Raw genomic sequence first — 454146 nt, 5'->3', positions numbered from 1 at the left:
GGACCGGTGCGTTGCCGGCCGGCGTGCGCGAGATCCGCTCCCCAACCGCGATGGCCTGGGCGGCGCTCCATATTCAGGTTGACGGCAGGCACGATCTGCCGGCCGCGCACCGGCTGCAGAACGGCTACCGTCTGACGCCGCTGGCCGCCTGGCCGAACGGCCGCCGCGCCTTGCCGGCGGTGCCGACGATCCCGCCGGCGGCGGTCGACCTGGAGACGCCCCCGGTCGAGCAGGTCGCGGCGATGGACGCGCAGGCGTTCTTCAACCGCTTTGCCGCGCTGCTGCCCGCCAACCCGCCGACGACGGCGGACGAGGGCATGATGCGGAAAGTCCGGGCATTGGGAATCGAGCCTGGCGCCCCGTATTCGACCACGGTGCTGGAACCGGAAACGGCGCGCGCGCTGCAGGACGGCGCGACGCGGGCGCTGGCCCGCATCGTTGCGCTGGCGCGTGGTGGCGAAGGGGCGGCGTCGGGCGCCTGGCTGTCGCGCAAGGACGCCGGCCGCTATGGCACCGACTACGACCGCCGCGCCGCCACGGCCTGGCTGGCGCTGGGGTCCAGCCTCGGCGAAGACACCATGGTGTTCCGCGCGAACGCCGACGCCACCGGCCAGCCGCTGCACGGCGCCAATCGCTACGTGATCCGCTTCGACAAGGGCGCGCTGCCGCCGGCCAAGGCATTCTGGTCGCTGTCGCTGTACGACCAGGCGCAGGACGTCGTGGCCAACCCGTTGAACCGCTATGCCATTGGCAGCCGCGACCGCCTGCGGCGCAACCGCGACGGCTCGGTCGAGATCGTGGTCCAGCATGCGCGGCCGCCGCGGGCACAGGCCGCCAATTGGCTGCCGGCTCCCGACGGTCCGTTCAACCTGATGCTGCGGCTGTATTGGCCGCAGCCGACGGCGCTGGACGGCAACTGGAGCGCGCCGCCGGTGCGGAAGGTCGGCGCGGACTGAGCGCAGATCGAGCGCAGATAGAGCGCCAACCGAGCGCCAACCGAGCGCCAACCGAGCGCCAACCGAGCGCCAACCGAGCGCCAACCGAGCGCTGACGGTGCAAAAAAAGGGGGCGGCCTGGAGCCGCCCCCTTTCTCATTGCCAGCCTGGCAGCCGGCCTCTGATGCCGCGCCTCGATCGCGCACACCCCGCCGATCAAAGCGCGATCAAAGCGCGATCAATCCGCCGTTCAATGCGCCGTTCAATGCGCCGTTCAATGCGCCGCGCAATCGCACTGCCCGCCCGCATGGGCAGCACGCTCCAGCGCCACCGGCTGCCGTTGCAAGCCCGCCGCGCCTTCCGCCGCCAGCCTCTCGCGCAACTGCCGGGCCGCGGCCACCATGTTCCGCAGCGCCGCCTCGGTCTCCGCCCAGCCGCGCGTCTTCAGCCCGCAATCGGGATTGACCCACAGCCGCTCGGGCGGAATCACCTGGCAGGCGCGCGTCAGCAGCTGGCCGATCGCCTCGACGCTGGGCACGCGCGGCGAATGGATGTCGTAGACGCCGGGGCCGATCTCGTTCGGATAGTCGAACGCGGCAAAGCCGTCGAGCAGCTCCATCGCCGAGCGCGAGGTCTCGATCGTGATCACGTCGGCATCGAGGGCGGCGATCGCTGGCAGGATGTCGTTGAACTCGGCGTAGCACATATGGGTGTGGATCTGCGTATCGTCGCGGACCACCGCGGCGGCAATGCGGAAGGCGCGCACCGCCCACTGCAGGTAGCCGTCCCAGTCTGCGCGCCGCAGCGGCAGGCCCTCGCGCAACGCGGGCTCGTCGATCTGGATCACGCGGATACCGGCCTGTTCGAGATCGGCCACTTCGTCGCGGATCGCCAGCGCCAGCTGCAGCGCGGTGTCGGCGCGCGGCTGGTCGTCGCGCACGAACGACCATTGCAGCATCGTGATCGGGCCGGTCAGCATGCCCTTCATCGGCCGGTCAGTCAGCGACTGCGCATAGCGGGCGGTATCGACGGTGATCGGCTCGGGACGGTAGACGTCGCCATAGATCAGCGGCGGCTTGACGCAGCGCGAGCCGTAGCTTTGCACCCAGCCGAATTCGGTAAAGGCATAGCCGCACAGCTGCTCGCCGAAGTACTCGACCATGTCGTTGCGCTCGGCCTCGCCATGCACCAGCACGTCCAGCCCCAGCGCCTCCTGGCGGCGCACGGCGTCCTCGATCTCGGCGCGGATCCGTTGCAGGTAGGCCAGCGCGCCCAGTTCGCCGCGCTTGAAGGCCGCGCGGGTCTGGCGGATCTCGGCGGTCTGCGGGAACGAGCCGATGGTGGTCGTCGGCAGCGGCGGCAACTGCAGCGCGGCGCGCTGATCGGCGATGCGCTGCGCGAAGGGGCTGCGGCGATCGGCCATCTCCGGCGTCACCGCGGCAACGCGCTGGCGGACCTGGGCGTTGACCACGCGGCGGGACGCCCGGCGGCCGGCCTGGGCGGAATCCGAGGCGGCCAGTGCGTCGGCCACCGCGGCCTCGCCGTCGTTCAACGCGGTCGCCAGCACCTTCAGCTCTTCCAGTTTCTCGGTGGCGAACGCCAGCCAGCCGCGGATTTCGGGGTCGAGGCGCGTCTCCGGCGCGAGCGACACCGGCACATGCAGCAGCGAGCAGGACGGCGCCAGCCACAGGCGGTCGCCCAGTTCGGCGTGCAGCGGCGCCAGCTGCGCCAGAATCGCGCGCAGGTCGGCACGCCAGATATTGCGGCCGTCGATCACGCCCGCCGACAGCACCGCATTGGCCGGGAGCACCTCGCGCCAGGCCTGCCACTGCTGCGGCGCGCGCACCAGATCGAGATGGAAGCCGTGCACCGGCAATGCTGCGGCGCGGGCGGCGTGCTCGGCCGCCGAATCGAAGTAGGTCGCCAGCAGCAGCTTGACGCCGCAGTCGGCCAGCGCGGCATAGGCCGTGTCATACGCGTCCAGCCAGGCGTCGTCGAGCTCCAGGCACAGCGCGGGCTCGTCGAGCTGGACCCATTCGATGCCGCGCGCCCGCAGCCGCTGCAGGATGTCGCGGTAGGCGGCGGCCAGCTTCGGCAGCAGCGTCAGGCGATCGAAGCCGGCGACGTGGGTCTTGGACAGCCACAGCCAGGTGACCGGTCCCACCAGCACCGGCTTGACGTGATGGCCCAGCGCCAGCGCCTCGTCGATCTCGTCGAACAGCCAGTCGACTCCGCCATCGAAGCGCGTGTCCGGGCCCAGTTCCGGCACCAGGTAGTGGTAGTTGGTATCGAACCACTTGGTCATTTCCATCGCCGGCTGCGCCGCATTGCCGCGGGCCAACTCGAAGTACTGCGTCAGCGTCAGCGTGCGCGGGTCGAAGCCGAAGCGTGCCGGCAGCGCGCCGAGCAGGGCGCTCATGCCCAGCATCTGGTCGTAGTAGGCGAAGTCGCCCGCGGCGACCAGGTCGAGGCCGGCGTCGGCCTGCTGGCGCCAGTGCGTCTTGCGCAGGCCGGCGGCGCACTCGCGCAGCGCGGCCTCGCTGGACTCGCCGCGCCAGAACGCCTCCTGGGCGAATTTCAGTTCGCGTTTCGCGCCGATGCGCGGGAACCCCGGAATATGCGTGCGTGCCATCTCTCGCTCCAAAACAAAGTGGCGCTCAGTGTCCGGCGGCGGGTAGAATGAATCAAGTGATATGTTTTAAACAAAATATGAATTGGTTTCATATCAGCGGCTGGCGTGCGGGGCGCGGGCGGGCCGGCGTCCCGTGCCTTTCCTTGACCGCCCACAGTCGGGTACGGACGAAACCCGGCACGAAACCAGGAACGACACCATGATCGAGGTCCGCCATTTCCGTTCGCTGGTCGCCATCGCCGAATCCGGCAAGCTCGCCACGGCGGCCGAGCGCGTCCATGTCAGCCAGTCCGCGCTGTCCCATCAGATCAAGGCGATCGAATCGCATTACGGCCTGTCGCTGTTCGACCGCACCCGCGGCGGCCTGCGCTTTACCCCGGCCGGAGAGCGGCTGCTGGCGTTGTCGCGCGAGGTGCTGGCGTCGATCAGCGCGGCCGAGCGCGACCTGGAGCGGCTAAAGGGCGATACGCGCGGGGAGCTGCGCATCGTGCTGGAGTGCCACACCTGCTTCGACTGGCTGATGCCGGTGATGGACGAATTCCGCACGCGCTGGCCCGAGGTCGAGGTCGACCTGGTGGCGGGCTTTCATGCGGACCCGCTGGCGCTGTTGGCCGAGGGGCGGGCCGACATGGTGATCGGCTCGCTGCCGCCGACGCGCCGGGGCCTGGCCGTGGTGCCGCTGTTCCGCTTCGAGATCCTGGCGGTGATCGCCAACGAGCATCGGCTGCGCAACCGGCGACGGATCGAGGCGGCCGATCTGGAGGGCGAGACGCTGATCACCTATCCGGTGCCGGAGCCGCGCATCGACCTGATCCGCGAGGTGCTGGAGCCGGCTGGCATCCGGCTGCAGCGCCGCACGGCCGAGCTGACGGTGGCGATCCTGCAGCTGGTCGCCAGCCGGCGCGGTGTCGCGGCGCTGCCGAACTGGGGCGTCAAGAACTACGTCGACCACGACTACGTGCTGGCCAAGCGCATTGGCGCGGGCGGGCTGTGGAGCGAGCTGTATGCGGCAATGCCGGCCGCGCTGGCCGAGCGGCCGTTCGCGCGGGATTTCGTCGCGATCGTGCGCGAGACCTGCGCGCGGGACCTCGACGGCATCGAGCTGTTGCCCGATGAAGCGGCGCAGGGCCGGGGCGGCAAGGAGGGCGCCAGGGAAGGCGCCAGGGAAGGCGTCGAGGGAGGCGCCAGGGAAGGCGTCGAGGGAGGCGTCAAGGCAGGCGTCAAGGCAGGCGTCAAGGCAGGCGTCAAGCGAGGCGCAGAGGGCGGCTGAACGCGCAGCCGAACGGACGGCTGACGCGGTGGCTGAACCGGCGGCGGCACCGGCCGCAGACCCGGTGGTTGAACCGGTGGTTGAACCGGTGGTTGAACCGGCGGTTGAACCGGCGGTTGAACCGGCGGTTGAACCGGCTGCTGAACCGGCTGCTGAACCGGCTGCTGAACCGGCTGCTGAACGCCGCCGCCTCGCCCCGGCCCCTCAAAGTTCGAGCACGATCCGCTGCCCGCACTTTGCCCGCGAACAGCAGCTCATCATCTTGCCGTTCGCTTCCCGCTCGGCGCGCGTCAGCACCACGTCGCGGTGGTCGATCTCGCCCGCCAGCACGCGCACTTCGCAGGAGCCGCACAGCCCTTCCTCGCAATCGCTCTGCACGTCGATGTTGCCGGCACGCAGCGCGGCGAGCAGGGTCTGGTCGGCCCGCACCGTGACGACGATGCCCGAGTCCTTCAGCTCTGCCTCGAAGGCCTGCTCCTTGCTCGGATCGAGCGCGCCCAGCGTCGAGGTGAAATGCTCGACGCGCAGCGCGTCTTCGGGCCAGCTCGCGCAACAGGCGGCCAGCGCGTCGAGCATGCGCGCCGGGCCGCAGGCGTAGATCTGCGTCGCGGCATCGGGCTGGCCGAGCAGCGCGCCCAGGTCGGCGCGCGCGCCTTCGTCCCTGGCGTAGACGTGCAGCCGCTCGCCATGCAGCGCCGCCAGCTCGTCGAGCAGCGCCATCGAGGCGCGGCCGCGGCCGCAGTAGTGCAGCTGGTAGTCGATGCCGAGTTCCCTCGCGCGCCGCGCCATCGCGCTGATCGGCGTGATGCCGATGCCGCCGGCGATCAGGATCAGCCGGCGCGCGCTTTCGTCGAGCCGGAAATGATTGCGCGGTCCGCGGATGCGCAGCCGGTCGCCGGCCTTCAGTTCGCGATGGATCCACGCCGAGCCGCCACGGCTCTCGGTCTCGCGCAGCACCGCGATCTCGAAGGCCTGCGTGTCGGCGGGATCGCCGCACAGCGAATACTGGCGCGACACCCCGGTATCGCCGCATTCGACGTCGATATGCGAACCGGGCGACCAGCGCGGCAGCGGCTTGCCATCGGGCGATACCAGCCGCAGCCGCACGATGTCATCGGCCACGCGCGTCACGCGCTCGACCACCACGGTGCGGTTGATCGCATGGCTGGACGGCTCGCCGATCCGCACCGGCGTGCGCGCCTGCAGCAGCGCGGGGTTGCGTCGTTCGGGGTTCTGGCTCGGGTCCCACTCGACCCACAGGTGCTCGGGGCCGCGGAACGAGGTGTTCGGCACGTAGGTGAACTTCTGCTCCGACAGCTTCATATGCGGCAGCCGGCGCGTGAATTCCTCGAGGAAGATCTGCATCTCCATCCGCGCAAGATTCTTGCCCATGCACTGGTGCGCGCCGTAGCCGAAGGTCAGCTGGTCGCTGGCATTGGCGCGGCGGATATCGAACAGGTCGGCGTCGGCGAAGTGGCGCTCGTCGTGGTTGGCCGACGAGGTCACGATCAGCAGCTTGGCGCCGGCCGGGATGTCGACGCCGCCGATCTGCACGTCGCGCGTGGCCAGCCGCCGCCATGCCGCGACCGAGCCGTTATGCCGCAGGCATTCCTCGACCGCGTTCGGGATCAGGCTCGGGTCCTCGCACAGCTCGCGCCAGGCGTCGGGATGCTGCAGCAGCAGCTTGATCGCATTGGCGCTGGCGTTGGCGGTGGTCTCATGCGCGGCGACGATGCCGGCCATCATCATCGAATGCAGATAGGAGTCGGTGACGACGTCGGGATATTCCTTCTGCTTGCGGATGCCGTACTGCATCCAGCCCGGGCCCGATGGATCCTGCCGCATCTTGTCGAGGATGCGCCCGGCGAGCTGCCAGAAGTTGCCGACCGCGTGCGCGACCTCGACCTGCTCCTCCGGTTTTGGGCGACCCCAGGTGTTGACCGTATGGGCGATCGAATACTTGCGCAGCAGGTCCATGTCCTCCTCGGGCACGCCGAGGAAATGCAGCGCCACGGTCAGCGGCACCTCCCACAGGATCTGGTCGACCAGGTCGGCCTTGCCGTCGTCGATGAAGCGGTCGACGTATTCGCGCGTCAGCCGGCGCACCATCGGCTCGTGGTGCTGCAGCTGTTCGGGCGTGAACGGCTCCATCAGCACGCGGCGGCGCGGCATGTGGGCGGGCTCGTCCTCGTTGACCAGCGTGCGGTTCATCGCGTAGCCGTAGGAGGCCAGCACCGCGTTGGCCTCGTCGCCGGTCGGCGTGATCTTCTCCAGGGCGATCGACGGGCTGAAGGTCAGGTTGTCGCGAAAGATCGCCTTGATGTCGTCGTAGCGGGTGACGACCCAATAGCCGAGCCTGGGGCTGTAGAACACCGGCTCCTGCTCGCGCGCCCAGCGCACGTAGTCGGGCGGATCCTGCTGGTAGCCGTCCTCGAACGGGTCGAAGTCCGCGGCGCGCGCGCTGACGGGGCAGCCGGTCGGGCTCAACAACGGCTGGGCAGCGGCGCCGCTGTCGGCAGGGGCCGGAGCATGCGCCTGGGCATGCGTTTGGCCATGCGTTTGGCTGTGAAACGGGCATCCCTGCGCGCGAGCCGGTTCTGTGCGTTCGCTCATGATCGATCCTCTGCAACGGGTTGGCGCGGCGGGCGGGTCCGCAAACCCGGCCCGCCCGCCGGGCTCATTCGAGCGTGATATTCAGGTCGCGGATCAGCTTGTGCCACAGCGCGGTCTCGCTGCGCAGCAGCGCGGCGAACTGCTCGGGCGTGCTGCCGACGGGCTCGACGCCGAAGTCGACCAGCTTGCGGTTGACCTCGGGCTGCCTGATCGCCGCGGCCACGCTGGTCTGCAGCCTGGCGATCACGTCGGGCGGCGTGCCGGCCGGCGTGACCATGCCGACCAGCGCGGCGGCCTCGACGCCCTGCAGGCCGATCTCGGCGAAGGTCGGCACATTGGGCAACTGCGGCAGACGCGTGGCATTGGCCACCGCGAGCGGGCGCAGCTTGCCGGCCTTGAGGAAGGCGGCGCCCGCGGCCAGGTCGGTCATCATCGCGGGCACCTGGCCGCCGACCACGTCGAGCAGCGCCGGCGCGGCGCCGCGATAGCCGATATGCACCATGCGCAGGCCGGCGCGTTCCTTCAGCAGCTCCATCGCCAGATGGTGCGGGCTGCCGGCGCCGGCCGAGGCGTAGCTGACCTTGCCGGGCGCGGCCTTGACCTTGGCGAGGAAGTCGCGCGCGTCCTTGAATTCGGCGTTGGCGCCGACCACCAGGATCATCGGGAACTTGCCCAGCAGCGAGACCGGCGCCAGATCGCGCGTCGGGTTGTAGCTCAGCGTCTTGTACAGCGCGGGGTTGAAGACCAGCGTGCCGTTGTCGGCCGACATCACGGTATAGCCGTCATGCGGCGAGCGCGCGGTCTCGGCCGCGGCGATCGCGGTGTTGGCGCCGGGTTTGTTCTCGACCACGACCGGCTGGCCGATATTGGTGGACAGCTGCTGGCCGATGGTGCGGGCCAGGAAGTCCGAGCCGCCGCCGGCGGCATAGGGCACGATCCAGCGGATCGGCTTGCTGGGGAAGCTCTGGGCGGCGGCTTGCGGCGCCAGCGCCAGGGCGGTCAGCATCGTGCCGGCGAGCGCCAGCATCGACGAGATCTTTCTCATTGTTTGTCTCCTCTGCGGGGATGGGCGGCGCGCCGCCGAATCGTGATGGGACGGTGGTCCGTCCTCTTGTGGCCGCGTACGCCCGATGGCGTCGATGGAATTACGTCAGGCGTAATGCGGTTATGCCAAAAGTAATTGGCGGCCGGACGGCTGTCAAGGGAAAATTACGCTGTGCGTGCTAGCATTACGCCATACGTAATTTCAAACTCACCAGGCGCACAGGCGGGAGCCACGGACATGGCCAATCAGCGAACCGAAGCGGAGACAGGGGAAGGCACTGGCGAGCGGGGCGGCGCGGGCGTGCAGGCGCTCGAAACCGGGCTGTCGGTGCTGGACGCGCTGCTGGGCTCGCTCCATCCGATGCCGCTGAAAGCCGTCGCGCTGGCCGCCGGCATGCATCCGGCCAAGGCACACCGCTACCTGGCCAGCTTCGTCAAGTGCGGCTATGTCGAGCAGGACGACGCGGGCCGCTACAGCCTGGGGCGCAATGCGCTGCGGATGGGACTGGCCTGTCTCGCACAGCTCGATCCGCTGCGGCTGGTGACGCCGGTGCTCGACGATCTGTGTGCGTCGACCGGCGAAACGGTGCTGGCGGCGGTGTGGGGCAACCACGGGCCCACCGTGGTGCAGTGGCGCGATTCGCTGCGGCCGGTCACGGTCAATGTGCGGCCGGGTTCGGTGATGCCGCTGCTGTCGTCGGCAACCGGCCGCGTGTTCACCGCCTTCCTCGATCCGGCCGTGACGGCGCCGCTGCTCGAGACCGAGCTGCAGGCGCGCGCGGCGCTGCAGCCGCCGCGCTTTCCGCACGATGCCGCCGAGGTGGCGCAGCTGCGCGAGCAGGTGCGGGCCAGCATGATCGGCAGCGTCCATGGCGATCTGCTGGCCGGCGTCGATTCGGTCAGCACGCCCGTCTTCGATCGGGACGGCCGGATCGTGCTGGCGATCACGGCGCTGGGTAATGCGGCCACCTTTGACGGCCGGCTCGACGGGCCGGTCGCGGCGGCCATCAAGGCGGCCGCGGCCGATCTGTCGCAGCGGCTCGGCCACGGCCTGCTGGCCGAGCCGGCCTGATCGCTCGGTCCGGAAGGCAGCGGACTGAAGGCGGGGACCTGAAGGCGGCGAACTCAAGGCGGCGAACTCAAGGCGGCGGACTTCAGGCGGCGGACTTGAGGCGGGACCTGAAGGCGGGGGCTGAAGGCCGGTCAGTGGACCGGCGCGGCGGCCGGCGAGGCCGCGTTCGCGGTATCGCGGCGCCGGGCGGCCGTCGGCTCCGGCTGTCCCAGGGATTCCTCGACGACCGCGACTTCGCGCACATCGACGCCGTTTTCCAGGCGCTTGACCAGCAGCGAGAACAGCGCCGGCTCCTCCGCCGTCACCGACAAACGCAGCCATTGACCGGCGCCGGGCAGGGCGCTCGGTACCAGCGTCATCGCGGCCAGCCCCAGGCCGGTGCGGCGCGCCGTCGCCAGCGTCCACTCGATGGCGCCGATCAGATCGTGCTGGTCGAGCAGCAGGGCGAGTTGCAGGGCGGGGGGCGAGGCTGGGGCGGACATGACGGCAACCGGTGGCAGTGAAGATGTAGTGAATTTACCAGCCGGTCCGCAGAATGTGCTTCTTAATATTCTGCTGTGATGACTCAGATCAGAATGAATCGGCTAGTATCCATCGGTGATGTAGAGAAATCTTCTTTTCCGACCGATTTGACCGATGCCGATGACCGATCCGACGAACCCCGCGATCACTCCTACGGCGGCTGCCACGACGAGTCCCGCTTCCCGGTCCGCCACCAGGCTGTCCCCGAAGCTCGACGAAACCGACCGCCGCATCCTGCGCGCGCTGCGCCGGGACGGCCGGCTGTCCAATCTGAAGCTGGCCGAGCAGGTCGGCCTGTCCCCCACGCCATGCTGGAACCGCGTGCGCGCGCTGGAAGAGGCCGGGGTAATCCAGGGCTATACCGCCTTGCTGAACCAGAAGGCGCTTGGCCTGCCCGACACCGTGCTGATCGAGGTCACGCTGGAGCGGCACGACGACGACATGCTCGATCGCTTCGGCCGCGCGTTGGCGCAGCTGCCCGAGGTCATGGAGGCGTACCTGCTGACCGGCGAGTATGACTATCTGATCAAGGTGGCAGTAGCGGGCACCGAAGGCTACGAGGAGTTCCTGCGCCACAAGCTGTACAAGTTGCCCGGGCTGCGGCACAGCCGCTCGACCTTCGTGCTGCGTTGCATGAAGCGCGAGCCGTCGGTGGAACCCTGAGCCACCTTGAAGGAACCCTAAGCGAACCTCGAGCCAACACTTGGGGAAACCGTGAAGCAACCGTGACGCAATCGTAAGCGCTGCGTTTCGCGCGTTTTCGCCTTCCGCTTACTCCACCACTTCGAGCTGGAACTCGCCGGTCGGCCCGTCGTACCCGATGCGCAGCCGCGCGCCGTTATGGCGGCAGGACTTGGCCACGCTGCGCAGTTCCGCCTGGCGTTCGCCGCGGCGCAGATGCGAGCGCGCCTTGGTGCTGATTTCACTGGGGCCGCAATCGTCGTTGCGGCATTGATAGCGCATCCATTGCCCATAGGAGCGCGGGCGCGCCGATGCTTCCGTGATGGTTGTGCACAGCGGACAACGTTGCAGGGCTTCCTTCATTGCCATTCCCATTCGGTGTCGTTTGCACGGGGACATCGTGCGAGCGTGCGGCAAAAGCGCCGCCAAGGCTCACTGCGATGAGCGCAAGCGATTTACGCAAAGTGATTTAACGCAAGAAAGTGATGCCGGAAGAAAGCAGATTATCGGCACATCGGGCCGGCCTTGGCTACCCCCAAATCGGTAGCCCCTCGGCGGGAGGGTCGGCACCGCGCGATCGGACGATCGCCGCGGTGCCGTGATGCAGCCCTCGAGCGAGGGCATGGCAGCAGGGGCGGCGGCGCTCAGGCAGCCTTGGCGACGACGCCGGCAGCCGGCTTCGTCTTTGCAGCGGCCTTCGGTGCGGCCTTCTTCGGTGCCTTGACGACCTTGGCGGCGGGCTTGGCGGCCTTCGGTGCGGCGGCCTTCTTCGGCGCGGCGGTCTTGGCGCCGGCCGGCTTCTTCGCCGACTTGGCGGCCTTCGCTGCCTTCGCCTTTTCCTTCTGCGCGGCCAGCTTGTCCTTCGCGGCCTGCTTCTCGGCCTGCAGTGCCAGCTTGGCGGCGGCGACAGCCTGCGCGACTTCGCGCTTGGCGGCGTCGATCGCCTTCTTCGTGTCGGCGCGCAGCTTCAGCAGGCGCTTCTTCGCGGCTTGCGCTTCGCGTGCCAGCACGCTGGCCTTCTTGGTCGGTGCCGCCGGCTTGGCGGACTTCACTGCGCGCGGCGCGCTTTTCTTGTTGGCAACGGCCATTGTTCTATATACCCGAAATGTGGTTTATGGAGCGCGGAGTATAACCGGTCACACGTGTACGAAGAAACGTTCTCGTCGCATCGTGTGGCGCTTTTGCGCGCGATGCGATCGTCTATGCTGCCTAGGGGATTTGCCGCGCGGCGCCCGCCGTTCGCGGCGCGGGGCGATCCGGTTTCAAATCGGTGACGTCGAAGCGGTGATTTCGCACCGACGATTTCGGCACCGACGATTTCGGCACCGACGATTTTCGAACCGATGATGCGCCGATGCCGCCGCGCAAGGAGCGATTGAGATGACCGATACCCATTCCGGCGCCGCCGGCAGCACCGGCAGTACCGCCATTCCGTGCCTGCGTTATCGCGATGCGCCGTCCGCAATTGCATGGCTGTGCGATACCTTCGGTTTCACGCGGCATCTGGTGGTCGAGAACGACGACGGCACCATCGCGCATGCGCAACTCAATTACGGCAAGGGCATGGTGATGCTGGGCTCGGTGCTCGATTCGCCGTATGGCAAGCTGATGCGCCAGCCGGACGAAGTCGGCGGCGGACAGACCCAGAGCATTTATCTGGTCGTGCCCGATCCCGACGCGGTATTCGCGCGCGCCAAGGCGGCGGGCGCGCAGATCGTGCTCGAGTTGAAGGACCAGGATTATGGCGGCCGCGATTTCAGCTGCTTCGATCTCGAAGGCCATCTGTGGACGATCGGCAGTTATGATCCGTGGGTCAGTACGTCGTAGGCGCGGACGATTGAATCCGCCAGTTTTCCGGATCCGGAATCCGGTTCCGGAACCCGTGCCATTACCCTCTGCGCCATTTCCAACACCATATTCAGAACCATTGCAAAACCAGGAGACACCTCGATGGCGACCCAGATTTTCGTCAACCTGCCCGTCAAGGACCTCGACCGCTCGGTCGATTTTTTTACGCGGCTCGGCTATCGCTTCGATCCCAAATTCACCGACCGCAATGCCACCTGCATGATCGTGTCGGACCAGATCTACGTGATGCTGCTGGTCGAGGACTTCTTCAAGACCTTCACCGGCAAGGCGATCTGCGATACCGGCAGCAGCACCGAAGTCATTCTGGCGCTGTCGATGGACAGCCGCGCCGCGGTCGACGACATGGTGTCGAAGGCCGTCGCGGCGGGCGCGCGCACGCCGAACGAGCCGAAGGACTACGGCTTCATGTACCAGCACGGCTATGAAGACCTCGACGGCCATCTGTGGGAGGTGTTCTACATGCAGCCGGAGGCGGCGCAGCAGTCGTAGTCGTCAGCATGTCGTTCCCGCGAGGGCGGGAATTCCAGCGTCCCGGAAAGCGGCCGGGCTTCCGCTTTCGCGGGGACGACAGGCCCTGACAGACGGCAAGGATGAGTGGGCGATGACCGTTGGCGACCGCTTCAACCGCTCGCCGCCTGCAGCGCCGTCACCAGCGCCATCAGCGGCCCGCTGTGCTGCGCGCGGCGCAGCCACATCGCCTCCACGGGCGGGAGGTCCCAGCGCAAGGCATGGGGCAGCAGGGCCGCGCCCCCGCCATTGGCCAGTTCGACCGCAACCGCGCGCGGCACGATCGTGATCGCGCGCGGCTGCGTGCGCAGCAGCGTGGCGATGGTCTTGATCGAATAGGTTTCCACCAGCGGCAGCGGCGGCGCCACGCCCGCGGTCGCGAACATCGTATTGATGGTGCGGCGGGTCGGCGTCTGCGGCGGCGGCATGATCCAGTCCAGCGTGGCCAGCCGCGCCCAGTCGAGCGCGCCGCGCGAGAGCCGCGCCGCGGCGCGCGTCGGCACCACCAGCGTCGGCTCCTCGCGATACAGCGGCACCTGCACGATGTCTTCCCCCGCGGCATAGAACGAGCGCGCGATCACGCAATCGACCTCGTGCGCGCGCAGGGCGCTGACCAGTTCGTCGGTGGTCCCCTCGCGCACCAGCACCGCGATGCGCGGCTGCTGGCTCAGGGCATGCGAGCAAGCCGCGTCCAGCACCGCCGGCGCGATGAACGGAATCACGCCGATGCGCAGCCGCCCGCCGAGTCCCGCATCGAGTACCGCCAGTTCGTCGCCGAGCGCCCGCGCGTCCGCCAGCGCGAGCCGCGCATACGCGAGCACGGCGGCACCGGTCTCGGTGGCTTCCAGGCCCGCGCGTGACCGATGAAACAGCGGCGTCAGGAAGATCTCCTCGATCTCGCGCAGCGCCTTGGTCACCGCCGGCTGGCTCAGGTTCAGCTCGGCGGCCGCGCGCGACAGCGAGCGATGCCGCTCCAATGCCAGCAGCAACGACAGCTGCTTCAGGCGCAGGCGGGATATCAGGTTGTGCTGCAGGCGGTCGGCGAAGGCAGGCATGGCAAAGGGACGAAGGAGGGGGCGAAGGATGGCGAAGGGCGGGTTTCCGGGAGTCGCGCGATCAGTCGCGCAGCCGGTCGAGAAACCGGTCACGCAGCCGGTCACGCAGCCGGTCACGCGCCAGTCGTATAACCAATCCGGAATGGAAGAATAAAGCAATCGTGCGTTCTGGTTATTCGATCTTCCTATACTTGCCCCATCGCTTGCCCCATCCCACCCACCCAGATCGCCTTCGGAAACCAGCATGTTCACCACCCGCCCGGAAATCGTCGGTACCTTCGGCGTCGTCTCGTCGACCCACTGGCTCGCCTCGCAGACCGCGATGGGCGTGCTCGAGCGCGGCGGCAATGCCTTCGACGCGGCGGTGGCCGGCGGGTTTGTGCTGCAGGTGGTCGAGCCGCATCTGAACGGCCCCGGCGGCGAGGCGCCGATCCTGCTGTGGAGCGAACGCGAGCGCGCCGTGCGCTCGATCTGCGGCCAGGGTCCGGCCCCCGCGCTGGCCGACCCGGCCGCGATGCGCGCGATGGGACTGGAACTGATGCCCGGCATCGGCCTGCTGCCCGCCACCGTGCCCGGCGCATTCGGCGCGTGGCTGACCATGCTGCGCGACTACGGCACGTGGTCTCTGGCCGAAGTGCTGGCGCCCGCGATCGCCTATGCGCGCGACGGCTTTCCGCTGGTGCCGCGTATTTCGCAGGCGATCCTGGCGGTGCGCGAACTGTTCCAGCGCGAATGGCGCGATTCGGCCGACGTGTGGCTGGTCGATGGCCGCGTGCCGTCACCGGGCTCGCTGCATGCCACGCCCGCGCTGGCGCGCACCTACCAGCGCATCGTCGAAGAGGCGCACGCGGCCGGCGCCACCCGCGAGAAGCAGATCGATGCCGCGCTCGACTGCTGGTACCGCGGCTTCGTCGCGCGCGAGATCGATACCTATTGCCGCACGCAGCAGGTGCGAGACACCACCGGCGAGCGCCATCGCGGCCTGCTGCGCTACGAGGACATGGCGTCCTGGCAGCCCGAGGTCGAAGCGCCGCTGACGCTGGATTTCGGCCGCTATACGGTCGCCAAGTGCGGCGTCTGGAGCCAGGGCCCCGCCTTCCTGCAGCAGCTCGGCATGCTGCGGCACGCCGGATTGGAGGCGCACGAACCGACGTCGCCGGGCTTCGTCCATCGGATCGCCGAGGCGGCCAAGCTGGCGATGGCCGACCGCCTCGCGTGGTACGGCGATCCGCGCTTTGCCGACGTGCCGGCGCAGGGCCTGCTCGATGCCGACTATCTGCGATCGCGCGCGCAGCTGATCGGCGCGCAGGCATCGCGCGAGATGCGGGCCGGCACCGTCGACGGCCGCGCACCCCGCCTGCCCGATCTCGACGCGGCCGAGCGCACGCTGGCCAGCGCCGATACGCGCTTCGGCGTCGGCGAACCGACCTTCGCCGCGCTGCCGCCGGTGCAGCAATGGGCCGAGAAGGAGATCTTCGTCGGCGACACCTGTCATCTCGACGTGATCGACCGCGACGGCAATATGGTCGCGGCGACGCCGTCCGGCGGCTGGCTGTCGTCGAGCCCCACCATTCCGGCGCTGGGCTTCGCCCTCAATACGCGCCTGCAGATGACCTGGCTCGAGCCGGGCCTGCCCAATTCGCTGGCGCCGGGCAAGCGGCCCTGCACCACGCTGTCGCCGTCGCTGGCCTTGCGCGACGGGGAGCCCTATATGGTGTTCGGCACGCCGGGCGGCGACCAGCAGGACCAATGGTCGCTGGCCTTCTTCATGCGCCACGCGGTGCACGGCATGAATCTGCAACAGGCGATCGACGCGCCGGCCTGGCACATCGACCACTTCCCCGGCTCGTTTTGGCCGCGCCAGACGGTGCTGAACCGGCTCAGCATCGAGTCGCGCTTTCCGCAGGCGACGCTGGACGCGCTGCGCGATGCCGGCCACGAGCTGCGCATCGGCGAGCCGTGGTCGGAGGGACGGATGTCGGCGTGTTCGCGCGAGCGCGACGGCAAGGGCCGGCTGGTGCTGCGCGCCGGTGCGAATCCGCGCGGCATGCAGGGCTATGCGGTGGGACGCTGAGAGTGGGGATGCCGCGGCATGGCCCGTGCAGGCGCCGATATGTCACGGCACGATGGAACGGCAGAGCGCCAGGCCAGCAGACCAGCAGAACGACAGAACGACAGAACGACAGACCGGCCGCGCGGTGCGTCCGGCATGACAAACGGGGGAAAACGACCATGAAGACGACGATTCGAAGCTGGCTGCGCGGGGTGGCCGCGCTGGCGCTGTGCTGCGCCGCAGGCGCCGCGGCGGCGCAGGACTATCCGACCAAGCCGATCACGCTGGTGGTGCCGTGGGCGCCGGGCGGTTCGACCGATATCCTGGCGCGGGTGCTGTCCGAACGCCTGACGCGCTCGCTGGGGCAGCCGGTCATCGTCGACAACAAGCCAGGCGCATCGGGCAATATCGGCTCGGCCATGGTCGCGCGCGCCAAGCCGGACGGCTATACGCTGCTGATCGGCTCGATGAGCACGCATGCGATGAACCCGGCGCTGATGCCGAACATGCCGTTCCGCGGCGTCGAGGATTTCACGCCGCTGGGCCTGCTGGCCTACGTCACCAACACGATGGTGGTCCACCCGTCGGTGCCGGCCAACAACGTCAAGGAACTGATCGCCTACGCGCGCGCCAATCCCGGCAAGCTGGCCTACGCCAGCGCCGGTCCAGGTTCGACCAACCATCTGAGCGCGGTGCTGTTCGAGAAGATGGCCGGCGTGGAGATGCTGCACGTGCCGTACAAGGGCGGGGCGCCTGCCGTGGTCGACACGGTCGCGGGCCAGACCCAGCTGCTGTTCTCGGCCGGCACGCAGACGCTGCCGCACGTCAAGGCCAACAAGCTGAAGCTGCTGGCCGTCACCGAGGCCAGGCGCTCGCCGCTGCTGCCCAATGTGCCGACCGTCGCCGAGACCGTGCCGGGCTACGAGCTGGCGGTCTGGTATGGCGCCTTCGGCCCGGCCGGCATGCCGCCGGCGCTGGTGACGCGCCTGAATGCCGAGATCAACAAGGTGATGCAGCTGCCCGAGGTCAAGGCAAAGATGGACGCGATCGGCGTGGAGACGACCACGTCGACGCCGCAGCAGTTCGGCCAGGTGCTGCGCCGCGATGCCGACCGCTACGGCAAGCTGATCCGCGACCTGAAGATCAGCGCGGAGTGAGCGTGAGCGAAGCATCCAATCCGCAGGACGCCGCGCTGGCGGCCCTGGCTGCGCTGCGGCAACGATTGACCGCGAAGCAGGCGGCTGCGCTGGAGTCCGCGCTTGAAGTCGAGCATGAGGCCGTGCATCGAGCCGAGCATGAGGCCCTGCATCGGGCCGCGCCAGGCCAGGCCGAACACGGCGCCGCGCTCTTCGACGCGGTCGGGGACGCCACGCTGGCGCTGCTCGGCCCCGGCCTGCTGACGATCAATCTGTGGCGCCCGGACACCCGGGAAGTGGTGCGCCAATGGTCCAGCGATCCCGCTGCCTATCCGGTCGGCGGCAGCAAGCGCAAGGGCGATACGCCGTGGACGCGGCAGCTGCTGGAGCGCACCGAAGTCTTCGTCGGCGAAGGCGACGCGGCGCTGGCCGAGGTGTTCGACGATATCGCAACGATCCGCGCGCTCGGGCTGAGGGCAGTGGTCAATGTACCGATCGGCGAGCGGGGTCGCTGCATCGGCACGTTCAACTACCTCAGCCCGAGGTCGGCGTGGCAGGCCGACGAGGTCGAGACGCTGCGCCGGCTCGCCGATCTGGCCGCGCCGGCCGTGGCGCAATGCCACGCGCGTCAGACAGGGCCCGCGCGGGACGGAGGCTAGTCTCGGTCGGCAGGCTCAGCCGGCGCGCGACGCGGGTCAGGTCTCGATCGGCTCCGGCGCCGGCTGCTGGAAGCGCCGCGACAGCAGCGCCTCGCGCGGGTGGTAATAGCGCAAGGTCAGCGAGAAGCGGCCGGCCGGCGCCGGCAGCCAGTTGGCCTCGCGTGCCGGCTCGGGCCGCGCATGTTGCAGCCACAGGTCGATGCTGCCATCGGCATTGACCAGCAGTCCCGGCGTGCGGTCGCCGATGGTATAGCGGCCGATCGGATTCTCGGTGAAGAAGCGCCGGCCGTCGGGCGCGAACTCGTACATCGACAGCGACCAGAACGCGTCGACCGGCATCGCCGGCGGGATATGCAGCCGGTAGGCCCGCGCACCGTCCAGCCGTTCGCCGGCCGCATCGTTGACGCAGGTGGCGTAGATGGCCTCGGCGCGTTCCAGCGCGCCCAGGCCGATCAGCGATACATGGGCGCGATAGGTGTAGTCCTTGCCGAAATTGCCCAGATGGTCCGGGCCCGATTGCCACGGACCCGATTCGCTGCCATTGCCGAAGCCCGGCGTGCGCGCCAGTTCCTTGCGCAGCGCCGGCAGCATCGCGCGCCAGGCCTGCTGGATCGGCGTCGGCAGGTCGCCGTAGGCATGGCGATGCCCGGGGCGGATGCCGACTTCGGCAAAACTCGCCACCAGCTCGCGTTCGTCGTCCGGCACCGGATTGCGGCCCAGCACCTCATTGACCAGATCCAGATAGCTGGCCGGATCGGCCTCGTCGGGCACGGTCTCCAGCAGGCCGCTGCCGCCGGTGTCTTGCGGTCCTTCTTGCGATCCAACTTGCGTTCCAACTCGCGATCCCACCGGCTCAAGCCGGATCGCATCCTGCAAGGCATGCACCGCCGGCAGGTCGTGCTCGCCATCGACCAGCAGCCGGGCGAGCAGCCAGACATCGTTGCTGGGACAGCGGATCAGCCGCGCGCCGGCTGGCGCGTCGCCGGACCAGTCGGGCCCAGCCAGCAGGAATTCGGCGGCCTCCGAGCCGGTCGTGCGATTGCCGATGCAGGCGAAGTTGTTGGTGAAGATGTCCAGCAGCGCCACGCTGTAGTAGCGCTCGCCCATGTCCGGCAGCCGCAGCAGCATCGGTCCGCCGTGCAAGGCCAGGTACGACAGCGAATACAGCGTGTCGTTGTTGGGCTGCGTCACGGTGCGGGCGCGATGGTCCAGCAACCGGCGGTAATGCAGCAGGCCGTTGACGGGCACGCGGTTGCGGTTCTGCGGGTTCTGCGTGATCTGCCAGCGCACCTGGGCGAGATCGTGCACCGGGAAGGTATAGATGAAGGCCTCGCGCAGGCGCGCGGCGAGGGCGGGATCGGTGGTGGTGTTTTCCATGGCTTGCATCGTGGCTGCTAGAAGATGGTGCGGATGCCCAGCGAGATGCCGAGTTGTCCCTTGGCATCGGGCCGCTTGTAATAGACCTGCGAGGTGGCCGGCGCGTAGCCGACCGACTGGCCGTTGGGCAGATAGCCGATGTTGTCCCAGTTCAGCGAGGCATTGCGCGCGTACATCACGCCGGCGAACACATCGGTGCGCTTGGTCAGCCGATAGTCGGCCAGCGCCAGGTATTGCTGCGGATTGACCGGATTGACGCTGGCGCCGCCGATATCGGCCCGCTTGATGTCGTCGTAGTAGTAGGCCAGGCTCAGGCGCAGCGCGGGTGTGGTCTGCCAGTGCACGCCGGCCCAGTACATGTCGTCGCGGTGCGGCAGCAGCGTGGGCGTGCCCTCGCCGGGCGCCACCGAGTTGCCCCAGCGGTAGCCGGCGACGAACTTGAACGCGCCGATCTCGTAGCTGCCGGCCAGGAAGGCGCGCATGTCGCGGCCGTAGTCGCTGGAGCCGGAGGCGCCGGACGCCTGCGCGGCATTGAGCGTCTTGACCTCGTCGTAGGCCGCCGCCACGCCGAAGCCGTTGGTGTAGTACGACACGCCGATGCCGTAGGCCGAGCCGGCGGCGAGGCTGCCGGTGCGCTCGCCGAACGACCAGTGCGTGTGCAGCGACAAGGGTCCGAACTTGCCGTGGTACTGGACCATGTTGTTCTCGCGGAAGTTCGGCCCGGCCATGCCGACCACCGGCTCGAACTCGGGGGCGTAGGCCACCGGCGTGAAGCTGCCCAGTGCCAGGAACGACGAGGTGTACTGCCGGCCGAAGGTGATGCGGCCCAGCTCGTTCTTCAGGCCGACGAAGGCCTGCCGGCCGAAGATCGCGTTCTGCCCCATCTGCCCGTTGTCGGTGTTGAACTGGTTCTCCAGCACGAACAGCGCCTGCACGCCGCCACCGAGTTCCTCGGTGCCGCGCAGGCCGAAGCGCGACTGCGCGATGCCCGACGAATTGAGCATCGTGCGCGAGCCGCTGCCCGGCGCCAGCACGCCGCCGCTGACGTTCTGCGAGTTGTTGACGTACTGCAGGCTGGCGGTGACCACGCCATACAAGGTCACCGACGATTGCGCATGCGCGCCCTGCGCCATCAGGCCGGCGGCCGCCGCCGTGATCCACCATCCCTTCATGCCGTGTCTCCTCCGTGTCTTGCGATGTTCTTCGTGGCCCGCAGCGTTTAATACGTGGTATTACGCGGGTCCGGAACACCATAGCGCCGCATGGCGATTCGAAAATCTGGGGATTACCCCGAGGCGCACGTTCGCGTCATGAGGACGTTCGATTTCTCGGGTTAATCCCTAGTATTAGAACGGCGCGACGCGTCTATGCTGACAGCGAACCTCGCGATGGTCGCGGGGACATTGCGGATCGCACGCATGAAGCTCAAACAGATTCGCTCGGTGATCGGCGAGGACACCGAGACGGCGGGACGGCGCAAGGTGGCGGCGCCGGTTGCCGAGGAAGAGGCCGCCGTGCCGGGCACCGCTGCCAGGATGCTGGAGATCGCGGAGCGCCTGTTCGCCGAGCATGGCGTCGAGCAGGTGCCGCTGCGCCGGATCGTGCTGGAGAGCGGCCAGCGCAACCGCTCGGCGCTGCACTACCACTTCGGCTCGCGCGAGGCGCTGGTCAGCCATCTGCTGAACCGGCGGCTGCACCAGATCAACGTGATTCGCCATCGCTATCTGGACCGGCTGGCGGCCGAGGGCCGCGATAACGATCTGCACGCGGTGGTCGAGTGCACCATCCTGCCGCTGGCCGACACGGTGCGCGATACCGACTGGGGCCGGCACTACCTGCAGGTGCTGGCGCAGACCACGTTCAGTCCCAACCTGCTGAAGAAGGGGCTGGTCGAACGCGACGCGGTCTCGGCGCTGGTGCGCGTGCGCAAGCTGGTGTTCGCGCTGTGCCCCGAGATACCGCGCGAGGTCATGAACCTGCGGCTGACCTGGTTCAACGACACCGTGGTCTATTCGCTGGCGCACTGGTATCGCGACCAGGGCCGCCGCGGCGGCGAGCCGCCGCTGGCCGAACTGATCGACTGCTGCGCGGCCAGCCTGAGCGCGCCGGTCAGTTCCCGCGTCGGCCGGCGCTAGCCGGTCCTACCGGTCTTTTTTCCCCTGGCGTTGCCCACGATGACGCTCCCCGGCGGAGCAGGGCGGCGCTCGTCCTTCGTTCTGTCACAGGAGTCGTTCGCATGCAGGAATTCGAAGCGCGCCCCGCCGCGCTGGCCACCGGCGACGGGGTCGAGGCCGTCGCCCCGGGTGTCTGGAAGCTGCACGGCCAAGGCCAGTCCTTCGTCGCGCAGATCACCACGCAGACCGCCACGCAGTCCGGCGCCGCCGATGGCGATGCGCTGCTGCTGGTCGATGCCGGTCCTGGCGGCGCCATTACGCGCGGCATGATCGACGCACTGCGCAGCGTGACCCCGTTGCCCATCGCCGCCATCGTCTTCAGCCACGGCCATCTCGGCTACAACAGCGGGCTGCCGCTGTGGCTGGCGCATTGCGCCGAGCGCGGCGACCCCGCGCCGCGCGTGATCGCCCATGCCAACGTGCTGCCCCGGCAGGCGCGCTACCGCGCCACCATGCCGCTGCAGGAGGCGCTGGCCGAGGTGCAGTTCCGCCAGCCGCGTGGACGCCTGGCCGGCAAGCTGAGCCAGCATGCGCCGACCGAAACCTTCGCGCAGGGGCTGACCATCGGCACCGGACCGCGCCGCGCCGAGCTGCTGTGGGCGCCGTCGGAGACCGACGACGCGCTCGCGGTCTGGCTGCCCGAATCGCGCATCCTGTACGGCGGCCCGGCCGTGATCGACTCGATCCCGAACATCGGCACGCCGCTGCGCACGCTCCGCGATGCGCCGCGCTGGGCCCGCACGCTGGAGAACCTGGCCGCGCTCGAGCCCGAGCGCGTGGTGCGCGAGTTCGGCGCCGACCTGTGCGGCGCGCAGGCGGTCGAGGTGCTGCGCCACACCGCAGGCGCGCTGCACTGGCTGCACGACGAGGTGATCCGGCTGATCAACCAGGGCATGGACGAGCGCGAGATGCTGGCGGCGCTGCGCTATCCCGAGGAGTTGTTCGGCAAGCCCTGGATGCGGCCGAGCTACGGCGATCCCAGCTATATCGCGCGCGATATCTACCGCGCGGAAAACGGCTGGTGGGACCGCAACGCGACCTCGCTGCATCCGGCGCCGCCGGAGCAGGCCGCCGCGCAGATCGCCGAGGCGGTCAGCGATCACGACGCGCTGATCCGCCATGCGCAGGGGCTCGCCAACAAGGGGGAGATCCAGCTGGCCCTGCACGTGATCGACGTGCTTGCCGGCGCGCCGGGCGATGCGCCGACGCTGCGGCAGGCGCGCGAATTGAAGGCCGGGTGGCTGCGCCAGCGTTCGCGCCAGGTGGCCAGCTATGTATCGCGCAGTCTCTATCAGGCCTGCGCCGACAGCATCGAACGCGGTGAGCGCCACCCGTTCAGCCAACGATAAGGAGAGGACGGACGATGTCGATCGACAGGAAGAGCGCCTGCGAGAGCGCGTACGAGAGCGGAGACAAGGGAGCGCACAAGAGGGCGGATAAAGAGGCGGACAAGAGCGCGGACAAGAGCGCGAACGGTAGCGCCAGTGCATTCGCGTCGCCGGACCGCCGGCGGCAAACGCTGCTGGCACTGATGGCCCTGGTGGCCGCGCCGCTCGCCACCGGGCCCGCATGGGCCAGCGATACATGGCCGTCGCGGCCGATCCGGCTGGTGGTCGCGTCCTCGGCCGGCAGCGGCACCGACCTGTTCGCGCGCGTGATCGCCGAACGGCTGGGCAAGCGGCTGGGGCAGACCGTGGTGGTGGACAACAAGCCCGGCGCGACCGGCATCATCGGCGTCGATGCCGTGGCCAAGGCCGCGCCCGATGGCTATACGCTGCTGTTCACCTATGCGGCGTCGATCGTTATCAACCATACGCTGCAGCCGAAGCTGCCCTACGACGCGCTGCGCGATCTGGCGCCGGTGGCCCAGGTGGGCGAGGGCGGCAACTTCCTGGTGGTCACACCGGATTTCCCCGCACGCAATCTGCGCGAGTTCGTCGCGGCCGTGAAGGCCAGGCCCGATGCCTATGACTACGGCTCCTGGGGCATCGGCTCGGGCGGACACCTGACCATGGAGGCGCTGAAGATGCAGGCCGGCCTGCGCATGCGCCACGTCCCTTACAAGGCGGTCGGACAGGTGCTGAACGATCTGCAGGGCGGCATGATCAAGGTGGCCTTCGTCGATACCTCGTCGTCGCTGCCGCTGATCCGCTCCGGCAAGATCCGCGCGCTGGCGATCAGCGGCAGCCGCCGCGGCGCCGTATCGCCCGAGGTGCCAACCATGCGCGAGCAGGGCTATCCATTCGATACCAACAGCTGGTACGGCCTGTTTGCGCCCGCCGGCACGCCCGCGCCGATCGTCAAGCGGCTCAACGCCGAGATCAACGGCATGCTGGGCGACCCGCAGATCCGCGAGCGCTTCGCGCTGATGAACATGGCCAATCCGCGGGCAAAGACCAGCGAGGCGTTCGCGGCGACGATCCGCGATGACATCAAGGTATGGGGCGAGATCATCCGGGCCAATGGGGTGACGGTGGACTGAATCCGCACGCATGGGGCGGGCATGTGTCCGGGTATGTGTCCGGGCGTGTGTCCGGGTATGTGTCTTGCGTCCGCCATGGGAGGGGGCGCAGCGCCACGCTGTCGCGGCGTGCTGCAGGCCCGACCCGCTACCCATTGCAAACGGAGATGCGCATGAAGGACAAATCTTCAGGGATTCCGAACCCCGTGGCCCCGCAGTCCGTCGAGTCGCTGACACCGGAGAAGGGCCCGCTGTCGCAGGAACGTGGGCAGAACCCGGCCGCCCAGGCCGATACGCTACCGTCGGAAAGCAACCCGGCCGGTAGCGCCAAGCAGGCGGAACAGGGCAGGCAGGGCAAGGAAAGCCAACAGGGCCAGCAGGGCCAGCAGGGCCAGCAGGGCCAGCAGGGCGGCAAGCCCGGCGCAAAACCCGTCGACAAGCCCGCCCCCACCCCGAACGAGGTGATGAACGAGCAGGTATCGCCGCCGGATGAACAAGGCGACCGAATGCAGTCGGATCGGCCGCATATCGGCGGGTGAGGCCGAGCTTCGTACGGCGGTGCCTGGCGGCACCTGCTTCTGATGCCAGGCCAGCCATTGGCTGGCGACACCGAGGCGCTCGCCGGAGTGAGCAGTAAAGTAGGATAAAGCCCAGTTATCCTACTTTGCTGCTCATTTTTTTGACGTCGAGTGAGCAATAAAGTATGATTTTTCGAGAATATACTACTTTAGTACCATGCGATCATTGCCTGACATCGCCGCGCTGCTCCGAACCCGCATGAAGGCGCTCTCGCTGACGCAGAGCGAGCTCGGGGCGCGGACCGGTCTGTCGCGCCGCACGGTTACCTCCATGCTGAGCGGAGAAGATGACTATAAAGTCACGACATTGCTCGCTGTGCTCGATCGCCTTGGCTACGAACTGGCCATCGTGCCGAAGGGCGCGGCAGCCGGCCTGGCTCAGGACGGCGCGTTCACGCCGACAGCGCCCGCGGTCAAGACTCGTGTGCAGGCGGCGCGGGAGCGTCTTGCGGCGCGCAAGACGGAAGCTGACAAGTCCTAGGCAGGCAATTCATGAACGTCAAAGCAGTCGGTATCTTCATCGGCAAGGTTCGGGCAGGCGTGCTGTTCCAGTACGCGCTCGGCGATGCTCAGGTCGTCAATCGCTTCGTGGCCGACGAGGCATTTGCCGCCATGCGCGATGCGCCGGTGGTTTCCCTGTCGATGCTGGCCCGCGAACGCGAAGCGCAGCGGGCGCTGTGGGCCGACGTCGGCTCAACGTTATTCAACGGACGCTTCAGCCCTTCCAATGGCTGGCTGCTGCCCGCGTTCTTCCAGAACCTGCTGCCCGAAGGCGTTTTCCGCGATCATGTCGCCGCGCAGCGTGGTTGCGACCCGAAGGACCATTTCGAGATGCTCGCGGCCTGCGGCAAGGATTTGCCGGGCAACGTCCACGCGCGGCCTCTTGAACTGACGCGCGACGAGCTGGCTCACTATGTCACGCAGGATGCCGACTCGGTCGAAATGTCGGTGACCGCCGACCCGATGGACGACGGCGTCTCGCTGTCAGGGGTGCAGCCGAAGGTGGGCGTCATCCGGCAGGGCGGGCGATATGTGGGCCGGACCAAGATGCAGGACACCCACATCATCGCCAAGCTGCCGGTAGTCGGGCAGCCGCTGTTGCCCGAGCTGGAGGAACTGTCGCTGCGGCTTGCCGGCGCAGCCGGAGTCAATGTCACCGAAGCGCACCTGGCCCCGTTGGAGGCCCTGGCGGTGGAGCATGGTTACGATCTTGGCGATGCCGACAGCCGCACCAATTTCCTCGCTGTGATTCGCTATGACCGCACGCCGCAAGGGCGGATTCATTGCGAAGACTTCGCGCAGATTCTCGAAGTCATGCCAGAGCAGAAGTACCTTGGCGCAAGCTATCTCGATGTGGCGGGCGTGATGATGGAATTCCCGTCGCTCGGCGAGTCGGCCGTGCATGAACTGCTGCGGCGCATCGTCGTCAACGAGATGCTGGGCAATCCCGACATGCACTTGAAGAACATTGGCATCTACTATCCCGACGGTCGCACGCCGGAATTGCCGCCGGCCTACGACATCGTCGGCTATTCCGCGTACAACCGCCGTACCGGGCATGCGCTGCACATCCTGCCTCCCGCTCTGAACGAGAAGCCGCGCATGTCGGTGAGCGACGCGCGGCAGGGCAAGGCTGCCAAGCCAGGCATTGGGCCGGCCGTTCTCCGGCGATTCTGCGCCGAGCTGGGCATCCCGGAGAAGCCGGCAGCGGCGGCGATCCGTCATACCGTTGCGGCAGCGGCGGCTCGCTGGCCAGCCATGATCCAGGATTCGCTGCTGACGGATCCGCAGAAGACAAGGTTGCTGGAGCATTTCCAGGGTCACCCGCTGGTCCAGTCCCTGATGCGGCGGCACGAGCCTTCGCAGGTTTGACGCGCCGTACCGCCGCGCCGCCGGCATGGCTCGCTCAAACCGCGGTATGCCCCCCATCCGCCATCACCAGCGCCCCGGTGACGAAGCTGGCCTTGTCCGACGCCAGGAAGGCGATCACCTCGGCGATTTCCTCGGGCTGGGCCGCGCGCCCGAGCAGGTTGTTCTTGCCGTGCTCGGCCAGGAACTCGCGGCCGTTGGGCATCTGGTCGTCCAGAATGCCGGTCACGATATCGCCCGGACCCACCGCATTGACGTGGATGCCATGCTGGCCGTTTTCCGCCGCCAGTACCCGTGTCAGCTGTGCCACCGCGCCCTTGGACGCCGCATAGGCCCCGATGGTCGGCAGCGCGACCACGCTGGCGTAGGAGCCGACGTTGACGATGACGCCGCGCTGGGCCGGGATCATCGCGCGCAGCGCTTCGCGGGCATGCACGAACATGCCGCGCGCGTTGATCGCGAGGATCTGGTCCCATTCGTCGACGGTCATCTCGGCGACCGTGCGGTTGATGATGCGGGCCGCGTTATTGACCAGGATGTCGAGCCGGCCGAAGCGCGCCATCGCCGTGTCCACGGCCGCGCGTGCGGTGGCTTCCTGCGACACGTCGCCGGTGAGGGCAACGATCTCGCCGTCGATCTCCAGTTCGGTGACCGCGTCCTTGATGTCCTCGGCCACCACGCGCGCGCCGCGGCGGTGGAGCAGTTCGACGGTCGCGCGTCCTACGCCGCCCGCCGCGCCGGTCACGATGGCGACGCGGCCTTCCAGGTCGCGCTGGTCTTGCTGTGCAGTCATGATTGGTACTCCGTACAGTGAAGGTGGGATGATTCGCGACGGCGCGCGTTCGATGCGGCATTTCCCCGGGAAAACGCCGCTCGGCGCTCGATGCCATCGCTTGCCATCACTGTACGAAGGCGGGGCGCGCAAGCCCATGCCGAATACTCGGGCGGGCTTGCCTGATTCTCTTGACCCGCGGCGCGGGCCCTCCGCCGCGGCCGTTCAGTTGCGGCCTTCAGTTGCGACCGCTCAATTGCACCGTTCAATGGCACCGTTCAATGGCACCGTGCAATTGCGACCGCTCAATTGCGACCGTTCCGCTGCGCGCGAACGCCGCAGGCGCTGCCGGCGCTGCGAGCGCCGCAGCCGCCGGGCGCAAGCGCTCAGGCGGCGCGCGCCCAATCCACGCGCGTGCGCAGCGCCATCGCTTCCTTCATCACGCGGGCCTCGTCGATCGGGCTGCGGCCGAAGAACCGCTTGAATTCCCGGCTGAACTGCGACGGGCTTTCATAGCCGACGCGGCTGGCCGCCACGGACGCATTCATGCCCTGCTGGATCATCAGCATGCGGGCCTTGTGCAGCCGCGTGGCCTTGATGTACTGCAGCGGCGAGGTGCCAGTGACCGACTTGAAGGCCGCGTGGAAGGCCGCCACGCTCATCGCCGCCGCGCTGGCGAGCGTGTCGACCGACAGCGGTTGGTCGTAGCCGGCATGGATCATTCGCAGCGCCTTGCCGATGCGGCCGAAGTTGCTCTGGTAGGCGAGCGACGCGCGCAGCGCCGCGCCCTGGGGGCCGCATAGCACGCGGAAATAGATTTCGCGCAGGATCGCTGGGCCCAGCACCGCGGCCTCCATGTCCGAGGTCAGCGCTTCGAGCAGGCGTACCACGGCGTCGCCGAGCCGGTCGTCGAGCGGCGTCGACTGGATGCCTGCTACCTCGGCGGGTCTCGCGTCCTCGGGTTCCGGCGCCGGCGCCGCACCAGACCGGGACGCCAACTCCAACGCCGATCCGGACCCCGATGCCGGCACCGATGTCGATGCCGACGCCGATGCCGATGCCGATGCCGATGCCGATGCCGATGCCGACGCCGACGCCGACGCCGACGCCGACGCTGCGGGTGTCCCCAACCCCGATGATGCCAACGCCGATGCCGGCACGGACAACGCCAGCTCGGCCAGCACACCCAGGTCCACGCGGATCGAGATCGCCAGCATCGGGTCCTCCGGCGAGGCCTCGGTCTGCGACTCGAAGGGAATCGGCAGCGACAGCACCAGGAAATGCTGGGCGTCGTAGACGAACTCGCGCCCCGCGAAGAACCCCCGCTTGCGCCCGCTGCACAGCACGATGATGCAGGGATCGTAGAGCACCGGCGTGCGCGGCAGCGGGCCGTTGGCACGCAGGAACTTGACCGCGTCGAGCGCGGACATCGTATATCCCTCCGCCGGCGCGAGGCGGCCGATCAGTGCGGCCATGCGTTCTTCACGCTGGCGGCGGGCATGCTCGGGCTCGTGTGGTCGTGGCGACGTTGGCATTGGATCGAAGGGGATGGACATGGTCGTCAGAAGCGGTGGCCAGGCAGGCGCGGGATGAAGGCGTCGAATCGCTCTACGCCCGCTGCATCATCGTGCTGTGCAGTTAGCGCAGGCGCCATTTGGAGGCCAGGAACAGGGGCAAGGCCGGTATGCGCGCAAGTGTAGCGCGCGGACAAGGGCCCGCGGGAGCGCAGGACGGCGCCAACGCACCGCTCTGGAGAATCAGGCAAGCGCTGCCGAGTTTTGGTCTAACGGGCGCCCGCGCACGCTGCCTACCATGGCCGCATGTCGTCGCCGTGCGCCATTGCGGTACACCGGCAAGGCCGACAGTCCATCGATCCACACTTCGGGAGTTCAGCATGAACAGGACCTGGTTCATTACCGGCGCGGCGCGCGGCATCGGCGCGTGCATCGCCAGGGCGGCACTGGATGCCGGCGACAACGTCGTCGCGACCGGACGCGATCCGCTGCGCATCGAGCAGGCATTGCCGGGGCACGGCGAGCGTCTGCTGGCCTTGCGCCTCGACGTCACCGACCCGGCGCAGGCGCGCGACGCGGTGGACCGCGCCGTGGCGACCTTCGGCCGCATCGACGTGCTGGTCAATAACGCGGGCTACGGCCAGCTGGGCATGTTCGAGGAGAACAGCGCCGACGATGTACTGAAGCAGTTCGACACCAACGTCCACGGCACCCTGCACGTGACCCGCGCGGTGCTGCCCGTGATGCGGCGCCAGCGCGCCGGCCGCATCTTCAATCTGTCGTCGATCGGCGGCATGGTCGGCTTCGAAGGCGCGTCGATCTACTGCGCGGCCAAGTTCGCGGTCGAGGGCTTCTCCGAGTCGCTGGCGCTGGAGGTGGCGCGCTTCGGCATCCAGGTCACCATCGTGCAGCCGGGCTTCTTCCGCACCGATTTCCTCGACGGCTCGTCGGTACGCTACGGGGCCGAGGCCATTCCCGACTACGTGTCGGCATCGGCGGCATTGCGCGGCGGCTATGACGACTACAGCCACCGGCAGCCTGGCGACCCGGACAAGCTGGCGCGGGCCATCGTCGAGCTGGCCGCCGTGCCGCAGGCGCCGTTGCGCTTCGCGGCCGGCACCGATGCGCTCGGCTATATCGGTGGCAAGCTCGATGCCGCGCGCGCCGAGCTCGAGCAATGGAAGGCGCTGTCGGCCTCGACCGATCATGCGGCCCAGGCGGCGTAGGGACGGCGCTTGCGGCCTCGACCGATCATGCTGCCCACGCCCAGGCGGCGTGGCGATGCGGGGTGACGTGGTGCGGCCGCCTCGACGACGCAGCGATCGCCAACGCAGCGATCACCAACGCACCGATCACCAACGCACCGATCACCAACGCACCGATCACCAACGCACGGCCCACGCGCCCCGAGCACGAACGAACGCCCCTCTCCCGCGAGCAGGAGAGGGGCCGAGGAGAGAGGGGGAAGGGTTGCCGGCGGGTCCGCCAGCGTTCAGGGCTTGCTGCGGAACTTACTGCGGTGCGCTTGCGCCGGTGCGCGTATCGGTGCTGCCGCCCGAGCCCGCGGCGGCGCCGGTGCCCGTGCCCGTACCCGTCGAGCCAGCAGTGCCGGTACCCGTGGTGCCGGTGGCGCCGGTGGTGCCCGATCCGGCGGTGCCGGTGGTGGTGTCGGCCGAGCCAGTGGTGCCCGTGGTGCCGCTGGTGCCGGTCGAACCGGTGGTGCCAGTGCCAGTGCCGGTGGTACCCGTGCCCGTGCCGGTACCCGCGCTGCCGGTGGTGTCGCTCGGGACGGGGCCCATCGGCGCGCTTGCCGCGCTGCTGTCGGTAGTGGCGGCATCGTCGCCGCCGCGGTTACAGCCGGCCACCAGGCCGCCCAGCATGGCGACGCTCAAGGTTGCAACGGAAATCCAGTTTCGCTTCGTCATGGTATGGCTCCTATAGTCATCCCCCATCGGACGAAGGCAACGGCCGTACCAGGGGCGCGGATGCGCCATATCAGGTGATCCCGGCGTGGTCTTGCCACGCTTCTTGCATCGACTGCGGTTTTTCGAGGAGCGCAGCGATGACGAAACCCTTCACGCCCATGCGGCGCACGCTTTTGAAAGCCCTCGGGGCCGGGTTGCCGGCCGGAGCCGCCGCAACGGGACTGGTCGGCGATAGTGCGCTGGCGGCGCCGCCGGGCCCCGCCAGCGCGGCGGCGGCCAATCCGGGTGGCGTGTCCCATTTTTTCAATGCGCGCGAAAGAATTACCGTGGATGCCATCGTTTCCCGGTTGATTCCGAACGACGAACTGGGGCCGGGCGCACGAGAGGCGGGCGTGACCGATTTTCTCGATCGGCAGCTGGCTGGGGCCTGGGGCGGCGGGGACCATTTCTATCGTCATGGACCCTTCCAGGCCGGCACACCGGAGCAGGGCTATCAGCTCGCGCTGACGCCCGCGCAGGCCTTTCGTACGGGTTTGGCCGCGATCGACGAGGTCAGCGCGAAGCGGCATGGCGGCAAGCCGTTTTCGCAGTTGCAGCCGCGTGAACAGGATGCCTTGCTGACGGCGCTGGAGAAGGGCGAGATCGAACTGGGCACGCTGCCCGGCAAGGTCTTCTTCCAGATGCTGCTCGACGGCACCATGGAGGGCTTCTTCGGCGATCCGATCCATGGCGGCAATCGCAATATGGCGGGCTGGAAGCTGGTCGGTTTCCCCGGCGTCTATGCCAGCTACTCCAACGATATCGAGCGCCATGGCGTGGCCTATGTGCGGCCGCCGATGTCGATCGCGATGGCGCGCGCCGCCGGGCATGGGACCATGCACGGCGCCGGTCATGGCGGCTCGCACGCATCGTCGCCGGCAAAGGGCGCATCGGCACCGAAGGGAGGGCGGCCATGAGCAAGACCCTCGATCGTGTCGATGCCGTGATCGTCGGCGGCGGCTGGACGGGTTCGGTCATCGGCAAGGAACTGGCCGCCGCCGGACATCGCGTGGTGATGCTCGAACGCGGCGAGCCGCGGTGGCCCTCTCCGGACTTCCAGGCGCCGACGGTGCATGACGAACTGCGCTATACGCGGCGGCACGCGCTGCATCAGAACACCGCCACCGAGACCTTCACCTTCCGCAACAACACCAGCCAGACCGCCCTGCCGATGCGGCGCTGGCAGTTCGCCTACCCGGGCACGCACCTGGGCGGCTCGGGCAATCACTGGTCCGGCGCCTACTATCGTTTCGATCCGACCGACTTCAAGCTGCGCAGCCATTACGAGCGCCGCTACGGCAAGGGCATCTTCGCGGCGGACCTGACCGCGCAGGACTGGCCTTTGAGCTACGACGAGCTCGAGCCGTACTACGACCGCTTCGACTATCTGATCGGCGCCTCGGGCTATGCCGGCAACCTGAAGGGCAAGGTGCAGCCGGGCGGCAATCCTTTCGAGCCGTGGCGCTCGCGGCCGTATCCGAATCCGCCGATGAAGGTCGCGCACGCCTCGGCGCTGTTCGGCGAGGCGGCCGCCAAGCTGGGCTATCACCCCTATATCCAGCCCTCGGCGCTGTCGACGCGGCCCTATGTCAATACCGAAGGGCTGCCGATGAGCGCCTGCGTCTACTGCGGATTCTGCTCGAACTTCGGCTGCGAGCATTTCGCCAAGGCCTCCCCGCAGGTCTGCATCCTGCCGGCCGCGATGAAGCTCGATACCTTCGCGCTGCGCACCGGGGCGCAGGTGCTGCGCGTCGAGCTCGACAAGGACCGCAAGCTCGCGCGCGGCGTCACCTATGTCGATGGCAGCGGGCAGGAGTTCTTCCAGCCCGCCGACATGGTGTTCCTGTGCGCGTTCAGCGTGCACAACGTGCGGCTGTTGTTGCTGTCGGGCATCGGCAAGCCCTACGACCCGGCCACGGGCCAGGGCGTGGTGGGCCGCAACTACACGCACCAGACCACCTCGGGCGTCAACCTGTTCTTCGACGAACGGACCCATATCAACCCCTTCATGGGCGCGGGCGCGGCGGCCGTGACGATCGACGATTTCAGCGCCGACAACTTCGATCACGGGCCGCTCGGTTTCGTCGGCGGCGGCTATATCCAGATCCAGGTGGTCAGCGGCGCGCCGATTGGCTACCACCCGACGCCGAAGGGCACGCCGGCCTGGGGCAGCGAATGGAAGAAGGCGGTGCGCCGCTACTACAACCATTCGGCGTCGATCACCATCACCGGCTCGGCGATGCCCACGCGCGGCGGCTATCTGTCGCTGGATCCGACCTATCGCGATGCCTGGGGACAGCCGCTGCTGCGCATCACCTACGACCTGCCGGACAATGACATCAAGCTGTCGGCGTTCCTGACCGCGAAGGGCGACCAGATCGGCAAGGCGATGCGCGGGGTAGTCGCCACCGAGCCCGGGCCGCGCCAGCGGCCATTCACCGCGACCAGCTATCAGTCGACGCACCTGAACGGCGGCGCGGCGATGGGCAGCGATCCCTCCAACAGCGTGGTCAACCGCTTCGGCCAATGCTGGGACGTGCCCAATGTGTTCGTCACCGGGGCCTGCCTGTTTCCGCAGAACTCGAACTACAACCCGACCGGAACGGTCGGCGCCACCGCGTACTGGATCGTTGACGCGGTCAAGCGCGACTACGTCAAGGCGCCAGGGAAGCTGATCACATGAACACGCCGAACGAAGTGGAAGCGGAGCGCGGCCGCGCGACGTGGTGGGTGGGCGCCATGGTGATCGGCATCGGCGCCTTTCCGCTGTATGGGCTGCTGTTCCAGGTCTGGCCCGATCTGTTTGCGCCGAGGCCGCAGCCGCGCCAGGCGTCGTCGTCCCCCGGCGCAACGGGCCAGGCTTCGGCGCCCGGCGCGGCATCGGCGCCGGCCGGCCCGGCGGCTGCGGCAAGCGAGGCGGCGGTGCGGCGCTCGACCGATTTCCTGCCGAAGGAACCGGCGTGGTCGCGGGCGTTGCTCGCGGCCAGCAAGGACGCGGGCAAGGAGGCCGGCAACAGCGAGGACAAGAACGCCGACAAGCGCGGCGCGACGATCGCCGCGAGCGGCAATGGCGCCGGGGCGATGGCCTGCGTGTCGTGCCATGCCACGGGAGGCTCCCCGGGAGCGGCGGGCGCCGCGGTGCCGGCCGGCGCGTTTCCGTCGCTGGTCGGCATGCCCGCCGAGTATCTGGCCAAGCAGCTGTTCGACTATCGCGAGGGCCGGCGCGTCGATCCGGTGATGGCGCCGATCGCCAAGGCGCTCAAGGACGACGAGGTGGCGGCGGTGGCCCGCTACTACGCGGCCCAGCCTGCACCGTCTTTGACGCTGGCCGAAGATGGCCAATCGGCGGCCCTGACGCTGCATGCGTCCGGCGACAACGGGCGCGCGCTGCCGGCCTGCGCCAATTGCCATGGCGTGGAAGGCGAGGGACAGGGCTTCCTGTTGCCGCGCCTGACGGGGCAGCCCGCGGATTATCTGGCCAAGCAGCTCGATGCGTTCCGCACCGGCAGCCGCCACAACGACGACGATGGGGCGATGCGCGGCATCGCGCAGCGGCTGGGCGAAGCGGACGCCCGCGCGCTGGCGAATTTCTACGCGCAGGGCGGGGCGCGCTAGGGCGCCGCCGGCGCGTTGCTGCGGCGCTGCCAGGGCAGCGGTCCGCAGCGAAGGTGCGGTGACGAAGGAGCGAGGGACAACGGGCGTCGTAGCGCGCGTCCGGCTGCGCGCCCGCCGCGCTCAGCCGCGCTCAGTCGCGCTCAGTCGCGCTCGGTCGCGCTCGGTCGCGCTCGGTCGCGCTCGGTCGCGCTCGGTCGCGCTCAGCCGCTGACCGACACGCCGCACGCCACGCTCCACGCGGCCGGTTCGGCGGCCTCGTTGGCAGCGTTGGCGGCATTCGCGCCGTTGGCCACATTGGCCGCGTTGGCCGCAATACCGGCGCCCGCGGCGGCGTGAATCACCCGGTTGCGTCCTTCGCGCTTGGCGCGATAGAGCGCGCGGTCGGCTTCGGCGAACAGACGCTCCCAGCTGCGGCGCGCATCGCCGGCGTGCTGCGCCAGCGCGATGCCGATGCTGACGCTGGCATGCCCGCCGATGTCTTCCGGCAGTGCGATGGCCGCGATGCGTGCCCGGATGCGCTCGGCCAGCAGCACGGCTTCCTCCTCGCCGGTGTTCGGGCACAGCAGGCAGAACTCCTCGCCGCCGAAGCGCGCCGCCACGTCGCTGGCGCGACAGGCGCGGCGCAGCGTCTCGGCGATCCGCTTCAGCACCTGGTCGCCCGCCTGATGGCCGGCGCGGTCGTTGACCTGCTTGAAGCGATCGACGTCGATCACCAGGCAGGACAGCGGCTTGCCGGTACGGGCGGCCTCGGCGGCCAGCGTCATCGCGGCGTCGTCAAGCGCGCCGCGATGGAACAGCCCGGTCAGCGAATCGAGGCGGGCGCGCGCACGCTGCTCGGCCAGCTGACGCTCCGCGCTCAGCAGCGTGAAACCGACCACGCCGGACAGCACCGCGATCAGCATCAGCAGCAGCGGCGCCTGGGCCAGCATGCCCGGCTCGTCGGGCCGCAGCGCGCTCCAGGCACCGGCCCCGCCGGCGGCCAGCGCGAGCGCCAGGCACAGCGCCTGCGCCGCCAGTTGCGCGCAGCAGGCGACCCATACCAGCGAATGGGCGATCGTATGCGAGCGGCGCTCGCGGTTGAGCAGGCGCAGCGCCTGCCAGACCACCAGCGCGGTGATCGCGTGGCCCAGCGTGCGGATCGCGCGCTCGGCCATCACGGCATCCTGCACCGTGGCGATCAGCCCGAGCAGCGCCACCGAGGCGACGCCGCCGGCCACCATCGCACGCAGATGATGCGGGGCCATCGCCATGCCGCTCGCGGCCAGGCCGCGCACCAGCATCAGTTGGGCGCCGAGGCACAGCGACTGTGCCAGTACGGCCCACAGCGGCGCCGGCGCGATCGCGCCGAGGGCCAGCGCCATGCCGCCCAGCGAGGCAAGCGCATGGGCGTCGGTCCAGCGCGCACGGTGGCCCGCTTGCGCGGCGCCATAGCGCAGGCCGATCGAGATGCCCAGCGTGCTGGCGAACAGCACCAGCAACGTCAGATAGGCAGTGGGTAAATCCGGCGACATGCAATCGTCTCCCTGTCGGCGCGCGAGCGGATCGCGACGCCAGTGGTGTAAGGCAATGCGCGCGCGGGCATGGCCGGCGCAGCGCGAATTCATGTCAGAGAGCTTGACCCGGATGACGCCGTCGACATTCCCGAAGCTGCGGTCCGTGGCATGGCTCTGTGTTGTCGGCGCCCAGATGGGCGCAGCCTGATCCCAGATGCAATCGCGGTCCCGCAGCGAGGCCGCGCATCGAGGCACGGCTTGTGTGTAGCTTTTTTGTTGATGGTGATTCTACTGATTGCGTCGAACCGCGCGTGTGCGGCATGCCACGTTTGACAATTGTTGACATTCCCTTTTTGTACCGTTCGCTAGGATTCGGCTCGTAGTTACAAGATTCATATCCGGGCCGGGGGAGCGACGACGCCGCGTCGTCGAGGCAACAAAACGGGGAAACCATGGGGAAGCAAGACGCGGCACGCAAGGGGCCGTTGACGTCGGGGGCCGGCGCCACCGGGACGCCCCCGGTGGGCGGGCTGCATGCCGCGCGCGCGGATCGCGCGGCCGCAGCCGCTGCCGATGCGCCGCGCGAACGCCTGCTGCCTCCGGCGTTCGCCACCGCCATCGTGGCCGCGGTGACGATTTGTCTCGCGCTGATGTTCCCGCGCGAGCCGCTGCGCGAGCGGCTGCTCGGCGAAGGGCTGCATGCGGGCCGCTCGATGGATGGAGCGACGCTCGACTATCTGCGGGCCTGGCTGCGTGTCTCGCCGCCCGATGCCGCGCTGGTGGCGGAGCTGGCCGAGCAATTTGCGCGCGAGGGCCGGCTGGAGGACGCCGAAACGCTGCTGGCCGGAATAGATTCCTCCGTGACCGATGAGGTCGCGCTGCCGATGCTGCGTGCACGGCTCGATGTGGCGCGCCAACGGGCCAATGCCGCCGCGGCCGACATGCCGGCCCGCCAGCGGTATCGGTCCGAGCAGCGCACGCTGCTGCGGCAGGCCGCGGCCATGCCGGCAGCGCCTTCGGACCTGATTGCCTTCGCGGCGCAGGCGCGCGCGCTCGGCGCCGACGATCTGGAAGTCGCCTTCTATCGCGCCCTCGCGTGCCCGAAGCCTGCGCACGCCGCCCTTGCCGGGCGTCGTCACCCGGTCGCCCCGGTGCGGTCCGAATGGCGTGAAGCGCGGGAGAACCCGCGGCGGGTGCGCGGTTGATGCCGCGCACGCTGACAGCAGGCAAGTGTTAGATCCGGAGAAGCGAATGAGTGCAACGGCGATGGGCGACCGGCGCGCGGCCGCGGGCACGATCGGTCCGATCCACCGGGCGGACGATGTCCGTGCGGCATGGCTGGCGCCCGCCATGGGCGCCGGCAATACCCGCGGCGCCGTGCTGGAACTGACCGTGCTGATGACCGCGGCGATGGCGCTGTGCTATGCGGCGATGCCCGGCAATCCCTTGCTGCTCGACCTGGGCTTTCCCTGGGCCTGGCTGTTGCCGCTGGTACTGGCGCTGCGCTACGGCACGCTGGCCGGCATCGGCGCGGCGCTGATGCTGCTCGGCGGCTGGTTCCTGTTCCACCGGATCGGCGCCCAGCCCGGGGCGTTTCCGCGACCGTTCTTCATCGGCGGCACGCTGCTGGTCCTGTTGGCCGGACAGTTCGGCGACGTTTGCGCCAGCCGGCTGGCGCGCCAGCGTTTGATCCACCGCTATCTCGACGAACGCCTGGCGGCGCTGACCAGGCAACACTATCTGCTGCGCATCTCGCATGCTCGGCTCGAAAGCGATCTGCTGGCCCGGCCCACCACGCTGCGCGATACGCTGGCCCGGCTGCGCGCGGCGACCGCCGAGCAGGCCGGGGTCGAGCCGCAATTGGCGGCGGTACGCGGCGAGCGCGTGCCGCCCCGGCCCCTGGCCGCGGCGGCACCGATGATGCAACTGGCCGCGCAGGCCTGTCAGCTCGAGGCCGCGGCGCTGTATCCCTGCGACGGCGAGCGGGTGTTGCCGAAAGCCGCGGCGACGGTCGGACCGGGCTGCAGGCTCGATGCCGGCGATCCGCTGCTGCGGCGCTGTCTGCAGACCCGTCAGCTGGCGCATCGCCGCGCTGATGGCGACGATGGCGTGCACAGCCGCTACCTCGCCGTGGCACCGGTACTGGCCGGTCCCGATCGCCTGCTCGGCGTGCTGGTCATCGAGCGCATGCCGTTCCTCGCGCTGCATCACGACAACCTCGAACTGCTGCTGGTGCTGCTTGGCTATTACGCCGACGGCGTCGAGCATGCCGAGGCGGCGCGCGCGGTCGAGCGCGTGCTGCCCGACTGCCCGCACGAGTTCGCGCTGGACTATGCGCGGCTGGCGCGACTGCGGCGCGAGGCAGGCATCGCCAGCACCGTCGTGGCGCTGGCCTTCGGCGCCGACGAGCACAGCGCCGACTGGTTCGAACAAGCCGTGCGCAGCCGCCGCGCGCTCGATCTGGGGTGGGCCTGCGAGGGCGGCCCGCAACGCGTGCTGACGACGCTGATGCCGCTGGCCGATGGCGAGGGCGCGTCCGGCTATCTGCTGCGGATCGAACGGATGCTGCAGGCGCAGTTCGGCATCGATTTCGAACGGGGACGGATCGGCATCCATACTCTGCCGGTGCCCGCCGATGGCGATCCCGAACCGCTGCGCCGCCTGCTGCAGCGCTGCCAGGGCGGCGCCGCGCGGGGGCTGTCCGGGAGCGACGATGCTTGAGGCCCTGCTTGCCGTCGCCGGCGGCGCGGTGCAACTGGCCGCGCTGGCGGTGCTGCCGCACGGCAACGGCGCGACCGAGGCAACCGGCGCGCTGCTGGCGTATCTGGGCATGCAGGCGCTGGCGGCCGCGTTGCTGGCGATGCCGCTGCAGCGCCTGCTGTCCCGGCACGTTCGCATGCCGTCCCGCGTGGCCTCCCGCGTGGCCTCGCGCACGACATCGGCGTATCTGTTCGTCGCCGGCGCGCTGGTTCCGCTGGGCGGCCTGCTGGTCGTGCTGCCCGGCATGGCGCTGGCCAGGCTCGGGCATCGTACGCCGGCCATCGGCGGCATGGCTTCCGTGGCGCTGCCCGAGTTCGCGGGCGCAATGGGGGCCTGCGTTCCTGATCGGCCGGAGAATCGGCCGGCGAATCGGCCGGCGAATCGGCCGGACGCCGGCGACGATCGCGATCGCGCAGCACCGGTCCGCTGCTGCGCGCGCTGCTCGAGGACAGCGTCGAGGACGTCAGGCTGCTGGCTTACGGCATGCTCAACGCCGCCGAGCAGCGGCTGACGCGGCAGATCCTCCAGGCGCAGGACTGCCTGCACGCCCTGGCGGACGGCGATCCGGCCGGCCGGGCCGCGGCGCACGAACGTCTGGCGCAGCTGCACTGGGAGCTGGTCTACCAGAACCTCGCGCAGGGCGACGTGCGCGGCCACACGCTGGAGCAGGCGGACCGCCACGCCGAGGCCGCGCTGCAGGCACTGTCGGAGGCGCCGGGCGCGACGACGCTGTACGTGCGCGCCGCCGACGGTTCCGGCGTGGCGAGCCCGGCGGCCGGCCTGTGGCAGCTGCGCGGACGGCTGGCGCTGGCCCGCCGCGACCCCGCCGCCGCGCGCGCCGCGCTGCAGCGTGCCATCGCGCTCGGCTTTCCGCGCGAGCGCGCCTGGCCGCTGCTGGCCGAGGCGGCCTATCTGGAGGGCGATTTCGCGGCGGCCAGGGCCGCGATGCAGGGCCTGCGCCAGGCCGCGTCGCTGCCGGCGCTGCCGCAGCTTCAGCCCGTGCTGCGCTACTGGACATCATGAGCATGACCGTGCCGAACACGCCAAACGCGCCGAACACGCCAAACGCGCCCTTCGCAGCAGCCCCCGCGCCAACTGCTTACGCCGCCTCGCCGGACGCGAGGCGCGCGGGGCGCGGGGGCGTTACGGGGGGCGCGCGGGCCGCGCAGGTCGATATTGCGCTGCTGCTTGAAGGCAGCCATCCCTTCGCGAGGGCAGGCGCGCCGGGATGGGCCGAGCGGATGATCCGGGCCTTCCCGCAGACCACCTTCGCGGTCGTCGTGATCGGCGACCGGCGCGAGGCCTGCGGCGAGATGGCGGTCGCGCTGCCGGACAATGTCCTGCATCTGGAGACGCATTGCCTGCATGACGACGAACCGGCCGCCACGGTGCCGCGACAGCGGGCGGATGCACAGGCCTTCGCCGATGGGGCGCGCCTGCACGATCTGCTGCGCCAGCGCGGCAAGGGTATTAACGGCGTCGGCGGCAGCCACGGCGCCGGCGGCGTCAACAACCCGAACGGCGGACACGTGCAGGCAAGCGCCGCGATGCGCGAGCTGATCAACGCGCTGATGGACGCGCAGGGCGAGGAGGGCGAGGAGGGAAAGGAGGGCCGGCTGTCGGAACACGCCTTCCTGCACAGCCGGCCCGCCTGGGACATGATCGTCGAGCAGTACCGCCGCCATTGCACCGACACCTCGTTCTCCGACTACTTCTGGAGCGTACGCACGATGCACCGGCCGCTGTGGCGGCTGGCGCGGATCGCGGCGACGCTGATGCCGGCGCGCGTCTACCACGCGGCATCGACCGGCTATGCCGGCTTGCTCGGGGCGATGCTGCGCTACCGGCATGATCGCCCGTTGCTGGTGTCGCAGCACGCGATCCCTGCGCGCGAGCACGGCATCGATTGGTTCCAGTCGCGCTGGCAGCGCGACAACCCCTATCGCGACCCGCAGCATCGCCGCGGCGGCAACGCCGTCGAGCACGATGTCCCGGAAACGGACTATTGCCGCGAGCTGTGGCTGCGCTTCTTCGAATCGCTGGGGCGCGTCTGCTACGAGGCGGCGGACGAGATCGTCGCGCTCTATGAAGGCAACCGCCGCGGGCAGGTGAGGGACGGCGCGCCGGCCAGCCGCACGCGCACCATCCCGAACGGCATCGATCTGCCCGCGCTGGCGCCGCTGCGCGCGCAGCGGCCGGAGCGCGTGCCGCAGGTACTGTGCCTGGCGGGCCGGGTGGTGCCGCGCAAGGACGTCAAGACCTTCATCCGCGCGATGCTGACCGTGGTCAGGCAGTGTCCCGATGCGCAGGGGTGGATTGCCGGGGCCGAGGACGAGGATACGGAATACGCGCGCGAATGCCGCGGTCTGGTGCAAGGCCTGGGACTGGCCGGCAACGTGCGCTTCCTCGGCCCGCGGCGCCTCGACGAGCTGCTGCCGCAGGTCGGCGTGCTGGTACTGAGCTCGATCAGCGAGGCGCTGCCGCCGGCGGTGCTGCAGGCGTTCGCCGCCGGCGTGCCGTGCGTGGCCACCGATGTCGGCGCCTGCCGCGAGCTGATCGAGGGCGTCGGCGACGAAGACATGGCACTGGGCGCGGCGGGCGCGGTGGTGCGCATTGCCGATCCCGGCGCATTGGCACGCGAGGCGGTCGCGCTGCTCGGCGATGACGAGCGGTGGCGTGCCGCACAGCGCGCGGCGATCGTGCGCGCCGAGCGCTATTACACCCAGCATGCGATGGTGGCCAGCTACCGGCAGCTGTACCAGCATCTCGCAGCGAAACCGCACGCCGACGCGGGCGGACGTGCCGGCGTGGGCCGGCCGGCGTTGTCCCCGGCGACCATGTCGAATCCGGCCGGCGAACGGCTGCCGGCCGGCCGTTGCCCCTTCGCGGGAGCGCCATGATGGTGGACCTGACTTTCTTCCTGCGCGGCTTGCGGGACCGCAATCGCGTTGGCGGCACGCTGCAGGCCTACGGCTTCGCCAGCGTGCTCGCTTGCGGTGCCTGGGTGCTGGCGATCGCGGGCGTTCTGCTGATCGGCGTGCTCCGGCTGCCGACGGGATTGCCGGGCGCGCAAGCCGTGCAGTTCCAGGTATCGGCGATCCATCTGATCGCGGTCAGCCTGATGCTGACCGGACCGCTGCAGCTTCATCTGGTCCGCTACGCCGCGGGCCGTCTCGCGGAAGGTCGCGCAGAGGCGGTGCTGCCGGGCGTGCATGCGGTGGGGCTGGTGGTCACCGTGCTGGCCGGCCTGCTTGGCCTGGCGTGCGCGCTGTGGGCGTTCCCGCAGCAATCGGCGTGGTATCGCGCGCTGATGCTGGCGGGCTTCGTGCTGATGTGCCATGTCTGGATCGCGGTGACCTTTCTGTCCGGCATGAAGCAGTACCGCGCGATCGCCTGCGCCTTCGTGGCCGGCTATGCGGTGGCGGCGCTTGCCGCGCTGGCGCTGCGCGGCTTCGGCCTGGAGGGGCTGCTGGGCGCCTTCGTGATCGGCGAGCTGGTGTTGCTCGCCGGCACGGCGATACCGATCCATCGCGGCTATCTCTACCATCGCCATCACCGCAGCGACCGCAGCGACCGCAGCGACCGCAACCCATGCCTGCTGTCGTTCGAGCTGTTTGCCCGGCGCCATCTCCATCCGAGCCTGATGGCGATCGGCCTGCTGTACCCGCTGGGCCTCTGGGCCGACAAGCTGCAGTTCTGGTACCACGCGGGCACGGGGCAGCGCGTCATCGGGCCGCTGCATGCCTCCGCGATCTACGACGTCCCGGTGTTTCTGGCCTGGCTGGCCGTTGTGCCGGCGATGGCGGCGTTCGCGCTGCGCATCGAACGGGAGTTCGTCGCCCATTACGATGCCTTCGCCGACGCGGTGCGCGGCGGCGGCTCGCTGCAGCGGATCGAGGCGGCGCGCGACGCCATGGTGCGGGCCGTCCGGCTGGGCCTGTACGAAGTCGTCAAGCTGCTGGCGATCGCCGCGCTGCTGCTGTTCGCGCTGGGCCGGCCGCTGCTGGCGCTGTTCGGCATGGCCGACCTGTACCTGCCGCTGCTGCACGTCGACGTGGTCGGCGCGGGCCTTTACGTGGTGCTGCTCGCCACGCTCAGCGTCTATTTCCATCTGGACCGGCGCCGCGAAATCCTGCTGCTCGGGGCCGCCTTCGTGGCGCTGAACGTCGGGCTGACGCAGATGACGCTGGCGCTGGGTCCGGCGTGGTACGGCTATGGCTTTGCGTTCGCCGCGCTGATCGTGGTGGCGATCGCGCTGGTGCTGCTGGACCGCCGGCTCGAGCGCCTGGAATATGAAACTTATATGTTGCAGTAATGCGAATCGGGCGGCGAAGATAAGGCGGTGGAGCGCGGTATGGTGACCGACGCAGTTACAATTCGACACATCATTGCATTGACCGAACTCATCCCATCACGCCTGCCCGCGTCGCCGTGCCGGGCAAGCGGCGAACCGACCAGTCACTGAGAAGAACATGAATATCGCATCGGTCGAAGACGATCCCAGCCAGGCCGAGCTGATCCAGCAGATCCTGATCAGCGCCGGACATGCCTGCGACAGCTATTCGGGCGGCAAGGCCTTTCTGCGCGCGATGCGCGAGCGCTCCTACGATCTGCTGGTGATGGACTGGCAATTGCCCGACATCAGCGGCTATGACGTGGTGACCCACGTCCGCCTGCATTCGGGGCAGTACCCGCCGATCCTGTTCCTGACGAGCCGATCGCTGGAAGAGGACATCGTGATGGGCCTGGCCGGCGGCGCCGACGACTACATGATCAAGCCGGTGCGGCGCGGCGAGCTGCTGGCCCGCGTCGGCGCACTGCTGCGCCGGACCTATCCGTCCACCCCGGCCAACGAGGCCATCGTGGTGGGCGCCTATCGGCTCGATCCGGTGGCGCGCACCGCCAGCCTGAACGGCGTCGAGGTCGATATCGCGCCGCGCGAGTTCGATCTCGCGCTCTACCTGTTCCGCAACATGGACCGGCTGCTGCCGCGCGACGTCGTCGAGCAGGCGGTATGGGGCCGCTCGCTCGGCGCCAGCTCGCGCACGCTGGATACCCATCTGTCGCGGCTGCGCATCAAGCTCGGCCTGCGGCCGGAGAACGGCGTGCGGCTCGCCTCGGTGTATTCCTACGGCTATCGTTTCGAGCGCTGCGCGGAGCCCACCGATGGTGCGTGAGGGTGGGGTGGTGACGGCCACCGCGGCCAGTGCGGCTACAGGGGCCAGGGCGACCACCACGGCCACCGCGGCTGCCACGGCTGTCACGGTGGCCAGGGCCGCGGTTGCCGCATGGGCGCTGCTGGCGTTCGCGCCGGCACAGGCAGGCCCGGCCGGTGCCGATGGCGAGTATTTCCTGCATCAGGTCGAGCCGGGCGACACGCTGTTCTGGGTCGCCCAGCGCTATACCGGCCGCGCCGACGTCTGGCGCGAGCTGAAGGCGCTGAACCGCGTCGCCGATCCGTACCGGCTGCCGATCGGCACCCAGGTCCGCATTCCGCTCGCGCGCATTCCGGTGACGGTGGCGAGCGCGCGCGTGGTGTCGGTGGTCGGCCAGGCCGACGCCAACGGCGCCGCGCTGCGGCCCGGCATGCGCGTCGACGAGGCGGCCTGGCTGCAAACCGGTACCGATGGCCTGGTCACCTTCGAGCTGCCCGACGGCACCCGCGTCGCGATACCGGCGAACACGCGGCTGCAGGTCAAGCGTCTGCGGGTGTTTGCCGGCACGGGTCTGGGCGATACCGTGATGCAGGTCGATCGTGGCGGCATCGAGTCGCGCGTCGCGCCGGGCGGGACCGGCGTCGGCCGCTTCGAGATCCGCACGCCGATGATGGTTACCGGGGTGCGCGGCACCCGCTACGCGGTCGATGCGGGCCAGCCGGACGACGCGGGCCGGCGCGCCAGCCGCAGCGCCGTGCTGGAGGGAACCGTGGCGGTGCGCGCGCGGCGCGCCAAGCGCATGGTCACCGCGGGCCACGGCGTGGCCGTCGGCAGCGCGGGGGACGCCGCGGTGTACACGCTGCTGGCGGCGCCGACGCTGAGCGCGGTGCCGGCGGAGCCGATCTACGCCAGCCAGGCCGAAGTGGGCTGGCAACCGGTCAAGGGGGCAATCGGCTACCTGGTTCGCGTGACGCGCGACCCCGAGCGTACCGAAGCCGTCTTCGCCGCCACGGTCACGCCGGCGGCCGCTGCGCTGACCGGATTGCCCGATGGCCCGGCCTATCTCGAGGTGCGCGCCATCGACGGGAACCGCATTCCGGGCAACGCAGCGATCGCGCCGCTGACGGTTCGGCTCAATCCGCCGGCGCCCTATACGGTCGAGCCGGCGCCGCGCAGCACGGTGCACGGCACCGTGGCCGAGCTGCAATGGGCGGCGGTCGACGGCGCCGCCGAATACCACTTCGAGATCGCCTCCGACGCCGATTTCGGCACGCTGGCCGCGCACGGCAACACCCGCGAGGCAGGCACGCAGCAGACGCTGGCGCCAGGCAACTGGTGGTGGCGTGTGCGCTCGATCGATGCCAAGGGGCAGGCGGGCCCGTGGAGCGCCCCGGTGGCGTTCCGCCTGCTGCCGCCGGCGCCGGGCGTCAGCGTCGTCGAGGACAACGGCGGCGCGCTGCGCGTGCGCTGGGGCGCCGCGCAGCAGCCCGAGGCCTTCGCGCCGCTGGCCTACCGCGTGCAGCTGGCCGACGAGCCGGGTTTTGCCCGGCCCCTGCAGGATCAGCGCATCGAGTCGGACACCGCGGCGCTGCCGCGTCCGCCGGCCGGCGTCTACTACGTGCGGGTCGCCCGCATCGAGCGCGATGGCAGCGAGTCGCCGTTCTCGGCGCCGCAACGCATCGAAGTCCACGAGCATCTGCGCGACGGCACGGGGGCTCCGATCGGTACTGCCAGCGGCAGTGTGCGCCGTGGCGGGTAGCCGCATTCGCCTGCCCCAATTGCGCACCCAGCTGCGCACGGCCGCGGGCAGCGGCCTGATTGCCGGCTTTCATCGGCGCACGCTGATCGAATGGCTGGTACTGACGATGCTGGTGATGGTGCTGGCCGCGGTGCGCGCGGATTTCGGCGCGAGCCAGCGGCTGGACCTGGCCGTCTACGACATCGGCATCGCCGCGCAGCAGCACGCGCCGCGCGACGACATCCTGATCGTCTCGATCGACGATGAGTCGCTGTCCGCGGTCGGGCGCTGGCCGTGGCGGCGTTCGCTGCTGGCGGGGCTGGTCGATCGGCTGGCCGACGGCGGCGCGCGCGTGATCGGGCTCGATGTGCTGCTGGTCGAGCCGGACTGGCGCCATCCCGAGGACGACGAGGCGCTGGCGGTCAGCATGGCGCGCGCCGGCAACGTGGTCATTCCCGCGCTGGCCGAGCCGGTGCGCGACGGCTATCGCCTCAGCTATCCGCTGCCCGCGCTGGGCGCCGATGTCGGCCACATCAATATCGCCACCGACGTCGACGGGCTCGCCCGCCATCTCTATCTGCAGGAGGGCCTGCCGGGCCAGATGCTCGACCATTTCGTCGTGCGCCTGGTGCAGTTCGGCCAGCCGCAGCGGCCGCTGGACAGCTACCGGCAGGTGCCGGTCGACGAGACGCTCGCCGGCGAATGGCATCGCCGCCATCGCCTGGGCATTCCGTTCGCCGGACCGATCGGCACCTTCCGCACGGTGTCGGCAATCGACGTGCTCAGCGGCGCCATTCCACCCGAGCTGTTCCGCGACAAGCTGGTGCTGGTCGGCGCCGGCGCGACGGGTCTTGGCGACATGTTCTCCGCGCCGCTGTCGAAGAACGGCGCCGGCATCAGCGGCGTCGAGCTGCTGGCCAACGCCGCGCAGGCGCTGCTCGACGACAACGGCATCGTGCCGTTGCCGCGCGCCTGGTACTGGCCGCTGACGCTGCTGCCGGTGCTGCTCGCGTGCCTGGCGGCGCTGCTGATGTCCCCGCGCGACGCCCTGCTGGTCAGCGCCGCGGTGATCGTCGGGCTGTTCGGCGCCAGCGTGGCGCTGATGCATTTCGAGCGGCTGTGGTTCTCGCCGGTGCCGGCAATCCTGGCCTGCCTGGTGTTCTATCCGCTGTGGAGCTGGCGCCGGCAGGAATCGGCGCTGACCTTCCTGTCGGCCGAGGTCGCGCGGCTCGAACGCGAGCCGGCGCTGCCGGGCGGCAAGAGCGCGCCGCCGCTGGCCGGCGGTACGCTGGACACGCGCATGAGCGCGCTGTACCGGATGATCACGCGGCAGCGCGACCTGCGCCGCCTGCTGTCCGACAGGCTGGAGAACCTGCCGGATGCCACCGTGATTTGCGACGCCGACGGCAGCATCCTGCTGGCCAACGCCGGCGCGGTGGCGCTGTCGCCGCGGCTGCTGTCCGCGCTCAACGCCGAGGGCGGGGCGCGGCCCCTGCTCGATACGCTGATCGCCGACATCTTCGCGCCGCCGCAGGGCGGACTCGACTACTGGGATCGGCTCCGGCGCGCCGCCGACCACGGCGCGGCGCCGACGCGCGGCGAGCGCGCCGGGGTCGAGCTGCAGACCCACGACCAGCGCGCGATGCTGCTGCGCGGCGCACCGTTGCGCGGCAACGCGGGCGAGGTCGCCGGCTTCAGCATCAGCTTCATCGACATCACGCAGGTGCGGCTCGCCGAGCGCCAGCGCGAGGAAACGCTGCGCTTCATCTCGCACGACATGCGCTCGCCGCAGGCGTCGATCCTCGCGCTGGTCGAGCTGCAGGCCGACCCCGCGCGCGCGCTCGAACCGCCGGTGCTGCTCGAACGGATCCGCCACCACGCCGGCCGCACGCTGGCGCTGGCCGACGACTTCATCCAGCTCGCGCGCGCCGAATCGCAGCATCTTCGCTTTGCCGAGGTCGACCTGACCACGGTGCTGATGGACGCCGCCGATTCGCTGTGGGCGCTGGCGCAGGCGCGCCGCGTGACCGTCGCGGTGCAGACCGGCAACGAGGAGATGATGCTGTACGGCGAAGCGGCGCTGCTGATGCGCGCCGTCTCCAACCTGATCGACAACGCGGTCAAGTACAGCCCGCCGGGCGGCACCGTCACCGTGCGCGCCGGCCGCGTGCGGCACGACGACGGCAGCGATGGCGGTCTGATGGTGTCGGTCTCCGACCAGGGGCCCGGCATCGCGCCCGAGGAGCAGGCCCGCCTGTTCCAGCCGTTCAGCCGGCTGCAGGAGGAGGGCCGTCCGGTGCGCGAAGGTAGCGGTCTGGGGCTGCTGTTCGTCAAGACGGTGATCGAGCGGCACGGCGGCCATGTCGGCGTCGACAGCGCGCCGGGCCGCGGCACGACCTTTACGATCGCGCTGCCGGGCTGAGTGAAAGTTCTTCCCCCACATGTAAGAATCGCGCCGCCCGGTGCCACCGAAGGGAGACTTCGCGACGCACGACCGCTTGCCATCCCCGTGGAACAGCGCTTGCATTCCCGCCCCATGCGGCGCGACTGGCGTGCCGCTCTTCCCTGGGGAGCCCGCGATGAAAGCCCTTTGCTGGCACGGCAAGCACGATATCCGCTACGACACCGTTCCCGATCCCGTGATCGAGCACCCGCGCGACGCCATCATCCGCGTCAGCAGCTGCGCGATCTGCGGCTCGGACCTGCACCTGTATGACGGCTTCGTGCCCGGCATGGAGCACGGCGACATCATGGGCCACGAGTTCATGGGCGAGGTGGTCGAGGTCGGCGCGGAAAACCGCCGGCTGCGCGTCGGCGACCGCGTGGTGGTGCCGTTCACCATCATCTGCGGCGAATGCGATCAATGCCGGCGCGGCAATTTCTCGGTGTGCGAGCGCACCAATCGCAACAAGGACGCGGCCGACAAGATGTTCGGCCATACCACCGCCGGGCTGTTCGGCTACACCCATCTGACCGGCGGCTATGCGGGCGGGCAGGCCGAATACGTGCGCGTGCCCTATGCCGACGTGGCGCCGGTCAAGGTGCCGGCCGAGCTCAGCGACGAACAGGTGCTGTTTCTCGGCGACATCCTGCCGACCGGCTGGCAGGCCGCGGCGCAATGCGACATCCAGCCCGACGACATTGTCGCGATCTGGGGCGCGGGACCGGTCGGCCAGTTCTGCATCCTGTCGGCGCTGCTGATGGAGGCGAAGCAGGTGGTGGTGATCGACCGCGTGCCCGAGCGCCTGCGCATGGCGCAGCAGCTCGGCCCCGACCGCGTGACGCTGGTCGACTTCGAGAACCAGAGCGTGCTGGAAGCGCTCAACGAGATCACGCAGGGCAAGGGGCCGGACAAGTGCATCGACGCGGTCGGGCTCGAGGCGCATGCGACGCGCTCGCTCGATTCGATCTACGACCGCGTCAAGCAGGCCGTGATGCTGGAGACCGACCGGCCGCACGTGCTGCGCGAGATGATCTATGTCTGCCGGCCGGGCGGCATCGTATCGATTCCGGGCGTCTACGGCGGACTGGTCGACAAAATCCCGATGGGCGCGCTGATGAACAAGGGCCTGACGATCCGTACCGGCCAGACCCACGTCAACCGCTGGACCGACGATCTGCTCCAGCGCATCATCGACCGGCAGATCGACCCGACCTTCGTGATTTCGCATCGCGTCACGCTGGCGGAAGGGCCGTCGATGTACGAGACCTTCCGCGACAAGCACGACGGCTGCATCAAGGTGGTGATGACGCCGGCTTGAGCTTGCGTTTGACGTTGGGTCCGACGTTGCTGGCGTCGCGCTGGACGTCACGCTTGTTGTCGGGCTTGCTATCGCGCTTGATACTGCGCTTGCTATCCCGCTTGCTATCGCGCTCGAAATCGAGCTTGCCGTCGCCCCTGGCGTCCCGCTTCCCCGCCGACGGCCAGCCTCCACCGCCCGGCGCCGCACCGTCGCCGAACACCTCGCGGTGCCAGGCCCGCGTGACGTCCTCCAGTAGCGCGAGAAACCGCTCCAGCGCCGGCAGCGCATGCTCGCGCCGCACGGTCGCATGCAGGTCGGCGTCGAGCCCGCGGGCGGCCAGCGGCACGTAGCTGACATCGTCGCGCCGCGTGGCCGACAGCGAGGCCGGCAGCACGCTGACGCCGACGCCGGCGCCCACCAGCCCCAGCACCGTCTCCGGGTCGATCGACTCGTGCATCACGCGCGGCTCGAAGCCCTCGCGCAGGCAGGCGGCCAGCACATTGCGGATCATCGGGCTTTGCATGTTCAGCAGCACGAAGGCGTCGCCGGACAGCTGCCGCAGCGAGACACGTGGCGCGCCGGCCAGCGGATGGTCGGCCGCCATTGCCACCATCAACGGCTGCGCATAGACCAGGATCGAGCGCAGGTCGCTGCGCGCCGCCGCGCTGCACGAAAACCCCACGTCGATGCGCCCGCGCGCCAGCGCCTCGTACTGCTGGTCCGGCAGCAGCTCGTGCAGCGTCCATTCGACGCCCGGATTGCGCAGCTGGAACTGGCGCAGCGTCAGCGGCAACGGGCCGTACATCACCGAGTTGATGATGCCGATGCGCAGATAGCCCTCCAGCCCTTCGGCGACGCGCCGCACCTGCCGTTCCACCGATTCGCAGTCGTCGACGATGCGGCGCGCCCGCGTCAGCAGCGCCTCGCCGGCCCGCGTCAGCCGCGCGCCATGCCGGCCGCGCTCGAACAGCGTGACCCGCAGCGCGCCCTCCAGCGACTTGATCTGCTGGCTCAGCGGCGGCTGCGAGATATGCAGCCGCTCGGCGGCGCGGCTGTAGTTGCCTTCCTCGGCGACCGCGATGAAATAGCGCAGCTGGCGGAGATCCATATGCGATCCGTATGGATTGGATTCCGAAATCATATTTCACATATGGTTGGGCGACACCTAGGCTTTCCCTGATCCGTCCACGCCAGAGGGGCGGCCGAGGAGACCACGATGACCACCAAGCTCGATGTCAATGGGGCCCGCCGTCGGGTGGACGCCCCCGCAGATACGCCGCTGCTGTGGGTGTTGCGCGACCAGCTGGACCTGACCGGCACCAAGTACGGCTGCGGCATGGGCCTGTGCGGCGCGTGCACGGTCCATGTCGACGGGCAGGCCGTCCGCGCCTGCCAGACCCCGTTGTCCAGCGTCGCCGGCAAGCGCGTGACGACCATCGAGGGGCTGGGCAAGCCCGATGCACTGCACGTGCTGCAGCGCGCGTGGCAGGCCGAGGACGTGCCGCAATGCGGCTACTGCCAGTCGGGGCAGCTGATGTCCGCCGCCGCGCTGCTGGCGCGGAAGCCGAAGCCCAGCGACAGCGATATCGATGCGGCGATGGCGGGCAATATCTGCCGCTGCGGCACCTATGACCGGATCCGGCGCGCGATCCATCGCGCCGCGGCCGAACTGCGCAGCGGGAGGCCGGCATGAAGCGGCGCGACTTCCTGAAGAGCGGGGCGGCGCTGGCCGGCGGCCTGATGCTGGAGCTGAGCGCCGGCGGCGTGCGCGCGGCAGGCGCCGCCGCCGGGGCATCGTCCTCGGGCGCCCCCGCCGATGGCGCCGCCTTCGCCCCCAACGCCTGGGTTCGCATCACGCCGCAGGGCGAGGTGCTGCTGGTCGTGCACAAGTTCGACAGCGGCACCGGCGTCAAGAACGCGCTCGGGCTGATGCTGGCCGAGGAGCTCGATGCCGACTGGTCGCGCGTGCGCGTGGTGCAGCCGGACGATCCGCTGGCGCAGGTCTACATCCATCCGCTGTGGGGCATGCACGCAACCGGCGGCAGCACCAGCGTGCCGCTCGAATGGACCACGCTGCGGCGCGCCGGTGCCACCGCGCGCGCGATGCTGGTCGCCGAGGCCGCGCAGCGCTGGCGGGTCGATCCGGCCAGTTGCCGCACGAGCAGCGGCATGGTGATCGATGCCGCCGGCTCGCGGCGGCTCGGCTACGGCGATCTCGCCGAAGGCGCGGCACGGCAGCCCGTGCCGAAGGAAGTCGCGCTCAAGCGCCCGGCCGATTTCGTGCTGATCGGCAAGGAACGCAGCAGCTATCGCGTCGCGGACAAGCTGACCGGCCGCGCGCAATACGCGGTCGATATCAAGCTGCCCGGCATGCTGACCGCGATCGTGGTCCATCCGCCGGTGATCAATGCAAGCGTGGTGTCGTTCAATGCGGCCGAGGTCAAGGCGATGCCCGGCGTGCGCGATGTGTTCGCGACCGAGATTCCCGCGGCGATCGCGCATTTCCGTCCCGGCATGGGCCCGGCGGTACCGGACAACGGCGCCTGCCAGCCCGGCGTGGCCATCGTCGCCGACCACTTCTGGGCCGCGCAGCGCGCGCGCCAGGCGTTGAAGGTCCAGTGGGGCGACAGCGACATGGCGGACTTCAGCGCCGAGGGTGCGCTGCGCGAGCTGGGCCGGCATGTCGACGATGCCGGCCTCAAGAGCAAGGTCAAGGGCGATGCCGCGGCGGCTTTCGAAAGAGCCGACAAGGTCGTCGAAGGCGTCTACACGATGCCCTACAAGGCCCACGCGCAGATGGAACCGCTGAGCGTGGTGGCGTGGGTGCACGACGGCATCGTCGAATACTGGGGCGGCATCCAGGTGCCGTCGCGCTGCGCGCAGGCGGCGCAGACCATCGCCGGCGTGCCGGCCGACAAGGTCAGGATCCATCTGACCGAGGCCGGCGGCAGCTTCGGCGCGCGCGAGGGCATGCACCAGATACTCGAGGCCACCTGTATCTCGCGGCGCGTCGGCAAGCCAGTCAAGCTGATCTACAGCCGCGAGGACGATATGCGCGGCCTGTTCTACCAGACCGCCAGCGTGCACAAGGCGCGCGCCGCGCTCGATCGCGACGGCGGCATCGCCGCCTTCAGCCTGCGCGCGGTGACGCCGTCGATCAAGGAACCCGACGACCCCGGCTTCCTTGCCAAGGTGCCGGTCGATCCGAGCTGCACCGAGGCGATGCGCGACGACTTCTACTACGACATCGGCACGCTCGACCTGGCGTGGGTGCGGGTCGAGCCGAAGCTGCCGATCTGGTGGTGGCGCGCGGTCAGCTACGTGCCCAACGTCTTCGCGATCGAGAGCCTGATCGACGAAGCCGCGCATGCGGCGGGGCAGGATCCGCTCGCCTATCGCCGCCGCCTGCTGCGCGAGCGGCCCGAGCATCTGGCGGTGCTCGACCGTGCCGCGGCGCTGGCGGGCTGGCCGCGGGCTTCGGCGCCCGGCCGCGGACTCGGCATCGCGACCTATCAGGGCTACAAGAGCTATATCGCGGTGGTCGCGGAGGTCGAGGTCAAGGAGCGCGCGATCACGGTGCACAGGCTCAGTTGCGTGGTCGACTGCGGGCTGGCGGTCGATCCAGCTCGGTGCGGCAGCAGCTGGCGGGCGGGCTGTACTGGGGCGTGTCGACGGCGATGATGAACGAGGTGCCGATCGACCACGGCACCGTGCGCATCAGCAACTACCACGACTATCCGGTGGTGCGCATCACCGATGCGCCGCGGCTGGACATCGAGCTGATGCCGCCGTCGGGCAGGGCGCCCAGCGGCGTCGGCGAACTGTCCAATCCGCCGGTGGCCCCGGCGATCGGCAACGCGATCTTCGCGGCGACCGGCAAGCGCCTGCGCGCGACGCCGTTCCGCTTCGCCTGAACCGCGAACGATGAGCACGGTGGCGGGCGTCGTTTCGACGGCCGTCGCTGCCGTGCGTCGGACCGGCGCGGCCCCCCATGCGGCATCCCACGCTATGCCGGCACCGGCGCCGCCGCGGCACGCCGGCACGACCACGACAACAAGCACAACAAGCACAACAAGCACAACAACCACAGCGAGAACTGGAAGGAGACGCCCCCATGAAAGCGCAACACAACGCGGTGCGTGACACCGTGCCGCCGGCGCGCGCGCCCGTCGATGCGGTACCCGCCACCGGGCCGCTGCTGATGCTGGGCTTCCAGCATGTGCTGGTGATGTATGTCGGCGCGATCGCGGTGCCGATGATCATCGCCACCGCGCTGAAGCTGCCGAAGGAAGCGGTGGCCGTGCTGATCAACGCCGACCTGTTCACCTGCGGCATCGCGACCATCCTGCAATCGGCTGGCTTCTGGCGCATCGGCGTGCGGATGCCGGTGATGCAGGGCGTGGCCTTCAGCGCGATCCCGCCGATCCTGGTGATCGCCACCAATCCCGGCCTCGGGCTGCCGGCGGTGATCGGCGCGGTGATGGCGGGCGGTCTGCTGACGATGCTGATTTCGCCGGTATTTGGCAGGCTGGTGCGCTTCTTCCCGCCGATCGTCGGCGGCTCCATCGTGATGGTGGTCGGGCTGTCGCTGTTCCCGGTCGGCGTCAACTGGATCGGCGGCGGCAAGGGCGCGCCGGACTTCGGCGCGCCGCACAACCTGGCGCTGGCCGGCTTCGTCTTTGCGCTGATCCTGGCGATCAACCGCTGGCTCAAGGGCTTCTGGACCAATGTCTCGGTGCTGCTGGCGCTGGCGGCCGGCATGCTGGTGGCGATCCCTTTCGGCATGGTCGACTTCGCCGGCGTCGCCGAGGCGCCGATGGTGGACGTGATCCGGCCGTTCTACTTCGGCTGGCCCGTGTTCGATCCGCTCGCGGTCGCCACCATCGTGGTGGTGATGGTGATCATCATGATCGAGTCGATGGGCCTGTTCCTGGCCACCGGCGACGTCGTCGGCAAGACCCTGACGCCGCGCGAGATGACCGACGGCCTGCGCGCCAACGGCCTGGCCAGCGTGATCGGCGGCGCGCTGAACGGCTTTCCGTACACGATCTACAGCCAGAACATCGGGCTGCTGGTGGTGACCGGCGTCAAGAGCCGCTGGGTGGTGGTGGCGGCCGGCGTGATCCTGTGCGTGCTGGGGCTGTTTCCCAAGATGGCGACCGTGGTGACCTCGGTGCCGCTGCCCGCGCTCGGCGGCGCGGCGCTGTTCATGTTCGGCGTGGTCACCGCCGCTGGGGTGCGCACGCTGGGGCGGGTCGATTTCGAATCGCAGCGGCACAACGTCTATATCGTCGCGGCGACGCTGGCGATCTCGCTGCTGCCGACCTTTGCGCCGACGCTGTTCCACCATCTGCCGAAGTGGCTGCAGCCGCTGATGCACAGCAGTATCCTGCTGGCCTGCGTGCTGTCGGTACTGCTGAACCTGCTGTTCAACGGCGTGCCGCGCAGCGATCCGCACGCGCTGCCGCAGGGCGACGCGCAGGGAAGCGATCAGGCCCTGCAGCCAGGCCGGTGATCCTGCAAAAAGGGACCCCCGTCGTCCCCGCGCACGGGGGACCCAGTGACTCTAGGCACGACATAGGCTCAAAGCCGCTGGGTCCCCGCTTTCGCGGGGACGACGGGGCCACGAGGAGGGCAGGTCAATCCCAGGCGGGCGCGATGCCTTCCGGATTGGCCAGCCGGTCGCCGCGATCGAGCGTGGCGATCTTGGCCATCTCGTCGTCGGTCAGGCGCAGCTGCTGCGCCCGCAGGTTGCTGGCGAGGTTCTCGCGCTTGGTCGACGACGGGATCACCGCAAAGCCCTGCTGCAGTGCCCAGGCCAGCGCGATCTGGGCCGGCGTGGCGCCGTGCGCCTGCGCGATGGCCTGGATGACCGGGTCCTGCAGCACCTTGCCGTAGGCCAGCGTCATGTACGAGGTCAGGTGGATGCCCTGGCCGCGAGCGTGTTCGACCAGCTTGCGGTTCTGCAGATAGGGATGGATCTCGACCTGGTTGGTCGCGATCTCGCGCGCGCCGACCGCGGCGATGGCCTGGTCGAGCAGCGACACCGTGAAGTTCGACACCCCGATCAGCCGCGTCAGGCCCTGCGCCTTGGCCTCGGCCAGCGCGGCCATGTATTCGGGCAGCGGTACCGCGCCGTTCGGCGACGGCCAGTGGATCAGCGTCAGGTCGACCTGCTCGGTGCGCAGCCTGGTCAGGCTGTCCTTCAGGCTCGGGATCAGCTTGTCGCCGGCCAGGTTGTCGGTCCAGATCTTGGTCGTGACGAACAGGTCCTTGCGGGCAACACCGCTCTGCGCGATGGCCTGGCCGACCTCGGCCTCGTTGCCGTAGATCTGCGCGGTATCGATCAGCCGATAGCCGAGCGACAAGGCGTTCTTGACCGAGTCGATCACGGTCTGGCCGGTCAGGCGGAAGGTGCCGAGGCCGAAGGCGGGAATGGTCTGCGTCATGGTGAGCTCCAGGAATTCGGGGTCAGGATTGCGGATTCCGGGCATTGTCGGGCGGAACGCGCGGAGGAAACAGCCCCGGACCGTCAAATGACTGTTGCCTGCCGATCAAGGGTGGCGGGCTTGATGTCAGGCCGCTGCGGTCCCTTGGAGCGGGACCGCTGCGCTGGCGAGGCGATTCCTCTCCCGCGTGCGGCGCTTGCGGGGGAGGGAAGGGCGGCACCGACGCTGCAGTGGTATGCCAGGACTGCGCAATCACACCCGCACGTCGTCATGGTCCGTCGACACCGCCAGCGCGCGCCATGCCGACAGTTCCGCTTCGACCTTGCGGTGCTTCTCCGCGATCCGTGCCACCGTGTCCGAGCCCAGCGGCAGCCGCACCGGCGGCGTCTCGCTGTCGGCCAGCGCCAGCAGCGCGGCGGCCAGCTTGACCGGATCGCCCGGCTGCTGGTGGTTGGCAGCGGCCATGTGGCCACGCATCGCGCCGACGGTGTCGGCGTAGGCGCCGATCTCCGAGCGCACGCGCACCAGCGAGCTGTCGTCGAGGAAGTCGGTGCGGAAGAAGCCCGGCTCGACCACGGTGGCGCGCACGCCCAGCGGCGCGAGTTCCGCGTCCAGCGCCTCGGTCAGGCCCTCCACCGCGAACTTGGTCGCGCCATAGACGCCCCAGCCGGGATAGGCCGCATAGCCGCCGATCGACGAGATATTGATCACGTGGCCACTGCGCTGGCGGCGCATCTGCGGCAGCACCGCGCGCGTCACGGCCAGCACGCCGAACACATTGGTGGCGAACTGCTGCTCGACTTCCTTTGCCGAGGCTCCTTCCACCGCGCCGAGCAGGCCGTAGCCGGCGTTGTTGACCAGCACGTCGATGCGGCCGAACCGTGCGACCGCGGCATCGGCGGCGGCGATGGCCTGCGCCTCGTTGGTGACGTCCAGCGCCACGCTCAGCAGGTTCGCGTCCTCGCCCAGCGCGGCAGCGATCGTTTCGGGGCGGCGCGCGGTGGCGACGACGCGGTCGCCGCGAGCCAGTGCGGCGCGCGTCAGCTCCAGGCCGAAGCCGCGAGACGCGCCGGTGATGAACCAGACCTTGCTGTCGTTGCTGGCGCGGGTGGTGATGGTGGCGGACATGATGATTCTCCTGTGAGGATGCTGCGTTGGGTGAGGTTCGAAATGGCCGTGGCCACGCAGTCCAATGTAGGTCCGCCGCTCTCTTGACACAATGCGATGTAATGGGGCTTCAATAGCAACCAATGGTTGTCTGTTTGATCGGTGCATTTCGATTGAGCAAAGCTCAACCGTATGGCAGACTCGCCGCCATGGACAAACTGCCCCCACTGAACGCGTTGCGCGCCTTCGAGGCCGCGGGCCGGCACCTGAGCATCACGGCGGCCGCGGAGGAGCTGCATGTGACGCCCGGCGCCGTCAGCCGCCAGATCCGCGGGCTGGAGGAGGGGCTTGGCGTGCAGCTGCTGCACCGCGGACATCGGCAGATTTCGCTGACCAGCGCCGGCGAGGACTACTACCGCGCGGTCACGCGGGCGATGGACGACTTGCGCGAGGCCACCACTCGTCTGAACAAGCGGGCGAAACGCAAGCAGCTGAAGGTGCGTGCCTATACCACCTTCGCGATGCGCTGGCTGATCCCGCGGTTGTCGAGCTTTCATGCGGCAAACCGCGGCATCGAGGTGTTGCTGACCGCGTCGCTCGATCCGGTCGACTTCCGCAAGGAGGACATCGACGGCGCGATCCGGCTCGGCGACGGCAAGTGGAGCGGGGCGAACGCCTACCGGCTGGTGTCGAACATCCTGGTGCCGGTCTGCAGTCCCGGGCTGCTCGCCGCCGGGCCGAAGGTCAGGAAGCCGGCCGACCTGCGGCACCACACCTTGCTGCATTCGATCGCGCGGCCCGACGACTGGGCGCACTGGCTGCGTTCGGTGCGCGCGGAACGGGACGTCGATGCGCGCGGCGGCATGACCTACCAGAGTTCGGCGATGGCCTACGCGGCCGCCATCGAAGGGCAGGGCTTTGCGATCGCGCAGCGCTTTCTGGTGGCGGCCGACCTGGAGGCCGGCCGGCTCGTCGCGCCATTCCGTCAGGCCGTCGACATGGGCGATTTCACCTACTACCTGCTGACGCCGGCCGACCGCAAGGAAAGCCCCAGCATGACGGTGTTCCGGCAGTGGCTGCTGGCGCAGTTCGCGGCGCAGCAGTAGGACGAGGCGATATCGCGAGGATTGTCGTGACTCACGCCGCCGTGGCGGCGGGCGCGGCAACGTCGGCGCAGTGGATCGCACCGCTCGCACGCAGCCTGGCGATGTCGTCGCCGCTGTAGCCGAGCTGGCCCAGCACCGCCTCGGTATGCTCGCCGCATGCGGGCGCCGGCCGGGCCGGACGTGCATTTTCTGGTGCGCTGTTGATCGGGAACCCCGGCATGCGGATGCCGCCCAGCGTGGGGTGGGGCACGGTCTGCAGCATCCCATTGGCCGCCAGCTGAGGGTGCGCCATCACGTCGTCGTAGGTCGCGACGGGCGCGCACAGGATGTCCGCCTGCTGCAGCAGCGCCAGCCAGGTGTCGGTCGGCCGCGTGCCGAACGCCCGGTTCAATGCATCGACCATCGCGGCGCGGTTCGCCACCCGCAGTGGCGAGGTGGCAAAGCGCGGATCGTCGGCCAGCGATTGCAGGCCGAGCACCTCGCACAGCCGGCGCCAGCGTTCGGGCATGTAGGCGGCGACCATGATCCAGCCGTCGGCGGTGCGAAACGCTTGGTTCGGCGCCGAATACGGTGCCGCGCTGCCGACGCGTTGGGGCGCCTGGCCGTCGGCGCAAAAGCTGGTCAGCGACGACTGTTGCAGCGCCAGCGCCGCGTTGAACAGGCTGACGTCGAGGTGGCCGCCCTGTCCGTCGCGGGACCGTTGGGCCAGTTTGGCCAGGATGCCCATGCAGGCGACGTAGCCGGTCATCACGTCGACGACCGGCGCCTGCACCTTGCACGGCTCGCCGTCGGGCGTGCCGATCAGGCTCATCAAGCCCGAATCGGCCTGCATGATGCCGTCGACCCCGGCCCGGTGCGCGTACGGTCCGTGCTGTCCATAGGCCGAGATCGAGCAATAGATCAGGCTCGGATGCGCCTCGGCCAATGCCGCGTATCCGAGTCCAAGCCGATCCATCACGCCGGGGCGCATGCTCTCCACCACGATGTCGGCGCCGGCGCTCAGCCTGCGCGCCACGGCGATGCCGTCCGGCGCCTTCAGGTCCAGCGCCACGCCCAGCTTGTTGCGGTTGAAGCCGTGAAACAGCGCGGCATCGTCGCCGATCCAGCCGGGACCGAGGCCGCGTCCCAGTTCGCCGCCCGGCGGTTCAACCTTGATGACACGCGCTCCCATGTCGGCCAGCAGCATGGTGCAGGTCGGCCCCGCGCCAATCTGCGTGAAGTCGATCACGGTCAGGCCGTGCAGTGCGTCGCGCAACATGTCAGTTCTCCAGACGGGGACGGGCGCGTTTGAACGTCCCCTGCGCGGTGGCGATCAGCACGCCGGCATCGGAAGTCAATTGCGCCGAGGCGAAGTACAGGCTGTTGCCGGCGCGGGTCACCGAGGCCATGGCGCGCAGCCGCCCCGCGCTGGCCTTGCTGAGGTAGCTGATCGACAGCATGGCGGTGGCGGCGTGCCCGAGCGCGCCGTCCGGTCCCACGGGCAGGCCGGCATAGCCACAGGCGGCGTCCAGCATCGTCGCGATGACGCCGCCCTGCACGCTGCCCTGGCGGTTCAGGTGGCGCGGCTCCAGATCGAGCTCGAATACGCAGTGGCCGTCGCCGACGCTGGCGAGCCGGATGCCGAGGTAGTCGAGCAGCGGATTGTCCGCCGGCGGCACCGTGGCGGCGAATGGGGTCATTGGGGCCGGCGGGGTGATGGCGCGGTCGTTCACAACCCCACCTTGATGCCGTTTTCCTGGATCAGCCGCTGCCAGCGCGCCATGTCCTTGCCGAGCTGCGCCTTCAGTTCCGCCGGCGAAGAGGCCTGCGGCTCGAAGCCCTGCCTTGCCATCTGCGCGGACACCTCCGGCGACTTCAGCGCGGCGAGCATCGCGGCATTGATCCTGTCGATCACCGGTCTGGGCGTCTTCGCCGGCGCCAGCAGGCTGTACCACAGCTCGGCGTCGTAGCCCTTGATGCCCGCCTCGGCGAAGGTCGGCAGGTCCGGCATCAATGGCGTGCGCCTGGTTCCCGCGATTCCCAGCGCGCGCAGCCGGCCGGCCCGCACGTACTCGATGGCCGAGGCGAAGGTCGCGAAGGACAGCTGCACCTGGCCGCCCATCAGGTCGGTGATCGAAGGGCCGGTGCCGCGATAGGGAACGTGCAGCAGTTCGGTCTTGTTCAGCTTCGCAAAGACCTCGCCGGCCAGGTGCTGCGGGGTACCGTTGCCCGGGCTGCTGTAGCTGAGCTTGCCCGGATTGGCGCGGCTGTACTCGATGAAATCCTGCAGCGTGCGGAACGGCTGCTGGTTGTTGGCGACCAGCATGATCGGCACCGAGGCGATCCGCCCCACCGGCTCGAAATCCGCTTCGATCCTGAACGGCACCTTGATGCCGAGAAACGGGTTCATCGTGACCTGGCTGGAGGCGATCACCAGCGTATAGCCGTCCGGAGCGGCGTGGGCGACGTAGTCGGCGCCCAGATTGCCGCCCGCGCCGGGCTTGTTCTCGATCACGATGGTCTGGCCCAGCGCCTGGCCCATCTTCGGTGCGATCAGGCGGGCCAGGATATCGTTGCCGCCGCCCGGCGCGAACGGGACCACCAGCGTGATGGGTTTCTGCGTGGGGAAGGGGGCCTGCGCCGCGGCGCCGAGCGCGGTGAGCGCCAGCATGCCGGCCAGCGCGGTGCGCGCGAGGCGCGCGATGGTGGTCTTCGTTGTCATGGTCGTCTCCTGTCGGTATGTTGATTTGTTGATCTATTGGTTTGTGGGTTATCGCATTGGTTGGCAATCGGGACCCGGCGCGCCCGTCAGCGGCCGGTGTAGCGGGGTTGGCGCTTCTCGGCAAAGGCCTGGCGGCCCTCGATCCGGTCCGCGGTATCGCGCAGCGCGCCCCAGTAGAGCTCGGTCAGCTGCTGCGCATCGGCTTCGCTCAGATGGCTGGTCTGCCGCGACAGCTTCTTGACGGCCTGCACCGCCAGCGGCGCATTGGCCGCGATGCGGGCCGCAATGGCCAGCGCGCGGTCATGCAGCGCCGCCGGTGCCAGTGCCTCGGTCACCAGGCCGATGCGCATTGCCTGCGCGGCATCGATGCGCTCGCCGGTCAGCACCATCTGCATGGCATGCGCGGCCGGCACCGCCTTGAGCAGCCGATGCAGGCCGGAGACCGCCGGAATCGAGCCGACCGCGGCCTCCGGCAGGCCGAAGCTCGCCGACTCCGCCGCGATACGGACATCGCACTGCAGCGCGATCTCGAGCCCGGCACCGAGGCAGTGCCCGTTGATGGCCGCGACCAGCGGCTTGTGCAGGCCCAGATCAGTCAGGTCCATCAGCCGGATGTAGAGGCCGAGATCGGCCGCCGGCTCCGGCGCGCGAAACAGCGCCTCCGGATAGGAGGCCGGCGATGCGCGTGTGCCCTTCAGGTCCGCGCCGGCACAGAAGGCCCGCGTGCCGGCGCCGGTCAGCACCGCCACGCGCAGGTCGTCGCGATCGCGCACCGCTGACAGGTGCGCGCGCAGCTGGCGCAGCGCGGGGACGTCCAGCGCGTTCAGCGCTTCGGGCCGGTCGATGGTCAGCACCGCCACGGGTCCGTGGGTATCGAATCGTATGGTCATCGCGCGCTCCCTAGACGCTGGGGGAGGACAGGCTGCGTCCGCCGCAGACATAGAGCACCTGGCCGGTCACGTAGGACGAGCGCGGATCGAGGAAGAAGCCGACCGCGTTGGCGATGTCCTCGGCGGTGCCGATCCGCTGCACCGGCACCGATTGCTTCAGCCGTGCCTGCACGTCGGGCGCGAAGCCGCGAAACAGCGGCGTGTCGACGATGCCCGGGGCGATCGCATTGACCGTGATGCCCTTGCTGGCAAATTCGATGGCCAGCGAGCGCGTCAGGCTGACCACGCCGCCCTTGGCGGCCGAGTAGTTCGCTTGCCCGAAGCCGCCGAGCCAGGCGCGCGACGAGATATTGACGATACGTCCGTGGCCGCGCTCGACCATGCCGGGCAGCGCCGCGCGGCAGCACAGGAACTGCGAGCGCAGGTTCGTGTCGATGACCAGGTCCCAGTCGGCATCGCTCATCTTCAGGAAGCGCATGTCGCGGACCGCGCCGGCGTTGTTGACCAGATAGTCGACGCGGCCGGCGCGGGCCTGCACCTGTGCAAAGGCGTCGTTGACCGCGGCCGACTCCGTCAGGTCGGCGCTGGCGCCGAAGACCCGCAAGCCGTCGGCCGTCAGCGCGCCGACCGCGCCATCCAGCGCGGCGGCGTCCCGGTCGAGCAACGCCACGGTCAGCCCCTGTCGGGCCAGTTGCGTGGCGATGCCCAGGCCGATGCCGCGCGCGGCGCCGGTCACCACCGCGACGTGGGCGGGATCGAAGCGAGGGGTCGTGTCGGTTGCCATGTCAGACTCCCAGCAAGTGCACGGAGGAGGCGGCGTGGTCGACCCCCGCAATGCCGCCGCCGGTGCATTGGGTCAGGCCGACGCGGGCGTCCGCCACCTGCCGTTCGCCGGCGCGGCCCTGCAGCTGCCACAGGATCTCGACCATCTGCGCCACGCCGGTCGCGCCCAGCGGATGGCCCTTGGCCAGCAGTCCGCCGCTCGGATTGACCGGCACGCGGCCGCCGAGCCGGGTGGCGCCGGAGCGCAACAGCGGCACGGCCTCGCCACGGGGGGCCAGTCCCAGCGCTTCGTAGTAGAGCAGTTCCGCGATGGTAAAGGCGTCGTGCAGCTCGACGACATCGACGTCTTCCGGGCCCAGGCCCGCCTGCTGGTACGCCAGCCGCGCGGCGCGCGCGGTGATCTCCGCGTCCAGGATGTCGTCGTCGGCGCCCTCGCGCATGCCGGACACCACCACCGACGACAGCAGCTTGACGGGACGCGGCTGCGCCGGCCGCCGCGTGCCGAGCACCAGCGCAGCCGCCCCATCGACCTGCGAGGGGCAGCACTGCAGCAGCGTCAGCGGATCGGCGATCATGCGCGAGCCGAGTACCTCTTCGACCGTCGTGGTGCTGCGCTGCTGCGCATACGGATTGAGCGAGCCGTGATGGCGGTTCTTGACCGCGACCTGCGCCAGGTCGGCGGGCGAGGCGTCGCGCTCGTGCAGGAAGCGCGTGCCGCGCATCGCATAGACGGCGGGCAGCACCATGCCGGCCCGTGCGTACAAATCGGTCTTGTGGTCGTTGCGCTGCAGCGGAATGGTGCCGCCGCCGAGCGCCGTCAGTTGCTCGATGCCGACGACCAGCACCGTGTCGTACTGCCCGGCCAGCAGCGCATGCCGCGCCAGATGGACGCCGGTTGCCCCGCTGGCGCAGGCGTTCTCGACGTTATAGACCGGGATGCCCTTGAGGCCGAGATCGCGCACGATCAATTGGCCGAGGATCATGCCGCCCAGCACGTTGGCGCAGTAGACGGCCTGGATCCGGCCCGCGGGCACGTCGGCGTCGGCCAGCGCCTTCAGGATGGCCTGTTGCGCCAGTTCGGGGGCGAGTACGCCGGCATGGCGGCCGAATGGCGTCATCGCGCCGCCATGGAGATAGATGTCCTGCATCTTGCTTGCCTTCTTCGGTTGCGTTTGCGTTTGCGTTTGCGTTTGCGGTTGCGGTGGCGGTCGCGGCCGGGTCAGGGCCGGACGGCCTCGAAGACGTAGCCGAGTTCGTCATCGCGGCGCGGCACATAGCGGTCGCCGATGGCCGGACGGTCGTTGCCGGCCAGCCTTCCGAACAGCCGCACCGGACCGGTGAAGTCGACATAGCCGACCGCATAGGGCGCCAGCCCGGTCTTCGGCGCCGGATGGATGATCGTGAAGCTGTAGACCACGCCGGTGCCGGCGATGGTGACCGGGTCGTGGGCGGCGGCGAGCGGCGAGCGGTCCGGCAGCGCGGGAAAGATCCATTCGCCGGTGGCGCGCTCGCGCGAGGCAAGCAGATGGGGGATGGGTTCCGTAGTCCAGAGCGGGTCCGACACGGTTGTCTCCTGTGATGGTTGGCCTTGGCGTAATGGTTGTCGCCCGCGCCGGACCCGACAAACGATATTTCCGGCGCTTTCGCTTGAGAAAATATCAAGCGAAAGCGCCGGGCAGGGGCAGGGATTGCCGTAGCGTTGAGGCCGGCGAGCCGGAGCGGCCGGCGGGCGCCGTTACACCAGGGCCGGCACGCCCGTCAGCGCCGCGCCGCGTGCGCGCGGATCGCCGTCGACGGTGCGGGCGCCGTCCGAGTACGGATCGAACTGCCGTGCGGGCGGGGCGGAGACGCCGCTGCGGTCCAGCCCTGCGACCAGCGCGCCGTCTGCCGCGCCACGCGCCCCTTCGGAGTCGGGGTCGAAGCGGCCATTGCGAAGCCCCTCGCTGAAGACGTCATGGGTGCGCGCGCTCACGATGGCGGCGGAAACGTTGCCGCGGGCGCCCTCCGTGAACGGATTGAACGAGCCCTGGCGCAGCCCTTGCGAGAACACGTCGTGCATGCGCGCCGCGGTGCCGACCGGGGCGCTGTCGATCGGCGCGGCGTGCGCGCCTTGCAGCGAAAGGCCGACCACCAGCGAGACGGCGGCGGGGACGAAGATGCGGGTGAACTGGGAAATCATGATGTCGCTCCTGATGACGGGTCTGAATCGGTTCGCACTGGGCGGTGGCTGCGGCGCGTTCCCCGGTGTGGGGGGCGATGCAGCCGCCGTTGAGACCAATGTAGGAGGGCGGCAACAGTGGCACTAGGGCGTCCAATGCCGTCTCAGAAGCAACCAGAAGTCGGCAGTGGGGGCGAAACGTCAGGAGGCCAGCCCGACCAGCCTGGATAGCGACTGCTCAGCGCCGCGGCTCGCCTCGACCACGAAATCGATGAATCGGCGGACGCGCGCCGGCATTTGCGTGCGATGGGGAAAATACATGTACAGGCCGACGTTGCTGCTGGTGTAGTCGGTCAGGATCGGCTTGAGACGGCCACGGACCAGATCGTCGTGGACCATGTAGGCGAGCAGCTGGCCGATGCCGATGCCGGCGCGCACCGCTTCGACCTCGGTGTCCAGGTCGTTGAAGCTGGCGACCGTCGGCACTTCCTGGTAGACCAGATTGCCATCCACCTGCAGCTCCCATGGCACCATGCGACCGGTCGAGGCGCGACGAAAGCCGGTGCACCGGTGTTGCAGCAGCGCCTCGGGCGTGGCCGGCTCGCCGTGGCGCGCCAGGTATTCGGGCGACGCGCAGATGATCAACGGCACATCGCACAGCCGCCGTGCCACCAGGTTCTGGCCCGGGCTGGTGCCGACGCGAAAGCCGACATCGATGCGGGATTCGACCAGGTCGGTGAAGAGGTCGGTCAGCACCACGTCGAACACGATGCCCGGATACCGTTCCCGAAAGCCGTGCATCAGCGGCACCAGCACGCGGCTACCCAGCGATGGCGGCGCGGTCAGCCGGATCGTGCCGTCGTTCTCGCTCCTGCTGCTGCGGATCTGCTCGAGTGCCTCGTCGAGCTGGCGCATGCCCGGCGCCGCCAGCTCGAACAGCCGCGCGCCTTCGGTCGTCAGGCTCAGCTTGCGCGTGGTCCGGTGCAGCAGGCGGACGCCGAGGTCGGACTCCAACGTGCGCACGGCCTTGCTGACGGCCTGCGGCGTGACGCCGGCCTCCACCGCCGCACGGCGGAAGCTGCCGGCGCGCACCACGCCGATAAACAGGGTAAGAACGCGGGCCTTGTCCATGATCGGCAACCGATGGTTGAGAATGCCGCCATCATAACGCCGACCCGTTACCCAAGGCGGGCGGGCCCGTCGCGCTGCGCGCTAGAACCCCAGCGGATAACCGTCCTTGCGATGATCCGACGCCGCGGCATACCCCTGTGGCAGCCGCATCGCCATCTGTGCGCCGCCAAATTCGAGGCTGTCGGCCGGCGCCACCTGAACCGCATGGCCCATCGCACGCAGGGCCTGCACCGTTTCCGCCGGGCAGTGCGCCTCCACCGCGACGCCCGCGTTGTCGTCCATCACCCGCCAGCGCGGCGCGTCGCAGGCGACCTGCGGGTTCTGGTGGAAGTCCGCCAGCCGGCTCGTCATCTGCACGTGGCCCTGCGCCTGCATCGAGCCGCCCATTACGCCGAACGCAGCCAGCGGCGCGCCCTGGCGCATCAGGAAGCCCGGAATGATCGTATGGAAGGGGCGCTTGCCGGGTGCGACCTGGTTCGGATGTCCGGGCTGCAGCGTGAAGCCCCAGCCGCGGTTGTGCAGCGCGATGCCGGTACCTGGTACCACCACGCCGGAGCCGAAGCCCTTGAAGTTGGACTGGATGAACGACACCATCATGCCGCTCTGATCGGCCGCGGTCAGATAGACGGTGCCGCCGCTGTGCGGCTTGCCGGGGCCCGGATAGCTCGCCCTGGCGGGATCGATGGCGCGGGCGCGCTCGCTCAGATAGCCGGGATCGAGCAGGTCGCGCGCGGTGACCGTGCGCATCGCGTCGGCATCCGCCACGTAGGCGTGCAGATCCGCGAAGGCCAGTTTCATCGCTTCGATCTGCAGGTGCATGGTCCGGGCCGAATCGACGCCGGCAGACGCCACGTCCCATTGGTCGAGCATGCCCAGCGCCATCAAGGCACCGATGCCCTGTCCGTTCGGACCGATCTCGTGCAGCGTCAGATCGCGGTAGCGCATCTGGATCGGCTCGACCCAGTCGGTTCGATGCGCGGCGAGATCGGCTTCATCGATGCGGCCGCCGGTGGCGCGCGCATGCGCGGCGATGCGCGCGGCCAGTTCGCCGTGATAGAAGTCTTCGCCGCCGCTGCGGGCGATGCGCTCGAGCGTGTCGGCCTGGCCGGGGCAGACGAAGCGTTCTCCCGGCAGCGGCGCGCGGCCGCGCGGCGCGAACGCTTCGGCAAAGCCCGGCTGGCTTTCCAGCACCGGGATCTGGGACTGCCATTGGCGGTGGACCGTAGGCGAGACCACGAAGCCGTTGCGCGCGTATTCGAGCGCCGGCTCGAACAGATCCTCGAACGGCAACGAGCCGAACTTGTCCCAGGCGGTGCGCCAGCCGGACACCACGCCGGGCACCGTCACGCTGTCCCAGCCCTTGAACGGCATCGCGTCGTAGCGGGAAAAGGACTCGGGCGTCCACGCCCGCGGTGCGCGGCCCGACGCGTTCAGGCCATGCAGCTTGTTGCCGTCCCAGATCAGCGCAAAGGCGTCGCCGCCGATGCCGTTCATGCAGGGCTCGACCACGGTCAGCGCGATCGCGGTGGCCAGCGCGGCATCGACGGCGTTGCCGCCGCGCGCGAGCATGCGCAGCCCGGCGGCCGCAGCCAGCGGCTGCGAGGTGGCCACCACGTTGTCGGCCAGCACGGGCGCGCGCTGCGAGCGGTAGGGGAAGTTCAGGAAGGAAGTCATCGGATGTGCAATGGAAGCGATCGGGGAACGGGCGCTGGGCATTTGCCCGAGCGCCCGCGGCGGCGTGCGGCGTTCGGGCGTCAGTCGATCCTGACCTTCGCCGCCTGGGCGACCTTGCTCCAGGTCCGCATTTCCTCGCCGATCATCCGAGCGAAGGCGTCGCTCGGCGTGAATTGCACCTGCACGCCCTGCGTTTCGAGCGATTGCACCAGGTCGGGCATCGTCAGCGCGGCCTTGGTGGCGGCGGCCAGCTTCTGCACCACGGCGGGCGGTGTGCCCTTTGGCGCAACGAGGCCGAACAGGTTGTTGACCCCGAAGTCGCGGATGCCTGCCTCCGCCATGGTCGGCGCGTCCGGCAGCGAGCCGACGCGGCGCTCGGAGGCCACCGCCAGCAGCCTCAGCTTGCCGGATCTGACGTGCGGCAGCGCGGAAGGGATGCTGTCGAACATCATGGCCGAGCGGCCCGCCATCAGGTCGGGCAGCGCGAATGCACTTCCCTTGTACGGCACGTGCACCACGTCGACGCCCGTGCGCAGCCGGAACAGTTCGGACTCCAGATGCGACAGCGTGCCGTTGCCCTGCGAGGCGAAGTTGTACTTGCCGGGCGCGCCTTGCAGATACTTGACCAGGTCCGGCACGGTCCTGACCGGCAGCGTCGCGGGCACCACCAGGATGTGCGGCACGTTGCCGATGCCGGCGATCGGCACGAAGTCCCTGGCGAGGTCGGCGGGCTGGCTCGAATAGGTGGCGGCGGCGATCGCCGCATTGCTGACGGCGGCAAGGTACAGCGTGTAGCCATCGGGCGCCGCCTTGGCGGCATAGGCCAGGCCGATCGCGCCGCCCGCGCCCGGCCGGTTCTCGACCACCACTGGCTGCTGCAACTGCTGGGACAGGCGTTGGCCGACCGCGCGCGCCAGCACATCGGTGGCGCCGGCGGGCGGGAATGACAGCACCAGCTGGATCGGACGATCCGGGTACTCGGCAAGCGCTGCGGGTGCGCCGGCAGCGGCGGCCATTGCCACTGCCGCCACGGCGGCGAGCCGCAGCGCCTGGCGGCGGGCGGTGTTCAGGATGGTGCGCGGATGCGCCGTGGCGGTGCGCGCGGGGTGAAGCAATTGCATGACCATGATGTAGACGACTCCGTGATGGCTGCCTCAACGGCGTGCCGCCATGGCGGCGTTGCCGGGGAGGGGCCGGGATGGCGAATCTGGCGCGGTCCGCTTGTCGCGCGGCTCCGGGCGCCTGTCATGCCGCGTCCACGGCCGGGCCGCGGACTGCGCTGATGGGAATGGCCGATTCTAGGCACGGTCCGTGCGTCAGCGGATGCGGATCGGCCATGGCGTCATGCGGAAACGGAATAAGGCGCCAGCGGCCGCACTGCCGTGCCCCGCGACGAGGCCGGCACGCATCTGACGGAAGACGACCATGCAGTTGAAGTGGATCGAGGACCTGCTCGTGCTGGAGCGCACGCGCAGCTTTTCGCGCGGCGCGGAGTTGCGCCATATCACCCAGTCGGCGCTGTCGCGCCGCATTCGCTCGCTCGAGCAGTGGGCCGGGGCAGAGCTGGTCGACCGCAATACCTATCCGCTGGCGTTGACGCGGGCGGGCGCGGCCTTCTGCGCGACGGCGCGCGACGCGTGCGAGCGGCTGCTCGAAGCGCGCGCGGCGCTGCGGCGCGAGGCCACGATGCCGGACAAGGGCATCGAGATCGCGGCTGGCCACACCTTGTCGCTGACGTTCCTGCCGGACTGGCTAAGGCAGTGCCGGCAGCGTGCGGGCACCTTCCATGCGCGCGTGGTCGCCGCCAACGTGCTGGACGCCGTGGTGGCGTTGTCCGAGGGCCATTGCGATCTGATGCTGGGCTACAACCATCCGCGCGTGCCGGTGTCGCTGGACAGCGAGCGCTTCCGCAGTCTGACGGTGGGCAGCGACCTGCTGATGCCGGTATCGGTGCCTACCTCGCGCGGCGCGCCGGTCTTTTCGCTGGCCGATGCCAGCGGCAAGGCATCGAGCCCGACGCCGTTCCTCGCCTATACCGCCAACACCACGCTCGGCCGCGTGGTCGAGTCGATTCTCGAACAGAAACAGGCGCATCGCCGGCTGGTTCGCTGTTACGAAGCCGATATGGCGATGCTGTTGCTGAAGATGGCCAGCGAAGGGCACGGCGTGGCCTGGTTGCCGCACAGCACCGTCGCGCAGGCGCTGGCGGCGGGCACGCTGGTGCCGGCCGGTGACGACAGCTGGTGCTCGCCGCTGCAGATCTGCGCCTACCGCTCGGCACAAAGCGCCAATCCGACCTTGCACGCGCTATGGCGCATGCTGGCGGGCGAGCAGGCGGGCGAGCATGCCGACGCGCCGGCGCGGCAGGCGGCGCAGTTCGCGTAACGACGAGCGCTCGGACCCCGGCTCAGATGCCGATGAACTGCGCAAACTCCTCGACCGGCGCCCGCTGCGCCACCAGCCGATTGGCCGCAGCGTCCGGGTCGGCGTAGCCGATCGCCATGCCGGTGAACAGCATGCGTTCGGGCGGCGTTCCGAGGAAGCGGCGCATCGTTTCCGGATACATCGCCCAGCATTCCTGCGGGCAGCTGTCCAGGCCCGCTTCGCGCAGCAGCAGCATCACGTTCTGCAGATACATGCCGAGGTCCGACCATTGCGGCGGGCCCATGCGGCGGTCCACCGTGCAGAACAGCGCCAGCGGCGCGCCGAAGAACTGGAAGTTGCGCGCGAACTGCTGGCGGCGCGCGGCCTTGTCCTCGCGCGGGATGCCGAGATGGCCGTACAGGTCCTCGCCGACCTGGAAGCGCCGCTCGCGATAGGGCGACACCAGTTCGGGCGGATAGATGTGGTATTCGGCGGGCTCGCCCTTGGGTTCCTCCACCACGCGCTGCCGCATGATGGCCTTCAGTTCGTCCAGCGGGGCACCGCCGACCACCTGGATATGCCAGGGTTGCAGATTGCCACCGGACGGGGCGCGCGCGGCCTTCTCGACGATCTCGCGAATCACCTTCGGCGGCACGGGCTTGTCGAGAAAGCCGCGGATCGAGCGGCGCGTGGCAATGGCTTCGCTGACGTTCATGGTCTCCTCTCGTGCGTGGGTGGCGCGGGGCCGGCGGGTCCGTCGGCGCTCGCTCGGGGCGTTCGGGGCGCCGAGGGCCCTCGGGGCGCGCGTTCGCGGCGCGTGGCGTTGCATGGTAAGTTGGCGTCCGACGATACCACGACAACGGGAGACAGGCATGGCGGGTCCGCTGCATGGACTGAAGGTGGTGGAGATGGTCGGCCTCGGGCCGGGGCCGTTCTGCGCGATGATGCTGGCCGATATGGGCGCCGAGGTGATTCGCATCGACCGGCCCAATCGCGGCGCCGGCGTATTGCCCGAGGACGTCCGCTTCGACGTGACCGCGCGCGGCCGGCGTTCGCTGGCGATCGACCTGAAGCAGCCGGGCGCGGCGCAGACGGTGCTGCGGCTGATCGAGCAGGCCGACGTGCTGATCGAGGGCTTCCGGCCCGGCGTGATGGAGCGGCTGGGCCTGGGACCGGACGTCTGCCTGGCGCGCAATGCGCGGCTGGTCTATGGCCGCATGACGGGCTGGGGCCAGCACGGTCCGCTGTCGCAGGCGGCGGGCCACGACATCAACTACATCGCGATCACCGGCGCGCTGCATGCGATCGGCCTGCCCGACGAGCCGCCGGTGGTGCCGCTGAACTACATCGGCGACTTCGGCGGCGGCGCGATGATGCTGGCCTTTGGCGTGGTCTGCGCGGTGCTGGAGAGCCAGCGCAGCGGCAAGGGGCAGGTGGTCGATGCCGCGATGACCGACGGCGCCGCGCTGCTGTCGGCCATGATGTACGGCTTCAAGGCGGCCGGCCGCTGGAGCAACCGGCGCGGCGAGAACCTGCTCGACGGCGGCGCGCCGTACTACGGCACCTATGCCTGCGCCGACGGCAAATATGTCGCGATCGGCGCGCTCGAGCCGCAGTTCTATCGCAAGCTGATCGAGCTGTGCGGCATCGAGGATCCGGCCTTTGCCACGCAGGGCGACCGGCGCGACTGGCCGCAGCTGAAGCACCGGCTCGCCGAGGTGTTCCGCACGCGCACGCGCGACCAGTGGTGCGCGCTGATGGAAGGCAGCGATGCCTGTTTCGCGCCGGTGCTGGATTGGGACGAGGCGCCCGCGCATGCACACAATCGCGCCCGCGAAACCTTCATCGACGTCGACGGCGTGACCCATCCCGCGCCGGCGCCGCGCTTCTCGCGCACGGCGCCGGCCAAACCGGCGCCGGCATCGCTGCCCGGTGCGGATACCGAGGCCGTGCTGCGCGACTGGGGTTTTGCAGCCGAAGAGATTGCCGCGCTGAAGGGCGACGGCGTGATCTGACCCGGCATGGGCCCGGCGGGCCGCCGCCGTGGCCCGCCTCGCCGGCCCGGCGGCAAGCCGGATCCCGCGCGAACATCTATAGTGGTCTCGTGGCCAGGCCAACATCCTGCACCGCCCCGGCGGCATGCAGGCCGCCGCGCCATGCCCCCAGGAGACCGACATGCAGGTGCTGATTCGCGGCCTGCGCCGCGAGATCACCGAACAGCGTTTGCGCGACAAGTTCGCGCCCTATGCGCCCGTGCGCTCGGTGGAAATCATGCGCGATGGCGACCCCGAGCAGCCTTGGGCATGGGTGGACTTCGACATGGACCTCGTCGCGGCACTGGGCCTGCTCCGCCAGTTCGACGGGCAATATTTCGAAGGCGGCGTGATGCGCCTGCATCTGGTCCCGCACCAGAGCAGCGACTAATCAGCGACTAATCAGCGACTAATCAGCGACTAATCAGCGACTAATCAGCGACTAAGCAGCGACTAAGCAGGGACTAAGCAGGGACTGAGGAGCGACCGAGCTGCGACTGCCCGGCGATGGAGCAGTGATACGCGCCTTGCGGAGGACCGCAGACCCCGCGCGGCGCTGCATCAGCCCCGTTGCTCGCTGCGCCATGGCGGCCGCGGCCCCAGCGCCTTGCGCAACATCTCGACGAACAGCCGCGTGCGCGTCGACGCCACCCGCGATTGCGGCACCAGCGCCATCACGTCGGCGTCCGGCAGCCGGTAGCCGGGCAGCAGGGCGACCAGCCGCCCCGAGGCGAGGCTGTCGGCCACATCCCACTCCGACCGCGCCATGATGCCCTTGCCGGCCAGGCACCATTGATGGACGACGTCGCCGTCGTTGCTCTCCATGATCGGACGCACGCGCACGGTGTGTTCGCGTGCATCGGTGCCGCCGGCGCTCTTGCCGCTGCCTTTGCGCAGCTCCTTTCCAGCCTCCTTGCCGCCGTCGCGCCCGGCAAAGCGCCATAGCGTCACGTCCTCGTCGTTCTCCCTGAGCACCAGGCAGGCGTGCCGCGTCAAATCGGCGGGACGCTGCAGCGGCGGCGCCTTGGCGAGGTACTCGGGCGCGGCGCACAGCACGCGGCGGTTCGGTGCGATGCGGTGCGCGACCCAGCGCGAATCCGGTATCGCGCCGATGCTGACCAGCACGTCGAAGGCATCGCGCCCATGCACCGGCTGGCGCGGCAGCATCAGGTTGTCCGACAGGTACAGCTGCACCTCGAGATTGGGATGCGTGGTCTGGAACTGTGCCAGCAGCGGCCCGAGGTAGCGGCGGCCGAAGCCGAACGGCCCATGCACCTTCAGCTTGCCGGCCACCGCCTGGCTGCGCTGCCGCAGCGCTTCCTCGATGGCCTGCATCTGCTCGAGCACGCCGGTCGCGTGCTGCGCCAGCAGATGGCCCTCGTGGGTCAGCTGCAGCCGGCGCGTGGTGCGCAGCGCGAGCCGGATGCCCAGGCGCGCCTCGAGCTGGCTGAGCCGCTTGGTCGCGGCCGGCGGCGTCACGTTCTCCTCGCGCGCCAGCGCGGCGAGGCTGCCGAGCCGGTCCAGCGCCAGGATGAAGCGCAGGTCGTCGATGTTCAGCGTCATCATTATTAACCCGGAGGTGAATTAAGAAATTCTATGCCATTAACCACCCGCCGGCGGGCCGAACCTACACTGTGGCATCGATTCCAACCGGGGCCGCACCATGACAAGCGAACCAAGCCAACCACGCCAACCACGCCAGGCCAACCCCGCGCGCCAATACGATGTCGTGCTGTTCGACCTGCTGACCGCGCTGCTCGATTCCTGGACGCTGTGGAACAGCGTGGCGGGCGGCGAAGCACCGGGCCGCGCGTGGCGCGCCGCCTATCTGAAACGCACCTATGCCTGCGGCGCCTATCGTCCGTACCGTCCGTACGAGACGCTGGTGCGCGAGGCCGCGGTCGAGACCGGGCTGCCGGCAACGATGGCCGACGCGCTTGACGAACGCTGGACCGAGCTGTCGCTGTGGAGCGGCGCCGCGCACGTGCTGGAGCACCTGCGCGCGACGCACCGGCTCGGCGTGGTGACCAACTGCTCGGAGCGCCTGGGCCGGCTGGCTGCCGAACGCCTGAACGTGCCGATGGACGTGGTGGTGACCTCGGAACGCGCCGGCTTCTACAAGCCCGATCCGCGGCCGTATCGGCGTGCGCTTCAGGAACTCGGTGCCGAGCCGGCCAACACGCTGTTCGTCGCGGGCTCGGGCTTCGACCTGTTCGGCACCTCGGCGGTGGGGCTCGACACCTACTGGCATAACCGCGTGGGACTGGCGCTGCCGGAAGGCGCGCCGGCGCCGCTGCAGCAGGGGCCCAGCATCCTGCCGGTGCTGGAGCTTGCCGCGGCGCCACGCATCAAGTCGCCGGCGCAGGGCTGATCGGGCCGATCTGTCGGGACCGATCTTTCCGGCTGATCCATTGGGCCGATCTGGAGGAGACACCATGAAATTCGCCATTGTTGCCGCAGTGGTGGCGAGCGCGCTCGGCGCCGTTGCCGCGCCGGCCGCCGCGCAGGCGCCGAACTGGCCGAGCCAGCCGATCACGCTGATCATGCCGTTCCCCGCGGGCGGGCCCAGCGATGCGCTGGCGCGCGCGGTCGCCGCGAAGATGGCGCCGCGGCTGGGCACGTCGATCGTCGTCGAGAACGTCGGCGGGGCCGGCGGTTCGATCGGCATGCAGAAGCTCGCCCGCGCGCCGGCCGATGGCTACACGATCGGCTTCGGCACCATCGGGACCCATGCGGCCAACACGATCCTGTACCGCAAGCCGCTGTACGACGCGCGCAAGGACTTCGAGCCGCTGGGGCTGGTCGGCTCCGCGCCGGTGCTGCTGCTGGTCAAGCGCGACCTGCCGGTCAACGACTTCAATCAGTGCAGCTCGATTGAGCGATGAATGCCGATCTCGTGATGCCGACAAGGCAAGCAAGGAACCCCATGACACTGCATGAACTGGAAACGCCGGTGCTGGTGCTCGACCGCACGAAGATGGAGCGCAATATCGCGCGGCTGCGCGATCGGCTCGCGCCTTTTGGCGTCGCGCTGCGTCCGCACGTGAAGACCAACAAGTCGGCCGATGTTACCGCGCGCATCGGCGCGCCGGGCACGCCGATCACCGTGTCGACGCTGAAGGAGGCCGGCCACTTTCTCGAGCACGGCTGGACCGACATTCTCTATGCCGTCGGCATCGTGCCGTCGAAGCTGCCGCATGTCGAAGAGCTGGTACGGCGCGGGGCGCGGATGACACTGCTGCTCGACAACGTCGAGGCGGCTGCCGCGGTCGCCGCCTACTGCCGCGAGCGCGCGCTCGGCGTGCCGGTGCTGATCGAGATCGACACCGATGGCCACCGCTCCGGTGTCAAGCCGGAGGACCCGCTGCTGCTGCAGATCGCCGCGGCGCTGGACGGTGCCGAAGGGCAGGGCGCCTGGCTCGCCGGGGTGCTGACGCATGCAGGCGATTCGTACAACTGCCGCTCGGCCGCGGCGATCGAGGCGCTGGCGGAGCAGGAGCGCGCCGGCGCCGTCCGGGCCGCGCAGCGCCTGCGCGCGGCCGGTCATGCGGCGCCGGTGGTCAGTGTGGGCAGCACGCCGACCGCGCACTACGCGCGTTCGCTCGATGGCGTGACCGAGGTGCGGGCCGGGGTGTTCGTGTTCTTCGATCTGGTGATGAACGGCATCGGCGTTTGCGATACCTCGGACATCGCGCTGTCGGTGTTGTGCACCGTCATCGGCCATCAGCGCGAGAAGGGCTGGCTGATTACCGATGCGGGTTGGATGGCGATGTCGCGCGATCGCGGAACCGCGAAGCAGCCAGTCGACCAGGGCTATGGCCTGGTCTGCGATCTTGACGGCAAGCCGCTGGCCGATCTGGTGATGGTAGACGCGAATCAGGAGCACGGCATCGTCAGCCATCGCACCGATGCGGCTGCGACGCCGATGCTGCCGGTCGGCACGCTGCTGCGCATCCTGCCGAACCACGCCTGCGCAACGGCGGCGCAGCACGGCGCCTACACGGTGGTGGCCGGCAGCGCCGATATCGAGGCGCAGTGGCCGCGCTTCGGCGGATGGTAAGCGCGATGGCGGGCACGAATCCGAACGGGAAGCCGAACGCTACGCCGAGCGCTACCCCGGACGCGACCCGGCGTGCGGCTCCCAGCGCGACTCCGAGCGCGACTCCGAGCGCGACTCCGAATGCGACCCCGAGCGCGACGCCGAACACCGCCCGGATCGCCGCCCAAGGAGTCGCCTATCCCGACGTTCCGGCAATGGCGACGCCACGCGGCCACTACTCGCACGTCGCCACGGGCCTGGGCCTCGTCTTCGTCTCGGGCCAGCTGCCGCTGAACACGCAGGGCGAGCCGCGCGCCGATCTGCCGCTGGCGGAACAGGCCGCGCTGGCGCTGCGCAATGCCGAGGCCGCGCTGGCCGCGGCGGGGTGCGGATGGAAGGACGTGCTCAAGGTCACCGTCTACCTGGCCGGCGTCGAACATTGGCCGGCCTTCGACGCGGTCTACCGCGAGGTGCTGGGCGACGCGCGGCCGGCGCGCGCGGTGGTGCCGGTGCCGGCGCTGCACTACGGCGTGCTGGCCGAGGTGGAGGCGGTCGCCGCGCATCCCGCGGCGGTACAGGAAAGGCTGTCGCCGCCGCTGGTCCTGCGCTGAACGCGACAGGTGCCCGTCAGCACCCGATCGCCATGCCGTCGCTGCGCGGATCGTGCGCGCCGACGATGGTGCCGTCGGCCTCGATGCGGATCGCACCGGGGTGGCCGGCGAGCGGGCTCTGCGCCGGGATCGGGCTGAGTTCGTGGCCGCGCGCGGCGAGCTCCGCCATCACCGCATCGCCGGCATCGGCCTCGAGCTTGAGGGTGTCGCGTGTGTCGGAGAACGTGCGGCCCAGCAGGAAGCGCGGGCGCGCCAGCGCCACCAGCGGGTCCATGCCGTAGTCGATCATCCGTGTCAGCACCGCCGCCAGCGTCTGCGGCTGGCCGTCCGCGCCCTGGGTACCGTAGAGCAGCGCCGGGCGGCCGTCCCGCAGATAGAGGCCGGGATTGAGCGTATGGAAGGGGCGTTTGCCGGGTCGCAGCACGTTGTGGTGGCCGGGATCGACGGAGAACGCCGCGCCGCGGTTGTGCCACAGGATGCCGGTGTCGCCGGCCACCACGCCGCTGCCCCAGTCGAAGTAGACGGTCTGCAGCACGCTGGCACAGCGGCCCCGGCTGTCGACAGCGCCGAGATAGACGGTATCGCCGGTACGGAAGCGGTGCGGCCACGGCAGCGCACGGTCGGGCCGGATCGCCGCGGCCAGCCTGTCGAGATGCGCGGGGGACAGCATCGCCTCCGCCGGCACGTCGACGAACTCCGGGTCGGCCACATGGCGGTCGCGCTCGATGAACGCCTGCTTCACCGCCTCGACCAGCAGATGGTAGTAGTCGGCGCTGCCTTCGGCGACCGCGGCGATGTCGAAGCGGTCCAGTATTCCCATGATCTGCAGCGTGGTGACGCCTTGCGTTGGCGGGCGCAGGCTGACCAGCTCCCCGCCGCGATACGGCACCGTCAAAGGCGCCTCGTCGCGGGCGCGCGTGGCGGCCAGATCCGCGGCCGTCAGCGGCGACCCGGCCTCGCGCAGCCCCCTGACGATGCGCGTCGCCAGTTCGCCCTCGTAGAAGTCCCGGGCGCCGTGCTCGGCGATCCGGCGCAGGCTGCGCGCCAGCTCCGGCTGGCGGAAGCGTTCGCCGACCTCGGGAATGCGGCCGTCGGGCAGGAACACGCGCGCGAAGCCCGGCCAGTCGCGCCACTGTCCGGCACGGAAGTCCTGCCAGAAGCGCTGCGATGGCGTCACGGGGAATCCATCGGCGGCATGCCCGATCGCGCGCTGGAACAGCGCATCCCACGGCGTGGTGCCGCCCCACTTGTCGCGGCTGATCCGATAGGCGCGATCCCAGGTGTCGACCGTGGCGGCGGTGGTCAGCGCGGCGGCGGGTCCGCGCGTGGGAATGCCCCCATCGAAGGCGGGCGGTGCTGCCGCGGCCTGCCCGATGCCGGACAACGTGCGCACGTCGCCGGCGCCGTCGACAATGACCCAGAACGCATCGCCGCCCAGGCCCGTGAAGTGCGGGCAGGTGACCGACAGCGCTGCGCCGATTGCGATCGCCGCTTCGATCGCATTGCCGCCGGCGCGCAGCACTTCGAGTCCGGCCTCGCTGGCCAGCGCATGCGGGCTGGTGACCATGCCCGTGCGGGAACGTGCGGGGCTTGCGGGAGGAAGCGGGGCGGCTGCCATCAGGCCTGCACCGCTTGCGGGGCGGCGCGGGCCATCCCGGTGGCGCGGCTTGCGTCGTCGCCGCCATTGCGCCCATTACCACCATGGCCGCCACTACCGCCATCGCCGCCATCGCCGCCGAGATAGGCCTGCACCAGCGCCGCATCGCGCGCCAGCACGTCGGCGCGGCCGCTGGCGACGACGCGGCCTTCCTCCAGCACATAGGCGCGGTCGGCCAGTGCGAGCGCGAGTGCCGCCATCTGATCCACCAGCAGGATCGTGATCGACGCCTCGCGCAGCCGGTCGAGCGAGGCGAACAGCTCGTCGATGACCTTGGGCGCCAGCCCAAGCGACGGTTCGTCGAGCAGCAGCATGCGCGGCTGCGACATCAGGCCGCGGGCGATGGCCAGCATCTGCTGCTCGCCGCCGGACAGCAGGCCGGCGCGCTGGTGCTGGCGTTCGCGCAGGCGCGGGAATCGGGCAAACATCGTCTCGATGCGGCGCTGCATCTCGCCACGGCGCAGGCGCCCGGACGGAAAGGCGCCGAGCTTCAGGTTGTCGAGCACGGAGAGTTCGGCAAACACCTGCCGCCCCTCGGGGACAAGCACGAGGCCCATCGCCGCGATGCGGGCCGCATCGATGCCGCCCAGATCCACGCCGTCGAACGCGATGCCGCCTTGCACCGGGCGGTGCAGGCCGGACAGAGCCCGCATCAGCGTGGACTTGCCCGCGCCGTTGGCGCCGAGCAGCGCCACCATCTCGCCCTCGCGTACCTGCAGCGCGACGTCGTGCAGCACCGGGGCGGCGCCGTAGCCGGCGCGCAGCGCGTTGACGCCCAGCAGTTCCGCGCCGGCGACGTCGCGATATTGGCGCGGCGGTGCGCCGGCGTCCGCTTCACCGGCGACCGCATCTCCGACGCTCGCATCGCCCAGATACGCACGGCGGACCGCCGGATCGGCCCGCACCTCGGCCGGCGTGCCGACCGCCAGCCGCTGGCCGGCATCGATCACCACGATGCGGTCCGATACCTCCATCACCAGCGACATGTCGTGTTCCACCAGGCCGACGGCGATGCCGCTGTCGGCGATGCGGCGCAGCAGCCGGCCGAGGCTGGCCTTGTCCTCGCGCGACAAGCCGGCAGCCGGCTCGTCCAGCAGCAGCACGGCCGGCTGCGTGGCCAGCGCACGCGCGATCTCGACCAGCCTGCGGTCGACGTGGGCCAGATCGGCGGCACTGGCATCCGGGTCGCCGCGATAGCCGCAGGCCCGCAGCAGCGCACGAGCCCGTTCGCGGACTGCGGCGGCCGTGAAGCCGGCGGTGCCGAGCAGCGGGCCGAGGCGCCCACCTCCCAGCGCGAGCGCGACATTGTCGGCGGCGCTCATGCCGCCAAACAGCTGCGAGGTCTGATAGGTCCGCGCGATGCCGTGGCGCGCGCTGTGGCAGGCGCCGCGCGCGGGCAGCGCGGCGTCGCCGAGCCGCCGGCCGCCCGCGTGCGGCCGGTAATAGCCGGACAGCATATTGAGTACCGTCGACTTGCCTGCGCCGTTCGGGCCGATCAGGCTGGTCACGGTGCCGGCGGCCACCGTGAACGACAGCCCGTCGACCGCGCGCACGCCGCCGAACACCATCGACAGGCCGTCGGCCACCAGCGCGCGACGCGTGGCCGCTTCGCGCATCGGCAGCGCGATCTCGGCTGGCTCATCCCCCGGCGCGGCTGCGCCGCGCTGGCGCCGCAGCCCGCGCAGCAGTCCCGCCGCCACGCCGACGATGCCCTGCGGCGCGACCCACAGCACCACCAGCAGCAGCATGCCGAAGCACAGCAGGCGCAGGTTCTCCAGGCTCGACAGCAACTCCGGCAACATGCCGACCACCACCGCGCCGATCACCGGACCGGCGACCGTGCCCGCACCGCCGATCATCACCACCAGCACGAACAGGATCGATTGCAGGAACGAGAACATGCCGGGCGTGACCATGCCCTGCATCGGCGCGAACAGGCCGCCGGCCAGCCCCGCCAGCGCGGCCGAGACCGCGAAGGCCACCGTGCGCACCAGCAGCGGCTCGATGCCGATCGACGCGGCCGCGGTCTCGCTGTCGCGCACCGCGCGCATCGCCGCGCCCCAGCTGCCGCGCGCAATGCGCGCATAGGCCGCCAGCGAGACCGCCAGCACCGCCAGCGCGATCAGCGTCAGCGCGCGCTCGCCGCCGTCGACGCCGGGCAGGGTCGGGTGGGCGATGCCCATCAGCCCGTTCTGGCCGCCGGTCAGCGCCCGCCATTCGACCGCGCCGTGCTCGACGATGAAGCCAAAGGCGATGGTGATCATCGCCAGGCCGGGCCCCTTGACGCGCAGGGCCGGCAGCGCGAGCAGGGCGCCGGCCAACGCCGCAATGGCGGTGCCCGCGAGCCAGGCCGGCCAGAAGCTCCAGCCGGCTTGGCCGGTCAGGATCGCGACACTGTAGGCGCCGATCGCGTAGAAGCCGACATGGCCGAACGAGATCTGCCCGGTCAGGCCGATCAGCAGGTTCAGGCCGACGCCGCAGATCGCGAGCATGGCGACGCCCGCGATCACGAAGACGAAGTAGCCATTCAGCAGCAGGGCCGCGGCCGCGGCGCCCAGCAGCGCCAGGGCGAAAGCCGAAATCTGCAGCGGCGTGCCGATGTTGGCCACGAGGGAGGGACGCGCGTTCATACCTTGCGTACCTCCGCGCGGCCGAACAGTCCCGCCGGGCGCAGCGCCAGCAGCGCGATCACCAGCGCGAACGTGATGATCTGCGTATAGCTCGAGCCCAGCGCGGCCGTGATCGCGGCCTCCACCACGCCGAAGATCAGGCCTGCGATCATCACGCCCCAGGCGCTGGACAGGCCGCCGAGGATCGCCACCGCGAACGCCTTCAGCCCGAACACCGTGCCCATGTCCGACTGCACGTTGAACAGCGGGGCGATCAGCACGCCGGCGACGCCGGCCAGCAGCGTCGATACCGCAAACGCGGCGGCGACGGTGCGGCGGATCGGAATGGCCATCAGCCGCGCGGCATCGCGGTTCTGCACCACCGCCAGCATCGCCAGGCCCCAGCGCGAATGGCGCAGCACGTAGTGCAGCACGCCCGCCATCGCGAGGCCGACCAGCGGGATCAGCAACTGCAGCGGATAGACGCCCAGCCCGTCGGCGAGCTGCAGCGACGACGCCGCCAGCGGCGACGGCAGGCTGCGTGGCTCGGTGCCGAAGGTCAGTGTGACGACGTTATCGAGCACGATGCCGAGTGCCACCGTCGCCATCAGCCAGGCATCGGAGCCGCGGCTGGCGAACGGGCGTACCGCGACGAACTCGACGGCCAGCCCGTACAGCGCGCACAGCGCCAGCGCGAGCAGAACGGACGGGGCCATCGGCCAACCGAGCATCTGCGCGAAGGTGTAGGTCAGCACGGCGCCGAGCATCATCGAGCTGCCCTGCGCGAAGTTGACGGTGGCGCTGACCACATAGGTCAGATGAAAGCCCAGCGCCATCAGCCCGTACATGCTTCCGAGGCCAAGACCGCTGATCAGGGCGGAGATCCATAACATGAGGCGTTCCTTACTTCGACGCGACCTGCTTGTCGGCGACCGGCACGATGCGGTTGTCGATGAACTGCGCCCAGACGTAGTCGTTCTCGGTCAGCGCGTCGTGCACCTGCGGCGAGAAGGGCTTCACGTAGGTCTTGATCAGCCCTTCATGGCGGTCGATGGCGTAGAAGCCCTGGCGTACCGCATCGCCCCTGGTCGAGCCGGCGCGCTGGATCGCCAGCGCAGCCAGATGCGTGGCGTCATAGGCGTTGGCCACGCCGACCGCCGGCGTGATGTCGTCCGGTCCCTTGATGTCGCTGTACCTGGCCTTCAGCGCGTTGACGACGCGCGTGCCGACCGGCGACGGCGCGCCGAAGAAGCTGTAGGTCTGCACGAAGTGGACGTTGCGCGCGTTCGGGCCGGCCAGCTCGGTGAAGCGCCCGCCGGCCGGGCCCCAGTGAGAAACCACCGGTACCTTCCAGCCCATGCGGTCCAGCGACTTGACGACCTGGGCCGAAGGGCCGACGTTGCCGACCATCAGCAGCACATCGGCGCCCGCGGCTTTCAGGCGGCCGAGCTGCGGCACCACGTCGACATCGTTCGCCTCGAACTTCTCGATGCCGGCGGCCTTCATGCCCTTGGCCGTCAGCGCGGCGACGATGCCCTTCTCGTTGGACTCTCCCCACGGGTTGTTGACCAGGATCAGTCCCGGCTTGGTGGCGCCAAAGGTCTTCTGTGCGTACTGCAGCATCGCCTTGTCGACCAGTTCGTCGACCGCGGACACGCGGAACACGAAATTCGGATTGGCGCCATTGCGGGTGATCGGCGTGCCGGCCGCCCACGGTCCCATGAACGGCACCTTTTCCTGGTTGGCGATGGGCACGATCGCCATCGACACCGGCGTGTCGAGGCCGCCGAACAGCACCGCGATCTTCTCCTTGTAGATCAGCTCGCGCGCGGCGAGCACGCCCTTGGCGGGATTGCTTTCGTCGTCGCGGCGGACCAGCTCGAGCTTGCGGCCGTTCAGCACGCCGCCCCTGGCATTGATCTCGTCGATCGCGATGGTCATGCCGCGCGTCAGCGCTTCGCCGGCGCGCGCGGACTGTCCCGTCATGGCGGTGATCAGGCCGATCTTGACGGGTTCGGCCGCCAGTGCCGGCACGGCGGGCAACGCGCAGGCAGCGGCGACGGCAAGCATCAGCGCGCGGCGGCGCGGTTCGGGACGGTGGCGGGACATGGCAGTTCTCCGGATCGGTGCAACGGGAAGGGAAAGATGTCGTGGAATCGACGGACCGCCGATCCGTTCGCAAGAGCCATGCCACAGGTCGACATCGGACCGCCATGCCTTGCGGACGAAGGCGTAGCGGATCGCATACGATCTGGCCTGCATCTTGCGAACGATTCGGGTATCGATATGAATGCGATCGAAGGCGGTGCATGCCGCACGGACGCGGTGCGGGATGTGCGGGAACGGGGCCATGGCGGTGCAGGGCACGCGGCGGTCACGCTCCGATCCTGCCCGATGCCGCTCCGATGCCGCGATCGCCAAACGACGAAGGGCACAGGGCAATGACCCACAATCCGAATTCGAATCCGATTCCGCTTCCACCACGGGCGGCAGGGGAGGGCGCACGCGACCGCCACGCTGCCACTGCCGCATTCGGCCCGCTGCGCACGCACGGGCGCTTCCCCTATCGGCCCATCACCGATGTCGACGATTTCCATTGGCCGGGTGGCGCGCGGCTCGCCGTCTATCTCGGCTTCAATATCGAGCACTTCGCCTTCGGCGAGGGACTGGGCGCGAATATCGGGCCCGCGTCGCCGCAGCCCGACGTGCTGAACTACAGCTGGCGCGAATACGGCAACCGGGTCGGCGTCTGGCGTTGCCTGGATCTGTTCGACGCGCTGCGCATGCCCGCCGGCGTGCTGCTCAATACCGCGCTGTACGACCATTGCCCCGAGGTGCCGGACGCCTTTCTCGCGCGCGGCGACGAACTGATCGGGCATGGGCATACGAATGCGGTGCGCCAGAGCGATCTGGACGAAGCCGGCGAGCGCGCGCTGCTGCGCCATTGCCGCGAACGCATCGCCGCCCATGCCGGCAAGCCGCCCACCGGCTGGCTGTCGCCATGGATCTCGGAGAGCGCGCTGACGCCGGACCTGCTGTGCGAGACCGGCTATCGCTATACGCTGAACTGGTGCCACGACGATCGTCCGGTCCGAATGGCCACGCGCGGCGGGCCGCTATGGTCGATTCCCTACCCGCAGGAACTGAACGACATTCCGATGATCGTCGGCCGGCAGATGGACGGCGCCGCGTTCGCCGACATGATCGTCGACCATTTCGACGAGATGCTGGCGCAGGCCAACCACGCCACGCGCCCGCAGCCACTGGTGATGGGCATCGCGCTGCATCCCTATCTGGTCGGGCAGCCGCACCGGCTGCGCCATCTGCGCAGGGCACTGCGGCATATCGCGCTGCGCCGCGATGCCGGGGAGATCTGGATGACGACCCCCGGGGCGATCTGCGAGGCGATGGAGGACGCGGTGGAGGACGCGGTGGAGGACGCGGTAGAGGACGCGGTGGAGGATGCGGTGGGCGGGGCTCCCATTGCGCCGCGTGGCATGACCGCTACCATGGACGGCACGCGCTAACATCATGACCCTTCATTCGTTGACCGAATTCATGTCCGCCAACGTCGACAAAGCCGCCGCCAGGACGACGGCGAGACCCGGTACCAAGGCTTCCGCCAGGACTGTCGCAAAAACCGCCGCAAAAACCGCCGGCAAGGCGGCCCCCAAGTCCGCCGCCAGCAAGGGCAAGGCATCCCCGGCAGCGCCGGCGACCGCTGCCGCGCCGCCGGCAGGCCGGGCGGCCGACGCCGACGCGCGCATCTACCAGGCGATCTTCGACGGCGTGCTCAATCATCGGCTGACGCCCGGCACCAAGCTGCCCGAGCCGGAGCTGTGCCAGCTGTTCGGCGTGGGCCGCGCGGTGGTGCGGCGCGTGCTGGAGAAGCTGGCGCACGACGGCATCGTGGCGCTGCGGCCCAACAAGGGCGCGGTCATCGCCGAGCCGACGCCGGAAGAGACCGGCCAGATCTTCGAGGCAAGGCGGGCGCTCGAACGCGTGCTGGTCGAGATGGCGGTGGCGCGCGCCACCGCGGCGGACCTGCGCGACCTGCGGCGGCAGCTGGCCGAGGAGCACGAGGCCATGCATCGCTTCGACCAGCCATCATGGGCACGGCTGGCGAGCGGCTTCCATCTGCGCATCGCCGCGCTGGCGCGCAATCCGGTGCTGCAGCGTTATCTGACGGAGCTGGTGTCGCGCTGCTCGCTGATCGTCGGCCTGTACGAGCCGCCCGGCCATGCGCCATGCGAGCACGACGAGCATGCGGCGATCGTCGATTGCATCGAGAAACGCGATGCGGCCGGCGCCATCGGCAGGATGGACGCGCATCTGCGCGAGCTGGAGCAGCGCATCGAGACCTCGCGCATGCAGGGCGAGAAGAGCCTGGCCCAGCTGCTCGGCCTGTGACACGACTTGAACGAGGCGATCGCGCCAACATGGAAATCGATTTCGACGCCATTACCGAATATCAGCGCTACAAGCTGATGGCCAGCCTGATCGTGCCGCGGCCGATCGCCCTGGTGACCACGCTGGGCGCGGACGGCACCGCCAATGCCGCGCCATTCTCGATGTTCAATATGCTGGGCGAGGAGCCGCCGATCGTGATGATCAGCGTCAACCGCCTGGCCGACGGCGCGCTGAAGGACACCGCGGCCAATATCGTGCGCTCCGGCGAATTCGTCGTGCATCTGTGCGACGAGGCCATGGCAGAGCGGATGCACCGCTGCGGCGAGCGGCTGCCGCCGGATGTCAGCGAGCTGGCGCACGTCGGCCTGACGGCGGCGCCCAGCACGCGCATCGCGCCGCCGCGGATCGCCGAGGCGCCGGTCGCGTTCGAATGCCGGCTGTGGGAGACGCTGGAGACCGAGAGCCGCCAGATCTTCATCGGCCGCGTGCTGCGGCTGCATGCGCGAGACGGCTTGATCGACACCGAACGCTGGCGCGTCAGGCTGCAGAACTATTTTCCGGTCGGCCGCTTCGGCGCGAGCTTCTACGTGACCACGCGCGACCGTTTCTCGCTGGAGCAGGAGGCGGGCAAGCCTGCGGCGTCCACCGCGATCGACGAGATCTGACGCGGCTATCCCCGTGCCTTGCGCCGTGGCTGGTGCTGGGGCTCGGGCTGGACGGCATCCTTCTTCGCCGCAGCCTTCTTCGCTGTGACCGTCTTCGCCGCCGCCTTCTTCGGTGCTGCCTTCGTCGGTGCCGAGTTCTTCGCCGCGGGCTTGCGCCTGGCCGGCGCCGCGTTCACCAGCCGCAGCGTTGCCTCCACCGCCTCGCGCGCCCAGGGCTCCATCTCGCCGGCTGACTCCAGGCACTGGGCCGGCAGGCTCAGGTAGTGCCGCATCACCACCTCCTTGTCGCGGCTCCGATAGCTGAAGGGCTCGCAGCCTTGCGCCTCGAATCGCGGCAGCGTGACCGCGTCGGCCTTTAGATAGCAGCGGCCATCGGTCACCAGGCCGAACATCAGCCCGTCGTAGTACAGGCCATGCCCGCCGAACATCCGCTTCGCCGTGATCGGGCCGATGCGGGCGGCCAGCGGCGCCATCAGTTCGAGCAGATGGTCGACGAAGGGATCCGGACGACGGGCTGACGTGGACATGGGGGACTGGCGGGGTGGCATGCGATCCGGCGATGTTAGCACCGCCCGCACCGTGCCCAGGGGGGATGCGCCGCCGCGCGAATGCTGCTAGCCTGACGCGGCCGGCGGCCGATGTTCCCGCAGCGGTCCGCCGCGAGCAGGATGCATGGAACGAACTCGGAACGAGCACAGAATGCGCACAGGATGCGCACAGAACAGGCACAGGAGACAGCAGCATGACGCTAGACCAGCAGGCGGCGATCCGCCGCGCGCATCAGCATGGCGTGGGAGACATCCTGCGGCGCTCGGCCCAGCGCACGCCCGACAAGACCGCGATCGTCTGCGGCGACGTGCAGTGGAGCTACCGCGATTTCGACCAGATCTGCGACCGCCTGGTCGCGGCCCTGTCGCAGCAGGGCATTGCCGCCGGCGACCGCGTCGCCATCCTGTCGCGCAATTCGCACGCCTTCGCGGCGATGCGCTTCGCGCTGGCTCGCATGGGCGCGGTGCTGGTGCCGATCAATTTCATGCTCAATGCCGGCGAGGTCGCCTACATCCTGCGCAGCTCGGGCGCGCGCACGCTGCTGGTAGGCGCGGGCTTCGAGGCGCTGGCCGTCGCCGCGGTCGAGCAGGGCGCGGCCGATGGCGTGCAGATCGGCCTGCAGATCTGGCTGCCCTCGGAGGACCAGGCCGACGGCGCGCCCGAAGGCATGCTGCGCTTCGACGATCTGCTGATGGCCAGCGCACCAATACGGGACATCGCGCCGGTCGATCCGCGCGCGCTGCTGCAGATCATCTACACCAGCGGCACCGAGTCGCTGCCCAAGGGCGCGATGCTGAGCCACGAGGCAGTGCTGTGGGAGTACGTCACCTGCATCGTCGAGGGCAATATGCAGGCCGACGACGTGGTGCTGCACGCGCTGCCGCTGTATCACTGCGCGCAGCTCGATGTATTCCTCGGCCCCGCGGTGTATCTGGGAGCGACCAACATCATCACGGGCCAGCCGCGGCCCGACGTGATCCTGCCGCTGATCGCGCGCCATCGCGTCAATGCGTTCTTTGCACCGCCGTCGATCTGGATCGCGCTGCTGCGCTCGCCGCTGTTCGAGGGCGCCGACCTCGGAACGCTGGCCAAGGGCTACTACGGGGCGTCGATCATGCCGGTCGAGGTGCTGAAGGAAATGCAGCGCCGCATGCCGGGCGTGCGGCTGTGGAACTTCTACGGCCAGACCGAGATCGCGCCGCTGGCGACCGTGCTGCATCCCGACGACCAGCTGCGCAAGGCCGGTTCGGCCGGCAAGCCGGCCCTCAATGTCGAGACGCGCATCGTCGACGACGAGATGCGCGATGTCGCGACCGGCGAGATCGGCGAGATCGTCCATCGCTCGCCGCAACTGCTGGACGGCTACTACAACGATCCCGAACGCACCGCGGAGGCCTTCCGCGGCGGCTGGTTCCATAGCGGCGACCTGGCCGTGCGCGACGAGGAGGGCTACATCACGATCGTCGACCGCAAGAAGGACATGATCAAGAGCGGCGGCGAAAACGTGGCCAGCCGCGAGGTCGAGGAAATGATCTTCCGCATCCCCGAGGTGTCCGAGGTCGCGGTGATCGGCCTGCCCGATGCCTACTGGGTCGAGGCGGTGACCGCGGTGATCGTGCTCAAGGAAGGGCAGTCGCTGTCCGAGCAGCAGGTGATCGACTTCTGCAAGGCCGGCATGGCGCATTTCAAGGTGCCCAAGCGCGTGATCTTCGCCGATGCGCTGCCGAAGAACCCCAGCGGCAAGCTGCTCAAGCGCGAACTGCGCCGCCGGTACGAGGCGCAGGCATGAGCGCCGGCGAGCCGACCCCCGACGCCTACTTCGACGCCGTCTACGCCAACGGCGACGATCCCTGGCACTACCGTACGCGCTGGTTCGAGGCCCGCAAGCGCGCGCTGCTGCTGGCGATGCTCGATCGGCCGCGCTATCGCTCGGCCTTCGAGCCCGGCTGCGCCAATGGCGAGATGACGGCCGCGCTGGCGCCGCGCTGCGAAGCGGTGCTGGCGGCCGACCGGCACGCGCGCGCGGTCCGGGCCGCGGCCGCGCGCGCCGGCCACGCCCCGCACGTGCGCGTGGAAACGATCAGGGTGCCAGCGGAATGGCCGCCGCAGCGCTTCGATCTGGTGGTGCTCAGCGAGTTCTGCTACTACCTCGCGCCGGATCAGGTCGCCTTGCTCGCGCGACGGGTACGCGAGTCGATGGAGCCCGACGGGCTGCTGCTGGCCTGCCACTGGCGCCATCCCTTCGACGAGCAGGCGTGTCCCGCGCCCGAGGTGCATCGCATCCTGGAGCAGGAGACCGGCTTCGCGCGCACGGCCAGTTACCGGGAAGACGACTTCATGATCGACGCGTGGGCCGCCGATGGGTTGAGACCGACTCAGCGCGAGGCCGGCTGATTCGCTGCCTTGCGTCTTGGCTTGGCGGCCACCACCGCCGGGCCTTCCTGCTGCGTGCCCAGATGCATCGCCAGATAGTCGATCGGCACGCGCACCTTCGGCGCCAGCACGCGTCCGTCGATCCCCGCCGCGCTCAGTGTGCGGTGATGCGCCCGGCGGCGTGGCGGGCGTAGCGGCCCAGCGCCACCTTGATCGCCAGCAGCACGGGGATCGCCACGACGAACAGCAGCGCCAGTGACAGGAAGCCGGCGTTGAAGGCGAGGGCGCCCGCCTGCCGCTCCAGCAGTGGTTCCAGCGTCGCGGCGATCGCCACGGCGGGATCGGCGTGCGACAGTGCCTGCCGCAGCGGCGATTCCATCGATCCCGCGGCGAGCGGTGCGTCCATGCCGACCGGCAGCGTCTGGACCAGCGCGGTGCGGGCGGCCCCATGGCGATGATGCAGATACGTCTGCAGGAAGGCGATGCCGATCAGCCCGCCGAATTGCCGGCCGAAGTTGAACAGCGCGGCGCCCTGGCAGGCCAGCGCCGCCGGCAGCCCGGCCAGCGTGACCAGCGTCAGCGACAGGAACATCAGCCCGAGGCCGAAGCCGCGGATCAGCAGCGGCGCGGTCATGTCGGACAGGCCGCTGTAAGCGGTGGCATACGACAGCATGCCCATCGCCAGCATGAACAGCACGATGCCGAGCGGAATCAGCTTGAACGGCGCCACGCGCGTGTACTGGGCCAGCGCGCCGCCCAGCAGCAGGCCCAGCGACGCGGTGGCGGCGCTCGATACCAGCAGATTGCCCGCGTGCGTTGGGCTGAGCCGCAGCACGTTGAGCGCGAAGGCGGGCAGCAGGAAGGCGCTGCCGAATAGCGCGAAGCCGGCCACGAAGCTGACGCAGAAGCCGAAAGCGAAATGCGGATCGCGGAACAGCCGCGCCTGCAGCCAGCGCCCGCCATCGCGCCGGCGCTGGCGCCATGCCGTCAGCAACAGGGTCGCCCCGGCCAGCAGGCCGGCCTGCACGATCGGTGGCGCGTGCAGCCAGTCGTGGCGATTGCCTTCCTGCAGCACGAATACCGTGGCGATCGACGCGACGGTCAGCAGCGCGATACCGATCGGATCGAGCGCGTGCGGTAGCCCCGAGCTTTCCGCGTCGCCACGTTGGTCAACCGGCTCGCTACGGAGCGCCAACAGCGCCAGCCCGATCCCCGCCACCCCGAATGGCACACCCGCCAGGAACACCAGGCGCCAGGACCCATGATCGGTGACCCATCCCTGCGCCAGCGGTGCCAGCGTGGTCGGCGCCATCACGGTCGCCAGCGCGAACACCGCCTGGCTCAGCGGCACCCAGCGCGGCGGCGCATCGCGAAACAGCAGCGCCTGCGCGGTGGCGAGCATCAGCGCGGCGGTAGCGCCCTGCACGAAGCGGCAGGCGCCCGGCATCGCCAGATCGAGCGGCAGCGATGCGGCCGCGGTCGACGCCACCAGCAGGACGCCGGACCACCGCAGCACCGCTGCCTCGCCGAAGCGGCGCGCCACCGCGGCCGCGATCACGAACGCCGCCAGCTTCGCCGCGAAGTACAGGATGTTGAGCCACGCCGCCTCGTCCAGCGTCGCATGCAGCCCGCCGGCGAAATGCGCCCGATTGACCATCATCAGCGTGCCGTTGATGGCGTCGGTCAGCGCGAGCAGCGTCACCGCCGCCAGCAGCGCGGCAAAGCGGCGGTCCATCATCGGGCCTGCGCGAGTTGCTGCGGGAGGCGCTGCGCGGCTTGCCGTGCGACCGGCGCCGCCGGGGCAGCAGGGGCCGCCCGGGCCGCCGCGTCGGATCGCGTATCGATCGACACCACCGCCGACAGCCCCGGCACCAGCTTCCCGTGCAGCGGACCGCCGCGCGCCGGCACGATCTTGACCGGCACGTGCTGCACGATCTTCGTGAAGTTGCCGGTGGCGTTGTCCGGCGGCAGCAGCGCGAACTGCGCGCCGCTGCCCGGCGACACGCTGACGACCGTGCCGTCGATCGGCACGCCGGGATAGCTGTCGAGCTCGATCCGTACCGGGCTGCCGACGCGGACGCGATGGAGCTCGGTCTCCTTCAGGTTGGCGACGACCCAGGACGCCTCGACCGGCACCAGCGCGAGGGCCGTGGTGCCGGGCTGCACGTAGCGCCCGACGCGAATCTGCCGATTGCCGACGACGCCGTCGACCGGCGCACGCACCACGGTATTGCCGAGGTCGATGCGCGCCAGCTGCAGCCGTGCCAGTGCGGACGCTTCGGCGGCCCTGGCCTCGTCGACCTGCGCGGCGATCACGTCCAGACGGCGGCGCTCGGCATCGAGGTGGGCCAGCGCGCCTTGCTCGGCGGCCGCCGCCTGTTCGGCCTCGGCGCGCGCCAGCTCATAGGCCTGGCGGCTGCTGGCGTGCACCTCCAGCAGCTGCGCGTGGCGCCGATGATCGAGCGCCGCGCGGTGCGTGGCCGACTGGCGGATGCGCAGCGTTGCCTGCGCCTGCCGGATCTGCGCCTGCTGCAGCCGATGCTGGCGCTCCAGCGTGGCCAGCGCCGCGCGGCGCGCGCGCACATCGGCTTCCGCCTGGCCGACGCGCGCCAGATAGTCGGCGTCGTCGATGCGGAACAGGACGTCGCCCGCGCGCACCGGCTGATTGTCGTCGACCGCAACGGCGCGCACATAGCCGGCCACGCGCGGCGCCACCGCCGTGACGTCGGCGCGGACATAGGCGTTGTCGCTGGTCACCGTGTGCTGGCGGTGCTGCCACCAGCGATAGCCGCCGTAGCCGGCCAGCAGCGCGCCGGCGATCGACAGCGAGACCAGCATCGTTCGCCGCGATGGGCGTTGCGCCAAGCGCCACGATGGCCGTCGGGAAGGGCCCGGAACCTTTGCCTGGGTCGCCATGCGATTTGCTCCGCGCGGCTAGCGATCGACGAAGGCGTCGTTCAGGCGGACGCCGCGCCGGCGTGGCGATTCCTCTTCGAGCATCGGATGCCGGTGATTGATATCGCTCAGGCTCATGCCGATCGGCGCGGGCGCCGGTGTGGACGTCGTGGCGGTGGCAGCGTCGCCGCCGCCGTCGCCTTGCCTGGTGGCGCAGCCGGACAGTGCGGCCGCCGCGATCGCCAGCGCGATCGAACTGGGGTAGAACCGAAACGTCATCGTGGGCCCGGCATTGTTGCATGCCGCCTCGTGGTGGAAGTGGCACGACTATAGGCAGGGCCGTCACGCAGGGGAAATCGAACGATTCGATGGCCCCCATGCGGCGTTTCGATGGGGACGTGCCCGCCGCGACGGGCGTCCGGCACCGTCAGTCTTCCGGCGGCGCGAGCATCGCGGTGAAGGCGTCGACGAGGTGCTGGCGCACGTAACGATGCACCGGATCGCTCTCGGCACCACCGTGCCAGTGCAGCCGGATCGCGATGGTGTCCTCGGTGCCGCGCACCGGCACGCAGGCCAGCGCGCCTTGCCGCACGATCAGCGGCGCGACCACGGCGGGCAGCACCGCGACCACCGGGGCGGCCTGCAGCAGCCGGCTCAGCGTCAGCAGGCTCTCGACTTCGGTGGGCATCGCGCCGGTGTGCTGCAACTGGCCGAGAAAGGCGTTGCCGGCCGAGCCGAGCGCGATCGCATGCGACAGGCCGATTGCCTGCAGCGTGCGCAGTTCGTCCGCGCCGACGCTGGCCGGCAGCGGCAGTTGCGCGGGCGCGTGCACGCAGACCAGCTCGCAACGATGCAGGTCCGCGCTGCGATGCCAGTCCTTCGTCGCGAGCGGCACGCCGGTGACCGCCATATCGATCTCGCGGGCGTCGAGGGCGTCCGGCATGCGGGCGGCCGGCATCGCGCGCGACACCAGCCGGATCGACGGCGCTTCGCGCGCCAGCGCGGCACACAGCACCGGCAGCAGCATCGCCTCCAGCGGTTCCGGCAGCGCGATGCGCAGGCACGCCTGCGCCGACGAGGGATCGAACTCGCCGGCCGGACGTACCAGGCCATAGGCCTCGTTCAGCAGCGCGCGTACCGGTTCGACCAGCGCCATGGCCTTGGCGGTCGGCTCCATGCCCCTGGCGCCGCGCACGAACAGCGGATCGTCGAACAGCCGCCGCAGCCGGGCCAGCATATGACTGACCGCGGGCTGCCCGAGGAACAGTTGCCGGGCCGCGCCGCTGACCGAACGCTGGCTCGCCAGCGCATCGAAGGCGACCAGCAGGTTCAGGTCCAGCGCGCGGAATTTGCGGTAGTCGAGGGGGGCGATGTTGTTCGATGTGTGCGGGGATATGTGGGCCGATGTGTGCGCCGCGTCGTTGCGCGGCCCGGTGACCGGATCCATGCCGTTTCTCCGTCGAGTTCGCCGCGCCAGCCGGGATCCGCCTGGCTCCATGGCCGTTATGGGGTGTCGCGGTCCCGTGGCTCCGCGATGGCATCGAGCATCGCCTGGCCGAGTGCGACGTCGCCTTGCTGCTTCAGCGCCTCGGCCGCGCCGAGCTTGTCGCGCAGTTCGCGATTCTGGCTCAGCTTGAACTTGCCGACCAGGCGCGTGATGTCGATCTCGATGCCGACGATCGCCTTCAGCATCGTATCGATGTAGTCGGCCGGAGCGTCCGTCATCTTCCACGGCTGCGGCCGCGAGGCCTCGTGCGTGCGCGTCAGGCGCGCCACCACGCCCCGGACGTACCGTTCCTCATCGCGGATCGTGATCCTGCCATGGGCATGGACCACCCGGTAGTTCCACGTCGGCACCTGCTTGTGGGTCTCGTGCTTGCTCGGGAACCACGTCGGCGTGATGTAGCCATCCTCGGCGCGGAACACGACCATGACCTCGTCGCCGTTCCGCACGTCCTGCCACACCGGATTCGCCCTGGCGACATGGGCGCGCAGCGTGCCGTTCCGGCCGGCGGACAGGTCCAGCTCGAACGGGAGATGGTTGGCGTCCAGGCCATTCGGGCCATGCGTGACCAGCATCGCGAATGGATGCTGACGCATCAGGCGATGCAGCGCTTCGACGTCCTGCACTTCGAAATGGGAGGGGATGTACATGGTCTCGAACGGGTCTCGAATGGCGAAAGGGACTGGCGTGGTGACGGGCGGAACTCGCGGGCGGAACTCGTGGGCGGAACTCGTGGGCGGACCTCGTGGGCGGAACTCACGGGTGGACCTCGCGGCAGATCTCACCGGCGGACCTCCACCGTGCTCGATGATCGGTCCGTGTCCGGCCGGAAGGAAGAGCCATTTTCGATGTATTCGAATGGACCAGTATTCGGGGTAATCGCCGATTTGAGGCAGTCCGCCGGGGCCGCGCCGGGCGTTCCGTGTTTTTTCACCCGGCCGGGAATACGCCCCTGGTCCGGGCAGCGGACCCGAGTACCTTGGCCAGTTTCTTGACCGCCGCGTCGATCTGTTCGTCGGTGTAGCCGCCGAGTCCGAGCACCAGGCCCGCGCGCGCGTTTCCGCTCGAGTACATCGGCGACACCGGCCTGACCGCCACGCCCGCCTCCATCGCGAGCGAGGCAATCCACTGGTCGTCCCACCCCTCGCCGAGCCACAGCACCAGGTGCATGCCCTGGTCCCCGGGCTGGAGCCAGGCCAGCCTGGGCGGTATCCAGCGCGCAATTGCCGCGATCAGATGCTCGCGCCGGTCCGCATAGACGAGCCGCACGCGGCGGATATGCCGGTCGAGGTGTCCTTCGTCGATGAATGCCGCCAGCACATGCTGGTCGGCGCTGGGCGAATGCCGGTCGATCAGGACACGGGCGCCGCAGAACGCCGGCACCAGCGCCTGCGGAACGATGGCATAGCCGAGCCGCAGCGAAGGGAAGAGGATCTTGCTGAAGGTGCCCAGATAGACCACGCGGTCGGGCGCGAGTCCCTGCAGCGAGGGAAAGGGATGGCCGACGTAGCGCAATTCGCTGTCGTAGTCGTCCTCGACGATCCAGGACCCATTGGCGCGCGCCCAGGCCAGCAGCGCGTTTCTTCTCGCCATCGTCAGCGGCATGCCCAGCGGATAATGATGCGAGGGCGTGACGAAGGCCACGCGCGCGCGCTCGGCCATCGCGCGGCCCGCCTCGATGTCCATGCCGGCCTCGTCGACCGGTACGCGGACCATGCCGCGCCGGTGTCCCGTGCTTTCCAGGATGCCGGTGATGCCGCGATAGGCGGGGTCTTCGACCCACGCGAGGTCGTCGGCGTCGAGCAGTACCTGGCACGACAGGTAGAGGCCCTGCTGCGTGCCGGAGGTGACGATCACCTGCTCCGGCGTGCAATGGACCGAGCGGGAGCGGCGCACGTAGTCGGCGATCGCGGAGCGCAGCGCCGGCACGCCTTGGGGGTCGTCGTAGCCGGAGGGCGCGGCCGCACGCAGCGCTCGCGTGCGATTGCCCAGCCGGCGCCATGCGTCGTCGGGCGCGGTGGGGCCCACCGGCACCGAAACCGCAAACGGCACGGGCGGCAGCGGCGCGAATTGCCGCGCGACGTCGGCAAAGGCCGCGGCCCGCGTGCTCAATCGCACCGGAGCCGCCGGCGCATCGACATGGCGGGCCGGCGTACGGCGCTGCGGCGCATCGGATAACGCCGTCGCAACCCTGGTGCCGGCGCCGGCCTGGGCCTCGAGATAGCCCTCGGCAATCAGCTGCTCGAACGCCTCCAGCACGGTCCCGCGCGACACGGCCAGCGAGCTCGCCAGATGGCGCGTCGATGGCAGCAGCTCGCCCGGTTTCAGTTCCCCTCGCCGGATCGCCTCGCGCAGCAACCGCGACAGCTGTCTGCCGAGCTGTCCTGCGGACCGGTCCAGCTTGCCGATGGAGGGCAGCTCCATTGCGTGACGGTGTCGTGCCATGTCTTCGCGCGTCGAAATGGATCAGGGCTCAATGCCGGTCGCGGGCGGCGTGGCCATTGGCATTGACATTGGGATTGACATTGGCATTCGCGTTGGCATAGACCACGCGGCCAGCGGTCCGCAGCGCCTCGACCATCAGCGTGGCGGCCGGCGACAGCAGCCGGTCGGTGCGCGTGATGATGCCGAAGTCGTCCATATGGCAGGGAACGTCCAGCGGCAGGATGGCCACCATGCCGTGGCGCGCATAGTACTCGGCGACATCGGCGGCCAGTACCGCCAGCATGTCGCTCTGCTCGATCATCTGCGTGACGAACAGCAGCGCGGCGGTCTCGACCACATTGGTCGGCGGGATCAGGCTGGCGCGCTGGAACATCAGGTCGAAGCGATGGCGCAGCACGCTGCCGGCCGGCGGAACGATCCACGTCGCCGGTTCCAGATCGGCCAGCGACAGTGCCGGCGCGTCCAGCAGCGGATGGCCGCAGCGCGCCACCACGCAGACCGGCTCGCCGGCCAGCGGTTCGTAGCGCAGTTGCAGCTTGTCGTGCTCGGCGAACAGCCGGGCCACCACCAGATCGAGCTTGTCCTGCGCCAGGCGCTCCAGCAGCACGTTGCTGTTCTCGATCTCCAGCGAGACGCGCAGCCCGGGGTTGTCGCGCTTGAGCTCGGCCACCGCGGGCGGCAGCAGCTTGACCGCGGGCGAGGTGATCGCGCCGACCGCGACATGGCCGAGGCGGCCCGCGCGCAGGCCCATCACTTCCTGCTGCGCCTGATCGAGGCTGCCGACCACGGCCCGTGCGTGGCGGATCATCGCGTCGCCATACAACGTTGGCCGCATGCCGCGCGGCAGCCGTTCGAACAGCGGCACGCCGAGCATTTCCTCGAGTTCGCGCAGCAGCTTCGATGCGGCGGGCTGCGTCATGTTCAGGACCGCCGCGGCGCGATGAATATTGCCTTCCTCGGCCAATGCCACCAGCAGCAGCAATTGGCGGGTTTTCAGGCGGGCGCGGATATACCAGGGCGGGGAAGTCGGCATCGGGTTAACACGGATATCTGATTCGATATCGCAATGGCGTGAATTTTCATTAGAAGGATATCCGATCGGTTTGTACACTGCCGCCTGTCGAAAACAAAACCGATCGCCCAAGGCGCGACGCAGCCAGGAGACACCCTCAGCTGCCCCCAAATCCCGATGACGTCCCCCGCCGCGCGGCCATTGCCGCGGGCCGGCGTTCGTCCCGCCGCATTCAGGAATTTCCATGCCGGATTCAAAACCCAAGCTCCGCTCCGCCCAATGGTTCGGCACCGCCGACAAGAACGGCTTCATGTACCGCAGCTGGATGAAAAACCAGGGCATTCCCAATCATGAATTCGATGGCCGGCCCATCATCGGCATTTGCAATACCTGGTCGGAATTGACGCCGTGCAATGCGCATTTCCGCAAGCTGGCCGAGCACGTCAAGCGCGGCGTCTTTGAAGCCGGCGGCTTTCCGGTCGAATTCCCGGTGTTCTCGAATGGCGAATCGAATCTGCGGCCGACCGCGATGCTGACGCGCAATCTGGCCGCGATGGACGTCGAGGAAGCGATTCGCGGCAATCCTGTCGATGCCGTCGTGCTGCTGGCCGGCTGCGACAAGACCACGCCGGCGCTGCTGATGGGCGCGGCCAGCTGCGATGTGCCTGCGATCGTCGTCAGCGGCGGGCCGATGCTCAACGGCAAGCTCGACGGCAAGGACATCGGCTCCGGCACCGCGGTGTGGCAGCTGCACGAATCGCTGAAGGCGGGCGAGATCGACCTGCACCATTTCCTGTCGGCCGAGGCCGGCATGTCGCGCTCGGCCGGCACCTGCAACACGATGGGCACCGCCTCGACGATGGCCTGCATGGCCGAGGCGCTCGGCACCACGCTGCCGCACAACGCGGCGATTCCCGCGGTCGATGCGCGCCGCTACGTGCTGGCCCACATGTCCGGCATCCGCATCGTCGAGATGGCCCGGGAAGGGCTGTGCCTGTCGAAGATCCTGACGCGCGAGGCCTTCGAGAACGCGATCCGCACCAATGCGGCGATCGGCGGTTCCACCAACGCCGTGATCCACCTGAAGGCGATCGCCGGCCGCATCGGCGTGCCGCTGGAACTGGAGGACTGGACCCGCATCGGCCGCGATACCCCGACCATCGTCGACCTGATGCCGTCGGGGCGCTTCCTGATGGAGGAGTTCTACTACGCCGGCGGCCTGCCCGCGGTGCTGCGCCGGCTCGGCGAGGGCGGCCTGCTGCCGCATCCGGGCGCGCTGACCGTCAACGGCAGGACGCTGTGGGACAACGTCAAGGACGCGCCGAACTTCAACGACGAGGTGATCCGCCCGCTCGATCGGCCGCTGATCGCCGACGGCAGCATCCGCGTGCTGCGCGGCAACCTGGCCCCGCGCGGCGCGGTCCTCAAGCCCTCGGCGGCCACGCCTTCGCTGCTGAAGCACCGCGGCCGCGCGGTGGTGTTCGAGAACCTGGAGCACTACAAGGCCCGCATCGTCGACGAATCGCTCGAGGTCGACGCCAGCTCGGTGCTGGTGATGAAGAACTGCGGGCCCAAGGGTTATCCCGGCATGGCCGAGGTCGGCAACATGGGCCTGCCGCCGAAGCTGCTGCGGCAGGGCGTCAAGGACATGGTGCGGATCTCCGATGCGCGCATGAGCGGCACGGCCTACGGCACCGTGGTGCTGCATGTCGCGCCGGAGGCCGCGGCGGGCGGTCCGCTGGCGGCGGTGCGGGACGGCGACTGGATCGAACTCGACTGCGAGGCGGGCACGCTGCATCTGGACATCCCGACCGAGGAACTGGCGGACCGCATGGAGATGTTCCGGCCGCCGAAGCCCGAGGGCCGGGCGGGCGAGGGGGGCTATCAACGGCTCTATGTCGACCACGTGCTGCAGGCGGACCAGGGTTGCGATCTCGATTTCCTGGTGGGCTGCCGTGGTGCCGATGTGCCACGCCACTCGCATTGAGCGCGCATGGCACGGCAACGCATGCACGGCAACCCATGAACGGCAACCCATGAACGGCAACCCATGAACGGCAACCCATGAACGGCAACCCATGAACGGCAACCAGGAGCACACGCCATGCCATTGACCGGCCATCAACTGATCGGCGCCACCGCGCGGCGCGGCAGCGGCGAGGCCTTCCACGCGGTGCATGCGGCCAGCGGCGAGATCATCGCCGATCCCGCTTTTCACGGCGCCTCGCTTGCCGACGTGGAGGAGGCCTGCACGCTGGCCGCGCGGGCGTTCGATACCTACCGTGCGCTGCCCGACGAAGCCCGCGCCGCGTTCCTCGACGATATTGCCGCGCGCATCGAGGCGATCGGCGATGCGCTGATCCTGCGCGCGATGGACGAAACCGGCCTGCCGCGCGCCCGGCTCGAGGGCGAGCGCGCCCGCACCACCGGCCAATTGCGCATGTTCGCGTCGCTCGTGCGCAGCGGCGACGCGTGGGATGCCCGCATCGAACCGGCCCTGCCGCAGCGCCAGCCGCCGCGCACCGATCTGCGGCTGCGGCGCATCGGCATCGGTCCCGTGGCCGTGTTCGGCGCCAGCAATTTCCCGCTAGCATTCTCGGTCGCCGGCGGCGATACCGCGTCGGCGCTGGCGGCGGGCTGTCCCGTGGTGGTCAAGGCCCATCCCGCTCACCCAGGCACCTCCGAACTGGTCGGCCTTGCGGTGCAGGCCGCCATTGCCGCGGCGGGTCTGCCCGAAGGCGTGTTCTCGCTGCTGTTCGATGCCGGCCACGAGGTCGGCGCGGCACTGGTCGCGCATCCGGCCATCCAGGCGGTCGGCTTCACCGGCTCGCGCCGCGGCGGCCTCGCGCTGATGGCGATCGCCGCCGCACGGCCCGCACCCATTCCCGTGTATGCCGAGATGAGCAGCGTCAATCCGAATATCCTGCTGCCCGCCGCACTGGCACGGCGCGGCGAAGCGCTGGCGCGCGACTTCGTCGCCTCGGTGACGCTGGGCTGCGGTCAGTTCTGCACCAATCCGGGCCTCGTGCTGGCGGTCGGCGGCGAAGCGTTCGAGCGCTTTGTCGCCGCGGCGGCCAGCGCGATCGCCGCCGTGCCCGCCGGCGTGATGCTGACCGCCGGTATTGCGCGCGCCTATGCCGAAGGCGTCGAACGCCTGGCCTCGCATCCGGCGGTCACCACGGTCGCGCAAGGTGCCACGGCCTCGGGCCGCGCCACCGCGAGCCTGTTTCGCGTGCGCGCCACCGATCTGCTGGCCGACGCGCGGCTCGCCGAGGAATGCTTCGGCCCGTGCAGCGTGCTGGTCGAATGCGAGGACGCCGACCAGCTGCGCCGGGTGCTGGAGCAGGGCGAAGGGCAGCTGACCGCGACGCTGCATCTGGACGACGCGGACCACGACGCCGCCCGCGCGTTGTTGCCGGTGCTGGAGCGCAAGGCCGGCCGCATCCTGGCGAACGGCTTTCCGACCGGCGTCGAAGTTTGCGATGCGATGGTCCATGGCGGGCCGTTTCCGGCGACATCGGACGGGCGCAGCACCTCGGTCGGCACCGCCGCGATCGAACGCTTCCTGCGTCCTGTCTGCTATCAGAACCTGCCCGATGCGCTGCTGCCCGACGCCTTGCGCGACGGCAATCCGCTCGGGCTGCGGCGCCGCGTCGGCGGCAAGGTGGAGGCGGTGGCCACGCCGGCCTGACCCCTGCGCATCGAGGCCCATCCCGATATTCACAACATGCAGAACAATGTGAGGAGACCGATATGAACAGCCATTCCACGGCCGGGCTGGATCAGCCCGTGCCGCAGTCCATGCCGCAGCCCGTGCCGCTGCCCCACGACAGCGCCGACACCGCCCCAGCCGAAGAGTCCCGCATCATCGGCATGCTGACCCGCAAGCTGATCCCGTTCCTCGCGCTGATCTACGTGGTCGCCTACATCGACCGCTCGGTGGTCGGCTTCGCCAAGTTGCATATGAACGCCGCGGTCGGCATCAGCGATGCCGCGTACGGTCTCGGCGCCGGGCTGTTCTTCATCGGCTATTTCCTGTGCGAGGTGCCGAGCAATCTGGCGCTGGAGCGCTTCGGCGCGCGCCGCTGGTTCGCGCGCATCCTGCTGACCTGGGGCCTGATCACGATGGCGATGGCGCTGATCCACAACGCCACCACCTTCTACGCGCTGCGCTTTCTGCTGGGCGCGGCCGAAGCGGGGCTCTATCCCGGCATCCTGTATTTCCTGACCAAGTGGTTCCCGATGCGGCATCGCGCCCGCATCATCGGCCTGCTGGTGCTGGCGCAGCCGATCGCGCTGATCGTCACTGGCCCGATCGCCGGCTGGGTGCTGTCGACGCCGGGGCTGTTGGGCATGTCGAACTGGCAGACGCTGTTCGTCGTCAGCGGCCTGCCCGCGGTGCTGCTGTGCCTGCCGACGCTGCGGCTGGTGCCGGAGTCCCCGGCTGACGCCAAATGGCTGTCGGCGCGCGACCGTGCCTGGATCGAGCGCGAACTCGCCGCGGACCAGAAGACCTTCGCGCTCAAGTCGCACGGCAACCCGCTGAAGGCGCTGAAGGACAAGCGCGTGCTGCTGCTGTCGCTGCTGTTCCTGCCGTTTCCGCTGAGCATCTACGGCCTGTCGCTGTGGCTGCCGACGATCATCAAGCAGTTCGGCGTCACCGATGCGAGTACCGGCCTGCTGTCGGCGGTGCCGTATCTGTTCGCGCTGGTCGGCCTGTATCTGGTGCCGCGCCATTCGGACCGCAAGGGCGAGCGCTACTGGCACATCGTGGTCGTGTCGAGCGCAGCCGCGCTGACGATGGCGGCGAGCGCCTGGGTCCAGACCCCCGCGCTGCAGTTCCTGTTCATCTGCCTGACGGCGTTCTCGATCTATTCGATCCAGGCAGTGGTGTGGGCGCTGCCGGGGCAGTTCCTGACCGGCGCCAGCGCCGCGGTCGGCATCGCCACCATCAATTCGCTGGCCAATCTGGGCGGCTATCTCGGCCCCTACGGCATCGGCCTGATCAAGGACGCGACCGGAAGCCTCGCCGCCGGCCTCTATTTCCTCGCCGCGATGCTGGTGTTCGCGGTGCTCATGACCTTCGTGGTACGCGCCGCGCTCGAGCCGCGCACGCCGCGCTGATACGGCAAGCCCTGCATATGTCTTACACCCGCACCTCGCCGCGCTACCGCGGCATTTTCCCGGTGGTGCCGACCACCTTCACCGAAACCGGCGAGCTCGATCTGCCCAGCCAGAAGCGCGCGGTCGACTTCATGATCGACGCCGGCGCGGACGGCCTGTGCATCCTGGCCAATTTCTCCGAGCAGTTCGCGCTGTCGGACGACGAGCGCGAGTTGCTGACGCGCACCGTGCTCGAGCATGTGCGGGGCAGGGTGCCGGTGATCGTCACCACCACGCACTACAGTACGGAGGTCTGCATCGCGCGCAGCCGGCGGGCGCAGCAGATGGGCGCCGCAATGGTGATGGTGATGCCGCCCTACCATGGCGCGACGTTCCGCGTGCCGGAGGCGCAGATCCACGAGTTCTACGCGCGGCTGTCGGACGCGATCCGTATCCCGATCATGATCCAGGACGCGCCGGCCAGCGGCACCGTGCTGTCGGCGCCGTTGCTCGCACGCATGGCCCGCGAGATCGAGCAGGTGGCCTACTTCAAGATCGAGACGCCGGGTGCGGCCAACAAGCTGCGCGAGCTGATCCGGCTGGGCGGCGACGCGGTGGAAGGGCCGTGGGACGGCGAGGAAGCGATCACGCTGCTGGCCGACCTGGAGGCCGGTGCCACCGGCGCGATGACCGGTGGCGGCTTTCCGGACGGCATCCGGCCGATCATCGAGGCGCACCGCCAGGGCGATGCCGACCTGGCCTTCGCGCTGTACCAGCGCTGGCTGCCGCTGATCAACCACGAGAACCGGCAGGCGGGCATCCTCGCGGCCAAGGCGCTGATGAAGGAGGGCGGCGTGATCGCCTGCGAGGCGCCGCGCCACCCGCTGCCACCGATGCATCCGGCAACGCGCAGGGAACTGATCGCGATCGCGCGGCGGCTCGATCCGCTGGTGCTGCGCTGGGCGAAATAGCGGAACAGCGCAGCACAGGGCCGCAAACAGCGGCAAATAGCGGCGGGAGATGGCAATGTGGCGGCCTTGCGGGCCGCCACATTGCATTGCGAAGGCGGACGGCTGATTTGCCCTCTCGCTTGTCGTTTTGGTGACCGTCTCGTCGGCCGGTTCGTTGGCGGTCCTACTCGCCGTCGGTCCACTCCACCTGCACGCCGAGGCTGCGCAGGTTCTCGACGAAGCGCGGATGCGCGCGCCGGATCGGCGCCGCGTTGCGGATCTCCGAGCGGCCGTCGATGCTGGCGGCCACCATGAACAGCGCGATGGCGACGCGGATGATGTAGGGGCTTTCCACCACGGCCGGCGCCAGCGTGTTGCCGCCGAAGGTGATCAAGCGGTGCGGGTCCGACGAGAACACATGCGCGCCGAACTTCGACAGCTCGCTGGTCCAGCCGAGCGCGCTGTCGTAGACCTTGTTCCAGAACATCGCATTGCCCTGCGCCCGCACGCCCAGCGCGATGAAGATCGGCAGCAGGTCGACCGGGAAGTAGGGCCACGGCGCGGCCTCGACCTTGGTCAGCACATTGCTGGTGAAGGGCGTCTGCACCTGCAGCGGGCCGGAGCGCTCGGCGCGCGACCAGCCGTCCTCGTGCACGATGCGCACGCCGAACTTCTCGAAGGTCCGATCGATCAGCGGGAAATTCGCCGGCGCGCCGTTGCGCACCACCACGTCGCCATTGGTGATCGCACCGAGCGCGAGAAAGGTCGTGATCTCGTGGAAGTCCTCGTCGAAGGTGAACTCGCCTCCGCCGAGCTTCTCGCCGCCATGCACGGTCACGCGCGAGGTGCCGATGCCCTCGATGCGCGCGCCCATCATCGTCATGAAGCGGCAGAACTCCTGCACGTGCGGCTCGGACGCGGCGTTGGTCAGCGTCGAAGTGCCGCCGGCCGCGGCCGCGCACATCACGAAGTTCTCGGTGGTGGTGACCGACGCGTAGTCGAGCCAATGGTCGATCGGCCGCAGCGGGCCCTCGCTGTGCAGCAGCAGCGAGCCCTCGGCGCGTTCGACCTCGCCGCCGAAGCGGCGGAAGATCTCGACGTGCGGATCGATCTCGCGCACGCCCAGCGTGCAGCCCTTGACGTTGTCCTCGAGCCGCGCGACGCCGAAGCGGCTCAGCAGCGGCGGCACCAGCATGATCGAGGAACGCATTTCCTCGGGCAGATGGTGGCGGGCGGGATCGAAGACGGTATCGCGGTGATGCAGGTCCAGCGTGCCGCTGTCATGGTCCATGCGGACATCGCTGCCGAGCGTGCGGAAGATATCGAGGATCTTGCGCACGTCGGTGATGTCGGGCACGCCGTGCAGCCGGACCGGCTGGTCGGTCAGCAAGGTGGCGCACAGCACCGGCAGCACGGCGTTCTTGTTGGCGGAGGGTACGATGCGGCCACGCAGCGGCGTGCCGCCATGCACGATCAGATTTGACATGAGGGAGAGCGTCCGTGCCGCGCCGGCGGGCGGCGCCGAACGGCGGTAAGCGGTGGAAACGGACGGCATTGTACTGCCCCGGCCGCCGGCGCGGGCGATCGCCGAGGCCGCTATAATGCCCCGGCTACGGGCGCGCCGCCGCCATGCGGCCTTTGCATCGCCTGTGCCTGGGCTGTGCCCAGGCCCGTGGTTTGGCCCTTGCCTTGAGCCGTGCCTTGAGCCGTTCCGCGCCGCCATCCCGCAACGCCAGCACCAGCCAGCACCAGCCAGCACCATCGCGCCACACCCGCCTCGATCCGCGTCGACATGAACGCCCCCTTTCCGATCCGCAAGGAGTGCCCGCCCGGGGCCTGCGTCTGCGGCCGCGAGCAGCTGCTCGACGATCCGCAGGCGGACATCCGCGTGCTCCGGCTGACCAAGGAGGAAGAGAAACGGCTGATCGCGCGGCTGGAAGACGTGCAGACGCTCGACGACCTGCGCCGCATGCAGGAGAAAATGCATGCGCTGCTCGGCATCACGGTGACGATCGAGCCGAGCATTCACGGCGTGCGCACCGTGCGCGGCTTCAACATCGAACTGGCCGACCAGCTCGGTTTGTGCAAGAAGACCCGGCAGACCATTCCCGCGGCGATCCGCCGCTGTCTCGAACGCCATCCCGAGATCGCCTACGCGATTCTGGATGCGCAGGGGCTGCTGGGCGAGGGCTGAAGTCTCCGCGCCAGGACGGGGCCGGCGCCCCTGTTCAATTCCACGGCGCCCCGTCGGCCCATGCGCGATCGATCTCGTCGATCAGCCGCCGCACCTTCGGCGACAGATGGCGCCGGTTCGGATAGACCGCGCAGACCGGCGCCCCCGGACCGGTGAACCCCTCCAGCACCGGCACCAGCGTGCCCGCGCGCAGATCGCCGCCGACCAGGAAGGCCGCGATCTGCACCAGCCCCGCATCCGCCAGCGCCAGGTCGCGCATCGCCTCGGTATTGTTCATGCGCCAGCGTCCCTCGATCGCCAGCGTGCAAGGGCGGCCGTCGACCGTGAAGCGCCACGGCGGGGCCATGCCGGCGTGGGTATAGACGATGGTGTCGTGGCGCGCGATATCGTCCAGCGTCCTGGGCGTGCCGTGCGCCGCCAGATAGCTCGGCGTGGCGCAGGTCACCAGCCGGTGCGGCGCCAGCACGCGGCGGATCAGCCCGCTGTCGTGCTCGCCGCCGACGCGGATCGCGAGGTCGATGCCGTCGCGCACCAGATCGCTGTATTCGTCGGAGAAGGACACCTCGGCCCGCAGCTCGGGCCATTGCGCCAGATACCGGCGCAGGATCGGCACGATGTGCAGGCGGCCGAGGGTGACCGGCGGATCGATGCGCAGGCGGCCGCGCGGCACCTCGTTGCGCCAGGCCAGCGCGGCCTGCGCTTCGTCGACCTCCGCGAGGATGCGCACCGCATGCTCGTAGAACAGCCGGCCCTCGTCGGTCAGGCTGACGCTGCGCGTGGTCCGCTGCAGCAGGCGCGCGGCCAGTGCCGCTTCCAGCCGGGCGATGCATTTGCCGACCGCCGAGCGCGAGATCCCCAGCCGTTGCGCCGCCAGCGTGAAGCTATGCGCCTGCGCGACCTGCACGAAGGCGCGCACATCGCCCAGGTGATCGAGCGCGATGCCTTCCCCATTAGGCACGATTCGTCCCCAGTGTTGCGAAAGTTGGCTACTTTATCACCGCCTTGGCACCGATTACGCTTGCCGGACACGCGGGCAGCCCGGCGAATCGGGCCCCCCGCCGCGATTGAACAAGCCAATGACGAAGCCGATGGCCGGGCCGATGGCCGGGCCAATGACAGGGCCAATGGCCGAGGCCAACGACCGGGCCAATAACGGAGCGATCGCCGATGACCCAAGCCGATACATCACGACACGGTGATTCCCGCGCCGCGCAGGCGCAGACAGCTTCCCATGCGCCGAGGGACAACCGCTGGCCCGCGGTGGCCGCGGTCGGCCTGGCGACCTTCGGCGTCGTCACCACCGAGATGCTGCCGGTCGGCCTGCTGACGCCGATCGCGCAGGGCCTGCAGGTATCGGCCGGCAGCGCGGGCCTGATGCTGTCCGCGCCCGCGCTGCTGGCGGCATTGTTCGCCCCGCTGATCGTGGTCGGCGCGGGCTCGATCGATCGCCGGCACCTGCTGGCCGCCTTGCTGCTGGCACTGGCCGGCGCCAACGTGCTGTGCGCGCTGGCGCCGACGCTGCCCTGGCTGCTGGCCGCGCGCGTGGTGGTGGGCTTCTGCATCGGCGGCATCTGGGCGGTGGCGGGCGGGCTGGCGCCGCGGCTGGTGGCGGCGCCGTCGGTCGGCTGGGCCACGGCCATCATCTTCGGCGGGGTATCGGTGGCCTCGGTGGTCGGCGTGCCGCTGGGGGCGTGGCTGGGCGAACTGGTCGGCTGGCGCGCGGCCTTCGGCGCGATGGCGATCTGCAGCGGCCTGATCTTCGTGCTGAACGTGGCCACGCTGCCGCCGCTGCCGGCCGCCGCCCGCGGCTCGCGGCAAGGACTGCGCGCGCAATTCGGCAACCGCGGGGTGCGGCTCGGCCTGACGGTGACGTTTTTCCTGGTGGCCGGCCACTTCATGGCCTACACCTTCGTGCGGCCCTTGCTGCAGCAGGTCTCGGGCTTCGGCGCGGGGTGGATCGGCGTGCTGCTGTTCGGCTACGGCGTGGCCGGCATGATCGCCAACTTCGCCGCGGGGCCGCTGGCCGGACGGCATCCGGGACGCGCGCTGCTGGCCGTCGCGCTGGCGTTGAGCACGACGCTGCTGCTGTTCGCGGCGCTGGGCGGCACCATGGCCGGTGGCGCGGTGCTGCTGCTGTGCTGGGGACTGTCGTACGGCGCGGTGTCGGTCTCGGTGCAGAGCTGGATGCTGCGCGCCGCCGACGGCCTCGACGGCATCGAGGCCGCAACCGCGCTGCTGGTGTCGGTCTTCAACCTCGGGATCGCGCTGGGCTCGTTCTTCGGCGGCATCGCGGTCGACGCGGCGGGGCTGCATGCGACGCTGCTGATCGCCGGTGCGCTGACGCTGGCGGCGCTGGTCACTAGCCTGCGCATGCAGCGCGCGCCGGCGGCGGCTTCCGCTGGCCTGGCTCAATGCAGGCCGTAGCGCGCCAGGGTGTCCTGCAGTTCCAGCAGTTCGACCATGGTGGCGCCGCCGGCCAGCCGCTCGCGCATCTGCTGCTCCTTGCGTTCGCGCGCCTCGCTGGCCTCGATGACCTGCGCCACCTGCTCGCGCGCCACCACGACCAGGCCGTCGCGATCGCCGACCACGATGTCGCCGGGGCGGATCGCGGCGCCGCCGACGATCAGCGGCACGCCCAGCTTGCCCGGCTGCTGCTTGTTGGTGCCGCGGATGCAGACGCCGCGGCAGAACACCGGGAATCCCATCTCGACGATGCTGGCCGCGTCGCGCACCGCGCCGTCGATGACGAGCCCGGCCAGACCGATCGTCTGCGCCGCGAAGGTCAGCACGTCGCCCCACGGGCCGGCCTCGGCGAAGCCCTTGGCGTCCACCACCAGCACGTCGCCGGGCCGCGCCTTGGTCAGCGCGTAGTGGATCATCAGATTGTCGCCGGGACGGACATCCACGGTCAGCGCGGGTCCGGCCAGCCGCATGCCGGGATCGAGCGCGGCGATGCGCGGATCGACCGCGCCCTGCTGGCCCTGTGCCTCGTGGATGGTGGCCGTGCCGAGCCGCTTCAGGCGGTCGAGCTGCGCGGTAGTGATGTCGGCTTGCGTCATGGCTAGCGGGAAGTCCGGATCAGGAAAGGGGTGAAGGCTGGGATGCGAGCGGGGATGCCGGGCGGCGATGGGGCCGGGATGCGATTCAGTCCACCGTGGCGCCGGAGCGCTTGACCAGCGATTCCCAGTACGGCATTTCCCTGGCAATGAAGGCGCGGAACTGCGCGGTGGTGCCGCGCACGTCCGCCGAACCCATGTCCGACAGCTTGCCGGCGATGTCCGGCTGGCCCAGCACCGCGTTCAGCGCGGCGTTCAGCCGCTGCACCAGCGGCGCCGGCGTATCGGCCGGCACGAACAGGCCATACCAGTTCTCGATCACGAAGCCGGGGAAGCCGGCCTCCTGCATCGTCGGCAGATCGGGCAGCGTGCGGGCGCGTCTGGCACCGGTGGTAGCGAGCGGACGCAGCCGTCCGGATTTCAGTTGCGGGGCGATCGCGGTGGTGGTCTCGAAGGCGATCGGCACCTGGCCGGCAATCACGTCGGCGAGCGCCGGCCCCTGTCCGCGATACGGGATATGGACGATGTCGAGCTGGCGTTCGAGCTTGAGCATCTCGCCGGCCAGATGCTGCGGGCTGCCGCTGCCGCCCGAAGCGTAGCTGTATTTGCCGGGCGCGGCCTTGGCCAGCGCGACCAGCTGCGCCACCGAATTCACCGGCAGCGCGCTGTTGACGTACAGCACCAGCGGCACCGACGCGACCTCGCCGACCGGCGCCAGCGCGCGGGTGGGATCGAGCTTGAGCTGGTAGAGGTTGCGGTTGATCACGATGCCGGTGTTGTTGCCCAGCAGCGCGGTGCAGCCGTCACCCTTGGCGCGCGCGACGAACTCCGTGCCGATATTGCTGCTGGCGCCGCCGCGGTTGTCGACGATCACGGGCACGCCGAGCTGCTTCGACAGCCCGGGTGAGACGATGCGCGCGAGGATGTCGGTGGTGCCGCCGGGCGGGTAGGGCGACACGATCCGCAGGGTCGCGCACGGATAGGGCTCGGGCGTGGCGGCGCGGGCGTTCGGGGCGGCAAGGCCGAGGCCCGCCATCGCGGCGGCGGCGAGCAGCAGGGCGTGCCGGCGCGAAGGGCGGCGCGAAGAAAGGCGGCGAGCGTGGCCAGGTTCGATGTTCATGCTGTCTCCTGATGCAATTCGGTGCGACGTGTTTCGTCGTCTGTGGGCAAGGGTTCAATGCCGGCGGCGTTGGACCGCCAGAGGCCGTCGAGGACCGTCGATGCTCGTCAATGACCTTCGGTGTCCGCTAATGGCCGGCGCGCTGCAGCACGTGGTACCCGAACTGGCGGCGGGCCTCGCGCAGCGCCATGCCGGCCAGCGCCGCGTCGAGGATCCGCTGCTCGACATCGCGCGTCCGCAGCGCGCGCTCGATCACGCGCGGCGCCTGCGATCGCGGAATGACGACCACGCCGTCGGCATCGGCCAGCATGTAGTCGCCCGCGACCACGCGCACGTCGCCGAGGCTGACCGGCTGCCCGACGGCCGAGACCTGCACGCGATCCTTGCCGGTACGCATGAAGCGTCCGCGGGCATACAGCGGATAGCCGGCGGCATCGGCTTCCGCGGTGTCCCGGCAGACCCCGTGGATCACGGTGCCAGCGATGCCGCGATGCGCCGCCAGCCGGCTCATGATGCCGCCCCAGACGGTGCAGTCCAGCCGGCCGCCGTTGTCGAGCACGGCCACCGCGCCGGCCGGGATGTCGTCGAGAAAATCGCCGACGGTGCCGGGGGAGGCCACGTCCACCGGCACGAAGCTGACGGTGAAGGCCGGGCCGAACAACGCCGGCGCGCCGGCGATCGGCTGGATGCCCAGCGCGCTGCCGGGCAGGCGGAAATAGTCCAGGGCGTCGGAAACCTCGGCGGTGGAGAGCTCGCGCACGGCCTGCAGCCAGTCGTCTTCCCGCTTGTCTCCGTGCCCGTCTTCGCGTCCCACTGCGTGGCCGTCCCCGTGTTGCATGGCTTGCATGTCGATGTCCTCGTAAGCTTGAGGCGCAGTTTCAAGTAAAGTGCGAGCCGGATCAAACATCGATTATTGGACTCGGATTCAGAAAAAATGAACTTGCGACAGCTCAGCTATTTCTGCGCCGTGGTCGACGCGGGCAGCGCCGTCGAGGCCGCCAGCCGGCTGTTCGTCGCGCCGACGGCGATCAGCATGCAGATCGCGCAGCTCGAGGGCCAGCTCGGCGCGCCCGTCTTCGATCGTTCGACCCGGCCCATGTCGCTGACCGCCACGGGGCGCTTCCTGTATCCGCGCGCCAAGGACCTGCTGTCGCAGATGCGGCGGCTCGACGAGGAGGCGCGCGCGGTCGCCGCCGGCAATCTCGGCTGGCTCGGCATCGGCTTCACGCGCTCGGCGATCTTCTCGATCCTGCCCACGGCGGTGCGCCGCTTCCGCAAGCGCTTTCCCGATGTCCATCTCGATCTGGTCGAGCAACTGTCCGAGCATCAGCCCGCGCTGCTGCGGCGCGGGCGCATCGATGTGGGCATCTCGCGCTATATCGGCGAGTTCGAGCGCCCTGCCGATCTCGTGCATACGGTGCTGTTCGAGGAGCCCTTCGTCGCGGCGCTGCCGGCGACGTCGGCACTCGCGCGGCGCAAGTCGCTGCGCGCGGCCGATCTCGGCGCGATGGCGCTGATCCGGTATCCGAAGGACCCGCAGAGCGGCTTTGCCGACCTGATGCTGGCGGCGCTGCGCGAGGCGGGCGCGGACCCGCTGCCGGGCCACGAGGCGATCGAGATCCATACCGCGCTGGGGCTGGTGGCCGCCGGACTCGGCTTCACGCTGGTGGGCGCCTCGGTCGCCGAGGCGAACCGGCCCGATGTCGCCTTCGTGCCGATCGCGGACCTCGGCACCCGCGCGACCGTGGTGGCGGTGACGCGGGCCGATGCGTCGCCGCCGGCGGTGCAGGCCTTCGTCGCCGCGCTGAAGGAGGGCAGGGGCGGCCCGGAGCGCCCCGCGCCGCGACGGAAGTCCCGCGCGGGGTAGCGCGTCGCCGACGTGGCGCGTCGCCGTCATGTCGCCTTCCACTGCCATATCGTGGGGCACGGGGATGGCGGCATGATGGCCAACGTCGTGGTGCTGGCGCCGGGGCAGACCGTCGCGTCGTTGCCTTTGATGCGCGCGCATCCCACATGCGCTGACCGCGTATCGAAATCCGAAACGCTTCGTTTGTCATGGCGGCCCGCCGGGCTATCGTCGGGGCTACTCCGATCCCCGATCCATCAAGCCATGACGCTTTCGATCCCGAATCACGCGCTTCGCGGCCTCCGCGGCCTGCGCGGGCTGGCCGCGCTCGCCATCGCCTGCGCCGCCGTGGCCGCATCCGGCGCCGCGCTGGCCCAAACCGCCGCCGATACCTTGCGCATCGGCTACCAGAAGTCCGCCAGCCTGCTGGTGCTGATCAAATCGCAGCAGTCGCTCGAGCGCCGGCTCGCGCCGCTGGGCACCGCGGTCAAGTGGGTGGAATTTCCTGCCGGTCCGCAATTGCTGGAGGGCCTGAACGTCGGCGCCGTCGATGTCGGCTTCGTCGGCGAGGCGCCGCCGATCTTCGCGCAGGCCGCCGGGGCCGACTTCGTCTACATCGGTTTCGATCCCGCCGCGCCGCAAGCCGAGGCCATCGTGGTGCGCCGGGACTCGCCGGTGCGCACGGTGGCCGATCTGAAGGGCCGCAAGGTCGCGCTGAACAAGGGCTCGAACGTCCATTACCTGCTGGTCAAGGCACTGGAGAAGGCCGGGCTGAAGATCACCGATATCCAGCCGGTCTATCTCGCGCCGGCCGATGCGCGCGCGGCCTTCGAACGCGGTGCCGTCGATGCGTGGGTCATCTGGGATCCCTTCCTCGCCGCCGCGGAAAAGCAGGTCGGCGCGCGCGTGCTGGCCGATGGCCGCGGGCTCGTCAACAACTACGCCTACTACCTTGCCGCGCGGCGCTTTGCCACGCAGAAGCCACAGATCGTCGAGGCGCTGTTCGATGAACTGTTGCAGCAGGGCCGGCGCCTGAAGGCCGATACGCGTGCCGCCGCGGCGTCGATCGCCCCGCAGCAGGGGCTGGATGCCGACGTCGTCGAACGCACGCTCAATCGCAGCGAGTTCGGCGTCGCGCCGCTGACGCCGGCCGTCGCCGCGCAACAGCAGCAGATCGCCGATACCTTCCACGCACTGAAGTTGATTCCGAAGCCGATCCGCATTGCCGATGCGTTGCCTGCCGAGCGGGACAAATCGGAAAAACGGGACGCCGTCGCACAGCGCGGCGCGCTCCAGGCCGGAGATGCCCGATGAAAGTCCTGTGGTTCCTGCCCACGCATGGCGATTCGCGCTACCTGGGCACCGCCAGGGGCGCGCGCGCCGCGACCTTCGACTACTTCAAGCAGGTCGCGATCGCGGCCGACAGCCTGGGCTACGAGGGCGTGCTGCTGCCGACGGGCCGCTCCTGCGAGGACTCGTGGATCCTTGCCTCGAGCCTGATCGATGCCACGCGGCGGCTCAAGTTCCTGGTGGCGTTGCGCCCCGGGCTGATGCAGCCGTCGCAGACCGCGCGCATGGCGGCGACGCTGGACCGGCTGTCGGGCGGGCGCCTGCTGGTCAACCTCGTCACCGGCGGCGATCCGGAAGAGCTGCAGGGCGATGGCCTGTTCCTGTCGCATCGCGACCGCTATGCGCTGTCGCGCGAATTCCTGACGATCTGGCGCGAGATCCTGGCGCGCAGCCACGATGGCGGGGCGTTCGACTTCGCCGGCGAACATCTGCGCGTGGAGGGCGCGAAGGCGCTGTATCCACCGATCAGCCGGCCCTATCCACCGCTGTTCTTCGGCGGCTCGTCGCCCGAGGCCCACGACCTTGCCGCCGAGCAGGTCGATACCTATCTGACCTGGGGCGAGCCGCCGGCGGCGGTGGCGCAGAAGATCGCCGACGTGCGCGCACGCGCCGCCGCGGTCGGCCGCACGCTGCGTTTCGGCATCCGCCTGCACGTGATCGTGCGAGAGACCGAGGAGGAAGCGTGGCGCGCGGCCAGCGAACTGGTGTCGCATCTGGACGAGGACATCGTCGCCGCGGCCCAGCGCAAGTTTGCCGCGATGGATTCGGTGGGGCAGCGCCGGATGGCGGAATTGCACGGCGGCCGCTTCAACCGGGACGATGTCCGCCAGGGCCTGGAGATCGCGCCGAACCTGTGGGCCGGCGTGGGGCTGGTGCGAGGCGGCGCCGGTACCGCGCTGGTCGGCAACCCCGAGCAGGTGGCGGCGCGCATCCGGGAATACGCGGACCTGGGGCTCGAATATTTCATCCTGTCCGGCTACCCGCATCTGGAAGAGGCGCACCGCTTCGCCGAACTGGTGTTTCCGCTGCTGCCGCTGGCGCGGCGCGAGGCCGCCCAGCGCGTGCTGACCGGACCGTTCGGCGAGATCGTCGCCAATACCTTCGTGCCTTCGGCGGCCACGCCAGGCGCCAATCTGTCCGCGAGTTGAACGCCATGTCGAATCCCTCGAAAAGCGGTGCCGCGCTGACGGCCGATTTTCTCGCGACCACGCCGGCGCGCGCGCTGCTGCCCCAGGGCTGGGCGGCTTCCGTGCTGCGGCGCGGCCTGCCGTGGCTGGTGCCGGCCCTGATCCTGCTGCTGTGGGAGCTGGCCTCGCGCAGCGGCTGGCTGTCGAGCCGCGTGCTGCCCGAGCCGCTGGCCGTGGTCGCCGCGTTCCGCACGCTGGCGCTGTCCGGCGAGCTGTGGCAGCACACCGCGGTCAGCGCGTGGCGCGCACTGGCGGGCCTGGCGATCGGCGGCGGACTCGGGCTGTTGCTGGGGCTGCTGAACGGCACGTTCCGCACGGCCGAGACGCTGCTCGATTCGAGCCTGCAGATGGTGCGCAATATCCCCGCGCTGGCGCTGATTCCGCTGGTGATCCTGTGGTTCGGCATCGACGAGGCGGCCAAGCTGTTCCTGGTCGCGGTCGGCGTGTTCTTTCCGATCTACCTGAACACCTTCCACGGCATCCGCTCGGTCGACAAGGGACTGATCGAGATGGCGCGCAGCTACGGGCTGTCGGGCTGGGCGCTGTACTGGCAGGTGATCCTGCCCGGCGCGCTGCCGTCGATTTTGGTCGGCCTTCGCTTCTCGCTGGGCCTGATGTGGGTGCTGCTGATCGTCGCGGAAACGATCTCCGCGCAGGCCGGCATCGGCTACCTGACGATGAACGCGCGAGAGTTCCTGCAGACCGACGTGGTGCTGGTCGGCATCCTGCTCTATGCGCTGCTGGGCAAGCTGGCCGACCTGCTGGCCAAGGGGCTGGAGCGGTGGTGGCTGCGGTGGCATCCGGGCTATCAGAGCGCGGCGAAAGGCTGATCCCTCGGCCTGACCCCATCGGCCTGACCCCATCGGCCAGACCCCATCGGCCCGTCAAATCGACCTGATCGCGATCGACCCCTACCGGAGTTCATCCAATGCATGCCATGCAACAACATCTGCCGCTGCGGCGCGCGGGCAGGGAACCCGTCGAGCCCGGCGAGCCCACCGATCTGACCGCGCGGGCCGGGGCGCGCAGCGCCGAGCGCAATACCGACGGCACCCATGCCACCCACGCCACCGGCCGCCCCCGCGGCACCGAGGTCGCGGTCAGCGGCCTGCACAAGGCCTATGGCGGCCGCACCGTACTCCAGCACATCGACCTGCGCATCGCGCCGGGCGAATTCGTCGCCATCGTCGGCCGCAGCGGCTGCGGCAAGAGTACGCTGTTGCGGCTGGTCGCCGGGCTCGAAAGCCCCGGCGCGGGGCGGATCGCGCTCGACGGCCGGCCTCGGGGCGGCCATGACGACGGCACCCGCATCATGTTCCAGGACGCGCGGCTGCTGCCGTGGAAGCGCGTGCTCGACAACATCGCGCTGGGCCTGCCGGGCCGGGAAGGGCGCGAACGCGCGCGCGAGGCGCTGGCGCAGGTGGGGTTGGCCGAGCGCGCCAACGACTGGCCGGCGGTGCTGTCCGGCGGGCAGCGCCAGCGCGTCGCGCTGGCCCGCGCGCTGGTGCATCGGCCGCGCCTGCTGTTGCTCGACGAGCCGCTGGGCGCGCTCGATGCGCTGACCCGCATCGAGATGCAGCAATTGATCGAGCGCCTTTGGCTCGCGCATGGCTTCACCGCGCTGCTGGTCACGCACGATGTCGCCGAGGCCGTCGCGCTGGCCGACCGCGTGGTGCTGATCGAAGACCACCGCATCGCCCTCGACGAGCGCGTGCCGCTGCTGCGCCCGCGCAGCCACGGCGCGCCGGCATTCGCCGCGATCGAGGAACGCGTGCTGCGGCGCGTGCTGCGCCAGCCCGCCATCGCATCCCCTGACAACGACGCGCAGACCCGCGCATTGGCACCTCTCTGATGAATATCGTCGGCATTCTCGGCAGTCCCTCCACGCCTTCGCGTTCCGCCTATCTGCTGGAGCTCGCGCTCTCGCGGCTGGACGCGATCACGTCCTCCTACCGATCGATCCGGCCGCGTGACCTGCCCGCGCAAGCGCTGACGCAGGCCGATTTCGGCGACGCCCGCCTGCAGGACGCGGTGCGCGCGGTCGGCGAATCGCAGCTGGTGATCGTCGCCACGCCGATCTACAAGGCCTCGTACAGCGGCGTGCTGAAGGCCTTCCTCGATCTGCTGCCGCAGGACGGGCTGCGCGACAAGACCGTGCTGCCGCTGGCCACCGGCGGCAGTCCCGCGCATCTGCTGGCGCTGGACTATGCGCTCAAGCCGGTGCTGTCGGCGCTTGGCGCCCGCGACATCCTCGATGGCATCTACGCGACCGACCAGCAGCTGCCGTCGCGGCCCGAGGGCGGCTACAGCGCGGCGGCCGACATCGTCGAACGGCTCGACCGCTCGGTGCAGCGTGTCGCGGCCCGCGCGCGCGAACTGCGCGAGCGCGAGGCCGAGCTGGCGCGGGCGGCGTCCGCGCGGGCAAACAGCGAGCCATGGCCGGCCGAGCGCGTCCGCTGGTCCGTCTGAGCGCGCCATTACTGAGCCATTTCAACCAGGAACCTGTCATGACGATTCATGCCATCAACGTGCGCAACCAGTTTCGCGGCAAGATCCGCGAAATCATCGAGGGGCCGGTCGTATCCGAGATCGACGTCGAGACCCCCAGCGGATTGGTGGTGACCTCGGTCATTACCACCCGCTCGGTCAAGGAGCTCGAACTTGCGGTCGGCAAGGAGGTGATCGCGCTCGTCAAGTCGACCGAAGTGTCGATCGCCACGCTATGAGGGGAGGGGGGAGCGGCATGCAAGGGAAGCGACGGCAGCTGCTGCTGGCAGGGGCCGGCATCGCGGCATGGACGCTGGGCGGCGCGGCGCGCGCGCAAGCGGGCGGCAAACCGGAAACCGTGCGGTTCGGATATCAGAAGTCGTCGACGCTGATGATCCTGCTGAAGTCGCGCGGCACGCTGGAGAAGGCCCTCGCACCGCAGGGCGTCTCGGTGTCGTGGCACGAGTTCACTTCGGGCCTGCCGCTGCTCGAGGCGCTCAATGTCGGCGGGCTGGACCTCAGCGCCGATGTCGCCGACGCGGTGCCGCCGTTCGCGCTCGCCGCCGGAGCGAAGCTGACCTACTACGCGATCGAGACGCCGTCGCCGACCGCGCAGGCGATCGTCGTCCCGCGCGATTCGCCCTTGACCTCGATCGCGCAATTGAAGGGCCACCGGGTCGCCTTCGCCAAGGGCGCCGGCGCGCATTACCTGCTGCTGGAGGCGCTGGCGCGCAACGGCCTGTCGATGCGCGATATCGAGCCGGCGTATCTGACGCCGGCCGATGCGCGCGCCGCATTCGAGCGCGGCAACGTGGCGGCGTGGGTCATCTGGGACCCGTTCCTCGCGGCCGCGCAGCGGCAGGCGCAGGCGCGCGTGCTGGCCGACGGCACCGGCCTGGCCAGTTATCGCCGCTTCTATCTGGCGGCAAGCGACTTCGCGCGCCGCCGCGCCGACGTGCTCGCCACCGTGTTCGATGCGCTCGCCCAGGCGGGGGAGTGGGTCAAGGCCAATCCCGCCGCCGCGGCGGAATGGCACGCGCCGCTGATCGGCCTGGACGCGGCCACCGTCGAGATCGCCAACCGCCGCCGCAGCTACCGGCTGCAGGCGGTCGACGCGCCGGCGCTGGACGAGCAGCAGCGCATTGCCGATGCCTTCCACGCGCAGCAGATCATTCCGCGCAAGGTGGTGGTGAGCGCTTCGGCGGTCTGGCGGCGGCAGGCCTGAACAACGCGTACACCGTGTGCACATCGCGTTCGCACCGCTTGTGGACCGCTGCGGACCGCTTGCATGCCGGCCCCGATCGAAGGCTTGGCATTCGGCCAACCGGTGTACTAACCTCGTTCTACGTTGCGGTGAACCGGGTTTACACGGGCCGTAACGGCGCCGTCGCAGGCGCACGCGCAGGGCGCTTGCCCTGGCTCGATTCAGTCCACTTCGCAATCCTCATGTGGCCATGCCCGGCAGGAATGATCCGCGCTGGCCAACACAGACCCGAACGATGACGGGGGCCATCCAGGTCCCGCGTCATTCTTCACGAGCGCGCATGGCGCAGCATGCCGATGCCGCCTTTGTCCGCGACCTGTCCTTGTGGTCGCGTGGGGACTTCCCCGGCAAGACGCTGGCTTCGGATGACCTGCACCGAGAGGCGCGCTCGTGTCCGCAGTGCGCGGCTTCGCGCGGAGTCACGCGGTTTCACGTGACCTCACGTGGCTTCACGCGGTGCCACGTATTGCCCGACAGGCCGCCCCTTCCCGCATCTGTCCGATTCCGCCCAGCGTCATGATCCTGTTGGCGCTCCCATGTCCGTCGTCGCGACGGCATCGGAGACGCTCGTCTCTTCGACGCCGAGGTAATCATGAACAATGTTTCTCTTCGCATCCCGGAAGGCATCGGCAGGTGCCTGATGGCGGTGGGCACCGCATCGGTACCCCTGCTGCTGGCGGTCGCGCCGGCCCGCGCCCAGACCCCGCCCGCCGCGCCCGCGCCCACTCCCCATACGCAGGAGGCCAAGGACCCGACCAGCAACTTCACCGCGCGATGGACGCGCGCCGATGCGCGCCAGATCATGGCGATGTCCTCGCCCAACGTGACCCCCGGGCAGAACTCGCTGCCGCAGCATCTGACGATGCCCGACATCCCGGCCAATTTTCCGCAGACCAACGATCGGGTGTGGGTCTGGGACACGTGGCCGCTGACCGATGCCAGGGCCAACCAGTACAGCTACAAGGGCTGGGAGATCATCTTCTCGCTGACCGCCGATCGCAATGCGGGCTATACGTTCGACGACCGGCATATCCATGCGCGCATCAGCTACTTCTATCGCCGCGCCGGCATTCCGGCCTCCCGGCGGCCCGCGAACGGCGGCTGGATCTATGGCGGGCATCTGTTCCCGGACGGTGCCAGCGTGCAGATCTTCGGCGGCGCGCCGATGACCCACAACGCCGAGTGGTCCGGCTCGACGCGCATCATGCCGGATGGCCGCATCGTGGTGTTCTATACCGCGACGTCGTTCAACCGATCGAGCCCGTCGGGCGGCAATATCACGCCGCCGATCGCCATCATTGCGAAGGCGGAAGGACGCGTGGAGGCCGACCACAACGGCGTGCGGCTGACCGGCTTCAACGAGCATATGAAGCTGCTGGAGCCGGACGGCACGTGGTACCAGACCGGGCAGCAGAACGAGTTCTTCTCGTTCCGCGATCCCTTCACCTTCGAGGACCCGGCGAATCCCGGCGTCACCTTCATGGTGTTCGAGGGCAACACCGCCGGTCCGCGCGGCGCGCGCACCTGCACCGAGCAGGACCTGGGCTACGCGCCGAACGATCCGCAGCGCGAGGACCTGAACGCGGTGATGGACTCCGGCGCGGTCTTCCAGAAGGCCAACGTGGGCCTGGCGGTGGCGATCAACAGGCAGCTGAGCCGCTGGGTGTTCCTGCCGCCGATCCTGTCGGCCAATTGCGTCAACGACCAGACCGAGCGGCCGCAGATCTATATCAAGGACGGCAAGTACTACCTGTTCACGATCAGCCATCGTTCGACCTATGCCGCAGGCGTCGAAGGTCCGGACGGCGTCTACGGCTTCGTCGGCAACGGCGTGCGCAGCGACTACCAGCCGTTGAACAATGGCAGCGGGCTGGTGCTGGGGAATCCGACCGACATGAACCGGCCGCGCGGCGAGCCTTTCGCGCTCGATCCGACGCAGAATCCGCGCACGTTCCAGTCGTACTCGCACTACGTGATGCCGGGCGGACTGGTCGAGTCCTTTATCGATGCGATCGGCGCGCGGCGCGGCGGTTCGCTCGCGCCGACGGTGCGCATCGACATCCAGGGCGCCAACACGGCGGTCGATCGCAGCTATGGCGTCAATGGGCTCGGCGGCTATGGCGACATTCCCGCCAATCGCGAGGCCCTGTTCAGCCTGCGTGGCGTGCTGATCGGCGACCTGGTGCGCCGGCTGTTCGATTGAGGGAGGTTGCGATGCAAAGGATCGCTGTATTGCAAGGCAGGCGGCCGGCCGCGGCGCCGCGGAAGGGGCGACTGCCATTACTGCCATTACTGCCATTACTGCCGTCGCTACTGCTGCTGGCTGCGTGCGGCGGCGGCTCGCCGGACGATGGCGCGCGGCTCAGCGACGCGGCGCAGCGCGCGCTGAGCGAGGCGCCTGCTGCCGCACCGCCGGACACGGCATCGGCCGCCGGCGCGGACCCGTTGGCGACCGCGGCCGCCGAAGGCGTGATCGAGGGCGAGGCGCCCGAATCGGCCGGCACGCCGCCGGTCGCCCCGCATCCGACGCGGCTGGTGATGCTGGAAGACGGACTCTACGCCCGCGACGCCGGCGACAACTGGAAGAAGTACGAGAACGGGAGCTGGGTATCGGTGCACGCGCCGCAGCTGCCGTCGGGCATGCAGTAGCGTGGAGAGCGGCGCGGCACGGCCGATGCGTTGGCATCGACCGCGCGCGCCGCTTACCCCGTCATTCCTTCATCCCCTTATCCCTTCAGCGCCTTCGGCTCCAGGTGCCACAGCTTGCGGTCGCTGGTCGACACCGCGACCGCACCGTGGGCCAGCGCGCTGCGGATGTCGTCCTGGTTGCAGACGAAGCCCGAGGTGACGATCGGCGGCAGCCCCTTGCGGTCCGCCTCGGGAAGATGCGCCAGCATCGGCGCCGGCATGATCTGCACGAGGTTCGGATCGCTCTGCTCCAGCGCCTTGACGCTGCGCGGCCAGGTCGAGCGGTCGGTCACGAAGACCTTCTGCATCGTCACCATGCCGGCGCGGTTGGCGCGCTGGATGGTCGCCACGCGAGTCGAGACCAGGCTCGCCACGCCGATGTCGGCCAGGTAGTCGACGCCGCCCTTGTCCTGCGACAGGCCTTCGCAGCTGTCGATATTGACGATGACGTACTTGCCGGCCTGGGCCAGCGTGGCGACCACCGGCTGCAGCTTGCGCAGCTCGACGTTGGCGACGATCGACACCTCGGCGGCGCTGTCGACGAAGGCGTCGACCTGTTCGACCCCGTACAGCGTCGCAATGACGGGATGCCGCATCAGGCGTGCACCGAGGGACTTGTCCATGGCGTTTATCGGGCTTCGTGGGAGAGAACGTCGGTCAGGCCGAGCTTCCCTGGGTTCAGGATGTTGTGCGGATCGAGCGCGCGCTTCACGGTGGCCAGCAGCGGGAAGGCGCTGCCCAGCGACGGCGCCATATAGGGCGCGCGCAGCAGGCCGATGCCGTGATGGTGGCTCAGCGCGGCATTGTATTGAATCAGCACCGCGTTGGCCGCATCCCAGGCGGCGCGATACCACCGTTGCCGGTCCTCGACCGCGACCTCGCCGCGCAGCGAGAAATACAGGCAGGCGCCGTCGACATAGGCGTGCGACTGGTGCGCGGAGCCGGCCAGCGTGCCGGGCACCGCGTTGATCGCGGCGACCACGTCGCGATAGATATCGGCCAGCGCGCTCCACGGCCCGCACATCTCCAGCGTATCGGCGACGAAGCCGGGGCTGCGCTTGAAGCCCTCGGCGCTCTTGCCGGTCAGGTAGCGCGTATCGAGCCAGCGCTCGAAGATTGCATCGCCGTCCAGCGGCTCGCCCAGCTCGCGGCACACGCGTTCGCTGATCGTCATCACCGCCTCGACGATCTCCGGCGCGCCTTCGTCGGCGACCAGCAGCACATTGGTGTCGGGCAGGCCGAACTGCACGCCGCTCTCGAGTTCGTCGTAGAGCCGCAGCGCAGCCGGATTGCCGCCTTGCTGCAGGATCTGCCGGCAGGCCTCCAGGCCGATCGCGAAAGTCTTGAAGCCATAGGCGATGGCGCGGCCATGGTCCGGCAGCCGATGCAGCTTCAGCCGTACGCGCACGATCACGCCGAGCGTGCCTTCCGAGCCGATGAACAGCTGCTGCAGGTCCGGTCCGAGCGCCGCGCGCGAATAGCCGCCGACGGTGACGAGCCGCCCGTCGGCCAGCACCACGTCCATGCCGAACACCATGTCCTCGATCTTGCCGTAGCGCGTCGACAGCTGGCCGGCGCCGCGGCACGCGACCCAGCCGCCCACGGTGCTGATGGCATACGACGACGGCCAGTGGCCCATCGTCATGCCGTACTCGCGCTGGATGGTCTGCTCGAAGATGTCGCCGAACATGCCGGCCTCGACCTCGACGATCTGGCTATCGCGATTGAAGCCGATCAGCCGGTTCATGCCGCACACGTCCAGCACGATGCCGCCGCGCACCGGCAGCGCGGCGCCGGTGACATTGCTGCGGCCGGCGGACACGGTGACCGGGACGGCGCGCTCGCTGGCGATGCGCATCACCGCCTGCACCTGCTCGACGGTGGAGACGCGCACGATCGCCGCGCGCGGCGTCGCCGGCTTGCCGGCGGTCTCGGTCATCATCGAACCGGCCCACCAGTCGCGCGTCCACGCGACCACGCTGCCGGTATCGGTCAGCACCTCGTCGGCGGCCTGCCGCAGCGCCGCCAGCGTGGCGGTGTCCACCGTCACGGCATCGCGCTGCAGGCCCGGCGCGTCGGGCGTCCGCGCGATGGTGGCGGCGTAGCCCGGCGGCGTGTGCGCGCCGACCACGTAGTTGCCGCGGTTGTAGCCGCGCTTGATGGCTTCCTTGCTGATCATGCTGCATCTCCCATGAGAACGGATTTTTCGAGGGCAACGGCGTCCAGGTAGTCGCCGACCTGCCGTGCCACGGCCGCCTCGGACAATCCGAGCTCGGCCTGAAGAAGTTGACCCACGCGCGCGGCGGCGCGGGCGGAGGCGTCGCGCGCCATCAGGCGGGCGCGCATGCGGCGCGACAGCACGTCGTCGACATTGGCCGCGAGTTCGTGGCGGGCCGCGTAGACGACCTCGGCCTCGGTGTAGGGCAGGCCCTCGACGATCGGCCGCGCGAGGCGCGGATCGGCCTGCAGGATGTCGCTGACGAAGCGCGCCTCGGTGCCGTAGCGCTCGCCCAGGTGCGCCGACAGGCCGCCCGAGGCGACGATGGCCTGCGCGTCGTAGCCGGCCGCGCCCAGCAGCCAGGCCGATTTCGTGCGGCATGCCGCGCGCTTGCCGATGACCTTCTGCGCCGCGTCGATGGTCTGCTCGGCCATATGGCGCGAGGTCGTCAGCTTGCCGCCGACCACGGTCACCAGTCCGTCGTCGGCGATGCGGATGTCGTGGTCGCGCGGGATTTCCAGCGTCTTGCCGCCGGGCGGCGCCACCAGCGGCCGGCAGCCGGCGATGCTGCCGACCACGTCCTCGGGCTGCAGGTCGGTCTTCAACGCCGAGCGCGCGCCCTCGAGCAGGAAATCCAGCTCTCGGCGCGTGCACAGCACGTTGTCGAGATCGCCCTCGTAATCCTCGTCGGTGGTGCCGAGGTAGGAGACATTGCCCCAGCGCGTGATGGTGGCGCGGCGGTTGCGGCCGGGCACCGGGATCGTCACCGTGCAGTCGTTGCGGATCTTCAGCCAGGGGATTGCGACATGCACGCCCTTGGCCGGGCGGATATGCAGGGTCTTCGCTTCGCCGGCCTTGCGGCCGGTCCAGTCGCGCAGCCAGACGCCGGTCGCCATCACCACCACGCCGGCGCGCACGCGGATCTCGCGCTCGCCGGCCTGGACGATGGCGCCATCGACCTTGCCGTGGCCGTCGCGCGTGATCTCGGCCACGCGGGCATGGTTGACCACGGCGGCGCCATGGAAGGCCGCGGTGCGCGCGATATTGAGCGTCAGGCGGGCGTCGTCGACGCGGGCGTCGAAGTACATGAAGCCGCCGGTCAGGTATTGCTCGTTGAAGGTCGGGCAGTGCGACAGCACCTCGGCCTTGGTCAGCTTCTGGTGCAGGATGCCTTCGCGCCAGCCGCCGGCGAGGTCGTAGGTCCACAGCAGGCTGTCGAAGGCCTTGGCCAGGCGCTTGTCGAACACGCCGTCGCGCTCCATCACCGGAAACAGGAATGGCAGCCGCTGCACCAGATGCCGCGCATTGCGGCGCAGGCGCTGGCGCTCGAGGAGCGAATGGCGGACCAGGCGGAGATTGCCGTGCTCGATATAGCGCAGGCCTCCGTGCACCATCTTCGAGGACTTGGACGAGGTGCCCGAGGCGAAGTCGCTCTTCTCGACCAGCGCGACGCGATAGCCGCGCAGCGCGGCATCGAGCGCGGTGTACGCGCCCGTGACGCCGCCGCCGACCACCAGCACGTCGAACCGCTCGCCTTGCAGCCGGTCCAGCTGCTCCGTGCGATCCAGCCGCAAGGGCTCGGTGCTGGCCATGGCGGCGCGCGCGCGGCTGGTGCTTCGGGATGGCAGAACCATCATGTTGATTGCTTCTCCTTGTTATTGGGCCGCCGGGGCATCGGCATGCACGCCGGCCTGCGAGGGGGCTTGCGAGTGGGCTTGTGAAAGGGCCCGCGAGTGGGCATTGGCAATGGCATCGACGTTCCCGAGTTCCGATGCGATGCGCGCATGCCACAGCGCGCGGCGCGCCTCCCGCTGGTCCGCGCCGATCGCCGGCTCGAACACCGCGTCGGCGGCCGTGGTGGCGCGGGCCTGCCGCAGGTCGTCCCACAGCAGCCCCGACGAGCCGGCGAGGAACGCGATGCCGCGCAGGCTGGCGCGGTCGGTCTCCTTCATGCGCAGGATCGGCAGGCCGGTCAGGTCGGCCTGCATCTGCAGCAGCGCGTCGCTGCCGGACAGTCCGCCGCCGACCAGCAGGCTCGATACCGCGACGCCAGCCATGTCGCGGTTGGCTTCGATGCAGGAGCTGACCGAATGCGCGATGCCGTCGAGGATGGCGTAGGCGATCTCGGCCTGCGTGGTCGCCATCGAGATGCCGTTCAGCGCCGCGCGCGCGGCCGGCTCCATGCGCGGCACGCGCAGGCCGGTCAGCGCGGGGATGAAGGTCACGCCGCCGGAGGACGACACGCCGGCGGCCAGCGCGCTGATCTGCCGGGCGTCGTCGAACCAGTGCAGCTTGTCGCAGATCCAGTTCAGCGCCGAGCCGGTGGTGGCGACGAAGGTTTCGACCGAGAAGTGCGACTGGCCGCCGTGGCGGCGCGCGGTCATCGTCAGCGTGCTGTCGGAGCGGCCCATCGCTGGCGGCAGCGTCGGGCCGACGATCAGGTCGACGAAGCTGCCGGTACCGTGCAGGCACATCGACTGGCCGGCGTCCAGGCAACCCAGGCCCACCGCACCGGCCAGCTGGTCGCCGGCGCAGGCGAGGATCGGCACGTCGATCCCCAGCACATCGGCCCGCGTGCGGCCGAAGTCGTCGGCGTCCTGCCGCAGCGTGGGCAGCAGCTCGGCGGGAAAGCCCAGCGCATCGAGCCAGTCGAGCCGATAGCGGTGCTCGGCCAGCACGTAGGCGCTGCACGAGGTGGCGTTGGTCGGCGTGGTCACGACGGCGCGTTCGCTCGACAGGTGCCACAGCAGCCAGCTGTCGATGGTGCCGAAGGCGAGCCGCCGCGCGCGCCAGGCGTTGGCGACGGCCGGCGTCTCGCGCAGATGCCGCGCGGCCCACAGGTAGGGCGAGCGCACGCCGGCCGGGCGGCCGACGCTCGGCCGCAGCTTCGCATCCCACGCCGCGGCGAGGCGTTCCAGCTCGGCGGCGTAGCGCGTGTCCTGCCACACCATTGCCGGCACCAGCGCGCGGCCGGTGGCGGTATCCCACAGCACCGCGGTGGCGCGCTGCGTGGCGATGGCCAGCGCCACCACGCGCCGTCCTTCACGGTCCGCATTGGCCAGCGTCGCGCGGCAGACGGCCAGGGTCTTGTCGAGCAGGACATTGGCGTCCTGTTCGACCACGCCGGGGCGCGGCGAATCCACGGTCAGCGTCGTGTATTCGAGGCACGAGACATGGCCGTCCGCGCCGACCAGCGCGGCGCGGGTGCCGGACGTGCCTTCGTCGATGGCGAGAATGACGTCGGTGGGGCGGGTCATGGCCGGGACTTCTCGATGGCGGGATTGAGGAAAGGCGAGGGCGCCTCGGTGTCGCCGCGGAACTGTGGGGCATCGGCCTCGTTGTCCGGATGGACGGCCGTGCGGGTCGGATCCCAGCGGATCGCGAAGCAGATCAGGCTGGCGACCAGCGGCACCACCGACAGGATCAGGAAGGTCTTCTCCAGCCCGTATTCCGCGCGGAACAGCGGAAACACCAGCAGGCCGAGCGCGGCACCGATCGCGCCCAGCGCGCCGATCACGCCGTTGGCGCCGGCGCGCAGCTCGCTGCGGAAGGACAGCGACGACAGGCTCTTGCCGTTGGCGCCCGGGCCGCCGGAATGGAACAGGATGAACAGCGAGGGCACCACCACCGCGACCCACAGCGGCATCTTGCCGTTGAACAGGCCCAGCACCAGCAGCATCGCGAACACCGCGGCAAAGCCGAAGGCGGAGGCGCGGCGCAGGCCCAGCCTGCGGCCGATGACCGGCGACAGGAAGCCGCCGACGATGCCGCAGACGTTGAAGACGAGCGCGCCGATGGTGGCGTAGACGAAGTCCTTGCCGAACAGCGCCGCACTGATCAGCGGCAGGTACCAGCCGATGGCGAAGTACTGGATCGACTGGCCGATCTGCACGGTCGCCGCCAGGATGGTGCGCGGCAGATAGATGCCGCGGAAGATCAGCAGCACATTGGCCAGCCCCCGCCGCGCCTGGTTCAACACCGGAATGCGTTCGGCCGGCGGTGCCGCGGTGAAGGGGCGGCCGTAGATGCGCGTCATGGCGAGCGCGGCGGCCTCGAGCCGTTCCTTGCGGGCCAGCCACGTCGGGCTCTCGACCAGGAACAGCAGTTGCAGCACCAGGATCGCCACGCCGAAGATCGCGGTGGCCGCGACCGAATAGCGCCAGATCGCATCGCCGACCTGCCACGAGTGGAACAGCAGCGCCAGCAGCAGGTTGGTGCAGACCGCCGTGTACCACATGCCTTGCCAGGTATTGAGGCGGCTCTTGAGCTTGACCGGGGTGAATTCGGCCAGCACGGCCATCGCGATGGCGAAGTCGATGCCGTAGGCCGCGCCGACGAAGAAACGGCCGACCAGGATCACTTCAAACGTGGGCGCGAAGACGACCAGCACGGCGCCGACCACGGCCAGCACCTTGGCCAGGATCAGCGGACGCACGCGGCCCCAGCGATCGGCCATCCAGCCGCCGATCGGATTGAAGGCGATCGCGACCCACGAGGCGAACGAGGTCAGCAGTGCGACCTGTGCCGGCGCGAGCGCGAGATCGCGCGTCATCGGCCCGAGGCCGGCGCTCAATGCGGAATTGGAAAAGGCGTCGAGAAACAGTCCGCCGAGTGCGAGCCACCAGATCAGGCCGGCTCTGCCCCGTATACCCGGACAGGAATCGATATAGGCGATGACATCGTCGATGCCACGAAGGCGGATGGCAGGCGCTTGCACGGCGGTCTCCTTGAATTGTTCTGTAAGAGGCCGCAGCAAACTGCACGCGCTAAGAGACCATCCTACAGATGGTCTCTTATCTGAATCTGCCCGGCCAATGTAGGCCGTCGGGCTTGATCAGTCAAGCGGGAAAACCCTGCCGGCGCCATGTCGGGAACGGCGGGAGAGCCGGGATGTCGATCACGTATGGCACGGCTCGGCGGCAGCCGAGATGACACGTAGATGGAGGGCGACATGTCGCTTCTGAACCAGGAACAACTTGCCGCGCTGCGCGGGCGGCTGGATGCGCGCGAGCGCGAACTGCAGCCGCTCTATCAGCAGGGACGCGATCGTCCGTCCAGCAACCCGGCCAGGGAGCCGCAGGACCTCGTCGACACCGCCGAGGGCGTCAACGAGGAGCTGGACCGCGCGGCGCTGCAGCAGCACTACCGCGGCGAACTGAACGATATCGCGCAGGCGCGCGAGCGCATCGATGCCGGCGAGTACGGCGTCTGCCAGGACTGCGAGCGGAAGATTCCGTACGCGCGCCTGCTGGCCAATCCGACCGCGACGCGCTGCGCGCCGTGCCAGGAACGGCGCGAGCGCACGTTCGCCAGCTAGGGCGGACGAGCGCTCGCCATTCAGGCCACCAGCGGCAGCGCTTCGCGCATCCGCAGCTCGGCGGGCTTGATCTCGCCGAGCGGCGACAGCAGCGCGGGATCGAAGGGACGCGGTGCGACGCCCTGCGCCACGCGCGCCGGCCAGTCGGGATTGGCCAGCGCGCCGCGGCCCAGCGCGACCAGGTCCGCGCCATCGGCCAGCGCGTCCTGCGCGCGCGCCGGCTCGTGCAGGCCGCCGTTGGCGATCACGGTCAGATGCGGCGCGGCAAGCCGCGCATGCCGGACCAGCGAGCGCGCGTCGCCGGGGAAGGCCGGCTGCCACGCCTCGAACTCCGTCACGTGCAGGAAGTCGATGCCCGTCTCGGCCAGTCGGCCGAACACGATCGCCGCGCCCTCGGCCCCTTCGGCCCATTTATGCGTGAAGTCGTTGACCTTGCCCTGCGAAATGCGCACGCCGACCGGAAAGCCGTCGCCGACCGCGCACCGCACGGCGCGTGCGGTTTGCTCGGCGAGCCGGATGCGGTTGCCGATCGGCCCGCCCCAGGCATCGTCGCGCCGGTTGGTGTAGTCGGTCAGGAACTCATCGAGCAGATAGCCGTTGGCGCCGTGGATCTCGATGCCATCGAAACCGGCGACATCGCGGGCGAGCCGCGCCGCTTCGGCAAATCCGGCGATCGCCGCGTCGATCTCGTGCGGCGCGATGGCGCGCGGCGTGCGATAGGGCCCCTTGCCGCGATAGACGCCCATCTGCATGCCCTTCGGCGCGATGGCCGACGGGCCGACCGTCTCGTCGCGGAAGCGGTTGGCCTGCGACAGCGCGCCTGCATGCATCAGCTGCACGAAGATGCGGCCGCCGGCAGCGTGCACCGCGTCGGTGACCGCGCGCCAGGCGCGCGCCTGCTCCATGTCGGTCAGGCCCGGCTGCCCGGCATAGCCCTGCGCATACGCGCGGTCGGTGTAGCTGCCCTCGGTGACGATCAGCCCGAAGCCGCCGCGCGCAAAGCCCGCGTAGTAGTCCACCATCGTCGGCGTGGGCACGCCCTCGGGCGTCGCGCTGATGCGCGTCATCGGCGCGACGACGAGCCGGTTCGGCAAGGCGAGGCCGTTGAGGTCCAGCGGATCGAACAGCGCCGGCCGTGCCTGGGCGTTCATGCCGGCGCTCCTTCGGCCACGGCGATGGCCTCGATCTCGATCAGCGCCTCGGGCGAATACAGGCTGGAGATCTCGACGATGGTGTCGGCGGGGTACGGCGCCGAGAACCACTTGCGGCGCAGTTCGACGATCTTGCCGAAGTTGTCCATCGACTTCAGGAAGATCGTGACCTTGGCCACGCGGTCCAGGCTCGAGCCCGCGGCCTCGAGCGCGCGCCGCAGATTGCGGAAGGCCTGCTCGGCCTGCTTGTCGAAGTCGCCGCGGCCGACGATGTTGCCGTCGTCGCCGATGGCGGCCTGTCCCGAGATGAAGACCAGATTGCCGACGCGGATGCCCTGCGACAGCAGGAACGGCGCGTACGGATCGGGGTTGGTGCGGACTTGTTCGAGCAGCATGGGAAACTCCGGGGTAAAGTTGAGGGAATTTCATCCGTCAGGCGGCCACCTTCATGACCGCAGCGGAGAATGTTCGCAGTATCGTGATCCCAGGCAGGCCCGACAAATGGTCAAATCTCACGTTATGGATGAGTTCAACTCATTCATGGAGTCGTCATGAGACGCCTTCCCCCACTGAGCGCGCTGCGCGCCTTCGAAGCGGCGGCAAGGCGCCTGAGCTTCAAGCGCGCGGCCGACGAGTTGAACGTGACCGCGACCGCGATCAGCCACCAGATCCGGCTGCTGGAGGAATGGCTCGGTGTTCGGCTGTTCGAGCGCGAGACGCGCAAGGTCGATCTGACCGCGAGCGGGCGGCTGCTGTTTCCGGCGATCCGGGACGGGCTCGACGGCTTCGAACGCGCGGTGCAGCTGGTGCAGCGCCAGCGCGCGGCCAATATCGCCACGCTGTCGTCCACCGTCGCGTTCGTCGCCAAGCGGCTGGCGCCGCGCGCGGGGTCGTTTCGCGCCGCGCATCCCGACTGGACGCTGCGGCTCGACGCCTCCAATGCCGTGGTGGATCTCGACAGCGATGCCGACGTGGCGATCCGCTATGGCGGCGGCCACTATCCGGGACTGACGGTCGAGCCGCTGTTCCAGGACCGTTTTGCGCCGGTCTGCAGCCCGCATCTGCGGCTGTCGTCGCTGAAGGACTTGCGGCACGCACCGCTGATCCATTTCGAGTGGGGCGCCGGCGTACGGCAGGACCCGCGCGCCGCGGTGTGGGGGCATTGGCTGGAAGGCGCCGGCGCCGGCGACATCGAGGTGTCCGCCGGGCTGTCCTTCACCGACGAGATCCACGCGATCCAGGCCACGGTCGCGGGGCAGGGCGTCGGCCTGCTGAGCCTGACGCTGGTGGCCGAAGAACTCGCCTCGGGCGTGCTGGTGCAACCGTTCGAGCTGTCGCTCGAGAGCTTTCGCTACGACCTGGTCTACAGCCCGCGCGCCGCCGAGCGGCCGGCGACGCGGCTGGTGCGGGAGTGGGTGCGGGCGGAGTTCGGCGAGGCCGCTGCGCGATAGGGAACGCGACCGGGCCGCGTTGCGCTCAGGCCGCGGGGCTCTACTGGCAGTTCGCCGGGCAGGTGCAAGGAATGAGAATGCGGGGCATAGGTTGCTGCACTTCTCTATACTTGTTCAATTAGTTGGACAACTCTATGGAGAAGGCCATGCGAACAATCCACTTCTCCGATGCCCGCAACAATCTGAAGGCGGTCATCGATCAAGCCATTGCCGATCACGACGCGATCCTCATCACGCGACGCGACGCACCCAACGCAGTGATCATGTCGCAAGAGCAATACGACAGCTGGATGGAAACCATGTACCTGCTGAGCAATCCGGCCAACGCAAAGCGGCTGATGCAGTCAATTGATCAGCACCGGAGCGGCAAAGGCGTGAAGCATGATCTGATCGATCCGGATGCTGAATGACGCGCCACCTCACCTTCATGCCTGCCGCCTGGGAGGACTACATCTACTGGCAGGGGCAGGATAAAAAAACGCTGAATCGGATCAATGCCCTGATCCAGGACGCGCAGCGGAATCCCTTCGAAGGCCTGGGCAAGCCAGAGCAGCTCAAGGGCACACTATCCGGTTATCGGTCACGGCGTATCGACGATACGAACCGGCTTGTGTACTACGCCAACGATGACGAGCTGGCCATCATTGCCTGCCGTCTTCACTACGGCGACAAGTAAGACTGCAGCAAGCTCAGTGCAAAAGTCGCCATCGTTGCGCTCCGGATTGAATGATGGCGCAGGCGGCGACCCATCTCCTGGCGCTGTATTGAACAAGACTGCTGCAAGGAAAAACGGGCTTCCGAAGAAGCCCGTGCAGGGTGCCGGCCTGCCTGGCGTGTGCCCGGCGTTGCCGGCGGGTGAGGGTCCGGTCAGGCCGGGACCTGTGTGCCGGCTGCCGCTGCCTCCTTCGAGAACAGGCTCCTGGACGCCGCCACGTGTCCGGCCAGCACCGGCCGCAGCACCATGAAGGCCAGGAACGCCGCGATCAGGTCCATCGTCGCCACGGTGTAGAGCACGGTGGACCAGGTGCCGGTCGCCTCCATGATCAGGTTGCCGATCGGCACGAACAGCGCGCCGATGCCCTTGGCGGTGTAGAGCACGCCGTAGATCTTGCCGATGTGCTTGGTGCCGAAGGCATCGCCGGCCAGCGCCGAGAACAGCGAGTAGACCTCGCCCCAGGCCAGGAACACCACGCCCGACAGGATCAGGAAGGCGTACGGGTTGTGGCCGAAATACCCCAGCGCGATGATGCCCATCCCTTCCAGCGAGAACGCGATCACCATGGTCTTCTCGCGGCCGATATGGTCGGAGATCCAGCCGAACAGCGGCCGGGAGACACCGTTCATGATCCGGTCGAGCATCAGCGCCAGCGGCAGCGCGGCCATCACGAAGAAGTGCAGGTCGACCTGGAAGTCCTTGACGCCGAGGTCCTTGGCGATGACGCCGAGCTGCGCCACGGCCATCATGCCGCCGGTGACCACCAGCACGAACATCACCAGCATCAGCCAGAACAGCTTGGTGCACATCGCTTCCTTCAGCGTGTAGTCGCGCGTGGCCTGCACCAGCTTCTGGGACGCCTTGACCTCGTGGGCCCGCGGCGAGCGCAGGAACCATGCGGCGGCGAACGCCAGCGAGCCTTGCAGCACGCCGAAGAACAGGAAGGTGTGCTGGAAGCCGGACGACTCGATCATCGCGGCGATCGGCAGGATCGTGGCGGCCGAACCGGCGCCGTAGCCGCCGGCCGTCAGGCCCACCGCGAGGCCGCGGCGATCGGGGAACCACTTGATCGCGTTGTTGATGCAGGTCGCGTAGATCGAACCGACACCCAGGCCGCCGACCGCGGCGCCGATATAGAAGCCCATCAGCGTGGTGGCCTGCGAATTGATGATCCACGCCCCACCCATCAGCACCGCGCCGAATGCCACCATCATGCGCGGACCGAACTTGTCGATGAAATAGCCTTCGATGGGCGCCAGCCAGGTCTGCACCAGCACGAACACGGTGAAGGCGATCTGGATATTGGCGCGCGACCAGCCGAAGGTTTCCTGGATTTCCGGAACGAACAGCGTCCAGGCGTATTGGACGTTGGCGGTGGCGATCATGCAGATGACGCCAACGAGAAGCTGTATCCAGCGCGTCTTTTCGGAGACCTCGGGATTGGTGCGGAATGCCGCCGTCGACGAATTATTCATGGCGCACTCCTTCAATCGTTTGATTCTTCCTGTCCGAATGTGCGGTGCCGCACCTCGGCTCGGATATCGTCGCTAGCATTTCAATGTCTCCTGTATCGTTGGCTTCTATGTCCGTTACACATCCGCTCCTGAAACAAAAAACCCTACGCTATTGCGCTGCCGGGGGCGGCAGGCGCGATCGGAACTGAAGGATGGGGCGAAGCGGGCTTGCTTAAACTGATCTGGCGGCGATGGACGACCCGGTCGAATCGATTTCCATGCGTTCCTCCTTGCCGTTGGTGTCCCTCTGTTGGGGTGCCGGTTGCCATCACGGTCATCGCCCCGCTCGCATTGGGTGTGGCGATGGGTTACAAGGTATGTGATATATCAATTAAGTCAAGTGAAAGGGATGGCAGGGTTTTCACCAGCAGGGATTCATTCCCGGAATCACTATGCTGCGCCGCTTCAGGTGGTTATCGAATGATTATGAAAAACAAAAAAGGCGCACCAATAAAATGGCGGACGACGCGTATTGCGTGACGCCTTTGCGCAATGCGCGGTGCCATTGTGTGCAATATGGAAGGATTAATTGACGGCGGAACGGCTTACCATGCGGCCATTTATGAATAATATTCGCGGTCATTATGTGTCGGGTCGGACAAAAATAAATCAATACCCGGAATCGATACCGATTGCGCATCACCGGCCGGCCGGTATCGCGGTAGATTGACGGTCTTGATGGCAAGGGCCGGCGCCACGTGCAGGGCGCCCTCGCGCCCAGGCCTGTCTGCGCAACAAGGAGGACGATCATGAATCCATCGACATCCCCGGCCGGCAAGATGCAATCCGCCGATGTGCAACTGGTGGCGTGGTCCTGGCAGACGCGGACCGGCCTCGATGTCGCCGCGGTGATCCACGCCCCGGATCGCGTACGGGTCGAAGGGCGGATGCAGGCGCAGTGGGACGACGGTCCGCTGGAGCTGGCCTATCGGCTCGAATGCGGAGCGGACTGGCGCTTTGTCCGGCTCGATGCCCGCACCGTGTACCAGCGCGACACGCGGACCCTGCAGCTCGCGTGGGACGGCGGGCAGTGGACCGATGGGCACGGTCCGCGCGATGACCTCGCCGACGCCGCCTACATCGACATCATGGCCACGCCGATCACCAACACGCTGCCGGTGTGCCACGCCAGCTGGCAGCCGGGCGCCAGCCAGGTCTTCACGATGGCCTATGTCCGCCTGCCCGAGCTGACGGTCGAGCCGGTCCGGCAGCGCTACACCTTGCTGGCCACGGAAGCGGACGGCCGCCGCCGCTTCCGCTACGAGACGCTCGGGCCGGCGGCAGAACGGCAGGCGTCCGGCACCGGCCTGAGCGGCTATCACGGCCAGGACTCCGCATTCACCGCCGAGCTGGTGGTCGACCCCGCCGGTCTGGTGATCAGCTATCCCCCATATTGGGACCGGATGCCGGCGGCACGGGCGCTGGCGGAAAGCGGCGCCTGACCGCGGGGCGGCGGGCGGTACGGGCTTTCTCCGACGCGGCTCGGCAGCGCTGTCACAAACGGCCCGCGCCAGACGTCTTGGGTTTGAACTGACTGCTACAGTGCCACGCCGGCACCGTGGCGGCGCCACGGTTGTGCCATGGCATTGACCCTTGACGATATCGAACGCGATGACCCGCCCACCCGATACCCGCGATCGGCCGGACCCGGCCACTACGGCCACTACGGCCACCACGGCAGCTACGGGCACCACCGCAGCTACGGCTGCCACGGCTGCCCCGGCGGCGACGGCTGCTACGGCTGCAACGGCCGCCCCCGCCGATCCCGCCACGCTGACCTTCGCCCGGCTGCGGCCGCGCCTGCACGGCATCGCCTACCGGATGCTGGGCACGGTCGCGGAAGCCGAGGATGTGGTGCAGGACGCCTGGCTGCGTTGGCATGAGGCCGACCGCGGCAGCATCGACAACGCCGAGGCCTGGCTGGTCACCGTGACCACGCGGCTGGCGATCGACCGGCTGCGCATGGCCAAGGTCCAGCGTGAGCACTACGCCGGCATCTGGCTGCCCGAACCCGAACTGACCGAATCGCCCGCCACCCCCGAGCAGCTGACCGAGCGGGCGGACGACCTGTCGGTGGCATTCCTGCTGCTGCTCGAACGGCTGACCCCGGAGGCGCGCGCTGCCTTCCTGCTGCGCGAGGTGTTCGACGCCGACTACGCCGACGTCGCCCGCGCGATCGGCAAGAGCGAAGCCGCGTGCCGCCAGCTGGTCAGCCGCGCCAGGGTGCAGCTGCGCGACGAGCGGCCGCGCTTTGCCGTCCCCCGCGAGACGCATCTGCGCCTGCTGCAGGGCTTTGCCCAGGCGATGGAGCGCGGCGACATGGCGGCGTTGCAGTCGATGCTGGCGGAGGACGCCGAGCTGATCGGCGACGGCGGCGGCAAGGTGCCGAGCTTCCCCAAGCCGCTGGTCGGCGGCTGGCGCATCGCCAAGGTGTTCGCGGTCGGGCCGCAGCGCCACGGGCAGACAGTACGCGCCGAACTGGCGCTGCTCAATGGCGACTGGGCCGTGCTGCGCTTCATCGACGGACAGCTGGAATCGGCGCAGTGCTACGAGACCGACGGCGAGCGCATCGTCCGCATCCACGCGCAGCGCAATCCGGACAAGCTGCTGCGCATCGCGCTGGCCCGCGGCGCCTGCTGAGCGAGCCCACGTTTTTTTAGGTGGGCGGCCGCTGGCCGCCGCCGTGATAACCCTTGCGCCCCGAACGGTGCGCAGCCATTTCGACCAGGAGAAAGCCATGACCCAACGCCTGAACTACATCCAGCAATCGCCCGAGCTGTTCAAGGCCTATCTGAATTTCAGCAACGCGATCGATGGCGGCGCGATCGAGCGATCGCTGCTCGATCTGGTATCGATCCGCGCCTCGCAACTGAACGGCTGCGCGTTCTGTCTCGACATGCATGTCAAGGAGGCCAAGCTGCACGGCGAGCGCGAGCTGCGCGTCTACCATGTCGCCATCTGGCGCGAGTCGACGCTGTTCTCGCCGCGCGAGCGTGCGGTGCTGGAATGGACCGAAACGCTGACGCAGCTGCCGCCGCACGGCGTGCCGGACGACGTCTACGAGCGCGTGCGGGCCCAGCTGTCGGAGAAGGAGCTGTCCGACCTGACCTTCGCGGTGATGGGCATCAACGGCTGGAATCGCGCCAACGTCGCGTTCCGCACGGTGCCGGGGTCGGCGGACAAGGCGTTCGGCCTGGACAAGGCCGGGCTGGAATAAGCCGCGCCGGCAACGCCGGCCAACCGATCCGTCCCCCGCCAAAGCGGGAAACCCCGGGGCGTCGCAAGACGCGGGGTTCCTGCCTGCGCGGGGGACGTCGTGATCCGCTTCAAGCCAGCCGGAACAATCCCACCGCCCCCGCCAGCTTGTTGGCCTGCGCCTGCAGCGCCGACGCGGCCGCCGACGACTGCTCCACCAGCGCGGCGTTCTGCTGCACCATCTCGTCGAGCTGGCCCACCGCCTGGTTGACCTCCTGAATGCCGCGCGTCTGCTCGATCGCTGCATTGGAAATCTCGGAGATCACGGTGCTGACCTGCGAGACATTGCCGACGATCGCCGTCATCGTCTCGCCGGCCTTGCGTACCTGGCTCGAGCCCGAGGCCACCTCGCCGACGGTCGATTCGATCAGCGTCTTGATCTCCTTGGCGGCCTGCGCGCTGCGCTGGGCCAGCCCGCGGACCTCGCCGGCGACCACCGCGAAACCGCGGCCCTGATCTCCCGCGCGGGCCGCTTCCACGGCCGCGTTCAGCGCCAGGATATTGGTCTGGAAGGCGATGCCCTCGATCACGCCGATGATGTCGGAGACCTTGGCCGACGCGTGCTCGATCTTGTCCATCGTGCCGATGACCTCGCCGATCACCACGCCGCCTTCGGAGGCGATCTGCGAAGCGGCGACCGCGGAATCGTCGGCCTGCCTGGCGGACGTCGCCGACTGCGCGACGGTGGCGGTGATCTGCTCCATCGACGCAGCGGTCTGCTGCAGGCTGGCCGCCGCCGACTCGGTGCGCTGCGACAGGTCCAGGTTGCCCGCGGCGATCTCGTCGGCCGCGTGCCGCACCGATTCGCTGGCATCGCGGATCTGCCGCATCACCGAGCACAGCTTGTCGACGAAGGTATTGAACGCCCGCGCGATCTGCGCGACCTCGTCCTTGCCGTCGGCCGGCAGGCGGCGCGTCAGGTCGCCATCGGCCGAGCCGATCGCGTCCATCACGTCGCGCACCTGCGACAGGCGGCGGAACGAGGCCGCCGTCGCCATGCCGGCCAGCGCGGCGGCGACCAGCGCGATCACGATCAGCGTCAGCGCGGAGGCCATCAGCACCGAACGCATGCCCGCGGTCGCTTCGGTCTTGTCCAGCGCGATCACCGCGATCCAGTCGGTATTCGGAATCGCCCGGGCGCGCAGCAGCTTGGCGGCACCGCCGACCTGCACTTCGGTCGGCGCGGCGGCCGTCAGCAGCGCGGCGAGCTGCGCGGCGTCGAGACCCGGTACCAGATCGGCGACGGGCTTGAGCGTCAGCTTGTCGTCGGGATGCGCGACGATCAGCCCACCTTGCGTGACCAGCATGCCGAAGCTCGACGGCGTCGGGTGGATCGCCTTGACGTTGGCGATCACGCGATCCATCGCCACGTCGCCCGACACCACCGCCTTGACGCCGCCATCGGCGACGACGGGCGCGGCGAAGGCCACCACCAGCTTGCCGCTGCCGGCATCGACATAGGGCGGCGTCACCACCGGCTTGCCGGCCGCGGCGGCCTGGCGATACCACGGACGGCCGGTCGGATCGTAGTCCGGCGGAATCCCGGTCGGATTGGAGAACATCGCGCGCTTGTCGTCATAGCCGACATAGACGTTGACGAAGCCGCCGGCGTCCGCGACCTGCTTCAACGCGGCCGACGGATCGGCCTGCAGCACCGCGTCGCGCAGCGAGGCAATCATTCGGCCATGGCCGTCGACCCAGTCGGCGATCGCGCCGGCATGGCCGGCCTGCAGCGCGCTCAGCGAACTGTCGATCGCGGTGTCGTTGTAGGAGTCGGCGACCGCGTAATTGACGGCGGCATTGACCGCGAGCGCGGCCACGACAATGCCCACGCACAGCGCGACGATGCGCGCGCGGATGGAGGAGAACATACGAAGCAAATTCCAGGAAGGGGCCGCCATCGATGGCGCCGGCCGGTTGACGAGGCCTGCGGTAGCAGACGCGATGGCTAACGGCGGGGATTGGCCAAACTTCACCCTGGCTTCTGTATGGAATTGCCTATGCAATGATTCGGTGTGACGAGTTGCGCATGACACCCCGAGCACCGGTCGATGCAGCGCGGATGCCAGTGAACGCTGCCCCTGGCCGCCGTTCCTTGCTTGCCGCTTCTTAGTTGCCGTTCGCGCCAACCCCGGCCCGCGTCCCCGCCGCCGGATGCTCCGGATAGTGCTGCAGCAGCATTGCCACCACGCCGTTGGTCCAGCCGAAGCCGTCCTGCAGCGGATATTCGCCGCCGCCGCCGCCAAGCGCATGGCGGCCCTTGCGGCGCAGCCGGTATTTCTCGACCAGCTTGTATTCGCGCCGATAGAGGCCGGCGACGGTGGACAGCCAACGGTCGGCGATCTCGTGCGCCAGCGCCTCGTCGCCATGGCGGCGCAGGCCCTGGATTGCCAGCCACTGCAGCGGTGCCCAGCCGTTCGGCTGGTCCCACTGCTCCCCCGATCGCACGCAGGTCGTGGCCAGTCCCCCTTCGGCGAGCAGTCGCGCCCGCAGCGTGGCGCCGATGGCGGCCGCCTGTTCATCCGATGCCAGCCCGACGAACAGCGGCATCACGGTGGCCGCGGTCAGGCACTGCCGGCGGGCGCCGCGATGCCAGTCGTAGTCGACGAAGGCGCCCAGTTCCGGATGCCACAGATGCCGCTCGATGGCTTCGCGCCGTGCGTGCGCCATCGCGGCATAGCGGGCCGCGCCAGCGGCATCGCCGGCGCGTTCGCACAGCGTCGCCAGGCGCGTCTCGGCATGCCACAGCAGCGCGTTGAGGTCGATCGGCAGGATCGCGGTGGTGCGGATCGTCGACAGCGATGCCGGCGTGCCGGGGGCCGACTCGTCGAGCCAGCGCGAGCTGAAGTCCCAGCCCGATTCCGCGGCGGCGCGCAGATCGCGAAAGACAAGGTGGGCCGGCCGGTCGCCGCGGTGCGCGGTGACGACGTCCTCGAGAAACGATTCCTCGCGCGGGCGGGCATGGTCGTCCCAGTAGCGGTTCAGCAGGCTGCCGTCCGGCAGCCGCACCGCGCGCCGATGCGCGGTGCCGGGGCACAATCGTTCGGCGCCGTCCATCCAGAACGCGTGTTCGGTGCGCAGATGCGGCAGGTACGCATGCGGTGGTTCCACGCCCTGCGCCTCGAACAGTTCCGTCATCAGCGTAAACACCGGCGGCTGCGAGCGGCTCAGGTAGTAGCTGCGCGTGCCGTTGGGCACCAGCCCGTAGCTGTCGAGCAGATAGGCGAAGTTGTCCGCCATCGCCCGCACCAGATCGTGGCGGCCGCTGGCCTCGAGGCCCAGCATCGTGAAATACGAATCCCAGTAATACAGCTCGCCGAAGCGGCCGCCGGGTACGACATAGGGGTGAGGCAGCGGCAGCAGCGAGCACCACGGCGGATGGTCGATCGGATCGCGCGTCAGCACTGGCCACAGGCTGTCGATATGTTCGCGCAGGGATTGGTCGGGGTTGGAGACGTAGTGGCTGTCCGGCACGGTGCTGCGCGCGAAATGCTCGGCGACGAAGGCCTCCAGCGAAAAGCCGGGAAGATCGCGCTGCCGTTGGTACCGGGACAGGATCTCTTCGGGCGGGGCGAGGGGCAGGCAATCGGGAAAGGTCTTGCTGTCGGCGAAGATGCCGCTGGCCTGCACGCGGACGAACAACTCGCCATAGCGCTCGGCCGGGGACAGCGCATCGGCATGCGCGCATCCCTCGAGCCGGTGCGGCGGCGGGCAGGGCAGCCGGGTAACTGCCGGCTCGCGGGTCGCGGCTTCCGCGGCGGGATGGACGCCCTCGGCAACAGCCTGCGCATTGGGGCCGTCCGGCGCGGCCGGCGTGACGGGCGGAACGGCATGGGCCGTGCCCGAGGGGCTGTCCTGCGCCGCGCGGATCGCGTCTCTATTGCTCCGCATAGTTCCACAGCAGCCCGCCGTCGATCACCAGCGTGGCCCCCGTGATGTAGTCCGCGTCGGCGCTGCACAGGAAGGCCGCCAGTCCCGCCACGTCGCCCGGCTCGCCGAGCCGGCCCAGCGGGATGTTGGCCAGCAGCGCGCGCAGCTGGTCGGGGCGTTGCTGCAAGCCCTTGTTGATCGGGGTCTGGATCGCCCCCGGCGCGATGTTGTTGACGGTGATGCCGAGCGGCGCCAGCTCGATCGCGAGGTTGCGCATCAGCATGCGCAGTCCGCCCTTGCTGACGCAGTAGCTGGTGAAGTTGGGGAAGGGCAGATCCTCGTGCACCGAGCTGATATTGACGATCTTGCCGCCGCGGCCTTGCTGGCGGCAGTGCTGCACGAATTGCTGCGACAGGAAGAACGGGCCCTTCAGGTTGACGTTCAGCACGCGGTCGTAGTCTTCCTCGGTGACCTCGCCGAACGGCGCGCGGATCTCGATGCCGGCGTTGTTGATCAGCGCGTCGATCGAACCGGCGGCAGCGGCGGCCTCGCGGAACAGCCGCTCGACCTCGCCCACGCCGGCGACGTCGCCTTTCACGACCCATGCCTGCACGCCTGCCTCGCGGATCTGCTTTTGCACCTGCTCGGAGCGTTCGTCCAGCCGATGCACCGCCACCACCACGTTGGCGCCTTCGCTTGCCAGCCGCAGCGCGATGCCGCGGCCGATGCCGGACGCGGCGCCGGTCACCAGCACAGTCTTGCCTTGCAGTCTCATCTGCGCACCTCTTGACGGTGAGGCCGCCGAAGGAAAGCGGCCGAGCCTGTGGGACAGGTATCCCGGTGTGAGTCGGTGCGCCGGCGTGAAGTTCCAGGCCGGCCGGGCGGCGGTGCCCGGTGGCGGGTGTGCTAGTTGGCGGTGGTCGCCGGGCTGCGGGTCTGCAGGAACAGCAGCAGGCCGAGGACGGAGGCCGTTGCAATGACCATGCCGAGCAGGCGTGCCGGCGCATCGGAGGGCAGGGACGCCAGCGCGGTACCGACTGCGGCGCAGAACATCTGCAGGAAACCCAGCAGCGCCGAGGCGGCACCGGCTTCGCGGCCGAAGGGCTGCAGCGTGATCGCGGTGGCCAGCGGATTGACCAGCCCCATGCCGAACAGGAATACCGCGATCCCGCCGACAAAGCCCGCCAGCGATGTGCCCGGCACGGCCATCAGCGCGGCGCCGCCGGCGGCGGCGATCACGATGCCGGACATGGCCACTGTCCGCAGGCCACGCGCCTTCGCCAGCCGCGGCGCCAGAAAGCCCGCGGCGAACACGACGAACACCGTGATGGCGAAGAACACCCCGAGCGACAGCGAAGACAAGCCGAGCTTGCCCATCAGCACGCGCGGCGCGGCGGCGAAGAACGTGAAGGTGTTGCCGGTCATCAGGCCCACCGCGCCCGCCGACAGGATGAAGCGGCGGTCGGCCAGCAGCGCGAGATAGCCGCGCAGGACCTTGCCCATCGACACGGCCTGGCGTCGATCGGGCGCGTGCGTCTCGCCGGTGGAAAGCCGGTAGTGGAGTGTCAATGCCGCGCCCGCCACGGCCAGCGCGACGAAGGCCGAGCGCCAGCCGAGCCAGCTGTCGAGCGCGCTGCCGATCAACGGCGAGAAGCCCGGCGCGGCGGCCATTGCCACCATCGTCAAGGCCAGCGCGCGCGCCAGCGCGGCGCCATCGAACAGGTCGCGGGCGATCGCCCGGGACAGGACCGAGGCCGCGCAGACGCCGAAGGCCTGCACCACGCGGCCGGCGATCAGCATGCCCAGCGTATCGGCGGCGGCACAGATCAGGCTGCCGGCGATAAAGACGGCCAGGCCGCCGAGCACCAGCGGCTGGCGTCCCCAGCGGTCGGACAGCGGACCGGCGACCAGCTGGCCGATCGCGAAGGCCAGGAAGAAGCTGCTGAGCGCGGCCCCCAGTTCGGCCACCGTCACGCCGAGGCTGGCGCCCATCGCGGGGAAGGCGGGCAGGATGATGTTGGTGGCCAGCGCGCCCAGCGCGGCCAGGCCGCCGAGCATCGCCAGCGTGCTGCCGGTCAGCGTGCGGGCGGTTGGGCCGGCGGTGGGGCTGGTGAGGGGACTGGTGATGTGGCTGGCAGCGGCGTTGGCAGCGTTGGCGCCCGCATCGGCTGGCATGTTCTGCATCCTGTTTCTCCCGGCACGCTGGTCAGCGGCGTCGGCAAGTGGTTATGATGGTGGTCGCAATCTAAATGCGTTTTAGACTTAGATCAACATCTATTTGGGCGGAGCGCCGAAGTGGCGACCGCGCCATATGACAGGAGAGCAGGATGCGGGTCACTCGCGCACAGGCCGAGGAGAACCGCCGGCGGGTCGTCGAGACCTCGAGCCGGCTGTTTCGCGAGCATGGTTTCGACGGCATCGGCATCGCCGATCTGATGAAGGCGGCGGGCCTGACGCAGGGCGGCTTCTACAAGCAGTTCGCCTCGAAGGAGGAGCTCGCGCGCGAGGCGAGCGAGCAGGCGCTGGAGCAAAACCTGGCGTTCTGGCAGCGGATGCGCGAGCAGGGCGGGGAGCAAGCCTTTACCGCCTTCGTCGAGCGCTATCTGTCCGCGACGCACCGCGATGCGGCGGACCGCGGCTGCCTGCTCGCCGCGTGCAGCGGCCATACGCGCCATCGCGCGCAACCGGTGCGGGCCGTGTTCTCGAAAGCGGTCGAGGACTATGCCGGCCTGCTGATCGAGATGAAGCGGCAGGCGGGCGTGGAGATGTCGCGGCCGCGGGCGCTGGCCGTGCTGTCGCAGATCGTCGGCGCGCTGATGCTGTCGCGCGCGGTCGACGAGCCGGCGCTGTCCGACGAGATCCTGCAGGCGGCGGTGGCGAGGTTGACCGACGATCGCCGATAGATTGCGCGGCGCCGGCAACGCCGTTCAGTCGGTCGCGGCGCTTGGTGCGACCGCTGCGACCCCGGCGACCCCGGCGACCCCGGCGACCTCGGCAACCTCGGCGACCCCGGCGACCCCGGCGACCGCAGCTGCGGCGACTTCCGCCATTCGTCGATAGCCCGCATCGCCCGGATGCAGATGGTCGCCGCTGTCGTAGCGCGGCAGCATTGCCTCCGGGCGTGCCGGGTCGCGCAGCGCCGCATCGAAATCCGCGACGGCATCGAATTCGCCGCTGTCGCGTATCCACGCATTGATGGCTTGCCGCAGCGCTTCTTTCCGCGGCGGCGCGTCGTAGCCGCGGATCGGCGTGCCGGCCAGCGCGCCGGCGAACGGCGTGATGGTGGCGCCGATCGCGCGAATGCCCCGTTCGTGCGATCGGCGGATCAGCGCGCGATAGCCCTCGATCATCGCGGCGGGGTCCGGTAGCGGCGTCCGCGCGGCGAAGGTCGAGCCTGGCCAGCCGATGTCGTTGATGCCGATGGCGACGATGACCGCGCGCACGCCCGTCTGGCCGAGAACGTCGCGCTCGAAGCGCGCCAGCGCGGACTCGCCCATGCCGTCACGCAACAGCTGGCCGCCCGAGATGCCGGCATTGAGCACCGCCAGGCCCTGCGGCGCGAGCCGTGCGGCGAGGCCGTCGGGCCAGCGGCGATTGGCGTCGACCGTCGAGCCATTGCCTTCGGTGATCGAATCGCCGATCGCGACCACGGCCCCCGCGCCGTGACTCGCCTCTACCTCGATGGCGGCGAGGAGCAGCCTGCCGCTGAAGGACGTTGCATCCGGCAGCGTGGCATCGCGCGTGGCGTCGCCCGGTGCCAGCCACGCGGTCTGCCGGCCATCCCAATGAAAACCGCCGGGCCGGAACGGCTTTGGCAGGTGCAGGCTGACCGTGAGTTCGCTCAGCGGGGGCAGCGAGAGTTCGATCGAATCGCTTGTCACGGTGGCACCGGCCGGGATCGTGATCGACGGACTGCCGCCGAAGGTCGCGGCGCGATCGGTTGTTGCATCGATGCCGTCGCGCCCGGTGGCGAGCGCAATCCGCGCCGCGCCGATCGTCACCGGCTCGCGTCCGTATCGGTTCGACAGCACCAGGCGTGCACGCGCGCCGCCGACGCTGATCCTTGCAATCTGGCGCAGCGTCTGGTTGTCGAGCCGTGCCGGCACGCCGGTCGGCAGCGGCAGTTCGCCGGCCTGCCAGACCGGCTGCTCGCTGGCGGTCCAGGTCGACAGCCAGTGGGCCGTGGGCGTTTCGGTGGCGAACGCGGCAAGCGCCGCGGTGCCCAGCGCGATGGCGGCGCAGGTGCGCAGCCAGCGTTGGCGGAGGGCATGGGGAAAGGCACGGGGAAAGGCACGGGGAAAGGCACGGGGAAAGGCACGGGCAAGGGCACGGGGAAGGGCATGAGCAAAGAGGTCGGCATGGTTCGAATCGTCCTGTGGAAGCCCGGCCGCAGGCCGGTACAGGCGCCAAGCTACGGTATGCCGACATCTTGCAGAAGATGGAAGAATGGCATGTCCGTCATTCGATATTGGAATGAGCGACCCACGATCCGTTACCCGCAACCCGCAACCCGCAACCCGCAACCCGCAACCCGCAACCCGCAACCCGCAACCCGCAACCCGCAACCCGCAACCCGCAACCCGCAACCCGCAACCCGCTACCCGCTACGCGCTACCCGCTACGCGCTACCCGCTACGCGCTACCCGCTACGCGCTACCCGCTACGCGCGTTGCGGCTCAACCCTGTCAGGAACTCCTTCATGGACACCATTCGCGCAATGCAGACCTTCGTCCGGGCCGTCGAACTGGGCAGCCTGTCGGCCGTCGCGCGCGAACAGCAGGCGTCGCAGCCCACCATCAGCAAGGTGGTGGCAGCTCTGGAGAAGCAGCTCGGCGTACGGCTGCTCGAGCGCAGCACCACCAGCCTGTCCCCGACAGAGGCCGGGCGCCGTTTCTACGAGCGTGCGCGGCGCGTGCTGGAGGAATTCGGCGAGGCCGTCGGCGATGCGCAGGGGCAGGCCGAGCGTCCGTCCGGACTGGTCCGCCTGAGCGCGCCGGTCAGCTTCGGCGTGCTGCGCCTGAACGCGCTGGTGCTGGCGTTCCAGCAGCGCTATCCCGAGGTGGAGGTCGAACTGCTGTTCGACGACCGCTATGTCGACCTGGTCGCCGAGGGCGTCGATCTGGCGCTGCGGCTCGGGGCGCAACTGCCGCCCAATGTGGTCGCGCGGCGCATCGCCGTGTCGCCACGCATGCTGGTCGCGAGCCCCACGCTGATGGCGCGGCACAAGCGCGTCCGCCATCCCGCGGACCTGGCGTCGGTGCCCATGCTGCGTTTCACGTGGCTGGCCGGTGGCGACGCGATCGTGATGGAAGGGCCGAACGGCCCGGCCACGATCGAGGCACCCGGCCGTTATCGCGTCAACAACTCGCTGGCGATGCGCGAGGGCTTTGTCGCCGGCGCCGGCTTCGGACTGACGCCGGCCTGGCTGGTGCAGGATCTGCTGGACGACGGCACGCTGGTGCGCGTGCTGCCACGCTGGCATGGCAGCGCGCAAGACGCCTTCCTCGTCTATCCGAGCCGCCGCTATCAGCCGGCCCGCGTGCGCGTGTTGATGGACTTCCTTGCCGAGCGCATCCCCTTGCTGCCCGGTATGCAGCCGGTGTAAGGCTGCCCGCGCAAGCTGCCCGGGCAAGGCTGCCCGGGCCGGGGACTACACCGATGCCACGATGGTGTCGCGCAGCCAGCGATGCGCGGGGTCGCGATGGACGCGCTCGTGCCACAGCATCGACATCTCGTAGCCCGGTATCTCGATCGGGGCTTCGACCACCTTCAGGCCGGCGGCATCGCGCACCAGGCGCGACGGCAGCATCGCGACCAGATCGGTGCTGGCCAGCACCGACAGCACGAACAGGAAATGCGGCACCGACAGCACGACTCGGCGCGACAGACCGCGCGCGGCCAGCGCCTCGTCGGTCGGCCCATGAAAACCGCCGCCATCGGGCGACACGATCACGTGTTCGAGCCTGCAGAACTGTGCCGGCGTCGGCTTGCGCTTCAGGCCCGGGTGGCCGGCGCGGCCGACCAGCACGTAGCGCTCGGCAAACAGCGGCCGGCGATGCAGCCCCTGCGGCGCGCCCTCGGTGGTATGGAAAGCCAGATCGATCTCTCCCTGTTCGGCCTGCCGCGCCAGCAGCGACGGCACCGCCTGCACGACCGCGAGGCGGGTGCCGGGGGCCATCGCGCGCAGGCCGTGCAGCAGCGGCAGCACGATCGTCGACTCGGCGTAGTCGAAAGCGGCGATGCGCCAGGTGTCGGTCGCCAGCGCCGGATCGAACGGACCCTGCGGAGATACCGCCCGCTGCAGCGCCTCGAGCGCTTCGCGCAAGGGCTCGCGGAGCGCCTCGGCACGGGCGGTCGGTCGCATGCCGCGCGGGCCCGGCAGCAGCAGGGGGTCGCCCAGCGTCTCGCGCAGCTTGGCCAGCTGCACGCTGACCGAGGGCTGCGACAGATGCAGCCGCTCGGCCGCACGCGTGACATTGCGCTCCGCGAGCAGGGCGTCGAGCGTGATCAGCAGGTTCAGATCCAGCCGTCCGAAATTGTTCATGACAATACCTGGAATTTCAGAAATTCATTTCCAATATAGCGGACGCGACCCTAAGCTGGCCTCCTCTTGCAATGGGCAATGGAGGCTCACGATGAATGTTCTTCTGGTCTATGCGCATCCCGAACCGCGCTCGCTGAACGGGGCGATCCGCGACTTTGCCGTCCAGCGGCTGAACGCGGCCGGCCATACGGTGCAGGTATCCGATCTCTACGCGATGCAGTGGAAGGCCACGCTCGACGCCGCGGACAACCTGGACCATCGGGCCGGCGAGCGCTTCGATGCGTCGCTGGACTCCAAACACGCCTTCGAACATGGCAGGCAAAGCGAGGACATCGCCGCCGAGCAGCGCAAGCTGCTGTGGGCCGATGCGGTGATCCTGCAGTTTCCGCTGTGGTGGTTCTCGATGCCGGCAATCCTGAAGGGCTGGGTGGAACGGGTCTATGCCTACGGGTTTGCCTATGGCGTCGGCGAACACTCGGATGCGCGCTGGGGCGACCGCTACGGCGAGGGCACGCTGGCCGGCAAGCGGGCGATGCTGGTCGTCACCGCGGGCGGATGGGAATCGCATTACAGCCCGCGCGGCATCAACGGGCCCATCGACGACATCCTGTTCCCGATCCAGCACGGGATCCTGCATTACCCCGGCTTCGATGTGTTGCCGCCCTACGTGGTCTATCGGACCGGCCGCGTCGATGCGGCGCGCTTTGCCACCATCCGGGAGGAACTCGGCCAGCGGCTGGATCGGCTCGACACGACGCCGCCGATTCCATTCCGCCGGCAGAACGGCGGGGACTATGCGATTCCGCAGCTGACCTTGCGGGACGACCTGGCACCGGGCCGGACGGGGTTTGGGGTGCATGTCTCGCCAGTGCCTGCGGAGTCGCCGTCGCTGTCGCTGTGGCCCTCGCAGGAAGCCGTCGCGCCGCCGTCCCTGCAGGCGGTGGGCTAAAAGAAACGGGCGTGCACAAGGCACGCCCGCTTGCCGCATCTTCGACGTCAATCGATGCGGTGGTGACGCCTTACCGCGGCGTCAGCTCGATCCGCTTCTCCGCGGCACGTTCGACCGCCTTGCGCGAATACACCAGCGGGAACGTCTGCCCCTTCGCCCAGATAGGTGCGAGATCCCGATAGTGCGGATTGCCGGGATCGCCCGATTGGCCCGGGGTATTGACGACGCGCCCCTGATCCCAGTTGCCGACGTCCAGCACCATGCGGAACGACGCGCCCGCGGTCAGGTGATAGTCGCTGTTGCGGTAGCTGGTGTTCATCGGCGTGAAGGCGGACCCGCCGATGCCGCCCGCATCGACGTTGTACTGGGCGCGCGTCGCGTCGTCGACGATGTTGGCGAGCGGATGGCGGAAGATCGCGCGATGCAGCGTGCCCCAGGTCGCCAGTTTTTCCGGCGAGGGCGAACGCCGCTCGAGCTCGGCCATCGCGGCCTTCAGCGAGGTCAGCATGACTTCATCGCGCCGCGCCGTCGGCATCCACGTGTCCGGCTGCTCCAGTACCGCCAGCACGCGCGCCGCATCGCCGGCGCCGACCAGCTTGGCCGCGTCCTCGGGCAGCGCGGCGCGCACCACCGCCTGCCGCAGATGGTTGCTGAACCAGATCTCGAACAGCGCGGCCGGCACGCTGTCGGCGCGCACATTGCCGTCCCAGCCGCGCAGCAGCGCGACCGCGCGCTGCACCTGCGGGTCCTGCAGCAGCGATGCCGCGGCGCCGGCATTGCCGACGGTGCGCATCACGGCCAGCGTCCGCTGCGCGGGCAGCGACACGGTGTCGTTCTGCCAGGCGATCGAATCGCGCAGCGAGCTGACCGGCGCGGCGGCGACCAGGCTCTTGAGCCGGCGAGCCCGCGAGCTGTCGCTCCATTCGTAGCCGACGCCGAGCTTCGCGGCCGGATGATCCGGCGGAATATTGTTCTCGTTGGCCGTGACGATATGGCCGGTGGACGGGTTGTAGGCCCACGGCAGCTCGTCCATGTTGCGGTAGCCGGCCCACTCGTAGCGGCCGTCGCCCGGTACCGGGAACAGGCCGTCCCAGTTGGGGCGGATCACGGTCAGGCCGCCCGGAATCCAGCCGATATTGCCGTTGCGGTCGGCATAGACCTGGTTTTCGCCGGGCGCGCCCCAGCGGTTCATCGCCGCGCGGAACTGGTCCCAGTTGGTCGCGCGCATGTAGTCCATCGAGCCGAAGTAGGGCGCCATGCCGGTATCGAGCCAGGCCGCGCGCAGCGCCCAGGCGCGATGGCTGGCGTCGTCGGCATGCAGCACCGGACCGTGGCGCGTGAAGTCGATGGTCACCGTGCGCGGCTCGGCCTCGCCGCGGACAGCGATCTTCTCGGTGATGGTCTCCATCGGCTCCCAGCGGCCGCGATAGCGGTAGGACTTGGGCTGCGCGGGATCGGTCTCGTAGACGTACAGGTCTTCCTGGTCCATGTAGAAGCGCGTCAGGCCGAAGGCGATGGTGCCGTTGTGGCCGATCGAGATGCCGGGCAGGAAGGGCTCGCCGGCGCCGATCACCGACAGGCCGGGCGCGTTCAGATGCGAGACATAACGCAGGCTGGGCGCGCCGTGCGCCCGGTGCGGGTCGTTGGCGAGGATGGGGCGGCCCGTGGACGTGCGGCTGCCGGCGATCACCCAGTTGTTCGATCCCAGGCTGCGGCCGGTGTCGCTGTTCGCGTCGACGGCGGCGTAGAGCTGGTCCACCGGCACCGCATCGGCGCTCGCCTTTTGCCAGGCTTCCTTGGGGAAATTCGCCGCGGCGGTGGCCAGCGTATAGGCCTTCTTCAGCGCGGCGGCGGGCACGGCGCAGGGATCCAGTCCCTCGGGCAGCGTCGGCGTGATGGGCGGATCGAGCTCGCGCCGCAGCCAGTCCGCGCGCGCCGCCTGCTCCTTGGCCTGGCAGTACAGCGTGGCGCGGTCGACCTCGCCGGTGAAATTCAGCGTCAGGCCGTGGTGGCGGATGCGGACGATGTCCTCGGCGCGCCAGCGCGAGGGCTTGTAGCCAAGCTGCTTGAACTCGCGCGGCAGCAGTTCGGGCTGCGCCTCGGTCAGCGCCACGTAGGCGTTGACGCCGGCGACGAAGGCCTCGGCCACGCGCTTCGCGTCGGAGCCGTAGGCCAGCCATTCGCGATACATGTCGCCGCGGTACAGCACGGCCCGCGCCATGCGGTCGCCGTCGACATAGGCCGGACCGAAGTCCTTGGCCATCTCGCCGAGCCCGCGCTTGCGCCACAGGTCGATCTGCCAGAGCCGATCGCGCGCGGCGATGAAGCCTTGCGCGTAGAAGGCGTCGTACAGCGTGCCGGCGTAGATATGCGGCACGCCCCAGCGATCGATCAGGATGCTGGCCGGCTTCTCCAGGCCGGGGGCGGCATAACGGTCGGTGGGCGGCGCTGCCGACGCGGTGCCTGCCAGCGCGGGCAGGGCAGCGGCGACGAGGGCGAGGTGGCGGAGCAGGGTGGCGGCGGGCCGCCGGCGGACGATGCGCATCGGGTCTCCTTGCTTTGTTGGTCTTGGTGGAGCGCGTGCCGGAGGCTGGCTCAGCGGAATCCGGCCACCGAAGCATAGCCGAGCGGGCGGCGGGATGGGGAAGGTGTGCACGGTGATCGCACGGATCGCGGGTGCGAAGGGGGCGGGCGACGGCGCTTGCGGCGGGGCGTGCGGCGGGGCGTGCGACGGGGCGTGCCGCGGGGCGTGCCGCGGGGCGTGCGACGGGGCGTGCCGCGGGGCGTGCCGCGGGCGGGCGGCGGGCACGCAGGTCAAGGCGGCCATGCCGTTGTCAAAATTGCACGCGCCCGGGGCATGGCGCGCTGCACCGGGCGAGGCTGTCGCACTCGGCACGATCCGTGCGTCACCCGGTTATATCAAGCCCTTCGAGTCACCGCCATGCCGAGAAAAGATGAGTACGGTACCAACGCCGAGGCCGCCCGCGCATCGACGCGTGGCCGCCACCTGATCGCACGTCCGATGCTGTGGGTGTTTATCGCGATCGTGCTGATCGGGCTGCTGGTGTTGTCGTACTGGTAATCGGGTAAGAATCGGGAAGGGCGGCCGTCGGCGCGCGGTCTGCTCGTGCCGCCTTCAGGCGCCGACCGGCACGTACTTGTCCCGGTGGGCCTCCAGCCATTGCGCCGAAGCGCTGGCGTCGTGGTCGGTCGGATGGAAATCCCGGCGGAAGTAGTCGCGCCACGCGCCGAACGTCTGGCGGATCAGGCCGCGCTTGCCGAACAGGAATCGCGCCGCACCGGCCCAGGTCCGCCATTGCCACAGCGTGCCGTCGCGGCGCAGATTGTCGATGGTCTGGCGCAGCGCATCGCCGAGGAAGGTGATGCTGATGCGGCGGAACCAGGTAATGCGCCATGCGTGGGAGCCGCCCAGCGCCTGGTACAGGTCGAAGGCGGTGTTGCGATGCTCGGTTTCCTCGGCGCTGTGCCACAGCCATAGCGTCGCCAGGCGCGGATCCTGCTCGCCGAGCATGTCTGCGTTGCGCAGCATCCAGTCGGCGAAGATCGCGGTGAAGTGTTCGAACGCCGCCGTGATCGCCAGCGGGTGGCGCGGGTCCACCCCTTCCAGCTGCTTCAGCCGTTCCTTCGATCGGACCTCCCACGCGTTGACCAGCCCCTGCGTGCGCAGATGCTCGTTGTAGAGGCCGTGCAGGCGGCGATGCGTGGCCTCCTGGCCGACGAAACCCTGCACCTCGGCGCGGAACCGGTCCTGCTGTTCGGGCGGCAGGGCCTTCAGGCCATTGCGCACCGCATCGATAAAGAATTGCTCGCCGACCGGAAAGCTCATCGACAGCGCATTCAGAAAGGCGGTGCGGAACGGATCGCCCGCGCACCAATGCCGCGGGATCGGCGCTTCCATATCGACGAGCAGGCGGCGAACGACGAGGTGCGTCACGGTGGTCTCCCGGGTGCGGGTGGGTGGTACTGCGGAGTACCGATCATGATGGCGTGGATCGGTACTGTCAAGTACCATGGCGGCGGATAATGCGCGACCCGCCACGAGCAACTCAACACGAGCGACCTACCACGGGCGATCCACCACGGGCGATCCACGATGAGGGATCCACGACGAGCGATCCACCACGAGCGACCCACCACGAGCGACCGACCACGAGCCGCCCATGCACGCACCCGCCATCCTGACCGCCGGCACCGCGCCGGGCCGCAGCGAACATCGACGCCGCCTGCTCGAAGGCATGGCCGGCGCCGTCGCGCGCAAAGGCTATGGGGAGGTCACCATCGCCGATATCGTCGCCGAGGCCAACGTCTCGCGCCGGACCTTCTACGAGCATTTCGATTCCAAGGCCGATTGCCTGATGGCGCTGTACGTCAGCGCGAGCCGGCATGCGCTGCAGGTGCTGCGCGACGCGATCGACCCGCGCCAGCCGTGGACCGCCCAGGTCGAAGGCGCGATGCGCGCCTATCTCGGCTATATGGCGGGCAACCCCGCGCTGCTGCGCACGCTGTTCATCGAAATCCTGAGCTTGGGCGGCCCCGGCCTGGCGGTACGCCGGCAGATCCACCGCGAACTGGCCGAATTCATCCAGCGCACCGTCGGCACGGACCAGCGGCGCCGGCAGCGCCTGCCCTACGAGAGCGCACTGGCCCTGGTCGGCGCGGTGCACGAACTGGTGCTCGAGCGCATCGAGGGAACAGGGCCGGCGCGGCTGGAGGGGCTGGTGCCGATGGTCTGCGATCTGGTGCGCCGGATCGTCGGGGAGCCTGTTTGATGCGCCCATCGGCCATGGAAGGAATCGACTCGAACAGGGATACCGTGAATGGCGGCGGAAGTGGCGACATTGCGGCTGTCAGGGACTGTTATCTGTCGGGACGAATTGCCAACGCGCTTCAAGCCGCGCAAACGCTTCTGGATCGGCACCCTGATCACGCCGAATTGCTGAACCTGGCGGGCGTTTGCTACATGGCGCTTGGCGATGACAAGGCCGCCGAGGCGGCGCTGCGCCGTGGAAGCCAGGCGGCGCCCGGGTCCGCTGACATCAGCAACAATCTCGGCGTGCTGTATCGCAAGATGGGGCGGCAAGACGAGGCCGAGCGGTGGTTCCGGCACGCTGTTGCCACGACACCGGGTCATGGGCAGGCACTGCTCAATCTTGGCCTGCAGTTGCGATCGGCCAGGCGTCTCGACGAGGCCCGGCACGCGATATCGCAAGCGATCGAGATCGCGGCCGACAACCATCAGGCCTGGAATGTCCTTGGACTGGTGCTGAAGGATCTACGCCGCTTCGACGAAGCAGACATCGCGCATCGGCGTGCACTGGCACTGGATCCGCACAATGCCTCGTACCGGCTCAACCTTGGCAACCTGCTGCTTTACCGGAACAATTGGCCAGAAGGGCTTCCGCTATTCGAGGCTCGTTGCGAGGCAAGTTTGCAGGAAGCATTCTCCAGCTCGCCCGGGCTACCGTTTCCGCAGTGGCGAGGCGAGTCGCTGGCGGGGGCATTGCTGCTGATCTGGCCCGAGCAAGGCTACGGCGATCAGATTCAGCTGGTGCGCTATGTCAGGAAGATCAAGGAATCCGGTGCCAGGCACGTTACGCTGGTGTGTGATGCCGCGACCCTGGCATTGTTCTCTTTGATGCCCGAAGTCGACGCACTAGTTCCGCGCGAACGATTCAATCCGTCCGCCTGCCCGCGGCATGATTTCTGGACCTATATCTGGAGCATCCCGCTCAATCTGAAAAGCGGGCCCGGGTCGATTCCATCGGAGTTGCCATATCTCTTCGCGCCCGCGACGGCGGCATCGAAATGGGAGCGCTTCTTTCCAAAGAGGCGCCTTCGTGTGGGACTGGTATGGAGAGGGAATCCCAGGAACGAGAACGACCATGTCAGGTCTCTGCCGAGCCTGAGGACGCTCGAGCCACTATGGGGAATCGGCGGTGTCACCTTCGTCAGCCTGCAGAAGGAGGCTGACGGAGACCAGCTGCGGTCGGAGATCGGTGACCGCTTCATCCTGAACCTGGGAAATCGGGCGGCCGACTTTGCCGACATGGCCGGTATCATTTCCCGGCTGGATCTGGTCGTGGGAGTCGATACGGCCGTGGTGCATCTGGCCGCAGCGCTTGGCAAGCCCACCTGGATATTGCTTGCCAACGTTGCAACCGATTGGCGCTGGACGTGCGAAGGACCGATATCGATCTGGTATCCGGGCGCCGTCAGGCTCTTTCGGCAGGAGGTGGGCGACACCGACTGGTCCGGCGTCGTCGCGCTTGTCGCTGATGCCTTGTCCGCGGTTCGGAAAGCGAAACCGTGACTGGAACAACAATACGGAGGTTCGCCCCATGCCCGTGTTTCGCAACCTGGATCAGGAATCGCTGGACAAGCAGTACAACAACCGGGCCGCAGTGCCGCAGCATCCGGCCATCCTGGCGCGGTGGGCGGCGGATGCCGCGGCCTTCCGGCAGGCGCACGCGGTCGAGGAACACCTCGCATATGGCAGCGATCCGAAGCAGACGCTGGACTATTTCCCCGCTGGTGGACCGGGCCGGCCGCTGCTGATCTTCATTCACGGCGGCTATTGGCAGGCGCTGGACAAGTCCGACTCCAGCCATCTGGCCGCCCCGTATCTCGCGCGCGGCATCGATGTGGCGATGCTGAACTACCGGCTCGCACCGGACGTGACGATGGCCGAGATCGTGCGCGACAACCGCAGTGCCGTGGTGTGGTTGCACCGGAATGCGCGCGTGCTGGGCTTCGACGCCAATCGCATTTTTGTCTCCGGCCATTCGGCGGGAGGCCAACTGGTCGGCATGCTGGCTGGCACGCGATGGGAGGATGTCGGCCTGCCGGCCGACGTGTTGAAGGGCGGCTGCTCGATCAGCGGGCTCTACGATCTGGAGCCGATCCGGCTGTGCTATCTCAACAAGGTGGTGGGGCTGACGGAGGCGGACGTCGCCGCCTACAGCCCGATGCACCATCCGCCCACCACCATGCTGCCGATGATCCTCACCGTGGGCGGCGATGAGTCCGATGAATATCACCGCCAGCAGGCGGAATATGCCGCGCTGCTCCGGCAACGCGGCGTGCCCGTCAGCATCGTCGAGCAACCGCACGGCCACCATTTCGACGCGCTGGAACCCCTCGGCGATGCCCAAAGCGAGCTGGCGTCGGCCGTGCTGGCGATGATCGAGGCGACAGCGTAAGCGGCGGTCAGGAGCGGGCCATCTGCGCATCCCTCGCCCTGGCCGGGAAGCAGAGGTCCGCCAGCAATGCCACGACGAGCAGCGCCGCGGCGGTCAGGAACAGCAGCCGGTGCGATCCCCCGCTCGCATTGAACAGCGCGGAATAGGCGTAACCCGCGACCGCCATCGCCGCGGCCGACAGGATGCTGGTGCGGCTCCAGGCGATGTTCTGCCGTGGCGCATGCTCCGGCACGAGTTCGTGCACACGGGCCAGCGCCAACGGCACCATGCCGGGCGCGAAGGTGCCGATGACAACGGTCAGGGCGCCCAGCACCAGCAGATTGTCGGTGATGTAGACAGCGGCCAGCACGATCGCCAGCACTAGCGAGACCAGCCGGATGCTCGGGCTGGCGCCGAGGCGATCGGCAAGGAATCCGTACAGCGGCGGGCCGGCGATGGCGCCCAGGCCGTAGATCGCCCAGAACACCGCGCCCAGATGCGTGCCGGCGCCCAGGCCGCGGGCGATGAAGTCCACCAGAAAGACCATCGGCGCCACGGCCGCCGTGGCCATCAGCGCGTACTGCAGGTACAGCATCCAGACGGCGCCGCCAAAACGCGGCGTCGCGACTGACACCGCTTTCGCCGGAATCGTGTGGGTGAGATCCAGTTGCCGCGGCGGCCACGCGAACCAGCTGGCGGCGGTCAGCAGCGCCGACAGAATGCCCAGGCCGATCCAGGTCTGGGCCAGGCCCAGTTGCAGCAGCAGCGGAATCAGGGTGCCCGATCCCGCAATGCCAAGCCCCAGACCGAGGAAGATAGCGCCGCCCGCGGCGCCTTTGCGCGCCGGGGGCACGTGCGGCAGGATGGTGCCGGCGACCAGCACCATGACCACGCCGCCCGCCACGCCCGACATGAAGCGCCACGAGAAATACCAGCCGAACGACAGCGGTACGGCGCACGCGAGGAAGGCCGCGGTGATCCACACCATCATCAGCCGCAGCGTGCGTTCGTTGCCGAGCCGCGCACCCACGGTGCGGCCGATCAACGCGCCGCAGACGTAGCCGGCCAGATTGGCGGCGCCCAGATAGATCACGCTGGACGCCGGAAACCAGTGCGCCTGGATCAGTTCGGGAATCAGCGGCGTGAAGGCGAAACGCGCCAGCCCGATGCTGTCGAGGCTGGCGCACAGGCCGGCAAAGATATAGCGCCAGACCAGCGCGCGGTCCAGCTGTGCCGGCGTGAAGGTGGGGGATGGCTTGGTCATTCGTTGGGTTGTTGAGGGAGGGCGGAGGGAGGCCAACGTCCAGCGACAACGCGATGGACGTGTCATGTTTGACACTCATGTCATGTTTGACAACATAGTCAAGATTGACGGAGGTGTCAATCATGCGCTTAAATGGCAGCATGTCTTCCAGGGGCATTTGGCGCCCCGGCATTCGGAGAAACAGATGGCTGGCGTTCGCCAATTCGATGAAAGCCTCGCGCTGGACAAGGCGCTGGCGCTGTTCTGGCAGAAGGGCTATGCGGCGACCTCGATGCAGGAGTTGGCCGAGGCCACCGGGGTGCAGCGCGGCTCGCTGTACAACGCCTATGGCGACAAGGAGACGCTGTTCCTGCGCGTGTTCGACGTCTATCGCGAGCGCTTCGTTAGCCAGATGCGCGAGGCGCTGGACAAGCCCAGGCTGCGCGACGCGCTGCGCAGCTTTTTCGGTTGCGTCATTGCTTCGATGACGACCGGGATGCCGACCCGCGGCTGCCTCAGCACCAAGACCGCAGTGGGCACCGAAGATCTGGACGGGCCGTTGCGCACGGCGCTGAAGGCCTTGCTCGACGATATCGAGCAGGTGCTGGTCGAGCGCTTGTCACGCGAAGGCGAACCGTCGCAGCTCGCGCTGCCGCCGCGGCAGGCGGCCCGGCTGATCGTCACCTTCACGCGGGGGTTGGTGGTGGTCGAACGGGTCTATCAGGACGAGAAGCGCTTGCGCGCGGCGGCGGACAATCTGGTCGCAGTGCTGCTTGGCGCTGCATAGCGGGTCAGCCGAATCGACGCGCCAGCCCGATTGCCAGGGCGGCACCATTGTTCAAGACCGGCCAACAGTCCTGGCAATGCCGGGGCGATGATCTTTTTGGCGCCGCCGCGCATAGTTCTCCCATGTCGCAAGCATTCCCTTCTTTCCGCGACCTTCCAACGGAGAACTGACATGAGCACCGACGAACGCACCAGCCACCGCACCAACGAAGGCACCAACGAAGGCACCAACGACCGCACCGCAAGCCGGGTCGCCATCGTGACCGGCGCCTCGCGCGGCATCGGCGCCGCGATCGCGCAGCGCCTGGCCCGCGACGGCTTCACCGTCGTCATCAACTATGCCGGCAGCGCCCGTGAGGCGGAGGCGCTGGCGGGGCAGATCGAGCAGGCTGGCGGGCGCGCCATCACCGCGCAGGCCGACGTCTGCGACAGCGCCGCGGTCCGGCGCATGTTCGACGCGGCGGAGACCGCCTTCGGCGGCGTCGATGTGCTGGTCAATAACGCCGGCGTCATGCGTCTGGCCACGCTGGCCGACAGCGACGACGCCCTGTTCGACAGCCAGGTCGCCATCAACCTGAAGGGCACCTTCAACACGCTGCGCGAGGCGTCGCGGCGCCTGCGCAACGGGGGGCGGATCATCAATCTGTCGTCGAGCGTGGTTGGCCTGTATCAGCCCACCTACGGCATCTATGCGGCCACCAAGGCCGGCGTCGAAGCGATGACGCACGTGCTGACCAAGGAATTGCGCGGCCGCAATATCACCGTCAACACGGTGGCGCCCGGTCCCACCGCGACCGCGCTGTTCCTCGACGGCAAGCCGCAGGAGCTCATCGAGCGGCTGGCCAAGCTGGCGCCGCTCGAGCGGCTTGGCCAGCCCGAGGACATCGCCAATGCGGTGGCCTTCCTGGCCGGTCCCGATGGCGCCTGGATCAACGGGCAGACGCTGCGCGCGAACGGCGGCGTGATCTGATGCGCGACGATCTCGCCGGCGCTAGCGGAAGTTGGCGCGATACTGCGCCGGCGAGATCCCCAGCCGCTGCTGGAACAGCACGCGCATGCGGTCGACCGTCACGAAGCCGCACTTGTAGGCGATCGATTTCAACGGCAGGGCGCTGCCTTCCAGCAGATTGCGCGCGATATCGATGCGCGCCCGCTCGATGAACGCGTGCGGCGTCATGCCGGTATCCGCGACGAACAGGCGGACCAGATTGCGTCCGCTCATGCCGACCTCGGCAGCCAACGCGTCGAGCGTCAGCCTGGCACCGATATTCGCCATCACATAGGCCTGCGCGCGTGCCACCGGTGAGTCGGCCTGGGTCGGCGCCGCGGCCAGATACGGGCTGAACTGCGACTGGCCGCCCTGGCGCTGCGCCACCACCACCAGCCGCTTGGCCACCGCCAGCGCCACCGCGGCGCCATGGTCTTCCCGCACCATGGCCAACGCCAGGTCGATTCCGGCGGTGACGCCAGCCGAGGTGACCAGCTTGCCGTCGCGCAGATAGATGCGGTCGTACTCGACCGTGGCGGCGGGAAAGCGCTCCGCGAGGTGGGCGGCATTCTGCCAATGGGTCGTCACCGTGCGACCGTCCAGCAGGCCGGCATGACCCAGCACAAAGGCGCCGGTACAGACGGACCCATGCAGCCGCGCGCGCGACGCCGCGGTACGCAGCCACTTCGACACCGCGGCATCCGCCGGCGCGGTCGGCAGCCCGGGGCCGCCGGCCACCAGCACGATATCGAAGCGGGGCGCTTCGTCGCCCAGCGACAGGTCCGGCATCAGCTGCATGCCGTTCGACGCGCGCAGCGGCTTGCGCGTCCTGCCCACCAGCACCGTTTCATAGCGGTCCTTGCGGCCGATAAAGGCATTGGCCTCGGCGAAGACGTCGACCGGCCCGGCGACGTCCAGCGCCTGTACGCCGTCGAGCATCAGGATGGCTACGGTGGTCACGCTCATGGGATGGGTTTCCTGCGGCTGTCTTCAAGCGCCGTCACGATGTCCGGATCTGACGGAATGGCGTCATTGTAGTCAAACACGGCGCAGACCAGAATGAAAGCGCGAGACCGGGACCGCTGTGGCGACCGAAGGCGACCAAGGACGACCCAGGACGGCGGCGGCCCCGGCTGGCAGTTCCCTTCTCACTCTTGCGATGGCGACCGCATCGTGCGCCTTGCCGATGCCCGCCATGCCGATCCTTCAGGAGCAATCAAGATGGCCGAAATCATTGCCGGCATTCGCGTACCCGACAGCGCGATGGCACGCGCCGCGACCCAGCTGGTGCGCGACACCGAGGACGACCTGCTGTACCACCACAGCCGCCGCGTGTTCTTCTGGGGCGCGCTGACCGGCGAGCGCAAGGCGCTGGCCTACGACCCCGAGCTGCTCTATATCGGCGCGATGTTCCACGATATGGGGTTGACGCAGCGCTATGCCAGCGACAATCTGCGCTTCGAGGTGGACGGCGCCAACGCGGCGCGCGACTTCCTGAAGGGCTATGGCATTGCCGAGCAGGATATCGACGATGTCTGGGCCGCGATCGCGCTGCATACGACGCCGGGCGTTCCCGAACATATGCGCCCGACGGTGGCGCTGGTCACGGCGGGCGTCGAGATGGACGTGCTGGGACTGTGCTATCACGACTTCACCGGCGAGCAGCGCGACCACGTCTGCCGGCATCATCCGCGCGAGCACAACTTCAAGGAAAGCATCATCGACCATTTCGCCGAGGGCACGCGGCGCAAGCCGCTGACGACCTTCGGCAACGTCAAGGCCGATGTGCTGGCGCTGAAGGATCCGAACTATCAGCGCCTGAACTTCTGCAGCATCATCCTGGGGTCGGCCTGGCCGACCTGAGCCAAGGCCGTGCCATGGCGCCGGACGGTCTGCGATACGGCATACGGGCGTGCCTTACCCCAACAGGCACGCCGCTCCCTGCGTCATTGCAGCGTCAGCCCGATCGCCTTGGTGGCGGCCTGGTAGGTCGGCCAGACGCGGCCGATGAACTGGCGCAGGGCATCGCCGGTCAACGGCGTGTCCTGGCTGCCGAGTTGTTGCCGGACCATCTTGACCTGCTCGGACTCGGTGATCGATTTCGTCACCAGATCGGCCAGCCGCGCGCCGATCTCCGGTGGCAGCCCGGCCGGTCCCAGCAGCATGTTGCATTCGGTCAGGTTGCGGAACACCGGGCTGTTGAAGCCCTCGTCTGCCCAGGTCGGGATGCCGGGCAGCCGGTCGCTGCGCGGGCCGGAGATGATCAGGATCGGCTTGAGGCCACCGGACTGCAGACCGCCCGACATGCCGAGCAGCGAGCCCGCGCCGACGTCGATATGGCCGGCCAGCAGGTCGCCCATCATCGCTCCCGTGCCCTTGTAGTTGATGATGTCGAGCTGGGCGCCGGTCTCCTTCTTCAGCTGGGCCACCATCAGCTGCCAGCCCGAGCCTACGCCGTAGTTGCCGACCGAGACCGGCCGCTTGCGGGACAGCGCCAGCACTTCCTTGAAGTTGTTGGCGGGCAGGTTCTTGTTGGCGACCATCACGCCCACGCCGGTGCTGACCGCGGCGATCGGCACCAGGTCGCGCGACGGATCGATCGGCGGCTTGCGCAGCAGCACCGGCGCCTGCGCGAGCTGGCTGTGCAGCGTGAACAGCAGCGTGTAGCCGTCGGGCTCGCTGCGCGCGACCGTCTCGGCGGCGATCATGCCGACGCCGCCGGGCTTGTTCTCGACGACCACGGGCACCTTCAGCACGCTGGTGAAATACTCGGCGAAGGCGCGGGCCGTACTGTCGTTCGACGAACCTGGCGCCTGCGCCGCGATGATGCGGATCGGCCGGGTTGGCCAGTTGGCGGCGCGCGCGGACGCGAACGGCCACGGCAGCACCGCGAGCGCCGCGCCGGCGCGCAACAAGCGACGGCGCCGGCCGTCTACCAGCCATGGGGGTGGGATCTCAGCCTTCATATCGTCTCCGTGTCGTTGTTATCACTGCCCGGCGGTGAGCCGCGGCCGCGGTCCGCGCCGCCGCGACCGCTACATGCCGATCAGCGCGGCCCGTTCCACCAGATTGCGCACGATGCGGATCGACGCGATGTCGATCATCTTGCCGTCGTACTGGACGGCACCCAGGCCCTGTGCGAGCGCGGCATCGTAGGCGCGCATCATGTCGCGCGCGCGGGCGACATCGTCGGGCGAGGGCGAGAACACCTGCTGTGCAAGTTCGACCTGCGACGGGTGGATCGCCCACTTGCCGACCATGCCGAGGATCATCGCGCGCCGGGCTTCCTGAACATAGACGTCCGGGTCGCGGAAATCGGCGAAGGGGCCGTCGACCGCGTCGAGCCGGTTGGCGCGCGCGGCGATGGTCAGACGGTGCCGCTGGTAGTGCCAGATATCGCCCGGATAGCCGCCGCTGCCGCCGATATCCCGCACCGACACGCCCTGGCTGGCCGAGTAGTCGCCCATGCCGAAGATCAGGCATTCGAGCCGGGGCGTGGACGCCGCGATCGCTTCCACGTTCATCATGGCCTCGACCTCTTCGATCAGCACGTCGATGCCGATCCGATGCGGCAGCTTGAGCTTGATCTCCATCATCGTCAGCAGCTTGTCGACGAACTGCACGTCGGCGGCGCTCATCGCCTTGGGCAGCATGATGACGTCGAGGTTGGCACCCGCGCCCTCGACCACTTCGATGATGTCCTCGTAGGCGTATTCGGTGGTCAGGTCGTTGACGCGCACGCAGCGGGTGGTCCGGCCCCAGTCGAGCCCGTTCAGCGCGTCGACGATCTTTGCCCGCGCGGGCCGCTTCTCGGCCGGCGCGACGGCATCCTCGAGATCGAGGAAGACGAAGTCGACGTCCATCGCGGCGGCCTTGCTCATCATCTTCTCGCTCGAGCCCGGCACCGAAAGCTGGCAGCGGCGCAGCCGCCGCGGTCGTTGTTGTGCATCCCTTTGCATCGCTGTGTTTGCTCCTTGGTGGTATGCGCTGTCGCCAGGCTAACCATGGCGATCCGGTTTGTCAGGGCCGCAGCGCGGCAATCTCGGTCGCGGTGAAGCCGAAGTCGGCCAGCGTCCGTTCGGTGTGCTCGCCGACCATCGGGGCGCGGCGGCGCACCGCGCCCGGCGTCGCGCTCATTCGCACCGGCGTGCCGGCGACCGTCAACGGCCGGGCCGCGCCCGGCTGCTCGACCTCGACCAGCATGTCGCGCACGCGGAAATGCGGGTCGGCGAAGATGTCGCGGGCATCGAACACCGGACCGAACGGGATCTCGCCGCCGAGTTCGCGCGCCAGTTCCTGCTTCGTGAAGCGCCGGGTCCAGGCGGAGACGAGCTCGTCCACCTCTTCGCGATGCGCGACACGGGCGTCGTTGCTGGCAAAGCGGGGATCGTGCTGCAGCTCGGGCCGCTGCATGCGCGCGACCAGCAGGGCCCAGAAGCGGTCGTTCGGCACGCCCAGGCTGACGTAGCCGTCGGCGGCGGGAAACAGTCCGAACGGGCACAGCAGCGGGTGGCCGTTGCCTTCCGGCCCCGGCGCGTTGCCCGTCACGCCATACTGGAACACCAGCCGCTCGCAGACCGCGAGCACCGCGTCGACCATCGCCACGTCGACGAACTGCCCCTGGCCGGTACGCTGTGCGCGCCAGCAGGCCGCCGCGATGCCGTACGCCAGGAACATCGCCGGCACGATATCGCCGACGCCCGGGCCGATCTTGGTGGGCGGGCCGCCGCGGCGGGCGCCGGTGATGCCCATGATGCCGCCCATGGCCTGCGCGACCGGGTCATAGGCCGGCCAGTCGGCGTAGGGGCTGGCGCCGCTGCGCGGATCGCCGAAGCCCCGCAGCGTGGCGTAGACGAGCCGCGGGTTCGCGGCGGCCAGCGTCTCGTAGCCCAGCCCGAGGCGGTCCATCACGCCGACGCGGTAGTTCTCGACCAGCACGTCGGCCTGGCGTGCCAGCCGCAGCAGCGCCTCGCGCCCGGCGGGCTGCTTCAGGTCCAGCTCCACCGATTCCTTGTTGCGGTTGATCGAGCCGAAGTAGGCGCCGTATCCGCGCTGCTCCAGGCGCAGCGCGCCATCCAGATGCGGACCGTTGCGCCGCGTCAGATCGCCGCCCGGCGGCTCGATCTTGATGACCCGCGCGCCCTGGTCGGCCAGCATCATCGACGCATACGGCCCGGCCAGCATCTGGGTCAGGTCGAGCACGACCAGGCCGTCGAGCGCGCCGGCGGGGCGCTCGTCGCCGCTCATCGCTCGCCCCTGGTCATCGTTCACCCCAATGGCTCTTGCGCTTGAGCAGCACCGTGCGTTCGGCCTGCACGCACAGCTTGTCGTGCTGGTTGATGCCGTAGTGGCGGAAGCGGACGAGGCCGGCATCCGCGCGGTCGGGCGCGTCTTCTACCGCCAGCACCTCGGAGTAGGCGTACAGCGTGTCGCCATGGAAGACCGGATGCGACAGCCGGATCTTGTCCAGGCCGATTTCGCGCAGGCATTGCTCCGCGGTGTCCTGCGCGGCAAGGCCCAGCACCATCGACAGATTGATGCCGCCGAATACCACCCGCTGCGAAAAGATGCCGTTTGCCGCGCGCCGCATGGCGTCCTCGTTGAAATGGCCCTCGGCGGTGTTCATCACCATATTGGTCAGCAGCACGTTGTCCATCTCGGTCACCGTCTTGCCGCGCGCATGGCGGATCAGCATGCCGGGCGAGAAATCCTCGAAGTAGCCGTCGTGGCTGGTCAGCGCATGCGTCTTCATGCCGTTGCCCTCCCGGCGCCCTGGCGCTGGTCGAAGGCCCGGCTGGCAATCATCGCTTCGACCTCCGAACGTCCCAGCAGGCTGTTGGCGATGATGCGCTGCTGGATTTCCGAGGTGCCCTCGAAGATCTTGGTCAGCCGCGCGTCGCGCCAGTAGCGCTCGACCGGGAACAGCTTGGTATAGCCTGCGCCGCCGAAGATCTGCAGCGCGGTCGAGGTCACGCGTTCGGCCATCTCCGACGCGAAGTACTTGACCATCGACGCCTCCTTGTCGCAACGGCGGCCGCTGTCGATCTCGCTGCAGACGTAGTACAGCAGCTGGCGCGCGGCCTCGATTTCGGTGGCCATCGTGGCGATCTTGAAGCGGATCGCCTGATATTCGGCGATCGGCATGCCGAACTGGCGGCGCTCCAGCGAGTAGGCGATCGCGTCCTCGAGCGCGCCCTGGGCCAGTCCGATCGCACGGGCCGCGGTATGCGCGCGGGCGCCTTCCAGGCCCTTGGCCATCAGCAGGAAGGCCTTGCCTTCGCCGCCCATCAGGTTGCGGGCGGGGACGCGCACGCCATCGAGTGCCAGCTCGAAGGTCTTCCAGCCGAAATAGCCGATCTTGGGAATCGGCGAGCCGGTCATGCCCGGCGGAAAGCTGCCGCGTTCCTTCTCGATCATGAAGCAGGAAATCCCTTCCCAGCGCTTGTCGGGACTCGGCGGCGGCGAGGTGCGCGCGAACAGGATCAGGTAGTCGGCTCCATCGGCGAAGGTGCACCAGTACTTGTTGCCGGTCAGCACCCATTCGTCGCCGTCGCGCTCGGCGCGGCACGAGATCGAGGCCAGGTCCGAGCCGGTGTCGGGCTCCGACAGCGCGCTGGCGTTCAGGAATTCGCCGCGCACCACGCGCGGCAGATAGGCCTGCCGCATGTCCTCGGGCATCGCCTTCATGATCCAGCCGCCCTGCGCGCGCGCGACGATCGAGGCGACCGACATCCAGCCGCGCGACAGCTGCTCGCAAATCAGGCAGTACTCGAAGATGCCGAGGCCCAGGCCGCCGTACTGCTCGGGAATCGTGATGCCGAAATACCCCATCTCGGCCATCTTGTCGCGCAGATCCATCGGGATCTCGGCGTCGGGGCCGTCGAGGGCATTGGCGACGGGCAGCACCTCCTTCATGGTGAACTCGCGCGCCGCCTCGCGGATCATCTGGCGCTCTTCCGTCATGTAGCCCTTGCCGTCTGCCGATATGGTCATGCCCTGGTCCTCACAAGATTCGAACGTTTGAACGCGATCACCGCTTCGCCGCGCTGGTTGGTGCCGCGCGTGTGCCAGGTCACGATGCCGTAGCCGGGGCGATTGCTGGCGAGCCGGCGCGACACCACCTCGGAGCTGGCGTACAGCGTGTCGCCGGGATAGACGGGCTCCACGAAGCTGAGCTCGTCGACGCCAAGAAACGGACCGCCGCCTTCCGACAGGTCCTCGACCGACAGGCCGAAGACGGTGTTGAACACCAGCAGCGGATTGACCGGAATGCGCCGATGGCCGGCGGCCTCCGCCATTGCCGCATTGGTGTATTGCGGGTTGTAGTGCAGCGTCAGCACCGAGAACAGCGTGTTGTCGGCCTCGCTGACGGTGCGGCCCCAGTGATGGGTGAAGGCGCGGCCGGGCTCGAAGTCCTCGTAGCGGTTGCCGCGAACGCGCAGCGTCGCCTCGGCCTTGAGCCGGGCCACGGTGGGGTCCACGGAAGCGGTGTCCAGCGATGTCATCGGATTGCCTCGAACAGGGGGTCAAGGGAAGGGAGCCGGTCCAGCGCTTGCACCGCATCGACCAGGCGGCCGAAGCGCGCACCGCCGAGCACCGGCGTGACGATGGCCTCGGCCTTGGCCAGCAATTGCTGCCATTGCCGATCGAGATCGGTGGCGGGCACGGCGACATTGGCGCTCTCACGCACGGTGCGGCCATCGCGGGTGTGGATCTCGACCACGGCGGCGTTGCGGTCGCCGCCCTGATCGGTGCGCAGCACGACGCGTTCGCGGGCCCGCGCCAGGCGCGGATCGGTGGCCTGCCGGTCGGTGTAACTGTCCAGCGAGGCGGTGGACACGCCATCGAGCGCCATCACCGCAAGATGCTGGATCGCGAACTTGATCTCCAGGCCGGTGCGCGGCTGCGCGATGTCGCACACGCCGCGATGGGGACCGGACACCAGAATGGCCATCGTCTCCATATCGTCCAGGCCGATGCCATGCTTGCGGCGCGCCTGCGCCACGGCCTCCAGCGTGGAGTGGGTCAGGTAGCAGGACGCGTGGTACTTGAACAGCGTCTTCTCGATCGCCATGGTGTTTCGCGGCTCGAACCGGGCGGGCAGCGGATCGCCATCCGGCGCCTGCGTGGCGGCAAATCCCTGCGCGCATTCGAGCGCCGCGGTGTTGGCGGTGAAGCCGCGCGCCGCCAGCCGGGCCGCCATCACGCCATGCATCGCGGCCTTGCCGGCGTGCAGCGGCTTGGCCATCGTGCCGAACATGCATTTGAGGCCGGCCGCCTGCGTGGCCGCCAGGCCGAGCGCGTGCGCGCTGCGATCCGGGTCCAGCCGCATCAGCCGCGCGCACGCCGCCGCCGCGCCGATCGCGCCGGTGGTGCCGGTCGGATGCAGGCCGAAGCGGTACTGCGCGTCGCCAATCCGCTCGCCGATGCGCGATTCCACCTCATGACCGATCACGAGCGCGCGCAGCAGATCGATGCCGCCGGCGCGTTCCAGCTCGGCGACGGCCAGCGCGGCGGGCGCGACCGGGACGGTGGGGTGGCCGCGCATCGCCGAGGCGACGTCGTCGAAGTCGAGCGCGTGGCCGGCCGCGCCATTGATCAGCGCGGCGTCGGCGACGTGTGCGCGGGTGCCGCCCAGCAAGGTGCAGGGCGCGGTCGAGTCGCCGCCATGTTCGGCAGTCAGCATCGTGACCAGCGGCTCGCCGTTGGCGGCGATCGCCACCGCCAGCCAGTCCAGCAGCGCGTGGCGCGCCCACAGCAGGGCGGCCGGCCCGATCGCCGTGTCGTCGACCGTGCTGATCCACTGCACCATCGCGCCGGTATAGCCGGGTGCCGCCTGCTCGGATCGTTCCATGTCCACCTGTTCGATGCGCCCGGTGTGGCGGGCGACGGTTGTTGCGGGTGGAGGCAGTATCGGCCCGCGCGGCATCGGCGGGCATCACATATGTGATGGATGACGAAGGGCGCGAATCATCATGGATGTGATGGCGGGGCGCGGGGCCGAAGGGCAGACTGCATGTCGCGCGGTCCCCCACCGCCTGTCCGCCAACCACTTCGATATCGAGACCATGACCGACGATTCCCTCCGCCTGCGCCGCTCGGTGCTCTACGTTCCCGCGGCCAACGCCCGCGCCATCGACAAGGCGGCGACCCTGCCATGCGATGCGATCGTGTTTGACCTGGAAGATGCGGTGTCGCCCGCAATGAAGAGCGCCGCGCGGGCGCAGCTTGGGCAAGCGCTGTCGGCGCGGCGATCTGCGGGCCAGGAGATCGTGCTGCGCGTCAATGCATTGGGCACCGCCGAGTTCGCGCAGGACCTGATGCTCGCCGCCGGCGCGCGCTTCGACGCGGTGTTGCTGCCGAAGGTCGGCGACGACAGCGATGTCGTGGCATTCGCCCGCGCCTGCGCGGCGCTGGCGTGGGAGAAACCGCCGACGCTATGGGCGATGGTCGAGACGCCGCAGGCCATCCATCGGCTCGACGCGATCGTCGCGGCCGGGCGTGCGGCGACACCGCGCCTCGATTGCCTGGTGATCGGCACCAACGATCTGGCCAAGGACACCGGTGTATTTGCCGGCGAGGAGCGTCGCTATCTGATGCCCTGGCTGATGCAGGCCGTGCTGGCAGCGAAACGCTACGGCGTCGACATTCTCGATGGCGTCTGGAACGACTTCGGCGACCAGGCCGGCTATGCCGCGGAACTGACCCAATCGGTGCGGATGGCCTTCGACGGCAAGACGCTGATCCACCCGTCGCAGATCGACGCCGCCAACACGGCATTCGCACCGTCGGCACAGCAGGTCGCGGAAGCCGAGCGGATCGCCGCCGCCTTCGCGGCGAGCGAGAACGCAGACGCGGGGGTGATCAATCTCGATGGCAGGATGGTCGAACGGCTGCATCTGGAACAGGCGCTGCGGCTGCTGGCTCGCCACCGCGCAATCGTGCAGGCGGAGCAGCGGCGGGGCGGGGCGGCTGCGACTGCCGCGAACGCTCCGAACGCTGCGAATGCAGCGAATGCAGCGAACGCGGCGAAGGTCTAGCAGTTTCGCGCGACGGCCAGCACCGCGGGCAGCAACTGCTTGCGGCGCGCATGCAGCCGCGCCACGGGCCCGCCGGTACCGATGCCCAGCCATTGTCCACGGATCGGTGTTGCCAGCAGCGTGGCCAGGACGCCGGCGCCGGGCGTGGCGAGATTGGCCGATTCGTAGTAACCCTGCTCGCGCGCCTGCCGGACGGCGCGCATGGTATCGGCCAGCCGCGCCGGCGGCCATGCGCTCTTGTGCTCGGCGTTATAGCGGCGCAGCAGGCGGCCCACCTCGTCGTCGTTCATCCGGCTCATCAGCATGATGCCGATCGCGGTCAGATGCATCGGGCGCATCGCGCCGGAGACGGCGGTCAGCCGCAGCGCGTGGGGCGATTCGATGACCGACAGGTACTGCAGCATGATGCCGTTCTGGCGTCCCAGCAGCACGGTCTCGCCGGTGTCCGCCGACAGCCGTCGCATGGCATCGTGGACGGTCGCGCTGGTGCCATGCTTGCGCGTGGTCCAGTCGCAAAGGAAGGACACCCGCACGGAAGGGCAGAAGGTGCGCGCCTGCGCATCGAATTCCATATAGCCCCGGCCTACCAGCGTGCGCACCAGCATCGACGCGCTCGATTGCGGTATCCCCAGCTTCTCGACGATTTCGCCCACCCGCAGCGGCCGCCGCTCGCGCTCGAACAGCTCGAGCAGATCGAAGACGCGGTTCGCCGATTTCACCATGCCTGCATCCACAGCCTGTCTCCCCTTGCCGGGCGGTCGCGCCGCCGGTCGAATTTGCCGAACTGCCGTATGGTACGTCGGCCGTAGCGCCCCCGCCCACGACGTTCCGGTAGCACGGCCTCCCATGGGTCGCCTCGCCAAGGCTTTCCGATATGGAATCGAAACGTGCACGAATCATCGCTGTAGCCCAATTCGGGAATGGCATACATTGCTCCCACCCGGCCGCACGAGATCGCCGATCTCCCGGCCCGCATCCGCGAAAGCCAGCCAGAGCCATGAAAGCCTGCCAATTTCCCTCCCTGCCCAGCCGTGTCGTGGTCCGCGAGGTCGGCCTGCGCGACGGGCTGCAGAGCGTGCAGACCATCGTGCCGACCGAACACAAGCGCGAATGGATCCGTGCCGCCTACGACGCCGGCCAGCGCGAAATCGAGATCGGCTCCTTCGTGCCGGCGCGGCTGCTGCCACAATTGGCCGATACGGCCGAGCTGCTGGCCTTCGCCCGGACGCTGCCGGGACTGTTCTGCTCGGTGCTCGTGCCGAATCTGCGTGGTGCCGAGCTCGCGCTGGCCCACGGCGCCGACCTGATGCTGGTGCCGCTGTCGGCCAGCCATGCGCACAGCCTGGCGAACCTGCGCAAGACTCCCGACGAAGTGGTGGCCGAGGTGGCCCGCATGCGCGCGGCGCGCGACGCGGCCGGTGCCAGCACGCTGATCGAAGGCGGCGTCGGCACGGCGTTCGGCTGCACGATCCAGGGCCATGTCGAGGCCGACGAGGTATTGCGCCTGATGCGGGCGCTGCTCGATGCCGGGGCGGACCGCGTCAGCCTTGCCGATACGGTCGGCTATGCCGATCCCGCGCAGGTGGCCGCGCTGTTCGAACGCGCCGTCGCGATCGCCGGCGACCGCTTCTGGTGCGGGCATTTCCACGATACCCGCGGATTGGGGCTGGCCAACGTCTACGCCGCGATGCAGGCCGGCGTGAACCGCTTCGACGCCTGCCTCGGCGGCATCGGCGGCTGCCCGCATGCGCCGGGCGCGAGCGGCAATGTCGCGTCCGAAGACCTGGCCTATATGCTGGGCAGCATGGGCATCGATACCGGCCTCGATATCGGCGCGCTGCTGCGCCTGCGCGAGCGGGTGGCGGGCTGGCTCGCCGGCGAGACCCTGCACGGCACGCTGTGGCGCGCCGGCCTGCCCAGGACATTCCCCGGCATCGGCCCTGACGCCGATACCGGCCTTGCCGCGCCGAGCCCCTGCGGCACGGCCGCTACCCCGGCTTTTCCAGCCTGATCGCCAACGATTGGGTCATACCATGACGCAAACCAACGAATCCCTCCCGCTCGCCGGCATCCGCGTGGTCGAGTTCACCCATATGGTCATGGGCCCGACCTGCGGCATGATCCTGGCCGATCTCGGTGCCGAGGTCATCAAGGTCGAACCGCCCGGCGGCGACAAGACGCGCAACCTGCCCGGCCTGGGCATCGGCTTTTTCCGCGCCTTCAACCGCAACAAGAAGAGCGTGGTGCTGGACATCACCACCGACGAAGGCCGTGCCACCGCGGCGGAACTGGCCGGGCAGTGCGACGTGCTGCTGGAGAACTTCCGTCCCGGCCTGATGCGCAAGCTCGGCCTGGACTACGACACGCTGTCGAAGACCTGTCCGCGGCTGATCTATGTCTCGCACAAGGGCTTCCTGCCGGGGCCGTACGAGAACCGGCTGGCGCTCGACGAGGTGGTGCAGATGATGGGCGGGCTGTCGTACATGACCGGGCCAAAGGGGCGGCCCTTGCGCGCCGGCACCTCGGTCAACGACATCATGGGCGGCATGTTCGGCGCGATCGGCGTGCTGGCCGCGCTGCGCGAGCGCGATCGCACCGGCCGCGGCCAGGAGATCCAGAGCGCGCTGTTCGAGAACTGCGTGTTCCTCGCCTCGCAGCACATGCAGCAGTACGCGATGACGGGCGAGGCGCCGCCGCCGATGCCCTCGCGCGTATCGGCCTGGAGCGTCTACGACGTCTTCACGCTGGCCGACGACGAGCAACTGTTCATCGGCGCGGTTAGCGACAAGCAGTTCGTCACGCTGTGCAGGGTGCTGGAGCGGCCCGACCTGCTCGACGTGCCAGAGTACGCCAGCAATGCCTCGCGCGTCGCGGTGCGGCCGCGGTTGCTGGAGCAGCTCGGCGGCATCCTGCGGCATCACCGCGTCGCCGAGCTGGCGCCGAAGCTCGAGGCGGCCGGCATTCCGTACGCGCCGATCGTACGCCCCGATCAGCTGCTCGACGACGTGCATCTGAAGGAGAGCGGGGGACTGGTGCCGATGCAGGCCGAAGACGGCTCGACGGCGCCGGCCGTGCTGCTGCCGCTGCTGATGGGCGGCCGCCGCCCCGGCGTACGCAGTCCCTTGCCGAAGGCCGGCGAGCACAACGACGAAATCCTGGCGCGCCTGGGCAAGGGCGCGCGCTGACAGCACCGGGACGGCCGGCGCGCGATCTGCACCCGGCAAGCCCGAACAGGCCGCGGCACAGCGGCCGGACACTACCCATCCGGAGACAACATCATGCATTCGCCCCGCTCGCGCGCCATCGCGCCCTCGCTGCCGATCCGTCGCAACGTGATCAAACTGGCCGCGGCCGCCGTCACGCTCGGCATGCTCGGCGTGCCGGCGCTGTATCCCCTTCGGAACGCGCAGGCGCAGCCGGGTTCCGGCAAGCCGATCCGGCTGATCCTGCCGATCAGCGCGGGTTCCGGTGTCGATGCGATCGTGCGCACCGCCGCGCCGGCGCTGGGCAAGGCCCTCGGCCAGCCGGTCGTGATCGAGAACATGCCCGGCGCGGGCGGCATCACCGGTACGGCCGCGGTGGTCAAGGCGGCGCCGGACGGCACCACGCTTGGCATGGTGTCGAACAACCACGCGATCAATCCGAGCGTCTTCAAGTCGATGCCGTTCGATGCGATCAAGGACATCACGCCGATCAGCGTGCTGGGCGCGACCTCGCTGGTGCTGGTGGTCAACCCGAAGGTGCCGGCGCGCAACGTCAAGGAGCTGGTCGCCTTGCTGAAGGCCAAACCGGACGAATACAACTACGCCTCGTCGGGCAACGGCACCGTGATTCATCTGGCCGGCCAGATGTTCCTGGAGGAGGCCGGCGTCAAGGCGCGCCATATTCCTTACAAGGGCACCGGTCCGATGGTCACCGATCTGCTGTCGGGTCAGGTTCAGTTCGGCGTGGTCGCGCTGAACGCCGCGCTCCCGCATCTGAAGGCCGGCACGCTGCGCGCGATCGGCCTGTGCGGCGCGACCCGTTCGCAGGCGGCGCCCGATATCCCGACCATCGCCGAACAAGGCTTGCCCGCCTACGACATCGAGGGCTGGTTCGCGCTGGTCGGTCCGGCCAACCTGCCGCCCGCCGAGGTCCAGCGCCTGCACGATGCCTTCGCCAGGGCCTTCACCAGCCCCGAGGTGGTCGAGGCGCTGAAGAAGCAGGCGACCGCCACGCGGCCGACCACGCCGGCGCAGGCGGCAACGTTCTTCGCCAGCGAGGCGGCGCGCTATGCCACGCTGGTCAAGAAGGCCAACGTATCGGTCGAATAGCGGCACGCGGGGCTTCCCGGGATTTGAGCGAAGAGGAAGTGCGCAATCTGCGCGCGAACGCCCCCGATTACGTCCGCCGCGGCGCGGATTACAAGAGCCGACTGAAGAAGCTCGTGTGACAGAGCACTTGCGCCCGACATGCGTGCGGCACGCGTTCCGAGCGATACGCCGAGGGAAAACACCCGCTTCGCGGCGTCAGCTGCGACCGTCGCCCGAGGTCCCTCCCTGATGTCGGGCCAGATGCAGTTGGTGCAGCGTGATCTTGCGCACTTCCGCCTGGCTGCTGCCGATATGCGCGCGCAGCAGCATCGTGGCCTGGTCGGCGCGCTTGGCGAGGATCGCGCGCAGGATCTGCGCGTGCTCTTCGTAGGTGGCCTCGATCCGGAACGACTTGGTGAAATCGAGACTGCGCACCATGCGGATGCGCTCGGTGATGTCGCGGTGTATCCGCGCCATTTCCGCATTGCCGGCCGCTTCGACCAGCGCGCAATGGAATTCCTCGTCCCATTGCCGGACCTGGACGCCGTCGGTACTGCGCCGCGCGGGCTCCACCAGCCAGATCGCGGCCAACTGCTCCATGCGGGAACGATCAACCGCGGCACCGTACACCGCAGTCCCCGTGCACAGGCGCTGCGCCGCCGTGGTTTCCAGCACCATGCGCAGGTCGTAGAGCTGCTCGTAGCGGTCGAAGTCGAACGGCAGCACGCGCCAGCCGCTGCGGAACATCACCTCGACATAGCCCTCCTGCTGCAGACGCACCAGCGCCTGGCGCACCGGCGTGCGCGACACGCCCAGCCGGGCGCACAGCTCCAGTTCGGTGAAGCGGTCGCCGGGCAGCAGCCGGAACTGGCCGATGTCGCGCTTCAGTCCGTCGTAGACCTGGTCGGCGACCAAGCGCCGCGGGCCGGCGTCGGCGTCGGCCGTTCCCGTTGGGGTTGCCGTCCCGGTGCGAGGGCGGGCGGTCATCGGCGCCGCCTTTGTGGGCGCCGTCTTGGGCGCCGTCCTGGATGTTGTCTTGACCGCCTTGATGGTGGTCGCGCGTGCCTGCTTGCCGAGGGTCTGCATGGAAAGAAGGTGTCTCCGTCTTCTGCTGCTTCGAAGCATACCGCGCGGCGGGCCGTTCCGGCGCCGCGCGCAGTTCAGCGCCGCACCTCGCGCTGGAAGATTTCCATGCTGAGCCGCTTGGTATCGACGAAGCTGGGCTGCGACAGCGTCTCGACCGTGCGGGGTCGCGCATCGCCGTAGTGCAGGATTTCCGCGACCCGCGTGGGGCGTTTGGTCAGCAGCAGCACTTCGTCGGCCAGGTAGACCGCTTCCTCGAGATCGTGCGAGACAAGCATCATGGTGGTGCCGGTCTGCATGAAGACCTCCTGCAGCTTCTCGCGGATGAACAGCGTCATCTCGAAATCCAGCGCCGAGAAGGGTTCGTCGAGGAACAGCACTTCGGGCTTCGGCGCCAGCGCGCGCATGATCGATGCGGTCTGCTGCTGGCCGCCTGACAGCTCATACGGATAGCGGTTCAGGTCGAACTTGACGTCGAAGGAGGCGACCAGCTCGGCCATGCGGCGGTCGACCTCGGCCTTGGATTGCCCGGCCATCTTCAGCGGGTAGGCGATATTGTCGATGGTCCGCATCCACGGAAACAGCGCCTCGCGGTAGTTCTGGAACACGTAGCCGATCTTGGTGTCCTTCAGCGACTTGCCGTCGAACAGGATTTCGCCGGCGTCGATCGGCACCAGCCCGGCAATCATGTTGATCAGCGTGGACTTGCCGCATCCGTTGGGACCGAAGATCGAGACGATCTTGCCCTTCGGGATATCGAGATCGAAATTCTCGTACAGCGGCCAGCCGGCGAAGTACTTGGTCAGCCCACGGATGGTGATATGCGTGCCGGCGGGGCCGGGACGGAAGGCCGGCTTCGGCGTATCCGCGAAAACGGGGGCGTTGATCACTGCGCTCATCTGCCGCTCCAATGCACGATCCGGCGTTCGATCACCAGAAACAGGATGTTCAATACATAGCCGAGCGCGCCCGCGGCCAGGATCGCCGCGTACATGCTCTTGACGTTCAGAACCTGCTGCGCGTCGATGATGCGATGGCCAAGGCCGTTCTCCGAGCCGATGAACATCTCGGCGACGATCACGATCACCAGCGCCATCGATACCGCCGAGCGCAGGCCGACGAAGGACGGCTGCAGGCTTTCCCAGATCAGCACGTCCTTGAAGATCTGCCAGCGCGAGGCACCCATCACCTGCGCCGCCGCCACGCGCTGCTTGCGCGCGTTGATCACGCCGTAGGCGCTGTTGAATACCACGATCAGCAGTGCGCCGAACGCGGCGATCGCCACCTTGTTGATGTCCGAGACGCCGAAGATCAGCAGGAATAGCGGGATCAGTGCCGACGACGGCGTCGAGCGGAAGAAGTCGATCAGGAACTCGACGCTGCGATAGGCCTTCTCGTTGCTGCCGAGCACCACGCCCAGCGGCATGCCGACGACCGCAGCCACGAGGAAGGCCTGCAGCGTGCGCGCGACCGTCACCAGGAAGTCGGTCAGCAGCGGACCGCCGAGCAGGCCCGACACCAGCGTGGCGATGGTGTCGGACGGCGGCGGCAGCAGGATGGCCTTGATGAAGCCGCCGCGCACGGCCAGGTCCCAGATGATGAACAGCACCAGCGGGCCCAGGAAGGGCAGCAGGCGGCTGCCCAGCGATGCCTTCGGCGACGCGGGCGTGGATGCCGCCGCCGCGGCGGCCCATGGCGGAGAGACAGGCGAAGACGTGGTCGTTTCCGGCATGGCAATCAACCTTTGTAGAGCATCGAGTCGACCAGTACGCGCTTGCTGAAGATGCCCTTCTCGGCGAACAGGTCGAAATACTTCTGGAAGTACGCCACGTCGCTGGGCTTGAAATCGGTCGAGAACACGTAGTCGACCATCGGCACCTCGGCCGTCAGCGCCCCGTCGATGGCGGTATAGCCCTTCAGCGATGGGCGCGCCTCGGGCAGGTTCTTCTGCACCAGTTCGACGCCGCGCCGATAGGCCGCGATGTATTTGCGCGCGACGTCGGGATGCCTGGCGATGAATTCGCTGGACAGGCTGGCCGATCCGCCGAACCAGGGTGCCATCGGATCGCCCAGCAGGTATTTGGCGATCACGCCGACCTCCAGCGTGCGGGTCGCGCCATTGAGGCGGCCGATCGTGCCGGTCGGCTCCAGCGTGTAGCACGCTTCGATCTGGCCCGCGGCAATCGCGGCCACATGCTGGCCGATCGGCAACTCGACCACCGTGGCGCCGGTCGCGCCGGCGCGCTCGAGCACCGTCCTGGCCATCAGCACGTTCTGCACGCCGGGCCCGCAGCCGATCTTCCTGCCTTTCAGCTCGGCGATGCGCTGGACCGGGCTCTCCTTGGCGACCAGGAATTCGTCGAGCACGTACCTGGCATTGCTCGGGTTGGCGCAGAAGATCTTGACCAATCCCGGCTGGGCGATCTCGCCGATCGCCAGCGCGGCCGACGCGGTTCCACTGGCGCTGCCCTCGGCGCGCCCGGCGAGGATGGCTTCGGTGACCTGCTGCGGGCTGGCGAACTTCAGCGCCTGCACATTCAGGCCGGCCTCCTTGAAATAGCCCTTGTCGATTGCGGCGAAGAAAGGCAAGCCCGAGGCGACCGGCCAGAAACCGATGCGGATCGGCGGCGCGCTTTGCGCACGCACGATGGCGGGTGCGGCGATGGCGCCGAGCGCGGTCGCGGCGGCGGCCTTGAGCACGCTGCGGCGGCCGCGCTGCGGCGTTGCGGTGTCGAAAGCCGGCAACGCGCGGGCAGCGCGGGAGGGCATGGATTCACGGGGCATCAGATCGCTCCTGGAGGTTGAGGTCGCTGGTCGGTAGTGAGGCACGGGCAGTGTTCGGCGTGCGCGGGGCTCGATGGTTGGTGCGAGAGACGATTCCGTCAGGCGTTGGCCGCGACATAGGCGCGCCAGCCGCCGAAGTGGCTGATGTCGGTGGCACCGGCCAGCGCGAACGGCTCGCACAGGAAGCCCTGCACTTCGCTGCCGTCGTCGAGGCGGATGCGGCCGATGCCAAGCGGCGCAGGGATCAGCGCGACGAATGAGCCATAGTCCTGCATCGGCATCTCCCAGATTTCCAGCGCGATGCGGTGCCCGGTGCCGGGCGCGACGCGCAACAGCCCGGGCTTTGCCGGCGTGCTGTCCGGCAGCGCGTAGAGCCGATAGTCGGCGGCGGTCATGGCCGCGGATACCAGGCGCCCATGGCGCTCGGTCAGTTGGCGGTTCAGCGGCATGCCGCTCAGGTGCGCGCCCACCACGGCCACCCGCACGGTGTCCTGGCCCACGGGTGTGAGCCCAGGGATCGAGCCGGGCGTGGGCAACGGCAGGCCGGTCGCGCCCTGCGTCAGTCCGCTGCGGTGGTGATAGCGCTGCCCCAGCTCGGCCAGCCGCAGATCGCTGCCACATGGGCCGATCAGCGTGATGCCGAAGGGCAGGCCGTCCGCGCGCAGGCTGCTGGGAACCGACAAGGCCGCGTAGTCGAGCAGATTGACGAAATTGGTATAGGCGCCGAGATGGCGGTTCAGCGCGATCGGGTCGTCGCGCATCTGCGCGATCGTGTAGTGGGTCGGTGCGGTCGGCACCAGCAGCAGGTCGATGCGCTCCCACATCGCTGCCGCGCGCTGCCCGAGCGCACGCAATCGCGTCTGCGCGTCGAACACGTCGGCCGCGCTGTAGTCGCGGCCGCTGGCAACGATGCTGCGAACCGGCTCGAACACGTCGGCTTCGTGCGCATCGAAGAAGCGGCGGATCGCCGCGTAGCGCTCGGCCACCAGCGCGCTGTCGTAGAGCAGGGCAGCGGCCTCGGCGAGCGGCGCGTAGTCGATCGTCACCGGCTCGCCGCCCAGTTCGCGCAACCGTTCGATCGCGACGGTGAATTCGCGCTCGGCAAGCGCATCGCCGCAGAATTCGAGCGTGTTGGGGACGCCAAAACGGAAGGTGGCCGGAAAGGGGCAGCGACAAAGCTGCAGTTCGCGTGAGTACGGGTCGAGCGCGTCGTAGCCCTGGGCAACGGCCAGTACACGGGATGCCGTGTCGACCGTGCGCGCGAAGATGGACACGCAGTCGACGCTCTGCGCTGCCGGCAGTACGCCGCGGGCGCTGATCAGACCCTTGCTCGGCTTGAGCCCGACGATATTGTTCAGCCCCGCGGGCACGCGGCCGGAGCCGGCGGTATCGGTGCCCAGCGCGAAATCGACTTCACCGGTGGCCACCACATAGGCCGAACCCGAGCTCGATCCTCCAGACACATAGCGCGCATCGAAGGCGTTGGGCACCGCGCCATAGGGCGAACGCGTGCCGTTCAACCCGCAAGCGAACTGATCGAGATTGGTCTTTCCATACAGCGATGCACCAGCCGCAAGCAGGCTCTGCACCACCGGCGCGCTGTCGCGCGGCATCCGGTCGAACGCAGGGCAGGCCGCCGTGGTCGGGTAGCCGGCCAGATCGATGTTGTCCTTGATCGCAAACGACAGGCCGGCCAACGGCCCGTCGGCCGCGCCGGCAAGCGCGATGTCCAAGCGCCGGATCCAGGCGGGGGACGTCTCGTCATGAAGAATAGGGTCGGCAGCGGCAGGTCGCATTTTGGTGCATCCAAGCTTGTATCCAAGATGGAATGCAACCGCCATGCCAGCTCTCCCCGCAGTGTCCCGGCTCGCGGCGAACAGTCTGACGGCGATCAAACCGAGAACCGATTCGGCGCAATTGACTTCTAATGATAATGCAATATCATTATCGGATTTGTCGACCTGGCCGACCTTATCGACCTTATCGGCCTTATCGACCTTATTGGCCTCGTCGACCTCGTCGATCTCATCCACCCTGACCCGCTCACCGTGCGCTCTACCATGCAAAGACAACCTCATACAAACCGATGGCAGCAGCGCGCCGCCGTGGCTTTGCTGGCCACGGCGCCGGGCATCTGCGCGGCGCAGGAAGGCGAGGCCGGAGCGGTCGCGGAGCTGGAGGCGGTGACCGTTACCGGCACGCGCGAGCGGGCCTACCGCGCGGTGGTCGCACCCACCGCCAACAAGAGCGATACCGCGCTGAAGGAAACGCCGTTCTCGATCCAGACCGTGACGCGCGAGTTGATCGAGGACCGTGGCGTGTTCACGCTGGGGGAGGCCATCCGCACGGTCCCCGGTGTGACGGCACAAGTCGGCTGGGGCGGCAGCAACGACCGCTTCCGCCTGCGCGGCTTCGCGACCTCGGCGAACCTGAAGAACGGCTTTCGCCGCAGCGTCTTCGCCCCGGTCGACGAGATGGCCAACATCGAGCAGATCGAGGTGCTCAAGGGCCCGGCGTCCGCGCTCTATGGCCGCTTCGAGCCGGGCGGCGTGGTCAATATCGTGACCCGCAAGCCGCTGGACAAGCCGAGGCACAGCGTGGAATTGACCGGCGGCAGCCATGATTTCCGGCGCGCGACAGTGGACAGCACCGGGCCGATCAGCGACACGCTGAGCTACCGGATCACCGGCTCGTGGCAGGACAATCGCAGCTTCCGCGACTTCGTCGACGCGCAGACGCTGTTCGTCTCGCCGGTGCTGCAGTGGAAGCTGGCACCGCAGACCCGCCTGACCGCGGAGTTCGAGTTCGGCCGCCGGCGCGGCGCCTTCGACCGCGGCTTCGGCAACAGCCCGCTGTTCCTCAACGTGCCGATCCACTACAACTATGGCGAGCGGGACGCGCGGCTGGACAACGACAGCGCGCTGGGCTCGCTGGTGCTCGATCATCGCTTCGACAATGGCTGGGCATTGCGCGCCGGCGCGCTGCGCTCCCATGCGCGCACCGATGCGGTCTGGTACCCGTATGGATTTCCCGCGCTCAGCGGCGCCGATGGGCCCGACCCGCAGGTCAATCGCCGCAAGCAGCGCAATATCGACCGGCAGACCGATACCACGCTGATGGCCGAGGCCTCGCGCCGCTTCGATACCGGCGGCATCGGCCACCGCGTATTGATCGGTGCCGATTACAACTGGGACGAGTGGGACTTCAGCGCGCAGGCGAATCTGGGGCCGGGCGGCTTCCCGGTGAACCTGCCGATCGATCTCTACCACCCGGTGCATGGCGCCAACGCCGGCGCGCTGCTGCCGTACGACGGCTCGCGCTACGCCAGCCGCAACCTCGGCCTGTACGCGCAGGACGAGCTGCAGTTCGGACCGCATTGGCGATTGCTGCTCGGCCTGCGCTACGACCGCTCGCGGACCAGCGCGCGCGCCCAGTACCTGCAGGCGGCCGACACGCTGGTGCGGCATGACGATGCGCTGTCGCCGCGCGTGGGGCTGACGTGGACGCCGGTCGAGCCCGTGTCGCTCTACGCCAGCTGGGCGCGGTCCTTCCTGACCGAACCGTCCGGCGGCATGCTGCGCGCCGGCACGCTGCCCGCGCCGTCGCGCGGCAAGCAGACCGAGATTGGCGCCAAGTTCAGCCTGCTGGACGGCCGGCTGGAGCCGACCGTCGCACTGTTCGACATCCGCCGCAGCAACGGCGTGGTCTCCGATCCGGAGGACTTCAACTATGTGGTCCAGGTCGGCGAGCAGCGCAGCCGCGGCTGGGAGATCGACGTGCCGTTCAGCATCACGCCACGCTGGCGCGTGCTGGCGAGCTACACGCAATACAAGGCCGAGATCGCCGCCGACAGCAATCCGGCGCTGGTCGGCAAGCTGCTGGCCAATGCGCCGCGCCGCACCGCCAGTATCTGGACCACCTACGATTTCGCCGGCGCCGCGTCGGGACTGAGCGTCGGCATCGGCGCGACCTATGTGGGCGAACGGCAGGCCAACACGGAGAACTCGTTCGCTCTGCCGTCCTACACGCGCTGGGACGCAAATATCGCCTACCGCTTCGGCAAGGCGCGGCGCTACAAGCTGCAGCTGACGGTGCAGAACCTGGGCGATCGCCGCTATTACGACTCCGGCGGCGCCTTCGTGCCGACCTATCCGGGCGCGCCGCGCACCGTGTTCGCCAGCTTCGGAGCGACGCTGTGACGGTGTTGGCGACCACGGGACTGTTCGCCGGCCATGGCGGGCGTCCGCTGCTCGGGCCGCTCGACCTGTCCATCCCGAGCGGGCGGTTCGTCTGCCTGCTGGGCGCGAATGGCGCCGGCAAATCGACGCTGATCCGCACGCTGTGCGCGATGCAGGCGCCCGTGGCGGGACAGGTGCATCTGGACGGCGAGTCGATCCACGCGATGCCCGCCGCGCAACGTGCGCGGCGTCTTGCCGTGGTGTTGACCGAGCGGGTCGACGGCACGCTGATGCGCGGCTACGAGCTGGCCAGCATGGGGCGCTATCCCTATCTGGGCTGGGCGGGCCGGCTGAGCCCCGACGACCATCGCATCGTGCACGACGCGCTGGCGAGCGCCGGCGCCCTGTCGCTGGCGGAGCGGCTGGTTGCCGAGATGTCCGACGGCGAGCGGCAGAAGATCATGATTGCCCGCGCGCTGGCACAGCAGCCACGCTTGCTGGTGCTCGACGAAGCGACCGCCTTCCTCGACCTGCCGCGCCGCGTCGGCACGATGCAGCTGCTGCTGGATCTTGCACACCGGCATGGCCTCGCGGTACTGCTGTCCACGCACGACCTGGAACTGGCGCTGCGCTACGCCGACGAGCTGTGGTTGATCGACGGCCAGCGGCGGTTGCATGTCGGCGCACCGGAGGACCTCGCCATCGACGGCGTGCTGGGGGCGAGCTTTGCCGCCGACGGACTGACCTTCGATCTCGAACGCGCGGAGCTGCGCGTGGGACCGGCAGGAACCCGCGCGATCCGGCTGGAAGGCGCGGGGCTGCGCGCCAGCTGGGCCGCACGGGCGCTGGAGCGGGCCGGGTATGTGCGCGATCCCGCCGCCGCGCTGACGCTGCGCGCCGATGCGGCGGGATATACCGTCGCCGGTGAAGGCGGCGTGGCGACGTGCTATCCGACGCTTGGCGCGCTGGTCGAGGCGCTACGAACGCCGTCGAGCGCGGCGGCGTTCGCACGGGAGGAGCCGCGGTGAACCGGCGCGGGACCGCGACCGTAACCGGGTCCGCCATCGCGTCGGCGACCGCATCGGCGATCGCGTGGGCCAGCGCGTCCGCCATCGCGCTGGCCGTGCTGCTGTGCGGCTGCACGCGGATCGAAGCGCCGCCGCGCGCCAGGTGGCCGAAGCAGGCCGTCGGCGCTGCCGGGCCCACCGCGAATCTCGATGCCGCTTGCGTCGCCGACTATCGGCCCGGAGTCGATTATTTCCCGCACAAGACGACGTTCTCGCATGCGTCCCAGCTCGAGGTCGAATACGGCCCGCACTACAAGCGCGTGCGCTTCACGCCGAGCGTGGGCACCGGCGAACGGCTCGAATACCTGCTGGTCCAGTGCGGTACGCCGGTGCCGCCGCATCGCGACGACGTACCGGTGATCATGGTGCCGATCCAGCGCCTGGTCACCGGCAACGCGGCCATGCTCGGCGCGCTTGACGAACTGGGCCTGGTGGAACGCCTGTTCGGCACGGAAAACGTGCGCAGCGTGACCGTGCCATCGGTGCGGGCGCGGATCGAGCAGGGCAAGGTCCATGATATGTGGGGCTACGGCCATGCCTCGATCGAGCAGGCGATGTCGGTGCAGGCCGATGTCTATCTCAGCTTCTATTCGGCCTATCCGCAGGGCAATATGCATCCGCGCCTGTGGGAGCTGGGCGTGCGTGCGATCGCGCAGGCGGACCATCACGAGCCCCATCCGCTCGGGCGCGCGGAATGGCTCAAGCTGCTGGCGCTGCTGACCAACCGCGAGCAGCGGGCCAACGCGCAGTTCGCGTCGATCGAGGCGGCGTACCGCCGGCTGGCCACGCTGGCGGCGCGCGCGCCGACTCGTCCCGCGGTGATGTCCGGCTTTGCCGCGGGACGACAGAGCTTCGAGACCTTCGGCGCGGACAACCAGCGCGCGCGGCTGATTGCGGACGCGGGCGGACGCTATGTGCTGGACGGCGGCGGCACCGGCAGCCTGGTCTATCTGCCGTTCGAGCGCGTCTATGCGCGCGGCGTCGATGCGCCGGCCTGGCTCGGCACGGTGGGAGGGCGGGCCGATCTCGAAGCATGGCTTGCCGCCAGTCCGCTGCACGGGCGCTTTGCCGCGGCGGCCGGCCGCAACGTCCATGCATGGGACCGCGGCTATACCGGGGCCTGGGCGTATCCGTACCAGGACCAGAGCATGACGCGGCCGCATATCCAGCTCGCCGAGGCCATCGCGGCGCTGCATCCCCAACTTGCTGACGAAGCGGCCGACATCATTTTGGCTGCGCAAGCCGCCACGCCGACCTCCGATCCCCCCTCTCGATTCCTGCGGAAACTACCGTGACGACCCTGACTTCTGCCACGGCGCCGATGCCGCGGACCTCCATGCGGCGTGCTCCGCTGAGCTTCGCCGGCCTGGTGCTGGCCATCGTGGTGTTGCTGCTGACCGAACTCACGCTGGGCGCGGTGGCCGTGCCGCTGCCGGCCGTGCTGCAGGTATTGACCGCGCAGCCGGTCGAGGCCGAGGTCTGGCGCGAGATCGTGCTGGGCTTTCGCCTGCCGCGGGCGATCAACGCGATGGTCAGCGGGGCCGCCCTGGGCGTGTCGGGCCTGCTGCTGCAGACGCTGTTCCGCAATCCGCTGGCCGATCCCTTCGTGCTCGGCATCGTGCACGGCGCGCGGCTGGGCACGGCACTGCTGGTCACCATCGCCGGCGTCGCGGGCAATGCCTTTCTGCTGCGCTACGGACTGGTCGGCGACCTCGGCATGGCACTGGCATCGATCGCCGGCTCCACCGCCGTGCTGGCCTTGCTCGCGGTGCTGTCGCGCCGGGTCGGCACGGTGACGCTGCTGATCACCGGACTGATGCTCGGCTATCTGGCGGTCGGGCTGATCAGCGCCTCGATGCACTTCATCGACGAAACGCAGGCGCGCGCGTTCAAGGCCTGGGACGACGCCAGCTTTGCCGGTGCCACGCGCCGGCAGCTCGAACTGCTGGTGCCCGGGGTAGCGATCGGCCTGCTCGGCAGCCTGTTGCTGGTCAAGCCGCTCAACGGCCTGCTGCTCGGGGAGCGCTATGCCGAATCGATGGGGATTCCGGTGGCGCGGGTCAAGCGGGCCGCGTTGCTGGCCACCGCATGGCTGACGGGACTGGTGACGGCCTTCTGCGGACCGGTGGGCTTCCTGGGACTGGTTTCCGCGCAGGTGGCCCGCGCGCTGTGGCGCTGCGCCGACCATCGCGTGCTGCTGCCCGGTGCGGCGCTGGTCGGCGCGGTCCTCGGCCTTGCCGCCGACCTGGTGGTGCATCTGCCTTGGAGCCGGCATGTGTTTCACCTCAACGCAGTGATCGGCCTGGTCGGCGCGCCGGTGGCGCTCTACATGCTGTACCGGACAAAGGCGCTGCATCGCGCCGAATGAGGACTACTGCGGCGGCGGCCTTCCACTGAATAAGTGCAATTAACCGCCAGTATTTTCGCCCAACTCCCAAGCCCGCCTGCAATCTGCGCGATCCGGACGGCAACAAGGTCCACGTGGTCCATCGCGACGATCTGCCTGCGGTTTCCGGCTGACAGGCAACAGCCGCCGCGGATTTCACTTGCGGCATCGTCGCCGCGCGCCGGTCACCGCCGCACGCGCGATGCCCAGAACAGGCTGACAGCTAGTCCATCGCGGGTCAGCGTCCGGCGCTGCCGGTGTGGGCAAGGAGTGGTGTGGATCGCCGGCATGATACGGGCGATCCGCGGCGGCACGACGGCCTAATCGAGAAACAGGTCCGCGATCACCGAACGCAGCCAGCGATTGGCCGGGTCCTGATGGTAGCGCTCGTGCCAATGCTGCTTGATCGAAAACGTCGGCAGCGGGAAGGGCGGGGCCAGCGCCTTGACGTTGGCGATGCCCATCAGCATCTGCGCCACTCGCTCCGGCACCGTGGCAACCAGGTCCGTATTGGCCAGCAGATTCCCGAGGCCCGGCAGTGTCGGCAGCGACAGCGCGACGTTGCGCGTGACGCGCCGCCGCTCCAGCTCGCGCTCGAGCAGATCGTGCCCGGTGCCGGCCGCGGTGATGGCAACGTGCTTCTCGCGCTTGAACAGCGACACCGTCATGCGCCGATCCACGCGGGGATGGTCCTGTCGCACCACGCAGGCGAAGCCCTGGTGAAACAGCCGTTGCTGGTAGAAGCCGGCCTCCAGCTCCGGCATGAAGCCGACCGCCAGATCGGCCTCGCCGCTTTCGAGCTGCTTCGGCGTGTCCGTGGAGATGCGCATCACTTCCACGCGAATGCCCGGCGCCAGCGCATGCAGTCGGTTCATCAGGCCCGGCAGAAACTGCAGATGACTGATATCGGTCATGCTGATGCGGAAGGTGCGTTCCGATCGCGGCGGGTCGAACACCACCTGCTGCTGCGTGGCGGTGCGCAGGATCGCCAGCGCCTGGCGGAACGGCTGGATCAGCGTCTCCGCATGCGGGGTCGGCAGCATGCCTTCGGCGGTCCTGACGAACAGCGGATCGCCGAACTGCTTGCGCAGGCGGCCAAGCGCCAGGCTGACCGAGGTCTGCGGCAGGCCAAGATGTTCGCCCGCACGCGACACGCTTCGCGTCTTGTACACCTCGTCGAAGATCGCCAGCAGCTTCGTATCCATTATTAAGAATCCCGCTTGCGCCTATGTCGGCCATTGCATGGACGCCATAGTGCCATTGCCCTAATCTTGCCGCAAGGCGCCACCGGATAGCGCGCCGGCATACAAACAAGACATCCTTGGAGACATCGCATGCAAACAGGCAGGCTGGGGAGATGGCTCGCTTGTACCGCGCTGGCCGCGACGGCCGCGGTATCGACGCTTTCCCATGGACAGGACTGGCCGAGCGGACCGGTGCGCGTGATCGTGCCGTTTGCGGCCGGCTCGACGCCCGATATCACCGCGCGGCTGATCGGCGAACGGCTGACAGCACGGCTGGGGCAGCCGATGGTGGTGGAGAACAAGACGGGTGCCGCCGGCAATATCGGCACCGATGCCATCGCCAAGGCAAAACCCGATGGACAAGCGATCGGGCTCAGCATCGCCGGTCCGCTGGCGGTCAATTCGCTGCTGTACGGCAAGATGCCCTATGACCCTGCGCGCGACCTGCAGCCGGTGACCATCGCGACCAGCCAGCCGGCGGTGCTGGTCGTAGCCAATCGCGTCCCGGCGCGCAACGCTGCCGAACTGCTGGCGCTGCTGAAGAAGCAACCGAAGGCATTGAGCTATTCATCGATGGGCGCCGGCACGATCTCGCATCTGGCGGTGGCGGCGCTGGCCGCGCGCAGCGAGGCCGATCCGGTCCATGTGCCGTACCCCGGCTCCGGCGCGGCGGTCACCGCCGTGATCGCCGGCGACGTCGACATGGCAATCCTGCCGGCGGCCACCGTGATGCCGCATGTCAGGAATGGGCGCATCAAGGCGCTGGCGGTGGCCAGCGCGAAGCGTTCGCCCTCGCTGCCGGACCTGCCGACGCTCGCGGAGGCCGGCATCGCCGACGTGCAGGCGGACGCCTGGATCGGCTATGTGGTGCCGGCCGGCACGCCGGCGCCGATCGTCAAGCGGCTGCACGACGAGATCGTCGCGGTGCTGGCGGAACCGGCGCTGCGCGAGAAGCTGCGCCTCCAATTCATGGACCCGGTCGGCAACACGCCCGATGCGTTCCGCCGCGTGATGGCGGAGGACGTCGCACGCTGGAAGCCGGTCATCGAAAAACACAGGATTCGGCTGGACTAGCATGGCAACGACAATGGAAGGTCTCTCTGCTCGCTCTGGACTCTCTCGCGGGGACACGCTGACCGAGGCGGCGCGCGATGTCCCCGTGCTCGGCCCCTTCGATGTGGTCGTGCTGGGCGGCGGCCCCGCCGGCATCAGCGCGGCCGCGGCGGCGGCCTGCAACGGGGCGCGCGTGCTGCTGGCCGAGCGCTACGGTTTCCTCGGCGGCATGGGCACGGCGGCCGGCGTGACCAACTTCTGCGGGCTGCATGCCAACGTATTCGGCGAGATCCGCCAGGTGGTGCACGGCGTCGCCGACGATCTGCTGATGCGGATGCGCCGGCTCGACGGCCTGAACGAACCGCATCTCGTGCTCGGCAAGATCCACGCGCAAGCCTATGACATGTCGGCGTTCAAGTGCGCCGCCGATGCGCTGCTGGCCGATCACGGCGTTCATCTGCTGTTCCATGCGCTGGCCGCCGGCGTCGCGCGGCATGCGGACGGCACGCTCGATGCGCTGCTGCTCGAGACCAAGTCCGGCCGCGTCGCGGTGCGCGCGCGCTGTTTCATCGATTGCTCGGGCGACGCCGACATCGCGCACTGGGCCGGGGTGCCGACCGAGAAGGGTGACGGCCACGGACATATGCTGTACCCCACGCTGATGTTCCGCGTCGGCAATGTCGATGCGCAACGCGCGGGCGAGGCCTGGAAGACGATCCCGGCGTTGATGGACGAAGCCGAGGCCGCCGGGGAATTCCGCTTCCCGCGGCGCGGCGCGGTGGTCCGCCCGCAGAAGCATCCTTACGAGTGGCGCGTCAACGTGACCCAGCTGCGCAAGCTCGACGGCTCGGCAACCGACGGCACCGATGCGCAGTCGCTGAGCGAAGGAGAGATCGAGGGCCGCCGCCAGATCGTCGAGTACCTGCGCTTCCTGCGCACCAGGGTGCCGGGCTTCGAGAACGCCTACGCGCTCGACATCGCGCCGCAGCTCGGCATCCGCGAAACGCGCCGCCTGATCGGCGAAACCATGCTGAGCGCCGACGATGTGCTTAACTGCGCGGATTTCCCCGATGCGATCGGCGTCAACGGCTGGCCGCTGGAAAAGCATGTGGCCGGCGACGTGCAATGGGTCTGGCCGCCGATTCCGGATTCGCGCGGCTACAACCAGCTGCCATACCGGATGCTGCTGCCTCGCCGCGCCAGCGCGGGTGGCGTCGACAACCTGCTGGTGGCGGGCCGCTGTGCGTCGATGACGCATGACGGGCAATCGGCCGCGCGCGTGTCCGGCGCCTGCTTCGTGATGGGCCAGGCGGCCGGCACCGCAGCCGCGCTGGCGGTGCGCGACGGCCGTTCGCCGCACGACATCGACGTGGCGGAACTGCAGGCCTTGCTGGTCAAGCAGGGCGCCTTTCTCGGCGAAGCGAAATATGAGCGCTTGAAGCGCGCCTAGCCCTGCACCGCGGGTATCGCCGCTCGGCCGCCCGGATGCCCGCGGCCGAGCACCAGCATCGTCAGGCCGGCCAGTACAGCCGGAATGCCGACCAGCACGAACAGCGCCGGCATGCCCAGACCCAGCGACAGCATCGCGCCGCCGCCGACGGAGCCGACCACCGAGCCGATGCGCCCCACGCCGTTGGCCCAACTGACACCGGTCGCGCGGCAATCGGTCGGATAGTAGGCCGCCGACAGCGCGTTGGCGCCGACTTGGGAGCCGGACACGCAGAAGCCGGCCCAGAACACGGCGACGGCGGCCAGCACCGGGCTCGCGGTCACATTGCCGATCAGGGCGGTGAAAACGCCGGCCAGCGTGTAGCTCGCGGCCAGCACGTAGTGCGGGTTCAGCCGGTCCATCAGCCAGCCGAGCACGATGGCGCCCACGGTGCCGCCGACCTGGAACATCGCGGTCACCAGCGCCGCGTGCTTCAGCGAGATGCCGGTGCCGCGCAGCACGGTCGGCAGCCAGCTCGACAGCAGGTAGATCACCAGCAGGCTCATGAAGAAGGCGAACCACAGCAACAAGGTGCCGCGCAACAGATCGGGACGGAACAGATGCCAGACCGGCGAGCCGGCCTGCGCGCGCGGCGGCACCATGAAGCCGGCGTCGCGCAGGTCCGCGTTGCGGTCGATCCGCTGCAGCGTCGCGGCGACGCGATCGAGCTTCTTGCTCACGGTCACCAGATAACGGACCGACTCGGGCAGCAGCACCAGCAGTACCGGCACCAGCAGCAGCGGCAGCACGCCGCCGACCACCAGCACGGAGCGCCAGCCATACGATTCGATCAGGCCCGCGGAGGCCAGCCCGCCGAGCGCCGAGCCGATCGTGAAGCCGCAGAACATCGTCGTCACCAGGAACGAGCGGCGTTTGTCGGGACAGTATTCCGAGGTCAGCGTGATCGCGTTGGGCATCGCGCCGCCCAGCCCAAGGCCGGTGATGAAGCGCAGCGCGATCAGCTCCCACAGCGAGTTCGACCAGGCCGATACCAGGCTGGCCACGCCGAAGAACAGCACGCTGAAGACCAGCACCGTCTTGCGGCCGTAGCGGTCCGACAGCGGGCCGAACAGGAAGGCGCCACCCATGAGGCCGGCCAGGCCCGCGCCGAACAGCGGCCCCAGTTGTGCCGGGCTCAACTGCCATTCGCGGCGGATGGCGGGCGCGATGAAGCCGATCGCGGCGGTATCGAAGCCGTCGATGGCGACGACGAGGAAGCACAGTACGACGATCAGGATCTGGAACGGCGATAACGGCGCTTCGTCGATGAAGCGCGTCACGTCGATGGCGGCGGGGCGCGGCATGGTTGTCTCCGGATTCTGGTTTTGAATGGATGAGCTGGGGCGCCGCCGTCTCCGTGGGGAGGCGGCGGGACTACGTGGTCCAGCAAGAGCTTCAACGAAACGTCGAGCGACGAAATATCGAGCCGGGCTAGCCCGGGCGCTGGCCCGGAGCCTTCAGGCAATCCTGCGCGCGCCATCCATGCAGCCAGGCCAGCGCGTCGTAGAACTGCTCCTGCGTGCGGTCGACCCACAACGAATTGCGCACCAGCCGTTCGACGCCCTTGGCGTGGTAGATCCGGCCCATTTCGCGGGCGGAATACAGCACGCGCGCCGTGCGCGGAATCCGGACCTTGTCGTACAGCGCGAACGCGGCCTCGAAGTCGCCGTCGCAGTGCTCGACCGCGGCGCCGAGCGTCACCGCGTCCTCCAGCGCCTGGCAGGCGCCCTGAGCGAGGTATTGCGTCATCGGATGGGCGGCGTCGCCCAGCAGCGTGGCGCGGCCGAAGCTCCAGCGCTCGACCGGATCGCGGTCGGCGGTCGCCCAGCGTTTCCACGAGGTCGGACGATGCAGCATCTGATGCGGGCGCGGATGGATGCCTTCGAAGTAGGACAGCACTTCCTCCTTGCTGCCCTCGCGCACGCCCCACACCTCCTGCTCGCGGCTATGGAACGTCACCACCAGGTTGTACTGCTGGCCGCCGCGCAGCGGGTAGTGGACCAGATGGCAATGGTGACCCGCCCAGACCACCGGCGCATTGATGCGCAGGTCCTGCGGCATGTCCTCCAGTTCGACGACCGCGCGATAGACCACGTGGCCCGTGACGCGTGGCTCGTCGCCCAGCAGCACCTGGCGCACGGCCGATTTGACGCCGTCGCAGCCGATCACGGCGTCCGCGCGGTGCCGCTCGCCGCGCTGGTCGATCACGGTGACGCCGTTGTCGTCCTGCTCGAGGCCCTCCACCCGCGTGGCCGTGCGGAAGCGGATCAGCGGATGGTCCTGCACCGCTTCGAGGATCGACAGATGGATGTCGGCGCGATGGATCACGGCATAGGGATTGCCGAACCGTTCGCGGTAGCGTTCGCCGACGTCGACCACCGCGACCTCGCTGGCATCGACCGCGTCCATCAGCATCAAATGGTCGGTGAATACCGAGCGGTTGCGCGCTGCCTCGCCGACCCCGAGCGCGTCCAGCGCGGCGAAGGCATTGGCCGCGAGCTGGATGCCCGCGCCGATCTCGCCGATCTGTTCGGCCTGTTCCAGCAATTCGATGCGGATGCCCTGCCGCGCGAGGGCCAGCGCCGCGGCCAGGCCGCCGATGCCGCCGCCGACCACGATGACCTTGCGGTCCTGTTGTGTTGTGTTCATCGATGTCTCCTGTCCCGCTCCTCGGGCAGCATGGCGCTCAGCCTTGATAGTCCGGCTGCCGGCGCGGCTCGGCGGCGCGGAAGGCCGGATGCTCGGCCGCATGGCGGTAGACCGCCATCGTCAGCGGAAAGCGCTCGGTGTCGCAGCCCATGCGCTGCGCGTTGGCGATCTGGGGCACCAGGCAGCAGTCCGCCAGCGTTGGCTGGTCGCCGAAGCACCACGGGCCGGCCGCGCGCTTGGCCAGCAGCCGTTCGACCATGGCCAGGCCCTCGTCGACCCAGTGCCGGTACCACGCATCCTTCTGCTCCGGCGATACGCCCAGCGTGTCCTGCAGATAGCGCAGCACGCGCAGGTTGTTGACCGGATGGATGTCGCAGGCGATCGCATACGACAGCTCCAGCACGCGCGCCCGCGCTTCGGGGTCGGCGGGGATCAGCCGCGGTTCCGGATGGCGCGCATCGAGGTAGTCGATGATCGCCAGCGATTGCCCCAGGTGCAGGTCGCCGTCGGCCAGCGCCGGCACGCTGGCCGAGGGGTTGATCCGCTCGACATAGCTGGCGTCGCGATGCGCGCCGTTGCGGATATTGACCGGCACGTAGTCGTAGGGCAGGCCCTTCAGCGCGAGCGCGATGCGCACGCGGTAGGACGTCGAGCTGTTGAAGAAGCTGTGCAGCTGCATGATCGGCTTCCGCTCAGACGATGCGCACCGACAGTTCGCCGAGTCCCTGCACGCCGGCCACTATTTGCTGTCCCGGCTTCACCGCGCCGACGCCTTCCGGCGTGCCGGTAAAGATCAGGTCGCCCGCTTGCAGGCGGAAGTACTGCGACAGGCAGGCCACCGTTTCCGCGACCGACCAGATCAAATGCGAGACATTGCTGCGCTGGCGCGTCTCGCCATCGACGGTCAGCCACAGCTCGGCCTGCTCGGGGTGGCCGACGTTGCCGGCGCGATGCAGCGGGCCGATCGGTGCCGATGCATCGAAGGCCTTGCCGATTTCCCAGGGGCGGCCCATCTCGCGCATTTTCATCTGCAGGTCGCGCCGGGTCATGTCGAGACCCACCGCATAGCCCCAGACGTGGTCGAGCGCCTGCTCGACCGGAATATCGCTGCCGCCACGGCCGATCGCGGCCACCAGTTCCGCTTCGTAGTGATAGTTCTGCGTCTGCGAGGGGTAGGGCAGCGACAGCGTGTCGCCGTAGGCCACCGGAATCACCGCGTCGGCCGGCTTGCAGAAGAAGAACGGCGGCTCGCGGTCCGGATCGAAGCCCATTTCACGGGCATGCGCGGCGTAGTTGCGGCCGACGCAGTAGACGCGGCGAACTGGGAAGCGGTCGTCGCCGCTGCCGGCAACGGGAATGGCGACGGTGGGCGCCGGATCGAAAACATAGGGCATGGGAAGTCCTTGCAGGATCGTATCGTTCGGGAATGAATGCGGGGATGGCGCGCGCGGCCCGTGCGCCGGGGCGCGCCACTGTTCCGATGTGCGGGCGGTCAGAGCCGTTCTTCGCGCAGCAGATTCAAGGCGCTGAGCACCGGGCGGTCCGAATAGCTGAACAGCACCGCGTCCTCGACGCACGCCAGCTGCACCGGCTGCCACGACGGCGCGACGAAGATGTCGCGCGGCTCGAACTGGAACTGCATCTCGCCGATGCGCGCGGTGCCGCGGCCCTCGACGACGCTGTAGACGGTCGCATCGGTGCTGCGATAGGTGCGGCCCTGGAAGCCGGCCGGCAGCAGTTGCATGAAGGTGGCCATGGTCGGCATCGGCCAGCCGCCGGTGGCGGGATTGACGTAGCGCAGCTTGACGCCGTCCCACGGGTCCAGGTCGCCATGGCGATAGAGCTGGTCCAGCGCCTCGCGCGTCCTCGCGTACGGATAGCTGAAGATCGGCGAACTGCCGCCGGTTGGCTGGTGGCGCACCGGCACCATGTTGTTGCCGAAGCGCGCGAAGCTGTTGCCCTCGGGCCGCGTGACCGGCTGCACGGCTTCGGGATAGCTCTCGGCAAAGCCGGCATCGAGCTGCAGCAGCAGCGGGATATCGAGTCCGTCGAGCCAGACCACCGGTTCGCCACCGTCGGACTCGATTGGATTGCCGTGGTCATGCCAGGTCCACGACGGCGTGATGATGAAATCGCCGGGATGCATCGTCGTGCGTTCGCCGTCGACCGCGGTCCACGCGCCCTGGCCCTCGACGATGAAGCGCAGCGCGGACTGCGTATGGCGATGGCTGGGCGCGATTTCGCCGGGCAGGATCAGTTGCAGGCCCGCGTACAGCGTCGACGTAATGCTCGATTTGCCGCGCAGGCCGGGGTTTTCGAGCACCAGCACGCGGCGTACCGCTTCGTCGGCGCTGATTACCGAACCCGCCTGCATCACCAGCGGACGGATCTGCTCGTATTTCCAGATCGCCGGCTGCGCTTTCGGCTGCGGTTGCGGCGGCACCAGCGCGTGCAGCGATTCCCACAGCGGCGCCATATGGCTGCGTCCGATCTGCTCGTAATAGGCCGCGCGGGCGATATCCCGCTTGCTGTTCGACATCGAGGTCTCCAATCGAGAAGGCACCGGCGGAGGCCCCCATCTCCCGTCTGCGGATGAGAGGCAGGGGGGCTTGTCCGCGTCATTCGTCGTTATTCGTTGGTTGGAACTGTAGCCGTGCAGGTATATTTCGAAAAATGAATTGTTGATCTGATCCATACGAATATGGATATGACTGGGAGGGTTTTCCCTGATGGATTGGACACACAGGCTGCGGCTTCGCAACCTGCAAATGCTGTTGAGCCTGGCCGAGACCGGCAACATGAGCCAGACCGCGGCGGCGCTCAATACCACGCAGCCCGGCCTGTCGAAGTGGCTGCGGGAGCTCGAGGAGGACATCGGCCTGCCGCTGTTCGAGCGGCACGCGCGCGGCCTGCGGCCGACGCCTTACGGCGAATCGCTGATCGAACATGCGCGCCGCATCGAAGCGCAGCTCGATAGCGCGCGCGACGATCTGCAGGCGCTGCGCGATGGCGGCAGCGGCCTCGTGGTGATCGGCACCTCCGGCGCATCGGCGGCCGATACCGTGCCGCTGGCGGTGGTGCGGCTGCTCAAGGCGATGCCCGGCGCGCAGATCCGCCTGGTCGAGAGCACGATGGATGAGCTGATGAGCCGGCTCGCGCGCGGCGAGCTCGACATCGTGGTCGGGCGCTCCGCGCCCGAGTTGCAGGACGCGCGCCTGCGTACCGAAGCGCTGTACATGGAGCCGATCCACTTCGTCGCGCGCCCCAAGCATCCACTGCTGGCGATGGCGGCGCTCGACTGGAACGCGCTCGAATCGTTCCAATGGGTGATCTGGCCGCGCGGCACGCCGATCCGCAATGCGCTCGAATCCGCGTTGGCGGCGGCCGGGCGCCCGTTGCCCGCGCGCTGCGTCGAGTCCAATTCGACCATCCTGAACCTGACGCTGCTGAACCATACGAACATGATCGGCGTCGCCTCGCACCGCACCGCGCGCCGGCTCGAGGATCTGGGCGCGCTGCGCATCGTGCCGTTGCGGCTGTCGGGCTTCGGCTCGGTGTCGATGTATTGGCGCGAGGACAGCTTCCGCCGCGGCGCGGTGGTGGCCGCGCTCGATGCCTTGCGCGAAGCGGGCGGGGGTGGCAGCGTGTGACGGTGGTCTGCCGTCTCGAACGGTCCCACGCGCACGTGCGGATTGGATATGATGGCGCCCGCCGGCTTGCATCGGCTTCGGCTTCGGCATCGGCTTCGGCTTCGGCTTCGGCTTCGGCTTCGGCATCGGCATCGGCCTGCGAGCCGCAACAACGACAACAACGAACGCAAATCATCACCACACGAAAGGAGACCGCCTCATGACGCCAATCACGCCCATGACGCCTCGCGCCCGCCATCTTCCCCGCCGTACCGTTCGCGGCATCGCGCTCGCCGGCCTCGCCACCGCCATGCTCGGACTGCCGAAACCCGCCAGCGCCGCCGACTATCCGACCAAGCCGATCCGCTTCATCGTGCCCTACGCCGCGGGCGGCACCACCGATCTGGTCGCACGCACCGTCGGCCAGCGTGTCGGCGAAAAGCTGGGCCAGCCCGTGGTGATCGAGAACCGGCCGGGCGCCGGCGGCAATATCGGCATGGAGGCCGTGGCCAAGGCGGCGCCGGACGGCTATACGATCGGCTTCGGCGCGATTTCTACCAATGCGCTGAACCCGCATATCTACAAGGCGATGCCCTTCGATCCGCGCCGCGATTTCACCGCGGTGAGCTTGCTCGGTACGTCGACCATCGTGCTGGAGGTCGGCAATCAGCTGCCGGTCAAGACCGTCGCCGAGCTGGTGGCGTGGGCCAAGCGCAATCCCGGGCTGACCTACGCGACCGCGGGCACCGGCACCTCGATGCATCTGGCCGGCGCGATGTTTGCGCAGATGACGGGCACCAGCCTGACCCACGTGCCGTACAAGGGCAGCAGCCCGGCAATCAACGACATGCTGGGCGGACATATCCCCGTGATGTTCGACAACCTGCCGGCCTCGCTGCCGCATATCCAGGCCGGCAAGCTGCGCGCGCTGGCGGTGGCGGGCAGCACGCGCTCGCCGGCATTGCCCAATGTGCCGACGCTGGCCGAGGCGGGACTGGCCGGCTATTCGGTCGAGCCGTGGTTCGGCGTGTACGGGCCCGCCGGCATGCCGGCCGACATCGTGCAGAAGCTCAATGCGGCGTTCGTCGAGGCGCTGGGCAGTGCGCCGGTGCGCGACAAGCTGGTGCAGGCCGGCTTCAACCCGAAGTCGTCGAGCGCCGCCGAGCTGCAAGCGCTGACGCAGGCGGAATACGAGAAGTTCGGCAAGGTGGCGCGCAGCGCGAATATCACGGTGGATTGATTGCGCCAATGCGGTGATGAAGCCCGGACATCGACACGCCCGTCGCGTACCTGTATATTTATACAGTCCATTTCGGCCCCGACGAACGACGTCAACGAAGGGCCTCACCGAAATGGCGCGATCCCCTGCAGTTATCGATGCCCGCCGCTGTTACTGCCACTCCGCCCAATTCTTCCGCCATCGCCCAGGACCGGCTCCCCGCTTCGCCGTGCGGGGAAGTCGGGCCAGTGGTGGCGGCCGACGACGAACCGCGCTACATCGTCGCGGTCCGCACGCTTTGCGAATTCACCGCCCGCGCCGGCGATCTGGACCTGCGGTTCACCCCTTCGCCGACCGCGCTGGAGGGCGTGGCGGGCCATGCCACCGTGACGTCCCGCCGGCCTGCCGGCTATCGGACCGAAATCGCGCTGAGCGGTGACTTCGGTCCGCTGCGCGTGCGCGGCCGTGCCGACGGCTACGATCCGGCGCTGCGGCGGCTCGAGGAAATCAAGACCGTGCGCGGCGATGCGGCCGAGGTGCCGGCCCATCATCGGCATCTGCATTGGGCGCAGGCCAAGGTCTACGGCTGGCTGATGTGCCAGCGCGAAGATCTCGAAGACATCGAGATCGCGGTGGTCTATTTCGATATCGTCAGCGGGCGCGAGCGAACCGAGGCGCAGCGCTTTACCGCGGTGGCGCTGCGCGACGGCTTCGAGGCGCAATGCCGTGCCTTCATCGGCTGGGCCGAGCAGGAGCTGGCGCATCGCGCCGAGCGCGATCTGTCGCTGGAGGCGCTTGCCTTTCCGCATGCCGGATTCCGGGCCGGCCAGCGCGAACTCGCCGAATCGGTTTATCGCGCGAACCTCTCCGGCCGCTGCCTGCTCGCGCAGGCGCCCACCGGCATCGGCAAGACCGTCGGCACGATCTTCCCCGCGCTGAAGGCGATGCCGAAGCAGAAGATCGACAAGCTGTTCGTGTTGTCGGCCCGCTCGACCGGCCGGGCGCTGGCGCTGGAAGCCGCACGCGGGCTGGCCGCGCAGCGGGAAGCGATGCCCCTGCGCGTGCTGGAGATGGTGGCCCGCGAGAAGGCCTGCGAATATCCGGGGCGTGCCTGCCACGGCGAAGCGTGTCCGCTGGCGCGCGGTTTCCATGACAGGCTGCCCGCGGCGCGTGCGCAGGCGGCGCAGCGGACGATGCTGGACCGCGGCCACATCCGCGAGATCGCGCTGGCCCACGACATCTGCCCGTACTACCTGAGCCAGGAAATGGCGCGCTGGAGCGATGTGGTGGTGGCCGACTACAACTACTACTTCGACCGCACGGCGCTGCTGCATGCCTTTGCGCTGCACGACGGCTGGCGCGTCAGCGTGCTGGTCGACGAGGCCCATCAATTGCCGGAGCGGGCGCGCGACATGTACAGCGCCACGCTCGATCAGGCCGAATTCCGCGCGCTGCGGCGGCAGGCGCCGGTGGAGCTGCGCCGCGCGTTCGATCGCGTCGGCCGCCAATGGAATGCCGCGGCGAAGACGTTGGCCGGCGACTATCGGGCCGAGGCGAAAGTCCCGGCGCCGTTGCTCGATGCCTTCGAAGGGCTGTGCGCTGCGTTGCTGGAACGGTTCACGGAGCGGCCCACCGAGCAGGACCCGGCGCTGCAGCGCTTCTATTTCGATGTGCTGCAATTCTGCCGGCTCGCCGAACAGATCGGTCCGCATTCCGTGTTCGACATGACGCGCATGCCGGCGCGCGGCGCGCACGGCAATGTCCGTCTGGGGGTACGCAACCTGGTGCCGGCGCATTTCCTGCGGCCGCGGCTGGCGGCTGCGCATTCGGTCTCGCTGTTCTCGGCGACGCTGGCGCCGGCCTCCTACTACGCGGATATGCTGGGCCTGCCGGAGCGATGGGTCTGGCACGAGGTGCCGTCGCCCTTCCAGCCGGACCAGCTGCGCGTTCGCGTCGCGTCGCATATTTCGACCCGCTTCGCGCATCGGCAGCGCTCGCTGCCCGATATCGTCGAACTGATCGCCGCGCAGTATCGCGACAGTCCGGGCAACTATCTCGCGTTCTTCAGCAGCCACGACTACCTGGGCGATGCGCTGGCCCTGTTCGCGCAGCGGCATGCCGATATCCCGATCTGGTCGCAGGCGCGCGGCATGGACGAGGGCGAGCAGGCCGAATTTCTCGCCGCCTTCCAGCCGGGCGGCCGCGGCGTGGGTTTTGCCGTATTGGGCGGGCCTTTTGCCGAGGGCGTCGATCTCCCCGGCGACCGCCTGATCGGCGCCTTCGTCGCCACGCTTGGCCTGCCCCAGTTCAATCCGGTCAACGAGCAGCTGCGCAGCCGGCTGGAGGACACGTTCGGCGACGGCTATGCCTACGCGTACCTGTATCCAGGCCTGCGCAAGGTCGTGCAGGCGGCGGGCAGGGTGATCCGCACCAGCGAGGACCGCGGCGTGGTGTATCTGATCGACGACCGGTTTGCGCAGCGGTCGGTGCGGGAGTTGTTGCCGAGATGGTGGCGGGTCGATGCGTAATTCGGGAGCGGCAATGCGCATGCTGGTGTGCCTAAGAAGGCATTAGCATTCGGTTTGCTCTGGATATACAATTTCCAATGTATATCCAAGGAGAAAGCCATGCAGGTAGCGAAGTGGGGTAACAGCTTGGCTGTGCGTCTGCCGTCCAGCGTCGTGGAGGCGCTCGAATTGCGTGAAGGTGACGACATCGAGATTGTGGTCGATGACCCGCGGACCTTCGCTGTCCGAAAAAAGCCCGGTGCCGATGTGTTGCTGGAGCGGGTGAGACAGCTGCGTGGAAGGCTGCCAGCTGACTTCAAGTTCAGTCGGGATGAGGCGAATGAGAGAACCTAAAGGCAGCGCGTTCATTGATAGCAACGTCGTTCTTTATTTGCTGTCGGAGGACGCCAGGAAAGCAAACCGTTCTGAAGCCTTGCTGAGGACGCGGCCGATGATCAGCGTTCAAGTGCTGAACGAGGTGACCAGCGTATGCGTCCGAAAGCTGGATATGGCTTGGCACGAGATCGCGGACCTGGTGGACGCGGTGAAAAGTTTTTGCACTGTGGTCCCACTCACAGTCGATATCCACGACTCTGCACGGCGACTGGCTGAACGGCATGGCTTCGCGTTCTACGATGCCTGCATCGTCGCTACCGCTTCCATGAGCGGATGTCAGATCCTGTACACAGAGGACATGCACGACGGGCTGATCGTCGAGGACGGCCTGACGATACGGAATCCTTTTCTCTAGGCTGCCGATTGCCCGCTACGCCAGCGCCGCGATGGCCATCACGATCCCCGCGACGGCAAGCATGCCCACGACCGCAACGAGCTCGAACTCGTACCACGCTTCGCGCCGCAGTGGCGAGGCAGGATATCGCCCCAGCGTGACGATCTTCAGTACGAGCCAGCCCGGCCAGTAGAGGACGAACTGGAACAGCACGTACATCGCGAACCGCGCCACGAACCCGATGACCGACTCCATTGGCCATGCCCCGCTTGATGGTGGAATGGCCGCATTCCAAGCGGGGCGGCCGGTGCGTCAAGCCGCCATGGGGTAGCCATCAAGCCGCCGCATACGCCGTCTTCACCGTCGTATAGAACTCCTGCGCATACCGCCCCTGTTCGCGCGGACCATAACTCGATCCCTTGCGTCCGCCGAACGGCACGTGGAAATCCACGCCGGCGGTCGGCGCGTTGACCATCACCATGCCGGCCTGCGCGTGGCGCTTGAAATGCGTCGCCAGCTTCAGCGAGGTGGTGCAGATGCCGGCGGACAACCCGAATTCGGTATCGTTGGCGAGCGCCAGCGCTTCCTCGTAGTCGCGGGCCGCGATCACCGCGGCCACCGGCCCGAAGATCTCCTCGCGCGCGATCCGCATGTCGTTGCTGCACTCGACAAACAGCGCCGGGCTCAGGTAGAAGCCGTCCTTGCCGAGCGACAGCCGTTCGCCGCCGCACACCAGCCGCGCGCCTTCGGCCTTGCCGATGGCGATGTAGCGCTCGTCCTGTTCGAGCTGGCGCGCGTCGACCACCGGGCCGATCTGCGTGCGCGCATCGCGGGCGTCGCCGACCACCAGTGCCGCGGTCCGCTCGGCGAGCCGGGCAACGAAGCGGTCGTGGATGCCCTGTGTGACGATGATGCGGCTCGACGCGGTGCAACGCTGGCCGGTCGAATAGAACGAGCCCTGCAGCGCGACTTCGACCGCAAGCTCGAGGTCGGCATCGTCGGTGACCACCAGCGGATTCTTGCCGCCCATCTCCAGCTGGAACTTCGCCATGCGCTGGCAGGCCTGCGCGGCGATGCTGCGCCCGGTGGTCACCGAGCCCGTGAAGCTGATCGCGTCGACCTGCGGATGTTCGACCATCCGCTGGCCGACATCGCGTCCGCGGCCGAGCACCAGATTGAACGCCCCGGCCGGCAGGCCCGAGCGGCTCAGGATCTCCGCCAGCGCCCAGCTCGAACCCGGCACCAGCTCCGCGGGCTTGAACACCACGCAATTGCCGTAGGCCAGCGCCGGGGCGATCTTCCACGCGGGAATCGCGATCGGGAAGTTCCACGGCGCGATCAGCGCGACCACGCCGATCGGCTCGCGCGTGATCTCGACACCGATGCCGGGGCGCACGGACGGCAGCACCTCGCCCGCGGTACGCAGCGCCTCGCCAGCGAAGAACTTGAAGATCTGCGCGGCGCGCACCACCTCGCCGGTCGCCTCGGGCAGCGTCTTGCCTTCCTCGCGCGCCAGCAGGTCGCCCAGCTCGGCGCGGCGCTGCAGCAGCTCGTTACCGACGAAATCGAGCACATCGAAGCGCTGCTGCGGCGTCGACAGCGACCACTTGCCGAAGGCCTGCCGCGCGGCGCGGACCGCCTGGTCGACTAGGGCGGCATCGCCCTGCGCGTAGTGGTCGATGATGTCCGACACATCGGACGGATTGACGTTGGCGCTGCTGTCGTTGCCGGCGACCCATTCGCCGGCGATGTAGTGCGATTTCACGGTAGCTTCCTTGTTCAACGGATCGGCGCTGCGGCATCGACGTCGCCCCGGCGAAGACGGGAACCCAGCGGCTTGCGCAGACGCTGGATTCCCGCCGGCGCGGGAACGCCGGCGATCACTCCTTCTCGATGCCGGCGGTGCGGATGATGCGGCCCCAGCGGTCGAGTTCGGCGAGCTGGAAGCGGCCCAGCTCCTCGGCGCTCGACAGCGCGATTTCCTGGCCGCTCTGCTCGACGACCTGCCGCACGCTCGGCGTGGCCAGCGCGCGATGGACCAGTTCGCTCAGGCGTTGCACCACCGGCTGCGGGGTATTGGCGGGCGCATAGAGCGCGTTCCAGTAGCCGGCCTCATAGCCGGGCAGCGTGTCGGCGATGGTCGGCACATTGGGCACCAGTGCCGAGCGCTTGGGACCGCTGAAGCCCAGCACCCGCAGCTTGCCGGAGCGCACCTGCGGCAGGCTGGCCGGCAGGTCGACGATCATCAGGTCGGTCTGGCCCGCGACCAGGTCCACCACCGCAGGCGGATTGGCCTTGTACGGGACGTGGGTCATCTCGGTGCCGCTCATCTGCTGGAACAGTTCGGCGGCGACGCGTGCCGACGAACTGCCCGAACCGTAGGTCAGCTTGCCCGGCTCCTTCTTCGCCAGGGCGATCAGCTCGGCGACGCTGTTGGCCTTGACGTTCTGATTGACGACCAGCAGCTGGTAGCCCTTGGTCAGCATCGAGACGGGCGTGAAATCCTTGATCGGGTCGTAGGGCAGCTTCTTCAGCAGATGCGGATTGGCGGCCTGCGTGGTGTTGGTCGTGATGAACAGCGTATAGCCGTCGGGGTTGGCACGCGCCACGGTCTGGGCCGCGATGCCGCCCATCGCGCCGGCGCGGTTCTCGATCACCACGGCCTGTCCGGTCAGCCGGGTCACCTCGTTGCCCAGGGCGCGGGCCAGGCCGTCGGTGGCGCTGCCGGGGCTGGAGCCGATGACGATCGTGATGGGACGGGCGGGATAGGTTTCCGCGAGCGCGCCGCCAGTCAGCGAGGCAAAGGCGCAGAAGGCAAGCAGGGTGCGACGAAATGGCATCGATAGTCTCCAATGAAGTTTCTTGTAGTGGGACGCGGCACGTCCCCTCACTGCGCAGCGGGCAGTCGCCCGCGATGAAATCAGCGTGCGAGCCCCCAGCCGGACATCAGCTCGTGCAGGCGGCGCTGCTGGGCCTCGGTCAGCGGCCACGCCGAGGGCGGCCGTGCGGCGCCGCAGTCGTTGCCCATCAGTTGCAGCGCGGCCTTGACGACCGTGACGTTGGTGCCGTTGTTTTCCTGGGCGCGCAGATCCTCGAAGGGCAGCATCTCGCCGATCAGGCGCATCGCCAGCGCATGGTTGCCGTCTTCCAGCGCGCGGTGGATCGCCACCGAACGCTCGGGCATCACGTTGATCAGGCCGGAGGTAAAGCCGCGTGCGCCGACCGCATAGAAGGGCGGCGCCCAGACCTCGGCCAGTCCGCCGACCCAGGCCAGCCCGCGGTCGGCGGTGCGGCGGATCGCTTCGGCCAGCATCATCGGCGTTGGCGAGGCCCACTTGACGCCGATGACTTCGGGAATGCGGCACAGCGCTTCGATGGCGGCCAGGCCGATGTTGTCGTTGCGCAGATAGAGCACCAGCGGCAGGCCCTGGCCGGCAGCGGCGATCTTCTGCACATAGGCGACCACGCCGCGCGGCGCGACAAAGGGATCGGGCGGCTGATGGACCATCAGCGCGTCGGCGCCGGCTTCGCGGGAGGCGCGGGCCAGCGCGCAGGCTTCGTGGACGCTGCGTCCGACGCCGGCCAGCAGCGGCACCCGGCCGGCCACGTATTCGGCGGCGACATGGACCATGCGCACCGCCTCCTGCTCCCGCAGGCCGTAGAACTCGCTGGTATTGCCATTGGCGACCAGCACATGCACGCCGGCGCCGACGGCCCGGTCGACTACGGCCGAAAGCGGACCGGGCGAGACGGTATCATTCGCGTCGAACGGCGTGACCAGGATTCCGGAAATGCCATTGAGCGCCTCGCGCAGCGCGGAACCTTCGAAAGTCGCCACTTGAACTCCTGATGGAATGGACATGAGAGGCGCTACTGTAGAAAGCCCCCGCTGCTGCCGTCCAATCCAAACTGGCGATTACCCAATTCAAGATTTGAATCGTGTTCCAGCTATCCCATCTGCGCAGCTTCGTGGCCGTCGCGACCGAATTGCATTTCGGCCGGGCCGCGGCCTTGCTGAACATGACGCAGCCGCCGCTGACGCGGCATATCCAGCTGCTCGAACATGAGGTCGGGGTGCAATTGCTGGACCGCTCGGGCGGCGGGGTTCGCCTGACGCCGGCGGGCGCGATCTTCCTGCGCGAGGCCGAGGACATCCTGCGGCGCAGCCAGGCGGCCAAGCTGGCCGCGCGCCGGGCGATGCGCGCAGATGCCGGTAGCGTATCGATGGGGTTCATCCCGGCAGCGAGCTTCGCGCTGCTGCCGCAATTGCTGGGCGCGATCCGCGCGAGCCTGCCGGAGGTCCACGTGTCGCTGCGCGAAATGCAGACCGACGCGCAGCTCGAGGCAATCGCCGCCGACCGCATCGAACTGGGCCTGGTGCGCCCGTTTGCGCCGCGCAGCTTCGTCGAATCGGCGCCGCTGCTGCGCGAGCCCTTCGTGCTGGCCGCGCCGGTTGGGCATCCGCTGCTGCAGGCCGAACGCCTGCCCCTGTCCGCGCTCGAAGGCCAGCCCTTCATCGAGTTCTGCCGCTCCGAATCGCGCTATCTGTACGAGATCGTCGCCGGCCGGCTGCGCGCCGAGGGCGTGGCGCCCGACACGGTGCAGACGCTCAGCCATACGCATTCGATCCTGTCGCTGGTCGACGCCGGCATGGGGGTCGCGCTGGTGCCCCAGTCGGCATGGCGCCTCGGCTATGCCGGCGTGCGCTTCCGCCCGATCGACGACCAGGTCGGGCTCGATGTCGAACTGCATCTCGTTTGGCGAAAGGGCAATCCGCATCGGGTGGCGGCGGCCGTGCGGGGGGTGCTGGAGCGCAAGTCACCGCCGGGTTGAAAAGCAGCGCGTATTGCCGTGACCGCAGAAGTGCGCGGTTGGTACCGATCGGTCTGATGGCTCCCCAATGTCGCTTTATTGTTCCGATGGATCAGGAACAATGGGTGCGAGTTCCGGTCCTGTCGCCTTACTTCGGTAAAATCAGGAACTAAGAAATATCCGACATCATCTGGCTCATTATTCCTTATAATTGCGGAACAATGTGCTACATTTTACACATCGGGTCGTATTGTTCCGTGAATGTCGGAACTATGAAATAGTGACGGCGCGCCTATGTGTGGTCTGCACGGCAACGGAACGTTAATCATGGTGAGAAAACTACCTCTGCCCGACGAGTCCCTAAGCCCGGTCGTGGAAACTCTTGACTCGCTCGGTTCGCTGGTGCGTAGCCAGCGCGCACGGGGCCAGTTGCGAATCGACGATGCGGCCGATTTGCTGGGGGTGTCGAAGGACCTGCTGTCCCGTCTGGAGAACGGCAGGTCCGTCAGCCTGGACAGCCTGATGAAGGTGCTGGACGGTTTGGGCCTGAAGATGCTTGTCGTTCCCAAGGGCGACGCCTTGCTGGTCGAGGAGCAGCTGGCCGAGCGCGCCGCAAATTCCACTGACAAAGGCAGCGCATGACTTACTCACTCCGCGTGGTTTCGCAGCAGGCGACCGTGGGCCGCCTGACTTACGAGCCCCGCCAAGGCCTGGCTGGCCGTTACGCGTTCGCGTACGACCCAGGCTGGCTTCGCCGCAACGATCGATTTCCGCTTTCCCCGCACCTGCCCCTGCGTGGGGAGCCCAGCGATCCCGATACGGTCGCGCGTTTTCTCGCCAATCTGCTGCCCGAGGGCAGGGCGCTGGAGGTCGCCGCTGCGCATCATCACATCGCGAAGTCGAATACCTTCGCCCTGATCCGCTTGCTCGGCAAGGAGCCGGTTGGCGCGTTGAGCTTCGTGCCGGAGGACGAGCCCTCCCCGGACCCGGCAGAGCAGCACACCGCGTTCATGCCGGAAAAACGCCAGATCTCGCGGGAAGAACTGAATCAGCGCATCGCCGATCGCAATCGCGATGTGCCCTTTCCTGTCTGGGATGGCAGGGTCAGGCTCTCAGTCGCCGGATTCCAGGACAAATTGCAGGTGCTGGTGGAAGGGGACCGCATTGCGCTGGCGGACGGCCGACTCAGTTCTACCCATATCCTGAAGCCGGAGTCCATCAATGCGAAGTGGGAGAGCCTGGTCGCGAACGAACACTATTGCATGAGGCTCGCCGCCGAGATGGGCCTGCCCGTTGCACCCGTGCAGATATGGCGGATTCCTGCGCCGATACTGCTGATACAGCGTTTCGATCGCGTCGTGACATGGGATGCCGCCGACGGAGAGACGGTACGGGATGTGCGACGGTTGCACGTCATCGACGGGTGCCAGGCGATGGACCTGCCCGTGGGCTACAAATACGAGCGCAACTTCGGCAGCACGAAGGACGTTATGCATGTCCGGGATGGAGCCAGTTTCGAGAAGCTGTTTGCCCTGAACCGTTTTTTCGCCGTGCCGGCCATGGCGCGCGCGTTCATGTTGCGCTGGGCGCTGCTCAATGTCCTGCTTGGCAACTGCGACGCGCACGGCAAGAACATCTCGTTTTTTGTCAGCGCGAAGGGCATCAGCCCGGCACCGCTGTACGACCTGGTGTCTGTGGGTGTCTATGGCGATGCGGTGGAGCAGGAGCTGGCCATGGCGTATGGCGACGAATTCCAGCTGGAAGCGCTGACGCCGTTCGCGATGGCGGACTTCGGCAGCCGCATCGGCGTCAAGGCGTCCCTGTTGCAGCGGGAAATGACCCGGATGGCCCAGGCGGCGACCAATCTTGCGCCGAGGCTCGCGGAATCGGATACCTATGTTGGGCAGGAGCGTGAACTCGTGCGGCGCATTGCGGAATTTGTGCAAGCGCAGGCGCGGCGCATGGCTCAGATCGCAACGCAAGTACGCCGCGTGAAAGCCGATCTCCTCTGAAACCCGAGCCGGAGTCGTTCTTCAGAACACCCCCAGCGCCAGCCCGCCGGCGAGGCCTTCGCCGAGTTCCGCGCAGCGCGCGAGGTCGTCGGCCCCGATCTGCTTCGGTGCGAGGATGCGCTCCGGCGTCTGCGCATGCGTGCAGACGATCAGCCCGGGCGCCACGGAGCGCAGGCGCCAGCCGGTGGCGATGCGGTCGAGCTGGCGCAGCGCGTTCTGGCCGTCGCTGCCGGCGCAGATCATCGCGGCATAGGGGCGGCCATTGACGCGGTCGAGCACCGGGTAATAGCAGCGGTCGAAGAAGTCCTTCATCAACCCTGACATCGCGGCCAGGTTCTCCGGCGTCGCGAACAGATAGCCGTCGGCCTTCAGCACATCGTCGGGTTGCGCCTCGGTGGCGCGCAGCAGCCTGACCTCGACGTCCGGCTGCGTCCGCGCGGCGTTGGCCGCGGCTTCGGCCATCTGCTGCGTGCCTCCGGTCATCGTGTGGTAGACGATCAGCAGCGTCTTCATCGGTGCTTGTGTACGGGTATGTATGCGGGCATCTGTGCGGGTATCTGTGCGGGTATCTGTGCGGGAATTTATGCCGGTATGGGTTCCGGCCCTCGATACGAGGGCAATGTAGCACGCCGTCTCCGGCGTGCCGTGCCGCGCGGACGTCAGCGCGACGATGGCGCCTCGGCCGCCCCTCCGACGGGAAAGGCGGACTGCGCGACCTGGCGGAAGTGCCGTCCCGCCGGGGTCTCGGTTTCGTCGCAATAGGCCAGTGCCAGCCCGATGGCTGCGGCACCGGGCATGTCGTCCACCGGAATACACACCAGCCGCTCGTTGGCGAAGCGATGCATGATCGACGGCACCAGTGCGATGCCAAGCCCGCTCTCCACCAGCGCCATCACGGTCTGGATCTGCGTCGCGATCTGCGCGATGCGGGGCTGGAAGCCGCCCAGCTGGCAGGCGGTCATCGCGGCGGCGTGCAGCCCCGAGGCTTCCTCGCGGGCGTACATCACGAAGCGCTCGCCGGCCAGCTCGGACAACGTCAGCGATCGGTGCCCGGCCAGCGGATGATGGCGCGGCAGCGCGGCGACGAAGCGGTCGTGCTCCAGCGGAGCCAGCGTGATCCTGCCGGCCTGCAGCAGCGGGATGCGCACCAGGCCGACGTCCAGCGCCTCGTCCTCGAGCTGCTTGACGATCGATGCCGAGGTGGCCTCCTTCAGCGTCAGTTCCACCGCGGGATACTCGGCACGAAAGTGCGACACCAGTTGCGGCAGCAGGTGATAGGTGGTGGAGCCGACGAAACCGATACGCAGTGTTCCGCCCATGCCGCTGGCCGCGGCGTGCGCCGCCTCGCGGAAATGGCCGGCATGGAACAGGATGCGCCGCGCCTCGCCAAGCGCTGCGTGGCCGCTCGGCGTCAGCGTGACACCGCGCGTCTCGCGCACGAACAATTGCGTTTCCAGCTCGTGTTCCAGTTTCTGGATCGAAACGGTCAGCGCGGGCTGCGCGATATGCAGCCGTTCGGCGGCGCGGCGAAAGTTCAGCGTTTCCGCGAGAACGACGAAATGCCGGATGCGTCGGAAATCCATGGGGCAGGGCGGCGCGCGGGCAGTGGCGAAGCCCACATCTTACCGATCGCCGCTGCCGCGCCCGCCGCTCAGCTTCGGGACGCCGGTTTCCGTTTCTCGAGGAAGGCCGTCACCGCCTGCCGGTGCTCCTCGGTCTGGTGGCACATCGCCTGGAAGGTCGCGGACATTTCCAGCAGCGTGTCGAGCCGCGTGTGCATCCCCTCGCGCAGCAGCCGTTTGGCCAGGCGCACCGCTTGCGGCGGATTGGCGGCAATCGCCTCGGCCAGCCGCATCGCGGTCGGCAGCAACTGGTCGGCCGGCACCACCTGGGATACCAGGTTCCATTCCAGCGCCCGCGCGGCATCGATCGGCAGGCCGGTGAAGATCATTTCGGCGGCGCGCGACAGGCCGACGATGCGCGGCAGCAACCAGGCGCCGCCATCGCCGGGAATGATGCCCAGCCGCACGAAGCTCTCGGCGAATTGCGCGGTCTCGGATGCAATGCGCAGATCGCACATGCAGGCCAGGTCCAGTCCGGCGCCCATGGCCGGGCCGTTGACCGCGGCAATCACCGGCACCTCCAGATTGAACAGCGCCAGCGGCAGCCGCTGGATGCCGCGGCGATAGTCGCGCCGGATCTCCATGCCGGGCACCGTGCCCGACGCCTGGCGCTCCATGTCGCGGATGTCGCCGCCGGTCGAGAACACGGTGCCGGCGCCGGTCAGGATCACCGCGCGCACCGAGTCGTCGCCATCGATGCGGTCCACCGCTGCCACCAGTTCGGCCACCGCGGTGTTGCCGGTCAGCGGATTGCGGCGTGCGGGCTCGTTCAGGGTAAGGGTCACGATATGACCCTGCTGCGCATAGTCCAGGAACTGGCTCATGGTGGTCCTCGTTCGGTGGGTTGCCGACGGCGGTCGTCGTCGCCGTGGTTGTCGTCGTCGGTGTCGGTGTCGTTGTCGGTCCGCGCTATTGCTTCGGAATGCCGGCCCGCGTCGCCGCGTCCGACCATTTGCGGATCTCCGCCAGCTGGAAGCGCCGCAGCTCGGCGGCGTTGCCGGTGAAGACATCCCAGTTGGTGCGGGCGAAGAACTCGGCGGTCTCCGGCGCGGCGTTGATTTCCAGCAGCAGCTTCTCCAGCTTCTCGACCACCGGGCGCGGCGTCTTCGCCGGCGCGAAGGCCGCGGTCCAGTTGACCATGAAATAGCCGGGGAAACCGCTCTCCTGCAGCGTAGGCGTATTCGGCTGCGTGGCCAGCCGTTTTTCGCTGGTCACCGCCAGCAGCCGCAGCTTGCCCGCCTGCAGCAGCGGCAGCACCGCGCCATAGTCGGCGAAGGCGAAATCGACCTGGCCCGCGGCGACGTCGGTCAGCGCCGGCGCCGCGCCCTTGTAGGGGACGTGGTTGGCCTTGATTTGCCCCTGCGTCAGGAACAGTTCCGTCGCGATCTGATAGGACGCGCTGCCGGCGCCGTAATTGAGCTTGCCCGGCTGCTGGCGGGCATGCGCGACCAGTTCGGCCACCGTATGGAACGGTGAGGCCGGATTGACCACCAGCGCCATCGCGCCCACGCCGAGCCGTGCGATCGGCGCCAGTTCCACGACCGGATCGTAGGGCAGCTGGCGGAACATCGCGACATTGGTCGCCACCGGCGAATTGCTGGCCAGCAGCAGCGTGTAGCCGTCAGGCTCGGCGCGGGTCACGGTCTGCACCGCGATGAAGCTGTTGCCGCCGGGCCGGTTCTCGACCACCACCGACTGGCCGGTCTTTTCCTCGAGCTTGCGGGCCACGTAGCGGGCGGTGGAATCGGTGCCGCTGCCCGGCGGAAACGACACGACGAGACGGATCGGCCGGTTCGGGTAGTCGGCTCGCGCCGGCGCGGCAACGCTCAGCGAAAGCGCGGCGAGGCAGAGGGCGGCGGCCAGCAGCCGGCCCGGGCGGGTCATCAGCATGTCTCTCTCCAGTCGGCGCCCCGTCATGGCTGCGAGGCTCGAGCGCAAGGCTAAGAGACACTTCCGCGGCGTGTCCAATATGAATTCGGCGCGAGGCGATATACAAAACTTATCGCTGCGTCCCCCATCCCGGCGCTCCTGCCGGGCCCACTGCGATAAACGATCGCTATCAATCGATGGCGATTCGATATTGGACGCCGCGCGTACGCCTTCACTACGCTTGCCGCATTCGCATCTCCGATCGCATCCCCGATCGCAGCCCGATCGCAGCCCGATCGCAGCGCAATCGCAGCGCAATCGCAGCGCAATCGCAGCGCAATCGCAGCGCAATCGCAGCCACAGGAGACCACCGGTGAAAGGCGCACTGGCACATATCAAGGTTCTGGACCTGACCCGCATTCTGGCCGGCCCCTGGGCGACGCAGAACCTCGCCGACATGGGCGCCGAAGTCATCAAGGTCGAGCGTCCGCGCGTCGGCGACGATACGCGTGCCTGGGGCCCGCCGTTCCTGAAGGACGCCGAGGGTCGGGAAACCGCCGATTCGTCGTACTTTCTCAGCGCCAATCGCGGCAAGAAGTCCATTACCGTCGATCTGGCCGTGCCCGAGGGTCAGCAGATCATCCGCGAGCTGGCGCGCGAGGCCGATGTGGTGGTGGAGAACTACAAGGTCGGCACGCTGGCGCGCTACGGCCTGGGCTACGACGACCTGCGCGCGCTGAATCCGCGCCTGGTCTACTGCTCGATCACCGGCTTCGGCCAGTCCGGCCCCTATGCCGCGCTGCCCGGCTACGACTTCGTGTTCCAGGGCATGGGCGGGCTGATGAGCATCACCGGCCTGCCGGACGGCGAGCCCGGCGGCGGGCCGATCAAATCGGGCATCGCCATCACGGACCTGCTGACGGGCATGTATGCGAGCACCGCAATCCTGGCGGCGCTGGAGCATCGCAATGTCAGCGGCGAAGGGCAGTACATCGACATGGCGCTGCTCGACTGCGTGGTGACCATCAACTCCTACCAGGCGATCAACTACTTCCTGTCCGGCATGATCCCGCAGCGGATGGGCAACGCGCATTCGAACATGGTGCCGTACCAGGTGTTCCGCTGCCGCGAGGGCGACGTCATCGTCGCGGTCGGCAACGACGCGCAATACCGCGCGCTGTGCGAGGTGATCGGCCGCCCGGAACTCGCCACGGACCCGCGCTTCACCTCCGCCGGCCAACGCAACCGCAACCGCGACGCGCTGATTCCGCAGATCGCCGAAGCGATGCTGACGCGCACGATGACCGAGTGGGTGGAACGCATGGAGGCGGCCAACGTGCCGTGCGGGCCGATCTACAACATGCAGCAGGTGTTCGAGGACGAGCAGGTGCGCCATCGCGGCATGCAGCTGTCGCTGCCCCATGGCGCAGGCGTGCAGGCCCCGGGGCTGGCCAATCCGATCCGGCTGTCGGCCACGCCGATCCAGTACGAACGCGCCGCGCCGACGCTGGGCGAGCATACCGAGGCGGTGCTGCGCGACAAGCTCGGCTTCGACGACGCGCGACTCGACTCGCTTCGCGCCAAGGGCGTGATCTGACCCATGGACCTGAAGGCGGACTGACGTCATGCAGACCATCGGATCGCTGGACGAACTGCGCGCGGCGGTCGGCGCGCCGGCCGCGGTCAGCGGCTATTTCACGCTCGATCAGCGCACCATCGATACGTTCGCCGAACTGACGCAGGACCGGCAGTGGATCCACGTCGACCCGGTGCGCGCGGCGGCCGAATCGCCGTATGGCTGCACGATCGCCCACGGGCTGCTGACGCTGTCGATGGTCACCGCCGCATTCGAGCAGTGCTACCGCTTCCCCAATCGCAAGCTGTCGCTGAACTACGGCTTCGACCGCGTCCGCTTCACCGGCGCGGTGCCGGCCGGCTCGCGGCTGCGTGGCACCTTCGCGCTGCAGCGGATCGAGGACGTGCGGCCGGGGGAGGTGCGGTGTTTCTGGCAGGTCGAGCTGCAGGTCGAGGGCGCGGAGCGGCCGGCGATGGTGGCGACCTGGCTGATCCAGATGCGATATTGACGCCATCGAGGCCAGTGAAGCCGATCACGCCAATCACGCCAATCACGCCAATCACGCCCATCACGCCCATCACGCCCCTCACGGCATCGGACGTGTGAGGCCTGGAAACCACCATGAAGCTGCCAAACATGGAACGCATCGGAGCCAGACGCAGTGTCCAGCCTTCTCGATAACTTCGTTCGTGCGAGCCTGCCGCCCGAGGCGGAGGCCTTCCGCACCGAAGTCAAACGCTTTCTGGCCGAACAGCTGCCCGACGTGCCCGCCGATCGTCGCGCGCGGTCGTGGATGGGGTTCGACGCGGCCTTCAGTCGCCGGCTGGCGGCACGCGGCTGGGTCGGCATCACGCTGCCGCCCGCATACGGCGGCGCGGGGCTGGATCCGTTCCGCCGTTTCGTGCTGGTGGAGGAATTGTTGGCCGCCGGCGCCCCGGTCGCGGCCCACTGGATCGCCGATCGCCAGAGCGGTCCGCTGATTCTTCGCTACGGCAACGAGGCGCAGAAGCGCCGCTATCTGCCGGCGATCTGTCGCGGGGAGAGCTTCTTCTGCATCGGCATGAGCGAGCCCAACTCGGGCTCCGATCTGGCCAGCGTGCGCAGCCGCGCGACTCGCACGGCCGGGGGCTGGACGCTGAACGGCCAGAAGATCTGGACCACCAATGCGCCGCACTGCCGGTACATGATCGCGCTGGCGCGCACGTCTGGCGTGCCGGAGGACAAGCAGAAAGGGCTGTCGCAGTTCATCGTCGACCTGTCGTTGCCAGGCGTCACCGTGCGGCCGATCGAGGACCTGACCGGCGACGCGCACTTCGCCGAGGTCGTATTCGACAACGTGCCGCTGGGCGACGATGCGCTGATCGGCAACGAAGGCAGCGGCTGGGAACAGGTCAATGCCGAACTGGCCTTCGAGCGCAGCGGTCCGGAACGGATCTATTCGAGCGTGGTGCTGCTGGACCTGTGGGCGGCGCGCCTTCGCCGCGATGGCGCGACGCCGGAGCAGCAGGCGCTGCTGGGCCGCTTCTGCGCGCAGCTGGCCCCGCTGCGGCAGATGTCGATCGCGGTGACCGCGCGGCTGGCGGCGGGCGAAAGCCCGGTGGCGGAGGCCGCGTTGGTCAAGGACCTGGGCACGACGCTGGAGCAGCAGATTCCGGCCGCGCTCGAGGCCGTCATCGCCGGCGATCCGCGCACCCTTGCCGACGCGGAGTTGTATCGCACCGTGAGCTATCTGAGCCAGATCTCGCCGACGTTCTCGCTGCGCGGCGGCACGCGGGAAATCCTGCGCGGGATGATTGCCCGCAGCCTGGGACTACGTTAGGGCGTTAGGGCGTTAGGGCGTTGGAGCGTTAGGGCGTTGGAGCGTTAGGGCATTGACGCGTCAGGGCGCAAGGACCTCAGGCGCGAGGAGAGACCACCATGTTTGTCGAAGCGATCGAATCGATTCTGCAGGATGCCTGCACGAGCGCCGCGGTGCGGGCCATCGAGGACGGCGGCAGCCCGCGGGGGCTATGGGACGCCATCGCGGATGCCGGATTCGTGGAGCTGCTCGTGCCCGAGCAGGACGGCGGCGCCGGCCTGGCACTGTCCGAGCTCGCGGCCGTGCTGATTGCCATGGGGCGCCATCCGCTGCCGGTGCCGCTGGCGCAGTCGGTGGTCGCGCGGGCGTTGCTGCGCCGCGCCGGGCTCGCCGTTCCGCCGGGAATGATCACGCTGGCACAGGCCGGCGCACGCGAAGCCGATGGCGGGTTGGTGTGCCCGATCACGCCGTACGGTGCGATCGCCGACCACGTGGTGCTGGGCCTCGACGACGGGCTGTTGCTGCTCGATGCCGGCGCGGCGAGCCGTATTGCCACCGGCGTGCACCGCGACCAGGCCGCGACGCTGCGCTGGCCGGCGCAGTCGGTGCCCGAGCCCGTGCCGGCCTCCGGTGCCGACGTCGGGGCATGGGGCGCGGCGCTGCATGCCGCGCTGATCGCCGGCGCCGCGCGTCGGGTGTTCGATCTCACGCTGCAATACTGCAATGACCGCACGCAGTTCGGCCGCGCGATCGGCAAGTTCCAGGCGGTGCAGCACCAGCTCAGCGTGATGGCCGAACTGGTTGCCGCCAGCCATATCGCCGCGCAGATCGCCTTTGCCGGCGATGGCGACCAGCCCGACCGCGTTGCGGCGGCCGTGGCGAAGGCTCGCACCAGCGAGGCCGCCGCGAGCATCGCCGCCGCCGCGCACGCCTTGCACGGCGCGATCGGCATCACCGAGGAATACGATCTGCAGCTGCTGAGCCGGCGACTGCATCAATGGCGGATGGCCCACGGCTCCGAGGCGTTCTGGGAGCCGGTGGTTGGCGCGGCCTGCCTGGCGTCCGGACACGCCACGGTGGTGGACTTCATTCGTGCGGTGACGGACTGCCCCGCACACTGACGTCGCCGCCGACTGCCGACCGCCGACCGCCGACTGCCGACTGCCGACTGCCGACTGCCGACTGCCGACTGCCGACCGCCGACCGCCGACCGCCGACCGCCGACCGCCGACCGCCGACCGCCGACCGCCGACCGCCAGCAGCCAGCAGCCGGCAGCCGGCAGCCAGCCACCGTCAGCCGCGAGCCAGCGTGCGGGCGCGGCCTCCAATCACACCGCCTCGAACACCTTCTCCCGCATCGCTGGCCGCCCGGCGCTGCCGGGCAATGCCCGATACCCCGCCGCGAACACCAGCCGGCCTGCCGACCACGTATGCGTGATCATCGGCTGCCCGGCTACATGGGCCACTGCAGTCACGTCCGCACGCAAGCCCGGCGCCAGGCGGCCCCGATCGTGCAACAGGCACGCGTCCGCGGGATTGGCGGTGACCAGCGCAGCCGCCTCGTTCAGCGGCAACTCGGCCAGGCGAGCCGCGGCAAACGCGGCGGCGATCAGCGTCGACGGCTGGTAGTCGGAACACAGGATATGGCCGACGCCGGCCTGGATCGCATCGATGGCGCGCATCGAGCCGCTCTGGCTGCGGCCGCGCAGCACGTTAGGCGCGCCGAAGATCGTCGGCAAGGCTTGCGCAGCGGCCGCCTGTGCGGTGTCGAGGTTGATCGGAAACTCGCTCATCCGCACGCCGAGGGCCTGCATCGCCGCGATCCGCTGTGGCGAATCGTCGTCGTGGCTGGCCGTCGGCACGCCGAGTTCATGCGCGCGGGACAGCAGCCGGCGCACCCGTTCATGTGCGCCGTCGCGCTGCTCGGCCTTCTTCGCGGCGGCGTCCGCCGCTTCCTCGCGGCTCATGCCATGGTTGCCGACCATGTAGGCCAGGTACGCGTCGAGGGTCTTGAACTGGCCCTGTCCCGGCGAATGGTCCATCACCGACAGCAGGTCGACGACGCCCTCCAGCATCAGCATCTCGAGCACCGGCACCGCGGCCGAATCGGTGACTTCGTAGCGGCAGTGGATGCGGTTGTCGACCAGGCTGTGGTCTCGATACGCCGCCACCGTGCGCACCAGCGCGGCGGCCGTGTCGTTGTTGCGCACGCCGAACTGGTTGTTGGCGAAGGACAGCGCATGGTAGGGCGTGGTGATGCCGGCCGCCGCATTGCGCCGGTCGACCTGCGCCACCGCGAAGTCCATCGGGAACAGCACGTTGGCGCGCGGTTCCACTTCCTTCTCGATCGCGTCGCAATGGACGTCGATCAGGCCGGGCATCACCGTGTGTCCGGGCAGCGCCATCACGTTGGCCAGCGCCGGCACCGTGGCCGGGTCGGGTTCGATGGCGGCGATACGCCCATCCTCGATCAGCAGCGCGCTGTCTTGCAGCACGCGGTCGGGCAGCACCAGGGTGACGTGCGTCAGGTAAGTGGCGGACATGTCCGGCTCCGTGTTGGTTCGGCTAGGGTGCGGATAGGGTGGTGGCCGCGAATCACGCGATCGCGGCGGCCGGCTGCAACGTCAGCAGGCGCGTGGCGACCGCATCGCGGACCGCTTCGTCGTGGAAGATGCCGATCAGGCAGCGGCCCTCGGCAAGCGCCTCGCGGATCAGCGCGATGACGACGGCGCGGTTGTCGGCATCAAGGGAGGCGGTGGGCTCGTCGAGCAGCAGGATCGGGTGGCCGCCGATCAGGCCGCGCGCGATATTGACGCGCTGCTGTTCGCCGCCGGAGAAGGTCGCCGGCGGAAGCTCCCACAACCGGCGCGGCAGGTTCAGGCGTTCCAGCAGCGCCGCGGCGCGCGCGCGGGCCACGTTGCGGTCGACGCCGCGCTGCTGCAGCGGCTCGGCCACGACGTCGAGCGCGCCGACACGCGGAATCGCGCGCAGGAACTGGCTGACGTAGCCGATCACGTCGCGGCGCAGCCTCAGCACGCGTTGCTCCGGCGCGTTGGTCAGCTCGACCCAGGGTGCGCCTTCCGCGCTGGTATCACGCAACCGGATACTGCCTTCGGTGGCCAGGTAGTGGCCGTACAGGCATCGCAGCAAGGTGCTCTTGCCGGTGCCGGACCGTCCGGACAGCACCAGGCATTCGCCGCGCGCCGCCTCGAAATCGACCGACTGCAGCACCGGCAGCCGGATGCCGCCCTGGTTGTGCAAGGTGAACATCTTGCCGAGGCCGCGGACCTCGATCAGCGTCTGTGCATGCTCTGCCTGCTGTGCTTGACTCATGGTTCAACCCTGCAGAATGGAAGAGACCAGCAGCTGCGTATACGGATGCTGCGGGTCGTCGAGGATCTGGTCGGTCAGCCCTTGCTCGACCACGCGCCCGCCCTGCATCACCAGCGTGCGGTGGGCCAGCAGCCGCGCGACGGCGAGGTCGTGTGTCACCAGGATGGCGGCGAGGTCCAGGTCCGATACCAGCCGGCGCAGCAGGTCGAGCAAGCGCGCCTGTACCGAGACGTCGAGCGAGGCCGTGGGCTCGTCCATGAAGACCAGGCGCGGATGCGTGACCAGATTGCGCGCGATCTGCAGGCGCTGCTGCATGCCGCCGGAGAAGGCATGGGGCGTGTCGTCCAGCCGCGCCAGATCGATCTCCATCTTTTCAAGCCAGGCGCCCGCGATCTCGCGCAGCTCGCCGTAGTGGCGTTGTCCGACCGCCATCAGCCGCTCGGCGATATTGGCGCCGGCGCTGACCTGCATGCGCAGGCCGTCGCGGGCATGCTGGTGCACGAAGCCCCAGTCGGTACGCGCCAGCAGGCGCAGGCGTGCGCTCGACAGCGTGGCGAGATCCGTCAGGCCGGACTCGCGCATGTCGTAGCTGACGGTGCCGCGCTGCGCCGGCGCCTGCATCGAGAGGGCCTGCAGCAGCGTGCTCTTGCCCGAGCCGGATTCCCCGACGATGCACAGCACTTCGCCGGGATACAGATCGAAGCTGACGTCATGACAGCCATGGACGCCGTCCCAGGTGCGCGTCAGCCCGCGCACCGACAGCAATGGCGTCGCGCTCATCGCACACCTCCCGCGGCCGGATCGGCGGCCTCGGCGGCCTCGGTGGCTTCGGCTGCCTTGATGGTCTGTTGTGCCTGGCGATCGGCGCAGTACTCGGTGTCCGAGCAGACGAACATGCGCGTACCGGCGTCGTCGGTGATGATCTCGTCCAGGTAGCTGTCGGTGGCGCCGCACTGCGCGCAGCAGCTCGACCACTTCTCGACCGTGAAGGGATGGTCGGCAAAGTCCAGGCTCTTGACCGAGGTGTAGGGCGGCACCGCGTACACGCGCTTCTCGCGGCCGGCACCGAACAACATCAGCGCCGGGTTGCGGTCCAGCTTGGGGTTGTCGAACTTGGGGATCGGCGAGGGCCGCATCATGTAGCGCTGGTTGACGATGACCGGATAGTCGTAGGTCGTGGCGATATGGCCGTGACGGGCGATGTCTTCGTAGAGCTTGACGTGCATGGCACCGTATTCCGCCAGCGCATGCATCGTGCGCGTCTCGGTCTCGCTCGGCTCCAGCCAGCGCAGCGGCTCGGGGATCGGCACCTGGAACACCATGGTCTGCCCTTCGCGCAGCGGCGTTTCCGGAACGCGATGGCGGGTCTGGATGATGCTGGCCTCAGCGGTGCGCTCCGTGGTGCGTACGCCGGTCACCCGGCCGAAGAAGCGGCGGATGTTGATGGCATTGGTGGTGTCGTCCGAGCCCTGGTCGATGACCTTGAGCACATCCTGCCGGCCGATGATGGCGGCAGTGACCTGGATGCCGCCGGTGCCCCAGCCATAGGGCAGCGGCATCTCGCGGCTGCCGAACGGGACCTGGTAGCCGGGAATCGCCACCGCCTTCAGCAGGGCGCGGCGCAGCATGCGCTTGGTCGATTCGTCGAGGTAGCCGAAGTTGTAGTGCGCGTCGCGCGTGGTGACTTCCGCGGGGAGCGGGGCGATGGCGGCGGTCATGCGACGCTCTCCTCCTGGGGCTGGCACTGCGGTGCGGTCTCGTCGCGGCCGGTGGCGCGGGCGGAAGGGGCTGCCGTTCGTGTATCGGCGGCCGGTTCGGCCGCTTGCCGCTGCGCACGCAGCCGGCGCAGCAGTTCGAGATTGGTCTGGAAGTCCACGTAGTGCGGCAGCTTCAGATGCTGGACGAAGCCCGAGGCCTCGACGTTGTCGCTGTGGTACAGCATGAATTCGATGTCATTGGCGGGGTTGTCGGCGGCCTCGCCGAGGTCCGCGGCGCGCATCGCCCGATCGACCAGCGCCATCGACATCGCCTTGCGCTCGTTGTAGCCGAATACCAGGCCATAGCCGCGGGTAAAGCAGGGCGCTTCCTTGGCGTTGCCGGCGAAGTCGTTGATCATCTGGCATTCGGTCAGTTCGATCTCGCCGATGGTCACGGCAAAGCCCAGTTCCTCGACGAACAGCTCGACCTCCGCGGTGCCATAGCGAATCTCGGCGGCAAACGGATGCGAATTGCCGTATCCGCGTTGCGTCGAATAGCCCATCGACAGCAGGAAGCCTTCGTCGGCCCGCGCCAGGTTCTGCAGACGGGCCGCGCGGCTGGCCGGGAAGGTCAGCGGCTCGCGGGTCAGGTCGGCTGGAGCGGGATCGCCCGGCGGAATGGGCTCGGCCTCGACCAGGCCGTCTGCTTGCAGCAGGTCGGTTACGCGCGGCATCGTTTGAACTTCCTCTGCCGTGTCCGTGATCGGCGGGGCGATGCACGCCTGCGGAGCGCTATCGGCTTCGAGCGAGAAGTCCAGCAGGCGCTGCGTATAGTCGTAGGTCGGCCCGAGGACCTGTCCGCCCGGCACGTCCTTGAAGGTCGACGAGATTCGCCGGCGCAGCCGCATCGCGCCGGTATCGAGCGGCAGCGTGTAGCCGAAGCGCGCCAGCGTGGTGCGATACGCGCGCAGCAGGAACACCGCCTCGATCTGGTCGCCGGCGGCCTGCTTCAATGCCAGCGCGGCGAGATGCGGATCGTACAGCGAGCCCTCGGCCATCACGCGGGAGATGGCGAGCGGCATCTGCTCGCGGATCTGGGCCAGCGTCAGCTCCGGCACCGCAGGATCGCCGCGGCGATACGCGTCGACCATGCGGTACGAATTCAGGATGGCGCGTTCTCCGCCCTTGACTGCGACGTACATGTCAGTCCTCCACCAGTGTGGTGCGCGGCAACGCGCAGATCCGTTCGCCGGCGGTCAGCAGCAGGTCCACGCCCAACGGAAAGCCGGCATGGTTGGCCTGCCATTGCCGGCGGAAGTCTTCCGGCAGGCCCGCTACACGCAGCGTGCGCGTGGTCTCGATGCCGGGGCCGCGCAGCGTCAGCATGCTGCCTTCGTCGAGCGAAGCGACCTCGACGATCAGCGTGGCCGAGCGGTCGGGAAAGGCAGGATCGCCCTGCGCGCAGCCCCGCAGCGCCGGCATGTCATGGCCGGCCGGCACGCAGACGAACTGCGCGGCGGCGACATCGTCGACCAGCGGGCAGCCGCAGTGAAAGCGCAGGAACGCGCCGGCCGACGCGGCCATGTCGGCCGGCAACCAGACCGGCGTATCGGGATCGGCGAGCGTCAGCAGCAGGGCGGTCATCGCGGGAGACAGACCGTCTGGCACACCGCAATCCGCCGTCAGCGCTTCGATGCGGCCCGGATGGGCGAACGCCTGCAGCGTCGCGCGAAAGACCACCTGCGCGTCGTCGACGGGATGATCGAAGCCGGGCAGCAGCGACGCGGTGGATTGGCTCGGCATGGAATGCAGGGTCGGCATCTCAGTCCTCTCCGCGGGCCATCGTGAAGAATTCGACGCGGGTCTGCGCGGCTGCGGCCGCCTGCGCCGCGTCGCGTTCGGCCAGCGTGCGCGCCAGCGGTTCCAGCACGATCTGCTGGACGCGAGCGTGCCATTCCGGCCGCTGCAGCAGCGCGTCCAGCACGGCCGCCTGTTCGACATGGCGGGGACAGCGGCCCATGACATAGGCCACGCCGGCGATCGCCGCCTCTTCGGTCGGCGTCGGGCCCGGTTCCAGCACCACCGCGCAGCGCGTCACGGTCATCTCGCCGAGGTTGAACTGCGCACCGGTGCCGCCGGTACGCCCGCGCACCATCGCCATGCCGGACTCCGGCTTGCGCAGCAGGCGGTAGGCGGGCAGCGGTCCCTGCTGGCCCAGCCGCCGGTAGGCGCCATCGAGGGTTTCGGTATCTGCCAGCGCCAGGATCCGCAGCCATGCGGCCCGTGACGCGTCGGCGCTGTCGCCGATGTCGCCGGTTTGGCCGACTTCACCGATTTGGCCGCCTCTCTGGCCGTGTTCGCCGCGCTCGCCGTGTTCGCCGATCTTGCCTTTCATCGTCATCCCTATACGTCTATACGTTTAGATGTCAGCTGCAACAACACGGCGCTACTAGACCACGGCGGCATGACTGTTTGATGACGAGCCCGAATCGTGATCGGGCACCTCGCACGAGTGCATGCGGCTCGGGCACAATCGCACGATGCGATGGCCGCTGAATGACAGCGCGCAATGACAGCGCGCAATGACAAGAGGAATCAGGACGATGTCGGAACGAGAAGTCGAACGGGGCTCGGGCGTCGCGGTATGGCGCCAGATCGGGGAGGCGCTGGCCGATGACATCCGCAAGAAGCTGTACGGGCCCGGCGAGCAGCTGCCGCCAGAGTCCGAGCTGGCGATGCGCTTCGCCGTCAATCGCCATACCGTGCGGCGGGCCATGAGCGAACTCGAGCAAAGCGGCCTGGTGCGGATCGAGCAGGGCCGCGGCACCTTCGTGCAGGAGCATGCCATCGACTACGCGATCGCGCGGCGTACCCGTTTCTCGCAGAATCTCGCCGCGCAAGGCATACGCGGCCATGTCGAATTCGTCGGCAGCCATGTCAGCCGCCTGCCCGAGGTCGCCCGGCATCTGGGGATCGCGCGCACGGCGCCGGTGCTGCATGTGCAGATGGTCGGCAAGGCCGAAGGCCGCCCCATCGACGTGGCCGAACACTACTTCGATTACCAGCGCTTCCCGGAGCTGGAGGATCAACTGCGCGACCAGCGCTCGATCTCGCGCGCCCTCGCGCAATGCGGCATCGCCGACTACACTCGCAAGTGGTCGCGCATCACGGCGGCGCTGCCCAGCGCGCCGGTCGCGCGGCTGCTGAACCAGCCGAAAACCAGGCCCGTGCTGCAGGTCGAGGCGCTGAACGTCGATATCGACGGCGCGCCGGTGCAGTACAGCATCACGCGGTTCGCCGGCGACTGGGTTCAGCTGACCGTATCGGATAACGACTGATCCGCGGCGCGGGGGACGGCCTGGCTTGTCGATTGGTCTAGACATCCGCCTGTCACCTTGCCGCGCTAGCCTGCCGCTTCGACCTACCGACCGACTGACACCAACATGCCGGCGCATCGATACGCCATTTACCTGGCTCCCAACGAGCCGTTCCGGACCTTCGGCCAGCACTGGCTGGGCCGCGACGCCGACACCGGCGAGCCGTCGCCGCCGCCGCGCGAGATGGCCGCGCGTCCCGCCGAGTGGGTCGAGGCGCCGGCCCATTACGGCCTGCACGCCACGCTGAAGCCGCCGTTCCGCCTCGCCGAAGGGACCGGGCCCGCGATGCTGGACGACGCCATGCGCGAGTTTGCCGGCACTCGTACTCCGTTCGACGTTCCGCTGACGCTGCGCGCGCTGCGCGGCTTCCTGGCGTGGTGCCTTGCCGACGAGCCGGAAGCCATACGCGCCGTGCATCAGCTGGCCGACGCCAGCGTGCGGGACATGGACCGATTCCGCGCGCCGCCCACGCCGGACGAGATCGCGCGGCGCAAGCCGGAGCGGCTGTCCCCGCTGGAGCGGCAGATGCTGCAGGACTGGGGCTATCCCTATCTGTTCGACGCCTTCACCTTCCATATCACGCTGACCGGCATGCTGGACGCCGAGCGGCAGGCCGCGGCGCTGGCCCAACTGTCTTCGGCGGCCGGCACGCTGCTCGACACGCCGCTCCGTGTGGACAGCGTCAGCGTGTTCGTGCAGCCCGAGCCCGGGGCCGATTTCGTGGCGGCGCGCCACTATGGCTTCGATGGACGAACCCGCGATGGCGCCGGCGCGGCGTACCTGCCGGCATGAGCGCGCCGCATCGCCTGGACGGCACTGGCCTGTTCTATCTGATGGGGCCTTCTGGCAGCGGCAAGGATTCGCTGCTGCGCGCGCTGCGCGGGTGCCTGGGCGGCGACGACCGGCTCGTCGTGGCGCACCGCTATATCACGCGTCCCGCGGATGCCAACGAGGCCTCCGTCGCGCTGACGACGGAGGAGTTCCAGCGCCGCGTCGCGCTGGGTTGCATGGCGATGCACTGGCACAGCCATGGCCTGCACTACGGCATCGGCATCGAGATCGAGCAATGGCTCCAGCGCGGCATCAAGGTCGTGGTCAACGGCTCGCGCGAGTACCTGCCGCAGGCGGTGGCGCGCTATCCGAAGCTGTGCGCGCTTCATGTGCGCGTGTCGCCGGCCGCGCTGGCCGCACGCTTGCGTCAGCGCGGCCGGGAGTCGGAGGAGGCGATCGCAGGGCGTCTGGCGCGTGCCACCGCTGCGTTCGATGTGCCGGCCGGTTGCCGGCTTGTCGAGATCGACAACAGCGGGGCGCTGCAAGCCGCCGTCGAGGCGTTGGCAAGGTCGATCGGCATGACGCCGGCCACCAGTCGGGCCGGCGAACTGACCTGACGCCCCGCCGGGCGACTCGCTTGAGTACCCGCCTTGCGACGCGCCTGATCGCCGGCTTGGCGACTCGTCCTCAGACCAGCACCTTGCGGATCTGCGCGGACAGCACGTCGATCACCGTCACGAAGGCGATGATCAGCAGCATCACCGCGCAGGTCTGTGCGTACTGGAAGCTGCGGATGATCTCCCACAGCACGGTGCCGATGCCGCCGGCGCCGACGATGCCGACCACCGAGGCCGAGCGGACATTGGACTCGAAGCGGTAGAGCGCAAACGACAGCCACAGCGGCAGCACCTGAGGGATCACGCCATAGACGATCTCTTCCAGCCGGCCCGCACCGGTGGCGCGCACGCCCTCGACCGGACGCGGATCGATGGCCTCGACCGCCTCGGCGAACAGCTTGGCCAGCACGCCCGTGGTGTGGATCCAGATGGCCAGCACGCCGGCGAACGGACCGAGGCCGACGGCCACGATAAACAGCATCGCGAACACCATCTCGTTGATGGCGCGCGAGGCGTCCATCAGGCGCCGCGCCGGCTGGTAGACCCAGGCCGGCACGATATTGGCCGAACACAGCAGGCCCAACGGCACCGCCACCGCGACCGCCAGCGCGGTGCCCCAGACGGCGATCTGCACGGTGACGAGCATCTCGTCGAGATAGTGTCGCCAGTCGCGGAAGTCCGGCGGGAAGAAGTCGGCGGCGAACTGCGCCATATTGCCGGAATCGCGCAGCAGATCCAGCGGGCGCATGTCGGCGCCTTGCCAGGACAGGGCCAGCATGGCGAGCACGATGGCCCAGACGAGCATCGCGTAAAGGGAGGTGCGCGGCGGCCGGCCGCTCGCTTGCGGTGAAGGCAGGCCGGGCTTGGCGGTGGCGGTCATGAGGGGAATCCGTAGAAGGCAAGGGGCAGGGCCGTGCACGTCGCAAGCCCTGCGGTATATCCGACGATCGGCAATGACTGCGCGACGATTGCCCGATGATTGCGCGCTTGCTGCACGGTCACCGCGCAATCACCGAACCATCACTGCACGGTCACTGCACAATCACTGCGTGCCGACGGCCTTGTCGAGCTCGGCCAGGCGGCGCGACACATCGGCCAGGCGCTTCTCCTTGTCGGCCGCGGCCAGCGTGCCGTCCGACTCGATGCGAGCCTTCTCCTTGGCCAGCTCGATCTGGCGGATCGGCACCAGCTGCGCATCGCTGGAGGGGCGGAAGCCCTGGTAGGTCAGCGTGGCGAGCACCTGCTTCTCGCGCGCGGCGTCGGCGCCCTTGCCGTAGTTGACGAAGAAGGTCTGGATCTTCTGCTTCATGTCGGCCGGCAGGTCCTTGCGATACACCATCGGATCGGCCGGAATCAGCGGCGATTTCCACAGCACGCGCAGCTGGTCATAGGGATTCTTGCCGGTGTTGACGCGATAGCGCCCGAGGTTTTCGGTATTGTTCACCGCGACATCGACCTGCTTGTTCAGCACCGACAGCAGGTTCGCCTCGTGGTTGCCGATGCGCACGGCCTTGAACAGCGTCTTCGGTTCCACCTTGTTGGCGGCCCACAGGTAGTAGCCGGGGACCAGCGTGCCGGAGGTCGAATTCGGATCGCCGGCGCCGTAGGACAGCTCCTTGCCGCGCTTGATCACGTCCTCGACCGACTTCAGGTCGCTGTCCTTGCTGACGATCAGCAGCGACCAGTAGCCGGGATTGCCGTCCTTGTCGATCACCGAGGCAAACACCTCGCCGTTGGCGCGATCGACCGCCTCCATCGCCGACTTGTTGCCGAACCAGGCGATCTGCACCTTGTTGAAGCGCATGCCCTCGATGATGCCGGCATAGTCCGACGCGAAGAACGGCTTGACCGGCACGCCGAGCGCCTTGCTCAGATCGTCGATCAGCGGCTGCCACGCGGTCTTCAGGTTGGACGACGACTCGGTCGAGATGAAGCCGATGCTCAGCGGCCTGGCGTCCTGCGCCAGGGCAGGGGCGGCGGCAATCGCGGAGGTAATCAGGGCAAGGAAGGTTCTGCGAAGCATGGGTGACTCCGATGCGAAAGTAGGAGCGGAAAGGGACGGAAGGAGCCGGAAGGGGCCGGAATGACTACCAATGGCCGCGAATGGCAGCCCGCAATCAGGCGGCCGCAAGATCCATCGTGACGGTGGCAGGCACGGGCGAGCCGTCGATCGGCATCGCGATCCGGTCGGGCAGCAGGTCATGCAGCAGCTCGTCTGCCTCGGTACCGTAGAGATCGCGCAGCATGCGCTGCGTCAGCGCATGCGACGGACCGTCGTAGACGACCTTGCCATGGCGCAACGCCACCACGCGCGGGCAGTAGCGCATGGCGATGTCGACCTGATGCAGCGACACCACCACGGCGACCTTGTGCGTGCGATTGATCTGCGTGAGCAGCGACATCACGCGGCGCGACGATTCCGGATCGAGCGAGGCGATCGGCTCGTCGGCGAGGATCACGCGGGCGTTCTGCACCAGCGTCCGTGCGATGGCCGCGCGCTGCTGCTGGCCGCCCGACAGCGTCGAAGCACGTTGAAAGGCATAGTCGTCTATACCAACTTGCGCAAGCGCATCGAGCCCGGCGCGCAGTTCATCGGCCTTGAAATAGCGAAGCAGGCCGCGCCATTTCGGGATGCGGCTCAGCATGCCGATCATCACGTTGGTGATCACCGGCAGCCGCCCGACCAGATTGAACTGCTGGAAAACGAAGCCGATCTCGGCGCGGGCCTTGCGGACCTCCGCTGCCAGCCGGCCATCGCGCTGCACGGTGCGGCCATGCACCACGATCTCGCCGCTGTCGGCGGCGACGAAGCCTGCCACGTGACGCAGCAGCGTGGACTTGCCGGAGCCAGATGCGCCCAGCAGGGCCACCATTTCACCGGGCGCCACCTGCAGCGTGACGTCGTCCAGGGCCTTGCGGTCGGCTCGGAACGACTTGCTCAGGCCGCGCACTTCTATTGCATGGGTCATGTCGACTCCCTTGCTGGAATGACGAGCGCATTCTGGGGGGAGGTGATGACAGAGCGATGACGGCAGGGCAAGGGTGGCGCCGCGGCAAGCGCGGAGCGAAGCGGCGGGCCAGGCGGAGGGTCGCGCGAGGCCGGCAGCGGAATCGGCAACGAGGATTCGTAGTTGTGCTCATGTGTCAAGGAACTGACATTTGGGCTACCAACAATGCAGGCCAACGATCACGCTGTCCCTTTTCCCCACCACGGAACTCCAGCCATGCTCCCTTCCTTCGCTTCCCTTTGGCGGCGCGGCCCCACGCTGCCGCTCGCGGCCTCTGCCATCCTGGCCGCGCTGCTGCTGGCCGGCTGCGGCGGCGGCGACGATGGCGCGACCCTGTCGCCATCGGCCGCACCCGACACCACCAACCCGAACGGCAAGCTGCCCGGCAAGCCCGGCAGCTGCTCGAGCCGCTGCGCGCCCTGACTCTCCTCCGCCCCCAACGAAAAAGAATCCGCCATGACATTCAATCCGTCGAAGCGACAATTCCTGAAGGCATCGCTGGGCACCGGCGCCGCGGCCGCCGTGCTGGCGAGCTTCCCGCCGAGCATCCGGCGCGCGCTGGCGATCGAGGCCCACAATGCGACGGGCACCATCAAGGACGTCAAGCACGTCGTGATGGTGATGCTCGAGAACCGCTCGTTCGACAGCTATTTCGGCACGTTCAAGGGCGTGCGCGGCTACGGTGATCGCTTCCCGATTCCATTGCGCAACGGCCGTACCGCGCTGTACCAGACCGATGCCAACGGCAACATCCTGACGCCTTATCACCTCGACGAATCGATCGGCAACGCGCAGCGCGCCGGCGGCACGCCGCACAACTGGGCCGACTCGCAGGCGGCGTGGGACCATGGCCGCATGGACCGCTGGCCGGTGGCCAAGCAGCCGCTGTCGATGGGCTACTACGACGAGGCCGAGGTGACGTTCCAGCGCGCGCTGGCCGATGCCTTCACGCTGTGCGATGCCTACCATTGCGGCATCCATACCGGCACCATCGCCAACCGCCTGTTTTACTGGACCGGCTCCAACGGCCCTACCGGCGACAACGTCGCGGTGACGGTCAACGAGTTCAACGGCGGCGCCGACGTGGGTCCTTCGACCGAAGGCTGGACCTGGGACACCTATGCGGACCGTCTGCAGGCCGCCGGCGTCAGCTGGAAGGTCTACCAGAACATCCCCGACAACTTCGGCTGCAACCAGATGATGAGCTTCCGTCATTGGCGCGCCGAGATGGAGAAGATGCCGGCCGGACGGCAGGTGTCGAACACCAACGCGCCGGGCTTCAATCCGCCGTACGATCCAGCGATCGACGATCGCTACAGCCCCTTTGCCAAGGGCTTCTGCAACACGATGGCCGACGGCGGCTTCCTGCAGGCGCTGCGCGACGACGTGCAGAACGGACGCCTGCCGGAAGTGTCGTGGATCATCCCGCCGGCCGAATTCAGCGAGCACCCCGGGCCGTCGAGCCCGGCCAAGGGCGGCTGGTATGTGCAGGCGATTCTCGATGCGCTGACCTCCGATCCCGAGGTATGGAGCAAGACCGCGCTGATCATCAACTACGACGAGAACGACGGTTTCTTCGACCACCTGCCGCCGCCGACCGCGCCGTCGCGCAATCCGGATGGCACCGTCGCCGGCAAATCGACGCTGTCGGATGCGCAGATGGCCTTCGAATACCACGACTATCAGCCGGCGACGCCCAAGCAGCCGGCCCGCGACGGCCGGCCTTACGGACCGGGTCCGCGCGTGCCGATGTGGATCGTCTCGCCGTGGAGCCGCGGCGGCTGGGTCAATTCCGAGGTGTTCGACCATACCTCGGTGATCCGCTTCCTCGAGGCGCGCTTCGGCGTGATGGAGCCGCAGATCAGCCCGTACCGCCGCGCGGTCTGCGGGGACCTGACCAGCGCGTTCAATTTCGCCACGCCGAACGCCAACCCGCTGCCGGAGCTGGCGGGCCGCACCACGCGCGCCGAGGCCACCAGCCTGACGGCCGCGCAACAGGCCATGCCGAAGATCCCGGTGCCGGCCACGCCGGCGCTGCCGGTGCAGGACCCGGGCACGCGTCCCTCGCGGGCGCTGCCGTACGAATTGCACACCAGCGCGCGCGTCGATGCCCGCAACAACCGGCTGCAACTGCTGTTTGCCAACGCCAGCGCGCGCAGCGTCGGCGCTGTCTTCCACGTCTACGACCGCCTGCATCTGGACCGCATTCCGCGCCGCATCGTCGTCGAGGCCGGCAAGACGCTCGACGACGTCTGGGATATCGGCGCGGACGGCGGCAAGTACGACCTGTGGGTGCTGGGCCCGAACGGCTTTCACCGCAGCTTCGTCGGCGATGCGGCGGAGCAGGGCGAGGCCATGCCGGAGATCCAGGTCTGCTACAACCCGTGCGATCGCCCCACCGTGCGGGTCAAGCTGCATAACAACGGCCGCCGGCCGATCCGCTTCACGGCCGAAGCGCTGGCGTATCGCAGCGACGGCCCGTGGACGCGCATGGTCCCGCCTGGCAAGGTCGTCGAGTTCGAATGGGCGATCGCGGACGCCGGCTGCTGGTACGACTTCGTCGTGACCTGCGACGCGAGTCCGGCGTTCCGCCGCCGCTTTGCCGGGCGGATGGAAACGGGCAAGGACCTGGTCAGCGATCCGGCGATGGGGCAGGTCGGACAGGTTTGAGGCGTGCCGGAAGCCGTCTCCTGAGTCGGCTCCCGAGTCGGTCCCCAAGCCGGCTCGTGAAGTCGTTCCCTGAAGTCGTCCGCTGAACGAAGCGCGGTCCCGCCCCGGGGCAGGACCGCGCTTCAGCTCGTCCGCATGAAGGTCCCCAGCCCCTCCTGGTCGTAGTACTCCAGCGTCAGCCGGTCGCTGCCGAACCAGACGCGCGAGATCGTGCCCGGCGTCGCGTTCTCGTTGCGCAGCCGGAACGTGTAGACGTCGCCGTCCCAGTGCGACAGCGGCAGCACCAGCGGCGCGGGGCCGATCGTCAGCACCAGTGCACCCGCGGATTCGCGTACCGTGATCGGCCCGTAGTAATTGTTGGCATAGTCGCCGGCATAGACCGACAGCGCGCGCGGCGGCAGCGGCGAGGCCGGCGGCGTGGCGCCCACCAGCCCGCCTTCCGGCGCCAGCACGGGCGCCAGCGCCTCCTCGATGATGGTCGCCCAGTCGCGCTGGATCGCGCCGTAATCCACCAGATCGAAGAACTGGTTGTTGATCGTCTCCGGCACGCCGATCGGAAAGCCGTTGGTCAGCGTGACGATCGCCAGATTCAGCGAGGGCACCGCGAGGAAAGCCGTCGCGGCACCGAGCGCGAACGCGCCGGAGTGGTTGTACATCGCGCGGCCGGCAGGATTCGTGCCGACGTTGAAGCCATAGCCGTAGAAGCCCGCCGGACGCCCGTCGGCCGGCGGCGTGGACTGGTTGTGCGGCGCGATCGCTTCCTTCAGCGCACTGGCGTCGACGATGCGCCTGCCTTCGAACATGCCTTCGCCGAGCATCATCACGAGCCAGCGCGCCACGTCGTTGACCGAAGCGCTGACCCCGCCGGCCGGCGATTGCGCATCGGGATCGCGTACCGGACCGCGTATCCACGCGCCGTTCTCGCGCACATGGCCGACCGCGCGATTGTCGCGGGCCAGATAGTCGGCGTGGCGCGAACTGGTGCGCGCCATGCCGAGCGGACGATAGAGGGTCTGCTCCGACAGCGTGGCCCAGTCCATCGCCGCCGCGGTGGCGACCGCTTCGGCGGCGGCGGTCAGGCCGAAATTGGTGTACTGGTACGAGGCGCGAAACGGATGCAGCGGCAGGAAGCGCAATCGCTCCAGTACCTGGCGACGGTCATAGCCCATGTCCTCGAGCCGATCGCCCGCATGGTCCGGCAGGCCCGAGCGGTGCGAATACAGGTCCGCCACCGTCAGCACCGGATTGACCTCGGGATCGGACAGGGCGAACCAGGGCAATTGCGATTGCACGGGGGTGTCCCACCGGACGCGTCCGATGCCGACCTGATGCGCGACCACCATGGCGCCGAGCGATTTCGACATCGAGGCGAGCTGGAACACGGTATCGGCGTCGACCGCCGCGCCCTCGTCGACGGCGCGCTTGCCGAATCCCTTGGCATAGACGACTTGATTGCCGCGGACCACCGCCGTCGCCACCCCCGGCACACCGGTGCGGGACATCTGGTCGGTGACGAGCTTGTCGACGCTGGCGATGGCCTGCGCGATCCGGGCTTCCGGCACGGCAGGAGATGGCGGGGAGGGCGGGGGATCGTCGTCGTCGCCACCGCAGGCGGCGAGCGCCGATCCCAGCGTGGCGACGAGAAACGTGCGGCGCGAATGCAAGGTCGTCATGGCGAATTCCCCTCGTGTTATTCGGGCAGGCCGATGCGCCGCTACGCAGCGTTCCTGTCTTGCTGGACAGTAGAAGCTGCGGCAATGAAAGTCGAGGGTAATTGCGCTGCGCGTCGAGGGATGTGCCGGGCAGTATGCCGCTGCCCACGTTTGGGCGAAGCGTGCTTGCCTTTGCTCCTCAGGCCGTGCCTGACGTGCCGTGCCTATCCAGCTGCGTACGCAGGAAGCTGACCTGATCCGCCACGACGATCCGTCGCACCGCCTCCAGCTGCGGATCGGCGCCCGGAAGCGTTCGGGCGTGCGCGATCGCCGCATGCCAGTCATCAATGGACCGGATATCACCAGACCGGATACTTACTTCGAAGTGCGTTCTTCCCGGTGTCGGGACGAATCGATATCATCGAATCGGGCCCATCTCGAAAAACTGGCGCGGTCGATACGACAGGATTCGATCGCCGGAGAACTTTCCATGACATCGTATTTTCCCCTCCGCAGCGCGGGGTGGCTGGGCTCGCCCGTCTTCCGCATTTTAATGAACCGGCGCCATTCCCTTTACCGGCATGGCACGGCGGAGCTGGCCCATGCAAGCTGACGTCCGCACGCGCACCGCGGCATGTTCCTGCCGCGGCGTCGAACTCGTTCTGGCCGGCGAGCCGCACCGCGTCTACGCCTGCAGCTGCCTCGAATGCCAGCGCTGCACCGGTTCCGCGTTCTCTTACCGCGCGATCTATGCCGAATCGGCCATCGTCAGCCGAAAAGGCGAAACCAGGACGTGGCGGCGCACCGGGACATCGGGACAATGGCTGGAGCAGGAATTTTGCGCGAGGTGCGGATCCGTGGTGCTGATGCGAGCCGAAGCATTGAAGGCAGCTATTTCCGTATCGGCCGGTTGCCTCGAGGACAGGGATTTTCCGGCGCCGCAATTGCTGCATTGGGCGAAGCGCAAGCACCGATGGCTTTGTCTGCAAGACATTGCGGAATCCCGCCCGCAATGAACCTGCCGCGGCCTCGCAATGATTCGCAGCATCGCGCCCAGCCCCGATCTCCCATCGGTAGATATCGCCGGCGGCAGCATTGTCCGTGGCAGGATCCGGTCGGGAGGCCGGCGGCGATGTCGGCGAGGCGGGTGAATTAAACATCGTCGAATTCACCGCCGACTGCAGTTCTGGTAATGTCTCGGCCTTGACGCCCCGTCAACCCAAGGCTGGCGCGGCGTCGAGCCAAGACCAGATACCAATACCAATAAATCCGGAAGGGGGGTCCCGGTCCATCGGCCGCACAGCGCGCCGGGGACCGGTTCAGCCTGGCGCATCGCCATGCCGCTTCCGGCGCAAGCTCTGCGGGAGGCCGGCCAATGACGCTCTACGAACTCAAGCCCAGATTCCAGGCGTGGCTTCGCCCGCTGGTCCAGGATCTGGCCGAGCGCGGAGCCACCGCCAATCAGGTGACGCTGGTGGCCGCGGCCGGTTCTCTGGCCGTCGGGGCGCTGGCGGCGATCGGCGCGCTGGTGGCCGAAATCTCCGTGCTGTTCCTGCTGTTCCCGCTGTGGCTGTTTGCGCGGATGGCGCTCAATGCGATCGACGGCATGCTGGCGCGCGAGCACGGCCAGAAGAGCGCGCTGGGCGCCTATCTGAACGAGCTGGGCGACATCGTCTCCGATGTCGCGCTGATCCTGCCGCTGGCCGCGCTGCCCGACTTCAACCTGGTCCAGGTCGGACCCTTTGCGCTGCTGGCGGTGATCGTCGAGGCCGCAGGGCTGATCGGTCCGCTGGCCGGCGCAAGCCGCCGCTACGACGGGCCCTTCGGCAAGAGCGATCGCGCTCTGGTGGTCGGCGCGATTGCGCTGTGGGCCGGCGTCGGGCTGGGGTTCGGCACGCTCGGGCCGTGGCTGTGGCTGCTGCTGTCACTGCTGTCCGTATTGACCATCGTCAACCGGGTCCGTCGCGGCGTCGCCGAAGCGCAGGCCCAGGCGCGGGCTCAAGCGCCGAGCCAGACCGCGGAGTAAGGCATGGACCGACTGTCGATGCGCCAGCCGCTGGAGCGGCAGTTCGAGACCCACGACGGGCAGACGCTGTTCTATCGGCATTGGCCGGCGCTCGAGGGACAGCCGCGCGGCGCGGTGGTGCTGTTCCATCGCGGGCACGAGCATTCCGGCCGTGTCGCCCACCTTGCCGACGAACTGAACCTGCCGGCCTACGACATCTTTGCGTGGGACGCCCGCGGCCATGGCCGCTCGCCGGGCGAGCGCGGCTACAGCCCGAGCCTGGCCGATTCCGTGCGCGATATCCAGACCTTCACCGGCCACATCGCCGCCAACCACGGCATCGCGCTGGAGCGGATGGCGGTGGTGGCGCAGAGCGTCGGCGCAGTGCTGGCCGCGACCTGGGTCCACGACTACGCGCCGCCGATCCGCGCGCTGGTGCTGGCCTCGCCGGCGTTCAAGGTCAAGCTGTACGTGCCATTCGCGCGCCCGGGCCTGAAGCTGATGCACCGGCTGCGGGGCAAGTTCTTCGTCAACAGCTATGTCAAGGCGAAGTTCCTGACGCACGATCCCGAGCGCATCGCCAGCTATGACACGGATCCGCTGATCACGCGGCCGATCGCGGTCAATATCCTGCTCGATCTGTACGACACCGCCGAGCGGATCGTCGCCGACGCGGCCGCGATTACCGTGCCGACGCAACTGCTGATTTCCGGCGCCGACTGGGTGGTCCATCGCGGGCCGCAGGACCGCTTCTACGAGCGGCTGGGCAGCCGGGTCAAGGAGCGCATCGTGCTCGATGGCTTCTATCACGACACGCTGGGCGAGCGCGATCGCCAGCGCGCGGTCGATGCGGCGCGACGCTTCATCCTGCGCGAGTTCGACACGCCGTCGGCGCCGCGCTCGCTGCTCGATGCCGACCAGATCGGGCCGTTCCGCGAGGAATCGGACCGGCTCGCCTCGGCACCGACCGGTCTTGCGGCGTGGTACTGGCGCGCGGCACGCGCCAACCTGAAGCTCGGCGGCCTGCTGTCCGACGGCGTGCGCCTCGGCCATGAAACCGGCTTCGATTCGGGCTCGACGCTCGACTACGTCTATCGCAACACGCCGTCGGGCCGCGGCGCCCTGGGCCGGATGGCCGACCGCCAATACCTCGATGCGATCGGCTGGCGCGGCATCCGCCAGCGCAAGGTCCACGCCGAGGAACTGATTGCCGAGGCCGTGCGCCGGCTGCAGGCGGCCGGCATGCCGGTACGGATGGTCGATATCGCGGCCGGCCACGGCCGCTACGTGCTCGAGGCGCTGGAGAAGCTGGACCGCGCCGCGGTCGAATCGATCCTGCTGCGCGACTACAGTGCGCTGAACGTCGAGCAGGGCAGGGCGCTGATCGCGGCCAAGGGCCTGGGCGGCATCGCCCGCTTCGAGCAGGGCGACGCCTTCGATGGCGACGATCTGGCCGCGCTGTCGCCGGCGCCGACCTTGGCGGTCGTCTCCGGCCTGTACGAGCTGTTCCCCGACAACGCGATGATCCGCCGCTCGCTCGACGGCCTGGCGCGCGCGGTGCCGCCGGGCGGCTATCTGGTCTACACGGGCCAGCCGTGGCACCCGCAGCTGGAGTTCATCGCCCGCGCGCTGACCAGCCACCGCGCCGGTGCGGCGTGGGTGATGCGGCGCCGCTCGCAGGCCGAGATGGACGAACTGGTGCGCAGCGCCGGCTTCGACAAGGTGACGCAGCGGATCGACCGCTGGGGCATCTTCACCGTCAGCCTGGCGCGCAGGCGCGAGGCATGAGCGCCTTGCCTGCTCCCACGCAGCCCGGCATGCAACCCGGCTCGCAACCCGATACGCAACCCGGTACGCGACCGGGCACGCAGCCCACGACGCAACACGGCATGCACCCCGACGCGCCGCAGCCCGCCGCGGACGAGCCCCGCCCCTGGGGCCTGGCCTGCGTGCTGCTCGCGCTGGCCGGCGCGCTGTTTTTCTCAAGCTACGGCTTTGCCAACTGGCTGGCCAGCCAGCGCGCGGACGTGCCGTCGTTCTACTTCGGCTGGGAACGCGGCATCCCTTTCGTGCCGTGGACCATCGTGCCGTACTGGTCGATCGACCTGCTGTACGGCATCTCGTTCTTCCTGTGGCGCACGCGCGCCGCGCTGCTGACGCACGTCAAGCGCCTCGTTGCGGCGCAATTGATCTCGGTCGCCTGCTTCATCGCGTTCCCGCTGCGCTTCGCCTTCACGCGCCCCGCGGCGGACGGCCTGCCGGGGCAGCTGTTCACGTTGCTCGGGGGCTTCGACCTGCCGTTCAACCAGGCTCCGTCGCTGCATATCAGCCTGCTGATCGTCCTGTGGATCGCGTTCGCGGCGCATCTGCCCAGGCGCTGGCATTGGCTGCTGCATGGCTGGTTCGCGCTGATCGGCGTATCGGTGCTGACGACCTGGCAGCACCATCTGATCGACGTGCCGACCGGCGCGCTGGTCGGCTGGCTGTGCGTCTATCTGTTTCCGCTGCGGCTGCCCGCGATCGCGGCCAGCGCGCCCGACGCGGCCACGCGCCGGCTCGCGCGCCGCTACGCGCTGGGCGCCGTGGCGACGCTGCTGTGCGCGCTGCTGGCGCTGGGCGCCTCGGTCACGCTCGCGCTGTTGCTGCTGTGGGGCGCGTTGGCGCTGGCCTGCGTCGCGCGGATCTATGCGCTGGCGGCGCCCGCCTGGTTCCAGAAGGACAGCGGCGGCACCATGGCGATGGCCGCGCGCTGGGTGCTGGCGCCCTATCTGCTGGGCGCCTTCCTCAATTCGCGCTGGTGGACGCGGCGGGCGCCGCAGGCGAGCGCCATCGCGGACGGTGTCTGGGTCGGACGCTTTCCCACGCAAGCCGATCTTCGCGCATCCGGTGCCGATGCCGTGCTCGACCTGAGCGCCGAACTGCCGCGCGCGGTTCGCGGCGATTCGCTCGCCTATCGTTGCGTGCCGATGCTGGATCTGACGGTGCCCACCGCGGCGCAGCTCGATCAGGCGGTGGCCCAGCTCGACGCCTGGCAGGCGGCCGGAAGGCGCGTGCTGGTCAGCTGCGCGCTCGGCTATTCGCGCAGCGCGATGGTGGTCGCCGCGTGGCTCGCGAGGCGTCAAGGCGGGGCCGATGCCGCGGCGGCTGTCGAAGCCGCGCTGGCGCATTTGCGCACGCACCGTCCCGCGGTCGTGCTCGGCGACGCCCATGCCGACGCGTTGCGGCGATGGGTCGCGCAGGGCCGCATACCGGAGCGCTCCCATGCATCCTGATGCGATGCGGGAAGACTCTGCCCGCAACACCGATGCCTGGACCGCCCATGCCGTCGCCGGCGCATTGTCGGGCGCCATCTGGATGGCAGGGACCGGCCTGGCCTTCGGTCTCGCCACCGTCTGGCTGCTGGCGACCGTCACGCTGCCGCGCTGGCTGACGGCCGTGCCGCTGCTGCTGGCGCTGGCCCAGTTCTGGCTGCTGCTGCGCGTCGCCATCGACCGCCGTCTGTTCGTGGCGCTGGCAACGAGCGCAAATCGCCACGGGGCTGCCGATCTGGCGGGCCTGGACACCGCGCTGTTGCAGCTGGGCTGGATTGCTCCGAGCCGGCAGGGCCGGACGATGGCCGACCGCGCCCGCGGTGCGCTGCGCCTGGTGCGAATCTGCGGCGCGCTGGCCGCGATCCAGCTTGTACTGACCTTTCTCATTTCGATCCTGGGATAACACCATGTGGATTGCCCGCGTGACCGCGCGCGCCATCATCGTCTTCGCCCGCCTGCTGACCGGCATGCGGGCCAACTGGCAGGGCTGCGTGCCGGCGGCGGTGCAGCGCGTCTACTTCGCCAACCACAGCAGCCACGGCGATTTCGTGCTGATCTGGGGCTGCCTGCCGCCGGAGCTGCGGCCGCGCACGCGTCCGGTGGCCGGCGCCGACTACTGGGACCGCTCGCCGCTGCGACGCTTCATCGGGCGCGATGTCTTTCGCGCGCTGCTGATCGACCGCACCCGCAGCGATCCGGGCAGCGATCCGGTCGCGCTGATGCGCGGCGCGCTCGAAGGCGGCGATTCGCTGATCCTGTTTCCCGAGGGCACGCGCAACACTACCGACGCGCGGCTGCTGCCGTTCAAGAGCGGGATCTTCCATCTGGCGCGCGCCTGCCCGTCGGTGGAGTTCGTGCCGGTCTGGATCGACAACCTGAACCGCGTGATGCCCAAGGGCGAATTCGTGCCGGTGCCGCTGCTGTGCACGGTCACGTTCGGCCAGCCGGTGTTACTGGCGCCGGACGACGACAAGGAACGCTTCCTCGCCCGATGCCGCGACGGCCTGCTCGCGCTCGCTCCCGTACTGGATTGACGCTGGATTGACCCTGGACTGACCCGCCATGCCCACCCTGCATTGGAACCACGAGACCTGGCTGCTGTTCGGCGGCCTGTTTGCCGTGCTGCTGCTCGCCTCGACCGTGACGCTGCTGCTGCGCTGGCGCCTCGCCGGCGGTGGCTCCCACCCGGTGATCGACAACCTCGCGCAGCGCGTCTGGGCATGGTGGTGGATGATCGGCGTGATGGGCGTGGCCTTCGCGCTCGGCCGCACCGCGGTGATCGTGCTGTTCTACCTGCTGTCGTTCTTCGCGTTGCGCGAGTTCGTCACCATCACGACCACCCGGCGCGGCGACCATCGTGCGATCGTGGCGGCCTTCTTCCTGTTCCTGCCGCTGCAGTACGTGCTGGTCTATGTGGACTGGTACGGCATGTTCTCGATCCTGATTCCGGTCTACGCTTTCCTGCTGCTGCCGATCCTGGCCGCGCTGTCGGCCGAGACCACGCGTTTTCTCGAACGCTGCGCGGGCGTGCAATGGGCGGTGATGATCTGCGTGTTCTGCATCTCGCATGTGCCGGCGCTGCTGACGCTGCCGATCCCCGGTTTTGAAGGCCGCAATCTGCTGCTGATCGCCTTCCTGGTGATCGTGGTGCAGGGCAGCGACGTGCTGCAGTACGTCTGGGGCAAGCTGTGCGGCAAGCGCAAGATCGCGCCGCTGCTGTCGCCGTCCAAGACGGTGGAGGGCTTCGTCGGCGGCGTGGCCAGCGCGACGGCGCTCGGTGCCGCGCTGTGGTGGATCACGCCGTTTGCGCCATGGCAGGCCGGCGCGATCGCGCTGGTCATCGCGCTGATGGGATTTCTCGGCGGGCTGGTGATGTCGGCGATCAAGCGGGACCGCGGCATCAAGGACTGGGGCCATATGATCCAGGGTCACGGCGGCATGCTGGACCGGCTCGACTCGGTGGTGTTCGCCGCGCCGGTGTTCTTCCATATCACGCGGTATTGGTGGGTGCCGTGATGGCGGCCTTTCCCGCGCGCTAGAGGCGCGCCGGCGCGCTGGCGGCCGCCCCCGCGCTAGAGCAGGCCCGCCCCTCGCATTGCCAGCCAAGCGCCCGTGCCGATGCCGGCGGCACCGACGGCCCTGGCCATCCGCGCGCCGGCCGGCGCCAGGCGTTCGGCACTGATCGCCGCGGTGGCCAGTGCCATGACGCCCAGGTCCATCACGCCCACGGCCGCCAGGGTCGCCGTCGCGCCGGCGCAGCACTGGATGCAGTGCAGGCCGAGGCCGATGCCATGCCGCCATGCGGCCCCCGCGTTCTGCGCAGGCGCTCGCACGGACGCGTGCCGGCAGCCATCCAGCAGGCGAGCCTTCCACGCGGTGAATTGCAGGGCGCCGGCCGTGAGCACCACCAGGCCGGCGAGGGCCGGCATGGCCCGCGCCAGCGTCGGCCACTGCATCGCGAGCGCGACCAGCGTGGCACCGAGGATGAAGACCGCCAATCCCAGCGCGGTCCACACGACGAAGTAGGCCGCCGCTGCCACCAGCGTCAGCCACGTCGCACGCCCGGTTGCTTCGGCGGCCACCCGATAGCGCCACAGCGCAGGCGCCACCGAGGGCAGCATCATCGCGACCATCATCACGGCCCACATGCCGACGAAGGCCGCCGCGGCGCCGGCCCAGGTCTGCCCGCACATCGGCGTCCACGCCATCGACAGCGTCCAGCCGCCGGGCATCGGCGTGGCCGCCATCGACGGCATCGCGCCATGCAGCGCGCCATGCAGCGACACCGTGGCCGCCGTGCCGAGGCAGAACAGCACCGTGCAGACGCCGAAGAAAACCCGCCGGCTCCCGTCCCTGCGCGCCGGCCCGGGGCCCGCGCAGCAGTGCCCCGGCTCAACGCTCGCCGTACTCGTCATGGCGGCGCCACCAGACACCCGTCTCGTTGCGACCCTTCGGCGCGCGGTCCAGCCACTGGTACATGCCCCACAGCCCGTCCAGCCCGCGCGCATACGCCGAGTAGGTGTGATAGACCACGCCGTCCTCCATCACGAAGGCGCTCAGGCCCGGCCGGTCGCGGTGGAAGGTCGCCGTGTCGGTGCCGCACATCGCGGCGACCTGGTCTTCCGCCGCCTGGCCGCCGCCTTCCATGTTGCGGCGCCATCCCCGCACCGCGGGCTCGCGGCGGTAGTTGTATTCGATGTCGCCATCGCGCTGCTGCGCGGTCGTGAAGGAGACGTGGAAGTCGGCGTTGAAGTCGCTGTCGTCCGACGACGCCCACGGGAAGGTCCATCCCATGCGGTGCTTGTAGGCCTGCAGCTTGACAAGGGGCGCGCGGGACACGGCGGTCAGCGCGACGTCGTGGTTGGCGAGGTGGACCGCAAAGCCGTTGAAGCCGTCGGCGATCGCGGAGCACGACGGGCAGCCGGCCTTGTAATCGGGCCCGAACATGAAGTGGTAGACCAACAGCTGCGAGCGGCCGCGAAACAGGTCGGCCAGCGTCGCGGGGCCGTCGTCGGTGTCGAAGCGGTAGGTCTTGTCGATCCGCAGCCAGGGCAGCGCCTGCCGCTGGCGCGCGATCTCGTCGCTGCGTCGCGTCAGGGCCTTCTCGGCCTCGAGCAGTTCCAGGCGGGCGGCCAGCCATTGTTCCCGGGTGGCGGTGGGGTGGGTTGTCATCGTGCTTCCTCCATGTGGACGTGGCGTGGGCCGCCAAGCTGTCGTGCAGCGCGGCAGCGGCACGCCGGGTCGGCTGATCCTCGTGCTAGATTAGGCGCCGGCTTCGACAGGGAGGGAGTGACAAGTGTGGCGTGATTCGAATGGACCCGACGATCTCGGCAGCGGCCCGCGCGCTCGCGGTCGGTGACCCGCTCGGGGCGCTCAATTGCGTCGCCCTGCGTGAGGACGCCCCGGCGCTCGCGCTGCGCGGCATCGCGATGGCGCAGCTCGGCGACCTCGCCCGAGCCAAGGCGCTGGTGCGCAGCGCCGCCCGTGCCTTCGGCAGCCGCGCGCCGATCGCGCGGGCAAGATGCGTCGTCGCCGAGGCCGAGATCGCCCTGGCCGTGCGCGACCTCGGGTGGCCGGCCAAGGCCCTCGATGCCGCCCGCCTGACGCTGGAAGCGCACGGCGACCGCGCCAACGCCGCGCATGCGCGCTATCTGGCGAGCCGGCGGCTGCTGTTGATCGGGCGGCTGGACGAGGCCGAGCACATGCTGGCCGGCGCAGATCCGGCGCAGCTGCCGCCCGCGATGAGGACGGCGCACGAACTGATCATCGCGGGCATCGCCATGCGGCGCGTGCATGCCGTGGCCGCGCGCGCTGCGCTGCAACGCGCTCGCCACGCCGCGCGTATGGCCGGCATTCCGGCGCTTGCCGCGGAGGTCGAGCGCGCCACCGCGATGCTCGACATCCCCGCCGCCCGCCTGATCGATCGCGGCCAATCGCGGCCGTTGCGGCTCGACGAGGTGGAAGCGCTGCTGGGATCGGACACGCTGGTGGTGGACGCCTGCCGGCATGCCGTCCGTCACGGCGGGACGGTGATTTCGCTGGCCACGCGGCCGGTGCTGTTCGCGCTGGCGAGAGCACTGGGCGAGGCCTGGCCGCACGATCTGCCGCGCGACAGCCTGATCGCGCTGGCCTTCCGCATGAAACACGCCGATGCCACGCACCGCGCTCGGCTGCGCGTCGAAATGGGCCGGCTGCGCGGCGCGATTGCGTCGCTGGCGGAGATTGCCGCGACCCCACGCGGGTATGCCCTGGTGCCGCGCGCGACGCAGCAGGTCGTGGTGCTGGCGCGCCCGGTCGAGGAGCGGCACGGCTCGGTACTGGCGCTGCTGGCCGACGGCGAGTCGTGGTCCAGCTCGGGGCTGGCGCTGGCGCTCGGCGCCAGCCAGCGCACCGTGCAGCGCGCGCTCGATGCGCTGGCGGAGGCGGGGAAGGTACTGGCGATCGGCCACGGCCGCGCGCGCCGCTGGATGACCACGCCCGTGCCGGAAATCACGACGACCTTGTTACTCCCGGCAATATCGACCCTGGACTAGCATGGCAGCATCGAAGCGTGACCGCGCAGATTGCGCGAACGCGGTGACGCGCCTGTCGTCAACTTCCCACCAGGATGCCCCCATGAAAACCGCACCCGCAGAAGTCCTTCACGAATACGGCCCGTTCCCGGGCGGCGACGCCGTGCATGGCGTTTCGTACGACGGCCAGCATGTCTGGGTCGCCACCGGCGACAAGCTCAAGGCCATGGACCCGTCCAGCGGCCAGATGCTTCGGACCCTCGATGTCACGGCCAACGCCGGCACCGCGTTCGACGGCCGCTACCTGTACCAGATCGCGGACGGCCGCATCGACAAGATCGACCCGCAGACCGGCGAGGTGGTGTCGTCGATTCCCGCGCCCACCAAGGACGGCAATTCGGGCCTGGCCTGGGCTGAAGGCTCGCTGTGGGTCGGCCAGCATCGCGAGCGCAAGATCCACCAGGTCGATCCCGAGACTGGCGCGATCCTGCGCACGCTGACGTCCGACCGCTTCGTCACCGGCGTCACCTGGGTCGACGGCGAACTGTGGCACGGCACCTGGGAGGGCGAGGCCAGCGATCTGCGCCATGTCGATCCCGCTACCGGCGAAGTGATCGAGCGCATCGAGATGCCGGCGGGCATGGGCGTGTCCGGGCTCGAATCGGATGGCGCGGATCGGTTCTTCTGCGGCGGCCCCAGCGGGAAGGTCAGGGCGGTACGGCGCAAGGGGCGCGGGTCGAACGAAAACTCAGCGTCGCGGGCGTAGGCGGCGTCCGGGCAGCTTCTCATCGAGATAGTCCACCAGCGCCTGCTGCGCGGGCGTCAGCAGCCGCGCGCTGCCGACCAGCGCCAGCTCGGTCGGCGGCGGGGCCGGCAATCCGGCCCTGGCGCCGAGCACCACATGATCGTCCTGCACCGCGGTGGCCGGCAGCAGGCTCAGGCCGAGATTCGCCGCGACCGCGGCCTGGATGCTGACCACGCTCTGGCTGGTGAAGGCGATGCGCCAGCTGCGGCCTGACGATTCGAGCGCGTGGATCGCCCGATCCCGGTACAGGCAGCCATGGCCGAACACCACCAGCGGCAGCGGGTCGGCGTCCATCGCGAAGTCCCGGCCCACGACCCATTTCAGCGTTTCCGGGCGGCGCAGCAGTACGGGCGCGCCATCGGCGTCGCGCTTGAGCAGCGCCAGGTCCAGCTCCTGCCGCGCGATCCGGTTGCCAAGTTCGACGCTGAGCCCGTTGACGGTATCGAGCCGGATCGCCGGATGGCGTTTGGCGAAGCCGGACAGCAGCGGAATCAGCCGCTTGACATCGAAATCGTCGGGCACGCCGAGCCGGATCACTCCGGCATTGCCCCGCGTCTGCATCATCGTCTCGGCCTCTTTCGCCAGATCGACCAGCCGGCGCGCGTAGCCCAGCAGCCGTTCGCCGGCCTCCGTCAGCGCAACGGACTTGCCGGCGCGCTGGCGCAGCAGCAGCGGCTGCGCCAGTTGGTCCTCCAGCTTGCGGATCTGCTGGCTGACGGTCGACTGCGTGCGGTGGACCCGCTCGCCGGCGCGCGTGAAGCCGCCCGCGTCGACGACGCTGACAAAGGTCTTGAGCAGTTCGAGATCGAGCATGATTTGATAATTCGATGAAGTTGCGCTGAAAATCGAATTTTCGAATTCAGCGGTCCCAGCTTAGCATGCGGCCATTCGCAACGTGAGAGCTGGAGCCCGACCATGCAACCTTCCCATCGGCCCGAATGGCTGACCTTCGACTGCTACGGCACGCTGATCCAGTGGGACGAAGGCTTGTTGGCCTACGTCGATCGCCTGCTGTCCCGCAAGGGATGGCGCGGCGTCGATCCGCACGAGTTCATCCGGGTCTATGACGAGCACGAGCACCGGCTGGAGCAGACGCCGCCGCATCGCTCCTTCGCCGAAGTCTCGGCCCACTCGCTGCGCGCCGCACTGGAGGCGTTCGGGCTGCCGTTCGAGGCCAGCGACGCCGACGCGCTGACCCGCCATATCGCCGCAATGCCGCCGTTTCCCGAGGTCGTGCCGACGCTGGCATGGCTGAAGGCACAGGGCTTCAAGCTGTGCATCGTGTCGAATACCGACGACGCCATCATCGCGGGCAATGTCGCGCAGCTCGGGGGCCAGATCGACCGTATTGTGACGGCTCAGCAGGCTGGGGCCTACAAGCCGTCGCCGCGGCTGTTCGAGCATGCCCATGACGCGATCGGCCTGTCGCGGGACCGGCTGCTGCATATCTGTGCCAGTCCGCATCTGGATCTCGCCGCCGCGCGGGACATGGGGTTCCGCTGCGTCTGGATCGATCGCGGCACGGCCCGCAAGCCCTTGCCCGACTATCGGCCGGACGCCGTGTTGCCCGATCTGGCCGGCCTGCGCCAGTTATTTGCTACGCTCGGGTGGGTGCAACCCTGAAGGAGCGATCCATGGCGCATCAACTTTCCAGCAAGGCGGCGGGAGATGCCGGCATGGCGGCGGCATTGCGCAGCGATCCCGCTGTCCTGCAGGCTCGCACCGATCTGGCGGCGTGCCTGCGCATGGCGGCACGGCTCGGGATGGCGGAGGGGATCTGCAACCATTTCTCGGCGACCCTGCCGGGACACCCCGGGCTGTTCCTTGTCAATCCGCTGGGGCTTGCCTTCTGCGAGGTCACGGCCTCGCGCCTGCTGGTCTGCCATGTCGACGGGCGCGTGATCGATGGCGAAGGCGAACCCGAGGCCACGGCCTTCTTCATCCACGCACGGCTGCATATGCGCAAACCGGCGGCGGTGGCGGCCTTCCATACGCATATGCCGAACGCGACCGCGCTGGCGATGGTCGACGGCGAACCGTTGGTCTGGGCCGGGCAGACCGCGCTGAAGTTCTACGGACGGGTCGCCACGGTACCCTTCAACGGCTTGGCGCTGGATGAACTGGAGGGCGATCGCATCGCGGATGCGATGGGGGAGGCGGACATCGCCTTCCTGCGCAACCACGGCGTGATGGTGACCGCGCCCAGCATCGCCCAGGCCTGGGACGATCTCTACTACCTCGAGCGCGCCGCCGAAGTCCAGGTGCGCGCGCACGGTACCGGCCGCCCGCTGCTGCCCGTGGCGCCCGACGTCGCCGCCATGTGCGCGCGGCAGATGCGCGAGGGCGATCCCGACAGCGCGCGCCTGCATCTGGCCAGCATCCACCGGCAGCTGGCGCGGCTGGAGCCGGACTATCTCGATTGAGGCAGCTGGGCAGCCGCTGCCGCTCAACCCGCGGTCAGCAGATCGATCATCGCCCGTGCCGCCGCCGACTGGCGGCGGTGCGGCGCATAGATCAGCGAGAACGGCCGCGAGCGGCCGCGCAGATGCGGCAGCAATTCGACCAGTCTTCCCCTTTCGATGCGATCGCGCACGATAAAGTCGTAGCTCTGGCAGATGCCGGCGCCGTGCTCGGCCAGCGAGACCACGCCGAGCACATCGTCCGAAATCGCGATGGGCGAGGCGGTCTGCCAGTCGATGTCCCGATCGCCGTCGCGGAATACCCACGGCGCGATGCGGCCCGTCCTTGGCAGCACGAAGGGCAGGCAGACGTGGCGATGCAGATCGTCCAGCGTCCGCGGCGTGCCCGCGCGGCGCAGATAGTCGGGCGCCGCGACCAGGCATAGCGCCGCGTCCTCGAGCTTGCGCGCCACCAGCCCGCTGTCGGGCAGGTCGCCGAGGCGGATGGCCAGATCAAAGCCTTCCGCCACCAGGTCGACATTGCGGTTCGTGATGTTCAGCTCCACCTGCACGCGCGGATATTGCCGCGTAAAGCGCGCCAGCAGCGGCGGCAGCCGGTAGTGGCCATAGGTCGTCGGCACGCTGAGCCGGACCCTTCCCGACAGTTCCCCTTCCTGTCCTTGTATTTCGCGCTCGGCGTCGTCGAGCAGCGTGAAGGCGGCGCGCGCCTGCTCGACGTACTGCCGTCCCGCGTCGGTCAACCCGATGCGGCGCGTGGTCCGGCGCAGCAATTGGCTGCCGAGCCGGGCCTCGAGCCGGGCGATGGCGCGGCTCAGCACCGAGGGCGTGGTCGACAACGCCACCGCGCCCGCCGTGAACGACCCGTGCTCGACCACCGCCAGAAAGGCTTCCACGTCCCCAAGATGGTCGAAGCGGCGCGCCATTATGTCCTCCGAAGAACAGATGAATTCCTGGCGGGCGAGTTTATCTCCGTTGGTGCGGGTAATAAAGTCCGGCATCACCACCCGACATCACCACCCGACAACGAGGAACCCCATGGACCTTCAACTGCAAGGCAAGACTGCCATCGTCACCGGCGCCACGGCCGGCATTGGCCTGGCCATCGCCCGCACCCTGGCGCGCGAGGGCGCCGCGGTGACCATCACGGGCCGTCATCGCGACAAGCTCGATGCCGCCGTCGCGGAGATCGCCGCGGCCGCGCCCTCCGCCAGCGTGTCGTGTTTCGTCGCCGACCTCGGCAGCGCGCGCGGTGCGGCCGCGCTGGCCGAGGCCGTGCCGGACACCAACATCCTGATCAACAACCTTGGCTACTACGAAGCCCGGCCCTTCGCGGAAATCACGGACGAGGACTGGCTGCGCATGCTCGACATCAACGTGATGTCCGGCGTGCGGCTGTCGCGCCATTACTTTCCGCGCATGCTGGAAAGGAACTGGGGCCGGGTGATCTTCATCTCCAGCGAGGTCGGCGCCTTCACGCCGCCGGACATGGTGCATTACGGCGTCAGCAAGTCGGCGCAGCTGGCGGTGTCGCGCGGCATGGCGGAGCTGACCAAGGGGACCGGCGTCACGGTCAACAGCGTGCTGCCGGCGGCGACGCGCTCGGACGGCATCGTCGAATACCTGCGCCAGACCGCGCCGCGCCCGGGCATGAGTGATGCCGAGATCGAAGCGCACTTCTTCGAGACGTACCGGCCCAGCTCGCTGATCGCCCGCATGATCGAGGCCGACGAGATCGCGGCGATGGTGGCGCTGCTCGCCAGTCCGCTCGGCGCGGCGTCCAATGGGGCCGCCGTTCGTGTCGAGGGCGGGTCGTTCCGTTCGATTCTTTGATCGGCGATCGCCGACCGCTCATCGCCGACCGCTCATCGTTCATCGCTCATCGCTGACCGCTCATCGTTCATCGCTGACCGGTCGCCGACCACGGACCTCCCATCACCGACCGCGACTTTGCCGACCATTCATCGCCGACAGGCACGGCCACGCGCCGTCAGCGCCTGTCGGCCCAAACTTCCGGACATCACCATGCTGCTTAACCCGTCCCGTCTCGCCGCGCTGACGTTCACCGCATTCACCGCATTCACCGCCGTCCCGGCATTCGCCGATACCGCCGCCCAGATCCCCCTCGAACGCTGGCGCAGCTATAAGGGCGTCAGCTGGGAGCCGTCCCGGCAGGGCGCGGACCCGGCGCCCTTCGCCGGCTCGGTCAACGCGCCGATCGCCGGCATTCATTTCGATGCGCGGGGCCGCGCCTTCGTCAGCACGCCCCGGCTGGTCTCCGCCGACGCGCCGGCGACGCTGAGCCTGCTCGATACCAGCGCGCGGAGCGGGCCGGCCCGGCTGTCGGCCTTTCCGTCGGTGGACGGCAATGCGGTCGATGCCGCCCCGGACACGCATCTGCGCAACGTGCTCGGCTTTCATATCGACCGCCGCAACGGCTGGCTGTGGGCGCTCGACATGGGCTTCGTCGCGGGCCAGGCCGAGGCCCCGGTGGGCGCGCAGAAGGTGATGGTCTACGACCTGCGTACCGGCCGCACGGTGCGGCGTATCGCGCTCGATGGCGTGGCGGACCGCAAGGGCAGCTTCCTGAACGATATCGTCGTCGACGAGCGGCGCCGGATCGCCTATATCTCCGACAGCGGCCTGCGCAGCGCGCCGGACAATCAGGCGGGGCTGATCGTGGTGGACTTTGCCGCAGGCAAGGCGCGGCGCGTGCTGGACCGGCACGCGAGCCTGTTGCCGGAGCCCGGCGCGAAGGTGGTCTCGCATGGCGCCGAGGTGTGGCCGGGCAACCCGTTGAAACTCGGCATCAACGGCATCGCGCTGTCGCCCGATGCCGGCACGCTGTACTGGGCCGTCACCACGGGCACGCACGCCTATGCCGTGCCGACGCGGCTGCTGCGCGACAAGGGCGCCAGTGCGCAGACGTTGTCCGCGGCGGTGCGCGATCTCGGCGACGTCGGCGGCAATACCGATGGCATCGTCACCGACGCGAAGGGCAAGCTGTACATCACGGACGTGACGCGCAACGGCATCGTCAAGTACGACCCGGCCTCCGGCGCGATGTCGCTGCTCGCGGCCGACGAGGGCGTGCTCTGGCCCGATACGCCCGCGCTGCTGCCCAACGGCGACCTGGTGTTCACCGCCAGCCATCTGAACGGGCATTTCGCGGGGGTGGTCAAGGCCGGCGAGGAGCGTTATGACCTGTGGCGCCTGCCGTTGCAATCGCGGAAACCGTCCCGGGACAAGCGCGACTGAGCCGGGGCGGCGCGGGGATTCGACGCGATGGGGCTTGGCAAGCGGGCGGTGGACAAAGGAAGATAGGCGCCATCCCCGTCAACCGACCCCTGGAGTAAAACGATGAGACTGATCGGCATGCTCGATTCCCCCTATGTGCGCCGCGCCGCGATCACGATGCGCCTGCTGGGGCTGTCCTTCCACCATGAACCGGTTTCGGTGTTCCGCACCTTCGAGCAGTTCCGCGCCATCAATCCGGTGGTCAAGGCGCCGTCGCTGGTCTGCGACAACGGCGTGGTGCTGATGGACTCGACGCTGATCATCGACTACGTCGAGGCGCTGGCCGGACGCAGCCTGATGCCGGCGGACCTGGCGGCGCGCCAGCGCGATCTGCGCGTCATCGGGCTGGCGCTGGCCGCGTGCGAGAAGGCCGTGCAGAACGTCTACGAGCACCAGCTGCGGCCGGCCGAGAAGCAGCACCAGCCGTGGGTGGAGCGCGTCGACGGCCAGCGCACCAGCGCCTTTGCCCTGCTGGAGGAAGAGGTCGCGCGCCTGGCGGTGCCGGTACAGGAGAGCGCGCTGTCGCAGGCGCAACTGACCACCGCGGTGGTGTGGAGTTTTACGCAGGCCATGCTGCCGGGCGCGGTCGATCCGGCAAAGCATCCGGCCATCGCCTCGCTGACGGCGGCGGCGGAGCGCCTGCCGGCCTTCGAGGCGTATCCGCACGCTTGAGCGCGTCTCAGGGCCTCGACGGCCGCCTGGCGTGCTAGCGCGGCTGTTTGCCGGCACGGTCCCGTGGTGCAAACGCCGTGGCCTTGATTTCCACCAGGCCCCCATCGGGGTTCAGGTCCGCCACGCCCAATTCCACCGCGACCGGATACGGCGCGGCAAAGAACTCGTCCCGAACCCGGCCGATGGCCGCCAGCTGGCCGGCCTTGTCCAGCGCGAGGCGTTCGCTGCCGAAGACATGGAACATCTGCAGTTCGACGACATCGTCCAGTTGCGCATCGCATGCGAGCAGCAAGCGCTCGATCTGCCGGAAGACCCCACGCAATTCGTCGCAGAACGCCGGCTCGTCCATCGGCTCGGTGCGCCTGTTGCAGGCGACCACGCCGGAGAGATAGACGAAGTCGCCGACGCGGCGGGCAGGGGCATAGTGGAACTGCGCGACATCGTCCTCAAGCTCGGCCGGGATGGCCACCATGCCGGTGGCGGTTGGAATCTGGCGAATGTCGGTGCTGACGGGATGGCTCATCGGTATTCTTCGCGGCTAGAAATTTATCGATCGGTACAGAAATGGGCAAAAAACAACGGGTGCGTCAGACCCGTTGCATCGTTGCTCGAAGAGGAACTGCGCTCAGGCGGCTGAGCGCGTGCCGACGAGCATAATTTGTTTTGTACCGATCAGTCAAATAATGCCGGTGCGCCGTTGCGGATTGCCGCGGCTGAACGCGCAGGGTACGCAACGGCGCTGCCTCACTCCGCCCGCACTCCGCCCGCACTTCGCCCTTATTCCGCCCTTATTCCGCCCTTATTCCGCCCGGATATTCGCCCGCGCCGCGACGGCTCGCATCTCCGGCAACTCCTTCTCGACCCTGGCCTTGACCGCGGCGCCATTGCCATAGGCGGGCGTCAGCGCCAGTTCCACCAGTCGGGCGCGCGTGGCCGGGGCGTTGACGACGTCCGCCAAGGCCTTCTCCAGCTTCTGCTGGACCGGCGCCGGCAGCCCGGCCGGTGCGATCAGCGCGAACCACGTTCCCATCTGGAAGCCCGGATAGCCGCTCTCGGCGACCGTCGGCACCTGCGGCAAGGCCGGCAGGCGCTGCGGCGACAGCACGGCCAGCGGACGAATCCTGCCGGCCTTGATCAGCGGCAGACCCGCCACCACGGTGTCGACCGCGACCTGGACCTGGCCGCCAGCCAGCGCCGTCAGATTGGGCGCGCTGCCGTTGAAGGGCACATGCACCATGCGGATGCCGGCGGCCGACTTCAGCATCTCCCCGCCGAAATGCACCGACGAACCGGTGCCGAACGAGCCGTAGGAGAACTTGTCCGGATCGGCCTTTGCCTGCGTGACGAGGTCCTTGAGAGAATGCAGCGACGTGTCGGGATTGGCGACCAGCACCAGGCTCATATCGGCGACCAGGCCCAGCGGCGTGAAGCTCTTGATCGGGTCATAGGCGAGGTTGGGACGAATTGCCGGGTTCAGCGTCAGCGTGGTGCTGGCCGCCAGCAGCAGCGTATAGCCATCGGGCGCGGCCTTGGCGACCTGCGTGGCCCCGATCACCGTGCTGGCGCCGGGCTTGTTTTCCACGACCACGGTCTGGCCGAGCTTCTCGCCAAGGCCCACGGCTAGCAGACGCCCGAGCACGTCGGTCGCGCCGCCCGCGGCAAAGGGCACCACCAGACGGATCGGGCGATCGGGATACGTCTGCGCCGCGGCCGGCGCGGTGGCCATGGCAAAGACGGCGGCCAGGCCGGTGCATGCAAGGAAGAATCGCTTCGGGGGCATTGCGGTCATCAAGGGCACTCCTGCCAGCAGTGGTGGATTTCGAAATCGATCGAGAGGCTGCGTTATTGCCGTATGTGGTGTGGCTCAGCCAAGCCAGGGACTGCGGACCCGCGAGAATCCGCCCGCCTGGTCGTAGGCATGGCCCAGCTGCAGCACGGCGGCATCGGTCTGCGCGGGCCCGATGATCTGAATGCCGGCGGGCAGGCCCTGCGGCCCGAAACCGGCCGGCGCGGCGAGTGCCGGGAGACCGGCCATCGTCGCCGGCACCACGGTCTGCATCCAGCGGTGATAGGTGTCCATGTCGCGGCCGTCGATGGCGTGCGGCCAGTCCCATTCGGCGTCGAACGGAAACACCTGCGCGGCGGGCAGCACCAGATAGTCGTAGTGTGCGAACAGCTGGACCAGCGCCTGATACCAGGCGCTGCGCACGCACATCGCTTCGTACACGCGCGTGCCGGGCAGCGCCATGCCGCGCTCGATCTCCCATGCGGCCTCGGGCTTGAGCATCGCGCGCTTGGCGGGGTCGTGCCATAGCGCGGCATTGGCGCCGGCCACCGAGAAGCTGCGCAGATCGATCCATGCGTGCCACAGCTTTTCCAGATCGAATGCGGGCAGCGCGGGCTCGACGGTGCAGCCCAGCGTGCGGAAGTGGTCCAGCGCGCGGGCGCAGGTATCGAGCAGGCCCGGCTCGGTCGGCAATTGGCCGCCCAGGTCGCCCAGCCAGCCGATCCGTACGCCGGTCCAGTCGCGCTCCGGCGGCAGCGCGAAACTGCCCGGCGGCTCGCTGCGGCGCGTCAGCGGCAGGCGCGCATCGAAACCAGCCTGCACCGACAGCAGCATCGCCAGGTCCGGCACGTTGCGCGCCATCGGGCCGGCCACGCTGAACTGCTGGAAGAAAACCTCGTCGGTCGGGCCGTGCGGCACCAGCCCGAACGACGTGCGCAGCCCGTACACGTGGTTGAACGCCGCCGGCGTGCGCAGCGATCCCATCATGTCCGAGCCATCCGCCACCGGCAGCATGCGCAGCGCGACGGCGACCGCCGCTCCGCCGCTGCTGCCGCCCGCGGAGCGCGAGGGGTCGAAGGCATTGCGCGTGGTGCCATAGACCGGGTTGTAGGTATGGCCACCGAGGCCGAACTCGGGGGAATTGGTGCGCCCGACGAACAGCGCGCCGGCCTTGCGCATGCGCGCGAAGATCGCGGCATCGGTCTGCGTGACCTGTCCGGCGAAGATTGGCGAGCCCTTGGTCGTGACCATGCCCGCGGCCGGGCTGATGTCCTTCGGGGCCTGCGGGAAGCCATGCAGGGGACCACGGCTTTGCCCCTTGGCGAGTTCGGCATCGCGCTCGGCCGCCTGGGCACGCAGCGGATCGCGGTCGAGCGGGGCGACGATGGCGTTGACGCGCGGATTGTGGCGGTCGATCTGGTCGAAAAAGGCGTCGAGCACCTCGACGCACGAGACCTCGCGCGCATGGATGGCGCGGGACAGCGCGACGGCATCGAGTTCGACGATCGGGTCGGTGGGCTGGGCGGTCGGCCGATTGGCGGGCTGATTCGTGGACTGGCTGGAAGCGGTCTGGTCGGGCGCCATGGTGGTGGTGTCTCCTTCGTTGTTCCGGAAAAGCATACGGGTCGGGCCGGGTTTCGCACAATCGACGATTATTTCAAATATCCTTGCGTAAAACGCAAACCAGAACGGGCCTTTGCGCCAGGGAGCCGGATCGATGCTGTCGCACCGCCTGCAGGACACAGCCCTGCGCTATTTCCTCGAAGTGGTACGCAGCGGCTCGCTGACCGAGGCGGCGCAGCGGCTCAACGTCACCGTATCGGCGGTCAGCCGCCAGGTGGCCGCGCTGGAAACGCTGCTGGGCGTGCCACTGTTCGACCGCCGCCCGCGCGGCATGGTCGCCAGCGCCGCCGGGGAAGTGCTGGCGGCCTATGCCTTGCGAGGCGCGCTGGAAGCGGACCGCGTCGTCTCGGAAATCGCCGCCCTGCAGGGCTTGCGGCGCGGCCGTGTGCGCATCGCCAGCTCCGCGGGCTTCGCCATCGAATTCCTGCCGCGCTGCATCGCCGAATTCCGCGAGCGCTATCCCGGACTGCACTTCCATGTCCGCGTGGCGTCGCCGGCCGATGTCACCGGCATCGTGCTGCACGGCGACGCCGATATCGGCATCACGTATAGCCGCGCTGGCGAGCAGGGCATCCGCGTCGAACACCGCCAGCCCGCGCCCGTGATCGCCATCATGCGCCCCGACCATCCGCTGGCGCGCTTTCGCAGCGTGACGCTGGCGCAGATGCAGCCGTATCCGCTGGCATTGCCGGAGGCCGACAACACGGTGCGCCAGCTGTTCGATATCGCCGCCGGCGAACGCGGCATCGTGTTCGAGCCGGTGCTGGTCACCAATCATTTCGAGACGCTGACCAGTTTCGTGCTGCACGGGGGAGGGTTGTCGATTTCCGGTGCGGTGACCGTAGGCGACCGCTTGCGCCGCGGAGAACTGCACGCCGCGGTGATCCGGGAGCGGGGGATGAAGGGCAGGGCGATCGAACTACAGACGCTGGCGGGGCGGACGCTGCCGGAGGGGGTGAGGGCGTTTCTGGGGTTTGTGAGGGAGAGGTTGGGGGCGGAGGCGGGGGCGGCGCGGTGAGCGGGCATTTCCGCTGCGCGATACCTTCAACTCCGTGGGAACGCCGCCGCCCCTCATGACATCGATCCCCATGAACGAACCCGTTCGCCCACGCCCTCAGGCGCCGCGGCGAAGGGATCTACTTGATGGAGGAGCGATGACATGAAACACATCCTGACGGCCCTATCCCTATGCTGCGCCGCGGCAATCGCCTGGGCCCAGTCCCCGAACGACGCCCAGATTGCGGCCATCGTGGTCACAGCCAATCAAGTCGACATCGACGCCGGCGAGCTGGCGCGGACGAAGGCGAAGTCCAAGGAGGTGAAGGAGTTCGCGGACCTGATGGTCACCGACCACTCCAGCGTCAACAAGTCCGCAATGGACCTGGCGAAGAAGCTCGATCTCAAGCCCGAAGACAACCCCACGGCGCAGACCCTGAAGCGCGGCGGGGAAGCAAACATCGCCAAACTGAAGGGGCTCAAGGGGGAGGCCTTCGATAAGGCCTATGTCGATCAGGAGGTCGACTACCACCAGGCCGTACTGAACGCCCTGGACAAGACCCTGGTGCCGAGCGCCAGCAATGCCGAGTTGAAGGCTCTGCTGGTCAAGGTGCGGCCGGCGTTCGTCGCGCATCTGGAGCATGCGAAGCATCTGCAAGCCTTGCTGCCGAAGACCAAGAACGCGAAGACGAACAAGAAGCCATGAATTGGAGCCGGGGGACCATTCTGGGACCGCTGGTGATGGCGGCGGTCCTTGGCGGCACGGAGGTCGGTGCGGCGACCTATATTGTCACCATCGAGGGAATGGAATTTCGTCCTTCGACATTGATGGTGCACCGCGGCGATCGCGTCGTCTGGGTCAATCAGGATATCGTGCCGCATACCGCGACGTCGGCGGACGGCAGGACCTTCGATTCCGGCCATATCGCACCCGGTGCGTCATGGGAGCACGTGGTGCAGGGCGATGGATCGGTGCCCTACGTCTGCACGCTCCATCCGACCATGCAGGCGGTTCTGGATATTCGCAAGCGATGATCCCTTCCAGTGCAACGACGCCCGCTACCGGCCAGCCTCATGGCGAAGACCAGGAGCTGGCCCGGCGTATCGCGGCGGGCGATCGTTCCGCGTTCGAATTGCTGATCCGGCGGAACAACCGGCGTCTGTACCGTCTGGCGCGCGCGGCGCTGCGTGACGATGCGGAGGCGGAAGACGCGCTGCAGGAGGCCTATCTGTCGGCCTATCGCGCGATCGGCGAGTTCCGCGGCGACGCGGCGCTGGCGACCTGGCTGTCGCGGCTGGTACTGAATCAATGCCTCGGTCGATTGCGACGCCACGCACGCCGCGAGAAGGTGATTCCGATGGTGGCTTCATCCGGGGATGACGCTATGGAGCACGACTATCCCGCACCCGACGACGATGCACCGGACAGGGCATTCGCGCGTACCGAATTGCGCGGACTGATCGAGCGCCAGCTGGACCGGTTGCCCAAGACGTTCCGTCTCGTTTTCGTGATGCGCGAAGTCGAGGAAATGAGCGTGGAGGAGACCGCGCAGTGTCTCGATATTCCGGAGGCAACGGTCCGCAGCCGGCATTTCCGTGCACGCAGCCTGCTGCGGGAAGCGCTCGCTCGCGAGATCGATCTCGCCGGTCGCGATCTGTACGAATTCGGCGGCGTGCGCTGCGACCGGATCGTGCAAGGCGTGATGGCGCGCCTGGACCGCGAGAACGCAGGCAAGGCTTGAGCGGAGGGGCGGAATCGACATCGCCGCAAGGAGACCCCACATGACAATTTCACTCTGGCGTGGCACCACAAATCCGACCGGCTGGCCCTTGCTGGTCGAGGACATCCAGACCGATATCGCGATCGTCGGTGGCGGCATTACCGGGGTCAGTCTCGCCTGGCGCCTCGTGCAAGCTGGCCGCAGCGTGGTGCTGCTGGAGGCGAATGGGTTGGGCGTCGGGGATACCGGCAATTCCACCGGCAATCTCTACGCAACGGTCAGCAGTGGCCTGCATGCGCTTCGGCAGAAGTGGGGCGACGAGGTCGTGCGGCAGGTCACGCAGTCGCGCGCGGAAGCGGTCGATTGGATCGAGGAGCATGTCCATCGCCTCGGCATCGATTGCGCCTTCCGGCGCTGCCCCCTGGTGCGCTATCCGGCGTCGGCGAATGCGCGCGACGGGATCGAGGCGGAATTCGAGGCCTCGCTGGCCGCCGGTCTTGCGATCCGCAGGGAAGGGGCCTTGCCGCCAGGGTTGCCGCATGCGCACGGCGATGCGCTGGTGCTCGAGCAGCAGGCGCAATTCCATCCGCTTGCCTACGTGCTGGCGCTGGCCCGGCATGCGGCCGACAATGGCTGCCGCATCTTCGAGCGCTCGCCGGTGGTCGAAATCGACCGCGCGCAGCAACTGCTGCGAACGGAGCGGGGCAGCGTCAAGGCGCAGCACATCGTGCTCGCCACGCATTCGCCGAGCGGCTTCCATCTGATGCAAGCCGGCATGGTGCCGCATCGCGAGTACGGATTGGCGGCGCCATTGGACGGCGATTCGTTTCCGGTGGGGATCTTCTACGCCGAGGGCAGCGAGCGCCTGTCGGTGCGCGGGCTCGACACCACGCAGGGCAACTACCTGGTCTGCGTCGGCCAGACAGCGAAGACCGGTCAGCATGACGCGGCAGCGGCCATGACAAAGCTGGAGGAATCGGTAAGGCAGCGCCTCGGCATTCGGCAAATTGCCTATCGCTGGTCGGCACAGAATTTCCCGTCGCCGGACGGCTTGCCCTATATCGGCAAGGACGCCTTCGGCAGCTACGTCGCGACGGGCTTCGCCACCGACGGCCTGACCTACGGCACGCTGGCCGCGGCCATCCTCGCGGACCAGATTCTCGGCATCGACAACCGCTGGAGCGAGCTCTACAAGGCAACGCGCCTGACCGCGGTGAAATCGGCAAAGGGGACCGCCGAGGAAGTGGTCAGCATGGGCAAGGCGCTGATCCAGGACTATCTGTCGCGTCGCCAGCACGAGCAGCTGCAGAGCCTCGCACCGGGAAGCGCCGCGATCGCGGAATTGGAAGGCGAACGCGTCGCGGCCTATCGCGATGCCGCGGGGCGCCTGTTCGCGGTATCGCCCGTCTGCACGCACATGAAATGCATCGTGCATTGGAATGCTGTCGAGATGAGCTGGGACTGTCCCTGCCACGGCAGCCGTTTCGCGCCGGACGGCAGCGTGTTGTCGGGCCCCGCGCTCGCGCCGCTGACCATCAAGCTGGTCCCCGATCAGGAAAGCGGAACCTGAGCCGGCGCGACCGGGCCTGCATCGCGCCCGTTCTGCCATGCGGAAAATGGCGGAAAACCCCAACGTGTCGCGGGCTGGAACAGCCACTAAGATGAACCGGCAGCAGCGGACCCCAAAATCAGCTGACCCAAAACAACAGCCGGAGACATCAGCATGGATCGACGACAGTTCCTCGGCGCGGCGGCCTGCGCCACCGCGACGCTCGCGGCAACCGGCCTGGCGCCAAGCGCATGGGCGGCGGATTGGCCGAGCCGGCCGATTCGGCTGGTGGTCGCCTATCCGCCGGGGGGCGGCACCGACGTGGTGGCGCGGCTGTTCGCCGATTACTTCACGAAGGTCATCGGCCAGTCGGTCGTCGTGGAAAACAAGCCGGGCGGGGCGACGATCCCCGCCACGCAGGACGTGATCCGCGCGAAGAACGACGGCCACACCTTGCTGGTCACGCTCGGCTCGTCGGCGACCTCCGGCGCCCATATCAACCGCGTGCCCTACGACCCGCTGACCGATCTGACCGCATTGGCGGAGCTGGGCAAGGCGCCGGTCGTGATGGTGGCGAACAAGGACGCGCCGTTCTCCTCGCTGAAGGAACTGATTGCCTGGTCCAAGGCCAATCCCGGCAAGCCGCTGCATTCCGCGTCGTACGGGCCAGGAACCTCGTCGCACTTCGGGCCGCTGCTGTTCAACCGGCTGTCCGGCACCCATATCGAGCCGGTGCTGTACAAGGGCTCGGCGCCGGCCACGCAGGACCTGGTCGGCGGCGTGGTGCCGTTGATGATCGACGGGCTGACCACGGGGGTGCCGCTCTATCAGGCGGGCAAGACCAAGGTGCTGGCGACCACGATTCCGGAACGTTCCGATCTCGCGCCCGGTGCGCCGACGTTCCGGGAACTGGGATTTGCCGAGATGGAGCAGTTGAGCGGCTATTTCGCGCTGTTCGGTCCCAAGGCCATGCCGAAGGACACCGTCGAGGCGGTATCGGCAGCCGTGCGCAAGGTGCTGGCCGACCCGGCCTATCACAAGCGGCTGGCGGGCGTCGGCGTATTGCCACCGCAGGCCGTCACGCCGGAGGCCTTTGCCACGCAGATCAAGACCGATCATGCCCGGTGGGGCAAGTTCATCAAGGACATCGGCTTCAAGATCGACGGAACCTGAGCCCCTCCACGATGGCGGGTTTCCCATCCGGGGCGTGGTGCCCTATGCTACGGGCTTTGCGTGGCTTGCCAAGGCAGAGCAAGCACAGCGCAACCCGGCCATCCGGCCCGGTTGCGATCGCCACGCCAGCCTGGAATCAGAGGAATCCGCCTTGAAGGCCGAAAGCAGCGCGTCCACCGTCGACGACTACCAGAACCTGTTCGATCTCGCCCCAGTCTCGTTGTGGCTGGAAGACTATAGCGACCTGAAACGGCATCTCGATGGCCTGCGCGCCGCCGGCATCGTCGACCTGCGCGCCTACCTGCATGGCCATCCCGACGAGGTTGCCCGTTGTTCGTCGCTGATGCGCATCGTCAATGTCAACCGCCGCACGCTGGAGCTCTACGGCGCCCGGGATCTCGCCGATCTGGTCGGAAATCTGGACAAGGTGTTCCGCGACGACATGTTCGAGCAGCACGTCGAGGAACTGGTGGACCTGTGGGACGGCCGCGGCGTCTTCGGCGGCCAATCGGTCAATTACACGCTCGATGGCCAGCGTCTCGATATCCAGCTGTCAGGCCGCGTGCTGCCGGGCCACGAGCAGCATTGGGACCGCGTGCTGCTGTCGATCGACGACATCACGCAGCGCCAGCGCGCCGAGCGGGAGCTGCGCAATAGCCAGCAATACGCGCTCGGGCTGTTCGAGCATTCGCCGGTGTCGCTGTGGGTCGAGGACTTCAGCGCGGTCAAGGTGTTGCTCGACGAGGTGCGCGCCGCCGGCATTACCGATTTCCGGACCTTCCTGAACGTCCATCCCGATTTCATCGCGCGCTGCATGCAGGAAATCCGCGTGATCGACGTCAACCAGCAGACCTTGCTGATGTTCAGCGCGCCATCCAAGCCGGTGCTGCTGTCGCGCCTTGGGGACGTGTTCCGCGATGACATGCAGGGGCACTTTGCCGAGCAGCTGGTCGATCTGTGGAACGAGAAGCTGTGGCAGCAGCGCGAGGTCGTCAACTATGCGCTGGACGGCCGCCAGGTCGATGTGTACATGCAATGGTCGGTATTCCCCGGGCACGAGGCCGAATGGGATCAGGTGCTGGTGTCGCTGACCGACATCACCGCGCGCAAGAAGGCCGAGGCCTACGTCGAATTCCTCGGCAAGCACGACGTACTGACCAAGCTGTACAACCGCGCCTATTACGAGGACGAGCTGGCGCGTCTCGGCCGCAAGGGGCCGTGGCCGGTCAGCGTGATCGCCGTGGATCTGAACGGACTCAAGCAGATCAACGACAACCTTGGCCACGGCGATGGCGATGCGCTGCTGCGCCGTGCGGGAGAGGCCCTGAAGAAGGCGGTCGGCGACGGCTTCTGCATCGCCCGTGTCGGCGGCGACGAGTTCATGGTGCTGCTGCCGGACCGCGACGAACATGCCACGGCCTCGATCGTCGCGCAGATCGAGCAGGTCGTCGAACTGAACAACCAGTTCTATCCGGGCGCGGCACTGAACTTCGCGATCGGCGCGGCCACCTGTGCGGTCGGCGAGCGCCTGACCGATGCGGTCAAGCAGGCCGACGCGCGCATGTATGCGGCCAAGCGGGCGTACTACGAAAAGCTGCGGGCAGAGCGGGAGCGCCGCAGCAACTGAGTCACCCAACCAAGCGCGCCACCAGGCTCAGCGCCAACGTCACCACCAGGCCCACCGCTAAGCCCGGCCGCCAAGCCAAGCCCCGCCGACGGACCCGTCAGTCGCGTTCGCCCATCGCCGGGTCCGACACGAGGTCCTTGCCGGTCTCGATGCGCCCGGCAAAACGGCGGCGGAAGCTGCCTTGCTGGGTAGTCACCGTGAAGTCGTACCAGTTGCCCTGCGAGCCCACCGGCCAGTGCTGGTCCAGCTGCTTGCCGGCGGGGACTTCGAAGGTCCAGGGGCCGTCGTTGCGGTAGGCGTTCGGCACCACGGTGAAGGTGCAGGCGCTGGCGCCGGCATTGATCATCGTCAGGTAGACCGCCGCGTTGGCGATGTCGTAGCAGACGCGGATCTCCGGCGCGCTGGCACCCGCGGTGCCCAGCGTGCTGACGTCGCCGCGGAAGCTGCGATGAAAGCCATTGGGTCCCAGCACGAACAGGTCGTAGCGGCCTTCGTCGCCAGCAAAGACCTCATAGCGGCCGTCGAGCTGCTTGCCCGGTTCGACGGTGTAGCGGCGCGGCACGCGGTCCAGGTGCAGCCGGTCGTAAACATGGAACACGGCCGCGGCCGTTCCGGTATTGCTGAACAGCAGCCACATCGCGCGGCCGCTGGGGTCTTCCCGGCCGCTGACGTGCAGTTCATACGGCAGCGCGCGCGAGGGGCGCGTGCCGGTCGCCTGCGCCGGCATCTGCTGCGCGGTCGTCGGCGGCAGCGGTACCTGGGGCAACTGGCCCTGCGCGGTGCGGATCGCATCGGCGCTGGTCTTGTCCCGCGTTGGCAGCGTCGGCAGCGTCTCGGTATTCGGATTGACGAAGTTGAACGCCGAGAGCAGATCGCCGGCGATCGCGCGGCGGTACGCGCTGATATTCGGCTCCCTCACGCCGAAACGGGCTTCGAGGAAGCGCAGCACCGACGTGTGGTCGAACACCTGCGAATTGACCCAGCCGCCGCGGCTCCAGGGCGATACCACATACATCGGCACGCGGGGGCCCGGACCATAGGGCTTGCCGTCGGTGTGATACTCGCCGTCGGTCGCCACCGTCGAGGCGCCGGCCAGCGTGCCGTTGTCGAACGCGGGCGCGCAGGGCGGCGGTACGTGGTCGAAGAAGCCGTCGTTCTCGTCGAAGTTGATCAGCAGCACGGTGCGGCTCCAGACCTCCGGATTGGCCGTCAGCGCGTTGAGCACCTCTTGCGTATACCAGGCACCCTGCACCGGGCTCGACGGCCCGGGATGCTCGGAGTAGGTGGCCGGTGCCACGATCCACGACACCTGCGGCAGCGTTCCCGCCGCGATATCGTCCTTCAGTGCCTGCAGAAAGCCGCCATCCGGCATCGTGTTGCCGATGCCCTTGATCAGCGGGCTGATCGATTCGTCTGCCGGCGTGTAGGGCGGATACGGGCTGCCGTTGGGCAGGTTGCCGCGCGCCGCGTTGGCTTCGCGATATTGCTTGAAACCCGCCAGCGGATTGTCGGTGAAGTTGTCCGGCAGGTTCTGGTAGACCTTCCAGCTGACACCGGCGGCCTGCAACCGCTCCGGATACGTGGTCCAGCGGTAGCTGATGCTGGTCGCATCGAGCGAATCGCCGCGGTTGTCGATCACCGGGCCACCCATCGCGCCGGTCGGATCGTTGGTGCCGGTCCAGTGGAACAGGCGGTTCGGGTTCGTGCCGCCATGGAACGAGCAGAAGTACGCGTCGCAGATCGTGAAGGCGTTGGCCAGCGCGTACTGGAAATCGAGTTCGGCTTCGGTATAGAAGCCCATCGAATGCGGCTCCTTGTACGTCGGCCACTGGTTCATGCGACCCAGGTCCCAGGCGTCCTGCGCATCGGGATAGCTGTGCGGCGTGCCGCTGACGCGCTGCGCGTTGCCGGCGCTGCTGTCCAGGTGGTAGGGCAGCACGATGCGGCTGACGCCATTCTCGGTATAGGTCTGCTCGAAGACGTTGCGCCCGCCGGGAAGCGGAATCGGAAAGCGGTCGCCGAAGCCGCGCACGCCCTTCATCGTTCCGAAATAGTTGTCGAACGAGCGGTTCTCCTGCATCAGGATCACGACGTGCTCGACATCGCGGATGGTGCCGGTGGCGTTATTGGCGGGGATGGCAAGGGCGCGGCGGATCGCAGGCGGGAACGCGGCGAGCGTGGCGGCAGCGGCGGCGCCGGTGCTGGCGATCTTCAGGAATTGACGACGGCTGTTCGATGGCATGGCGAAAGGCGGCTGGGATGGCGGGATGGTACCGGCAGGGCGGCGATCGGGAAACCATTGGCGCCGGCGCCCGAGGCAGCGGGGCGCCGGACAGCCGAAGCCGGCACCGTACCGAACGGCGATGTCAGCGGCATGACGCGGCGATGACAAGGACCACTCCGCAACAGTGCGGGAGTTCGGCGTCGGGTCACAGTGCCGTCATGCAGGCGCACTAGGCTGGCGGGATTTTCCGAAGCCGGAAAAATCTCTCCCCCTTCTTTCCACGCCAGCGAAGGTTCCAATGCAAGCCCTGAGAATGACGAGAGCGCTGTTGGCCGTTCTTCTGACCACCGCCGTGCTGACCGCCTGCGGCGGCGACGACGACAAGCCGGGCGAAACGCCCAAGCCCCCCGAGACGCCCAAGCCGGAACTGCGCTGCGCTCCCTGAGCGCGATCCGCACCCGGCCCTCCGACTCCGCCCACAACAACAAACAGAAATGACCTCCCGCCGCAGATTCCTGCAGGCGAGCGCGGCCGCGGGCTTTTCGGCCGCGGCGCTCGCCGCCTTTCCTCCCAGCATTCGCCGCGCGTTGGCCATTCCGGCCAACAATGCCACCGGCACCATCATGGACGTGCAGCACGTGGTGATCCTGATGCAGGAGAACCGCTCGTTCGACCACTACTTCGGCACGCTGAGCGGCGTGCGCGGATTCGGTGACCGCATCACGATCCCGATGCCGAACGGCCGCAAGGTCTGGCAGCAGGAGCGCGCCAACGGCACGGTGATCACGCCCTACCATCTGGACGGCACCGCCAACAACGCGCAGCGCGTCGCCGGCACGCCGCACTCGTGGAAGGACAGCCAGGAGGCCTGGGATCACGGCCGCATGTCGCGCTGGCCCGTCGCCAAGACCGACACGTCGATGGGCTATTACAAGGAGCAGGAGATCCCGTTCCAGTTCGCGCTCGCCAATGCGTTCACGATCTGCGACGCCTACCACTGCTCGATGCACACCGGCACGGACGCGAACCGGGCCTTCCATCTGACCGGCACCAACGGGCCGGTGCCGCAGAACGTGGCCTTCGTCAACAACGAGTGGGATGCGATCAACGGCATCCCGTCGGACGCGAACGTCGGCTACACGTGGAAGACCTATGCCGAGCGGCTGGAAGAGGCCGGCATCAGCTGGATCAGCTACCAGAACATGCCGGACGAGTGGGGCGACAACATGCTCGGCGCCTTCCAGACCTTCCGCCGCGCCAATCTGGCGTCCGGCTTTCCGGTGTCGAGCGGCGGTGCGCCCGGCGCGCCGTACAACGATACGGGCCAGCCGCTGCCGTATCACGCCTACGATGCGGCGACCGACAACGCCGGCAATCCGCTCTACAAGGGCGTCGCCAACACGCTGCCGGGCAGCCAGCCGGACCAGTATCTCGACGCCTTCAGGCGCGACGTGCGCGAAGGCAAGCTGCCGCAGGTATCGTGGATCAATGCGCCGTCGATCTACTGCGAGCATCCCGGGCCCTCGAGTCCGGTACAGGGCTCGTGGTTCCTGCAGGAAGTTCTCGATGCGCTGACCGCCAATCCGGAGGTCTGGAGCAGGACGGTCCTGATCGTCAATTTCGACGAGAACGACGGCTATTTCGATCACGTGCCGTCGCCCTCGGCGCCGTCGCGCAATCCCGACAACACGTACGCCGGCAAGACCACGCTCAGCGAGGCAGAGTTGGCACCGGAGTATTTCACGCAGCCGCCGCCGCAGGGCAGCACCAGCCAGCCGGCGCCGGACGGCCGCGTCTACGGGCCGGGACCGCGCGTTCCGCTTTACGTGATCTCGCCGTGGAGCCGCGGCGGCTGGGTCAATTCGCAGGTGTTCGACCACACGTCGGTGCTGCGCTTCCTCGAGGCCCGCTTTGGCGTGCAGGAGCCGAACATCAGCCCGTTCCGGCGCGCCGTCTGCGGCGACCTGACCAGCGCCTTCAATTTCAAGACGCCGAATACCGAGGCGTTGCCGACGCTGGCGGGCCGCACCACGCGGGATGCGGCCGACGCGCTGCGCGCCGCGCAGCAGCGGCTGCCGGCCGTGCCGGTGCCGCGCGACATGGCGCTGCCGCTGCAGGCACCGGGCACGCGTCCTTCGCGCGCGCTGCCCTACGAGCTGCATACCAGCGCGCGTTGCCATGCATCGGGCCAGGGGTCGGGCCAGGTCGAGCTGCTGTTCTCGAATACCGGTACGCAGGCCGCCGTGTTCCACGTCTACGACGGCCACAAGCTGGACCGCATCCCGCGCCGCTATATGGTCGAGGCCGGCAAGACGCTGTCCGATACCTGGAACGCCGGGTCCGACAATTTCGGCCGCTACGATCTGTGGGTGCTCGGCCCCAACGGCCACCACCGGCATTTCAAGGGCGACCTGAACCGGCTCGGCGCTGCGCAGGCCGCGCCGGAGATCCGTGTCTGCTACGACATCGCCAACGGCGACGTCTACGTGGACCTGCTCAATCCGGGCGCCGCCGCGTGCCAGTTCGCCATCGCACCGCTGGCCTATCGTGCCGACGGACCCTGGCAGGTCGACGTCGCCGCGGGCGGCACGGCCTCGCGCCACTGGTCGCTGGCCGACAGCGGCCAGTGGTACGACTTCGCGGTGACATGCAGCAGCGATCCGGCCTTCTATCGCCGCTTTGCCGGCCGGGTGGAAACCGGGCGGCATACGGTCAGCGACCCGGCGATGGGCGAGGTCTGACGAGGCGGGTCAGTCATGAGGCGAGTCGCCACGCGAGTCGTCAGGCGAGTCGTCGGGCGAGTCGTCGGGCGAGGCGTCTGGCGAGGCGTCAAGTTAGTCGTCGGGTGCGATGGGCGGCGCGGCTTGCCCGCTCGCTTCCTTCACCCATCGCCATAGCGTCGCGCGGCTGATGCCCAGCCGCTGCGCGGCCTGCTGGCGGTTGCCGCCGCAGGCCGCCAGCACCTCCAGCACCCGCGCGCGAGACGCGGCGTTGGCGCCGGGGCCTGAGCCAACGTCCGAGCGAATGTCCGAGCGAATGTCCGAGCCCCCGCTATCCAACCCATAAAGCTCGGGACAGTCGTGGCGCAATTCGTCGAACGCGATCGCGTCGACGTGCTGCCACTGCGAGAAGAACACGGCCATCCGTTCGCACAGGTTCTCGAGCTCCCGCACATTGCCCGGCCAGCGGTAGGCTCGCAGCCGCTCGCGCAAGGGCGCGAGCAAGGCCGTCGCGTCCAGGTCGCTGTCGAGCCTGTCCAGGCTTCGCCGCAGCAGCACGGTGGCCAGCGCCTCGATGTCCTCCGTCCGCTCCCGCAGCGGCGGGATGCGCAATTGCAGCGTGTTGATCCGATAGTAGAGGTCCTGCCGGAATTGCTTCGCCGCGATCCGCTGCGGCAAGGGCTGGTGGGTCGCCGCGATGATGCGCACGTCGACGGGAATCGGTACGCCGCCGCCCAGCCGCACGATCTCGCGCTCCTGCAGCACGCGCAGCAGCCGCGTCTGCAACGAGACCGGCATGTCGCCGATCTCGTCGAGGAACAGCGTGCCGGTGTGAGCCGCTTCGAACAGGCCGCGCTTGCCGCCGCGGCGCGAGCCGGTGAACGCGCCTTCTTCGTAGCCGAACAGTTCGCTCTCGAGCAGCGCCTCCGGAAAGGCCGCGCAATTGACGGCGACGAACGGCTTGCCGGCGCGCTTGCTGTCGTTATGGATGGCCTGCGCGAACAGCTCCTTGCCGACGCCGCTTTCGCCGGAGATCAGCACGGTCAGGTCGGTCCGCGCGAAGCGCCTGGCGGTTGCGCAGGCCCGTAGAACGGACGGACTGCTTCCGATCAGATTGTCGAAACGATGGCGCGCGGTCGGCTGATGGCGGCGCTGCTGGCTGCGCAGGCTGGCGTCGGCGTCCTGGATATTGCGCGCGTCGTACAGCGTCAGGGCGGCACCGACCGTATCGCCGTGCTCGCGAATCGGCGTGCGATTGGCGATCCAGTCGCGCTGGGCGTAGCGCAGCACGCTGCCGCGCTCCTGCAGCCCGCTGTCCAGCGTGGTCCGCAGCGACAGCGCCGGCTCGATGTCGTCCAGATGCTGGCCGAGCAAGCGGGCGCGCACACGTCCCAGCAGCTTCTCCATCGGCGGATTGACCGCGATCAGGCGATTGTCGCGATCGACCGCCAGCACGGCTTCCTGCAGGTTGTGCAGCACGCCGTTCAGCTGCTCGTAGCGGCCCGCCTCGAGCCGGGCGACACGCGCCAGCTCGATCGCGTCCTCGATGCCCTGGCGCACCGCGCCGAGCGAGTAGGCGAGGCGGCCCTGCAAGCCATACTGCTCGGCCAGCTCCACCACGATGCTCGAGCCGACCACCACTTCGTAGCCGTCGCGGGCCAGCAGTTCGAAACACTGCCGGGCCTCGTCGGGCGTGCGGTAGGCGTACTGCGCCACCTTGATCTTCAGCAGGTCGCGCACCGCATCGAGCTCCGGGATGCACGCGCCGTACATCACCACGCCGACCTTGGACGAGATGCGCCGCGCGTTGAGCAGCGCCAGCAGGATGTCGAAGCCGGACAGCTTGATGGTGGCGACCGGTGCCACCACCGCGTTGCGCAGGATGGTGGCGTTGGCGCCGGCGCTGATCAGCGCGTCGGTCGAGCCGTCGCGGATGCGCTCGCGCGCGGCGTCGAGGGCCGCCTCGAACGAGGCGTTGACCACCTCGATCTCGGCCCGGTCCGCGTATTCGTCCAGCACGGTCATCGCGAACCGGCTCAGGTGCTTGTAGCTGATGAAGCAGAGCCGCGGCCGGGTGCCGCGGTCGTTCGGGGTGTTGCGCATGGTCTCCTCGCCGGCGGTCTGCGCGCTTCGTCCCGCCTCGAAGCTCAGGCCGCGCGCTTTCGCCGTGTTTCATCGATGTCTCGCCAGTGTTTCATGAAACGGTGAAACGCGAGTAGCAGAATGAATTATCCAAAATAATCAATGGCTTATCTCGCGCCGCAAAGGTGGCATGGGGCTTGCGGAACAAGCCGCATGCTACCGACGGAGGAAAGAATGCAGGCGCTCAGCCATATCACCGTGCTGGATTTGACCCACATGCTGTCGGGCCCGTACGGCACGATGCTGCTGGCCGATCTCGGCGCGCGCACCATCAAGGTCGAGCCGCCCGGCGCCGGAGAGGGGACGCGGCGGCTGCTGGCCGAGAGCGAGGACTATGCGCGCGACGGCATGGGCGCCTACTTCCTGACGCTGAACCGCAACAAGGAAAGCGTCTGCATCGACCTGAAGTCCGACGCCGGCCGCGCGGTGTTTCTCGATCTGGTGCGCCATGCCGATGTGGTGTTCGACAACTTCAGCGCCGGCGTCACCGAGCGGCTGGGTATCGATCATGCCGCGCTGTCGCAGGTCAATCCGCGCATCGTCACCTGCTCGGTGACGGGCTTCGGCCAGACCGGCCCGGACCGGCAGCAGCCAGCCTTCGACCAGGTCGTGCAGGCGATGGGCGGCGGCATGTCGATCACCGGCATGGCCGATGGACCGCCAGTGCGCAGCGGCATTCCGATCGGCGATCTGGGCGGCGGCGTGTTCGGCGCGATTGGCGTGCTGGCGGCGCTGGCCGAGCGCGAGCGCAGCGGCGTGGGACAGCACGTCGATATCTCGATGCTGGATGCGCAGATCTCGCTGCTGAACTACATGGCGACGATGCATCTGATGTCGGGCATCGTGCCGGAGCGGATCGGCAACAGCCATTTCGTGCACGTGCCGTACAACACGTATCCCACCCGCGACGGCCACATCATCATCGCCTGCATCGGCGATGCGTTCTTCGAGCGCTTCCTGAGCGTGATCGACCATCCGGAGTTGCGCCGCCCGGAATATCTGCGCCAGCCGGGCCGCTACGCCGACAAGGACCGCATCGACGCGATCATCGGCGATGTGCTGCGCGGCGAATCGTCGGCATATTGGCTCGACCGGCTGCGCCAGGCCCGCATTCCGTGCGGCCCGGTCAATGACTTCGCCCACGCGCTGCGCGAACCGCAGGTGCTCGGCCGCGACATGGTGGTCGAGGTCGAGCTCAAGACTGGCGAGACGGTGCGCATGCCCGGCAATCCCGTCAAGCTGTCGCGCGCGGCCGCGCCGGCGTACAGCTGTCCGCCCGCGGTCGGCGAGCACACGGAGGCCGTGCTGCGCGATCTGCTCGGCTACGACGCCGATCGGCTGGACCGGTTGCGCGCCGCCGGCGCGGTCGCATGACGGAGGCAACGACGATGGAACAGGAAACGATCGTCATCACCGATGTCGCGCCACGCGATGGCCTGCAGAACCAGGCCGTGGCGATTTCGACCGAGGGAAAACTGGAGCTGGTCCGCCGCCTTGCCGCGGCCGGTGTGCGCAGCGTCGAGGCGACCAGCTTCGTCTCGCCCCGCGCGGTACCGCAGATGGCCGATGCGGCCGACGTGGTGGCCCGCTTGCGCGGGGAGCTGCCCGATCTGCGCCTGTCGACGCTGGTGCCGAACCGCAAGGGACTGGAGCGCGCGCATGCCGCTGGCGCGCCGGAGATCGCCGTGGTGCTGTCCGCGACCGAGACCATGAACCTGCGCAACATCAATATGGATCTGGCGCAGGCCACCGCGGTCAGCGAAGAGACGCTTGCCCACGCACGCGAGCTCGGCCTGCGCACGCGCGCCTATGTCGCAGTCGCCTTTGTCTGTCCGTTCGAGGGCGAGGTGCCGCTCTCCACCGTGGTCCGGCTGGCGCAGCGCATGCGCGAGGCCGGTGCGCAGGAGATCGTGATTGCGGACACCATCGGCGCCGCCGCACCCGCCGGAGTCAAGGCGCGCTTTGCCGCGCTGGCCGACACCATCGAGATCGACCGGCTCGCGGTTCATCTGCACGATACGCGCGGCCTCGGTGCCGCCAATGCGTGGGCCGCGCTGGAAGCAGGCGTGCGGCGCTTCGACGCCAGCGTCGGCGGCATCGGCGGCTGCCCCTTCGCCCCCGGCGCGGCCGGCAATCTGGCGACCGAGGACCTGGTGTTGATGGCGGAGCAGAGCGGCTTTGACACGGGTATCGCGCTGGAGGGCCTGCTCGATGCCGTCGGTTATGCGGAGTCGCTGCTGGGACGTCCGTTGGGCGGGCGATCCAGCGCATGGCTGCGGCGCCGGTACGGGGCTGAACCGGTGACGTGAGTCCGCCGTCCGGATTCACGCCACAGCACCAGCAAGCCCCGACAAGCAAACAAGCAAAACAAGCACAACAAGCACAACACACGACGAACACAACAGGAGACAACCGATGCTGAACCATCGCTGGATGCGCGCGGCCATGATGACCGTGGCCTGCCTGGCCACCGCCGCGCCTTGGAGCCACGCCGCCGCGAAATGGCCCGACAAACCCGTCACGCTGATCGTGCCCTATGCCCCCGGCGGTGGCACCGATATCGTCAGCCGGCTGGTGGCGCAGAAGCTGTCGGAGCGCTGGGGCCAGTCGGTGGTGGTCGAGAACCGCCCCGGCGCCAACGGCGTGATCGGCACCGGCCACGTCGCCAAGTCGGCGCCGGATGGCCACACCTTGCTGATGGTGGTCGGCTCGCACGCGATCAATCCGGTGCTGATGAAGAGCCTGCCGTATGACACCGCCAAGGGCTTCACGCCGATCACGCGGCTGGCGGTGTCGCCGATGGTGCTGGTGGTCGCCAAGTCGAGCCCGTACAAGACGCTGAACGATCTGGTCGAGGCCGCGCGCAAGCAACCGCTCGGCGTGGGTTATTCGGAGGGGCAGACCCGCCTGACCGGCGAGCTGCTGCGCCAGGTCGGCAAGCTGCAGACGATCCCGGTGTCGTACAAGGGCGGGGCGCAGATCATGGTCGACATCATCGGCGGCCATCTCGCCTCGGGCTTTACCAGCGTGCTGACCGCCTTGCCGCACGTCAACGGCGGCAACCTGCGCGTGATCGGCGTTGCCGCGGACGAGCGCATGCCGATCTTCCCCGACGCGATGACGTTCAAGGAAGCCGGCCTGGATGGCGTGCAGTCGCTGAACTGGTATGGCCTGTTCGGGCCCGCCGGCATGCCCGCGGCCACGGTCGAACAGATCCACCGCGACCTGCGCGAGGTCACGGCCGACCCCGCGGTCGCCAGGCAGATGCGGGACCAGGGCGCCGCCATCGTGCTGACCCCGCCGGACGCGTTCCGCGCGTTCATCGGCAGCGAGACGCAGAAGTGGGCCGAAGTGGCACGCCGCGGCGGCATTCGCCCCGAGTAGCGCAGCGCGGACGCAACGACCCGCGATATAACGAGCAGGAGGAGACAAGATGCAACGCCGCAAACTGATTCAGGCGCTGGGGGCCGCCGTGCTGGCGCTCGCCGCGGGGCCGGGCTCCAACGCCCTGGCCCAGGACTATCCGGCGCGGCCGATCCGGCTGATCGTGCCGTTCGCTCCCGGCGGGGTCTCGGACACCAGCGCGCGCGTGATCGCCGACAAACTGGGCCAGCGGCTCGGCCAGCAAGTCGTGGTCGACAACCGTCCAGGGGCGTCGGGCAATATCGGCACCGCGATGGCCGCGCAGGCGGCGCCCGATGGCTATACGCTGTTGCTCGGCTTCGACGGCACCATGGTGATCAACCCGCATGTGTTCGCGAAGGTCCCGTTCGACACGGTCAAGGATTTCGTGCCGATCAGCAAGATCGGCGATGCCGCGCTGATCCTGATCACCCATCCGTCGGTGCCGGCGAAGAACCTGAGCGAGCTGGTGGCGTACTCGCGAACCACCTCGGCGGGCCTGTCCTATGGCAGCGCCGGCACCGGCAGCACGCCGCATCTGGCCGGCGAACTGCTGAAGGCGCGCACCGGGCTGAACATGGTCCACGTGCCCTACAAGGGAGGCGGACAGGCCATGGGCGATCTGGTCGGGGGCACGCTGCCGGTGCTGTTTACCGCGGTGGCCGGCGCGCAGCAATACGTGAAGAACGGCAAGGCCAATGCGATCGCGGTGTCCGCTGCGAAGCGCGTGCCGTCGCTGCCGGACGTGCCGACGCTGGCGGAGTCGGGCGTGCCCGGCTTCGTCAGCGACTCTTGGGTAGGGCTGCTGGCGCCGGCCAATACGCCGAAGGAGATCGTCGACAAGCTGGCGCGCGAGCTCAATGCAGTGGTCAATATGCCCGATACCCGCGAGCGGTTGGCGACGCTGGGGATCGTGCCGTCGGGCAATACTTCGGAGGCATTCGCCAGCGAGATCCAGAACGACCTGAAGAAGTACAGCGAGATCGTCAAGACCGCGAAGATTCGCGTGCAGTGAGGGCTTGCGCGTCGGCGAAGCGATCGGTCGCGGCGATCAGCTGACCGAGGATGCCCGGCTCCGTCCACGCATGGCCGGCGCCCTCGATCAGATGGAAATCGGCCTGCGGCCAGGCCTGGTGCAACGCATAGGCATAGCGCGCGGGGCATGGCATGTCATAGCGGCCATGCACGATGACGCCGGGAATGCCGGCCAGCTTGTGCGCGTCGCGCAGCAGCTGGCCTTCTTCCAGCCAGCAGCGGTGCGTGAAGTAGTGGTTTTCCAGCCGCGCAAACGCCAGCGCGAAATGGCCGTCGTCGTGCCTGGCGGCGATCGCCGGATCGGGCAACAGCGTAATCGTCTCGGCTTCCCACACGCTCCATGCGCGCGCGGCTTCAATTTGGCGGGCCTTGTCGTCGCCGGTCAGCAGCTTGCGGTAGGCCGCCATCATGTCGCCGCGCTCGGCCTCGGGCACTGGCGCCTGGAAACGTGCCCACTTGTCGGGGAACATCTCCGACACGCCATATTGGTAGTACCAGTCGAGCTCCGCCTGAGAGACCGTGTAGATGCCGCGCAGCACCAGCTCGCTGACGCGCTCGGGATGCTTCTGCGCATAGGCCAGCGCCAGCGTCGAACCCCACGAGCCGCCGAACACCAGCCAGCGTTCGACACCGGCCAGCGCGCGCAGCCGTTCGATGTCGTCGACCAGATGCCAGGTCGTATTGGCTTCGAGCCCGGCATGCGGTGTCGAGCGGCCGCAGCCGCGCTGGTCGAACAGCAATACGTCATAGCGTGACGGATCGAACAGGCGCCGATGGTCGGGCGAGATGCCGCCGCCTGGCCCGCCGTGCAGGAACACCGCCGGCTTGGCGCCGGGCGTGCCGGCACGCTCGTAGTAGATGACGTGGCCATCGCCGACATCGAGCGTGCCGGTCTCGTAGGGTTCGATTTCGGGATAGAGCGTGCGCAGCGAGGGCATGGATGCGGTCTCCGAGGGGGAATACCGCAGTGTACCGGGGCGAACGCCCCCAACAGCCTCGACGGCCGCCACAGCCGCAACAGCGCCCCCAGCGGCCCCAGCGGCCCCCCATGGCGACAGCTGACACAGCCGCGGCAGGCCCCAGGATCAGGCCGCCATCGGCGCCGCGCCAAGCCAGATCAGCAGCGCCCCTGCTGCGATCAGCACGATTCCGGACAGGCGCGCCACCTGCAAGCCCCCGGGCCCCACTTTCTCCAGCAGCACGAGCAGGGCCAGCGCGGCGACCCAGGCCAGCGCCATCACGCCGGTCACGAACAGGACGCCCATCAGCGCCCAGCAGCAGCCCAGGCAGAACGCGCCATGCCGCATGCCCATCGTCAGTGCACCACGCTTGCCGTCGCGCCAGTTCGTCATCAGGAAGCCGAGCGGGCTGCGGCAGTGGGTCAGGCAGGCCCGCTTCCATGGCGTCAGCTGGTAGAGGCCCGCCGCGCAAAGGATCGCGCCAGCGGCCACGCGGCTCGACATCGCCATCGCCGGCGACAGCAGCAGGGCCTCGTGCAGGGCCCATTGCACGAGTGTCATGGCCGCGCTGAAAGCGGTCCAGACGGCCAGATAGCCAAGCCCGAAGCAGACCACCGTCGCCGGCAGCCTGCGGTTCTCCCGCCGGCGTTGCAGTCCGGCGTAGATCAGCACCACCGGCGCGGCGGCCGGCGCCATCATGCCGATCATCATGACGACCCACATTGCGAAGGTGTAGAGCAGGTCCGCGGCCGTCCAGGGCATCGGCATGTCCTTGCCCATGCCCATGCCGGCCATCATGGCGTCGTGATCCGCAGTGGGGGGCATCGACCGGTCCAGATGGATCAGATAGCCCCACGCAAGCGCCGCTATGGCGAGCATGCAGGCCCAGCCGAACAGCCGGTCGCGCCGCTGCAATGCGCCGTACCGGGCGGCGTCCCGACCGCCGTCTCCACCGCCGTCCCGATCGTTGCCCCGATCGTTGTCCCGATCGTTGTCCCGAACGCCGGCCGGTAGCGGCACCGCGCCGGCGGGCTCAGGCTCCCTGCCAGGAGAATGGCGCATATTGGCCATTGTTGCGGCCGCTGTCATCGTCCCAGACCATGCCCAGCGCATGGACGTGGCTGCGTGCGGGGCGCGCCAGCGCGACGCGGTCCGCTGCCGGGTGGCCGGTGTTATCCAGATGGATCGGCTCGGTCGCATTCGGATTGATGCCCATCACGCCTTCGGCCGCCATATCGACCAGGTTCGGCGCGGTGACCGACCAACTGCGGCTGTTGCGGTCGAAGCGGATCTGCGCCGATTCCACGCCGGCGAACGAGCCGACCAGCGGGGAGAGCGCCGCCATCGGGCCGCCCGCGGCGCCGCTGGCAATCGCGGTGATCGCATCACGCTGTGAGGCATCGGCGCGTTCGTCGACGATCACGCCGACGGACCAGTTGCCCTTGCCCATTTCCTCTGGCGTCGACCCCAGCACGATAAAGCCGAGCCCATCGAGCGACACCTCGCCATATCGGCCCTGCTCGATCTGGAAGCCCATGGCGAAGATGCAGTGCCCCTTGGTGGGCGGCGCGGCGAGCTGTCCCGGCAGGCACGGGCAGATGAAGTCGCAGTTGCAGGTCTCGTAATACTGACCCTCGATGTTCCAGTTGGGCGTGGCCATGGTTTGCGTCCTTGCCTTGCGTCCCGGACCGCACTCGCGTACCGCGGTGGAGCGGGCGAGACGCGGCGTCTCGGTTTCGCGGGTAGCGATTCACTGGAATATAGGTGAGCGGGCGGGGGATGCCGGCCGGGCCGGCAAAGTCAGTGATCTTTGCCTCGGGATGGCGGGCGAGAGCGGCGGTGCGGGGAAGGTGGCAGTGCGGGAACGGCGGCAGTGCACGGAAGGCGCGGGTGCGGGAAGGCGGGGAACCGGGGAACGGGGAACGGGGAACGGGGAGGCGGAGAGATGGGGCGCCGGTGCCGCCGGCGGGGCGGCGGCACCGGGATCATGCAGGCGTCGGCGAGACGCCCGGCGAAGCTGCGCTGCGGCTTATTCCACCGTTGCGCCGGACTCCTGCACGATGGTCTTCCACTTCTTGTAGTCGGACTGGACCAGATCGGCGAACTGCTTCTGCGACATCAGCTTCGGCTCGGCGCCCTGCTCGTGAATCGCCTGGATCATCGCCGGCGTGGCGAGCTGCTTGTTCACTTCGGCGGCCAGCTTGTCGACCACCTCGCGCGGTGTTTTCGCCGGCGCGAAGATGCCGTACCACGTGCTGACGTCGACCTGCTTGTAGCCGCTTTCGGCCAGCGTGGGCACATCCGGCAGCGAGGTGCTGCGCGTGGCCGAGGTCACGGCCAGCGCGCGCAGCTTGCCCGCCTTGATCTGCGCCATGGCCGACGGCACCGAGGCCACCATCAGGTCCACGTTGCCGGCGATGGCGTCCATCATCGCGGCGTTCGAGCCCTTGTACGGCACGTGCAGCAGCTTGATGCCCGCGGCCTGGCTGAAGATTTCCGCGGCCAGATGAATGGTCGTGCCATTGCCAGGCGAGCCGTACTTGATCGAGCCGGGCGCGCGCTTGGCGGCGGCCACTACGTCGGCGATGTTTTTGAACGGCGAATTGGCCGGCGCGACGATCATGATCGGTGTGTAGGCGACATGCGTCACCGCGACCAGGTCCTTGCTCGGGTCGTACTTGACCGTCTTGTACAGCCACGGGGCCACGACGAGGTTGTCCTTCTGGCCCATCACCAGCTCGTAGCCGCTCGGCGCCGCGCGCACGACCTCGGCAATGCCGATGGTGCCGCCGGCGCCCGGGCGATTGTCCGGCACCACGGTCCATTTGGCGCTCTGGGTCAGCTGATTGGCGACGAGGCGGGAGAGGATATCGGTGCCGCCGCCCGGAGGAAACGGAATCACCAGTCGGATCGGCTTGGCAGGCCAGGCCGTGTCGGCCTGCACCGGGGCGATGGCGGCCATGCCGCAGGCCGCCAGAAGGGCGAGCAACGCCTTCTTCATCGTCTGTCTCCTTGTTTGGGATGTCCCGAACCAGTCGTGTTGCTGGCTTGTCGCGGCCGGATGGCGCCGGTCCCGCTGGGCTGGAGCAAGTCTAGAGGGCGGGAGTGGAGCGGGCGAAGTCATATTTTCAGAGACCAGATATGCGTTTTAAAAATAGCGGAGGTTACCACTAACGGCGGTGGGAGGGAGATGGAGGGGTCTAAGGGAGGCCTATCGCGGGCGCTGAAGGGGGTAGGGAACGGGCAGCCGCAATCGCCCGAAGCGCCCGGCGCATGCAGGGCTTCGCCGCGCGTCCTAAACGGATCAGCTGGACGCCTGGCAGGACCGGGCCTTGGAGGCGGCGTGCCTGGATGACGTATTTCGCGCCTGAACCGCGCAAATGAGCCGCGAGAACGCGTAGGGCCGAGACTGGCCGCAGGGCGATGCCCTTCCTTCAGCCTCGGCCGCGTCGGCAAAGATTCAGAAATCCACCTTCTGCCCCGGCTCCGGCACGATGACGCGGGTCGCATCCGTGGCGCCCAGCGCCGCGGTGAACTCCGCCGGCGTGCCGCGCAGCATGGGGCTGGTCAGATAGTGGATCGGGATCGCATACCGGGGGCGGATCATCTCGCGCACGGCGATCGCCGCCTCGCGCGGCCCCATGGTGAAATGCCCGCCAATGGGGATCAGCACCAGGTCCGGTTTGTAGAGCTCCGCCACCAGCCGCATGTCGGCGAACAGGCCGGTATCGCCCATGTGCCAGATGCGAAAGCCGTTCTCCATCTCGATGATGTAGCCCACCGGCTCGCCGCCGTAGTGGACCTCGTCCTTGCCCGAGCTCGGGTTCTTCCAGACCAGCTCGGAAGAGTGCTCGGCATGCACGGCGGTGATCTTCGGACCGTTGGCACCGAAGGGCGTGACCGTACCGCTCTTGCCGAAGCGCTGCGACAGGTTCGCCGGCACCATGCCGAGACTGACGAGCGTCTGCCCCATGCCGCCACCGTTGTAGATCGGTGCGTTATGCATCTTCGCCAGCGCCGGCGCATCGCCCAGGTGGTCGCCATGGGCATGCGTGACCAGGATCAGATCGACCTTGCCGAGCGTCTGCAGCTGCTTGAATGGGGCGGGCGTCTTGGGGTTTCCTGTCAGCCAGGGATCGATCACGATGACCTTGCCGCCGGGCGTCGTGATGCGCGTGGCGGCCTGGCCCAGCCACAGGACCTCGGTTTTGCCTGCGGCCGTCTGGCCCGCGGCGGACGGCAGGAGGGCCGGTGTGGAGGCGGACGTCGCGGTGGGGGCGGTCGGGCCTGTAGGCGCGGTGGCGCATGCACCGAGCAACGTCAGCAGGGCGGCGAGCAGAAGGGGGCGCGCTTGTGGCATGGCTTCCTCCGGGCGTTGTGGGCGAGGACGACGTGGGCGCAGGCGTGATGCGAACCAAAGCGACTGCCAAGCGGCAGTATTGGTACGCGCCATGGCGGTGTCAACCTGACGGGGACTGGCTCGTCTTCTCCGCCCGGCCAGCGCGCCCGCTCGGTACATCGATGATCTCCGTATCCTCCAAGGTCCCGAATAGCGCCACCAAGGAAATTATCAAAATATTTGAATAACAAGGCCAAACCGCCGTACTTCTTCAGGCTCGGCGGACCTCTATAGTTCAGCACATGGACAACGCGACGGCGCAATAAACCCAAGCGCGGCAGCGTCCGGATCGATTCAAATCTGCTGACTAATAAAGGAGAAAGCCATGCCCAAGAACGCCACCCTGAAGATCGCCTCCGCTCTGCTGCTGTCGCTCGCCGGTGCCGGCATCGCGCAGGCCGCGACGGTCCCCGCCGACAAGTACGGCTACGAGTTCCGCACGCCGCAGACGTTCACCGATGGTGCCCGCACCTTCGACGTGCATAGCGATGGCGCCCGCGGCTTTGACCCGTACACGCAGGGCGCCCGCAAGGCCGACCCCTATGTCGACGGCGCGCGCAAGGTCGCCGGCCTGGATCGCGTGGGCGTCTCGGCCACGCCCGGTCGGGCCGCCGATGCGTACACGGACGGCGCCCGCGGCTTCGATGCCTTCAGCGAAGGCGCGCGCGGCTTCAATCCCTACCTCGACGGCGCCCGGGCCCAGGCCTGATGCCGGGCGGCGCGACCGGGTACACCCCGCCGCACTCGCTGTCCAAGGGGCAAGAGCGGATACTGGCGAAGGCGGCGGCGAGTTAGTGGGACGTGGTGACGATGTAGCCGGCCAGACAGCGGCGAAGCAGGCCGCTCAACTGCGCCCCATCAGCCGCCGGCCGCTGCCCACCGTCAGCGCCGCCAACACCAGCAGCACCGCGCCGCCGATCAAGGTCGCAGCGATGGAGATGCGGTCCAGCAGCATGCCGCCGAACGCGGCGCCCAGCATGATCGCCAGCTGGATCGCCGCCACCATCAGGCCGCCGCCGCTCTCGGGCTCGTCCTCGATGCCGCGGGACAGCCAGGTCGACCAGCAGACCGGGATCGCGGCGTTCAGCGCGCCCCATGCCACCATCGCCGCGGCGACGGCCCAGAAACTGTGCCCGAACGCCAGCATGGCGACGGTCGCGGCCGCCAGCGCCAAGGGCAGCCCCATCAGCAGCCGATACAGCGAGCGGCCCACCCACGCCGAGGCGAAGTACGTCCCGATAAAGCCCGCGACGCCGAGCCCCAGCAACAGCAGCGACAGCTCTGGCACGGTGACCTGCGTGTAGCGCTCCAGGAACGGCCGGAAGTAGGTGAAGGCCGCAAAGGCCCCGCCGAACGTCAGCATCACGGCGACCATCGCGATGGCAACATGCGGGCGCCCCAGCAGCCGGAAGACCTTGCCGACCGGATTGGTGGCCCGCGGCGGCATCGACGGCAGGCTGAACCATTGCCAGAGCAGATTCGCGAGCACGAACGGCACCAGTACCCAGAACACGCCGCGCCAGCCGATGATGCCGCCCAGGTAGCTGCCGATCGGTGCGGCAAACGCCGTGGCCAGCCCATTGCCGGTGTACATGATGCCGAGCGCCTTGGGTACGTCGGCGGGTGGCACCAGCCGCATGATGGTCGCGGTCGCCAGGGCCCAGAAGCCGCCGATGGTGATGCCCAGCAGCCCGCGCGCCACCATCAGCACCGCGAAGTTCGGCGCGATTGCGATCAGCACCAGCGAGGCCAGCATGACGCCGGTCAGCGCCATCAGCACGCGGCGGCGGTCGAAGCGGCCGGCGACCGTGGCGATGAACAGGCTGGCGATGACGGCGAACAGGCCGGAAATCGAGATGGCTTGTCCCGCCATCCCTTCGGTGGCATGCAGGTCGGCGGCGATCGGCGTCAGCAGGCTGATCGGCATGAACTCGGAGGCGATCAGCATGGCCACGCACATGGTCATCGTGCCGATGGCGCTCCAGCGCTCGCGGCGCGATGAGGCAAGGGGCAGGGCTGCGGAATTTGTCACGGTATCGAAGCGCATCGACGTCTGAATATCAATCCACGAAGGCGTGACGAGCCCTTGCGGCCGTTCGGCGCAATGGCGGGCACGTCGGAGTAAAAAGGGGGCCCCGCGCAGGTCAGCGTGACCTGCGCGAGGTGCGATCGGGACGGCGATCGGGGCGGAAAGCGCGGCGCTTACGCGACCGTGCGGACCGGCAGGCTGCGGATGCGTTTACCGGTGGCCGCGAAGATCGCGTTGCACAGCGCGGGCGCCACGGGCGGCACCGGGGGCTCGCCGACGCCGCCGGGCGGCGTGTCGTGGCTGCCGTTGACCAGGTGGGTGCGGATCACGCGCGGCGAGGCGTGGTGGCGCAGCACCTCGTAATCGTGGAAATTGCTCTGCTTCACGCGTCCTTTCTCGAAGCTGATCTCGCTGGTCAGCGCCAGGCTCAGGCCCATGATGGCGCCGCCTTCCATCTGCGCGCGGATGCGCTCCGGGTTGATCTGCGGCCCGCAGTCCATCGCCATGTCGACGGCGACGACCTGCACCTCGCCCTTGTCGTTCACGGCGACCTCGACCACCGTGGCCGTGTAGCTCATGAAGCTGTAGCAGAAGGCCAGGCCCAGGCCATGCCCGCGCGGCAGCTTGCGGCCCCAGCGCGCGCCGCGGGCGGCGGCCTCGATCACGTCGCGCAGCCGGCCGGTGTCGTAGGGATAGCGCTCCGGCGACTCGGTGTAGTTCCAGGTGTCCGCCATGGTGCGCGGATCGATCTTGCGTGCCGGGCCGATCAGGTCCAGCGCGAACTGCTTGTGGTCCTTGCCGGCGCGATGCGCCAGTTCGGCAATGAAGCACTGCGCGGCAAAGGCATGCGGGATATTGGCGACCGAGCGGAACCAGCCGATGCGGGCGTGGGCTTCGACCTCGGCGGTCTCGACCCGGACGTTCGGAATCCGGTACGGCATGTTGATGGCCGACATGCCCGACTCGAACAGCTGCTGGCCCTTGGCGCCCTGCGTAAACAGCGAGCCGATGGTCGGCGCCGCGCTGCGGTGCAGCCAGGTCTGCGGCCTGCCGTCCTTGCCGACCACGGCTTCGATCCGCTCCACCGACACCGTGTGCAGGTAGTCGTGATGGATGTCGTCCTCGCGCGTCCATACCAGCTTGACCGGCGTACCCGGCATGGCCTGCGCGACGATCGCGGCCTCGTCGACGAAATCCGGCTTGGACTTGCGGCCGAAGCCGCCGCCCAGCAGCAGCACGTTGACTCGCACGTCCTTGGGCTCGAGCTTGAGCCGCTTGGCCACGGCGGTCTGCGCGGCAACCGGATTCTGGATCGACGTCCATACCTCGGCGGACTTGCCGCTGACGCGCACGGTGGCAACCGGAGGCTCCATCGAGGCGTGGGCCAGATGGGGGACGTAGTATTCGGCGGCGTAGCGCTCGGCTTCGGCGCTGTTGTTCCAGGCGGCCGGCGCATCGCCTTCGTTGCGCACCACCTTGCCCGGTTGCCGCGCGGCGGCCTCCAGCGTGCGGCGATACGCGGCGGAGTCGTAGCCGGCGTTGGGCCCATCGTCCCAGTCGATCTCGAGCGCGGCACGGCCCTGCATCGCGGCCCAGGTATTGCGCGCGACCACGGCGACGCCGCCCAGCGGCTGGAAGGCCGGCGCGCCGCTGAACGGCGGGATTTCGACGACCTTCAGCACGCCCGGTACGGCCAGCGCCTTCTCGGCGCGGACGGCCCGCGCCTTGCCGCCAACCACCGGCGGCCGTGCCACCACGGCATAGACCATATTCGGCAGGCGCACGTCCATGCCGTAGGTGGCCTGACCCTTGCCGATCGCTTCCAGATCGACCATCCGCACGCGGTCCTTGCCGATGTAGCGGAACTGGTCTGGCGTCTTCAGCTTGAGCGTGCCCTCGGCAGGGACTGGCTGCTTCGCGGCGTCGGCGGCAAGCTCGCCATAAGGCAGGCGCCGGCCCGTTGGCAGGTGCACCACTTCATGCCGTTGCGCGCGGACCTCGCCGACCGGCACGGCCCAACGCGCGGCGGCCGCTGCTTCCAGCATCTGCCGTGCCGCCGCACCGACGCGCCGCATCGGCATCAGGAAGTGCCGCACGCTGCGGGACCCGTCGACGTTCTGGTTGCCGTAGCGGGTCTCGTTGGCCTCGGCCTGCACCACCTTGACGCGGTCCCAGTTCGCCTCCATCTCGTCGGCGACGACCATCGGCAGGCTGGTTCGCACGCCGGTGCCCATCTCGGCGCGGTGCGCGACGATGGTCACCGTGCCGTCCGCGCCGATCGAGACGAACACCAGCGGGTCGGACACCGTGCCGCCGGGCATGGAGTCGGCGCCGTATTTCTTCGGCGCGTCGTCGTCCGCGTGCGCCAGGCCAATGACGCCAATGACGCCATTGGCGCCGACCGCCAGCGACAGCGTGCCGAGCAGCGTTCCCTGCAGGAAGCCGCGGCGGGACAGGTCCGGTGCCTGGATCGAGTCGTTGTCGCGCATCACTTGCCTCCCTTGGCCAGGGCGCCGGCCGCCTGCTTGATGGCGGCGCGGATTCGCGGATAGGTGCCGCAGCGGCAGATATTGCCGCTCATCGCCTCGTCGATCTGGCGCTCGCTGGGGGCCGGCGTGGCCTTCAGCAGGCTGACCGCGGACATGATCTGCCCGGCCTGGCAGTAACCGCACTGCGCGACGTTGTTCTCTACCCAGGCCTTCTGCACCGCGCGGCCGACGCGATCGGCTTCCACGCCCTCGATCGTCGTGATGGCGTGCCCGTCCGCCGCGGAGACCGCGGTGATGCAGGCGCGAATCGGGGAGCCGTCCATATGCACCGTGCAGGCGCCGCACAGTGCCATGCCGCAGCCGAACTTGGTGCCGGTCATGCCCAGCTCATCGCGCAACACCCACAGCAGTGGGGTGTCGCCCGGGACGTCGACTTCCTTGATCTGACCGTTCAATTGGAGGCGTGCCATGGTGCAATAGGGGAGTAATGGAATGGGGGTGGGTTTTTTATTCGGCGGCGAGCCTGCAGCCGGGCTGCGCGTCAGCGCAATGATATTCGGTTATTTGGAATGGATCATTACGCCAATCGGCAAGCACTCATGTATTGTATTCATCAATGTTTTCCTCTGCAGGGGACGACGAAGACGATATTCCGCTATCCCGCCATCCCGCTATCCGTATGGAATGCGGGCAGTCACCGCAACGGCAATTGCAACCGCAAACCCCAACCGCAGCTCGCATGGCACGCGATAACATCAACGACATTCTCGCCTTTCTGGCCGTCGCCCGGGAACGCAGCTTCACGCGCGCGGCCGCCAGGCTCGGCGTCTCGCAATCCGCGCTCAGCCATACCATCCGCGCGCTGGAGACGCGGCTGGGCGTGCGGCTGCTGACCCGCACCACGCGCAGCGTATCGCCGACCGAGGCCGGTGAACGGTTGATCCAGACCGTGGCGCCCAGGCTGGAAGAGGTCGAGGCCGAAATTTCCGCGGTCAGGGAATTGGGCGACAAGCCGATCGGCACCGTGCGCATCACGGCGATCGATCATGTCATCGACAATATCCTGATGCCGCGGCTGTCGAGCCTGCTGGCGGCCTATCCCGAATTGCGCGTCGAAATGAATTCGGACTACCGGATGGTCGATATCGCGGCCGAGCAATACGATATCGGCGTGCGCTGGGGCGACCAGATCGCCAAGGACATGATCGCGGTGCGGCTGACGCCGGATGTACAGATGATGATCGTCGGCGCGCCGGACTATTTCGCGGCGCACGGCGAACCACGCTCTCTCGAAGACCTGCTCAGGCACAACTGCATCACGCTGCGGCTCAGCGGCGGCGGCCTGTATGCCTGGGAGCTCCGCCACAAGCGGCGCGCGGTCCAGGTTCGCGTCAGCGGGCAGCTGACCTTCAACACCGCCTATCAGATGGTGCGTGCCGCGGCCAGCGGCGGCGGCCTGGCCTTCGTGACGGAGGACCTGGCCGAACCCTATCTGCGCGACGGGCGTCTGCGCAGGGTCATGGACAATTTCTGTCCGAAGTTTCCGGGACTGTTTGCCTACTATCCGAACCGGCGCCATGCCTCCCGGGCGCTGAGGCTGGTGATCGACGCGATCCGCTGCCCGGAATGAGGCGAACAACGACGCGGCGGGGCGCGACTCGCGCCGCGCCCCGCCCGCCCCGCCGAAAGGGAATCCCTACCGCAATGCAGCCCGCTCAGGGCTTCACTGCAATCGCCCCGATCTCCACGGCCACATCGCGCGGCAGCCTGGCTACCTGCACCGTCGCGCGCGCCGGCGTGACGCCGGTGAAGTAGGTCCCGTAGACCTCGTTCATCCTGGCGAAGTCGTTCAGGTCCTTCAGGTAGACCGTGGTGGAAACCACGTTGGCCATCGTCATCCCGTCGGCGGCCAGCACCGCCTTCAGGTTGTCGAGCACCAGCCGGGTCTGCGCCTCGATCGGCGCGTCCTTCAGCAACTCCCCGGTCTTCGGGTGAATCGGGATCTGCCCCGCCAGGTACAGCACATTGCCGGCACGGACCGCCTGCGAATAGGGTCCGATGGCCTTGGGCGCATCGGGCGACGAGACGGCACGCAGTGCACCACCTTGCATGGCGCCGCCATGCTGGGCGCAGGCGGACAGCGATGCCACCCCGCAAGCCGCGGCGGCAATCAATGCGATCGATCGTTTCATGGACTGACTCTTGTTGGAATTGGATTGGGGTCGGTTACGCCATGGCGCCGGACAGATTCCACATCGAGTCCACCAGCCGGTCGATGTCGTTGGCGTCGTGCCACAGGTGCGTCGAGATGCGGATGCCGTAGTGCTGGGCGGGCGCGCCGATGACTTCGAAATTGACCGAGCGGATCACGAAGCCCGGCGAGAAGTCGCTCAGCATGCGGTTGACGAACGTCGTTGCCTTCTGCTGGTTCATCGCATCGTCGCGGTTGCGGAACGGGTTGAAGCAGGTCAGCGCCGAGACCAGCTTCGGATCGTCCTTCGGCGAGTACAGCGAATCGATGCCCCAGCGCTCGACGATCTTTTCCTTCAGATAGGCCGACAGCGTCAGGTCGTAGGTCTCGATCTTCTTCCGGCCGATCGAGTCCCACATCTCGCAGGCGCGGGCGAGCGACTTGAACATCGGCACGTGCAGGCTGCCGCAGGACGTCACCGTGGCCGCGATGTCATAGGAGCCGCGCGGCTGCTGCCTCGCGTAGGAACTGGTATGGATCGGGAACCAGTCGGGCAGCGGCAGCGGGTTCGATGCGCGCATCTTGTTGCGGATGACCAGGATGCCGGTCGAGCCCGGGCCGCACTGCCACTTGTGTCCGGCGCCGGACATGAAGTCCATGCCGAGAGCGCCGTAGTCGTACGCCATCATGCCGGGCAGGTGTGCCCCGTCGACGATGCTGATCAGGCCGTGGGCCTTGACCACCTCCATCAGATCGGCGATCGGCAGCATGGTGCCGGTCTTGTAGGTGGGCGAGGACCACATCATCGCGCGCACCCGCTTGCCCTGGCCCTTCAACGCACGGATGCGCTCGTCGAACAACTGGACATAGGTGCTGGCGCTCTGGCGGTTGCCGGTCGGCAGCGGGATCATCGACACCTCGATGCCGTAGCGGTCCACCGCGATATTGAGCGGCGTCAGCCCGCCGCCGTGCTCATGGTTGGTGGTCACCACGACATCGCCCGGCTCCCATTTGATGCCCAGGATCGCATGGCACATGCCCGACGAGGTGTTGGCCGAGAAGGCCAGTTCGTCGCGATCGACGCCGAAGCCCTTGGCCACGGCCTCGCGCAGGTCGGCGAGGTTGCCATAGCCGCTGGCCGAGTCGGCTGCCTTGGCGAAGTTCTCCTGCTGGAAGGTATCGAGCACGACCTGCGGCATCGAGCCGCCGGTGCCGATGTTCATGTAGACCTTCTCGGGCTTGAGCACGAACATGCCCTGCACCTGCGCCCAGAACGCTTCGTCCTGCGTCAGCCGCGAGCGCAGGTCCGAGGCCTGCGCCGACGCGTCGTCGGAGCAGGCGCCGATCAGCGGCCCCAGGGCCAGCGAGCCGGCGCCGTAGGCCAGCATGCGCAGGAATTCGCGCCGCTTGGGCGTCCACGTCGACAAGTCGTCCACCTGCGGTTGCGTCGCGACAGCCCGTCTCTGCGTTTGCTTCAACTCGTCCATGGTGCTCTCCCGTTTTCGTCCAGCGATCGGCGCATCGGCGCGTCCGCGTGTTCGAACGCATGGCGCCTGTCCAAAAAAAGTCTACGCAAACTACGGTTCCTGCATCAGGACGACTTTCCCCTACGCAGTAATACCGAGAGCGGGTTTTCCGGGCATGCACAAGGGCGATGCGCAAGCGGTCTTGCGCAGTGCAAACGGCACCATCAGGCACCATCAAGGGGATGGCACCGCAACAGGAAAGATCGTCAGCAGTCTGCCGCTAATGCCTCGTCGGCCAATCCGATCGCATGCAGATCGGAGAAATGCACCGCGTATTTGACGAGCTCGGCGCGCCCGCCGACCTGCAGCTTGCGGCGGACGTGCAGACGATGCGTCTCGACGGTGCGTACCGAGGTGCCGAGCCGCTCGGCGATCTCCTTGTTGGAGTAGCCCTCGGCCACCAGCTTCAGCACGGTGGCCTCCTTGGGCGTCAGCGTCCGGCGCGAGGAGGGAGGCGGTTCGTCGGTCTGCAGGAAGGCCTGCAATTCGGTATTCAGATAGGTGCCGCCCGCGGCGACCGTACGGATCGCTGTCACCAGCTCATGCGCGGGCGCTTCCTTGAGGACATAGGCCGCGACGCCGAGCGCGAAGGCGCGGCGCACGTACTCCGGGTCCTTGTGCATCGACAACGCGACCACCCGTATCGACGGAAACCGCTCGGCGAACCGTGTCGCCAGCTGCAGGCCGTTGGCATCGGGCATGTGAATGTCCGAGACAACCAGGTCGGGACGGCGCTGCTCGGCCAGTACGACGGCGTCCTCCACATTGGACGCCTCGCCGACCACCGTCATTTCGCCGGTGGCCTCCAGGCGCAGGCGGACACCGTCCAGCACGAAGGGATGGTCATCGACGAGCAGCACTCGCAGGTTCGAGGTCATGCAGCAGGGCTCCTTGCAGGGGAACGGTGGCCGGAATGTCGGGCTGGATGCCGGGGCGGCCGTCGGCGCGGATCTCCGCGCGGAAGTCGGCGCGGAAGTCAGCGCGGCTGTCGGACTCGGGCTCGGGCGCGCGCAGCGCCAGCCGTACCTCGACGCGCGTGCCGTCCGCTCCGGTATGGATGGCGAAGTCGCTGCCCTCCAGGCTTTCGATGCGTTCGCGCATATTGCGCAGGCCGATGCCGCCCTTGCGGTCGGCCCGCACCTTCTTCAGATCGAAGCCGCGGCCGTTGTCCTCGATCGTCAGCACGAGATGGCGGTCGGTGCCGGTCAGCGCGATCTGGACCCAGCCGGCGTGGGCGTGGGAGAGGGCGTTGTTCAGCGCTTCCTGCGCGACGCGGAACAGCGCCGTGGCCTGCGCCTCGGACAGCGCCGGTATCGCGCCCTGCTCGGTGAAGCGCAGATCGACGGGGCACTGCGGCCGCAACTGTTCCACCAGCATGCGCAGCGCGGCGGCCAGGCCCAGGTCGCTCAGCAGGGCCGGATGCAGCCCATGCGAGACGCGGCGGATCTCGATCAGCGCCTCCTGCAGGCGGCCCAGCCCCTGCGCCAGCAGTTCCTGCGGGGCGTGGCGCCGCGCCGGCGGCGGGGCGTCGTTCCGGTCCTGTACGGGTCCTTTTTCCTGTTCCTGTTCCAGATGGACCTGCGCCGTTTCCAGCAGGTACTTGGACGACACCAGCACCTGCACCACGCCGTCATGCAGCTCGCGCGCGACGCGGGCACGTTCCTCTTCCTGCGAGCTGACCACGCGCCGAGCCAGCCGGCGCAGCTTCTCGCCCGATATGCGGGAGTTGTGCAGGTTCAAGGCGAGGCCGCCCAGGCTGATCAGCATGATCGATCCGAGCGCGAAGGCGCTGATCCGGATCTGCGTCTCGCGCAGCGTGCGGGCGGCATTGGCATCGAAGGCGGCCAGCTCCCGCTCGATGTCGTCCATGTAGAGACCGGCGCCCAGAATCCAGCCCCATTGGTCGGCGGCCCGCACATAGGACATCTTGGGCGCTTCGGTACGGGAAGAGGGCTTGATCCAGTTGTATCGAACAATACCGCCGCCGGAACGGGCCTTGTTGATCAGCAACATGGCCTGGTCGCTGCCGGCATCGGCCGGATCGCAGAAATCGACGCCCTCGATTCCCATGCTGCCCGGGTTCAGCAGCACATTGCCGAGGCGGTCGTAGACGAAGAAGTAGCCGTCATTGCCGAAGTGCATGCGCGACAGGGCGGCGAGCGCCTGCTGCTGCAGGTCCGCCTCCTCGCCGCTGCCGTGGGCGATGCGCACCAGCGTGGCATGCCCGAGCTCGACGTAGTGGCGCAGCTCCTTTTCCTTGCTGGCCACGTAGACGGCCTGCACCTGCTGACGATCCTGCCGCGAATGGCTGACCATCTGGTACGAGACCGCCCAGGTCACCAATACGAAGACCACCAGCATGAAGGCCGCGGACAGCGCGACCGTTCTCATGCGGATCGTCAGGCTTTGCACACGTGGGGGCAAATGGATCATCGAGGGGGCGCCCAAGAGCCGGTCGTATTCGGGTTCGGCAAGCCGATCGGATGGCCGCCGACGAAACACCGAGGCGGCGCCGCGCAACATGCCGACGCCGCCGAACAAATCGATTCCTCCCAGTTCGATTTATCGAATCAGCCCGCTGCGCGAGTTCGTTGTCCGCGCTTTGTCAGGCTGATTCTCGACCCCTCGTGCCATCGGCGAACAAGGACTGTTCGGTCGACAAGCATGACGAAAGCTATGACGTTTTTTAGCAAAATGCAAGGAACGGGCCAACAGGTGGCAGACCGTGCAACGCAAGCGATGCGCGCCCCGAAAAGCGGCGCGCATGGATCCGAAATGTCAATGCGGGTCGCCATGAAGAACAATGCAGACATGCGGGTCCAAGCGCGGCAAGACGCAGCGAGACGCAGCGAGACGCAGCGAGACGCAGCGAGACGCAGCAAAGGCAATCACCGCGTCGGCGCCGGCACGGCTGCGGCACTGCACGAATACCTTTGGGGGCAGCGCTCGCCGTGCCTTAGCCGCCGTTGGTCTTGCGCCCCACGCTGCGAACCAGCTGCGTGACCCGCGTCATGTAGCGGTCGAAGACCTGATTGGCCTGGGCCTGGGTGTCGATCGGCTGCGCGACGGTGCGGCCCTCGGCCTCGAGCCGGGCGCGGATGTCGGGCTTGGCCAGCGCTTCGCCGATCGCCTTGCGCAGTACCGCCACCCGGTTCTCGGGCGTGCCGGCCTTGACGAAATACCCGCCGCTGATCGTGTACTCGAAGTCGGGCACCAGGCGGCTCTGCGAGATCAAGGGAATGTGCTTGAGCGCCGGGGGCAGGGCCTTCGAGAAGCTGGTCAGGATGCGCAGCCGCCCCTGCTGCTGCATGGCGTCGAAGCTGGACTGGTAGGGCAGGATGGCGAAGTCCACCTCGCCGCCCGCGAGGCCCTGCAGCGCCGGCGCGCCGCCCTTGTATGGCACATGCAGGAAGGTGGTGCCCAGCCTGGCTGCCAGCGCGTCGCCCATCAGGTGGTAGATCGAATCGATGCCGACCGTGGCATAGGTCAGCGGCTTGTCCTTGCCCTGTCTGGCCTGTTCGAGAAACCGGTCGAAGGTCTCCGCCGACAGCCCGCTGCGCACCATCAGCACGATGGTGGCGTCGCTGATCGGCGCGGCCAGCATGAAGTCCTGCGGCTTGTAGCGCGCGGCCGGATTGAGCATCGGCGCCAGAAAGACCTCGTTGATCGAGCCGTGGAAGAAGGTGTAGCCGTCGGCGGGCGCGCTCAGCACCTTGTTGGCGCCGATCAGGCCGGTACCGCCGCCGTAGTTTTCGACGACGACCTGCTGCTTGACCGTCTTGCTGATCGATTCCCCGAAGATGCGGGCGGACGTGTCGCTGGCACCGCCGGCCGGGTAGGGCACCACCAGGGCCAGCGGCTTGACGGGAAAGCCGTCCGCGCGCGCGGGCAGCGCGCCGAGCAGCGAGGTCCCGGCGACAGAGCCGGCATATTGCAGGAAACGGCGGCGATTCAGAGATGGCATCGATGTCCCCGGGGATCGGTTGTCAAACCAGATAGCTTTGTGCCAGGTGCGCCCAGAACGCGGCGCCGACCGGCAGAGCCTTGTCGTTGAAGTCGTACAGCGGGTTGTGGACCATGCAGCCGCCGTCCTCGCCCAGGCCGTTGCCGAGCCGGACATAGGCGCCGGGCCGGTGCTCCAGCATGTAGGCGAAATCCTCGCTGCCCATCACCGGCGGCCGCTCGACCACGTTGTCGGCGCCCAGCAGCCGGATCGCGGCCTGCCGCGCAAATTCGGTCTGCGCGGCATGGTTGACCAGCACCGGATACTTGCGCTCGTAGACCACCTCGCTTTGCAGCCGGAAGCTCTCGGCCTGCGCCGCCACGAAGCCGCGGATGCGTTCCTCGACGAGGTCGCGCACCTTCGGGTCGAGCGTGCGTACGCCGATCTTGATCGTCGCGGTTTCCGGCACGACGTTGTACGTGCTGCCGGCCTGGATGGATCCGACGGTGATGACGGCCGACTTCAGCGCATCGATTTCCCGGCCGACGATCGATTGCAGCCCGAGCACGATGCTGGCGGCGCATTGCATCGGGTCGATGCCGTGATGCGGCATGGCCCCGTGCGCACCGCGCCCGCGCAGCGTGACGGTGGCGCGGTCGAACGAGGCCATGGCCGGCCCGGTGATGAGACCGATCTGCCCGACCGGCAGGCCGGGCGAGTTGTGCAGTGCATAGATTTCGTCGCAGGGAAACCGGTCGAACAGTCCTTCCTCGACCATGCGCAGCGCGCCGCCTTCGTTCTCCTCGGCGGGCTGGAAGATCAGGTTCAGCGTGCCGTTGAAATCCACCGACTCGGCCAGATACCGGGCCGCGCACAGCAGGATGGCGGTGTGGCCGTCATGGCCGCAGGCGTGCATCTTGCCTGCGACCGTGCTGGCATAGGGCAGGCCGGTCTTTTCCTGGATCGGCAGCGCGTCCATGTCCGCGCGGATGCCGAGCGTCTTCTGCCCGCGCCCCTTGGTCAGTTGCCCGACCACGCCGGTGGTGCCCAGCCCCCGATGCACCTCGTAGCCCCAGGCCGCGAGCCGCTGCGCGACCAGCTCGCTGGTCTGGCGTTCCTCGAACGCCAGCTCGGGATGGGCGTGGATGCGCCGGCGGATCTCGACGAATTCGGCCGACAGCGTGGCGATGGACTGCCGCAGGTCGGCAAGGTGGGAAGTATGCATGGCGGTCAGCGAGCGAATGATGCGCACCATTCTGCTTCCATGGACCGTCCCGCATCCATGACAATGATGAACCTAAATCGTTGTATAAATAGCAACATTAAAAAACTCGCGCCGGTGCTTCGGACGGCCCGCCGCGTCGACATGAGGAGAGACGTCATGGAGCATGTGCTGGACCGCAAGCGGGCGCTGTGTTTGCTGCAGATCATCGAAACCGGCACGGTGCGCGGCGCCGCCGAGGTGCTGGAGCTCGATCCCTCGGTGGTGAGCCGGGCCGTGGCCAAGCTGGAGCAGGATCTCGGCGTGACGCTGCTGGAGCGGCGAGGGCGCGGGGTCGTGGCGACCGATGCCGGGCGGCTGCTGGCGCTGTTCGCCCGGCGCCAGCAGGACCTGAGCGATACCTTTCTGGCCGAGATCAACAATCTGAAGAACGCGCAGCGCGGGCACGTGGAGCTGGTCTTCGGCGAGGGCTTCGTCGACCTGGTGCTCGAGCCGGTGCTGCAGGGCTTCCTGCGCACGCACCCCGACGTGACCTACAGCATCCAGGTGGCCGGCACCGACGAAACGGTGCGGCATATCCTCGAAGACCTGGCGCATATCGGCTTTGCCTTCCAGCCGCCCAACGATGTCCGGCTGCGCTCGCACTATTCACGGGTGTCGCCGATCCGGGCGCATGTCCGCAAGGATCATCCGCTCGCGCGCCGGCGCCGCGCGCTGACGCTGGCCGACCTCGCGCCGCACCAGGGCGCCGCGCTTGCCGAATCGTTCGGCGTGCGCAAGCACGTGCAGGCGGCCGAGCTGGAGGAACACATCACGCTCAAGCCGATGCTGGTCACCAACTCGTTCAAGGTGCTGTGGGAATTCGCGGCGATGGGGCTCGGCTACATCCTGACGCCACGTTCGGTGCCGCTGAAGGGGCCGCAGTTCAAGCAGCTGGTGTCGCTGCCGTTGGCCAGTCCGATCCTCAACAACAGCCGGATCCACGTCATTACCCGCGCCGGCAGGCCGCTGTCCCCGGTGGCCGACAGCCTGCTGCGGCATGTGGTCAAGGCCTTCCCGCTGATCTGAGGCTCGGCGCTGCCGCTGCAATGAACGTTGCGCCGGATGCAATGATCTTCCCGTTCTTAATCAACGCTTAATGTCGCCCTGTCATCATCGCGCGCCCAGCGACTTTCCCTACCGTTTCCCATGACAAGCGCCATGGACCTGCTGCTGGTCGAAGACGATCCCATGCTGGCCGAGGTCATCTGCGATGGCGCCCGGCAGAACGGCTGGCATATCGATCATGCCGATTGCGCCGCCGCGGCCCGCGCCGCGCTGGTCGACCATGCGTATTCGGCGGTGCTGCTGGATATCGGCCTGCCGGGCGAGTCCGGCCTGACCGTGCTGCGCGCCATGCGCGCCGGCTACGACGTCACGCCCGTGCTGATGCTGACCGCACGCGGCCAGCTGAGCGAGCGGATCGAAGGGCTGGACGCCGGCGCCGACGACTATCTGGTCAAGCCGTTCCAGGTCGACGAACTGTGGGCCCGGGTGCGCGCCGTGATCCGGCGCAGCCAGGGCAGGGTGGTGCCCGTGTTCAGCTGGGGCGAAATCGAGCTCGACCGCAGCCGCCGCGTGGTCACGCGCGCCGGTGCCCGGGTGCCGCTGAGCGCCCAGGAGTACCGCACGCTGCTGGCCTTGCTCGAACGCCCGGGCCGCGTCGTTACGCGGGAACACCTGGAGCGCGTGGTATACGGCAACGCCAGCACGATCGAGAGCAATACCATCGCGGTGTTCATCCATCAGCTGCGCCGCAAGCTGGGCGAGGGCCTGATCACCACGGTCCATGGCCACGGCTACATGATCGGGGAGTCCGGCGCATGAAGTCGCTGCAGGGACGGCTGCTCGCGGTGATGGTCGGTGTCATCGTGCTGTGCTGGGTGGTGTCGCTGGCCGCGCTGATGGTCTATCTGCAGCACAGCCGCTCCAGTATCTGGGACGACAAGCTGCAGGCCTTCGCCACCCGCATCGTGCGCGCGCTGCCGGCGAACAAGCAGTCGTTCAATCTGGTCGGGCCCGGCCGGGAAGTGCGCGACGACGACCGCGCCAGCGAATTCGACCTGGTGATCCAGATCTGGTCGCAGCGCAGGCTGCTGACCGTGCAGAGCCCGCGTCCCCGCGTGCAGGCCGATACGCCGGTGGCCGCGCTGAAGCCGGACTTCGTGGATGGATTTGCCACGCGTGTCATCGATGGCGAGCGCTGGCGCGTCTATGCCGTCTCCGACAGCACCGGAACCATGCAGGCGCAGGTTGGCATCCCGCACGAGGTCATCAACGCCGAGGTGCGCGAGGCCGCGATGCAGGCGCTGCTGGCCATCAGCGTGCTGCTCGCGCTGGTCGGCGTGCTGTTGTGGCACACCATGCGCCGGTCGCTGAAGCCCGTGGCCGCCCTCGAACGGCTGGTGCGCGATCGCAAGACCTTCGACCTGACACCGCTGCCATCGACCTCGCTGCCCACCGAACTGCAGCCGCTGGTGCAGTCGTTCAACCGCGTGCTGGCGCAGCTCGATCAGGCGGTGGAGAGCGAACGGCGTTTCATCGGCGATGCGGCCCACGAATTGCGCACGCCATTGTCAGCGCTGCAGGCGCAGGTCGAGATCGCGCTGCGCGCGCCGAGCGGCAAGGACAAGGACACGGCGCTGGAAAAGCTGCTGGCCACCGCCAAACGGACGACGCGGCTCGCCGAACAACTGCTCGACCTTGCCCGGCTGAATGCCTGCGGCCAGGCGCCGCACGAACCGGCGGACCTCGGCAACCTGGTGCAGCATGTCGCCAGCGAGTTCGAGGTGCAGGCCGAACTGCAGGCGCGCCGGCTGTCGGTGGAAACGGGCGGCGGCCGCATCGCCTGCAATATCGACGAGATCGGCATCCTGCTGCGCAACCTGGTCGACAACGCGCTGCGGTATACGGCGCCGGGTGGGCGGATCAGGATTGCCTGCGGCACCGCGGGTGCCGGCGATGCGGTCTATCTGGAAGTCGCGGACGACGGGCCGGGCGTGCCGCAAGCCGAGCATCAGGCGATCTTCCGGCGATTCCACCGTGCCAGCGGCAATCGGGTGCGCGGCAGCGGCATCGGACTCTCGCTGGTGGCCACCATTGCGCAATCGCATGGGGCCACCATCGAGACGGGCCGGGGCCTGGATGGGCGCGGCTTTCGCGTACGCGTCGTCTTCGCGCAGGCCGCGCCGGTGGCCTGACGGGGCGGCCGGTCAGAACCGGCGATCAGAACCGGCGATCAGAACCGGTACAGGTAGCCCACCGCCACGCTGGTCATGTTCGAGCGATCGACGATCGGGCTGTCCTTGATCGCCGAGCCCAGTCGCGTCGCGCTGACATCGAGAAACAGCTGGTGATGCCGCGCAAGCCGGTAATCCACCCGCAAGCCCGCGGTCAGGTTCACCGTCGAATCGCCCTGGTATTGCGGCCTGCCGATGCGCGCCTCGGATGCCCTGACGCCGTAGTAGTAGTCCACGTTGTCCGTGCTGAGCCATTGCGCCGCTACGTGGGGCGTCAGCCGGAAATTGCCGTACTGGAAGCCGCGGCTGACCTGGAGGGTGGCCTTGTTCCCGTCGGCCGAACCGAGCCATTCGGCCGAGACATCGGCAATGGGGTTGTGCCAGATCGCCGCCCCACCGAACCAGAGGCGGGCGTTGCGATCGGCCATGCCTTCGAGCGCGGCGGAGTCGGAGGCCTCATAGCCGTCGCTCAGGCCGTAGCGGGTGCGCAGCCGGAACGAAACCGGGCCGAGCGAAGGCAGCTTCAGGTCCGCGGTCAGGCCGGACACGTGCAGCCAGCGGTTTTCGTACGACAGCACGGGAATCGCCCGGTAATCCGTGCCGACGTCGCGATAGGGCTTGCGGCGGGCAGCCGCGCCGACGCCGAGTCCCCATTGCGGTTCGGCGGGCTCGAGCGCGGCGTCGCCGCCCTGGGCCCATCCCTGCGGCGTCCACAGGCTGGCCAGCAACGCGATGGCCGCCGCGGCGGCCGGGGTTCGAAAGGAGGCCGCATGGCGACCGGGTCTTGTTGCGTTCATTCGGGTTTCGTCGGGCAAGAGTCGATCGGAAAGTCAGCAGGGCGGCCGCCGATGGGCGGCGCCTGGTTCCGGCGTGCCGCGGCAAGGGTCCGGCAACGCAGACAAAGGCATCGACCGTCCATGGCGGCCGCAGGGCCGCCATCCGACGTCGCGGGCGCACGCAGGGTAGCGCGCGGAGGGAGCATGGGGATTGGCACGAGGAACCTTGCTGTTTGCTGTGGCGGCCGGCGATGGCCGTCGTCCACGGTTCGAATCGTGCCGAGGTGGGTTTAAGAAGTTATTAGGGCTTGCGGCGACCGATGAGGACCTGCGAGGCCTGCCGCATCCGCGCCCGCTTCATGGCCTGGCGCGGCGGTCCAGGCGCGCGCGGCGTCAATGCCCCGCGCTGAACGCCTGTCTCAGGCGCCGTCGGCATGGACGTCGCGGCCGCCCGTGGCAGCGCCGTCGCTGAACACATCGCGCGTTCCCCCGCGTGCGCCGTCGGTGAAGGGATCGACGTGGCCCTGATGGGCGCCATCCGCGTAGACATTGCGTGCACCGAGACTGCCGGCGTCGATGGCACTCGCGCCCGCCAGGGCGGGCAGGGCGGCCAGGGCCAGGGTGGTGGTGAGCAGGGCGTGCTTGAGCAGCTTCATCGTCAGTGTTCTCCGAAAGGATGGCCGGTAGTGATCGGTAGCGACCGGTGAAGGCAGTCTACGAAGACGCTCGCCACAGGAGCATGACGACCCCATGACAATGCTGTCATTTGGACGAACGCCGCCATCGCCACGCCACCACCACGCCATCGCCACGACCACCCCCGCGCCGTCGCGGCGCCAGCGCGACATGCGTCGCGCGACGTTGCGCCACGCCGCCGCAATCTGACGACGACATGACAAATTTGTCATGATCGGCCGCCGGCGCCGGGATTGCGGTACCGTTACCGTCTTGCCGGCGGTCCGGCGATTCGTTGAATGTCGATGCGTGTACTGATAGTCGAGGATGAACCCAAGGCCGGCGCCTACCTGCACAAGGGCCTGACCGAATCCGGCTTTATCGTGGATCTGGCCCGCGACGGCGTCGATGGCCTGTCGCACGCCCGCGCGCAGCCCTACGACCTGATCGTGCTCGACGTGATGCTGCCCGGCATGGATGGCTGGCAGATGCTGCGAGAACTGCGGCGCGACCAGGACACGCCGGTGCTGTTCCTGACCGCCCGCGACGATCTGGCCGATCGCCTCAAGGGCCTCGAGCTCGGGGCCGACGACTACATCATCAAGCCATTCGCCTTTGCCGAGCTGGTCGCGCGGATTCGCACCATCCTGCGCCGCGGACCGGTACGCGAGAACGAGTGGATCGAGGTGGCGGACCTGCGCATCGACGCGGTGCGCCGGCGGGTCACGCGTTCGGGACAGAAGATCGAGCTGACGTCCAAGGAGTTTGCGCTGCTGCATCTGCTGGCGCGCCGGCGCGGCGAGGTGCTGTCGCGCTCGCTGATCGCGTCGCAGGTCTGGGACATGAACTTCGACAGCAACACGAACGTCGTCGACGTATCGATCCGGCGCCTGCGCGCCAAGGTCGACGACCCGTTCCCGGCCAAGCTGATCCACACGCGCCGCGGCATGGGTTACGTGCTGGACGATATCGCGCGGTAGCGGCCATGCTCGCCATCTCGAAGGCGCTGGCCGCGCGCCTGCTTCCTCAATCGCTGACGGCCCGCATGGCGCTGGCCTTCGGCGCGGTGGCAGCGGCCATCATGGCCGCGATGGGTACCTATCTCGCGTGCGCGCTGTCGACCCAGCTGCAGGAGCGCGACGAGGCCGAGCTGGTCGGCGAGGTGGTCCTGGTCCGGCATCTGTTGTCCGAGGTGGATTCGGAAACCGCCGTGCGCGAGGGCATGCACCGGTTTGCCGATATCGCGCTCGGTCACGAAGGGCTGATCCTGCTGGTGCGCAGCCGGCACGGCGAGCCGCTGGTGACGCTGAACCCGCGCCACGAGGCGGTGCCGCCGCTGAAAGCGCTGCCCGCCGACGTCCATCCCGAACCGTCGATGCTGCAGACCTGGTATCCGCGCAATGGCGTGCCCTCGCGCGCGATCGCCGCGCTGGGCCGGCTCGGCGACACCGACGAGGCCGTGGAGATCGTCGTGCTGCGCGACGCCGGTTACCGCGCGGTGCTGATGCGCGATTACCAGTTCCATGTCTTCTGGGCGACGCTGTGCGCGACCGTCGCCGCCGCGGCGCTCGGCTATCTGCTGGCGCGCCGTGGGCTGCGCGGCCTGCGCAGGATGGCGGAGGAGGCGTCGGCCGTCACGACCAGCCGTCTGGCGACCAGGCTCGATGCCGGCACCGCGCCCAGCGAATTGCGGGAGCTGGCCGACGCCTTCAACGGCATGCTGGCGCGCCTGCAGGACAGCTTCTCGCGGCTGTCGGAGTTCTCCGCCGACCTGGCGCACGACTTCCGCACGCCCCTTAGCAATCTGATCGGACAGACCGAGGTCACGCTGGCCCAGGCGCGCAATGTCGCGGAATACGAGGCCCTGCTGGAATCGAACCTGGAAGAATACGACCGCCTGTCCCGCATGATCGAGAACATGCTGTTTCTCGCCCGCGCCGACCACGCGCAGGTCGCGCTGGCGCCGCGCACGCTGGACGCGCGCGCCGAGGTGGAAGCGGTGGCGGAGTACTTCGAGGCGGTGGCGGCGGAGCGCGCGATCTCGCTGTCGCTGCAGGGACATGCGCCGGTGCGCGCGGACCAGACCCTGCTGCGCCGCGCGCTGACCAATCTGCTCGACAACGCGCTGCGCCATGCGCCGCAGGGCAGCCGGGTCTCGGTGATCGTCAGCGCCGAGCGCGAAGCGACCCGTATTCGCGTCGCCAATGGCGGCGCCGGCATCCCGCCCGAGCGGCTGGCGCATATCTTCGGACGCTTCTACCGCGGCGATCCCGCGCGCAGCAATTCGGCGCACTCGACGGGCCTGGGCCTGGCCATCGTCGATTCCATCATGCGGCTGCACGACGGCCGCGCGACCGTGTCGAGCCGGCAGGGGCTGACGGTGCTGGAGCTGGCGTTTCCGCTGCCGACGCCGTGAAGGAGAGGGCAGCGGAGTGACGGCGCGCCATGAGGCCGCGTCATTGGGCTGCGCCATCAGGCCGCGTCATTGGCCTGCGCTATGAGCCCGCGGTATGAGCCCGCGGTATGAGAGACCGCGGTGCGACCGCGATTACGTCGCGCTGATGCCCTTCGCCTTGACGATGGCGCTCCAGCGGTCGTAGTCCTTGTTCAGGCGCGCCTGCATCTGCTTGCCGTCCTGGAACGAGGCGATCGCGCCGGCCGTCACCAGCTTCTGCTGCAGTTCCTTGTCGTTGGACAGGATGTCGCGCGTTTCGCTGGCGATGCGGTCGACGATCGGCTGCGGGGTATTGAGCGGCGCGATCAGGCCGCCCCACGAATCGAAGTCGAAGCCGCGGAAGCCTTGCTCCGAGACCGTCTTCACGCCCGGCAGCAGCACCTTGGCATTGGGCGAGCTCAGCGCGATCGCCTTGAGCTTGCCGGCGCGGATATGCGGCAATGCCGCCACCACATCGGCGAACATGGTGCCGACCTGGCCGCCGAGCAGATCGGCGACCGCGGGCGCGCTGCCGCGGTAGGGCACGTGCATCATGTCGAAGCCGCCCAGGTCCTTGAGCTGCTCCATCGCCAGATGGCCGAAGCTGCCGGTGCCCGAGCTGGTGTAGTTCAGCGGCGTCTTGCTGGCCTTGGCGAAGCGGATCAGGTCCGCCAGCGTTTCCACGCCCGGCACCACGTTCGGGTTGATGACGATGGCCATCGGCAGCACGTAGACGGTGGCGACGGACTGGAAGTCCTTCTTCACGTCATACGCGCTGTTGTTGTACATCAGCGGGGCCAGCAGCGCCGGCATGCCGAACATCGACAGGTTGTAGCCGTCGGGCGCGCTCTTGATGAAGCTGGCGGTGCCGATCGAGCCCGACGCGCCGGGCTTGTTCTCGATGATGACCTGCTGCCCCAGGCGTTCGGAGAGCTTCTGCGCGACGATGCGCGCGGCGGTGTCCGTCGGGCCGCCGGCGGGGAAGGCCACCACCATCTTGATGATCTTGTCGGGCCAGCCGCTGCGTGCGAGCGCGGCGGGCATCATCGCGGCCATCGATGCGGCGGCACCGGCCTTCAGTATCTGGCGGCGGCTGAGGATCAGCTTGGTCATTGTCTTGTCTCCGTCCATTGAGAGCGTCTATTGGGAACTGGGAACTGGGAACTGGGAACTGGGAACTGGGAACTGGGAACTGGGAACTGGGAACTGGGAACTGGGAAAGGCGAAATTCGATGCTCAGATGACGCCGCGGGACCGCAGATCCGCGATCTCGTTGTCATCGAGCTGCAGCAGTTCCTTGAACACCTGCTGCGTGTGCTCCCCCATATGCGGCGGCGGCATGCGCACCGGCATCCGCTGGCCGTCGATGGCGTACGGCGGCGCCAGCACCGACTGCGCGCCCGCCTCGCTGTCCTCGTAGCGATGCAGCAGGCCGGCCTGCGCGGTGCGCTCGGACTGCAGCGCCTCGAACATGCCGAGCACCTCGCCGCAGGGAATCTGCGCGGCGGTCAGGCGCCGCAGCAGCTCGGCGCGCGTGAATCGGCGCAGGGCCTCGCGCAGCTGCGGCAGCAGCGTGTCGCGATGCTGCGAGCGCGCGGTGTTGGTGGCGAAGCGCGCATCCTCGGCCCACTCTGGCCGATCGATCACGTCGCGACAGAATCGCTGGAATTGCCCGTTGTTGCCGACGGTGATCACCAGCGGACCATCGGCGGCCTCGAACACGCCGTAGGGCACGATGGACGGATGCGCATTGCCGAACTTGGCCGGGTCGCCGCCCTGCAGCAGTGCTTCCATGCCGTAGTAGGAGGTAATCATCAGGCCGCAGTCGTACAGGGCCATCTGCACGTGGCGCCCGCGGCCGGTCGACTGGCGCGCGTACAGCGCGGCGAGGATCGCCTGCGCCGAATACATGCCGGTAAACATGTCGACCGCCGCCACGCCGAATTTGAGCGGGCCCTGGCCTGCCTCGCCATTGGTGGCCATCACGCCGGCCTCGCCCTGCACGACGAGGTCGTAACCGGGCCGCTCGGCCTCGGGCGTGAAGCGCGCATAGCCGGATATCGAGCAGTACACCAGGCCGGGATTGAGCTCGGACAGCTGCTCGTAGCCCAGGCCGAGCTTTTCCGCGCCGCCGACCTTGAAGTTCTGGATCACCACGTCGCTGCGCGCTGCGAGTTCGCGCGCCAACTTCAAACCCGCCTCGCTTTGCAGGTCCAGCGTGATCGAGCGCTTGTTGCGGTTGGCGCTGTTGAAGTACGAGGTGTTGCGCGTGCCGATCCGCAGACCCCAGTCGCGGGTGTCGTCGCCGCGGGCCGGGTGTTCCACCTTGATGACGTCCGCGCCGAGGTCGGCCAGTGCCATCGCGCACATCGGCCCGGCCAGCACGCGCGACAGGTCCAGTACCCGCACGCCGGCCAGCGGCAGCGATGCGCCTTTGTTTTCCTGATGCATTGAGCAACGTCCCCTGCCGGGAACGGTCCGGTTATTTTGGTCAGCGCAGATTGTCTATATGTTGATAAAGTTTGACAATTGCAACCGGGAATCAACATAGATGACAACTCGGAGTTGACAATGGATTTGAGCGCGCTGTCGTTGCTGGTGGACATCATCGACGCCGGCAACCTGAGCCGGGCGGCCCGGCAGCTGGGCATGAGCCGCGCCAACGTCAGCAAGCGCCTGAACCATTTCGAGCGGCAATTGGGCGCGGAACTGCTCCGGCGCAGCACCCGCCAGCTCGAGCCGACCGAACTGGGCCGGCAACTCTACGAACACGGCCGCGCCATCCGGCAGGAACTGATGGCGGCGCGCGAGTCCGTGCAGAACCTGGGCAAGCGGCTGAGCGGCACGGTGCGCCTGAGCGTGCCGAGCGGCTTCGGCCAGCACACGATGTCGGCCTGGTTCATCGAGTTCATGCGGATGTATCCGGCCATCACGCTCAACGTGATCTTCGACAACGACATCGAGGACCTGATCAAGGGCGCGGTGGACTTTTCCATCCGCGTGATGGGCGAGACGCCGACCAATGCCGTGGCGCGCAGCCTCGGGGACATCGAATACGTTGCCTGCGCCACGCCGGAACTGGCCCGCGAGGTCGGCATGCCGAGTTCGCTGGAGCAGTTCCGCGACCTGCCGCTGATCACCTCGGAGCTGACCGGCGAGCGGCTGCAGCTGGCCGGGCTGGCGGGAACGGCCGCCGGCCGGGCGCAGATCCGCCCGCGGCTGATGTCGGCCAACTTCTTCTTCCTGCGCGACGCCATCCTTCAAGGGATCGGCGTGGGCCTGGTGCCGCAGTACATGGTGGCGTCCGATCTGGCGGCCGGGACCCTGGTTCGCCTGCCGCTGCCGCCGCGTGACCTGGCCTTCCTGCGCACCACGATGTATCTGCTGTATATGCCGGCGCGCTACCAGACGCGCGCCGTGACGACGCTCATTGCCTTTCTGCAGCAGAAGGCGGCGGCGATGGCGGGGTAGGCGAAGGAGGCGAGGGAGGCGAGGCAGGCGAGGGAGGCGAGGGAGGCGAGGGAGGCCGGGCAGGTGGGGCAGGCGCCGCGGCCAGTTCCCGGCCCTGCGCGATGGCCTGGCCGATGGCCGCGACGATGTCCTCGCGCTTGCCGGCGTCATCGACGCGCAACGCATAGGACGGGTGCCAGGTGGCAACGACCCAGGCGTCGCCGAGCCGCACCGGCCGGTTCAGGTAGTCCCGCAGGCTGGCTTTCTGGCCCAGGATCGCCGCCAGCGCCGTCGCGCCCAACGTGACGATGACCGCCGGCCGCACCCGCGCCCGTTCCTCGTCGAGCCAATGGGCGCAGGCCTCGACCTCGCGCTGGCCCGGCGTCTTGTGCAGGCGCCGCTTGCCGCGCGGGATCCACTTGAAGTGCTTGACCGCGTTGGTGACGTATACCGAGTCGGGTGGCACACCGGCGCGGCGCATCGCCTCGTCCAGCACCTTGCCCGCCGGCCCCACGAAGGCGCGGCCGGCAAGGTCTTCCTGATCGCCGGGCTGTTCGCCGACCAGCATGATGCGGGCCGTTTCGGGACCGTGGCCCGGCACGGCCTGGGTAGCATGGCGCCAGAGTTCGCAGCGGCGGCATTGATCCAGCGACGAGGGCGCCGGACGCAGCGGCTGCGCGTCCTGCGCATCGACCGCAACCGGCTTGCCCTTCATGGTGCCGACGGCGCCCGCCTGCGCGACGCGGCGGGCGCCGTTGCGGGCGTCGGCGATCATCGCCGGAATCAGCCGTCCCTCGGGCAGCCCCTTCCAGAAGCGCACCGGCATGTGCTGCTCCAGTGCGGCTTCGTTCAGGCGGGCCGGATTGAAGATGCTGCGGTAATAGGCGAGCCACAACGGCTCGATGTCGTCGGCGGCCGCGCCCGCTCGGAGCGCGGCGAAATCGGCGGTGGCCAACGCATCGGCCGGTGTCCCGGAGAACTGCAACGCATGCCCGTCCCACAGCGCCGCGCCTTGCGGCGTGCCGATCCACCACGACGCGCCGCCCATGCGGCGTGCGAAGTGGTCGGCGGCGTCGGCCAGCACGTCGTGCTCGGGCTCATACCAGGCCAGGTACTCCGGCATGCCGTCGCCGCCGCGCCGATGAAAGCGCACGTAGGCAATCATGTCGTGGTGGGCACGCCGCACGGCCTTGGCCATCGCATGCAGCCGCGCGCCGTCTTCATCGGCGGCGGAAGCTACGGCGCGATCGCCTTGGCACCATCGCCACAGCACCCGGTAAAGAAACGCCCAGCGTTGCGGCGAACGGTAACGCGCGGCGTCCTGCAGCAGGGCGGCCAATGCCTTGGACACGCGCACGTCCGGGGCGGCGCCCGTGGTGTCCGGGCGGGCTGCCGGCACCGCGTCGTCTCCCGAGACCGGCGCGTTGTCTCCCGCGACCCGTGCGTTGTCGCCCGAGACCGGCGCGTTGTCGCCTGGGACCGGTCCGTCGTCTCCCGAGACCGGTGCGGCGCCGGGACCGAGAAGCATCAGCTGTTCGGTTCCCCCGCTTGCCGCCGAGCCGCGCTCCGTCCATGTGACCGTCTCCGGCGGCCAGCCCGCCGCCAGCGCCCGCAAGGCCTGCGCGCGCCAGCTTGCGTAGCCGCCATCGACGCCGCCATCGACGCTGCACTCAACGCCGCACTCGACCACCAGCGTGCGCGGTCCTGCGCCGCTCATAGCAAGGCCAGCTGCACGGGCGCCGGTGACAGCGCCCGCCGCAACTGTTCGGACGGTGAATCCGCCAGCGCCGGCCGGTAGTCCTGCACCACGACGAAGGGTTTGACCTTGTCCATCGGGCAGCGCAGCCGCGCCAGGTCCTGATAGCGGATCGCGCGCGAACGGCGCAGCTCCACCAGCCGCTTCGCGTTGCGCATGCCGATGCCGGGCACCCGGGCGATCAGGGCCTGCGGCGCGCGGTTCAGGTCGACCGGAAACGACTCGCGATGCGCCAACGCCCAGGCCAGCTTCGGATCGATGTCCAGCGGCAGGTCGCCGCCGGCCTGGAACAGCTCCTCGGCCTGGAAGCCATAGCCGCGCATCAGGAAGTCGGCCTGATACAGCCGATGCTCGCGCAGCAACGGCGGCGCCTGCGCGGGCAGGCCGGACGGGCTGTCGGGAATCGGGCTGAACGCCGAGTAATAGACCCGCTTGAGCTTGTACGCGCCGTACAGCGTCTGCGCGGTCTGCAGGATGGTGCGGTCGTCGGCGTCGTCCGCGCCCACGATCATCTGCGTGCTTTGCCCGGCCGGCGCGCGCCCCGGCCCCCGCCTGTCGCTCTCGGCCTCCTCCTGCGCGAGGCGGATCGAGCCCATGGCACGCTTGATCGTATGCGCGTTCTTCTCCGGCGCCAGCCGTTGCAGCCCACCGTCGGTGGGCAGCTCGATATTGACGCTGAGCCGGTCGGCATACTGCCCGGCCTGCGAGATCAGCCAGGGATCGGCGTCCGGAATCGTCTTCAGATGGATATAGCCGCGGAACTGGTGTTCGTCGCGCAGCGAACGCGCGACCTGGACCATCTGCTCCATGGTGTAGTCGGCGCTGCGGATGATGCCGGAACTGAGAAAGAGCCCGTCGATATAGTTGCGCCGGTAGAAGTCCAGCGTCAGGTCGACCACCTCGCGCGGCGAGAAACGCGCCCGCGGCACGTTGCTGGAGCGGCGGTTGACGCAGTACTGGCAGTCGTACTGGCAGAAGTTGGTCAGCAGGATCTTCAGCAGCGAGACGCAGCGCCCGTCGGGCGTGAAGCTGTGGCAGATGCCCGCGCCGGTACTGGCGCCCAGTCCGCCCTTGCCGAGCGAATCCCGTTTCGGCGCGCCGCTGCTGGCGCACGAGGCGTCGTACTTGGCGGCGTCGGCCAGGATTTCCAGCTTGGTGAGCAGTTCCATCGGGTGGTGATACTGTATGGATATACAGTATTATAGGCGCTATCGCGTTTGCGAGGCCGATTTCCCGCGGGACAAGGCGGCAAGGTTGGCCGGCGCCATGCCGCCCGGCCTCAAGCCTTGACCTCGTGCGGCGGGAGCCCCGGCTCAATACCGATGTCCGCCGCCACCGAAGCCTGCGAGGATGGCGTCATCGTGGCCGTCAAGGGGAGAGGCCGATGTGCTACGCCGCGCAGATCAAGGCCGACTTCAGGAAATTCACGCGCGAATACGGCGCGGTGATGAGCCTTCGCCAGTTCTTCGAATTGTTCTGGCAGAAGCGCAAGGACCAGGAATGGCAAAAGCTGCCCAAGGCGATGCGCATGGCCTTCGCGCAGGCCGGTTCCGGCTCCGACGAGGAGCGCGAGCTCGCGGCGCTGATCGCCGCGGGCGACCGCGAACAGGCCAATGCGCTGGAGGCCGAGCTGTTTCGCCAGAAGACCCGCCTTGCGCAAGCGGAGCGCGCGCTTGCCGGCCGGCCCACCCGCAAGGCCGAGAACGAGCAGCGCATCGCCGCCAACAAGATCGCCCGCCTGCAGCAGAACCTGGCCGACCTGCAGCGTGCGGTGCCGGTGCCGGAGGACGCGATGATCTTCCCGGGTTATTACGCGCCCGTGATGATCATGATGGACGGCCAGCGCGTGATCGTGCCGATGCGCTACCGCTGCCGGCTGCCCGGCTGGGACGTCGCCATGGAAAGAAAGAAGCCCGGCACCTACAACGCGCGCCGCGACAATCTCGAGACGGCGTGGCGCCAGCTGTTTGGCTATCGCCACGGCATCCTGCCGATCCGCGCCTTTCATGAACACGTGGCCCGGCACCGGCTGGAGCGCCGCGAGCTCGGCCCGGACGAAAAGGAGCAGAGCGTTGTCCTCGAGTTCCGTCCGGAGCCGCCGCAGGATCTATTGATCGCCTGCCTCTGGTCGCATCACAAAGGCGAGGCCGGCGAGCCGGATCTGTATTCGTTTGCCGCGATCACCGACGAGCCGCCCCCGGAAGTCGCCGCGGCCGGCCATGACCGTTGCGTCATTCCGATCAAGCCAGAGCACGTGGACGCCTGGCTCAATCCCGACCCCGGCGATCTGGCCGCGCTGCACGCGATCCTGGACGACCGGGAGCGGCCGTTCTTCGAATATCGGTTGGCGGCTTAGCGGGGGCGCAGCGGGAGGCGGCGATGGCTTACCAATGACGGCTTACCAATCCTTCTACTGAACTTGCTTATTCATCCACTCGGGAGGTCGCGCTTTACCAATTCATCTACTGAGCGCGCCGGTTCTTGCCAATTCATCTACTGGGAGCGCCGCGACTTACCGTTTCCTCTACATCGCCAAACCTCAGCGCCGGAACCAGAGGATCGACAGCCCGCTCGCCGCCATCAGCAGCAGCACCGCCACCGCCGCGAACAACGCGCCGACCTCGGTATCCCGGCGCTCCAGCGCGAAGCGCGTGTTCAACTGGCGATAGACCTGGCTGAGATCGGCTTCCGAGCCCGCGTGGAAATATTCGCCGCCGGTGATCTTGGCGACCGCGCGCAACGCGGGTTCATCGAGCTGCATGTAGTAAGACATGACGGAACCCGAACCGCCGGCCGTCGTGCTGTCGCGGGAGCCAAAGCCGACGGTATAGACGCGCACGCCTCGTTCGGCGGCCATGCGGGCGGCGATGACGGGGTCGGGGCCGGTGGTGCGGCGGCCGTCGCTGAGCAGGATCACGGCGCCGTGCCGATAGGAGCCGGGTTCGGCCGCAGGCCGTTCCTCGCGTCTGGCGCGTTTCTGGCGGAGAGCGTCGGCCGCGGCCGATTCGTCCAGCGGCCTGCCCTGATTCTCCGGCGGCTCCGAAGCGTCGCCGAACAGCACCGCCTCCAGGTCGATGCCATCGTTCGGGAACAGGACCGCCAGCGCTTCGATCAGGCCACTGCCCGTCGCGGTGCCTCGCTGAAGCTGGAAGCGCTCGATCGCCTCGAGCATGTCCTGCCGGTTGTCGGTTGGACTGAGCACCACCGACGCGGTCCCGGCGAACGACACGATGCCGAGCCGCACCTTGGCCGGCAGCCCGATGACGAGATTCATGGCGGCCTGCTGTGCGGCGGCGAGGCGGGTCGGGGCGACATCGGTCGCTTCCATGCTGCGCGAGACGTCCATCGCAAGCACCAGCGTGATGGTGTCGGCCGGCAGCGTGATCGTCGCACTGGGCCGCGCGCAGGCGAGCAGCGCGGTGCCGAGCGACAGCCAGAAGAGCAGGGGAGGGAGGTGGCGCCGGAGCCATTGCCGGGGACCGAGCGCCGCGCGCGGCAGGGTGAGGCTGGCGTAGAGCAGAGCGGCCTTCCTGCGCCGGGCGAGCACGTAGAAGTAAGCCGCTGCCAGCACGGGAAGCACGAGCAGCAGCCAGAGCATTTGAGGCCAGAGAAACTGCATGCCCTGCTCCTTGGCGCGTGGTTAAGATCGATGGTACTGTAGTTTCCGACGCGTGAACTCGGGGCGGCGATGAAACGGGTGACGATCTACGGAACAGCCTTGGCGGCGATCGCACTCGTCTTCGCCGCCGGCATCGGCTCCGCCTGGCTGTTGCAGCCGAAACAGCGCGTCTTGACGCAGTCGGACATCGATTCGGCCGTGCTCCACACGCTGAACAACAAGGACCTGCCTTCGCGCGCCGCCCGCGCCGCCGAGGCGATCCGCCAGTCGGTGGTCGAGGTCCGCAGCTATCCGGCCGCCGATACCGCCGCGGAGAAGCCGCGCGCCGACAAGGCCGGACGCGATCGCCCCGCCAGGCCGCCCGAATCCTCCGCCCCTTCCAAACGCACGCCGCGCGACGAGACCGCAAAGGGCAAGGCCCCCGGCGACAAGGCCCCCAGCGACAAGGTCGCGCCCGACGCCTTGCCCGACGGCCGGCACATTGGCACCGGCGTGGTCGTCACCGAGAGCGGCGTGATCCTGACCAACTACCACGTCGTCGCCGGCGCCCGCCGCGTCGAGGTCCGCTTCCACGACGGGCATACCGCCGAGGCCACCGTGCTGCAGGCCGTGCCGGAGAAGGACCTCGCCATCCTGCAGCCCAGATCGATTCCCGACGACCTCCCGCCCGCGACGCTCGGTTCCAGCCGCGAACTGGCGCCGGGCAGCGAGGTGGTCGCGGTCGGCTTTCCGTTCGGCATCGGCCCGTCGGTGACGGCCGGCGTGGTGTCCGGGCTCGACCGGCAGTTCGTGTCCCCCGACGAGAAGCAGCAGCTGGACAAGCTGATCCAGTTCGATGCCGCCGCCAATCCGGGCAACTCGGGCGGGCCGCTGGTCAACATGAAGGGCGAGGTGGTGGGAATCGTCACCGCCATCCTCAATCCCAACCAGAGCGGCAATTTCCTTGGCATCGGGTTTGCCATCACCATCGAAAGCGCGGGCGGCTCCGTCGGCGCTTCGCCCTTCTAGCCTTCCCTACAGAATTCCACACCACAGCGAGAGGCCCATGAACGACCAAGCCCGGGACGCCATCGAAACCGCCAACCTGATGGAGCGCCTGCTGTACGAGGTCAAACGCGTGGTCGTAGGCCAGGACCATTTTCTCGAGCGGGTGCTGGTGGCGATCCTTGCCGGCGGGCATCTGCTGGTGGAAGGCGTGCCGGGGCTGGCCAAGACGCTGACCGTCAATACGCTGGCCAGAACGATGCGCGGGACCTTCAAGCGCATCCAGTTCACGCCGGACCTGCTGCCGGCCGACCTGGTCGGCACGCGCATGTACCACCAGGGGACCGGCGAGTTTTCCACGGTGCGCGGGCCGGTCTTCGCCAATCTGCTGCTGGCCGACGAGATCAACCGCGCGCCGGCCAAGGTGCAGAGCGCGTTGCTCGAGGTGATGCAGGAAAAGCAGGTCACCATCGCTGGCGAAACCCATCGGGTGCCGATGCCCTTCCTGGTCATGGCCACGCAGAACCCGATCGAGACCGAAGGCACCTATCCGCTGCCGGAGGCGCAGGTCGACCGCTTCATGATGAAGGTGCTGGTGGGTTATCCGAGCGAGGACGAAGAGGTCGTGATCGTCAACCGCGTCACCGGTCCGCGGATCGACGTGAGCCCGATCGCCACGCCCGAGCAGCTGACCGCGCTGCAGGAGGAATGCCGCGCGGTGTACGTCGATCCCGGCCTGATCCAGTACGCGGTGCGCGTGGTCTCGGCCACGCGCCGGCCGGCCAGCTACGGGCTCGACGATCTGGACCGTTACGTGACCTTCGGCGCCAGTCCGCGCGCCACCATCGGCCTGATCGAAGGCGCGCGCGCGCTGGCGCTGCTGCGCGGCCGCCACTATGCGGTGCCGGAAGACGTGATCGATCTGGTGCCCGACGTGTTGCGCCATCGGCTGTCGCTGTCCTACGAGGCGATGTCCGACGGCATCACCCCAGATGCCTTGATCGGCCGCATCGTGCAGGCCATGCCGGTTCCCGAACGTCCGCTGGAATCCCATGTTCGGGCGGCTGCGCGGTAGGCGCCGGTCCGGCCCGGACGCCGCTTCGGACAAGGCCGCGCCCGGCGCGCCGCGCGGTGTCGGCGCCGGCCGCACCGATGCCTTGCTGCGCCGCATGGAATGGACCGTGGTGCGCCGCCTCGACGGCATGCTGCAGGGCGACTACCGCACGCTGTTTCGCGGCTTCGGGCTGGACCTGGCCGACCTGCGCGAATACCAGGCCGGCGACGACGTCCGGCACATCGACTGGAACGTGACCGCCCGGCTGCAGACGCCGTATGTGCGGATGTTCCAGGAGGATCGGGAGATCGCGGCCTGGTTCCTGCTCGACCTGAGCGGCTCCGTCGAGTTCGGCTCGGGCGAGGTCCGCAAGCGCGACCTGCTGAGCGATTTCACCACCGTGATGGCGCTGCTGCTGACGCGCTATGGCAACCGCGTCGGCGCCGTGCTCTACAACGGGGCGGCCGACATGACCGCGTCGGTGGTGCCCGCGCGTGCCGGGCGCCGGCAATTGCTGCACCTGCTCGACCGCATGCACGCCACGCCGGCCGCCTCGCCGGGCCACACTCGGTTGCGCGGCCTGCTCGACCATGCACGGGCGGTCGCCAGGCGGCGATCGGTGGTGTTCGTGGTGTCGGACTTTATCAGCGACCCAGGCTGGCAGGCCTCGCTCGCGATGCTGGCCAGGCGTCATGAGGTGGTCGCCGTGCGGCTGGTCGATCCCCTGGAGCAGGCGCTACCCGATCTGGGTTTGCTGGTGCTGCAGGACGCCGAGACCGGCGAGCAGATGTTCGTCGACACGCACGATCCGGCCTTTCGCAAGCGCTTCGTGGCGGCCGCGCAGGTGCGCGAGGAAGAACTGCGGCTGGGCTTTGCCCGGGCCGGCGTGGATTGCCTGACGCTGTCGACCGATGCCCGGCTGGACCTGGCCCTGCTGGAGTTCTCGCGGCAGCGTCGTCATCGGCAAGGCACGGCGAAGGGCACGGCAAAGGGCACGGCGCCGAAAGCCGGCAACGCGGGCCCCAGCGCGGGGGGCAATGCGGGCGCAATTGCGGGCGCGAATGCAGGGGCAAGCAAGGAAGCGAAGAAGGGGGCCGCATGGACGGCGTGAGCGAGGCGATCACCCGGCTGCCCGCCATCAGCTTCCTGTGGCCCAGGATGCTGTGGCTGCTGGCGCTGGTCCCCGTGCTGGCTCTCGCCTACCTGTGGCTGGACGCACGGCGCCGGCGCGCGGCGGTTCACTATCCCGCCCTGAAGACCGTCGGCTTCGCCAACCGCGGCGTCGCAGGCTGGCGCCGGCATGTGTCCCCGGTGCTGATCCTGCTCGCGTTGACCGCATTGATCGTCGCGATCTCGCGGCCGCATGCGCTGCTGGTGCTGCCCTCGCGCATCGAGACCGTGATGCTGGTCATCGACCTGTCCGGCAGCATGCGCGCGAAGGACGTGCAACCGAACCGGCTGCGCGCCGCGCAACAGGCCGCCAAGGGGCTGCTCGAGGCGAAGCCCGCGGGCGTCAGCGTCGGCCTGGTCGCGATGGCGGGAACATCGGCCGTCGCGCAGGCGCCGAGCCGCACGAAGCAGGACGTGGCCACGGCCATCGACCGCCTGCAGCCACAGGGCGGCACCGCGCTGGGCAACGGCCTGCTGATCGCGCTGACGGCGTTGCGGCCGGAAGCGACCGAGGACGCCGGACGCCTGATGGATGGCGATGCCTCGCCGCTGAAGAAACGCGGCGCGCTCGGCAACCTGTTCGGCGCCGCGGGATTGGGGCAGGGAGCGAGCCCGGGCGCGGGCCAGGGAGGAGGACAAAACTCTGCCGACCAAGAGGGCGCCGCCGCCCCGGGCTCCTATGCCGCCGGCGCGATCGTCGTGTTCTCCGACGGCGAAAGCAACGCCGGTCCGACCGCGGTGCAGGCGGCCGAACTGGCGGCCTCCTATGGGGTGCGCGTCTATACCGTCGGCGTGGGCACGCCCCAGGGCGTCGTGCTGTCGGCGGACGGCTGGTCGGCGCGCGTCAAGCTCGACGAGGCCGTGCTGAAGGAAGTGGCCAATACCACCGGCGCCGAATACTTCCGGCTGGAGGACGCCGCCAGGCTCAAGCAGGTGTATCGCGCGATCAACGCCAAGCTGACGCTAGGCAAGACCGAGCAGGCGGAAATCACCGCACTGTTCGCCGCGCTTGGCGCGGTGCTGGCGGCGGGTGCGGCGCTGCTGTCGCTGTGGTGGTTCGGACGGGTGATGTAGGGCAGGGCGCAAGAAATCGTCTGCCGGGAAATGAGATGTATTATCATCTGCGCGGTTTTCTGGCCGTTCCCATCCTGTTCCGCCCATGCCCGCTCCGAGCCGAAGCACGACACTGCACGCACTCTATTGCGATCATCACGGCTGGCTCCATGGCTGGCTGCGCAAGCGCCTCGGCAACGACTGCGAGGCGGCCGATGTGGCGCACGACACCTTCCTCCGGGTCTATGCCGGCCCACGCGCACTCGACCATCTGTCCGAGCCGCGTGCCTTTCTGACCCACGTGGCCAAGGGGCTGGTGGTCGATCTCTACCGTCGACGCGCGGTGGAGAAGGCCTACCTGGACAGCCTCGCCCAGCTGCCTGAAGCGCTGGCGCCTTCGCCCGAGACGCGGGCACTGGTGCTCGAGGCCCTGCACCGGATCGACGCGATGCTGTGCGCCATGCCCGTGCGAGCGCGCGAGATCTTCCTGTTGTCGCAGCTGGACGGCCTGACCTACGCGGAGATCGCGGCGCGGCAAGGCATCTCGCTGCGAACCGTGAAGCGGCAGATGCGCGACGCCTTTCTCGCCTGCCTGTCGGCGATATGAGCCGCGACCGTGGGGCGGGGACGGTGCCCGCCAGCATCCTGGCCGAGGCGGCCGACTGGATGGTACGCATTCAGTCGGATCCGCACGACGCCGCGCAACTGGCCGAACTGCACGCCTGGTGCGCGCGCAGTCCCGCGCATGCCCGGGCCTGGCACCAGGCGCAGCAGGTGCTCGGCACGTTCGACAGCGTGCCGGCCGCGTTGCGGCGCACGGCGGTGGCGGGACTCGCGCGTGAACAGCGGCGCCGGGCCACCCGCAAGCTCGCCCTGATGCTGGTGGGCGCCCCGGCTGCATGCCTGGCCTGGCGCTTCGCCCCGTGGGAGGCGATGACCGCCGGCATCCGTACGGCAGTCGGCGAAACCCGCGAGGTACGGCTGGCCGATGGCACGCGGGTCACGCTGGACACGGACAGCGCGATCGACGTGTCCTATTCCGACAGCACGCGCCTGATCAAGCTGCGGGCGGGCCGCATCCTGATCGACACCGAGCCGGACCCGGCCGCCGTGCCCCGGCCCTTCGTCGTCGAGACGCCGGACGGCGTGCTGCGCGCGCTCGGGACGCGCTTCGTCGTTCGCCGGCAGTCCGACGCCAGCCAGCTGGAGGTCTATCACGGAGCGGTGGAGGTTCGGCTGCGCCGCGACGGCGCGCCGCTGCGGGTGGACAGCGGGCAATGGCTGCGCTTCGGCGCCGGGGAGACGGCATCCGGCGCCGCGCTCGACGGCCTGGGTGCGGCGTGGGCGCACGGCATGCTGGCCGCGCGCAATCTGCGGCTGGAGGCGCTGGCCGAGGAACTGGCGCGCTATCGCCCCGGCATCGTGCGCTGCGATCCGGCCATCGCCGACCTGCGCGTGACCGGGGCCTTCCCCTTGCGGGACACGGACCGCAGCCTGGACCTGCTGGCCGAGACGCTGGGCATCCGGGTGCGCCGGCGGACCCGCTACTGGGTCATGCTCGAGCCCGGCGACGCCGGCGCCTCGCGATAGTACATAGGCCCGGGGCGAGCCAGCCGGCCAGCCTTCATGCGCCGCCAGCCCGGCTCATGCGCCGCAGGCACGGCTCATGCGCCGCGGGCACGGCTCATGCGCCGCCAGCCCGCTTCATGCGTTCCCGGCCCCCCCTTGCGCTCGCTGCACGTGGCCCCTTTTTTCCTCTCGCCCGGTGTACCTGTTGTAGGCCGGTCCCGCCCCAGCGGGCACCGGTCCGATCGTCGACTGGTCACTGGTGTCGGAAAGGAACATGTTCGTGGCAATCCCCTGCAATTCCCGGTTTTCTCCCAAGCAAAGCGTGCTGACGCGGGCGCTGTCCCGTGCCCTGTCCGGCACCGCATTGAGCCTGTGCGCCACGCTGGCCGTGCCGGACGCCGCGCTGGCCCAGGCCGCTGCCCCGGGCGGCGCGTCTTCCGCGCGCAGCTACGCGATTCCGCCCGGACCGCTTGGCGATACGCTGGCGCGCTTCTCCATCGAGGCCGGCGTCCCGCTGTCGTTCCCGTCGGGGCTGGTGGCGGGGCTGCGCAGCGAAGGCCTGAACGGCACCTATGACGTCCAGGCGGGTTTCGCGCGGCTGCTGCAGGGAACGGGCCTCGAGCTGGCCGCGACCGGCAGCGGGGCGTACACGCTGCGCCGGCGCCAGGCAGCGCCGGCGGCGGAGGTCGAGCTCCAGCCCGTCACGGTCACCGCCTCCGCCACGGCGGAGCGCGTTGCGCCCGCTTACCCGGGCGGCCAGGTCGCGACCGGCGGCGGCCTGGGCCTGCTGGGTAATCGCGACATCATGGACACGCCGTTCAGCCTGACGGCGTACACGCAGGAGCTGATCCAGGCGCAGCAGGCCAGCAGCATCGCCGATGTCGTCAACAACGATGCCTCGGTGCGCAACGTGAACCCGCGCGCCGGGCGCTTCGACCAGTTCTCGATCCGCGGCTTCCCGGTGCTGAACAGCGACATCGCGCTCAACGGCCTCTATGGCGTGCTGCCCACCTATGCGGTGGCGGTGGAAGCGGCCGAGCGCATCGAGATCCTGAAGGGACCGAGCGCCTTGCTCAACGGCATGGCCCCCAGCGGCGCGGTGGGCGGGGCCATCAACGTGGTGTCCAAGCGCGCGCCGGCAGAGGCGGTGAATCAGTTCACGCTGGGCTACGCATCGGACTCGACCTTCGGCGGACATGCCGACGTGGCGCGCCGCTTTGGCGAGCGGCAGGAGTTCGGCGTGCGCTTCAACGCCGCGTACAAGAACGGCGACACCTCGGTCGATCCGCAGTCGCTGGAGCGCAGCCTGGCAACGCTCGGGCTGGACTACCGTGGCACGCGGCTGCGCCTGTCGGCCGATTTCGGCTATCAGCAGCAGAATGGCGACGCGCCGCAGGAGCGGGTGACCGCGGCGGCGGGCGTGCCGCTGCCCGATGCCTCGCGCATTCACCGCAACTATGCCCAGCCCTGGACCTTCGCCGACACGCGCGACAGCTACGTGGCGCTGCGCGGCGAGTACGACGTGAGCGACGACCTCGAGGTGTATGGCGCCTTCGGTGCCCGCCGCGGGCGCTACGAGTTCCTGCGCATGGCGGTCGCCGCGCGCGACGCCGCCGGCAACTTTGCCAGCGCGCCGTTCCGTTTCCTGCGCGAGGAAGACGCGTACACCAGCGAGATCGGTGCCCGCGCGCGCTTCGCCACCGGACCGCTGCGCCACCAGCTGAACGCGAGCGCCTCGGTGTTTCATCTCGAGGCCGGCAATCTGCGGCAGAACTTCGGCACGATCCGCTCGAACCTGTACAACCCGGTCGTGGCGCCGCGGCCGTCCTTCGCGGGCCTGAGTTCGGATGTACCCAAGGCGGAAGAGACCGAGCTTTCCAGCCTGGCGCTGGCCGACACGATTTCCGCGCTGGACGAACGGGTCCAGCTGACGCTGGGCGCGCGCCTGCAGCGCGTCCAGTCCGATTCGTTCGACGCCACCGGGCAGGTCACCAGCCACTATGACGAACGTGCCGTCACGCCGGCGGTGGCGCTGGTGGTCCGGCCCTGGAAGCAGGTCTCGATCTACGGCAACTACATCGAGGGCCTGAGCCAGGGGCCCACGGCGCCCAGTACCGCGGCCAATGCCGAACAGATGTTTGCGCCGATCAAGTCCAGGCAACTGGAGGCGGGCGTCAAGGTGGATTTCGGCAGCATTGCGACCACGCTCAGTGCGTTCCGCATCGAGCAGCCCACCGGCTTGACAGACCCGGCCACCAATGTCTTTTCGGTCGCCGGGAAGCAACGCAATACCGGCCTGGAGTGGAATGTGTTCGGCGAACCGGTGCAGGGCGTGCGGGTGCTGGCCGGCGCGATGTATCTGAACGGCCGGCTCAGGGAAACGGCGGAACCGGCCAACAACGGCAACGTCGCCCCGGGCACGCCGCGCTACAACCTGAACGCGGGCGTGGAGTGGGACACGCCCTTCCTGGCGGGGCTGACGCTGTCGGCGCGCGTACTGCGCTCGACGTCGCAGTATCTCGACGCCGCGAACCGGCAGCGGATACCGGCCTGGACGCGGACCGACATCGGCGCCCGCTATACGCTGAAGGCAGCCGGCAAGCGCGTGACCGTGCGCGCCGCGGTGGAAAACCTGTTCGACAAGTCCTATTGGGCCTCCGCCTCGGCCAATGGCCTGACGCTCGCCACGCCCCGCACCTTCCTGGTCTCGACGACGGTTGATTTCTGAGGCTGCCGCCGCGGCGGCACCTTCGCTGGCCCGCGCTCAGCGCCCCTTGAAGACCGGGTGCCGGGCGCAGGCCGACAGCACGATGCGCTCGGACTGCACCAGATAGTCGTTCAGCGCCGCGGCACACTCGGCCAGCTTGCCCGACTCGAACAGCTGGAGGATGTGCTGGTTCATCTCGACATAGGGCCCGTGCAGGAATTCGGGGTCCTGCAGCATGCCGAACGCCAGCCGCAGTTCCGCCAGCAGGTGGGAGAACATCACGTTCAGCCGCTCGCTGTCGGCCAGTTCCACGATCGCCATGTGGAACTCCATGTTGGCGGTGCCCGCGCCCTGCCAATTGCCGCTGTCGCGGCAACGCAATCCCGCTTCCACCGCCTGCCGCATGTGCTTTCTCGCCGGATGGCTGGGGTAGGCCTGCGCGATCGCCTGGCATTCGATCAGGCGGCGGACCCGGTAGATGTCGATGATCGCCGCGATGCTCGGAATGGCCACCGCCACGCCGCGGTTGGGCTCGTGCTTGAGCAGACCCTCCTTGGTCAGCACGCGGAAGGTCTCGCGCAGCGTATTGCGCGAGATCTGCAGGCTTTCGCTGAGCGCGGCTTCGGACAGGCGCTGCCCGGGCGCGAAGTCGCCATGCAGGATGCGCTGGCGGATCTGTTCGGTGACCCGTTCGGCCAGGTTTCTTACGTCGGAACTGGTTGTCATGTCGGCTGCAAGGGGAACGGGACTTCGGCCCGGCATCGGTCGGCCCGATATCAGCTGTGTCCCGTATCGCGGGATGTTACCCCAGCTTTGTTCAACAACTTGCGCCAGATTGGTGCGACTTGGCTCGGCCATGCAGGCCTAGGTGTATACCAGAATCGATCCGAACGAATGATTGTTGAACAATCTATCCACGGTGGTTGAGTCAATACGTGCAGATACATCAACATGGCACGTGCCTTGCCAAACAGCGCTGCGGTGGAGGGGCGGCTGGTTGGCGGTCCCGCTCACTGCCTCGACGTCGTCGCCGCGGCGTCATCAAACCGCGCGACGAGCATCCCCACGTTTTGCCGTTATCCCGAGTGAGCGCAACCATGTGGCTTAAAGAAACAACGCAGGAAGAGCGCAAGACGCTCTTTGCCGCCTTCGTCGGCTATGGGGTCGATGCCTTCGACTACATGATCTACACCTTCATGATCCCCACCTTCATCCTGGTATGGGGCATGACCAAGGCCGAGGCCGGCTATATCGCGACGGGCGCGCTGATCAGCTCCGCGATCGGCGGCTGGCTGGCCGGCATCCTGGCCGACAAGTACGGCCGCGTGCGCGTGCTGCAGCTGACCGTGCTGTGGTTCAGCTTCTTCACGTTCCTCAGCGGCTTCACGCAGTCGCCCGAGCAGCTGTTCGTGACGCGCATGCTGCAGGGGCTCGGCTTTGGCGGCGAATGGTCGGTCGGCTCCGTGCTGATCGCCGAAATGATCCGCGCCCGCCATCGCGGCAAGGCCGTCGGACTGGTGCAGAGCAGCTGGGCGGTGGGCTGGGGCCTGTCGGCCATTGCCTTCTGGGCGGTCTACGCGGTGTTCGAGCAGCAATACGCGTGGCGCGTGCTGTTCTGGATCGGCGTGCTGCCGGCGGTCTTCATCCTCTATATCCGCCGCAACATCAGCGAGCCCAAGGTGTATCGGGAGACCCAGGCCAAGCTCGCCGTCACCGGGCAGAGCAACAACTTCATGCTGATCTTCAAGCCGGGGGTGCTGCGCGTGACCGTGCTGGCGAGCCTGCTGGCAACCGGCATGCAAGGCGCCTACTACTCGGTGACGACCTGGCTGCCGACCTACCTGAAGATGGAGCGCAACCTGTCGGTGCTGAACACCAGCGGCTACCTGATGGTGCTGATCGCCGGCTCGTTCGCCGGCTACCTGACCAGCGCCTGGCTGTCCGACCACCTGGGTCGCCGGCGCTGCTTCATGCTGTTCGCGGTCAGCGCGGCGATCCTGGTGATCTGCTACACGCAGCTGCCCATCACCGACGCCGCGATGCTGGTGCTCGGTTTTCCGCTGGGCTTCTTCCTGTCGGGCATCTTCTCCGGCATGGGCGCTTACCTGACCGAGCTGTATCCGAGCCATATCCGCGGCTCGGGACAAGGCTTCTGCTACAACTTCGGGCGCGCGGTCGGTTCGGTATTCCCGGCGATGATCGGGCATATGGGCGCGACGATGTCGCTGGGCGTCGCCATCGGCTATCTCGCCGCCGGCGCCTATGGGCTGGTCGTCGTCGCCTGCCTGCTGCTGCCGGAAACGCGCGGACGCGAACTCCTGGGCGAAGCCGAGCCCGCGCATTGAGGTCCGGCGCCATGCAAATCGATCTGAACAGCGATCTGGGCGAGAGCTTTGGCGCCTGGCGCATGGGCAACGATGCCGCCATGCTGGACATCGTCAGCAGCGCCAACGTGGCCTGCGGCTTCCACGCCGGCGATCCGGCCGGCATCCTGCGGACGCTGAAGGCCGCGAAGGCGCGCGGCGTCGCGGTGGGGGCCCACGTTTCGTATCCGGACCTGCAGGGCTTCGGCCGCCGCAACATGGATGTCGCCAGCGAGGACCTGATCGCCGACGTCCTCTACCAGATCAGCGCGCTGGCGGGGATGGCGGCGACGGTCGGCACCGCGGTGCGCTACGTCAAGCCGCATGGCGCGCTGTACAACACCATCGCGAGCGACGAGCGCCAGGCACGCGACGTGATCACCGCGATCTGCAAGTTCAATCCCGAACTGGCGCTGGTTGCGCTGGCCGGCTCGCCGCTGGTGGGCTGGGCGCGGGATGCGGGCCTGCGTGTCATTGCCGAGGCCTTCGCCGATCGCGCCTACACGCCGCAGGGCACGCTGGTATCGCGCCGCGAACCGGGCGCGGTGCTGCACGACGCCGACGAGGTCGCACAACGGATGTTGCGGCTCGTGCGGGAAGGCACGGTGGTCGCCATCGATGGCAGCGTGGCGCGCGTCGAAGCGCAATCGATCTGCGTGCATGGCGACAGCGCGGGCGCGCTGGAGATGGCGCGCGCGGTGCGCGACGCGCTCGAGCGCGACGGCGTCAAGGTGTCTGCGTTCGCCTGAGTCAGAAGGCCCGATCTGGAGCTTGTTTTGCGTTTCCTGCCCGTTTCCTCGAATGCGCTGCTGGTCGAGCTGGCCGACCTGGACCAGACGCTGGCCCTGCTGGCCTCGCTGCAGCGCGACCCGCTTCACGGCGTGGCGGAGCTGGTGCCCGCCGCGCGCACGATTCTCGTGCACTACCGCCCGTGGGCGACCAGCGCAGGCGCGCTTGTCCGCGCCATCGCCGCGCGCGACCTGTCGCAGCGGGTCGAACGCAGCCATACGCTGATCGAGATTCCGGTTCGCTATGACGGCGAGGACCTGGCCGAGGTCGCCGAGCTGCTCGGCATCACGCCCGACGAAGTCGTGCGCCGCCACACCGGCAGCGAATACACGGTGGCCTTCACCGGCTTCGCGCCCGGCTTTGCCTACCTCAGCGGCGGCCATCCGTCGCTGGACGTGCCGCGCCGCCGTACGCCGCGCACGCGCATTCCCGCCGGCGCGGTGGGTCTGGCCGGCACCTTCAGCGGCGTGTATCCGAAGGCAAGCCCCGGCGGCTGGCAGATCATCGGCACGACGCCGGTGGCGATGTGGGATCTGGACCGCGCGCAACCGGCGCTGCTGCAACCCGGATATCGGGTGCGCTTCGTCGATATGGCGACGCTGGAAGATGCCGCAGACACAGCGGCGGACACAGCGGCGGACATGGCGACGGCGCGCGTGGACGCGCCTGTGCCCGACGCCGGGACTGCGGCTGCGCTGCGCAAGGAGCCGGGCAGTGCGGCCTGCGCCGCGGCACTGAAGGTCAAGGGCACCGGATTGCAGACCGTATTCCAGGACCTCGGCCGGCACGGCCAGGCCGGGCAGGGCGTGTCGGCCTCGGGCGCGCTCGACCGGGCGGCGCTGCGGATGGCGAACCGCCTCGTCGGCAATCGAGGCGACAGCGCCGCGCTCGAAACCGTCGGCGGCGGCCTGCAACTGCAGAGCGACGGCGATACCGTGCTGGCCGTTACCGGCGCCGACGCACCGCTGACCGTGCGCACCGCCGATGGCCGCCAATGGCGCGTGCCGACGCATCAGGCGGTGGCCCTGGCCGATGGCGACACGCTGAGCATCGGCCAGCCGGTCGCCGGCGCCCGCTGCTATGTGGCGGCACGCGGCGGCTTTGCCGTGGCGCCGGTGCTGGGCAGCTGCGCGACGGATACGCTGGCCGGCATCGGGCCCGCGCCGTTGTCGGTGGGCGACGTGCTTGGCGTCTTGCCTGCGCCGGCCGGCGCAGTGGTGGGCATGCCCGAGCAGCCCGCCACCGGTCTGCCCACGATCGAGCAAGACGTCGTGCTCGACGTGGTGCTGGGCCCGCGCACCGACTGGTTCACTCCCGAGTCGGTCGCGCGGCTGGCCGCGCAACGCTGGCAGGTCACGCCGCAGTCCAACCGCGTGGGCCTGCGGCTGGCGGGCGAGGCGCCGCTGGAACGCGCCATCACCGGCGAGCTGCCCAGCGAAGGCACCGCGCTGGGGGCGCTGCAGGTGCCGCCCAGCGGCCAGCCGATCCTGTTCCTCGCCGACCATCCGCTGACCGGCGGCTATCCGGTGATCGGCGCCGTGGCGCCTCACCATCTGGATCGCGCCGGCCAGATTCCGGTCGGGGCGTGGCTGCGATTCAATCCGATCGGCCCCTTCGAAGAACTGCAACCGTCCGCCGGCTGAGCGGGCGCTCTTTTACCGAGACCCGCACAGAGACCCGCACCGAGACCCGTACCGAGACCCGTACCGAGACCCGTACCGAGACCCGTACCGAGATTCGCACCCAGACCCGCACCGAGATTCGCGATGAAGAAAGTCCTGATTGCCAACCGTGGCGAGATCGCCGTTCGCATCGTTCGCGCCTGCGCGGACTATGGCGTCGGCTCCGTGGCCGTCTATGCCAACGCCGATATCGACGCGATGCATGCGCGCCTGGCCGACGAGGCCTACGGCCTGGACGGCGACCGTCCCGCCGACACCTATCTGAACATCCCCAAGCTGCTCGACATCGCTCGCCGCAGCGGCGCCGATGCCGTGCATCCGGGCTACGGCTTCCTGTCGGAAAGCGAGGCCTTTGCGCAGGCGGTGATCGACGCGGGGCTGACGTGGATCGGCCCGTCGCCGGCGACGATCGCGCGGCTCGGCGACAAGGTGGAAGCGCGCAAGATCGCGCTGCGGGTCGGGGCTCCGCTCGTGGCCGGCACGCCCGAGCCGGTCGCCGACGCCAGCGAGGTGCTGGCCTTCGCCGAACGGCACGGCCTGCCGATCATCATCAAGGCCGCATTCGGCGGCGGTGGCCGCGGCATGAAGATCGCTTGGCGCATGGACGAGGTCGAGGAGCTCTATGCCTCGGCGGTGCGCGAGGCGGTCACCGCGTTTGGCCGCGGCGAATGTTTCGTCGAGCAGTTCCTCGACAGGCCGCGCCATATCGAGGCGCAGGTCCTGGCAGACCGGCACGGCAACGTGGTCGTGGTCGGCACGCGCGACTGCTCGCTGCAACGCCGGAACCAGAAACTGGTCGAAGAGGCCCCCGCGCCGTTCCTCAGCGAGGAGCAGCGCGCGCGCATCCACGCCGCGGCCCGCGACATCTGCGCGGCGGCCGAATACACCAGCGCCGGCACGGTCGAATTCCTGCTCAGCGCCAGCGGCGCGATCTCGTTCCTCGAGGTCAACACGCGGCTGCAGGTCGAGCACCCCGTGACCGAGCAGACCACCGGCGTCGATCTGGTCGTCGAGCAATTGCGCGTGGCCGATGGCCTGCCGCTGTCGATCACCGACACCCCGGCGCCGCTGGGACATGCGATCGAGTTTCGCATCAATGCCGAGGACGTTGGCCGCGGTTTCCTGCCCACGCCCGGACCGGTGCAGCGCTTCGATGCGCCCTCAGGCCCGGGCGTGCGGGTCGATTCCGGCGTGCAGTCCGGTTCGGTCGTGCCCGGTACCTTCGACTCGCTGATGGCCAAGCTGATCGTCACCGGCGCGACGCGAGAACAGGCCTTGGCGCGCGCGCGTCGTGCGCTGCGCGAATTCCGGATCGAGGGCGTGGCGTCGGTGCTGCCGTTCCATCGTGCCGTGATCGATCACGCGGATTTCGTCGGCACGGACGGTTTCAAGGTCCATACGCGCTGGATCGAATCGGACTTCGCCGAGCCGCTGGCCGCGGCCGCGCGTGCCGAGCCCCAGCCCGACGGCAGCCTGCTGCGCACGGCCATCGAGATCGACGGGCGCCGCATGGTGCTGGGCTTGCCGGCTCAGCTGCTTCGCGGATTGGCCAATGCGCCGGCCGGCGACGGCGCTATGGATGCCGCGCAGGCGGGCCTCATCAATGCCGCCAATGCGGCCGACGCCACCGACGCCACCGACGCAGCCGAACTGCCGTCGCCCATCGCCGGCACTGTGCAGGCGTGGAAAGTCGCGATCGGCGACGAGGTCAAGGAAGGCGATCTGATCGCCGTGATGGAGGCGATGAAAATGGAGATGCAGGTCCACGCGCATCGCACGGGCCGGCTGACTTGGCAGGCTCCGGCCGGTACGTTCCTGGCCGCGGGCGCACCGCTGGCACGCATCGAGTGAAACGCATCGGCGCTGCGATGGCGGGAGCCGAAGACTGAAGGCGGTGCCTCAATGCCCTCGATGCATCGATGCCTCAATGCCTCAATGCCTCAATGCCTTGGCGGATTGCGATCCTGTCCCGGCGGCGTTTCCGTCGGCCGCACCGTCTGCTGGCCCACCGGAGCCTGGCTGACGGGCGATACCAGTTGCGAGGGATCGACGGCGGGGTTGGCGCCAATGCCTGCGGTCCCGCCGTCGCTGCTGCCGGTCGCGGCCGGGGCCTGGTTCAGGCCCACCGACGAATCGCCGGAATCGCTGCCGCCGCATGCGGCAAGACCGAACGACAGACCGAAGGCGAGCGCCGCGATACTGCCTTTCCGCACCAGGGCACGACATACCGTGCGGATTCTGCGCCTGCGATGCAGAGCCATCTCTACCTCCTGCGATATGGCATCGAGGATGCTTCCGAGCAGCGTTCGCACGCTGCTCGCATCATGTTCGCACTGCGTGCGCCGCGGTGTCGGCTTGCGGCTCGATAAGGCGAATCAAACTTGCGTACGTCCCTGCGTACGTGCCTGCGTACGTGTTGGCGTACGAATTGGCGTACGTGTTTGCGGACTGCACGCTTCGTTGCCTGATAGATCGACGCGAAGAAGGACGGCATCGACGCGCGCCAATCCAGTCTTGCAACAAAGCCCGCGCGGTAAAAGTTCAATTCTGTAACGGAACGTTACGCATCTTCTCTTTCGCGCAGCGCGCACTACCGTCTCCCTAAGCGCCGTTTCTCGGCGCCCTTCAATGCCGCGGCATCGCTGCGCAAGGGAGGCATCATGCGTGCTCGTTTCCTCATGACCGCGCTGATCGGCGCGGGCGTCCTCGCTGCGCATTCGGTGCCTGCGCAAGCGCCTTCCACCGACGCGCAGATCAATGCGATCGTGCAATCGATCCTTGCGCAGATGACGCTGGCCGAGAAGCTCGAATACGTCAGCGGCACGGGCGCGTGGGACATCAAACCGTTGCCGCGTCTCGGGCTGCCGCAAATCAAGGCAAGCGATGCAGGATTGGGCGTGCGGCTCAGCAATCCTGTGGGCGTTGCCTATCCCGCGGGCCCGGCATTGGCATCGACCTTCAATGCCGATCGCGCCAAGCAGATGGGCGTGGGCCTCGGCCTCGAAACGCGTCTGAGCGGCTTCCAGCAAATCGCCGGCCCCGGGCTGAACATGTATCGCACGCCGTTCTCGGGGCGCGCCTTCGAGTATCTGGCGGGTGAGGATCCCTTCCTTGGCGCCGTGCTCGGTGCCGCGCAGATCAACGGCATCCAGTCGCAGAACGTCTGGGCCGACGCCAAGCATTACATCGCGAACGAGCAGGAGGTCAATCGCTTCAACCTGATGGAAACGGTCAGCGAGCGGGCACTGCGCGAGATTTACATGGTGCCGTTCGAGTCGGCGGTAAAGAACGCCAACGTTGCCGTCGTGATGTGTGGATTCCAGGGCCTCAATGGTGCAAATCCGGTTTGCGAAAGCCATGCGGCGATTCAACAGACGCTGAAGAACGAGTGGGGCTTCAAGGGCTTCGTGGAATCGGACTATGCCGCGCTCAAGCACACGCTGCCCGCGGCAGTGGCCGGCGTCGATATCGAGCGGCCGTCCGCCAACATCTTCTCGCCGGGCGCGCTTGGCGCGCTGCTGGCGAACGAACAGCTGAGCCAGGCGACGCTGGACGACAAGGTGCGCCGCATTCTCGGCCGTCTGGTCGCCTATGGCTTCATTGGCGGCGTGCCGGCGGCAACCGGCGAATCGCATCCGCCGTTTGCCGAACGGGCGGCGCTGGACGTGGCGCGCGAAGGCATCGTGTTGCTGAAGAATGAGGGGCAGCTGCTGCCGCTGCGCCGCGAGACGGCACGCAATATCGCGGTGGTGGGCAAGCTCGCCACCGGCGCGCCGCCGACCGGTTTCGGCAGTGCCCATATTGCGGCGGCGCGGTATATCAGCGAAATCGACGGCCTGCGGCAGATCGCCGGCACGGGCGCCAATATCGTGCTGCTCGATGCCGTCACGCTCGATCCCGCGCGCTCGGCATGGACCACGCCCAGCGGCGCATCCGGCGTGCAGGCACAGTACTACGCCAACCCGACTTGGAGCGGCGCGCCGGTTCTTACCCGCGTCGAACCGATGATCAATCTGGACACGTCCGGCGGGGCGCCGCAGAGCGGCGATTACCGCGGTCCGGTCTATGGCGGTGGCGGCACGGCGCAGCCGGCGTCGGTGCGCTGGACCGCCACCATCCGGCCCACCGTCAGCGGTGCGCACGTATTCAAGGCGCGTGCGAACGGGGCCGTCCGCCTCTACATCAATGGGCAATTGGTGATGGACAACGGCGACGGCAATCCGCTGCCCGGCAATGTCATCCCGCCGACCATTCCCGTCAATGCGCGGGTGATGCTGCAGGCGGGCCAGACCTACAACGTGCAATTCGACTACTCGGCAAGGCCCGGATATATCGCCGTGTTCGGTGGTTTCCTGGGCGCGCAGCTCAGCTGGGCGTCGCTGCAGGCGCCGCCGAACCTGTCCGGCTTCGATGCCGTCGTGGTCGCGGCCGGCCACAGCGCCGAATACGAGGGCGAGGGCTTCGATCATCCGTTCACATTGCCGGAGTTCCAGGACGAGCTGATCGCCAATCTGTCACGCGCCAATCCCCGCACGATCGCGGTGCTGCACGGTGGCACCGGCTTCGACATGCAAGGCTGGATCGATGGGGTCGGCGCGGCGCTGCACGCCTGGTATCCGGGACAGAACGGCGGCCAGGCCCTGGCCGAGATCCTGTTCGGCGATGTCAATCCCTCCGGCAAGCTGCCGATCACGATCGAGCGGTCGATCACGGACAACCCAACCTACGCGAATTATCCGCAGGCATCGAACGACCTGAACTTCAGCGCGATGACCTACACCGAGGACATCTTCGTCGGCTATCGGGGCTTCGAGCGCAGCGGTAGAAGGCCGTTGTTCCCGTTCGGCTTCGGGCTGTCCTATACCCGCTTCAACTACGGCGCGTTGAGCGTGTCGCCCGGCATTGCCGCCGGCAGCGGGCGCGTCGCGGTGTCGTTCGATATCACCAATTCCGGCGAGGTCGCCGGCGCGGAGGCGGCGCAGGTCTACGTCGCGCAATCCGGCTCTGCCGTACCGCGTCCGGTCAAGGAGCTGAAGGGCTTTGCCAAGGTCTTCCTGCAGCCGGGAGAGACGCAGCGCGTGACCGTCTATCTCGACCAGCGCTCGCTGGCGTACTACGATGCCGCCCGCAATGCGTGGGTGACGGACCCCGGTGCGTTCGACGTCCTGGTCGGTGCATCGTCCCAGGACATTCGTCTGCGCGGGCAGCTGTTCAATCTGTTCCGATCGGTCACCAATACGCGGGTCAGCAATCCGCTGCCCGCGCCGGAACTGGTTCGATTGGGGCCGGTGCATCCATAGCCCGATGCTGGTCATGGCGCCATGCCGTCATGCCGTCATGCCGCCATGGCGCCGGGCCCCTGCCGATCGGCCTCCGCATGGAAATGCGGCAGCACGTAGGCCGCGATTTCCTCCATCGCGTCGCTGACCGGCCGTTGGCTGCGGCGGAAATGCAGGCCGACATGGCGCACGCCGGCCTCGCGCATGGCGTGCAGTTCCTCGATCAGGCCGTGGCGCCCGACCGCGCCGCCGAAGCGGTGCCGTTGCATGGGCGCATCCGGGTCCGCCAGCAGGTCCAGATGGATGAAGCTGATGTAGGGCTTGTCGCCGGCGACCTCGCGCCATAGCGCGCTGCGGCGGACATGGTCCTGCGGGGTTCCGGGATAGGCCAGCCAGCCGTCCATATGCTGCCCGACCCAGCTCGGCGTCTGCTGCGCCAGCCCGGCCACCAGCAGGGGCAGCGGACCCGTGGGGCGCGGCAACAGCGCGATCCCGCTCGGCAGGTCGGCGCCGCCGTTGCGCAGCAGCGCCACCTGCTCGCGGAAATTCTGTCCGCGGTTGTCGAAGTCACGGCCGAAGATCGGGTATTCCACCGGCCGGTCGCCGCTGGCCACGCCGAGCAGCAGCCGGCCGTTGCTGAGCTGGTCGATGGTCGTGGCGGACTTCAGCGTCAGATAGGGATCGCGCAGCGGCAGCACGATGGCCGCCGTGCCGAGCAGGATGCGCTCGGTGATGCCGGCCAGATAGCCGAGGTAGGAAAAGGCCTCGAAGACCTGTGCAGCGTCGCCGAAGTGCGGATCGTACAAAGGCACGTCGCGTACCCACAGCGCGCGAAAGCCCGCGCGGTCCGCCAGTTGCGCCAGCGCGCGATGCGCCGACAGATCGGGCTCGCCCGGCAGGCGCCCGTCGCGCTGGCGCGCGGCCTGGCCCGCGGGCGACCAGTCGTTGTCGAGCGGCAGCTCCACGCCGATGCTGAAGCCGCCCGAAGTCAATGTTTCCAATGCCGATGACATGACAGATTCTCCAGGCAGGCGCGCGGGCCTGCCTCTGATGCTGAGCCGATGACGGGCCGCGTCAGGCGGCAGCACTAGCCGCGGTTGCCGCGTACTCGGGGTAGTCGGTATAGCCCGCGGCGGCGCCGCCGAAATAGTTGGCACGATTGCCCGGATTCAGCGGCAGGTCGTGACGCAGCCGGTAGGGCAGGTCAGGATTGCCGATAAAGCTGCGGCCAAACCCGATCAGGTCGGCCCAGCCCTTCGCCAGCGCTTCCTCGGCGCGCGCCTTGTTGTAGTTGCCCGAATAGATCAGCGTGCCGGGATAGACCTCGCGCAGCGCCTCCTTGAAGGCGGGCGGCATCACCGGCGCGTCTTCCCAGTCGGCCTCGGCGATGTGGATATAGGCGACGCCGATCTTGCCCAGCGCGTGCGCGGCGGCGAGGTAGGTGGCTTCCGGCGTGTCGTCGACCGCGCCCTGCAGCGTGGTCAGCGGGGCCAGGCGCACGCCGATGCGATCCTTGCCGACCACGTCGGTCACGGCCTGCGCCACCTCCTTCAGAAAGCGCAGGCGATTGTGCAGCGAGCCGCCGTATTTGTCAGTGCGCGCGTTGGCCTGCGAATCGATGAACTGGTTGATCAGGTAGCCGTTGGCGCCATGCAGCTCGACGCCGTCGAAGCCCGCGTCGAGCGCGTTGCGTGCGGCCTGCGCGTAGTCGGCGACGATGCCGTGGATCTCCGGAATCGTCAGCGCGCGCGGCGCCGAGTGCTGGACCATCTCGCCGGCGCCGCCGGCCGGACCCTTGCCTTCCACATCGATAAAGACCTTGACCCCTTCGGCCACCAGCGCGGACGACGACACCGGGGCCGCATTGCCCGGCTGCAGCGAGGTGTGGGATACACGGCCGACGTGCCAGAGCTGGGCAAACATGATGCCGCCGGCGCCGTGCACCGCGTCGGTGACCTTGCGCCAGCCGGCAACCTGCTCCCGCGTGTAGATCCCCGGCGTCCATGCGTAGCCCTGGCCCTGCTGGCTGATCTGCGTGCCTTCGGAAATGATCAGGCCGGCCGAAGCGCGCTGCCGGTAGTACTCGGCCATCAGGTCGGTCGCCACGCCGCCATCGCCCGCGCGCGAGCGGGTCATCGGCGGCATCACGATGCGGTTCTCGGTGGTCAGGTTGCCAAGGCGATAGGGCGTAAACAGCATGGGTTCCTCTCGGTTTCGGTTGCGGACCGGCGTGGCGGCGGGCCATGCCGATGTGCGATGCAGCCATTGTGGGGAACGCATGCGTGTGGAAACACCCGGTCACGGGCAAATGATTCTTGCGCGAGGGTCAAGGGTCATGCCTGGCCTGGCGATACAGGGGCGGTATCCTTCGTCCGGGCCGTCGATCCAGGACGGTTCACGCCTGAGGGCACCGAACAAAAAGCGATGAGGGCTTGATGACGGAGTCGAATTCCACCCCCCGTAAACCAGCGATCGGCCTTGCCGGCGCGGCGCGCGATCTCTATCGGGCGCTATGGCATCACGCCCGCGGCGTGCGGGTTCAGCTGGTCGGGGCTTCGGGCCTGCTGGCTGCCGCGCAGCTGCTGCGGCTGACCATGCCATGGCTCGCCGCGCAGGCGATCAACGCGCTGCAGCGTGACAACATCGCCGAGGCGGGCCGCTGGATCGTCTATCTGGTCGGCATCTACCTGCTGTCGTGGCTGCTGCACGGTCCGGGCCGCGTGCTCGAGCGCAACGTGGGTGTGCGCGTGCGCGAGCGGCTGGGCGACCAGCTCTATGCGCGCATCGCCGCGGCACCGCTGGCCTGGCGCGATGGCCGGCATTCGGGCGAGCTGCAGCACCGCGTGGTGCAGTCCAGCCGCGCGCTGTCGGACTTCGCGCAGAACCAGTTCGTCTACCTGCAGAACGCCTTCAATTTCGTCGGCCCGCTGGTCGCGCTGACGATGCTTTCGCGCACCAGCGGCCTGATCGCGGTCACCGGCTACGTGGTGATCGCCCTGATCATCCTGCGCTTCGACCGCACGCTGATGCAGCTGGCCCGCGCGGAAAGCGACGCCGAGCGCCGTTATGCCGCCGCGCTGCTCGACTTTGTCGGCAACGCCGGCACCGTGATCGGGCTGCGCCTGCAGGCCGCGTCGCGCACGCTGCTCGGCCGCCGGATGGCGGCGGTGATGGCGCCGTTGCGCCGCGCGGTGATGGTCAACGAGGGCAAATGGTTCGCGGTGGACCTGCTCGGCATGGGGCTGACCTGGATCCTGGTGGTGATGTACGTGCTGCAGGAGCGCTCGCCGGGGCAGGCGGTGCCGCTGGGTACCGTCTTCATGATCTACCAGTACGCACAGCAGGCCGCGTCCGTGGTGGGCTCGATGGCGGCGAACTTCCAGAGCTTCGCGCGGATGCATACCGACTACGGCAGTGCCGAGCCGATCTGGGAGGCGCCCGGCGATCCGGACGCCGCCGTGCCGGCCGTGGTGCCCGATGCCCCGTGGCAGACGCTGGAGCTGCGCGGCGCCACGGTGCACTACGCCGATGGGGCGCGCGGCGGCCTGCATGGCATCGACCTGGTGCTGCGCCGTGGCGCGCGCGTGGCGTTGATCGGCCCGAGCGGCGGTGGCAAGAGCACGCTGCTGCGGACGCTCGCCGGGCTCTATCACCCGCAGCACGGCGAACTGCGGCGCGATGGCGCGGCGGTGGGCTGGACCGAGCTGCGTACGCTGGCCACGCTGATTCCGCAGGAGGCCGAGGTCTTCGAGGCCAGCGTCGAAGAGAACCTGACCTTCGGCTTGCCGGTGGACCCGGCGGCGCTGACCGGCGCCGTGCATACGGGCGGATTTGACGAGGTATTGCACCGCCTTCCCGACGGCCTCGCCAGCGCCATCAACGAGCGCGGCGGGAACCTGTCGGGCGGTCAACGGCAGCGGCTGGCACTGGCCCGCGGCGCGCTCGCGGCGCAGGGAAGCTCGCTGCTGCTGCTCGACGAGCCGACCAGCGCGCTCGACCCGCAGGCCGAGGCCAGGGTATTCGATCGCATGGATGCCGCCTTTCCATCCGCCTGCATCGTCGCGTCGGTCCATCGGCCCAGCCTGCTTGCGCGGTTCGATTCGATCGTGGTGATGGAGAGTGGCAAGGTCGTCGATGCCGGGCCGCGCGACGAGGTGCTCGCCAGGCGGGCGCATTGAATCGGCTCAGCGATCGTTCCGGCGCCCGCTTGTGCGGCCCGTGTCTGTGCGAGCCTTATCTGGACGTGCCTTGGCTGTGCGCGGCTGATCAGTACGCGGGCCAGCAGTACGCGCGCCAGCAGTACGCGCATTATCTGTCCGCGATTTGCCGGACCCTGAACGGATAGCGACGGGCCTCGCGCGCGCCGGGCCTGTCGCCGTGCCGCTTCCCAGCGCGCCCGCCGCCGCGGCGCGCAGCATGCGCCGGAACGTCGGGCACTCCAGATGGCTCCGCGCCGGGCAGACCGCGGCATGCCGGAGCCCGTCCCGCATCGCCGTCAGCCGGCGGATCGTCCGGTCCAGTTCGTCGGCCTTGGCGGAAAGCCGCGCGCGGTCGATGCGCGGCCGGCCGTCGCTGGCAAACATCAACCCGATCTCGTCCAGCGAAAAGCCCGCCGCCTGCCCGAGCGCGATCAGCGCCAGCCGGTCCAGCACGGCCGGCTCGAACACGCGCCGCAATCCGCGCCTGCCGACCGACACGATCAGTCCCTTTTCCTCATAGAAGCGCAGCGTGGAGGCGGGAACGCCAGATCGTTGCGCCACTTCGGCAATGTCCATCTCCGCGGCCCTTGACTTCAAGTTGACTTGAAGTGCCATGATGGCTTCCATGGACCTGGAATGCAACTGCGAGGAGCCGACGATGAATGAGGAGGATGCCCATGCATGACGCTGCCCGTTTGCTGCTGCTGGCCGTGGCCATCGGCGCCGGCGCAACGCTGGCGATGGATCTCTGGGGCCTCGCGCAAAAGCACTGGCTCGGCATGAAGCCGCTGGATTACGGCATGGTCGGCCGCTGGCTCGGCCACATGCCACGCGGCCGCTTCCGCCACGAGGCCATCGAACAGGCGCCGGCGATTCCGGCCGAACGCCTGATCGGCTGGACCGCGCACTACGTGACCGGCATCGTGTTCGCCGCCGTGCTGCTGGCGGTATGGGGGCCGCAGTGGGCCTGCCGTCCGACCATCGGCCCCGCGCTGATCGTGGGTCTCGCCAGTGTGGTGTTTCCTTTCCTGCTGATGCAGCCCGGCATGGGCGCCGGCATTGCGGCCCGCCGTACGCCAAAGCCCGGCGTCGCGCGCTTGCGCAGCGTCGTCACGCACGGCGTATTTGGCCTTGGCCTCTACGCGTCGGCCAGGCTGATGCTGGTGCTGAACGGCGCGCTGGCAGGATCGCAGATCGGACTGCCGGGATTCTGCGGCGCGTAGCCGCTGGAGCTACGTAGCTCGATCGACGCCATGCCGGGCGCTGAAACCGGCCGTTGGAGCAACCCGCTTGCCCCAACGGCCTTGCGCCATCAGGCGGGCCTCGCCCCCGCTCCCTGCAGGAAGGCGCGCTCCGCCAGCCCCGCCAGGCCGGCTCGCGCGATGCGTCCGCGCCGTTCTCCGTCGAGCAGGCCGATCAGCACCGACGCCCAGATTTCCGTCAGCGCCTGCGCAGTGATGTCGATGCGAAAGACGCCCTGCTGCTGGCCGCGCAGAAAGAAGGCGTCCAGCTTGCCCTCCCAGTCGGTCTGCCAATCCGACGAGACGCCGGAAACGACCTCGCGCCAGTAATAGATCAGGAACGCCGCCACCTCCCGTTGTTCGACCATGTTCGCATTCAGGCGCCGCAGTGCGTCAAGGGGAGAGGGATCGTCCAATCCGGCGGACTGGATGACGTTGGCCAGCACGCGGACACAGTGGTCGATCAGGCGGGAAATCAGTTCGTCCCGTGTCCGGCAGAACCGGTACAGCGTCGCCTTGCTGATGCCGACGGCCTTGGCCAGGTCCTGCAGGGTGCCGCGAGGCTGGTCGACGAGCGCCAGTGCCAGGGCGGCGAGAAGGCGGCTGTGGTCTTCATTCGATGCAGTGACAGCCGTCATGACGGGGTGAAATCCATGTTTTGTATCTCAAGAAGCACTTTATGTGGCTTTTGCGGGGTAACGCGTTGCGCCTGCGACCCGGATTATCCGGCAAAAACGACTTCCATCACACCATATGAATCTTTATTGATTCATATGATTAATGCGCGTACCATGCGCTCCTTTGCCGAACATTCGAGAAGGTAGACATGAAGCACTTTCCAAAGCGGGGGTGGCGCGCGCTGACCATGGCGGCGGCGGTCATCGTCACGGCGGCATGCGGCAATGCGGAACAGCCGGCCGCGCCGGCGGCTCCCTCGGTCGAGGTGCTGACGTTGCAGCCCAGGCCGATGGCGGTCAGCAGCGAGCTGCCCGGCCGCATCGAACCGGTTCGTGTCGCCGAGGTGCGGGCGCGGGTCGCCGGCATCGTGCTCAAGCGCAACTTCAAGGAAGGCAGCGACGTCAAGGCGGGCGATGCGCTGTTCCAGATCGATCCCGCGCCGTTGCAGGCGGCGCTGTCGCGCGCCGAGGGCGAGCTTGCGCGCGCGGAAGCCGTGCTGGCCGACGCCGATGCGGTGGTGCGCCGCTATGCCCCGCTGGTCGAGATCGAGGCGGTCAGCCGGCAGGATTTCGATGCGGCGCAGGCCACGCTGAAGAGCGCGCAGGCCGCGCGCCGCAGCGCAGCCGCGGAAGTGAAGACCGCGCGCCTGAACCTGGAATACGCGACGGTGCGGGCGCCGATTTCCGGCCGGATCGGCCGCGCGCTGGTCACGGAAGGGGCGCTGGTCGGGCAGGGCGAGGCGACGCCGATGGCGACCATCCAGCAGCTCGACCCGGTCTATGTCGACTTCAAGCAGCCGGTCGCCGACGTCCTTCGCATGCGCGAGGCGCTGGAGCAGGGCCGCTTGCAGCAGGCGCCGGAAGGCGGCGTTCCAATCGTGGCGACCATCGAAGGCACCGACAAGAAGCGCGAAGGGCGGCTGCTGTTCTCGGACATTTCCGTCGACCGCGGCACCGGGCAGGTGTCGCTGCGCGGCCAATTGCCCAACGCCGACAGCCTGCTGCTGCCCGGCATGTATGTGCGCGTGCATGTCACGCACGCGATCGATCCCGCGGCGATGCTGGTGCCGCAGCGGGCGGTGCGGCGCAATCCCGATGGCAAGGCGCAGCTGCTGGTGGTGGGCAAGGGCGACGTGGCCGAGACCCGGCAGGTTCGTACCGGCCCCATGCAGGGCGCCGAGTGGCAAATCCTCGAGGGCGTGAAGCCGGGCGAGCGCATTGTGGTCGGCGGCGACGCAAGCCCCGGGCAGAAGGTCACCATCGCCCCGGCGGCGCCGGCCAGGCAGGCGACCGGGCAAGCCGGCCAGGGCGGCCAGGCCGGGCATGAGCGCGAGGCCGCGCCCTCGAACAGTCCTCCGGCGGAACGAGGCTAGGCGCGCAGGCGCCGCGCCACTGAATAACAAATCATGCTGCCAAGATTCTTCATTCATCGGCCCAACTTCGCCTGGGTACTGGCGATCTTCATCGTGCTGGCGGGACTGCTCGCCATGCCGTCCCTGCCGGTCTCGCAATATCCGACCGTCGCGCCGCCGCAGATCGCGATTTCGGCGATGTACCCGGGCGCGTCCGCCACCACGCTGGTCGATTCGGTGACCAGCGTCATCGAGGAGGAGCTGAACGGCGCCAAGGGGATGCTGTACTACGACTCGTCCAGCAGCTCCGCCGGCATCGCGGAAATCACCGTAACGTTCGCGCCCGGCGTCGATCCCGACCTGGCGCAGGTCGACGTGCAGAACCGCATCAAGCAGGCCGAAGCGCGCCTGCCGGCCGCCGTCACGCGCCAGGGCCTGCGTACCGAGCAGGTCAGCGCGGGCTTCCTGATGGTCTATTCGATCAACTTCAAGGGAGACGACGCGGGCAAGGACATGGTCACGCTGGCCGACTATGCGGCGCGCCGGATCAATAACGAGATCCGGCGTGTGCCGGGGGTCGGCAAGGTCCAGTTCTTCGGCGCCGAAGCCGCGATGCGCGTGTGGATCGATCCGCAGAAGCTGCTCGGCTACGGGCTGTCGGTGGCCGACGTCAACGAGGCCATCGCCGCGCAGAACGTGCAGGTGCCGGCCGGCAGCTTCGGCAGCCCGCCCGGCAGCGCGGACCAGGAGCTGAGCGCGACCATCGCGGTCAAGGGCATGCTGACGACCACCGACGAGTTCGGCGCCATCGTGCTGCGCGCCAATCCCGACGGTTCGAAGGTGACGCTCGCCGACGTCGCGCGGCTCGAGGTCGGCCTGCAGGACTACAACTTCGACATGCTGACCAGCGGCAAGCGCGCGGTCGGTGCCGCGGTGCAGCTGCGCCCGGGCGCGAACGCGCTGGAAACCGCCCGCGCGGTGCGCGCCAAGCTCGACGAGCTGTCAAAGTCCTTCCCCGACGACATCGAATACTCGGTGCCGTACGATACCTCGCGCTTCGTCGAAGTCGCGATCGAGAAGGTCATCCACACGCTGGTGGAGGCGGTAGTGCTGGTGTTCCTGGTGATGCTGCTGTTCCTGCAGAACCTGCGCTACACGCTGATTCCGACCATCGTCGTGCCGGTGTGCCTGGCCGGCACGCTGGCGGTGATGTACGCGATCGGCTTCTCGGTCAACATGATGACGATGTTCGGCATGGTGCTGGCGATCGGCATCCTGGTCGACGACGCCATCGTGGTGGTGGAGAACGTCGAGCGGATCATGGCCGAGGAAGGGTTGGGGCCCGTGGAGGCGACCGCCAAGGCGATGAGCCAAGTGTCGGGCGCCATCATCGGCATCACGCTGGTGCTGGCCGCGGTGTTCTTCCCGCTGGCCTTCATGTCCGGATCGGTGGGCGTGATCTACCGGCAGTTCTCGCTGTCGCTCGCCGTGTCGATCCTGTTCTCCGGCTTCCTTGCGCTGACGCTGACGCCCGCGCTCTGCGCGACGCTGCTCAAGCCGATCCCGCAAGGTCACCATGAAGAGAAGCGCGGCTTCTTCGGCTGGTTCAACCGCAGGTTTGGCCGGCTGACCGAGCGGTTCACCGCGCTGAACGCGAAACTGCTGCGCCGGGCCGGCCGCTGCATGATCGTCTACGGCATGGTGGTCGCGCTGCTGGCGCTGCTGTACACGAGGCTGCCGGAATCGTTCGTGCCGATCGAGGACCAGGGCTACTTCGTCGTCGACGTGCAGCTGCCGCCGGGCGCGACCAACCAGCGCACCGAGGCCGTCGTCAAGGAGCTGGAGAGCTGGCTGCTCGGCCGCAAGGCGATGGAATCGACCACGATGGTGCTGGGCTTCAGCTTCTCGGGCAACGGCCAGAACGCGGCGCTGGGCTTTCCGACGCTGACCGACTGGTCCGAGCGCGGCAGCGGCCAGCATGCGAGCGACGAGGTCGCGGCCTTCAACGCGCAGTTTGCGGGACTGAAGGAGGCGCGCGTGATGGCGGTCGATCCGCCGCCGATCGAAGGGCTGGGCAATGCCAGCGGCTTTGCGCTGCGTCTGCAGGATCGCGGCGGCCTCGGGCGCGCCGCGCTGGTGGCGGCGCGCGATGCGCTGCTGAAGCAGGCCAACACGTCGCCGGTGCTGGCGTACGCGATGATGGAAGGCCTGGAGGACGCGCCGCAGCTGCGGCTCGATATCGACCGCGACAAGGCCGAGGCGCTGGGCGTCGGCTTCGAGGCGATCAACACCGCGCTCTCCAGCGCCTATGGTTCCGCGACCGTGGCCGACTTCGCCAACGTCGGCCGCCTGCAGCGGGTGGTGGTGCAGGCCGACGTGCGCGACCGCATGACGCCCGAAGCGCTGCTGTCGCTGAACGTGCCCAACGTGCGCGGCGAGCAGGTGCCGCTGAGCGCGTTCGCCACGCCGGAGTGGGAGATCGGCCCGGTGCAGGTGTCGCGCTACAACGGCTATCCGACGATCAAGATCATCGGCGACGCCGCGCCCGGTTTCAGTACCGGCGAGGCCATGGCCGAGATCGAACGGATCGCCGCCACGCTGCCGGCGGGCATCGGCTACGAATGGACCGGGCTGTCGTATCAGGAGCGGCAGGCCGGCGCGCAGGCACCGCTGTTGCTGGGGCTGTCCTTCCTGGTGGTCTTCCTGCTGCTGGTGGCGCTGTACGAGAGCTGGGCGATCGCCGGGGCCGTGATGCTGATCGTGCCGATCGGCGCGCTGGGCTCGGTACTGGCCGTCAATGCCGTCGGCATGCCGAACGACGTCTATTTCAAGGTGGGGCTGATCACGATCATCGGTCTGGCGGCCAAGAACGCGATCCTGATCGTCGAATTCGCCAAGTCGCTGCGCGAGCAGGGGATGCCGCTGATCGACGCGGCCCTCGAGGCGTCGCGGCTGCGTTTCCGCCCGATCGTGATGACTTCGATGGCCTTCATCCTCGGCGTCGTGCCGCTGGCCATCGCCACCGGCGCGGGCGCGGCCAGCCAGCGTGCCATCGGCACCGGCGTGATCGGCGGCATGCTGACGGCGACCACGCTGGGCGTGGTGTTCGCCCCGGTCTTCTTCGTCTGGGTGCTGTCGCGCTTCAAGCGCTACCGGGACAGCGCACGTACCAACACGCCGACTGCGACCACGACGACTGCAACGACGCCGACGGAGGGCGCGCAATGAAATCGATTCGATCCCGGATGACGCTGCCGTGCCTGCTGCTGGGCGCGGGCGCCGTCCTCGCGGGCTGCTCGCTGGCGCCGGTCTACGAGCGGCCGGCGGCGCCGGTTCCCACGCAATGGACATCCGGACAGACGGCCACGATGGCGGCCGAGGATGCGCCCGCCGCGCCGTCATCGGCGGCCGTGCTGCAATGGGACAGCTTCATCGTCGACGACAAGCTGCGCGAACTTGTCGCGCTCGCGCTCGAGAACAACCGCGACCTGCGGCAGGCGGTGCTCAACATCGAGGCGGCGCGGGCGATGTATCGCGTGCAACGCGCCGACCGTGTGCCGGGCCTGCAGGCCGAGGCGGGCGGCAGCCGGCAGCGGATTGCGGAAGACCTGCGCCAGCCGGGCATGGGCTCGGTCCAGCAGACCATGCAGGCCGGTATTGCCGTGCCGGCATTCGAGCTGGACCTGTTCGGGCGCGTGCGCAATCTTTCCGAAGCGGCGCTGCAGGAGTACTTCGCGACCGAGGCGGCCGCGCGCAGCGCCCGCATCAGCCTGGTCGCCGAGGTCATCCAGGCGTATCTGGCGCGGGACAGCGCGCAGCGGCGCCATCTGCTGACCATGCAGACGCTGCAGACGCGCGAATCGTCGCTGCGGCTGATCGCGCAGCGCCGCCAGGCCGGCACCGCTACCGCGCTGGACTTCTACGAGGCGAGCGGCCTGACCGACCAGGCGCGTGCCGACCTCGAACGTACCGACCGGGAGTTCCGCCAGGCCACCAATGCGCTCGCGCTGCTGGTGGGCGTGCCGGACATTGCCGCGCAGTTGCCGCAGGCGCCGCGCGACGATGTGCTGCTGGTGCAGACGCTGGCGCCCGGCACGCCGTCCGAACTGCTGATCCATCGGCCCGACATCCTGGCCGCGGAGCAGCGGCTGCGCGGGCGCCATGCCGACATCGGCGCGGCGCGCGCGGCGTTCTTCCCGCGCATCACCTTGACCGGCATGTTCGGCAGCGCCAGCGGCGAGCTGTCCAACCTGTTCGGCGCGGGCCAGACGGTATGGTCGTTCGCCCCGCAGCTGACGCTGCCGATCTTCTCCGGCGGGCGCAACCTCGCCAACCTGGATCTCGCCCACGTGCGCAAGGACATCGCCGTGGCGAACTACGAGAAGACGATCCAGACCGCGTTCCGCGAAGTCTCGGACGCGCTCGCGGCCACCGATACGCTCCGCCGCGAGGAGATCGCCCGCCGTGCCGTCGCGCAGACCAGCGAACAGACGCTGCGGCTGTCGGAGGCGCGCTACCGCGCCGGCGTGGACGACCATCTGCGTTACCTGGAGGCGCAGCGCAGCCACTATGCCGCGCAGACCGCGTTGATCGAGGTGGCCGCACAGCGGCAGAGCGCGCTGGCGTCGCTGTTTCGCGCGCTGGGCGGAGGATGGTCTAGCGAGGGCACGGAACAGAGGACGAACGCCGCCGAGGCACCGCCAAAGGGACAACGTTCACCAACATAGTGCGTCGAGGGATGCGGGTATCGCCGCGGACGGCGGCCTTAAGTTTTTCTTTTGATCCGGCAAATAAAGTCTTAATTTTCTTTATTTGAGCGGCCCATTAACATCGGGCGACCATCAGGAGGAGAAACCCGTCATGCCCGCCGTCCGCCATACCGTTCGCCGTCGTACCTTGTTCGCCCTGGCCGCGTTGTGCGCCATGCCTTCGCTGACTGTCGCCGCGGACAAATACCCGTCCAAGCCGATTCGCATGGTGGTGGCCTTTGCGGCGGGCGGGGCGAACGACACCATCGCCCGCATCCTGGCCAAGGAACTGCAGCAGAGCATGGGCCAGTCCGTCGTGGTCGAGAACCGCGGCGGCGCCGGCGGCCTGATCGGCTCCGACATGGTCGCCAAGGCGACGCCGGACGGCTACACGCTGCTGCTCGGCAGCGCCGGCGCGCAGACCATCATGCCGGCCCTGACCCGCAAGATGCCCTACGACCCGCGCACCGGCCTGGCGCCGGTGTCGCTGGTCGCCGAGGCGGCCAACGTGCTGATGGTCAGGACCGGCCTGCCGTTCAACAACGTCAAGGAGCTGCTCGCCGGCGCGAAGCAGAAACCGGGCGCCTATACCTACGGCTCGTCGGGCAATGGCACCACGCTGCATGTATCCGGCGCGCTGATGGAAAAGCTCGGCGGCATCGACCTGCTGCACATCCCGTACAAGGGCAACGGCCCGGCGATGAACGACCTGTACGCGGGCAACGTCGACATGGTGTTCGGCTCGGTCCCGGTCGCCATGGCCGCACTGAAGACCGGCAAGGCGAAGATCCTGGCGGTCACCACGAAGAAGCGCATTCCCTCGCTGCCGAATGTGCCGACCATGGCCGAAGCCGGTGTGCCGGGCTACGACTTCTCCAGCTGGTACGGGCTGTTCACCACCGGCGGCACCGACCCGGCCATCATCGAGCAATTGGCGCGCGAAACGGCCAAGGCGCTGGCCAGGCCCGACGTGGTGGCGGCGCTGGCGCAGCAGGGCGTCGAACCGGAGAGCAGCACGCCCGCGGCATTCCGCGCGCGCATCAACGACGAGCTGATGCGCTGGGAACGGGATATCAAGACGATGAAGATCGCGGCGGAGTAGTCATCTACTGATCGCGCTGCAGATCGGCCAGCAACTTTCGGCGTTCGCTCTTCTTCCTGATCTGTTCCGTGTCGAGCGTCGCGCCGTGCAGGCGAAGCCGGGCGCCCGATGGCGTCACGACGAAGCGGCGCCGCGCGCCGATCGGCAAGTCCTCGGTGCCATAGACCCCAAGGACGACGATTGTCACGGCCTGGACCGTCTCGGGCCGGGCCTCCTGCAATGCGGGCGACATCAGATGCTCGAACGAGCCGATGTCCCGAATCGCCGCCGGCTGCAGCGGTCCTTGCCGCGTTCTCTCCAATGGCCGCGAGTAGGCCTGCTGTTCGGCGTCCTGCGTCTCGGTCGCAGGCATCACCACCATTCCGCCGGGCGTTTCCAGTGCGACGATCACGCTCTGCACATAAACCGGGCCGGAGCTCATGTTCGTCACGAAACAGCGCGCGGCGAGCCCGTCTCCGGGGCCGCGCGTGATCAGCAGCGTGGCACGAAGCTGCCGCCGGTAACTACTGACGAATACCTGCAGGTAGATGACCCATACCAGCAGGGTGCCGACACCCGTGAGCGCGGAGATCAACTGGCTGTGGTCTGCAATCCATTGCAAGAGGCCCTCCACAAGGTTGGTTGCGCGATTTGGCGCGCGCCATTCCTTGTACGCGGAATGCGAGACTTGTGGTATCGGGCAACGTCTGACCGGCTTTGGAGTTCGGCCGAATGGCGCCGGACTGCCGGCCGCAGCCAGTGCGATGCGCGATCAGACGCTCTTTGCTCGCGCCGCGACCCGATACGCGCCCAACGCCGTGCCGGTGATCAGGATCTGCACCACGGCGCACGCCGTCGCGGGCGTTGAACCGTATCCGACCAGCTTGGTGCCCAGCGCGCCGATTGCCATTTGTCCGCAGCCGTACAGGCCGGCCGCCGCGCCGGTCAGGCCGGGAACGGCCGAGATCGAACGCGACAATGCCGCCGGGCTGGCCAGGCCCGCGCCGACCGTGAGCATGAAGGTGATTGCGATCAGCAGCGGCGCGGTCAGCCAGCCGCCGATCTGCACCAGCAACAGTGCCGACGCCATCGACAGGCTCAGGCCCGCGCCGGCATTCAGGAAGACCTCCGGCCGAACCTGGCCCGCCAATCGCTTCGTGATCATCGTTCCAACACTGGCACCGACGATCGTCACCGTGGCAAACCAGCCGATCTGCCAGACCGGCAGGCCCAGTTGCTCATGGACGATGTACGGCGAGGTCGCCAGATACGGGTAGAGCGCGGTGGTCGAACAGGATCCGCCCAGCATGAAGCCGAGATAGCGCCGGTGGCGCAGCAGGCGGCCATAGTCCCGCGCGATCGTGAACACCTCCAGCGATCGGCGCTCGGGATTCGTTTCCGGCAGCAGGCGCCAGGCGCAATACACCATCACGCCGGCGATACCCACCAGAAAGACATAGATCGCGCGCCAGCCGAACTGATCGGCCAGAAACGATCCCACGACCGGCGACAGGCCGGGGCCCACCAGCGTCAGCAGGTTCAGCAGCGCCAGATCGCTGGTGACGCGCCCGGGTGCGGCGGTATCGCGCACGATCGACCGGCCCAGCGTGATGCCCGCCGCGCCACCGAGCGCCTGCGCCAGCCGCGCAAACAGCAGCCAGGTCAGCGACGTCGCAAACAGGGCGAGGATGCTGGCGACCAGGTACAGGCCCAGCCCGATCAGCAGCGTGGGGCGTCGCCCGATCGTGTCCGATACCGGCCCGTAGATCAGTTGGCCGAAGGCCAGTCCCAATACGTAGTAGGTGATGGTCTGCTGCATGCCGGCGGCACTGGCCTGCAGGTCCGTGCCGGCCAACGGCAGCGCCGGCACGAAGATGTGCATCGCCATGGTGCCGCTGAGCGTCACCAGCACCAGCAACCACATCGGAGCGCGGACGGAAGGGTAAATCGCTTGTTGGGAGGACTGCATGATGGGGGCCCGCCTCAGACTTCGGTCAGGCGGCGTGCGATTTTCTCTAGGGCGGAGCGGGTGGTCTGCAATTCTTCGGGGGAGAGCGCTTCGAGGATCTGCGCCTCGATTTCCAAGCTTTTTCTCAGCATGCGCCTGGCCATGGCGCGGCCTGACGCCGTCAGCCGAATGCTCTTGGCGCGCCGATCGGCCTCGTCGGCTTCCCATTCGACCAGGCCCATCTCGCGCAACTGCGACAGCACCCTGACCAACGACGACTTGTCGAGCGCCAGCAGGTCGGCGAGCTCGCCCTGGCGCATGCTCGGCGCCGGGGATTCATAGAGCGCCACCAACGGCGCGCGGGACGCATCGGTCAGGCCCAGCTCGCGAAAACTCTGGTCGACGGCTCTTCGCCATCGGCGATAGACGGCGCCGATCAGGCGGCCGAGACGCGCAGGGGAGGGTTCGACAGGGATGGAATGCGATGCCCGGGAGGGCGGGATGGGTGGCATGCAAACTATTCTGACGCGGAGATTGTTTGCATGTCAACCAAAAACTTGGGTGGCCGTGCTCTGCCGCTGGGGTTCGCCTAACCGGCATCCGTATTTAACAAGCGTCTTATCCGCTATATTTCCGCCTTAAATTCAAAAAATATCAAGTTATATATTATTGATTCAGAAATACCGATTACTTAAACTCGTTTCCATCCCAAGCGCAAAAGACACCGGAGACAGCGATGGAGGCGACAGAGACCGCGCAGCGCACCTTGACGGTACGCATTTCTCGCGGCACCGAGGAAGGCAACTTCGCGACCTATGAAGTGCCATGGCGCGAGAACCAGACGGTGCTCGACGTGGTGACCGAAGTGCAGCGCCGCATCGATTCCACGTTGTCCTATCGCTTCGCATGCCGGGTCGGCGTATGCGGGTCCTGCGCGATGACCGTCAATGGCAAGCCCCGCTGGACATGCCGCACCCACGTCAGCCGCGTGCAGGAGGATGGCGTGATCGTCATCGAGCCGCTGCGCAATATGCCGCTCATCAAGGACCTGGTGGTGGACATGTCCGAGTTCTTCGATAAATGGAAGAAGGCCGGCAATACGTTTGTCGGCACGGCGACGCGTCACGATCCGCCCGCGGCGGTCTCGCCGACGAGCAAGAAGCGAAAGATGGCCGATGCCGCGATCGAATGCATCAATTGCGGCGTCTGCTATGCCGCCTGCGACGTGGTGTCGTGGGACAAGGACTATCTCGGCCCCGCTGCGCTCAATCGCGCCTGGACGCTCTTCAACGACGAACGCCATGCGGACCCGAAGGACGTGCTGAAGAAGGCGACGTCCGGCAGCGGCTGCAACGCCTGCCATACGCAGGGCAACTGCATGACGCACTGCCCGGTGAGCTTGAGCCCGACCGGCAGCATTGCGGGGCTGAAGAAGAACGCGCTGCTGCAGTTCCTGAAGGGAGGGGGCTGACCATGGAGCAGCGTCTGTTCGCGCTCCAGCGCTTGAGCGCGATGGTCATGGCGCCATTCGTGCTGGTCCATCTCGCGGTCATTCTGTATGCGGTACGCGGCGGCCTGACCGCCGCCGAAATCCTGTCCCGCACGCAGGGAAGCTGGCTGTGGATTCCGTTCTATTCGCTGTTCGTGGTCAGCGTCGCGGTCCACGTGCCCATCGGCCTGCGCAACATCCTGATCGAATGGGCCCGCCTGAGCCGTGGCGCGTCTTCGGTGTTGTGCCTGCTGTTCGGGCTGTTGCTGATGTGGATGGGATTGCGCGCCGTCGCGGCGGTCGGAGGTTTCATGTCATGAAGTCTCCCCGCAACCATCGCGCGTACTGGGCCTTTCTCGGCCATCGCCTGTCCGGGCTCGCACTGGGCATCTTCTTGCCGGCGCATTTCTATGTGCTCGGCCTCGCGCTCGATCAACGCGCGCGCATGGACGCCTTCCTGAAATTCGCCGACATGGGCGCCGTCAAGTTCGGCGAATGGGGCCTGGTGCTGCTGCTGTCCATTCACATGTGCTTCGGCCTGCGATTGCTGGCGCTTGAACTGCTGCCATGGAGCTCCGCCCGCGACGCGCGCCTGTCGTGGATCAGCTGGGGTGGTGCGCTGTCCCTGTTCGTCGGCGTGATCTTTGCCCTGGGGGTCATCTGAAATGCAAGTCGAGAACCATAAAACGGACATCCTGATTCTTGGCACCGGCGGCGCCGGGCTGTTCGCCGCGCTGCATGCGAAGAAGGCGAATCCGGCGCTCAAGGTATCGGTGGCCGTCAAGGGCCTGCTCGGAAAATGCGGCTGCACCCGCATGGTCCAGGGCGGCTATAACGTGGCACTGTCCGCGGGCGATTCCGTCGAGCGCCATTTCATGGACACGATCGAGGGCGGCAAATGGCTGCCGCGGCAGGACCTGGCGTGGCGGCTGGTGCAGGGGGCGGTCGAACGCGTGCGCGAGCTCGAGAACGAGATCGGCTGCTTCTTCGACCGCAATCCGGACGGCACGCTGCACCAGAAGGCCTTTGCAGGGCAGAGCTTCGATCGTACCGTTCACAAGGCCGACTTGACCGGCATCGAGATCATCAACCGGCTGATGGAACAGGTGCGGGCGCTCGACGTCGAGGAAATGGAGGAGCATCGCGCCATCGAGCTGATCCCGGCCGTGGACGGATCGGGTATCGCCGGCGTTCTGTTCATCGACATGCGCCGCGGCACCTATCGCTTCGTGCAGGCGAAAGCCGTGCTGCTGGCCACCGGCGCCGGCCCGACCATGTACCGCTACCACACGCCCTCGGGCGACAAGACCTGCGACGGCCTGGCGATGGCCATGCGCTATGGCCTGAGCCTGCGCGACATGGAGATGGTGCAGTTTCACCCGACGGGGCTGCTCGGCGGCCCGGATACCCGCATGACCGGTACCGTGCTGGAAGAGGGCCTGCGGGGCGCCGGCGGCTGGCTCATCAACGGCGACGGCGAGCGCTTCATGACCAACTACGACGCGCGCGGCGAGCGTGCGACGCGCGACGTGGTCAGTCGCGGCATCTATGCCGAGATGCGTGCCGGCCGTACCGGCCCGATGGGCGGCATCTATATCCAGATGAGCCACCTCGGGCCCGAAAAGGTCGCAAAGACCTTCCCCGGCATGGTCAACCGTTGCAAGGACTGCGGCTTCGACCTCGCCGGCGGCCGTGTGGAGGTGGTACCGACCGCCCACTACCTGATGGGCGGCGTGGAATTCGATGTCGACTGCAGCACCGCTTCGCCGGGCTTGTTTGCGGCGGGCGAAGACTGCGGCGGCGTCCACGGTGCCAACCGCCTCGGGGGCAACGGTGTGGCCAACTCCACGGTGTTTGGCGGTATCGCCGGCGATTCGATGGCCGCCTATGTCTCGGGCGTGCGGCAATGGAAGGAGCCCGACAAACGGGTCATCCACGCCGGCATCGAGCGGGCCGAATATCCCTTCTCGAAGCCGCCGGGCGCCATTCATGCGCTGCGGGATGCGCTGTCGCAGACGATGTGGGATGACGTGGGCGTGCTGCGCAACGAACAGGCGATGCGCCGCGGGCTCGATGCCATCGGTTCGCACCGGCACGCATTGATGGCGATGGGGGTGTCCGATGGCGACCGCCGCTACAACGTGACCTGGCACGACTGGCTCAATCTGCAGAGCCTGGTCGATATCTCCCGCGTAATCACCGTTTCCGCGCTGGCGCGGGAAAACAGCCGCGGTGCGCATTTCCGCGAAGACTTCCCGGAGCCCGGCGATCTGCACGGCAGCCGATACACCCGCGTGAGTGCCGACGGCGACGCTATCCGCCTCGACATGGTCCCGGTGAAGTTCGACATCGTCGAGCCCGGCCAGTCGCTGATTACCGGCGAGGCCGGCCAACCCCCGAAAGTCGCCGCATAAAGGACGCTACGATGACCATCTCCATCGATCGGGTCGAGGAAGCCGCATTCGAAATCATGAAGCGCGCCGCGATCGAGATCCCCCACGACTACAGGCAAGGCATCCAGGCATTGCAGAAGACCGAGACCGGCAAACTGCCGCGTTTCGTCATCCACGCGATGCAGGAAAACTGGGAAGCCGCCGACCAGGACCGCCGGCCAATGTGCGCCGATACCGGTCTGCCGCGGTACTACGTCAAGGTCGGCAACGACGCCTCGGTGCAGCGCGGATTCGTCGCGGTCGAGCGTGCGCTGCGCAAGGCGACCGCGGACGCGACGCAGGCGATTCCGCTGCGTCCGAATCGCGTGCATCCGCTCTGGCGGACCGACAACAACAACAACGTCGGCATCAATGCGCCAGAGATCGAATGGTCGTTCGAGCCGGACGCCGATTGGGTCGACATCACCACGGTGCACAAGGGTGGGCTGTTCGGCACCGACTACCGGATGCTGTTTCCCGGCGATGGCATCGACGGGATCAAGCGATTCGTCCTCGATACGCTGATCGCATTCGGCAAGCGCGGGCTGGCATGCCAGCCGGCGATCGTCGGAATCGGCCTGGGCGGGTCGAAGGACACCTGCATGCAGCTTGGCAAGCAGGCGGCGTGTCTGCGTGTCGTCGGCGATCGCAATCCCGACCCGAAGATTGCCGAGCTCGAGCTCGAACTGATGAAGCTGGGCAATTCCATCGGCATGGGTGCCATGGGCTTTGTCGGGTCCTCGATGGTGGTCGACTGCCATATCGAGGTCGGCCACACCCACACCGGTGGGATGCCGATCAGCCTGCATACCTTCTGCCTGTCGTCGCGGCGCGCCACCGCGCGCCTTCACGCGGACGGCAACATCGAATATCGAACGGACCCTCAGTGGTTCACCCCTTATCTGCGCAGGGAGACGGTCGAATGGTAAATCCGCAAGACGATGAGCTGAAGGTCTGCCATCTCAACCTGCCGGCCTCGACGGAAGACATCGCCAGGCTCGAACTGGGCGCGGCCGTCTATCTGACGGGCGTGGTCTATACCGCGCGGGAGGGCGTCTACAAGAAGGTGCTCGATGACGGTGTCGAGCTGCCGATCGCGCTGCACGGCCTCAGCAACGTCAACTTCCACTGCTCGCCGGCCGCGGCGCCGAATGAGGACGGCAGCTACAACGTGGGCGCGGTGACCGCGACCGCAAGCTTCCGGTTCTCCAAATGGATCCCGAAGTGGCTGGAGAAGACGGGATGCCGGATCTTCATCGGCAAGGGCGGCATGCCGGCGGACGACTACAAGCGCGTGCTGGCGCCCGCTGGGGCGATCTACCTGACGACTGTCGGCTATGGCACCGGTGCGCTGCTCGGCCGAGGCATCAAGCGCGTCAAGGACGTGTTCTGGCTCGACGAACTGGGGATCGCGCAGGCGATGTGGATGTTCGAGGTCGAGAAGTTCGGCCCGTTCATCGTCGAGAGCGACCTGGAGGGTAATTCGCTGTTTGCGCAGCATGCCGAGGTCATCAATGCCGGCATCGAGAAACTCTATGCCGGCCTCAAGCCGCCGGCACTGCACCGGTACGGCGAGACCGACGACCGCAAGAACGAGGTGATGTAGGGCAATCGGCAATACCGCAGCAACCAGCCAGGAACCACAGCCAGGAACGCGACATGATCATCGATTTCAGACTGCGCCCGCCGCTCGGCGGATTTCTCGATACGCTGATGTATTCGGCGGGGGAGCGCCGCGACGGATTTACCCGGACCGTCGGTTTCGAACCCTCGGCGGCCGCGCAGCGGCAATCGATGGATTTGCTGCTGCAGGAGATGGACGAGGCTGGCGTCGACCAGGGCGTGGTAGTGGGACGGCTGGCAGGAACGCTCGGCAGCGTGTCCAACGCGGACGTCGCCCGCATCGTGCAGGACTACCCGGGCCGCTTCATCGGGGCCGCGTCGATCGATCCGACCAACCGCGTGGCTGCGTGCAAGACCATTTCGGAGGCGGTGGCCAACGGCTTCAAGGCGATCAATATCGAGCCGGGCTCCTACCCGATTCCCATGTACGCGGACGACCGCTGCTTGTATCCAATCTACGCGCACTGCGAAGACCTGGACGTGCCCGTGATCCTGATGGTGGGCGGCACCGCGGGCCCGGACCTGAGCTACTCCGATCCCGTGCGAACCGATCGCGTGCTGACCGACTTTCCAAGGCTGAAGGTGGTCGTCGTCCACGGCGGCTGGCCATGGGTCACCGAGATCCTGCATATCGCCTTCCGCCGCCCCAACCTGTATCTGTCGCCGGACATGTATTTCTCTAGAATGCCGGGATCCGAGGAGTATGTGAAGGCGGCCGATTCCTTCCTGGCCGATCGGATGCTGTACGCGAGTTCGTTCCCGTTCTGCCCGGTGAAGGACTACAAGCGGTGGTTCGAGACGCTGCCGATTCGTCCGGAGAACATGGAAAGGGTGATGGGCGGCAATGCCCGTCGCCTGCTCGGCCTCTAGCGCGACGCGCGCGTCCATTCGGCGGAACGATGGCACGCACGCTGGCGGGTGGAACCACAAACCGCAAACCGCAAACCGAACTGTCAGACATGGACGTCAAGACGCTCTACACACTGGTAGCCATCGCCGATCGCGGAAGCTTTGCCGAAGCGGGCAATGCGATCGGACTGTCGCTATCGGCAGTCAGCATGCAAATGCGCGCGCTGGAGGAAGAACTCGGCATGACGATCTTCGATCGCAGCCGCAGGCCGCCCGTGCTGACCGACGCGGGACTCGCCTTTACCAATCGCGCGCGCGACCTGCTGACCCATTGGGAAAGCATGAGCGCGGCCCTCAGGCGGGAAGCCGCCGGTGGCGTGCTCAAGCTGGGATCGGTCCACACCTGCGTCTCGGGCGTATTGCCGCTGGCCCTGAAGCGGCTCCAGCAGCAGGGGCACCGCATCGACATCCACCTGACCACGGGCCTGACGCACGACCTCGAGCGGGCGGTGTATCGCCGGCAACTCGATGTCGCCGTGGTCACGGAGCCCGAGGTGCCGCGGATCGATCTCGAGTTCCTGCCGTTCTTCAACGAAGAGTTCGTCGTCATCACGCACGTCACGACGCGAGGGGACTCGGACAAGGGCGTGCTGGAAACCACGCCCTATGTGCGATTCAACCGCACGGCCCGGGTTGGCCTGCTGGTCCAGGAAGAAATGATCCGGCGCCAGATTGCGGTGCGCTCGACGATGGAGATCGACACGCTCGAAGGCGTGATCGCGATGGTGGCCAATGGCCTGGGGTCGTCGGTGGTGCCGGGACGCGGCGTCGAAAACGAGTTTCCGCCGACGATCCGGACTATTCCGTTCGGCTCGCCCCCGCTGATGCGTCGCCTCGGGATTCTGGTCCCCCGTGACAATCCGCGCGCGCATCTTTCGCGCTTGCTGCTCGATGCGTTGACCGCCGTGACGACACCGGCCAGCACGCCGAGCGAAGGCCGTCCGAAGCTGGCGCGCAAAGGCTGACCGATTTTCGCATCGATGCCGGAATTCTTCCGCCCATATCGATCCGGATAGCAGCGCGGCTTTTTCTATCGCCGGGAAATGGATTCACCCGTTGATGACCGGGAGGAGGGCGTTCGTTCTTAAAAAACATAACTCACTAAATCGATCGATGTGAGCGCTCCATATTTTGTTGCCGGGAAAGCAATGCTCACCATCCGAATCGATGACAAGCAACTGCAAGATCGTTCCGATAAACGAAATCCAGGCAGGAGACAACGATGAACTCACATGGCACGCAACGGCGCATTCACGGCTGGATCGCCGCAGGACAGCAATGGCTGCATCGGTTCCAACGGTTCCAAGGACTCCAACGGTTGCGCGCGCCGCAATCCCATCCGATTGCGATCCAGCCGCGCGGCAATGTGCCAGCACCGCGCGCCCGCGCTTCGACCGCCGTGGCGATGCTCGCGCTTGCTGTCGCACCGCTGTCCGTGGCGCCGGCGCATGCCGAGGAGTGGCCCCGCAAGCCGATCCGGCTGGTGGTCCCATTCGCCTCGGGCGGCGCGACCGATTTGCTGGCACGCGCCGTGGCGCTCGAGCTCGGCAAGCAGTGGAATCAGCCCGTCGTGGTGGACAATCGGCCCGGCGCCGGCGGGGCGGTGGGCGCCGAAGTCGTGGCCAAGTCGGCGCCGGACGGCTATACGCTGTTGCTCGCCTCCGGCAGCATGTTCACCGTCAACCCGCTGATCTATCAGAAGCTGCCCTACTCGGAACAGAGTTTCGAGATGATCGGCAAGGTCGCCAGCGGTCCCATGGTGGTCACCATCAACACGAAGGTTCCGGCCAAGACGATGACGGAACTGATTGCCTACGCCAAGGGCAATCCGGGAAAGCTGACCTTCGCCTCCGCGGGCAATGGCAGCCAGGTCCATATCGCCAGCGAAGCCTTTGCCGAAGCGGCTGGCATCGACGTCGTGCACATACCGTACAAGGGGGAAGGGCCGGCATACTCGGACCTGATGGCCGGCACGGTCGACATGACAGTGGGCAATATCAATGCGATCTCTCCCCTGCTGAAAGGCGGCCGCCTGCGTGCCCTTGCGGTGACCGGAAAGGAGCGATCCCCGCTGCTTCCCGACGTGCCGACGGCCTCTGAAGCGGGTCTCCAGGGCTTCTCCTTCCATGGCTGGTTTGCGCTGATGGCGCCGGCCGGTACGCCGAAGGAATTGACGGCGAAAATGTACGCGGACCTCGAGAATGCAACGGCGGAACCAGGCATGCAACGCTATCTCGCCACGCAAGGCATGACCCGGACGCTGACGCCAAAGGGGCCGCTGCGCGAGGAAATCGCCCAGGAATTCGGCCGCTGGAAGCCGCTTGTGGCGAAGCGCAAGATATCGGCGAACTAGCGGTGGAGAAGGCCTTTCTTCGGCGAGCGCCTGATGGGAACTGAACACTACGCCGTGCTGGGCGCGACGATCGCGGCGGCCTATACGGTATTCGGACTGACGGGCTTCGGCGCCGCGATGGTCGCGGTACCGATCCTCGTGCAGTTCGTCCCGCTGCAGTTCGTTGTTCCGATGCTGCTTCTGCTCGACCTCGTGACAACAGCGCTGGTCGGCCTGCGCAACCGCAGCTCGGTTTCCCGCCCGGAGTTGCTGCGCCTGATCCCGTTCATGATGGTCGGCGTGGCGCTCGGCACGACCGTGCTGGCCAAGGTCGAGTCCCGCTGGCTGCTGGTCGCGCTCGGCCTGTTCGTGCTCGTGATGACGGGCCGGGCGCTGATGGCGTCGTCGGGACCGGCAGAGAACGCGGCCAAGGGGTGGTCGGTGCCGGCCGGCGTGGTGGGCGGCGTATTCAGTGCGCTGTTTGGAACGGGCGGGCCAATCTATACGATGTACCTGTCCAGGCGGCTTCCGCAGATCGACGAATTTCGTTCGACGATTGCCGCCGTGATACTCGTCAGCGCGTTGGCACGGCTGGCCGCGTTTGCCGGCAGCGGATTGCTGCAGCAGACCGAATTGCTGCGCAGCGCGGCATTTGCATTGCCGTTCGGACTCATTGGGCTGGCGATCGGTTCGCGACTGCGTCGGCGGATATCGCCCAATGCCGTGCGTCGATATTTATTGCTCTTCCTCTGTCTCAGCGGCTTGTCGGTACTTTGCAGGGGCTTGCTGATGTAGCGATGCCGGATTTTGGCGTGCCAGGGCGGCGCGTCGGGGGGAATTCAATTTCCCGGTAAGGGATACCAAAATTACCGGTTTTACTTATAAGCGTCGTTCTTTTACGCTGCTCGCCATCAATTAATCAAAAGACCAGGAGACAGGAATGGCGGGACGGCATAAGTCCGACGGCGCCGATTACGGCCGTCGCAGCATCTTGAAGGGCGGCGCGGCCATCGCCCTTCAGGGAACACTCGGAATGGCGGCGCCGGCGGTGCTGGCCGCAAGCCGCACGATCGAAATGCCATTCGAGAACGGCCAGCGCGAACTGGTGGCATTTCCGCAGAAGCGCCCGCTGATCCTGCTGACCAGTCGCCCGCCGCAGCTCGAGACGCCTTTTGAAGTGTTCCGGGAGGGCGCGATCACAGCCAATGACGCCTTCTTCGTGCGTTATCACTGGAGCGGGATTCCCACCAACATTGATCCCGCCAGGTATCGGCTCAAGATCGATGGCCATGTCGCCAACGCCATGGAGCTGTCGTTGCGGGAACTGCGCAAGATTGCCGAGCCCGTCGATCTCGTTGCCGTCAATCAATGCTCCGGCAATAGCCGAGGGTTTTTCGACCCGCGCGTCAATGGCGGGCAACTTGGCAATGGCGCCATGGGCAATGCGCGCTGGACTGGTATTCCGCTGCGCGCATTGCTGGAAAGGGTCGGTGTCAGGGCCGGGGCGGTCCAGGTCAGTTTCGATGGGCTGGATCGTTCGCCGCTCGAGACGGGACCCGATTTCGTCAAGGCGCTGACGCTGGATCACGCCATGGATGGCGAGGTCATGCTGGCCTGGGCGATGAATGGCAAGGACTTGCCGTTCCTGAACGGCTATCCGTTGCGGCTGGTCGTGCCCGGACACTACGGCACGTATTGGGTCAAGCATCTGTCGCATATCCAGGTGCTGGACAAACCGTTCGACGGATTCTGGATGAACTCAGCCTATCGGATTCCGGCCAATGACTGCGCCTGCGTCTCTCCAGGTACCGCCCCCACCAGCACCGTTCCGATTGGCCGATTCAATGTGCGGTCCTTTATTACGAGCCACATGCAGGACAGTATCGTGCCGATGGGGCAGCAGGTCGTCGTCAAGGGCATTGCCTTCGACGGCGGGCATGGGATCCAGGAGGTGGCGTTTTCCGACGATGGCGGCGCCAGCTGGCGCGCGGCGTTGCTGGGCAAGGACCTGGGCCGGTACTCGTTCCGGGAATGGAGCATTGCGTTCCGTCCGGCCAGGAAGGGCAATTACGACTTGCGCGTTCGGGCGAAAAGCCGCTCGGGCGAGACGCAGCCGCTGACCGCGAACTGGAATCCGGCTGGATACATGCGCAACGTGGTGGAATCCACGCGCGTGATCGTCAGGTGAGGGCGCCATGAAAAGAAAAAACCAGATGCGATCCGCCCTTGCTGCCATCGTTGCTTTCGCGGCGACATCCAGTGCAATGGCGCTTGAAATCAAGCTCCCTCAAGAGACGGCAATGTACAAGCCGAGCAGCCTGCCGGGATACGCGCTTGCATTGCAGAATTGCATGACCTGCCATTCCGCGCAGTACGTCTCGACGCAGCCGGCTTCCTCGCCGCGCAAGTACTGGGAGGCAACCGTCAAAAAGATGAAGACACCTTTCGGCGCACCGCTGAAGGACGAGGACATACCCGTTATCGTCGATTACCTGGTGAAGACCTATGGCGCGGAACGAGGAGAGGCCGTTCCGTCGGCAGCAAGGAAGTAAGCGCGCTGCGCCGGCGGCCTGCCGGCGTGTGGAGATCCGGACAAAGCCGGATAACTCCTCCTGTTGCTCTGGGCTTGGAAGACTGCGGACCGGGGACAAGGAGGACGCGGCGGCGGGTGCACCCGTCGCCGTTTTCGCTGCTGCGGCAGATTCGATTCCACCGCATTGTTATGCCGCGTTGAATTGACCCGCCAAGCCGGCCACCTTTATCCCATCCTCGCCAACCGCCAAGATGGTCGCCATGGGACGCGCAATCCAATCCGAGCGTCCCTTCGGCAAAGCGATCGCGTTCATCACGGCGCACGACGCCAGTACCGGGGCAGACGATGCTCTCCCCAACGCAACGCAACGCAATGCCTCAGCGAAGTGCCATCTACGAGCGAGGAGCAAACCATGAGTCTGACCATCCTGATTACCGGCGCCTCCAGCGGCTTCGGTGCCCTGAGCGCCAGAGCGCTCGCGTCGGCGGGCCACACCGTCTATGCGGGAATGCGCGACACGCAGGGACGCAATGCGCCCCAGGTCGACGCGCTGCTGGCATATGCCGCCGACAACAAGGTGAACCTGCATGCCGTCGAACTGGACGTGCAGTCCGAGAGTTCCGCGCAATCCGCAGTGGATCGCGTCGTCGCGGAACAGGGGCGGATCGATGTACTGATTCACAACGCCGGCCACATGGCATTCGGTCCCGCCGAAGCCTTCACGCCGGAGCAATTTGCGCATCTGTACGACGTGAACGTACTGGGGACCCAGCGCGTGAACCGCGCAGTCTTGCCGCAAATGCGCAAGCAGGGGCAGGGCTTGGTCCTGTGGGTCGGGAGCAGCAGCCACCGTGGCGGCACGCCGCCTTACCTGGCGCCGTACTTCGCCGCCAAGGCGGCAATGGATGCCGTCGCGGTCAGCTATGCCGGAGAGCTTGCCCGCTGGGGCATCGAGACGTCGATCATCGTACCCGGGGCGTTCACCAAGGGCACCAATCACTTCGCGCACAGCGGCCGCCCGGCCGATACCGCCCGCGAGCAGGAATATGCCACCGGCGCCTATGCCGGCTTCGAGCAGGAGGTTCTCCAGAGTCTGGCCGCGTGCGAACCGCCCGATGCCGACGTTTCGGCGGTGGCCCAGGCCATTGTCGACATCGTCGGGCGTCCCTACGGCAAGCGGCCCTTCCGCGTCCATGTCGATCCCTCGGACGATGGCTGCGAGGTGGTCAATGCAGTCGCCGACCGGATCCGTGCCGATTTCCTGCGGCGCATCGGGCTGGCGGACCTGTTGTCGCCTCTCCTCGCCGCTCAGTCAGCGGAGATGAGCCATGGCTGATCGCTCCTTTCCCACGCATTTGAAGGTGGTCATCGCCGAGTCGATCGTTGCCTCGTCGGCCGCCACGCTGAGCGTGACCGCGCTGGACGTGCCGGTATGGGCCATGTTCGTTGGCTGGATTTCATTCTTCACACGCGGTATGAACCTGAAGCAGGGCGCGATCAATCTGGGCTGCGTGCTGATCGGCGTGGCGCTCGGTATCGGCACGGCGCTTGCCATGGCGGCACTGACGCCGCTGCTGGGGCAATACACGCTCACTGCGGTCGTGTTTGCAATCACCGGCATCGCGTTGTCGCTGGCAAAGGCACCCGCGTTGAACAACCTGCTGGGCTTCTTCCTCGGTCTGGTCGCCTACTTTGCGTCGCACCAGCCGCCATCGGTGGCCGCGTTCACGATGCTGGCCTCGGCGGCCACGCTGGGGACGATGGCGGCGTTCATTGCGCACAGTCTGCAGAGGCGAATACAGCGGGGGAGGGGTGTCGCGGCGCATTGAATGCGATCTGGGCCCATGCGGGGCGCCTTGCGCGTGCCAATTCCGATTCCAACGCTGGTTGCCGGCGCGTCGCTCTGGCCGGATGGTCGGTACAATTCGAGATCGACTTTTCGAGTCAAGACCCATTCGGACCGTATTGCCGTCCAGAACTCCCCGGCTGCGCATGCTCTCCACCGCCTCCGCACTGTTGCTGTTTGCCTTGACAATGCTCGGACTCTGGCTCGTCTCCTGGTCCCGGCGAGCGGGAGCCCGGCATGCGCGCGCCAACGCTGAGGAGGAGGCGCGCATCCTCACCGCGCTCGTCGACGTGAGTCGCTACGCTGGGCAGCCGGTGGACCGCCTCAAGGAAGTCCTTGGGGACCGATGCCGCTATAGCTCCTTTGATTTTGGCGCATTCACTCTGGAATGGGACATCGGCCAGGTCCAGATCATTGCCTGGTGCCGCGGGAGCGAGTGTGAATCGATGGAGATCCTGCCGCGGTCGAACTAGCCGGTTGCCGAGCTGACCGATCCATCGACCCTTGCGTACGATTCAAAGGTCTTTCGCAGCCGGGCCGGTTTTTCGCAGTCGAGCGCCACAGCAGAATCGTGATTCGATCGTCAGAGAGCGGAGAACACGATGAAAGCGAAGCACGGAATTGCGATGGCGGTGATATTGGCGGCAACGGCTCACGGCGCATCGGCGGCCGACTGGTATCCCTCGCAGTTTGGGCCGGACGATGAAATCGGCGCGGCCAACCTGTTGACGCCCGACGTCGTCCGGCAGGCCGCCGGGCTGGTCAAGACCGGCAAGACCTATGCGCTCGGCGTTCCGGTCAGCAAGGATCTGCCGGCATTCCGGCATCGCAGCTTCAAGCTGTACAACATCCAGCCCGGGGAGCAGGCCGGCCAGACTCTGGGGCCGAACCGCTTTACGTTCAACGATGAGCTCGCCGTGGCGTGGACCGGCGTCGGCACCCAGCTCAATGGCATCGGGCATATCGGTATCGACAACGTCTACTACAACGGCAATCGCGCCGCGGACATCGTCACGGTGGAGGGCGTGAAGAAGCTGGGCGTGGAAAAGGTACCGCCGATCGTCACGCGGGGCGTGGTGCTGGACATGACCGCTCACTATGGCAAGGCCATCGTGCCGGGCGGAACGGAATTCAAGGTTGCCGATATCCAGACCGTGCTCAAGCGCCAGGGCGTCGCGTTGCGCAAGGGCGATGTCGTGCTGTTCCACACCGGATGGCTCGATCTGATCGGCAAGGACAACAAGCAGTTCCTCGACGTGGAGCCGGGCATCGGCATGGAAGCGGCGCGATGGCTCGCCGACCAGGGCATCGTGGCGTTCGGCGGCGACACCTGGGCGTCCGAGGTGTACCCGAATCCGAGCGGCGAAGAGTTTCCGGTCAATCAGTTCATGCTGGCCAAGCGTGGCATCTATAACCTCGAACTGATCGACAGCCGCGCACTGGTGCGTGACAAGGCGTGGGAATTCCTGTTCGTGCTGGGCCAGCCACGCTATGTCGGCTCGACGCAGGTCAACGTGAATCCGGTAGCGATCCGCTGACACGGCCGGGCGCGCTGGCGGCAGGCAATTCGATACGGACCCGAAGTCCTCGTCCATCCGGCCCGTCTTCCAGCAGCACGCGTCCGCCGTGCGCTTCGCAGATCTGCCGCACGATTGCCAGACCCAGTCCACTGCCCGGAGAGCGCGAGCCGCCGAGGCGCGCGAATCGTTCGAATGCCTTGGTCCGCATCGCCGGCGCAATGCCGGGGCCACTGTCGTCCACCAGCACCCGATGCGTGGTGGCCCCCGCCATCACGGTTACTTCCACCCGTCCGCCCGCGGGCGTGTATTGCACGGCATTGTCGAGAACATTGGCCAGCATTTCGCGCAGCATGCCTTCGTCGCCGTTGACGTAGGCGTGCACCTGGTCGCAGGCGCTCAGGCCGAAGTCCAGCTGCCGGTCGCGCGCCGCGAGATACCACTCGGCCGACACCGCCCGGCACAGCGCCGTCAGGTCCAGCCGCTGCAGCGCGGCGCCTTGCGCGGCATGCGGCGGTTGGGCATCGGTACGCGCCAACGCCAGCAGCTGGTTGGTCAGCCGGATGGTGCGGTCAATGGCGTCCCGGATCTCGCGCCATTCCGGCTTGGCCTGATAGGTCCGCACGGCATGGTCTGCCTGCGTTCTGACCAGCGCGAGCGCGGTGCGCAACTGATGCGAGGCATCGTCGAGGAACTGCGATTGCCGCGAGACCATGCCGCGCAGACTGTCCAGATAGCTGTTCAACGAGGCGAGAAGGGGATGGATTTCCCGCGGCAGTTCGGGAACGTCGATGGGATCCAGGCTGGCGGTGTCGCGGGCCCGTAGCGTGGCCTCGATATTCTTCAGCGGCCGCAGTGCGACATACACGGCCAGTGCGATCAGCGCAAGCGAGGCAGCGATCAACAGCGCCTGCTGCCACAGCGTGGTGGCCAGCAGCCGCATCGCCATGTCGTCGCGCATTTCCAGCGTTTCGCCGACTTCGACCAGGGCGATGCCGCCATCGCCGGCGCCCGCGACCGGTTGCCATAATGCCGCGACGCGCAGCGGCGTGCCGAGGTAATCGGTATTGTAGAAATGCACGAGGGCAGGGTAGTGGTCGCTGCGCGGCACGTCCTTGGGCATCGGCGGCAAATCCCGGTCACCGGAAACAAAACGCCCCGCCGGATCGCGGACCCGATAAAAAATGCGGCCCCGGATATCGACCTGGAAGGTGTCCAGTGCGACATAGGGAACGTCCACCACCAACTGGTGATTGCGATAGTCGAGCCGCTCCGCGATGGCGCGCGCGGAAGCCAGCAGCGTGCGGTCATGGGCCTGATTGGCTTCGGACAACGCGGTGCGATACGAGGTGAAAGCGGTAAAGATGCCGACCGCGACCAGCGGGATGGTCAAGCGCCAAAGCAGACGGCGGCGCAGGCTGTGCCGACGCTCAGTCGCTGCCATGATTCGATTCGAGCAGGTAGCCAATGCCCCGGACGGCGGTGATGGTCGTTTTGCTGTCGCGCAGCTTCTTGCGTACGCGGGATACGTAGAGCTCGATGGCCTCGGGATTGACTTCGTCATCCAGCGAGAACACCCGGCCGAGCAGGCTTTCGCGTGTTACCACGCGGCCGGCGCGGATAAACAGCGCTTCCAGAACCGCATGTTCGCGCCGCGACAGCATCAGCGGCGCATCGCGCAGCAGGAAGATGCGCTCGACCGAGTCGAAGGCGAGATCGCCGAAGCGCGTCACCGGCTGGCCACCATGGGTGCGCCGCAACTGGGCCTTGATGCGCGCGCTCAATTCTCCAAGGTCGAAGGGCTTGGCGATATAGTCGTCGGCGCCCAGGTCCAGGCCCTTGATGCGGTCGGCAACTTCGGTGCGCGCGGTCAGAATCAGGATAGGCGCGCCGACGCCGCGCGCCCTGGCTATCCGCAGGACTTCCAGGCCATCGATGCCGGGCAATGACAGGTCGAGCAGGATCACACCGTAAGGCTGCTCCTGCAGCATCGTCAGGGCAGTTTCTCCATCGGGGACATGATCCATGTCGAATCCGTCCGCCCGCAAGGATTTGACCATCCAGGCAGCAAGCTCCTGATGATCCTCGATCAGCAATAAACGCATGGAATAGGGTAAACGCTAGGCCGTGACAGTCGCGATGACAGGCTCGCGACAGCATCGGGCTCTACGATACGGCCAATCGCGCCGAAGTCAATTCGTGTTCGCGCGCCATAACAACGACCGGACCAGGAGACCCCATGACCGCCATTCCCAAGCTCGTCGTCGCCATGCTCGCCGCCGGGGCGATGCTGTCCACGAACGCCCAGGCCCAGCCATCGCGCCCCGAATGCATTGCGCCGGCCAAGCCGGGGGGCGGTTTTGACCTGACCTGCAAGCTGGCACAAACCTCGCTGCAGGACGGCGGCCAGTTGAAGAGCCCGATGCGCGTGACCTATATGCCGGGCGGCATCGGCGCGGTCGCCTATAACGCCGTCGTGGCACAGCGGCCGGCCGATGGCCAGGCCATCGTCGCTTTCTCCAGCGGCTCGTTGCTGAACCTGGCCCACGGCAAGTTCGGCAAATACGGGCCGGACGACGTCAAGTGGCTGGCCGCCATCGGTACCGACTACGGCATGGTCGCGGTCGCCGCCAACTCGCCGTACAAGACGCTGAAGGACCTGATGGCCGCGATGAAGGCCGATCCGCAGAAGGTGGTGTTTGGCGCGGGCGGTTCGGTCGGCAGCCAGGACTGGATGAAGGCGGCGCTCGTTGCCAAGCAGGCCGGCGTCGAGCATCGCACGATGCGCTACGTCGCATTCGAGGGCGGCGGAGAGGCCATCACGGCCTTGCTCGGCAACCATGTGCAGGTCGTGCCCGGGGACATCGGCGAGGTCGCGGGCATGCTCGAGGCCGGCAAGATCCGCGTGCTCGCGGTGCTGGCCGACAAGCGCCTGCCCGGCAAGCTGGCGGCGATTCCGACCGCGAAGGAGCAGGGCTTCGATGTCCAATGGCCCATCGTGCGCGGCTTCTATATGGGGCCGAAGGTGCCCGATGCCGAGTTCCAATGGTGGAGCACTGCGTTCCGGAACTTGCTGGCCTCACGCCAGTTTGGCGAAGCGCTCGACGCCAGGGGCCTCTTTCCGTTTGCCAAGACCGGCCCGGAACTGGACAGCTATGTGAAGGCCGAAGTCGCCCGCTACCAGACGCTGGCGCGCGAGTTTGGCCTGATGAAGTAAAGCGGGCCGCCGGGACGCCCGGCATCTCCCTTGGGCCGCGCCCGCGGCCACCTCCAACACCCCGAGATATCGATGAATAGTGATCGCGTTTTCGCCATCGCGTGGCTGCTGCTGAGCGCCGCCGCCGCGTGGGTGGCCACGGGATTTACCGCCGAGTTCAGCTACGAGCCGGTGGGGCCGCGGGCCTTCCCGCTGCTGCTGTGCGTGCTGATGGCACTGTGCAGTATCTGGTTGCTTGTCTTTCCGGGGCCCAAGGTCGCCTGGCCCCAGCGCGGCGGCGCCTTCCGGCTGGCCATCATGGTGGCTGCACTGCTGGCGTATGCACTGGTGTTCCAGTGGCTCGGCTTTGCCATTGCCACCGCCTTGCTGACGATCGTGCTGGGCCGGCTGTTCGGCGGCGGGTGGATGGCCTGCGTGGCGACCGGCGCGCTGATGGGCATCAGCCTGTTTTTCCTGTTCGATCGCTGGCTGGAAGTCACGCTGCCGATCGGCACCCTGATCGAGGGCCTGCTATGAGCGCGTTCGAACATCTGCTGCATGGTTTCGGCATTGCGTCGCAATGGTCGAACCTGCTGGTGGCCGCGATCGGGGCCTTTATCGGAACGCTGGTCGGCATGCTGCCGGGGCTGGGTCCGATCAACGGCGTCGCCATTCTGCTGCCGCTGGCTTATGCGATGAAGCTGCCGCCGGAGACCGCTCTGATTCTGCTGGCCGCCGTCTATATGGGATGCGAGTACGGCGGCCGCATCTCGTCGATTCTGCTCAATGTGCCGGGCGACGCCGGTGCCATCATGACGGCGATCGACGGCTACCCGATCGCGTGCAAGGGACTGGCCGGCGTGGCGCTGTCCATCTCCGCGTGGAGTTCGTTTGTCGGATCGGTGATTGCCACCCTCGGCCTGGTGATCTTCGCACCGGTGCTTGCCGACTGGGCGGTGGCCTTCGGTCCCGCCGAATACTGCGCGCTGATGATCTTTGCCATCGCGTGCCTGGCGGGCATGGTTGGCGACAAGCCGGTCCGCACATTGCTGGCGGCATTGATCGGCCTGACGCTGGCCACCGTCGGTGTCGACGCCAATAGCGGCGTGTACCGCTTCACCTTCGACAACGTGCACCTGTCCGATGGCATCCAGTTCATCGTGGTGGTGATCGGCTTTTTCTCGGTCAGCGAGCTGATGCTGATGTTGGAGCAGCATACCGAGACAGGGCAGCAACTGGTCAAGAACACCGGCCGCATGATGTTCAATGCGCGGGAGGCCGCGCAGACGTGGTGGTGCACGGTTCGTTCGTCGGTGATCGGTTTCTTTGTCGGCGTGCTGCCGGGAGCGGGGGCCACCATTGCCAGCGCGATCACCTATATGACCGAGAAGCGCATCTACGGCAGCAACGGAACCTTCGGCCACGGCGATATTCGCGGCGTGGCGGCGCCCGAGGCGGCCAACAACGCCTCGGCGACCGGCTCCTTCGTGCCGATGCTGACCCTCGGCGTGCCCGGCTCGGGTACGACCGCGGTGATGATGGGCGCGCTGACGCTGTACAACATCACGCCCGGCCCAATGCTGTTTACCCAGCAGCCGGATATCGTCTGGGGCCTGATCGCCTCGCTGTTCATCGGCAACGTGATGCTGCTGGTGCTGAATATCCCGCTGGTCAATCTGTTCGCGCGTGCACTGTCCACACCGATGTGGATGCTGGTGCCAGCCATCGCCGCGATCAGTGCCATCGGCGTCTATGCCGTGCATGCGACCACCTTCGATCTGGTGCTGATGACGGTGCTCGGCGTGTTCGGCTATATCCTGCGCAAGATGGATTTCCCGATGTCCGCGCTGATCCTCGGTTTCGTGCTGGGCGAAATGCTGGAACAGAATCTGCGCCGCGCCTTGTCCATCTCGAATGGCGACGTGGCGGTGTTGTGGTCGAGCCCGATTTCGGCGGGGCTGCTGCTGGCGTCGGGGACGATGTTGATTGCTCCGTTCCTTGTTCGGCGGTTGCGCGGGGCGCGGAGGCAGGTTGCGTAATCACGACGTGGATTTTCGCTGACTGCTATCATGAAATGGCCAGAAAAAACCGCTACAACGTTCTGCGATACCAGCGATATGAAACACCCAGAAGAAGCGTTGCGAGCGTTTCAGAACGCGTGGAATCGGCACGATATGGAATCCTTCGCAGCATTGTTCCATGAGGATGCGACATTCGTGAACCGGTTTGGGCGCTACGTGCGCGGCGTCGAGGCGATTGTCGAGATGCACGCTCCGATTCACGCAACGATCTACAGTGATTCCACGCTCGAAAACGAACTGATACACGTGGTGACCATCGGCCCCGAAGCGGTGGTGATGCATTTTTGGAGTCGACTGACGGCTGGAACGGCTCATCCAGCGGGCCCGCATGCTGTGGATACAGTGATCCTTGCGGTGCTGACGCGACAGGAGGGCGATTGGCGAATCAAGGCGCTGGAGAATGTCACCGTGACGGATCCTCGCACCGGCGCGCCGAAGTTGAGAGAGGAGCTGAAGGATTGAATCTGTCGAGAGGCGGGTTCAACTCGATGCACGGATATCCGCTACGACACCGCCGCCTCCTCCCTGGCCCGCAGCTCCTGCACGAGGCTGACGTAGGCCTGCATGGCCGCCTGCGTCGTCATGCCCTTGCGCGCGGCCCAGGCATCGTATTTGGCGCGGCCCACGACATCCATGACGCCGGGGCGCTCGCCCACCACGTCACCGATGCTGCCTTGCTTGTAGAGCGCGTAGAGGGCCAGCAGCGTGTCGTTGTCCGGCGCCTGGCGCAGCGTCTTTGACAGTGCCGCCGCTTCCGAGAACGCCTTTTCCTGCGGGCTCGGGCCCTCGGGAACCGGCTCGCCGCCGAAGAAGCGGTCTTCCAGCGTGACATCGTCGGGAAACCAGCGCGCCTCCAGCAGCTTGCCGGCGCGCATGGCAAGCGCCAGCACGCCGGGCGATGCAAGCGCCTCGCCGGCCATCAGCGTGGCCGGCAACACCGCCACGCCGGCGTTCAGGCTCGGCATGCCGAAGGCGCCGAAGCGCAACGGCGGCTCGCCCATCGCCCAGCCCTTGAGCCGGGCGAGGCCTTTGCCGCCGCGATAGACGCCCGTCGCGCGGTTCGCACCCGGTTGCAGCCACGCAAAGTCCGGAATGCCGGCGGCGTAGAGGCCCGCGAAGTCTCCGGATTCGAGCAGGCGCCGGGCGGTTTCGAGCAGCGCCAGTACCTCGGCGGGCGTCATGGCCGCGTCCACCGGTCCCATGCCGAGCGAGGCCGCGGCCGTGACATCGAAGAATTCCAGCACGTTGCGGGCGACGATTTCGCGGTCGTTGTCGACGCAGACCATGTGGTAGCTGTCCTCGAGCACCACCATGCGGGCCAGGCCGGCGCGCTTCCTGCCGCCGATGTGTTCGACGAGGTAAGTGGCCGAGCGCAGGCTGGTCAGCTCGTCCTCGCGCGCATGGACAACCAGCGTCGGGCAGGCGATCCGGTCCAGGCCCGTCATGACGAAGCCTCGCAGCCGGTCGACTTCGCGGATGCAGGCGAGCGGCACCCATCCATAGTGGAAATTCTCGCCGCGTTCGAACTTGGCCTTGACGATGGCGCGCAGTTGCTCGTTCTTGATGCCGTACGGTTCTTCTTCCATGACCTTCATCCGAGCCGGCACGCCCGGTACCCGATAGAGCAGGCTTCGCGCACCGCGATACCACGGCGTGGCCCAACCGTCGATGTAGACCGGCGGCGCCAGCACGACGAGCTTGCCCTTGGCATGGCGTTCCCGCTTGGCGGTTTCCACGGCCAGCAGCGATCCCATGCACATGCCCATCAGATGCAGCACGTCATGCTGGCCGATGATTTCGTGGTACTTCGCCCGCACCGCTTCGAGCCAGTCCTCCGCGCGCACGTCGACGAGGTCCTCCGGCTTCGTGCCGTGACCCGGCAAGGTCAGCGAATGCGTGACGAATCCCGCGTTCTTGAGCCGCTTGTGCATCGAGCCCAGGTCGTACTGAGTACCGCCCAGACCGTGGATCAGGAAGACGCCGGGCTCACGCATGGCGTTCCGCGCCCACGGGCGTGACCAGGCGCAGCAGGCATGCCACGCGCTCGACGGCGCCATCCGGCCCCCTCACCGGTGCAAGGCGCGCCTGCACATGCAGATCGCGTCCGCCGAGCCGGATGTCATACGCATCGGTGCTCATGTCGCGATGGCCGGCTGACACGGCTTCCCAGCCCGCCTGCGCCAGTGGCCGGTCGGCATCGTCGACGCGGTCGAGCCAGTCGCGGATATTGCGCAGCTGCGCCGCCTCGGCGCCGAGTACGGCTTCGGCCGATTCTCCCCACCACGCGACGCCGGTGACGGCATCGAACTCGACGCTTGCCACGCCATTGGCCTGCAGCGTCCGCTCGTAGCGCAGCTGCCAGTCGCGTGCCTTGGCCAGCGCGGTTCGTCGCGCCTCGTTGAGCGCGCGACCGGCGAGAAGCAGCACTGCCCACACCCAGACATAAGCCTGCACCTCCACCACCGACTCGCCCGGAAAACCTTCGCGGATCGCAAACGGTCCGCCGCCGTGCGCGGTCAGCCAGATGATCAGCAGCGCGCCCACCAGCGTGGCAACGGCGCCGCCGCGCGGGCCCCAGAACATCGATGCCAGCAGCAGGAACGGCATCGGCAGGTAAGTGAGCGTCGCCGCCACGTCGCCGAAGCGCTGATGCACGCTGCGATCGAAGACGATCAGGGTCGTCAGCAGGAACAGCGCGAACATGGCCGCACCGGCGCCGAACTGCTTCATCGGCATGCCCCCGGAACGCTTGACGGCAAATCCCTTGAAGCCGACGATCACGGGCGCGACGAGCAGGATGCCGACGATCGTGGAAAACGCCCAGGCGCGCCATTCGCGGGCCAGGTCGATAGCGCCCCCCGGTTGCAGCCAGCGCCAGAGTTCCACGGCGAGCGTCGCGCCTGCCACGCTGGTGACGATGGCGCCTGCCACGAGCAGCGCCGCGGCCTGCAGCGGCCGGGCGGCATGTTGGCGAAGCGAGGCGATCCAGGCGCCGATCGCAATGCTGGCAGTCTCGATCGCGGAGAATGCGAGCGCGGCGCCGAAGGGCAGGGCGTGTCCCGCGATGCCCCAGATGGCGGCGGCAACGACGGTACCGGCCAGTATTGCCGCCCGCATGCCTGGCGGGCTCACCAGCCAGGCGCCGAAGCTGACGCCGCAAGCCAGCCATACGGCGACAGCCTGTGTTTCGCTCGCGGCCATGGCGCGCGACAGCATGCCCACGGCCAGATAGGCAATGGCGACGAGGATCGCCACGACGATGAAGCGGGTGCCTGCAGACTGCATCGGTATCCCCCATAGATCCGAATCCCTGCCGGAGCGGGCCGCGGACGCGGCCGGCATGCGTCGATGAGGATAGTAGTACAAGGTCGCGCAGGCGCAACATAGTGACTAGAATCCCCGTGGAGCATATCGTCCTTGGGGGAACGATGATCCGGCTCGCGCTGATCATGCTGGGATTCGACTATCTGCGCCAACGGGCACGCGGAATGTTCTGGCTCGGCATCGCCTTTCTACTGGCCGGCATCGTGCTGTTCATCGACGGATTGGACGGCGCCGTCTACTTTCCGCTCGAGCTGTTTGCGCTGCTGCTGATGGCCGGCGGCATCGGTACGCTGGTGGTCGCGTTCGTCGGCGCGGGCGGCATGCGCAGCATGCGCGTGTTCAAGGGACTGTCCCTGATAATCGCGGCCTCCCTTGTTCTGGCAGGCCATCATCATGGCCACTTCTGGCTGTCGATGCTCTTCGGCACGCTGTTCCTGCTCGATGGCCTGCTGCAATGCGTCTCGGCGAGCGTGGTGCGGTTTCCGCGCTGGCGCATCGCCGTGGGCATGGGGGCGATCGAGATCCTGATCGCGATGTTCTTCTTTCAGCCTTATCCGACGAACTATCGGGGCACCGTGCCTTACGCACTGTCGCTGTGGCTGTTGTTCGGCGGCTGGGGCATGGTCATGCTGGCCTACCGCGCGATGCGCGTTCCCGAGAGCGCAACGATCGAAAGCCTCATGCATGGTCCGCGACGGCGGCGCGCCGGGGCAGAGGAGGGCGGTAGGACGAAAGCCGGTTCTCCGCCGGTTCGTACGGGCGCGGCGCACGAGCCGGTGCACAAGGTCACGAAGACGCTGCTGTTTCAGCAGCCCGAGCCATCCGCCACGCTTCCTGCCAAGGATGGCCCCGCACTGACGGTCCATGTCTGGACGCCATCCGGCTCGGTCGAGCGTCCGCTGCGGCGGCGCCCGGTGGTTGACCGCTATATCGCCGCCGTCGACGCCAACGGCGCGATCTGGACCGGCCATGCCGCGCTGGAATCGCCGGAAGGCATCTACATCAGCTTCGATCCGGCCACGCCATTGAACCGTACCCCCGACCGCGTCGCGCAAGCGCTGCGTGCGTCCAGCGACAACGATGTGCCAGGGCGGTTCGAACCTGACTACGCCACGGAATCGGCTCGCCGCGGCGATTCCACAGCGCGCGTGCACCTGCGCAATTATGATCCGGCGCGGCTGGAGCGATTCTGGAATGCGTGGCGCTCGGACACGACCTACAACCTGACATATCGCAACTGCGCGGTCAGCGTGGCACGGGGGCTGGAAGCGGCCCTGGAGGGCGCGCTGATGCGCCGGCACGGCCATCGCCACAGCTGGGGCCTGCTGCTCAAGACGATGCTGACGCCCGAATTGTGGCTTGCCGCGCAGATCCGCAAGCGGGCCAAGACCATGGCATGGACGCCCGGTCTGGTGCGCGACTACGCGCGCGCGCTAAGCCTGCTGGTCGATCCCCATCCCGGAGCGCAGGCCCGGCGTGCATGGCGGGTTGGCATGCCGGCGTTGAGGCGACTGCGGCGGCAGCGCCGGCAATGGCGGGAGGAGGATGAGCGGCGCGGGGATGAGCGGCGCTGATGAAATGCATTGTCGATCCCCGGTGCGATGTTCCGATGGCTCGTGCAGCAGCGCTGCGTCCTGGCCCGCCCGTTCGCCGGCATCAACGTCCGCGGTAGCGCCACACGTCAGCACGGGACAAGCATGTTGCTTGCCCATTGCGCCGGCCTCGGAGCGCCGGCGCGAAGCCGCACTTGTTCACAGCGCATTGCCTGATGGTGGAATCTAGGCGGCGTCGCCGGGAATCTCATGACCTTGTTCGCGCAAGGCCTTTGTCCAGCGCTTGATGCGGGCACGTAGCCGTCCCTGAGCAGCCCTTTCCATCGGCATGTCGTTGACGCGATTGATAGCGGCGTCCGGCGAAACATAGCCGTGCTGAATCAAGGCCATGCAAAAGACGCGATCTTTGTCGCGATCCGCGGCAGCCTTGGCCATAAAAAGGTCCAGGACGTCCAGGCAATAGGCTACGCGCCCGTTGGTGCCGGACGTCTGGATGCGCTGCAACCGGCTCTGCCATCCGGCCGGCAGACACGCTGTCTCTGGTCCGACTCCTTGCGCGTAGTATCCGTAAGTCTCGTGAAAGCGGGAGCCTTCGCCGATGGCGGCATCGATTTCATCCGCCTTGTGGATAGCATTGAGCGGGTAGATGTCAGCCTCCGCCGACATGGTGAAAATCGCCGGGGGATTAGGGATCGGGCCCAGAATCGATTGACTGCCAACAACGACGAACTCGTACTCGTTCGTGATGTCGGCAGCCGCTCGGATGATGTGTTCCAGATCTTCACGGTTCATGCGTCTCTCCGAGGATAACGCCGGTCTTCAATGCTTGGACCTGCGCTAACACATTGCGCCGCACGTCGTCTGGTAACACCGTGGGCAGAGGAGAGGCCTGGCGGAGTTCCTGAGCACGCCGCGTCCGGCCAAGCGCTTTGCGCCAGGATCGCTTCGCAAGGATCGATTCCCACTCGGACCACAGTGAATCGGACCGTGACCCACCCTGTGCGCGCCATCGCTGGAGGACTTCCTGAGCCCGAGCTAGTAGAGCGGGGTCATCCTGTATCAGCCGGATCGCTTCCTTGTGAAGCGCCATGCTTTGGAGGTCCTGCGCCTCGTGACGGCTGGAGTCCGTCCGGACCCGGACTTCGACCTGTGGCGCAGGACGCCTGGATGACGCGGCCGCGGAGTGCTCCGGTGGCGGCTGGAACGTATCGCTAACCAACAGGGCAAGATCGGCGGCCACGCCCAAAACGGACATGACGCGAAGATACGTGCCCATGGAAGGCGCCGGGTCGCCCGCTTCAACGGCCGCGAGAGTGGTCCGGGAGATGCCAACGCGCTTTGCCATCTCGACCGTGCTGACGCCTTGTGCCTTGCGCAAGCGTTTGATGCGATCGCCGAGCTGCAACAGCAAGTGACGTTCCAGAACAGAGGTGGTATCGGTGAAGGATGGCATGTTCAGTATTCTAGACAACATTGGCGCTTTTGAGCATTTTACCGGACAAACTTTGTCGGCGCTGCTCGGTATCGTGCGCGGTTGGAGTCCCTATGGCGGTAGCCAGCATATCTGCGTCCAACCCGTTGTTTTGCGTAATTTTGTTACTCACGCACTGACGGCGTGACGCTGCTTGTCGCTTGCCTAGTAACAAATTTAGTTGAACAAACGTTGCAGAAAATTGTTACTCCGTTGAACGGTTCAACTTAAAGTGTTCTTTGGATGTACGGCGGCCATGTTACATCTTCAGTCTGTCAGGTAGCGTGCGAAGGGGCGTGTCTCCCCGGCAGGTTATTCGTCTGCCAGTTTAAACGTGCCGTCGCCCCTCGCAATAATGCGTTCTGACCTGATCAGCGACGCCAGTCCTTCCAGAACATCGGCTACTTCCATCTCGAGCTGCTTGGCGATTTGGACCGCGTGCAACTTCTTGACGCTTGCACTGACGAGGTCGAGAATCTGGCCTTTGGGCCCCGACTCATAAGGTAGCCAGCTCAGCCGGCGGTGCTTGTCTGCGGTCTTGTCAATCTGAGGTTCGCGCTCTCTTTGCCGTGCAAGAAGTCGGTTCCGCATTTGCTCGTCTTCTTCGGCACTGGCGCGCTGTCTCTCGCGCTCTGCCGCAAGCCGCTGCGGACCCTCGGCGATAAAGGCGTCCATCACCTCGATCGGTCCCTTTCGGAAGGGCACTCCTCGAAATGCGCCGTGCTCATATAGCAGCTGTCGCAACCGTTCACATCGATACGATTCGCTCTCGCAGACGTCGGGTAGGTATTGCGCCTGTTGCTCCGCCGGTATGTCACGGTAGTAACGGCCACCAATCATGACGTAGCGCTCGATGAGGCGGAGCAACAGCTCTTCTCTGCTTAGTTCGTCGGGGTTTCCCATTGCCGCTCACAATGAAAAGAGGGCTGGCTCATCGAGTTAAAAATTGTAACAAATCTGTGCAGAGATCGAGCGGCAGGCGATGAACTGGGCGTATCCGCCCGGCACGACGCTCGCTTGCTGGTGTCCTGGGGAAGTTTGCCAGCCTCGCGCGACTGTCGGGAAGAGGACCGCAGCGACGGTCGGCAGACGGGGTGGGAAAGGCTGTAGCAAGTTCACTACGGACTTCTCCTGTGAGACGCGCCTAGCCTGACTGCGTGTCAGCCCTGGCCCGATGCGTCGCTTGCATTCTCGTGCAAGCCTTCTATCGTTCAAACGTTTTCCTAGGCAATGTCGCCCGTCCTGCCAAGTCGAGGACCGCTTCATGGATCCAGGCAACGATGAACATTACGGCGGCGGGCGAGTCGTTCGTGGCCAACGCGTCGACACGTCGGGTTGGCCAACGCCAGACGAGGGCGCGCTCGACGATCCGCGGCGCGCCTTGTACTTTTCCAGAAAACACGCGGTCCAGCTTTATCTTTCCGGCGCCGACGCCCACACCATCAAGCGTCTGACCTCGTTCAGTGACAAGCAAGTTTATCGTTTGATTTCCGAGCGTTGTCTTCAGGCGCATCCAGATGGCCAGCCGTATGGTTGGCGTGGCTTGGTGCCGTGGCTAAGAGTACGGCCATACCGCCGCCGCACGAAAATCCGTGTCGACCGGTTCGGCGGCGGGGCAGCCGGAGCGCTGCAAGCCACGCTGGATGCGCACCCGGAACTGCGCCTGTCATTCGAATCCCGGATTCGCTCTAGCCCATCGTCCAAACGGTTATCCGAGGCCAGGCGATCGCCCCGACGGCATTGGCTGTGGTTTCTTGACCAACTGCGCGAGCGCGGCTATGAGGCGCGCGGCGACTGGCCGTTCAATACATCGACTCGCGCTTACTTCACGATCTGTCGCTTCGTTGAACAGGTGCTGTCCTCGGACCCGAAATCGCTCGCAGCCAGCATCGGGGGAGCCGATCTGGTGCGCAAGCTGAAAGCCGGCGATGGATCCGGTCGGCCGGCCCTGCGGTTCATGCAGCGGGTCGAAATGGACGCGCACAAACTGGACGGTCGCTTCTGCGTGTCGCTGCCGCTCGCCGGCGGCGGCTTCACGGAGAAGATCGTGCACCGGCTCTGGGTGATTGTGATCCTCGAGGTGGTCTCGCGCGCGGTGGTTGGCTACTACTTCAGCACCGGGCGAGAAGTCTCGAAAGACGATGTCCTGCGGGCAATCAAGACCGGACTGAGCCGGCCGAAGCTGCGTCCCGTGACCTTTTCCGACACCCCATACTTGCCTGATGCAGGGCTGCTTGGCTCGCTCGGCGAGGAATTTGTGGGGCTGTGTTGGGATGAAACCAGCGTCGACGGCGCACTGGCGGAAACCTGCCAGCACGTTCGCGCTGCGCTCCAACAGGCCGTGGGTTCGACCCTGCTGGAGCCGCGCAATTCGTTCGCGGCACGACGAAGCAAAGACGATCGCCCGTTCATTGAGTCGTTTTTCCGCAACCTCGCCGGACGTGGCTTTCAGCGCTTGACCAACACGACCGGGGCGAAGCCGCAAGATCGGCAGGGCCGTGAGCCAGACGGCGTGGCGCTGGCCAGCCGCTTCCAGTACGAATATGCCGAAGAGCTGTTGGGCGTGCTGATCGCCAACTATAACGCTACCCCTCACCGCGGCATTGGCAACCGGACGCCCTTGCAGTATGCGGCCTTCCTGCATCGGCATGGCGGCGAGACGTGGCGCCGGGTGGATGCCGCCGCCATGCAAGGCTTGTTTAGCGTGAGAAGGCGTTGTGTGGTCAGGGGCGGCGCGGCGGTGGGGCGGGCACCGTACGTGACCTTCCATTATGGCCGCTACAGCAACGAGGTACTGCACAACCGGCAGGATCTGGTGGGCACCGAGATCTGGGTGATCTGCCATGAAGAGGACGATTGCCGCGTTGCGCTGGCCTCAACGCTCGATGGTGTGCCGTTGGGGGTGCTGCGCGCAGCGCCGCCATGGCACTTATCGCCGCATAGCCTGGCGGTACGCGCGGCCATCTGCCGCGCTTGTGCCAGAGGCCAGTTTGCGATTTCCCCCGGCGGCGATGCGATCGAAGCCTTCATCCAGTACGTCGAGACGCAGCCGCACAAGAAGCTCCCGGTTCATCCGGCGTACCTGGAAGCCAGGCGCATCTTGGCGGCGGCCTCCCAGCTTTCCATTGGCGCCGTGATGCTTGATGCCGCGCTGGAGCGCGGTCGCGGCGGGTCATCCCGAGGTGGGGAGGCGCCCGAGGTCGCGCCGGCCGTGACACGGGCTGACACAACCGGTGACCCGGGCACGGATGGGAAGGGTGAGCTTCCCCCGCGGCGCATGGCGCGAACGGAGTAGAACGTGTCGTTCTCGCTGCCCGAGCGCATCGATCCGCGTCACTGCATTGTGACCAAGCAGTATGCGATCTACACGCCGCCGATGCATGCCATGATCGAGCAGATGGGCGAATGGATCGATCAGCAGCGCCCGGGCGGCTATATCTATGGTGCGTCGCGGCTCGGCAAGTCGCGTTGCGTGCAGTGGTATGTCGGCAAGGTGCTGGAGGAGCGATTTAGCGCAGTCGTGCCCCTGGTGGTATGGAGCCGACGCCCCGACAGTCATTCCAACGAAGCGGCGTTCTGGCATCAGATTCTGATGGCGTCGCACTTCGAGTTCGTCAACCCGGCCAAGGTGCCCAAGCGGGTCGAGGCGGCCTATCTCTGTCGGCAACGCTTCATTGCCATCGCCAACAATGCGTGTCGCAACTATGTCGTCTTGTTGATTGACGAAGCGCAGGATTTGACGCTGCGCGAGTGGAAGTGGCTGGTGGGCCTGCAGAACGATCTCGATTACGACGGTTACCTGCTCAGCGTCTTCTCGGTCGGCACGCATCAATTGAACTATCGACATGAATACATGGCCAGCACCGGCAACGCGCATGTGGCCGCCCGCTTCATGGCAGCCCATGCGCGCTTTCACGGTCTGCGCTCGGTGCAGGAGATCGAGTATGTGCTGAACGGCTATGACGTCGACTCCGAATGGCCGGTCGACAGCGGGGTGCCGTTTCTGGCGTATTTTGCGCCAGAGGACTTTGCCCGCGGGCGCCGGCTGGCCGGCAGCGCCAAGCTTCTCTGGAACGCCCTGGTCGAGTTGTCACCGCAGCAGGCGCGACGGCGGCATGAGTTTCCGATGCAACACGTTGCCAAGGCGACCGAGAGCGTGCTGTTCCAACTGGCCCGCGGCATGGACTGGGACGAGGCGACCTGCTACGAGAATTGGCTCAGAGAATTGGCCAAGACCAACTTCTCTGACCACATGAGAATCATCGCCGCGGGCAGTTAGCGGTGGCGAGCTATCCCTCGATCAATTGGTGGCCAGATAATCTGCGGCCCTACGAGTCGGCGCTTTCGTTGGTCGCCAGGTTTTGCGCGTTCAATCGCATTTCCGCGCGAGCCGGCTCCGCGTTCCTGGGAATCGAGCCACACCATCCGGGATTTCCCTCCGATGATGACGTCGCGCGGGTGTCATCGCTATTGCGCGAGAACCCGGCGCGGTTGGCCGACGTACTCCAACAGACGCTCGATTTGCAGGAGTGCGGCACCTATGCGCCCCCTCCGGTCGACAGCCACGAAGCGAGCGTTCGGTATTGCGCAGCCTGTGCGCAACATGGTTATCACAGCTACCTGCACGAGATGCCGTGGTTGGCCAACTGCCCCGTACATCGGGTGGCGCTGACCACAGTGCCGGCCGACGGGACCGGCACCATAGGGGCCCGCCGCATACGGGAGTTAAAGCGCTTGATGCAAGGGCATTGCGCCGCTTGGCCGGACTTCGCGCCGGCATTCCCGACGCGCGAGCCCGGCGCTCTGTTGATGCTGGCATCGTGGGTGCACGACGCGTGCGAAGCCGCCAAGCGGATGCAGGCTGGCGAGCTGTGGCGGTCCGAGGCAGGTACGCATCGTGGCAAAGTCGCGATGGCCCAGGCCATTGGCCAGCTGCGCACGCTGGCCCCGCTGCCCACCGAGCTCGAGCCGCTGTTTGCCGACTGCGGTGACACTTGGATCGTCCATCAGACCCGATTTCCGGGCGCAGTCAGTCGCGAGCTGGCACGTCTTGGCGGGCGTGGCTTGCGGTTTGACTCCCTGTTTGCCTTCTATAAGGATACCGGCGATACGTCCGAAGGCTCTCCAGCGTGGTACTGCCAGTCCGTCCAGCAGCAGATCAGGCAGCGCCATGGCACCTGCGGGTGTCGGTGGGAGCGCGTCAAGGCCGGGTTCGGCGCGTTCTGTTGGATCAAGACCCAGCCTGATGAGTTGGGGCAAGAGCCGGTGCAATGCCCGTTTGAAGTGGCGGTGCAGGACCTAGAGCTAGACTGGGGAAGCCGGGGCAGGGCGCTGCCCTCGCGGCTCGCGCAGCAAGAGATGTATCGCTTTCTAAAGGAATCGCATGCGATGCGCGATGCTGGCGTGCTTTCCTATAAGGAGGGGGCGCAGGTGTCCCCAGACGGTTACCTATACACCATGCAATCGGTATGGCCCTGCTGCGAATGGAATCGGGACTCCCCTTTGCTTGAACTGTTCCGGACTGCCGCGCGTTGGGAGATCGACAGCGAGCATCGCGCCATCACGCGCTGGCTGGACGATATTGAAGCCGGCAGCCATCCTTCCCACCGCCAGGACCCCCTCTACTGTGTGCGCTTGCGCAGCGATGAACAGGGGGCGTCGCTTCTGCATTGGCGATCGGCCGACCACCGGGGTCGAGGGTGAGGGGGCGGCGCTGGCGGGCCGGGCGCACGAGGGACCGCCGGCGGCCGCCAACCCTCTACGGTCAAATCCCAGCCCGAAATCAGGGCACCGACCGGGCCGGCAGCTATCAGTTGGGCATCGTGGTCGCGTTCCGCGGATGTTCTGGGACAGCCGGCCGTAGCGAGTAGGCTGGTGCGGCCAGGGATGAAGCGCACCGATCGGCTGCCGGTACGGTGGGGCGACAAAAAAGCCGCCTGTGACGGCAGGCGGGCTAAAACGGTCGACGCGGAGGCGCCTTGACGCGCCGTTCCAGCTGCAGGGCACTGGCGGCAGCGCGGTCGCGGCGCGCGATCTGCACCGCTACGAGTGACGCCGGGCTGGCGAGGCGGTGCCCTGTTTCAATCAGCCGACCATACAAACCACAAGCGCGCGTCGCCTCAGCCATCGAATAGTGATGGCCATCAATCAACGCAAGGCGCACTTGGTCGCCATAGCGTATGCGCGAGCCATCCACGGGTTTCATGCATCGATTGTATAGCAGCCTGGAAGAGGAGCCGCTGTGCCCGCAGCCATCATGGCCGGCGTCTGCTCGGTGAATGGGGCTTGGCAGACGTCGTTTGATGGCCGGATGTCTGCCGTTCTTGGCCCACGGCCGGGCCGAAATCCACTTCACCGTGGCGGTTTTCAGGTGTGATGCCGGTGATCAGAGCCTCTACGTCATACTCATCCCTGGTCGCTGCCACGATCTCGGCCGGGAGCCGGAGCGAGGCGCCCTTGCCCGACTTCCGTATTCTTGTTCGCATCCGATGCTCCCGACGTTGCCACCCCGTCGATACTATACCGTGCCCCCGTTGCCAAGCGGGGCAAGCGCGCTCATGCCGTCAGCGGCAATCCCGGCCTCCGGTGGGCTTAGCAAGGGGTTACGCCACTGTACCCAGCGCCGGGCTGCCGTCAGGCGAAATCAGGCGCCGGCTCAGCTCCAGGAATTTATCGCTCGGCTGCAGGCGCCCTTGAAACGGCCGGCTGATGTACAGCCCGGCGTAATCCCAGTGGCGCGCCTGAAAAGTAATCGCGATGTGCGACGTAGAGCGACTTGACGGCCACTGCTGCGAGTCAAAGCGCAAGTTTTCCTTGCGCATCGCTGACGAACAATGATCCCGTGTCCTGGGCATTGATGGCGAAGTCGAAGAGGGCGCGCTCCCGCAGGAGGCGGGCAGCGACACGACAGCGGGTTCCTGCAACGAAGTTGCGACGCCGGCGATCGCAAGTCATGCACCTGCAGGGTGCGGGAGATGCTGCGCTCGAGCGTCAGCGCAAGATTGCCCCCGGTCTCCAAGGAAATCAGCAGAGCGAGGGTGACCGCGCCGTCGAAGACCAAGCCGGCCATGTCAAGCGCCGGCTGTGGCTTAGTAGATGTCTTGTCATTCCAGCGTCGCTCGCATGGAACTCCGTCGTGCCGCGATTGTTATCGCAGTATGCCGTTGCCTCAAACGGAAGTACATGGGAGAATCAACGCATATTTATGTTGTTAGCAACGCGAATGCCGACTGTTACCGCTATTCAGTTCACGCAGGATCAAATGCGTACCCTCACCGGGGTGTCGACGGAAACCGTCAGGCATTGGCGCAAGGCCATCCCCTACCTCGCTTCGAAGACGGGGAAAGCGGCCCGCTTTAGCTTCGCCGACTTGCTCGGTTTGTCCGTCACCCAGGCGTTGGTTAGTTCATTGGGCGTTCACATCGGTTCGGTCAGTGTCGGTGTGGATGCGTTGTTCCGGGTGCTCGCCGCAAGCGCGCCACTGATGGAAGGCGCCATCGTGCTGGTCACACCGACCACGGCCAGCCTGCATGGGGCCGATTCGTGGAGCGGCAAAGACGTACTGACGGAACCGACACTGGTGGTTGCGCTCGATCCGTTGATTGCCCGCTTGCAACAACAGGTGTTGCCCGCGATGAGCGCGCCGGCGCAAGCTGCGCTTCCCTTTCCACCCGAAGCCGTACGGAGCCGGGCGTGATATCGGCAACGCTAGAGCACGTTCTTGCGGCAACGGGTTTTCTTCCCGACGGACAACCCGCAGCCGGCCTGCGACTGGGCCGCGATGCCCAGGCTTCCCGGCGCGGCCGCGCCTTCGTGCCGGATGCATCATGGCGTAGCGCCTCGGCGCTAACGGTCTACTTCAAGTTCGAGGCGACTCCCCCGACCGATGACGTTGTCAGCCAATGGCGGCGTGAAGTATGGAACGAAGGATTTTCGCCACTGCTGTGGGTCGTTTCCCCCCAGCGCATCGACTTGTACAACGGCTTTGGTACCCCGCTGCAGGAGGGCGACGCGCAAAAGCACTTGATCGGGCGCTTCGAAACGATCGAAGACTCCCTGCATCGACTGGACGAACTGGCCGGGCGACTGGCGATTGAAACCGGTCAGTTCTGGGCGCAAGTACCGGCGGTGGATCGCAAGACCGGTGTCGACCAGAAGCTGCTTTCGGACCTGGCCTTTCTCGAACGGGATTTGGTCGCCGGCAATCTGGTACGCAGCGCGGCGCAAGCGCTGATCGGACGGGTGATCTTTACCCAATACCTGATTGACCGCGGCATCGTCAGTGCCGCGCGCCTGCGGCGCGTGTGCGGCTACACGGCGCTGCCGGCGATTCTGCGCGACCGCAGTGCTACAACCAAGCTGTTTCAGTGGTTGGCGCAAACCTTTAACGGGGACATGTTCCCGCCGTCGTCGGTGAGAACGACGCCGGCCGCTCAGCATTTGCAGCGCGTCGCCGAGTTCCTCGAAGCGGTCGATCCGCAAACTGGCCAGCTGACATTCTTCCCGTATCAGTTCGACGTCATCCCGGTCGAACTGATCAGTTCGATTTATGAACAGTTCGCGCATGCCGATCCGGACGCGAACGGGCAGAAATCGGAGGCATTGCGCAACGGCGTGCACTACACGCGCCTGTCAGTCGTGTCGCTGATTCTCGACGAGGTCATGGATGGCCTGACGGGACGGGAATCGGTGCTCGATCTGACCTGCGGGTCAGGGGTCTTCCTAGTCGAAGCACTGCGGCGCCTAGTGTATCTGCGCGCCGGTGGCAAACCGCCCACGCGGGAGTTGATTCGCTCCACCCTCTATGGACAAGTGCATGGTGTGGACATCAGCGAAGCCGCGATCCGGGTGGCCGCCTTCAGCCTGTACCTGGCCGCGCTCGAACTCGATCCGGATCCGCAGCCATCACAGTCGCTCAAATTCGAGCCGTTGATTGGCAGAACGTTGCTCGTGGGCGATGCCAGGACCATCGAACGGCAAGGCGACGGCAAGGCGGTGCTAACCACGTCGACGGGGCTCAAGCAGTTCGACCTGATTGTTGGCAATCCCCCCTGGAGCTTCAAGGGACAATCCGGTACGCAGGCACGGCGCCAAGCGATGACCACCGGGGTACCCACGCAGCCGCGGGGAGAGGGCCTGGACTTTGTACTGCGGGCGGCCGAGTTTTCGCATGCGCAGACTCGCTTTGGCGTGATTCTGAGCGCCACGCCGTTCTTCAGCCGCAGTGGCACGGGAATGAAGGCGGCCCACCATGTCATGCGCATGCTGGCGCCGGTGACGCTGGTCAATTTATCGAACTTGTGCAGCTGGCTGTTCGCCACCGCCACGATGCCGGCAGTGGTGCTTTTCGCCCGTCATCGGTCCGAGCAGCGGGCCGATCAGATCACCGTCGTGCAGATTCCATGGACACCCAGCGGCGCGAAAACTCATTCGTTCGAAGTCGCTCCAAGTGACATCCTCAAGCTCACGCTAGGTGAAATCGAAAAGCAGCCCCTGAAGCTCAAAGCGGCCGCGGTGGGGCGTCGCCGGGATCTGATGTTGCTCGATGAGCTGACGATGACGCATGGCAGTCTGGGGGAGCGGCTTGCCGTCCTGAATGCCAAATTCCGAGATGGGCTGACCCAAGGCAAACGGGAAAACTGGACGCTCGATGCCAGCGAGCTCAACGGATTGGGGCTGCTGCAGACCCGTGATATGCGGCACTTCCAGATTGCCGACGGTCTTGCGAGATACCACCATGCCAAGGCGCAACGACCGCGCGCACGCCAAATCTATCGGGCGCCCCTGCTGATCGTCAAGGAGATGCTGCTCGCTCAGCCAAGGGCGATCGTGGCGGTGGCTGAACAGGATCTGATCTTCACCGACGCATTTTTCGCAGCGTCATTGCCTGCGCGCCAGAAGCCGGTGGCCGATCTGCTCGCCATGATTCTGAGTTCCGCATTGGCTTCGTGGTTCTTCAGCCTGACTGCTTCCGAGTTCGGCGTCTACAAGCGAAAGCTGCTGATTCGAGACGTTGAGATGCTGCCGGTGCCGGAGCTCTCGTCCGCCGTCAGTTCGGCCGCAGGCCAGCGGCTTCTGGTGCTCGCACGGGCATTGCGCGAACGCGAAGTCCAGGCCGAAGACTGGAAGGCCTTGGATGATGCCGTGTTCGATTTGTATGAGCTAGGGCAGGCCGACCGCGTAGTGATCCAAGACGGACTATTGCGTGCGGGCTGGCAATGGGAGCAGGGGCGTGAAGCCGCCATGGCGCCATCGGACAGTAACGTGGAAGTGACCTCGTATGCAGGGACCTTCCTGTCCGTCATGGACGCGTGGCTTTCTGTGCGCAAGAAGCGGCATATGCGCGCAGAGATTATCGATCTGCCGAAGGAGGCCGCGCTTCGCGTCGTGCGCTTCATTTTGGAGGAGGGGCCGGGAAAGAGCAGCGTGTCCATGATCCGTCCGGGCGGGAAGTTGCGCGACGTGCTGGCGGGAATCGGCAATCGTCTGCAAGTGAAAATTGCCACGGCAGTCAGTGCCGAGCGAGAACTGCGCGTGCACGGGCGCAACGAGGTGGTCATCATCAAGCCGGCAGCGCGCCGTCACTGGATGGACATTGCCGCATTGGAGGATGCCGATGCCGTTGTGGCGGAGAGTTTTGTAGGGGGGCGCGCTTGAGGATTCCTTATGAGACGTCATCGGCCCTTGGCAGGCAGTTCATCGAACTGGCTCCCGAGGTGGTGGCTGCTATCTTGGTGACGGTGGCAGCAGGTTGGCAGCACGCGTGTGCGGCCGCAGACGTGAACACCGACGCAGGTGAGGTACTGATGACCGAGCGCTTGCGCGATGGCATGCGCCATGCACTGAAGAACTCGCCCTTGCAGTTGGTCGTGCTGCCGGGCACCGAGTCGCGCTCGACGCCCAGCGTGGTGCTGCCGGATGGGCGCACCGACATTCCGCTGGTTTTAATCGAAGTGTTCTTGCGCACGCAGGAGCACGATCCCCATGCCATCATCGAATGCAAGCGGATCGCCGGATCGAATACGCATTTGTGTCGCGAGTACGTGATCGAAGGCGTCGATCGATTCGCTGCCGGCAAGTATGGTGGGAACCACGCGGTCGGTTTCATGGTTGGCTATGTGCTCTCGGGCACCTGTGCAGCGGCGGTGCGCGGCGTCAACGCCTACTTGTCCCGTGTCTCGCGCCACGCGGACCGCCTAGCGCCAGCCATGATCATTGAGGGGCAAACGTGGCAAAGTCGGCATGCGCGAACCCCGCCATCCGAGGCCATCGCCCTACACCACGCGTTTTTGCCCCTGGACCATTGAAGTAAAACGCGGCGAGAGCCTGTGAGGGAGGAAAGAAGTGGGGAATAGCGCATCAGTGCGCATCCCGGCCGCGATCATGGAAGCGGCTAACTTGCGCGTGAATGCGGCCGTTGACGTACGCGGAGAGCACATTGTCATCGAGCCGCTGCGCGAGGCGCAGTACGACCTCGATGGGCTGCAAGCTGGCATCACGCCTGAGAATTTCCATGGGGAGGTGGATTTCGGCCCGCCCATCGGCAAGGAGCCTCCCTGATGGGTGCGGCCACTAGCCGATCATGCTGGTGAATCGGCAGCGCGCAAGCTCAACACGCGGTTGCGGCCGGCGCGCTTGGCCCGGTACAACGCCTCGTCGGCTGCACGAAAGAACGCCCGCAGGTCCGGATAGACGGGCGATGCGCTACCATTGCCTTCAGTCACCACGCCAACGCTGACGCTGATTCGGCCAAAGGGGCTTCCCGCGTTCTCTATGCCGAGCGCAAGCACCGACGCCCGTACGGCTTCTGCGATGGCCGCTGCGCGCGCCGCGTCAGTGCCGGGCAGCAACACGGCAAATTCCTCCCCGCCATAGCGGCCCGCGTAGTCGCCCGCACGGCGCAACTGCTGGCGAACGCATTTGCCCACGGCGGCGAGCGCATCATCGCCAGCCACATGGCCGTAGCGGTCGTTGAACTGCTTGAAATAGTCCACGTCGATCATCAACAGCGACAGCGGCCGCACCTCGCGCCGGCTGCGGCGCCATTCGCGGTCGGCGATTTCATCCAGGGCGCGGCGGCTGCCCAGGCCGGTCAAGCCGTCAGTGTCCGCCAGCCAGCGCAGGTGCGCTTCGACCGCGAGGCGTCGCCGCCATTGCCGTGCCAGCGAGATGGCCAGTGTCACGATGGCCAGGTTCATCGCCATCACCAGCCCGGCAAACCACCACGCTCGCGTGCGCCAGACGGCCAGCACGTCGTCCATCGCACGCCCCACCACAATCGTCAGCGGAAAACCATCGACCCGGCGGAAGCTGTACAGGCGCCGTATGCCGTCGACTGTGCCTGCCGCAATCAGTTCGCCATGCGGTTCACGAAGCATGGGGGCAAACGCGGGCGTGGTCGGCACCGTGCGGCCGATCAGGCTGGCATCCAGGGGCCGGCGCATGAGGATGGTGCCGTCATGGCGCATCAACGCCAGCGCGCCGCCTTCGCCCAGGGCCACGCCAGCGAACAGCTTGCGGAAATACTCCAGCCGCAGCGTGCTGGCCACGATGCCCGCGAATTGGCCGTCGGGGCCCGGCACGCGCAGACTCAGTGCGATCGATGTCGGGTTGTCGGGGACTAAGCGAGGCTGGAACGGCCGGCTCAAGTAGACCGCGGACTGCCCCAGGTCTCGTTGCGCGATGAAGTAGTCGCGATCGGCCAGGTTCACCGCGCGCGGCGGCCAGTGCCGGGAATCGAGGATCAGGCGCCCTTGTGCGTCGGCCACCAGCAGTGCGCCGATGTCTTCGCCTTCGTTGAACGCACCGAACAGCACGCGCTGGCGCAGCGACGGGGCCAACGCCATGACGGCCGGATTGCGCATGGCATCGAGCGCATGGCGCATCGAGGCCTCGTGCAACTGGAGGTTGCGCGCGATGCTGCGCTCCAGAGTCAAAGCAAGATTGGCTGACGCCTCCCGGGCGCTGGCGAGCGCGTCCCGGCGCATCTGCAGGAGTGCGGTGGCTGTCAGCGCCGTGATCGCGGCCACCAGCATCAAGGCAAGCGGGACCATCAACGCGGCCGGCGAAAAGCGGGCAGCCGTCATCGGCTGCGGCGGCAAGGGGGCAATGGCGGTGTCTGGAGCTGAGGTCATCGTTGTCGTCCGCGGGTTGCCCATTCGCTACACCGTAGCCATGGGCGGCAAATCCACGCTCGCTCGTCGGATTGGCGTTGTGCCTTCGCGCTCGCCAGGTAGCGCTCGAGCAGGGCGATACGGGCATGCAAGCGCCACAGCACGCTGTTCGCATGCGCCACACAAATGCGGCCAGGGCGCCAGCGTTGCCTGAATAGGCGACGGCGTTGTGCGGCCGCCTGCGTGTGCAGCAGGAGCAGAGTTGCCTCAAGTCGGGCCAGATTCATTGCGCGGGACAGTGTGGTTTTCCCGACGCCGATTATGTACCGTCTCTGGCACTTTATGGCGACTGGACTCTACAATCGCTGCCGTGCCCACTTTCATGTGTGCGATGACCGACCGAGCCGACGACCCGTTGATTGCCGCCCTCTACCATGTACCAGAAGGCTGGATGGTGGCGGAAGTACAAGGCAGCCGGGTCTTGCAACTGGGCCCGTTGCCCACCGAACCGATGCCGACCGATCTGATCGCGGCGATATTTCCCGACGCCCCGGTGTTGCACCTGGAGCCAGCGCCGGCGCCGTTGGAGGACGCCGTGCTGCTGCAGCGCCTGACAGCACACTCAGGCCCCTTTTCGGACCGTCGCTAGCGCGCCGTGTTCACCGGACGATCGATTTCGCCGGATTCCCGACCCGGCGTAGCGCCCGCTGCGGCGGGCGTCTTTTTCAGCGGTGGTGTTCGGTCAAGGCCGAGGACTGCCATGACTAGATACAAATAAGACATGTCCCAGCGCCCTCACGGCTCGCCCACAGGATGCCTCCATCGTCAACGTTTCGGCGGGGCATAATGGCGCGCAACGCCGGATTCTTCCCGTTATGCGCGGTGCCGGACCAGGGCGTGGCGTGGCGTTACGGCATTTCCCTATAATCAACCAGGACATCAAGTGGCCGAAGACAACAATGACGCGAGCGCACAGCAGCGGGCCGAAGACGCCGCGGCGCAAAACCGCTCGTTGACCATTCCTGTTGATGGGCCGTTGAGCGTGACGCTGAAAGGTGACCGCGTCGACATCAATATCGTCATGGGCGTCTCTGGCCAGGTGGAGGGGCTGCCCACCGTGTTGAGCTTGACGCCGCAGGCCTCAGGCCAATTGATTGGCTGCATCAAAAAGGCGCTCGATGAGGGGCTGATGACGTTCACCTTAGGCGGAGCTACCCCACTGCAGTGAACCGGGCGCGGCCGTGCACGGCTTGGCTGGATCGCTGAGACTCTGTTACCTTCTTCGCCTTAGGTGCGTCGCGGGCTGCCGTCACCGGCGAAGCAGCTGCCGGTTATTGTGCGCAGCGCTAAGCCCGGTCGCTTGCAACGTGACGACCGTCGGAGGAAAAATGGCCATCACGAGAGCCTTCAAGTATGGCGACGCGTTCGCGGTTTGTATTCCGGCCGCGCTTGCATACGAGGATACGGATATCGAACTGGAGATCGAGCGCATCGGCGACGAATTGCGGATCCGACCTGCACGGCGCTCGCTTGCCGGTGTCGTGCAGAAGTTCGCCAGTTTTTCCCCTGACGGATTGCCATACGAACGCGACGACCAGGAGCAGGCCGATCGCCAAGCCCCGTCATGACGGCCTTGAGCTGGCGCAAAAAAAAGCGCGAGCTTTCTGGGAGCGTCGCGCCAATGTCCGCATTGGGGTGCGGGCGGGGGAATTCTGCCATCGAATGGAGCCGTCAGCAATCCTAGTGGGCGCTGCAGTCCGTGAGCCCACGGGCTTGGCCAAAGACCCAGTCGACAAGTGCGCCAAAGGGCCAGTCGGCATTCTTATTTTGCCTTCGGTCGAGCCGCACGCGGGACACGCAATGCGATCACCGGCTCGAGCGGCAAGATTTGCTCGCACGCTCCTCAGTCGAACACAAAATCGGTCATCTGCATTCTCCCCGATGCGCCACTGCTTGAATCGGGCCGCATTGCGTCGCTAACCCAGTTCCACGCGCGGTCCTACAGCAATGCCCGCCGGGTTGCACCTACATCGAGCTTGGCCATCCGGCTGGCGACCTTGCCTACCGACACGCCGTTGCACCGAGCGGTTTCGATGAGCCGCTGGTGGCGCGCGCATGACACCGTGGCTTGGCCAGACAACAATGGGCGTGGGCGCACACTCGATGCGCGGCGTTCGTCAAGTAAAGTGACTGCTGTAGCCACGGTCGGTTTACGTGTTGGGGCACTAGTGCCTCCTCGACCGTGGCCCTGTTGGTCCCCGCTTGGGACTAGTCTCCTCCGCTATGCTGCCCTCTCGGGCTACCCGCTTGCCCGTGCAGTGGGCGGTCTACGCTGAAGGGCTGATAGTCGGCAATGTGGAAATGGCGTTCAAGCAGCTGTCGCATCTCGTCGACGGCCGCTGTCTGGACGTGCCACATCTGGGTGCAAAGGCGGATCAGCTCATCATGGCGCCGGTCCGCCCCGGTGATACATGCGTTCAACGGTTGGAGCAACGTGTAGTGATGGCGGCTGAAGACTTCCAGAAAAACATGGTCGAATTGCCTACCGGGTTGCGCGTTGTCCAAAAAAGCCAGCATTTGCTGCTGTTCCTGTCGCACACGAGGTTCATAGTCGATGCCGTACCATTGCCGCAACAACACGCGCAGATGTGCGATCTCTTCGCGCTGCGAGCGATTCTCCATCCTCGCCATTGACTTCACTTCATCAAGGGAAGACTTCGGGCGGGTGACCGGGTAGCCAGGCGTTGGCGACGTGCCTTCGTCGGGCGTAAGGTTGCCGGTGCGTTGTGGGTCGGTACCTGCCGCCAACTCCGTCATCCGCAATGCGGAATAGTGATGGTCAATAATCAATTGAATCAGTCGGACTTCGAAGCCCGCAGTGATCCCTCTGCCCGGCTGCGACCCGTGGGACAGCGGAGGGATCAATGCCATCACCAAGCCCAGACCGATTGCCCTTATAGCAACTCGACGAGCGAGATAGTCGCTCAGTTGGAATAGCGGTGATTGGCTGTCCCGGAGGGACTCGTTAGCGTTTTGCGTCGACATTTCCATTCTCCGGGTACAGGGTTCACTTCACTGAGGATTGGCCGGGGCGCAAGCAACCGCGCATTCCGGAACCGGATGCCAATAGCCGGTTCGTTTTACCGCTATTTCCTCTGCTCCAGCCATTGGTCGATCTTTCTGATATCGCGTTGAGACTCCTTGATGATATCGTCGGCCATCCTTTTCATCTCAGGCGATTTACCCTTTTCCGCTTCCGTTCTCGCCATATCGATCGCCATCTGATGGTGCATCTTCATCATGTTTGCGAAGTCGCGATCTATGTCACCGGTCGACTGCATCGACATCATGTTGTTCATGCCAGGCGCCATCGAACGGTGCATGTCCTGATCGCCTCCTCCACCACCCATGGTGTGACCATGATGGCCGTCAGCGTGTTGGGCGGACACAGACGGTAGACCGACGACGAGGGTAGCGCTGGCGGCCGCGATGGTGGCAAGCACTTTGCCTGCGAGAGTACGCATGCTCGAACTCCTCTTGAAGGATATGGCGCTCCAAAGTCGGCTCGTGGTGCCGCGAGAAGCCGCAAGCGCGGGCCAATGCCATCAGTAGAAAATTGAGTCTGGTGTACAGCGGCAACGCATTCCGCGGCCGTGGTCGCATGCGAGCGCCGGGCTGCGACTGTTCGTGATAGTGGCGGCCAGGTAGGCGGACTCACAGCAAGGCCCGTGCCGCCACCAGTGGAGTTGACTCGCGTAGCCTCCTTGCAGCCTCATTCGGCCAACGGCAGCGTGCCGATCGATGGCACAAATCCGGTCGACACCGCCATTGCGGCCGCGGGGAGAGGAAGGGGACGGAAGCGCGGGCTCGGAAGCGCTGTGTTCCCACCCGGGCGTCGCGGCGTTGGCGTTGCCGTCAAGCGCAAGATTACTGCGCTGTAATCGTCGTGCAAGGCAACTTCTGCAGGATGTGCCAGCGCTTGCAATTTTCACCGACAAGGTGCGGGCCGAGGGAACACGTGTTAGGTGGCTTGTCGCCGTCAGCCACGACGGAGTCAACGCACTGTGCTGGGACCGTGCTTGTGAAGACATGCCGGTCCATATTTTGCTGCGGCGGGTAGCGGCGCCGACGGCGGCGCCATCACTTCAAGGAGTCCATCATGCCGCATCAGAACTATCAGGACTGTATCGACCAGTGCAACGCCTGTGCAGTTGCATGCGATCATTGCGCAGCCTCATGCCTGAGTGAGGCCAATGTGCAAGAGATGGCCGAGTGCATTCGCCTGGATCGCGATTGCGCTGCGATTTGCCAGCTGGCCAGTGCTTATATGGCGCGCGGAAGCCGCTTCGCCAAGGATATCTGTGCACTGTGCGCGAGCATCTGCGAAGCGTGCGGTGCCGAGTGCGAGCGACATGCGGCCCAGCACTGCAAGGACTGCGCGCAGGCGTGCCGGCGTTGCGCCCAAGCATGCCGCGCGATGGTGTAGCGCGAGCCGCAGCAGGACAAGCTCCTGGCGGCCTAGGGTGGCGCGCTGCTCTCTACCATGATGGTCAGTCGAGTGGATTATCGAATGGCAATGTCGTTGTCATCCAAGCCGGATCGCCCGTGGTGGGGAAAAAATCCGAAGCCGCTTCTCAATCCTGCGGCAGTCGAGATGACAACGCCATTGCGTCTAGCCTGGCGAGCCAACTCACCGGACGGACAAGTTCCCATCAGTTGGCGCGTCACCAGTTCATTGGCCTCGCATGTCGACCACTGTCGCTTGACCGGCCACCTTGTCAAACACTACCTGCACCGCGTCGCCTTCCTTGAAGTTGCGCAAGGCGGCGCGATCCTTGACCGGAAAGGTCATGGTCATGGCCGGCATGGCCAAATGCTCGATGGGGCCGTGCTTGAGGGTAACTTTGCCGGCTTGCGCATCGATTTTCTTGATCTCTGCTGCGACGGGCCGGGCCGCAGCTTGTGAGCTGCCCGGTGCCGTCATATCCATGCCGTCGACGCCGCCGGCGGCAAACACGGTTGGCGTGAGCGCAATAGCGAGGGTGGCGGCAAGCATCTTGATGTGCGTCATGGCGTTTTCTCCTGAGAGGTAAAAGTGGGAGATAAGGTGCCGCGGCCGATCTGGCGGCGGCGAATCAGCAAATACACGGCCGGTACCAGGAACATGGACAACAGCGGGGCCGTCACCATGCCCCCGACCATCGGCGCAGCAATGCGCTGCATTACTTCGGAGCCGGTGCCGTGCGACCACATGATCGGAATCAGGCCGGCTAGAATGACGGCCACCGTCATTGCCTTTGGCCGTACGCGCAGCACCGCGCCTTCCTGGATCGCATCGAGCAGCGCTGCCAAGCTTGCATCGCTGTTTTCCAGGCGGTCTTGCCAGGCGTGCTTCAGGTACAGCAGCATGATGACGCCGAATTCCGCCGCGACCCCGGCGAGCGCGATAAAGCCGACCACACCGGCCACGGACAGGTTGTAGTCGAGCAGATAGAGCAGCCAAAATCCGCCGATCAACGCCAGCGGCAAGGTAGCCATGATGAGGAACGCTTCGTCGAGGCGGCCGAAGATCAGGTACAGCAACACGAAGATGATCAGCAGCGTGAATGGGACCACCACTTTCAGCTTTGCTGTCGCGCGCTCGAGGTACTCGAATTGTCCGGACCAACTCAGAGAGTAACCGGCCGGCATCGGCACGGCTCTCACTACCGCCGCCTGCATATCGCGCACGGCTGAGCGCAAGTCTCGCCCCCGGATATCGACGTAGACCCACCCCGAGAGCCTGGCGTTCTCACTGCGCAGCATGGGGGGGCCTTGCACGACGTCAAGTCGGGCAACGTCCGCGAGGGTAATCTGCAGCCCCTTGTCGGTCACGATGGGCAGACGCCGTAATTGGTCGATGGAATCGCGATAGTCCCGCGGATAACGCACGTTAATCGGGAACCGAGCGAGACCATCGATCACCTCGCCGACATTCTCGCCGCCGATGGCCGATGACACGACGGCCTGGACGTCCTCGATGTTCATGCCGTAGCGGCCGGCGGCGAGCCGGTCGATATTGACGTCGATATAGCGGCCACCGGTCAACCGCTCAGCCAACGCCGACGTGACACCTGGGACCTCTTTGACTACCTCTTCTATGCGGTTTGCCAACCGGTCGATTTCCTTCAGGTCGGTGCCTGCCACCTTGATGCCGACGGGGCTCTTGATGCCCGTGGCCAGCATGTCGATCCGATTGCGGATGGGCGGCACCCAGATGTTGGACAAGCCAGGTACCTTGACCACTCGGTCGAGCTCCTCGACCAGCTTGTCGGTGGTCATGCCCGGGCGCCATTGATCCCGCGGCTTGAACTGGATGGTGGTCTCGAACATCTCGATGGGTGCTGGATCCGTTGCGGTGTCGGCCCGACCGGCCTTGCCAAATACGGTAGCGACCTCGGGAACGGTTTTGATGAGCCGATCGGTTTGCTGCAACAGCTGCGCCGCCTTGCCTGCCGACAAGCCCGGTAACGCCGAGGGCATGTACAGCAGATCGCCTTCATCGAGCGGCGGCATGAACTCGCCACCGATCCGCATGATGGGCCAGGCGGTCGCCAGCAGCAGCGCCGCGGCGATCGCGACCGTGACCTTGGGATACGCAAGGACTTTGGCCAGCACGGGCCGATAAGCGCGGATCAACCAGCGGTTCAGAGGGTTGGCCTGTTCCAACGGGATCCTGCCACGAATCATGTATCCCATCAGGACCGGCACGAGCGTCACAGACAGACCCGCGGCGGCGGCCATGGAATAGGTCTTGGTGAACGCAAGCGGCGAGAAGAGCCGGCCTTCCTGCGCCTCCAGTGTGAATACCGGAATGAACGAGAGCGTGATGATCAACAGGGAAAAGAAAAGGGCGGGCCCAACTTCTGCCGCCGACTCGCCGATGATGCGCCAGCGCTGCTGGGAATCTGGTTCGCGTTGCGGATGGTCGGCATGCCAGTGCTCCAGATGTTTGTGAGCATTCTCGATCATCACTACCGCGGCATCGACCATCGCGCCGATGGCGATGGCGATGCCGCCCAGCGACATGATGTTGGCATTTACGCCCTGGTAGCGCATTACCACGAATGCGGCCAGCACGCCCAGCGGCAGCGAGACAATCGCCACCAGCGCGGAGCGCAGATGGAACAGAAATACCAGGCAGACCAGCGCTACCACCACGAACTCCTCAATCAGCTTGGTGGTGAGGTTGTCGATCGCACGCTGGATCAGTGAGGAACGATCGTATGTGGTGACTATTTCCACGCCGGTAGGCAGGCTCTCTTGCAAGGTGGCGAGCTTGGCTTTGACCGCCTCGATGGTTTCCAACGCGTTCTTGCCGGAGCGCAGCACGACGATGCCGGCCGCCACTTCGCCTTGACCATCGAGTTCGGCGATGCCGCGGCGCATCTCTGGCCCCATCTGAATGATGGCGACATCGCCTAAGCGCACCGCGATGCCGGCCTCGGTTGTTGCCAGCGGGATTTGATGAAAGTCGTCCAGCGTTTTGAGGTAACCGCTTGCTCGTACCATGTACTCGGCTTCGCCCAACTCCAGCACTGAGCCGCCGGCTTCCTGGTTCGCTCCTTTAAGGGCAGTGAGCACCTTGGCTTGCGACAGGTTGTAGGCGCGCAGCCGGTCCGGCAGCAGGACGATCTGAAATTGCTTGACCATGCCGCCAAGGGAGGCGACTTCCGCGACATTCGGCAGCGACTTGAGCTCGAAGCGCAGGAACCAGTCCTGCAAGGCCCGTAGCTGACTGAGGTCGTGCCGGCCAGCCTTGTCGACTAGCGCGTACTCGTAGATCCATCCCACGCCGGTCGCATCGGGCCCTAGCGCGGGCTTGGCGGCAGCGGGAAGCCGGGATTGCGCCTGATTCAGGTATTCGAGGACGCGCGAGCGGGCCCAGTATAGGTCGGTGCCATCTTCGAACAGCACGTAGACATAAGAGTCGCCGAAGAACGAATACCCGCGCACAGTCTTGGCGCCCGGCACCGACAGCATGGTGGTGGTCAGCGGATAGGTGACCTGATTCTCGACGATTTGCGGCGCTTGGCCCGGAAACGGCGTGCGGATGATGACCTGCACATCGGACAGGTCGGGCAGTGCATCCAACGGCGTATTCCGGACGGCCCACAGGCCCCAGGCGGTCAGCATGACTGTGGCGAGCAGGACCAGGAAGCGATGGCGGATCGAACCGAGTATGAGTCGTGTGATCATCGTCGCGCTCCCGTATCGGCAGTGGCAGCCTCCACCGACGACAAGGTCGCCACGCCTTCGTCGTTTAAGCGGAAGCGGAAGCGAACGCGATCCCCCGGCTTGAAGCCTGTTAGCATGCCGGTGGATGGCGCGGCAAATTCCATCGTCATCGGCCCCCAATTTGCCGAGGGAATCGGCCCATGGGAAATGGTCATGCCATCGGCACTAATCGCCTCGACCCGCCCTACGCCCTGATGTTCCGGACTGGGGGCCTGGGTGGCGACTGCCGCCGACGCGTCCGCGGCAGGTGCCGCCATGCGTTGTGCGGTGCCACGCAGGCTCGCTTCCGAGTCGAGCAGAAACTGGCCCGAAACGACTACTTTCTGACCGGCTTGCAGTCCGGCAAGGATCTCGGCTTGGCCACCGGCTGCGGCACCGGCGGTCACTTCGACGGGCTGGAACTCACCCGAATCGAGTTGCACCATTACGAAGGTATGTGTGCCGGTGCGAATCAGCGCTTCGACTGGTATCAGCAAGCGCTCCGGCCCGGCCGGCGCGTCGAAGCGCACCGACACGAACATGCCGGGCAAGAGCTGACGCGCCTTGTTCGGCAATTCGATACGAACCTTGACCGTGCGGGTCCCCATGCTGATGTCCGGCAGGATTGCGTCCACCTTGCCTGCCAACGTCTGGCCTGGCAGGGCGGCGGCCGTGGCCGACACCATCTGACCTGGCCGCAGGAACGCCGCTTGGCTCTCTGGCACCTCTGCCAGTACCCAAACGGTGGCAAGACTTGCAATACGAAACAGAGTCGTTCCCGGTGAGACCGTCATGCCGTCGCGTACGCCGACTTCGGTAACGATGCCGCCGAGCGAGCTGGTGACCGTCAGCCGTGGCTGCAATTTACCGGTGCTTTGGACCAAGCGGATATGGCCTTCGCTCATGCCGGCCTGGCGCATGCGAGCGATGGCAGCCTCGCGCAGATCGTTCGACAAAGTTCCGGTCATGCGACTGACCGCCAGATACTCTTCCTGGGCCGCTATCCATTCGGGCGCATAGATTTGCGCCAATGCCTGGCCCTTTCGCACGGTGTCCAGCGTCGTTCTGGCATATGTGCGCTCGATAAAGCCGGTCGCACGGGCCTGGATCACTTCGATCCCGCGCTCATTGATCGCGACATTGCCTGGCACTTGCAGGGTCGACTCCAGGCGGCCGGTCTTGACCTCGGCGGTTCGAATACCGAGGTTCTGCGCTACGCGGCTGTCGATGGTCACTGCCGCGCTGCCACCTGCTTCCTCATATACCGGGGCCAACGGCATGTCCATAAACGGCGATTTGCCGGGCTTGTCAAAGCGCTGGCCTGGCACCATCGGATCGTGCCAATAGAGAATGCGCTTGCCGGACTTCGGGTCGATATCGCCGGCCTTTTGACTGGGCTCGTCAGCTGGTGCAGCCGGCGCCGATGGTGCCCCGTGGCGCCCCTGCCGATGGCCGAGGAAATAGGCGCCAACAAGGCTCGCGGTCACCACTAGCGTTGCGACGGCTCGTGCAAGCGTGGCCCTTGTCATGGTTCGACTCCTTGTGGCGACGACGATTGAGCGGCGACCGGCACGGGCATCACGAAGGCAAGTTCGGCCCACAGCCGCGCGGCGGCGGCTTCGAGCTTGAGGCGCTCCAGCGAGACGTTCAGGGCTCGGCGGCTGGCGTCGGCGACCGCCGTCAGGCTTGCCGCGCCGGCGCGGTAGGCCGTGAGCGCGGCGTCGGTCTGCGCGCTCGCCAGTGGCATGGTGGTGTCCCGATAGCGTGCCAGCCGGGTCTGAGCGACGGCCAGCTCCGCCTGCTTGCCGCGCAACTGTCCTACCAGACCGCGACGTATCGACTCGGCCTGCGCACGGGCCGCATTTGCTTGCGCCAGCTTCGCGGCCAACTCGCGGTCCTGTCGCTGTCGCTGGTCCCAGGGCAGCGGCAACGAGACGTTCACCGAGACCATGTTTGAATAGGCCGGGCCGCGCTGGCTGTACATCAGCTCGACGCTGACGTCAGGAATCTTGTTCTCGCGCGCGACACGCCCTTCTGCTTCGGCGACGCCGACCTGCGCGTCGGCGGCCGCCACTTCGGGCAGCTGCGCGATGTCCGCCTCGTCCAGCCCGCTGAGCCATGCCGGCGCTTCGAGCGCGGGAGGCTCGGCCAGGGGCAACTGCGCCGCATCTCCGACCCAGCGTCGGAGCATCGCGCGAGACGCGGCAACGGTCGCGCGGGCCTCATCCTGGCGATCCTGCAGTTGCTGCAGTTCGAGCTCGGCAGCGAGGATGTCAGCGCGTGATCCACGATTGCCGCGATAGGCGGCACGTGCGGCCTCGATCATCAACTCGATGGATTGGGACTGCTCGGTAAGCACACGGTACACATGTTCGGCGTACCAGCGATCCAGCCAGGCCGTCGCGGCTCCACGCTGCACGGCTGCGAGCGCGGCGGTCCGTTGCGCCTCAGCGAACGACGCCTCGGCCTCGAAACGCCGAGCCCGCGCTTCGCGCTTGGCCGAGCGCGTGAATTCCTGCATCAGGCTGATCGACCGCATGGTCATCGATTCGGTCCCGAGAGTGAACCGGTCACGACCGTCCGCGGGCACGTTGTTGATCCCGACCTTCAAGACGGGGTCGGGCAATTGCCGGCCCGCCACTGCCATCTCAATGGCGGATTGCACCGCAGATCGGGAAGTCTCTGCATCGGTCGACCGTGACGACGCAACCGCAATGGCGTCGTGCAACGACAGCGCCGCGGCGGGCTGAGCCCAAGCTCGGTGGGCCGTGGTTAGCAGTACGATGGCGAACGCCAAACGGCGCCCGCAGGCAACAGAGAAGCGAAAACGCATAATGCCTCCGCAAAGCAACGATCACCCTGACCGCTTGAGTCAGGGCACGACAACTGGCGTTGCTTCGGAGGCTACGTTCGGAAACAGCAGTTCAGGATTGGCAGGGAGCGCGGTGGTCCGCGCGGGGCCGCCACGCTCGTCGCCATATGAAGGGTAAATATCGGCGATTGGACTGGCTCAACGACCTTGACCAGGACGGGCTGAAACGCAGGGATATGAGGGCTGGAGTGGTCGGTTGTCTTGGAGCCCAGTTGGCAGTGTTCCAGGCACAAACCGTTGTACGGATCCGCATGGTCGGTCTCGGCTGCCATCTCCGGGCACGACTCAGTCATGGTTGCCATGTCTTTCAGTGCATAGCGGCTGCCGGCACAGGCGTAGGCGGCCGCTGCCAGCTGCACTGTCAGGAAGGCGAACAACAAGAGGGCGGCAAACCAGGGCCGGCGGAATGCGATACGCATGTGAAGGACTTAGCTGACCGCGATGTTAGCAGCGTTTGCCGGCTCCCGGCACAGTGCGTTAGCGGCTGAGGCGGCAGGCCTGGACGGCGCGCGTGGTGCGGTGTATGCGACCGGATTACGAGGATGTAATCCTTGAGTAACGCTTCGGTGAGGCGGCGGTATCTACCATGGTGCTCAAGGGGTCTTCCCACCAGGTCAATGGAGAGCATCATGAAAACCAAAACCACCGCGCTCGCTGCGCTATCGCTGTTCGTGCTGCTGAGCACTTCGTCGGCATGGAGCGTAGACAAGGCCAGAACGAACGCGGGCGACGACTGGGCCGAACATGTCCAGCGGCAAGCTTCCAGCCAAACACCGGCTGCAACTTCCGCACAACAGGTAGTGAGGGGGGCGGCGACCACTACCGCCTTAGGACCGCACGCAATGCTGTTCGGCAGCCCAGCCTCGCCCAACACCGCATCACGGGTCGTTACCCTTACGCCCGGCCTGAAGTCCGTGAACGTGGCCTCGGGTGACACGGTTACGTTCAAGTCCGGTACGCAAGAATTGGCGTGGGCGTTTGCCGAGTTCGTTCACGGCAGCACGGTCGATCTCGCCGATCTATTCCCGGCGTTGCCCAATGCCAAGGGCGTGCGCATTTATATCGAACGTAGTCGCGTCTTTATCGGTGGCTGACAGCTGCGCGCCGTAACGATGCGCAAGATGACATGCTTGTAATGTCGCTGTCAGACCGCGGTTCAGTGCCGAAGGCTAGACTGAATTCATCGGCTCTTCGCCGCCCCGTTTCAGAAGGAGAACATCATGTTGACGTTGAAGAGAAGCGCTGTTGTGGCATTGACGGTTGCCACGCTTGGCAGCATCGCCGGCATCGCCCATGCTGGCGTGAGCGCGGCGCGCGACCCTTATACCGAAGGGGCGCATGCAATGGGAACGCGCGACGTATATTCGGACGGCGGCCATACCGTTGGCGCACGCGATCCCTTCAGCGATGGCGCGCATGCAGCCGGTGAGCGCGACACCTACACGGACGGTGTCTGACCCGGCTGCAACAGGCCGTCGATACTAAAGGGGCTTTCGACACAGACGCCCGGTATCGCGTGTCGCTAGCGCGACGCCGGGCATCACCCGTGTCCCAGCGCGAGGCGTGAAGGCGCAGGCTACCGAGGTTGTCAAGCAGCCCGCTGCCGGCACGCGTTTCGCGATCTGCAGCATGGCGCAACGCCGGCTATGTCGGCTTCGCTCACCGGTCTTGATCCGGAGCGGATCGCTTGACTTTCCCACGATTGGAACGTGTATGCTGACCTTTTCATGGTCAGCCCGTTCCTGCGCCCGGTTCACCCGGCGCTCTGCGAAGTGGCGCCGCGCGGAATGGCCGGCCGAAGCCCCCGCGTATTGGGGTGCGGACAAGCAGCAAAAATTGCCACTGTAAAGGGCATCAGTTCTGACAGTGCGTCTGACATCGCTACGATAACAATGGAGGCAGTCGATGAAGGAAGCCGGCGGCGGACACCAGCACGGTAAGAATGGGCACCACGAGCACAGTGCTTGCCACGCTGCTCATACGAAGCCCGCGACGCCCGATAGCGGCCACGACGAACTCCGTCATCATCATGGCACCCATCAGCCCACGATGCATGGCCGCGTGCGCGGGGACGAAACTCATTCGTTGAAGGACCCCGTCTGCGGTATGGCGGTGTCACCTGATACCAAATTCCGTCTCGATTACGCCGGCAAGGCTTACTACTTCTGTAGCGCTTCATGCCAGCACAAATTCGCGGCGGAGCCGAGCCGGTACGCTGGCGGGCCGGTCAAGGCACAGGTCGAAGCCGCTCCGCCAGGAACCATCTACACCTGCCCCATGCACCCGGAGATCCGTCAGGATCATCCCGGCTACTGCCCCAAATGCGGCATGGCGCTGGAGCCGTTACTGCCCGATCTTGATGAGGACGAGAACCCGGAACTGGTGGACTTTCGGCGCCGTTTCTGGTGGACACTGCCGTTGACCGTCATCACGGTCGTACTGGCGATGTTCGGGCATCGCCTCGGGTGGATGCTACCGTCGACGCAGAGTTGGGTCGAACTGATCCTGTCGACTCCCGTGGTGCTATGGGCGGGCCGACCATTCTTTCAGCGCTGCGTGCAGTCGTTCGTCCATCGCAGCCCCAATATGTGGACCTTGATCGGTCTCGGCACTGGGGCGGCCTATCTGTACAGCGTAGTGGCCACCGTCGCACCGGAGGTCTTCCCCGCGGCGTTTGCCGCCCATGGCCGAATCGGTGTGTACTTCGAAGCGGCAGCGGTCATCATTTCCTTGACGCTACTGGGGCAGTTGCTCGAGCTCAAGGCGCGCTCGCAAACATCGGCGGCGATCAAGTCGCTGCTCGGCCTGGCACCCAAGACGGCGCGCCGCATTCAGGCCGACGGCAGCGAGGAAGATGTCCCGCTGACCCATGTGCACGTCGGTGATCTGCTGCGCGTGCGACCCGGCGAGAAGGTACCGGTCGACGGGGTGGTCACCGAAGGAGCGAGTTCGGTGGACGAATCGATGATCACGGGCGAGCCGATGCCGGTGACCAAGCGCGTGGGCGACCGCGTGATTGGCGCGACGATGAATGCGTCCGGCAGCCTAGTGATCCGATCGGAAAAGGTTGGTTCGCAAACGGTGCTGTCACAGATCGTACAGATGGTGGCGCAAGCGCAACGGTCGAAGGCGCCGATGCAACGCATGGCGGATCGGGTAGCCGGCGTATTCGTGCTGGCCGTGATCGGCGTCGCCCTCCTTACCTTCTTCGCCTGGGGCCTGCTGGGGCCGCAGCCGAGCTGGGTATTCGGCTTGATCAATGCCGTGGCCGTGCTGATCATTGCCTGCCCATGCGCACTAGGTCTGGCCACTCCCATGTCAATCATGGTCGCGAGCGGCAAGGGGGCGACCAACGGCGTGTTGTTCCGTGATGCGGCGGCGATCGAGAATCTGCGCAAGGTCACTACGCTGATCGTCGACAAGACCGGCACGCTGACCGAGGGACGGCCCGCATTCGAGCGTGCCATCGGCGCGAACGGCCACGCCGATGACGAGGTTCTGCTCCTGGCGGCGAGCCTGGATCAAGGCAGTGAGCATCCCCTGGCTGCGGCTTTGGTGGAGGCTGCCCGCGCGCGCGGTCTGCCGCTGGAGAAGGCCGAAGATTTCGAGTCGAGCACCGGCATCGGTGTGCGCGGCAGGGTCGCAGGCAAAAATGTCGCCGTCGGCAATACCGCGCTGATGCAAGCCGATGGCATTGCAGTCGATGCGCTGCAGGAACAAGCTGACGCCCTGCGCGCTCAAGGCGCCAGCGTCATGTATCTGGCGGTCGATGGGCGGCTTGCCGGCCTGATGGCGGTATCCGATCCGGTCAAGGGATCGACAGCCGAAGCGCTGGTGAGCCTCAAGACCGAGGGCATCCAGGTAATCATGGCGACCGGTGACGGCGTCGCTACTGCAAAGGCGGTGGCAGCAAAGCTCGACATTGCGGAGGTGTACGGCGAAGTCAAGCCGGCAGATAAACTCGATCTGGTGACTCGACTGCAGCAGAGCGGCGCTGTCGTGGCGATGGCTGGCGACGGCATCAACGATGCCCCCGCGCTGGCCAAAGCCGATGTCGGCATCGCCATGGGGACGGGTACCGATGTCGCCATGCACAGCGCGCAAGTGACCTTGGTCAAGGGCGACCTGCGGGGCATTGCAAGGGCAAGGGCGCTGTCCGAAGCGACCATCCGCAATATGAAGCAAAACCTGGGCTTCGCGTTCATCTACAACGCGCTCGGCGTACCGTTGGCGGCTGGAGTCCTGTATCCGCTTACCGGGTGGCTGCTCTCGCCTATGATTGCCGCGCTGGCGATGAGTCTGAGCTCAGCGTCCGTGATTTCAAACGCATTGCGGCTACGCCAGACCGATATCTGAGCGGCGTCTACACGTCGCCCTGGCTAGCTGTTGCACTGTTTTCTTGGGAGTATCGATGAAACGTATTTTGACGATCGCCGCATTGCTGGCCGTGTCTGCCAGCACTTACGCTGCATCGCCAGCGCTGACGGTCTACAAGGACCCCAACTGCGGATGCTGCGAAGCGTGGGTCAAGCATGTCAACCAGGCGGGATTCCGCATCAAGGTGATCGACTCCTCCGACGTTGCGACGCTGAAGGCCAAGCTCGGTGTCCCGGCACACTTGGCCTCTTGTCATACCGCCGTCATCGATGGCGGCGGGCAGGTGGTCGAGGGACATGTCCCTGCAGCGGCGGTCCGGAAATTGGCGGCCACGCCCGCGTTGAAAGGCGTGGCGGTCCCCGGCATGCCGGCCAACTCGCCCGGCATGGGCAAGATGGACGGCAACCTCGTGACCGTCGATTTTTCGGGCAGACCGTTTTCGAAGGACTAGTGCCCGCATAGGCGGTGCCTGAGGTGCTGTTCGCCGCCCGACATGGAACAGTCAGAACGATCGCGCTGGCGCATCGCCGCGTGGCTGGCGTTGGGTGCGGCCGCCGCCGTCGCGGTCGCCCTGCAGACCAAGCGGTACCTCGAAACACCTGTCCCTGATACAGGACCATCCGCAGGACCGCAGCTGCGCATCGACGCGTCCGACGCGGTACAGGTGGCGCGCGGCAGGCAGCTCTATGCACAGGCCTGCGCCTCGTGCCACGGCGCCCAGCTCGAAGGCCAGCCAAATTGGCGCCAGCGGCTTCCCGATGGCCGCATGCCTGCGCCACCGCACGATGCTTCCGGCCATACTTGGCACCATGCAGACGCCGTACTGTTCGCGATCACCAAGCATGGGCTGGTACCCGGTGTCACTGCGCCCCCAGGCTATCAAAGCGATATGCCGGCGTTCGGCACCTCGATGACCGATGATGACATCGTGGCCGTGCTGGCCTACATCAAGAGCACATGGCCGGACAACAAGGCTGCGGCGCAGCGCGAGGTCACTGACCAGCATGCCAAGCCACGGTAGCGGCGCCCCACGCGGCTTGGCCTGCGGGCAGTTGCCGCGCTCAGTGTCGAGGCGCGTTGCGCCATTTATCTGACGGCGATCTTTCCGGTCATGCCGGCCTCAAAATGACCGGGTACCAGGCAAGCGAAGTCGACCATCCCGGCTCGATCAAAGTGCCAGATCAGGATGCCTTGCTGGCCGGGTGCGAGCGTGATCTGATTCCGGCCGGCATGCTTGTCCGCAGGCCTGATGCGCATCAGTTCCGCGTGTGCCTGCAAGTCGTTAGCCGTGCCGATGACCATTTCATGTTCGAGCTTGCCGTCATTGCGCACGACGAAACGCACCGTTTCGCCCGCCTTGACGGTAATCGTCTCGGGCGTAAAGCGCATCGTGTCGTGCATCGCTACCTTCACAGTGCGCGATACCTTGCCGGGGTCGCCCGGACGTCCTGCCTGGGCTGCGTCGACGCCGCCATGAGGAGCGTGGCTGTCTTCCGCGCCGGCCGCAGCGGCCAGCATGGGCCACAAGCTCAGCGCCAACAATAGTGGTTTTACTGTCTTCATGACGGTTCCTTTGCGGTGAACAGAGGCAGGAGGCCCTTGCCTGATCGACTGGCGGTGCTATGCGCCAACAGGCGACAGAATCCCCAGCGAAGCCACCAAGGCGAGAATCAGGGCGGCGGCACTGGTTTCCATCATCAGACTGCGTCGCAGAGACCGCACTGCTCCAGCGTGGTCGCCGCTTCGCATGGCGCGCTCGAGCCGCGGGCTCAAATGAAAGCGATTGGCCGCGGCGAGCACCAGCATCGCACCGAACAGCGCCAGCTTTATCGCGAGCAGCCCGCCGTAGGACGCCAGTGACAGCACTGGCCACTCTGGGCCGACGATCAATCCATAGTTCACGGCGCCGGTGATTGTCAGCGTAACGACGACGAGCGTGCCGATTTGTGCAAATCCGTTAGAAGTGCGGCTCAGCACAGCCACGTTGCCAGGGGCGCCCCACATGCGCGACAACAAGACGAAGGCGATGAGCGCGCCGACCCACGCCCCGGCGGCGATCAAATGGGCGATATCGGAGGCGAGATGGACGTAGCGGCGAACGCCATCGTCCATGGCGCCGTGACCGCCCCAGGCCAAGGTCGACAACGCTACGCCCCCCGCCGCAGAGAGGATCGCAAACTGCAGTTTCGGCCACCGGCGGCCAAACAACGCGATCGCCACGCAGAGGAACAGGGCAACGAGCCGCACTGCCCAAGCTGCGCCGAAGTCGGTGCCCGTCACGATCATCTCGAAGACATGGCTTTGCAGCTCGGTGTATGCCGAGGCGCCGGTCATGGCTTTGGCCATGACGGCGATATTGGCCAATGAAATCAAGACACCGATCGCTCCGAGCGCAGCACAGATCGCGACAAAGCTGGTAGCAATTCGTGACGACACCTCGTCACGACGCAAAGCGTACAGCCCAAACAGCGGCAGGCCGAACAGCGTCGCCAAATCGACATAGAGTGCGAAGCGCACCGCAACCGTTGCCAAGTCCATCTGCGGATTATTTGACCGTGAAAGCGATATTGCCGTTGATCGGGTGCGTGTCGGACGACACGGCACGCCACTCCACGCGGTAGTTGCCCGGCGCCAGCGTCTGGGTCGGCGTAATCACCATTGTCTTCGGATCGTCGCTGCCCGATACCTTGGCGGCGACCTTCATCGGCGCATGGTTGGCCATCCCGGGCATTCCGGTCATGACGAGATTGGCGCCGGAGAACTGTGCGACCAGGTTCTCGGAGAATTTGAGCTCGATCTTCTGCGGAGCCGAGACTTCGGCCTTGTCAGCCGGCGTCGACGAGACGAGCTTGGGATGGGCGAGGGCGGCAGAACTGGCTACCACGGCAACGATCACGAGCGCTGCACGGATCGGGAAGCGGAGGGCTTGCATAGTGAACTCCAAGGAAGAGCGTGAGTTGAAAGACTGGGCTAGAACCACATCCGAACACCGGCGACAAAGCGCGTCTCGCCACTACGGCCGCCGGAGGCACGCACCATATCCGCGGTGTCGCCAAAGGTCTGATACCGTTCCACGCCGATGTACGGGGCAAACTGGCGGTTGAACTCGTAACGCAGACGCACGCCTACTGCGCCGCTGGAAAGCCCGCTGCCAATACCGATTTCTCGGTCGCTCTTGCCGTACAGGTTGGTCTCGATTCGGGGTTGCAGGATCAGACGCTGCGTAATCAGCAGCTCGTACTCGGCCGACAGGCGCAGTGCGGTGCGTCCCTCCGTGCCGAGATAGCCGGTGGCATCGATCTCGAACCAGTACGGTGCTAAGCCTTGCACGCCGAATGCCAGCCAATTGCGCGTCGGTCGTCCGTATCCGGCATCGTTGCGGATACCGAGCTGGGTGTCCCAGTAGGTCGAGATGGCATGACCCCAGAGCAGCTCCGTGCGAGCCTCGTGGATCTTGCGCTTTTCTGCCTCGCCCTCTGCCTTGATGACGAACCGATTGTATGTGCCGCCGATCCACGCCTGTGCCTCGTAGGCAGCGGCATTGCTCTCGCTGCCTTTGGCCCATTCGAGCCGGTCCACCAGCACCGAGGCAAACACATGCTCGTCTGCCATGTGGAGCGACCGAGTTGGCCCCAACGCGTATTTGCCGACCCCCAATCGGTACCCGCCGGAATACGCATGCGGGTCACGCGCGTCAGGCGGGGCGCTGCCCCCCTGCATCTGCATGTCTCCATGGTCCATGTCGGCTTGACCATGATCCATGCCCCCCATCTGGCTGGCGTCCATAGGCTGCATCGTGCCGTGGTTCATGCCCTGCATCTGGCCGTGGTCCATGCCTTGCATCTGGCCGTGGTCCATGCCTTGCATCTGGCCGTGGTCCATGCCCTGCATTTGGTTATGGTCCATGCCCTGCATCTGGCTATGGTCCATGCCGCCCGGTTTGGCAGGCGATGCCGACGCTCCAACCGACTTCGCTTCCTTGGAGAGGCTGGTCGAAGTCGAGTCCGCCTGGGGATCCGCCGTGTGGGCGTGCTGGCCCCACGCGGCGCTCATGCCTGCGGTCGCGAATAGGGTGACCAGTATGGTGCTTGTTCTTTTGTACATGCTCGTACTCTGTTAAGGGTCAGGCGACCACCACTTCGCGGAACATTCCGGCGTCCATGTGCAACATCAGGTGGCAGTGCCATGCCCATCGACCCAACGCATCAGCGGTGACTAGGAAGCTGATGCGCTGCGCAGGCTGCACGGCAATCGTGTGCCGCCGCGCCTGGAACGCGCCATCGGGTGCCTCCAGTTCGCTCCACATGCCATGCAGATGCATCGGGTGCGTCATCATCGTGTCGTTGTGCAAAATGACCCGCAGCCGCTCGCCATACTTGAAATAGACGGGCGTGGATTTGCCGAACTCCACACCGTCAAAGGACCACGTATAGCGCTCCATGTTGCCGGTCAAGTGCAATTCGACTTCGCGACCCGGACCGCGCTGGTCCAGCGGGCCGCCGATGGTGTGCTGGTCGGCCAGCGTCAGTACCCGACGGCCATTGTTGCGCAGGCCGATGCCAGGGTCATCAAGGTTAGTGCGCGCCATGTCCACCCGCATATCGGTGCTCGCGCCGTACTCGGTCTTGGCGTGGCGCGCTTTGGTACTTGGGACCTTGAGCGATGCGTCACCTGCCATGCTATTCATGCCGGCCGCGCCGTGCTGACTGTGGTCCGTGGTCATGGCACCGTGGGCCATCCCTTGCATGGCCATGCTGCCATGATCCATGCCTGGCATGCCGCTGTGGTTCATCCCGGACATGGTCATACCGCCGTGATTCATGCCCCCCATGCTGCCCATCATGTCTGCCATGGTGAGCCACTCCGGTTTATCGAGTGCTGGCACGGCGGCCGCCAGTCCCTCGCGCGTGGCCAACGTGCCGCGGGCGTAGCCAGTGCGGTCCATCGCCTGCGAAAAGATGGTATAGGCCTCATCGCGCGGCTCCACCAGGACGTCACACGTCTCGCCCGCGCCAAAACGGAACTCGTCGACAGTGACTGGTTCGATATTCTGCCCGTCGACCTGGAACACCTTGAGCTTGAGGCCGGGAATGCGCACGTCGTAGAAGGTGTTGCCCGAACCATTGATGAAACGCAGCCGCACTTTCTCGCCGGGCTTGAACAAGCCGGTCCAGTTGCCGGCCGGCGTGACGCCGTTGGTCAAATAGGTCAGCGTGGCACCGGACAAGTCCGCCAGATCGGTCGGGTTCATCCGCATCTGCTGCCACATCTTGCGCTTGGCTAATGCGCTCTGAATGCCGTCGTTGGAGACGTCTCGAAAGAAATCGATGACGGTGGGCTGGTTGTAGTTGTAGTAATCGCTTTGGACTTTCAGCTTGGAGAGGACCCGCATCGGGTCTTCATCGGTCCAATCGGACAGCAGCACAGTATAGTCGCGGTCAGCTTGCACGCCATCGATCCCCGAAGCTGGGTCGATGACAATGCCGCCGTATACGCCGGTCATTTCCTGAAAGCCCGAGTGCGAGTGATACCAATAACTGCCCGTCTGCTCCACCTTGAACCGGTACGTGAAGGTCTCGCCCGGCGCGATGCCTGGAAAGCTAATGCCAGGCACACCGTCCATTTCAAACGGCAAAATGATGCCGTGCCAGTGAATCGAGGTCGCTTCGCGCAGCCGGTTGGTCACTCGAATGGTGACCGTGTCGCCCTGGCGCCAGCGTAGCGTTGGGCCGGGCAGCATTCCGTTGATGGTGGTGGCAATCCGTGGGCGGCCAGTAAAGTTGACCAGCGATTCGCCGATTACCAGGTCGAACTCCGTGCCGCGCAGCACCGGCGCGGTACCAGACTCGACGCGTTGCGGCCGGTCTGATGTCTGGGCCCAGGCAATGCCCCCCAGACCGGACAATCCCGCGACCACGCCGCCCGCAGCCAAGCCCTGCACGAAGCGGCGGCGCGGTAGATTGGGCAGCACAATGCCAGACGGTCGATCACGTCCCATGAACTTGTCCTTTTTCGCTTGTATGGCCGCATCGAGCAGCGGCATGCAGAGCGTAACTAGATCAAGGCTACTGCCAACTTACCTGCGCATTACATTTCGGTAATGTTGCTGTCACGCCTAGGATCGCTGGATAGACTAGCCGCGTGTGCAGTGGCCGGCGGCGCTGAGGACCGGCAAAAGCAAACGCGGGGAGTTCAGTGAATGAAGCTGCTGGTGGTAGAAGACGAGGTCAAGACCGGCCAGTACTTGCGCCAGGGTCTGACTGAGGCAGGTTTCGTAGTGGACCTGGTCACGAACGGCTTGGATGGTCAGCATCTGGCGATGAGTGAGTCGTATGACGTCATCATCCTGGACGTCATGCTGCCGGATCTGGATGGATGGCGAATTCTCCAGACGCTGCGTAGCGCGCAAAACCCCGTTCCGGTCTTGTTTTTGACTGCGCGCGACAGCGTGGCCGACCGCGTCAAAGGACTCGAGCTGGGCGCCGACGACTATCTGGTCAAGCCGTTCGCCTTTTCGGAACTGTTGGCGCGGGTCAGGACCTTGCTGCGCCGGGGCAGCGCGCAGATGGCGATGGACCGCATTCAAATTGGCGATCTAGTGCTTGACCTGAGTCGGCGCCGCGCGACGCGAGCGGGCCGCCGGATTGCGCTGACCAGCAAGGAGTTCGCGCTGCTCGAACTGCTGGCGCGCAGGCGGGGCGAGGTGCTGCCGCGCTCGCTGATCGCGTCGCAGGTCTGGGACATGAACTTTGACAGCGACAGCAACGTGATTGACGTGGCGATTCGCCGCCTACGCGCCAAGATCGACGACGATTTCGACACCAAGCTGGTCCAGACGGTACGTGGTATGGGCTATGTGTTAGAAGCGCCCGAGGATCAGGAATGAAGCGCCGCATGTCGTTGACCTTGCGGCTGACCTTGCTGTTCTCTCTGACTTCGGCGGTCGTGCTGTTGGGCCTTGGCGTGCTCATCTGGCTGTCCATGGACCGGCATTTTGCCGACGAAGATTTTGTCGTGCTCGGGGACAACGTTCGCCTGATACAAAAGGTCGCTCACGAGGAACATAGAGCGCGACTGCCAAGCCGCCTCGCTGAAATGGTGGAGCACCACCCGGGATTTGTCGCCCACGTGAGCACCGCGAAAGGCGAGGCCGTTTACCGCACCAAGGGTTTCGACTTTGGCGCCGTGCTTGACCGCATTGATCGGCTGCCCCCCGACGAGACGACGTTGGTCTGGCAGCAAGATGACAAGGAATACCGTGGGATGCGCGCGCACGCAACCGTGCCCGGCGAACCGTCACCGCTGACGGTGGTGGTCGGCATGGACACAGAAATTCATGCCCACTTTATGCACGCGTTTCGCCGCTCGCTGGCGTTCTATACCACGCTGGCGGTCCTCGCCAGCGGTCTGTTCGGGTGGTGGGCAGCCAGGCGAGGGCTGGCTCCGCTGCGAACGATGGCTTCTCGTGCCAAGGGTGTCACGTCCAATCACCTCGATGCCCGCATGCCGGTGGAGACTGTGCCGGTCGAGATGGCCGATCTGGCGGCGACGCTGAATGCCATGCTAGAGCGCTTGCAGGACGATTTTCAACGCTTGTCCGAGTTCTCTTCCGATCTGGCCCACGAACTACGCACGCCGATTACCAATCTAATGACTCAGACGCATGTCGTGTTGTCACAACCGCGTGACGCTGCCAAGTACCGCGATGTACTGGCCTCCAACGCCGAGGAGCTGCAGCGCCTCGGTCGAATGGTGTCCGATATGCTGTACTTGGCCAAGATGGAACATGGCATCACCCTGCCCAACGAGGAGTCGATCAAGGCGAGCGACGAGATTCGTGCGCTGTTCGACTTTTACGACGCTTTGGCCGAAGACAAAGGTGTGCACTTGCATCTGCAGGGCGATGCCAGAATTGTGGGCGACCGTCTAATGTTGCGCCGGGCGTTAAGCAACCTGCTGTCGAACGCGTTGCGGTACACGCCCCATGGCAAAGCTATCGTGATTAAGGCACGCGAGCAGGACGGGGCGGCGACCATCGTCGTCGAAAACGAGGGCGAGGCCATCGATCCAGAATTGTTGCCCTCGCTGTTCGATCGATTCTTTCGCGCCGACAAGTCACGGGCGCGCGCGGACTCGGATAGCGTGGGACTTGGGTTGTCGATCACGCAAGCGATCATGGCCGCGCATGGCGGTGGAATTGCCGCCGAGTCGTCGGAGGGAGTCACTCGCTTTATTCTTAGCTTTCCGCCGCGCCAACTCTGAATTTAGAGCTACTGCCGTTTCCCCGGGTATGCAAATGGGTCAGTGCTCTTCAGGCTTTGTCGCCCGCCGGTCAAGATTTTGCACGGCTGGTGAAGCCAATGTGACTCGCGCCGTGACGTTTCTAAAGTCCGAGCTCGTTCATATCCCTGCTATTACGATAAGTATTCTTATCGTAATAGCCAGTTCGCTGCGCTAAACTGGCCCCCATGAAATCACGCCTGACCCTACCTAACTCCACATCATCCGCCAGCACGGGTATGGATACGGCCCCGACCGATGCCTCCACGGCACTCCCCGACGCCGCGTCCCTGGCCGCGCTGCGTGCCTGGCATGCCGGCCTGAGCTCCCGGCAAGCCGTGGCGCAATACCTGGGGGAGGAGAGGGCGCGCGGCCAATCCTCGCGCGCCGTGCTGGGCGGCATTCGCCGCCGGCTTGCCGCACTGGCACGCGAGCGCGGCCGCGACGATCTGACCGCGTTGTTCGAGATGCCGGCGTCGGAGCGGGTGGCGCAGGGCAGGGCGGCCGACCGTGCTATCGAGGTCCTGCGCACGCTGCCGACGCCACGGCCTGCGATCACCGACGACATCGGCCGCTGGCTACCGGCCCGCGCCGTCGCCGCCTTGCGCGCCCACGGCATCGAGACGCTGGCGGCGTTGACCGTGCGCGTGCCCAGGCGCCGCCGCTGGTGGGCGGCCATCCCGAGGCTGGGCGCTGCCAGCGCCAGGCAGATCGAGGCGTTCTTCGCCGCGCATCCCGAGCTGACCGAACGGGCGCGCGCGTTGATCGTGCAGGAGCGACGCAGCGTCGTCGTGCCATGGGAGCAGTTGCGCCTGCCTCATGAAGTCGACGGCTCGCAAGGGCGGTTTCGCGCACCGCGCGAGAGCTGCACCTTGACCGCGGACAACGACTACGAGGCGGTGCAGGCCTGGCTGGCCCTGCACGAGTCGCCCGCCACTCATCGCACCTACCGCAAGGAAGCGGAACGGCTGATTCTGTGGGCCATCGTCGAGCGTCAGCGGCCGCTGTCGTCGTTGACTACCGAGGACGCCGTCGCCTACCGCGCCTTCCTGCGCCGGCCCACGCCACGAGAGCGGTGGGTCGGGCCGCCACGCCCGCGCTCGTCGCCGGACTGGCGGCCGTTCACCGGTGCGCTGGCCGCACGCTCGGTCGCCCATGCCCTGACCATCGTGGGGGCGATGTTCCGCTGGCTGGTCGAGCAACGCTACGTGCTGGCCAATCCCTTCGCCGGCATCAAGGTGCGCGGCGGCGGCCGCACCGCGGCGCTGGACAATTCGCGCGCCTTTACCGACGGTGAATGGAAGTTGGTGCGGACCATTGCCGACGGGCTTGAATGGTCCCACGGCTGGGAGGCCGCCGCGGCGCAGCGCCTGCGCTTCGTGCTGGATTTTGCCTATGCGACGGGGCTCCGGCCCAGCGAGCTGGTAGGCGTCACGCTCGGGGATCTTCGGGTCGACGCAGAAGGCGATGAATGGCTCGAGCTGACCGGGAAGGGAGGGCGCATCGGCAAGGTGGCCTTGCCGCCGTTGGCCCGGCGGGCCTTGGAGCGCTATCTGTCCGAACGCGGTTTGCCCATCAGCCGGCGCTTGTGGCGTCCGGAGATTCGCCTGGTCGGTGACCTGAGCGACGAGTCCGGCTCAGGAATCACGAGCACGCGCCTTTGGCAGGTCGTGAGGCGGTTCTTCAAGCTGGCCGCTGACATCATTGGTTCGGACCATCCTGCGGCTGCGGACAAGCTGCGCCGTGCCAGTCCGCACTGGATGCGGCATACGCACGCCACGCACGCTCTGGATCGGGGCGCCGAGTTGACCATCGTCCGGGACAATCTGCGGCATGCGTCGGTGTCGACGACTTCGGTCTACCTGCATAGCGATGAAGTCAAACGGGCTCGGCAGATCGGAGAGGCATTTGGGGCTTAAATGACACCGCAAGGGCGCCACAGCGGGCTGTACGGACGAACAAGGGGGGCGCAATCTTGCCCTTAGTTGCCGAGCGGTTCTGGCTCAAAACACGGAGTCCTTCAAGCCGAATCCCCTGGTTGGCATCACGGCGATCGTCATGCTGTCGGCGTGCGGCCCCGCCGCGCACAGGGCGATCGCGCGCCGTGCATGGTGACGGCTGCGCAGATCGACGAACTCGAGCATCAGAAAGGCCAAGCAGATGGCCGCCAGCACCAAACCGCCCACGCCGCCGGAAGTCTTGCCATAGGTGAATGCCGCGACGGCCAGGCTGAATATGGTCACGGTGCCGAAGCAAAATGCCCAGAAGCTAGGCGTCACCTGACCTGGTCGGAGCTCGACGTAAGTGGGCCCGGCGGTAAAGCCCAGGTCCTCATTGAACCGCAGATAAGGCCAACCGGAGGCCGCCCAGCGCGCCAGCAACAGCGCTGCCGAATGCTGCGCGATGTAGCGCAGTTGGGCGACCGAAAAGCTCCGGCCATAGGCTGCATACATCCGTCCGCAATCGGCCAGCGTCGGTGCGGCAGGGGCCATCACCTCCCACGCGCGCGCTACCGCATCCGGATTTTGCACACATGGCTCGCGCGCCAGCCAAGACAGTAATTGCACGCCCTGTGACCAGGGCACCGCCGAAGATTCCATGTCCGCCCTCGGTATTGTCTGCCACGCCACGGCAGTGTCCTAAAGTAACTTTGCGTCACTTTACATGGCTAGCAAAGAGGCCGACAACTCGGACAGGGGTATCTCGCAGGCGGGGGGCGCGAGCACGTGCAAACGGTAGAGAGAGCACACGGCGCTCCCGGCATAGTCGCCGGCTGTGCCGTCATCGAAACTGCCAGCCTCCGAAAGGTGAGCGCCTAGGGGCGGGTAACAAATTTATGCAAAAACGGGTAACAAATTTATGCAAATTAACGGCAACCGACTGGGACGTCGTCAACGGATTCCGTTCGATTTAACATAAGAGGTATTATCGGCGGCACGGGTGTTGGCCGTTTTTCTGATGTCGTAACGCCTGGCCACGTGCTGGAGATGGCGGCCAAGATGCAGGCGCTGCGAGATGACCGGCAGACCGCGGGCCGTCGTGCACGAACAGCGGTCAGGCGCCAAGCGCGAGCCAGGAAAAAGGCCCCGCAAAGCGGCCGCGCTGCAGCGGGACTCAGTGTCGATTGCGCGAGCCGGAAAGCCGCGGCTCTGCCTCTTCATACTCTGTTGCCACCTCCTCCACGACCTCTGCCACACTGCTGACGGCCTTCACCCCCGACACCGAGTGCCCGGCGCTCCAAAGGTCCGCCCAGCGTTGGATCACCGCGCCGTCGGCACCGCCGCCAAAGCGGCTGCGGGCCTGCTGTACGGACACCGATTCGTCGAGCTGCTGCGGATCGAGTCCGACGCGGCGAATCGACGGGACCAGGAAATTGGCCGGCAAACCGGTAAACGCTCGCGTCGTCACCACATCATCGAGCGTGCTGTCGCACAGCATCGCCTTGTAGTCCGCGCTGGCCAGGCTTTCCCGCGTCCCGATAAAGCGCGTGCCCATCGATACGAGGTCGCAGCCGAGGACCGTGGCTGCCCGCAGGGCAATACCGTCCGTCATGCCGCCCGCCAGTATCAGCGGGCCATGGAAGAATGCCCGCACCGCGCGCACGAAGGCAAACGGATTGGCCCAGCCCGTGTGGCCGCCGGCGCCCGCGGTGAGCAACACGAGGCCATCGGCGCCGGCATCCAGGGCGCGGCGGGCGTGGTGCAAGGTGGCGACGTCGGCAAACACGCAGGAGCCCGCCGCTCGCAATGCGGGCATGGCGGCGGCCGGCGAGCCGACGCTGGTGATCACCACCTCGGGCCGATGGCTGGCGATCAATTCGACCTCGGCGCGCAGCTTGGCCGGGTCGCGCCGCATGATCAGGTTGGGGCAATACGCGCCATGGTGCGGTGCGCCGTTGCGCGTGGCCTCTACGGCTTCGGTCGATAGCCGCGCCAGCCAGGCATCGAGTTCGTCCAGCGAGCGGCAATTGGCGGTCGGGAAGGCGCCGACCACACCGGCGCGACACGCCGCCGATACCAGTTCGATGCCGGACACGCGCAGCATCGGCGCGGCGACGACGGGGACCTTCAGGCGTTCCAGGAATGGCAGCGTCGTCATCATTTCACACGTATCCGATGATCCAGAGAATCGAAGCAGGCCACCGCCTCGGCAAGCAGCGTGGCGACGATCTCAGCCAGCGGCTCGACCCGGCGTGCAAACGCAATGGAAGGCCCCAGCGACACCATGCCGTGCTGCCACTGGCCCTCGCGATAGCAACGGTCGCGTGTGTTGCGACCATCGAGCAGATCGCCATACGCGGCATAGTCGCGCGCACCATCGCGCTCGAGCGCGGCGACTTGCTCGGCGGTGGCATTGCGCAGCACGCGCCAGGTGTTGCCGAGCGAGCGCAACACCGCGACGGTTGCATGCTCGTCGCATTCGACCAGATGGCGCTTGTACGCCGGATGCGCCTCGACTTCCTCGCTGACCAGGAAGCGGCTGCCGATCACGGCGCCATCGAGTCCCTGCGCCAGCAGTGCCGCGAGCTGCCGCCCATGGCCGATGCCCCCGCCGATGGCGATGGGCACCCGCACGCGGTCTTGCGCAAGCGCCCCGAGCAACATCGACGGCAGTTCGTTGAGGCCGGGATGCCCGCCCTCTTCCATGCCGACCAGCGCCACCGCGTCGGCACCATCGCGCTCCGCGGCCAGCGCATGGCGTACGCTTGACGCCTTGTGCAGGACGATGCCGCCACCGTCGTGGATACGCCGGATCAGTTCCCCCGGCCCCCGGCCCGCGGTCTCGAAATGGCGCACGCCACAACGGAGCGCGGCATCGAGCCAGTCGAGCACGGCATCATTGCCGGCGGAACGCCCCGACAGAGTCAGGTTGACGCCGAATGGCCGCCCTTCGGTCAGCAAGGCGCACTGGCGCAACGCGGCTTCGAACGCGGGGCGATCCTCGAACGAACGTGGCGTGATGAAGCCCATGCAACCAGCATTGACGAGCGCGGCGACGTAGCGCGGCTGTGACAGCCACATCAGCCCGCCGCCCACGATCGGATGGTCGATGCCGAACAGCTCGGTCAGCCGCGTGCGGAACGGCCCGCTGTGCTGCCCACGCGATGGATCACCGCCCGCCATCGCCCCGGCCCTGCTGTCGGCGCGCACTGTCCAGCGCAGGGGCGCGTCCCGGACCCATCGCGCTCATGCCCTCCAGGGGGACGGGAAAGCGCGCCAGCGGCAAAGGCGCATCGGCGCTGCCCGGATCGAACCGATCGCGCTCCCGGAACTGCGCCAGCGCACCGACGTCGTTGGGTGCGACGACCGGCGCAACTGGCACATCGGCCCGCGCGAGCAGCGCGAACGCGCGGTCGCGCTCGTACGCGGCGAGCGCTTTGGCCAGACGCGCGTTGATGGCAGCGGCGGCAGGCTTGCGTGCGGCGATGCCACGCCAGGGCTCGCCGTCGAACGGCGCCATCGGCAGCGCCTCGCACAGCCGCTTCCAGAAATGGTCCTCGAGCGCGGCCACCGACAGGTACTCGCCGTCGCTGCAGCGGAACGCGCCATAGGCTGGTTTGACCAGCGTCGCTTCGCGCTGCTCGGCGAGCGAGCCTGCCCCAGCCTCGCGCCAGGCGCCGAAGCGTGCGTTCATCCAGTGCAGCGCGCTATCGGCGAGTGCGACGTCCAGGTACTGGCCACGGCCGCTTCGCTCGCGCTGCAGCAAGGCGGCGAGCGTGGCGGACAGCGCGTACATCGCACCGCACAGGTCGGCCAGCGGCAGGCCGAACGACTGCGCGGGACCGCCCCCTTGCTCCCCCGATACCGCCAGCGCACCGCACGCTGCGAGGTAATTGATGTCATGGCCTGGCAACTGCGCCCACGGTCCCTGCTGGCCATAACCGCTCAGCGACACGTGTACCAGGCGCGGAAAGCGCGCCTGCAGCGTAGCGGCGTCGAGCCCCAGCCGGGCCATCACGCCGGGCCGGTAGGATTCGACCAGCACGTCGGCCTCGTCCAGCAGCGCAAGCACTTCACGGCGCCCCGCTTCCTCCTTCAGATCGACGAGCAGGCTCTGCTTTCCCCGATTGACGGCCTCGAACACTCCCGGACCCATACGGCGCGCGTTGTCGCCGTGCGGCGGGCGCTCGATCTTGATCACCCGGGCGCCCAGTTCCGCCAGGTTTTGCGTAAAGAATGGTCCGGGCAGCAGCTCGCTCAAGTCGATGACGGTGACGCCGTCCAGCGGCGGCGCGACGGCAGTGGGATCGGCGGCGCTCATGCGCGAGCCTCCGGTGGCTGTCGCGCGACGATCACCGCATCGAGCGGGATCGCGCCGGCGCCAGGTTTGCCGGGTTCGCTCGCAACGTCGACCCAGACCGGATTCAGGTCCATCTCCTCGATCCACGCGGCGTTGTCGCGCACGAAATCGGAGATCCGGCCGAGCAGCGCCTCCAGCGCCGCCACGTCGGCGGGCGGCCGTCCACGAATGCCTTCCAGCAATGGCCACGCGCGGATCTCGCGGATCATTGCCGCAGCCTCTCCCTTGCCGAGCGGCAGCATCCGGCGCGATACATCGCGCAGTACCTCGACATGGATGCCGCCCATGCCGAAGGTCAGCACATGGCCGAACACCGGATCACGCGTGACGCCGATCAACAGTTCCAGGCCGCGCGGCGGCGCCATCTTCTCAATCAGCACGCCGTCGATGGTGGCGTCGGGGCGATGGCGGTGCGCCGCGGCGGTGATGGCATCCCATGCCTCCTGCACCGCCGCCGCATCCTCCAGACCTACGCGCACTCCGCCGATGTCCGACTTGTGCACGATATCGGCGCTCGCGATCTTTGCCACCACGGGAAAGCCCATCGCACGCGCGATGCGCACCGCATCGTCGCGCGTCCGCGCGATCTCGCACGGCAACAGCGCGATGCCGGCCTCGCGCAGCCGCGCCTTGGCGTTCGCGTCTGACAACGGCTGCGTGACGACTGCACCGTCGGCGACGCTGCTTGCAACAGTGGGCACGCGCAGTGCCAGCTCGCCCCCTTCGGCGGCGCGCCATCGGCCATAGGCGGTCCAGCGGCGAATCGCCGCGATCGCCTTGTTGACCGAGCGTGGCGGCGCGAAGCCGTGCTCAACCAGCAGCTTGTAGCCGTCGCCGAGCCGATCGCTCATCCAGATCGGCACGATTGGCGTGCTGGTGGCGCGTTGTGCGTTGACGATGTTCTGTGCCATGCGCGTGGTGGTCTCGCCGTAGTCCAGCGTAATCGGCAACACGACGAGGCCGACATTCGGATCGGCGGCGACGGCGCCCAGCGTCTTCTCCACCAGCGACGAATCGCTGAGGACGGCGGCGGTCGTGTCCACCGGGTTGCCGATGGCGGCGTAGTCGGGCAGCGTGGTGCGCAAGGTATCGGTGGTCTCGCTGGCAAACTGCGCAAGGGTCAGTCCCTCGGCACCGACCGCGTCGGCGGTCAGCGCCGAGGTGCCGCCCGACGAGCAGTAGATGGCGAGGGCATCGCGACCGGCCGGCAGTGCGCGTGCGAACAGCCATGCGGTATCGACCAGCTCGTCGATGTCGTGCACCTCGATCACCCCGAGCTGCCGGAACACCGCGCTGTTGACCTCGGCCGAACCGGTCAGCGAGGCGGTGTGCGACTGCGCGGCGCGGCGCCCATATTCCGAACGGCCGACCTTGAGCGCTACCACCGGCTTGCCGTTCGCGGCCGCGCGCTGCACGGCCGCCGCGAAGCGCTCGCCATCCTTGATGCCTTCGAGCAGCGTGGCGATGACCTTGATGTCCGGTGCGTCTGCCATGTAGTGGATGAAGTCGGCGACCTGAAGGTCGACCTCGTTGCCGGTCGAAGCCCACAAGCCAATGCCGATGCCGCGCTCCATCGCCTGCATCACGTTGCGCCCGAGCCCGCCGCCCTGGGTCGCAAGCCCGATCGGACCCTTGACCAGATCGTGCGGGAACGAGGGCGAAAAGGTCATGCCGAGCTGCGCATTGACATTGGTCAATCCCGGGCAGTTCGGTCCATACAGCCGCATGCCGCTGCGCTTGGCGATGGCTTTCATGCGCTGCTGCTCGCGCTCGCCTTCCGCGCCGGTTTCGCCAAAACCGGAGCTCAGGATGATGGCGAAGCGCACGCCGCGGGAGGCGCATTCGTCGAGCACGGCGAGCACGCCGGCGGCAGGCACCACGATGACGGCGACGTCGGGCGTGTCCGGCAGCGACGCGACGCTTGGCCAGCACCGCCGCCCCATGATTTCGGTCTTGCCTGGATTGACGAGGTAGAGGTCGCCGTCGATGCGCGAATGGACGACCAGGTTGGTCAGGGTCCGTTCACCGATGCTGTTGGGACGATCCGATGCGCCAACCAGCGCGATCGAGCGGGGATGGATCAGGCGGGACAGATCCGTCGTGTTGGAATGCATGACTGGTTCTCCGGAAAGGACAGTCGCCCGGGCAGCCGCGATGGGGCGCCCGTGACGATGGCAGCAGGCCGGCGCAATAGCGCGGGCGCGTGATCAGGCAATGGCCGACATGCCGAGAATCTCCCGGCCGACGATCAGTGTCTGTACCTCGGTGGTCCCTTCGGGAATGGTGCCGCCGCGCGTATCGCGGAAGATGCGCTCGATCGGATAGTCGGTGGCGTAACCCAGGCCGCCATGGACCTGCAGTGCCATATCGGCGACCTCGTGGGCTGCCTCGGTGGCGTACAGCTTGGCGATCGAGCAAGCGGTGCGCGCGTCCTGGTTGGCGTCCAGGGCCGCCGCTGCGCGGTAGCCGAGCGCGCGCGCGGCTTCGACGCGGACCGTCATGTCGACGATATGCTTCTGCACCAGCTGGAAGCTGCCGATGGGGCGGCCGAACTGCGTGCGCGTGCGGGCATAGTCGATCGACAGGTCGAGCGCAGCCTGGGCCGCGCCCACCGCGCCCATGGCGATATTGACCCGGGCGGCATCGAGTCCCTTGAGCATCCGCTTGAGGGCGCTGCCCTCCGTGCCAAGCAGGTTGGCGCGCGGAATGCGTACGTTGTCGAAGTTGAGCTCCGCGGTACCGGTGCTGCGCAACACCATGGTGTCCACGCGCCGCACTTCATACGGCGTCACATCCCGCTCGACGATGAAGGTGGACAGTTGCCCGTCGCAATCGGGACTGAAGGTGCGCGCCACCACGATGGCGAAATCGGCAAAGTAGCCATTGGTGATCCACAGCTTGCGGCCATTGAGCACGTACTCGTCGCCGACCAGGTCCGCACGCGTCTGGATCTGTGCGATGTTCGAGCCCGTTCCGGGCTCGGAGATCGCGGTGCAGCAACGGCGGTCGGAACGCAGCAATGGTTGCAGGAAGCGCGTCTTCTGCTCCGGCGTGCCTTCGCTGGCGAGCTTCAGGATGCCGCCGTTGGTGATGTTGAGCATGGTGCGAAGCGACAGCCAGGCGTAGCCCGCCTCTTCCATCAGCATGCCCCACGTAACGTGGTCCAGCCCCATGCCGCCCTCGGACTCGGGCAGGCGGCCGCCGATATAGCCGAACTGAGACAACCCCTTGAGGATTTCAAAGGGAAAGGTATGTGCCTTGTCATGTTCGGCCACCAGCGGCGCGACCTCGCTCTTCATGTAGCGACGGATGCTGTCGCGCAACAGCACCTGCTCGTTGTCCGGTACGAAATGCATGGGGTGTCTCCTTTGTCTTGTTGCCCGTTGGCCGCCACGAAGGCCGCCCCGATGGCTTCCATGATGGCGGTACGCCATGGCGTACCGCTAACCCTTTGCGTCCTTCCCGGCGGGGCGCTCCCTACACGGCTGGTGCCCTCGCCCTGCCTGTCCTGCGCGCCGCCGTCGCGGGCGGCGAGGCCACTCCCTCGTCGGGCTCCGGACGAAACACCAGGGCCTGCACCTCGCGCAAGGCCTGCAGCATGGCGTCCTTGTTGGCACGCAGGCGGTCGACGGGTCCGGCGATCGACAGCGACAGGGGTTCGCCGCCGACATAGCCGGCCACGGCCATCGCGCCGAGCCCGTCGCCACCCTCGTTTTCCACCCAGATCCACCCCTGCCGGCGCGCCTTCGCTACCTGTGCTTCCAGCACCGACAGGTCGGTGATCGTGCCGGGCGCGATCTTCTTCAGCGGCTTGAGCCGCAATTGGCGCGCCGCTTCCTCCTGCGTGCCCAGCGCGAGGATCGCCTTGCCAAGCGCCGACACATGCAAGGCCAGCTTGTCCCCGACGTTCTGCATATAGCGCAGCGGATGGCGACCCTCGGTAAATGCCAGCACCCGCACGACGCCGCCCTCGATGCGGCCGAACAATCCGGTTTCACCGGTACGGTCCCGCAGCAGTTCGCATGCTTCGGCGCCTACCGCATAGAGCGGATCGCTCGACGATATCTCCTGAGCAATGCTGAGCAGCCGCGCGGTGGGATAGAAGCGCCTGCTGCGGGCAGTGCGTACCAGGTAGCCCAGCTCGTGCAAGGTGTGAAGCAGGTCCGAGCAGCTGCTTTCCGGCAGGTCCATCAGGCGCGCCAGGTCCGAGTTCGAGAGTTCGCGTCGCTCGCGCGCAAAGACTTCGAGCAAGGCCATGGTACGGGCGGCGGCTGGTACAAGGGTCGGCATGGAGTCTCCGAAATTTCGTAATGACTCACGAATTATAGCCACATCGATCGACTACATCCGCCCTGCTTCCCGCCGCGGTCCTGTACAAATGCGCCGGGATTCCTCCGCCGCGCCTGCGTTCGCTGCTCGACTTTTCAACTTGTATATCTACGAAATGCTGGCCTATAGTACGACATGCCGTAGACAATTACAAACGCAAAACGACAAGGAGACACCTCATGCAGACCCTTGGACATGCATTGGCCGGAGCGCTCGCCGCGGCTGCAGTGCTCGCGCCCGGCGCGACGTCAGCCCAGGGCGCACCAGCGAACTGGCCCAGCAAGCCGATCACCTTCGTGGTGCCGTTCACCCCGGGTGGCATCACCGACAACGTGTCGCGCATGCTGGCGAAGAAGCTGGGGGAACAGCTCGGCCAGCCGGTGGTGGTGGACAACAAGCCCGGCGCAGGCGGCTCCATTGGCGTCGAAGCGGCCTCGCGACAGCCACCGGACGGCTACACGATGATCTACGGCACGCAGGGCACGCATGCGGCCAACCTCGCGCTCTACAAGAACCTGCGCTACGACCCGATCGCGGATTTCGTGCCGGTGCACGGCATCTCCACCACGCCGCTGATCCTGGTGGTCAATGCCAGCCAGCCGTTCAAGACCGTGGCCGATGTCGTCGCCTACGCAAAGGCCCATCCCGGCAAGCTGAACTTCGCCTCGGCCGGCCCCGGCACCGGTACCCATCTGACGGCAGAGGTGTTCCAGAAGGCCGCTGGCATCGAGATGACCCACGTTCCCTACAAGGGCAGCAATCCGGCGCTGAACGACTTGACGGCCGGCAACGTGAATCTGATGTTCGACTACCCGGTCGTCGTCATGCCCCTGATCCAGGCCGGCAAGCTTCGCCCCCTTGTCGTGACGGCCAAATCGCGGCTCAAAGTCGTGCCCGATGTGCCCACCATCGCGGAAGCGGGCTATCCGGGCGCGGAGACCAGTGCATGGAGCGCGGTCTTCATGCCTGCCAAGACCCCTCCCGAAATCGCCAGGCGGCTCGGCGACGAGATCGCCCGTGCCATCGCCTCCCCGGAAATGCTGGCCATCACCGAAAAGTTCGGCAGCACGCCGCTGACGGACATTCGCGATACGCGGCTGCAGTCGATGGTCAAGTCCGAAATGGTGCGTTGGCGCGAGGTGGTTCGCCAGTCCGGCGCCACGCTCCAATGACGCCCCGTACGCCCTGCGCTGTGCGCACCGTCCGCCGCCATACCTTTTTCTGCTCCACCTGCTGATCGCCCACCTCCGTCATCTCATGACCCTAGCCTCGACCGAGCCGCGCCCGCGGCACCCATCCCTCTACCGGCTGGCCGCCGATGGCCACTCGCTGGACTTCCACTATGCCCGCTGCAATCGCTGCCAGCGGCTCGCCTTTCCGGCCAACTCGCCCGGTTGCCCGCATTGCGGCTCGGCCATGGACGATGCCGAACGCGTGACGCAGCCAGGCGGCGGCACGCTGCTCGAATATGTCACGCTGCATGTCGCGCTGGCACCCGACATGGCCTTGCCGGCCATCGCCGGCGATATCCGCCTTGCCGACGGCATCGTGGAACAGGGCGTGATCGGTGTGCCCGACGAAGCCGGGCTTCGCCCCGGCATGGCCGTCAAGGCGGTGGCGGTCTTCCAGCAAGACGGCCAGTCGTACCGCTGCGCCTTCGTTCCCGCGCAGGAGGCAATCCGATGAGCAGCTGGATCGACGGCAATGGTGGGGTCTACGTGGCCGGCATCGGCCTGCATCCCTATCAATTCCCCAACGACACGCCCTACACGCATCTGGGCCTGACCGCCGTGCGCGCGGCCCTGGCCGATGCCGGCTTGCGCTTCGACCAGGTCCAGAGTGCCTATGTGGGGACCACGTCGATCGGCATGGCCGCCGGCCGCGTGATGCTGCGCCATCTCGGCTCCACCGGGCTTGCCGTGACGCAGGTGGAGAACGCCTCCGCGTCCGGCTCCTTCGCCTTCCGCCAGGCCTGCCAGGAGGTGGCTGGCGGCATCAGCGACGTGGTGCTCGCGATCGGGGTGGACAAGCATGGCGACGGGCGGCGGGCGGCCAACAAGGACGGACTGGAACGGCTCTCGGATACCGCGACCATCCCGGCGGTGAAGTTCGCCATGATGGCGCGCCGCTATCTGCGCGAGCGAGGGGCCGACATCCACTCGCTGGCCGCTGTGGCGGTCAAGAACCACGGCAATGCGGCACGCAATCCTTTCGCGCAGTTCCGCAAGCCGCGCACGCTCGAGCAGGTGCTCGCTTCCCCCAAGGTGGTTGGCGACCTGACCGTGCAGCAATGCTGCCCGCGCGGCGACGGCGCCGCGGCGGTGCTGGTGGTATCGGGACAGGCGCTGAGGCGGCTCGGGCTGGATGCCGGGCGCTGCGTGCGGGTGCTGGCGTCGAGCGCCAACAGCGAGCGCGACGAGAGCGAGTACGGCGACGGTGCGCTCGAGCTGGTGAAGGCGAGCGCCAGGTCGGCCTGCGAGCAGGCCGCGGTGTCGCCCACGGACCTGGACCTGCTTGAACTGCATGACGCCTTCTCGGTGGAGGAACTGCTCTACAGCGAGGCCATCGGCGTCTGCGAGCCCGGCGAAGGCGCCGCCTACCTGGCGCGGGGCAGCTCGGCCATCAACGGACGCTGCGCCATCAATGCGTCCGGTGGACTGATCGGCATGGGTCACCCACTTGGCCCGACCGGGATTGGTCAGATCGCCGAACTGACACGGCAATTGCGCGGAGAGGCCAGCGGCCGGCAGCACGAGCGCGCACGGCTGGGCATGGCTCACATGATCGGGCTCGGATCGGTCGCCATCGCGCACGTGCTCGCCGCGCCGGCCCGCTGAGCCAGCGGTCACGGCGACCCGGATGCCATATCACCAGAGGAAACACGCATGACAGAGCCAACGCTGCCCCCACTCGAGACCTTGCGCTACGAAGTGCGCGAGAACGTCGCCATCGTCACGCTGAACCGACCGGAGCGGATGAATACGCTGGGCGGCACCATGAAGCCGGACCTTGCGCGGGCCATCCTGCAATACGCACGCGAAGACCCGCGGGTAGGCGCCGTGCTGCTGACGGGCGCGGGGGACCGCGCCTTCTGCGCTGGCGCGGATATCAAGGAGCGCGCCGGCAACCAGATGCGCGGCACCGAATACTTCTTCGCCCAGCGGGCCACCCACGAGCTGTTCCGCAATATCGAGACATTCGAAAAGCCGGTGATCGCCGCGATCAATGGCGTAGCGCTGGGCGGCGGCCTCGAGCTGGCGCTGTGCTGCGATATCCGTATCGCCAGCGATGCCGCGCGTTTTGGCCTTCCCGAGGTCAAGCTTGGCGTGATCCCGGCCGCGGGAGGAACGCAGCGGCTGCCCCGCCTGATCGGCGCGGCCCGCACCAAGGAACTGGTGTTCACCTCCGATCTGATCGATGCGGAAACGGCGCTGCGCTACGGCATCGTGACGCAGGTACTGCCACAGCAGGAGCTGATGCCGGCCGCGCTGGCATTGGCCCAGCGCATCGCCGCGCAGCCGCCTCTGGCGGTGCGCTTCGCCAAGCAGGCAATCGACCGGGGCTTGCAGACCGACCTGGACTCCGGACTGGAGTTCGAACGGTATGCAGCGGCGATGATCGTCGACAGCGACGATCGCAAGGAAGGCATGCGGGCGTTCGTGGAGAAGCGCAAGCCGGTGTTCACCGGACGCTAGGCGGGCCGGCACAAAGGACAGGATTGACCACGACACGCTGTGCAGCGGCCTCCGCGGCAACGTTGCCGTCACGCCGCGCACGGCACAACAACGGAAGACAACTGATGAATCTAGGATTGGAAGGAAAGGTCGCGCTGGTGACCGGCGGTGGCCAGGGCGTGGGCCGCCAGATCTGCATCGAACTGGCCGGCGAAGGCGCCGCGGTCGTAGTCAACGATCTGTTCGCAGAGCGCGCGCAGGCAGTGGCAGGCGAGATCGAAGCGGCCGGCGGGCGGGCGCTGGCCGCTCCCGCCGATATCACCAGGCCGGAGCAGGTCGACGCCATGGTGCGGCTTGCCGCCGAACATTTCGGCAAACCGATTTCCGTGCTGGTCAATAACGCCGGAATCGTGCCCGAGCGCCGCGAAAAAGGTGGCCGTACCCCGCTGTTCCTGGACATGCCGGTGGCCGACTGGGCCAAGGTGGTCGACCTCAATGTCTACGGCACCATGTATTGCTGCCGCGCGGTGCTGCCCGGCATGATCCAGCACGGCGGAGGACGCATCGTCAATATCATCTCCGAGGCGGGCCGTGTCGGTGAAGCCCAGCTGGCCGTCTATTCCGGCGCCAAGGCGGCCATCGCCGCGTTCGGCAAGGCCATCGCACGCGAGCATGGGCGCCACCGGATCACCGTCAATTCGGTCGCGCTAGGGGCGGTCTCCCATGCCGGCATCAAGGACGGCCCGCTCAGCGTCGGGGCGACCGTCGACAACGACGAACGGCTGGGCAAGATGCTCAATCTCTATCCGATCGCCAAAGGCCTTGGACGGCTATGCCGTCCGGAAGACGTCTCCGGCGTGGTGGCGTTCCTCGCATCCGAGCGAGCCCTGTTCGTTACTGGGCAGACCCTGGGTGCTTCGGGCGGTTTCGTGATGCTGTAAGCCGCGCACAGCCATGCCGCAAGGCCGCACGGCGGGGGGACTGGCCTGCCCCTTGGCACCGCCGTGCGGACTCCTTCGATCGATCGTCTGGCGCTATACTTTCGCCGAATCGAAGGAGCCTCATGGCGAACAAGCAGATCAGCATCCGGGACGTCGCCGCCCTGGCCGGCGTTTCGGTTGGTAGTGCCTCGCGAGTGATCAACGGCGCGGCCAATGTCACCCCGCAAGTCAAGGCAAAGGTCGAGCGTGCGATCTCCGCGTTGCGCTACCAGCCCAACCACGCTGCCCAGACGTTGCGTTCGCGCACCAGCAAGACGATCGGGTGCATGTTCTCCGATGTCACCAACCCGCTCTACGCGCGCGCATTCCACTCGCTGGAAGAGCGCTTGCGCCGCGATGGCTATATGCTGCTGCTCGCCAATGGCCTGAACGACCCCCAGCGGGAAATCGACATTCTGCGCACGTTCCAGCTGCGCGGCATGGACGGTGTCATCATCGCCCCCGGCAACGAGCGGCATGCCGGCGTGCTGGACGCGGTGCGCGGCCTGACCATGCCGGCGGTGATCTACGACCGCGACATGGACGTCGATGCGGATGCCGTGCTGTTCGACCACGTCAACGGAGTGAAGGCAGCCATCGCCTACCTGTTGTCGCTGGGCCACCGGCGCATCGCACTGGCGCTCTGGCAAGTCAAGAGCCGGCCGGTGCGCCGCCGTATCCAGGGTTATCGCGCGGCGTTCAAGGAGGCCGGCCTGCCTGTGCCCGACCTGATCATCCAGGAAGCCACGCCAACCAGTTCGGCCTTCGACGACGTGTCCAGGCTGCTGCGCGAGGCCGATCCGCCCACCGCCTTCCTGGTGCAGGGCACGCAGACGCTGACCAGCACGCTGCGCGCCATCGGCAAGCAGGGCTTGCGGGTGCCGGACGATATCTCGGTGATCGGCATCGGCGACACCGAATTCGCGCAAACCTACGACCCGCCGCTGACGGTATTGCGCACGCCGGTCGATGATGTGGCCGACATGGCGGCGGAGTTGCTGCTCAAGCGCATCGCCGAGCGCGACGGCCAGGATCGGCCAGCGCCGCCGCGCCACGAGCGGGTCGCCTACGAACTGGTGCTGCGCGAATCCTGTGGGGCGCGTCGCTAGGGAATCACTGCCGCCGGCGCACCGTTACCTGGTAGTCCGCGCACAGTCAGCGCGCAGTCAACGCGCCGTCAACGCACCCTCAACGCACCCTCAACGCACAGTCAGCACGATCTTGCCGAAATGCCCGTTGGCGCGCATGTGCCGCAGCGCCTGCGAGGCCTGTTCGAGCGGGAATTCGCAATCGATGGGCAGCCGCAGTGCGCCCCGCTCGAGCGCGCCGGAAAGGTCGCGCAGCATGCGCCCGGTGATCTCGCGCACCTGCTGCGCGGTGCGCGTGCGGAAGGTGACGCCGACAAAGCGGATACGGCGCAGCGCGTGCAGGTCGAAGTCGAATTCCGCCTGCTTGCCGGCCAGCCGGCCGACATTGACGATGGTGCCGCCCAGCGCAGTGGCCCGCATCGAGGCATTGAGCGTCGGCCCCGCCAGCATGTCGACGACGATGTCCACACCGTTGCCCCCGGTATGCTGCAGAACCTGGTCCGGCCAGGTCGGGTCCCGTGTGTCCACCGCCAGATCGGCGCCGAACTCCGCCAGCCTGGCACGCCGCTCCGGTTGGGTGGAGCTGCCGATGACCAGCGCCGCTCCCATTTCCCGCGCGATCTGCAGCCCCATCAGCCCCACGCCGCTCGATGCGCCGAGGATCAACACCGACTGCCCGGCATTGCCTGCGCCCAGGCCGCCGTGGGTCACCAGCGCATCGTGCATGATTTGCAGCGCGACCGGCAGGCAGGCGGCCTGTCGCGGATCATCGCTGCCCTCTGGCAGGGGCAGCACGCGACCGCGGTCGGCAACGGCGTATTCGGCGAAGGCGCCGCGGCCGGAGCCCATCACACGTTGTCCGGGGCGCAGCGACGGCACCCTGGCGCCTGTACGAACCACGACGCCGGACCACTCCATGCCAAGCACGGCGCCCTCGCCGCCGAGGGCGCCATGCTTCGCGCCAGCGGCCATGGCCAGGTCCGCGCGGTTGAGCGCGCACGCCTGCACCTTGACCAGCACCTCGTCCGGGCCGGTCTCGGGTACCGGCACCCGCGCGCATACGGGCGCGCCGTTCCGGCAGATCACTGCTTGCATGGTGGTGGCCGTGCTCATGAGCGGCTCCAGTCTGGTTCGTCGTCAATATGCGTGGCGGCCGGCCGTCGCCCCCGCATCAGCACCATCGATGTGACATTGATGCGCAGCGCCTCCTCCCAGGCGGCGATATCGACATCGACCGCCGCACAAATCAAGCCACGTCGGCAATCTGCTGATCGAGGCGATGGAATTCCTCGTCGTATTGACCCGCCGGAAAGATGAAAGTCGACGCAAACATGAACGGCCCTGCAGCACCGCCGAAGAACCGCGGATCATCTCGCACGGACGTCATTCGTACCCTTCGATGACGACCAGATCCGCCTCGGAGCAAGGCGCACGCAGCGCGATCAATGCCTGATAGTCCGGCGACCGGTAGCATTCGAGCGCGCGCTGGTAGCTGTCGAACTCGATCACCACCACGCGCGACCGCGGATTGCCTTCGACGACGGTCTTCTCGCCATTGCGGACCAGAAAACGCCCGCCGAATTTTTCGAATACTGCCTTGTTGGCAGCGATGTATTTCTGATAGCCGGCCATATCGGCAATATCGACCATCGCAATCCAATAACCCTTGGCCATGTCATCCCCCATCGTTCGACATTGACTTGCCATGCCGCCAAGGCGCTCCGGCGAGCATCCCGGTCAGGCGTCCAGACAAGTCTATAACGTACGACGGAAAAGTTCGGACCAGAAGCTCGGACCAGAAACCCGGACCAACGGGTCAGCGGCGCCCCGCCGACGGACCACAGCGATACGCCCTACTCCAACCGCGCGCCCGACTCCTTGACGACCTTGCTCCAGCGCTCGATCTCGGCATCGATATGCGCGCCGAGCGCGGCCGGCGTCGAGCCGACGGGTTCATAGCCGTTGGCCGCCAACTGCTTCTTCATCCCGGGCTCGGCGATCACCGTGGCGATCTCCTTGCTGAGCCGGTCCACCACCGCCGGCGGGGTCCCGGCCGGGGCGAGTATCGCGTACCAACCGTTGATGTCGAAGCCCGGCACGCCGGCCTCAGCGAGCGTGGGGACGTCCGGGGCCAGCGCGGCCCGCTTGCCGCTGGTCACCGCAAGGGCGCGTAGCTTGCCGCTGCGAATATGCGGCATCGAGGTGGAGATGCTGTCGAAGGTCAGTTGCACCTCCCCGGCCAGCATGGCGGTCACGACCGGGGCGCTGCCCTTGTACGGGACATGGGTCATCCTGACGCCGGTCATCGAATTGAACAGTTCGCCGGCGAGATGGCCGGTATTGCCGTTGCCGGCCGAGCCGAACGTGAGCTTGCCGGGCGCGGCCTTCGCCTCGGCGATCAGTTCGCCGATGGTATTGGCGCGCAGCGACGGACTGCCGGCCACGATCAGCGGCAGGTTGGCCACCAGCGACACCGGGGCGAAGTCCTTGCGGGTGTCGTACGGCAGCCTGGGATACAGGCTGGCGTTGATCGCATGGGCCGCCAGCACCATGATCAGCGTGTGTCCGTCCGGCTTGGCGCGCGCCAGCGCCTGCGTGGCGATGGTGCCGCCGGCGCCTGGACGATATTCCAGCACGACCGGCTGCCCCAGCCGCTCCTGCAGTTTGGCGGCCACCGGACGAGCCAGCAGATCGGCGCTGCCACCGGGCGGATAGGGAATCAGCAATTGGATCGGACGAGATGGCCAGGTGTCGGCGCGCGCTGGCGCCACGGCACCGGCCAACAGGCCCGCCGCCAGCGTAGTGAGCAGCATGGCGCGACGGCGCGGCGTGAACGACTGCGTCTGACTGCCAGGCGTGGTGCCCGTCTTTCCGATTTGGCAGGCGAGCGCCTGCCGCATCCAGCGGAATGCCTTCATTCCTTGTCTCCTGTGTTATGCAGCGCGGCTCTTTGGCCAACTCATAACATAGACGGTCTGCTACAGCGCTGGAATTCGACACTGGCGAACAGGCAGTTAGGCACCGCGAAAGGCTGGGCGTATTGCGCCGCCCGCCCCCGGCACTGGCTCGCGGCCGGCGCCAGGGACGGCGAGGCGGGACTCACGCCCTGACGAAGTCGAGCAGATCCGCGTTGATGATGTCCGCATGCGTGGTACACATGCCGTGCGGGAAGCCCTCGTAGACCTTGAGGGTGCCCTGCTTCAGCAGTTTGACCGACAGCAAGGCAGAGTCCGCGATGGGAACGATCTGGTCGTCGTCGCCGTGCATCACTAGCGTCGGCACGTCGATCGACTGCAGATCTTCCGTAAAGTCGGTCTCAGAAAACGCCTTGATGCCGTGGTAGTGCGCATTGGCGCCGCCCATCATGCCCTGCCGCCACCAATTGCGTATCACACCGTCCTGTGCCGTCGTCCCCGGACGGTTGTAACCGTAGAACGGCCCGGCGGCGACATCGAGATAGAACTGGGCGCGGTTGGCCGCCAACTGCTGGCGGAAGCCGTCGAACACCTCGATCGGCAGTCCACCGGGATTGGCCGGCGTCTTGACCATCAGCGGCGGCACCGCACCGATCAGCACCAGCTTGGCGACGCGTCCCTTGCCGTGGCGGGCGACATAACGGGTTGCCTCGCCCCCGCCCGTTGAATGGCCGATATGGATCGCGTCGCGCAGATCCAGGTGCTCCACCATCGCGGCAACGTCCGCGGCATAGTGGTCCATGTCGTGGCCGCTTGCCGCCTGCGTCGAGCGGCCGTGCCCCCGCCGGTCATGGGCGATGACGCGGTAGCCCTTGCCGAGGAAGAACAGCATCTGGGCGTCCCAGTCGTCGCCGCTCAGCGGCCAGCCGTGGTGAAAGACGATCGGCTGCCCCTCCCCCCAATCCTTGTAGAAAATCTCGGTGCCATCCTTGGTCGCGATCATGCCCATGGTGTTGCTCCTTTCGGCTTGCTGGCTTTACCCCGGCTTTGCAGAGTGCGCGAGCATCGCCGCGGGCCGACAGCGCTACGGGCGCGCAATGGCCGCAGGCCAGAGGCGAAGAAGCGAAGCGGAACGGTTTGGGAGAGCTCGGGCTGAAGTCGATCGGGTCGACGGCAACCGCGTTCCGCCCGATCTGGTGTGACAGGAAGATTAGTCATTGAGCGGCCCATCGGCAAGGACGCCGATCCGTACCGGTAGCCGTACGGGCCAGGCGTGACCGCCAGCAAGCCGGCCGATTCCCGACCACGCTTACCGGCTGAGTTCGAGGACCTTGTTATCCACGGTGACGAACGCCCCGCCGCTCGCGTCGTAATCCCACCGCTGAACGCGACAATGGCGTCTTCCACCTTCCACGTGGTGCTCGATCACGTTCACCGAATTGGGGATTGTTCCGCGCACCCGGTGCGATACCGCCGTGCCGGCTTGTACCGCCCAGGCACGGCGGCCTGAATTCGTCGGCAGCGGCACCACGTACGGCAGGTGGATATGCCCGCCCAGCACCATGTCCGCGCCGGCATCCACCCACGCCGGTACCGCCGCATCGCGCCCGATCAGCAGATTGGCGGTATCCGACTCGACGACGGCGCGCACCGGCTGGTGCACCACGACCATACGCAGCTGTTCCGGCCGCGCCTGGCGAAGCTGCGTGCAGACGCGGTCGATCTGCTCGCGCGACACCTCGCCGTTCTTGTGCCGCGATGGCCTGGTGGTATTCACGCCGATCGCGAGGACCCGTTCATTGCTGAAGACGGGCTCGAGCGCCATACCGATCGCGCGCCGGTAGCCGCCATAGGGATTCCAGATCCGGGCCGCCACGTTGAAGAGCGGAATATCGTGATTGCCGGGGATGACCAGCGTCGGTAGTCCCAGCCTGGACAGAAACGCGCGCGCCGCGGCGAATTGGTCCGCTCTCGCCCGTTGCGTGATATCGCCCGACAGCACGACGACCTCCGGCAATAGCTCGCGCGCCAATGCCAGCACGGCCTCCACGACGGGCGCTTGCTCGGTACCGAAATGGGTGTCGGACAGGTGCAGGACGCGGGCCACGCTCATGAGCGATCCAACCGGCTCGTGTCTCGCGGAACCAGCAACTGCAGGCGCTTCGGAGACACCGAGAAATGCAGCGGCGTGCGAGCCCAGTGAATCTCGCCATCCATCGCCACCTTGATGCGCCGGCGGCCGCGAACGCGCACGGTCAGCGCTTCAAAGCCGAAGCTGATGACGCGCGAGGCATCGCCGAGCCGCCCCATCGCCCCCATCAGCAGCAGCCCATACAAGGCCAGCGTGCCCACCGGCTTCGCCAGCATCGCCACCAGACGGCCCTCTTCCAGATGGGCGACTTCCGGAATCCCGATCTGCTCGAGCTGCAAGCTGTTGTTGCCGACCACCAGCGTCGGGGTGCGCAACACCTGGTGTTGCCCATGGGACAGCAGCTCGAGCGTCAGCTGCGCCGGCGTGCGCATCAGCGTGACGAGGGCCGACAGCAGCGCCACCCAGCGCCGCCGGCCGAGCATCTGCTTGTAGACCTCGCGGTCTTCCAGCAGCTGCGGATACAGCCCCAGGCTGGCATTGACAAGGAACGGCCGCCCATCGAGCAGACCGACCTGTACTGGTTCGATGCGGGCATCGAGCAAGCTGGCCACGGCCTCGTCGGTTTCCCGCGAGATGCCATAGGTCCGGCCGAAGTAATTGAACGTGCCGCGCGGCAGGATGCCGAAAGGCAGCCCCGTCGGCAACACGGTTGCCGCCACCGCGTTCAAGGTGCCGTCGCCACCCACTGCGACCACCACGCCGTCGGCCTGCCTGGCGCGTGCGACGGCCATCTCGGCGATCTGCGGCAAATGTTTGGGCCGATCGACCGTGAAGATGGTATAGACGCGTCCCGCCTCGTCCAGTCGCTGCTCGATCTTCCTTCGCGTCTCCACGGCGTCATCACTGCCGGAGCCGGCGTTGAAGACGATGAAGAGCGGTTCATTGCCGGACAAGGTGGCGATGGGCTCGGCCTTTGGGCTAGCGGCTGCGTCAGGCATGGGAAGAAGATACCTGCGGCTGCGAACCAGGACAACTCCAGCCTTGCGCTGGGGAAGCCGGCCACACCGGGCCCGCAGCGGGCAACGCGCCCCTACGTTGCATCATGCATCGTGCCGGCATCGCTCGGTCATCCATCGTCATGCGTTCTCTCCGTGGTGAAACACCGGCAATACGGCTTGCGCCAGTTCGTCGAGCACCTCTTCGACCGGCCGCTGCGAATTGGTGATGTTGAGCGCCACGTGATGGACGCCGGCGGCGCGCATCTCTTCGAGTATGGCAACGAGAGGCTGCGCACCAGTCCGGTATCCAAGATTCAATGCCGTCGGCGGTTCCAATGCGTTCTCGCTCAATTCGAGGCGGACCGCCACGCCGAAGGCGCGGAAACGTCCCGGCGCGGAGCGCTCGCAGGCCGCGCGCCACATGCTGTGCCGGTCCCGCTGGGTAGCGGGATCGCGGTGGTAGGTCATCCAGCCGATGGCATGCCGGGCGATCCAGTCCACGCTCTGTCCGCCAGAACCGACCGCCAGCAATGGCACTGCGCGCTGCTGGCGCGGCAGCAGGTAGAACGCGGTCCCATCGTCGGCCTCGCGATCCGGCACCACGTGCGACGGCAGCCCGACCGCCGCACCGACGACCTCCCAATGCTGGCGGAACAGCTCCCGCCGCGCGTTGCCGTCCTGCCCGAACGCCGCGTATTCGGGCGGACGATCGCCGGAGCCAAGGCCGAGAACAAAGCGTCCTCCAGACAGCTCCTGCACGGAGATCGCCGCCTTGGCGATATGCAAGGGATGGCGCAATGGCAGGACCACCGCACCACTGACCAGCATCACGCGGCGCGTGCGCGTGGCCAGTCCCCCGAGGAACACCCAGGGATCGAGATGGCCGATCGGGTCGGGATAGTCCGCGCTGTTGAGCGGCACGTCGCGGACCCACAGGGCACGGAACCCCGCCGCATCCGCCCGCTGGGCCAAATCGAGTTGCCCGGCGTAGTCGGGCACCGTCTGTCCCTCGCGAAGCAGCGGCATCACGAGGCCGATCGACAGTGCGTGCTCGCGAAAGAGCGCGAGTGGTGCGTGCTGCTGGGCGCCTGAAGTGCTGAAGCCGGACATGGTCCATCCGTCAGGGTTGGTCTCGGACGGATGATGCCACGCGTCGCGGCGCGCTGCCTTCGGTGAGGTCTCGTTCGGACAGAAGCCCCGTCATGTCATGCGGTGGCCGCCGTGGCCGGATTCGCCGCGGGCGGCGCGGTCCGCAGCGGCAATACCACCCTCGCCACCAGCCCCGGCCGGCCATCCGCACGTCCCATCAGATCGACGCGGCCGCCGAGATTGCCTGCAATCGTCTGCACGATGGCGAGCCCGAGCCCGCTGCCCTCTTCGTCGGTCGCGCCGCCGCGATAGAAGCGCTCGAACACGCGCAGGCGCGCGGCCTCGGGAATGCCCGGCCCGGTGTCGGCCACTTCGATCACGACATCGCCATTGCCTTTGCCTTCCCCTTCCCCTTCCTCGCGGCGCACGCTCAGGTCCACCCGCCCTCCCCGGCCGCCATACCGGATGGCGTTGTCCGCCAGGTTCTTGATCAGCATGCGCAGGTCCGTCTCCGTGGCGGCGAGCCGCACCTCGTCGAGCCGCTCCACGCCCAGGTCGACGCCGCGGTCGACGGCGAGCGGCAGCAGGTCGGTCACGACATCGCTGACGACCGCGGCCACTGCCACGTTATCCAGCGCGCGGGGCGTGCCGATTTCCGCGCGGGCCAGTTCGAGCAATTTGGCGATCAGGGTTCCCGTGCGACGGATGCCGCGGCGCAGCTCTTCCAGTTGTTCGTCGATGTGGTCGCGCGGCGCGTGGATCAGGTTCTCGACCTGCAACTGCAGGGCGGTCAGCGGCGACCGCAGTTCATGCGCGGCATTTGCGATGAAGCTGCGCTCCGTGTCGATCAGCCCGGATAGCCGGACCATCATCCGGTTGACCGATTCGAGAAAGGGTCGCAGTTCCTCGGGCGCCGTGCCGGTATCGACGGGCTCCAGGTGATTGAGGTCGGCCTGCGCCACACGCTCGCCGATCACGCTCAATGGCCGCAGCGCGTCCCTGACGCTGACGCGGATCGCCCACACCAGCACCGGCAGCAACACCACGACCGGAATCACGGCCCATGCCGCCACGCGCCGGGCATTGGCCGTCCGAACCTCCCGCTGCTGGGCAATCTGCATGTAGGCATCGCCGGCCTGCAGCGCAAACACGTCCCAGACGATCCCGCCGGTCTCCACGTCGGAGAAGCCAAGCTGCGCCTTTGGAAGCGGCACCCATGGCGCGCTGCTGTGTCGCGGCCGGACGCCGTCCCCCGGCCCCCAGGTCTGCACCAGCACGGGGGGCGCCGCCGGCGGCTTGCCGTGGGACGGTGCCGGCATGACTGGCGGCGCGGCCTGGATGGCGGCGGCAGCCTGCCGCAAGTCGTCGTTGAACTCGGCGGCGGCCTGGTGGACGACGATCCAGGCGCCGATCCCGCCCAGCAATCCCACCAGCAGCGCGAGACTGCCAAGGGACAGGCTCAGACGGCGATGCAGCGATCCGATGGCAGCAGATTTGGCCATGTCCGACTCCGGTGGAGTTCACGGCTGAAGTGTGGGCGATCGGCTCTCCGATGCCAATTGACGCGCGCCGATCCGGGCAGGCACCGGTTGAGGGTGCGCAGCGCGCATGGCAGCATACGGCGATGCCTGCCGTCCCTCCCGCCCCCTCCACCCCCACCGACACCGTCCTCCGTGACCTCGCCCGCCTGCGCCGCGTCCGCGATCGCATCGACCGGGACTACGCCCAGCCCTTGGACGTCGAAGCGCTGGCTCAGGGCGTTCATATGTCGGCGGGCCATCTGAGCCGGCAGTTCCGGCTGGCCTATGGCGAATCTGTCTATGCCTACCTGATGACGCGGCGCATCGAGCGCGCGATGGCGCTGCTGCGCCGCGGCGACCTGAGCGTGACCGAGGTCTGCTTCGCGGTCGGATGCTCGTCGCTGGGCACGTTCAGCACCCGCTTCACCGAGCTGGTCGGCGTCCCGCCCAGCGTTTACCGGCGCGACTACGCGAGCCAGGCCGAGGGTATCCCGTCCTGCGTCGCCAGGCAGGTGACGCGACCGATCAGGAATCGAGAAGCGGGGGAACAGGCGTCCGTCTAGACTGCCGTCCAGGGTCCGGACCCTGCCGCGACGACCGATTCGGCCGCGACAACCGCCTCAACCGCGACTCCGGCGACTCCCGCGACGGCGAAGACGCCCGCGGCCAAACGCTCGATTGCCCATCACGGAGACTGATCTTGGATATCACGATTCACTCGACCTTCCTGCCCCACGCCGACCCGGAGGCCTCGCTGGCCTTCTATCGCGACACGCTCGACTTCGAGGTCCGCAAGGATGTCGCCTTTGGCGACCATCGCTGGATCACCGTCGGCCCGAAGGACCAACCCGAGACGTCCATCGTGCTGTACCCGCCCAACGCCACGCCGGGGGTCACGGACCAGGAAAAGCGCACCATCGCCGAGATGATGGCCAAGGGCACCTTCGCGATGCTGCTGCTTGGCGCCAAGGACCTCGACGCGGTGTTCCAGCGCCTGCAGGACTGCGACGCGGAGATCGTCCAGGAGCCGACCGACCAACCCTACGGCGTGCGCGATCTCGGCGTGCGCGATCCGGCCGGCAACATGATCCGGATTCAGCAGCGCAAGTAGGGCTCGCTCGGCGTGGAGGCTGGCTCGCCTTCGGTCGAGCCGGCCACTTCGCCTTGGCTGCCGTTCCGGCGTAGCCAATGCCAACCGGGATGGGCATCCGCCGCGCAACGATCGCCGTTTTTTCCGACCGTTTTTTCCAATTGCTACCCGCCGGGATTGCATCGCCGCGCCCATACGCACCGGCCCGCACCGGCTCGAGCGGGCCCACACCGGCCCCAGCGCCGGTCGCGGATGTAGCACGGCGCACGTTTACCTCCGATTCCGTACCCGCTCGACGGCCTGCCGCCGGTCCCGCCGCCTTGGCGCAGCCCTTGCGTGGCCGCCCAGAGTGCTCCGCTTTCGCCGGGGCGCCGATGGCGAAACACGGAGGACCGACATGCTGGCACCCGAGCCCAAACCGATCACCGCCTCCCCGGGCCCGAACCCGCCGCGCGCCCTGCCCCCGCGGCTGCCGGTACGCCTGCGCATCAACGGCGCGGATTACACGCTGCACGTCGAGCCCTGGGTCACGCTGCTGGACCTGCTGCGCGAGCAGCTGGACCTGACCGGCACCAAGAAGGGCTGCGACCACGGCCAGTGCGGCGCCTGCACGATTCTTGCAGACGGGCGCCGCATCAACGCCTGCCTGGCGCTGGCGGTGGCCTACGACCAGGCCGACATCACGACCGTCGAAGGACTGGCCCGCCTGTCCGGCGACCAGCGCGGCCTGCATCCGCTGCAGCAGGCCTTTATCGAATGCGATGCCTTCCAGTGCGGCTATTGCACGCCGGGCCAGCTGTGCTCGGCGGCGGGGCTGATGAACGAAACGCCTCCCCGCAACGTGCCGGAGATCCGCGAGCGGATGAGCGGCAACCTGTGCCGCTGCGGCGCCTATCCGCAGATCGTCGAGGCCGTGTCGCGCGTGGTGCTGAACGGGCACGGCACGGCGCGGGGCGAAGGCAAAGACGAAGGCGAAGGCGAAGGCGAAGGGAACCGCACGGCGGCCGGCGCAACCCCGTCATCGGCGTCATTGGAAGCGGGACCATCGACGCCATCGTCTTCGACGCCATCGGAGCCGACGCCATGAACCCGTTCCACTACGAACGCGCCGACACCGTGCCCGCGGCGCTCGCCCTGATCCATGAAGCCGCCGAGCGCGCGGAGGGCAACGCCTCCGCACGCTGCCTGGCGGGCGGCACCAATCTGGTCGACCTGATGAAGGTGGACGTGATGCGCCCCGTCGCGCTGGTCGACCTGGGCCTGCTGCCGCTGGCCGAGATCGAGGAACAGCCCGACGGCAGCCTGCATCTTGGCGCGATGGCCCGCAATGCCGATACCGCGGAGCATCCGCTGGTGCGCGAGCGCTATCCGCTGCTGCGCGCCGCCATCCTGGCCGGGGCCTCGCCGCAGATCCGCAATATGGCGACGAACGGCGGCAACCTGCTGCAGCGCACGCGCTGCTACTACTTCTACGATGCCGGCGTGCCATGCAACAAGCGCGCGCCGGGCACCGGCTGTCCGGCGGCGACGGGACTGGCCCGCCAGCACGCGATTCTCGGCGCCAGCGAGCATTGCATCGCCACCCACCCGTCCGACATGTGCGTGGCGCTGGCCGCGCTGGACGCGACCGTCCATGTCGAATCGGTCAATGGCACGCGCGAGATTCCCTTCGGCGAATTCCATCGGCTGCCCGGCGACCGGCCGGATGTCGATACCACGCTGGCGCCCGACGAAATCATTACGCACCTGTCGCTGCCGCCCGCGGAGGCCTTCGCCGCCCACAGCTGCTATCTGAAGGTGCGCGAGCGCGCGTCGTATGCCTTTGCGCTGGTGTCGGTGGCGGCGGCCCTCGACCTCGGGCCCGACGGCCGCATCCGCGCGGCCCGGCTCGCGTTGGGCGGCGTCGCCCACAAGCCCTGGCGCGACACCGAGGCCGAGGGCTTGCTGGTCGGCAAGCCGGCGGACGCCGAAGCCTTCGCCGAGGCGGCCCGCTTCATCCTGCGCGAAGCGCGTGCCTGGGGCGGTCCCGCCCTGCCGGAAAGCTGGCCGGCTGGCGTGACGGAAGGCTTGGCGGAAAGCCTGCCGGAAGGCGGCCCCAACAACGCCTTCAAGATTCCACTGGCCGAGCGTGCCATCGTGCACGCCCTGGAAATGGCGGCAGCCGGCATCCTGACCAACACCGGGCAGGACGCTTGCCGCGAGGAGACGCTGGCATGACCAAGACCGTGCTCGAACCGATCGACGAGAATCAGCAGCCGATGGCAGTGCCCGGCTCCGGGCAGTCCGGGATCGGCACGCCGACGCCGCGCATCGACGGCGTCGCCAAGGTGACCGGCCACGCCCGCTATGCGGCCGAACATCCCGCGCCGGACCTGGCCTATGGCGTGGTGGTCAACAGCACCGTCGCGCGCGGGCGCATCGTGTCGATCGACGCCAGCCGGGCGTTGGCGGTGCCGGGCGTCCTCGATGTAATCACGCATGAGAACCGCCCCAAGGTCCGTTCGCTGCGGCTGTTCTACAAGGACATGACCGCCCCGGCCGGCTCGCCGTTCCGGCCGCTGTATGACGACCAGATCCACTACAGCGGCCAGCCGGTCGCGCTGGTGGTGGCGGAAACCTTCGAGCTGGCGCGCTATGCCGCGATGCTGGTGCAGGTCGAATACGAGGCCGCGCCGCACGAAACCAACCTGCTCGCGAACCTGCAGCGCAGCCACGAGCCCTCGTCGCTGAAGGCCGGCTATTCGCCCACGCCGAAGCCCAAGGGCGACGCCGACGCGGCCTTCGAAGCCGCGCCGGTCAAGATCGATGCCGAGTACTACGCCGGCGTCGAGCACCACAACCCGATGGAGATGCACGCCAGCACCGTGATCCGTGACAGCCGCGGCCATCTGCTGATCCACGACAAGACCCAAGGCTCGCAGAATTGCCGCTGGATGGTGTCGCGCGTGTTCGGCCTGCCCAAGCGCAAGGTCGTGGTGCGCAACCAGTTCGTCGGCGGCGCCTTCGGCTCCGGCCTGCGCCCGCAGTACCAGCTGCTGGTGGCGGTGATGGCGGCGCTGAAGCTGCAGCGCTCGGTGCGCGTGGTGCTGTCGCGCCAGCAGATGTTCACCTTCGGCCATCGTCCCGAAACGTGGCAACGCGTCCGGCTCGCCGCCGACACCGACGGCCGGCTGAAGGCCGTGATCCACGAGGTCGCGGCAGAAACGTCGCGGCACGAGGACTACGTCGAGGTGGTCGCGAACTGGTCCGGGCAGCTCTACGCCAGCGAGAACGTCCGCCTGAAATACCGGCTGGTCGACCTGGACCACTACACGCCGATGGACATGCGCGCGCCGGGCGCCGCCCACGGCGTGCATGCGCTGGAAGTCGCGATGGACGAGCTGTCGTACGCCGTCGGCATGGATCCGCTGGCGCTGCGGCTCGCAAACTACGCCGAGCGCGACGGCAACAAGGGCCTGCCCTTCTCGACCAAGTCGCTGCGCGAATGCTACGAGGAAGGGGCGCGGCGCTTCGGCTGGGCCAAGCGCTCCCCGCAGCCCCGTTCGATGCGCGACGGCCATGAACTGGTCGGCTGGGGCATGGCCACCGGCACCTGGGACGCGATGCAGATGGCCGCGCGCGCCAGCGCCACGCTGCATGCGGACGGCACGCTGGAGGTCGCCAGCGCGGCCAGCGACATCGGCACCGGCACCTATACCGCCATGACGCAGATCGCCGCCTCGGCGATGGGCCTGCCGCTGGAGCGCGTGGTGTTCCGCCTGGGCGATTCGGAATTGCCGTTCGCGCCGATCGAGGGCGGCTCCTCGCATGTGGCGACGGTCGGCTCGGCGGTCGATGGCGCGTGCGAACGCCTGCAACGCCAGCTGTGGCGCCTGGCACGGGGACAGCGCAACGGCCGCTTCCAGGGCTGCACTTTCGAACAGGTCGCGTTTCGGGACGGAATGATCTGCCTGCGCGCCGATCCCGCCGTCGCCATGCCGCTGACCGAACTGCTGTCGGCCCACGGCAAGGCGCAACTGGGAGTGCGCTACCTGCTGGTGCCGAACCTCGCCGAACAGAAGAAGACCGTGCGGGCGGTGCATTCGGCCGTGTTCTGTGAGGTGCGCGTCGACGAGGCGCTGGGCCTGGTGCGCGTCATGCGCGTGGTCAGCGCCGTGGCCGCCGGCCGCATCGTCAATCCGCTGACGGCCCGCAGCCAGGTGATCGGCGGCGTGGTCTGGGGCATCAGCCAGGCGCTGCTCGAGGAAACCCATGCCGACCATGCGCTGGGCCGCTTTATGAACCATGACATCGCCGAGTACCACGTTGCCGCCAACGCCGACATCCGCGACATCGACGTCGTCTTTGTGGAGGAGGACGACCGCATCGTCAGCCGTATCGGCGCCAAGGGCGTCGGCGAGATCGGCATCGTCGGCGTCGCAGCCGCGATCAGCAATGCGATCTTCCATGCCACCGGACGCCGCCTGCGGACGACGCCGATGACGCCGGACAAGGTGATGGCGCGATAGATCGCCCACCGCCGGACGCAGTCCTTTCGTTGCGCATATGCGCTCGCCGCATATGCGCATGCCAATTTGCAGCTTCGCTCCCGTCTCGCCCGTCCCTACAATGAGCCGGCATGTTTGCCGGCGCCGCCGCGCCGTTCCAGAACAGAATCGAGAACCAACGGGAGAAATCGATGCGAGTCGCAAGCCGAGTCCGGATACTGGCCACCCTGCTGCTGGCCTTCGGCGCCATGCAGTCCGCCAGCGCGGCGGACCCCGACAAGAAGGAAATCCGCTTCGGTGCGACCGCCGGCCCCTATGCCGACCAGGTCCGCCATGGCATCAAGCCAATCCTGGAAGGGCAAGGCTACAAGGTGACGATCGTCGAGTTCAGCGACTACGTGCAGCCGAACCTGGCACTGGCAGATGGCGCGCTCGATGCCAACGCCTTCCAGCATGCGGTCTACCTGAAGACATTCTCGGCCGATCGCAAGCTGCAGTTATCGGAGGTGGTGCAGGTACCGACCGCGCCGATCGGCATCTACAGCCGCAAGCACAAGGCACTGAGCGAAGTGAAGCCGGGCGCCACCGTGTCGCTGCCGAACGACCCGACCAATCTGGCACGCGCCATCGCGATCATGCAGCAGATCGGCTGGGTCACGCTCAAGCCCGGTACGGACGCGGTGCGCGCCTCGGAGCGCGACATTGCGGGCAATCCGCACAAGCTCAAGCTGGTGCAGCTCGAAGCGGCCCAGCTGCCCCGCTCGCTCGACGACGTCGACTATGCCTTCGTCAATGGCAATTTCGCGCTGGCATCGGGCCTGAAGCTGACCTCGGCACTGGCGCTGGAGAAGATCCCCGACTACTACATGAACCTCGTCGCCGTCAAAACCAGCGACCTGAACAAGCCCTTTGTGGCCGATATCCGCAACGCCTACCGTTCGGCCTCGTTCAAGGCCGTGACGCAGCAGCGCTTTGCGGGGTTCGTGGTCCCGGCGTACCAGAAGTAGCGCAATCAGAAGCAGCGCATCGTCAAGGCCGCCCCGCGCCCGCGGGGCAGCGTGGCGGCAGCAGTGGCCGGGCCACGATGCCCATCAGCGCCAGCCAGATCAGCGCGAGCGCCATCACCGTATTGGCCGACACCGGCTGCCGGTAGACGAACGTGGCGACGATGAACTGGGTGGTCGGCAACACGAACTGCAGCAGGCCGTTCATCGACAGCGACAGATGGTTGGCCGCGTACGAGAACAGCATCAGCGGGATCGCGGAGACCAGCCCGGCCATGGCCAGCGCAGCCAGATGCAGCGTGGACATGCCGGCCGGCAGGGCCAGCGTCATGTCCGAGAACATCAGCGCCAGGCCGCAGCCGATCGACAGGAACACCGTCTCCATCAGCAGGCCGCTGACCGCGTCCAGCGGCGTAAACCTCTTCAGGCAGGCATAACCGCCCCAACTGATCGCAGCCGTCAGATAGAGCCAGTGCTGCAGTTCGCCGCTGCGCAACAGCAGCAGCGCGATCGCGGCCGCGATCACCAGTAGTGCCGCGGCGACAACCTTGTCGACCTTCTCGCGAAACACGATCACGCCGGCCGCGATCGAAATGCAAGGGGCCGTCAGATAGCCCAGGCCCGTTTCGACGACATGGCTGTGGATCGAACTCCAGATGAAGACGGCCCAGTTCACCACCACCAGGCACGAGGCCGCGACATGCAGGGCCAGCACGCGCGGCCCCAGCTTGCTGCGCAATGCCCGCAAGCGCCCGGTCAACCAGAGGATGGCCAGCAGCGTCGTCAGCGAAATCAGGATGCGGTAGCCGACCAGCGTCGTCGGCGCGATGCCGGCCAGCAGCCGCCAGTACAGCGACGACGCGCCAAACACGACGTTGGCGGAAACGCCGGCCGCCGCCGCGGCCATGCCGTTGGGAAGTCCGGGACGCGATAGGGTCATGTAGATAAGCCTCGTCGATACGTGGGGAGCGCTTGCCGCAGCCGGACGCAAGGCCCCGGGATGTCATCCTGGGATGCCAGCCGGGGGATGCAAGCCCGGATGCAAGGTGTCTTCATCCCCACTGTAGGGCCGCCGATCCATCGCGTAAAATGAATTGTCCCGAACCGATCATTCGGAGAAATCGATATGCTGGAATTGTCCGACCTGAAGACCTTCGCCGCGGTCGTGCAGGCGGGCGGCATCAACAAGGCCGCCGAAACGCTGCATCGCGCGCAGTCGAGCATCACGGTGCGTATCCAGCAGCTCGAAGAGAAGCTCGGCGTCACGCTGTTCCATCGCGACGGCCGCAAGCTGCAACTGTCGCCGGCGGGCAAGGTGCTGATGGACTATGCGGAACGGCTGCTCGATCTGGCCGACGAGGCGGCCGAGGCCACCCGCAACGACCGGCCCAGCGGCACGCTGCGGCTCGGCGCGATGGAAAGCACGGCAGCGGTCCGCCTGCCGCAACCGCTGGGCTTGTTCCACGAGATGTATCCGGACGTCGCCCTGGAGCTGTCCTCCGGCGACCCGGCGGAGCTCGCCGAACGGGTCATCGATGGCACCCTCGATGCGGCGCTGACCACCGATCCGGCAGCGGACAAGCGCCTGCATGCGATGCCGATCTACGAGGAGGAACTGGTCATCGTCGCCAATGCCGGCCATCCCCCGATCGCCTCGCCGAAGGACATTCCCTCGAAGACGATCCTGGCCTTCCCGCGCGGCTGTCCGCATCGCCGCTGCCTGGAGGACTGGTTTGCGCGCTCGCGCACCGCGCCGCGGCGCGTCGTCGAGGTCGGCTCCTACCATCTGATTCTCGGCTGCGTGGCGGTCGGCATGGGCGTCGCGCTGGTGCCGCGCAGCATCGTCGGCATCTACAGCGAGCGGGCCCGCCTCAGCCTGCATCCCTTGCCCGCCAAATCCGGCCGCATGGTGACGCGGCTGATCTGGCGCAAGGACGCCGCCGAGGCGAACATCCTGGCGCTCTCGCGGGTGTTGCTCAAAAGCAAGGCCGTGGCGCCGGTCGGTCGTCCATAGCGGCCCCATATTGCGAGTCATTGCCCACGACGCAGGCCATTCGCCCGCCCGCCAGCGCTAGGGCTTGAGCGCCGGATGCTTCAGCGCGTGCGCCGTCTCCACCAGGTGGAAGCGGAAATTCCGCTCGTCGCGGTCGAGCCCCAGCTGGCCATCCCGGTAGGCCATGGCGAGCGCCTGGATCCTTCCCCTCCTCCGCTCCTTTTCGCCCGTCTTTCGCTTTCTTGCCGCCTTGACAGGTTTTGTTTAACTCTGTTATTAATAATGATTACTATTTACAACCTTTCTGACGCCATTTTGCCGTCCGCGTCGGCATGCCGCCTTCCGCTGCGCCGGACCGGCGGCCGAGCGGATCCACCTGCTGGAACATGAGTACGCCGGGCTGCCTTCTCCCTACGAGCATCGAGTCGCTGTATTGCGACCACCATCTATGGCTCAAGGGATGGCTCCACCGGCGTCTGGGCAGCGCCGAGCAGGCCGGCGACCTGGCGCACGACACCTTCGTGCGGCTGCTCAACAGCGATCGCGTGCCGAGCCGCCTGGACGAGCCCCGCGCCTACCTGACCACCGTCGCGCAGCGGCTGGTGTCGAACCACTGGCGCCGCGAAAAGCTCGAGCGCGCCTATCTCGAAGCCCTGGCGCAGGCGCCCAGCCGGGTCGAACTGTCGCCCGAGGAACGGGCGATCCTGCTGGAGACGCTGCTCGAGCTCGACTGCCTGCTCGACGGATTGCCGCGGATCGTCAAGGAGGCCTTCCTGCTGTCCCAGCTCGACGGGCAGACGCACGCGCAGGTGGCAGAGGCGCTGGGCATCTCGATCCCGACGGTCAAGCGCTACATCGTCAAGGCGCTGCAGCGCTGCTTCTTCGCCGACCTGTCGTTCGTCGCATGACGCCGCATGAAGCGGCCTGAAGCCGCAGCCCGTCGAATGAACGCGCATCCCGCCCCATCACCTCGCATCACGATCGGATAACGCCCCCTTGGCTTCCTCCTGGTACCAGACCACAGCCGACGCCGCCAACATTCCGGCCGACGTGGCGGAGCGCGCGCTGGAATGGCTGCTCGAACTGCAGGGCGATGACGTGGCGCCCGAGGTCGTCGAGGCCTGGAAGTGCTGGCGCGCCGCGCATCCCGATCACGAGCGGGCCTGGCAGCGGATCGAATCGGTCAAGGACCGGCTGCGGCCGCTGTCCTCGCCGGTGACCTCCGATATCGCGCGGGCCGCGCTCGCCCCGCCGGGTTCGCCGGGTTCGTCGAAGCGCCGGCGCGCGATCAAGGTGCTGGCGGTCTCGTTGTTCGCCGGGGGCCTCGCCTGGAGCGCGCGGGACCATACGCCGTGGCGCCAATGGGCGGCCGACCATCGCACCGCGGTCGGCGAGCGCCGTTCGCTGGTGCTGGCGGACGGCACGCAGCTGTGGTTGAACACCGCCAGCGCGGTCGACATCGACTTCGACGCGGCACAGCGGCGCGTCAGGCTGCTGGCCGGCGAGATCCTGATTGCCACCGCCAAAGACCAAGCGTCGCCACCCCGGCCCTTCCTGGTCGAGACCGCGCAGGGCACGGTGCAGGCGCTGGGCACCCGCTATGTCGTGCGCCAGCGCGGCGACGATACCGAGGTCAGCGTGTTCGAGGGCAAGGTCCAGATCCGCCCCAACCGCAATGCCGCCAGCGCGATCGTGCTGCCGGCCGGCTATCGCGCCAGCTATACGGCGGACAGCATCACCTCCCCTGCCCCGGCCGAGAGCGCCGGCGCGACCTGGGCCGAAGGCTTCATCGTCGCCCGCAGCATGCGCCTGGACGATTTCCTCGTGGAGCTGGGCCGCTACAGCGACGATGCGTTGTCCTGCGACCCGGCGCTGGCCGGCCTGCGCGTGTCGGGCTCGTTCCCGGTCGACGACATCGGCAAGGTCCTGAGCGCGCTGGGCACGACGCTGGAGGTACGCACCGAAGTGGTGACTAGACTGTGGGGGCGCAGGGAGATCCGGCTTGTCCGGGCACCTGCCGCCAAGGGGTAGCCCACGAAGATCTGAAAAATATTTGCCGCGAGCTGATCCGTTTTGGTTTCTCGCGGGTCATGGAGGTGAGCACTCCAACTTCTCCTCCTTCAGAAAGGTCAGATCATGGGTTCCCTCCGGGTCCACGTCACGGCGCCGACGCGCCAGCCTACTCACCGATTCCGGCGCAAGCTGCTGGCCCGCGCGGCGCGGCACATCGCCTTCGGCGCCGCCGTTGCCGCGCCGGTGCTGTCCATCCCCGCGATCGCGCACGCCCAGCCGGCGGCCGCGAGCCGAAGCTATGACATCCCCGCCGGCACGCTCGAATATGCGCTCAGCCGCTTCGGCCGCGAGGCCGGCATCATGCTGTCGTTCAAGCCGGAGCTGACCGCCGGCCGCAGCAGCACGGGCCTGCAGGGCAACTACACGGTGCGCCGCGGCCTGGACACGCTGCTGGCCAATTCGGGGCTGGTGGCCGTCGAGCAGGCGAACGGCACCTATGTCGTCAATGCCGCGCCGCGGTCCGCGGATGCCGGCGAAGGCGTCGCGATGCTGCCCACGGCGACCGTGGTGGCCTCCGCCAGCGATGGCGGCCTGCCGGCGCCCTATGCCGGCGGCCAGGTCGCGCGCGGCGGCGGCCTGGGCGTGCTGGGCACGGCCGACGTGATGGACGTGCCGTTCAGCACCACCAACTACACCGCCGAGATGCTGCAGGACACGCAGGCCCGCACGCTTGCCGACGTGGTCGTCAGCGAGGCCTCGGTGCGCACGCTGACCTCCAGCGGCGGCTTCGGCGAGGATTTCCAGATCCGCGGCTATACCGTGTCGAGCGGCGACGTGGGTTTGAACGGCCTCTACGGCATGGCGTCGGCGAACCGGATGCCCACGCTGATGATGGAGCGTGTCGAGGTCCTCAAGGGCCCGGGCACGCTGATGTACGGCATCGGCCCGAGCGGCAGCATCGGCGGCGCGATCAACGTCGTCACCAAGCGCGCCGGCGACGAACCGCTGACGCGCCTGACCGGCACCTTCCAGAGCAAGTCGCAGTTGGGCGTGCAGGCGGACATCGGCCGCCGCTTCGGCGAGGACAAGGAATGGGGCGTGCGCTTCAATGGCGCCTACCAGAACGGCAAGACGACGCTGGACGACGGCCGCGCCGAACAGACCGTCGGCGCGATCGGCCTGGACTATCGCGGCCGCAGGCTGCGCTGGTCGCTCGATGCCTACAGCCAGCACGAGGGCATCGACAACTTCCGTCCGCAGATCGGCTTCCTGCCGACGGTCACCGCCATTCCGGACGCCCCCTCCGGGCACCGCAATTTCTATCCCGGCACGAAGCTGAACCTGCATGACACGGCCGTGATGAGCCGCGTCGAGTACGACATCGCACCGAACCTGATGGTCTGGGGCGCGGCCGGGTATCACGAGGGATCGACCTATCAGGACTTTCCTTCGGGCCGTGTCAACGCACAGGGCAATTTCACCGTCAACAACGCCTGGTATGACGCGTACAGCAAGACGCGGACCGCCGAGGTCGGCGCGCGCGCGAACTTCGCCACGTGGAACGTCGGCCATACCGTGACGTTCAGCGCCACGCGGCTCGACCAGGAGGCGGGCAACTTCTACCTGGCCAATCCGGCCGCCGACGGCGTGCCTTCCAGCATCTACAACCCCGTGCCGATTCCCCCGGTGCGCGGCATCCGCGGCGATGCGCAGCGCGCTTCGGAAACCGAGCTGACCAGCTTCTCGCTGACCGATACGCTGTCCTTCGCCGACGATCGCGTGCTGATCACCGGCGGCCTGCGCCATCAGCGCGTGGCGCTGGAGAACTTCACCGCCGGCGTGCAGAGCGGCAAGTACGACGACAGCGCGGTCTCCCCGCTCGCCGGCATCGTGATCAAGCCGCTGTCCAACGTGTCGGTCTACGGCAACTACACCGCGGGCCTGACGCGCGGCGGCGTCGCCCCGGCCGGCACCGCCAACGCTGGCGAGGTGTTCGCGCCGTACAAGTCCAAGCAATACGAGGCCGGCGTCAAGGTCGACTGGAGCCGCCGCGTCACCACCACCGTGTCGGTGTTCCAGATCGAGCGCCCCAGCGCGGTCACCGATCCGGCCACCAACATCTACAGCTTCGACGGCGAGCAGCGCAACCGTGGCCTCGAGCTGTCGGCCTATGGCGAGGTGATGCGCGGCCTGCGGCTGATGGCGAGCGCCACCTTCTTCGATGCCAAGCTGACCCGTACCGCCGGCGGCGTCAACGACGGCAAGGACGCCAATAACGTGCCCAAGCGGACCTTCAACCTCGGCGTCGACTGGGATACGCCGTGGGTGCAGGGCCTGAGCCTGTCCGGCCGCATGCTGCATACCTCGTCGATGTACTTCAACGCGGCCAATACGCTGAGCCTGCGCAGCTATACCCGCTACGACATCGGCGCCCGCTATCGCACCCGCGTCGGCAGCACGCCGGTGGTGCTGCGCGCCAATGTGCTGAACCTGTTCAACGACAACCACTGGCTGGCCAGCGGTACCTATGTCACCGTGGCCGCTCCCCGCACGCTGATGCTCTCGGCGCAATTCGACTTCTAAGGGCTATCCCATGAAATCTTCCGCATCGCTCGCCTTCGCGCTGATGGCGTTCGCCACCGCGGCGCATTCGCACCAGATCTGGATCGAGCAGGCGCCCGGCCAGAACGCCAGCGTCCGCTTCGGCGAATTCGCCGAGAACCTGCGCGAGGTCTCGCCCGGCACGCTGGACAAGCTCGGTGTGCCGAGCGCCGCGCTGCTCTCGGCCAAGGGCGAGCAAGCCGCCGACGGCGTCAAGACCGGCGACGGCTATACGTTGCCCTTCCAGGCCAAGCGCGGCGACGCGATCGTCGCGCAGGCGCCCCACTACCCGCTGTACCCGTTCAAGCGCGGCGAACAGCAGTTGACCGGCTGGTATTTTCCCGCCGCGCGGCTGGTGACGGAGCTCGCGCCGCAGGCGCCCAAGCTGGTGCTCGACGTGGTGCCGGCCGGCAAGGCCGGGGAACTGCAGGTGTTCTTCCGCGGCAAGCCGCTGCCCAAGGCCAAGGTCGCGCTGGTGACGCAGTCGGGCTGGGCCAAGGAGAAGCAGACCGACGAGCAGGGCAAGGTCGCCTTCGATATGCCGTGGCAAGGCGTCTACGTCGCCGAGGTCAGCCATCAGGACGAAACCCCGGGCGAGCGCCTGGGACAGGCCGGGCCCGAGCGATATCATCGCGTCGACTATGTCAGCACGCTGACCTATGTCAAACCCGACGGCCTGCCCGCCGTGCCGGCCATTCCCGCACCCAACGCCGACAAGAAGGCCAAACAGTAAATGCAAGCTGCCGTGCCCCGAGCCCTGAAGATCGGCTCGCTCGTCTCGCGCATCATCGCCGCCGTGCTGGGCGGCTATGCGCTCGCGGCGCTGGCCAGCGTCGCCGCGCTGGCGCTGCCGATCAGCAAGCCGCAAGCCGTGCTGACCGGCATGCTGGCCAGTTTCGCCTTCTATGCGGGCGCCGTGATCTGGGTGTTCGCGGTACGCAGCGCGCGGCGCGCATGGGCCGGACTGCTGGTGGCGGCCGTCCCGCTGCTGCTGGCGGCCTGGTATGCCGGCGTGGGAGGGAGCGCATCGTGAAGTCCACCGCGAAGTCTACGGTGACGCCGCGCAACGTCATCGACAACCACAGCGACATCGCCGCCAGGGGCCGGGGCATCCGCCAGACCATGTCGGACCTGCATACGTGGGCCGGCCTGCTGGTCGGATGGATTCTCTACGCGATGTTCCTGACGGGCACGGTCAGCTATTTCAAGGACGAGATCTCGCAATGGATGCGGCCCGAACTGGCGCATCAGCTCGAAGTGCCCGATCCCGCCGCGGCCGCGCAGCGCGTGGCCGACACGCTGGCGACCGTCGCCGCGGGCAGCCCGCTGTGGGGCATGGAGATGCCGACGGACCGGCACAACGTGGTCAGCGCGTTCTGGCGCACGGTGGGCGCCCCACCCGGCAAGCGCACGTTCGACAGCGGCACCTTCGACCCGGCCACGGGCCAGAAGGTCGCGGCGCGCGAAACCCACGGCGGCGAGTTCTTCTATCGCTTCCACTTCCAGTTCCACTACATGCCGGTGCTGTGGGGACGCTGGCTCGCGGGCTTCTGCGCGATGTTCATGCTGGTGGCGATCGTCAGCGGCGTGATCACCCACAAGAAGATCTTCGTCGACTTCTTCACCTTCCGCTGGGGCAAGGGCCAGCGTTCCTGGCTCGATGCGCACAACGCGCTGTCGGTGTTCGGCCTGCCCTTCCACCTGATGATCACCTATACCGGCCTGGTGACCCTGATGGCGATGTACATGCCATGGGGCCAGCAGGCAGCCTTCAAGACGCCGGCCGAGCGGCAGCAGCTGACGGCGCAGCTGAATGCGTCGCCGCCGCCCGGCAAGCCGAGCGGCATCCCCGCCAAGCTCGCGCCGATTGATGACATGGTGCGCCAGGCCCAGGCGCGCTGGGGCCAGCACAACATCAGCCGCGTGACGATCGCCCATGCCGGCGATGCGTCGGCCCGCGTCACCGTGCTGCGCGGCGAGGCCGCGCGCGTGTCGATGAGCCCGCAGTACCTGGTGTTCAACGGCGCCACCGGCAAGCTGCTCGAGACGCGCGACAGCGTCGGCCCGGCGGCCGAGGTGCGCGGCGTCATGTATGCGCTGCATCTGGGGCGATTCAGCGATCTGCAATTGCGCTGGCTCTACTTCATCGTCAGTCTTGCCGGCACCGCGATGGTCGGCACGGGGCTGGTGATGTGGACCGTCAAGCGTCGCCAGAAGCTGCCTGAGCCGGAGCGGCCGTATTTCGGTTTCTGGCTGGTCGAGCGCCTGAATATCGCCGCGATCGCCGGGCTTTCCGTTGCGATGACGGCGATGCTGTGGGGCAATCGTCTGCTCCCGGCGGAACTGGCAGCCCGCGGCGCCTGGGAGATCCACCTGTTCTTCATCGCGTGGGCGGCGACGCTGCTGGTCGCGCTGATGCGGCCGGCAAAGAAAGCGTGGATCGAACTGCTGTGGCTGGGCGCTGCGCTGCTGGCGCTGCTGCCGGTGCTGAACGCGCTGACCACCGACCGCGGCCTGTGGCGCAGCATGGCCGAGGGCGACTGGGTCTTTGCAGGCTTCGATCTGATGATGTGGGCCCTGGCCGCGCTGCACGCGATGCTGGCACTGCGCACCGCCCGGCATCGGCCGCGGATCAAGCCGGCCAGAAGAACGCGCGCGAGCACCGCCACCGCCGCCGCCACCACCTCCGCTCCTGCCACGCTGTCGGAGGACCGCGCATGATGGACCTGCTCGCCTTCACCCTATGCATCGCGGCATTCGGCGCGCTGGCGCTCGCGATGGAGCGGCATCAGCAAGCGGTGTTTGACGTTCTGCTGCCACGGTCGCGCACGCGCATGCTGCGCGCGGCCGGCTGGCTGGGACTGCTGCTCGCGTTGTGGGTCCTGGTGGACCACCGCGGCTGGGCGCTCGCGCTCGTGCACTACAGCGGGCAGACCAGCCTTGCCGCGGGCCTCGTCCATGTCGCGTTGATCTGGCGGGAGCGGCGGCGCATGGCACGCCGCTAGGGGGCCCCGCTAGTCTGCTCCGCTAATCGTCCCATCAAGGCGGCACCGATCGCCGCGCGGGCGAACCCGCGGCCATCGCACTGTTTCAGCCCTGATACGAATAAAACCGCACGCGGACCAGACCTGCACAGAATTCATTTGCGTCCATCGTTGCCGTCGCCTCTGATAAGACGTCCCTGTCCTTCCAGCGTGTGAGGCATCGGGGGTGCCGAGCGGCACTGCCCCACCCGGATCGCACGGACCGCCTGCTCGCCCGGCCTGGCCGGGCGGTCCTCGATCGACGCAGTACGCCAGGGCACGACGCATGGCCAGCAGCGAAGTCATCCGATACGCGGTGGAATTGGGGGACAGCCTGCGGCGCGCGCTCGGCCCGGCCGCTCCCACCGCGGATCTGGATGCGCTGCAGGCGGCCGCACAGCAATTGGATCTGCTCGCGCAGCAGGCGCCGTCCGCGAGCGCCTGGACGGCGGCCGTCGACGCCTGGACCGCCGCTCGCGACAAAATCGCCGCGCATCTGAACCGCTATCTGCTCGAAGGCCTGCCCGATATCCCGGGCCTGCAGGAGCTGGTGCGCGCATTGAACTGGGACAGCCCGCAGGGCCTCAATGGCGAACTGCCGCTCGGCCCGCTGAAGCTGGCGTTTTCCTCGTCATCGCTGGTGCTGCAGCCCAAGCTGCCGGACAACACCACGCTGCCGCCATTCACCGTGGGGCCGCAGCAACCATCGGGCATCGCGGTATCGCTGCCCTCCCCGTTCGGCGGCGGCCTGCCGGGGGGCGGCGCGATCGTGCGCCTGCCTTCGTCCGCCGGCTTCGGCGGCGCGCTGAACGTGCCGCTGGGCCCGGTATCGGTCAGCGCATCGGCGGTGCTGGAGCGCCTGCCGGACGGCGTGCCGTCCTTTCTGGCGCTGATGGGCGTGTCCTTCGTGCCGCCGATCCAGCTGTCCTTCGGCTTCTCGCTGGACCGCGTCGGCGGACTGGTCGGCGTGCACCGTCGCGCCGATACCGAGGCGCTGGCGCTGGCCGTGCGGACCGGCGCGGCGGCCGACACGCTGCTGGCCACGCGCCCGCCGGCCAACCCCAGCATCGCCATCGAAGCGCTGCGCCGCTTCTTTCCGGCGTTCCGCGACCACCATCTGATCGCGCCGACCTTGCGGCTCGCGTGGCTGTCGGCGGGCGCGGGCAGCTTCCTGTCGCTCGATCTCGGCCTGGTGGCCGAGGTCCCCAGCGGCAAGGTCGTGCTGCTCGGCGTCGCCCGCGCCGGCATCCCGGGCGTCCCGGGGCTGGTGCAGTTGCGGCTGGACCTGCTCGGCATCGTCGATCCGGCGCAGGCCTTGATTTCCATCGACGCCAGCCTGGTCGACAGCCATGTGCTCGGCGTCTTCTCGGTCTACGGCGATGCCGCGATGCGGCTGCACTGGGGCAGCCAGGCGTATGCGGTGGTGTCGATCGGCGGCTTCTACCCGGGCTTCAATCCCGAGCCGGCACAGCTGCCGGCCCTGCGCCGCGTCGGACTGTCGCTGCAAACGCTGGGCGGGCCGCTGTCGATCCGCGCCGAAGGCTATCTGGCGTTCACGAGCAACACCATTCAGCTCGGCGGGCGCTTCGACATCACGTTCTCGATGGGGCTGACCGCGCATGGCTTCCTGCAGCTCGATGCGCTGGTGCAGTTCCGCCCGTTTGCCTTCGTCGCCAATGCCTCCGCGGGCTTCGACGTGCGCGCAGGCGGCTTCAGCTTCGGCGGCGTGCGGCTCGACGGCACCGTGTCCGGTCCCGGGCCGCTGGTGATTCGCGGCCGGCTGACCATCGAGACCTTCCTGTTCGACGTCTCCTGGGACGAGACCTTTACGCTGGGCAGCGGCCCGGCCGATATGGCGGCCAGCCCCGGCGAACTGCTGACGATCGTGCAGCAGGAGATCGTGCGGGCCGGCAATGTGCGGGCCGCATCGATCGACGATCCGGCCGTGGTGCTGGCCCCGCGCCCCACGCGCCCGGGCGTTGCCGCCGTGCCGCCGACCGGCGCCCTGCAATGGTCCCAACGTCGCGCGCCGCTGGGCCTGCCGATCGACCGCGTCGACGGCCTGCCGCTGCCGGCGCGCGCCGGCGTGCGCGTGTTGACGCCGGGCGATCCGGTCACCGAACGTTTCGCGCCGGGCCACTACTGCAACCTGAACGAGGCCGAACAGCTGAACCGGCCACCGTTCGACATGCTCGATGCTGGCGTGGTGCTGAGCAGCGGCGCGGCGCACTACAGCACGCACGTGGACGACACGCGCGAGGTCGAGCTGGTCGTGATCCCGCCCGAACTGCAGGACGCAGAGGTCGCCGCGCGCACCGATCTGCGGGCGATCGCCCACCTGGTCGCGGCCAGCCATCGTCCCCCTGCGCTTGGCAGTAACGCGCAGCTGATCCACGCCACCCGCGAAGTGTGGGCTACGGTCCCGCCCACGGAATTGGCGCACTACACCAGCGCCACCGCCGCGCATGCCTTCGCCCGCGGCAACAGCACCGGCGGGGCGGTGCCGATGGCGGACCTGCTGTCGCCGGTGGACCTGTCGGGAGTCTGAGCATGGCCAAGTTCCATTCCTGGCAGGTCACCGCGCTGCGCCACGGCGCCAACGGCAACGTGGTGGCGGGACGCCTGCAGGCCGGCGCCACGCTGACGCTGGAGGAAATCGTCCTCAGCGAGACGCCCCGCTCGATCACCGCGCCCGCCCCCTACGAGCTGTTCGGGCCGGGCGATGTGCAACGGCTGGCGCCCGGGACCATTACCCGGCGCTATCCGCCGCCGGGCGCGTCCGATGCAGAGAACACCAAGCGCGCGCTGATCGAATTCAGCCACGCCGATACGCTCGACCTGCCGTGGCGGTATTCGCCCGATTCGCGCCTGCCCGCCGCGATCCGGCCATGGCTGGTGCTGGTGGTGGGCCTGCCCACCGACGTCGTGCCCGGCCGCGATGGCCGCGTCACGCTGTCGCCGCAGGCGCAGGCCGCTCACCCGCTCGGCGACTCGCACCAGTGGGCGCATGTGCATGAGGTCGACGGCGACTGGTACAGCCGCATCCTGAGCCCCGTAAAACTGGAGCCCCAACGCGCCTATGTCGCCTGCCTGGTGCCCGCTTACGTGGTCGAGCCCGACGGCACGCTGCGCGATGCGTGGCCGGTCGTCGCGGGCCAACCGGTGCGCGTCACGTGCTACGACAGGTGGGGCTTCCGTACCGGCGAAGGCGGCGACTTCGGCGAGATCGCCAAGCGGCTGCGCACGCCCGCCGATGGCGAGCTGAAGGAGGACTTCGGCCGCGCGAAGCTGCATTGCGTGCGGCGCGGGCAGGCGGCTGCCGGCGAGCCTGCCATCGTGGCCCTCCCGATGGGCGGCGCGCTGCAACGGGTCAGCATGGTGGGCGCGCCGGCCGACCCGGTCGCGCCCTGGCTCGCCGCGGAAACCGCCGCGCTCACCGCGATGCCGCCCATGCCGCCGGGCCGCTGGCTGCTGACCGCGCCGCGCTACCACGCGCCGTTCACGATGCCGGGCACGGCGCCCAGCGCAGGCTGGAGCGCGCAGTTTCATACCGATCCGCGCCATCGCGGCGCGGCCGGCCTCGGCGCATGGGCCGCCATCGCATGGCAGGACCGCATCGCCAAGGCCGCCGCCACACGTGCCGGCGATCTGGCGATCGCACGCGAGCGCATCGGCAACGTCGCGCTCGGCGTCGAGGTCTCGCGCTCGCTGTGGTTCCGCCATATGCCGCCCGATCCCGTCGACAAGCTGGCGGTGCTCGGCGCGATGCTGGGCCGCATGCCGGTCAACGAGCAGCAGACGGTGTCGTCGGCCTTGACCGGCCGCACGCCCGGCATGGCGCCGGCGATCTGGTCCTCGGCAGCGCGGCGTGCGCTGCGTCCTGGTCCTGCGCGCTCGGCGTTGACGCGCGACGGCGTCATTCCGCATCGCGTGCTGCTCGAAGCGGCCGCCGCGTGCCCGGTGGCGCCCGACGATCCCGATGCGATCTGGCACAAGCCGCGCGGGGATGCCGGCCCCATATTGAAGGACGCGGTCCGGCGCGCCTTCGACGACAAGCGGCAGGCCGACGACATGTTCGGGCTGCTGATGGACAGCGAAACGACGACGGACCTGAACCGGCTGGCCGCCGCGCTCGATGCGCTGACGCCCGACGCCGATGGCCGCGTCGATCCGGACAAGGTCATTCGCGCGGTGCGCGAACCGCCAACGCTGATCGACGAGCCAACTACGGGCCAATGGGTCGACACGCTGGCGTCGAGCCGCACCCGTTGCCGGCCGGTTGACCTGGACCTGCTGGGCCAACGCGTCGCCGATGCCGTCGACCCTTTCGCCGCGCGCCCGCCCGTGGTCAATCGCGTGCTTGCCACCCTGCCCGGCATCGTCGACATCGGCCCCGTCGAAATCGAACCCGAGCTGGATCTGCCGCTTTGGCAATTCCTCAATGAGGCCGCGCCCGACTGGATGCTGCCCGGCATTGGCGATCTGCAGCAGGACCGCGTGGTGGGCCTGGCCACGCACGCTGCTTTCGTGGAAGGCGTACTGGTCGGCGCCAATCAGCAGGCGCTGGGCGAACTGCGCTGGCGCAATTTCCCGATCGCTCCCCGCTGGTCGCCGCTGCGCAAGTTCTGGCAACGCGCCGGTGGCCAGTTCGATATCCATCCGATCCGCAACTGGCCCGCCGATAAGCCATTGGGCAACGCCGCGCTGACGCCGGCCCCGCGAGCCAGCGAGGCGGTGGTGCTGTTCAAGACCCCGCTGTTCCGGCGCTATCCGGACACGGTGGTGTATCTGTACCGGGCCGAGGCCGACTGGACCGTGCCTCCCGCGAACCAGCCGCTCGACGAGTCGCGCAAGCAGTTTCCGACCTTCCCCGGCAGGATCGGCCCGGATGTCGCGTTCTTCGCCTTCAACGTGGCACCGGCGGATCTGGCCAATTATTGGGTGGTATTGGAAGAGCCGCCCGCCGGCTACCGCTTCTACAGCTGGCACGACGATCAGGACCGGCCCACCGGCACCGTCGCCGACGGCGCGGCCTACGGCTTCGAGACCTTTGCCCCACCGGTGCGCGTGATGATCGGCAAGCTGGAGCTGGCATGAGCGCCGTCGAAGTATTGGCGCCCCTGCGCATCGAAACCCGCTTCTACGCGCCGGACGGCACCCGGCCCGGCTGGATGCTGCGGCTGCGCGCATGGCCCGACGAGTTCTCGATGGCGCGCCGGCCCATCGCGCCGTCGCCGGCCGAGCTCGACCTCTACGACGACGTGCTGCGCCAATTTCCGCTCGATGCCGGCATGCAATGGCGCATGCTGTGCGCGCGGCTCGGCGTCGAACGCGCGCTGTGGCTGCGGCGGAGCGTTGCCATCGTGGCCGAGCCCGCGCCGCATGCGGATCGCGGCGCAGCCCAGCCGCGCGATCCCTCGGCCTGGCCCGACACGCATCAGCCTTACGGCCTGCCGCCGGCGATCCATGTCTGGTTCGTCGAGGCCGGCCAGGGCGGCGCCCCAACGCTGGCCGGCACGATGCACCCGAACCGCGAACGGATTGCCGAACAGCTCGGTCTGACCGCGTTCGAGACGCCCGCCGCCACCGGCGAACTGCCGCGGACATGGTGGACCTCCTTCGACATCGCCAAGGCGGTCGGGCTGGCAATCGAGATCCCCTTCCCGGCCGGCGCGCAGCCGCCGGCGCTCGATGCCATCGTGGTGGCCGGCATGGGCGACGTCTCCCCGGAACCGCTGATCGCGATGCATGCCGTCACGGGCCGGCTGTCGGTGCTGCGGCCGGGGACCCCGACCAATACCGTGGACCGCGAGGCCACCGCCGACGCTGGCACCAACCCCGGCAGCAATCCCGGCGGCAATGCGGCCGCATGGGAAGGCATCGACGATGCGCTGCCCGCTGCGGACAGCGCGTCCGCCGCCGTGATGCAGGCGCTGGCCGGGCCGGATGCCGTTCCGATCAAGCTGCAAGGCGGCGACGTCGACGCCGGCGGACACGATCCGCTGGTCGTGAATGCGCTGTGGCCCGTGCTGTGGGGCCACGCGCTGCGCGATGTGATCGGCGCCGGCGAAGACGAGGCGCGCCTGGCCGAATGGGCGCAGGCGTGGCTCGCGCCGCAGGGGCCGTATCCGGCGATCCGCGTCGGCGCACAGCCCTACGGTTTGCTGCCGGCCACCGTACTCGCCGGCTGGTCCGGTCAAAACATCACGGCGGGACAGATTCGCGACTGGACCGGCCCATGGCGCGATGCGGCCGCCGCGGATGCCGCGATCCACCCTGGCACCGTGGTGGGCGCGTCCGCGCAGCGGGCCGTCGATCTGTTGGGCGAAGACACGCCCACGCGCCGCTGGGCCGTTCGCCTCGTCTCGCCGCTGCCGGTGGTCAACGCGATCCGTGCGACGCGGGGCCTGCCGCCGCTCGAGCCGAGCGCCTTGGAGCGGGAGACGGCATCGAGCCTGGCCGGGCGCAAGACGCCGCTGTCGCCGCTGGGCGCCTTCACGGAGCAGGCGCATCTGCCGGCGAGCACGCCGGAAGCCGACGCCGACGACCCCGACACGCTGCGCCTGCTGCTGGAGGAAGACAGCGAAGCTTTCCCGTACCGCTGGGACCGCAAGCTCGGCCTGCTCGGCCATCTGATCTTCGAATCGCTGTGCCTGCTGCGCGCCAGCGTCGGCCTGGCGCGCGAGGCCATCGACGCCGGCCAGCCCGTCGACCCGCACGCGCCCTTGCCCATGCAGGCCGGCACCGAAGCGCTGATCGATCTGGTGCGGCGCGGCTACCCGGGGACGCCGTCGCAACCGCAGCTGGACGACCTGTTTGCTTCGGCCGATCCCGGCGCACACAGCGTGGCCAAGCGCTGCCTGCGCGGCATCGAGGCACTGGTCGGCCTGGTGCGGGCCTACGCCGACGATCCCGACGGCGTCTTCGGCTGCGTGCTGGCCGCGCTGGATACCGCCAGCCATCGCGTGGATCCGTGGATCACGGGCCTTGCCTGTTCACGCCTGCGCGAATTGCAGGACACGCGTGCGCCGTGGCGGCTGGGCGTATACGGCTGGCTCGATGCGCCGGCGCCCTACGATGCGGCCAATCCCGGCCATGGCCTGCCGCCCGGCCCCACCGCCGCCGGGCTGCTGCACGCGCCGTCGCACGCGCAAGCGATGACGGCCGCGCTGCTGCGAGATGCGGCGGTTCGCCATCCAGGCGATACGCGCTGGCAGATCGAGATCGATTCGGCCCGGGTTCGCGCGGCCATGCGCCTGGCCGAGCGTGTCCGGCTCGGCGTGCATCCCTATGAGGCGCTGGGCCTCGAGGTCGAACGCATCGTCGGCGACTGGGATACCGTGCGCAAGCTGCGCGAGGACTACCCGATGCGCGACACGCATGCCGGCACGCGCTGCTGCGACGGCGCGCGCGTGCTGCGGCTGCTGTTCCGGCCGCAGGCGGGCGATCCGCCGCCGCCGACGCTGCCGGCCGGCGCGCGCGAAGCGCTGGCGACCTGCGATGCGGCGCTCGACACCTATGCCGATCTGCTGGTGACCGACGGCATCCATGCGCTGGTCACCGGCCATGGCGGCCTGGGCAACGCGGCGATGGAGGCCGCGGCGGGCCTCGGTCCGCCGCCCGAACTGCGGGCCATGCGCACGCCGCGGCAGGCCACCAGCGTGCGCGTCTCGGCGTGGGCGGTGCTGCCGCCGGGCAATGCCGCGGGGACGGGCGCACCCCCGGCCGTGCTTGCCGATCCGGCGTTTGCCAGCCTGCTCGAGCAGGAACTGGGCGCTGCCAGCGGCTGGACCTGGACTATCGGTGCCGATACCGTGAGCCTGGCCGACCTCGGCCTGCATGGCATCGAGGCGTTCGCGCTGCCGCCGGACGAATTGACGCAGCGCCTGCGCGGCGAACGCGACGCGTCGCTGCCATTCGCTTCCGGCACAGGCGCCGACAAGCTGGCCCGAGCCACGCGCCTCGCCGAGCTGCTCGGCGGCGGCGACAGCGATCCGCCGCTGCCCGGTGCGATCGATGGCCGCGACGACGACGCGGCGCCCGCCTCGCCATTGCGCGACGCGATGGTGGCCGATCTGGCGGGCCGCCTGAGCGCGCTGCGGAACCGGCTGACGTCGCTGCTGGGCTCGCTTGCCGCGGCCGATCTGAACGACCCGGCCGCGGTGGCATGGTGCCTTGCGCAATGCCGCGCCTGGGGCGCCGTGCGGGCCGACGATGCCGAGCCGCTGGCGCAGGCGCTGGCGCGCTTGCAGACCCGCCTGGCGGCCGCGCCGGAAGCCGAAGCCGAAGCCGGAGCCAACAGCGTGCGCGGCCTGCGGCAATCGATCCGCGCCCTCGTCGGCCACGCCCGCCTGCCGGTGCTGCCGCTGGTGCCGTCGCTGGCCGTCGGTCCGCTGCGCGCCGCGATGCGCGACGACGAAGGACGCCCGCGCACCGACCGCGAATGGCTCGAGATCGTCGCCGCCGTGCGCCCGCGCCTGGCGAGCCTGGAGGCCTGGCAACTCGATCCCGCAACGCGGCCGTGGCGCGCCGCCGTACGCACCGCCGATGGCTCGGGCGATCCGTGGAGCCCTGCAGGGCCGGTGGTGGTGGCCTACGGGCCGGACCCTGCCGCGCTCGCCGGCAGCATGGCGACGGTGGCGATCGCCGGTCTCGACGCCTGGCAGGACGCGATCCCGTCGACCCGGCACACGACCAGCGCGGCCTTCGGTTTCAACGGCCCGAAGTCGCGCGCGCCGCAGGCGGTGCTGCTGGCCGTGCCGCCCGACGCGAGCCGGCGCCTGAACGACGCGGAACTGGCGGCACTGGTGCTGGAGACGCGGCAGCTCGCGCGTGCCCGCGCCTGCCGCCCGCGGCCGGGCAGCCGGGTCGCGACGCCGGCGGCGCTGTCGTCCCTGCCGGACATGTTCTGGAGCCATTGGACCTGATGCCGCTCGCCGGCAAGCGACCACCACCGACAGCCCACCGATCGAGACCGCCATGTCCCTGCACTTCCGCCTCGAACCGCTCAGCCCGCCGACGGACTTCCATCGCGGCCTGCGGGCACGCGTCGCCGATCCCGTCTGGTTCCTGACGCGGCAATGGCAGCTCGGCGAGCTGCAGGGCGAAGACGTATCGAGCCCGATCGCGGTGGCGGTCAGCGTCACGCATGAGCCCTTGCGCTATGCGCCGCGCCGGCCCGATCTCGATCCGGCCCGCATCCCGGCCGAGGCGCTGGTCGAGGCCGAGCCCGGCGACTGGTGGACCATCGGCCGGCGCGTGCGGTTGGGTCGCGCCGCCGCGCCGCTGTTGCCCGCGCTGCCGCCGCAGCGCCTGCGGACCTTGCGCCTCGGTCCGCTGCCGCCGCCTTACGAAGCCATGTCGGAGGAACTGGACGGCCGCGCGATCTTTATCGCGGGCCTGCTCGCCGGCCATGCGCTGTGGAACGAGGTGCCATCGCCGCCCGCCGACAACTGGTCGTCGCGCAAGCTGACGCACGATGCGCACTTCAGCGCGGGCACGCGCGGCCTGGAGATTCGCGATCACGATGGCGGCGACGTCGACTGGTATTCCGCCGACGCGGGCGGTACGGTGCTGCGCGCGGACGCCGGCACGAACGGCGGCACGAACGCGGGCACGAATGGAGGCACGTCGGCGTCGATGACCTCGTCACGGCAACTGCTGGTCAGCCGCCTGTCCTACCCCGGCGCGCCGCATCCGCGCTGGTGGCAGATCGAGGATGGTGCCGTGGACCTGGGCGCCTTCTCGCCGGACCGCTCGCATCTGGGCACCGCGCTGCTGCTCGATGTGGCGCTGGCCCATGCCGACGACTGGTTCTGGTTTCCGGTGCCGGAGCCACCCCCGAGTGCCGGCGGCGAGCGGCCGCCCTCGTCCGGCATGCTGGTGACGCTGCGCGACACGGTGGTGCACGACAGCTTCGACGATACGTGGACGCTGGCGCCGCCCCCGGTGGACGGCCCGCAGGCCTGGTCGCTGTTCCGCACCACCGGCATGGAAGCGGGCGCGCTGCTGATCTGGCCCGTCGCGGTGGCGCCGCATGCCGGCCCCTGGCTGGACGACGTCTCGCTCGGCATCGACGAGGACGCCAACGTGGCCTGGGCGGTGGAGCTGCGCGCCGACGGTCGCGTGCTGCTGGCCGACGACACCAGCGAGGCGGCCGCACGCGAGACCACGCGCACCGGTACCCGCCAGTTCCGCTATCTGCCGTCAAACACCCTGCCCGCGCACTGGCATCCGTATCGGCGTACCGGCCCCGACGGACGCTACGGTGACTGGCAGCAGGGGCTGGTGGCCGATCTCGGTGGCGTGCTGCCGCGCGTGCGGCCCGGTCCGGCATCGCGGCTGATCGGCGGGCCGTCGGGGCCCGGCTTCGGACGCGGCCACGAGATCGCGCCCGAGGCGATCGCCAGCAGCGGCGTCTCGCTGCGCCGCCGTGCGCGGCTGGCGCGCGATACGGAGGGCCGCCCGGTGCTGTGGGTCGAACGCAGCCGCACGCCGCTGGCGGGGCCACCGGTCTCGCATCTGCGCTTCGACGTGATGGCGGAAGATGTCGTGCCGCCGGGAGACGGCGATGGCTGAGGCTTATGTCGACGTGAAGCTGTTCGATGGCTTCGTGCTGCCGTACGAGAGCGGCGCCGAGCAGTATCTGGGCGAGCTCAAGCCATGGTGGGACGAGATAGCGGCCAGCTATCCGGGGCTGTCGCTCGATCCGGGCTTTCCGGCGGAGCAGATCCCCTTGCTGGCCCATATGGTGGACGCGGCGCGGATGCTGGGCGGCGAGCCGCCCGATCCCTTCGCGTGGTTCGAGGTGCCATGCGAGGCGGCGCAGCTGGAGGCGCTGACCGGGCTGCTGTACGGGCTGCCCTTCGTCGAATGGGCGGAGCCGCGGATGCCCGCATATCCCGCTGGCCGTATCGCCTATGGCACCAACGAGGATGCGATCGTGTCCCAGCAATTGGCCGCGGCGCCGGGCGGCATCGATGCCTACTACGCCTGGCGCGTGGCGGGCGGTACAGGACGTGGCGTCAACATGGTCGACGTCGAGCACGGCTGGAACCTGCAGCACATCGAGCTGGCCACCGTGCCGATCGTGCCGTACTCGGTGTTCGGCGTGGCGGACCGCGAGGACACGGACCATGGCACGTCTGTCCTGGGTATCGTCGTGGCACCCGACAACGGCGGCGGCATCGTCGGCATCGCGCCCGAGGCCCGCGCCCATGTGGTGACGTCGATGCGCGCGGATGGGAAGCACTGGCTCGACGCCGCGCTGCTGATCGCCGGCGATGCGGTGCGGCCCGGCGGCGTCGTGCTGATCGAGCTGGCCAGCCCGCGGCCCTGGCTGACGCTTCCGGGCAAGGACCCGGCGCTGCCAGTGGAACTGTCCAGGAAGACTCAGCAGACGATCCAGCTGCTGGTCTTCTTCGGCATCACGGTGATCGAGCCCGCCGGCAACTCCGGGGACGACCTCGATGCCCGGCCTCAATGCGATCACATCAATCCGGCCAAGCCGGTGTTCCGCGATTCGCTGGCCATCCTGGTCGGCGGCGCGACACAGGCAGCGCCGGTGGATGGCGTGCGGCAACCCTGGCGGCGCGGTTCGACCTTCGGCGCACGCGTGGACTGTTTCGCCGATTTCGAGGGCTCACGGGGCCCCTACGACGATCCGGTCTATCCCTATCACACCTTCGGCGGCACCTCGGGCGCCTCCGCGGTGATCGCCGGCGTCGTCTGCGCGATCCAGGGCATGCAGGCGGCCCGGGACGGCCAATGCCTGTTTCCCACGTCGATTCGCGATCTGCTGCGCAATCCCTCGCTGTGCACACCGGCCGCGTCCGATCCGCCGGGCAATATCGGCGGCATGCCGGACCTGCGCAAGATCGCCGTGCATATGGGCTGGCCGCGCATCCTGCCCGCGCCGGCCGCCGCGGCCATCGCCGGCGACAGCGCGCTGCTGGTCGGGCTCGGCGCCGATGACCGGCTGAGCCTGCGGATGTGGTCGCGGCTGTTCGGACCCGGCCCCGAACTTCCGCAGCCCGACAGCGCGCCGTTTCAGCTGTCCGATTCGCAGCCGGCGCTGCTGGTGTCGCTGGAAACGGCACCGCTGCTGCGCACCGTATTCGAGGTGTTCGTCACCAGCGTTCGCGGCACCTTGCGGTACTACTACTGGGACACGCTGGGCAATACCGGGGACATCGCCAGGGATTGGACCGAGATCGCCAGCCTCGCGCCGGGCTACGACGTGGCGGCGTGCCATCCGCTGTACGAACTGACGACGGTGGCGGCGATCCAGCCGAGCGGCCAGTTGGTAGTGGTCGAATACGACGCCACCGAAATGGGCAATCACGACTTCTCCGCCCCGGTGCAGCTCGATTCCTTCAGTACCTACCGCCGCACGCCCGGTCCGGTGATGCTGTCGCGCAAGGCGCGCACGGCCGATGTGGTGGCCATCGATGACGGCGGCGCGCTGCGCTGGATCGCCGGCAACGTTCCCCAGGGCAACACCATCACGTTCTGGCACGACGCGGTGGCCGCGCAGTGCGATGTCGCGATGGAGCCGGGCGTCAAACCCGGCATCGCCGGCACGCTCGATGGCGTCGCCGTGGTGGCGGTCGGCAGCGACGGGTTGCTCCATGCCTGCGGCTTCGGCCTGCAGCCGCTGCTGTTCGAGACGCTGGTGCCGATCGGACCCGCGCCGGCCTTCGCCGCGCAAGGCCATCTCGGCCTGGCGCTCTTGCACGGCGATACGCTGGTTGCGGTGGCCGTCAGCGTCGACGGCCTGCTGCACGCCGCGTTCCGCCTCTTGGTGCCGGGCGGCGAATGGTCGCCCTTGCTGGCGATCGATCCCTACACCGCGGTCAGCCCGGCCGGCGGCGCCACTGTCGTGACGCAGGGCGATACCGTCATGGTGTTCGCCGTGCTGCCCGATGGCCGGGTCTGCCGCAGCGATTACACGCCGGACAGCGGCTGGTCGCCGATCGTCGCTGGATAATGCGCTCGAACCGGCTGCCGGCTTGCATCGCCTCGCCCGTTGGAAGCGCCATGGGCGGGCAGGACGCCGACCGTACCGCGCGCTGAGCGCGCCAACCCGTTGCGGACGGACCGCGTTCGCGCTTATCGCGTCGTGCCCAGCGCGCCGCCGTATTGCGCCGCGCCCTGCTGCCGCGATACCAGCCGCGCCGGCACCAGCAACGTCAGCACCGCGCCGACGACCAGGCAGCCGGCGAGCAGGTACATGCCGGCGTTGGTGCTCTGCGTCAGGTCCTTCAGCCAGCCGACCGCATAAGGGCTGATAAAGCCCGCCAGGTTGCCCAGCGAATTGATCATAGCGATGCCGGCCGCCGCGCCGGTGCCGGCAAGGAATGCCGTCGGCAGGCTCCAGAACAGCGGCAGCGTGGTCATGATGCCGATTGTCGCCAGCGTCAGGCCCACCATCGCCAGCACGGTGCGGTCGTACCACAGCACCGACAGCACCAGTCCGATCGCCCCGGCCAGCGCGGGAATGGCGATATGCCAGCGCCGTTCGCCGCGGCGGTCGGCGCTGCGCGCCACCAGC

General features: G+C 67.9%; 406 protein-coding genes and 4 pseudogenes (2 of these 410 running past the window's edge). 226 read left to right on the top strand and 184 right to left on the bottom strand.

Annotated features, from left to right (window positions below):
* Nucleotides 1-956: the 3' portion of a DUF1254 domain-containing protein gene (locus K7G19_RS04445; RefSeq protein WP_226106001.1), read on the top strand. Its footprint begins 490 nt before the window's first position; the window shows 956 of its 1446 coding nt (coding positions 491-1446); its start codon lies off the left edge, out of view; the stop codon is at nucleotides 954-956.
* A 253-nt stretch (nucleotides 957-1209) separates the two neighbouring features.
* Here K7G19_RS04445 and metE read toward each other — a convergent pair whose 3' ends face one another.
* Nucleotides 1210-3567 (bottom strand): 5-methyltetrahydropteroyltriglutamate--homocysteine S-methyltransferase, encoded by a 2358-nt coding sequence (gene metE, locus K7G19_RS04440; protein WP_226106000.1) that lies wholly within the window; start codon nucleotides 3565-3567, stop codon nucleotides 1210-1212.
* A 199-nt stretch (nucleotides 3568-3766) separates the two neighbouring features.
* On the opposite strand from metE, the pseudogene K7G19_RS04435 reads away from it, so the two are divergent.
* Nucleotides 3767-4687, top strand: a pseudogene (locus K7G19_RS04435) (LysR family transcriptional regulator); the annotation flags it as partial.
* Between the two features lie 354 nt (nucleotides 4688-5041).
* On the opposite strand, the gene K7G19_RS04430 reads toward K7G19_RS04435, so the two are convergent.
* Both K7G19_RS04430 and K7G19_RS04425 read right to left on the bottom strand, forming a co-directional pair.
* Complete coding sequence (locus K7G19_RS04430) at nucleotides 5042-7450, bottom strand: cytochrome P450/oxidoreductase (RefSeq protein WP_226105999.1); 2409 nt, start codon at nucleotides 7448-7450, stop codon at nucleotides 5042-5044.
* A 64-nt stretch (nucleotides 7451-7514) separates the two neighbouring features.
* Nucleotides 7515-8495 (bottom strand): tripartite tricarboxylate transporter substrate binding protein, encoded by a 981-nt coding sequence (locus K7G19_RS04425; protein ID WP_226105998.1) that lies wholly within the window; start codon nucleotides 8493-8495, stop codon nucleotides 7515-7517.
* A 237-nt stretch (nucleotides 8496-8732) separates the two neighbouring features.
* On the opposite strand from K7G19_RS04425, the gene K7G19_RS04420 reads away from it, so the two are divergent.
* On the top strand, nucleotides 8733-9566 hold the full coding sequence (locus K7G19_RS04420) for an IclR family transcriptional regulator (RefSeq protein ID WP_226105997.1): 834 nt from the start codon (nucleotides 8733-8735) through the stop codon (nucleotides 9564-9566).
* 131 nt (nucleotides 9567-9697) lie between these two features.
* Here K7G19_RS04420 and K7G19_RS04415 read toward each other — a convergent pair whose 3' ends face one another.
* Nucleotides 9698-10048, bottom strand: coding sequence for a hypothetical protein (locus K7G19_RS04415; RefSeq protein WP_226105996.1), 351 nt, complete (start codon nucleotides 10046-10048; stop codon nucleotides 9698-9700).
* Between the two features lie 160 nt (nucleotides 10049-10208).
* On the opposite strand from K7G19_RS04415, the gene K7G19_RS04410 reads away from it, so the two are divergent.
* A complete protein-coding gene (locus K7G19_RS04410; RefSeq protein ID WP_226105995.1) occupies nucleotides 10209-10751 on the top strand; it encodes an Lrp/AsnC family transcriptional regulator in 543 nt (180 codons plus the stop codon).
* A gap of 108 nt (nucleotides 10752-10859) precedes the next feature.
* On the opposite strand, the gene K7G19_RS04405 is transcribed toward K7G19_RS04410, so the two are convergent.
* From K7G19_RS04405 to K7G19_RS04395, 3 genes are all read right to left on the bottom strand, one after another.
* Nucleotides 10860-11132 (bottom strand): hypothetical protein, encoded by a 273-nt coding sequence (locus tag K7G19_RS04405; protein ID WP_149316156.1) that lies wholly within the window; start codon nucleotides 11130-11132, stop codon nucleotides 10860-10862.
* Between the two features lie 281 nt (nucleotides 11133-11413).
* The gene (locus K7G19_RS04400; protein WP_226105994.1) at nucleotides 11414-11857 is read right to left on the bottom strand and encodes a fumarate hydratase; all 444 of its coding nucleotides are present in this window, start codon (nucleotides 11855-11857) and stop codon (nucleotides 11414-11416) included.
* Between the two features lie 121 nt (nucleotides 11858-11978).
* Nucleotides 11979-12164 carry a hypothetical protein gene (locus tag K7G19_RS04395; RefSeq protein ID WP_226105991.1) on the bottom strand — a complete coding sequence of 62 codons (186 nt, stop codon included), beginning with the start codon at nucleotides 12162-12164 and terminating at the stop codon, nucleotides 11979-11981.
* Between K7G19_RS04395 and K7G19_RS04390 the strand changes: the two genes are divergently transcribed.
* Together K7G19_RS04390 and K7G19_RS04385 are read left to right on the top strand one after the other, a co-directional pair.
* Complete coding sequence (locus tag K7G19_RS04390) at nucleotides 12150-12596, top strand: VOC family protein (RefSeq protein ID WP_149316153.1); 447 nt, start codon at nucleotides 12150-12152, stop codon at nucleotides 12594-12596. The two genes, K7G19_RS04395 and K7G19_RS04390, sit on opposite strands and share 15 nt — an antisense overlap.
* Nucleotides 12597-12719: 123 nt before the next feature.
* A complete protein-coding gene (locus tag K7G19_RS04385) occupies nucleotides 12720-13127 on the top strand; it encodes a VOC family protein (RefSeq protein ID WP_149316152.1) in 408 nt (135 codons plus the stop codon).
* Between the two features lie 131 nt (nucleotides 13128-13258).
* Here the strand turns inward: K7G19_RS04385 and K7G19_RS04380 are convergent, their stop codons facing one another.
* Nucleotides 13259-14200, bottom strand: a complete 942-nt coding sequence (locus K7G19_RS04380) for a LysR family transcriptional regulator (RefSeq protein ID WP_150083770.1) — start codon at nucleotides 14198-14200, stop codon at nucleotides 13259-13261.
* Nucleotides 14201-14444: 244 nt separating this feature from the next.
* On the opposite strand from K7G19_RS04380, the gene K7G19_RS04375 reads away from it, so the two are divergent.
* The 3 genes from K7G19_RS04375 to K7G19_RS04365 all read left to right on the top strand — a co-directional run bounded on the left by K7G19_RS04375 (nucleotide 14445) and on the right by K7G19_RS04365 (nucleotide 18048).
* On the top strand, nucleotides 14445-16274 hold the full coding sequence (locus K7G19_RS04375; RefSeq protein WP_226105989.1) for a gamma-glutamyltransferase family protein: 1830 nt from the start codon (nucleotides 14445-14447) through the stop codon (nucleotides 16272-16274).
* A 158-nt stretch (nucleotides 16275-16432) separates the two neighbouring features.
* Nucleotides 16433-17410: a tripartite tricarboxylate transporter substrate binding protein gene (locus K7G19_RS04370; protein WP_149316149.1), complete on the top strand. Its 978-nt coding sequence runs from the start codon at nucleotides 16433-16435 to the stop codon at nucleotides 17408-17410.
* Nucleotides 17411-17556: 146 nt separating this feature from the next.
* Nucleotides 17557-18048 (top strand): GAF domain-containing protein, encoded by a 492-nt coding sequence (locus K7G19_RS04365; protein ID WP_226106324.1) that lies wholly within the window; start codon nucleotides 17557-17559, stop codon nucleotides 18046-18048.
* A 36-nt stretch (nucleotides 18049-18084) separates the two neighbouring features.
* Here K7G19_RS04365 and K7G19_RS04360 read toward each other — a convergent pair whose 3' ends face one another.
* Together K7G19_RS04360 and K7G19_RS04355 are read right to left on the bottom strand one after the other, a co-directional pair.
* Nucleotides 18085-19434 (bottom strand): DUF1254 domain-containing protein, encoded by a 1350-nt coding sequence (locus K7G19_RS04360; RefSeq protein ID WP_226105987.1) that lies wholly within the window; start codon nucleotides 19432-19434, stop codon nucleotides 18085-18087.
* An 8-nt stretch (nucleotides 19435-19442) separates the two neighbouring features.
* Entirely contained in the window at nucleotides 19443-20597 is a 1155-nt protein-coding gene (locus K7G19_RS04355; RefSeq protein WP_150083772.1) for a porin, read from the bottom strand.
* A gap of 246 nt (nucleotides 20598-20843) precedes the next feature.
* Here K7G19_RS04355 and K7G19_RS04350 point away from each other — a divergent pair, with 246 nt between their 5' ends.
* From K7G19_RS04350 to K7G19_RS04325, 6 genes are all read left to right on the top strand, one after another.
* Nucleotides 20844-21560: a TetR family transcriptional regulator gene (locus tag K7G19_RS04350; protein ID WP_226105985.1), complete on the top strand. Its 717-nt coding sequence runs from the start codon at nucleotides 20844-20846 to the stop codon at nucleotides 21558-21560.
* A 101-nt stretch (nucleotides 21561-21661) separates the two neighbouring features.
* Nucleotides 21662-22948: an alkyl sulfatase dimerization domain-containing protein gene (locus tag K7G19_RS04345; protein ID WP_226105983.1), complete on the top strand. Its 1287-nt coding sequence runs from the start codon at nucleotides 21662-21664 to the stop codon at nucleotides 22946-22948.
* Nucleotides 22949-23130: 182 nt separating this feature from the next.
* On the top strand, nucleotides 23131-24081 hold the full coding sequence (locus K7G19_RS04340; RefSeq protein WP_226106322.1) for a tripartite tricarboxylate transporter substrate binding protein: 951 nt from the start codon (nucleotides 23131-23133) through the stop codon (nucleotides 24079-24081).
* A gap of 152 nt (nucleotides 24082-24233) precedes the next feature.
* Nucleotides 24234-24599 (top strand): hypothetical protein, encoded by a 366-nt coding sequence (locus tag K7G19_RS04335; RefSeq protein ID WP_226105981.1) that lies wholly within the window; start codon nucleotides 24234-24236, stop codon nucleotides 24597-24599.
* A gap of 238 nt (nucleotides 24600-24837) precedes the next feature.
* Nucleotides 24838-25119, top strand: coding sequence for a helix-turn-helix domain-containing protein (locus K7G19_RS04330; RefSeq protein WP_187829061.1), 282 nt, complete (start codon nucleotides 24838-24840; stop codon nucleotides 25117-25119).
* A gap of 11 nt (nucleotides 25120-25130) precedes the next feature.
* Nucleotides 25131-26510, top strand: coding sequence for a type II toxin-antitoxin system HipA family toxin (locus K7G19_RS04325; RefSeq protein ID WP_149316143.1), 1380 nt, complete (start codon nucleotides 25131-25133; stop codon nucleotides 26508-26510).
* Between the two features lie 34 nt (nucleotides 26511-26544).
* Here K7G19_RS04325 and K7G19_RS04320 read toward each other — a convergent pair whose 3' ends face one another.
* Both K7G19_RS04320 and K7G19_RS04315 read right to left on the bottom strand, forming a co-directional pair.
* Nucleotides 26545-27300, bottom strand: a complete 756-nt coding sequence (locus K7G19_RS04320; protein ID WP_226105979.1) for an SDR family NAD(P)-dependent oxidoreductase — start codon at nucleotides 27298-27300, stop codon at nucleotides 26545-26547.
* Nucleotides 27301-27665: 365 nt separating this feature from the next.
* On the bottom strand, nucleotides 27666-28754 hold the full coding sequence (locus K7G19_RS04315) for an AraC family transcriptional regulator (protein WP_226105978.1): 1089 nt from the start codon (nucleotides 28752-28754) through the stop codon (nucleotides 27666-27668).
* Between the two features lie 419 nt (nucleotides 28755-29173).
* On the opposite strand from K7G19_RS04315, the gene K7G19_RS04310 reads away from it, so the two are divergent.
* Nucleotides 29174-30019: an oxidoreductase gene (locus K7G19_RS04310; RefSeq protein WP_226105977.1), complete on the top strand. Its 846-nt coding sequence runs from the start codon at nucleotides 29174-29176 to the stop codon at nucleotides 30017-30019.
* A 285-nt stretch (nucleotides 30020-30304) separates the two neighbouring features.
* On the opposite strand, the gene K7G19_RS04305 is transcribed toward K7G19_RS04310, so the two are convergent.
* A complete protein-coding gene (locus K7G19_RS04305; protein WP_226105976.1) occupies nucleotides 30305-30718 on the bottom strand; it encodes a hypothetical protein in 414 nt (137 codons plus the stop codon).
* Between the two features lie 70 nt (nucleotides 30719-30788).
* Complete coding sequence (locus K7G19_RS04300) at nucleotides 30789-31055, bottom strand: hypothetical protein (RefSeq protein ID WP_223819729.1); 267 nt, start codon at nucleotides 31053-31055, stop codon at nucleotides 30789-30791.
* On the opposite strand from K7G19_RS04300, the gene K7G19_RS04295 reads away from it, so the two are divergent.
* The 3 genes from K7G19_RS04295 to K7G19_RS04285 are packed head-to-tail and all read left to right on the top strand — an operon-like array spanning nucleotide 31045 to nucleotide 34372.
* Complete coding sequence (locus K7G19_RS04295; protein WP_370639476.1) at nucleotides 31045-31674, top strand: gluconate 2-dehydrogenase subunit 3 family protein; 630 nt, start codon at nucleotides 31045-31047, stop codon at nucleotides 31672-31674. The genes K7G19_RS04300 and K7G19_RS04295 overlap by 11 nt on opposite strands.
* Complete coding sequence (locus tag K7G19_RS04290) at nucleotides 31671-33440, top strand: GMC family oxidoreductase (RefSeq protein ID WP_226105975.1); 1770 nt, start codon at nucleotides 31671-31673, stop codon at nucleotides 33438-33440. The genes K7G19_RS04295 and K7G19_RS04290 overlap by 4 nt, the downstream gene beginning before the upstream one ends.
* The gene (locus K7G19_RS04285) at nucleotides 33437-34372 is read left to right on the top strand and encodes a c-type cytochrome (protein WP_226105974.1); all 936 of its coding nucleotides are present in this window, start codon (nucleotides 33437-33439) and stop codon (nucleotides 34370-34372) included. The genes K7G19_RS04290 and K7G19_RS04285 overlap by 4 nt, the downstream gene beginning before the upstream one ends.
* Nucleotides 34373-34572: 200 nt before the next feature.
* Here K7G19_RS04285 and K7G19_RS04280 read toward each other — a convergent pair whose 3' ends face one another.
* Complete coding sequence (locus tag K7G19_RS04280) at nucleotides 34573-35883, bottom strand: diguanylate cyclase (protein ID WP_187829059.1); 1311 nt, start codon at nucleotides 35881-35883, stop codon at nucleotides 34573-34575.
* Between the two features lie 434 nt (nucleotides 35884-36317).
* Between K7G19_RS04280 and K7G19_RS04275 the strand changes: the two genes are divergently transcribed.
* The 10 genes from K7G19_RS04275 to K7G19_RS04230 all read left to right on the top strand — a co-directional run bounded on the left by K7G19_RS04275 (nucleotide 36318) and on the right by K7G19_RS04230 (nucleotide 49280).
* A complete protein-coding gene (locus tag K7G19_RS04275; RefSeq protein ID WP_226105973.1) occupies nucleotides 36318-37070 on the top strand; it encodes a hypothetical protein in 753 nt (250 codons plus the stop codon).
* A gap of 46 nt (nucleotides 37071-37116) precedes the next feature.
* Nucleotides 37117-38586, top strand: coding sequence for a PelD GGDEF domain-containing protein (locus K7G19_RS04270; protein ID WP_226105972.1), 1470 nt, complete (start codon nucleotides 37117-37119; stop codon nucleotides 38584-38586).
* Nucleotides 38579-39136, top strand: coding sequence for a hypothetical protein (locus tag K7G19_RS04265; protein WP_226105971.1), 558 nt, complete (start codon nucleotides 38579-38581; stop codon nucleotides 39134-39136). The genes K7G19_RS04270 and K7G19_RS04265 overlap by 8 nt, the downstream gene beginning before the upstream one ends.
* Nucleotides 39109-39648 (top strand): hypothetical protein, encoded by a 540-nt coding sequence (locus K7G19_RS04260; protein ID WP_226105969.1) that lies wholly within the window; start codon nucleotides 39109-39111, stop codon nucleotides 39646-39648. Before K7G19_RS04265 ends, K7G19_RS04260 begins: the two co-directional genes overlap by 28 nt.
* 2 nt (nucleotides 39649-39650) lie before the next feature.
* The gene (gene pelF / locus K7G19_RS04255; protein WP_226105967.1) at nucleotides 39651-41525 is read left to right on the top strand and encodes a GT4 family glycosyltransferase PelF; all 1875 of its coding nucleotides are present in this window, start codon (nucleotides 39651-39653) and stop codon (nucleotides 41523-41525) included.
* Nucleotides 41525-42940 carry an exopolysaccharide Pel transporter PelG gene (pelG, locus tag K7G19_RS04250; RefSeq protein ID WP_226105966.1) on the top strand — a complete coding sequence of 472 codons (1416 nt, stop codon included), beginning with the start codon at nucleotides 41525-41527 and terminating at the stop codon, nucleotides 42938-42940. The genes pelF and pelG overlap by 1 nt, the downstream gene beginning before the upstream one ends.
* Nucleotides 42941-43097: 157 nt before the next feature.
* Nucleotides 43098-43802, top strand: coding sequence for a response regulator transcription factor (locus K7G19_RS04245; RefSeq protein ID WP_149316132.1), 705 nt, complete (start codon nucleotides 43098-43100; stop codon nucleotides 43800-43802).
* Nucleotides 43792-45540 carry a FecR domain-containing protein gene (locus K7G19_RS04240; RefSeq protein ID WP_226105965.1) on the top strand — a complete coding sequence of 583 codons (1749 nt, stop codon included), beginning with the start codon at nucleotides 43792-43794 and terminating at the stop codon, nucleotides 45538-45540. Before K7G19_RS04245 ends, K7G19_RS04240 begins: the two co-directional genes overlap by 11 nt.
* Nucleotides 45530-47941, top strand: coding sequence for a CHASE2 domain-containing protein (locus tag K7G19_RS04235; protein WP_226105964.1), 2412 nt, complete (start codon nucleotides 45530-45532; stop codon nucleotides 47939-47941). Before K7G19_RS04240 ends, K7G19_RS04235 begins: the two co-directional genes overlap by 11 nt.
* 157 nt (nucleotides 47942-48098) lie before the next feature.
* Entirely contained in the window at nucleotides 48099-49280 is a 1182-nt protein-coding gene (locus K7G19_RS04230) for a zinc-dependent alcohol dehydrogenase (RefSeq protein ID WP_226105963.1), read from the top strand.
* Here K7G19_RS04230 and K7G19_RS04225 read toward each other — a convergent pair.
* Complete coding sequence (locus tag K7G19_RS04225) at nucleotides 49255-50370, bottom strand: LysR substrate-binding domain-containing protein (RefSeq protein ID WP_226105962.1); 1116 nt, start codon at nucleotides 50368-50370, stop codon at nucleotides 49255-49257. The two genes, K7G19_RS04230 and K7G19_RS04225, sit on opposite strands and share 26 nt — an antisense overlap.
* Before the next feature lie 108 nt (nucleotides 50371-50478).
* Here K7G19_RS04225 and K7G19_RS04220 point away from each other — a divergent pair, with 108 nt between their 5' ends.
* The 4 genes from K7G19_RS04220 (at nucleotide 50479) to K7G19_RS04205 (ending at nucleotide 54777) form a co-directional block, all read left to right on the top strand.
* Nucleotides 50479-50955 carry a (2Fe-2S)-binding protein gene (locus tag K7G19_RS04220; protein ID WP_149316128.1) on the top strand — a complete coding sequence of 159 codons (477 nt, stop codon included), beginning with the start codon at nucleotides 50479-50481 and terminating at the stop codon, nucleotides 50953-50955.
* A complete protein-coding gene (locus tag K7G19_RS04215) occupies nucleotides 50952-52943 on the top strand; it encodes a molybdopterin cofactor-binding domain-containing protein (protein ID WP_226105961.1) in 1992 nt (663 codons plus the stop codon). The genes K7G19_RS04220 and K7G19_RS04215 overlap by 4 nt, the downstream gene beginning before the upstream one ends.
* Nucleotides 52892-53176 (top strand): hypothetical protein, encoded by a 285-nt coding sequence (locus K7G19_RS04210; protein WP_226105960.1) that lies wholly within the window; start codon nucleotides 52892-52894, stop codon nucleotides 53174-53176. The genes K7G19_RS04215 and K7G19_RS04210 overlap by 52 nt, the downstream gene beginning before the upstream one ends.
* Before the next feature lie 200 nt (nucleotides 53177-53376).
* On the top strand, nucleotides 53377-54777 hold the full coding sequence (locus K7G19_RS04205) for a nucleobase:cation symporter-2 family protein (RefSeq protein WP_226105958.1): 1401 nt from the start codon (nucleotides 53377-53379) through the stop codon (nucleotides 54775-54777).
* A 124-nt stretch (nucleotides 54778-54901) separates the two neighbouring features.
* Here K7G19_RS04205 and dkgB read toward each other — a convergent pair whose 3' ends face one another.
* Both dkgB and K7G19_RS04195 read right to left on the bottom strand, forming a co-directional pair.
* On the bottom strand, nucleotides 54902-55711 hold the full coding sequence (dkgB, locus tag K7G19_RS04200) for a 2,5-didehydrogluconate reductase DkgB (protein WP_226105956.1): 810 nt from the start codon (nucleotides 55709-55711) through the stop codon (nucleotides 54902-54904).
* Nucleotides 55712-55963: 252 nt separating this feature from the next.
* Complete coding sequence (locus tag K7G19_RS04195) at nucleotides 55964-56839, bottom strand: oxidoreductase (RefSeq protein ID WP_226105954.1); 876 nt, start codon at nucleotides 56837-56839, stop codon at nucleotides 55964-55966.
* A 188-nt stretch (nucleotides 56840-57027) separates the two neighbouring features.
* Here K7G19_RS04195 and gcvA point away from each other — a divergent pair, with 188 nt between their 5' ends.
* Nucleotides 57028-57924, top strand: coding sequence for a transcriptional regulator GcvA (gene gcvA, locus K7G19_RS04190; RefSeq protein ID WP_006578600.1), 897 nt, complete (start codon nucleotides 57028-57030; stop codon nucleotides 57922-57924).
* A gap of 31 nt (nucleotides 57925-57955) precedes the next feature.
* Here gcvA and K7G19_RS04185 read toward each other — a convergent pair whose 3' ends face one another.
* The 11 genes from K7G19_RS04185 to K7G19_RS04135 all read right to left on the bottom strand — a co-directional run bounded on the left by K7G19_RS04185 (nucleotide 57956) and on the right by K7G19_RS04135 (nucleotide 68382).
* Nucleotides 57956-59182: a CaiB/BaiF CoA-transferase family protein gene (locus tag K7G19_RS04185; protein WP_226105952.1), complete on the bottom strand. Its 1227-nt coding sequence runs from the start codon at nucleotides 59180-59182 to the stop codon at nucleotides 57956-57958.
* 1 nt (nucleotide 59183) lies between these two features.
* Nucleotides 59184-59603 carry a PaaI family thioesterase gene (locus K7G19_RS04180; protein WP_023263634.1) on the bottom strand — a complete coding sequence of 140 codons (420 nt, stop codon included), beginning with the start codon at nucleotides 59601-59603 and terminating at the stop codon, nucleotides 59184-59186.
* Nucleotides 59604-59632: 29 nt separating this feature from the next.
* Nucleotides 59633-60625: a tripartite tricarboxylate transporter substrate binding protein gene (locus K7G19_RS04175; protein WP_226105950.1), complete on the bottom strand. Its 993-nt coding sequence runs from the start codon at nucleotides 60623-60625 to the stop codon at nucleotides 59633-59635.
* 86 nt (nucleotides 60626-60711) lie between these two features.
* On the bottom strand, nucleotides 60712-61515 hold the full coding sequence (locus K7G19_RS04170; protein WP_226105948.1) for an enoyl-CoA hydratase/isomerase family protein: 804 nt from the start codon (nucleotides 61513-61515) through the stop codon (nucleotides 60712-60714).
* Nucleotides 61516-61525: 10 nt separating this feature from the next.
* Entirely contained in the window at nucleotides 61526-62299 is a 774-nt protein-coding gene (locus K7G19_RS04165; RefSeq protein WP_023263636.1) for an SDR family NAD(P)-dependent oxidoreductase, read from the bottom strand.
* A 1-nt stretch (nucleotide 62300) separates the two neighbouring features.
* Complete coding sequence (locus tag K7G19_RS04160; protein WP_226105946.1) at nucleotides 62301-63446, bottom strand: thiolase family protein; 1146 nt, start codon at nucleotides 63444-63446, stop codon at nucleotides 62301-62303.
* Nucleotides 63447-63517: 71 nt separating this feature from the next.
* Nucleotides 63518-63862: a Zn-ribbon domain-containing OB-fold protein gene (locus K7G19_RS04155; protein ID WP_226105944.1), complete on the bottom strand. Its 345-nt coding sequence runs from the start codon at nucleotides 63860-63862 to the stop codon at nucleotides 63518-63520.
* A 171-nt stretch (nucleotides 63863-64033) separates the two neighbouring features.
* Nucleotides 64034-64477 carry a LysR family transcriptional regulator gene (locus K7G19_RS04150; protein WP_226105942.1) on the bottom strand — a complete coding sequence of 148 codons (444 nt, stop codon included), beginning with the start codon at nucleotides 64475-64477 and terminating at the stop codon, nucleotides 64034-64036.
* 180 nt (nucleotides 64478-64657) lie between these two features.
* Nucleotides 64658-65587, bottom strand: coding sequence for a LysR family transcriptional regulator (locus tag K7G19_RS04145; RefSeq protein ID WP_226105940.1), 930 nt, complete (start codon nucleotides 65585-65587; stop codon nucleotides 64658-64660).
* 81 nt (nucleotides 65588-65668) lie between these two features.
* Nucleotides 65669-67261, bottom strand: a complete 1593-nt coding sequence (locus K7G19_RS04140) for a gamma-glutamyltransferase family protein (RefSeq protein ID WP_226105938.1) — start codon at nucleotides 67259-67261, stop codon at nucleotides 65669-65671.
* Between the two features lie 80 nt (nucleotides 67262-67341).
* Nucleotides 67342-68382, bottom strand: coding sequence for a tripartite tricarboxylate transporter substrate binding protein (locus tag K7G19_RS04135; protein ID WP_157071895.1), 1041 nt, complete (start codon nucleotides 68380-68382; stop codon nucleotides 67342-67344).
* 304 nt (nucleotides 68383-68686) lie between these two features.
* Between K7G19_RS04135 and K7G19_RS04130 the strand changes: the two genes are divergently transcribed.
* Nucleotides 68687-69646, top strand: a complete 960-nt coding sequence (locus K7G19_RS04130) for a LysR substrate-binding domain-containing protein (RefSeq protein ID WP_226105936.1) — start codon at nucleotides 68687-68689, stop codon at nucleotides 69644-69646.
* A 22-nt stretch (nucleotides 69647-69668) separates the two neighbouring features.
* Here K7G19_RS04130 and K7G19_RS04125 read toward each other — a convergent pair whose 3' ends face one another.
* Complete coding sequence (locus K7G19_RS04125) at nucleotides 69669-70340, bottom strand: nitroreductase (RefSeq protein WP_226105934.1); 672 nt, start codon at nucleotides 70338-70340, stop codon at nucleotides 69669-69671.
* A 157-nt stretch (nucleotides 70341-70497) separates the two neighbouring features.
* On the opposite strand from K7G19_RS04125, the gene K7G19_RS04120 reads away from it, so the two are divergent.
* Both K7G19_RS04120 and K7G19_RS04115 read left to right on the top strand, forming a co-directional pair.
* A complete protein-coding gene (locus K7G19_RS04120; RefSeq protein ID WP_226105933.1) occupies nucleotides 70498-71640 on the top strand; it encodes a CaiB/BaiF CoA-transferase family protein in 1143 nt (380 codons plus the stop codon).
* Nucleotides 71641-71800: 160 nt separating this feature from the next.
* Nucleotides 71801-72049 (top strand): RNA-binding protein, encoded by a 249-nt coding sequence (locus K7G19_RS04115; RefSeq protein WP_149316114.1) that lies wholly within the window; start codon nucleotides 71801-71803, stop codon nucleotides 72047-72049.
* 170 nt (nucleotides 72050-72219) lie between these two features.
* Here the strand turns inward: K7G19_RS04115 and K7G19_RS04110 are convergent, their stop codons facing one another.
* Nucleotides 72220-73224, bottom strand: a complete 1005-nt coding sequence (locus K7G19_RS04110) for a LysR family transcriptional regulator (protein ID WP_226105932.1) — start codon at nucleotides 73222-73224, stop codon at nucleotides 72220-72222.
* Nucleotides 73225-73321: 97 nt separating this feature from the next.
* On the opposite strand from K7G19_RS04110, the gene K7G19_RS04105 reads away from it, so the two are divergent.
* From K7G19_RS04105 to K7G19_RS04090, 4 genes are all read left to right on the top strand, one after another.
* A complete protein-coding gene (locus K7G19_RS04105; protein ID WP_255650610.1) occupies nucleotides 73322-74029 on the top strand; it encodes an HAD family hydrolase in 708 nt (235 codons plus the stop codon).
* Nucleotides 74030-74093: 64 nt separating this feature from the next.
* On the top strand, nucleotides 74094-74543 hold the full coding sequence (locus K7G19_RS04100) for a tripartite tricarboxylate transporter substrate binding protein (protein WP_226105931.1): 450 nt from the start codon (nucleotides 74094-74096) through the stop codon (nucleotides 74541-74543).
* A gap of 41 nt (nucleotides 74544-74584) precedes the next feature.
* Nucleotides 74585-75718: an alanine racemase gene (locus tag K7G19_RS04095; protein WP_226105930.1), complete on the top strand. Its 1134-nt coding sequence runs from the start codon at nucleotides 74585-74587 to the stop codon at nucleotides 75716-75718.
* A 194-nt stretch (nucleotides 75719-75912) separates the two neighbouring features.
* Nucleotides 75913-76308: a RidA family protein gene (locus tag K7G19_RS04090; protein WP_226105929.1), complete on the top strand. Its 396-nt coding sequence runs from the start codon at nucleotides 75913-75915 to the stop codon at nucleotides 76306-76308.
* Between the two features lie 16 nt (nucleotides 76309-76324).
* Here K7G19_RS04090 and K7G19_RS04085 read toward each other — a convergent pair whose 3' ends face one another.
* From K7G19_RS04085 to K7G19_RS04070, 4 genes are read right to left on the bottom strand one after another with little or no spacing between them, the layout of a single operon-like run.
* Entirely contained in the window at nucleotides 76325-77926 is a 1602-nt protein-coding gene (locus tag K7G19_RS04085) for a gamma-glutamyltransferase family protein (protein ID WP_370639475.1), read from the bottom strand.
* Nucleotides 77926-80595, bottom strand: a complete 2670-nt coding sequence (locus tag K7G19_RS04080) for an ATP-binding cassette domain-containing protein (protein WP_226105926.1) — start codon at nucleotides 80593-80595, stop codon at nucleotides 77926-77928. Before K7G19_RS04080 ends, K7G19_RS04085 begins: the two co-directional genes overlap by 1 nt.
* Nucleotides 80592-81467: a branched-chain amino acid ABC transporter permease gene (locus K7G19_RS04075; RefSeq protein ID WP_226105924.1), complete on the bottom strand. Its 876-nt coding sequence runs from the start codon at nucleotides 81465-81467 to the stop codon at nucleotides 80592-80594. The genes K7G19_RS04080 and K7G19_RS04075 overlap by 4 nt, the downstream gene beginning before the upstream one ends.
* A 10-nt stretch (nucleotides 81468-81477) precedes the next feature.
* A complete protein-coding gene (locus tag K7G19_RS04070) occupies nucleotides 81478-82683 on the bottom strand; it encodes an ABC transporter substrate-binding protein (RefSeq protein ID WP_370639474.1) in 1206 nt (401 codons plus the stop codon).
* Nucleotides 82684-83015: 332 nt separating this feature from the next.
* On the opposite strand from K7G19_RS04070, the gene K7G19_RS04065 reads away from it, so the two are divergent.
* Genes K7G19_RS04065 through K7G19_RS04055 form a run of 3 tightly spaced genes read left to right on the top strand, consistent with a single transcriptional unit; the run spans nucleotide 83016 to nucleotide 85649 of the window.
* On the top strand, nucleotides 83016-84101 hold the full coding sequence (locus K7G19_RS04065; protein ID WP_226105923.1) for a polysaccharide deacetylase family protein: 1086 nt from the start codon (nucleotides 83016-83018) through the stop codon (nucleotides 84099-84101).
* A 31-nt stretch (nucleotides 84102-84132) separates the two neighbouring features.
* A complete protein-coding gene (locus K7G19_RS04060; RefSeq protein ID WP_370639496.1) occupies nucleotides 84133-84984 on the top strand; it encodes a GntR family transcriptional regulator in 852 nt (283 codons plus the stop codon).
* Nucleotides 84985-85013: 29 nt separating this feature from the next.
* Complete coding sequence (locus K7G19_RS04055) at nucleotides 85014-85649, top strand: flavin reductase family protein (protein ID WP_226105921.1); 636 nt, start codon at nucleotides 85014-85016, stop codon at nucleotides 85647-85649.
* 5 nt (nucleotides 85650-85654) lie between these two features.
* Here K7G19_RS04055 and K7G19_RS25005 read toward each other — a convergent pair whose 3' ends face one another.
* Nucleotides 85655-86176 (bottom strand): TfoX/Sxy family protein, encoded by a 522-nt coding sequence (locus K7G19_RS25005; RefSeq protein WP_304524164.1) that lies wholly within the window; start codon nucleotides 86174-86176, stop codon nucleotides 85655-85657.
* Between the two features lie 215 nt (nucleotides 86177-86391).
* On the opposite strand from K7G19_RS25005, the gene K7G19_RS04040 reads away from it, so the two are divergent.
* Together K7G19_RS04040 and K7G19_RS04035 are read left to right on the top strand one after the other, a co-directional pair.
* Nucleotides 86392-87987, top strand: coding sequence for an acyl-CoA synthetase (locus tag K7G19_RS04040; RefSeq protein ID WP_226105919.1), 1596 nt, complete (start codon nucleotides 86392-86394; stop codon nucleotides 87985-87987).
* Complete coding sequence (locus K7G19_RS04035) at nucleotides 87984-88592, top strand: SAM-dependent methyltransferase (protein ID WP_226105917.1); 609 nt, start codon at nucleotides 87984-87986, stop codon at nucleotides 88590-88592. Before K7G19_RS04040 ends, K7G19_RS04035 begins: the two co-directional genes overlap by 4 nt.
* On the opposite strand, the gene K7G19_RS24880 is transcribed toward K7G19_RS04035, so the two are convergent.
* The 8 genes from K7G19_RS24880 to K7G19_RS04000 all read right to left on the bottom strand — a co-directional run bounded on the left by K7G19_RS24880 (nucleotide 88574) and on the right by K7G19_RS04000 (nucleotide 96448).
* Complete coding sequence (locus tag K7G19_RS24880) at nucleotides 88574-88702, bottom strand: hypothetical protein (RefSeq protein ID WP_255650607.1); 129 nt, start codon at nucleotides 88700-88702, stop codon at nucleotides 88574-88576. The two genes, K7G19_RS04035 and K7G19_RS24880, sit on opposite strands and share 19 nt — an antisense overlap.
* A gap of 23 nt (nucleotides 88703-88725) precedes the next feature.
* Nucleotides 88726-90309 (bottom strand): MFS transporter, encoded by a 1584-nt coding sequence (locus K7G19_RS04030; RefSeq protein ID WP_226105915.1) that lies wholly within the window; start codon nucleotides 90307-90309, stop codon nucleotides 88726-88728.
* A complete protein-coding gene (locus K7G19_RS04025; protein WP_226105913.1) occupies nucleotides 90306-91409 on the bottom strand; it encodes an HlyD family secretion protein in 1104 nt (367 codons plus the stop codon). The genes K7G19_RS04030 and K7G19_RS04025 overlap by 4 nt, the downstream gene beginning before the upstream one ends.
* 96 nt (nucleotides 91410-91505) lie before the next feature.
* On the bottom strand, nucleotides 91506-91745 hold the full coding sequence (locus K7G19_RS04020; protein WP_226105911.1) for a hypothetical protein: 240 nt from the start codon (nucleotides 91743-91745) through the stop codon (nucleotides 91506-91508).
* A gap of 148 nt (nucleotides 91746-91893) precedes the next feature.
* Complete coding sequence (locus K7G19_RS04015) at nucleotides 91894-92913, bottom strand: LysR family transcriptional regulator (protein WP_226105909.1); 1020 nt, start codon at nucleotides 92911-92913, stop codon at nucleotides 91894-91896.
* A 56-nt stretch (nucleotides 92914-92969) separates the two neighbouring features.
* Nucleotides 92970-93620: an FMN-binding negative transcriptional regulator gene (locus tag K7G19_RS04010; RefSeq protein WP_226105907.1), complete on the bottom strand. Its 651-nt coding sequence runs from the start codon at nucleotides 93618-93620 to the stop codon at nucleotides 92970-92972.
* 280 nt (nucleotides 93621-93900) lie between these two features.
* Nucleotides 93901-95415 (bottom strand): PLP-dependent aminotransferase family protein, encoded by a 1515-nt coding sequence (locus K7G19_RS04005; protein WP_226105904.1) that lies wholly within the window; start codon nucleotides 95413-95415, stop codon nucleotides 93901-93903.
* Between the two features lie 28 nt (nucleotides 95416-95443).
* The gene (locus K7G19_RS04000; RefSeq protein WP_226105902.1) at nucleotides 95444-96448 is read right to left on the bottom strand and encodes a LysR family transcriptional regulator; all 1005 of its coding nucleotides are present in this window, start codon (nucleotides 96446-96448) and stop codon (nucleotides 95444-95446) included.
* A gap of 223 nt (nucleotides 96449-96671) precedes the next feature.
* Here K7G19_RS04000 and K7G19_RS03995 point away from each other — a divergent pair, with 223 nt between their 5' ends.
* From K7G19_RS03995 to K7G19_RS03980, 4 genes are all read left to right on the top strand, one after another.
* A complete protein-coding gene (locus tag K7G19_RS03995; protein WP_149316090.1) occupies nucleotides 96672-98414 on the top strand; it encodes an IlvD/Edd family dehydratase in 1743 nt (580 codons plus the stop codon).
* A gap of 117 nt (nucleotides 98415-98531) precedes the next feature.
* Entirely contained in the window at nucleotides 98532-100118 is a 1587-nt protein-coding gene (locus K7G19_RS03990) for an aldehyde dehydrogenase (NADP(+)) (RefSeq protein WP_226105900.1), read from the top strand.
* 110 nt (nucleotides 100119-100228) lie between these two features.
* The gene (locus tag K7G19_RS03985; RefSeq protein WP_304524167.1) at nucleotides 100229-101551 is read left to right on the top strand and encodes an MFS transporter; all 1323 of its coding nucleotides are present in this window, start codon (nucleotides 100229-100231) and stop codon (nucleotides 101549-101551) included.
* A gap of 17 nt (nucleotides 101552-101568) precedes the next feature.
* Nucleotides 101569-102501 carry a dihydrodipicolinate synthase family protein gene (locus tag K7G19_RS03980; protein ID WP_150083814.1) on the top strand — a complete coding sequence of 311 codons (933 nt, stop codon included), beginning with the start codon at nucleotides 101569-101571 and terminating at the stop codon, nucleotides 102499-102501.
* A 163-nt stretch (nucleotides 102502-102664) separates the two neighbouring features.
* On the opposite strand, the gene K7G19_RS03975 is transcribed toward K7G19_RS03980, so the two are convergent.
* Nucleotides 102665-103966, bottom strand: a complete 1302-nt coding sequence (locus tag K7G19_RS03975) for a UDP-N-acetylglucosamine 1-carboxyvinyltransferase (protein ID WP_149316087.1) — start codon at nucleotides 103964-103966, stop codon at nucleotides 102665-102667.
* Nucleotides 103967-104272: 306 nt separating this feature from the next.
* On the opposite strand from K7G19_RS03975, the gene K7G19_RS03970 reads away from it, so the two are divergent.
* A complete protein-coding gene (locus K7G19_RS03970; protein ID WP_149316480.1) occupies nucleotides 104273-104674 on the top strand; it encodes a hypothetical protein in 402 nt (133 codons plus the stop codon).
* 34 nt (nucleotides 104675-104708) lie between these two features.
* Here the strand turns inward: K7G19_RS03970 and K7G19_RS03965 are convergent, their stop codons facing one another.
* Nucleotides 104709-105632 (bottom strand): LysR family transcriptional regulator, encoded by a 924-nt coding sequence (locus tag K7G19_RS03965; protein WP_226105898.1) that lies wholly within the window; start codon nucleotides 105630-105632, stop codon nucleotides 104709-104711.
* A gap of 209 nt (nucleotides 105633-105841) precedes the next feature.
* Here K7G19_RS03965 and K7G19_RS03960 point away from each other — a divergent pair, with 209 nt between their 5' ends.
* Nucleotides 105842-107098, top strand: a complete 1257-nt coding sequence (locus K7G19_RS03960) for an MFS transporter (protein WP_226105896.1) — start codon at nucleotides 105842-105844, stop codon at nucleotides 107096-107098.
* Here K7G19_RS03960 and K7G19_RS03955 read toward each other — a convergent pair.
* The 3 genes from K7G19_RS03955 to K7G19_RS03945 form a co-directional block, all read right to left on the bottom strand.
* Nucleotides 107083-107733, bottom strand: a complete 651-nt coding sequence (locus K7G19_RS03955) for a 4-carboxy-4-hydroxy-2-oxoadipate aldolase/oxaloacetate decarboxylase (protein WP_149316085.1) — start codon at nucleotides 107731-107733, stop codon at nucleotides 107083-107085. The genes K7G19_RS03960 and K7G19_RS03955 overlap by 16 nt on opposite strands.
* An 85-nt stretch (nucleotides 107734-107818) precedes the next feature.
* Nucleotides 107819-108850 (bottom strand): tripartite tricarboxylate transporter substrate binding protein, encoded by a 1032-nt coding sequence (locus K7G19_RS03950; RefSeq protein ID WP_226105894.1) that lies wholly within the window; start codon nucleotides 108848-108850, stop codon nucleotides 107819-107821.
* A 127-nt stretch (nucleotides 108851-108977) separates the two neighbouring features.
* Nucleotides 108978-109697, bottom strand: a complete 720-nt coding sequence (locus K7G19_RS03945; protein ID WP_226105893.1) for an RraA family protein — start codon at nucleotides 109695-109697, stop codon at nucleotides 108978-108980.
* Nucleotides 109698-109784: 87 nt separating this feature from the next.
* Here K7G19_RS03945 and K7G19_RS03940 point away from each other — a divergent pair, with 87 nt between their 5' ends.
* The 10 genes from K7G19_RS03940 to K7G19_RS03895 all read left to right on the top strand — a co-directional run bounded on the left by K7G19_RS03940 (nucleotide 109785) and on the right by K7G19_RS03895 (nucleotide 119633).
* On the top strand, nucleotides 109785-110717 hold the full coding sequence (locus tag K7G19_RS03940; protein WP_150083816.1) for a LysR family transcriptional regulator: 933 nt from the start codon (nucleotides 109785-109787) through the stop codon (nucleotides 110715-110717).
* A 243-nt stretch (nucleotides 110718-110960) separates the two neighbouring features.
* On the top strand, nucleotides 110961-112010 hold the full coding sequence (locus tag K7G19_RS03935) for a sulfonate ABC transporter substrate-binding protein (protein WP_149316082.1): 1050 nt from the start codon (nucleotides 110961-110963) through the stop codon (nucleotides 112008-112010).
* The gene (gene ssuD, locus K7G19_RS03930) at nucleotides 112007-113194 is read left to right on the top strand and encodes an FMNH2-dependent alkanesulfonate monooxygenase (RefSeq protein ID WP_226105892.1); all 1188 of its coding nucleotides are present in this window, start codon (nucleotides 112007-112009) and stop codon (nucleotides 113192-113194) included. The genes K7G19_RS03935 and ssuD overlap by 4 nt, the downstream gene beginning before the upstream one ends.
* A gap of 5 nt (nucleotides 113195-113199) precedes the next feature.
* Nucleotides 113200-114063 carry an aliphatic sulfonate ABC transporter permease SsuC gene (ssuC, locus tag K7G19_RS03925; protein ID WP_226105891.1) on the top strand — a complete coding sequence of 288 codons (864 nt, stop codon included), beginning with the start codon at nucleotides 113200-113202 and terminating at the stop codon, nucleotides 114061-114063.
* A gap of 107 nt (nucleotides 114064-114170) precedes the next feature.
* Nucleotides 114171-115085, top strand: a complete 915-nt coding sequence (locus tag K7G19_RS03920; protein ID WP_226105890.1) for an ATP-binding cassette domain-containing protein — start codon at nucleotides 114171-114173, stop codon at nucleotides 115083-115085.
* On the top strand, nucleotides 115085-115702 hold the full coding sequence (gene ssuE / locus K7G19_RS03915) for an NADPH-dependent FMN reductase (RefSeq protein WP_149316078.1): 618 nt from the start codon (nucleotides 115085-115087) through the stop codon (nucleotides 115700-115702). Before K7G19_RS03920 ends, ssuE begins: the two co-directional genes overlap by 1 nt.
* Nucleotides 115703-115740: 38 nt before the next feature.
* Entirely contained in the window at nucleotides 115741-115959 is a 219-nt protein-coding gene (locus K7G19_RS03910; protein WP_149316077.1) for a molybdopterin-binding protein, read from the top strand.
* Between the two features lie 17 nt (nucleotides 115960-115976).
* The gene (locus tag K7G19_RS03905; protein ID WP_226105889.1) at nucleotides 115977-116945 is read left to right on the top strand and encodes an aliphatic sulfonate ABC transporter substrate-binding protein; all 969 of its coding nucleotides are present in this window, start codon (nucleotides 115977-115979) and stop codon (nucleotides 116943-116945) included.
* Between the two features lie 679 nt (nucleotides 116946-117624).
* Complete coding sequence (locus K7G19_RS03900; RefSeq protein WP_226106312.1) at nucleotides 117625-119187, top strand: glycoside hydrolase family 68 protein; 1563 nt, start codon at nucleotides 117625-117627, stop codon at nucleotides 119185-119187.
* Between the two features lie 11 nt (nucleotides 119188-119198).
* Nucleotides 119199-119633 (top strand): hypothetical protein, encoded by a 435-nt coding sequence (locus K7G19_RS03895; protein WP_226105888.1) that lies wholly within the window; start codon nucleotides 119199-119201, stop codon nucleotides 119631-119633.
* Between the two features lie 77 nt (nucleotides 119634-119710).
* On the opposite strand, the gene K7G19_RS03890 is transcribed toward K7G19_RS03895, so the two are convergent.
* Genes K7G19_RS03890 through K7G19_RS03870 form a run of 5 tightly spaced genes read right to left on the bottom strand, consistent with a single transcriptional unit; the run spans nucleotide 119711 to nucleotide 126607 of the window.
* Nucleotides 119711-120295: a glycerol-3-phosphate responsive antiterminator gene (locus tag K7G19_RS03890; RefSeq protein ID WP_226105887.1), complete on the bottom strand. Its 585-nt coding sequence runs from the start codon at nucleotides 120293-120295 to the stop codon at nucleotides 119711-119713.
* 5 nt (nucleotides 120296-120300) lie between these two features.
* Nucleotides 120301-121851 carry an FAD-binding oxidoreductase gene (locus tag K7G19_RS03885; RefSeq protein WP_226105885.1) on the bottom strand — a complete coding sequence of 517 codons (1551 nt, stop codon included), beginning with the start codon at nucleotides 121849-121851 and terminating at the stop codon, nucleotides 120301-120303.
* Nucleotides 121848-123527, bottom strand: coding sequence for a glycerol-3-phosphate dehydrogenase/oxidase (locus K7G19_RS03880; protein WP_226105883.1), 1680 nt, complete (start codon nucleotides 123525-123527; stop codon nucleotides 121848-121850). Before K7G19_RS03880 ends, K7G19_RS03885 begins: the two co-directional genes overlap by 4 nt.
* An 18-nt stretch (nucleotides 123528-123545) precedes the next feature.
* Nucleotides 123546-125147: an FGGY family carbohydrate kinase gene (locus K7G19_RS03875; RefSeq protein WP_226105882.1), complete on the bottom strand. Its 1602-nt coding sequence runs from the start codon at nucleotides 125145-125147 to the stop codon at nucleotides 123546-123548.
* Nucleotides 125144-126607 (bottom strand): MFS transporter, encoded by a 1464-nt coding sequence (locus tag K7G19_RS03870; protein WP_149316070.1) that lies wholly within the window; start codon nucleotides 126605-126607, stop codon nucleotides 125144-125146. Before K7G19_RS03870 ends, K7G19_RS03875 begins: the two co-directional genes overlap by 4 nt.
* Nucleotides 126608-126841: 234 nt before the next feature.
* Between K7G19_RS03870 and K7G19_RS03865 the strand changes: the two genes are divergently transcribed.
* Entirely contained in the window at nucleotides 126842-127207 is a 366-nt protein-coding gene (locus tag K7G19_RS03865) for a TraR/DksA C4-type zinc finger protein (protein ID WP_226105881.1), read from the top strand.
* A gap of 20 nt (nucleotides 127208-127227) precedes the next feature.
* Here the strand turns inward: K7G19_RS03865 and K7G19_RS03860 are convergent, their stop codons facing one another.
* Nucleotides 127228-128358: a tRNA-dihydrouridine synthase gene (locus K7G19_RS03860; RefSeq protein WP_226105880.1), complete on the bottom strand. Its 1131-nt coding sequence runs from the start codon at nucleotides 128356-128358 to the stop codon at nucleotides 127228-127230.
* Nucleotides 128355-128753, bottom strand: a complete 399-nt coding sequence (locus K7G19_RS03855; protein ID WP_150083826.1) for a RidA family protein — start codon at nucleotides 128751-128753, stop codon at nucleotides 128355-128357. Before K7G19_RS03855 ends, K7G19_RS03860 begins: the two co-directional genes overlap by 4 nt.
* 156 nt (nucleotides 128754-128909) lie before the next feature.
* Here K7G19_RS03855 and K7G19_RS03850 point away from each other — a divergent pair, with 156 nt between their 5' ends.
* From K7G19_RS03850 to K7G19_RS03840, 3 genes are all read left to right on the top strand, one after another.
* On the top strand, nucleotides 128910-129809 hold the full coding sequence (locus K7G19_RS03850) for a LysR substrate-binding domain-containing protein (RefSeq protein WP_226105879.1): 900 nt from the start codon (nucleotides 128910-128912) through the stop codon (nucleotides 129807-129809).
* A 146-nt stretch (nucleotides 129810-129955) separates the two neighbouring features.
* The gene (locus K7G19_RS03845; RefSeq protein WP_149316065.1) at nucleotides 129956-130219 is read left to right on the top strand and encodes a type II toxin-antitoxin system Phd/YefM family antitoxin; all 264 of its coding nucleotides are present in this window, start codon (nucleotides 129956-129958) and stop codon (nucleotides 130217-130219) included.
* Nucleotides 130216-130485, top strand: a complete 270-nt coding sequence (locus K7G19_RS03840) for a Txe/YoeB family addiction module toxin (protein ID WP_226105878.1) — start codon at nucleotides 130216-130218, stop codon at nucleotides 130483-130485. The genes K7G19_RS03845 and K7G19_RS03840 overlap by 4 nt, the downstream gene beginning before the upstream one ends.
* A 191-nt stretch (nucleotides 130486-130676) precedes the next feature.
* Here K7G19_RS03840 and oxlT read toward each other — a convergent pair whose 3' ends face one another.
* Nucleotides 130677-131999: an oxalate/formate MFS antiporter gene (oxlT, locus tag K7G19_RS03835; protein WP_226105877.1), complete on the bottom strand. Its 1323-nt coding sequence runs from the start codon at nucleotides 131997-131999 to the stop codon at nucleotides 130677-130679.
* Nucleotides 132000-132787: 788 nt separating this feature from the next.
* Here oxlT and K7G19_RS03830 point away from each other — a divergent pair.
* From K7G19_RS03830 to K7G19_RS03820, 3 genes are all read left to right on the top strand, one after another.
* On the top strand, nucleotides 132788-133480 hold the full coding sequence (locus K7G19_RS03830) for a putative glycolipid-binding domain-containing protein (RefSeq protein ID WP_226105875.1): 693 nt from the start codon (nucleotides 132788-132790) through the stop codon (nucleotides 133478-133480).
* Nucleotides 133481-133649: 169 nt separating this feature from the next.
* Nucleotides 133650-134678 carry an RNA polymerase sigma-70 factor gene (locus K7G19_RS03825; RefSeq protein WP_226105873.1) on the top strand — a complete coding sequence of 343 codons (1029 nt, stop codon included), beginning with the start codon at nucleotides 133650-133652 and terminating at the stop codon, nucleotides 134676-134678.
* Nucleotides 134679-134775: 97 nt separating this feature from the next.
* Complete coding sequence (locus tag K7G19_RS03820; RefSeq protein ID WP_149316061.1) at nucleotides 134776-135255, top strand: carboxymuconolactone decarboxylase family protein; 480 nt, start codon at nucleotides 134776-134778, stop codon at nucleotides 135253-135255.
* A 109-nt stretch (nucleotides 135256-135364) separates the two neighbouring features.
* On the opposite strand, the gene K7G19_RS03815 is transcribed toward K7G19_RS03820, so the two are convergent.
* The 4 genes from K7G19_RS03815 to K7G19_RS03800 form a co-directional block, all read right to left on the bottom strand.
* Nucleotides 135365-137164 (bottom strand): methyl-accepting chemotaxis protein, encoded by a 1800-nt coding sequence (locus K7G19_RS03815; protein ID WP_226105871.1) that lies wholly within the window; start codon nucleotides 137162-137164, stop codon nucleotides 135365-135367.
* A gap of 238 nt (nucleotides 137165-137402) precedes the next feature.
* Complete coding sequence (treF, locus tag K7G19_RS03810) at nucleotides 137403-139184, bottom strand: alpha,alpha-trehalase TreF (RefSeq protein WP_226105869.1); 1782 nt, start codon at nucleotides 139182-139184, stop codon at nucleotides 137403-137405.
* Complete coding sequence (locus K7G19_RS03805; protein WP_226105867.1) at nucleotides 139171-139938, bottom strand: SDR family NAD(P)-dependent oxidoreductase; 768 nt, start codon at nucleotides 139936-139938, stop codon at nucleotides 139171-139173. The genes treF and K7G19_RS03805 overlap by 14 nt, the downstream gene beginning before the upstream one ends.
* A 131-nt stretch (nucleotides 139939-140069) precedes the next feature.
* Complete coding sequence (locus K7G19_RS03800) at nucleotides 140070-141338, bottom strand: Bcr/CflA family efflux MFS transporter (RefSeq protein ID WP_226105865.1); 1269 nt, start codon at nucleotides 141336-141338, stop codon at nucleotides 140070-140072.
* A 152-nt stretch (nucleotides 141339-141490) separates the two neighbouring features.
* On the opposite strand from K7G19_RS03800, the gene K7G19_RS03795 reads away from it, so the two are divergent.
* Nucleotides 141491-142066, top strand: a complete 576-nt coding sequence (locus tag K7G19_RS03795) for a TetR/AcrR family transcriptional regulator (protein WP_226105863.1) — start codon at nucleotides 141491-141493, stop codon at nucleotides 142064-142066.
* Between the two features lie 24 nt (nucleotides 142067-142090).
* Here the strand turns inward: K7G19_RS03795 and K7G19_RS03790 are convergent, their stop codons facing one another.
* Entirely contained in the window at nucleotides 142091-143707 is a 1617-nt protein-coding gene (locus K7G19_RS03790) for an SGNH/GDSL hydrolase family protein (protein WP_226105861.1), read from the bottom strand.
* A gap of 155 nt (nucleotides 143708-143862) precedes the next feature.
* On the opposite strand from K7G19_RS03790, the gene K7G19_RS03785 reads away from it, so the two are divergent.
* Nucleotides 143863-144768, top strand: a complete 906-nt coding sequence (locus tag K7G19_RS03785; protein WP_226105859.1) for a LysR family transcriptional regulator — start codon at nucleotides 143863-143865, stop codon at nucleotides 144766-144768.
* Nucleotides 144769-144813: 45 nt separating this feature from the next.
* Here K7G19_RS03785 and K7G19_RS03780 read toward each other — a convergent pair whose 3' ends face one another.
* Nucleotides 144814-145707 carry a LysR family transcriptional regulator gene (locus K7G19_RS03780; RefSeq protein WP_226105857.1) on the bottom strand — a complete coding sequence of 298 codons (894 nt, stop codon included), beginning with the start codon at nucleotides 145705-145707 and terminating at the stop codon, nucleotides 144814-144816.
* 91 nt (nucleotides 145708-145798) lie between these two features.
* Between K7G19_RS03780 and K7G19_RS03775 the strand changes: the two genes are divergently transcribed.
* Nucleotides 145799-146656: an NAD(P)H-dependent oxidoreductase gene (locus K7G19_RS03775; RefSeq protein WP_226105856.1), complete on the top strand. Its 858-nt coding sequence runs from the start codon at nucleotides 145799-145801 to the stop codon at nucleotides 146654-146656.
* Between the two features lie 70 nt (nucleotides 146657-146726).
* On the opposite strand, the gene K7G19_RS03770 is transcribed toward K7G19_RS03775, so the two are convergent.
* On the bottom strand, nucleotides 146727-149201 hold the full coding sequence (locus tag K7G19_RS03770; protein ID WP_226105855.1) for a penicillin acylase family protein: 2475 nt from the start codon (nucleotides 149199-149201) through the stop codon (nucleotides 146727-146729).
* Between the two features lie 396 nt (nucleotides 149202-149597).
* On the opposite strand from K7G19_RS03770, the gene K7G19_RS03765 reads away from it, so the two are divergent.
* Complete coding sequence (locus tag K7G19_RS03765; RefSeq protein WP_226105854.1) at nucleotides 149598-149738, top strand: hypothetical protein; 141 nt, start codon at nucleotides 149598-149600, stop codon at nucleotides 149736-149738.
* A 54-nt stretch (nucleotides 149739-149792) separates the two neighbouring features.
* On the opposite strand, the gene K7G19_RS03760 is transcribed toward K7G19_RS03765, so the two are convergent.
* Nucleotides 149793-150611: a metal-dependent hydrolase gene (locus K7G19_RS03760; RefSeq protein WP_226105853.1), complete on the bottom strand. Its 819-nt coding sequence runs from the start codon at nucleotides 150609-150611 to the stop codon at nucleotides 149793-149795.
* Between the two features lie 226 nt (nucleotides 150612-150837).
* Between K7G19_RS03760 and K7G19_RS03755 the strand changes: the two genes are divergently transcribed.
* Genes K7G19_RS03755 through K7G19_RS03745 form a run of 3 tightly spaced genes read left to right on the top strand, consistent with a single transcriptional unit; the run spans nucleotide 150838 to nucleotide 153876 of the window.
* On the top strand, nucleotides 150838-151446 hold the full coding sequence (locus tag K7G19_RS03755) for a TetR/AcrR family transcriptional regulator (protein WP_226105852.1): 609 nt from the start codon (nucleotides 150838-150840) through the stop codon (nucleotides 151444-151446).
* 14 nt (nucleotides 151447-151460) lie between these two features.
* Complete coding sequence (locus K7G19_RS03750) at nucleotides 151461-152987, top strand: tetratricopeptide repeat protein (protein WP_226105851.1); 1527 nt, start codon at nucleotides 151461-151463, stop codon at nucleotides 152985-152987.
* Between the two features lie 28 nt (nucleotides 152988-153015).
* Nucleotides 153016-153876: an alpha/beta hydrolase gene (locus tag K7G19_RS03745; RefSeq protein ID WP_226106310.1), complete on the top strand. Its 861-nt coding sequence runs from the start codon at nucleotides 153016-153018 to the stop codon at nucleotides 153874-153876.
* Between the two features lie 7 nt (nucleotides 153877-153883).
* Here K7G19_RS03745 and K7G19_RS03740 read toward each other — a convergent pair whose 3' ends face one another.
* The gene (locus K7G19_RS03740) at nucleotides 153884-155119 is read right to left on the bottom strand and encodes a YbfB/YjiJ family MFS transporter (RefSeq protein ID WP_226105850.1); all 1236 of its coding nucleotides are present in this window, start codon (nucleotides 155117-155119) and stop codon (nucleotides 153884-153886) included.
* 184 nt (nucleotides 155120-155303) lie between these two features.
* On the opposite strand from K7G19_RS03740, the gene K7G19_RS03735 reads away from it, so the two are divergent.
* Together K7G19_RS03735 and K7G19_RS03730 are read left to right on the top strand one after the other, a co-directional pair.
* Nucleotides 155304-155885 (top strand): TetR/AcrR family transcriptional regulator, encoded by a 582-nt coding sequence (locus K7G19_RS03735; RefSeq protein WP_226106308.1) that lies wholly within the window; start codon nucleotides 155304-155306, stop codon nucleotides 155883-155885.
* A gap of 171 nt (nucleotides 155886-156056) precedes the next feature.
* Nucleotides 156057-156854 (top strand): SDR family oxidoreductase, encoded by a 798-nt coding sequence (locus K7G19_RS03730; RefSeq protein ID WP_226105849.1) that lies wholly within the window; start codon nucleotides 156057-156059, stop codon nucleotides 156852-156854.
* 21 nt (nucleotides 156855-156875) lie between these two features.
* Here the strand turns inward: K7G19_RS03730 and K7G19_RS03725 are convergent, their stop codons facing one another.
* Nucleotides 156876-157832 (bottom strand): GlxA family transcriptional regulator, encoded by a 957-nt coding sequence (locus K7G19_RS03725; protein ID WP_226106307.1) that lies wholly within the window; start codon nucleotides 157830-157832, stop codon nucleotides 156876-156878.
* Nucleotides 157833-158093: 261 nt separating this feature from the next.
* On the opposite strand from K7G19_RS03725, the gene K7G19_RS03720 reads away from it, so the two are divergent.
* Nucleotides 158094-158735 (top strand): HD domain-containing protein, encoded by a 642-nt coding sequence (locus K7G19_RS03720; RefSeq protein ID WP_226105847.1) that lies wholly within the window; start codon nucleotides 158094-158096, stop codon nucleotides 158733-158735.
* Nucleotides 158736-158818: 83 nt separating this feature from the next.
* On the opposite strand, the gene K7G19_RS03715 is transcribed toward K7G19_RS03720, so the two are convergent.
* The 7 genes from K7G19_RS03715 to K7G19_RS03685 all read right to left on the bottom strand — a co-directional run bounded on the left by K7G19_RS03715 (nucleotide 158819) and on the right by K7G19_RS03685 (nucleotide 165726).
* On the bottom strand, nucleotides 158819-159838 hold the full coding sequence (locus K7G19_RS03715) for a tripartite tricarboxylate transporter substrate binding protein (RefSeq protein ID WP_226105846.1): 1020 nt from the start codon (nucleotides 159836-159838) through the stop codon (nucleotides 158819-158821).
* 69 nt (nucleotides 159839-159907) lie between these two features.
* Nucleotides 159908-160831, bottom strand: coding sequence for a CoA ester lyase (locus tag K7G19_RS03710; protein WP_226105845.1), 924 nt, complete (start codon nucleotides 160829-160831; stop codon nucleotides 159908-159910).
* Nucleotides 160832-160892: 61 nt separating this feature from the next.
* On the bottom strand, nucleotides 160893-162119 hold the full coding sequence (locus K7G19_RS03705; protein WP_226106305.1) for a CaiB/BaiF CoA-transferase family protein: 1227 nt from the start codon (nucleotides 162117-162119) through the stop codon (nucleotides 160893-160895).
* A gap of 13 nt (nucleotides 162120-162132) precedes the next feature.
* A complete protein-coding gene (locus K7G19_RS03700; RefSeq protein WP_150083850.1) occupies nucleotides 162133-162624 on the bottom strand; it encodes a MaoC family dehydratase in 492 nt (163 codons plus the stop codon).
* Nucleotides 162621-163865, bottom strand: a complete 1245-nt coding sequence (locus K7G19_RS03695) for an acyl-CoA dehydrogenase family protein (protein ID WP_149316040.1) — start codon at nucleotides 163863-163865, stop codon at nucleotides 162621-162623. The genes K7G19_RS03700 and K7G19_RS03695 overlap by 4 nt, the downstream gene beginning before the upstream one ends.
* Nucleotides 163862-164377 (bottom strand): MaoC family dehydratase, encoded by a 516-nt coding sequence (locus K7G19_RS03690; protein WP_226105844.1) that lies wholly within the window; start codon nucleotides 164375-164377, stop codon nucleotides 163862-163864. The genes K7G19_RS03695 and K7G19_RS03690 overlap by 4 nt, the downstream gene beginning before the upstream one ends.
* Nucleotides 164374-165726, bottom strand: a complete 1353-nt coding sequence (locus K7G19_RS03685; protein ID WP_226105843.1) for an MmgE/PrpD family protein — start codon at nucleotides 165724-165726, stop codon at nucleotides 164374-164376. The genes K7G19_RS03690 and K7G19_RS03685 overlap by 4 nt, the downstream gene beginning before the upstream one ends.
* A gap of 214 nt (nucleotides 165727-165940) precedes the next feature.
* Here K7G19_RS03685 and K7G19_RS03680 point away from each other — a divergent pair, with 214 nt between their 5' ends.
* Nucleotides 165941-166912, top strand: coding sequence for a CoA ester lyase (locus K7G19_RS03680; RefSeq protein WP_226105842.1), 972 nt, complete (start codon nucleotides 165941-165943; stop codon nucleotides 166910-166912).
* Here K7G19_RS03680 and K7G19_RS03675 read toward each other — a convergent pair.
* Nucleotides 166909-167634, bottom strand: coding sequence for an IclR family transcriptional regulator (locus K7G19_RS03675; protein ID WP_149316036.1), 726 nt, complete (start codon nucleotides 167632-167634; stop codon nucleotides 166909-166911). The genes K7G19_RS03680 and K7G19_RS03675 overlap by 4 nt on opposite strands.
* A gap of 275 nt (nucleotides 167635-167909) precedes the next feature.
* Here K7G19_RS03675 and K7G19_RS03670 point away from each other — a divergent pair, with 275 nt between their 5' ends.
* From K7G19_RS03670 to K7G19_RS03660, 3 genes are all read left to right on the top strand, one after another.
* Complete coding sequence (locus K7G19_RS03670) at nucleotides 167910-168923, top strand: hydroxymethylglutaryl-CoA lyase (RefSeq protein WP_226105841.1); 1014 nt, start codon at nucleotides 167910-167912, stop codon at nucleotides 168921-168923.
* A gap of 22 nt (nucleotides 168924-168945) precedes the next feature.
* Nucleotides 168946-170097 (top strand): CaiB/BaiF CoA-transferase family protein, encoded by a 1152-nt coding sequence (locus K7G19_RS03665; RefSeq protein ID WP_226105840.1) that lies wholly within the window; start codon nucleotides 168946-168948, stop codon nucleotides 170095-170097.
* Nucleotides 170098-170190: 93 nt separating this feature from the next.
* Complete coding sequence (locus K7G19_RS03660) at nucleotides 170191-171225, top strand: tripartite tricarboxylate transporter substrate binding protein (RefSeq protein ID WP_370639473.1); 1035 nt, start codon at nucleotides 170191-170193, stop codon at nucleotides 171223-171225.
* A gap of 195 nt (nucleotides 171226-171420) precedes the next feature.
* On the opposite strand, the gene K7G19_RS03655 is transcribed toward K7G19_RS03660, so the two are convergent.
* The 5 genes from K7G19_RS03655 to atzF form a co-directional block, all read right to left on the bottom strand.
* Nucleotides 171421-172191, bottom strand: a complete 771-nt coding sequence (locus K7G19_RS03655; protein ID WP_226105838.1) for a GntR family transcriptional regulator — start codon at nucleotides 172189-172191, stop codon at nucleotides 171421-171423.
* A 173-nt stretch (nucleotides 172192-172364) separates the two neighbouring features.
* Entirely contained in the window at nucleotides 172365-173186 is an 822-nt protein-coding gene (locus K7G19_RS03650; RefSeq protein ID WP_226105836.1) for an ABC transporter ATP-binding protein, read from the bottom strand.
* Nucleotides 173183-174019, bottom strand: a complete 837-nt coding sequence (locus K7G19_RS03645) for an ABC transporter permease (RefSeq protein ID WP_226105834.1) — start codon at nucleotides 174017-174019, stop codon at nucleotides 173183-173185. Before K7G19_RS03645 ends, K7G19_RS03650 begins: the two co-directional genes overlap by 4 nt.
* Nucleotides 174020-174024: 5 nt before the next feature.
* Nucleotides 174025-175056, bottom strand: a complete 1032-nt coding sequence (locus K7G19_RS03640; RefSeq protein ID WP_226106302.1) for an ABC transporter substrate-binding protein — start codon at nucleotides 175054-175056, stop codon at nucleotides 174025-174027.
* Between the two features lie 113 nt (nucleotides 175057-175169).
* Nucleotides 175170-176867 carry an allophanate hydrolase gene (gene atzF, locus K7G19_RS03635; protein ID WP_226105832.1) on the bottom strand — a complete coding sequence of 566 codons (1698 nt, stop codon included), beginning with the start codon at nucleotides 176865-176867 and terminating at the stop codon, nucleotides 175170-175172.
* 309 nt (nucleotides 176868-177176) lie between these two features.
* Between atzF and K7G19_RS03630 the strand changes: the two genes are divergently transcribed.
* From K7G19_RS03630 to K7G19_RS03615, 4 genes are read left to right on the top strand one after another with little or no spacing between them, the layout of a single operon-like run.
* Entirely contained in the window at nucleotides 177177-179270 is a 2094-nt protein-coding gene (locus K7G19_RS03630; protein WP_226105830.1) for a TonB-dependent siderophore receptor, read from the top strand.
* Entirely contained in the window at nucleotides 179267-180277 is a 1011-nt protein-coding gene (locus K7G19_RS03625; RefSeq protein ID WP_226105828.1) for an ABC transporter ATP-binding protein, read from the top strand. Before K7G19_RS03630 ends, K7G19_RS03625 begins: the two co-directional genes overlap by 4 nt.
* A complete protein-coding gene (locus K7G19_RS03620; protein ID WP_226105826.1) occupies nucleotides 180274-181611 on the top strand; it encodes an ABC transporter substrate-binding protein in 1338 nt (445 codons plus the stop codon). Before K7G19_RS03625 ends, K7G19_RS03620 begins: the two co-directional genes overlap by 4 nt.
* Nucleotides 181608-182684, top strand: coding sequence for an iron ABC transporter permease (locus K7G19_RS03615; protein WP_226105824.1), 1077 nt, complete (start codon nucleotides 181608-181610; stop codon nucleotides 182682-182684). Before K7G19_RS03620 ends, K7G19_RS03615 begins: the two co-directional genes overlap by 4 nt.
* 338 nt (nucleotides 182685-183022) lie before the next feature.
* Here the strand turns inward: K7G19_RS03615 and K7G19_RS03610 are convergent, their stop codons facing one another.
* Entirely contained in the window at nucleotides 183023-183907 is an 885-nt protein-coding gene (locus tag K7G19_RS03610; RefSeq protein WP_149316474.1) for a LysR family transcriptional regulator, read from the bottom strand.
* Between the two features lie 129 nt (nucleotides 183908-184036).
* On the opposite strand from K7G19_RS03610, the gene K7G19_RS03605 reads away from it, so the two are divergent.
* Nucleotides 184037-185020: a tripartite tricarboxylate transporter substrate binding protein gene (locus tag K7G19_RS03605; protein ID WP_226105822.1), complete on the top strand. Its 984-nt coding sequence runs from the start codon at nucleotides 184037-184039 to the stop codon at nucleotides 185018-185020.
* 13 nt (nucleotides 185021-185033) lie between these two features.
* A complete protein-coding gene (locus tag K7G19_RS03600; RefSeq protein WP_226105821.1) occupies nucleotides 185034-186449 on the top strand; it encodes an FAD-dependent oxidoreductase in 1416 nt (471 codons plus the stop codon).
* On the opposite strand, the gene K7G19_RS03595 is transcribed toward K7G19_RS03600, so the two are convergent.
* From K7G19_RS03595 to gtdA, 5 genes are all read right to left on the bottom strand, one after another.
* Entirely contained in the window at nucleotides 186446-187792 is a 1347-nt protein-coding gene (locus tag K7G19_RS03595) for an aromatic acid/H+ symport family MFS transporter (RefSeq protein WP_226105819.1), read from the bottom strand. The genes K7G19_RS03600 and K7G19_RS03595 overlap by 4 nt on opposite strands.
* A 127-nt stretch (nucleotides 187793-187919) precedes the next feature.
* Nucleotides 187920-189137, bottom strand: coding sequence for a 3-hydroxybenzoate 6-monooxygenase (locus K7G19_RS03590; protein ID WP_226105816.1), 1218 nt, complete (start codon nucleotides 189135-189137; stop codon nucleotides 187920-187922).
* Between the two features lie 37 nt (nucleotides 189138-189174).
* On the bottom strand, nucleotides 189175-189816 hold the full coding sequence (maiA, locus tag K7G19_RS03585; RefSeq protein WP_149316025.1) for a maleylacetoacetate isomerase: 642 nt from the start codon (nucleotides 189814-189816) through the stop codon (nucleotides 189175-189177).
* A gap of 13 nt (nucleotides 189817-189829) precedes the next feature.
* A complete protein-coding gene (locus K7G19_RS03580) occupies nucleotides 189830-190531 on the bottom strand; it encodes a fumarylacetoacetate hydrolase family protein (RefSeq protein ID WP_226105814.1) in 702 nt (233 codons plus the stop codon).
* 98 nt (nucleotides 190532-190629) lie between these two features.
* Nucleotides 190630-191676, bottom strand: coding sequence for a gentisate 1,2-dioxygenase (gene gtdA, locus K7G19_RS03575; RefSeq protein WP_226105812.1), 1047 nt, complete (start codon nucleotides 191674-191676; stop codon nucleotides 190630-190632).
* 190 nt (nucleotides 191677-191866) lie between these two features.
* Between gtdA and K7G19_RS03570 the strand changes: the two genes are divergently transcribed.
* From K7G19_RS03570 to K7G19_RS03550, 5 genes are all read left to right on the top strand, one after another.
* Nucleotides 191867-192787 (top strand): LysR substrate-binding domain-containing protein, encoded by a 921-nt coding sequence (locus K7G19_RS03570; RefSeq protein ID WP_149316022.1) that lies wholly within the window; start codon nucleotides 191867-191869, stop codon nucleotides 192785-192787.
* Between the two features lie 199 nt (nucleotides 192788-192986).
* Complete coding sequence (locus tag K7G19_RS03565; protein WP_370639472.1) at nucleotides 192987-194006, top strand: Bug family tripartite tricarboxylate transporter substrate binding protein; 1020 nt, start codon at nucleotides 192987-192989, stop codon at nucleotides 194004-194006.
* A 137-nt stretch (nucleotides 194007-194143) separates the two neighbouring features.
* A complete protein-coding gene (locus K7G19_RS03560; RefSeq protein ID WP_255650602.1) occupies nucleotides 194144-196513 on the top strand; it encodes an ATP-dependent DNA helicase in 2370 nt (789 codons plus the stop codon).
* Nucleotides 196514-196612: 99 nt separating this feature from the next.
* On the top strand, nucleotides 196613-196846 hold the full coding sequence (locus tag K7G19_RS03555) for an AbrB/MazE/SpoVT family DNA-binding domain-containing protein (protein ID WP_149316020.1): 234 nt from the start codon (nucleotides 196613-196615) through the stop codon (nucleotides 196844-196846).
* Nucleotides 196833-197243, top strand: a complete 411-nt coding sequence (locus K7G19_RS03550; protein ID WP_150083870.1) for a PIN domain-containing protein — start codon at nucleotides 196833-196835, stop codon at nucleotides 197241-197243. The genes K7G19_RS03555 and K7G19_RS03550 overlap by 14 nt, the downstream gene beginning before the upstream one ends.
* A gap of 15 nt (nucleotides 197244-197258) precedes the next feature.
* Here K7G19_RS03550 and K7G19_RS03545 read toward each other — a convergent pair whose 3' ends face one another.
* The 4 genes from K7G19_RS03545 to K7G19_RS03530 form a co-directional block, all read right to left on the bottom strand.
* Nucleotides 197259-197477, bottom strand: coding sequence for a hypothetical protein (locus K7G19_RS03545; protein WP_223129656.1), 219 nt, complete (start codon nucleotides 197475-197477; stop codon nucleotides 197259-197261).
* A 79-nt stretch (nucleotides 197478-197556) separates the two neighbouring features.
* The gene (locus tag K7G19_RS03540; RefSeq protein ID WP_150083871.1) at nucleotides 197557-198987 is read right to left on the bottom strand and encodes an aldehyde dehydrogenase family protein; all 1431 of its coding nucleotides are present in this window, start codon (nucleotides 198985-198987) and stop codon (nucleotides 197557-197559) included.
* A gap of 115 nt (nucleotides 198988-199102) precedes the next feature.
* The gene (locus K7G19_RS03535) at nucleotides 199103-200062 is read right to left on the bottom strand and encodes a tripartite tricarboxylate transporter substrate binding protein (RefSeq protein WP_226105808.1); all 960 of its coding nucleotides are present in this window, start codon (nucleotides 200060-200062) and stop codon (nucleotides 199103-199105) included.
* Nucleotides 200063-200142: 80 nt separating this feature from the next.
* On the bottom strand, nucleotides 200143-201060 hold the full coding sequence (locus K7G19_RS03530) for a dihydrodipicolinate synthase family protein (RefSeq protein ID WP_226105807.1): 918 nt from the start codon (nucleotides 201058-201060) through the stop codon (nucleotides 200143-200145).
* 101 nt (nucleotides 201061-201161) lie between these two features.
* Here K7G19_RS03530 and K7G19_RS03525 point away from each other — a divergent pair, with 101 nt between their 5' ends.
* The 3 genes from K7G19_RS03525 to K7G19_RS03515 all read left to right on the top strand — a co-directional run bounded on the left by K7G19_RS03525 (nucleotide 201162) and on the right by K7G19_RS03515 (nucleotide 204046).
* Complete coding sequence (locus tag K7G19_RS03525; protein ID WP_150083874.1) at nucleotides 201162-202055, top strand: LysR family transcriptional regulator; 894 nt, start codon at nucleotides 201162-201164, stop codon at nucleotides 202053-202055.
* A gap of 306 nt (nucleotides 202056-202361) precedes the next feature.
* Entirely contained in the window at nucleotides 202362-202676 is a 315-nt protein-coding gene (locus tag K7G19_RS03520) for a helix-turn-helix domain-containing protein (RefSeq protein WP_150083875.1), read from the top strand.
* Nucleotides 202673-204046, top strand: coding sequence for a HipA domain-containing protein (locus K7G19_RS03515; protein WP_226105806.1), 1374 nt, complete (start codon nucleotides 202673-202675; stop codon nucleotides 204044-204046). Before K7G19_RS03520 ends, K7G19_RS03515 begins: the two co-directional genes overlap by 4 nt.
* Nucleotides 204047-204067: 21 nt before the next feature.
* On the opposite strand, the gene K7G19_RS03510 is transcribed toward K7G19_RS03515, so the two are convergent.
* From K7G19_RS03510 to K7G19_RS03495, 4 genes are all read right to left on the bottom strand, one after another.
* Entirely contained in the window at nucleotides 204068-204559 is a 492-nt protein-coding gene (locus K7G19_RS03510) for a flavodoxin family protein (RefSeq protein ID WP_149316014.1), read from the bottom strand.
* A 146-nt stretch (nucleotides 204560-204705) separates the two neighbouring features.
* The gene (locus K7G19_RS03505) at nucleotides 204706-205629 is read right to left on the bottom strand and encodes a LysR family transcriptional regulator (protein WP_226105805.1); all 924 of its coding nucleotides are present in this window, start codon (nucleotides 205627-205629) and stop codon (nucleotides 204706-204708) included.
* Between the two features lie 68 nt (nucleotides 205630-205697).
* Nucleotides 205698-206492 carry a crotonase/enoyl-CoA hydratase family protein gene (locus K7G19_RS03500; protein ID WP_149316012.1) on the bottom strand — a complete coding sequence of 265 codons (795 nt, stop codon included), beginning with the start codon at nucleotides 206490-206492 and terminating at the stop codon, nucleotides 205698-205700.
* Between the two features lie 85 nt (nucleotides 206493-206577).
* A complete protein-coding gene (locus K7G19_RS03495) occupies nucleotides 206578-207552 on the bottom strand; it encodes a Bug family tripartite tricarboxylate transporter substrate binding protein (protein WP_370639495.1) in 975 nt (324 codons plus the stop codon).
* Nucleotides 207553-207910: 358 nt separating this feature from the next.
* On the opposite strand from K7G19_RS03495, the gene K7G19_RS03490 reads away from it, so the two are divergent.
* From K7G19_RS03490 to K7G19_RS03475, 4 genes are all read left to right on the top strand, one after another.
* Nucleotides 207911-209134: a CaiB/BaiF CoA-transferase family protein gene (locus K7G19_RS03490; RefSeq protein ID WP_226105804.1), complete on the top strand. Its 1224-nt coding sequence runs from the start codon at nucleotides 207911-207913 to the stop codon at nucleotides 209132-209134.
* 28 nt (nucleotides 209135-209162) lie between these two features.
* The gene (locus K7G19_RS03485; protein WP_226105803.1) at nucleotides 209163-209621 is read left to right on the top strand and encodes a MaoC family dehydratase; all 459 of its coding nucleotides are present in this window, start codon (nucleotides 209163-209165) and stop codon (nucleotides 209619-209621) included.
* Between the two features lie 153 nt (nucleotides 209622-209774).
* Nucleotides 209775-210932: an acyl-CoA dehydrogenase family protein gene (locus K7G19_RS03480; protein ID WP_226105802.1), complete on the top strand. Its 1158-nt coding sequence runs from the start codon at nucleotides 209775-209777 to the stop codon at nucleotides 210930-210932.
* A 98-nt stretch (nucleotides 210933-211030) separates the two neighbouring features.
* Entirely contained in the window at nucleotides 211031-212032 is a 1002-nt protein-coding gene (locus K7G19_RS03475) for an acyl-CoA dehydrogenase (RefSeq protein ID WP_226105800.1), read from the top strand.
* 207 nt (nucleotides 212033-212239) lie between these two features.
* Here the strand turns inward: K7G19_RS03475 and K7G19_RS03470 are convergent, their stop codons facing one another.
* From K7G19_RS03470 to phnG, 7 genes are read right to left on the bottom strand one after another with little or no spacing between them, the layout of a single operon-like run.
* Nucleotides 212240-213454, bottom strand: a complete 1215-nt coding sequence (locus tag K7G19_RS03470) for an alpha-D-ribose 1-methylphosphonate 5-triphosphate diphosphatase (protein ID WP_226105798.1) — start codon at nucleotides 213452-213454, stop codon at nucleotides 212240-212242.
* A 52-nt stretch (nucleotides 213455-213506) separates the two neighbouring features.
* Nucleotides 213507-214244: a phosphonate C-P lyase system protein PhnL gene (phnL, locus tag K7G19_RS03465; RefSeq protein WP_226105796.1), complete on the bottom strand. Its 738-nt coding sequence runs from the start codon at nucleotides 214242-214244 to the stop codon at nucleotides 213507-213509.
* A gap of 3 nt (nucleotides 214245-214247) precedes the next feature.
* Nucleotides 214248-215024, bottom strand: a complete 777-nt coding sequence (phnK, locus tag K7G19_RS03460; RefSeq protein WP_150083883.1) for a phosphonate C-P lyase system protein PhnK — start codon at nucleotides 215022-215024, stop codon at nucleotides 214248-214250.
* Complete coding sequence (locus K7G19_RS03455) at nucleotides 215021-215962, bottom strand: alpha-D-ribose 1-methylphosphonate 5-phosphate C-P-lyase PhnJ (protein WP_226105795.1); 942 nt, start codon at nucleotides 215960-215962, stop codon at nucleotides 215021-215023. Before K7G19_RS03455 ends, phnK begins: the two co-directional genes overlap by 4 nt.
* A complete protein-coding gene (locus tag K7G19_RS03450; RefSeq protein WP_226105794.1) occupies nucleotides 215959-217143 on the bottom strand; it encodes a carbon-phosphorus lyase complex subunit PhnI in 1185 nt (394 codons plus the stop codon). Before K7G19_RS03450 ends, K7G19_RS03455 begins: the two co-directional genes overlap by 4 nt.
* A gap of 1 nt (nucleotide 217144) precedes the next feature.
* Nucleotides 217145-217762, bottom strand: a complete 618-nt coding sequence (gene phnH / locus K7G19_RS03445; RefSeq protein WP_226105793.1) for a phosphonate C-P lyase system protein PhnH — start codon at nucleotides 217760-217762, stop codon at nucleotides 217145-217147.
* A gap of 1 nt (nucleotide 217763) precedes the next feature.
* Entirely contained in the window at nucleotides 217764-218336 is a 573-nt protein-coding gene (gene phnG / locus K7G19_RS03440) for a phosphonate C-P lyase system protein PhnG (RefSeq protein ID WP_150083887.1), read from the bottom strand.
* Between the two features lie 208 nt (nucleotides 218337-218544).
* Between phnG and phnF the strand changes: the two genes are divergently transcribed.
* From phnF to phnN, 3 genes are all read left to right on the top strand, one after another.
* Nucleotides 218545-219279 (top strand): phosphonate metabolism transcriptional regulator PhnF, encoded by a 735-nt coding sequence (gene phnF, locus K7G19_RS03435; RefSeq protein ID WP_150083888.1) that lies wholly within the window; start codon nucleotides 218545-218547, stop codon nucleotides 219277-219279.
* 105 nt (nucleotides 219280-219384) lie between these two features.
* Nucleotides 219385-220110, top strand: coding sequence for a DUF1045 domain-containing protein (locus K7G19_RS03430; protein ID WP_226105792.1), 726 nt, complete (start codon nucleotides 219385-219387; stop codon nucleotides 220108-220110).
* Nucleotides 220107-220706, top strand: coding sequence for a phosphonate metabolism protein/1,5-bisphosphokinase (PRPP-forming) PhnN (gene phnN, locus K7G19_RS03425; RefSeq protein WP_226105791.1), 600 nt, complete (start codon nucleotides 220107-220109; stop codon nucleotides 220704-220706). The genes K7G19_RS03430 and phnN overlap by 4 nt, the downstream gene beginning before the upstream one ends.
* A 70-nt stretch (nucleotides 220707-220776) precedes the next feature.
* Here the strand turns inward: phnN and phnE are convergent, their stop codons facing one another.
* The 3 genes from phnE to phnC form a co-directional block, all read right to left on the bottom strand.
* The gene (gene phnE, locus K7G19_RS03420) at nucleotides 220777-221586 is read right to left on the bottom strand and encodes a phosphonate ABC transporter, permease protein PhnE (protein ID WP_149315996.1); all 810 of its coding nucleotides are present in this window, start codon (nucleotides 221584-221586) and stop codon (nucleotides 220777-220779) included.
* A 162-nt stretch (nucleotides 221587-221748) separates the two neighbouring features.
* A complete protein-coding gene (gene phnD / locus K7G19_RS03415) occupies nucleotides 221749-222729 on the bottom strand; it encodes a phosphonate ABC transporter substrate-binding protein (protein ID WP_149315995.1) in 981 nt (326 codons plus the stop codon).
* 94 nt (nucleotides 222730-222823) lie between these two features.
* Nucleotides 222824-223675: a phosphonate ABC transporter ATP-binding protein gene (phnC, locus tag K7G19_RS03410; RefSeq protein WP_149315994.1), complete on the bottom strand. Its 852-nt coding sequence runs from the start codon at nucleotides 223673-223675 to the stop codon at nucleotides 222824-222826.
* Nucleotides 223676-223930: 255 nt separating this feature from the next.
* Here phnC and K7G19_RS03405 point away from each other — a divergent pair, with 255 nt between their 5' ends.
* Entirely contained in the window at nucleotides 223931-224137 is a 207-nt protein-coding gene (locus tag K7G19_RS03405) for a hypothetical protein (protein ID WP_149315993.1), read from the top strand.
* 33 nt (nucleotides 224138-224170) lie between these two features.
* On the top strand, nucleotides 224171-226384 hold the full coding sequence (locus K7G19_RS03400) for a phosphocholine-specific phospholipase C (protein ID WP_226105789.1): 2214 nt from the start codon (nucleotides 224171-224173) through the stop codon (nucleotides 226382-226384).
* 122 nt (nucleotides 226385-226506) lie between these two features.
* Here the strand turns inward: K7G19_RS03400 and K7G19_RS03395 are convergent, their stop codons facing one another.
* A complete protein-coding gene (locus K7G19_RS03395) occupies nucleotides 226507-228057 on the bottom strand; it encodes a serine hydrolase (protein ID WP_226105787.1) in 1551 nt (516 codons plus the stop codon).
* Between the two features lie 199 nt (nucleotides 228058-228256).
* Here K7G19_RS03395 and K7G19_RS03390 point away from each other — a divergent pair, with 199 nt between their 5' ends.
* The 8 genes from K7G19_RS03390 (at nucleotide 228257) to K7G19_RS03355 (ending at nucleotide 235368) form a co-directional block, all read left to right on the top strand.
* Entirely contained in the window at nucleotides 228257-228649 is a 393-nt protein-coding gene (locus K7G19_RS03390) for a hypothetical protein (protein ID WP_226105785.1), read from the top strand.
* On the top strand, nucleotides 228639-229052 hold the full coding sequence (locus K7G19_RS03385; RefSeq protein WP_149315989.1) for a GFA family protein: 414 nt from the start codon (nucleotides 228639-228641) through the stop codon (nucleotides 229050-229052). Before K7G19_RS03390 ends, K7G19_RS03385 begins: the two co-directional genes overlap by 11 nt.
* Nucleotides 229053-229411: 359 nt before the next feature.
* A complete protein-coding gene (locus K7G19_RS03380) occupies nucleotides 229412-230062 on the top strand; it encodes a CDP-alcohol phosphatidyltransferase family protein (protein WP_226105783.1) in 651 nt (216 codons plus the stop codon).
* Nucleotides 230063-230065: 3 nt separating this feature from the next.
* Entirely contained in the window at nucleotides 230066-231829 is a 1764-nt protein-coding gene (locus K7G19_RS03375; RefSeq protein ID WP_226105781.1) for a bifunctional alpha/beta hydrolase/class I SAM-dependent methyltransferase, read from the top strand.
* Nucleotides 231830-231930: 101 nt separating this feature from the next.
* Nucleotides 231931-233313 (top strand): phosphatase PAP2/dual specificity phosphatase family protein, encoded by a 1383-nt coding sequence (locus K7G19_RS03370; protein WP_149316469.1) that lies wholly within the window; start codon nucleotides 231931-231933, stop codon nucleotides 233311-233313.
* On the top strand, nucleotides 233303-233755 hold the full coding sequence (locus K7G19_RS03365; RefSeq protein ID WP_226105780.1) for a hypothetical protein: 453 nt from the start codon (nucleotides 233303-233305) through the stop codon (nucleotides 233753-233755). Before K7G19_RS03370 ends, K7G19_RS03365 begins: the two co-directional genes overlap by 11 nt.
* 4 nt (nucleotides 233756-233759) lie before the next feature.
* The gene (locus K7G19_RS03360) at nucleotides 233760-234386 is read left to right on the top strand and encodes a 1-acyl-sn-glycerol-3-phosphate acyltransferase (protein ID WP_149315986.1); all 627 of its coding nucleotides are present in this window, start codon (nucleotides 233760-233762) and stop codon (nucleotides 234384-234386) included.
* A gap of 28 nt (nucleotides 234387-234414) precedes the next feature.
* Nucleotides 234415-235368: a phosphatidate cytidylyltransferase gene (locus K7G19_RS03355; protein ID WP_150083897.1), complete on the top strand. Its 954-nt coding sequence runs from the start codon at nucleotides 234415-234417 to the stop codon at nucleotides 235366-235368.
* Between the two features lie 56 nt (nucleotides 235369-235424).
* On the opposite strand, the gene K7G19_RS03350 is transcribed toward K7G19_RS03355, so the two are convergent.
* Together K7G19_RS03350 and K7G19_RS03345 are read right to left on the bottom strand one after the other, a co-directional pair.
* Nucleotides 235425-236168, bottom strand: coding sequence for a DUF2182 domain-containing protein (locus K7G19_RS03350; protein WP_226105778.1), 744 nt, complete (start codon nucleotides 236166-236168; stop codon nucleotides 235425-235427).
* A 76-nt stretch (nucleotides 236169-236244) separates the two neighbouring features.
* Nucleotides 236245-237024: a DUF899 domain-containing protein gene (locus K7G19_RS03345; protein ID WP_150083898.1), complete on the bottom strand. Its 780-nt coding sequence runs from the start codon at nucleotides 237022-237024 to the stop codon at nucleotides 236245-236247.
* Nucleotides 237025-237164: 140 nt separating this feature from the next.
* On the opposite strand from K7G19_RS03345, the gene K7G19_RS03340 reads away from it, so the two are divergent.
* Both K7G19_RS03340 and K7G19_RS03335 read left to right on the top strand, forming a co-directional pair.
* On the top strand, nucleotides 237165-238385 hold the full coding sequence (locus tag K7G19_RS03340) for a helix-turn-helix domain-containing protein (protein WP_226105776.1): 1221 nt from the start codon (nucleotides 237165-237167) through the stop codon (nucleotides 238383-238385).
* Between the two features lie 82 nt (nucleotides 238386-238467).
* Nucleotides 238468-239130 (top strand): PQQ-binding-like beta-propeller repeat protein, encoded by a 663-nt coding sequence (locus K7G19_RS03335; RefSeq protein ID WP_226105774.1) that lies wholly within the window; start codon nucleotides 238468-238470, stop codon nucleotides 239128-239130.
* On the opposite strand, the gene K7G19_RS03330 is transcribed toward K7G19_RS03335, so the two are convergent.
* Nucleotides 239113-239982, bottom strand: coding sequence for a LysR substrate-binding domain-containing protein (locus tag K7G19_RS03330; RefSeq protein ID WP_226105772.1), 870 nt, complete (start codon nucleotides 239980-239982; stop codon nucleotides 239113-239115). The genes K7G19_RS03335 and K7G19_RS03330 overlap by 18 nt on opposite strands.
* Nucleotides 239983-240084: 102 nt before the next feature.
* Here K7G19_RS03330 and K7G19_RS03325 point away from each other — a divergent pair, with 102 nt between their 5' ends.
* Both K7G19_RS03325 and K7G19_RS03320 read left to right on the top strand, forming a co-directional pair.
* Nucleotides 240085-240792 (top strand): haloacid dehalogenase type II, encoded by a 708-nt coding sequence (locus tag K7G19_RS03325; protein WP_226105770.1) that lies wholly within the window; start codon nucleotides 240085-240087, stop codon nucleotides 240790-240792.
* Between the two features lie 11 nt (nucleotides 240793-240803).
* Nucleotides 240804-241592 carry an aldolase gene (locus K7G19_RS03320; RefSeq protein ID WP_226105768.1) on the top strand — a complete coding sequence of 263 codons (789 nt, stop codon included), beginning with the start codon at nucleotides 240804-240806 and terminating at the stop codon, nucleotides 241590-241592.
* Between the two features lie 23 nt (nucleotides 241593-241615).
* Here the strand turns inward: K7G19_RS03320 and K7G19_RS03315 are convergent, their stop codons facing one another.
* Nucleotides 241616-242512, bottom strand: coding sequence for a LysR family transcriptional regulator (locus K7G19_RS03315; protein WP_149315978.1), 897 nt, complete (start codon nucleotides 242510-242512; stop codon nucleotides 241616-241618).
* A 112-nt stretch (nucleotides 242513-242624) separates the two neighbouring features.
* Between K7G19_RS03315 and K7G19_RS03310 the strand changes: the two genes are divergently transcribed.
* From K7G19_RS03310 to K7G19_RS03300, 3 genes are all read left to right on the top strand, one after another.
* A complete protein-coding gene (locus K7G19_RS03310; protein WP_226105766.1) occupies nucleotides 242625-243419 on the top strand; it encodes an SDR family NAD(P)-dependent oxidoreductase in 795 nt (264 codons plus the stop codon).
* A gap of 192 nt (nucleotides 243420-243611) precedes the next feature.
* Nucleotides 243612-244844 carry a major royal jelly family protein gene (locus K7G19_RS03305; protein ID WP_226105764.1) on the top strand — a complete coding sequence of 411 codons (1233 nt, stop codon included), beginning with the start codon at nucleotides 243612-243614 and terminating at the stop codon, nucleotides 244842-244844.
* 102 nt (nucleotides 244845-244946) lie between these two features.
* Nucleotides 244947-245555, top strand: a complete 609-nt coding sequence (locus K7G19_RS03300) for a glutathione S-transferase (protein WP_226105762.1) — start codon at nucleotides 244947-244949, stop codon at nucleotides 245553-245555.
* A 34-nt stretch (nucleotides 245556-245589) separates the two neighbouring features.
* Here the strand turns inward: K7G19_RS03300 and K7G19_RS03295 are convergent, their stop codons facing one another.
* The 3 genes from K7G19_RS03295 to K7G19_RS03285 all read right to left on the bottom strand — a co-directional run bounded on the left by K7G19_RS03295 (nucleotide 245590) and on the right by K7G19_RS03285 (nucleotide 248925).
* Entirely contained in the window at nucleotides 245590-246078 is a 489-nt protein-coding gene (locus tag K7G19_RS03295) for a Rid family hydrolase (RefSeq protein ID WP_226105760.1), read from the bottom strand.
* Nucleotides 246079-246354: 276 nt separating this feature from the next.
* A complete protein-coding gene (locus K7G19_RS03290) occupies nucleotides 246355-247344 on the bottom strand; it encodes a tripartite tricarboxylate transporter substrate binding protein (RefSeq protein ID WP_226105758.1) in 990 nt (329 codons plus the stop codon).
* A gap of 75 nt (nucleotides 247345-247419) precedes the next feature.
* Complete coding sequence (locus K7G19_RS03285; RefSeq protein ID WP_226105756.1) at nucleotides 247420-248925, bottom strand: amidase; 1506 nt, start codon at nucleotides 248923-248925, stop codon at nucleotides 247420-247422.
* A 133-nt stretch (nucleotides 248926-249058) separates the two neighbouring features.
* On the opposite strand from K7G19_RS03285, the gene K7G19_RS03280 reads away from it, so the two are divergent.
* From K7G19_RS03280 to K7G19_RS03250, 7 genes are all read left to right on the top strand, one after another.
* Nucleotides 249059-249982: a LysR substrate-binding domain-containing protein gene (locus K7G19_RS03280; RefSeq protein WP_226105754.1), complete on the top strand. Its 924-nt coding sequence runs from the start codon at nucleotides 249059-249061 to the stop codon at nucleotides 249980-249982.
* Nucleotides 249983-250123: 141 nt separating this feature from the next.
* On the top strand, nucleotides 250124-250666 hold the full coding sequence (locus K7G19_RS03275; protein WP_226105752.1) for a DUF4142 domain-containing protein: 543 nt from the start codon (nucleotides 250124-250126) through the stop codon (nucleotides 250664-250666).
* A 35-nt stretch (nucleotides 250667-250701) separates the two neighbouring features.
* Nucleotides 250702-250995, top strand: coding sequence for a plastocyanin/azurin family copper-binding protein (locus K7G19_RS03270; RefSeq protein ID WP_150083991.1), 294 nt, complete (start codon nucleotides 250702-250704; stop codon nucleotides 250993-250995).
* On the top strand, nucleotides 250992-251702 hold the full coding sequence (locus tag K7G19_RS03265; protein WP_226106298.1) for an RNA polymerase sigma factor: 711 nt from the start codon (nucleotides 250992-250994) through the stop codon (nucleotides 251700-251702). The genes K7G19_RS03270 and K7G19_RS03265 overlap by 4 nt, the downstream gene beginning before the upstream one ends.
* Before the next feature lie 40 nt (nucleotides 251703-251742).
* Complete coding sequence (locus K7G19_RS03260) at nucleotides 251743-253251, top strand: FAD-dependent oxidoreductase (protein WP_226105749.1); 1509 nt, start codon at nucleotides 251743-251745, stop codon at nucleotides 253249-253251.
* A 153-nt stretch (nucleotides 253252-253404) separates the two neighbouring features.
* The gene (locus tag K7G19_RS03255; RefSeq protein WP_149315969.1) at nucleotides 253405-254403 is read left to right on the top strand and encodes a tripartite tricarboxylate transporter substrate binding protein; all 999 of its coding nucleotides are present in this window, start codon (nucleotides 253405-253407) and stop codon (nucleotides 254401-254403) included.
* Between the two features lie 151 nt (nucleotides 254404-254554).
* The gene (locus K7G19_RS03250) at nucleotides 254555-256030 is read left to right on the top strand and encodes a diguanylate cyclase domain-containing protein (RefSeq protein WP_226105748.1); all 1476 of its coding nucleotides are present in this window, start codon (nucleotides 254555-254557) and stop codon (nucleotides 256028-256030) included.
* A gap of 97 nt (nucleotides 256031-256127) precedes the next feature.
* Here K7G19_RS03250 and K7G19_RS03245 read toward each other — a convergent pair whose 3' ends face one another.
* Entirely contained in the window at nucleotides 256128-258272 is a 2145-nt protein-coding gene (locus K7G19_RS03245) for a phosphocholine-specific phospholipase C (RefSeq protein ID WP_226105747.1), read from the bottom strand.
* A gap of 476 nt (nucleotides 258273-258748) precedes the next feature.
* Between K7G19_RS03245 and K7G19_RS03240 the strand changes: the two genes are divergently transcribed.
* Nucleotides 258749-260995, top strand: coding sequence for a phosphocholine-specific phospholipase C (locus K7G19_RS03240; RefSeq protein ID WP_226105746.1), 2247 nt, complete (start codon nucleotides 258749-258751; stop codon nucleotides 260993-260995).
* A 93-nt stretch (nucleotides 260996-261088) separates the two neighbouring features.
* Here the strand turns inward: K7G19_RS03240 and prpR are convergent, their stop codons facing one another.
* Nucleotides 261089-263077: a propionate catabolism operon regulatory protein PrpR gene (prpR, locus tag K7G19_RS03235; RefSeq protein WP_226105745.1), complete on the bottom strand. Its 1989-nt coding sequence runs from the start codon at nucleotides 263075-263077 to the stop codon at nucleotides 261089-261091.
* A 213-nt stretch (nucleotides 263078-263290) separates the two neighbouring features.
* On the opposite strand from prpR, the gene K7G19_RS03230 reads away from it, so the two are divergent.
* The 4 genes from K7G19_RS03230 to K7G19_RS03215 all read left to right on the top strand — a co-directional run bounded on the left by K7G19_RS03230 (nucleotide 263291) and on the right by K7G19_RS03215 (nucleotide 267533).
* On the top strand, nucleotides 263291-264490 hold the full coding sequence (locus tag K7G19_RS03230) for a CaiB/BaiF CoA-transferase family protein (protein WP_149315964.1): 1200 nt from the start codon (nucleotides 263291-263293) through the stop codon (nucleotides 264488-264490).
* Entirely contained in the window at nucleotides 264487-265425 is a 939-nt protein-coding gene (locus K7G19_RS03225; protein WP_226105744.1) for a hydroxymethylglutaryl-CoA lyase, read from the top strand. The genes K7G19_RS03230 and K7G19_RS03225 overlap by 4 nt, the downstream gene beginning before the upstream one ends.
* A gap of 106 nt (nucleotides 265426-265531) precedes the next feature.
* The gene (locus K7G19_RS03220) at nucleotides 265532-266500 is read left to right on the top strand and encodes a tripartite tricarboxylate transporter substrate binding protein (RefSeq protein ID WP_226105742.1); all 969 of its coding nucleotides are present in this window, start codon (nucleotides 265532-265534) and stop codon (nucleotides 266498-266500) included.
* 49 nt (nucleotides 266501-266549) lie between these two features.
* Nucleotides 266550-267533, top strand: a complete 984-nt coding sequence (locus K7G19_RS03215; protein WP_223819711.1) for a tripartite tricarboxylate transporter substrate binding protein — start codon at nucleotides 266550-266552, stop codon at nucleotides 267531-267533.
* On the opposite strand, the gene pip is transcribed toward K7G19_RS03215, so the two are convergent.
* The 5 genes from pip to K7G19_RS03190 form a co-directional block, all read right to left on the bottom strand.
* Complete coding sequence (pip, locus tag K7G19_RS03210) at nucleotides 267505-268491, bottom strand: prolyl aminopeptidase (protein ID WP_226105740.1); 987 nt, start codon at nucleotides 268489-268491, stop codon at nucleotides 267505-267507. The two genes, K7G19_RS03215 and pip, sit on opposite strands and share 29 nt — an antisense overlap.
* A gap of 147 nt (nucleotides 268492-268638) precedes the next feature.
* A complete protein-coding gene (locus K7G19_RS03205; protein WP_226105738.1) occupies nucleotides 268639-269583 on the bottom strand; it encodes a DUF2182 domain-containing protein in 945 nt (314 codons plus the stop codon).
* On the bottom strand, nucleotides 269546-270172 hold the full coding sequence (locus K7G19_RS03200) for a DUF1326 domain-containing protein (protein ID WP_149315960.1): 627 nt from the start codon (nucleotides 270170-270172) through the stop codon (nucleotides 269546-269548). Before K7G19_RS03200 ends, K7G19_RS03205 begins: the two co-directional genes overlap by 38 nt.
* A gap of 369 nt (nucleotides 270173-270541) precedes the next feature.
* Nucleotides 270542-271513 (bottom strand): Bug family tripartite tricarboxylate transporter substrate binding protein, encoded by a 972-nt coding sequence (locus tag K7G19_RS03195; protein ID WP_370639471.1) that lies wholly within the window; start codon nucleotides 271511-271513, stop codon nucleotides 270542-270544.
* A gap of 459 nt (nucleotides 271514-271972) precedes the next feature.
* On the bottom strand, nucleotides 271973-272872 hold the full coding sequence (locus K7G19_RS03190) for a metal-dependent hydrolase (protein WP_150083995.1): 900 nt from the start codon (nucleotides 272870-272872) through the stop codon (nucleotides 271973-271975).
* Between the two features lie 364 nt (nucleotides 272873-273236).
* Between K7G19_RS03190 and K7G19_RS03185 the strand changes: the two genes are divergently transcribed.
* The gene (locus tag K7G19_RS03185) at nucleotides 273237-273620 is read left to right on the top strand and encodes a hypothetical protein (protein WP_150083921.1); all 384 of its coding nucleotides are present in this window, start codon (nucleotides 273237-273239) and stop codon (nucleotides 273618-273620) included.
* A gap of 135 nt (nucleotides 273621-273755) precedes the next feature.
* Here K7G19_RS03185 and K7G19_RS03180 read toward each other — a convergent pair whose 3' ends face one another.
* The 3 genes from K7G19_RS03180 to K7G19_RS03170 form a co-directional block, all read right to left on the bottom strand.
* Nucleotides 273756-274943, bottom strand: a complete 1188-nt coding sequence (locus K7G19_RS03180) for an MFS transporter (RefSeq protein ID WP_226105736.1) — start codon at nucleotides 274941-274943, stop codon at nucleotides 273756-273758.
* A gap of 170 nt (nucleotides 274944-275113) precedes the next feature.
* Nucleotides 275114-277429, bottom strand: a complete 2316-nt coding sequence (locus K7G19_RS03175; RefSeq protein ID WP_226105734.1) for a xanthine dehydrogenase family protein molybdopterin-binding subunit — start codon at nucleotides 277427-277429, stop codon at nucleotides 275114-275116.
* Nucleotides 277429-277899 (bottom strand): (2Fe-2S)-binding protein, encoded by a 471-nt coding sequence (locus K7G19_RS03170; protein WP_150083924.1) that lies wholly within the window; start codon nucleotides 277897-277899, stop codon nucleotides 277429-277431. Before K7G19_RS03170 ends, K7G19_RS03175 begins: the two co-directional genes overlap by 1 nt.
* 269 nt (nucleotides 277900-278168) lie before the next feature.
* Between K7G19_RS03170 and K7G19_RS03165 the strand changes: the two genes are divergently transcribed.
* On the top strand, nucleotides 278169-279059 hold the full coding sequence (locus K7G19_RS03165; protein WP_226105732.1) for a LysR family transcriptional regulator: 891 nt from the start codon (nucleotides 278169-278171) through the stop codon (nucleotides 279057-279059).
* An 85-nt stretch (nucleotides 279060-279144) separates the two neighbouring features.
* On the opposite strand, the gene K7G19_RS03160 is transcribed toward K7G19_RS03165, so the two are convergent.
* The 6 genes from K7G19_RS03160 to K7G19_RS03135 all read right to left on the bottom strand — a co-directional run bounded on the left by K7G19_RS03160 (nucleotide 279145) and on the right by K7G19_RS03135 (nucleotide 286314).
* On the bottom strand, nucleotides 279145-279540 hold the full coding sequence (locus tag K7G19_RS03160; protein ID WP_255650666.1) for a RidA family protein: 396 nt from the start codon (nucleotides 279538-279540) through the stop codon (nucleotides 279145-279147).
* Between the two features lie 115 nt (nucleotides 279541-279655).
* Complete coding sequence (locus tag K7G19_RS03155) at nucleotides 279656-281107, bottom strand: aminotransferase class V-fold PLP-dependent enzyme (RefSeq protein WP_149315941.1); 1452 nt, start codon at nucleotides 281105-281107, stop codon at nucleotides 279656-279658.
* Between the two features lie 245 nt (nucleotides 281108-281352).
* Nucleotides 281353-282024 carry a response regulator transcription factor gene (locus tag K7G19_RS03150; protein ID WP_149315940.1) on the bottom strand — a complete coding sequence of 224 codons (672 nt, stop codon included), beginning with the start codon at nucleotides 282022-282024 and terminating at the stop codon, nucleotides 281353-281355.
* A complete protein-coding gene (locus K7G19_RS03145; protein ID WP_226105728.1) occupies nucleotides 281990-283537 on the bottom strand; it encodes a cache domain-containing protein in 1548 nt (515 codons plus the stop codon). The genes K7G19_RS03150 and K7G19_RS03145 overlap by 35 nt, the downstream gene beginning before the upstream one ends.
* A 565-nt stretch (nucleotides 283538-284102) precedes the next feature.
* A complete protein-coding gene (locus tag K7G19_RS03140) occupies nucleotides 284103-285110 on the bottom strand; it encodes a tripartite tricarboxylate transporter substrate binding protein (RefSeq protein ID WP_149315939.1) in 1008 nt (335 codons plus the stop codon).
* Between the two features lie 22 nt (nucleotides 285111-285132).
* On the bottom strand, nucleotides 285133-286314 hold the full coding sequence (locus K7G19_RS03135) for a M20 aminoacylase family protein (protein ID WP_226106295.1): 1182 nt from the start codon (nucleotides 286312-286314) through the stop codon (nucleotides 285133-285135).
* Nucleotides 286315-286470: 156 nt separating this feature from the next.
* Here K7G19_RS03135 and K7G19_RS03130 point away from each other — a divergent pair, with 156 nt between their 5' ends.
* The 3 genes from K7G19_RS03130 (at nucleotide 286471) to K7G19_RS03120 (ending at nucleotide 289550) form a co-directional block, all read left to right on the top strand.
* Entirely contained in the window at nucleotides 286471-287379 is a 909-nt protein-coding gene (locus K7G19_RS03130; protein ID WP_149315938.1) for a LysR family transcriptional regulator, read from the top strand.
* Nucleotides 287380-287511: 132 nt separating this feature from the next.
* Nucleotides 287512-288177 carry a response regulator transcription factor gene (locus K7G19_RS03125; RefSeq protein ID WP_149315937.1) on the top strand — a complete coding sequence of 222 codons (666 nt, stop codon included), beginning with the start codon at nucleotides 287512-287514 and terminating at the stop codon, nucleotides 288175-288177.
* Nucleotides 288174-289550: a HAMP domain-containing sensor histidine kinase gene (locus tag K7G19_RS03120; RefSeq protein WP_226105726.1), complete on the top strand. Its 1377-nt coding sequence runs from the start codon at nucleotides 288174-288176 to the stop codon at nucleotides 289548-289550. Before K7G19_RS03125 ends, K7G19_RS03120 begins: the two co-directional genes overlap by 4 nt.
* Nucleotides 289551-289588: 38 nt before the next feature.
* On the opposite strand, the gene K7G19_RS03115 is transcribed toward K7G19_RS03120, so the two are convergent.
* Together K7G19_RS03115 and K7G19_RS03110 are read right to left on the bottom strand one after the other, a co-directional pair.
* The gene (locus K7G19_RS03115) at nucleotides 289589-290386 is read right to left on the bottom strand and encodes a MipA/OmpV family protein (RefSeq protein WP_150083931.1); all 798 of its coding nucleotides are present in this window, start codon (nucleotides 290384-290386) and stop codon (nucleotides 289589-289591) included.
* 398 nt (nucleotides 290387-290784) lie between these two features.
* Nucleotides 290785-291021 (bottom strand): hypothetical protein, encoded by a 237-nt coding sequence (locus K7G19_RS03110; RefSeq protein WP_150083932.1) that lies wholly within the window; start codon nucleotides 291019-291021, stop codon nucleotides 290785-290787.
* 324 nt (nucleotides 291022-291345) lie between these two features.
* Between K7G19_RS03110 and K7G19_RS03105 the strand changes: the two genes are divergently transcribed.
* Together K7G19_RS03105 and K7G19_RS03100 are read left to right on the top strand one after the other, a co-directional pair.
* Nucleotides 291346-292020 carry a heavy metal response regulator transcription factor gene (locus tag K7G19_RS03105; RefSeq protein WP_149315934.1) on the top strand — a complete coding sequence of 225 codons (675 nt, stop codon included), beginning with the start codon at nucleotides 291346-291348 and terminating at the stop codon, nucleotides 292018-292020.
* Nucleotides 292021-292025: 5 nt separating this feature from the next.
* Complete coding sequence (locus K7G19_RS03100; RefSeq protein WP_226105724.1) at nucleotides 292026-293456, top strand: heavy metal sensor histidine kinase; 1431 nt, start codon at nucleotides 292026-292028, stop codon at nucleotides 293454-293456.
* A 132-nt stretch (nucleotides 293457-293588) separates the two neighbouring features.
* Here K7G19_RS03100 and K7G19_RS03095 read toward each other — a convergent pair whose 3' ends face one another.
* Both K7G19_RS03095 and K7G19_RS03090 read right to left on the bottom strand, forming a co-directional pair.
* Nucleotides 293589-294587: a tripartite tricarboxylate transporter substrate binding protein gene (locus K7G19_RS03095; protein ID WP_149315932.1), complete on the bottom strand. Its 999-nt coding sequence runs from the start codon at nucleotides 294585-294587 to the stop codon at nucleotides 293589-293591.
* A 123-nt stretch (nucleotides 294588-294710) separates the two neighbouring features.
* Nucleotides 294711-295925, bottom strand: coding sequence for a CaiB/BaiF CoA-transferase family protein (locus tag K7G19_RS03090; protein WP_226105722.1), 1215 nt, complete (start codon nucleotides 295923-295925; stop codon nucleotides 294711-294713).
* A 120-nt stretch (nucleotides 295926-296045) separates the two neighbouring features.
* On the opposite strand from K7G19_RS03090, the gene K7G19_RS03085 reads away from it, so the two are divergent.
* On the top strand, nucleotides 296046-296945 hold the full coding sequence (locus K7G19_RS03085) for a LysR family transcriptional regulator (protein ID WP_226105720.1): 900 nt from the start codon (nucleotides 296046-296048) through the stop codon (nucleotides 296943-296945).
* Here the strand turns inward: K7G19_RS03085 and K7G19_RS03080 are convergent.
* Together K7G19_RS03080 and K7G19_RS03075 are read right to left on the bottom strand one after the other, a co-directional pair.
* The gene (locus K7G19_RS03080) at nucleotides 296902-298641 is read right to left on the bottom strand and encodes a UdgX family uracil-DNA binding protein (RefSeq protein WP_226105718.1); all 1740 of its coding nucleotides are present in this window, start codon (nucleotides 298639-298641) and stop codon (nucleotides 296902-296904) included. The two genes, K7G19_RS03085 and K7G19_RS03080, sit on opposite strands and share 44 nt — an antisense overlap.
* A complete protein-coding gene (locus tag K7G19_RS03075; RefSeq protein WP_226105716.1) occupies nucleotides 298638-299849 on the bottom strand; it encodes a putative DNA modification/repair radical SAM protein in 1212 nt (403 codons plus the stop codon). Before K7G19_RS03075 ends, K7G19_RS03080 begins: the two co-directional genes overlap by 4 nt.
* A 215-nt stretch (nucleotides 299850-300064) precedes the next feature.
* Here K7G19_RS03075 and K7G19_RS03070 point away from each other — a divergent pair, with 215 nt between their 5' ends.
* A complete protein-coding gene (locus K7G19_RS03070) occupies nucleotides 300065-301036 on the top strand; it encodes an SOS response-associated peptidase family protein (protein ID WP_226105714.1) in 972 nt (323 codons plus the stop codon).
* A gap of 183 nt (nucleotides 301037-301219) precedes the next feature.
* On the opposite strand, the gene K7G19_RS03065 is transcribed toward K7G19_RS03070, so the two are convergent.
* Entirely contained in the window at nucleotides 301220-302299 is a 1080-nt protein-coding gene (locus K7G19_RS03065; protein WP_226105712.1) for a VWA domain-containing protein, read from the bottom strand.
* A gap of 69 nt (nucleotides 302300-302368) precedes the next feature.
* Here K7G19_RS03065 and K7G19_RS03060 point away from each other — a divergent pair, with 69 nt between their 5' ends.
* From K7G19_RS03060 to K7G19_RS03030, 7 genes are all read left to right on the top strand, one after another.
* Nucleotides 302369-303307, top strand: a complete 939-nt coding sequence (locus K7G19_RS03060) for a S1C family serine protease (RefSeq protein ID WP_370639470.1) — start codon at nucleotides 302369-302371, stop codon at nucleotides 303305-303307.
* 37 nt (nucleotides 303308-303344) lie between these two features.
* Nucleotides 303345-304358 (top strand): MoxR family ATPase, encoded by a 1014-nt coding sequence (locus tag K7G19_RS03055; RefSeq protein WP_149315924.1) that lies wholly within the window; start codon nucleotides 303345-303347, stop codon nucleotides 304356-304358.
* Nucleotides 304336-305448: a DUF58 domain-containing protein gene (locus tag K7G19_RS03050; RefSeq protein ID WP_226105708.1), complete on the top strand. Its 1113-nt coding sequence runs from the start codon at nucleotides 304336-304338 to the stop codon at nucleotides 305446-305448. The genes K7G19_RS03055 and K7G19_RS03050 overlap by 23 nt, the downstream gene beginning before the upstream one ends.
* On the top strand, nucleotides 305445-306581 hold the full coding sequence (locus K7G19_RS03045) for a VWA domain-containing protein (protein ID WP_226106294.1): 1137 nt from the start codon (nucleotides 305445-305447) through the stop codon (nucleotides 306579-306581). Before K7G19_RS03050 ends, K7G19_RS03045 begins: the two co-directional genes overlap by 4 nt.
* 85 nt (nucleotides 306582-306666) lie before the next feature.
* Nucleotides 306667-307167 carry a sigma-70 family RNA polymerase sigma factor gene (locus K7G19_RS03040; RefSeq protein WP_149315922.1) on the top strand — a complete coding sequence of 167 codons (501 nt, stop codon included), beginning with the start codon at nucleotides 306667-306669 and terminating at the stop codon, nucleotides 307165-307167.
* Complete coding sequence (locus tag K7G19_RS03035) at nucleotides 307164-308150, top strand: FecR domain-containing protein (RefSeq protein WP_226105706.1); 987 nt, start codon at nucleotides 307164-307166, stop codon at nucleotides 308148-308150. The genes K7G19_RS03040 and K7G19_RS03035 overlap by 4 nt, the downstream gene beginning before the upstream one ends.
* Nucleotides 308151-308403: 253 nt before the next feature.
* On the top strand, nucleotides 308404-310857 hold the full coding sequence (locus K7G19_RS03030) for a TonB-dependent receptor (protein ID WP_226105705.1): 2454 nt from the start codon (nucleotides 308404-308406) through the stop codon (nucleotides 310855-310857).
* 36 nt (nucleotides 310858-310893) lie between these two features.
* Here the strand turns inward: K7G19_RS03030 and K7G19_RS03025 are convergent, their stop codons facing one another.
* Complete coding sequence (locus tag K7G19_RS03025; protein ID WP_226105703.1) at nucleotides 310894-311562, bottom strand: GntR family transcriptional regulator; 669 nt, start codon at nucleotides 311560-311562, stop codon at nucleotides 310894-310896.
* 371 nt (nucleotides 311563-311933) lie between these two features.
* On the opposite strand from K7G19_RS03025, the gene K7G19_RS03020 reads away from it, so the two are divergent.
* From K7G19_RS03020 to K7G19_RS03005, 4 genes are all read left to right on the top strand, one after another.
* Nucleotides 311934-313181 (top strand): MFS transporter, encoded by a 1248-nt coding sequence (locus K7G19_RS03020; RefSeq protein ID WP_149315918.1) that lies wholly within the window; start codon nucleotides 311934-311936, stop codon nucleotides 313179-313181.
* Between the two features lie 11 nt (nucleotides 313182-313192).
* Nucleotides 313193-313948: a LamB/YcsF family protein gene (locus tag K7G19_RS03015; protein ID WP_149315917.1), complete on the top strand. Its 756-nt coding sequence runs from the start codon at nucleotides 313193-313195 to the stop codon at nucleotides 313946-313948.
* 27 nt (nucleotides 313949-313975) lie between these two features.
* Nucleotides 313976-315631 (top strand): 5-oxoprolinase subunit PxpB, encoded by a 1656-nt coding sequence (gene pxpB, locus K7G19_RS03010; RefSeq protein WP_226105701.1) that lies wholly within the window; start codon nucleotides 313976-313978, stop codon nucleotides 315629-315631.
* A 123-nt stretch (nucleotides 315632-315754) separates the two neighbouring features.
* Entirely contained in the window at nucleotides 315755-317521 is a 1767-nt protein-coding gene (locus K7G19_RS03005) for a biotin carboxylase N-terminal domain-containing protein (protein ID WP_226105699.1), read from the top strand.
* A gap of 89 nt (nucleotides 317522-317610) precedes the next feature.
* Here K7G19_RS03005 and K7G19_RS03000 read toward each other — a convergent pair whose 3' ends face one another.
* The gene (locus tag K7G19_RS03000; protein ID WP_226105697.1) at nucleotides 317611-317931 is read right to left on the bottom strand and encodes a hypothetical protein; all 321 of its coding nucleotides are present in this window, start codon (nucleotides 317929-317931) and stop codon (nucleotides 317611-317613) included.
* Nucleotides 317932-318330: 399 nt separating this feature from the next.
* Here K7G19_RS03000 and K7G19_RS02995 point away from each other — a divergent pair, with 399 nt between their 5' ends.
* On the top strand, nucleotides 318331-320970 hold the full coding sequence (locus K7G19_RS02995) for a glycoside hydrolase family 3 protein (protein WP_226105695.1): 2640 nt from the start codon (nucleotides 318331-318333) through the stop codon (nucleotides 320968-320970).
* A 35-nt stretch (nucleotides 320971-321005) separates the two neighbouring features.
* Here the strand turns inward: K7G19_RS02995 and K7G19_RS02990 are convergent, their stop codons facing one another.
* Nucleotides 321006-321962, bottom strand: a complete 957-nt coding sequence (locus K7G19_RS02990) for a TIGR03571 family LLM class oxidoreductase (protein WP_226105693.1) — start codon at nucleotides 321960-321962, stop codon at nucleotides 321006-321008.
* A 61-nt stretch (nucleotides 321963-322023) separates the two neighbouring features.
* Nucleotides 322024-323148, bottom strand: a complete 1125-nt coding sequence (locus K7G19_RS02985) for an alkene reductase (protein ID WP_226105691.1) — start codon at nucleotides 323146-323148, stop codon at nucleotides 322024-322026.
* A gap of 236 nt (nucleotides 323149-323384) precedes the next feature.
* Between K7G19_RS02985 and K7G19_RS02980 the strand changes: the two genes are divergently transcribed.
* The gene (locus K7G19_RS02980) at nucleotides 323385-325127 is read left to right on the top strand and encodes an ABC transporter ATP-binding protein (RefSeq protein ID WP_226105689.1); all 1743 of its coding nucleotides are present in this window, start codon (nucleotides 323385-323387) and stop codon (nucleotides 325125-325127) included.
* 204 nt (nucleotides 325128-325331) lie between these two features.
* Here the strand turns inward: K7G19_RS02980 and K7G19_RS02975 are convergent.
* Nucleotides 325332-325724, bottom strand: a pseudogene (locus K7G19_RS02975) (helix-turn-helix domain-containing protein); the annotation flags it as partial.
* 101 nt (nucleotides 325725-325825) lie between these two features.
* Here K7G19_RS02975 and K7G19_RS02970 point away from each other — a divergent pair.
* Nucleotides 325826-326371 (top strand): DUF2938 domain-containing protein, encoded by a 546-nt coding sequence (locus tag K7G19_RS02970; protein ID WP_226105687.1) that lies wholly within the window; start codon nucleotides 325826-325828, stop codon nucleotides 326369-326371.
* Nucleotides 326372-326460: 89 nt separating this feature from the next.
* Here the strand turns inward: K7G19_RS02970 and K7G19_RS02965 are convergent, their stop codons facing one another.
* Entirely contained in the window at nucleotides 326461-327027 is a 567-nt protein-coding gene (locus K7G19_RS02965) for a TetR/AcrR family transcriptional regulator (RefSeq protein ID WP_149315907.1), read from the bottom strand.
* A gap of 188 nt (nucleotides 327028-327215) precedes the next feature.
* On the opposite strand from K7G19_RS02965, the gene K7G19_RS02960 reads away from it, so the two are divergent.
* From K7G19_RS02960 to K7G19_RS02945, 4 genes are all read left to right on the top strand, one after another.
* On the top strand, nucleotides 327216-328439 hold the full coding sequence (locus tag K7G19_RS02960) for an efflux RND transporter periplasmic adaptor subunit (protein ID WP_226105685.1): 1224 nt from the start codon (nucleotides 327216-327218) through the stop codon (nucleotides 328437-328439).
* A 36-nt stretch (nucleotides 328440-328475) separates the two neighbouring features.
* On the top strand, nucleotides 328476-331646 hold the full coding sequence (locus K7G19_RS02955; protein ID WP_226106293.1) for an efflux RND transporter permease subunit: 3171 nt from the start codon (nucleotides 328476-328478) through the stop codon (nucleotides 331644-331646).
* The gene (locus K7G19_RS02950) at nucleotides 331643-333145 is read left to right on the top strand and encodes an efflux transporter outer membrane subunit (protein ID WP_304524163.1); all 1503 of its coding nucleotides are present in this window, start codon (nucleotides 331643-331645) and stop codon (nucleotides 333143-333145) included. The genes K7G19_RS02955 and K7G19_RS02950 overlap by 4 nt, the downstream gene beginning before the upstream one ends.
* A gap of 133 nt (nucleotides 333146-333278) precedes the next feature.
* The gene (locus K7G19_RS02945; protein ID WP_149315906.1) at nucleotides 333279-334268 is read left to right on the top strand and encodes a tripartite tricarboxylate transporter substrate binding protein; all 990 of its coding nucleotides are present in this window, start codon (nucleotides 333279-333281) and stop codon (nucleotides 334266-334268) included.
* A 4-nt stretch (nucleotides 334269-334272) separates the two neighbouring features.
* Here the strand turns inward: K7G19_RS02945 and K7G19_RS02940 are convergent, their stop codons facing one another.
* The 3 genes from K7G19_RS02940 to K7G19_RS02930 form a co-directional block, all read right to left on the bottom strand.
* A complete protein-coding gene (locus tag K7G19_RS02940; protein WP_150083953.1) occupies nucleotides 334273-334869 on the bottom strand; it encodes a hypothetical protein in 597 nt (198 codons plus the stop codon).
* Between the two features lie 150 nt (nucleotides 334870-335019).
* Entirely contained in the window at nucleotides 335020-336171 is a 1152-nt protein-coding gene (locus K7G19_RS02935) for a multidrug effflux MFS transporter (RefSeq protein WP_226105683.1), read from the bottom strand.
* A gap of 59 nt (nucleotides 336172-336230) precedes the next feature.
* Nucleotides 336231-336707 (bottom strand): MarR family winged helix-turn-helix transcriptional regulator, encoded by a 477-nt coding sequence (locus tag K7G19_RS02930; RefSeq protein WP_226105681.1) that lies wholly within the window; start codon nucleotides 336705-336707, stop codon nucleotides 336231-336233.
* 224 nt (nucleotides 336708-336931) lie between these two features.
* Between K7G19_RS02930 and K7G19_RS02925 the strand changes: the two genes are divergently transcribed.
* The 16 genes from K7G19_RS02925 (at nucleotide 336932) to K7G19_RS02850 (ending at nucleotide 350897) form a co-directional block, all read left to right on the top strand.
* Nucleotides 336932-337666, top strand: a complete 735-nt coding sequence (locus K7G19_RS02925; protein WP_226105679.1) for a succinate dehydrogenase/fumarate reductase iron-sulfur subunit — start codon at nucleotides 336932-336934, stop codon at nucleotides 337664-337666.
* Nucleotides 337667-337668: 2 nt separating this feature from the next.
* A complete protein-coding gene (locus tag K7G19_RS02920) occupies nucleotides 337669-338004 on the top strand; it encodes a succinate dehydrogenase (RefSeq protein ID WP_226105677.1) in 336 nt (111 codons plus the stop codon).
* Complete coding sequence (locus K7G19_RS02915; protein ID WP_226105675.1) at nucleotides 338001-338348, top strand: succinate dehydrogenase; 348 nt, start codon at nucleotides 338001-338003, stop codon at nucleotides 338346-338348. The genes K7G19_RS02920 and K7G19_RS02915 overlap by 4 nt, the downstream gene beginning before the upstream one ends.
* 1 nt (nucleotide 338349) lies before the next feature.
* Complete coding sequence (locus K7G19_RS02910; RefSeq protein WP_226105673.1) at nucleotides 338350-340098, top strand: L-aspartate oxidase; 1749 nt, start codon at nucleotides 338350-338352, stop codon at nucleotides 340096-340098.
* An 11-nt stretch (nucleotides 340099-340109) separates the two neighbouring features.
* The gene (locus tag K7G19_RS02905) at nucleotides 340110-341045 is read left to right on the top strand and encodes a fumarate hydratase (RefSeq protein ID WP_226105671.1); all 936 of its coding nucleotides are present in this window, start codon (nucleotides 340110-340112) and stop codon (nucleotides 341043-341045) included.
* Nucleotides 341039-341722 (top strand): fumarate hydratase C-terminal domain-containing protein, encoded by a 684-nt coding sequence (locus K7G19_RS02900; protein WP_226105669.1) that lies wholly within the window; start codon nucleotides 341039-341041, stop codon nucleotides 341720-341722. Before K7G19_RS02905 ends, K7G19_RS02900 begins: the two co-directional genes overlap by 7 nt.
* Nucleotides 341723-341775: 53 nt before the next feature.
* Nucleotides 341776-342609 carry an amidohydrolase family protein gene (locus K7G19_RS02895; protein ID WP_226105668.1) on the top strand — a complete coding sequence of 278 codons (834 nt, stop codon included), beginning with the start codon at nucleotides 341776-341778 and terminating at the stop codon, nucleotides 342607-342609.
* 89 nt (nucleotides 342610-342698) lie between these two features.
* Nucleotides 342699-343613, top strand: a complete 915-nt coding sequence (locus tag K7G19_RS02890) for a LysR family transcriptional regulator (protein WP_322784970.1) — start codon at nucleotides 342699-342701, stop codon at nucleotides 343611-343613.
* 440 nt (nucleotides 343614-344053) lie between these two features.
* Complete coding sequence (locus K7G19_RS02885; protein ID WP_370639494.1) at nucleotides 344054-345001, top strand: Bug family tripartite tricarboxylate transporter substrate binding protein; 948 nt, start codon at nucleotides 344054-344056, stop codon at nucleotides 344999-345001.
* A 33-nt stretch (nucleotides 345002-345034) separates the two neighbouring features.
* Complete coding sequence (locus K7G19_RS02880; protein WP_226105665.1) at nucleotides 345035-345775, top strand: sulfite exporter TauE/SafE family protein; 741 nt, start codon at nucleotides 345035-345037, stop codon at nucleotides 345773-345775.
* A 145-nt stretch (nucleotides 345776-345920) separates the two neighbouring features.
* On the top strand, nucleotides 345921-347168 hold the full coding sequence (locus K7G19_RS02875; protein ID WP_226105664.1) for a molybdopterin-dependent oxidoreductase: 1248 nt from the start codon (nucleotides 345921-345923) through the stop codon (nucleotides 347166-347168).
* 7 nt (nucleotides 347169-347175) lie between these two features.
* Complete coding sequence (locus tag K7G19_RS02870) at nucleotides 347176-347532, top strand: cytochrome c (protein WP_226105663.1); 357 nt, start codon at nucleotides 347176-347178, stop codon at nucleotides 347530-347532.
* Nucleotides 347533-347925: 393 nt separating this feature from the next.
* The gene (locus K7G19_RS02865) at nucleotides 347926-348849 is read left to right on the top strand and encodes an SDR family oxidoreductase (protein ID WP_226105662.1); all 924 of its coding nucleotides are present in this window, start codon (nucleotides 347926-347928) and stop codon (nucleotides 348847-348849) included.
* On the top strand, nucleotides 348842-349342 hold the full coding sequence (locus tag K7G19_RS02860) for a DUF1097 domain-containing protein (RefSeq protein WP_150083957.1): 501 nt from the start codon (nucleotides 348842-348844) through the stop codon (nucleotides 349340-349342). The genes K7G19_RS02865 and K7G19_RS02860 overlap by 8 nt, the downstream gene beginning before the upstream one ends.
* Before the next feature lie 163 nt (nucleotides 349343-349505).
* Nucleotides 349506-349832 carry a hypothetical protein gene (locus K7G19_RS02855; RefSeq protein ID WP_226105660.1) on the top strand — a complete coding sequence of 109 codons (327 nt, stop codon included), beginning with the start codon at nucleotides 349506-349508 and terminating at the stop codon, nucleotides 349830-349832.
* 129 nt (nucleotides 349833-349961) lie between these two features.
* Nucleotides 349962-350897 carry a cyclase family protein gene (locus K7G19_RS02850; protein WP_226105658.1) on the top strand — a complete coding sequence of 312 codons (936 nt, stop codon included), beginning with the start codon at nucleotides 349962-349964 and terminating at the stop codon, nucleotides 350895-350897.
* Here the strand turns inward: K7G19_RS02850 and K7G19_RS02845 are convergent.
* Entirely contained in the window at nucleotides 350869-352320 is a 1452-nt protein-coding gene (locus K7G19_RS02845) for a sensor histidine kinase (RefSeq protein WP_226106291.1), read from the bottom strand. The two genes, K7G19_RS02850 and K7G19_RS02845, sit on opposite strands and share 29 nt — an antisense overlap.
* On the bottom strand, nucleotides 352307-352981 hold the full coding sequence (locus K7G19_RS02840) for a response regulator (protein WP_149320259.1): 675 nt from the start codon (nucleotides 352979-352981) through the stop codon (nucleotides 352307-352309). Before K7G19_RS02840 ends, K7G19_RS02845 begins: the two co-directional genes overlap by 14 nt.
* A 134-nt stretch (nucleotides 352982-353115) precedes the next feature.
* Between K7G19_RS02840 and K7G19_RS02835 the strand changes: the two genes are divergently transcribed.
* The 4 genes from K7G19_RS02835 (at nucleotide 353116) to K7G19_RS02820 (ending at nucleotide 356615) form a co-directional block, all read left to right on the top strand.
* Nucleotides 353116-354093 (top strand): tripartite tricarboxylate transporter substrate binding protein, encoded by a 978-nt coding sequence (locus K7G19_RS02835; protein ID WP_149320258.1) that lies wholly within the window; start codon nucleotides 353116-353118, stop codon nucleotides 354091-354093.
* Nucleotides 354094-354165: 72 nt separating this feature from the next.
* Nucleotides 354166-354609: a tripartite tricarboxylate transporter TctB family protein gene (locus tag K7G19_RS02830; protein WP_226105656.1), complete on the top strand. Its 444-nt coding sequence runs from the start codon at nucleotides 354166-354168 to the stop codon at nucleotides 354607-354609.
* Nucleotides 354606-356111: a tripartite tricarboxylate transporter permease gene (locus tag K7G19_RS02825; protein WP_226106290.1), complete on the top strand. Its 1506-nt coding sequence runs from the start codon at nucleotides 354606-354608 to the stop codon at nucleotides 356109-356111. The genes K7G19_RS02830 and K7G19_RS02825 overlap by 4 nt, the downstream gene beginning before the upstream one ends.
* A 30-nt stretch (nucleotides 356112-356141) precedes the next feature.
* Nucleotides 356142-356615 (top strand): SgcJ/EcaC family oxidoreductase, encoded by a 474-nt coding sequence (locus K7G19_RS02820; protein ID WP_226105654.1) that lies wholly within the window; start codon nucleotides 356142-356144, stop codon nucleotides 356613-356615.
* Nucleotides 356616-356656: 41 nt separating this feature from the next.
* Here K7G19_RS02820 and K7G19_RS02815 read toward each other — a convergent pair whose 3' ends face one another.
* Both K7G19_RS02815 and K7G19_RS02810 read right to left on the bottom strand, forming a co-directional pair.
* Nucleotides 356657-358147: an acyl-CoA-binding protein gene (locus K7G19_RS02815; protein WP_226105652.1), complete on the bottom strand. Its 1491-nt coding sequence runs from the start codon at nucleotides 358145-358147 to the stop codon at nucleotides 356657-356659.
* On the bottom strand, nucleotides 358140-359408 hold the full coding sequence (locus K7G19_RS02810; RefSeq protein WP_226105649.1) for an MASE1 domain-containing protein: 1269 nt from the start codon (nucleotides 359406-359408) through the stop codon (nucleotides 358140-358142). The genes K7G19_RS02815 and K7G19_RS02810 overlap by 8 nt, the downstream gene beginning before the upstream one ends.
* 173 nt (nucleotides 359409-359581) lie before the next feature.
* Between K7G19_RS02810 and K7G19_RS02805 the strand changes: the two genes are divergently transcribed.
* The gene (locus tag K7G19_RS02805; protein WP_255650664.1) at nucleotides 359582-361051 is read left to right on the top strand and encodes an HdeD family acid-resistance protein; all 1470 of its coding nucleotides are present in this window, start codon (nucleotides 359582-359584) and stop codon (nucleotides 361049-361051) included.
* Nucleotides 361052-361255: 204 nt separating this feature from the next.
* Here the strand turns inward: K7G19_RS02805 and K7G19_RS02800 are convergent, their stop codons facing one another.
* Together K7G19_RS02800 and K7G19_RS02795 are read right to left on the bottom strand one after the other, a co-directional pair.
* Entirely contained in the window at nucleotides 361256-361822 is a 567-nt protein-coding gene (locus tag K7G19_RS02800) for a DUF6036 family nucleotidyltransferase (protein WP_149320254.1), read from the bottom strand.
* Complete coding sequence (locus K7G19_RS02795) at nucleotides 361812-362483, bottom strand: helix-turn-helix transcriptional regulator (RefSeq protein WP_226105647.1); 672 nt, start codon at nucleotides 362481-362483, stop codon at nucleotides 361812-361814. The genes K7G19_RS02800 and K7G19_RS02795 overlap by 11 nt, the downstream gene beginning before the upstream one ends.
* Here K7G19_RS02795 and K7G19_RS02790 point away from each other — a divergent pair.
* The gene (locus K7G19_RS02790; protein ID WP_226105646.1) at nucleotides 362482-362649 is read left to right on the top strand and encodes a hypothetical protein; all 168 of its coding nucleotides are present in this window, start codon (nucleotides 362482-362484) and stop codon (nucleotides 362647-362649) included. The genes K7G19_RS02795 and K7G19_RS02790 overlap by 2 nt on opposite strands.
* 164 nt (nucleotides 362650-362813) lie before the next feature.
* Here K7G19_RS02790 and K7G19_RS02785 read toward each other — a convergent pair whose 3' ends face one another.
* Entirely contained in the window at nucleotides 362814-363404 is a 591-nt protein-coding gene (locus K7G19_RS02785) for a hypothetical protein (protein ID WP_174107776.1), read from the bottom strand.
* A 361-nt stretch (nucleotides 363405-363765) separates the two neighbouring features.
* On the opposite strand from K7G19_RS02785, the gene K7G19_RS02780 reads away from it, so the two are divergent.
* Genes K7G19_RS02780 through K7G19_RS02770 form a run of 3 tightly spaced genes read left to right on the top strand, consistent with a single transcriptional unit; the run spans nucleotide 363766 to nucleotide 368204 of the window.
* Entirely contained in the window at nucleotides 363766-365796 is a 2031-nt protein-coding gene (locus K7G19_RS02780) for a hypothetical protein (RefSeq protein WP_174107777.1), read from the top strand.
* Between the two features lie 3 nt (nucleotides 365797-365799).
* The gene (locus tag K7G19_RS02775; RefSeq protein ID WP_053821748.1) at nucleotides 365800-366780 is read left to right on the top strand and encodes an ATP-binding protein; all 981 of its coding nucleotides are present in this window, start codon (nucleotides 365800-365802) and stop codon (nucleotides 366778-366780) included.
* Nucleotides 366781-366782: 2 nt separating this feature from the next.
* Complete coding sequence (locus K7G19_RS02770; protein ID WP_174107778.1) at nucleotides 366783-368204, top strand: hypothetical protein; 1422 nt, start codon at nucleotides 366783-366785, stop codon at nucleotides 368202-368204.
* A gap of 250 nt (nucleotides 368205-368454) precedes the next feature.
* Here K7G19_RS02770 and K7G19_RS02765 read toward each other — a convergent pair whose 3' ends face one another.
* Complete coding sequence (locus K7G19_RS02765) at nucleotides 368455-368706, bottom strand: hypothetical protein (RefSeq protein WP_144425785.1); 252 nt, start codon at nucleotides 368704-368706, stop codon at nucleotides 368455-368457.
* A gap of 747 nt (nucleotides 368707-369453) precedes the next feature.
* Between K7G19_RS02765 and K7G19_RS02760 the strand changes: the two genes are divergently transcribed.
* The 4 genes from K7G19_RS02760 to K7G19_RS02745 are packed head-to-tail and all read left to right on the top strand — an operon-like array spanning nucleotide 369454 to nucleotide 374060.
* Nucleotides 369454-370197, top strand: a complete 744-nt coding sequence (locus K7G19_RS02760; protein WP_223819829.1) for a hypothetical protein — start codon at nucleotides 369454-369456, stop codon at nucleotides 370195-370197.
* Nucleotides 370194-373157, top strand: coding sequence for a class I SAM-dependent DNA methyltransferase (locus tag K7G19_RS02755; protein WP_150084670.1), 2964 nt, complete (start codon nucleotides 370194-370196; stop codon nucleotides 373155-373157). The genes K7G19_RS02760 and K7G19_RS02755 overlap by 4 nt, the downstream gene beginning before the upstream one ends.
* Nucleotides 373154-373807, top strand: a complete 654-nt coding sequence (locus K7G19_RS02750) for a hypothetical protein (protein WP_223819830.1) — start codon at nucleotides 373154-373156, stop codon at nucleotides 373805-373807. Before K7G19_RS02755 ends, K7G19_RS02750 begins: the two co-directional genes overlap by 4 nt.
* A gap of 37 nt (nucleotides 373808-373844) precedes the next feature.
* Nucleotides 373845-374060 (top strand): PbsX family transcriptional regulator, encoded by a 216-nt coding sequence (locus tag K7G19_RS02745; RefSeq protein WP_116359806.1) that lies wholly within the window; start codon nucleotides 373845-373847, stop codon nucleotides 374058-374060.
* Between the two features lie 20 nt (nucleotides 374061-374080).
* Here the strand turns inward: K7G19_RS02745 and K7G19_RS02740 are convergent, their stop codons facing one another.
* Nucleotides 374081-375634: a diguanylate cyclase gene (locus K7G19_RS02740; protein WP_223819832.1), complete on the bottom strand. Its 1554-nt coding sequence runs from the start codon at nucleotides 375632-375634 to the stop codon at nucleotides 374081-374083.
* Nucleotides 375635-376004: 370 nt separating this feature from the next.
* On the opposite strand from K7G19_RS02740, the gene K7G19_RS02735 reads away from it, so the two are divergent.
* The 3 genes from K7G19_RS02735 to K7G19_RS02725 all read left to right on the top strand — a co-directional run bounded on the left by K7G19_RS02735 (nucleotide 376005) and on the right by K7G19_RS02725 (nucleotide 377241).
* Entirely contained in the window at nucleotides 376005-376262 is a 258-nt protein-coding gene (locus K7G19_RS02735; protein WP_147310448.1) for a hypothetical protein, read from the top strand.
* A 294-nt stretch (nucleotides 376263-376556) separates the two neighbouring features.
* Nucleotides 376557-376841 carry a hypothetical protein gene (locus K7G19_RS02730; protein WP_116359808.1) on the top strand — a complete coding sequence of 95 codons (285 nt, stop codon included), beginning with the start codon at nucleotides 376557-376559 and terminating at the stop codon, nucleotides 376839-376841.
* Between the two features lie 160 nt (nucleotides 376842-377001).
* Nucleotides 377002-377241 (top strand): AbrB family transcriptional regulator, encoded by a 240-nt coding sequence (locus K7G19_RS02725; protein WP_116359809.1) that lies wholly within the window; start codon nucleotides 377002-377004, stop codon nucleotides 377239-377241.
* 640 nt (nucleotides 377242-377881) lie between these two features.
* Here the strand turns inward: K7G19_RS02725 and K7G19_RS02720 are convergent.
* Together K7G19_RS02720 and K7G19_RS02715 are read right to left on the bottom strand one after the other, a co-directional pair.
* Nucleotides 377882-378658 carry a DUF305 domain-containing protein gene (locus tag K7G19_RS02720; protein WP_223819833.1) on the bottom strand — a complete coding sequence of 259 codons (777 nt, stop codon included), beginning with the start codon at nucleotides 378656-378658 and terminating at the stop codon, nucleotides 377882-377884.
* Nucleotides 378659-378759: 101 nt separating this feature from the next.
* Complete coding sequence (locus tag K7G19_RS02715; RefSeq protein WP_149319992.1) at nucleotides 378760-379137, bottom strand: DUF305 domain-containing protein; 378 nt, start codon at nucleotides 379135-379137, stop codon at nucleotides 378760-378762.
* Nucleotides 379138-379772: 635 nt separating this feature from the next.
* On the opposite strand from K7G19_RS02715, the gene K7G19_RS02710 reads away from it, so the two are divergent.
* Complete coding sequence (locus tag K7G19_RS02710; RefSeq protein WP_149319993.1) at nucleotides 379773-380099, top strand: four-helix bundle copper-binding protein; 327 nt, start codon at nucleotides 379773-379775, stop codon at nucleotides 380097-380099.
* A gap of 246 nt (nucleotides 380100-380345) precedes the next feature.
* Here the strand turns inward: K7G19_RS02710 and K7G19_RS02705 are convergent, their stop codons facing one another.
* The 5 genes from K7G19_RS02705 to K7G19_RS02685 all read right to left on the bottom strand — a co-directional run bounded on the left by K7G19_RS02705 (nucleotide 380346) and on the right by K7G19_RS02685 (nucleotide 387160).
* Nucleotides 380346-380684 carry a copper-binding protein gene (locus K7G19_RS02705; RefSeq protein WP_149319994.1) on the bottom strand — a complete coding sequence of 113 codons (339 nt, stop codon included), beginning with the start codon at nucleotides 380682-380684 and terminating at the stop codon, nucleotides 380346-380348.
* Nucleotides 380681-383851: an efflux RND transporter permease subunit gene (locus tag K7G19_RS02700; RefSeq protein WP_149319995.1), complete on the bottom strand. Its 3171-nt coding sequence runs from the start codon at nucleotides 383849-383851 to the stop codon at nucleotides 380681-380683. The genes K7G19_RS02705 and K7G19_RS02700 overlap by 4 nt, the downstream gene beginning before the upstream one ends.
* A complete protein-coding gene (locus K7G19_RS02695; protein WP_226105645.1) occupies nucleotides 383848-385398 on the bottom strand; it encodes an efflux RND transporter periplasmic adaptor subunit in 1551 nt (516 codons plus the stop codon). Before K7G19_RS02695 ends, K7G19_RS02700 begins: the two co-directional genes overlap by 4 nt.
* Nucleotides 385395-386702, bottom strand: coding sequence for a TolC family protein (locus K7G19_RS02690; protein ID WP_226105644.1), 1308 nt, complete (start codon nucleotides 386700-386702; stop codon nucleotides 385395-385397). Before K7G19_RS02690 ends, K7G19_RS02695 begins: the two co-directional genes overlap by 4 nt.
* A 71-nt stretch (nucleotides 386703-386773) precedes the next feature.
* Nucleotides 386774-387160, bottom strand: a complete 387-nt coding sequence (locus K7G19_RS02685; protein ID WP_149319998.1) for a copper resistance protein — start codon at nucleotides 387158-387160, stop codon at nucleotides 386774-386776.
* Nucleotides 387161-387370: 210 nt separating this feature from the next.
* On the opposite strand from K7G19_RS02685, the gene K7G19_RS02680 reads away from it, so the two are divergent.
* From K7G19_RS02680 to K7G19_RS02660, 5 genes are all read left to right on the top strand, one after another.
* Entirely contained in the window at nucleotides 387371-387835 is a 465-nt protein-coding gene (locus K7G19_RS02680; RefSeq protein WP_187829305.1) for a CzcE family metal-binding protein, read from the top strand.
* A gap of 126 nt (nucleotides 387836-387961) precedes the next feature.
* Complete coding sequence (locus K7G19_RS02675; protein WP_149320000.1) at nucleotides 387962-388198, top strand: hypothetical protein; 237 nt, start codon at nucleotides 387962-387964, stop codon at nucleotides 388196-388198.
* A gap of 592 nt (nucleotides 388199-388790) precedes the next feature.
* Nucleotides 388791-391097: a heavy metal translocating P-type ATPase gene (locus K7G19_RS02670; protein WP_149320085.1), complete on the top strand. Its 2307-nt coding sequence runs from the start codon at nucleotides 388791-388793 to the stop codon at nucleotides 391095-391097.
* Between the two features lie 55 nt (nucleotides 391098-391152).
* The gene (locus K7G19_RS02665; RefSeq protein WP_149320001.1) at nucleotides 391153-391569 is read left to right on the top strand and encodes a DUF411 domain-containing protein; all 417 of its coding nucleotides are present in this window, start codon (nucleotides 391153-391155) and stop codon (nucleotides 391567-391569) included.
* A gap of 42 nt (nucleotides 391570-391611) precedes the next feature.
* Entirely contained in the window at nucleotides 391612-392139 is a 528-nt protein-coding gene (locus K7G19_RS02660) for a cytochrome c (RefSeq protein WP_149320002.1), read from the top strand.
* A gap of 65 nt (nucleotides 392140-392204) precedes the next feature.
* Here K7G19_RS02660 and K7G19_RS02655 read toward each other — a convergent pair whose 3' ends face one another.
* The 5 genes from K7G19_RS02655 to K7G19_RS02635 are packed head-to-tail and all read right to left on the bottom strand — an operon-like array spanning nucleotide 392205 to nucleotide 397116.
* The gene (locus K7G19_RS02655) at nucleotides 392205-392681 is read right to left on the bottom strand and encodes a plastocyanin/azurin family copper-binding protein (RefSeq protein WP_149320003.1); all 477 of its coding nucleotides are present in this window, start codon (nucleotides 392679-392681) and stop codon (nucleotides 392205-392207) included.
* Nucleotides 392682-392738: 57 nt separating this feature from the next.
* Nucleotides 392739-393656 (bottom strand): copper homeostasis membrane protein CopD, encoded by a 918-nt coding sequence (gene copD, locus K7G19_RS02650; protein ID WP_149320004.1) that lies wholly within the window; start codon nucleotides 393654-393656, stop codon nucleotides 392739-392741.
* Between the two features lie 7 nt (nucleotides 393657-393663).
* Entirely contained in the window at nucleotides 393664-394050 is a 387-nt protein-coding gene (copC, locus tag K7G19_RS02645; protein ID WP_149320005.1) for a copper homeostasis periplasmic binding protein CopC, read from the bottom strand.
* Between the two features lie 38 nt (nucleotides 394051-394088).
* Nucleotides 394089-395222, bottom strand: coding sequence for a copper resistance protein B (locus K7G19_RS02640; protein WP_370639469.1), 1134 nt, complete (start codon nucleotides 395220-395222; stop codon nucleotides 394089-394091).
* A gap of 19 nt (nucleotides 395223-395241) precedes the next feature.
* Entirely contained in the window at nucleotides 395242-397116 is a 1875-nt protein-coding gene (locus tag K7G19_RS02635; RefSeq protein WP_149320087.1) for a copper resistance system multicopper oxidase, read from the bottom strand.
* 201 nt (nucleotides 397117-397317) lie between these two features.
* Here K7G19_RS02635 and K7G19_RS02630 point away from each other — a divergent pair, with 201 nt between their 5' ends.
* The 3 genes from K7G19_RS02630 to K7G19_RS02620 all read left to right on the top strand — a co-directional run bounded on the left by K7G19_RS02630 (nucleotide 397318) and on the right by K7G19_RS02620 (nucleotide 401317).
* On the top strand, nucleotides 397318-398004 hold the full coding sequence (locus tag K7G19_RS02630; protein WP_149320006.1) for a heavy metal response regulator transcription factor: 687 nt from the start codon (nucleotides 397318-397320) through the stop codon (nucleotides 398002-398004).
* A complete protein-coding gene (locus tag K7G19_RS02625) occupies nucleotides 398001-399380 on the top strand; it encodes a heavy metal sensor histidine kinase (protein WP_149320007.1) in 1380 nt (459 codons plus the stop codon). Before K7G19_RS02630 ends, K7G19_RS02625 begins: the two co-directional genes overlap by 4 nt.
* Nucleotides 399381-399586: 206 nt before the next feature.
* Nucleotides 399587-401317 (top strand): phage integrase family protein, encoded by a 1731-nt coding sequence (locus tag K7G19_RS02620; RefSeq protein ID WP_174781662.1) that lies wholly within the window; start codon nucleotides 399587-399589, stop codon nucleotides 401315-401317.
* Nucleotides 401318-401401: 84 nt separating this feature from the next.
* Here K7G19_RS02620 and K7G19_RS02615 read toward each other — a convergent pair whose 3' ends face one another.
* The 7 genes from K7G19_RS02615 to K7G19_RS02585 all read right to left on the bottom strand — a co-directional run bounded on the left by K7G19_RS02615 (nucleotide 401402) and on the right by K7G19_RS02585 (nucleotide 409988).
* A complete protein-coding gene (locus K7G19_RS02615; protein ID WP_157774032.1) occupies nucleotides 401402-401998 on the bottom strand; it encodes a hypothetical protein in 597 nt (198 codons plus the stop codon).
* Nucleotides 401999-402512: 514 nt separating this feature from the next.
* On the bottom strand, nucleotides 402513-403499 hold the full coding sequence (locus K7G19_RS02610) for a nitronate monooxygenase family protein (RefSeq protein ID WP_226105643.1): 987 nt from the start codon (nucleotides 403497-403499) through the stop codon (nucleotides 402513-402515).
* On the bottom strand, nucleotides 403496-404521 hold the full coding sequence (locus tag K7G19_RS02605) for a nitronate monooxygenase family protein (RefSeq protein ID WP_226105642.1): 1026 nt from the start codon (nucleotides 404519-404521) through the stop codon (nucleotides 403496-403498). The genes K7G19_RS02610 and K7G19_RS02605 overlap by 4 nt, the downstream gene beginning before the upstream one ends.
* Nucleotides 404508-405659, bottom strand: coding sequence for a CaiB/BaiF CoA-transferase family protein (locus tag K7G19_RS02600; protein WP_226105641.1), 1152 nt, complete (start codon nucleotides 405657-405659; stop codon nucleotides 404508-404510). The genes K7G19_RS02605 and K7G19_RS02600 overlap by 14 nt, the downstream gene beginning before the upstream one ends.
* The gene (locus K7G19_RS02595; protein WP_226105639.1) at nucleotides 405656-407812 is read right to left on the bottom strand and encodes an acetate--CoA ligase family protein; all 2157 of its coding nucleotides are present in this window, start codon (nucleotides 407810-407812) and stop codon (nucleotides 405656-405658) included. Before K7G19_RS02595 ends, K7G19_RS02600 begins: the two co-directional genes overlap by 4 nt.
* A 93-nt stretch (nucleotides 407813-407905) precedes the next feature.
* Nucleotides 407906-409054 (bottom strand): acyl-CoA dehydrogenase family protein, encoded by a 1149-nt coding sequence (locus K7G19_RS02590; protein ID WP_149318352.1) that lies wholly within the window; start codon nucleotides 409052-409054, stop codon nucleotides 407906-407908.
* A 121-nt stretch (nucleotides 409055-409175) separates the two neighbouring features.
* A complete protein-coding gene (locus tag K7G19_RS02585) occupies nucleotides 409176-409988 on the bottom strand; it encodes an IclR family transcriptional regulator (protein WP_149318351.1) in 813 nt (270 codons plus the stop codon).
* 218 nt (nucleotides 409989-410206) lie between these two features.
* On the opposite strand from K7G19_RS02585, the gene K7G19_RS02580 reads away from it, so the two are divergent.
* From K7G19_RS02580 to K7G19_RS02555, 6 genes are all read left to right on the top strand, one after another.
* On the top strand, nucleotides 410207-411199 hold the full coding sequence (locus tag K7G19_RS02580) for a tripartite tricarboxylate transporter substrate binding protein (protein WP_226105637.1): 993 nt from the start codon (nucleotides 410207-410209) through the stop codon (nucleotides 411197-411199).
* A gap of 85 nt (nucleotides 411200-411284) precedes the next feature.
* Nucleotides 411285-411713 (top strand): Zn-ribbon domain-containing OB-fold protein, encoded by a 429-nt coding sequence (locus tag K7G19_RS02575; RefSeq protein WP_226105635.1) that lies wholly within the window; start codon nucleotides 411285-411287, stop codon nucleotides 411711-411713.
* Complete coding sequence (locus tag K7G19_RS02570) at nucleotides 411710-412864, top strand: thiolase family protein (protein ID WP_226105633.1); 1155 nt, start codon at nucleotides 411710-411712, stop codon at nucleotides 412862-412864. The genes K7G19_RS02575 and K7G19_RS02570 overlap by 4 nt, the downstream gene beginning before the upstream one ends.
* A gap of 48 nt (nucleotides 412865-412912) precedes the next feature.
* Nucleotides 412913-413722, top strand: coding sequence for an enoyl-CoA hydratase/isomerase family protein (locus tag K7G19_RS02565; RefSeq protein ID WP_226105631.1), 810 nt, complete (start codon nucleotides 412913-412915; stop codon nucleotides 413720-413722).
* A gap of 104 nt (nucleotides 413723-413826) precedes the next feature.
* A complete protein-coding gene (locus K7G19_RS02560; protein ID WP_226105628.1) occupies nucleotides 413827-414642 on the top strand; it encodes an SDR family NAD(P)-dependent oxidoreductase in 816 nt (271 codons plus the stop codon).
* A gap of 122 nt (nucleotides 414643-414764) precedes the next feature.
* Complete coding sequence (locus tag K7G19_RS02555; protein WP_226105626.1) at nucleotides 414765-415790, top strand: substrate-binding domain-containing protein; 1026 nt, start codon at nucleotides 414765-414767, stop codon at nucleotides 415788-415790.
* A gap of 90 nt (nucleotides 415791-415880) precedes the next feature.
* On the opposite strand, the gene K7G19_RS02550 is transcribed toward K7G19_RS02555, so the two are convergent.
* From K7G19_RS02550 to K7G19_RS02510, 9 genes and pseudogenes are all read right to left on the bottom strand, one after another.
* The gene (locus K7G19_RS02550) at nucleotides 415881-416882 is read right to left on the bottom strand and encodes a zinc-binding dehydrogenase (protein WP_226105624.1); all 1002 of its coding nucleotides are present in this window, start codon (nucleotides 416880-416882) and stop codon (nucleotides 415881-415883) included.
* 136 nt (nucleotides 416883-417018) lie between these two features.
* Nucleotides 417019-417102, bottom strand: a pseudogene (locus tag K7G19_RS02545) (antibiotic biosynthesis monooxygenase); the annotation flags it as partial.
* Between the two features lie 50 nt (nucleotides 417103-417152).
* Entirely contained in the window at nucleotides 417153-417443 is a 291-nt protein-coding gene (locus K7G19_RS02540) for a DUF1330 domain-containing protein (RefSeq protein WP_149318345.1), read from the bottom strand.
* Nucleotides 417444-417622: 179 nt separating this feature from the next.
* Nucleotides 417623-418582 (bottom strand): tripartite tricarboxylate transporter substrate binding protein, encoded by a 960-nt coding sequence (locus tag K7G19_RS02535; protein ID WP_226106287.1) that lies wholly within the window; start codon nucleotides 418580-418582, stop codon nucleotides 417623-417625.
* Between the two features lie 286 nt (nucleotides 418583-418868).
* Nucleotides 418869-419693: an alpha/beta fold hydrolase gene (locus K7G19_RS02530; RefSeq protein WP_149318344.1), complete on the bottom strand. Its 825-nt coding sequence runs from the start codon at nucleotides 419691-419693 to the stop codon at nucleotides 418869-418871.
* 300 nt (nucleotides 419694-419993) lie between these two features.
* A complete protein-coding gene (locus K7G19_RS02525) occupies nucleotides 419994-420791 on the bottom strand; it encodes a metallophosphoesterase (RefSeq protein WP_226106285.1) in 798 nt (265 codons plus the stop codon).
* 2 nt (nucleotides 420792-420793) lie between these two features.
* A complete protein-coding gene (locus K7G19_RS02520) occupies nucleotides 420794-421774 on the bottom strand; it encodes a diacylglycerol kinase family protein (RefSeq protein ID WP_226105622.1) in 981 nt (326 codons plus the stop codon).
* A 138-nt stretch (nucleotides 421775-421912) separates the two neighbouring features.
* A complete protein-coding gene (locus K7G19_RS02515; RefSeq protein WP_226105620.1) occupies nucleotides 421913-422884 on the bottom strand; it encodes a TIGR03571 family LLM class oxidoreductase in 972 nt (323 codons plus the stop codon).
* Between the two features lie 95 nt (nucleotides 422885-422979).
* On the bottom strand, nucleotides 422980-424293 hold the full coding sequence (locus K7G19_RS02510) for a HAMP domain-containing sensor histidine kinase (protein ID WP_226105618.1): 1314 nt from the start codon (nucleotides 424291-424293) through the stop codon (nucleotides 422980-422982).
* 194 nt (nucleotides 424294-424487) lie between these two features.
* Here K7G19_RS02510 and K7G19_RS02505 point away from each other — a divergent pair, with 194 nt between their 5' ends.
* From K7G19_RS02505 to K7G19_RS02480, 6 genes are all read left to right on the top strand, one after another.
* The gene (locus tag K7G19_RS02505; protein ID WP_226105616.1) at nucleotides 424488-424946 is read left to right on the top strand and encodes a helix-turn-helix transcriptional regulator; all 459 of its coding nucleotides are present in this window, start codon (nucleotides 424488-424490) and stop codon (nucleotides 424944-424946) included.
* Nucleotides 424947-425083: 137 nt separating this feature from the next.
* Entirely contained in the window at nucleotides 425084-425494 is a 411-nt protein-coding gene (locus tag K7G19_RS02500) for a VOC family protein (protein ID WP_226105614.1), read from the top strand.
* Nucleotides 425495-425870: 376 nt separating this feature from the next.
* Nucleotides 425871-426560, top strand: coding sequence for a (2Fe-2S)-binding protein (locus K7G19_RS02495; RefSeq protein WP_226105612.1), 690 nt, complete (start codon nucleotides 425871-425873; stop codon nucleotides 426558-426560).
* Nucleotides 426557-427690, top strand: a complete 1134-nt coding sequence (locus tag K7G19_RS02490; protein WP_226105610.1) for a xanthine dehydrogenase family protein subunit M — start codon at nucleotides 426557-426559, stop codon at nucleotides 427688-427690. Before K7G19_RS02495 ends, K7G19_RS02490 begins: the two co-directional genes overlap by 4 nt.
* The gene (locus K7G19_RS02485) at nucleotides 427687-429981 is read left to right on the top strand and encodes a xanthine dehydrogenase family protein molybdopterin-binding subunit (RefSeq protein WP_226105608.1); all 2295 of its coding nucleotides are present in this window, start codon (nucleotides 427687-427689) and stop codon (nucleotides 429979-429981) included. Before K7G19_RS02490 ends, K7G19_RS02485 begins: the two co-directional genes overlap by 4 nt.
* Nucleotides 429982-430208: 227 nt before the next feature.
* Nucleotides 430209-430967, top strand: coding sequence for a MetQ/NlpA family ABC transporter substrate-binding protein (locus tag K7G19_RS02480; RefSeq protein ID WP_370639493.1), 759 nt, complete (start codon nucleotides 430209-430211; stop codon nucleotides 430965-430967).
* A 22-nt stretch (nucleotides 430968-430989) separates the two neighbouring features.
* On the opposite strand, the gene K7G19_RS02475 is transcribed toward K7G19_RS02480, so the two are convergent.
* Complete coding sequence (locus K7G19_RS02475) at nucleotides 430990-431904, bottom strand: EamA family transporter (protein ID WP_226105604.1); 915 nt, start codon at nucleotides 431902-431904, stop codon at nucleotides 430990-430992.
* Between the two features lie 186 nt (nucleotides 431905-432090).
* On the opposite strand from K7G19_RS02475, the gene K7G19_RS02470 reads away from it, so the two are divergent.
* Nucleotides 432091-432978, top strand: coding sequence for a LysR family transcriptional regulator (locus K7G19_RS02470; RefSeq protein ID WP_150084861.1), 888 nt, complete (start codon nucleotides 432091-432093; stop codon nucleotides 432976-432978).
* Nucleotides 432979-433035: 57 nt separating this feature from the next.
* On the opposite strand, the pseudogene K7G19_RS02465 reads toward K7G19_RS02470, so the two are convergent.
* Nucleotides 433036-433158, bottom strand: a pseudogene (locus tag K7G19_RS02465) (sel1 repeat family protein); the annotation flags it as partial.
* A 185-nt stretch (nucleotides 433159-433343) separates the two neighbouring features.
* On the opposite strand from K7G19_RS02465, the gene K7G19_RS02460 reads away from it, so the two are divergent.
* From K7G19_RS02460 to K7G19_RS02405, 12 genes are all read left to right on the top strand, one after another.
* The gene (locus tag K7G19_RS02460) at nucleotides 433344-433865 is read left to right on the top strand and encodes a sigma-70 family RNA polymerase sigma factor (protein WP_149318414.1); all 522 of its coding nucleotides are present in this window, start codon (nucleotides 433344-433346) and stop codon (nucleotides 433863-433865) included.
* Nucleotides 433866-433953: 88 nt separating this feature from the next.
* Nucleotides 433954-434988: a FecR domain-containing protein gene (locus K7G19_RS02455; protein WP_226105602.1), complete on the top strand. Its 1035-nt coding sequence runs from the start codon at nucleotides 433954-433956 to the stop codon at nucleotides 434986-434988.
* 105 nt (nucleotides 434989-435093) lie between these two features.
* Nucleotides 435094-437553 carry a TonB-dependent receptor gene (locus K7G19_RS02450; RefSeq protein ID WP_226105600.1) on the top strand — a complete coding sequence of 820 codons (2460 nt, stop codon included), beginning with the start codon at nucleotides 435094-435096 and terminating at the stop codon, nucleotides 437551-437553.
* A 10-nt stretch (nucleotides 437554-437563) separates the two neighbouring features.
* Nucleotides 437564-438304 (top strand): DUF4198 domain-containing protein, encoded by a 741-nt coding sequence (locus tag K7G19_RS02445; RefSeq protein WP_226105598.1) that lies wholly within the window; start codon nucleotides 437564-437566, stop codon nucleotides 438302-438304.
* Complete coding sequence (locus tag K7G19_RS02440; RefSeq protein ID WP_150084857.1) at nucleotides 438305-438604, top strand: DUF3649 domain-containing protein; 300 nt, start codon at nucleotides 438305-438307, stop codon at nucleotides 438602-438604.
* Between the two features lie 89 nt (nucleotides 438605-438693).
* Nucleotides 438694-440292 (top strand): PepSY domain-containing protein, encoded by a 1599-nt coding sequence (locus K7G19_RS02435; protein WP_150084881.1) that lies wholly within the window; start codon nucleotides 438694-438696, stop codon nucleotides 440290-440292.
* The gene (locus K7G19_RS02430; protein WP_226105596.1) at nucleotides 440289-440576 is read left to right on the top strand and encodes a DUF3325 domain-containing protein; all 288 of its coding nucleotides are present in this window, start codon (nucleotides 440289-440291) and stop codon (nucleotides 440574-440576) included. The genes K7G19_RS02435 and K7G19_RS02430 overlap by 4 nt, the downstream gene beginning before the upstream one ends.
* Before the next feature lie 304 nt (nucleotides 440577-440880).
* Nucleotides 440881-443142 (top strand): DUF6603 domain-containing protein, encoded by a 2262-nt coding sequence (locus tag K7G19_RS02425; protein ID WP_226105594.1) that lies wholly within the window; start codon nucleotides 440881-440883, stop codon nucleotides 443140-443142.
* Nucleotides 443143-443144: 2 nt separating this feature from the next.
* Nucleotides 443145-445691 carry a hypothetical protein gene (locus K7G19_RS02420; RefSeq protein WP_226105592.1) on the top strand — a complete coding sequence of 849 codons (2547 nt, stop codon included), beginning with the start codon at nucleotides 443145-443147 and terminating at the stop codon, nucleotides 445689-445691.
* Nucleotides 445688-449521, top strand: coding sequence for a hypothetical protein (locus K7G19_RS02415; protein WP_226105590.1), 3834 nt, complete (start codon nucleotides 445688-445690; stop codon nucleotides 449519-449521). The genes K7G19_RS02420 and K7G19_RS02415 overlap by 4 nt, the downstream gene beginning before the upstream one ends.
* Before the next feature lie 52 nt (nucleotides 449522-449573).
* Nucleotides 449574-451172, top strand: a complete 1599-nt coding sequence (locus K7G19_RS02410; RefSeq protein ID WP_226105588.1) for a hypothetical protein — start codon at nucleotides 449574-449576, stop codon at nucleotides 451170-451172.
* Complete coding sequence (locus tag K7G19_RS02405; protein WP_226105586.1) at nucleotides 451165-453582, top strand: hypothetical protein; 2418 nt, start codon at nucleotides 451165-451167, stop codon at nucleotides 453580-453582. The genes K7G19_RS02410 and K7G19_RS02405 overlap by 8 nt, the downstream gene beginning before the upstream one ends.
* A 122-nt stretch (nucleotides 453583-453704) precedes the next feature.
* Here the strand turns inward: K7G19_RS02405 and K7G19_RS02400 are convergent, their stop codons facing one another.
* Nucleotides 453705-454146 carry the final stretch of an MFS transporter gene (locus tag K7G19_RS02400; RefSeq protein ID WP_226105585.1) on the bottom strand. 887 nt of this gene lie beyond the right edge of the window, so the window shows 442 of its 1329 coding nt (coding positions 888-1329); the start codon falls outside the window, past its right edge — the gene reads right to left on this strand; the stop codon is at nucleotides 453705-453707.

It is taken from the genome of Cupriavidus sp. DB3 (assembly GCF_020418465.1).
GTDB lineage: Bacteria > Pseudomonadota > Gammaproteobacteria > Burkholderiales > Burkholderiaceae > Cupriavidus > Cupriavidus cauae.
Note: the sequence above shows the minus strand (reverse complement) of the source record. Positions and strands in the feature narration are given on the sequence as shown.

Coding starts and splice junctions, on each gene's coding strand:
- metE (WP_226106000.1), bottom strand. CDS start 3,567: ATGGCACGCACGCATATTCCGGGGTTCCCGCGCATCGGCGCGAAACGC.
- K7G19_RS04430 (WP_226105999.1), bottom strand. CDS start 7,450: ATGAGCGAACGCACAGAACCGGCTCGCGCGCAGGGATGCCCGTTTCAC.
- K7G19_RS04425 (WP_226105998.1), bottom strand. CDS start 8,495: ATGAGAAAGATCTCGTCGATGCTGGCGCTCGCCGGCACGATGCTGACC.
- K7G19_RS04420 (WP_226105997.1), top strand. CDS start 8,733: ATGGCCAATCAGCGAACCGAAGCGGAGACAGGGGAAGGCACTGGCGAG.
- K7G19_RS04415 (WP_226105996.1), bottom strand. CDS start 10,048: ATGTCCGCCCCAGCCTCGCCCCCCGCCCTGCAACTCGCCCTGCTGCTC.
- K7G19_RS04410 (WP_226105995.1), top strand. CDS start 10,209: ATGACCGATCCGACGAACCCCGCGATCACTCCTACGGCGGCTGCCACG.
- K7G19_RS04405 (WP_149316156.1), bottom strand. CDS start 11,132: ATGAAGGAAGCCCTGCAACGTTGTCCGCTGTGCACAACCATCACGGAA.
- K7G19_RS04400 (WP_226105994.1), bottom strand. CDS start 11,857: ATGGCCGTTGCCAACAAGAAAAGCGCGCCGCGCGCAGTGAAGTCCGCC.
- K7G19_RS04390 (WP_149316153.1), top strand. CDS start 12,150: ATGACCGATACCCATTCCGGCGCCGCCGGCAGCACCGGCAGTACCGCC.
- K7G19_RS04395 (WP_226105991.1), bottom strand. CDS start 12,164: ATGGGTATCGGTCATCTCAATCGCTCCTTGCGCGGCGGCATCGGCGCA.
- K7G19_RS04385 (WP_149316152.1), top strand. CDS start 12,720: ATGGCGACCCAGATTTTCGTCAACCTGCCCGTCAAGGACCTCGACCGC.
- K7G19_RS04380 (WP_150083770.1), bottom strand. CDS start 14,200: ATGCCTGCCTTCGCCGACCGCCTGCAGCACAACCTGATATCCCGCCTG.
- K7G19_RS04375 (WP_226105989.1), top strand. CDS start 14,445: ATGTTCACCACCCGCCCGGAAATCGTCGGTACCTTCGGCGTCGTCTCG.
- K7G19_RS04370 (WP_149316149.1), top strand. CDS start 16,433: ATGAAGACGACGATTCGAAGCTGGCTGCGCGGGGTGGCCGCGCTGGCG.
- K7G19_RS04360 (WP_226105987.1), bottom strand. CDS start 19,434: ATGCAAGCCATGGAAAACACCACCACCGATCCCGCCCTCGCCGCGCGC.
- K7G19_RS04355 (WP_150083772.1), bottom strand. CDS start 20,597: ATGAAGGGATGGTGGATCACGGCGGCGGCCGCCGGCCTGATGGCGCAG.
- K7G19_RS04350 (WP_226105985.1), top strand. CDS start 20,844: ATGAAGCTCAAACAGATTCGCTCGGTGATCGGCGAGGACACCGAGACG.
- K7G19_RS04345 (WP_226105983.1), top strand. CDS start 21,662: ATGCAGGAATTCGAAGCGCGCCCCGCCGCGCTGGCCACCGGCGACGGG.
- K7G19_RS04340 (WP_226106322.1), top strand. CDS start 23,131: ATGGCCCTGGTGGCCGCGCCGCTCGCCACCGGGCCCGCATGGGCCAGC.
- K7G19_RS04335 (WP_226105981.1), top strand. CDS start 24,234: ATGAAGGACAAATCTTCAGGGATTCCGAACCCCGTGGCCCCGCAGTCC.
- K7G19_RS04330 (WP_187829061.1), top strand. CDS start 24,838: ATGAAGGCGCTCTCGCTGACGCAGAGCGAGCTCGGGGCGCGGACCGGT.
- K7G19_RS04325 (WP_149316143.1), top strand. CDS start 25,131: ATGAACGTCAAAGCAGTCGGTATCTTCATCGGCAAGGTTCGGGCAGGC.
- K7G19_RS04320 (WP_226105979.1), bottom strand. CDS start 27,300: ATGACTGCACAGCAAGACCAGCGCGACCTGGAAGGCCGCGTCGCCATC.
- K7G19_RS04315 (WP_226105978.1), bottom strand. CDS start 28,754: ATGGCCGCACTGATCGGCCGCCTCGCGCCGGCGGAGGGATATACGATG.
- K7G19_RS04310 (WP_226105977.1), top strand. CDS start 29,174: ATGAACAGGACCTGGTTCATTACCGGCGCGGCGCGCGGCATCGGCGCG.
- K7G19_RS04305 (WP_226105976.1), bottom strand. CDS start 30,718: ATGACGAAGCGAAACTGGATTTCCGTTGCAACCTTGAGCGTCGCCATG.
- K7G19_RS04300 (WP_223819729.1), bottom strand. CDS start 31,055: ATGGCATCCACGGTAATTCTTTCGCGCGCATTGAAAAAATGGGACACG.
- K7G19_RS04290 (WP_226105975.1), top strand. CDS start 31,671: ATGAGCAAGACCCTCGATCGTGTCGATGCCGTGATCGTCGGCGGCGGC.
- K7G19_RS04285 (WP_226105974.1), top strand. CDS start 33,437: ATGAACACGCCGAACGAAGTGGAAGCGGAGCGCGGCCGCGCGACGTGG.
- K7G19_RS04280 (WP_187829059.1), bottom strand. CDS start 35,883: ATGTCGCCGGATTTACCCACTGCCTATCTGACGTTGCTGGTGCTGTTC.
- K7G19_RS04275 (WP_226105973.1), top strand. CDS start 36,318: ATGGGGAAGCAAGACGCGGCACGCAAGGGGCCGTTGACGTCGGGGGCC.
- K7G19_RS04270 (WP_226105972.1), top strand. CDS start 37,117: ATGAGTGCAACGGCGATGGGCGACCGGCGCGCGGCCGCGGGCACGATC.
- K7G19_RS04265 (WP_226105971.1), top strand. CDS start 38,579: ATGCTTGAGGCCCTGCTTGCCGTCGCCGGCGGCGCGGTGCAACTGGCC.
- K7G19_RS04260 (WP_226105969.1), top strand. CDS start 39,109: ATGCTCAACGCCGCCGAGCAGCGGCTGACGCGGCAGATCCTCCAGGCG.
- pelF (WP_226105967.1), top strand. CDS start 39,651: ATGACCGTGCCGAACACGCCAAACGCGCCGAACACGCCAAACGCGCCC.
- pelG (WP_226105966.1), top strand. CDS start 41,525: ATGGTGGACCTGACTTTCTTCCTGCGCGGCTTGCGGGACCGCAATCGC.
- K7G19_RS04245 (WP_149316132.1), top strand. CDS start 43,098: ATGAATATCGCATCGGTCGAAGACGATCCCAGCCAGGCCGAGCTGATC.
- K7G19_RS04240 (WP_226105965.1), top strand. CDS start 43,792: ATGGTGCGTGAGGGTGGGGTGGTGACGGCCACCGCGGCCAGTGCGGCT.
- K7G19_RS04230 (WP_226105963.1), top strand. CDS start 48,099: ATGAAAGCCCTTTGCTGGCACGGCAAGCACGATATCCGCTACGACACC.
- K7G19_RS04225 (WP_226105962.1), bottom strand. CDS start 50,370: ATGGATCTCCGCCAGCTGCGCTATTTCATCGCGGTCGCCGAGGAAGGC.
- K7G19_RS04220 (WP_149316128.1), top strand. CDS start 50,479: ATGACCACCAAGCTCGATGTCAATGGGGCCCGCCGTCGGGTGGACGCC.
- K7G19_RS04215 (WP_226105961.1), top strand. CDS start 50,952: ATGAAGCGGCGCGACTTCCTGAAGAGCGGGGCGGCGCTGGCCGGCGGC.
- K7G19_RS04205 (WP_226105958.1), top strand. CDS start 53,377: ATGAAAGCGCAACACAACGCGGTGCGTGACACCGTGCCGCCGGCGCGC.
- dkgB (WP_226105956.1), bottom strand. CDS start 55,711: ATGACGCAGACCATTCCCGCCTTCGGCCTCGGCACCTTCCGCCTGACC.
- K7G19_RS04195 (WP_226105954.1), bottom strand. CDS start 56,839: ATGTCCGCCACCATCACCACCCGCGCCAGCAACGACAGCAAGGTCTGG.
- gcvA (WP_006578600.1), top strand. CDS start 57,028: ATGGACAAACTGCCCCCACTGAACGCGTTGCGCGCCTTCGAGGCCGCG.
- K7G19_RS04185 (WP_226105952.1), bottom strand. CDS start 59,182: ATGTTGCGCGACGCACTGCACGGCCTGACCGTGATCGACTTCACGCAG.
- K7G19_RS04180 (WP_023263634.1), bottom strand. CDS start 59,603: ATGACCCCATTCGCCGCCACGGTGCCGCCGGCGGACAATCCGCTGCTC.
- K7G19_RS04175 (WP_226105950.1), bottom strand. CDS start 60,625: ATGACAACGAAGACCACCATCGCGCGCCTCGCGCGCACCGCGCTGGCC.
- K7G19_RS04170 (WP_226105948.1), bottom strand. CDS start 61,515: ATGACCATACGATTCGATACCCACGGACCCGTGGCGGTGCTGACCATC.
- K7G19_RS04165 (WP_023263636.1), bottom strand. CDS start 62,299: ATGGCAACCGACACGACCCCTCGCTTCGATCCCGCCCACGTCGCGGTG.
- K7G19_RS04160 (WP_226105946.1), bottom strand. CDS start 63,446: ATGCAGGACATCTATCTCCATGGCGGCGCGATGACGCCATTCGGCCGC.
- K7G19_RS04150 (WP_226105942.1), bottom strand. CDS start 64,477: ATGATTTCCCAGTTCACCCGCATCTTCGTCCCCGCCGCCGTCTCGCTG.
- K7G19_RS04145 (WP_226105940.1), bottom strand. CDS start 65,587: ATGGACAAGGCCCGCGTTCTTACCCTGTTTATCGGCGTGGTGCGCGCC.
- K7G19_RS04140 (WP_226105938.1), bottom strand. CDS start 67,261: ATGACTTCCTTCCTGAACTTCCCCTACCGCTCGCAGCGCGCGCCCGTG.
- K7G19_RS04135 (WP_157071895.1), bottom strand. CDS start 68,382: ATGCAATTGCTTCACCCCGCGCGCACCGCCACGGCGCATCCGCGCACC.
- K7G19_RS04130 (WP_226105936.1), top strand. CDS start 68,687: ATGCAGTTGAAGTGGATCGAGGACCTGCTCGTGCTGGAGCGCACGCGC.
- K7G19_RS04125 (WP_226105934.1), bottom strand. CDS start 70,340: ATGAACGTCAGCGAAGCCATTGCCACGCGCCGCTCGATCCGCGGCTTT.
- K7G19_RS04120 (WP_226105933.1), top strand. CDS start 70,498: ATGGCGGGTCCGCTGCATGGACTGAAGGTGGTGGAGATGGTCGGCCTC.
- K7G19_RS04115 (WP_149316114.1), top strand. CDS start 71,801: ATGCAGGTGCTGATTCGCGGCCTGCGCCGCGAGATCACCGAACAGCGT.
- K7G19_RS04110 (WP_226105932.1), bottom strand. CDS start 73,224: ATGATGACGCTGAACATCGACGACCTGCGCTTCATCCTGGCGCTGGAC.
- K7G19_RS04105 (WP_255650610.1), top strand. CDS start 73,322: ATGACAAGCGAACCAAGCCAACCACGCCAACCACGCCAGGCCAACCCC.
- K7G19_RS04100 (WP_226105931.1), top strand. CDS start 74,094: ATGAAATTCGCCATTGTTGCCGCAGTGGTGGCGAGCGCGCTCGGCGCC.
- K7G19_RS04095 (WP_226105930.1), top strand. CDS start 74,585: ATGACACTGCATGAACTGGAAACGCCGGTGCTGGTGCTCGACCGCACG.
- K7G19_RS04090 (WP_226105929.1), top strand. CDS start 75,913: ATGGCGACGCCACGCGGCCACTACTCGCACGTCGCCACGGGCCTGGGC.
- K7G19_RS04085 (WP_370639475.1), bottom strand. CDS start 77,926: ATGGCAGCCGCCCCGCTTCCTCCCGCAAGCCCCGCACGTTCCCGCACG.
- K7G19_RS04080 (WP_226105926.1), bottom strand. CDS start 80,595: ATGAACGCGCGTCCCTCCCTCGTGGCCAACATCGGCACGCCGCTGCAG.
- K7G19_RS04075 (WP_226105924.1), bottom strand. CDS start 81,467: ATGTTATGGATCTCCGCCCTGATCAGCGGTCTTGGCCTCGGAAGCATG.
- K7G19_RS04070 (WP_370639474.1), bottom strand. CDS start 82,683: ATGTCCCGCCACCGTCCCGAACCGCGCCGCCGCGCGCTGATGCTTGCC.
- K7G19_RS04065 (WP_226105923.1), top strand. CDS start 83,016: ATGACCCACAATCCGAATTCGAATCCGATTCCGCTTCCACCACGGGCG.
- K7G19_RS04060 (WP_370639496.1), top strand. CDS start 84,133: ATGTCCGCCAACGTCGACAAAGCCGCCGCCAGGACGACGGCGAGACCC.
- K7G19_RS04055 (WP_226105921.1), top strand. CDS start 85,014: ATGGAAATCGATTTCGACGCCATTACCGAATATCAGCGCTACAAGCTG.
- K7G19_RS25005 (WP_304524164.1), bottom strand. CDS start 86,176: ATGTCCACGTCAGCCCGTCGTCCGGATCCCTTCGTCGACCATCTGCTC.
- K7G19_RS04040 (WP_226105919.1), top strand. CDS start 86,392: ATGACGCTAGACCAGCAGGCGGCGATCCGCCGCGCGCATCAGCATGGC.
- K7G19_RS04035 (WP_226105917.1), top strand. CDS start 87,984: ATGAGCGCCGGCGAGCCGACCCCCGACGCCTACTTCGACGCCGTCTAC.
- K7G19_RS04030 (WP_226105915.1), bottom strand. CDS start 90,309: ATGATGGACCGCCGCTTTGCCGCGCTGCTGGCGGCGGTGACGCTGCTC.
- K7G19_RS04025 (WP_226105913.1), bottom strand. CDS start 91,409: ATGCTGGTCTCGCTGTCGATCGCCGGCGCGCTGCTGGCCGGCTACGGC.
- K7G19_RS04020 (WP_226105911.1), bottom strand. CDS start 91,745: ATGACGTTTCGGTTCTACCCCAGTTCGATCGCGCTGGCGATCGCGGCG.
- K7G19_RS04015 (WP_226105909.1), bottom strand. CDS start 92,913: ATGGATCCGGTCACCGGGCCGCGCAACGACGCGGCGCACACATCGGCC.
- K7G19_RS04010 (WP_226105907.1), bottom strand. CDS start 93,620: ATGTACATCCCCTCCCATTTCGAAGTGCAGGACGTCGAAGCGCTGCAT.
- K7G19_RS04005 (WP_226105904.1), bottom strand. CDS start 95,415: ATGGCACGACACCGTCACGCAATGGAGCTGCCCTCCATCGGCAAGCTG.
- K7G19_RS04000 (WP_226105902.1), bottom strand. CDS start 96,448: ATGCCGACTTCCCCGCCCTGGTATATCCGCGCCCGCCTGAAAACCCGC.
- K7G19_RS03995 (WP_149316090.1), top strand. CDS start 96,672: ATGCCGGATTCAAAACCCAAGCTCCGCTCCGCCCAATGGTTCGGCACC.
- K7G19_RS03990 (WP_226105900.1), top strand. CDS start 98,532: ATGCCATTGACCGGCCATCAACTGATCGGCGCCACCGCGCGGCGCGGC.
- K7G19_RS03985 (WP_304524167.1), top strand. CDS start 100,229: ATGCCGCAGCCCGTGCCGCTGCCCCACGACAGCGCCGACACCGCCCCA.
- K7G19_RS03980 (WP_150083814.1), top strand. CDS start 101,569: ATGTCTTACACCCGCACCTCGCCGCGCTACCGCGGCATTTTCCCGGTG.
- K7G19_RS03975 (WP_149316087.1), bottom strand. CDS start 103,966: ATGTCAAATCTGATCGTGCATGGCGGCACGCCGCTGCGTGGCCGCATC.
- K7G19_RS03970 (WP_149316480.1), top strand. CDS start 104,273: ATGAACGCCCCCTTTCCGATCCGCAAGGAGTGCCCGCCCGGGGCCTGC.
- K7G19_RS03960 (WP_226105896.1), top strand. CDS start 105,842: ATGACCCAAGCCGATACATCACGACACGGTGATTCCCGCGCCGCGCAG.
- K7G19_RS03955 (WP_149316085.1), bottom strand. CDS start 107,733: ATGACGCAAGCCGACATCACTACCGCGCAGCTCGACCGCCTGAAGCGG.
- K7G19_RS03950 (WP_226105894.1), bottom strand. CDS start 108,850: ATGAACATCGAACCTGGCCACGCTCGCCGCCTTTCTTCGCGCCGCCCT.
- K7G19_RS03945 (WP_226105893.1), bottom strand. CDS start 109,697: ATGCAAGCCATGCAACACGGGGACGGCCACGCAGTGGGACGCGAAGAC.
- K7G19_RS03940 (WP_150083816.1), top strand. CDS start 109,785: ATGAACTTGCGACAGCTCAGCTATTTCTGCGCCGTGGTCGACGCGGGC.
- K7G19_RS03935 (WP_149316082.1), top strand. CDS start 110,961: ATGACGCTTTCGATCCCGAATCACGCGCTTCGCGGCCTCCGCGGCCTG.
- ssuD (WP_226105892.1), top strand. CDS start 112,007: ATGAAAGTCCTGTGGTTCCTGCCCACGCATGGCGATTCGCGCTACCTG.
- ssuC (WP_226105891.1), top strand. CDS start 113,200: ATGTCGAATCCCTCGAAAAGCGGTGCCGCGCTGACGGCCGATTTTCTC.
- K7G19_RS03920 (WP_226105890.1), top strand. CDS start 114,171: ATGCAACAACATCTGCCGCTGCGGCGCGCGGGCAGGGAACCCGTCGAG.
- ssuE (WP_149316078.1), top strand. CDS start 115,085: ATGAATATCGTCGGCATTCTCGGCAGTCCCTCCACGCCTTCGCGTTCC.
- K7G19_RS03910 (WP_149316077.1), top strand. CDS start 115,741: ATGACGATTCATGCCATCAACGTGCGCAACCAGTTTCGCGGCAAGATC.
- K7G19_RS03905 (WP_226105889.1), top strand. CDS start 115,977: ATGCAAGGGAAGCGACGGCAGCTGCTGCTGGCAGGGGCCGGCATCGCG.
- K7G19_RS03900 (WP_226106312.1), top strand. CDS start 117,625: ATGGCGGTGGGCACCGCATCGGTACCCCTGCTGCTGGCGGTCGCGCCG.
- K7G19_RS03895 (WP_226105888.1), top strand. CDS start 119,199: ATGCAAAGGATCGCTGTATTGCAAGGCAGGCGGCCGGCCGCGGCGCCG.
- K7G19_RS03890 (WP_226105887.1), bottom strand. CDS start 120,295: ATGGACAAGTCCCTCGGTGCACGCCTGATGCGGCATCCCGTCATTGCG.
- K7G19_RS03885 (WP_226105885.1), bottom strand. CDS start 121,851: ATGATCAGCAAGGAAGCCATCAAGCGCGGCTACAACCGCGGCAACTAC.
- K7G19_RS03880 (WP_226105883.1), bottom strand. CDS start 123,527: ATGATGGTTCTGCCATCCCGAAGCACCAGCCGCGCGCGCGCCGCCATG.
- K7G19_RS03875 (WP_226105882.1), bottom strand. CDS start 125,147: ATGACCCGCCCCACCGACGTCATTCTCGCCATCGACGAAGGCACGTCC.
- K7G19_RS03865 (WP_226105881.1), top strand. CDS start 126,842: ATGTCGCTTCTGAACCAGGAACAACTTGCCGCGCTGCGCGGGCGGCTG.
- K7G19_RS03860 (WP_226105880.1), bottom strand. CDS start 128,358: ATGAACGCCCAGGCACGGCCGGCGCTGTTCGATCCGCTGGACCTCAAC.
- K7G19_RS03855 (WP_150083826.1), bottom strand. CDS start 128,753: ATGCTGCTCGAACAAGTCCGCACCAACCCCGATCCGTACGCGCCGTTC.
- K7G19_RS03850 (WP_226105879.1), top strand. CDS start 128,910: ATGAGACGCCTTCCCCCACTGAGCGCGCTGCGCGCCTTCGAAGCGGCG.
- K7G19_RS03845 (WP_149316065.1), top strand. CDS start 129,956: ATGCGAACAATCCACTTCTCCGATGCCCGCAACAATCTGAAGGCGGTC.
- K7G19_RS03840 (WP_226105878.1), top strand. CDS start 130,216: ATGACGCGCCACCTCACCTTCATGCCTGCCGCCTGGGAGGACTACATC.
- oxlT (WP_226105877.1), bottom strand. CDS start 131,999: ATGAATAATTCGTCGACGGCGGCATTCCGCACCAATCCCGAGGTCTCC.
- K7G19_RS03830 (WP_226105875.1), top strand. CDS start 132,788: ATGAATCCATCGACATCCCCGGCCGGCAAGATGCAATCCGCCGATGTG.
- K7G19_RS03825 (WP_226105873.1), top strand. CDS start 133,650: ATGACCCGCCCACCCGATACCCGCGATCGGCCGGACCCGGCCACTACG.
- K7G19_RS03820 (WP_149316061.1), top strand. CDS start 134,776: ATGACCCAACGCCTGAACTACATCCAGCAATCGCCCGAGCTGTTCAAG.
- K7G19_RS03815 (WP_226105871.1), bottom strand. CDS start 137,164: ATGTTCTCCTCCATCCGCGCGCGCATCGTCGCGCTGTGCGTGGGCATT.
- treF (WP_226105869.1), bottom strand. CDS start 139,184: ATGCGGAGCAATAGAGACGCGATCCGCGCGGCGCAGGACAGCCCCTCG.
- K7G19_RS03805 (WP_226105867.1), bottom strand. CDS start 139,938: ATGAGACTGCAAGGCAAGACTGTGCTGGTGACCGGCGCCGCGTCCGGC.
- K7G19_RS03800 (WP_226105865.1), bottom strand. CDS start 141,338: ATGCCAGCCGATGCGGGCGCCAACGCTGCCAACGCCGCTGCCAGCCAC.
- K7G19_RS03795 (WP_226105863.1), top strand. CDS start 141,491: ATGCGGGTCACTCGCGCACAGGCCGAGGAGAACCGCCGGCGGGTCGTC.
- K7G19_RS03785 (WP_226105859.1), top strand. CDS start 143,863: ATGGACACCATTCGCGCAATGCAGACCTTCGTCCGGGCCGTCGAACTG.
- K7G19_RS03780 (WP_226105857.1), bottom strand. CDS start 145,707: ATGAACAATTTCGGACGGCTGGATCTGAACCTGCTGATCACGCTCGAC.
- K7G19_RS03775 (WP_226105856.1), top strand. CDS start 145,799: ATGAATGTTCTTCTGGTCTATGCGCATCCCGAACCGCGCTCGCTGAAC.
- K7G19_RS03770 (WP_226105855.1), bottom strand. CDS start 149,201: ATGCGCATCGTCCGCCGGCGGCCCGCCGCCACCCTGCTCCGCCACCTC.
- K7G19_RS03765 (WP_226105854.1), top strand. CDS start 149,598: ATGCCGAGAAAAGATGAGTACGGTACCAACGCCGAGGCCGCCCGCGCA.
- K7G19_RS03755 (WP_226105852.1), top strand. CDS start 150,838: ATGCACGCACCCGCCATCCTGACCGCCGGCACCGCGCCGGGCCGCAGC.
- K7G19_RS03750 (WP_226105851.1), top strand. CDS start 151,461: ATGGAAGGAATCGACTCGAACAGGGATACCGTGAATGGCGGCGGAAGT.
- K7G19_RS03745 (WP_226106310.1), top strand. CDS start 153,016: ATGCCCGTGTTTCGCAACCTGGATCAGGAATCGCTGGACAAGCAGTAC.
- K7G19_RS03740 (WP_226105850.1), bottom strand. CDS start 155,119: ATGACCAAGCCATCCCCCACCTTCACGCCGGCACAGCTGGACCGCGCG.
- K7G19_RS03735 (WP_226106308.1), top strand. CDS start 155,304: ATGGCTGGCGTTCGCCAATTCGATGAAAGCCTCGCGCTGGACAAGGCG.
- K7G19_RS03730 (WP_226105849.1), top strand. CDS start 156,057: ATGAGCACCGACGAACGCACCAGCCACCGCACCAACGAAGGCACCAAC.
- K7G19_RS03720 (WP_226105847.1), top strand. CDS start 158,094: ATGGCCGAAATCATTGCCGGCATTCGCGTACCCGACAGCGCGATGGCA.
- K7G19_RS03715 (WP_226105846.1), bottom strand. CDS start 159,838: ATGAAGGCTGAGATCCCACCCCCATGGCTGGTAGACGGCCGGCGCCGT.
- K7G19_RS03710 (WP_226105845.1), bottom strand. CDS start 160,831: ATGCAAAGGGATGCACAACAACGACCGCGGCGGCTGCGCCGCTGCCAG.
- K7G19_RS03705 (WP_226106305.1), bottom strand. CDS start 162,119: ATGAGCGGCGACGAGCGCCCCGCCGGCGCGCTCGACGGCCTGGTCGTG.
- K7G19_RS03700 (WP_150083850.1), bottom strand. CDS start 162,624: ATGAAGACGCATGCGCTGACCAGCCACGACGGCTACTTCGAGGATTTC.
- K7G19_RS03695 (WP_149316040.1), bottom strand. CDS start 163,865: ATGACCATATCGGCAGACGGCAAGGGCTACATGACGGAAGAGCGCCAG.
- K7G19_RS03690 (WP_226105844.1), bottom strand. CDS start 164,377: ATGACATCGCTGGACACCGCTTCCGTGGACCCCACCGTGGCCCGGCTC.
- K7G19_RS03685 (WP_226105843.1), bottom strand. CDS start 165,726: ATGGAACGATCCGAGCAGGCGGCACCCGGCTATACCGGCGCGATGGTG.
- K7G19_RS03680 (WP_226105842.1), top strand. CDS start 165,941: ATGACCGACGATTCCCTCCGCCTGCGCCGCTCGGTGCTCTACGTTCCC.
- K7G19_RS03675 (WP_149316036.1), bottom strand. CDS start 167,634: ATGGTGAAATCGGCGAACCGCGTCTTCGATCTGCTCGAGCTGTTCGAG.
- K7G19_RS03670 (WP_226105841.1), top strand. CDS start 167,910: ATGAAAGCCTGCCAATTTCCCTCCCTGCCCAGCCGTGTCGTGGTCCGC.
- K7G19_RS03665 (WP_226105840.1), top strand. CDS start 168,946: ATGACGCAAACCAACGAATCCCTCCCGCTCGCCGGCATCCGCGTGGTC.
- K7G19_RS03660 (WP_370639473.1), top strand. CDS start 170,191: ATGCATTCGCCCCGCTCGCGCGCCATCGCGCCCTCGCTGCCGATCCGT.
- K7G19_RS03655 (WP_226105838.1), bottom strand. CDS start 172,191: ATGACCGCCCGCCCTCGCACCGGGACGGCAACCCCAACGGGAACGGCC.
- K7G19_RS03650 (WP_226105836.1), bottom strand. CDS start 173,186: ATGAGCGCAGTGATCAACGCCCCCGTTTTCGCGGATACGCCGAAGCCG.
- K7G19_RS03645 (WP_226105834.1), bottom strand. CDS start 174,019: ATGCCGGAAACGACCACGTCTTCGCCTGTCTCTCCGCCATGGGCCGCC.
- K7G19_RS03640 (WP_226106302.1), bottom strand. CDS start 175,056: ATGCCCTCCCGCGCTGCCCGCGCGTTGCCGGCTTTCGACACCGCAACG.
- atzF (WP_226105832.1), bottom strand. CDS start 176,867: ATGCGACCTGCCGCTGCCGACCCTATTCTTCATGACGAGACGTCCCCC.
- K7G19_RS03610 (WP_149316474.1), bottom strand. CDS start 183,907: ATGGATACGAAGCTGCTGGCGATCTTCGACGAGGTGTACAAGACGCGA.
- K7G19_RS03605 (WP_226105822.1), top strand. CDS start 184,037: ATGCAAACAGGCAGGCTGGGGAGATGGCTCGCTTGTACCGCGCTGGCC.
- K7G19_RS03600 (WP_226105821.1), top strand. CDS start 185,034: ATGGAAGGTCTCTCTGCTCGCTCTGGACTCTCTCGCGGGGACACGCTG.
- K7G19_RS03595 (WP_226105819.1), bottom strand. CDS start 187,792: ATGCCGCGCCCCGCCGCCATCGACGTGACGCGCTTCATCGACGAAGCG.
- K7G19_RS03590 (WP_226105816.1), bottom strand. CDS start 189,137: ATGAACACAACACAACAGGACCGCAAGGTCATCGTGGTCGGCGGCGGC.
- maiA (WP_149316025.1), bottom strand. CDS start 189,816: ATGCAGCTGCACAGCTTCTTCAACAGCTCGACGTCCTACCGCGTGCGC.
- K7G19_RS03580 (WP_226105814.1), bottom strand. CDS start 190,531: ATGCCCTATGTTTTCGATCCGGCGCCCACCGTCGCCATTCCCGTTGCC.
- gtdA (WP_226105812.1), bottom strand. CDS start 191,676: ATGTCGAACAGCAAGCGGGATATCGCCCGCGCGGCCTATTACGAGCAG.
- K7G19_RS03570 (WP_149316022.1), top strand. CDS start 191,867: ATGGATTGGACACACAGGCTGCGGCTTCGCAACCTGCAAATGCTGTTG.
- K7G19_RS03565 (WP_370639472.1), top strand. CDS start 192,987: ATGACGCCAATCACGCCCATGACGCCTCGCGCCCGCCATCTTCCCCGC.
- K7G19_RS03560 (WP_255650602.1), top strand. CDS start 194,144: ATGCCCGCCGCTGTTACTGCCACTCCGCCCAATTCTTCCGCCATCGCC.
- K7G19_RS03555 (WP_149316020.1), top strand. CDS start 196,613: ATGCAGGTAGCGAAGTGGGGTAACAGCTTGGCTGTGCGTCTGCCGTCC.
- K7G19_RS03550 (WP_150083870.1), top strand. CDS start 196,833: ATGAGAGAACCTAAAGGCAGCGCGTTCATTGATAGCAACGTCGTTCTT.
- K7G19_RS03545 (WP_223129656.1), bottom strand. CDS start 197,477: ATGGAGTCGGTCATCGGGTTCGTGGCGCGGTTCGCGATGTACGTGCTG.
- K7G19_RS03535 (WP_226105808.1), bottom strand. CDS start 200,062: ATGCCATTTCGTCGCACCCTGCTTGCCTTCTGCGCCTTTGCCTCGCTG.
- K7G19_RS03520 (WP_150083875.1), top strand. CDS start 202,362: ATGGTGAGAAAACTACCTCTGCCCGACGAGTCCCTAAGCCCGGTCGTG.
- K7G19_RS03515 (WP_226105806.1), top strand. CDS start 202,673: ATGACTTACTCACTCCGCGTGGTTTCGCAGCAGGCGACCGTGGGCCGC.
- K7G19_RS03510 (WP_149316014.1), bottom strand. CDS start 204,559: ATGAAGACGCTGCTGATCGTCTACCACACGATGACCGGAGGCACGCAG.
- K7G19_RS03505 (WP_226105805.1), bottom strand. CDS start 205,629: ATGGATTTCCGACGCATCCGGCATTTCGTCGTTCTCGCGGAAACGCTG.
- K7G19_RS03500 (WP_149316012.1), bottom strand. CDS start 206,492: ATGAGCCAGTTCCTGGACTATGCGCAGCAGGGTCATATCGTGACCCTT.
- K7G19_RS03495 (WP_370639495.1), bottom strand. CDS start 207,552: ATGACCCGCCCGGGCCGGCTGCTGGCCGCCGCCCTCTGCCTCGCCGCG.
- K7G19_RS03485 (WP_226105803.1), top strand. CDS start 209,163: ATGCAGACCATCGGATCGCTGGACGAACTGCGCGCGGCGGTCGGCGCG.
- K7G19_RS03475 (WP_226105800.1), top strand. CDS start 211,031: ATGTTTGTCGAAGCGATCGAATCGATTCTGCAGGATGCCTGCACGAGC.
- K7G19_RS03470 (WP_226105798.1), bottom strand. CDS start 213,454: ATGTCCGCCACTTACCTGACGCACGTCACCCTGGTGCTGCCCGACCGC.
- phnL (WP_226105796.1), bottom strand. CDS start 214,244: ATGAGTCAAGCACAGCAGGCAGAGCATGCACAGACGCTGATCGAGGTC.
- phnK (WP_150083883.1), bottom strand. CDS start 215,024: ATGAGCGCGACGCCATTGCTGTCGGTGCGCGGGCTGACGCGCACCTGG.
- K7G19_RS03455 (WP_226105795.1), bottom strand. CDS start 215,962: ATGACCGCCGCCATCGCCCCGCTCCCCGCGGAAGTCACCACGCGCGAC.
- K7G19_RS03450 (WP_226105794.1), bottom strand. CDS start 217,143: ATGTACGTCGCAGTCAAGGGCGGAGAACGCGCCATCCTGAATTCGTAC.
- phnH (WP_226105793.1), bottom strand. CDS start 217,762: ATGCCGACCCTGCATTCCATGCCGAGCCAATCCACCGCGTCGCTGCTG.
- phnG (WP_150083887.1), bottom strand. CDS start 218,336: ATGAAAGGCAAGATCGGCGAACACGGCGAGCGCGGCGAACACGGCCAG.
- phnF (WP_150083888.1), top strand. CDS start 218,545: ATGTCGGAACGAGAAGTCGAACGGGGCTCGGGCGTCGCGGTATGGCGC.
- K7G19_RS03430 (WP_226105792.1), top strand. CDS start 219,385: ATGCCGGCGCATCGATACGCCATTTACCTGGCTCCCAACGAGCCGTTC.
- phnN (WP_226105791.1), top strand. CDS start 220,107: ATGAGCGCGCCGCATCGCCTGGACGGCACTGGCCTGTTCTATCTGATG.
- phnE (WP_149315996.1), bottom strand. CDS start 221,586: ATGACCGCCACCGCCAAGCCCGGCCTGCCTTCACCGCAAGCGAGCGGC.
- phnD (WP_149315995.1), bottom strand. CDS start 222,729: ATGCTTCGCAGAACCTTCCTTGCCCTGATTACCTCCGCGATTGCCGCC.
- phnC (WP_149315994.1), bottom strand. CDS start 223,675: ATGACCCATGCAATAGAAGTGCGCGGCCTGAGCAAGTCGTTCCGAGCC.
- K7G19_RS03405 (WP_149315993.1), top strand. CDS start 223,931: ATGCTCCCTTCCTTCGCTTCCCTTTGGCGGCGCGGCCCCACGCTGCCG.
- K7G19_RS03400 (WP_226105789.1), top strand. CDS start 224,171: ATGACATTCAATCCGTCGAAGCGACAATTCCTGAAGGCATCGCTGGGC.
- K7G19_RS03395 (WP_226105787.1), bottom strand. CDS start 228,057: ATGACGACCTTGCATTCGCGCCGCACGTTTCTCGTCGCCACGCTGGGA.
- K7G19_RS03385 (WP_149315989.1), top strand. CDS start 228,639: ATGCAAGCTGACGTCCGCACGCGCACCGCGGCATGTTCCTGCCGCGGC.
- K7G19_RS03380 (WP_226105783.1), top strand. CDS start 229,412: ATGACGCTCTACGAACTCAAGCCCAGATTCCAGGCGTGGCTTCGCCCG.
- K7G19_RS03375 (WP_226105781.1), top strand. CDS start 230,066: ATGGACCGACTGTCGATGCGCCAGCCGCTGGAGCGGCAGTTCGAGACC.
- K7G19_RS03370 (WP_149316469.1), top strand. CDS start 231,931: ATGCACCCCGACGCGCCGCAGCCCGCCGCGGACGAGCCCCGCCCCTGG.
- K7G19_RS03365 (WP_226105780.1), top strand. CDS start 233,303: ATGCATCCTGATGCGATGCGGGAAGACTCTGCCCGCAACACCGATGCC.
- K7G19_RS03360 (WP_149315986.1), top strand. CDS start 233,760: ATGTGGATTGCCCGCGTGACCGCGCGCGCCATCATCGTCTTCGCCCGC.
- K7G19_RS03355 (WP_150083897.1), top strand. CDS start 234,415: ATGCCCACCCTGCATTGGAACCACGAGACCTGGCTGCTGTTCGGCGGC.
- K7G19_RS03345 (WP_150083898.1), bottom strand. CDS start 237,024: ATGACAACCCACCCCACCGCCACCCGGGAACAATGGCTGGCCGCCCGC.
- K7G19_RS03340 (WP_226105776.1), top strand. CDS start 237,165: ATGGACCCGACGATCTCGGCAGCGGCCCGCGCGCTCGCGGTCGGTGAC.
- K7G19_RS03335 (WP_226105774.1), top strand. CDS start 238,468: ATGAAAACCGCACCCGCAGAAGTCCTTCACGAATACGGCCCGTTCCCG.
- K7G19_RS03330 (WP_226105772.1), bottom strand. CDS start 239,982: ATGCTCGATCTCGAACTGCTCAAGACCTTTGTCAGCGTCGTCGACGCG.
- K7G19_RS03325 (WP_226105770.1), top strand. CDS start 240,085: ATGCAACCTTCCCATCGGCCCGAATGGCTGACCTTCGACTGCTACGGC.
- K7G19_RS03320 (WP_226105768.1), top strand. CDS start 240,804: ATGGCGCATCAACTTTCCAGCAAGGCGGCGGGAGATGCCGGCATGGCG.
- K7G19_RS03315 (WP_149315978.1), bottom strand. CDS start 242,512: ATGGCGCGCCGCTTCGACCATCTTGGGGACGTGGAAGCCTTTCTGGCG.
- K7G19_RS03310 (WP_226105766.1), top strand. CDS start 242,625: ATGGACCTTCAACTGCAAGGCAAGACTGCCATCGTCACCGGCGCCACG.
- K7G19_RS03305 (WP_226105764.1), top strand. CDS start 243,612: ATGCTGCTTAACCCGTCCCGTCTCGCCGCGCTGACGTTCACCGCATTC.
- K7G19_RS03300 (WP_226105762.1), top strand. CDS start 244,947: ATGAGACTGATCGGCATGCTCGATTCCCCCTATGTGCGCCGCGCCGCG.
- K7G19_RS03295 (WP_226105760.1), bottom strand. CDS start 246,078: ATGAGCCATCCCGTCAGCACCGACATTCGCCAGATTCCAACCGCCACC.
- K7G19_RS03290 (WP_226105758.1), bottom strand. CDS start 247,344: ATGACCGCAATGCCCCCGAAGCGATTCTTCCTTGCATGCACCGGCCTG.
- K7G19_RS03285 (WP_226105756.1), bottom strand. CDS start 248,925: ATGGCGCCCGACCAGACCGCTTCCAGCCAGTCCACGAATCAGCCCGCC.
- K7G19_RS03280 (WP_226105754.1), top strand. CDS start 249,059: ATGCTGTCGCACCGCCTGCAGGACACAGCCCTGCGCTATTTCCTCGAA.
- K7G19_RS03275 (WP_226105752.1), top strand. CDS start 250,124: ATGAAACACATCCTGACGGCCCTATCCCTATGCTGCGCCGCGGCAATC.
- K7G19_RS03270 (WP_150083991.1), top strand. CDS start 250,702: ATGGCGGCGGTCCTTGGCGGCACGGAGGTCGGTGCGGCGACCTATATT.
- K7G19_RS03265 (WP_226106298.1), top strand. CDS start 250,992: ATGATCCCTTCCAGTGCAACGACGCCCGCTACCGGCCAGCCTCATGGC.
- K7G19_RS03260 (WP_226105749.1), top strand. CDS start 251,743: ATGACAATTTCACTCTGGCGTGGCACCACAAATCCGACCGGCTGGCCC.
- K7G19_RS03255 (WP_149315969.1), top strand. CDS start 253,405: ATGGATCGACGACAGTTCCTCGGCGCGGCGGCCTGCGCCACCGCGACG.
- K7G19_RS03245 (WP_226105747.1), bottom strand. CDS start 258,272: ATGCCATCGAACAGCCGTCGTCAATTCCTGAAGATCGCCAGCACCGGC.
- K7G19_RS03240 (WP_226105746.1), top strand. CDS start 258,749: ATGACCTCCCGCCGCAGATTCCTGCAGGCGAGCGCGGCCGCGGGCTTT.
- prpR (WP_226105745.1), bottom strand. CDS start 263,077: ATGCGCAACACCCCGAACGACCGCGGCACCCGGCCGCGGCTCTGCTTC.
- K7G19_RS03230 (WP_149315964.1), top strand. CDS start 263,291: ATGCAGGCGCTCAGCCATATCACCGTGCTGGATTTGACCCACATGCTG.
- K7G19_RS03225 (WP_226105744.1), top strand. CDS start 264,487: ATGACGGAGGCAACGACGATGGAACAGGAAACGATCGTCATCACCGAT.
- K7G19_RS03220 (WP_226105742.1), top strand. CDS start 265,532: ATGCTGAACCATCGCTGGATGCGCGCGGCCATGATGACCGTGGCCTGC.
- K7G19_RS03215 (WP_223819711.1), top strand. CDS start 266,550: ATGCAACGCCGCAAACTGATTCAGGCGCTGGGGGCCGCCGTGCTGGCG.
- pip (WP_226105740.1), bottom strand. CDS start 268,491: ATGCCCTCGCTGCGCACGCTCTATCCCGAAATCGAACCCTACGAGACC.
- K7G19_RS03205 (WP_226105738.1), bottom strand. CDS start 269,583: ATGGCCAATATGCGCCATTCTCCTGGCAGGGAGCCTGAGCCCGCCGGC.
- K7G19_RS03200 (WP_149315960.1), bottom strand. CDS start 270,172: ATGGCCACGCCCAACTGGAACATCGAGGGTCAGTATTACGAGACCTGC.
- K7G19_RS03195 (WP_370639471.1), bottom strand. CDS start 271,513: ATGAAGAAGGCGTTGCTCGCCCTTCTGGCGGCCTGCGGCATGGCCGCC.
- K7G19_RS03190 (WP_150083995.1), bottom strand. CDS start 272,872: ATGCCACAAGCGCGCCCCCTTCTGCTCGCCGCCCTGCTGACGTTGCTC.
- K7G19_RS03185 (WP_150083921.1), top strand. CDS start 273,237: ATGCCCAAGAACGCCACCCTGAAGATCGCCTCCGCTCTGCTGCTGTCG.
- K7G19_RS03175 (WP_226105734.1), bottom strand. CDS start 277,429: ATGCGCGACAACGACTCGATCCAGGCACCGGACCTGTCCCGCCGCGGC.
- K7G19_RS03170 (WP_150083924.1), bottom strand. CDS start 277,899: ATGGCACGCCTCCAATTGAACGGTCAGATCAAGGAAGTCGACGTCCCG.
- K7G19_RS03165 (WP_226105732.1), top strand. CDS start 278,169: ATGGCACGCGATAACATCAACGACATTCTCGCCTTTCTGGCCGTCGCC.
- K7G19_RS03160 (WP_255650666.1), bottom strand. CDS start 279,540: ATGCAAGGTGGTGCACTGCGTGCCGTCTCGTCGCCCGATGCGCCCAAG.
- K7G19_RS03155 (WP_149315941.1), bottom strand. CDS start 281,107: ATGGACGAGTTGAAGCAAACGCAGAGACGGGCTGTCGCGACGCAACCG.
- K7G19_RS03150 (WP_149315940.1), bottom strand. CDS start 282,024: ATGACCTCGAACCTGCGAGTGCTGCTCGTCGATGACCATCCCTTCGTG.
- K7G19_RS03145 (WP_226105728.1), bottom strand. CDS start 283,537: ATGAGAACGGTCGCGCTGTCCGCGGCCTTCATGCTGGTGGTCTTCGTA.
- K7G19_RS03140 (WP_149315939.1), bottom strand. CDS start 285,110: ATGCCATCTCTGAATCGCCGCCGTTTCCTGCAATATGCCGGCTCTGTC.
- K7G19_RS03135 (WP_226106295.1), bottom strand. CDS start 286,314: ATGCATACTTCCCACCTTGCCGACCTGCGGCAGTCCATCGCCACGCTG.
- K7G19_RS03130 (WP_149315938.1), top strand. CDS start 286,471: ATGGAGCATGTGCTGGACCGCAAGCGGGCGCTGTGTTTGCTGCAGATC.
- K7G19_RS03125 (WP_149315937.1), top strand. CDS start 287,512: ATGGACCTGCTGCTGGTCGAAGACGATCCCATGCTGGCCGAGGTCATC.
- K7G19_RS03120 (WP_226105726.1), top strand. CDS start 288,174: ATGAAGTCGCTGCAGGGACGGCTGCTCGCGGTGATGGTCGGTGTCATC.
- K7G19_RS03115 (WP_150083931.1), bottom strand. CDS start 290,386: ATGAACGCAACAAGACCCGGTCGCCATGCGGCCTCCTTTCGAACCCCG.
- K7G19_RS03110 (WP_150083932.1), bottom strand. CDS start 291,021: ATGAAGCTGCTCAAGCACGCCCTGCTCACCACCACCCTGGCCCTGGCC.
- K7G19_RS03105 (WP_149315934.1), top strand. CDS start 291,346: ATGCGTGTACTGATAGTCGAGGATGAACCCAAGGCCGGCGCCTACCTG.
- K7G19_RS03100 (WP_226105724.1), top strand. CDS start 292,026: ATGCTCGCCATCTCGAAGGCGCTGGCCGCGCGCCTGCTTCCTCAATCG.
- K7G19_RS03095 (WP_149315932.1), bottom strand. CDS start 294,587: ATGACCAAGCTGATCCTCAGCCGCCGCCAGATACTGAAGGCCGGTGCC.
- K7G19_RS03090 (WP_226105722.1), bottom strand. CDS start 295,925: ATGCATCAGGAAAACAAAGGCGCATCGCTGCCGCTGGCCGGCGTGCGG.
- K7G19_RS03085 (WP_226105720.1), top strand. CDS start 296,046: ATGGATTTGAGCGCGCTGTCGTTGCTGGTGGACATCATCGACGCCGGC.
- K7G19_RS03080 (WP_226105718.1), bottom strand. CDS start 298,641: ATGAGCGGCGCAGGACCGCGCACGCTGGTGGTCGAGTGCGGCGTTGAG.
- K7G19_RS03075 (WP_226105716.1), bottom strand. CDS start 299,849: ATGGAACTGCTCACCAAGCTGGAAATCCTGGCCGACGCCGCCAAGTAC.
- K7G19_RS03070 (WP_226105714.1), top strand. CDS start 300,065: ATGTGCTACGCCGCGCAGATCAAGGCCGACTTCAGGAAATTCACGCGC.
- K7G19_RS03065 (WP_226105712.1), bottom strand. CDS start 302,299: ATGCAGTTTCTCTGGCCTCAAATGCTCTGGCTGCTGCTCGTGCTTCCC.
- K7G19_RS03060 (WP_370639470.1), top strand. CDS start 302,369: ATGAAACGGGTGACGATCTACGGAACAGCCTTGGCGGCGATCGCACTC.
- K7G19_RS03055 (WP_149315924.1), top strand. CDS start 303,345: ATGAACGACCAAGCCCGGGACGCCATCGAAACCGCCAACCTGATGGAG.
- K7G19_RS03050 (WP_226105708.1), top strand. CDS start 304,336: ATGTTCGGGCGGCTGCGCGGTAGGCGCCGGTCCGGCCCGGACGCCGCT.
- K7G19_RS03040 (WP_149315922.1), top strand. CDS start 306,667: ATGCCCGCTCCGAGCCGAAGCACGACACTGCACGCACTCTATTGCGAT.
- K7G19_RS03035 (WP_226105706.1), top strand. CDS start 307,164: ATGAGCCGCGACCGTGGGGCGGGGACGGTGCCCGCCAGCATCCTGGCC.
- K7G19_RS03030 (WP_226105705.1), top strand. CDS start 308,404: ATGTTCGTGGCAATCCCCTGCAATTCCCGGTTTTCTCCCAAGCAAAGC.
- K7G19_RS03025 (WP_226105703.1), bottom strand. CDS start 311,562: ATGACAACCAGTTCCGACGTAAGAAACCTGGCCGAACGGGTCACCGAA.
- K7G19_RS03020 (WP_149315918.1), top strand. CDS start 311,934: ATGTGGCTTAAAGAAACAACGCAGGAAGAGCGCAAGACGCTCTTTGCC.
- K7G19_RS03015 (WP_149315917.1), top strand. CDS start 313,193: ATGCAAATCGATCTGAACAGCGATCTGGGCGAGAGCTTTGGCGCCTGG.
- K7G19_RS03005 (WP_226105699.1), top strand. CDS start 315,755: ATGAAGAAAGTCCTGATTGCCAACCGTGGCGAGATCGCCGTTCGCATC.
- K7G19_RS03000 (WP_226105697.1), bottom strand. CDS start 317,931: ATGGCTCTGCATCGCAGGCGCAGAATCCGCACGGTATGTCGTGCCCTG.
- K7G19_RS02995 (WP_226105695.1), top strand. CDS start 318,331: ATGCGTGCTCGTTTCCTCATGACCGCGCTGATCGGCGCGGGCGTCCTC.
- K7G19_RS02990 (WP_226105693.1), bottom strand. CDS start 321,962: ATGTCATCGGCATTGGAAACATTGACTTCGGGCGGCTTCAGCATCGGC.
- K7G19_RS02985 (WP_226105691.1), bottom strand. CDS start 323,148: ATGCTGTTTACGCCCTATCGCCTTGGCAACCTGACCACCGAGAACCGC.
- K7G19_RS02980 (WP_226105689.1), top strand. CDS start 323,385: ATGACGGAGTCGAATTCCACCCCCCGTAAACCAGCGATCGGCCTTGCC.
- K7G19_RS02970 (WP_226105687.1), top strand. CDS start 325,826: ATGCATGACGCTGCCCGTTTGCTGCTGCTGGCCGTGGCCATCGGCGCC.
- K7G19_RS02965 (WP_149315907.1), bottom strand. CDS start 327,027: ATGACGGCTGTCACTGCATCGAATGAAGACCACAGCCGCCTTCTCGCC.
- K7G19_RS02960 (WP_226105685.1), top strand. CDS start 327,216: ATGAAGCACTTTCCAAAGCGGGGGTGGCGCGCGCTGACCATGGCGGCG.
- K7G19_RS02950 (WP_304524163.1), top strand. CDS start 331,643: ATGAAATCGATTCGATCCCGGATGACGCTGCCGTGCCTGCTGCTGGGC.
- K7G19_RS02945 (WP_149315906.1), top strand. CDS start 333,279: ATGCCCGCCGTCCGCCATACCGTTCGCCGTCGTACCTTGTTCGCCCTG.
- K7G19_RS02935 (WP_226105683.1), bottom strand. CDS start 336,171: ATGTGGTTGCTGGTGCTGGTGACGCTCAGCGGCACCATGGCGATGCAC.
- K7G19_RS02930 (WP_226105681.1), bottom strand. CDS start 336,707: ATGCCACCCATCCCGCCCTCCCGGGCATCGCATTCCATCCCTGTCGAA.
- K7G19_RS02925 (WP_226105679.1), top strand. CDS start 336,932: ATGGAGGCGACAGAGACCGCGCAGCGCACCTTGACGGTACGCATTTCT.
- K7G19_RS02920 (WP_226105677.1), top strand. CDS start 337,669: ATGGAGCAGCGTCTGTTCGCGCTCCAGCGCTTGAGCGCGATGGTCATG.
- K7G19_RS02915 (WP_226105675.1), top strand. CDS start 338,001: ATGAAGTCTCCCCGCAACCATCGCGCGTACTGGGCCTTTCTCGGCCAT.
- K7G19_RS02910 (WP_226105673.1), top strand. CDS start 338,350: ATGCAAGTCGAGAACCATAAAACGGACATCCTGATTCTTGGCACCGGC.
- K7G19_RS02905 (WP_226105671.1), top strand. CDS start 340,110: ATGACCATCTCCATCGATCGGGTCGAGGAAGCCGCATTCGAAATCATG.
- K7G19_RS02900 (WP_226105669.1), top strand. CDS start 341,039: ATGGTAAATCCGCAAGACGATGAGCTGAAGGTCTGCCATCTCAACCTG.
- K7G19_RS02895 (WP_226105668.1), top strand. CDS start 341,776: ATGATCATCGATTTCAGACTGCGCCCGCCGCTCGGCGGATTTCTCGAT.
- K7G19_RS02890 (WP_322784970.1), top strand. CDS start 342,699: ATGGACGTCAAGACGCTCTACACACTGGTAGCCATCGCCGATCGCGGA.
- K7G19_RS02885 (WP_370639494.1), top strand. CDS start 344,054: ATGCTCGCGCTTGCTGTCGCACCGCTGTCCGTGGCGCCGGCGCATGCC.
- K7G19_RS02880 (WP_226105665.1), top strand. CDS start 345,035: ATGGGAACTGAACACTACGCCGTGCTGGGCGCGACGATCGCGGCGGCC.
- K7G19_RS02875 (WP_226105664.1), top strand. CDS start 345,921: ATGGCGGGACGGCATAAGTCCGACGGCGCCGATTACGGCCGTCGCAGC.
- K7G19_RS02870 (WP_226105663.1), top strand. CDS start 347,176: ATGAAAAGAAAAAACCAGATGCGATCCGCCCTTGCTGCCATCGTTGCT.
- K7G19_RS02865 (WP_226105662.1), top strand. CDS start 347,926: ATGAGTCTGACCATCCTGATTACCGGCGCCTCCAGCGGCTTCGGTGCC.
- K7G19_RS02860 (WP_150083957.1), top strand. CDS start 348,842: ATGGCTGATCGCTCCTTTCCCACGCATTTGAAGGTGGTCATCGCCGAG.
- K7G19_RS02855 (WP_226105660.1), top strand. CDS start 349,506: ATGCTCTCCACCGCCTCCGCACTGTTGCTGTTTGCCTTGACAATGCTC.
- K7G19_RS02850 (WP_226105658.1), top strand. CDS start 349,962: ATGAAAGCGAAGCACGGAATTGCGATGGCGGTGATATTGGCGGCAACG.
- K7G19_RS02845 (WP_226106291.1), bottom strand. CDS start 352,320: ATGGCAGCGACTGAGCGTCGGCACAGCCTGCGCCGCCGTCTGCTTTGG.
- K7G19_RS02840 (WP_149320259.1), bottom strand. CDS start 352,981: ATGCGTTTATTGCTGATCGAGGATCATCAGGAGCTTGCTGCCTGGATG.
- K7G19_RS02835 (WP_149320258.1), top strand. CDS start 353,116: ATGACCGCCATTCCCAAGCTCGTCGTCGCCATGCTCGCCGCCGGGGCG.
- K7G19_RS02830 (WP_226105656.1), top strand. CDS start 354,166: ATGAATAGTGATCGCGTTTTCGCCATCGCGTGGCTGCTGCTGAGCGCC.
- K7G19_RS02825 (WP_226106290.1), top strand. CDS start 354,606: ATGAGCGCGTTCGAACATCTGCTGCATGGTTTCGGCATTGCGTCGCAA.
- K7G19_RS02820 (WP_226105654.1), top strand. CDS start 356,142: ATGAAATGGCCAGAAAAAACCGCTACAACGTTCTGCGATACCAGCGAT.
- K7G19_RS02815 (WP_226105652.1), bottom strand. CDS start 358,147: ATGCGTGAGCCCGGCGTCTTCCTGATCCACGGTCTGGGCGGTACTCAG.
- K7G19_RS02805 (WP_255650664.1), top strand. CDS start 359,582: ATGATCCGGCTCGCGCTGATCATGCTGGGATTCGACTATCTGCGCCAA.
- K7G19_RS02800 (WP_149320254.1), bottom strand. CDS start 361,822: ATGAACCGTGAAGATCTGGAACACATCATCCGAGCGGCTGCCGACATC.
- K7G19_RS02790 (WP_226105646.1), top strand. CDS start 362,482: ATGTTCAGTATTCTAGACAACATTGGCGCTTTTGAGCATTTTACCGGA.
- K7G19_RS02795 (WP_226105647.1), bottom strand. CDS start 362,483: ATGCCATCCTTCACCGATACCACCTCTGTTCTGGAACGTCACTTGCTG.
- K7G19_RS02785 (WP_174107776.1), bottom strand. CDS start 363,404: ATGGGAAACCCCGACGAACTAAGCAGAGAAGAGCTGTTGCTCCGCCTC.
- K7G19_RS02780 (WP_174107777.1), top strand. CDS start 363,766: ATGGATCCAGGCAACGATGAACATTACGGCGGCGGGCGAGTCGTTCGT.
- K7G19_RS02765 (WP_144425785.1), bottom strand. CDS start 368,706: ATGAAACCCGTGGATGGCTCGCGCATACGCTATGGCGACCAAGTGCGC.
- K7G19_RS02760 (WP_223819829.1), top strand. CDS start 369,454: ATGCACCTGCAGGGTGCGGGAGATGCTGCGCTCGAGCGTCAGCGCAAG.
- K7G19_RS02740 (WP_223819832.1), bottom strand. CDS start 375,634: ATGACCTCAGCTCCAGACACCGCCATTGCCCCCTTGCCGCCGCAGCCG.
- K7G19_RS02735 (WP_147310448.1), top strand. CDS start 376,005: ATGACCGACCGAGCCGACGACCCGTTGATTGCCGCCCTCTACCATGTA.
- K7G19_RS02725 (WP_116359809.1), top strand. CDS start 377,002: ATGGCCATCACGAGAGCCTTCAAGTATGGCGACGCGTTCGCGGTTTGT.
- K7G19_RS02720 (WP_223819833.1), bottom strand. CDS start 378,658: ATGTCGACGCAAAACGCTAACGAGTCCCTCCGGGACAGCCAATCACCG.
- K7G19_RS02715 (WP_149319992.1), bottom strand. CDS start 379,137: ATGCGTACTCTCGCAGGCAAAGTGCTTGCCACCATCGCGGCCGCCAGC.
- K7G19_RS02710 (WP_149319993.1), top strand. CDS start 379,773: ATGCCGCATCAGAACTATCAGGACTGTATCGACCAGTGCAACGCCTGT.
- K7G19_RS02705 (WP_149319994.1), bottom strand. CDS start 380,684: ATGACGCACATCAAGATGCTTGCCGCCACCCTCGCTATTGCGCTCACG.
- K7G19_RS02700 (WP_149319995.1), bottom strand. CDS start 383,851: ATGATCACACGACTCATACTCGGTTCGATCCGCCATCGCTTCCTGGTC.
- K7G19_RS02695 (WP_226105645.1), bottom strand. CDS start 385,398: ATGACAAGGGCCACGCTTGCACGAGCCGTCGCAACGCTAGTGGTGACC.
- K7G19_RS02690 (WP_226105644.1), bottom strand. CDS start 386,702: ATGCGTTTTCGCTTCTCTGTTGCCTGCGGGCGCCGTTTGGCGTTCGCC.
- K7G19_RS02685 (WP_149319998.1), bottom strand. CDS start 387,160: ATGCGTATCGCATTCCGCCGGCCCTGGTTTGCCGCCCTCTTGTTGTTC.
- K7G19_RS02680 (WP_187829305.1), top strand. CDS start 387,371: ATGAAAACCAAAACCACCGCGCTCGCTGCGCTATCGCTGTTCGTGCTG.
- K7G19_RS02675 (WP_149320000.1), top strand. CDS start 387,962: ATGTTGACGTTGAAGAGAAGCGCTGTTGTGGCATTGACGGTTGCCACG.
- K7G19_RS02670 (WP_149320085.1), top strand. CDS start 388,791: ATGCATGGCCGCGTGCGCGGGGACGAAACTCATTCGTTGAAGGACCCC.
- K7G19_RS02665 (WP_149320001.1), top strand. CDS start 391,153: ATGAAACGTATTTTGACGATCGCCGCATTGCTGGCCGTGTCTGCCAGC.
- K7G19_RS02660 (WP_149320002.1), top strand. CDS start 391,612: ATGGAACAGTCAGAACGATCGCGCTGGCGCATCGCCGCGTGGCTGGCG.
- K7G19_RS02655 (WP_149320003.1), bottom strand. CDS start 392,681: ATGAAGACAGTAAAACCACTATTGTTGGCGCTGAGCTTGTGGCCCATG.
- copD (WP_149320004.1), bottom strand. CDS start 393,656: ATGGACTTGGCAACGGTTGCGGTGCGCTTCGCACTCTATGTCGATTTG.
- copC (WP_149320005.1), bottom strand. CDS start 394,050: ATGCAAGCCCTCCGCTTCCCGATCCGTGCAGCGCTCGTGATCGTTGCC.
- K7G19_RS02640 (WP_370639469.1), bottom strand. CDS start 395,222: ATGTACAAAAGAACAAGCACCATACTGGTCACCCTATTCGCGACCGCA.
- K7G19_RS02635 (WP_149320087.1), bottom strand. CDS start 397,116: ATGGGACGTGATCGACCGTCTGGCATTGTGCTGCCCAATCTACCGCGC.
- K7G19_RS02630 (WP_149320006.1), top strand. CDS start 397,318: ATGAAGCTGCTGGTGGTAGAAGACGAGGTCAAGACCGGCCAGTACTTG.
- K7G19_RS02625 (WP_149320007.1), top strand. CDS start 398,001: ATGAAGCGCCGCATGTCGTTGACCTTGCGGCTGACCTTGCTGTTCTCT.
- K7G19_RS02620 (WP_174781662.1), top strand. CDS start 399,587: ATGAAATCACGCCTGACCCTACCTAACTCCACATCATCCGCCAGCACG.
- K7G19_RS02615 (WP_157774032.1), bottom strand. CDS start 401,998: ATGGAATCTTCGGCGGTGCCCTGGTCACAGGGCGTGCAATTACTGTCT.
- K7G19_RS02610 (WP_226105643.1), bottom strand. CDS start 403,499: ATGATGACGACGCTGCCATTCCTGGAACGCCTGAAGGTCCCCGTCGTC.
- K7G19_RS02605 (WP_226105642.1), bottom strand. CDS start 404,521: ATGGCGGGCGGTGATCCATCGCGTGGGCAGCACAGCGGGCCGTTCCGC.
- K7G19_RS02600 (WP_226105641.1), bottom strand. CDS start 405,659: ATGAGCGCCGCCGATCCCACTGCCGTCGCGCCGCCGCTGGACGGCGTC.
- K7G19_RS02595 (WP_226105639.1), bottom strand. CDS start 407,812: ATGCATTCCAACACGACGGATCTGTCCCGCCTGATCCATCCCCGCTCG.
- K7G19_RS02590 (WP_149318352.1), bottom strand. CDS start 409,054: ATGCATTTCGTACCGGACAACGAGCAGGTGCTGTTGCGCGACAGCATC.
- K7G19_RS02585 (WP_149318351.1), bottom strand. CDS start 409,988: ATGCCGACCCTTGTACCAGCCGCCGCCCGTACCATGGCCTTGCTCGAA.
- K7G19_RS02580 (WP_226105637.1), top strand. CDS start 410,207: ATGCAGACCCTTGGACATGCATTGGCCGGAGCGCTCGCCGCGGCTGCA.
- K7G19_RS02575 (WP_226105635.1), top strand. CDS start 411,285: ATGACCCTAGCCTCGACCGAGCCGCGCCCGCGGCACCCATCCCTCTAC.
- K7G19_RS02570 (WP_226105633.1), top strand. CDS start 411,710: ATGAGCAGCTGGATCGACGGCAATGGTGGGGTCTACGTGGCCGGCATC.
- K7G19_RS02565 (WP_226105631.1), top strand. CDS start 412,913: ATGACAGAGCCAACGCTGCCCCCACTCGAGACCTTGCGCTACGAAGTG.
- K7G19_RS02560 (WP_226105628.1), top strand. CDS start 413,827: ATGAATCTAGGATTGGAAGGAAAGGTCGCGCTGGTGACCGGCGGTGGC.
- K7G19_RS02555 (WP_226105626.1), top strand. CDS start 414,765: ATGGCGAACAAGCAGATCAGCATCCGGGACGTCGCCGCCCTGGCCGGC.
- K7G19_RS02550 (WP_226105624.1), bottom strand. CDS start 416,882: ATGAGCACGGCCACCACCATGCAAGCAGTGATCTGCCGGAACGGCGCG.
- K7G19_RS02540 (WP_149318345.1), bottom strand. CDS start 417,443: ATGGCCAAGGGTTATTGGATTGCGATGGTCGATATTGCCGATATGGCC.
- K7G19_RS02535 (WP_226106287.1), bottom strand. CDS start 418,582: ATGCTGCTCACTACGCTGGCGGCGGGCCTGTTGGCCGGTGCCGTGGCG.
- K7G19_RS02530 (WP_149318344.1), bottom strand. CDS start 419,693: ATGGGCATGATCGCGACCAAGGATGGCACCGAGATTTTCTACAAGGAT.
- K7G19_RS02520 (WP_226105622.1), bottom strand. CDS start 421,774: ATGCCTGACGCAGCCGCTAGCCCAAAGGCCGAGCCCATCGCCACCTTG.
- K7G19_RS02515 (WP_226105620.1), bottom strand. CDS start 422,884: ATGTCCGGCTTCAGCACTTCAGGCGCCCAGCAGCACGCACCACTCGCG.
- K7G19_RS02505 (WP_226105616.1), top strand. CDS start 424,488: ATGCCTGCCGTCCCTCCCGCCCCCTCCACCCCCACCGACACCGTCCTC.
- K7G19_RS02495 (WP_226105612.1), top strand. CDS start 425,871: ATGCTGGCACCCGAGCCCAAACCGATCACCGCCTCCCCGGGCCCGAAC.
- K7G19_RS02490 (WP_226105610.1), top strand. CDS start 426,557: ATGAACCCGTTCCACTACGAACGCGCCGACACCGTGCCCGCGGCGCTC.
- K7G19_RS02485 (WP_226105608.1), top strand. CDS start 427,687: ATGACCAAGACCGTGCTCGAACCGATCGACGAGAATCAGCAGCCGATG.
- K7G19_RS02480 (WP_370639493.1), top strand. CDS start 430,209: ATGCAGTCCGCCAGCGCGGCGGACCCCGACAAGAAGGAAATCCGCTTC.
- K7G19_RS02475 (WP_226105604.1), bottom strand. CDS start 431,904: ATGACCCTATCGCGTCCCGGACTTCCCAACGGCATGGCCGCGGCGGCG.
- K7G19_RS02470 (WP_150084861.1), top strand. CDS start 432,091: ATGCTGGAATTGTCCGACCTGAAGACCTTCGCCGCGGTCGTGCAGGCG.
- K7G19_RS02460 (WP_149318414.1), top strand. CDS start 433,344: ATGAGTACGCCGGGCTGCCTTCTCCCTACGAGCATCGAGTCGCTGTAT.
- K7G19_RS02450 (WP_226105600.1), top strand. CDS start 435,094: ATGGGTTCCCTCCGGGTCCACGTCACGGCGCCGACGCGCCAGCCTACT.
- K7G19_RS02445 (WP_226105598.1), top strand. CDS start 437,564: ATGAAATCTTCCGCATCGCTCGCCTTCGCGCTGATGGCGTTCGCCACC.
- K7G19_RS02440 (WP_150084857.1), top strand. CDS start 438,305: ATGCAAGCTGCCGTGCCCCGAGCCCTGAAGATCGGCTCGCTCGTCTCG.
- K7G19_RS02435 (WP_150084881.1), top strand. CDS start 438,694: ATGTCGGACCTGCATACGTGGGCCGGCCTGCTGGTCGGATGGATTCTC.
- K7G19_RS02430 (WP_226105596.1), top strand. CDS start 440,289: ATGATGGACCTGCTCGCCTTCACCCTATGCATCGCGGCATTCGGCGCG.
- K7G19_RS02425 (WP_226105594.1), top strand. CDS start 440,881: ATGGCCAGCAGCGAAGTCATCCGATACGCGGTGGAATTGGGGGACAGC.
- K7G19_RS02420 (WP_226105592.1), top strand. CDS start 443,145: ATGGCCAAGTTCCATTCCTGGCAGGTCACCGCGCTGCGCCACGGCGCC.
- K7G19_RS02415 (WP_226105590.1), top strand. CDS start 445,688: ATGAGCGCCGTCGAAGTATTGGCGCCCCTGCGCATCGAAACCCGCTTC.
- K7G19_RS02410 (WP_226105588.1), top strand. CDS start 449,574: ATGTCCCTGCACTTCCGCCTCGAACCGCTCAGCCCGCCGACGGACTTC.
- K7G19_RS02405 (WP_226105586.1), top strand. CDS start 451,165: ATGGCTGAGGCTTATGTCGACGTGAAGCTGTTCGATGGCTTCGTGCTG.